The 456,716-nt window shown below is 57.2% G+C and carries 414 protein-coding genes, 9 tRNA genes, 3 rRNA genes, 10 pseudogenes and 1 other annotated feature (2 of these 437 running past the window's edge); of the genes and pseudogenes, 211 read left to right on the top strand and 225 right to left on the bottom strand.

Going from position 1 to position 456,716, the window contains the following annotated elements:
- The 6 genes from thrC to yjjY all read right to left on the bottom strand — a co-directional run.
- On the bottom strand, nucleotides 1-633 hold the 5' end (the start) of the coding sequence (thrC, locus tag LGL98_RS21395; RefSeq protein WP_136028844.1) for a threonine synthase. Its footprint begins 648 nt before the window's first position; 633 of the gene's 1,281 nt are visible here — the first part of the coding sequence; the start codon lies at nucleotides 631-633; its stop codon lies beyond the left edge, outside the window.
- 3 nt (nucleotides 634-636) lie between these two features.
- Entirely contained in the window at nucleotides 637-1,566 is a 930-nt protein-coding gene (gene thrB / locus LGL98_RS21400) for a homoserine kinase (protein WP_136028842.1), read from the bottom strand.
- A gap of 1 nt (nucleotide 1,567) precedes the next feature.
- A complete protein-coding gene (gene thrA, locus LGL98_RS21405; RefSeq protein ID WP_136028840.1) occupies nucleotides 1,568-4,030 on the bottom strand; it encodes a bifunctional aspartate kinase/homoserine dehydrogenase I in 2,463 nt (820 codons plus the stop codon).
- A 25-nt stretch (nucleotides 4,031-4,055) separates the two neighbouring features.
- Nucleotides 4,056-4,173, bottom strand: a sequence feature (Thr leader region).
- Complete coding sequence (thrL, locus tag LGL98_RS21410; protein ID WP_004222578.1) at nucleotides 4,112-4,180, bottom strand: thr operon leader peptide; 69 nt, start codon at nucleotides 4,178-4,180, stop codon at nucleotides 4,112-4,114. It overlaps the preceding feature by 62 nt.
- 211 nt (nucleotides 4,181-4,391) lie before the next feature.
- A complete protein-coding gene (locus tag LGL98_RS21415) occupies nucleotides 4,392-5,078 on the bottom strand; it encodes a tRNA/rRNA methyltransferase (protein WP_136028838.1) in 687 nt (228 codons plus the stop codon).
- Between the two features lie 395 nt (nucleotides 5,079-5,473).
- Entirely contained in the window at nucleotides 5,474-5,614 is a 141-nt protein-coding gene (yjjY, locus tag LGL98_RS21420; RefSeq protein ID WP_004146984.1) for a YjjY family protein, read from the bottom strand.
- 95 nt (nucleotides 5,615-5,709) lie between these two features.
- Here yjjY and arcA point away from each other — a divergent pair, with 95 nt between their 5' ends.
- Nucleotides 5,710-6,426 carry a two-component system response regulator ArcA gene (gene arcA, locus LGL98_RS21425; RefSeq protein WP_002887843.1) on the top strand — a complete coding sequence of 239 codons (717 nt, stop codon included), beginning with the start codon at nucleotides 5,710-5,712 and terminating at the stop codon, nucleotides 6,424-6,426.
- A gap of 62 nt (nucleotides 6,427-6,488) precedes the next feature.
- On the opposite strand, the gene creD is transcribed toward arcA, so the two are convergent.
- The 4 genes from creD to creA are packed head-to-tail and all read right to left on the bottom strand — an operon-like array spanning nucleotide 6,489 to nucleotide 10,507.
- On the bottom strand, nucleotides 6,489-7,847 hold the full coding sequence (gene creD, locus LGL98_RS21430) for a cell envelope integrity protein CreD (RefSeq protein WP_136028836.1): 1,359 nt from the start codon (nucleotides 7,845-7,847) through the stop codon (nucleotides 6,489-6,491).
- Nucleotides 7,848-7,907: 60 nt separating this feature from the next.
- Complete coding sequence (gene creC / locus LGL98_RS21435) at nucleotides 7,908-9,332, bottom strand: two-component system sensor histidine kinase CreC (protein WP_136028834.1); 1,425 nt, start codon at nucleotides 9,330-9,332, stop codon at nucleotides 7,908-7,910.
- Nucleotides 9,332-10,021 carry a two-component system response regulator CreB gene (gene creB, locus LGL98_RS21440; RefSeq protein WP_136028832.1) on the bottom strand — a complete coding sequence of 230 codons (690 nt, stop codon included), beginning with the start codon at nucleotides 10,019-10,021 and terminating at the stop codon, nucleotides 9,332-9,334. The genes creC and creB overlap by 1 nt, the downstream gene beginning before the upstream one ends.
- Before the next feature lie 12 nt (nucleotides 10,022-10,033).
- Nucleotides 10,034-10,507, bottom strand: coding sequence for a protein CreA (gene creA / locus LGL98_RS21445; RefSeq protein ID WP_136028830.1), 474 nt, complete (start codon nucleotides 10,505-10,507; stop codon nucleotides 10,034-10,036).
- Nucleotides 10,508-10,716: 209 nt separating this feature from the next.
- Here creA and robA point away from each other — a divergent pair, with 209 nt between their 5' ends.
- Nucleotides 10,717-11,586, top strand: a complete 870-nt coding sequence (gene robA, locus LGL98_RS21450) for an MDR efflux pump AcrAB transcriptional activator RobA (protein WP_025711737.1) — start codon at nucleotides 10,717-10,719, stop codon at nucleotides 11,584-11,586.
- Here robA and gpmB read toward each other — a convergent pair.
- Nucleotides 11,583-12,230, bottom strand: coding sequence for a 2,3-diphosphoglycerate-dependent phosphoglycerate mutase GpmB (gpmB, locus tag LGL98_RS21455; protein WP_002887811.1), 648 nt, complete (start codon nucleotides 12,228-12,230; stop codon nucleotides 11,583-11,585). The two genes, robA and gpmB, sit on opposite strands and share 4 nt — an antisense overlap.
- A 113-nt stretch (nucleotides 12,231-12,343) precedes the next feature.
- Here gpmB and yjjX point away from each other — a divergent pair, with 113 nt between their 5' ends.
- Complete coding sequence (gene yjjX, locus LGL98_RS21460) at nucleotides 12,344-12,859, top strand: inosine/xanthosine triphosphatase (RefSeq protein WP_136028828.1); 516 nt, start codon at nucleotides 12,344-12,346, stop codon at nucleotides 12,857-12,859.
- Here yjjX and trpR read toward each other — a convergent pair.
- Entirely contained in the window at nucleotides 12,846-13,175 is a 330-nt protein-coding gene (trpR, locus tag LGL98_RS21465) for a trp operon repressor (protein ID WP_008807518.1), read from the bottom strand. The genes yjjX and trpR overlap by 14 nt on opposite strands.
- Before the next feature lie 88 nt (nucleotides 13,176-13,263).
- A complete protein-coding gene (sltY, locus tag LGL98_RS21470; RefSeq protein ID WP_136028826.1) occupies nucleotides 13,264-15,201 on the bottom strand; it encodes a murein transglycosylase in 1,938 nt (645 codons plus the stop codon).
- Between the two features lie 228 nt (nucleotides 15,202-15,429).
- Between sltY and ettA the strand changes: the two genes are divergently transcribed.
- Nucleotides 15,430-17,097, top strand: a complete 1,668-nt coding sequence (gene ettA / locus LGL98_RS21475) for an energy-dependent translational throttle protein EttA (RefSeq protein WP_004204211.1) — start codon at nucleotides 15,430-15,432, stop codon at nucleotides 17,095-17,097.
- Nucleotides 17,098-17,354: 257 nt separating this feature from the next.
- Here the strand turns inward: ettA and nadR are convergent, their stop codons facing one another.
- From nadR to serB, 3 genes are read right to left on the bottom strand one after another with little or no spacing between them, the layout of a single operon-like run.
- Nucleotides 17,355-18,587, bottom strand: a complete 1,233-nt coding sequence (gene nadR / locus LGL98_RS21480; protein WP_002887802.1) for a multifunctional transcriptional regulator/nicotinamide-nucleotide adenylyltransferase/ribosylnicotinamide kinase NadR — start codon at nucleotides 18,585-18,587, stop codon at nucleotides 17,355-17,357.
- Between the two features lie 21 nt (nucleotides 18,588-18,608).
- Nucleotides 18,609-19,991 carry a DNA repair protein RadA gene (gene radA, locus LGL98_RS21485; protein WP_002887800.1) on the bottom strand — a complete coding sequence of 461 codons (1,383 nt, stop codon included), beginning with the start codon at nucleotides 19,989-19,991 and terminating at the stop codon, nucleotides 18,609-18,611.
- Between the two features lie 9 nt (nucleotides 19,992-20,000).
- Complete coding sequence (gene serB, locus LGL98_RS21490) at nucleotides 20,001-20,972, bottom strand: phosphoserine phosphatase (protein ID WP_136028824.1); 972 nt, start codon at nucleotides 20,970-20,972, stop codon at nucleotides 20,001-20,003.
- Nucleotides 20,973-21,076: 104 nt separating this feature from the next.
- Here serB and LGL98_RS21495 point away from each other — a divergent pair, with 104 nt between their 5' ends.
- On the top strand, nucleotides 21,077-21,724 hold the full coding sequence (locus tag LGL98_RS21495) for a YtjB family periplasmic protein (protein WP_136028822.1): 648 nt from the start codon (nucleotides 21,077-21,079) through the stop codon (nucleotides 21,722-21,724).
- Nucleotides 21,724-22,740 (top strand): lipoate--protein ligase, encoded by a 1,017-nt coding sequence (gene lplA, locus LGL98_RS21500; RefSeq protein WP_136028820.1) that lies wholly within the window; start codon nucleotides 21,724-21,726, stop codon nucleotides 22,738-22,740. The genes LGL98_RS21495 and lplA overlap by 1 nt, the downstream gene beginning before the upstream one ends.
- 79 nt (nucleotides 22,741-22,819) lie before the next feature.
- Here the strand turns inward: lplA and deoD are convergent, their stop codons facing one another.
- The 13 genes from deoD to LGL98_RS21565 all read right to left on the bottom strand — a co-directional run bounded on the left by deoD (nucleotide 22,820) and on the right by LGL98_RS21565 (nucleotide 35,306).
- Nucleotides 22,820-23,539: a purine-nucleoside phosphorylase gene (gene deoD / locus LGL98_RS21505; RefSeq protein WP_002887789.1), complete on the bottom strand. Its 720-nt coding sequence runs from the start codon at nucleotides 23,537-23,539 to the stop codon at nucleotides 22,820-22,822.
- A 102-nt stretch (nucleotides 23,540-23,641) separates the two neighbouring features.
- Nucleotides 23,642-24,865, bottom strand: coding sequence for a phosphopentomutase (deoB, locus tag LGL98_RS21510; protein ID WP_136028818.1), 1,224 nt, complete (start codon nucleotides 24,863-24,865; stop codon nucleotides 23,642-23,644).
- A 52-nt stretch (nucleotides 24,866-24,917) separates the two neighbouring features.
- A complete protein-coding gene (gene deoA, locus LGL98_RS21515; RefSeq protein WP_136028816.1) occupies nucleotides 24,918-26,240 on the bottom strand; it encodes a thymidine phosphorylase in 1,323 nt (440 codons plus the stop codon).
- Between the two features lie 113 nt (nucleotides 26,241-26,353).
- A complete protein-coding gene (gene deoC, locus LGL98_RS21520; protein ID WP_004886530.1) occupies nucleotides 26,354-27,133 on the bottom strand; it encodes a deoxyribose-phosphate aldolase in 780 nt (259 codons plus the stop codon).
- A gap of 416 nt (nucleotides 27,134-27,549) precedes the next feature.
- Nucleotides 27,550-28,827, bottom strand: a complete 1,278-nt coding sequence (locus LGL98_RS21525; protein WP_136028814.1) for a NupC/NupG family nucleoside CNT transporter — start codon at nucleotides 28,825-28,827, stop codon at nucleotides 27,550-27,552.
- Nucleotides 28,828-28,956: 129 nt separating this feature from the next.
- Entirely contained in the window at nucleotides 28,957-29,751 is a 795-nt protein-coding gene (locus LGL98_RS21530) for a TatD family hydrolase (protein ID WP_136028812.1), read from the bottom strand.
- On the bottom strand, nucleotides 29,748-30,821 hold the full coding sequence (locus tag LGL98_RS21535; RefSeq protein ID WP_136028810.1) for a patatin-like phospholipase family protein: 1,074 nt from the start codon (nucleotides 30,819-30,821) through the stop codon (nucleotides 29,748-29,750). The genes LGL98_RS21530 and LGL98_RS21535 overlap by 4 nt, the downstream gene beginning before the upstream one ends.
- 153 nt (nucleotides 30,822-30,974) lie before the next feature.
- Nucleotides 30,975-31,136: a DUF1328 domain-containing protein gene (locus tag LGL98_RS21540; protein WP_002887716.1), complete on the bottom strand. Its 162-nt coding sequence runs from the start codon at nucleotides 31,134-31,136 to the stop codon at nucleotides 30,975-30,977.
- Nucleotides 31,137-31,265: 129 nt separating this feature from the next.
- On the bottom strand, nucleotides 31,266-31,886 hold the full coding sequence (gene osmY, locus LGL98_RS21545; protein WP_136028808.1) for a molecular chaperone OsmY: 621 nt from the start codon (nucleotides 31,884-31,886) through the stop codon (nucleotides 31,266-31,268).
- A 219-nt stretch (nucleotides 31,887-32,105) separates the two neighbouring features.
- Nucleotides 32,106-33,695, bottom strand: coding sequence for a peptide chain release factor 3 (gene prfC / locus LGL98_RS21550; protein WP_002887711.1), 1,590 nt, complete (start codon nucleotides 33,693-33,695; stop codon nucleotides 32,106-32,108).
- 90 nt (nucleotides 33,696-33,785) lie between these two features.
- On the bottom strand, nucleotides 33,786-34,463 hold the full coding sequence (gene yjjG / locus LGL98_RS21555; RefSeq protein ID WP_136028806.1) for a pyrimidine 5'-nucleotidase: 678 nt from the start codon (nucleotides 34,461-34,463) through the stop codon (nucleotides 33,786-33,788).
- A 14-nt stretch (nucleotides 34,464-34,477) separates the two neighbouring features.
- On the bottom strand, nucleotides 34,478-34,924 hold the full coding sequence (gene rimI, locus LGL98_RS21560; protein ID WP_136028804.1) for a ribosomal protein S18-alanine N-acetyltransferase: 447 nt from the start codon (nucleotides 34,922-34,924) through the stop codon (nucleotides 34,478-34,480).
- Nucleotides 34,893-35,306, bottom strand: a complete 414-nt coding sequence (locus LGL98_RS21565; protein ID WP_136028802.1) for a DNA polymerase III subunit psi — start codon at nucleotides 35,304-35,306, stop codon at nucleotides 34,893-34,895. Before LGL98_RS21565 ends, rimI begins: the two co-directional genes overlap by 32 nt.
- Before the next feature lie 102 nt (nucleotides 35,307-35,408).
- On the opposite strand from LGL98_RS21565, the gene rsmC reads away from it, so the two are divergent.
- The 4 genes from rsmC to LGL98_RS21585 all read left to right on the top strand — a co-directional run bounded on the left by rsmC (nucleotide 35,409) and on the right by LGL98_RS21585 (nucleotide 36,924).
- Nucleotides 35,409-36,437 (top strand): 16S rRNA (guanine(1207)-N(2))-methyltransferase RsmC, encoded by a 1,029-nt coding sequence (rsmC, locus tag LGL98_RS21570; RefSeq protein ID WP_136028800.1) that lies wholly within the window; start codon nucleotides 35,409-35,411, stop codon nucleotides 36,435-36,437.
- Nucleotides 36,438-36,605: 168 nt separating this feature from the next.
- Nucleotides 36,606-36,692: transfer RNA gene (locus tag LGL98_RS21575), tRNA-Leu, on the top strand.
- A gap of 28 nt (nucleotides 36,693-36,720) precedes the next feature.
- Nucleotides 36,721-36,807 (top strand) — tRNA-Leu (locus LGL98_RS21580).
- Between the two features lie 30 nt (nucleotides 36,808-36,837).
- Nucleotides 36,838-36,924: transfer RNA gene (locus LGL98_RS21585), tRNA-Leu, on the top strand.
- A gap of 20 nt (nucleotides 36,925-36,944) precedes the next feature.
- Here the strand turns inward: LGL98_RS21585 and LGL98_RS21590 are convergent.
- Nucleotides 36,945-37,184 carry a DUF1435 domain-containing protein gene (locus LGL98_RS21590; protein ID WP_136031588.1) on the bottom strand — a complete coding sequence of 80 codons (240 nt, stop codon included), beginning with the start codon at nucleotides 37,182-37,184 and terminating at the stop codon, nucleotides 36,945-36,947.
- A gap of 70 nt (nucleotides 37,185-37,254) precedes the next feature.
- Between LGL98_RS21590 and LGL98_RS21595 the strand changes: the two genes are divergently transcribed.
- The 3 genes from LGL98_RS21595 (at nucleotide 37,255) to fhuF (ending at nucleotide 39,382) form a co-directional block, all read left to right on the top strand.
- The gene (locus tag LGL98_RS21595; RefSeq protein ID WP_168435291.1) at nucleotides 37,255-37,425 is read left to right on the top strand and encodes a hypothetical protein; all 171 of its coding nucleotides are present in this window, start codon (nucleotides 37,255-37,257) and stop codon (nucleotides 37,423-37,425) included.
- Nucleotides 37,426-37,448: 23 nt separating this feature from the next.
- Nucleotides 37,449-38,495 carry a GGDEF domain-containing protein gene (locus tag LGL98_RS21600; RefSeq protein ID WP_136031586.1) on the top strand — a complete coding sequence of 349 codons (1,047 nt, stop codon included), beginning with the start codon at nucleotides 37,449-37,451 and terminating at the stop codon, nucleotides 38,493-38,495.
- A 98-nt stretch (nucleotides 38,496-38,593) separates the two neighbouring features.
- Entirely contained in the window at nucleotides 38,594-39,382 is a 789-nt protein-coding gene (fhuF, locus tag LGL98_RS21605; RefSeq protein WP_136031584.1) for a siderophore-iron reductase FhuF, read from the top strand.
- Between the two features lie 46 nt (nucleotides 39,383-39,428).
- On the opposite strand, the gene LGL98_RS21610 is transcribed toward fhuF, so the two are convergent.
- The gene (locus LGL98_RS21610) at nucleotides 39,429-40,772 is read right to left on the bottom strand and encodes a PTS sugar transporter subunit IIC (RefSeq protein ID WP_136031582.1); all 1,344 of its coding nucleotides are present in this window, start codon (nucleotides 40,770-40,772) and stop codon (nucleotides 39,429-39,431) included.
- 338 nt (nucleotides 40,773-41,110) lie between these two features.
- Between LGL98_RS21610 and LGL98_RS21615 the strand changes: the two genes are divergently transcribed.
- Nucleotides 41,111-41,569: a YbaK/EbsC family protein gene (locus LGL98_RS21615; RefSeq protein WP_025714034.1), complete on the top strand. Its 459-nt coding sequence runs from the start codon at nucleotides 41,111-41,113 to the stop codon at nucleotides 41,567-41,569.
- A gap of 5 nt (nucleotides 41,570-41,574) precedes the next feature.
- Here LGL98_RS21615 and bglJ read toward each other — a convergent pair whose 3' ends face one another.
- The 4 genes from bglJ to pobA form a co-directional block, all read right to left on the bottom strand.
- On the bottom strand, nucleotides 41,575-42,249 hold the full coding sequence (bglJ, locus tag LGL98_RS21620; protein ID WP_136031580.1) for a DNA-binding transcriptional activator BglJ: 675 nt from the start codon (nucleotides 42,247-42,249) through the stop codon (nucleotides 41,575-41,577).
- Nucleotides 42,210-42,932: a helix-turn-helix transcriptional regulator gene (locus LGL98_RS21625; RefSeq protein ID WP_136031578.1), complete on the bottom strand. Its 723-nt coding sequence runs from the start codon at nucleotides 42,930-42,932 to the stop codon at nucleotides 42,210-42,212. The genes bglJ and LGL98_RS21625 overlap by 40 nt, the downstream gene beginning before the upstream one ends.
- 264 nt (nucleotides 42,933-43,196) lie before the next feature.
- A complete protein-coding gene (locus tag LGL98_RS21630; RefSeq protein WP_136031576.1) occupies nucleotides 43,197-44,078 on the bottom strand; it encodes a helix-turn-helix domain-containing protein in 882 nt (293 codons plus the stop codon).
- 16 nt (nucleotides 44,079-44,094) lie between these two features.
- The gene (pobA, locus tag LGL98_RS21635) at nucleotides 44,095-45,279 is read right to left on the bottom strand and encodes a 4-hydroxybenzoate 3-monooxygenase (RefSeq protein ID WP_136031574.1); all 1,185 of its coding nucleotides are present in this window, start codon (nucleotides 45,277-45,279) and stop codon (nucleotides 44,095-44,097) included.
- A gap of 281 nt (nucleotides 45,280-45,560) precedes the next feature.
- On the opposite strand from pobA, the gene LGL98_RS21640 reads away from it, so the two are divergent.
- The 6 genes from LGL98_RS21640 (at nucleotide 45,561) to opgB (ending at nucleotide 51,295) form a co-directional block, all read left to right on the top strand.
- Nucleotides 45,561-46,337, top strand: coding sequence for a threonine/serine exporter family protein (locus tag LGL98_RS21640; RefSeq protein WP_136031572.1), 777 nt, complete (start codon nucleotides 45,561-45,563; stop codon nucleotides 46,335-46,337).
- A complete protein-coding gene (locus LGL98_RS21645; RefSeq protein ID WP_025714028.1) occupies nucleotides 46,328-46,801 on the top strand; it encodes a threonine/serine exporter in 474 nt (157 codons plus the stop codon). The genes LGL98_RS21640 and LGL98_RS21645 overlap by 10 nt, the downstream gene beginning before the upstream one ends.
- Before the next feature lie 102 nt (nucleotides 46,802-46,903).
- Nucleotides 46,904-47,443 carry a primosomal protein DnaT gene (dnaT, locus tag LGL98_RS21650; RefSeq protein WP_136031570.1) on the top strand — a complete coding sequence of 180 codons (540 nt, stop codon included), beginning with the start codon at nucleotides 46,904-46,906 and terminating at the stop codon, nucleotides 47,441-47,443.
- Between the two features lie 2 nt (nucleotides 47,444-47,445).
- Nucleotides 47,446-48,183, top strand: coding sequence for a replicative helicase loader DnaC (gene dnaC, locus LGL98_RS21655; RefSeq protein ID WP_008807545.1), 738 nt, complete (start codon nucleotides 47,446-47,448; stop codon nucleotides 48,181-48,183).
- A 68-nt stretch (nucleotides 48,184-48,251) separates the two neighbouring features.
- Nucleotides 48,252-48,746, top strand: a complete 495-nt coding sequence (locus tag LGL98_RS21660; RefSeq protein WP_136031567.1) for a YjjA family protein — start codon at nucleotides 48,252-48,254, stop codon at nucleotides 48,744-48,746.
- 257 nt (nucleotides 48,747-49,003) lie between these two features.
- A complete protein-coding gene (opgB, locus tag LGL98_RS21665; RefSeq protein WP_136031566.1) occupies nucleotides 49,004-51,295 on the top strand; it encodes a phosphatidylglycerol--membrane-oligosaccharide glycerophosphotransferase in 2,292 nt (763 codons plus the stop codon).
- Between the two features lie 60 nt (nucleotides 51,296-51,355).
- Here opgB and LGL98_RS21670 read toward each other — a convergent pair.
- The 3 genes and pseudogenes from LGL98_RS21670 to LGL98_RS21680 form a co-directional block, all read right to left on the bottom strand.
- Nucleotides 51,356-52,282: pseudogene (locus tag LGL98_RS21670) on the bottom strand (Rpn family recombination-promoting nuclease/putative transposase).
- Between the two features lie 135 nt (nucleotides 52,283-52,417).
- Nucleotides 52,418-53,863, bottom strand: coding sequence for a tagaturonate reductase (locus LGL98_RS21675; protein ID WP_136031564.1), 1,446 nt, complete (start codon nucleotides 53,861-53,863; stop codon nucleotides 52,418-52,420).
- Nucleotides 53,864-53,874: 11 nt separating this feature from the next.
- Nucleotides 53,875-54,897, bottom strand: a complete 1,023-nt coding sequence (locus LGL98_RS21680; protein ID WP_136031562.1) for a zinc-binding alcohol dehydrogenase family protein — start codon at nucleotides 54,895-54,897, stop codon at nucleotides 53,875-53,877.
- Nucleotides 54,898-55,033: 136 nt separating this feature from the next.
- Between LGL98_RS21680 and LGL98_RS21685 the strand changes: the two genes are divergently transcribed.
- Both LGL98_RS21685 and LGL98_RS21690 read left to right on the top strand, forming a co-directional pair.
- The gene (locus LGL98_RS21685; RefSeq protein ID WP_004182856.1) at nucleotides 55,034-55,948 is read left to right on the top strand and encodes a GntR family transcriptional regulator; all 915 of its coding nucleotides are present in this window, start codon (nucleotides 55,034-55,036) and stop codon (nucleotides 55,946-55,948) included.
- A gap of 179 nt (nucleotides 55,949-56,127) precedes the next feature.
- Nucleotides 56,128-57,489, top strand: coding sequence for an MFS transporter (locus LGL98_RS21690; RefSeq protein WP_136031560.1), 1,362 nt, complete (start codon nucleotides 56,128-56,130; stop codon nucleotides 57,487-57,489).
- Nucleotides 57,490-57,492: 3 nt separating this feature from the next.
- Here the strand turns inward: LGL98_RS21690 and LGL98_RS21695 are convergent, their stop codons facing one another.
- The gene (locus LGL98_RS21695) at nucleotides 57,493-58,329 is read right to left on the bottom strand and encodes a GNAT family N-acetyltransferase (protein WP_136031558.1); all 837 of its coding nucleotides are present in this window, start codon (nucleotides 58,327-58,329) and stop codon (nucleotides 57,493-57,495) included.
- 32 nt (nucleotides 58,330-58,361) lie between these two features.
- On the opposite strand from LGL98_RS21695, the gene LGL98_RS21700 reads away from it, so the two are divergent.
- Nucleotides 58,362-58,895: a GNAT family N-acetyltransferase gene (locus tag LGL98_RS21700; RefSeq protein WP_136031556.1), complete on the top strand. Its 534-nt coding sequence runs from the start codon at nucleotides 58,362-58,364 to the stop codon at nucleotides 58,893-58,895.
- Nucleotides 58,896-58,965: 70 nt separating this feature from the next.
- Nucleotides 58,966-59,829: a MurR/RpiR family transcriptional regulator gene (locus tag LGL98_RS21705; protein WP_004177525.1), complete on the top strand. Its 864-nt coding sequence runs from the start codon at nucleotides 58,966-58,968 to the stop codon at nucleotides 59,827-59,829.
- Here LGL98_RS21705 and LGL98_RS21710 read toward each other — a convergent pair.
- From LGL98_RS21710 to LGL98_RS21730, 5 genes are all read right to left on the bottom strand, one after another.
- The gene (locus LGL98_RS21710; RefSeq protein ID WP_136031554.1) at nucleotides 59,826-60,425 is read right to left on the bottom strand and encodes a 2-dehydro-3-deoxy-6-phosphogalactonate aldolase; all 600 of its coding nucleotides are present in this window, start codon (nucleotides 60,423-60,425) and stop codon (nucleotides 59,826-59,828) included. The two genes, LGL98_RS21705 and LGL98_RS21710, sit on opposite strands and share 4 nt — an antisense overlap.
- Nucleotides 60,412-61,284, bottom strand: a complete 873-nt coding sequence (locus LGL98_RS21715) for a 2-dehydro-3-deoxygalactonokinase (protein WP_136031552.1) — start codon at nucleotides 61,282-61,284, stop codon at nucleotides 60,412-60,414. Before LGL98_RS21715 ends, LGL98_RS21710 begins: the two co-directional genes overlap by 14 nt.
- Before the next feature lie 9 nt (nucleotides 61,285-61,293).
- The gene (locus LGL98_RS21720; protein WP_015704305.1) at nucleotides 61,294-62,781 is read right to left on the bottom strand and encodes a sodium:solute symporter family protein; all 1,488 of its coding nucleotides are present in this window, start codon (nucleotides 62,779-62,781) and stop codon (nucleotides 61,294-61,296) included.
- A gap of 186 nt (nucleotides 62,782-62,967) precedes the next feature.
- Complete coding sequence (locus LGL98_RS21725; protein ID WP_136031550.1) at nucleotides 62,968-63,360, bottom strand: RidA family protein; 393 nt, start codon at nucleotides 63,358-63,360, stop codon at nucleotides 62,968-62,970.
- Between the two features lie 10 nt (nucleotides 63,361-63,370).
- Nucleotides 63,371-64,810 (bottom strand): N-acyl-D-amino-acid deacylase family protein, encoded by a 1,440-nt coding sequence (locus tag LGL98_RS21730; protein WP_047052880.1) that lies wholly within the window; start codon nucleotides 64,808-64,810, stop codon nucleotides 63,371-63,373.
- Here LGL98_RS21730 and LGL98_RS21735 point away from each other — a divergent pair.
- The gene (locus tag LGL98_RS21735) at nucleotides 64,788-64,967 is read left to right on the top strand and encodes a hypothetical protein (RefSeq protein ID WP_136031548.1); all 180 of its coding nucleotides are present in this window, start codon (nucleotides 64,788-64,790) and stop codon (nucleotides 64,965-64,967) included. The genes LGL98_RS21730 and LGL98_RS21735 overlap by 23 nt on opposite strands.
- Nucleotides 64,968-65,009: 42 nt before the next feature.
- Complete coding sequence (locus tag LGL98_RS21740; protein ID WP_136031546.1) at nucleotides 65,010-66,230, top strand: amino acid deaminase; 1,221 nt, start codon at nucleotides 65,010-65,012, stop codon at nucleotides 66,228-66,230.
- Nucleotides 66,231-66,525: 295 nt separating this feature from the next.
- On the opposite strand, the gene LGL98_RS21745 is transcribed toward LGL98_RS21740, so the two are convergent.
- From LGL98_RS21745 to LGL98_RS21765, 5 genes are all read right to left on the bottom strand, one after another.
- Complete coding sequence (locus LGL98_RS21745) at nucleotides 66,526-67,542, bottom strand: Ldh family oxidoreductase (protein WP_136031544.1); 1,017 nt, start codon at nucleotides 67,540-67,542, stop codon at nucleotides 66,526-66,528.
- A 10-nt stretch (nucleotides 67,543-67,552) separates the two neighbouring features.
- Nucleotides 67,553-69,154, bottom strand: a complete 1,602-nt coding sequence (locus LGL98_RS21750; protein WP_064166374.1) for an APC family permease — start codon at nucleotides 69,152-69,154, stop codon at nucleotides 67,553-67,555.
- 15 nt (nucleotides 69,155-69,169) lie between these two features.
- Nucleotides 69,170-70,774, bottom strand: coding sequence for an aldehyde dehydrogenase (NADP(+)) (locus tag LGL98_RS21755; protein WP_136031542.1), 1,605 nt, complete (start codon nucleotides 70,772-70,774; stop codon nucleotides 69,170-69,172).
- A gap of 14 nt (nucleotides 70,775-70,788) precedes the next feature.
- Entirely contained in the window at nucleotides 70,789-71,709 is a 921-nt protein-coding gene (locus LGL98_RS21760) for a dihydrodipicolinate synthase family protein (protein ID WP_136031540.1), read from the bottom strand.
- A 151-nt stretch (nucleotides 71,710-71,860) separates the two neighbouring features.
- Nucleotides 71,861-72,685: an AraC family transcriptional regulator gene (locus LGL98_RS21765; protein ID WP_136031537.1), complete on the bottom strand. Its 825-nt coding sequence runs from the start codon at nucleotides 72,683-72,685 to the stop codon at nucleotides 71,861-71,863.
- Between the two features lie 310 nt (nucleotides 72,686-72,995).
- Here LGL98_RS21765 and LGL98_RS21770 point away from each other — a divergent pair, with 310 nt between their 5' ends.
- The 4 genes from LGL98_RS21770 to LGL98_RS21785 are packed head-to-tail and all read left to right on the top strand — an operon-like array spanning nucleotide 72,996 to nucleotide 76,552.
- On the top strand, nucleotides 72,996-73,943 hold the full coding sequence (locus LGL98_RS21770) for a 4-hydroxyproline epimerase (protein ID WP_136031535.1): 948 nt from the start codon (nucleotides 72,996-72,998) through the stop codon (nucleotides 73,941-73,943).
- Nucleotides 73,940-75,049, top strand: a complete 1,110-nt coding sequence (locus tag LGL98_RS21775) for an NAD(P)/FAD-dependent oxidoreductase (RefSeq protein ID WP_136031533.1) — start codon at nucleotides 73,940-73,942, stop codon at nucleotides 75,047-75,049. Before LGL98_RS21770 ends, LGL98_RS21775 begins: the two co-directional genes overlap by 4 nt.
- Nucleotides 75,046-75,309, top strand: coding sequence for a (2Fe-2S)-binding protein (locus LGL98_RS21780; protein ID WP_136031531.1), 264 nt, complete (start codon nucleotides 75,046-75,048; stop codon nucleotides 75,307-75,309). Before LGL98_RS21775 ends, LGL98_RS21780 begins: the two co-directional genes overlap by 4 nt.
- Nucleotides 75,290-76,552 carry an NAD(P)/FAD-dependent oxidoreductase gene (locus LGL98_RS21785; protein WP_136031529.1) on the top strand — a complete coding sequence of 421 codons (1,263 nt, stop codon included), beginning with the start codon at nucleotides 75,290-75,292 and terminating at the stop codon, nucleotides 76,550-76,552. The genes LGL98_RS21780 and LGL98_RS21785 overlap by 20 nt, the downstream gene beginning before the upstream one ends.
- A 3-nt stretch (nucleotides 76,553-76,555) precedes the next feature.
- On the opposite strand, the gene hpaR is transcribed toward LGL98_RS21785, so the two are convergent.
- Nucleotides 76,556-76,996, bottom strand: coding sequence for a homoprotocatechuate degradation operon regulator HpaR (hpaR, locus tag LGL98_RS21790; protein ID WP_002887503.1), 441 nt, complete (start codon nucleotides 76,994-76,996; stop codon nucleotides 76,556-76,558).
- A gap of 63 nt (nucleotides 76,997-77,059) precedes the next feature.
- On the opposite strand from hpaR, the pseudogene LGL98_RS21795 reads away from it, so the two are divergent.
- The 12 genes and pseudogenes from LGL98_RS21795 to LGL98_RS21850 all read left to right on the top strand — a co-directional run bounded on the left by LGL98_RS21795 (nucleotide 77,060) and on the right by LGL98_RS21850 (nucleotide 87,708).
- Nucleotides 77,060-77,224: pseudogene (locus LGL98_RS21795) on the top strand (hypothetical protein).
- 58 nt (nucleotides 77,225-77,282) lie between these two features.
- Nucleotides 77,283-77,915: a fumarylacetoacetate hydrolase family protein gene (locus LGL98_RS21800; protein ID WP_136031527.1), complete on the top strand. Its 633-nt coding sequence runs from the start codon at nucleotides 77,283-77,285 to the stop codon at nucleotides 77,913-77,915.
- Complete coding sequence (locus LGL98_RS21805) at nucleotides 77,912-78,676, top strand: fumarylacetoacetate hydrolase family protein (protein WP_136031525.1); 765 nt, start codon at nucleotides 77,912-77,914, stop codon at nucleotides 78,674-78,676. Before LGL98_RS21800 ends, LGL98_RS21805 begins: the two co-directional genes overlap by 4 nt.
- Nucleotides 78,673-80,139 carry a 5-carboxymethyl-2-hydroxymuconate semialdehyde dehydrogenase gene (gene hpaE, locus LGL98_RS21810; RefSeq protein ID WP_002887494.1) on the top strand — a complete coding sequence of 489 codons (1,467 nt, stop codon included), beginning with the start codon at nucleotides 78,673-78,675 and terminating at the stop codon, nucleotides 80,137-80,139. Before LGL98_RS21805 ends, hpaE begins: the two co-directional genes overlap by 4 nt.
- 1 nt (nucleotide 80,140) lies before the next feature.
- Nucleotides 80,141-80,998: a 3,4-dihydroxyphenylacetate 2,3-dioxygenase gene (gene hpaD, locus LGL98_RS21815; protein ID WP_021313600.1), complete on the top strand. Its 858-nt coding sequence runs from the start codon at nucleotides 80,141-80,143 to the stop codon at nucleotides 80,996-80,998.
- Between the two features lie 9 nt (nucleotides 80,999-81,007).
- Nucleotides 81,008-81,388, top strand: a complete 381-nt coding sequence (locus LGL98_RS21820; RefSeq protein WP_136031523.1) for a 5-carboxymethyl-2-hydroxymuconate Delta-isomerase — start codon at nucleotides 81,008-81,010, stop codon at nucleotides 81,386-81,388.
- 108 nt (nucleotides 81,389-81,496) lie between these two features.
- The gene (gene hpaH / locus LGL98_RS21825; protein WP_002887487.1) at nucleotides 81,497-82,300 is read left to right on the top strand and encodes a 2-oxo-hept-4-ene-1,7-dioate hydratase; all 804 of its coding nucleotides are present in this window, start codon (nucleotides 81,497-81,499) and stop codon (nucleotides 82,298-82,300) included.
- Between the two features lie 10 nt (nucleotides 82,301-82,310).
- Entirely contained in the window at nucleotides 82,311-83,108 is a 798-nt protein-coding gene (gene hpaI / locus LGL98_RS21830; protein ID WP_136031521.1) for a 4-hydroxy-2-oxoheptanedioate aldolase, read from the top strand.
- Nucleotides 83,109-83,129: 21 nt separating this feature from the next.
- Entirely contained in the window at nucleotides 83,130-84,488 is a 1,359-nt protein-coding gene (gene hpaX / locus LGL98_RS21835) for a 4-hydroxyphenylacetate permease (protein ID WP_004222447.1), read from the top strand.
- A gap of 9 nt (nucleotides 84,489-84,497) precedes the next feature.
- On the top strand, nucleotides 84,498-85,388 hold the full coding sequence (gene hpaA, locus LGL98_RS21840; protein ID WP_023159280.1) for a 4-hydroxyphenylacetate catabolism regulatory protein HpaA: 891 nt from the start codon (nucleotides 84,498-84,500) through the stop codon (nucleotides 85,386-85,388).
- Between the two features lie 225 nt (nucleotides 85,389-85,613).
- Nucleotides 85,614-87,176 carry a 4-hydroxyphenylacetate 3-monooxygenase, oxygenase component gene (gene hpaB, locus LGL98_RS21845; RefSeq protein WP_002887473.1) on the top strand — a complete coding sequence of 521 codons (1,563 nt, stop codon included), beginning with the start codon at nucleotides 85,614-85,616 and terminating at the stop codon, nucleotides 87,174-87,176.
- A gap of 19 nt (nucleotides 87,177-87,195) precedes the next feature.
- Nucleotides 87,196-87,708, top strand: a complete 513-nt coding sequence (locus LGL98_RS21850; RefSeq protein WP_002887467.1) for a 4-hydroxyphenylacetate 3-monooxygenase reductase subunit — start codon at nucleotides 87,196-87,198, stop codon at nucleotides 87,706-87,708.
- A 435-nt stretch (nucleotides 87,709-88,143) separates the two neighbouring features.
- On the opposite strand, the gene LGL98_RS21855 is transcribed toward LGL98_RS21850, so the two are convergent.
- From LGL98_RS21855 to LGL98_RS21885, 7 genes are all read right to left on the bottom strand, one after another.
- Nucleotides 88,144-89,070: a VENN motif pre-toxin domain-containing protein gene (locus LGL98_RS21855; RefSeq protein ID WP_226651771.1), complete on the bottom strand. Its 927-nt coding sequence runs from the start codon at nucleotides 89,068-89,070 to the stop codon at nucleotides 88,144-88,146.
- Entirely contained in the window at nucleotides 89,009-89,194 is a 186-nt protein-coding gene (locus LGL98_RS26430) for a hypothetical protein (protein WP_226651773.1), read from the bottom strand. Before LGL98_RS26430 ends, LGL98_RS21855 begins: the two co-directional genes overlap by 62 nt.
- Nucleotides 89,195-89,704: 510 nt before the next feature.
- A complete protein-coding gene (locus LGL98_RS21865; RefSeq protein WP_136031520.1) occupies nucleotides 89,705-89,956 on the bottom strand; it encodes a hypothetical protein in 252 nt (83 codons plus the stop codon).
- A gap of 81 nt (nucleotides 89,957-90,037) precedes the next feature.
- Nucleotides 90,038-90,238 (bottom strand): hypothetical protein, encoded by a 201-nt coding sequence (locus LGL98_RS21870; RefSeq protein WP_226651775.1) that lies wholly within the window; start codon nucleotides 90,236-90,238, stop codon nucleotides 90,038-90,040.
- 32 nt (nucleotides 90,239-90,270) lie between these two features.
- Nucleotides 90,271-90,525 carry a hypothetical protein gene (locus LGL98_RS21875; RefSeq protein ID WP_020079701.1) on the bottom strand — a complete coding sequence of 85 codons (255 nt, stop codon included), beginning with the start codon at nucleotides 90,523-90,525 and terminating at the stop codon, nucleotides 90,271-90,273.
- Complete coding sequence (locus LGL98_RS21880; protein WP_136031518.1) at nucleotides 90,522-98,414, bottom strand: two-partner secretion domain-containing protein; 7,893 nt, start codon at nucleotides 98,412-98,414, stop codon at nucleotides 90,522-90,524. Before LGL98_RS21880 ends, LGL98_RS21875 begins: the two co-directional genes overlap by 4 nt.
- Before the next feature lie 87 nt (nucleotides 98,415-98,501).
- Nucleotides 98,502-100,184 (bottom strand): ShlB/FhaC/HecB family hemolysin secretion/activation protein, encoded by a 1,683-nt coding sequence (locus tag LGL98_RS21885; RefSeq protein WP_136031516.1) that lies wholly within the window; start codon nucleotides 100,182-100,184, stop codon nucleotides 98,502-98,504.
- A 540-nt stretch (nucleotides 100,185-100,724) separates the two neighbouring features.
- On the opposite strand from LGL98_RS21885, the gene LGL98_RS21890 reads away from it, so the two are divergent.
- The 4 genes from LGL98_RS21890 (at nucleotide 100,725) to LGL98_RS21905 (ending at nucleotide 105,092) form a co-directional block, all read left to right on the top strand.
- A complete protein-coding gene (locus LGL98_RS21890; RefSeq protein WP_002887454.1) occupies nucleotides 100,725-102,875 on the top strand; it encodes a carbon starvation protein in 2,151 nt (716 codons plus the stop codon).
- 109 nt (nucleotides 102,876-102,984) lie between these two features.
- Complete coding sequence (locus LGL98_RS21895) at nucleotides 102,985-103,188, top strand: YbdD/YjiX family protein (protein ID WP_002887451.1); 204 nt, start codon at nucleotides 102,985-102,987, stop codon at nucleotides 103,186-103,188.
- Nucleotides 103,189-103,199: 11 nt separating this feature from the next.
- The gene (gene yjiA / locus LGL98_RS21900; protein WP_136031514.1) at nucleotides 103,200-104,156 is read left to right on the top strand and encodes a GTPase; all 957 of its coding nucleotides are present in this window, start codon (nucleotides 103,200-103,202) and stop codon (nucleotides 104,154-104,156) included.
- 390 nt (nucleotides 104,157-104,546) lie between these two features.
- Complete coding sequence (locus tag LGL98_RS21905; RefSeq protein WP_136031512.1) at nucleotides 104,547-105,092, top strand: YfaZ family outer membrane protein; 546 nt, start codon at nucleotides 104,547-104,549, stop codon at nucleotides 105,090-105,092.
- 98 nt (nucleotides 105,093-105,190) lie between these two features.
- Here the strand turns inward: LGL98_RS21905 and LGL98_RS21910 are convergent, their stop codons facing one another.
- The gene (locus LGL98_RS21910; RefSeq protein ID WP_136031510.1) at nucleotides 105,191-106,561 is read right to left on the bottom strand and encodes an NAD-dependent succinate-semialdehyde dehydrogenase; all 1,371 of its coding nucleotides are present in this window, start codon (nucleotides 106,559-106,561) and stop codon (nucleotides 105,191-105,193) included.
- A gap of 158 nt (nucleotides 106,562-106,719) precedes the next feature.
- Nucleotides 106,720-107,670, bottom strand: coding sequence for an Rpn family recombination-promoting nuclease/putative transposase (locus LGL98_RS21915; RefSeq protein ID WP_136031509.1), 951 nt, complete (start codon nucleotides 107,668-107,670; stop codon nucleotides 106,720-106,722).
- 215 nt (nucleotides 107,671-107,885) lie between these two features.
- On the opposite strand from LGL98_RS21915, the gene LGL98_RS21920 reads away from it, so the two are divergent.
- The 8 genes from LGL98_RS21920 (at nucleotide 107,886) to LGL98_RS21955 (ending at nucleotide 114,532) form a co-directional block, all read left to right on the top strand.
- Nucleotides 107,886-108,701: a helix-turn-helix transcriptional regulator gene (locus tag LGL98_RS21920; RefSeq protein ID WP_136031505.1), complete on the top strand. Its 816-nt coding sequence runs from the start codon at nucleotides 107,886-107,888 to the stop codon at nucleotides 108,699-108,701.
- A gap of 47 nt (nucleotides 108,702-108,748) precedes the next feature.
- Nucleotides 108,749-109,411, top strand: coding sequence for a LysE family translocator (locus LGL98_RS21925; RefSeq protein WP_136031503.1), 663 nt, complete (start codon nucleotides 108,749-108,751; stop codon nucleotides 109,409-109,411).
- Nucleotides 109,404-110,696, top strand: coding sequence for a DUF445 domain-containing protein (locus LGL98_RS21930; RefSeq protein WP_136031501.1), 1,293 nt, complete (start codon nucleotides 109,404-109,406; stop codon nucleotides 110,694-110,696). The genes LGL98_RS21925 and LGL98_RS21930 overlap by 8 nt, the downstream gene beginning before the upstream one ends.
- 53 nt (nucleotides 110,697-110,749) lie before the next feature.
- Nucleotides 110,750-111,991: a multidrug efflux MFS transporter MdtM gene (mdtM, locus tag LGL98_RS21935; RefSeq protein ID WP_136031499.1), complete on the top strand. Its 1,242-nt coding sequence runs from the start codon at nucleotides 110,750-110,752 to the stop codon at nucleotides 111,989-111,991.
- 24 nt (nucleotides 111,992-112,015) lie between these two features.
- Nucleotides 112,016-112,255: a DUF2164 domain-containing protein gene (locus LGL98_RS21940; RefSeq protein WP_136031497.1), complete on the top strand. Its 240-nt coding sequence runs from the start codon at nucleotides 112,016-112,018 to the stop codon at nucleotides 112,253-112,255.
- A 97-nt stretch (nucleotides 112,256-112,352) separates the two neighbouring features.
- Nucleotides 112,353-113,504: a double-cubane-cluster-containing anaerobic reductase gene (locus LGL98_RS21945; protein WP_136031495.1), complete on the top strand. Its 1,152-nt coding sequence runs from the start codon at nucleotides 112,353-112,355 to the stop codon at nucleotides 113,502-113,504.
- 9 nt (nucleotides 113,505-113,513) lie between these two features.
- Entirely contained in the window at nucleotides 113,514-114,281 is a 768-nt protein-coding gene (gene yjiL / locus LGL98_RS21950; protein WP_136031493.1) for a putative 2-hydroxyacyl-CoA dehydratase activator YjiL, read from the top strand.
- On the top strand, nucleotides 114,278-114,532 hold the full coding sequence (locus LGL98_RS21955) for a putative Se/S carrier protein (RefSeq protein WP_136031491.1): 255 nt from the start codon (nucleotides 114,278-114,280) through the stop codon (nucleotides 114,530-114,532). Before yjiL ends, LGL98_RS21955 begins: the two co-directional genes overlap by 4 nt.
- Here LGL98_RS21955 and LGL98_RS21960 read toward each other — a convergent pair.
- From LGL98_RS21960 to LGL98_RS21975, 4 genes are all read right to left on the bottom strand, one after another.
- Complete coding sequence (locus tag LGL98_RS21960; RefSeq protein ID WP_136031488.1) at nucleotides 114,529-115,593, bottom strand: DUF2955 domain-containing protein; 1,065 nt, start codon at nucleotides 115,591-115,593, stop codon at nucleotides 114,529-114,531. The two genes, LGL98_RS21955 and LGL98_RS21960, sit on opposite strands and share 4 nt — an antisense overlap.
- Nucleotides 115,583-116,650 (bottom strand): HlyD family secretion protein, encoded by a 1,068-nt coding sequence (locus LGL98_RS21965; protein ID WP_002887394.1) that lies wholly within the window; start codon nucleotides 116,648-116,650, stop codon nucleotides 115,583-115,585. Before LGL98_RS21965 ends, LGL98_RS21960 begins: the two co-directional genes overlap by 11 nt.
- A gap of 6 nt (nucleotides 116,651-116,656) precedes the next feature.
- Nucleotides 116,657-117,121: a MarR family winged helix-turn-helix transcriptional regulator gene (locus LGL98_RS21970; RefSeq protein ID WP_087805803.1), complete on the bottom strand. Its 465-nt coding sequence runs from the start codon at nucleotides 117,119-117,121 to the stop codon at nucleotides 116,657-116,659.
- Between the two features lie 165 nt (nucleotides 117,122-117,286).
- A complete protein-coding gene (locus LGL98_RS21975) occupies nucleotides 117,287-117,451 on the bottom strand; it encodes a DUF1127 domain-containing protein (RefSeq protein ID WP_008807599.1) in 165 nt (54 codons plus the stop codon).
- Between the two features lie 177 nt (nucleotides 117,452-117,628).
- Here LGL98_RS21975 and LGL98_RS21980 point away from each other — a divergent pair, with 177 nt between their 5' ends.
- Nucleotides 117,629-119,041 carry an aminotransferase-like domain-containing protein gene (locus LGL98_RS21980; protein WP_136031485.1) on the top strand — a complete coding sequence of 471 codons (1,413 nt, stop codon included), beginning with the start codon at nucleotides 117,629-117,631 and terminating at the stop codon, nucleotides 119,039-119,041.
- A 71-nt stretch (nucleotides 119,042-119,112) separates the two neighbouring features.
- Here the strand turns inward: LGL98_RS21980 and fosA are convergent, their stop codons facing one another.
- The gene (gene fosA, locus LGL98_RS21985; protein ID WP_100698680.1) at nucleotides 119,113-119,532 is read right to left on the bottom strand and encodes a FosA5 family fosfomycin resistance glutathione transferase; all 420 of its coding nucleotides are present in this window, start codon (nucleotides 119,530-119,532) and stop codon (nucleotides 119,113-119,115) included.
- Entirely contained in the window at nucleotides 119,526-120,434 is a 909-nt protein-coding gene (locus LGL98_RS21990; protein WP_136031482.1) for a LysR family transcriptional regulator, read from the bottom strand. Before LGL98_RS21990 ends, fosA begins: the two co-directional genes overlap by 7 nt.
- Nucleotides 120,435-120,520: 86 nt before the next feature.
- Here LGL98_RS21990 and LGL98_RS21995 point away from each other — a divergent pair, with 86 nt between their 5' ends.
- Nucleotides 120,521-121,303, top strand: coding sequence for an NAD(P)H-dependent oxidoreductase (locus tag LGL98_RS21995; RefSeq protein ID WP_136031480.1), 783 nt, complete (start codon nucleotides 120,521-120,523; stop codon nucleotides 121,301-121,303).
- Between the two features lie 36 nt (nucleotides 121,304-121,339).
- Here LGL98_RS21995 and LGL98_RS22000 read toward each other — a convergent pair whose 3' ends face one another.
- The 4 genes from LGL98_RS22000 to LGL98_RS22015 are packed head-to-tail and all read right to left on the bottom strand — an operon-like array spanning nucleotide 121,340 to nucleotide 125,775.
- Nucleotides 121,340-122,296 carry an ABC transporter permease gene (locus LGL98_RS22000; RefSeq protein WP_136031478.1) on the bottom strand — a complete coding sequence of 319 codons (957 nt, stop codon included), beginning with the start codon at nucleotides 122,294-122,296 and terminating at the stop codon, nucleotides 121,340-121,342.
- Complete coding sequence (locus LGL98_RS22005) at nucleotides 122,293-123,264, bottom strand: ABC transporter permease (protein WP_136031476.1); 972 nt, start codon at nucleotides 123,262-123,264, stop codon at nucleotides 122,293-122,295. Before LGL98_RS22005 ends, LGL98_RS22000 begins: the two co-directional genes overlap by 4 nt.
- The gene (locus LGL98_RS22010; protein ID WP_136031475.1) at nucleotides 123,257-124,741 is read right to left on the bottom strand and encodes a sugar ABC transporter ATP-binding protein; all 1,485 of its coding nucleotides are present in this window, start codon (nucleotides 124,739-124,741) and stop codon (nucleotides 123,257-123,259) included. The genes LGL98_RS22005 and LGL98_RS22010 overlap by 8 nt, the downstream gene beginning before the upstream one ends.
- A gap of 50 nt (nucleotides 124,742-124,791) precedes the next feature.
- A complete protein-coding gene (locus tag LGL98_RS22015; protein WP_002887349.1) occupies nucleotides 124,792-125,775 on the bottom strand; it encodes an autoinducer 2 ABC transporter substrate-binding protein in 984 nt (327 codons plus the stop codon).
- Nucleotides 125,776-126,278: 503 nt separating this feature from the next.
- Here LGL98_RS22015 and trpS point away from each other — a divergent pair.
- The 4 genes from trpS (at nucleotide 126,279) to LGL98_RS22035 (ending at nucleotide 132,525) form a co-directional block, all read left to right on the top strand.
- Nucleotides 126,279-127,286 carry a tryptophan--tRNA ligase gene (gene trpS, locus LGL98_RS22020; protein ID WP_136031473.1) on the top strand — a complete coding sequence of 336 codons (1,008 nt, stop codon included), beginning with the start codon at nucleotides 126,279-126,281 and terminating at the stop codon, nucleotides 127,284-127,286.
- A gap of 306 nt (nucleotides 127,287-127,592) precedes the next feature.
- The gene (locus LGL98_RS22025; protein ID WP_136031471.1) at nucleotides 127,593-128,660 is read left to right on the top strand and encodes an HlyD family secretion protein; all 1,068 of its coding nucleotides are present in this window, start codon (nucleotides 127,593-127,595) and stop codon (nucleotides 128,658-128,660) included.
- A complete protein-coding gene (rbbA, locus tag LGL98_RS22030; RefSeq protein ID WP_136031469.1) occupies nucleotides 128,657-131,401 on the top strand; it encodes a ribosome-associated ATPase/putative transporter RbbA in 2,745 nt (914 codons plus the stop codon). Before LGL98_RS22025 ends, rbbA begins: the two co-directional genes overlap by 4 nt.
- Nucleotides 131,401-132,525 (top strand): ABC transporter permease, encoded by a 1,125-nt coding sequence (locus LGL98_RS22035; protein ID WP_136031590.1) that lies wholly within the window; start codon nucleotides 131,401-131,403, stop codon nucleotides 132,523-132,525. Before rbbA ends, LGL98_RS22035 begins: the two co-directional genes overlap by 1 nt.
- A 40-nt stretch (nucleotides 132,526-132,565) precedes the next feature.
- Here LGL98_RS22035 and LGL98_RS22040 read toward each other — a convergent pair whose 3' ends face one another.
- From LGL98_RS22040 to LGL98_RS22060, 5 genes are all read right to left on the bottom strand, one after another.
- The gene (locus LGL98_RS22040) at nucleotides 132,566-132,883 is read right to left on the bottom strand and encodes a hypothetical protein (protein WP_073901503.1); all 318 of its coding nucleotides are present in this window, start codon (nucleotides 132,881-132,883) and stop codon (nucleotides 132,566-132,568) included.
- 573 nt (nucleotides 132,884-133,456) lie between these two features.
- Nucleotides 133,457-133,572 (bottom strand): 5S ribosomal RNA (gene rrf / locus LGL98_RS22045).
- Between the two features lie 189 nt (nucleotides 133,573-133,761).
- Nucleotides 133,762-136,663 (bottom strand): 23S ribosomal RNA (locus tag LGL98_RS22050).
- A gap of 178 nt (nucleotides 136,664-136,841) precedes the next feature.
- Nucleotides 136,842-136,917, bottom strand: a tRNA-Glu gene (locus LGL98_RS22055).
- An 85-nt stretch (nucleotides 136,918-137,002) separates the two neighbouring features.
- Nucleotides 137,003-138,542, bottom strand: a 16S ribosomal RNA gene (locus LGL98_RS22060).
- The 16S, 23S and 5S rRNA genes sit together here with 1 tRNA gene alongside, the layout of an rRNA operon.
- Nucleotides 138,543-139,134: 592 nt before the next feature.
- On the opposite strand from LGL98_RS22060, the gene LGL98_RS22065 reads away from it, so the two are divergent.
- Nucleotides 139,135-140,256: a ribosomal protein uL16 3-hydroxylase gene (locus tag LGL98_RS22065; RefSeq protein WP_136033149.1), complete on the top strand. Its 1,122-nt coding sequence runs from the start codon at nucleotides 139,135-139,137 to the stop codon at nucleotides 140,254-140,256.
- A 63-nt stretch (nucleotides 140,257-140,319) separates the two neighbouring features.
- Here the strand turns inward: LGL98_RS22065 and LGL98_RS22070 are convergent, their stop codons facing one another.
- Both LGL98_RS22070 and cusR read right to left on the bottom strand, forming a co-directional pair.
- Nucleotides 140,320-141,753 carry a Cu(+)/Ag(+) sensor histidine kinase gene (locus LGL98_RS22070; protein WP_136033151.1) on the bottom strand — a complete coding sequence of 478 codons (1,434 nt, stop codon included), beginning with the start codon at nucleotides 141,751-141,753 and terminating at the stop codon, nucleotides 140,320-140,322.
- Entirely contained in the window at nucleotides 141,743-142,426 is a 684-nt protein-coding gene (gene cusR / locus LGL98_RS22075; RefSeq protein WP_136033153.1) for a copper response regulator transcription factor CusR, read from the bottom strand. The genes LGL98_RS22070 and cusR overlap by 11 nt, the downstream gene beginning before the upstream one ends.
- 172 nt (nucleotides 142,427-142,598) lie before the next feature.
- On the opposite strand from cusR, the gene LGL98_RS22080 reads away from it, so the two are divergent.
- From LGL98_RS22080 to LGL98_RS22100, 5 genes are all read left to right on the top strand, one after another.
- Complete coding sequence (locus LGL98_RS22080) at nucleotides 142,599-143,984, top strand: efflux transporter outer membrane subunit (RefSeq protein ID WP_136033176.1); 1,386 nt, start codon at nucleotides 142,599-142,601, stop codon at nucleotides 143,982-143,984.
- Between the two features lie 17 nt (nucleotides 143,985-144,001).
- Nucleotides 144,002-144,346 (top strand): cation efflux system protein CusF, encoded by a 345-nt coding sequence (gene cusF, locus LGL98_RS22085; protein WP_136033155.1) that lies wholly within the window; start codon nucleotides 144,002-144,004, stop codon nucleotides 144,344-144,346.
- A 44-nt stretch (nucleotides 144,347-144,390) separates the two neighbouring features.
- The gene (locus LGL98_RS22090; protein WP_136033157.1) at nucleotides 144,391-145,653 is read left to right on the top strand and encodes an efflux RND transporter periplasmic adaptor subunit; all 1,263 of its coding nucleotides are present in this window, start codon (nucleotides 144,391-144,393) and stop codon (nucleotides 145,651-145,653) included.
- 11 nt (nucleotides 145,654-145,664) lie between these two features.
- Nucleotides 145,665-148,814 carry a CusA/CzcA family heavy metal efflux RND transporter gene (locus LGL98_RS22095; RefSeq protein WP_136033160.1) on the top strand — a complete coding sequence of 1,050 codons (3,150 nt, stop codon included), beginning with the start codon at nucleotides 145,665-145,667 and terminating at the stop codon, nucleotides 148,812-148,814.
- A gap of 72 nt (nucleotides 148,815-148,886) precedes the next feature.
- Nucleotides 148,887-149,234, top strand: coding sequence for a DUF1294 domain-containing protein (locus tag LGL98_RS22100; RefSeq protein ID WP_004177568.1), 348 nt, complete (start codon nucleotides 148,887-148,889; stop codon nucleotides 149,232-149,234).
- A 9-nt stretch (nucleotides 149,235-149,243) separates the two neighbouring features.
- Here the strand turns inward: LGL98_RS22100 and LGL98_RS22105 are convergent, their stop codons facing one another.
- Nucleotides 149,244-149,777 carry a lipocalin family protein gene (locus LGL98_RS22105; protein WP_009309842.1) on the bottom strand — a complete coding sequence of 178 codons (534 nt, stop codon included), beginning with the start codon at nucleotides 149,775-149,777 and terminating at the stop codon, nucleotides 149,244-149,246.
- 116 nt (nucleotides 149,778-149,893) lie between these two features.
- Between LGL98_RS22105 and LGL98_RS22110 the strand changes: the two genes are divergently transcribed.
- The 10 genes from LGL98_RS22110 to LGL98_RS22155 all read left to right on the top strand — a co-directional run bounded on the left by LGL98_RS22110 (nucleotide 149,894) and on the right by LGL98_RS22155 (nucleotide 157,708).
- A complete protein-coding gene (locus tag LGL98_RS22110; RefSeq protein ID WP_002887258.1) occupies nucleotides 149,894-150,622 on the top strand; it encodes a MerR family transcriptional regulator in 729 nt (242 codons plus the stop codon).
- 231 nt (nucleotides 150,623-150,853) lie between these two features.
- Nucleotides 150,854-151,288, top strand: a complete 435-nt coding sequence (locus tag LGL98_RS22115) for a nuclear transport factor 2 family protein (RefSeq protein ID WP_008807076.1) — start codon at nucleotides 150,854-150,856, stop codon at nucleotides 151,286-151,288.
- On the top strand, nucleotides 151,285-152,004 hold the full coding sequence (locus LGL98_RS22120) for an SDR family NAD(P)-dependent oxidoreductase (protein WP_136033164.1): 720 nt from the start codon (nucleotides 151,285-151,287) through the stop codon (nucleotides 152,002-152,004). The genes LGL98_RS22115 and LGL98_RS22120 overlap by 4 nt, the downstream gene beginning before the upstream one ends.
- Entirely contained in the window at nucleotides 152,001-153,260 is a 1,260-nt protein-coding gene (locus LGL98_RS22125) for an NAD(P)/FAD-dependent oxidoreductase (protein ID WP_136033166.1), read from the top strand. The genes LGL98_RS22120 and LGL98_RS22125 overlap by 4 nt, the downstream gene beginning before the upstream one ends.
- Nucleotide 153,261: 1 nt before the next feature.
- Entirely contained in the window at nucleotides 153,262-153,984 is a 723-nt protein-coding gene (locus LGL98_RS22130; RefSeq protein WP_136033168.1) for a DUF1365 domain-containing protein, read from the top strand.
- A complete protein-coding gene (locus LGL98_RS22135; RefSeq protein ID WP_004192234.1) occupies nucleotides 153,981-155,201 on the top strand; it encodes an SAM-dependent methyltransferase in 1,221 nt (406 codons plus the stop codon). Before LGL98_RS22130 ends, LGL98_RS22135 begins: the two co-directional genes overlap by 4 nt.
- Entirely contained in the window at nucleotides 155,198-155,683 is a 486-nt protein-coding gene (locus tag LGL98_RS22140) for a DUF2878 domain-containing protein (RefSeq protein ID WP_136033170.1), read from the top strand. The genes LGL98_RS22135 and LGL98_RS22140 overlap by 4 nt, the downstream gene beginning before the upstream one ends.
- Nucleotides 155,680-156,204, top strand: a complete 525-nt coding sequence (locus LGL98_RS22145) for a hypothetical protein (protein WP_136033172.1) — start codon at nucleotides 155,680-155,682, stop codon at nucleotides 156,202-156,204. The genes LGL98_RS22140 and LGL98_RS22145 overlap by 4 nt, the downstream gene beginning before the upstream one ends.
- A complete protein-coding gene (locus LGL98_RS22150) occupies nucleotides 156,201-156,752 on the top strand; it encodes a DUF3833 domain-containing protein (RefSeq protein WP_136033174.1) in 552 nt (183 codons plus the stop codon). Before LGL98_RS22145 ends, LGL98_RS22150 begins: the two co-directional genes overlap by 4 nt.
- Nucleotides 156,749-157,708, top strand: a complete 960-nt coding sequence (locus LGL98_RS22155) for a YbgA family protein (RefSeq protein WP_004214857.1) — start codon at nucleotides 156,749-156,751, stop codon at nucleotides 157,706-157,708. The genes LGL98_RS22150 and LGL98_RS22155 overlap by 4 nt, the downstream gene beginning before the upstream one ends.
- A gap of 758 nt (nucleotides 157,709-158,466) precedes the next feature.
- Here LGL98_RS22155 and LGL98_RS22160 read toward each other — a convergent pair.
- Nucleotides 158,467-159,849: a carbohydrate porin gene (locus tag LGL98_RS22160; RefSeq protein ID WP_048266254.1), complete on the bottom strand. Its 1,383-nt coding sequence runs from the start codon at nucleotides 159,847-159,849 to the stop codon at nucleotides 158,467-158,469.
- Nucleotides 159,850-160,118: 269 nt separating this feature from the next.
- A complete protein-coding gene (xylA, locus tag LGL98_RS22165; RefSeq protein ID WP_136033178.1) occupies nucleotides 160,119-161,438 on the bottom strand; it encodes a xylose isomerase in 1,320 nt (439 codons plus the stop codon).
- A 426-nt stretch (nucleotides 161,439-161,864) separates the two neighbouring features.
- Between xylA and LGL98_RS22170 the strand changes: the two genes are divergently transcribed.
- From LGL98_RS22170 to LGL98_RS22180, 3 genes are all read left to right on the top strand, one after another.
- Nucleotides 161,865-163,304, top strand: a complete 1,440-nt coding sequence (locus LGL98_RS22170) for an MFS transporter (protein ID WP_168435358.1) — start codon at nucleotides 161,865-161,867, stop codon at nucleotides 163,302-163,304.
- Nucleotides 163,305-163,362: 58 nt separating this feature from the next.
- Nucleotides 163,363-165,042: a glycoside hydrolase family 43 protein gene (locus LGL98_RS22175; protein ID WP_136033182.1), complete on the top strand. Its 1,680-nt coding sequence runs from the start codon at nucleotides 163,363-163,365 to the stop codon at nucleotides 165,040-165,042.
- Between the two features lie 243 nt (nucleotides 165,043-165,285).
- Nucleotides 165,286-166,155 (top strand): phosphorothioated DNA-binding restriction endonuclease, encoded by an 870-nt coding sequence (locus LGL98_RS22180; RefSeq protein WP_004186812.1) that lies wholly within the window; start codon nucleotides 165,286-165,288, stop codon nucleotides 166,153-166,155.
- A 133-nt stretch (nucleotides 166,156-166,288) separates the two neighbouring features.
- Here LGL98_RS22180 and LGL98_RS22185 read toward each other — a convergent pair whose 3' ends face one another.
- The 5 genes and pseudogenes from LGL98_RS22185 to LGL98_RS22205 form a co-directional block, all read right to left on the bottom strand.
- Nucleotides 166,289-166,780, bottom strand: coding sequence for an Hcp family type VI secretion system effector (locus LGL98_RS22185; protein ID WP_117126672.1), 492 nt, complete (start codon nucleotides 166,778-166,780; stop codon nucleotides 166,289-166,291).
- A 1-nt stretch (nucleotide 166,781) separates the two neighbouring features.
- Complete coding sequence (locus tag LGL98_RS22190; RefSeq protein ID WP_071839125.1) at nucleotides 166,782-167,048, bottom strand: hypothetical protein; 267 nt, start codon at nucleotides 167,046-167,048, stop codon at nucleotides 166,782-166,784.
- Nucleotides 167,023-167,543 (bottom strand): annotated as a pseudogene (locus LGL98_RS22195) (DUF2778 domain-containing protein). Before LGL98_RS22195 ends, LGL98_RS22190 begins: the two are co-directional and overlap by 26 nt.
- A gap of 462 nt (nucleotides 167,544-168,005) precedes the next feature.
- On the bottom strand, nucleotides 168,006-169,091 hold the full coding sequence (locus LGL98_RS22200; RefSeq protein WP_136033184.1) for a BsuBI/PstI family type II restriction endonuclease: 1,086 nt from the start codon (nucleotides 169,089-169,091) through the stop codon (nucleotides 168,006-168,008).
- Nucleotide 169,092: 1 nt separating this feature from the next.
- Nucleotides 169,093-170,883 (bottom strand): HsdM family class I SAM-dependent methyltransferase, encoded by a 1,791-nt coding sequence (locus tag LGL98_RS22205; RefSeq protein ID WP_136033186.1) that lies wholly within the window; start codon nucleotides 170,881-170,883, stop codon nucleotides 169,093-169,095.
- Nucleotides 170,884-171,092: 209 nt separating this feature from the next.
- Between LGL98_RS22205 and LGL98_RS22210 the strand changes: the two are divergent.
- The 3 genes and pseudogenes from LGL98_RS22210 to LGL98_RS22220 all read left to right on the top strand — a co-directional run.
- Nucleotides 171,093-172,011 (top strand): annotated as a pseudogene (locus tag LGL98_RS22210) (IS3 family transposase); the annotation flags it as partial.
- A gap of 112 nt (nucleotides 172,012-172,123) precedes the next feature.
- A complete protein-coding gene (locus LGL98_RS22215; RefSeq protein WP_168435357.1) occupies nucleotides 172,124-173,131 on the top strand; it encodes a ParA family protein in 1,008 nt (335 codons plus the stop codon).
- Complete coding sequence (locus LGL98_RS22220) at nucleotides 173,128-174,000, top strand: SIR2 family protein (protein ID WP_136033190.1); 873 nt, start codon at nucleotides 173,128-173,130, stop codon at nucleotides 173,998-174,000. The genes LGL98_RS22215 and LGL98_RS22220 overlap by 4 nt, the downstream gene beginning before the upstream one ends.
- Nucleotides 174,001-174,010: 10 nt before the next feature.
- Here LGL98_RS22220 and LGL98_RS22225 read toward each other — a convergent pair.
- Nucleotides 174,011-175,218: pseudogene (locus tag LGL98_RS22225) on the bottom strand (tyrosine-type recombinase/integrase).
- A 149-nt stretch (nucleotides 175,219-175,367) separates the two neighbouring features.
- Nucleotides 175,368-175,452: transfer RNA gene (locus tag LGL98_RS22230), tRNA-Leu, on the bottom strand.
- 690 nt (nucleotides 175,453-176,142) lie between these two features.
- Here LGL98_RS22230 and LGL98_RS22235 point away from each other — a divergent pair.
- The 8 genes and pseudogenes from LGL98_RS22235 to LGL98_RS22270 form a co-directional block, all read left to right on the top strand.
- A pseudogene (locus LGL98_RS22235) lies at nucleotides 176,143-176,238 on the top strand (carbonic anhydrase); the annotation flags it as partial.
- A complete protein-coding gene (locus LGL98_RS22240; protein ID WP_136033111.1) occupies nucleotides 176,235-177,704 on the top strand; it encodes a SulP family inorganic anion transporter in 1,470 nt (489 codons plus the stop codon). The pseudogene LGL98_RS22235 and the gene LGL98_RS22240, both read left to right, overlap by 4 nt.
- Nucleotides 177,705-177,815: 111 nt before the next feature.
- Nucleotides 177,816-178,835 (top strand): NADPH-dependent aldehyde reductase Ahr, encoded by a 1,020-nt coding sequence (gene ahr, locus LGL98_RS22245; RefSeq protein WP_136033109.1) that lies wholly within the window; start codon nucleotides 177,816-177,818, stop codon nucleotides 178,833-178,835.
- A 130-nt stretch (nucleotides 178,836-178,965) separates the two neighbouring features.
- A complete protein-coding gene (locus tag LGL98_RS22250) occupies nucleotides 178,966-179,850 on the top strand; it encodes a carbohydrate ABC transporter permease (RefSeq protein WP_012737244.1) in 885 nt (294 codons plus the stop codon).
- A complete protein-coding gene (locus tag LGL98_RS22255; protein WP_136033107.1) occupies nucleotides 179,840-180,727 on the top strand; it encodes a carbohydrate ABC transporter permease in 888 nt (295 codons plus the stop codon). The genes LGL98_RS22250 and LGL98_RS22255 overlap by 11 nt, the downstream gene beginning before the upstream one ends.
- 10 nt (nucleotides 180,728-180,737) lie before the next feature.
- Nucleotides 180,738-181,562, top strand: a complete 825-nt coding sequence (locus LGL98_RS22260; RefSeq protein ID WP_136033105.1) for a phosphodiesterase — start codon at nucleotides 180,738-180,740, stop codon at nucleotides 181,560-181,562.
- Nucleotides 181,563-181,567: 5 nt separating this feature from the next.
- Complete coding sequence (locus LGL98_RS22265; protein ID WP_023317451.1) at nucleotides 181,568-182,641, top strand: ABC transporter ATP-binding protein; 1,074 nt, start codon at nucleotides 181,568-181,570, stop codon at nucleotides 182,639-182,641.
- Nucleotides 182,634-183,944: an ABC transporter substrate-binding protein gene (locus tag LGL98_RS22270; RefSeq protein WP_136033103.1), complete on the top strand. Its 1,311-nt coding sequence runs from the start codon at nucleotides 182,634-182,636 to the stop codon at nucleotides 183,942-183,944. Before LGL98_RS22265 ends, LGL98_RS22270 begins: the two co-directional genes overlap by 8 nt.
- Nucleotides 183,945-184,129: 185 nt before the next feature.
- Here the strand turns inward: LGL98_RS22270 and iolE are convergent, their stop codons facing one another.
- Genes iolE through iolD form a run of 4 tightly spaced genes read right to left on the bottom strand, consistent with a single transcriptional unit; the run spans nucleotide 184,130 to nucleotide 188,979 of the window.
- Nucleotides 184,130-185,029: a myo-inosose-2 dehydratase gene (gene iolE, locus LGL98_RS22275; protein WP_004192343.1), complete on the bottom strand. Its 900-nt coding sequence runs from the start codon at nucleotides 185,027-185,029 to the stop codon at nucleotides 184,130-184,132.
- Between the two features lie 23 nt (nucleotides 185,030-185,052).
- Nucleotides 185,053-185,937: a sugar phosphate isomerase/epimerase family protein gene (locus tag LGL98_RS22280; protein ID WP_020316399.1), complete on the bottom strand. Its 885-nt coding sequence runs from the start codon at nucleotides 185,935-185,937 to the stop codon at nucleotides 185,053-185,055.
- Nucleotides 185,938-185,978: 41 nt separating this feature from the next.
- Complete coding sequence (gene iolG, locus LGL98_RS22285; RefSeq protein WP_004186740.1) at nucleotides 185,979-186,992, bottom strand: bifunctional inositol 2-dehydrogenase/D-chiro-inositol 1-dehydrogenase; 1,014 nt, start codon at nucleotides 186,990-186,992, stop codon at nucleotides 185,979-185,981.
- A gap of 46 nt (nucleotides 186,993-187,038) precedes the next feature.
- Nucleotides 187,039-188,979: a 3D-(3,5/4)-trihydroxycyclohexane-1,2-dione acylhydrolase (decyclizing) gene (gene iolD, locus LGL98_RS22290; protein WP_136033101.1), complete on the bottom strand. Its 1,941-nt coding sequence runs from the start codon at nucleotides 188,977-188,979 to the stop codon at nucleotides 187,039-187,041.
- 505 nt (nucleotides 188,980-189,484) lie between these two features.
- Here iolD and LGL98_RS22295 point away from each other — a divergent pair.
- Both LGL98_RS22295 and LGL98_RS22300 read left to right on the top strand, forming a co-directional pair.
- Nucleotides 189,485-191,398 (top strand): bifunctional 5-dehydro-2-deoxygluconokinase/5-dehydro-2-deoxyphosphogluconate aldolase, encoded by a 1,914-nt coding sequence (locus LGL98_RS22295; protein ID WP_136033100.1) that lies wholly within the window; start codon nucleotides 189,485-189,487, stop codon nucleotides 191,396-191,398.
- A gap of 151 nt (nucleotides 191,399-191,549) precedes the next feature.
- Nucleotides 191,550-192,407, top strand: a complete 858-nt coding sequence (locus LGL98_RS22300) for a MurR/RpiR family transcriptional regulator (protein WP_004152190.1) — start codon at nucleotides 191,550-191,552, stop codon at nucleotides 192,405-192,407.
- A gap of 882 nt (nucleotides 192,408-193,289) precedes the next feature.
- On the opposite strand, the gene LGL98_RS22305 is transcribed toward LGL98_RS22300, so the two are convergent.
- The 3 genes from LGL98_RS22305 to LGL98_RS22315 all read right to left on the bottom strand — a co-directional run bounded on the left by LGL98_RS22305 (nucleotide 193,290) and on the right by LGL98_RS22315 (nucleotide 195,952).
- Complete coding sequence (locus tag LGL98_RS22305; RefSeq protein WP_168435268.1) at nucleotides 193,290-193,547, bottom strand: hypothetical protein; 258 nt, start codon at nucleotides 193,545-193,547, stop codon at nucleotides 193,290-193,292.
- Nucleotides 193,548-193,618: 71 nt separating this feature from the next.
- The gene (gene iolB / locus LGL98_RS22310; RefSeq protein WP_004177654.1) at nucleotides 193,619-194,428 is read right to left on the bottom strand and encodes a 5-deoxy-glucuronate isomerase; all 810 of its coding nucleotides are present in this window, start codon (nucleotides 194,426-194,428) and stop codon (nucleotides 193,619-193,621) included.
- 18 nt (nucleotides 194,429-194,446) lie between these two features.
- On the bottom strand, nucleotides 194,447-195,952 hold the full coding sequence (locus LGL98_RS22315; protein WP_004146794.1) for a CoA-acylating methylmalonate-semialdehyde dehydrogenase: 1,506 nt from the start codon (nucleotides 195,950-195,952) through the stop codon (nucleotides 194,447-194,449).
- A gap of 351 nt (nucleotides 195,953-196,303) precedes the next feature.
- Here LGL98_RS22315 and LGL98_RS22320 point away from each other — a divergent pair, with 351 nt between their 5' ends.
- Both LGL98_RS22320 and LGL98_RS22325 read left to right on the top strand, forming a co-directional pair.
- On the top strand, nucleotides 196,304-197,125 hold the full coding sequence (locus LGL98_RS22320) for a TIM barrel protein (RefSeq protein WP_136030877.1): 822 nt from the start codon (nucleotides 196,304-196,306) through the stop codon (nucleotides 197,123-197,125).
- A 98-nt stretch (nucleotides 197,126-197,223) separates the two neighbouring features.
- A complete protein-coding gene (locus tag LGL98_RS22325; protein WP_136030879.1) occupies nucleotides 197,224-198,726 on the top strand; it encodes a helicase HerA-like C-terminal domain-containing protein in 1,503 nt (500 codons plus the stop codon).
- Nucleotides 198,727-198,773: 47 nt separating this feature from the next.
- On the opposite strand, the gene lptG is transcribed toward LGL98_RS22325, so the two are convergent.
- Both lptG and lptF read right to left on the bottom strand, forming a co-directional pair.
- A complete protein-coding gene (lptG, locus tag LGL98_RS22330) occupies nucleotides 198,774-199,856 on the bottom strand; it encodes an LPS export ABC transporter permease LptG (RefSeq protein ID WP_002886956.1) in 1,083 nt (360 codons plus the stop codon).
- Nucleotides 199,856-200,953 (bottom strand): LPS export ABC transporter permease LptF, encoded by a 1,098-nt coding sequence (lptF, locus tag LGL98_RS22335; protein ID WP_110202611.1) that lies wholly within the window; start codon nucleotides 200,951-200,953, stop codon nucleotides 199,856-199,858. The genes lptG and lptF overlap by 1 nt, the downstream gene beginning before the upstream one ends.
- Nucleotides 200,954-201,342: 389 nt before the next feature.
- Between lptF and pepA the strand changes: the two genes are divergently transcribed.
- The 4 genes from pepA to LGL98_RS22355 all read left to right on the top strand — a co-directional run bounded on the left by pepA (nucleotide 201,343) and on the right by LGL98_RS22355 (nucleotide 206,898).
- Nucleotides 201,343-202,854 (top strand): leucyl aminopeptidase, encoded by a 1,512-nt coding sequence (gene pepA, locus LGL98_RS22340; protein WP_002886954.1) that lies wholly within the window; start codon nucleotides 201,343-201,345, stop codon nucleotides 202,852-202,854.
- A gap of 121 nt (nucleotides 202,855-202,975) precedes the next feature.
- Nucleotides 202,976-203,419, top strand: a complete 444-nt coding sequence (holC, locus tag LGL98_RS22345; RefSeq protein ID WP_136030881.1) for a DNA polymerase III subunit chi — start codon at nucleotides 202,976-202,978, stop codon at nucleotides 203,417-203,419.
- On the top strand, nucleotides 203,419-206,274 hold the full coding sequence (locus tag LGL98_RS22350) for a valine--tRNA ligase (RefSeq protein ID WP_136030883.1): 2,856 nt from the start codon (nucleotides 203,419-203,421) through the stop codon (nucleotides 206,272-206,274). Before holC ends, LGL98_RS22350 begins: the two co-directional genes overlap by 1 nt.
- Before the next feature lie 120 nt (nucleotides 206,275-206,394).
- Nucleotides 206,395-206,898 (top strand): GNAT family N-acetyltransferase, encoded by a 504-nt coding sequence (locus LGL98_RS22355; RefSeq protein ID WP_004152275.1) that lies wholly within the window; start codon nucleotides 206,395-206,397, stop codon nucleotides 206,896-206,898.
- 282 nt (nucleotides 206,899-207,180) lie between these two features.
- On the opposite strand, the gene miaE is transcribed toward LGL98_RS22355, so the two are convergent.
- Entirely contained in the window at nucleotides 207,181-207,945 is a 765-nt protein-coding gene (gene miaE, locus LGL98_RS22360; RefSeq protein WP_136030885.1) for a tRNA isopentenyl-2-thiomethyl-A-37 hydroxylase MiaE, read from the bottom strand.
- Nucleotides 207,946-208,003: 58 nt separating this feature from the next.
- The gene (gene rraB / locus LGL98_RS22365) at nucleotides 208,004-208,426 is read right to left on the bottom strand and encodes a ribonuclease E inhibitor RraB (RefSeq protein WP_002886947.1); all 423 of its coding nucleotides are present in this window, start codon (nucleotides 208,424-208,426) and stop codon (nucleotides 208,004-208,006) included.
- Nucleotides 208,427-208,524: 98 nt separating this feature from the next.
- On the opposite strand from rraB, the gene argL reads away from it, so the two are divergent.
- Nucleotides 208,525-208,620, top strand: a complete 96-nt coding sequence (gene argL, locus LGL98_RS26360; protein WP_370736902.1) for a putative translational regulatory protein ArgL — start codon at nucleotides 208,525-208,527, stop codon at nucleotides 208,618-208,620.
- Nucleotides 208,590-209,594, top strand: coding sequence for an ornithine carbamoyltransferase (gene argF, locus LGL98_RS22370; protein ID WP_004178387.1), 1,005 nt, complete (start codon nucleotides 208,590-208,592; stop codon nucleotides 209,592-209,594). The genes argL and argF overlap by 31 nt, the downstream gene beginning before the upstream one ends.
- 60 nt (nucleotides 209,595-209,654) lie before the next feature.
- Here argF and LGL98_RS22375 read toward each other — a convergent pair whose 3' ends face one another.
- Nucleotides 209,655-210,110 carry a YhcH/YjgK/YiaL family protein gene (locus LGL98_RS22375; protein ID WP_136030888.1) on the bottom strand — a complete coding sequence of 152 codons (456 nt, stop codon included), beginning with the start codon at nucleotides 210,108-210,110 and terminating at the stop codon, nucleotides 209,655-209,657.
- 194 nt (nucleotides 210,111-210,304) lie between these two features.
- Here LGL98_RS22375 and LGL98_RS22380 point away from each other — a divergent pair, with 194 nt between their 5' ends.
- The 5 genes from LGL98_RS22380 (at nucleotide 210,305) to ridA (ending at nucleotide 212,394) form a co-directional block, all read left to right on the top strand.
- On the top strand, nucleotides 210,305-210,409 hold the full coding sequence (locus LGL98_RS22380; protein WP_002886930.1) for a pyrBI operon leader peptide: 105 nt from the start codon (nucleotides 210,305-210,307) through the stop codon (nucleotides 210,407-210,409).
- Nucleotides 210,384-210,443 (top strand): pyrBI operon leader peptide, encoded by a 60-nt coding sequence (locus tag LGL98_RS26235; protein WP_227650304.1) that lies wholly within the window; start codon nucleotides 210,384-210,386, stop codon nucleotides 210,441-210,443. The genes LGL98_RS22380 and LGL98_RS26235 overlap by 26 nt, the downstream gene beginning before the upstream one ends.
- Nucleotides 210,444-210,445: 2 nt before the next feature.
- Entirely contained in the window at nucleotides 210,446-211,381 is a 936-nt protein-coding gene (gene pyrB, locus LGL98_RS22385; protein ID WP_004206522.1) for an aspartate carbamoyltransferase, read from the top strand.
- A gap of 13 nt (nucleotides 211,382-211,394) precedes the next feature.
- Nucleotides 211,395-211,856 carry an aspartate carbamoyltransferase regulatory subunit gene (gene pyrI, locus LGL98_RS22390; RefSeq protein WP_002886927.1) on the top strand — a complete coding sequence of 154 codons (462 nt, stop codon included), beginning with the start codon at nucleotides 211,395-211,397 and terminating at the stop codon, nucleotides 211,854-211,856.
- 151 nt (nucleotides 211,857-212,007) lie between these two features.
- Nucleotides 212,008-212,394, top strand: a complete 387-nt coding sequence (gene ridA, locus LGL98_RS22395; protein WP_136030890.1) for a 2-iminobutanoate/2-iminopropanoate deaminase — start codon at nucleotides 212,008-212,010, stop codon at nucleotides 212,392-212,394.
- A 72-nt stretch (nucleotides 212,395-212,466) separates the two neighbouring features.
- Here the strand turns inward: ridA and mgtA are convergent, their stop codons facing one another.
- The gene (gene mgtA / locus LGL98_RS22400) at nucleotides 212,467-215,175 is read right to left on the bottom strand and encodes a magnesium-translocating P-type ATPase (RefSeq protein WP_136030892.1); all 2,709 of its coding nucleotides are present in this window, start codon (nucleotides 215,173-215,175) and stop codon (nucleotides 212,467-212,469) included.
- A 145-nt stretch (nucleotides 215,176-215,320) separates the two neighbouring features.
- Nucleotides 215,321-215,518 (bottom strand): mgtA regulatory leader peptide MgtL, encoded by a 198-nt coding sequence (mgtL, locus tag LGL98_RS26365; RefSeq protein WP_071592589.1) that lies wholly within the window; start codon nucleotides 215,516-215,518, stop codon nucleotides 215,321-215,323.
- Nucleotides 215,519-215,554: 36 nt separating this feature from the next.
- Between mgtL and treR the strand changes: the two genes are divergently transcribed.
- From treR to nrdG, 5 genes are all read left to right on the top strand, one after another.
- Nucleotides 215,555-216,502, top strand: coding sequence for a trehalose operon repressor TreR (gene treR / locus LGL98_RS22410; RefSeq protein ID WP_136030894.1), 948 nt, complete (start codon nucleotides 215,555-215,557; stop codon nucleotides 216,500-216,502).
- A 130-nt stretch (nucleotides 216,503-216,632) separates the two neighbouring features.
- The gene (treB, locus tag LGL98_RS22415; protein WP_017900568.1) at nucleotides 216,633-218,051 is read left to right on the top strand and encodes a PTS trehalose transporter subunit IIBC; all 1,419 of its coding nucleotides are present in this window, start codon (nucleotides 216,633-216,635) and stop codon (nucleotides 218,049-218,051) included.
- Nucleotides 218,052-218,102: 51 nt separating this feature from the next.
- Complete coding sequence (gene treC, locus LGL98_RS22420; protein ID WP_136030895.1) at nucleotides 218,103-219,758, top strand: alpha,alpha-phosphotrehalase; 1,656 nt, start codon at nucleotides 218,103-218,105, stop codon at nucleotides 219,756-219,758.
- A 385-nt stretch (nucleotides 219,759-220,143) separates the two neighbouring features.
- Nucleotides 220,144-222,282: an anaerobic ribonucleoside-triphosphate reductase gene (gene nrdD, locus LGL98_RS22425; RefSeq protein WP_136030897.1), complete on the top strand. Its 2,139-nt coding sequence runs from the start codon at nucleotides 220,144-220,146 to the stop codon at nucleotides 222,280-222,282.
- Nucleotides 222,283-222,722: 440 nt separating this feature from the next.
- Nucleotides 222,723-223,187 carry an anaerobic ribonucleoside-triphosphate reductase-activating protein gene (gene nrdG / locus LGL98_RS22430; RefSeq protein ID WP_136030899.1) on the top strand — a complete coding sequence of 155 codons (465 nt, stop codon included), beginning with the start codon at nucleotides 222,723-222,725 and terminating at the stop codon, nucleotides 223,185-223,187.
- A 3-nt stretch (nucleotides 223,188-223,190) separates the two neighbouring features.
- Here nrdG and LGL98_RS22435 read toward each other — a convergent pair whose 3' ends face one another.
- The 14 genes from LGL98_RS22435 to pmbA all read right to left on the bottom strand — a co-directional run bounded on the left by LGL98_RS22435 (nucleotide 223,191) and on the right by pmbA (nucleotide 234,784).
- Nucleotides 223,191-223,475 (bottom strand): type II toxin-antitoxin system RelE family toxin, encoded by a 285-nt coding sequence (locus LGL98_RS22435; RefSeq protein WP_136030901.1) that lies wholly within the window; start codon nucleotides 223,473-223,475, stop codon nucleotides 223,191-223,193.
- Nucleotides 223,465-223,707, bottom strand: coding sequence for a type II toxin-antitoxin system RelB/DinJ family antitoxin (locus LGL98_RS22440; protein ID WP_136030903.1), 243 nt, complete (start codon nucleotides 223,705-223,707; stop codon nucleotides 223,465-223,467). Before LGL98_RS22440 ends, LGL98_RS22435 begins: the two co-directional genes overlap by 11 nt.
- 77 nt (nucleotides 223,708-223,784) lie before the next feature.
- Nucleotides 223,785-225,695, bottom strand: coding sequence for a BglG family transcription antiterminator (locus LGL98_RS22445; protein WP_136030904.1), 1,911 nt, complete (start codon nucleotides 225,693-225,695; stop codon nucleotides 223,785-223,787).
- 22 nt (nucleotides 225,696-225,717) lie between these two features.
- Nucleotides 225,718-226,872 (bottom strand): lactonase family protein, encoded by a 1,155-nt coding sequence (locus LGL98_RS22450; protein WP_136030906.1) that lies wholly within the window; start codon nucleotides 226,870-226,872, stop codon nucleotides 225,718-225,720.
- Between the two features lie 299 nt (nucleotides 226,873-227,171).
- Nucleotides 227,172-227,912 carry a 2-dehydro-3-deoxy-phosphogluconate aldolase gene (dagF, locus tag LGL98_RS22455; RefSeq protein ID WP_136030908.1) on the bottom strand — a complete coding sequence of 247 codons (741 nt, stop codon included), beginning with the start codon at nucleotides 227,910-227,912 and terminating at the stop codon, nucleotides 227,172-227,174.
- A complete protein-coding gene (locus LGL98_RS22460; RefSeq protein WP_136030910.1) occupies nucleotides 227,909-229,027 on the bottom strand; it encodes a DgaE family pyridoxal phosphate-dependent ammonia lyase in 1,119 nt (372 codons plus the stop codon). Before LGL98_RS22460 ends, dagF begins: the two co-directional genes overlap by 4 nt.
- Nucleotides 229,011-230,144 carry an amidohydrolase/deacetylase family metallohydrolase gene (locus tag LGL98_RS22465; protein WP_136030912.1) on the bottom strand — a complete coding sequence of 378 codons (1,134 nt, stop codon included), beginning with the start codon at nucleotides 230,142-230,144 and terminating at the stop codon, nucleotides 229,011-229,013. The genes LGL98_RS22460 and LGL98_RS22465 overlap by 17 nt, the downstream gene beginning before the upstream one ends.
- Before the next feature lie 105 nt (nucleotides 230,145-230,249).
- A complete protein-coding gene (locus LGL98_RS22470; protein WP_004152267.1) occupies nucleotides 230,250-230,894 on the bottom strand; it encodes a DUF4310 family protein in 645 nt (214 codons plus the stop codon).
- Nucleotides 230,895-230,907: 13 nt separating this feature from the next.
- Complete coding sequence (locus tag LGL98_RS22475; RefSeq protein ID WP_136030914.1) at nucleotides 230,908-231,684, bottom strand: DUF4311 domain-containing protein; 777 nt, start codon at nucleotides 231,682-231,684, stop codon at nucleotides 230,908-230,910.
- A gap of 21 nt (nucleotides 231,685-231,705) precedes the next feature.
- Nucleotides 231,706-232,005 (bottom strand): DUF4312 family protein, encoded by a 300-nt coding sequence (locus LGL98_RS22480; protein WP_004206503.1) that lies wholly within the window; start codon nucleotides 232,003-232,005, stop codon nucleotides 231,706-231,708.
- 2 nt (nucleotides 232,006-232,007) lie between these two features.
- Nucleotides 232,008-232,370: an SFCGS family glycine-rich protein gene (locus LGL98_RS22485; protein ID WP_015368576.1), complete on the bottom strand. Its 363-nt coding sequence runs from the start codon at nucleotides 232,368-232,370 to the stop codon at nucleotides 232,008-232,010.
- A 10-nt stretch (nucleotides 232,371-232,380) separates the two neighbouring features.
- The gene (locus LGL98_RS22490) at nucleotides 232,381-232,719 is read right to left on the bottom strand and encodes a PRD domain-containing protein (protein ID WP_015368577.1); all 339 of its coding nucleotides are present in this window, start codon (nucleotides 232,717-232,719) and stop codon (nucleotides 232,381-232,383) included.
- A gap of 289 nt (nucleotides 232,720-233,008) precedes the next feature.
- Nucleotides 233,009-233,395 (bottom strand): cytochrome b562, encoded by a 387-nt coding sequence (gene cybC, locus LGL98_RS22495; protein ID WP_136030916.1) that lies wholly within the window; start codon nucleotides 233,393-233,395, stop codon nucleotides 233,009-233,011.
- Between the two features lie 36 nt (nucleotides 233,396-233,431).
- Nucleotides 233,432-234,784, bottom strand: a complete 1,353-nt coding sequence (pmbA, locus tag LGL98_RS22500; protein WP_136030918.1) for a metalloprotease PmbA — start codon at nucleotides 234,782-234,784, stop codon at nucleotides 233,432-233,434.
- Between the two features lie 95 nt (nucleotides 234,785-234,879).
- On the opposite strand from pmbA, the gene yjgA reads away from it, so the two are divergent.
- Nucleotides 234,880-235,431, top strand: a complete 552-nt coding sequence (gene yjgA / locus LGL98_RS22505) for a ribosome biogenesis factor YjgA (RefSeq protein ID WP_136030920.1) — start codon at nucleotides 234,880-234,882, stop codon at nucleotides 235,429-235,431.
- A 467-nt stretch (nucleotides 235,432-235,898) separates the two neighbouring features.
- Here yjgA and LGL98_RS22510 read toward each other — a convergent pair.
- Nucleotides 235,899-236,014 (bottom strand): annotated as a pseudogene (locus LGL98_RS22510) (hypothetical protein).
- Between the two features lie 184 nt (nucleotides 236,015-236,198).
- On the opposite strand from LGL98_RS22510, the gene LGL98_RS22515 reads away from it, so the two are divergent.
- A complete protein-coding gene (locus LGL98_RS22515; protein ID WP_023323523.1) occupies nucleotides 236,199-237,407 on the top strand; it encodes an aldose 1-epimerase family protein in 1,209 nt (402 codons plus the stop codon).
- Between the two features lie 47 nt (nucleotides 237,408-237,454).
- Here LGL98_RS22515 and LGL98_RS22520 read toward each other — a convergent pair whose 3' ends face one another.
- Nucleotides 237,455-237,982 (bottom strand): GNAT family N-acetyltransferase, encoded by a 528-nt coding sequence (locus LGL98_RS22520; protein WP_136030922.1) that lies wholly within the window; start codon nucleotides 237,980-237,982, stop codon nucleotides 237,455-237,457.
- Between the two features lie 68 nt (nucleotides 237,983-238,050).
- Nucleotides 238,051-239,424, bottom strand: a complete 1,374-nt coding sequence (gene mpl, locus LGL98_RS22525; RefSeq protein WP_136030924.1) for a UDP-N-acetylmuramate:L-alanyl-gamma-D-glutamyl-meso-diaminopimelate ligase — start codon at nucleotides 239,422-239,424, stop codon at nucleotides 238,051-238,053.
- Between the two features lie 175 nt (nucleotides 239,425-239,599).
- On the opposite strand from mpl, the gene fbp reads away from it, so the two are divergent.
- A complete protein-coding gene (gene fbp / locus LGL98_RS22530) occupies nucleotides 239,600-240,598 on the top strand; it encodes a class 1 fructose-bisphosphatase (RefSeq protein WP_002886827.1) in 999 nt (332 codons plus the stop codon).
- Nucleotides 240,599-240,640: 42 nt separating this feature from the next.
- On the opposite strand, the gene yjfF is transcribed toward fbp, so the two are convergent.
- The 4 genes from yjfF to ytfQ all read right to left on the bottom strand — a co-directional run bounded on the left by yjfF (nucleotide 240,641) and on the right by ytfQ (nucleotide 245,244).
- Nucleotides 240,641-241,639: a galactofuranose ABC transporter, permease protein YjfF gene (gene yjfF, locus LGL98_RS22535; RefSeq protein WP_136030926.1), complete on the bottom strand. Its 999-nt coding sequence runs from the start codon at nucleotides 241,637-241,639 to the stop codon at nucleotides 240,641-240,643.
- Nucleotides 241,626-242,651 carry a galactofuranose ABC transporter, ATP-binding protein YtfT gene (gene ytfT / locus LGL98_RS22540; RefSeq protein ID WP_136030928.1) on the bottom strand — a complete coding sequence of 342 codons (1,026 nt, stop codon included), beginning with the start codon at nucleotides 242,649-242,651 and terminating at the stop codon, nucleotides 241,626-241,628. Before ytfT ends, yjfF begins: the two co-directional genes overlap by 14 nt.
- Nucleotides 242,652-242,661: 10 nt before the next feature.
- A complete protein-coding gene (ytfR, locus tag LGL98_RS22545) occupies nucleotides 242,662-244,164 on the bottom strand; it encodes a galactofuranose ABC transporter, ATP-binding protein YtfR (RefSeq protein WP_004177669.1) in 1,503 nt (500 codons plus the stop codon).
- A gap of 123 nt (nucleotides 244,165-244,287) precedes the next feature.
- The gene (ytfQ, locus tag LGL98_RS22550) at nucleotides 244,288-245,244 is read right to left on the bottom strand and encodes a galactofuranose ABC transporter, galactofuranose-binding protein YtfQ (RefSeq protein ID WP_008807147.1); all 957 of its coding nucleotides are present in this window, start codon (nucleotides 245,242-245,244) and stop codon (nucleotides 244,288-244,290) included.
- A gap of 403 nt (nucleotides 245,245-245,647) precedes the next feature.
- On the opposite strand from ytfQ, the gene ppa reads away from it, so the two are divergent.
- The gene (gene ppa, locus LGL98_RS22555) at nucleotides 245,648-246,178 is read left to right on the top strand and encodes an inorganic diphosphatase (RefSeq protein ID WP_002886766.1); all 531 of its coding nucleotides are present in this window, start codon (nucleotides 245,648-245,650) and stop codon (nucleotides 246,176-246,178) included.
- Between the two features lie 74 nt (nucleotides 246,179-246,252).
- The gene (locus LGL98_RS22560) at nucleotides 246,253-247,440 is read left to right on the top strand and encodes a hypothetical protein (protein ID WP_136030930.1); all 1,188 of its coding nucleotides are present in this window, start codon (nucleotides 246,253-246,255) and stop codon (nucleotides 247,438-247,440) included.
- Nucleotides 247,441-247,583: 143 nt separating this feature from the next.
- On the opposite strand, the gene LGL98_RS22565 is transcribed toward LGL98_RS22560, so the two are convergent.
- From LGL98_RS22565 to tamA, 3 genes are read right to left on the bottom strand one after another with little or no spacing between them, the layout of a single operon-like run.
- On the bottom strand, nucleotides 247,584-247,928 hold the full coding sequence (locus LGL98_RS22565; RefSeq protein ID WP_002886724.1) for a gamma-glutamylcyclotransferase family protein: 345 nt from the start codon (nucleotides 247,926-247,928) through the stop codon (nucleotides 247,584-247,586).
- 2 nt (nucleotides 247,929-247,930) lie between these two features.
- Nucleotides 247,931-251,707, bottom strand: a complete 3,777-nt coding sequence (tamB, locus tag LGL98_RS22570; protein ID WP_136030932.1) for an autotransporter assembly complex protein TamB — start codon at nucleotides 251,705-251,707, stop codon at nucleotides 247,931-247,933.
- The gene (tamA, locus tag LGL98_RS22575) at nucleotides 251,704-253,437 is read right to left on the bottom strand and encodes an autotransporter assembly complex protein TamA (protein WP_136030934.1); all 1,734 of its coding nucleotides are present in this window, start codon (nucleotides 253,435-253,437) and stop codon (nucleotides 251,704-251,706) included. The genes tamB and tamA overlap by 4 nt, the downstream gene beginning before the upstream one ends.
- Before the next feature lie 209 nt (nucleotides 253,438-253,646).
- On the opposite strand from tamA, the gene msrA reads away from it, so the two are divergent.
- The 5 genes from msrA to araC all read left to right on the top strand — a co-directional run bounded on the left by msrA (nucleotide 253,647) and on the right by araC (nucleotide 260,167).
- A complete protein-coding gene (gene msrA, locus LGL98_RS22580; protein ID WP_002886721.1) occupies nucleotides 253,647-254,285 on the top strand; it encodes a peptide-methionine (S)-S-oxide reductase MsrA in 639 nt (212 codons plus the stop codon).
- A gap of 180 nt (nucleotides 254,286-254,465) precedes the next feature.
- Nucleotides 254,466-255,803 carry a polyamine export protein PaeA gene (paeA, locus tag LGL98_RS22585; protein ID WP_002886718.1) on the top strand — a complete coding sequence of 446 codons (1,338 nt, stop codon included), beginning with the start codon at nucleotides 254,466-254,468 and terminating at the stop codon, nucleotides 255,801-255,803.
- 200 nt (nucleotides 255,804-256,003) lie between these two features.
- A complete protein-coding gene (locus LGL98_RS22590; protein WP_136030936.1) occupies nucleotides 256,004-257,236 on the top strand; it encodes an oligosaccharide MFS transporter in 1,233 nt (410 codons plus the stop codon).
- Between the two features lie 18 nt (nucleotides 257,237-257,254).
- Complete coding sequence (locus LGL98_RS22595; RefSeq protein WP_136030938.1) at nucleotides 257,255-259,264, top strand: beta-galactosidase; 2,010 nt, start codon at nucleotides 257,255-257,257, stop codon at nucleotides 259,262-259,264.
- A gap of 30 nt (nucleotides 259,265-259,294) precedes the next feature.
- Entirely contained in the window at nucleotides 259,295-260,167 is an 873-nt protein-coding gene (gene araC / locus LGL98_RS22600; RefSeq protein WP_136030940.1) for an arabinose operon transcriptional regulator AraC, read from the top strand.
- A 61-nt stretch (nucleotides 260,168-260,228) separates the two neighbouring features.
- Here araC and LGL98_RS22605 read toward each other — a convergent pair whose 3' ends face one another.
- A complete protein-coding gene (locus tag LGL98_RS22605; RefSeq protein WP_002886707.1) occupies nucleotides 260,229-260,435 on the bottom strand; it encodes a DUF1107 domain-containing protein in 207 nt (68 codons plus the stop codon).
- 323 nt (nucleotides 260,436-260,758) lie between these two features.
- On the opposite strand from LGL98_RS22605, the gene LGL98_RS22610 reads away from it, so the two are divergent.
- On the top strand, nucleotides 260,759-261,316 hold the full coding sequence (locus LGL98_RS22610; RefSeq protein ID WP_002886706.1) for a YtfJ family protein: 558 nt from the start codon (nucleotides 260,759-260,761) through the stop codon (nucleotides 261,314-261,316).
- Here LGL98_RS22610 and cysQ read toward each other — a convergent pair.
- Nucleotides 261,306-262,049: a 3'(2'),5'-bisphosphate nucleotidase CysQ gene (gene cysQ / locus LGL98_RS22615; RefSeq protein ID WP_136030941.1), complete on the bottom strand. Its 744-nt coding sequence runs from the start codon at nucleotides 262,047-262,049 to the stop codon at nucleotides 261,306-261,308. The genes LGL98_RS22610 and cysQ overlap by 11 nt on opposite strands.
- A 191-nt stretch (nucleotides 262,050-262,240) precedes the next feature.
- On the opposite strand from cysQ, the gene cpdB reads away from it, so the two are divergent.
- Entirely contained in the window at nucleotides 262,241-264,184 is a 1,944-nt protein-coding gene (gene cpdB, locus LGL98_RS22620; protein WP_136030944.1) for a 2',3'-cyclic-nucleotide 2'-phosphodiesterase, read from the top strand.
- A 128-nt stretch (nucleotides 264,185-264,312) separates the two neighbouring features.
- On the opposite strand, the gene LGL98_RS22625 is transcribed toward cpdB, so the two are convergent.
- On the bottom strand, nucleotides 264,313-264,684 hold the full coding sequence (locus LGL98_RS22625; protein ID WP_136030946.1) for a winged helix-turn-helix transcriptional regulator: 372 nt from the start codon (nucleotides 264,682-264,684) through the stop codon (nucleotides 264,313-264,315).
- Between the two features lie 89 nt (nucleotides 264,685-264,773).
- Here LGL98_RS22625 and LGL98_RS22630 point away from each other — a divergent pair, with 89 nt between their 5' ends.
- The 4 genes from LGL98_RS22630 to ytfE all read left to right on the top strand — a co-directional run bounded on the left by LGL98_RS22630 (nucleotide 264,774) and on the right by ytfE (nucleotide 268,317).
- Nucleotides 264,774-265,622 (top strand): SDR family oxidoreductase, encoded by an 849-nt coding sequence (locus tag LGL98_RS22630; protein ID WP_136030947.1) that lies wholly within the window; start codon nucleotides 264,774-264,776, stop codon nucleotides 265,620-265,622.
- Between the two features lie 78 nt (nucleotides 265,623-265,700).
- Entirely contained in the window at nucleotides 265,701-266,525 is an 825-nt protein-coding gene (locus LGL98_RS22635) for an AraC family transcriptional regulator (protein WP_136030949.1), read from the top strand.
- Between the two features lie 75 nt (nucleotides 266,526-266,600).
- Complete coding sequence (locus tag LGL98_RS22640) at nucleotides 266,601-267,572, top strand: DMT family transporter (protein ID WP_136030991.1); 972 nt, start codon at nucleotides 266,601-266,603, stop codon at nucleotides 267,570-267,572.
- A gap of 82 nt (nucleotides 267,573-267,654) precedes the next feature.
- Complete coding sequence (ytfE, locus tag LGL98_RS22645; protein WP_020864848.1) at nucleotides 267,655-268,317, top strand: iron-sulfur cluster repair protein YtfE; 663 nt, start codon at nucleotides 267,655-267,657, stop codon at nucleotides 268,315-268,317.
- Between the two features lie 64 nt (nucleotides 268,318-268,381).
- On the opposite strand, the gene cycA is transcribed toward ytfE, so the two are convergent.
- The gene (cycA, locus tag LGL98_RS22650) at nucleotides 268,382-269,785 is read right to left on the bottom strand and encodes a D-serine/D-alanine/glycine transporter (RefSeq protein WP_002886688.1); all 1,404 of its coding nucleotides are present in this window, start codon (nucleotides 269,783-269,785) and stop codon (nucleotides 268,382-268,384) included.
- A gap of 305 nt (nucleotides 269,786-270,090) precedes the next feature.
- Nucleotides 270,091-270,711: a BamJ family beta-barrel-assembly machinery protein gene (gene bamJ, locus LGL98_RS22655; protein ID WP_002886687.1), complete on the bottom strand. Its 621-nt coding sequence runs from the start codon at nucleotides 270,709-270,711 to the stop codon at nucleotides 270,091-270,093.
- A gap of 218 nt (nucleotides 270,712-270,929) precedes the next feature.
- Between bamJ and LGL98_RS22660 the strand changes: the two genes are divergently transcribed.
- Nucleotides 270,930-271,598: a LysM-like peptidoglycan-binding domain-containing protein gene (locus LGL98_RS22660; RefSeq protein WP_048993756.1), complete on the top strand. Its 669-nt coding sequence runs from the start codon at nucleotides 270,930-270,932 to the stop codon at nucleotides 271,596-271,598.
- Nucleotides 271,599-271,606: 8 nt separating this feature from the next.
- Here LGL98_RS22660 and LGL98_RS22665 read toward each other — a convergent pair whose 3' ends face one another.
- The gene (locus LGL98_RS22665; protein ID WP_032417745.1) at nucleotides 271,607-272,245 is read right to left on the bottom strand and encodes a TetR/AcrR family transcriptional regulator; all 639 of its coding nucleotides are present in this window, start codon (nucleotides 272,243-272,245) and stop codon (nucleotides 271,607-271,609) included.
- Nucleotides 272,246-272,454: 209 nt separating this feature from the next.
- Between LGL98_RS22665 and LGL98_RS22670 the strand changes: the two genes are divergently transcribed.
- From LGL98_RS22670 to LGL98_RS22695, 6 genes are read left to right on the top strand one after another with little or no spacing between them, the layout of a single operon-like run.
- Complete coding sequence (locus LGL98_RS22670) at nucleotides 272,455-273,246, top strand: 3-ketoacyl-ACP reductase (RefSeq protein ID WP_032417744.1); 792 nt, start codon at nucleotides 272,455-272,457, stop codon at nucleotides 273,244-273,246.
- A 9-nt stretch (nucleotides 273,247-273,255) separates the two neighbouring features.
- Complete coding sequence (locus LGL98_RS22675; RefSeq protein ID WP_136030952.1) at nucleotides 273,256-274,101, top strand: sugar phosphate isomerase/epimerase family protein; 846 nt, start codon at nucleotides 273,256-273,258, stop codon at nucleotides 274,099-274,101.
- Between the two features lie 9 nt (nucleotides 274,102-274,110).
- Entirely contained in the window at nucleotides 274,111-274,887 is a 777-nt protein-coding gene (locus LGL98_RS22680; RefSeq protein ID WP_032412820.1) for an enoyl-CoA hydratase/isomerase family protein, read from the top strand.
- A gap of 10 nt (nucleotides 274,888-274,897) precedes the next feature.
- Nucleotides 274,898-276,439, top strand: a complete 1,542-nt coding sequence (locus LGL98_RS22685) for an acyl CoA:acetate/3-ketoacid CoA transferase (protein WP_136030954.1) — start codon at nucleotides 274,898-274,900, stop codon at nucleotides 276,437-276,439.
- On the top strand, nucleotides 276,436-278,511 hold the full coding sequence (locus LGL98_RS22690) for an FAD-dependent oxidoreductase (RefSeq protein ID WP_136030956.1): 2,076 nt from the start codon (nucleotides 276,436-276,438) through the stop codon (nucleotides 278,509-278,511). Before LGL98_RS22685 ends, LGL98_RS22690 begins: the two co-directional genes overlap by 4 nt.
- 50 nt (nucleotides 278,512-278,561) lie before the next feature.
- On the top strand, nucleotides 278,562-279,839 hold the full coding sequence (locus tag LGL98_RS22695) for an MFS transporter (protein ID WP_032417738.1): 1,278 nt from the start codon (nucleotides 278,562-278,564) through the stop codon (nucleotides 279,837-279,839).
- A 242-nt stretch (nucleotides 279,840-280,081) separates the two neighbouring features.
- Here LGL98_RS22695 and rplI read toward each other — a convergent pair whose 3' ends face one another.
- Genes rplI through rpsF form a run of 4 tightly spaced genes read right to left on the bottom strand, consistent with a single transcriptional unit; the run spans nucleotide 280,082 to nucleotide 281,520 of the window.
- Entirely contained in the window at nucleotides 280,082-280,531 is a 450-nt protein-coding gene (gene rplI, locus LGL98_RS22700) for a 50S ribosomal protein L9 (RefSeq protein WP_002886682.1), read from the bottom strand.
- Nucleotides 280,532-280,572: 41 nt separating this feature from the next.
- Nucleotides 280,573-280,800 carry a 30S ribosomal protein S18 gene (rpsR, locus tag LGL98_RS22705; RefSeq protein WP_000135199.1) on the bottom strand — a complete coding sequence of 76 codons (228 nt, stop codon included), beginning with the start codon at nucleotides 280,798-280,800 and terminating at the stop codon, nucleotides 280,573-280,575.
- A gap of 4 nt (nucleotides 280,801-280,804) precedes the next feature.
- Complete coding sequence (gene priB, locus LGL98_RS22710; protein ID WP_002885722.1) at nucleotides 280,805-281,119, bottom strand: primosomal replication protein N; 315 nt, start codon at nucleotides 281,117-281,119, stop codon at nucleotides 280,805-280,807.
- A gap of 5 nt (nucleotides 281,120-281,124) precedes the next feature.
- Complete coding sequence (gene rpsF, locus LGL98_RS22715; RefSeq protein ID WP_002885691.1) at nucleotides 281,125-281,520, bottom strand: 30S ribosomal protein S6; 396 nt, start codon at nucleotides 281,518-281,520, stop codon at nucleotides 281,125-281,127.
- Nucleotides 281,521-281,860: 340 nt separating this feature from the next.
- On the opposite strand from rpsF, the gene LGL98_RS22720 reads away from it, so the two are divergent.
- Nucleotides 281,861-282,136, top strand: a complete 276-nt coding sequence (locus LGL98_RS22720) for a YdgH/BhsA/McbA family protein (RefSeq protein ID WP_004206463.1) — start codon at nucleotides 281,861-281,863, stop codon at nucleotides 282,134-282,136.
- Between the two features lie 148 nt (nucleotides 282,137-282,284).
- The gene (locus tag LGL98_RS22725; protein WP_004177693.1) at nucleotides 282,285-283,478 is read left to right on the top strand and encodes an MFS transporter; all 1,194 of its coding nucleotides are present in this window, start codon (nucleotides 282,285-282,287) and stop codon (nucleotides 283,476-283,478) included.
- A gap of 65 nt (nucleotides 283,479-283,543) precedes the next feature.
- On the opposite strand, the gene LGL98_RS22730 is transcribed toward LGL98_RS22725, so the two are convergent.
- Genes LGL98_RS22730 through ulaA form a run of 6 tightly spaced genes read right to left on the bottom strand, consistent with a single transcriptional unit; the run spans nucleotide 283,544 to nucleotide 287,953 of the window.
- Nucleotides 283,544-284,230, bottom strand: coding sequence for an L-ribulose-5-phosphate 4-epimerase (locus LGL98_RS22730; RefSeq protein WP_136030958.1), 687 nt, complete (start codon nucleotides 284,228-284,230; stop codon nucleotides 283,544-283,546).
- Nucleotides 284,230-285,084 (bottom strand): L-ribulose-5-phosphate 3-epimerase, encoded by an 855-nt coding sequence (locus tag LGL98_RS22735; protein ID WP_136030960.1) that lies wholly within the window; start codon nucleotides 285,082-285,084, stop codon nucleotides 284,230-284,232. The genes LGL98_RS22730 and LGL98_RS22735 overlap by 1 nt, the downstream gene beginning before the upstream one ends.
- 9 nt (nucleotides 285,085-285,093) lie before the next feature.
- A complete protein-coding gene (gene ulaD, locus LGL98_RS22740) occupies nucleotides 285,094-285,744 on the bottom strand; it encodes a 3-keto-L-gulonate-6-phosphate decarboxylase UlaD (protein ID WP_008807179.1) in 651 nt (216 codons plus the stop codon).
- A gap of 13 nt (nucleotides 285,745-285,757) precedes the next feature.
- Nucleotides 285,758-286,225: a PTS ascorbate transporter subunit IIA gene (gene ulaC, locus LGL98_RS22745; RefSeq protein WP_047667281.1), complete on the bottom strand. Its 468-nt coding sequence runs from the start codon at nucleotides 286,223-286,225 to the stop codon at nucleotides 285,758-285,760.
- Nucleotides 286,226-286,234: 9 nt separating this feature from the next.
- Complete coding sequence (ulaB, locus tag LGL98_RS22750) at nucleotides 286,235-286,540, bottom strand: PTS ascorbate transporter subunit IIB (RefSeq protein WP_001577590.1); 306 nt, start codon at nucleotides 286,538-286,540, stop codon at nucleotides 286,235-286,237.
- A gap of 12 nt (nucleotides 286,541-286,552) precedes the next feature.
- Complete coding sequence (ulaA, locus tag LGL98_RS22755; protein ID WP_136030962.1) at nucleotides 286,553-287,953, bottom strand: PTS ascorbate transporter subunit IIC; 1,401 nt, start codon at nucleotides 287,951-287,953, stop codon at nucleotides 286,553-286,555.
- A gap of 363 nt (nucleotides 287,954-288,316) precedes the next feature.
- Between ulaA and ulaG the strand changes: the two genes are divergently transcribed.
- Nucleotides 288,317-289,381, top strand: coding sequence for an L-ascorbate 6-phosphate lactonase (gene ulaG / locus LGL98_RS22760; RefSeq protein ID WP_136030964.1), 1,065 nt, complete (start codon nucleotides 288,317-288,319; stop codon nucleotides 289,379-289,381).
- A gap of 107 nt (nucleotides 289,382-289,488) precedes the next feature.
- On the top strand, nucleotides 289,489-290,244 hold the full coding sequence (gene ulaR, locus LGL98_RS22765; protein WP_004177697.1) for an HTH-type transcriptional regulator UlaR: 756 nt from the start codon (nucleotides 289,489-289,491) through the stop codon (nucleotides 290,242-290,244).
- Here ulaR and yjfP read toward each other — a convergent pair.
- Nucleotides 290,241-290,957, bottom strand: coding sequence for an esterase (gene yjfP / locus LGL98_RS22770; RefSeq protein WP_136030966.1), 717 nt, complete (start codon nucleotides 290,955-290,957; stop codon nucleotides 290,241-290,243). The genes ulaR and yjfP overlap by 4 nt on opposite strands.
- A gap of 209 nt (nucleotides 290,958-291,166) precedes the next feature.
- On the opposite strand from yjfP, the gene bsmA reads away from it, so the two are divergent.
- Nucleotides 291,167-291,475 carry a biofilm peroxide resistance protein BsmA gene (bsmA, locus tag LGL98_RS22775; protein ID WP_136030968.1) on the top strand — a complete coding sequence of 103 codons (309 nt, stop codon included), beginning with the start codon at nucleotides 291,167-291,169 and terminating at the stop codon, nucleotides 291,473-291,475.
- A gap of 137 nt (nucleotides 291,476-291,612) precedes the next feature.
- Nucleotides 291,613-291,888 (top strand): DUF1471 family protease activator YjfN, encoded by a 276-nt coding sequence (gene yjfN, locus LGL98_RS22780; protein ID WP_008807186.1) that lies wholly within the window; start codon nucleotides 291,613-291,615, stop codon nucleotides 291,886-291,888.
- Here yjfN and LGL98_RS22785 read toward each other — a convergent pair.
- The 6 genes from LGL98_RS22785 to LGL98_RS22810 form a co-directional block, all read right to left on the bottom strand.
- On the bottom strand, nucleotides 291,879-293,516 hold the full coding sequence (locus LGL98_RS22785) for an isovaleryl-CoA dehydrogenase (RefSeq protein WP_136030970.1): 1,638 nt from the start codon (nucleotides 293,514-293,516) through the stop codon (nucleotides 291,879-291,881). The genes yjfN and LGL98_RS22785 overlap by 10 nt on opposite strands.
- A gap of 125 nt (nucleotides 293,517-293,641) precedes the next feature.
- Nucleotides 293,642-294,373 (bottom strand): 23S rRNA (guanosine(2251)-2'-O)-methyltransferase RlmB, encoded by a 732-nt coding sequence (gene rlmB, locus LGL98_RS22790; protein WP_136030972.1) that lies wholly within the window; start codon nucleotides 294,371-294,373, stop codon nucleotides 293,642-293,644.
- A gap of 81 nt (nucleotides 294,374-294,454) precedes the next feature.
- Nucleotides 294,455-296,887, bottom strand: a complete 2,433-nt coding sequence (gene rnr, locus LGL98_RS22795; RefSeq protein ID WP_004192475.1) for a ribonuclease R — start codon at nucleotides 296,885-296,887, stop codon at nucleotides 294,455-294,457.
- A 36-nt stretch (nucleotides 296,888-296,923) separates the two neighbouring features.
- Nucleotides 296,924-297,349, bottom strand: a complete 426-nt coding sequence (nsrR, locus tag LGL98_RS22800; protein ID WP_136030974.1) for a nitric oxide-sensing transcriptional repressor NsrR — start codon at nucleotides 297,347-297,349, stop codon at nucleotides 296,924-296,926.
- 150 nt (nucleotides 297,350-297,499) lie between these two features.
- Nucleotides 297,500-298,798 carry an adenylosuccinate synthase gene (locus tag LGL98_RS22805; RefSeq protein ID WP_002885665.1) on the bottom strand — a complete coding sequence of 433 codons (1,299 nt, stop codon included), beginning with the start codon at nucleotides 298,796-298,798 and terminating at the stop codon, nucleotides 297,500-297,502.
- 102 nt (nucleotides 298,799-298,900) lie between these two features.
- A complete protein-coding gene (locus tag LGL98_RS22810; protein ID WP_002885664.1) occupies nucleotides 298,901-299,098 on the bottom strand; it encodes a DUF2065 domain-containing protein in 198 nt (65 codons plus the stop codon).
- A 223-nt stretch (nucleotides 299,099-299,321) separates the two neighbouring features.
- Between LGL98_RS22810 and LGL98_RS22815 the strand changes: the two genes are divergently transcribed.
- Nucleotides 299,322-299,612 carry a hypothetical protein gene (locus LGL98_RS22815; protein WP_136030975.1) on the top strand — a complete coding sequence of 97 codons (291 nt, stop codon included), beginning with the start codon at nucleotides 299,322-299,324 and terminating at the stop codon, nucleotides 299,610-299,612.
- A gap of 82 nt (nucleotides 299,613-299,694) precedes the next feature.
- Here LGL98_RS22815 and hflC read toward each other — a convergent pair whose 3' ends face one another.
- The 9 genes from hflC to nnr all read right to left on the bottom strand — a co-directional run bounded on the left by hflC (nucleotide 299,695) and on the right by nnr (nucleotide 309,920).
- Complete coding sequence (hflC, locus tag LGL98_RS22820) at nucleotides 299,695-300,699, bottom strand: protease modulator HflC (protein ID WP_004192484.1); 1,005 nt, start codon at nucleotides 300,697-300,699, stop codon at nucleotides 299,695-299,697.
- A gap of 2 nt (nucleotides 300,700-300,701) precedes the next feature.
- Nucleotides 300,702-301,964: an FtsH protease activity modulator HflK gene (gene hflK / locus LGL98_RS22825; RefSeq protein WP_136030977.1), complete on the bottom strand. Its 1,263-nt coding sequence runs from the start codon at nucleotides 301,962-301,964 to the stop codon at nucleotides 300,702-300,704.
- 65 nt (nucleotides 301,965-302,029) lie between these two features.
- Nucleotides 302,030-303,310, bottom strand: a complete 1,281-nt coding sequence (gene hflX / locus LGL98_RS22830) for a ribosome rescue GTPase HflX (RefSeq protein WP_004146725.1) — start codon at nucleotides 303,308-303,310, stop codon at nucleotides 302,030-302,032.
- A gap of 75 nt (nucleotides 303,311-303,385) precedes the next feature.
- Nucleotides 303,386-303,694: an RNA chaperone Hfq gene (gene hfq, locus LGL98_RS22835; RefSeq protein WP_002885659.1), complete on the bottom strand. Its 309-nt coding sequence runs from the start codon at nucleotides 303,692-303,694 to the stop codon at nucleotides 303,386-303,388.
- A gap of 90 nt (nucleotides 303,695-303,784) precedes the next feature.
- The gene (miaA, locus tag LGL98_RS22840) at nucleotides 303,785-304,735 is read right to left on the bottom strand and encodes a tRNA (adenosine(37)-N6)-dimethylallyltransferase MiaA (protein ID WP_136030979.1); all 951 of its coding nucleotides are present in this window, start codon (nucleotides 304,733-304,735) and stop codon (nucleotides 303,785-303,787) included.
- Entirely contained in the window at nucleotides 304,728-306,593 is a 1,866-nt protein-coding gene (gene mutL / locus LGL98_RS22845; RefSeq protein ID WP_136030981.1) for a DNA mismatch repair endonuclease MutL, read from the bottom strand. The genes miaA and mutL overlap by 8 nt, the downstream gene beginning before the upstream one ends.
- 10 nt (nucleotides 306,594-306,603) lie before the next feature.
- Nucleotides 306,604-307,938 carry an N-acetylmuramoyl-L-alanine amidase AmiB gene (gene amiB, locus LGL98_RS22850; RefSeq protein ID WP_136030983.1) on the bottom strand — a complete coding sequence of 445 codons (1,335 nt, stop codon included), beginning with the start codon at nucleotides 307,936-307,938 and terminating at the stop codon, nucleotides 306,604-306,606.
- 16 nt (nucleotides 307,939-307,954) lie between these two features.
- A complete protein-coding gene (tsaE, locus tag LGL98_RS22855) occupies nucleotides 307,955-308,416 on the bottom strand; it encodes a tRNA (adenosine(37)-N6)-threonylcarbamoyltransferase complex ATPase subunit type 1 TsaE (RefSeq protein ID WP_136030986.1) in 462 nt (153 codons plus the stop codon).
- A complete protein-coding gene (nnr, locus tag LGL98_RS22860) occupies nucleotides 308,409-309,920 on the bottom strand; it encodes a bifunctional ADP-dependent NAD(P)H-hydrate dehydratase/NAD(P)H-hydrate epimerase (RefSeq protein ID WP_168435270.1) in 1,512 nt (503 codons plus the stop codon). Before nnr ends, tsaE begins: the two co-directional genes overlap by 8 nt.
- A 13-nt stretch (nucleotides 309,921-309,933) precedes the next feature.
- Between nnr and queG the strand changes: the two genes are divergently transcribed.
- Nucleotides 309,934-311,073 carry a tRNA epoxyqueuosine(34) reductase QueG gene (queG, locus tag LGL98_RS22865; RefSeq protein ID WP_136030989.1) on the top strand — a complete coding sequence of 380 codons (1,140 nt, stop codon included), beginning with the start codon at nucleotides 309,934-309,936 and terminating at the stop codon, nucleotides 311,071-311,073.
- Nucleotides 311,074-311,343: 270 nt separating this feature from the next.
- Here the strand turns inward: queG and LGL98_RS22870 are convergent.
- The 3 genes from LGL98_RS22870 to LGL98_RS22880 all read right to left on the bottom strand — a co-directional run bounded on the left by LGL98_RS22870 (nucleotide 311,344) and on the right by LGL98_RS22880 (nucleotide 311,711).
- A tRNA-Gly gene (locus tag LGL98_RS22870) sits at nucleotides 311,344-311,419 on the bottom strand.
- Nucleotides 311,420-311,491: 72 nt separating this feature from the next.
- A tRNA-Gly gene (locus LGL98_RS22875) sits at nucleotides 311,492-311,567 on the bottom strand.
- 68 nt (nucleotides 311,568-311,635) lie between these two features.
- Nucleotides 311,636-311,711 (bottom strand) — tRNA-Gly (locus LGL98_RS22880).
- A 294-nt stretch (nucleotides 311,712-312,005) separates the two neighbouring features.
- Here LGL98_RS22880 and LGL98_RS22885 point away from each other — a divergent pair.
- Nucleotides 312,006-312,737 carry a transporter substrate-binding domain-containing protein gene (locus LGL98_RS22885; RefSeq protein ID WP_136029899.1) on the top strand — a complete coding sequence of 244 codons (732 nt, stop codon included), beginning with the start codon at nucleotides 312,006-312,008 and terminating at the stop codon, nucleotides 312,735-312,737.
- 43 nt (nucleotides 312,738-312,780) lie between these two features.
- Here the strand turns inward: LGL98_RS22885 and orn are convergent, their stop codons facing one another.
- Nucleotides 312,781-313,326 (bottom strand): oligoribonuclease, encoded by a 546-nt coding sequence (gene orn / locus LGL98_RS22890; protein WP_002885538.1) that lies wholly within the window; start codon nucleotides 313,324-313,326, stop codon nucleotides 312,781-312,783.
- 94 nt (nucleotides 313,327-313,420) lie between these two features.
- Between orn and rsgA the strand changes: the two genes are divergently transcribed.
- The 3 genes from rsgA to mscM all read left to right on the top strand — a co-directional run bounded on the left by rsgA (nucleotide 313,421) and on the right by mscM (nucleotide 318,958).
- Nucleotides 313,421-314,482, top strand: coding sequence for a small ribosomal subunit biogenesis GTPase RsgA (gene rsgA, locus LGL98_RS22895; RefSeq protein ID WP_136029898.1), 1,062 nt, complete (start codon nucleotides 313,421-313,423; stop codon nucleotides 314,480-314,482).
- Between the two features lie 160 nt (nucleotides 314,483-314,642).
- The gene (gene asd, locus LGL98_RS22900; RefSeq protein ID WP_136029896.1) at nucleotides 314,643-315,605 is read left to right on the top strand and encodes an archaetidylserine decarboxylase; all 963 of its coding nucleotides are present in this window, start codon (nucleotides 314,643-314,645) and stop codon (nucleotides 315,603-315,605) included.
- 23 nt (nucleotides 315,606-315,628) lie between these two features.
- Entirely contained in the window at nucleotides 315,629-318,958 is a 3,330-nt protein-coding gene (gene mscM / locus LGL98_RS22905) for a miniconductance mechanosensitive channel MscM (RefSeq protein WP_136029894.1), read from the top strand.
- Between the two features lie 37 nt (nucleotides 318,959-318,995).
- Here mscM and yjeM read toward each other — a convergent pair whose 3' ends face one another.
- Entirely contained in the window at nucleotides 318,996-320,498 is a 1,503-nt protein-coding gene (gene yjeM, locus LGL98_RS22910; RefSeq protein WP_136029892.1) for a glutamate/gamma-aminobutyrate family transporter YjeM, read from the bottom strand.
- Nucleotides 320,499-320,681: 183 nt separating this feature from the next.
- Nucleotides 320,682-321,659, bottom strand: a complete 978-nt coding sequence (epmA, locus tag LGL98_RS22915) for an elongation factor P--(R)-beta-lysine ligase (protein ID WP_004146714.1) — start codon at nucleotides 321,657-321,659, stop codon at nucleotides 320,682-320,684.
- Nucleotides 321,660-321,934: 275 nt separating this feature from the next.
- On the opposite strand from epmA, the gene frdA reads away from it, so the two are divergent.
- The 5 genes from frdA (at nucleotide 321,935) to LGL98_RS22940 (ending at nucleotide 325,875) form a co-directional block, all read left to right on the top strand.
- Entirely contained in the window at nucleotides 321,935-323,725 is a 1,791-nt protein-coding gene (gene frdA, locus LGL98_RS22920; RefSeq protein ID WP_004177727.1) for a fumarate reductase (quinol) flavoprotein subunit, read from the top strand.
- Nucleotides 323,718-324,452, top strand: coding sequence for a fumarate reductase iron-sulfur protein (gene frdB, locus LGL98_RS22925; RefSeq protein ID WP_004177729.1), 735 nt, complete (start codon nucleotides 323,718-323,720; stop codon nucleotides 324,450-324,452). The genes frdA and frdB overlap by 8 nt, the downstream gene beginning before the upstream one ends.
- Nucleotides 324,453-324,462: 10 nt before the next feature.
- A complete protein-coding gene (gene frdC, locus LGL98_RS22930) occupies nucleotides 324,463-324,858 on the top strand; it encodes a fumarate reductase subunit FrdC (protein WP_136029890.1) in 396 nt (131 codons plus the stop codon).
- 10 nt (nucleotides 324,859-324,868) lie between these two features.
- A complete protein-coding gene (gene frdD / locus LGL98_RS22935) occupies nucleotides 324,869-325,228 on the top strand; it encodes a fumarate reductase subunit FrdD (protein WP_002885526.1) in 360 nt (119 codons plus the stop codon).
- Between the two features lie 113 nt (nucleotides 325,229-325,341).
- Entirely contained in the window at nucleotides 325,342-325,875 is a 534-nt protein-coding gene (locus LGL98_RS22940) for a lipocalin family protein (RefSeq protein WP_136029888.1), read from the top strand.
- On the opposite strand, the gene sugE is transcribed toward LGL98_RS22940, so the two are convergent.
- The 4 genes from sugE to efp form a co-directional block, all read right to left on the bottom strand.
- Nucleotides 325,872-326,189, bottom strand: a complete 318-nt coding sequence (gene sugE / locus LGL98_RS22945; RefSeq protein WP_002885521.1) for a quaternary ammonium compound efflux SMR transporter SugE — start codon at nucleotides 326,187-326,189, stop codon at nucleotides 325,872-325,874. The two genes, LGL98_RS22940 and sugE, sit on opposite strands and share 4 nt — an antisense overlap.
- A gap of 142 nt (nucleotides 326,190-326,331) precedes the next feature.
- Complete coding sequence (gene ecnB, locus LGL98_RS22950) at nucleotides 326,332-326,478, bottom strand: lipoprotein toxin entericidin B (RefSeq protein WP_002885518.1); 147 nt, start codon at nucleotides 326,476-326,478, stop codon at nucleotides 326,332-326,334.
- A 159-nt stretch (nucleotides 326,479-326,637) separates the two neighbouring features.
- Nucleotides 326,638-326,769: an entericidin A/B family lipoprotein gene (locus LGL98_RS22955; RefSeq protein ID WP_002885511.1), complete on the bottom strand. Its 132-nt coding sequence runs from the start codon at nucleotides 326,767-326,769 to the stop codon at nucleotides 326,638-326,640.
- Between the two features lie 73 nt (nucleotides 326,770-326,842).
- Nucleotides 326,843-327,409, bottom strand: a complete 567-nt coding sequence (gene efp, locus LGL98_RS22960; protein WP_004206421.1) for an elongation factor P — start codon at nucleotides 327,407-327,409, stop codon at nucleotides 326,843-326,845.
- A 41-nt stretch (nucleotides 327,410-327,450) separates the two neighbouring features.
- On the opposite strand from efp, the gene epmB reads away from it, so the two are divergent.
- Nucleotides 327,451-328,479 carry an EF-P beta-lysylation protein EpmB gene (epmB, locus tag LGL98_RS22965; RefSeq protein ID WP_002885500.1) on the top strand — a complete coding sequence of 343 codons (1,029 nt, stop codon included), beginning with the start codon at nucleotides 327,451-327,453 and terminating at the stop codon, nucleotides 328,477-328,479.
- A 111-nt stretch (nucleotides 328,480-328,590) separates the two neighbouring features.
- Here the strand turns inward: epmB and LGL98_RS22970 are convergent, their stop codons facing one another.
- The gene (locus LGL98_RS22970) at nucleotides 328,591-329,235 is read right to left on the bottom strand and encodes a winged helix-turn-helix domain-containing protein (protein ID WP_136029886.1); all 645 of its coding nucleotides are present in this window, start codon (nucleotides 329,233-329,235) and stop codon (nucleotides 328,591-328,593) included.
- Between the two features lie 478 nt (nucleotides 329,236-329,713).
- Here LGL98_RS22970 and LGL98_RS22975 point away from each other — a divergent pair, with 478 nt between their 5' ends.
- From LGL98_RS22975 to yjeJ, 8 genes are all read left to right on the top strand, one after another.
- A complete protein-coding gene (locus tag LGL98_RS22975) occupies nucleotides 329,714-330,277 on the top strand; it encodes a fimbrial protein (RefSeq protein ID WP_136029884.1) in 564 nt (187 codons plus the stop codon).
- Between the two features lie 59 nt (nucleotides 330,278-330,336).
- Nucleotides 330,337-331,023, top strand: a complete 687-nt coding sequence (locus LGL98_RS22980) for a fimbrial biogenesis chaperone (protein WP_004872804.1) — start codon at nucleotides 330,337-330,339, stop codon at nucleotides 331,021-331,023.
- 35 nt (nucleotides 331,024-331,058) lie between these two features.
- Nucleotides 331,059-333,602, top strand: a complete 2,544-nt coding sequence (locus tag LGL98_RS22985; protein ID WP_136029882.1) for a fimbria/pilus outer membrane usher protein — start codon at nucleotides 331,059-331,061, stop codon at nucleotides 333,600-333,602.
- Between the two features lie 22 nt (nucleotides 333,603-333,624).
- Nucleotides 333,625-334,659, top strand: coding sequence for a fimbrial protein (locus LGL98_RS22990; RefSeq protein ID WP_136029880.1), 1,035 nt, complete (start codon nucleotides 333,625-333,627; stop codon nucleotides 334,657-334,659).
- Between the two features lie 398 nt (nucleotides 334,660-335,057).
- Complete coding sequence (locus LGL98_RS22995) at nucleotides 335,058-335,399, top strand: hypothetical protein (RefSeq protein WP_136029878.1); 342 nt, start codon at nucleotides 335,058-335,060, stop codon at nucleotides 335,397-335,399.
- Between the two features lie 90 nt (nucleotides 335,400-335,489).
- Entirely contained in the window at nucleotides 335,490-336,776 is a 1,287-nt protein-coding gene (locus LGL98_RS23000) for an HlyD family secretion protein (RefSeq protein WP_136029876.1), read from the top strand.
- Entirely contained in the window at nucleotides 336,769-338,892 is a 2,124-nt protein-coding gene (locus LGL98_RS23005) for a peptidase domain-containing ABC transporter (RefSeq protein ID WP_136029874.1), read from the top strand. The genes LGL98_RS23000 and LGL98_RS23005 overlap by 8 nt, the downstream gene beginning before the upstream one ends.
- Nucleotides 338,893-338,905: 13 nt before the next feature.
- A complete protein-coding gene (yjeJ, locus tag LGL98_RS23010; protein WP_136029872.1) occupies nucleotides 338,906-339,769 on the top strand; it encodes a YjeJ family protein in 864 nt (287 codons plus the stop codon).
- 54 nt (nucleotides 339,770-339,823) lie between these two features.
- On the opposite strand, the gene LGL98_RS23015 is transcribed toward yjeJ, so the two are convergent.
- From LGL98_RS23015 to LGL98_RS23025, 3 genes are all read right to left on the bottom strand, one after another.
- Complete coding sequence (locus LGL98_RS23015) at nucleotides 339,824-340,177, bottom strand: DUF4156 domain-containing protein (RefSeq protein ID WP_004152419.1); 354 nt, start codon at nucleotides 340,175-340,177, stop codon at nucleotides 339,824-339,826.
- Nucleotides 340,178-340,437: 260 nt separating this feature from the next.
- On the bottom strand, nucleotides 340,438-342,084 hold the full coding sequence (gene groL / locus LGL98_RS23020; RefSeq protein ID WP_136029871.1) for a chaperonin GroEL: 1,647 nt from the start codon (nucleotides 342,082-342,084) through the stop codon (nucleotides 340,438-340,440).
- A 37-nt stretch (nucleotides 342,085-342,121) separates the two neighbouring features.
- The gene (locus LGL98_RS23025) at nucleotides 342,122-342,415 is read right to left on the bottom strand and encodes a co-chaperone GroES (protein WP_004152420.1); all 294 of its coding nucleotides are present in this window, start codon (nucleotides 342,413-342,415) and stop codon (nucleotides 342,122-342,124) included.
- A 232-nt stretch (nucleotides 342,416-342,647) separates the two neighbouring features.
- On the opposite strand from LGL98_RS23025, the gene yjeH reads away from it, so the two are divergent.
- The gene (gene yjeH, locus LGL98_RS23030; protein ID WP_136029869.1) at nucleotides 342,648-343,898 is read left to right on the top strand and encodes an L-methionine/branched-chain amino acid transporter; all 1,251 of its coding nucleotides are present in this window, start codon (nucleotides 342,648-342,650) and stop codon (nucleotides 343,896-343,898) included.
- Nucleotides 343,899-343,949: 51 nt separating this feature from the next.
- Here the strand turns inward: yjeH and LGL98_RS23035 are convergent, their stop codons facing one another.
- Nucleotides 343,950-344,426, bottom strand: a complete 477-nt coding sequence (locus tag LGL98_RS23035) for an FxsA family protein (protein ID WP_168435217.1) — start codon at nucleotides 344,424-344,426, stop codon at nucleotides 343,950-343,952.
- Nucleotides 344,427-344,763: 337 nt separating this feature from the next.
- On the opposite strand from LGL98_RS23035, the gene aspA reads away from it, so the two are divergent.
- The 7 genes from aspA (at nucleotide 344,764) to LGL98_RS23070 (ending at nucleotide 352,794) form a co-directional block, all read left to right on the top strand.
- Complete coding sequence (gene aspA / locus LGL98_RS23040; protein ID WP_002885424.1) at nucleotides 344,764-346,200, top strand: aspartate ammonia-lyase; 1,437 nt, start codon at nucleotides 344,764-344,766, stop codon at nucleotides 346,198-346,200.
- A gap of 115 nt (nucleotides 346,201-346,315) precedes the next feature.
- Nucleotides 346,316-347,617, top strand: a complete 1,302-nt coding sequence (locus tag LGL98_RS23045; protein WP_025712592.1) for an anaerobic C4-dicarboxylate transporter — start codon at nucleotides 346,316-346,318, stop codon at nucleotides 347,615-347,617.
- Nucleotides 347,618-347,741: 124 nt separating this feature from the next.
- Complete coding sequence (cutA, locus tag LGL98_RS23050; protein WP_136029912.1) at nucleotides 347,742-348,065, top strand: divalent cation tolerance protein CutA; 324 nt, start codon at nucleotides 347,742-347,744, stop codon at nucleotides 348,063-348,065.
- Nucleotides 348,041-349,837 carry a protein-disulfide reductase DsbD gene (locus tag LGL98_RS23055; protein ID WP_136029865.1) on the top strand — a complete coding sequence of 599 codons (1,797 nt, stop codon included), beginning with the start codon at nucleotides 348,041-348,043 and terminating at the stop codon, nucleotides 349,835-349,837. Before cutA ends, LGL98_RS23055 begins: the two co-directional genes overlap by 25 nt.
- 35 nt (nucleotides 349,838-349,872) lie before the next feature.
- Nucleotides 349,873-350,448, top strand: coding sequence for a transcriptional regulator (locus LGL98_RS23060; RefSeq protein ID WP_136029910.1), 576 nt, complete (start codon nucleotides 349,873-349,875; stop codon nucleotides 350,446-350,448).
- A 67-nt stretch (nucleotides 350,449-350,515) separates the two neighbouring features.
- Nucleotides 350,516-352,603, top strand: a complete 2,088-nt coding sequence (locus LGL98_RS23065; protein WP_136029862.1) for a DUF1176 domain-containing protein — start codon at nucleotides 350,516-350,518, stop codon at nucleotides 352,601-352,603.
- A 115-nt stretch (nucleotides 352,604-352,718) separates the two neighbouring features.
- A tRNA-Phe gene (locus LGL98_RS23070) sits at nucleotides 352,719-352,794 on the top strand.
- 670 nt (nucleotides 352,795-353,464) lie between these two features.
- Here the strand turns inward: LGL98_RS23070 and LGL98_RS23075 are convergent.
- On the bottom strand, nucleotides 353,465-353,821 hold the full coding sequence (locus LGL98_RS23075; protein ID WP_324197988.1) for a PerC family transcriptional regulator: 357 nt from the start codon (nucleotides 353,819-353,821) through the stop codon (nucleotides 353,465-353,467).
- 136 nt (nucleotides 353,822-353,957) lie between these two features.
- Here LGL98_RS23075 and LGL98_RS26370 point away from each other — a divergent pair.
- A pseudogene (locus LGL98_RS26370) lies at nucleotides 353,958-354,065 on the top strand (hypothetical protein); the annotation flags it as partial.
- Here LGL98_RS26370 and LGL98_RS23080 read toward each other — a convergent pair.
- Nucleotides 354,066-354,632 carry a helix-turn-helix transcriptional regulator gene (locus tag LGL98_RS23080; RefSeq protein WP_136029908.1) on the bottom strand — a complete coding sequence of 189 codons (567 nt, stop codon included), beginning with the start codon at nucleotides 354,630-354,632 and terminating at the stop codon, nucleotides 354,066-354,068. It abuts the pseudogene before it with no gap.
- Nucleotides 354,633-355,264: 632 nt separating this feature from the next.
- Here LGL98_RS23080 and pgaA point away from each other — a divergent pair.
- The 4 genes from pgaA to pgaD are packed head-to-tail and all read left to right on the top strand — an operon-like array spanning nucleotide 355,265 to nucleotide 361,506.
- Nucleotides 355,265-357,712 (top strand): poly-beta-1,6 N-acetyl-D-glucosamine export porin PgaA, encoded by a 2,448-nt coding sequence (gene pgaA / locus LGL98_RS23085; RefSeq protein WP_168435213.1) that lies wholly within the window; start codon nucleotides 355,265-355,267, stop codon nucleotides 357,710-357,712.
- An 8-nt stretch (nucleotides 357,713-357,720) separates the two neighbouring features.
- Nucleotides 357,721-359,736 (top strand): poly-beta-1,6-N-acetyl-D-glucosamine N-deacetylase PgaB, encoded by a 2,016-nt coding sequence (gene pgaB, locus LGL98_RS23090; RefSeq protein WP_136029855.1) that lies wholly within the window; start codon nucleotides 357,721-357,723, stop codon nucleotides 359,734-359,736.
- Nucleotides 359,729-361,057 carry a poly-beta-1,6-N-acetyl-D-glucosamine synthase gene (gene pgaC, locus LGL98_RS23095; protein WP_136029853.1) on the top strand — a complete coding sequence of 443 codons (1,329 nt, stop codon included), beginning with the start codon at nucleotides 359,729-359,731 and terminating at the stop codon, nucleotides 361,055-361,057. Before pgaB ends, pgaC begins: the two co-directional genes overlap by 8 nt.
- Entirely contained in the window at nucleotides 361,057-361,506 is a 450-nt protein-coding gene (gene pgaD, locus LGL98_RS23100) for a poly-beta-1,6-N-acetyl-D-glucosamine biosynthesis protein PgaD (protein ID WP_136029851.1), read from the top strand. The genes pgaC and pgaD overlap by 1 nt, the downstream gene beginning before the upstream one ends.
- Nucleotides 361,507-361,552: 46 nt before the next feature.
- On the opposite strand, the gene LGL98_RS23105 is transcribed toward pgaD, so the two are convergent.
- Nucleotides 361,553-362,338 (bottom strand): DsbA family protein, encoded by a 786-nt coding sequence (locus LGL98_RS23105; protein ID WP_136029849.1) that lies wholly within the window; start codon nucleotides 362,336-362,338, stop codon nucleotides 361,553-361,555.
- Between the two features lie 225 nt (nucleotides 362,339-362,563).
- On the opposite strand from LGL98_RS23105, the gene LGL98_RS23110 reads away from it, so the two are divergent.
- Nucleotides 362,564-363,247 (top strand): TerC family protein, encoded by a 684-nt coding sequence (locus LGL98_RS23110; protein ID WP_136029845.1) that lies wholly within the window; start codon nucleotides 362,564-362,566, stop codon nucleotides 363,245-363,247.
- Here the strand turns inward: LGL98_RS23110 and LGL98_RS23115 are convergent.
- A complete protein-coding gene (locus tag LGL98_RS23115) occupies nucleotides 363,204-363,317 on the bottom strand; it encodes a hypothetical protein (RefSeq protein ID WP_168435205.1) in 114 nt (37 codons plus the stop codon). The two genes, LGL98_RS23110 and LGL98_RS23115, sit on opposite strands and share 44 nt — an antisense overlap.
- A gap of 75 nt (nucleotides 363,318-363,392) precedes the next feature.
- Between LGL98_RS23115 and cbpA the strand changes: the two genes are divergently transcribed.
- The gene (cbpA, locus tag LGL98_RS23120) at nucleotides 363,393-364,310 is read left to right on the top strand and encodes a curved DNA-binding protein (protein WP_136029843.1); all 918 of its coding nucleotides are present in this window, start codon (nucleotides 363,393-363,395) and stop codon (nucleotides 364,308-364,310) included.
- Nucleotides 364,310-364,615: a chaperone modulator CbpM gene (gene cbpM, locus LGL98_RS23125; protein ID WP_002885324.1), complete on the top strand. Its 306-nt coding sequence runs from the start codon at nucleotides 364,310-364,312 to the stop codon at nucleotides 364,613-364,615. The genes cbpA and cbpM overlap by 1 nt, the downstream gene beginning before the upstream one ends.
- A 458-nt stretch (nucleotides 364,616-365,073) precedes the next feature.
- Here the strand turns inward: cbpM and LGL98_RS23130 are convergent, their stop codons facing one another.
- The 5 genes and pseudogenes from LGL98_RS23130 to LGL98_RS23150 form a co-directional block, all read right to left on the bottom strand.
- On the bottom strand, nucleotides 365,074-365,445 hold the full coding sequence (locus LGL98_RS23130; protein ID WP_136029842.1) for a plasmid partitioning/stability family protein: 372 nt from the start codon (nucleotides 365,443-365,445) through the stop codon (nucleotides 365,074-365,076).
- Between the two features lie 9 nt (nucleotides 365,446-365,454).
- On the bottom strand, nucleotides 365,455-366,411 hold the full coding sequence (gene parM, locus LGL98_RS23135) for a plasmid segregation protein ParM domain-containing protein (RefSeq protein ID WP_004146678.1): 957 nt from the start codon (nucleotides 366,409-366,411) through the stop codon (nucleotides 365,455-365,457).
- A 149-nt stretch (nucleotides 366,412-366,560) separates the two neighbouring features.
- Nucleotides 366,561-366,669: pseudogene (locus LGL98_RS23140) on the bottom strand (hypothetical protein); the annotation flags it as partial.
- 17 nt (nucleotides 366,670-366,686) lie between these two features.
- Nucleotides 366,687-368,102 (bottom strand): melibiose:sodium transporter MelB, encoded by a 1,416-nt coding sequence (melB, locus tag LGL98_RS23145; protein WP_168435203.1) that lies wholly within the window; start codon nucleotides 368,100-368,102, stop codon nucleotides 366,687-366,689.
- 93 nt (nucleotides 368,103-368,195) lie between these two features.
- Entirely contained in the window at nucleotides 368,196-369,548 is a 1,353-nt protein-coding gene (locus tag LGL98_RS23150) for an alpha-glucosidase/alpha-galactosidase (RefSeq protein ID WP_136029839.1), read from the bottom strand.
- 239 nt (nucleotides 369,549-369,787) lie between these two features.
- Between LGL98_RS23150 and melR the strand changes: the two genes are divergently transcribed.
- Complete coding sequence (gene melR / locus LGL98_RS23155; protein WP_109232939.1) at nucleotides 369,788-370,726, top strand: transcriptional regulator MelR; 939 nt, start codon at nucleotides 369,788-369,790, stop codon at nucleotides 370,724-370,726.
- Between the two features lie 49 nt (nucleotides 370,727-370,775).
- Here the strand turns inward: melR and proP are convergent, their stop codons facing one another.
- Nucleotides 370,776-372,278 (bottom strand): glycine betaine/L-proline transporter ProP, encoded by a 1,503-nt coding sequence (gene proP, locus LGL98_RS23160; protein WP_002885227.1) that lies wholly within the window; start codon nucleotides 372,276-372,278, stop codon nucleotides 370,776-370,778.
- Nucleotides 372,279-372,822: 544 nt separating this feature from the next.
- On the opposite strand from proP, the gene LGL98_RS23165 reads away from it, so the two are divergent.
- The 12 genes from LGL98_RS23165 to phnP all read left to right on the top strand — a co-directional run bounded on the left by LGL98_RS23165 (nucleotide 372,823) and on the right by phnP (nucleotide 381,665).
- Entirely contained in the window at nucleotides 372,823-373,158 is a 336-nt protein-coding gene (locus LGL98_RS23165; protein WP_136029832.1) for a zinc ribbon domain-containing protein YjdM, read from the top strand.
- Nucleotides 373,159-373,386: 228 nt separating this feature from the next.
- Nucleotides 373,387-373,821 (top strand): VOC family metalloprotein YjdN, encoded by a 435-nt coding sequence (yjdN, locus tag LGL98_RS23170; protein WP_136029830.1) that lies wholly within the window; start codon nucleotides 373,387-373,389, stop codon nucleotides 373,819-373,821.
- A gap of 154 nt (nucleotides 373,822-373,975) precedes the next feature.
- A complete protein-coding gene (gene phnF / locus LGL98_RS23175) occupies nucleotides 373,976-374,701 on the top strand; it encodes a phosphonate metabolism transcriptional regulator PhnF (protein ID WP_136029829.1) in 726 nt (241 codons plus the stop codon).
- Nucleotides 374,702-375,154 (top strand): phosphonate C-P lyase system protein PhnG, encoded by a 453-nt coding sequence (phnG, locus tag LGL98_RS23180; protein ID WP_136029826.1) that lies wholly within the window; start codon nucleotides 374,702-374,704, stop codon nucleotides 375,152-375,154.
- Entirely contained in the window at nucleotides 375,151-375,735 is a 585-nt protein-coding gene (phnH, locus tag LGL98_RS23185) for a phosphonate C-P lyase system protein PhnH (protein ID WP_004210034.1), read from the top strand. The genes phnG and phnH overlap by 4 nt, the downstream gene beginning before the upstream one ends.
- The gene (locus LGL98_RS23190) at nucleotides 375,736-376,800 is read left to right on the top strand and encodes a carbon-phosphorus lyase complex subunit (RefSeq protein ID WP_136029824.1); all 1,065 of its coding nucleotides are present in this window, start codon (nucleotides 375,736-375,738) and stop codon (nucleotides 376,798-376,800) included.
- Nucleotides 376,793-377,641 (top strand): alpha-D-ribose 1-methylphosphonate 5-phosphate C-P-lyase PhnJ, encoded by an 849-nt coding sequence (locus LGL98_RS23195; protein ID WP_136029823.1) that lies wholly within the window; start codon nucleotides 376,793-376,795, stop codon nucleotides 377,639-377,641. Before LGL98_RS23190 ends, LGL98_RS23195 begins: the two co-directional genes overlap by 8 nt.
- Entirely contained in the window at nucleotides 377,638-378,396 is a 759-nt protein-coding gene (gene phnK / locus LGL98_RS23200) for a phosphonate C-P lyase system protein PhnK (protein ID WP_060619808.1), read from the top strand. The genes LGL98_RS23195 and phnK overlap by 4 nt, the downstream gene beginning before the upstream one ends.
- Before the next feature lie 118 nt (nucleotides 378,397-378,514).
- Entirely contained in the window at nucleotides 378,515-379,195 is a 681-nt protein-coding gene (gene phnL, locus LGL98_RS23205; RefSeq protein ID WP_136029821.1) for a phosphonate C-P lyase system protein PhnL, read from the top strand.
- Nucleotides 379,192-380,328 carry an alpha-D-ribose 1-methylphosphonate 5-triphosphate diphosphatase gene (gene phnM, locus LGL98_RS23210; RefSeq protein ID WP_136029819.1) on the top strand — a complete coding sequence of 379 codons (1,137 nt, stop codon included), beginning with the start codon at nucleotides 379,192-379,194 and terminating at the stop codon, nucleotides 380,326-380,328. Before phnL ends, phnM begins: the two co-directional genes overlap by 4 nt.
- Nucleotides 380,328-380,891 carry a ribose 1,5-bisphosphokinase gene (phnN, locus tag LGL98_RS23215; protein ID WP_136029816.1) on the top strand — a complete coding sequence of 188 codons (564 nt, stop codon included), beginning with the start codon at nucleotides 380,328-380,330 and terminating at the stop codon, nucleotides 380,889-380,891. The genes phnM and phnN overlap by 1 nt, the downstream gene beginning before the upstream one ends.
- A gap of 15 nt (nucleotides 380,892-380,906) precedes the next feature.
- Nucleotides 380,907-381,665, top strand: a complete 759-nt coding sequence (phnP, locus tag LGL98_RS23220) for a phosphonate metabolism protein PhnP (RefSeq protein ID WP_136029815.1) — start codon at nucleotides 380,907-380,909, stop codon at nucleotides 381,663-381,665.
- Between the two features lie 22 nt (nucleotides 381,666-381,687).
- Here phnP and yjdP read toward each other — a convergent pair whose 3' ends face one another.
- A complete protein-coding gene (gene yjdP / locus LGL98_RS23225) occupies nucleotides 381,688-382,041 on the bottom strand; it encodes a DDRRRQL repeat protein YjdP (RefSeq protein WP_136029813.1) in 354 nt (117 codons plus the stop codon).
- Nucleotides 382,042-382,111: 70 nt separating this feature from the next.
- Entirely contained in the window at nucleotides 382,112-384,397 is a 2,286-nt protein-coding gene (locus tag LGL98_RS23230) for an ATP-binding protein (RefSeq protein ID WP_136029811.1), read from the bottom strand.
- Nucleotides 384,398-384,576: 179 nt separating this feature from the next.
- Here LGL98_RS23230 and LGL98_RS23235 point away from each other — a divergent pair, with 179 nt between their 5' ends.
- From LGL98_RS23235 to LGL98_RS23250, 4 genes are all read left to right on the top strand, one after another.
- Nucleotides 384,577-386,097, top strand: a complete 1,521-nt coding sequence (locus tag LGL98_RS23235; protein WP_136029809.1) for a sugar ABC transporter ATP-binding protein — start codon at nucleotides 384,577-384,579, stop codon at nucleotides 386,095-386,097.
- Nucleotides 386,094-387,092: an ABC transporter permease subunit gene (locus LGL98_RS23240; RefSeq protein WP_002885172.1), complete on the top strand. Its 999-nt coding sequence runs from the start codon at nucleotides 386,094-386,096 to the stop codon at nucleotides 387,090-387,092. Before LGL98_RS23235 ends, LGL98_RS23240 begins: the two co-directional genes overlap by 4 nt.
- Nucleotides 387,093-387,122: 30 nt before the next feature.
- Nucleotides 387,123-388,064: an ABC transporter substrate-binding protein gene (locus LGL98_RS23245; protein WP_002885156.1), complete on the top strand. Its 942-nt coding sequence runs from the start codon at nucleotides 387,123-387,125 to the stop codon at nucleotides 388,062-388,064.
- A 74-nt stretch (nucleotides 388,065-388,138) separates the two neighbouring features.
- Complete coding sequence (locus LGL98_RS23250; protein ID WP_136029807.1) at nucleotides 388,139-389,146, top strand: carbohydrate kinase family protein; 1,008 nt, start codon at nucleotides 388,139-388,141, stop codon at nucleotides 389,144-389,146.
- Nucleotides 389,147-389,270: 124 nt separating this feature from the next.
- Here the strand turns inward: LGL98_RS23250 and LGL98_RS23255 are convergent, their stop codons facing one another.
- From LGL98_RS23255 to LGL98_RS23265, 3 genes are all read right to left on the bottom strand, one after another.
- Complete coding sequence (locus tag LGL98_RS23255) at nucleotides 389,271-390,188, bottom strand: nucleotidyl transferase AbiEii/AbiGii toxin family protein (RefSeq protein WP_136029805.1); 918 nt, start codon at nucleotides 390,186-390,188, stop codon at nucleotides 389,271-389,273.
- A 5-nt stretch (nucleotides 390,189-390,193) separates the two neighbouring features.
- Nucleotides 390,194-390,952, bottom strand: coding sequence for a type IV toxin-antitoxin system AbiEi family antitoxin (locus LGL98_RS23260; protein ID WP_136029802.1), 759 nt, complete (start codon nucleotides 390,950-390,952; stop codon nucleotides 390,194-390,196).
- Nucleotides 390,953-391,037: 85 nt separating this feature from the next.
- Complete coding sequence (locus LGL98_RS23265) at nucleotides 391,038-391,766, bottom strand: response regulator (protein ID WP_136029801.1); 729 nt, start codon at nucleotides 391,764-391,766, stop codon at nucleotides 391,038-391,040.
- 272 nt (nucleotides 391,767-392,038) lie between these two features.
- On the opposite strand from LGL98_RS23265, the gene fdhF reads away from it, so the two are divergent.
- Both fdhF and LGL98_RS23275 read left to right on the top strand, forming a co-directional pair.
- Nucleotides 392,039-394,186, top strand: a complete 2,148-nt coding sequence (fdhF, locus tag LGL98_RS23270; protein WP_136029799.1) for a formate dehydrogenase subunit alpha — start codon at nucleotides 392,039-392,041, stop codon at nucleotides 394,184-394,186.
- A 229-nt stretch (nucleotides 394,187-394,415) separates the two neighbouring features.
- Complete coding sequence (locus LGL98_RS23275; protein WP_136029797.1) at nucleotides 394,416-395,102, top strand: tetratricopeptide repeat protein; 687 nt, start codon at nucleotides 394,416-394,418, stop codon at nucleotides 395,100-395,102.
- Between the two features lie 34 nt (nucleotides 395,103-395,136).
- On the opposite strand, the gene gltP is transcribed toward LGL98_RS23275, so the two are convergent.
- Entirely contained in the window at nucleotides 395,137-396,450 is a 1,314-nt protein-coding gene (gene gltP, locus LGL98_RS23280; RefSeq protein ID WP_012543161.1) for a glutamate/aspartate:proton symporter GltP, read from the bottom strand.
- Between the two features lie 111 nt (nucleotides 396,451-396,561).
- A pseudogene (locus LGL98_RS23285) lies at nucleotides 396,562-396,762 on the bottom strand (hypothetical protein).
- Between the two features lie 100 nt (nucleotides 396,763-396,862).
- On the opposite strand from LGL98_RS23285, the gene acs reads away from it, so the two are divergent.
- The 3 genes from acs to actP all read left to right on the top strand — a co-directional run bounded on the left by acs (nucleotide 396,863) and on the right by actP (nucleotide 400,968).
- On the top strand, nucleotides 396,863-398,821 hold the full coding sequence (gene acs / locus LGL98_RS23290) for an acetate--CoA ligase (RefSeq protein WP_136029795.1): 1,959 nt from the start codon (nucleotides 396,863-396,865) through the stop codon (nucleotides 398,819-398,821).
- 183 nt (nucleotides 398,822-399,004) lie between these two features.
- Complete coding sequence (locus LGL98_RS23295; protein WP_004177812.1) at nucleotides 399,005-399,316, top strand: DUF485 domain-containing protein; 312 nt, start codon at nucleotides 399,005-399,007, stop codon at nucleotides 399,314-399,316.
- On the top strand, nucleotides 399,316-400,968 hold the full coding sequence (actP, locus tag LGL98_RS23300; RefSeq protein WP_136029906.1) for a cation/acetate symporter ActP: 1,653 nt from the start codon (nucleotides 399,316-399,318) through the stop codon (nucleotides 400,966-400,968). Before LGL98_RS23295 ends, actP begins: the two co-directional genes overlap by 1 nt.
- Before the next feature lie 46 nt (nucleotides 400,969-401,014).
- On the opposite strand, the gene LGL98_RS23305 is transcribed toward actP, so the two are convergent.
- From LGL98_RS23305 to LGL98_RS23335, 7 genes are all read right to left on the bottom strand, one after another.
- The gene (locus tag LGL98_RS23305; protein ID WP_136029792.1) at nucleotides 401,015-402,112 is read right to left on the bottom strand and encodes a type 1 fimbrial protein; all 1,098 of its coding nucleotides are present in this window, start codon (nucleotides 402,110-402,112) and stop codon (nucleotides 401,015-401,017) included.
- A gap of 20 nt (nucleotides 402,113-402,132) precedes the next feature.
- The gene (locus LGL98_RS23310) at nucleotides 402,133-402,684 is read right to left on the bottom strand and encodes a fimbrial protein (RefSeq protein WP_136029790.1); all 552 of its coding nucleotides are present in this window, start codon (nucleotides 402,682-402,684) and stop codon (nucleotides 402,133-402,135) included.
- A 38-nt stretch (nucleotides 402,685-402,722) separates the two neighbouring features.
- A complete protein-coding gene (locus LGL98_RS23315) occupies nucleotides 402,723-405,302 on the bottom strand; it encodes a fimbria/pilus outer membrane usher protein (protein WP_136029788.1) in 2,580 nt (859 codons plus the stop codon).
- Nucleotides 405,256-405,945 carry a fimbrial assembly chaperone gene (locus LGL98_RS23320; RefSeq protein ID WP_136029786.1) on the bottom strand — a complete coding sequence of 230 codons (690 nt, stop codon included), beginning with the start codon at nucleotides 405,943-405,945 and terminating at the stop codon, nucleotides 405,256-405,258. The genes LGL98_RS23315 and LGL98_RS23320 overlap by 47 nt, the downstream gene beginning before the upstream one ends.
- Before the next feature lie 60 nt (nucleotides 405,946-406,005).
- Nucleotides 406,006-406,563, bottom strand: a complete 558-nt coding sequence (locus tag LGL98_RS23325; RefSeq protein ID WP_165931844.1) for a fimbrial protein — start codon at nucleotides 406,561-406,563, stop codon at nucleotides 406,006-406,008.
- A 510-nt stretch (nucleotides 406,564-407,073) separates the two neighbouring features.
- On the bottom strand, nucleotides 407,074-407,763 hold the full coding sequence (locus LGL98_RS23330; RefSeq protein WP_136029785.1) for an LrgB family protein: 690 nt from the start codon (nucleotides 407,761-407,763) through the stop codon (nucleotides 407,074-407,076).
- Nucleotides 407,760-408,167, bottom strand: coding sequence for a CidA/LrgA family protein (locus LGL98_RS23335; protein ID WP_136029783.1), 408 nt, complete (start codon nucleotides 408,165-408,167; stop codon nucleotides 407,760-407,762). Before LGL98_RS23335 ends, LGL98_RS23330 begins: the two co-directional genes overlap by 4 nt.
- 104 nt (nucleotides 408,168-408,271) lie before the next feature.
- On the opposite strand from LGL98_RS23335, the gene LGL98_RS23340 reads away from it, so the two are divergent.
- Nucleotides 408,272-409,153, top strand: coding sequence for a LysR family transcriptional regulator (locus tag LGL98_RS23340; RefSeq protein ID WP_136029781.1), 882 nt, complete (start codon nucleotides 408,272-408,274; stop codon nucleotides 409,151-409,153).
- A gap of 162 nt (nucleotides 409,154-409,315) precedes the next feature.
- Here the strand turns inward: LGL98_RS23340 and LGL98_RS23345 are convergent, their stop codons facing one another.
- The 4 genes from LGL98_RS23345 to soxR form a co-directional block, all read right to left on the bottom strand.
- The gene (locus LGL98_RS23345) at nucleotides 409,316-410,962 is read right to left on the bottom strand and encodes a Na+/H+ antiporter (protein WP_136029779.1); all 1,647 of its coding nucleotides are present in this window, start codon (nucleotides 410,960-410,962) and stop codon (nucleotides 409,316-409,318) included.
- 147 nt (nucleotides 410,963-411,109) lie between these two features.
- Nucleotides 411,110-412,459 carry an NCS2 family permease gene (locus LGL98_RS23350; protein WP_136029777.1) on the bottom strand — a complete coding sequence of 450 codons (1,350 nt, stop codon included), beginning with the start codon at nucleotides 412,457-412,459 and terminating at the stop codon, nucleotides 411,110-411,112.
- Between the two features lie 389 nt (nucleotides 412,460-412,848).
- A complete protein-coding gene (locus LGL98_RS23355) occupies nucleotides 412,849-413,517 on the bottom strand; it encodes a glutathione S-transferase family protein (RefSeq protein ID WP_136029775.1) in 669 nt (222 codons plus the stop codon).
- Between the two features lie 259 nt (nucleotides 413,518-413,776).
- Nucleotides 413,777-414,235: a redox-sensitive transcriptional activator SoxR gene (soxR, locus tag LGL98_RS23360; protein ID WP_004206331.1), complete on the bottom strand. Its 459-nt coding sequence runs from the start codon at nucleotides 414,233-414,235 to the stop codon at nucleotides 413,777-413,779.
- Nucleotides 414,236-414,319: 84 nt separating this feature from the next.
- Here soxR and soxS point away from each other — a divergent pair, with 84 nt between their 5' ends.
- Complete coding sequence (gene soxS / locus LGL98_RS23365; protein ID WP_004151738.1) at nucleotides 414,320-414,649, top strand: superoxide response transcriptional regulator SoxS; 330 nt, start codon at nucleotides 414,320-414,322, stop codon at nucleotides 414,647-414,649.
- Here the strand turns inward: soxS and LGL98_RS23370 are convergent.
- Nucleotides 414,634-416,238 carry a cyclic di-3',5'-guanosine monophosphate phosphodiesterase PdeC gene (locus LGL98_RS23370; RefSeq protein ID WP_136029773.1) on the bottom strand — a complete coding sequence of 535 codons (1,605 nt, stop codon included), beginning with the start codon at nucleotides 416,236-416,238 and terminating at the stop codon, nucleotides 414,634-414,636. The two genes, soxS and LGL98_RS23370, sit on opposite strands and share 16 nt — an antisense overlap.
- Nucleotides 416,239-416,744: 506 nt before the next feature.
- Here LGL98_RS23370 and LGL98_RS23375 point away from each other — a divergent pair.
- Complete coding sequence (locus tag LGL98_RS23375) at nucleotides 416,745-417,026, top strand: YjcB family protein (RefSeq protein WP_002885064.1); 282 nt, start codon at nucleotides 416,745-416,747, stop codon at nucleotides 417,024-417,026.
- Between the two features lie 46 nt (nucleotides 417,027-417,072).
- Here the strand turns inward: LGL98_RS23375 and LGL98_RS23380 are convergent, their stop codons facing one another.
- The 4 genes from LGL98_RS23380 to LGL98_RS23395 are packed head-to-tail and all read right to left on the bottom strand — an operon-like array spanning nucleotide 417,073 to nucleotide 421,021.
- Complete coding sequence (locus LGL98_RS23380) at nucleotides 417,073-417,930, bottom strand: ABC transporter permease (protein WP_136029772.1); 858 nt, start codon at nucleotides 417,928-417,930, stop codon at nucleotides 417,073-417,075.
- Nucleotides 417,927-418,760 carry an ABC transporter permease gene (locus tag LGL98_RS23385; protein ID WP_136029770.1) on the bottom strand — a complete coding sequence of 278 codons (834 nt, stop codon included), beginning with the start codon at nucleotides 418,758-418,760 and terminating at the stop codon, nucleotides 417,927-417,929. Before LGL98_RS23385 ends, LGL98_RS23380 begins: the two co-directional genes overlap by 4 nt.
- Before the next feature lie 60 nt (nucleotides 418,761-418,820).
- The gene (locus LGL98_RS23390; protein ID WP_136029768.1) at nucleotides 418,821-419,960 is read right to left on the bottom strand and encodes an ABC transporter substrate-binding protein; all 1,140 of its coding nucleotides are present in this window, start codon (nucleotides 419,958-419,960) and stop codon (nucleotides 418,821-418,823) included.
- Nucleotides 419,961-419,989: 29 nt separating this feature from the next.
- The gene (locus LGL98_RS23395; protein ID WP_136029766.1) at nucleotides 419,990-421,021 is read right to left on the bottom strand and encodes an ABC transporter ATP-binding protein; all 1,032 of its coding nucleotides are present in this window, start codon (nucleotides 421,019-421,021) and stop codon (nucleotides 419,990-419,992) included.
- Nucleotides 421,022-421,183: 162 nt separating this feature from the next.
- Here LGL98_RS23395 and LGL98_RS23400 point away from each other — a divergent pair, with 162 nt between their 5' ends.
- The 3 genes from LGL98_RS23400 to LGL98_RS23410 are packed head-to-tail and all read left to right on the top strand — an operon-like array spanning nucleotide 421,184 to nucleotide 423,736.
- Entirely contained in the window at nucleotides 421,184-421,954 is a 771-nt protein-coding gene (locus LGL98_RS23400; protein WP_136029763.1) for an MBL fold metallo-hydrolase, read from the top strand.
- On the top strand, nucleotides 421,951-422,964 hold the full coding sequence (locus LGL98_RS23405) for a LacI family DNA-binding transcriptional regulator (RefSeq protein ID WP_136029761.1): 1,014 nt from the start codon (nucleotides 421,951-421,953) through the stop codon (nucleotides 422,962-422,964). Before LGL98_RS23400 ends, LGL98_RS23405 begins: the two co-directional genes overlap by 4 nt.
- Before the next feature lie 10 nt (nucleotides 422,965-422,974).
- Nucleotides 422,975-423,736, top strand: coding sequence for an inositol monophosphatase family protein (locus tag LGL98_RS23410; RefSeq protein ID WP_136029760.1), 762 nt, complete (start codon nucleotides 422,975-422,977; stop codon nucleotides 423,734-423,736).
- Between the two features lie 38 nt (nucleotides 423,737-423,774).
- Here the strand turns inward: LGL98_RS23410 and iraM are convergent, their stop codons facing one another.
- Nucleotides 423,775-424,128, bottom strand: coding sequence for an anti-adapter protein IraM (gene iraM / locus LGL98_RS23415; protein WP_004206315.1), 354 nt, complete (start codon nucleotides 424,126-424,128; stop codon nucleotides 423,775-423,777).
- A 551-nt stretch (nucleotides 424,129-424,679) separates the two neighbouring features.
- Nucleotides 424,680-427,103: an outer membrane protein assembly factor BamA gene (bamA, locus tag LGL98_RS23420; protein WP_136029757.1), complete on the bottom strand. Its 2,424-nt coding sequence runs from the start codon at nucleotides 427,101-427,103 to the stop codon at nucleotides 424,680-424,682.
- Nucleotides 427,104-427,124: 21 nt separating this feature from the next.
- On the opposite strand from bamA, the gene LGL98_RS23425 reads away from it, so the two are divergent.
- The 3 genes from LGL98_RS23425 (at nucleotide 427,125) to LGL98_RS23435 (ending at nucleotide 429,891) form a co-directional block, all read left to right on the top strand.
- Complete coding sequence (locus tag LGL98_RS23425) at nucleotides 427,125-427,355, top strand: potassium:proton antiporter (RefSeq protein WP_136029755.1); 231 nt, start codon at nucleotides 427,125-427,127, stop codon at nucleotides 427,353-427,355.
- A 373-nt stretch (nucleotides 427,356-427,728) separates the two neighbouring features.
- A complete protein-coding gene (locus tag LGL98_RS23430) occupies nucleotides 427,729-429,489 on the top strand; it encodes a tannase/feruloyl esterase family alpha/beta hydrolase (RefSeq protein ID WP_136029753.1) in 1,761 nt (586 codons plus the stop codon).
- 33 nt (nucleotides 429,490-429,522) lie between these two features.
- Nucleotides 429,523-429,891 carry a helix-turn-helix transcriptional regulator gene (locus LGL98_RS23435; RefSeq protein WP_136029752.1) on the top strand — a complete coding sequence of 123 codons (369 nt, stop codon included), beginning with the start codon at nucleotides 429,523-429,525 and terminating at the stop codon, nucleotides 429,889-429,891.
- A 279-nt stretch (nucleotides 429,892-430,170) separates the two neighbouring features.
- Here LGL98_RS23435 and LGL98_RS23440 read toward each other — a convergent pair whose 3' ends face one another.
- A complete protein-coding gene (locus LGL98_RS23440; protein WP_136029749.1) occupies nucleotides 430,171-432,429 on the bottom strand; it encodes a TonB-dependent siderophore receptor in 2,259 nt (752 codons plus the stop codon).
- 588 nt (nucleotides 432,430-433,017) lie between these two features.
- Between LGL98_RS23440 and LGL98_RS23445 the strand changes: the two genes are divergently transcribed.
- Nucleotides 433,018-434,598, top strand: a complete 1,581-nt coding sequence (locus LGL98_RS23445) for an MltF family protein (protein ID WP_136029747.1) — start codon at nucleotides 433,018-433,020, stop codon at nucleotides 434,596-434,598.
- A 124-nt stretch (nucleotides 434,599-434,722) separates the two neighbouring features.
- Here the strand turns inward: LGL98_RS23445 and ssb1 are convergent, their stop codons facing one another.
- Complete coding sequence (gene ssb1 / locus LGL98_RS23450) at nucleotides 434,723-435,247, bottom strand: single-stranded DNA-binding protein SSB1 (protein WP_004151744.1); 525 nt, start codon at nucleotides 435,245-435,247, stop codon at nucleotides 434,723-434,725.
- Between the two features lie 251 nt (nucleotides 435,248-435,498).
- Between ssb1 and uvrA the strand changes: the two genes are divergently transcribed.
- On the top strand, nucleotides 435,499-438,324 hold the full coding sequence (uvrA, locus tag LGL98_RS23455) for an excinuclease ABC subunit UvrA (protein WP_136029745.1): 2,826 nt from the start codon (nucleotides 435,499-435,501) through the stop codon (nucleotides 438,322-438,324).
- On the opposite strand, the gene LGL98_RS23460 is transcribed toward uvrA, so the two are convergent.
- The 6 genes from LGL98_RS23460 to dnaB all read right to left on the bottom strand — a co-directional run bounded on the left by LGL98_RS23460 (nucleotide 438,325) and on the right by dnaB (nucleotide 444,036).
- Complete coding sequence (locus LGL98_RS23460; RefSeq protein ID WP_002884953.1) at nucleotides 438,325-438,681, bottom strand: MmcQ/YjbR family DNA-binding protein; 357 nt, start codon at nucleotides 438,679-438,681, stop codon at nucleotides 438,325-438,327. It lies immediately after the preceding gene.
- Between the two features lie 3 nt (nucleotides 438,682-438,684).
- The gene (locus LGL98_RS23465; RefSeq protein ID WP_136029904.1) at nucleotides 438,685-439,101 is read right to left on the bottom strand and encodes a secondary thiamine-phosphate synthase enzyme YjbQ; all 417 of its coding nucleotides are present in this window, start codon (nucleotides 439,099-439,101) and stop codon (nucleotides 438,685-438,687) included.
- Between the two features lie 130 nt (nucleotides 439,102-439,231).
- A complete protein-coding gene (aphA, locus tag LGL98_RS23470; RefSeq protein WP_008807296.1) occupies nucleotides 439,232-439,945 on the bottom strand; it encodes an acid phosphatase AphA in 714 nt (237 codons plus the stop codon).
- A 193-nt stretch (nucleotides 439,946-440,138) separates the two neighbouring features.
- Nucleotides 440,139-441,332, bottom strand: coding sequence for an aromatic amino acid transaminase (gene tyrB / locus LGL98_RS23475; protein WP_136029743.1), 1,194 nt, complete (start codon nucleotides 441,330-441,332; stop codon nucleotides 440,139-440,141).
- A gap of 177 nt (nucleotides 441,333-441,509) precedes the next feature.
- On the bottom strand, nucleotides 441,510-442,589 hold the full coding sequence (gene alr / locus LGL98_RS23480; RefSeq protein WP_136029741.1) for an alanine racemase: 1,080 nt from the start codon (nucleotides 442,587-442,589) through the stop codon (nucleotides 441,510-441,512).
- 31 nt (nucleotides 442,590-442,620) lie between these two features.
- Nucleotides 442,621-444,036, bottom strand: a complete 1,416-nt coding sequence (dnaB, locus tag LGL98_RS23485; protein ID WP_002884942.1) for a replicative DNA helicase — start codon at nucleotides 444,034-444,036, stop codon at nucleotides 442,621-442,623.
- Nucleotides 444,037-444,205: 169 nt separating this feature from the next.
- On the opposite strand from dnaB, the gene LGL98_RS23490 reads away from it, so the two are divergent.
- A complete protein-coding gene (locus LGL98_RS23490; protein WP_136029739.1) occupies nucleotides 444,206-445,189 on the top strand; it encodes a quinone oxidoreductase in 984 nt (327 codons plus the stop codon).
- 182 nt (nucleotides 445,190-445,371) lie between these two features.
- Here LGL98_RS23490 and pspG read toward each other — a convergent pair whose 3' ends face one another.
- From pspG to LGL98_RS23505, 3 genes are all read right to left on the bottom strand, one after another.
- Nucleotides 445,372-445,614 (bottom strand): envelope stress response protein PspG, encoded by a 243-nt coding sequence (gene pspG, locus LGL98_RS23495; protein ID WP_136029738.1) that lies wholly within the window; start codon nucleotides 445,612-445,614, stop codon nucleotides 445,372-445,374.
- Nucleotides 445,615-445,752: 138 nt separating this feature from the next.
- Nucleotides 445,753-446,751 carry a tRNA dihydrouridine(20/20a) synthase DusA gene (dusA, locus tag LGL98_RS23500; RefSeq protein WP_136029736.1) on the bottom strand — a complete coding sequence of 333 codons (999 nt, stop codon included), beginning with the start codon at nucleotides 446,749-446,751 and terminating at the stop codon, nucleotides 445,753-445,755.
- 100 nt (nucleotides 446,752-446,851) lie between these two features.
- Complete coding sequence (locus tag LGL98_RS23505; RefSeq protein WP_002884935.1) at nucleotides 446,852-447,340, bottom strand: cupin domain-containing protein; 489 nt, start codon at nucleotides 447,338-447,340, stop codon at nucleotides 446,852-446,854.
- Between the two features lie 249 nt (nucleotides 447,341-447,589).
- On the opposite strand from LGL98_RS23505, the gene zur reads away from it, so the two are divergent.
- On the top strand, nucleotides 447,590-448,105 hold the full coding sequence (gene zur, locus LGL98_RS23510) for a zinc uptake transcriptional repressor Zur (RefSeq protein ID WP_136029734.1): 516 nt from the start codon (nucleotides 447,590-447,592) through the stop codon (nucleotides 448,103-448,105).
- A 95-nt stretch (nucleotides 448,106-448,200) separates the two neighbouring features.
- On the opposite strand, the gene LGL98_RS23515 is transcribed toward zur, so the two are convergent.
- The 4 genes from LGL98_RS23515 to LGL98_RS23530 form a co-directional block, all read right to left on the bottom strand.
- Complete coding sequence (locus LGL98_RS23515; RefSeq protein WP_136029733.1) at nucleotides 448,201-448,410, bottom strand: CsbD family protein; 210 nt, start codon at nucleotides 448,408-448,410, stop codon at nucleotides 448,201-448,203.
- A gap of 235 nt (nucleotides 448,411-448,645) precedes the next feature.
- Nucleotides 448,646-449,962: an MATE family efflux transporter DinF gene (gene dinF, locus LGL98_RS23520; protein ID WP_136029731.1), complete on the bottom strand. Its 1,317-nt coding sequence runs from the start codon at nucleotides 449,960-449,962 to the stop codon at nucleotides 448,646-448,648.
- 70 nt (nucleotides 449,963-450,032) lie between these two features.
- Nucleotides 450,033-450,641, bottom strand: coding sequence for a transcriptional repressor LexA (gene lexA, locus LGL98_RS23525; protein WP_025713807.1), 609 nt, complete (start codon nucleotides 450,639-450,641; stop codon nucleotides 450,033-450,035).
- 122 nt (nucleotides 450,642-450,763) lie between these two features.
- Nucleotides 450,764-451,132, bottom strand: coding sequence for a diacylglycerol kinase (locus tag LGL98_RS23530; protein WP_025713806.1), 369 nt, complete (start codon nucleotides 451,130-451,132; stop codon nucleotides 450,764-450,766).
- A gap of 128 nt (nucleotides 451,133-451,260) precedes the next feature.
- Between LGL98_RS23530 and plsB the strand changes: the two genes are divergently transcribed.
- Nucleotides 451,261-453,684 (top strand): glycerol-3-phosphate 1-O-acyltransferase PlsB, encoded by a 2,424-nt coding sequence (gene plsB, locus LGL98_RS23535; RefSeq protein WP_136029729.1) that lies wholly within the window; start codon nucleotides 451,261-451,263, stop codon nucleotides 453,682-453,684.
- 48 nt (nucleotides 453,685-453,732) lie between these two features.
- Here the strand turns inward: plsB and ubiA are convergent, their stop codons facing one another.
- From ubiA to LGL98_RS23555, 4 genes are all read right to left on the bottom strand, one after another.
- Nucleotides 453,733-454,599, bottom strand: coding sequence for a 4-hydroxybenzoate octaprenyltransferase (ubiA, locus tag LGL98_RS23540; RefSeq protein WP_136029727.1), 867 nt, complete (start codon nucleotides 454,597-454,599; stop codon nucleotides 453,733-453,735).
- 12 nt (nucleotides 454,600-454,611) lie between these two features.
- A complete protein-coding gene (gene ubiC / locus LGL98_RS23545) occupies nucleotides 454,612-455,109 on the bottom strand; it encodes a chorismate lyase (RefSeq protein ID WP_136029726.1) in 498 nt (165 codons plus the stop codon).
- Nucleotides 455,110-455,296: 187 nt separating this feature from the next.
- The gene (gene malM, locus LGL98_RS23550; RefSeq protein WP_136029724.1) at nucleotides 455,297-456,244 is read right to left on the bottom strand and encodes a maltose operon protein MalM; all 948 of its coding nucleotides are present in this window, start codon (nucleotides 456,242-456,244) and stop codon (nucleotides 455,297-455,299) included.
- A 107-nt stretch (nucleotides 456,245-456,351) separates the two neighbouring features.
- On the bottom strand, nucleotides 456,352-456,716 hold the 3' portion of the coding sequence (locus LGL98_RS23555; RefSeq protein ID WP_019725465.1) for a maltoporin. The gene runs 934 nt beyond the window's last position; the window shows 365 of its 1,299 coding nt (coding positions 935-1,299); the start codon falls outside the window, past its right edge; the stop codon is at nucleotides 456,352-456,354.

Genomic DNA, 456,716 nt, shown 5'->3' on the forward strand with positions numbered 1-456,716 from the left:
AGCCGAGTTGAGACCCAGCGTCGCCTTCAGCTCTTCATCGTCAAACGCCTGCTTCACCAGCGCCTGGCAGGCATCAAAGTCGCCATCAATCGCCACGGTTTCAATGTTGCCGCCGAGGGTACAGAACAGCTTCTCCTGCAGCGGACTGATCTTGCCGCGCGGATAGAGGATCACTACCTTGACGTTCGGCAGACCGTAGAAGGCATGCGCCACCGCCGCCCCGGTGTCGCCAGAGGTCGCCGTGAGGATGGTGACCGGCTTATCGCCTGCGATATGGGTCAGCATCTGCGCCATAAAGCGGCCGCCGAAGTCCTTGAACGCCAGCGTAGGGCCATGGAATAGCTCCAGACAGCCGACATCCTCCTGCACCTTGCTTACCGGCGCAGGAAACGCAAACGCCGCGCGCACCCGCTGTTGCAGAACGTCCTGCGGGATCTCATCGCCGATAAAGGCCGACAGGATTTTCGCGCTGCGGGTCACGAAATCCTGCTCCAGCATTTCGTCGATTTCTGTCAGGCTGAATTCCGGCAGATCGTGCGGAAAGAACAGGCCCTGATGCTTGCCAAGTCCCTGGGTGACGGCCTGCGCAAAGCTGACCTGCTCATTGTGATCTTTTAAGTTATACAGTTTCATTGGTTATCCCACTACGCGTGCGCCCGCCGTGTCCAGCCGGCAAATATGAACAAAGCCTTCCTGATTCTGCAGATAATGCGCGGCCAGCCAGTCGGCGACGCGCTGCGCGGTGTCCGGTTTATCACACAACGCAAACAGCGTCGGGCCAGAGCCGGAGATACCGCAAGCCTGGGCACCTATCTCCATTGCCGCCTGACGCGCTTCGCTGAAGCCCGGCAGCAGTTTGGTTCGGTACGGTTCGGCAATCACATCTTTCATCAATTTTGCCGCCAGCTGCGGCTGACGGGTATAGCAGGCATGAATAAAGCCCGCGAGGTGGCGGCCATGGGCGATACAATCCTGGCGGCGGTACTGCGCCGGCAGAATCGCCCGCGCCTCAGCGGTGGAGACTTTAATCCCCGGGTAAGCCAGCACCCACAGCCACTCATCAAACCCGGGCACCTGCTGGCTAATAATCCCATTCTCTTCGATCATTAACTGCATACCGCCAAGATAGCACGGCGCTACGTTATCGTAGTGAATACTGCCGGAGATACGCCCTTCCATCTCTCCCATCAGCGCCAGCATGCGTGTCTCGTTCAGCGGCTTACCGCAGAACTCGTTCATGGCCACCAGCGCAGCGACCACCGAGCAGGCGCTGGATCCCAGCCCGGAGCCGATCGGCATGTTTTTTTCCAGCGTCATCGCCACCGGTACCGTCTTACCGATTTCCCGGCAAAAGCTTTCCCAGCACTGGTAAACAATGTTCTCCTGCGGCGCCGTCGGCAGTTTGCTGGCGAAACGACCCAGATTCTGCAAGCTGAATTGCTCCGCCGCTTCGACAGTGACGTTATCGCCCAGCAGTGTGCCATCGACCGGCGTGACCGCCGCGCCCAACACATCAAACCCGACGCTCATGTTGGCACTGGAAGCCGGGGCATATACTTTGACCATCTTAAACTCCTAACTTCCAGGACAGGGTGCGCAGCAGGTCGGCGAATACGCCGGCCGCCGTGACGTCGTTCCCGGCGCCATAGCCGCGTAACACCAGCGGCAATGGCTGATAATAATGGCTATAAAAAGCCAGCGCGTTCTCACCATTCTTAACTTTGAACAGCGGATCGTTGCCGTCAACCGCGGCTATTTTTACCCGGCAGGTCCCATCCTCTTCGATGTTACCGACGTAGCGCAAGACTTTACCTTCATCGCGCGCCTTAGCAACCCGCGAGGCGAACGCATCGTCCAGCGACGGCAGACGGGCCATAAAGGTCTCGACATTGCCGCTGGCGTCGAAGTCCGGCGGCAGCGCCGACTCGACGATAATGTCCGCCAGCTCCAGTTCTCGCCCGGTCTCACGGGCCAGAATCAGCAGCTTACGCGCCACATCCACCCCGGATAAATCGTCACGCGGATCCGGCTCGGTATACCCCATCTCACGGGCCATCGCCGTCGCCGCGGAGAAACTCACCCCCTCGTCCAGCTTGCCGAAGATAAACGACAGGGAGCCGGACAGGATCCCGGAGAAGTGGCGCAATTCATCGCCGGCGTTGAGCAGGTTCTGCAGGTTCTCAATCACCGGCAGGCCGGCGCCAACGTTAGTGTCATAGAGGAACTTACGCCGCGAGCTGCTGGCCGCATGACGCAGCTGGTGATAATAATCCAGCGAAGAGGTGTTGGCCTTTTTGTTCGGCGTTACCACATGGAAACCTTCGCGCAGGAAGTCGGCGTACTGATCGGCGACCGCCTGACTGGAGGTACAGTCGACGATCACCGGGTTCAGCAGATGATACTCTTTCACCAGGCGGATCAGGCGGCCAAGATTAAAGGGTTCTTTCGCCTCCGCCAGTTCCGCACTCCAGTTTTCCAGATTCAGGCCATGCACGCTGGTCAGCAGTGCCTGCGAATTGGCTACACCGCAGACCCGCAGATCGATATGTTTATTCTTCAGCCAGCCCTGCTGGCGCTTGATCTGCTCCAGCAGCGCGCCGCCGACGCCGCCGACACCGATGACAAACACTTCAATCACCTGGTCGGTGTTGAACAGCATCTGATGGGTCACGCGCACGCCGGTGGTGGCGTCATCATTGCTGACCACCACCGAAATTGAGCGCTCGGAAGAGCCTTGGGCAATCGCCACAATATTGATATTGGCGCGGGCCAGTGCGGCAAAAAATTTCGCTGAGATACCGCGCAGGGTGCGCATTCCGTCGCCCACCACGGAGATGATCGCCAGACGTTCCATAATGGCCAGCGGCTCCAGCAACCCCTCTTTCAGCTCCAGATAAAACTCATCTTCCATCGCCCGTTTAGCACGCGCGCAATCGCTCTGCGGCACGCAGAAACTGATGCTGTACTCGGAAGAAGATTGAGTGATCAACACCACCGAGATGCCGGCGCGGGACATGGTGGCGAAGACGCGGGCCGCCATGCCGACCATACCTTTCATCCCCGGCCCGGAGACGTTGAACATCGCCATGTTGTTGAGGTTAGAGATGCCTTTGACCGGCAGATCGTCCTCGTCGCGGCTGGCGCCGATAAGCGTTCCCGGCGCCTGCGGGTTGCCGGTATTTTTGATCAGGCATGGGATCTGAAACTGGGCGATTGGCGCGATAGTGCGCGGGTGCAACACTTTCGCGCCAAAGTAGGAAAGCTCCATCGCCTCCTGATAAGACATCGATTTCAGCAGGCGCGCATCCGGTACCTGACGCGGGTCGCAAGTGTACACCCCGTCGACATCGGTCCAGATTTCGCAGCAGTCAGCGCGCAGGCAGGCGGCCAGTACCGCAGCCGAATAGTCGGAGCCATTACGCCCCAGCACCACCAGTTCGCCCTTCTCATTGCCGGCGGTAAATCCGGCCATCAGGATCATATGGTCTGCCGGGATCTGGCTGGCGGCAATGCGGCGTGTGGATTCGGCGATATCGACGGTGGATTCCAGATAGTGGCCCACCGCGAGCAGTTTTTCTACCGGGTTGATCACACTGACTTTATGACCACGGGCTTCCAGCAAACCTGCCATGATGGCGATAGAGAGCTTTTCGCCACGGCAGATCAGCGCGGCATTCACCCCATCCGGGCACTGGCCCAGCAGGCTGATGCCGTGCAGGACATGCTTAATCTGAGCAAATTCCTGCTCAACGAAGGCTTTCAGCTGGGCAAGTGGGAAAGCGGGCTGGGCATCGGCAAGGCCCTGAAGAAGTTCGGCAAAAATGCGTTCAGCGTCGGCAATATTCGGGAGGGCATCCTGGCCGCCAATGGTTTTTTCAATCATCGCTACCAGGTGGTTAGTGATCTTCGCCGGGGCAGACAGGACGGTCGCTACCTGCCCCTGCCTGGCATTACTCTCCAGAATATCGGCAACCCGCAGAAACCGTTCCGCATTTGCCACTGATGTACCGCCGAACTTCAACACTCGCATGGTTCTTACCCCTTGATCTCTTGTCAAAAAAAAAGCCCGCACTGTTCAGGTGCGGGCTTTTTTCTGTGTTTCCTGTACGCGTCAGCCCGCACCGTTACCTGTGGTAATGGTGGTGGTGATAATGGTGGTAATCATGCCGATGCGATTCATGGATGTTGTGTACTCTGTATTTTTATCTGTCTGTGTGTCCTGCCTATATTGGTTAAAGTATCTGCCGTCTTAAGTCAATGAATTTCTCAATTAACCCCATTTCAGCAGGCTTACGTATTTTCCCGCTGCCGTGAGAAAATACATCCAGATCGGCGGAATTCAGACCTCAAAAACAGCACAGATAACCATAACTAAAAAATATGACAGAGCTTTATTCTGGCAGGTTTTTTTCAATATCATGCAGCAAACGGTGCAACATTGCCGTGTCGCGCTGCTGCAGAAGGCCCATTCGTTGCGACAACCAGTCGGCCAGTTTGGCATCATCCTCCACGCCCAAACGCGAAAGTAACGCCAGGGTACGAGCACGTAAGGCCTGCAGTTGATGCTGGTCTGCTGCATCGGCGGACGGCGTCGATTGTTGCATAAGCGATGCTAATTGATAACAGTAGACCATCACCGACTGGCCGAGATTCAGCGACGGATAATCCGCAGCCATCGGCACACCGGTCAACACATCAGCCAGCGCCAGCTCCTCATTGGTCAATCCGGCATCTTCACGACCAAATACCAGGGCAGTATGGTTCATCCACTGTGCCTTCTCCTCCAGCAGCGGCAACAGCTGCTGCGGCGTGGCGTAATAGTGAAAACGAGCGCGACTACGGGCGGTGGTGGCGACGGTAAAATCAACGTCATGCAGCGCCTCGGCAAGGGTGGGATAGGTGGTGATACCATCGAGGATGTCGCCTGAGCCATGCGCCACCCAGCGTGCCGCCGGCGCCAGATGGGCTTCACTGTCTACAATTCTTAGATCGCGAAATCCCATGGTTTTCATCGCCCTGGCGGCAGCGCCGACGTTCTCGGCCCGGGCAGGACCGACTAAAATGATCGTTAAACGCATTGCGGTTTCTTTCTCTCTCTCAGGCGTTATCGAGGCGCTGCGCGCCCATTTTACGCGGTGAAAATTTACAAATTTGCAACAAAAATCACTAAAATTGCGTTTTCTTATCCATAAAAAAATCTAAACTGTTCTCAGGAGGCCATCACAAGGAGTATGTTAACAGAACCCATTTATCCATATGATGAGCAATGAAATTTCATCTGACGCATCGTTTCTCACATTGGATTCATCGTATTTATTAATTTATCCACGCAACTAGTTGAGCCGGGTAAAGATTGTGACTATAAAGAGCATGACGATGCAATGATTTCACAAGACTGTTAACGTGCTACAATTGAACTTGATATATGTCAACGAAGCGTAGTTTTATTGGGTGTTCGGCCTCTCTTAGCCTGTTATGTTGCTGTTAAAATGGTTAGGATGTCAGCCGTTTTTGACACCGTCGGGTCCAGAGGGAAAGTACCCACGACCAAGCTAATGATGTTGTTGACGTTGATGGAAAGTGCATCAAGAACGCAATTACGTACTTTAGTCATGTTACGCCGCGCATGTTAATTTGCGACATGCAGCAGGCAGGTCAGGGACTTTGGTACTTCCTGTTTCGATTTAGTTGGCAATTTAGGTAGCAAACATGCAGACCCCGCACATTCTTATCGTTGAAGACGAGTTGGTAACACGCAACACGTTAAAAAGTATTTTCGAAGCAGAAGGTTACGATGTATTCGAAGCGACCGATGGCGCGGAAATGCATCAGATCCTGTCTGAAAATGATATCAACCTGGTGATCATGGATATCAACCTGCCGGGTAAAAATGGTCTTCTGCTGGCTCGCGAACTGCGCGAGCAGGCTGACGTCGCGCTGATGTTCTTAACCGGCCGCGACAACGAAGTGGATAAGATTCTTGGCCTCGAAATCGGCGCTGACGACTATATCACTAAACCGTTTAACCCGCGTGAACTGACTATCCGCGCACGTAACCTGCTCTCCCGTACCATGAACCTCGGTACCGTGAGCGAAGAGCGCCGCAGCGTGGAAAGCTACAAGTTCAATGGCTGGGAGCTCGATATCAACAGCCGTTCCCTGGTGAGCCCGAACGGCGAGCAGTACAAGCTGCCGCGCAGTGAATTCCGCGCAATGCTGCACTTCTGCGAAAATCCGGGCAAAATTCAGTCTCGTGCCGAGTTGCTGAAGAAAATGACCGGTCGCGAGCTGAAGCCGCATGACCGTACCGTTGACGTGACCATTCGTCGGATTCGTAAACACTTCGAATCCACTCCGGATACCCCGGAAATCATCGCCACCATTCACGGTGAAGGTTACCGTTTCTGTGGCGATCTGCAGGAATAATACGATTTATTCCTCAGCCATGATGTGAAAACGGCGCCCTGAGGGCGCCGTTTTTTATGCTGTTATTCTTTCCAGAGACGCAGTTTCTCGTCATCAGCAGCCGGCGGCGGGGGCACGCTGCCTTTCGGCAACGATAACGCATACCAGTCCACCCGGCGGGTCAAAAACATCAGGGCACTCAGCGCCAGCGCCAGCACCCCTGTCCCCAGCAGCAGCGCGCTGTCCTCAGAATGCAGCAGAAACCACATGACCCCATCCAGCAACAGTAACGCGGCGACAAACAACAGACTGTTGCGCCATCCCCTGAGCACCGCCTGGAGGTAGATCCCGTTCATCACCGCGCCAGACAGGCTGGCCGCCAGCCAGGCAGCGGTAAAACCGACGTGCTCTGAGAGCGCCAGTAGCACCAGGTAAAACAGTACCAATGATAATCCTACCAGCAAATATTGCATCGGATGCAGGGGGCGACGGGTCAGGCTCTCGAACACGAAAAAAGCCATAAACGTCAGTCCGATCAACAGAATGGCATATTTTGTCGCCCGATCGGTTAGCTGATACTGGTCGGCAAGCGACATCACATCGGCACTGAACGCCGGTAGCCGCAACCACGGGATCTCCATATCATCCTTGAAATAGCTGCCCATGTCGTTGGCAAACCAGCTGCTTTGCCAGTGGGCGCGATAGCCGGCAGCATTCACTTCCCTTTTCGTTGGCAGGAAGCTGCCGAGAAAGCCGGGATGCGGCCAGTTACTGCTCAGTTGCAGCTCGCTATTGCGCCCAAGCGGCACCAGCGAAAATTCCCCCGTCCCGTTCAGATCGAGTGAAAAGGCTATCTCAAGCGGCTTGTTGTCCAGCGCCAGCGCAGGCATCGGCATATGGATACCCGCACCATCGCCGCTTATCCCCAGCCCCGGCTCCACGCTTAATACGGTGCCGTTGACTTGCGGAGCATGGATTGCGCCTATCCCACGAGCATCCCCAACGCTCACCACCAGCCGCGGCTGGCCTAAGACGATATTCGTTTTTCTCAGCGCCGCCAGACGCAGCGGATCAAACGAGGCCTTAATCTGCAAGGCGTTGTGCCAGACCTGGCCGCTGTAGATGCCCACCCTCCTCGACTCCACGGTCTGTTTGCCGTTGACCGCCAGCGACTCCGGCAGCCAGTAGTACACCCAGCTCCGCTGATAGTTGACCTCTTTTTGGTTCTCCATGCGGGACAGCGTCTCGGTCACCGGAATGGCGATCAGCGGCCCAGCAAGTTTTTGCGAGCCGCTGGTGCTTTGCTCGATGGCCTCCACTACTTCGCTGCGATAATCCGCCCGCTCATTAATAAGCTCCCTGACCATCATTAGCGGCAAGGACAACAACAGTACGCAACCTAATAAGGTAGTGATTTTCCAGAATAACGGTGATTTTAGCATTGCCTTTCTCCCTATCATGATGGACTCACGATAGGGCGGCTATATGGGGAGAGTTTGAAGTTATGTGAAGGGACGGTGAAGTCGCAGCATGGCGACCACGCCGCCTTCCGGGCGATTATGTAAACGGATATCGCCCTGATGCAGACGCGCCACTTCACGAACAAATGCCAGCCCAAGGCCGCTGCTCTTGTGGCCATCTTCACGCGGCAGCGAATAGAAGCGATCAAAGATCCGCTCCAGGGCATAGTCCGGAATACCGCATCCATTATCCATAACGCTCAGTTGCACTTCTTCATTTCGCTTCTCCGCCGTCAGAGCGATCTCGCCGCCGTGCGGGGTAAAATCAATCGCGTTATCGAGTAGATTGCCCAGCGCCTGGGCCAGCAGTTCATCATCGCCATTCACCGTTATTCCGCTTCTTTGCCAGCGTAGCGTGATAGCTTTTGTTGTCAGGGCGACGTCGCGCTCTTCCGCCAGCCGTTGGTATAGCGCATCTATCGACACCGGCTGCTGCTTTATCTCCAGTCGGTTTTCCAGTCGCGCCTGCTGGAGTAACTGCTCCACCAGCAGTTGCATTCGGGTGTTCTGCGCGAGGATAGTAGCGGTAAACCGCGCCGCCACCTCAGGCGGCGGCCCTTCGCGCAGGATCTCCGCCGCGCCGCGGATGGCCGCCAGCGGGCTCTTCAGCTCGTGAGTCAGGTCATAGACATAGTTTTCGATGGCATTTTTGCCCTCGAGCTTCACCCGCATGCCCTCGAGGGCCTGGGCCAGCTTGCGCAATTCGCTGCTGCCAACCTCCGGCAGCGGCAGCGGGCGCTCAGCGGTCACCGAGTCCGCATAGCGCACCAGCTTGCCAATAGAGAAATTGATCCACCAGACAACACCGCAGCCAATCAACAACGCAATGCCCAGCAGGGCACCGCCGGCCCAGAGGATCCGCCGCTCGCTGCGCTTAATAACTGGCGTCATCGCCAGATTGGGTTTCCCGACGCTCAGCACGCCGATAATTCGCCCCTGATCCATCACCGGCGCGGCGATATACATCACCGAGCTGTTTTCGTCATGCGGATCGCTGCGCGTACTGCGCGCGCCGTACTGGCCGCGCAGGGTGAGCCAGACGTCGTTCCAGCGCGAATAGTCCTGGCCTGTTGCCTGCCCACTGGAGTCGAATACCACTTTGCCCTGAGCATCGGTCAGATAGACACGGTACTCATTACGCACCTTGTTAATCCCGCTGATATTGGCGTTGAGCGGCTGCTGGTTAAGCTGGTGAAAGGCCTGCGCCAGCCTGCCCTGCTGCGGGTTTGCCACCAGCAGATCCTCACGCGCCAGCGCTGCCAGCAAGGTGGCGGTATCGTTGAGGGTTCCCTCTGTCGCCCGGCGCACGCCCGGCTTCACTTCCTGAACAAAGATCGACAGTACAAACCACGCGGCGATCGCGACGATAAGAAAATAGCCCAGCAGCAGGCGCATGCCGATGCGCATCAGCCACGCCCCAGGCTGTAGCCCATACCGCGATGGGTATTGATTGGCGCGATCTCCGGGTTCACGGCCCGCAGCTTAGCGCGTAGGGTTTTGATATGGGTATCGACGGTACGGTCGAGGCTTTCCCAGGCATCGCTCCACACCAGCTCCATCAGCTGCTGACGGGAGAAGACGCGACCGGGCGCGTGAAGCAGAGTTTTCAACAGCAGAAATTCGTAGCGCGTCAGGTTCAGCGGCTGGCCGAACCAGCTGATCGCCGCCGCCTGCTCATCGAGTACAAACTCGCCGACGCGTACCACCGGCGATGGCGCAGCAAACTTCTGCAGCCGCCGCAGCACGGTTCGCACCCGCGCGCAGACTTCGCGTGGTGAAAACGGCTTGGCGATGTAGTCGTCAGCGCCGATTTCCAGCCCCAGCAGCTTATCGACCTCGTCGCTACGCGCCGTCAAAAACAGCACCGGCAGCGCCGGATAACGCGTCAGCAGGCGCCGACAGAGCTCGAAGCCGCTGATATCCGGCAAGCCGACGTCGAGGATGGCGACATCGGGCGCCTGATGCGCCGCCGCCTCCAGCGCTGGCAACCCGCGGCCAAAGACGCTGACCTGGAAGCCCTCCTGCTGCAGCATGTAAACCAGGGTATCCGCGATACTCTGTTCATCCTCAACTAACCAAATCCGTGGCTGCTGCATGCGCGCTCCCGTTTATTTATTCCATGGCATGATCGGCACGGCGCTGATGGCGTTCTTCGGCGAACCATCAACCACTTTATCTGAATAGGTCAGGTAGACCAGCGCATTGCGCTTCGCATCATAGAAACGCACGACCTGCAGTTTTTTAAACACCAGCGAAGTGCGTTTCTGGAACACCACGTCGCCCTGGCTTTTGCCGTTTTTGATTTTATCCGTCAGCTCAATCGGCCCAACCTGCTGGCAGGAAATCGCCGCGTCGGAGGTATCTTCCGCCAGACCCAGCCCGCCTTTGATACCGCCGGTTTTCGCCCGACTGATATAGCAGGTCACATTCTGCACATCCGGGTCGTCAAAGGCTTCGACGACAATTTTGTGATCCGGCCCTAACCATTTGAAGACCGTATCCACGGAACCAATCTGCTCCGCCTGAGCCAGTTGGCAGCCGGCCAGCAGCAGCAGGCCCATCGCAAACTTCTTGTATTTCATATTGTTACCATTATTAAAAAATATAGCTGAGTGATTATCACGCACTTGGCGGAAAAGGTTTATAGATCACAGCTTTACAAAATTATCGTTCAGTTCCACTGACCTACCGCATTTAAAAGCAAAAAAAACACTGAATGCTAAAACATCAAAAAATGCTATTATCCGCTACTTTAATATCAGGCACCTGTGTTTAAGGATGGGGACATTTTATGGATCAAGCAGGGATTATTCGCGATCTCCTGAGCTGGCTGGAAGGTCACCTGGATCAGCCGCTTTCACTGGACAATGTGGCGGCGAAGGCGGGTTATTCCAAGTGGCACTTACAGCGAATGTTTAAGGATGTCACTGGCCACGCCATCGGTGCCTATATTCGCGCGCGCCGGTTATCAAAATCTGCTGTCGCATTACGTCTTACCGCCCGTCCAATCCTTGATATCGCGCTTCAGTACCGTTTCGACTCCCAGCAGACCTTCACCCGGGCGTTTAAAAAGCAGTTTTCGCTAACGCCGGCGCTTTACCGCCGCTCGCCGGACTGGAGCTCATTCGGTATGCGTCCACCGCTGCGTCTTGGCGAGTTCACGCTACCGAAACATGAATTTGTCACGCTGCCTGCCACGCATCTGCTTGGCGTCACCCAGAGTTATACCTGTAAGCTCGAGGAGATCTCCGATTTCCGTAATCAGATGCGAGTTCAGTTCTGGCGAGATTTCCTTGGCAACTCGCCGTCGATCCCCCCGGTGCTCTATGGGCTGCATGAACCGCGTCCAAGCCTGGAGAAAGACGATGAACAGGAAGTATTCTATACCACCGCGCTGACGCCGGAGATGGCTAACGGCCATTTGCAGAACGCCCACCCGGTCACCCTGGAGGGTGGCGAGTACGTCATGTTTACGTATGAAGGGCTGGGCACCGGCCTGCAGGAGTTCATCCTGACGGTCTACGGCACCTGCATGCCGATGCTGAACTTGACGCGTCGCAAAGGGCTGGATATTGAACGCTTCTACCCTGAAGATGACAGCCGGGACCAGGCCACACCGATTCAGTTACGCTGCGAGTACCTGATCCCGATCCGTCGTTAACGCTGCAGCTCGTCCATCGCGGGGGCGTCCAGATGCGAGACGTCGCCCGCCGTTTCCACCACCCAGCCGGAAGCCAACCACGGGCTTTGCTGATAGTCGACACGCGAGATTGAGCAGTTGCGCAAGCGCAGACGACGCTCAGCGTATGCCGGCAGCCCTAATATGGTGCTCACCAGGCAGCCCAGTGCGATACCATGGCTCACCAGCAGCGGTCGGCTCCCGGCCGGTAATTCCAGACAGGATGCCAGCGCCGCATGCATACGTTCGCTGAGCTCCTGCATCGATTCGCCCTGCGGAATACGGCCATCCGGCGTGCCATTGACCAGTTGGCGACGCCAACCCTCTTCTTCTTCGCTGAGCGAGTCGATATGGCGCTTCTCCAGCACCCCCATATCCAGCTCGCGCAGACGCGCATCGGCGATCACGCTGCAGCCGCAGGCTTCGGCGATAATCTCTGCTGTACGACGGGTTCGTCCCAGATCGCTGGTAATGATATGGGTGATCCCCAGCGTTCTGGCGCGCTCGCCCACCTGCCAGGCCTGGCGCTCACCGTGTGCGGTCAGCGGGCTGTCGGACTGACCCTGAATACGTCGCTCGGCGTTCCACTGCGTTTCACCGTGGCGAACAAGGTATACCTGTAACATGCTTTTTTTCCGTTCTGGACTCGTTATCGACCGCTTTCGGGCATTACCGCCTGCCCTGAGGGTGATTTAGAGTATACTGCGATGACGTTAATTTATTCTGAGTTGTTTTGATTATGCACCATGTTGTCTCAGCGACCACTAATCCCGCCAAAATTCAGGCAATTCTGCAGGCTTTTAACGAGATTTTCGGCGAAGGATCCTGCCACATTGAGTCCGTCTCCGTCGAGAGCGGCGTGCCGGAACAGCCCTTCGGCAGCGAGGAAACGCGCGCTGGCGCACGGAATCGCATCGCCAATGCGCGTATCGCTCAGCCCAATGCCGATTTTTGGGTGGCCATCGAGGCGGGGATCGACGATGGCAGCACCTTTAGCTGGGTGGTGATAGAAAGTGCCAGCCAGCGCGGAGAAGCGCGCTCAGCCACCCTGCCGTTGCCTGAAGTCATTCTCGAGCAGGTTCGCGCTGGTGAAGCCCTTGGGCCAGTCATGTCGCAGTATACCGGCATCGATCAGATCGGCCGTAAAGAGGGGGCGATTGGGGTTTTCACCGCCGGCAAATTGACCCGCAGCAGCGTGTATCATCAGGCGGTCGTCCTGGCGTTGAGCCCGTTCCATAACGCTATTTATCGCTAGCCAGCAGCGTCTGTTCCAGCCACTGGCGCAGTTCAGCCGGCGCCGATTTCAGGCTGTTCGACCCACGGGTAATGGTCGCAATTCCGGCGCCGAGCTCATTTTTCAGCTCGCGCTGGCTCATCTCGCCACGCAGCAGCTCTTCGATAATGCGCACCCGGGTACCCAGGGCTTCGCGCTCGTCGGGCGTCAGCATCAGCTGCAGCAACGGCAAATGCAGATCTTCAGCATAGGCCTGCTGTAACAGCGCCACAAAACGCAGCCACTCCTGATGACGTTGTTCGGCAACGGCCGCGGAATAGGGAGATTGTTGGGTCATATCGCGTCACCATATTGAGACGGGCAGCTTACGCTGCCCGTTGAATGTACTCTTCAACGAGTACAAAGCATAACATACTTCCCGGCGATCAGTAACGCTGACGCCACTCCGCATCGCTGAAGAGCTTATCCTGCTGCCCCATAAAGTAGCGGTAGTAGGCGTCATAGGAGAGGACATTCTTCACGTAACCGCGGGTTTCCGAGAACGGAATACTTTCGACAAATGCCACCGCATCAATCCGGCCTGCGCTGTTCCTCTGCCAGGTACGAACCCGGCCCGGCCCGGCGTTGTAGGCCGCCGAAGCGTAGATACGGTTATTGCCGAACTGTTGATAGACGTACTGCAGATAGCTGGTGCCGATGTTGATATTGGTTTCCGGATCCAACAGCTGCGACGGGCCGCTGTAGCCGGGAATGCTGAACATGCTGACGGTATGCGTCGCGGTGCCCGGCATAATCTGCATCAGTCCGCTGGCGCCAACCGGCGAGCGCACTTTCGGGTTCCAGGCGCTCTCCTGACGGGCAATCGCCATCGCATAGCTCTGCGGGATATCTTTGCCACTGATGTAACGCGCGAACAGATCGTTATAGGCCAGTGGGAAACGCTCTTCCAGCTGATCCCACAGTTTACCGGCGATCGTCGCCTGCACGCTCAGATCCCACCAGTGCTGATCAAAGGCATAGCGCGCCAGCTGCGCCTGCTGAGATTTGGTGCGGCTGGTGACCAGGTTCGCCCATTCGGTGCGCGCGGTGTTATCCATATTCCAGTACATCAGCTCGCGCACCCGCGCCATCTCCGGCCCGGAAGCCAACGCCGGATCGATGGTGCCCGAGGCTTTATCGATGCGGAAGGTATACTCCTCGCCAAGACGCTGCGCGGCGACCATCGGGTAAAAGCCTCGCTGTTGCATCAACGAGCGTAGGATCGCCTGCGCCTCCTCATCCCTGCCGCGCTCCAGCAGCAGATCCGCCTGCCAGTAACGCCATTCGTCTTTCTCTTTCGCCTCCATCGGCAGACGCGCCAGCCAGGTGTTGAGGCCATGGCGATCGCCCGTCCCCAGCGCCATCCGTACCCGCCGCTCCACCAGCGCTGTGGACTGCGAACGCATAATTGCATCGTCGCGCCAGATGGCCTGCTCTTCGGTCACATCGGTACCCATCAGGCGCCAGGCGACAATATCGCGCAGCTCCTGGGTCTGATCTTCATTGAGCTGCTGAGCCTGCACCAGCGAAGGGATCATCAGGCGAGCATTTTCCACATCCTGACGGGCAACGCTGGCGAAGGCGACAGCGGCCATCTGGCGGGTAAAGTCCGTCGCCCCGGTGGTGCGGGCGAAGGTCAGAACGCTGTTTGGATCGTTAGCCAGCGCGACCACGGCGGAAGCGATGCTCTGATAGTTACCGGGCATTTGCTGGGCAAGCGATCTCACCAGCCCGATATTGCCAGCCTTCATCGCCAGGCGTATCCGTTCGAGATAGGCCAACGGATCCTGCTGGCCAGAGTCGCGCCAGGCACTGAACAGCGGTTCACAGGCGCCAGGCTGATTCTTGCCCGTCAACCAGAGGTCTTTCGCTCCACTCCAGGCTTCCTGCGCCTGCCCCACGCTCAGTTTGGCGTAGTAATAGTTGCACTGCGCCTCGGTGCTGGTCGGCTTATCGGGGCTAAATGCCAGCAAGCCGCGCCAGTCGCTGCGCCGGGCCAGTTCATTCACGAAGCGCGAACGTAATGAACGCGCAGGGGGCAGCGTCGGATTGGCGTCAATAAAGTTTTTCACTACCAGCGCTGGCTGGTTCATCAGGTCGTCGGTGATCTGCCGGTACTGCAAATAGGGATACAGGGGATAGGTGCTTAACGTGGGCATCAGCTGGTCGACCACATCCATTTGCCGATTATCCCACGCCTGTTTAATTTGTGCGTAGCGGCTGCGCTGTTCATCCAGTGAATCCGCATGCGCCAGCTGACTCAACGTCAACAGACCAACGCTGGCAGCCAAAAGATGCCACGCCATTTTTTTGGCTTTTTCCACAAGCTCTTCCTCTTTCCGGTACATTTTCGCAGCATCGTGCCGCTTAAAAGCCCCTGCCGGTTCGGCAGGCGGCTTTACTTATGCTAATCAGACAACGCTAAACGCGCCATGTCCTGGACATTTTTTTACGCTTCTGTGAATCCTGTCGCCTCGCTGGGATTAGCGCGCGAAAAAGGCTACACTTCGGCTTTGAACTATCTATCAAAATAGAAAGAGGCGAAGTCCAACGTGGCTCAATTCGTTTATACCATGCATCGTGTCGGCAAAGTGGTTCCGCCGAAACGTCATATTTTGAAAAATATCTCCCTCAGCTTTTTCCCTGGCGCGAAAATCGGTGTGCTCGGTCTGAACGGCGCCGGTAAATCTACCCTGCTGCGCATCATGGCCGGTATCGATACCGAGATCGAAGGTGAAGCGCGTCCGCAGCCCGGCATCAAAATCGGCTACCTGCCGCAGGAGCCGCAGCTCAACCCGGAACACACTGTGCGCGAGTCCGTGGAAGAAGCGGTCGCCGAAGTGGTTAACGCGCTGAAGGGTCTGGACGAAGTCTATGCCAAATACGCGGAGCCGGATGCGGACTTCGATAAGCTTGCCGCACAGCAAGGCAAGTTCGAAGAGATTATCCAGGCGCACGACGGCCACAACCTGAACGTCCAGCTGGAGCGTGCGGCCGACGCCCTGCGCCTGCCGGACTGGGATGCGAAAATTGCTAATCTTTCCGGTGGTGAACGCCGCCGCGTCGCGCTGTGCCGCCTGCTGCTGGAAAAACCGGACATGCTGCTGCTCGACGAACCGACCAACCACCTCGACGCCGAGTCCGTCGCCTGGCTGGAACGCTTCCTGCACGACTTCGAAGGCACCGTGGTGGCAATTACCCACGACCGTTACTTCCTTGATAACGTCGCCGGCTGGATCCTCGAGCTTGACCGCGGCGAAGGTATTCCGTGGGAAGGCAACTACTCCTCCTGGCTGGAGCAGAAAGACCAGCGTCTGGCGCAGGAAGCTTCTCAGGAAGCCGCACGCCGCAAATCTATCGAGAAAGAGCTCGAGTGGGTTCGCCAGGGCGCGAAAGGCCGTCAGTCTAAGGGCAAAGCCCGCCTGGCGCGCTTTGAAGAGCTTAACAACGTTGAATATCAGAAACGTAACGAGACTAACGAACTGTTCATTCCGCCAGGCCCGCGTCTGGGCGATAAAGTTCTGGAAGTCAGCCATCTGCGCAAATCTTACGGCGACCGCGTGCTGATTGACGATCTGAGCTTCTCGGTACCGAAAGGCGCTATCGTCGGCATCATCGGTCCGAACGGCGCGGGTAAATCCACCCTCTTCCGCATGATGTCCGGCCAGGAACAGCCTGATTCCGGCACCATCACCCTGGGTGAAACCGTTAAGCTGGCTTCCGTCGATCAGTTCCGCGACGCGATGGACAACAGTAAGACCGTGTGGGAAGAAGTGTCCGGCGGCCTGGATATCATGAAGATCGGCAACACCGAGATGCCGAGCCGCGCCTACGTGGGCCGCTTTAACTTCAAAGGCGTCGACCAGGGTAAACGCGTTGGCGAGCTGTCCGGCGGTGAACGTGGTCGTCTGCATCTGGCGAAACTGCTGCAGGTCGGCGGTAACGTCCTGTTGCTTGATGAACCAACCAACGACCTGGATATCGAAACCCTGCGCGCGCTGGAAAACGCCCTGCTGGAGTTCCCGGGCTGCGCGATGGTTATCTCGCACGACCGCTGGTTCCTTGACCGTATCGCTACCCACATTCTGGATTACCAGGATGAAGGTAAGGTTGAGTTCTTCGAAGGTAACTTTACCGAATACGAAGAGTACAAGAAACGCACCCTCGGCGCCGACGCGCTGGAGCCGAAGCGAATCAAGTACAAACGTATTTCAAAATAAAATGCAAAAAGGCAACACAAGTTGCCTTTTTTAATGTTTGCTCCCTCTCCCACCGGGAGAGGGTTGGGGTGAGGGTAAGGTAAATGCAAAAAGGCAACGCAAGTTGCCTTTTTTAATGTTTGCTCCCTCTCCCACCGGGAGAGGGTTGGGGTGAGGGTAAGGTAAATGCAAAAAGGCAACGCAAGTTGCCTTTTTTAATGTTTGCTCCCTCTCCCACCGGGAGAGGGTTGGGGTGAGGGCAACAGCCCGCAGAGGACCTACCCCTGCTCACCCATCAGCTGTTTCACCAGCTCGACGCAGCGCAGGAACCGGGCATCGTAGTCCGATTCCTTCACATGGACGAATTCGATCTCGTTCTCTTTCAGCAGCGACACCAGCAGCGACTGAAACTCTTTACGATCCACCGAACTCCCAAGACTGCGCAGTCCATCGGCCACCCACGGGGTATTGTTCTCCAGCAGGATCACCAGGTCGAAGCGGTATTCATCAATCAACGCCTGCACGAACGGGTGCTCACGCCCCTCATACTTCAGGCAGAAGGCCTGAGTGCTGACGAAGTCGGTATCGATGAACGCCACCTTGTTGGCATATTTCACTGCAAAATCAATATACTGCGCATGTCCGAGGGCAATTTTATCGTAATCCGAATACTGGAGCGCCATCTCATCGCCGCCGAGATGCGAAAAGACATAATCCCGGCCATACTCCCAGGCGCTGGTGGTATTGAAGATATTGGCGAGCTTATTGACCAGCGTCGATTTACCGCTCGACTCGCCGCCGAGGATCGCCACCGTCCGCACAAAGAACGGTTTCACTTCCGTCGGAATATATTCCCAATAGCGGAACGGGTTCTCGCGGATCTGCCCGCCGCTAATATTCATAAAGGTCCGCTTAGGATCGATTAGCACCGTCTCGATCCCCAGATGCTCAAGGTACTGCGGCGCATCGGCCTCTTCCGAGGTGTAGATCCGGTTCGGCTCGATCCCTTTTTCGCTCATAAAAGCGCGGATCCCATGGCTCCAGACGTCCCAGCCGTGCGGATAGGGCTCCATCCCCTCTTCATTAAAGGCGTGGATGCGAATATTTTTCTGATATTTAAAGGTCTGCAGCAGCCAGCGCAGGCGGTCAGGCACCGTCGGCTGTTGCGACATGGCGCTCTCTTCGAACAGCTCGCGGTCACGGGTATCGTCATAGCCCATAATGATATGCAGCTCATCGACCTGGCTACAGGCGCGCTGTATCAGATAGATATGCCCGGTATGCAGCGGGTAAAACTTACCAAACACCACGCCGACGCTTTTCTGCCGGCGGGGAAACTCCAGCCCGAGGAAACGATGCAGCGCTTCAAGCTTCTGCGCGCTCGGGCTTTTGATTTTGGCATTCAGCAGCTGGCTGAGATACCCCTTGGTCATTCCGCTGGCTTCCGCCACCTGCTGCAGGGTACAGCCTTTCTGCTTAATGGCGCTTTTTAAATAGTCAAATGACGACATCGCTAATCTCCTTTTAACTTATTATAAGTCGTCAAAAACGCTTAGCGCGTCTGAAAGCTTTTTCACACCAAAGATTTGCATCCCTTCCGGCACTTTTTTCGGCACATTGGCCGCCGGGACGATGGCGCGGCGGAAGCCATGCTTCGCCGCTTCCGAAATACGCTCCTGACCGCTCGGCACCGGGCGAATTTCGCCGGCCAGTCCCACTTCGCCAAAGACCACCAGATCCTGCGGTAGCGGGCGATCGCGCAGACTGGAAACCATCGCCAGCAGCAGCGCCAGGTCGGCGCTGGTTTCCGTGACCTTCACCCCGCCGACCACATTGACGAAGACGTCCTGATCGGCCATCTGCAGGCCGCCGTGGCGATGCAGCACCGCCAGCAGGATCGCCAGACGGTTCTGTTCCAGCCCCACCGCCACGCGGCGCGGATTGGACATCATCGAGTGATCCACCAGCGCCTGGATCTCCACCAGCAGCGGACGAGTCCCTTCCCAAACCACCATCACCGAACTGCCGGAGGTGATTTCATCTCCGCGGCTGAGGAAGATAGCGGATGGGTTGCTGACTTCGCGCAGGCCCTGCTCGGTCATGGCGAAAACGCCGAGTTCGTTGACCGCGCCAAAGCGGTTTTTATGGCTGCGCAACGTGCGGAAGCGGGAATCGGCATCCCCGTCCAATAACACCGAGCAGTCGATACAGTGCTCCAGCACCTTCGGACCGGCCAGCGAACCGTCTTTGGTGACGTGGCCGACCATCACAATCGCCACGCCGCGAGTTTTAGCAAAGCGCGTCAGATAGGCCGCGGTTTCACGTACCTGGGCGACGCTGCCCGGCGACGACTGCACGTCGGCCATATGCATCACCTGAATGGAGTCGATCACCATCAGCTGCGGCTTTTCTTCATCGGCAATCTGACAGATCTGCTCAATGCTGGTTTCTGAGAGCATGTTCAGGTTAGCCGTTGGCAACCCAAGACGATGGGCGCGCATCGCCACCTGCTGCAGGGACTCCTCCCCGGTGACGTACAGCGTTTTCATCCCCTCCGCCAGTTTGCAGAGGGTTTGCAGCAGCAGCGTCGATTTGCCCGCGCCGGGGTTGCCGCCAATCAGGATCGCGCTGCCCGGCACTACGCCGCCGCCCAGCACGCGGTCAAACTCTTTAAAGCCGGTGGAAAAGCGCGGCAGCGCCTCCAGGCTGATATCTGACAGCTTCTGCACCTTCGACACGCCGGCGTTACCGGCATAGCCTGAAAGACGCTCGTTTCTCGCCACCTGCGGCGACGCGGCGATGCGCATCTCGGTGATGGTGTTCCATGCATGGCAGGCGCTGCACTGCCCCTGCCAGCGCGGATAATCCGCACCACATTCATTACAGACAAATGCGCGTTTTGGAGCTTTCGCCACGTTTACCTCTTACTTTTGGTTCATGCTGCCCGAGAGAATACAGAATACCCCCATCAGGTCAGCGTGGCGGATACTCACTTCCGCCTGTTCATTCACTTTGGGCTTCGCATGATACGCGATGCCAAGCCCGGCAGCCTTAATCATCGGCAGGTCGTTGGCGCCATCGCCGATGGCTACGGTCTGCGCCGTTGGGATCTCATACTTTTCCGCCAGCTTGCGCAGCGTATTGGCTTTATATTTCGCATCGACGATATCGCCGAGCACGTTGCCGGTAAGCTTGCCGTCGCGGATCTCCAGTTCGTTGGCGAATACCGCGTCGAGATGCAGCTTGTCGCGCAGATACTCGGCGAAGAAGGTGAAGCCTCCGGAGGCGATGGCCACTTTCCAGCCCAGCGTTTCCAGCTTCAGCACCAGTTGAGTCAGCCCCGGCATCAGCGGCAGCGCATCGCGAACCTGCAGCAAAATACTGGCATCCGCATCTTTCAGCGTCGCCACGCGCTGGCGCAGGCTGGCGGTGAAGTCCAGCTCCCCGCGCATCGCCCGCTCGGTCACTTCCGAAACCAGCTCGCCGGTGCCAGCCAGTTTCGCGATCTCATCGATGCATTCGATCTGAATCGCCGTGGAGTCCATATCCATCACCAGTAGCCCGGGGGTGCGCAGATGGGGAATTTTACCCAATGGCGCGACGTCCAGCCCCGCTTCATGCGCCAGTCGCGTCGCACGTGGGGTAAGCGAACCGGCCAAACGGATCACCTGGTAATCCTCGACCACCCAGGAGGCGACGATCACTAAGGCGGCGCCCAGCTCGCGCTGCCACGCCGTCAGCCGGCGTTTATCCAGCCCCCGTCCGTACAGCAGCCAACCGCTGCGACCGGCGTGATAATCCAGCGGCATGACCTCGTCACCGCTCAGGGAAAGCGGCAAACCAGGCCACAGGGAAACGTCTTCAGGCAGGTCGCACCAGGTCAAACTGTTAGGCATTACGGCTCCACATCTCTTCATTCAGGCGAGGAAAATAACGCATGAGGCTACCTTGTAACCAGCGCTTCTGGCAACATTAAGCTGCAAATTTTCAAAGGTGGAATATGGTTCGCGCAAAACTGAAATTCCGGCTGCATCGTGCGGTCATTGTCCTTATCTGTCTCGCCCTGCTCGTCGCACTGATGCAGGGCGCCTCGTGGTTCAGTCAGAACAGTCAGAAACAACGCAATCCGCAGCTGGAAGAGCTGGCTCGCACGCTGGCGCAGCAGGTGGTATTGAATCTCGCACCGTTGATGCGCAGTGAAACACCGGACGAGAAGCGCATCCATCAGCTGTTGACGCAACTGACCCATAATAGCCGCGTCCTGGACGCCGGCGTTTATGACGAACAGGGTGACCTGGTGACGCGGTCGGGCGAAAGCGTCGAGGTGCGCGACCGGCTGGCGCTGGATGGTAAAAAAGCCGGCGGCTACTTCAACCAGCAGATTGTCGAGCCGGTGCCGGGAAAAAACGGTCCGCTAGGCTATCTGCGTCTGACCCTCGATACCCATACTCTGGCGACTGAGGCGAAGCAGGTGGATAATACCACCAATATCTTACGCCTGATGCTGTTGCTGTCATTAGCCATCGGCGTGGTGCTGACCCGCACGCTGCTGCAGGGTAAACGCACCCGCTGGCAGCAATCGCCCTTCCTGCTCACCGCCAACAAGCCGGTTGAGGATGAAGATGATGAAAAGAAAGGAAATCTATAATGTCCACATTGCGCCTCCTGCTCTCTGACTCTTACGACCCGTGGTTCAACCTGGCGGTCGAAGAGTGTATATTCCGCCAGATGCCCGCTACCCAGCGGGTGCTGTTCCTGTGGCGCAATGCCGATACCGTGGTCATCGGCCGCGCACAGAACCCGTGGAAGGAGTGTAATACCCGCCGCATGGAGGAAGATCACGTGCGGCTGGCCCGTCGCAGCAGCGGCGGCGGCGCGGTGTTCCACGACCTCGGCAATACCTGCTTTACCTTTATGGCAGGCAAACCGGAGTACGACAAAACCGTCTCCACCGCTATCGTGCTGGCGGCGCTTAATTCACTCGGCGTAACCGCCGAAGCCTCCGGGCGCAACGATCTGGTGGTCAAAACCGACAGCGGCGACCGCAAAGTCTCCGGTTCCGCCTATCGCGAAACCATGGACCGTGGTTTTCACCACGGCACCCTGCTGCTGAATGCCGATTTAAGCCGTCTCGCCAACTACCTCAACCCGGACCAGAAAAAGCTGCAGGCTAAAGGCATTACCTCGGTGCGCGGGCGGGTAGCGAACCTGGTTGAGCTGCTGCCGGGCATTACCCATCAGCAAGTTTGCGAGGCGATCCAGGAGGCATTCTTCAGCCATTACGGCGAACGGGTAGACGCCGAGGTGATCTCCCCGGACAACACGCCGGATCTTCCCAATTTTGCTGAGACCTTCGCCCGTCAGAGCAGCTGGGAGTGGAACTTCGGCCAGGCGCCGGCCTTCTCTCATCTGCTGGACGAGCGCTTCCCCTGGGGCGGCGTCGAGCTGCATTTTGACGTTGAGAAAGGGCATATCACCCGCGCGCAGGCCTTTACCGATAGCCTGAACCCGGCGCCGCTGGAGGCGCTGGCGGCTCGTTTAGTTGGCTGTCAGTATCGGGCGGAAGTATTACAACAGCAGTGCGAGGCGCTGGTCGGCGATTTCCCGGAGCAGCAAGCGGAACTGAGAGAACTGTCGGCGTGGATTGCCGGCGCGGTGCGCTGATAAAAAAGCCCGCTGCGCTTAGCGGGCCTGGAAAACCGTAGGCCGGGTCAGGCGAAGCCGCCACCCGGCACAACAGCTCTTACTCTTTATCGCCCAGCAGTACCGATTCCAGCGCGATTTTGATCATGTCGTTGAACGTGGTCTGACGCTCCGCAGCAGTGGTCTGCTCGTGGGTACGGATGTGGTCGGAGACGGTGCAGATGGTCAGCGCTTTCGCGCCGAACTCCGCCGCCACGCCATAGATACCCGCCGCTTCCATTTCCACGCCCAGAATGCCGTATTTTTCCATCACGTCAAACATGGACGGGTCCGGCGTATAGAACAGGTCTGCGGAGAAAATGTTGCCGACGCGCGCGTCAACGCCCAGCGCTTTCGCCGCGTCTACCGCATTACGCACCATGCCGAAATCGGCAATCGCCGCGAAATCATGGTCTTTGAAACGCAGACGGTTCACTTTAGAGTCGGTGCACGCGCCCATGCCGATCACCACGTCACGCAGTTTGACATCTTCCCGCACCGCGCCGCAGGAGCCCACGCGGATGATTTTCTTCACGCCGAAATCGGTGATCAGCTCTTTGGTGTAGATAGAGCAGGACGGGATACCCATCCCGTGGCCCATCACGGAGATTTTGCGGCCTTTATAGGTACCGGTGAAGCCCAGCATGCCGCGCACGTTGTTCACTTCACGCACGTCTTCAAGGAAGGTTTCTGCAATGTGCTTGGCGCGCAGCGGGTCGCCCGGCATCAAAACGACGTCAGCGAAATCGCCCATTTCTGCGTTAATGTGAGGAGTTGCCATCTTCAGTTCCTTTTACATTGTTGTTTTTGCCGGGTGGCGGCTACGCCTTACCCAGCCTACAAACCGTAGGCCCGGATCGCTGTGCGCCACCGGGCAATGACCTCAGAACATGGCTTTGCCATATTCCATGTCAGACGTACCAAAGTATTTCGCGAGAGTCTGGCCGATGTCCGCGAAGGTTTCACGGTGACCGAGCGAACCTGGTTTCACTTTCGGGCCGTACACCAGCACCGGGATATGTTCACGGGTGTGGTCAGTACCGGTCCAGGTCGGGTCGCAGCCGTGGTCGGCGGTGAGGATCAGAATGTCGTCTTCACCAACCAGCTCCATCAGCTCCGGCAGACGGCGGTCGAACAGCTCCAGACCCGCCGCATAGCCGGCGACATCGCGACGGTGGCCCCAGGAGGAGTCAAAGTCGACGAAGTTAGTGAAGACGATGGTCTCGTCGCCCGCTTCCTTCATCTCTTTGATGGTCGCGTCGAACAGCGCGTCCAGCCCGGTGGCTTTCACTTTCTTAGTGATGCCGCAGTTGGCGTAGATATCGGCGATTTTACCCACGGACACCACATGGCCGTTTTTCTCGTCTACCAGCTTCTGCAGCACGGTCGGCGCCGGCGGCTCGACCGCCAGATCGTGCCGGTTACCGGTGCGCTGGAAATTACCGGCTTTATCGCCGACGAACGGCCGGGCAATGACGCGACCAATGTTGTAACCACCTTCGGTCAGCTCTTCACGCGCGATCTCGCAGAGCTCGTACAGCTTGTCGAGGCCGAAAGTCTCTTCGTGACAGGCGATCTGGAACACCGAGTCCGCCGAGGTATAGAAAATCGGTTTCCCGGTTTTCATATGCTCTTCGCCGAGCTGATCGAGGATCACCGTCCCGGAGGAGTGGCAGTTGCCGAGGTAGCCCGGCAGGTTGGCACGCTTAACCAGCTTATCCAGCAGCTCCTGCGGGAAGCTGTTTTCATGATCGCTGAAGTAGCCCCAGTCAAACAGCACCGGCACGCCGGCGATTTCCCAGTGGCCGGACGGGGTATCTTTACCGGAAGAAAGTTCATGCGCCCAGGCATAGGCGCCAATCACTTCGGCATTGCCATCCATACCCGCGGCAATTTTACCGGTGGAGCCTTCATGCGCTTTCACCAGACCCAGACGGGTCAGGTTCGGTAAATTCAGCGGGCCTTTGCGGCCGTGGTCAGCCTCGCCCTTGGCACAGGCTTCTGCAATGTGGCCCAGCGTATCGGCGCCGACGTCGCCAAAGCGGTCTGCGTCTTCCGTTGCACCAATCCCAAAGGAGTCCAGCACCATGATAAATGCACGTTTCATCTTGTTCTCCATACATCTTGCGCTGCAAAAAAGCGATCAGATCAGTATATCGCTATTCAGTGATACGGCGATAGACTGTCGGTGTAATTTCCGGGGCTTTATCGTCCAGTTTAATGGCCGCTTTGACCGCTTTCGCGGCCTCCTGCCAGCTGTTCTCGTCTTTGGCATGGATCACCGCCAGCGGACGCTGTCCGTCGACGCGGTCACCCAGACGCGCCATATCGGTAAAGCCAACGCTATAGTCAATGGTGTCTGATGCCTGACGGCGGCCGCCGCCCATAGAAACCACTGCCATGCCCAGCGCGCGAGTATCCATCGCGCTGATAAAACCTTCGGTATCAGCATAGACTGCTTTGCTCAGCATCGCCGTCGGCAGATAATGATCATAATTCTCGACAAAGTCGCTCGGCCCTTTCTGCGCCGCGACCATACGGCCAAAGACTTCCGCCGCTTTACCGTTATCCAGCACCGCCTGCAGCTTAGCGCGCGCCTCGGCATCGTCTGCCGCCAGCTTGCCGGAGATCAGCATTTCCACACACAGCGCCATTGTCACATCGAACAGGCGCGGGTTGCGGTATTCGCCGGTCAGGAACTGCACCGCTTCGCGAACTTCAACGGCGTTGCCGGCGCTGGAGGCCAGCACCTGATTCATATCGGTCAGCAGCGCGGTGGTGCGCACGCCGGCGCCGTTGGCGACACCCACGATCGCTTCGGCCAGCGCGGCAGAGAGTTCATAAGTCGGCATAAACGCGCCGCTGCCGACTTTGACGTCCATCACCAGCGCATCCAGCCCTTCCGCCAGCTTCTTCGCCAGAATCGAGGCGGTAATCAGCGGGATGGAGTCCACCGTCGCGGTAATATCGCGGGTGGCATAGAAACGTTTGTCGGCCGGGGCGAGGGAGCTGGTCTGCCCGATAATCGCCACGCCAACATCTTTAATAATCTCGCGGAAGCGGTTGTCGTCCGGGAAGATATCGAAGCCCGGGATCGCTTCCAGTTTGTCCAGTGTACCGCCGGTATGGCCGAGGCCGCGGCCGGAGATCATTGGTACATAACCACCGCAGGCAGCCACCATTGGCCCCAGCATCAGCGACGTGACATCCCCAACGCCGCCGGTAGAGTGTTTATCGACGATCGGCCCGTTAAGGTTGAGGCTTTTCCAGTCCAGAACGGTACCGGAATCCCGCATCGCCATGGTCAGCGAAACGCGCTCCGACATAGACATATCGTGGAAGAAGATGGTCATCGCCAGCGCGGCGATCTGCCCTTCGGAGATAGTATTGTCGCGAATGCCGTTGATGAAAAAGCGGATCTCTTCATCGCTTAATGCCTGACCATCACGTTTTTTACGAATAATTTCTTGTGCGAGAAACACGGTAACCTCCCAAAGAGAATAAATTACCGGATGACGGCGCGAGTGCCTTATCCGGCCTACAGGCATCCATTCGTAGGCCGGATAAGCGCAGCGCCATCCGGCAAATCAAGGGATTAGTAGCTGCTGGCGCTCTTGCCGTCGCCGTGACCCAGGGCTTTCAACAGGCTAGCCAGCAGACTGGATGCGCCAAAACGGTAGTGACGGGCATCGGCCCAGTCGGCACCGAACAGTTCATCAGCGATCGCCAGGAACTGCTGCGCATCTTCCGCGCTGCGCACGCCGCCTGCCGGTTTAAAGCCAACGGTTTTCTCAACGCCCATATCGCGGATCACTTCCATCATGATGCGAGCGCTTTCAGGCGTGGCATTTACCGGCACTTTACCGGTCGAGGTTTTGATGAAATCGGCCCCGGCTTTGATAGAGATTTCAGACGCTTTACGGATCAGCGCTTCTTCTTTCAGCTCACCGGTTTCGATGATCACTTTCAGCAGCACGTTGGCCGCTGCACAAGCCTCTTTACAGGCTTTCACCAGCTCGAAACCGACCTGCTCATTACCGGCAATCAGCGCGCGGTACGGGAAGACTACGTCCACTTCGTCAGCGCCGTAAGCGATCGCCGCGCGAGTTTCCGCCAGTGCGATGTCGATATCGTCATTCCCGTGCGGGAAGTTGGTGACCGTGGCGATGCGAATATCCGGCGTCCCCTGCTCATTCAGCGTTTTACGGGCGATCGGGATGAAGCGCGGGTAGATGCAGACCGCCGCGGTGTTACCCACCGGGGTTTTCGCCTGATGACACAGGGCAATGACTTTCTCATTGGTGTCGTCGTCATTCAGGGTGGTCAGGTCCATCAGTTTTAACGCGCGCAGGCTGCTTGCTTTTAAATCAGTCATTTCATACTCCGCCGGCGCAGTGCCGGTTCAATAGTTTGTTCACCTTGCGAGTCTGTTACTATTGTAACATTCACTCGCCGTTACACTTCGACATTCATCACAGTTAATGAAAACTAATTACTAATTTGCATTACTGTAACGTGATTAAAATCACAAATTATTACTCAATACCGCAGCAATTATCGTCAGTCCCCTCTTAAGCATAATCGATACCATGCCGCCGATGGAGGTGTGATAATTCTAACACACAATAACAGATTCACTCGATACCGTGGCGCACATTTTGCCCATTTTACGGGAAACAAAAACGCTACAACTTGAAATGTATGCTATTTTTCAAAAAAGAGAGTGGTGATGGAATTATCACATTTACAGCAACACCAGCGGCACGGAGGCCGCTGGTTCAGGAGACAGGCTTACAGGGCGAGGAACACCCCGGCGATGGTGGCGCTCATCAGGTTGGACAGCGTCCCCGCCGCTACCGCACGTAGCCCAAGCTGAGCGATATCTTGCCGCCGGTTGGGCGCCATCCCCCCAAGTCCGCCAATCAGAATGGCGATTGATGACAGATTGGCAAAGCCGCACAGCGCGAAAGAGATAATGGCTTTAGTGTGATCTGAAATCACCTGCAGCCCGGCCGCCGCTACTTCCGCATCCGCCTTCAGGTATTCGCCAAAGTTCATATAAGCGACGAACTCGTTAATGATCAGCTTCTGGCCAATAAACGACCCGGCCACCGTGGCTTCGTGCCACGGCACGCCAATTACCCACGCCAGCGGTGAGAAGACCCAGCCGAGGATCATCTGCAGCGACAGATCCGGATGGTTAAACCAGCCGCCGACGCCGGAAAGAATCCCGTTCAGCAGGGCGATCAGCGCAATAAACGCCAGCAGCATCGCACCGACGTTGAGCGCCAGCTGCATACCAGACGCGGCGCCGGAGGCAGCGGCGTCCAGCACGTTGGCCGGTTTATCCGCGTCAGCGCTTTGGCTGTCATGGGCCGGGTTATCGTCGGGTTTTTCCGTTTCCGGTACGATAATTTTGGCAAACAGCAGGCCTCCCGGCGCCGCCATAAACGACGCGGCAATAAGGTACTCCAGCGGAACGCCCATCTGCGCATAGCCCGCCAGTACCGAGCCCGCCACCGAGGCCAGGCCGCCGCACATGACCGCAAACAGCTCCGAGCGAGTCATGGTGGCGATATAAGGACGCACCACCAGCGGCGCTTCGGTCTGGCCAACAAAGATGTTCGCTGTAGCCGATAGCGATTCAGTACGCGAGGTCTTCAGCACTGCCCGCAGCGCGCCGCCGAGAATACGAATCACCAGCTGCATAATGCCCAGGTAGTAAAGCACAGCAATCAGCGACGAGAAGAAGACGATCACCGGCAGCACCCGCAGGGCAAAAACGAAGCCGCCGCCGCCAAACACCTCGAACATTTTATCGGAGACCAATCCGCCGAAAATAAAACTGATCCCTTCATTGCCGTAGGCAATAACGCTGGCGACGCCGTTCGACATCGCTAACAGCGCCGAGCGCCCGGCCGGTACATACAATATCAACGCGCCGATTCCCACCTGGATTATCCAGGCGCCGAGCACGGTGCGCAGGTTAATGGCTTTTCGGTTATTGGAGAGCAGCACAGCAATGGCCAACAGCACCACCATGCCGATAAGTCCCATGAGGATTTGCATACAGATTCCCTGTGTTTCGATAGTCCAGTACTAACGGCGTGATTATATCGGCCTGAAACTATCCTGCCCGTCTGGCTTCACACATTTTAAGCAAATCAATGAGATGGAAGGACGATAATGAGAATTCGATCACCATACCTGGGCAGGAGAAAGCGCGAACAGCGTGCGCGTGTTCTGCATGATCCCTTCGGCGATCGCTTCCGGGGGCTCCGGGCGCAGCTCGCAGAGCGACTCGAAGACCCGGACAACCTGCTCCGGGCGATTGGGCTGTCCTTGAAAACCGTTAAGCGGCATATCCGGCGCATCGGTCTCGAGCAGCAGAGCGGAAAGCGGCAGACGCGCCATCACTTCACGGGTTTTACGGGCGCGGGGATAGGTAATGGTGCCGCCAACGCCGATCTTATAGCCAAGCTGAACGAAGCGCTCGGCCTGCTGCAGACTGCCGGCGAAACCATGTACCACCCCAGTACGCGGCAGGGCATGTTTTTTCAGCAGCATCGCCAGCTTATCGTGGGTACGTCGGGAGTGGAGGATCACCGGCAGATCGTAACGCTTTGCCAGACGCAGCTGCGCTTCCAGTAGCGCCTGTTGACGATCAAACCGCGGATCGTCGCGATAAAGATCGAGGCCAATCTCTCCCACCGCCACCAGCTTAGGCGGCCGTTGCGCCAACAAGGCTTCCAGCTGCGTCAGTCCCTCCTCGGTGTGCTCTTCGATGACGATCGGATGCATGCCCAGTGCGGCATACAGCGCCTCGTGCCGCGCCGCCAGCGCCAGTACTGAACTGAAACGCTCGGCGGAGATCGCCGGGACGATGATCCGCTCAATACCAGCCTGTGCCGCACGTTCCAGACTGGCGGCTTCATCTGCCGCGAAGGGGGGAAAATCGAAGTGACAGTGGGTATCAATAAAACGGTGGCTCATGCCAGATCCTCATGATCAAAGCTGGCGTCATTCGCCTGCGGTGCGGCGATGATCGTTGCCTGAGGTGCCTCATTGGCCACCGGTACCGGCGGCACCACCACCGGCGCCGGACGGGCAATACGCGGCGCATGGCGCAACAGCGGCGGCCGGTCAGCCAGCAGTTTACCCACCGTTGCCAGGAAATAACGGCCACACTGGCGTCCGGTTTTGTAGTCCTCCAGCAGCGCCGGCAACCGGCTGCCGAGTGCCATACTGCGCAATGGCCGCTGTGGATAGATTTCGAAGATCCGCAGCTTACCGGGCGGTTTCTCAATGAACTGTTGAATGGCGCGGTAGGTGGTTTCGTGATGATGCACCAGATTAACCAGCGGCTGTAGGCTGCTCTCTCCCAGCCAGCGCTCCATCCGCTTGAACCACTGCGGGGTATAAAACATTTGCGAAGGGACGGTGCGGATCACCACGATGGTCTGGGCGCCACGGCGGGCCGCCTCCTGCACCGGGATCGCATCGCTGACGCCGCCGTCAAGGTAGCTGACGCCGTCAAGCAACACGCCGCTGCGATAAAAACCGGGGATGGCGCTGGAGGCGCGGATCAGATCCAGCCAGGTTTGCGGCGTCGGTGAAAAATAGCTGGCAGTGTAATCATCGCCGCGGCAGGCGCACATCCACAGCTCTTTCCCCAGCGCGAACTGCGCTTCGGCGTAGTTCATGGCCAGCGGCATCTGCTGTGAAGTGGCCTCTACCAGCCAGTCGAGATCGATAAGGTTGCCGCCGCGCACAAAGCGCATCGGATCGAAAAACTGGCGTGAAGTGGTGTAGCGAGTGATGACTTTGCGCGCATACCCTTGCTGATTACACATGTAGGCAGAAAGGTTTTGCGCGCCCGCGGAGGTACCCAGCATCAGGTCAAAGGGGTTAAATCCGGCGCGCATAAATTCGTCCAGCACCCCGGCGGTGAAAATCCCTCGTTGTCCTCCGCCTTCGCATACCAGCGCCAGCTTGCCCGGTCGGAAAGGTTTAACCGCCAGCGGGGCGATATTGCCCAGCGTGACGGGAATGCGTTGCCCCACCCTGCTTTCCTGTTCGATTGGTCTTCTCCTGACAAGGTAACGCAATTTGCCCGTCGCTTAAACCGCGAAAGCCAGTCCGCTGGACTGGCTTTGTGTAAGATGACGTGTCAGTAAAAATGCTCAGGCTTCGGCATCGCCTGCATCGCGGGCCGCCTAAGGACGTCTGCGTCCTGTAAACAGGCTCACCAGGAACAGGATAATCCCGACGACAAAGACGATTTTCGCGGCGCCAGCGGCAGTACCCGCCAGACCACCAAAGCCCAGGGCCGCAGCAATTAATGCAATGACCAGAAAAATAATTCCCCATCGAAACATACTTTTCTCCTTACCATAATGGACGGTGAACAGCGGTTTGCGCACCCTTTCTGCATAGCTCATCGCTCAGTGGATGCTGCTATTCGTTCGGCAACCTTGGCCAGACAACACTTTTGTTAATAACTCGGTTTACTTAACGCTAAGATCGTTACGCACGCTTTTCACACCAGAAACCGCTTTCGCAATCTCTGCGGCACGCTCCGCCTGCGCCGCGGAAGCCACCGTACCGGTCAGATGCACCGCGCCGGCGTTGGTTTCGACTTTCACATTGCGCGAAGGGACAATGTCATCCGCCAGCAGCTTAGCTTTCACTTCACTGGTAATAGCGGTATCCCCGGCATAGCCTTTCAGCGTCGCCGTCTCGCTCGATGATTTATGATGGACCGTCAGCTTGTCGTTAACGCGCGAGACGCCTTCGACCCCTTTCGCTACGCTCAGTGCCTGACTTTTCTGTTCAGCACTGGTGACGTCGCCGCTGAGGGTGACCACTTTGTTTTCCGTTTTCACCGAAATATCGCCGGAGTTAATGTCTTTATGGTCGATTAGCGCCGCTTTTACCCGAGCGGTAATGGTACTGTCGTCCATAAAATCGCCGACTTTATTAATCGAATTGTCTACCGCCTCTCCCGCGTTGCTGGCAGCCGACTTCGCACTGTCTACCGTTGTTTTTTCCGTCTCTGCCGAGGCGTTCAACGCGGCTAAGCCTAAGAAGAGCGCCAGCAACATATTGGCATTCTTTAGTCTGGTCATCGTGATGTCCTCGTTTTTTCACCAGCGCTGGCGTCTTATCGCAGTGAATTACGCCAGCATTTTTAAAATCACGAATTAAATATAGTAGACAGACGAAGGGGTTGCGGAGGATATGGATAAAAAACAGACGAATTAGCGGTGTTTTAAGAACTTTCCAGAAGGAAGGGTACAGGGGCGTAACAGGAAAAAAGCGCGGCCTGCGCCGCGCTTCGTCAGGGATTAGTGCTCGCGCGTTTTGCGGAACACCACGTCAGGATAACGCTCCTGCGTCAGGTTCAGGTTGACCATTGTCGGAGCGATATAGGTCAGGTTATCGCCGCCATCCAGCGCCAGCTGAACTTCGTTTTTACGTTTGAACTCTTCGAATTTCTTCACGTCCGTGGATTCAACCCAGCGCGCGGTGGCCACGTTGACCGATTCATAAATCGCTTCCACGTTGTATTCGCTTTTCAGACGCGCTACCACCACGTCAAACTGCAGCACACCGACGGCGCCAACGATCAGATCGTTATTAGCGATCGGGCGGAAGACCTGGACCGCGCCCTCTTCAGAGAGCTGAACCAGCCCTTTCAGCAGCTGTTTCTGCTTCAGCGGATCCTTAAGACGAATACGGCGGAACAGTTCCGGTGCGAAGTTCGGAATACCGGTGAACTTCATCATCTCGCCCTGGGTGAAGGTATCGCCAATCTGAATGGTACCGTGGTTATGCAGGCCGATGATATCGCCCGGATATGCTTCTTCTACGTGAGAACGGTCGCCAGCCATAAAGGTCAGGGCGTCGGAAATCACCACGTCTTTACCGATACGCACCTGACGCAACTTCATGCCTTTTTCATATTTACCAGACACCACGCGCATGAAAGCCACGCGGTCGCGGTGTTTCGGGTCCATGTTGGCCTGAATTTTAAACACGAAGCCGGTGAATTTCTCTTCCGTGGCAGTGACTTCACGCGTGTCGGTGTTACGCGGCATCGGCGCCGGGGCCCACTCCACCAGCCCATCCAGCATATGGTCAACGCCGAAGTTGCCTAACGCGGTTCCGAAGAAGACCGGCGTGATTTCGCCGGCCAGGAACAGATCTTTATCGAACTCGTTCGACGCGCCCTGCACCAGCTCCAGCTCGTCGCGCAGCTGCTGCGCCAGGTCTTCCCCCACCGCCGCATCGAGATCCGGGTTGTTGAGCCCCTTCACGATGCGCACTTCCTGAATGGTGTGGCCTTTACCGGTCTGGTACAGGTAGGTTTCGTCTTTGTAGAGGTGATAAACGCCTTTGAACAGCTTGCCGCAGCCGATAGGCCAGGTAATCGGCGCGCAGCCGATTTTCAGCTCATTCTCAACCTCATCCAGCAATTCCATCGGATCGCGAATATCACGGTCAAGTTTGTTCATAAAGGTGAGGATCGGCGTGTCGCGCAGACGGGTAACTTCCATCAGCTTACGGGTCCGGTCTTCGACGCCTTTCGCTGCGTCAATCACCATCAGACAGCAGTCCACCGCCGTCAGAGTACGGTAGGTATCTTCGGAGAAGTCTTCGTGCCCCGGGGTATCCAGCAGGTTCACCAGGCAGTCGTGGTATGGGAACTGCATCACCGAGGTGGTGATTGAGATCCCACGCTGTTTTTCCATCTCCATCCAGTCGGACTTTGCATGCTGGCTGGAGCCACGGCCTTTTACGGTACCGGCGGTCTGAATCGCCTGTCCGAACAGCAGCACCTTTTCGGTGATGGTGGTCTTACCGGCATCCGGGTGAGAAATAATGGCAAAAGTGCGGCGTTTGGCCACCTCTTGCAGATAAGGAGACAACGTCATAATTAATCTTCTAAGTAAACGCAGCAATGCGCCGCGCATGTGGAATACGAAAAATTGCGGCTATTTTACCCATCAATAGGGGGGAGGCAATCAGTGTTTACACAGGAGCTGCTCCAGTTCGCTTAACGAGGTCACCGTCCAGTCGGGCTGCAGGTCTGCTGGCAACGTTTGCTGGTGCGCATTCAGCCAGCAGGTCGCCAGTCCGGCATTCACGCCACCGCGAATATCCGACTCAGCGGTATCACCGACCATCAGTACTCGCGAGCGCGGTGGATTACCCGCTTGCGCCAGCGCGTAATCGAAGATGCGCGCATCCGGCTTGGCGACGCCAACTTCTTCAGAAATAATCAGTAAATCAAAGTGATCGCGTAAACCTGTGCGCTCCAGACGAGTCTGCTGCAGCGAGGTAAAACCGTTGGTGATGATGCCCATCTTGACCTTGCCCTGCAGCGCGTTGAGCAGCGAGACCGCTCCCGGCAGCGGGGCACAGATTTCCGCCATCGCATTCATAAACGCATCGTTGAGCTCACCCGGCTTAACGTTCAAACGTTCCGCCCAGCTGTCAAAGCGCTGGTGCTGTAGCTGCAGCGAGGTGATGGCGCCGTTTTGATAATCCACCCACAGCGGCTTATTCACGGCCTGATAGTGCTGAAAATCTTCGGCGGTAAATGTCACGCTGTAGTCGAGAAACATCCGCTGTAAGCCGCTGAAAGAATCAAACGAAAACAACGTTTCATCGGCATCAAAGAAAATCCAGTCCCATTTCATCGTATCACCTTGTCTTACATACTGATTGGCAGAGCCATAATAATGGCGTCTTCGCGCCCGTCGACCGTCGGATAGTAGTTGCGGCGGATGGTCGCTTCGTTAAAGCCTACGCTTTCATACAGCGCAATGGCGGCAGCGTTGGAAGCGCGCACCTCCAGCCATAGCGTGACGACGCCCAGTTTTTCAACTTCATCAATGACATGTTCCAGCAGTTCCCGTCCCAGACCGCGGCGCTGGTATGCCGGGTCGACGGCGATATTAAACAGCGTCGCTTCATCGAGGACTATCTGCGTAATGGCGAACGCTGCCATTTCTCCATCCACTGCCAGTTGGTAATTCAGATAACGTTCACCCTGATTGCTGGCAAAGGTTTGTTCGCTCCACGGGAAGGCGTGGGCGCGTTTTTCGATTTGCCAGGCTTTAGATAAATCACCCGTGCTGAGGGTAGAAATCGTGTTCATGTGCGCAGATTTGTTGCCAGAGCGCCTTACGAGCCGGCGCGCTGGTCTGAAGTTCATCAAAAGCGGGGGTAGACACCTGGGCGCCCGCCAGCGGCAGCGATGCCTCTGTACCCAACCGCCAGCTGTTGCAGCGGCTGTCCTGCGGTAGCATCGCCACCCGCTCGGGGGTGAGCTGCAGGACCTGATCTGGCGTAACGGCCAGCGCGCGCAATATGTCGCCAATCAGCGGTTCAGTCAGCGACGGCGGGCTTTCCGCCACCATCACCAGACGAATATGTTCAGGCAGCGAGATAGCGATTTCGCCCTGCAACGCCCCCGGTCGGCGCAGCGACCACTGGGTAATGCCCAGCTGCTGTAGTTGCCAGTCTCGTCGGGATGTCATAGCGAAACACTCCTGGTAAACAAGCGCGCAATATAGCAAATCCGTCGTATCTGCGCCAACAAACTACTATAATCGGCGCCAGTCTTAATGAAGGAGTGTTTCATGTCCGCTTTTACCCCGGCAAGTGAAGTCTTGCTGCGCCACAGTGATGATTTCGAGTCCGCCCGCGTTCTGTTTGCCGGTGACCTGCAGGATGATCTGCCTGCACGTCTGGATACCGCGGCCAGCCGCGCCCACACCCAACAGTTCCACCACTGGCAGGTCCTCAACCGCCAAATGGGTGACAATGTCCGCTTTAGTTTAGTGGCCGAGGCCGCTGACGTCGCTGAATGTGACACCCTGATCTACTACTGGCCGAAGAACAAACCTGAGGCGCAGTTCCAGCTGATGAACCTGCTCGCTCTGCTACCAGTGGGAAGCGACATTTTTGTCGTCGGTGAAAACCGCAGCGGCGTCCGCAGCGCGGAGCAGATGTTGGCTGAATATGCGCCACTAAACAAAGTGGATAGCGCCCGCCGCTGTGGCCTCTATCATGGCCGTCTGGAAAAGCAGCCATCCTTCAACGCCGACGCGTTCTGGGGCGAATATGCGCTGGATAATCTGACCATCAAAACCCTGCCAGGTGTCTTTAGCCGCGATGGTTTGGACGTAGGCAGCCAGCTGCTGCTCTCCACCCTCGAGCCGCATACCAAAGGAAAAGTGCTGGATGTCGGCTGCGGCGCGGGCGTGCTGGCCGCGGTGCTGGCCAGCCATTCACCGAAGGTGCGCCTGACTCTGTGCGACGTCAGCGCCCCGGCGGTGGAAGCCAGCCGCGCGACCCTTGCCGCCAACGGTTTTGCAGGCGATGTGTTTGCCAGCAACGTCTTCTCCGAGGTCAATGGCCGCTTCGACATGATCATTTCTAACCCGCCATTCCATGACGGGTTGCAAACCAGCCTCGAGGCGGCCCAGGCGCTGATCCGCGGCGCGGTTCGCCATCTGAATAGCGGCGGCGAGCTACGCATTGTCGCCAACGCCTTCCTGCCCTATCCGCAGGTGCTGGATGAAACGTTCGGCTTCCATGAAGTGATCGCTCAGACCGGGCGCTTTAAGGTCTATCGCACCATCATGACCCGTCAGGCGAAAAAATAACCCCCTCACGCCAGCGGCCCGTTTGCGGTGCCGCTGGCGCTTACTGCGAACAAATCCGGCCATTTTTGCAGCAATCGATACAACCTGCATAATTAACTATTGACGTGCCGCCGAAAACCACTAGAATGCGCCTCCGTGGTAACGATACTTTCATAGTGTCGATGGTATGCGAAGGTGGCGGAATTGGTAGACGCGCTAGCTTCAGGTGTTAGTGTCCTTACGGACGTGGGGGTTCAAGTCCCCCCCCTCGCACCATAATCCACGTTGATATTGCTCGCACTGGGCGAAGGTGGCGGAATTGGTAGACGCGCTAGCTTCAGGTGTTAGTGTCCTTACGGACGTGGGGGTTCAAGTCCCCCCCCTCGCACCAACGAGGCAATATCTAAAGAAAGAATACTGTGCGAAGGTGGCGGAATTGGTAGACGCGCTAGCTTCAGGTGTTAGTGTCCTTACGGACGTGGGGGTTCAAGTCCCCCCCCTCGCACCAATATTCTTCCCTCCCCGGCCTCATCCCCTCAGTTTGATATCCAGCAACATCAGCATGATTCCACTAATCAGTGCGACGCACGATGGTAGCAGAATAAAATGGCGCAGTTGACGATGCCATATCATTGCCGCAGACATCAGCATGCCCGCCGCGACCAGCAACCGCCATACGTCAGCCGATACCCCGGCATACCCGAGAGCGACAATCAGCGCGCCGGGAATCACCACTCCCCAGCCGCTTCCTAATGCTCGCTGCAGCATGGTTTCACCTCTCACAACGATAATGATAACCAATATCATATGACAATCTTTATCATTTGTCATTTGCGATGTGCTCTGCTCCTTTTTCTTTACGTTCGCGGTAATGACATACATTCATGAAGGTGATAAATTAAGCGGATTAACGATATATATTAAATATTTTGCTTATTTTGCAAATAACCTTTTTTTGCACATTGTTATCAGACTCTTCATTTTTGGCTTTCATCATTTTGAAATTTAACGACTAATAATGATTCTTCCGATATGACTGCACAAACCTGGCGAGCACACTACGCACAAAAATATCAATATTCCTTACGCCTTTTTTTACTGCTTAATTTCATTTCTTCCTCTCTGTCGCTGGTCAGCCCACTATTTACGGTAGTCCGTTTTACGCTGCCCTGCGCCCTGATCGTGACCTGCAGCGGGCTGTTGCTGCTCTGGCACTGGAAATGGCCGCAATCAAAAATAAATATTCCTGCTATCTCGTTGTTATTTGGCATGCTGTGGGCATGGCACGTAGTGGCAAAATCGATGCTATTGACACCACCGCATTTTAACTATCTGGTGATCGCCCTATTAAGCATTCTGTTTATTGGCACCATCGCTTTTGCCAATAATATCACTGCCTTTACCCTTCACTCTTTACCGACTTTCCTTGCCTGCCTGATAATGGCGGAGGGGGAACAATGGTTGCGTATGACCTACTGTTTTATGCTGCCTATTGCCGGCATTACCCTGCAAAATATTATCCAGAGGCGCAGCGATGCCTTTACTCAGGGATTAATGGATAAACTGATGCAGGAACGCAATACGCTCAATGATCTCAGTATGCTGGATCCCTTGACCGGTCTGTATAATCGCCGCGGACTGCAAAATCGCCTCGACACACTGTTGGCGCTGGACGGCGATAACCACTATGTGCTGCTTCTCGATATCGATCATTTCAAAGCCTATAACGACCACTATGGCCATATGATGGGTGACCAGGCGCTGATTCGCGTCTCTGCCGCCATTCGCAACGCCGTGCGCTCACGCGATATTGTTGCCCGTTTTGGCGGAGAGGAGTTTATGGTGCTGCTGACCAACAGCAGTAAAGAAACGGCCTGGCAGGCAGCCGAACGCATTCGTCAGCGAGTCTACGATCTGAAGATCCCCCATATGTTTAATGAAAGCGTCGCGACCAACGTCACCATCAGCATTGGCCTGACGCCATTGATTGATGACAACATTGAGCAAGCGCTGGCGCGAGCCGATGGGGCACTTTATGAGGCCAAAAATAAAGGCCGAAACATTATTCTTGCTAGCTAGTTTTCGCGCGCCGCGACGCCGATAAAATTCTTGCCATGCCGTCTGCAAACAACTAATATCAGGAATCATTATCATTTAGATTTGTATCTGGAAATCGCATGGCCTGGCGTTCTCTTCCTCTCAGCGATGAACTCATCTGGCGGGCTCCCCTCCCGACGGCCGAGCGCGCTCTGGCGGAGAGTATTCGGGAAAAAATCGCGACCCTGCGTCCCCATCTGCTCGATTTCCTGCGCCTTGACGAACCCGCGCCACGGCACGCGTTAACGCTTGCCGAATGGTCGCAATCCACCGCCTTACGCTCTCTGCTGGCAACTTACTCCGATCATATCTATCGTCATCAACCGACGCTGCCGCAGGAACAGAAGCCCCTGCTCTCGCTCTGGGCGCAATGGTATATCGGACTGCTGGTGCCGCCGCTAATGCTGGCGCTGCTCAATGAACCGCAAGGCCTCAGCCTGGCGCCAGAACATTTCCATGTCGAATTTCATGAAAGCGGCCGGGCGGCATGCTTCTGGATTGATGTGCATAGCGATCCCGACATCGAGAGGCTTTCACCACAGGCGCGGATGGATGCCCTGGTAACGCGCACCCTGCAGCCGGTTGTTGAGGCGCTGGCGGCGACGGGCGAGATCAATAGCAAACTTATCTGGAGCAATACGGGTTATTTGATTAACTGGTATCTTGGGGAAATGCGCGCGCTGCTGGGTGAGGAACGGCTTGCCACGTTACGTCAGCACTGCTTCTTTGAAAAACAGCTCGCCGATGGCCAGGATAACCCGCTGTGGCGAACGGTGGTGCTGCGTGAAGGGCAGTTAGTCCGACGCACCTGCTGTCAGCGCTATCGCCTGCCGGATGTCCAACAGTGCGGCGACTGCACCCTAAAATAACCCCCAGCAGGTCATAAAACGGGCGGCCGTCGCCGCCCGCTCATCGTTATGCGGTCTGTTGACTCTCCTGCTCCGCCCGTTCGGCCTCTTCCGCTTCCTGGGCAAGGAGCTGTTTCTCATACACCTTAAAGAACGGGAAGTAGATAATCGCCGACACACAGGCCAGCACGATCACCAGAATCGCCGCCCTGAAATCCCAGCCCAGCGCCCAGGCCCCGCCAATCGGCGCAGGTGCCGTCCACGGTACTACCGAGATAACGCGGCCAATCAGATCCAGCTTCATTGCCGCCCAGGCCAGCACCGCGTTCACCATCGGCGCCAGCAGGAACGGAATAAAGAACACCGGGTTCATAACGATAGGCGTGCCGAAGATAACCGGTTCGTTAATATTAAACAGGCTTGGCACCACGCTCAGACGGCCAATGGAACGCAAATGCGCTGAGCGGCTGCGCAGGTAACAGAACACCAGCCCCATGGTGGCGCCAGAACCGCCGACCACGATAAAGAAGGTCCAGAACGCCTCCATAAAGATATGCGGCAAAGGCGCGCCCTGGGCCAGCGCCTGCTGGTTCATACCGAGGTTGGTCAGCCAGAACATCTGCAGCATCCCGGACACAATCGCCGCACCATGGATCCCGGCAAACCACAACAGATGACCAATAAGCACCGCCAGCAGAATTGCCGGCAGAGAATCAGCTGCCGAAACCAGTGGTTTGAAAATAGCCATAATGGCCTGCGGGATCAGCATGTCAAAATGGTGTTGAATAAACAGGCTCAGTGGATACAGCGTCAGCACAACCACCAGCACAGGGATCAGCAGATCAAACGAGTTTTTGATCATCGGCGGAACCTGATCCGGCAGCCGGATGCCGATGTTATGCGCCTTAAGAAAACGCATCATCTCTACACAGAATATCGCCACCAGAATCGCGGTAAAGATCCCGGTGCCCCCGAGGCTATCCACCGGCAGCGTGCCATTCGTCTTCGGCGCGGCAATCAGCAAAAAGGCCATGATCGACAGCATTGCGCACATAAAGGGATCAAGCTGATTGGATTTCTCGTAGTGCTTACCGAGATTGTAGGAGATTGCGGCGCAAATGTAGATCGACATGATCCCCATCGTCATATCAAAGGGGGTCAAAATACGTCCTTCAAACTCTTTTGCCAGATCCAACCAGGCGCGGGCAAAACCCCAGGTGGTATCAGGCGAGAAAGGAGGATAAGCAAATACCAGCAGGAATGATCCGACGATCATAAATGGCATCGCTGAGATAAAACCGTCACGAATAGCCATGACGTGACGCTGCGATGAGATCCGCCCTGCGATGGGGCTAATGTAATTTTCTACAAAGCGAAATATCAAATTAAACGCAGCATGGTTAGCAGACATAGTAGCCCTCCTGACAGGCTATAGATACTGGCCCAACAACGATTACCTTGCCGTTACGATGACCGCTTTTTGAGTCAGCAAGCCGCTGATCGATTATGTCACCGGCTATACTGTTCATGATCCAACGATTCATACACGGCTCTTTTGTTATAAATAAACGGAGAAGTGACTGTTCCAGTATTCATCTCAACGCGATTAACCGCAACCGGTTACAGTAACCGGTTACGGTGAATGTGAAGGAGATCGACAAAATAGAAAGAATCTGGATTGTTGGCATCGATATTTACACTCCGCCGGGCTTGTGACAGATTTAAACAGGCTTTAATCAGGAGAATCCAATGAGTCTGCAGTCTGTACGGCAGTTTTTTGCCGAACACGCCCCCGATATCGAAATTATCGAGTTAAATCAGAGCACCGCAACCGTTGAGCTGGCTGCCGCCGCGCACAACGTTGAGCCGGGACAAATCGCGAAAACGCTGTCGCTGAAGATCAAGGATAAGATTGTATTGATCGTCGCCAGAGGCGATGCGCGGCTGGATAATAAAAAACTGAAAGAGACCTTTGGCGCGAAAGCGCGCATGTTGAGCAGCGATGAGGTGGTGACCTGGACCGGTCATCCGGTCGGCGGAGTGTGCCCGTTTGGTCTTGAGAACCCGCTGTCCGTCTATTGCGATGTATCTCTCAGACGCTATCAGGAAGTGCTGCCCGCAGCCGGAGCCATTCACAGCGCCGTTCGTATCGAACCAGAACGAATGGCGCAGCTCACTGATGCGACGTGGGTAGACGTATGCTTATAATCGCATTACGCCACCTGCATAACAGCGCAGGTCGTAGCGCTAACAGGTAAATGCAGCAAAATATCCGCCGCGTTTAATAAACCAATGTCTGAGCGAACCCCGAGCTTGGTCATGGCATTAAACTTATGCGCACGGATAGTTTTTATGTTCCGGTTCAGCTGTATCGCAATTTCGGACAGCGAATATCCCCAGGACATATAGCGAAGAATGGCGTGCTCCGTCGGACTCAACGGATCGTTGCACGCCTCTCTATCGCAAAATCGCTCACTGCCGGTAACAGGGTGATTATCCAGCAGATGTAACAAACGCTCCTGCAACCCACGTCGTGGCGCACATTTATTCAATATACCATGCAGGCAGGCCGGCATGAGGTGGCCAATCAGGTGCATTTCACTTTCGCTATTTGCCAGAATAATCGTTTGCACTTCCGGCCGACGCCGCGCTATTTCATGAAGAAACAGCAAGCTCTCTGCTCTTGATGAACGGCTACCCGACAGGGAAAAAATAATAGCTGACCAGGGAAATGATTTTTCCACTTCCCTGAGCTGGCTGACACTTTTAAAAAAATGAATATGATATTGGCGATTATCTTTACGGCTAAAGATATAGCGCCATGCCATTTCCGTCATCACACATTTTTCTACGATGGCGACATGGCGGGTTGTGCTATTTTTTTCCATTCCATTTGCTCCCCGTAAGCTGAATTGATATTCAGCTCTTGCATTCCCTGCGCGCTGTTGATCCAGGCGTACATTTCAGCATTGCTTCGCAGTGATAAGCGACGCATTGCGCTATTTTTCTGCGCGCTGATAGTTTTATTACTCTTTTTCAACAGCGAGGCGATTTGGTTAATTCCCCATCCCTTTGCCAGAAGACGCAAAACCTTGCGTTCAGAAAGGGTCAACATCGCCGCAGAGTGATAGGTTGCGAAATCGCTGTCCTCGTCCACGGTAAATAGCGTACGGCTAATTTGCTCGGCAGCACGACTGCCGGCGCAAATCACCTCTATCAGCCGATTGATGGGCTCGCTCTCGGAGACCAACGAGCTTTCAGGACGAATTAAGAGTTCAACGGCTAAGGGATAGAGACTGTCGCTAACCATAAAAACCCAGTGAATATCTCGATACTGAGTCATCAGAGAGTAATAACGCTCGCAAACGGCCCGGGGGTGCGCTATCTCGCCGGAGATATCGGCCACCACCAGTACCGCCCGCCGCAGTTGCAAGAGAGTGAGCTCATCATGAGAACGGCAAAAACTGAGTTCGTAATCAGGAAGGTTTTCGTTAAATATAACCTTTAGACCTGACTGCATGACGGGAATTTTACTAATAATAACACCGAACTTACCTTGTCCTGGTAACATAACACCTCCGCTTCCTGTCGAAGTTCCTTCGCATGCCCGCAAACGATAGGCGCATAGCCTCATCGCCGTATCATTCTCTAAATGAATATAAAAATTATATTCATGGCCTGCGTACACGGTATACGTAATGACCGAACCGTGGTCATACCGTGTAAATATTATTCCTGTGTATACTTGCGATTAATATTAGCACAGATACCTCGGCGCTAATAAATTAGAAAAGATAAAAACATTATTAAGCAAAAATAATTTCAGCACTGAACATTATGAAGCATTGTCTTTAATTGTTTCTCTAAATGCTTTTGGAGACATGCCGCTATAGCGCCGGAAAAAACGAGAGAAGTAGGCTGCATCGCTAAAACCCAAATAATCAGCGAGTTGCGTTACCGTCATCCGGGTATACTGCAGATTACGCCGTGCTTCAAGCATTAAGCGCTGATGCAATACTCCGAGCGCGCTACAGCCATGAAACTCGCGGCATAAATAATTCAGGTGAGTCACTGACAGCCCAATCAGCTTCGCGTACTCCGCCAGCGGAAGATGCTGCCGGTAGTGACTCTCAATAAGCCGGGAAAAGTGGCGCATCATGCTGCGCTTTCGCTCAGCTTTATTTTCCGCGAGCGGCGCAGGGCAACACTGCCGGTTCAGCCAGACCAGTAGCGTTCCCAGCAGCGAATACAGCATCATTTCCCGAGCATCGTGCTCTTCGCAGTACTCCTCGCGTAGCGCTGAAAACAGCGTATGTATGCGCCCGCGGGAACGGCCCACCGGCACACACTGCGGCACGCCAAGCACATCCAGGGGGCGACCGAACTGATTTTCGAACCGGCTCAGCAGCGGCAGCGCCAGGGAGAGCACATATCCTTGCGTTCCCGGTGAAAAATGAAATCCATGAATACACAGCGCTGGAACCACCTGAATGCAGGATTCCGTTACCACCACGGTGCTGCCTTCAATTTCTATCTCCGCCCGGCCCTTATGCAGATAGAGGAGCTGGACCATTTCCGCATGCTGGTGGACGCGGATGTGCCATTCATACAGACTGCTGCGCTGCAAAATCGACTCGCAGTGCAGCAGATCCGGCGTCGGCCAACCGCGTTCTTCGCCATACAGCTTAAATACGGGAACCGTTTGCATGGGCGGCATAGTCACTCCTCTTTCGTCAGGTGACGCGTTCTATGGGCAAACCTACGTAGTTTTCCGCGATGGTGGTCAACCCGGCGCGTGAGCCAAGATAGTATCGACGGTCGGCTGCCTGCATTTTGGCATCAAACTCGCTCTGGTCCGGGAAATCGTGCAGCAGGCGGGTCATAAACCAGCTAAAGCGTTCCCCTTTCCAGACCCGATCCAGCGCCAGTCGCGAGTAGCTCGCCAGCAGATCGCTCCGGCCGTGATGGTAGTATTCGCGCAGGATCCGCCACAGATAGTTCACGTCCGACGCCGCCAGGTTCAATCCTTTAGCGCCGGTCGGTGGAACGATATGCGCGGCATCCCCCACGAGGAACAATCGGCCATACTGCATCGGCTCCACGACGAAGCTGCGCAGAGGGGCAATACTCTTCTCAAGTGAGTGACCAGTCACTAACTTTGATGCCAGATCCTCCGGCAAGCGGTACTTCAGCTCCTGCCAGAAGCGTTCGTCCGACCATGCTTCCACCTTATCGCTCAGTGGAACCTGGAGATAGTAGCGGCTGCGAGTAAGTGAGCGCTGACTACACAACACGAATCCTCGCTGATGATGCGCATAGATCAGCTCTGGATTGACCGGCGGCGTATCCGCCAGAAGGCCTAACCAGCCAAACGGCCAAATGCTTTCGTAGGTTTTGAGGACGTCACGGGGAATACTCTGCCGCGACACGCCGTGGAACCCGTCGCAACCGGCAATGAAGTCGCACTCCAGGCGGCAAGTTTCACCTTCGCTGAGGTAGGTGATCGTCGGCCGGTCGCTTTTAGCGTCATGGATAACCACCTCGCTCACGCCGTAGACGATCGTTGCGCCGCTGGCAGCTCGGGCCGCCATGAGATCGCGAGTCACTTCGGTCTGGCCGTAAACCATTACACTTTTGCCATCGGTCAGTTCGCTCAGGGCGACTGGCACCCGCTGGCCGTCAAACAGAAATTCCACCCCATGATGCACCAGGCCTTCAGCGTCCATTCGCTGCGCCACACCCGCTTCACGAAGCAGATCGACGGTGCCGCTTTCCAGAATTCCGGCGCGAATACGCCCCAGCACATACTGCGGCGTTTGACGCTCAAGGATCACGGTATGGATCCCGGCATTGTGCAGCAATTGCCCCAGCAGCAGTCCGGAAGGGCCTGCGCCGATAATCGCGACCTGTGTTTTCATAGGGATGTCTCACTCTTGCAGGGTTAATTATTTGTATATTTTTTGTTTAATAAAAGTGCTTTCCTGCATTTTTGATAAGTCAGACGGGAAAAAGAAGGGATGAATGGCGATAAAAATTGCACTTTTCACCAAACTGGCAAAAGTGTGGGACGCTTCAAATTCTGCCGCCCCGCCAGCCGGGACATTTTTGCATATTATTTGATCCCGCCCCCCTCAGCCGCTACGGCGCTTCAGGTTAAAGTATCGACAGATAACCAGACGTCGCGGACAGCAGGGGAATTATGCAGGTTGATCGGTCACAGCAGCGGGCAATCACACGTTTATGTATCCAGTGTGGTCTTTTTTTGTTACAGCACGGCGCCGAGAGTGCGCTGGTGGAAGAGCTTTCTACCCGCCTCGGGCGAGCGCTGGGAATGGACAGCGTGGAAAGCGCCATCTCCTCGAATGCCATCGTGCTGACCACCATTAAAGATGGCGAATGTCTCACCTCAACGCGTAAAAATGTCGACCGCGGTATCAATATGCATGTGGTGACGGAAGTGCAGCATATTGTGATCCTCGCCGAGCATAAACTGCTGGACTATCGCGATGTCGAGAAGCGCTTTGCGCAGATCGTTCCTCTGCGCTATCCGCGCTGGCTGCTGGTCCTGATGGTAGGTCTCTCCTGCGCCTGTTTCTGCAAACTGAATAACGGCGGCTGGGACGGGGCGCTGGTCAGCTTTTGCGCCAGCACGGTCGCCATGTACATTCGCCAGGTGCTGACCCACCGCTCCATGCATCCGCAGATCAACTTCTGCATTACCGCGTTTGTCGCCACCACCATCTCCGGGCTGCTGCTGCGCCTGCCGGCTTTTGCCAGTACGCCGACCATCGCCATGGCCGCCAGCGTCCTGCTGCTGGTTCCGGGTTTTCCTTTGATCAACGCCGTTGCCGACATGTTTAAAGGACATATCAATACCGGGCTCGCCCGCTGGGCGATCGCCAGCCTGCTAACCCTCGCCACCTGCATTGGCGTGGTAATGGCGATGACCGTATGGGGGCTGCGCGGATGGGCATAATCTCGTTTATCTTTGCGCTGGCGGAAGACATGGTGCTGGCAGCCATTCCAGCCGTCGGTTTTGCGATGGTCTTTAATGTCCCCCAGCGTGCCCTGCGCTGGTGTGCGCTGCTGGGGGCGATAGGTCACGGCTCGCGTATGGTCATGATGAGCGCGGGATTTAATATTGAATGGGCCACCTTTCTCGCTGCCCTGCTGGTGGGCAGCATCGGCATTCAGTGGTCGCGCTGGTATCTGGCGCATCCAAAGATTTTTACCGTCGCCGCCGTGATCCCGATGTTTCCCGGCATCTCGGCCTACACCGCGATGATTTCCGCGGTAAAAATCAGTCATTTTGGTTATTCGGAAGAGATGATGATTTTACTGCTGAGCAATTTTTTAAAGGCGTCTTCTATTGTAGGCGCCCTGTCCATTGGCCTGTCGATACCCGGTCTGTGGCTGTATCGTAAGCGCCCTCGCGTCTAATCCTGACGTCGCGATAAAATCGCGACGCTCCTTCCGCGATGGGCTCTGTGCTACTATGTGCAGATCACCCCACTCTTTGCAGTTCAGAGTTGAGATAGAGTTATGTCTTCGCGAATTTTAACCTCCCATTTTAGCGGCCTGGAAGAGTTCCTCCAGCAGCACGCGGCGCTGCTGGCGAAATCGACTGACGGCACTGTCGCCGTTTTTGCCAATAATGCGCCGGCGTTCTATGCGCTGACGCCGGCCCGGCTGGCGCAGCTGCTGGAACTGGAAGCTAGGCTGTCACGCCCCGGCAGCGACATCGCGCTTGACCCGCAGTTTTTCGAGGAGCCCACCGCGGCACCGGTTGCGGTGCCAATGGGTAAATTTGCCATGTACGCTGACTGGCAGCCAGACGCCGATTTTCAGCGCCTGGCCGCGCTATGGGGCATCGCCTTGAGCCAGCCGGTCACCCCGGAAGAGCTGGCCGCTTTCGTTGCTTACTGGCAGGCGGAAGGTAAAGTGTTTCACCACGTACAGTGGCAGCAGAAGCTGGCTCGCAGCGTGCAAATCAGCCGCGCCAGCAATGGTGGGCAGCCGAAGCGCGACGTGAACAGCGTCAGCGAACCGGACAGCCATATTCCGCGAGGTTTCCGAGGATGAGCATGAAAAACGTTGGCGACTTGATGAAACGCCTGCAGAAAATGATGCCGGCTCATATCGAACCGGCGTTTAAAACTGGTGAAGAGCTGCTGGCCTGGCAAAAAGAGCAAGGCCGGCTGCGTTCTGAAGCGCTGGAGCGGGAGAACCGCGCGATGAAAATGCAGCGTACCTTCAACCGCTCGGGGATCCGTCCGCTGCATCAGAACTGCTCTTTTGATAACTATCGCGTCGAGTGCGAGGGGCAGATGAATGCCCTTGCCCGGGCGCGCCAGTACGTGGAAGAGTTCGACGGTAATATCGCGAGCTTTATCTTCTCCGGTAAACCGGGTACCGGCAAAAACCACCTGGCGGCAGCCATCTGTAACGAGCTGCTGCTGCGCGGGAAATCCGTCTTAATCATCACTGTGGCCGATATTATGTCAGCGATGAAAGATACTTTCGGCAACCGGGAAACGAGCGAAGAGCAGTTGCTGAGCGACCTCAGCAAAGTCGACCTGCTGGTGATTGATGAAATTGGTATGCAGACGGAATCTCGTTATGAGAAGGTCATTATTAATCAGATAGTTGACCGCCGTTCCTCATCTAAACGCCCTACCGGAATGCTGACCAACAGCAATATGGAAGAGATGAACAAACTGCTTGGTGAGCGGGTGATGGATCGTATGCGCCTCGGCAACAGTCTGTGGGTGATCTTCAACTGGGAAAGCTACCGCCACCGCGTCACCGGCAAAGAGTATTAAGAGATTTCCGGACTGCGACGGCGTTATACTAAAGCAATTCTTCAGTCACGCTTATGAGTTCGTCTATTATGAAATCGTTAAAATATGGCCTTATTGCCGCCCTCGTCGCCGGGACATTTACCGTCACCGGTGCCAACGCCGCCTCCTGGCAGGATTCTCTTAACAGTGCCGCCAGCCAGCTCAGCGGTAGTAGCTCTCAGACCAGCGGCGGCGGCATGTCCGTCGCCTCGCTAACCAGCCTGCTTAACGGCAATAGCCAGTCTCTGACCGCTAGCAGCATGAATAACGCCGCCGGGATCATGTCTTATTGCGCTAAACAAAAGCTCGCCTCGGTGACCAGCGCCGATAACGTCAAAAATCAGGTACTGGATAAACTGGGTCTCAGTACACCGGAAAAACAAAAACAGGACACCAGCTATCTGGATGGCCTGCAAGGTCTGCTTAACAGCAAAAATGGTCAGCAGCTGGACCTGAATACCCTCGGCAACAGCTCGCTGGCAAAACAGGTAAAAACCAAAGCCTGCGATCTGGTTCTGAAACAGGGCGTTAACTTCCTTTCCTGATACGTACAGCTAATGCCGCGTTTGTCGCCTTCGCGACGGCAGCGCGGCCTGAAACGTTTTTTTTACCCATTTACCCTCCCCGCTTCCCCGCCACGCCCGCTGCGACGCCGATCAAAAAAGGCAACTTCTAAACCAATTCTGAATAACTGCACACTTTCATGACGCTAGAATTGCAGCAAGATGGCGCTGCAATTACAGTGTGGCTTGAAAAGTAATCTGTTCTGCCAGCCGATAACTGGCGTTAATGAGGATGAGCTGTGTCAGAGTTGTTATCCATCGCCTTATTTTTAGCATCGGTGGTGCTTTATGCCTGGAAAGCGGGACGTAACACCTGGTGGTTTGCCGCCACGCTTACGGTGTTAGGCCTGTTCGTGGTGCTGAATATCACCCTCTACGCCAGCGACTACTTTACCGGCGACGGCATCAACGACGCGGTACTCTACACCTTGACCAACAGCCTGACCGGGGCCGGGATCGGCAAATACATACTGCCGGGCGTCGGCGTGGCCGTCGCGCTGGTCGCCGTCTTTGGTGCCCTCGGCTGGGTACTGCGCCGTCGTCGGCATCATCCTCATCATGTCGGCTACAGCCTGGCGGCTCTGCTGCTGGCACTGGCCTCCGTCGATGCCAGCCCGGCGTTCCATCAGATAAGTGAGCTGGTGAAATCCCAGTCGCGCGAGGGCGATCCAGACTTTGCCGCGTACTATAAAGAGCCGTCGAAGCAAATCGCCAATCCGCAGCTGAACCTGGTGTATATCTACGGCGAAAGCCTTGAGCGCACCTATTTTGATAACGATGCTTTCCCTAACCTCACCCCTGAGCTGGGTAAAATAAAAGATCAGGGGCTCGATTTCAGCAATACCATGCAGCTGCCGGGGACCGATTACACCATCGCCGGTATGGTCGCCTCGCAGTGCGGTATTCCGCTATTCGCGCCGTTTGAAGGTAACGCCTCGGCCTCGGTTTCCAGTTTCTTTCCGCAGAATATCTGCCTTGGCGATATTCTGAAGAACTCCGGCTATGAAAACTATTTTGTGCAGGGAGCCAACCTGCGCTTTGCCGGCAAAGACGTATTTCTTAAATCTCACGGCTTCGATCATCTCTACGGGGCAGAAGAGCTAAAAACTACGGTGGCGGATCCTACCTACCGCAACGACTGGGGCTTCTATGACGACACCGTGCTCGACGAGACGTGGAAAAAATACGAAGAACTGTCCCGGTCCGGGAAACGCTTCTCGCTATTTGCCCTGACGGTGGATACCCACCACCCCGACGGCTTTATCTCGCGCACCTGCAAGCGTAAACGCTATGACGTGGATGGTAAGAAAAACCTCTCCTTCAGCGCCGTTAGCTGCAGCCAGGAACATATCGCCGCGCTGATAGAGAAGATCAAAGCCTCACCCTATTTCAAAAACACGGTCATCGTGGTCTCTTCCGATCACCTGGCCATGAAGAACAGCGCCTGGGAATACCTCAACAAGCACGATCGCAGCAATCTGTTCTTTGTCCTGCGTGGCGATCAACCGCAGCAGGAGACCCTGGCGGTGAAACGCAACACCATGGATAACGGCGCGACGGTGCTCGACATTCTCGGCGGCGATAACTTTATTGGTCTCGGGCGCAGTAGTCTTTCCGGCCAGTCGCTCTCCGGTATTTTCATGAACATGAAAGAGAAAATCCTCGCCTGGAAACCGGACGTGATCCGCCTGTGGAACTTCCCGAAAGAGATGAAAAGTTTCACTATCGATTCGCAGAAGAACATGATCGCATTCTCCGGCAGCCATTTCCGTCTACCGCTGCTGCTGCGGGTGTCGGACCAGCGCGTGGAGCCGCTGCCGGAAAGCGAATACTCCGCGCCGCTGCGTTTCCAGCTGGCCGATTTTGCGCCGCGGGATAACTTCGTGTGGATCGATCGCTGCTATAAAATGGGCCAACTGTGGGCGCCTGAACTCGCGCTCTCCACCGACTGGTGCGTCTCACAGGGGCAATTGGGTGGTGAGCAGAAGGTCCAGCACGTCGATAAGCCACAGTGGCAAGGCAAAACCGCCTTTAGGGATACCCTTATCGATATGGAGCGCTATAAGGGAAACGTCGATACGCTGAAAATTGTCGACAACGATATTCGCTACAAGGCCGACAGCTTCGTGTTTAACGTCGCTGGCGCTCCGGAAGAGGTTAAACAGTTCAGCGGTATCTCGCGTCCCGAGTCGTGGGGGCGGTGGTCCAATGCCCAGTTGGGCAGCGACGTGAAGATTGAATATAAAGAACCGCTGCCGGAGAAATTTGATCTGGTGATCACCGCCAAAGCCTATGGCCCAAATGCCAACAAGCCGATCCCGGTACGGGTTGGCCAAAGTGAGCAAGTGCTTACTCTGGCCAATGATGTCACCACCACGACGCTGCATTTCGACAATCCGACGCGCAGCAATACGCTGACGATCACGCCACCGGATCCGCAGTCCACCAACGAGGGTAACATCCTCGGTCACTCCCCGCGTCAGCTGGGGATCGGCATGGTGGAGATCAAAGTGGTGAAAAGCGAAGGCTAAAACAATCCTGCCCGGCGGATTTTCGCGCCGGGCAACGGTTGCCGTGGCAGGACGTTAACCCTACAGCGGCTGTAGTTCATCCGCCGAAAGCCCGGTGATCTTCTGTACCATCTCTTTGTCGAGGCCATTCTGTAACATACTGTTGGCAATGCGCAGCGCCTCGCGTCGGCTGCCTTCCTGCAAGCCCTCCAGGTGCCCTTCTTCCCGGCCTTCTTCCCGGCCTTCCTGCTTAAGCTTTCGCGCGATAGACATCAATGTCTCCTCATACTGTGGCAGACGGCGGGCCAGCCGGCGGAGAAACACGCCCGGCTCGGCCGTATTGCCGTACTGCAGCATATAGTGAAACAGCATTCTCAACTGCCGGGGGTTAGTGTATCCCAGCATCACAACCGCCGCCAACGACTCCGTTATGCCGCTGAGATCGCGCTGGCGAATATGCTTTTGCATCAGTTCCAGCAGGGCGACCCGCCGATGCTGCACGATTTCATCGTCCGGCATCACCGTCACGTCGATCAACGGAAACTGGCAGCCATACAGCATTTTCGCCATTTGCGGGTCGGCAAATTCATCCAGCCAGTTCAGCGAGAAAGGATAGGGGCTGGTCACACCGTGATAAAAAAGCATCGGCACCACCAGCGGCAGCGTTTTATGCCCGTCATCCAGGTGGCGCTGCATCGCGGCAATCGCATAACGCATCAGGCGAAAGGCCATATGGCTATCCGGCGAGCTCTGGTGCTCTATCACCACGTAAACCTACCCCGCGCCGCAGGTGGTCTGCACCGACCAGAGGACATCTGAATACCAGGCGCGCAGATCCTCATCGATAAAGCTCGCCGATTGCAGCCTCAGGGTAGAGAAATCGCACCGCTTGCGGATCGCTTCGGGAAGGTAGAGGGTGAGGAAATCAGTCGCGGTCTCCGGGTGGCGAAGAAATCGTTTAAATACCGCATCGTGCGGCGTCGTGGTCATCCGTTTTTTCATCGCCATCCGCTTGCCTGAAAGAGAAGGAAAGCCGGACTCTACCATCGGTTTTTAACCGGTGGGGTTTGACGATAATTTTCTGGGAAGCGCCTCGGAGAATAGCATGGCGGCCATCCGGGCTGGCCGCCATCAACAGCCCCATTACAGCCGTGCCAGAGCCTCCCGCATCCCCGCGCGCAAAATCATTTCCAGATAGCGCGTGACTTGGTCAGCAAGGCCGGGAATGGCCGTCAGATCCTCACCCCAGTGCGCAGCATCCTGCAGGACTTCTGTGACCAGTTCATGCAGTGGGCTGCCGTTCGCCACCTGAGCCCATCCTTCGGCAAAGCGGGTTAACCAAACTTCATCATCCTGTAGCGGATACGTCTGTCCGTCACGCTGACCGCGATAGAAGGCGATGAGCGCCGCCAGAGCAAACGTTAGCCGCGGCGGGATCGCGCCGTGCTGGCGGATAGTCGTCAGCAGCTGCGGCAGGATCCGGGTACGAAACTTAGTCATGCCGTTCAGGGCGATGGCGAGCAATTGATGGCGAATATAGGGATTAAGAAAGCGCCCGGTGACCGCATCGGCAAACTGACGAAGCTCCTCGGCCGGTAAATCGAGCGCCGGGATAATCTCTTCATCAATCGTCTGTTGGACATAATGGCGAATGGCTTCGTCCTGCATCGCTTCGCCAACCGTATCCACCTCACACAGCCATGCTACCGGCACCAGCGCGGTATGCGCGCCGTTAAGAATGGCAACCTTGCGCGCTTTATAGGGCCGGATATCCTCTACAATACGAATATTCAGCGGGCAGCGATCCAGCCGCAGCATTTCCTTCAGCGCCTGCGGCCCCTGGATTACAAATAACCAAAAGTATTCGGCAGTATCCAGGAAAGCATCATGGTAGCCGAGCTCCGCCTCCAGTTTTTCCGCTTCCTCGCGCGGATAGCCGGTGACGATGCGGTCAACCAGCGTTGAACAAAATGTATTGGCAGTTTCAACCCAGTCGCTGAATGCTGCTGGCAACTGCCATTCTTTAGCATAGCGCAGCACCAACGCCTTCAGTGCTTCGCCATTATAATCAATCAGTTCACAAGGGATTATTGTCCAGCCCTTATCCGCTGCGCCGTTGAAATGACGGAACCGCTCAAGCAGCAATTGGGCCAGCTTCGCCGGGAAGCTGACCGGCGGCATATCATCAGGCCGGTCCCCGGCGTGATAGCTAATCCCCGCTTCGGTGGTGTTTGAAAACACAAATGTAATCTCCGGATCACGGGCCAGCGCGAGGTAGCCAGCAAAATCCTGCCAGGGATTGATCTCATTATTAACGGAGCGGATAATCCGCGCCTCGCTCACCGCCTCGCCGCGTTCATTCAACCCGCGGATCACCGTGGTATACAGCCCGTCCTGAGTATTTAACGACGGCGGAAACGCGGTGTTGATCGGGCGAACAATGGTGACGCCCGTTGCCAGATCGGTTTGCTCATTCAGCAGATCCAGCTGCCAGTCAATAAATGCCCGCAGGAAATTGCCCTCGCCGAACTGAATCGCACGGGTCGGATACTGAGGTCCTGGAAAGTTGTGTCTGTTTAACGTTTTCATGATCTTCCCTGCTAAAAATGAATAACGCCTTTGATCAGCTGACGATTGTTAATCACGTCGCTTTCGTAAATTTCCGCCAGCGATTTGAAGTCGTAACGATGGGTCAGCATCATCCTGGCGGTCACTTTCCCTTCAGTCATCAGCCGCCCCACCTTGGCAAAATCCTCTTCTGTCGCATTACGACTCCCCATCATCGTCGTCTCTTTCTTATGAAATTCCGGGTCAGAGAACTGCAGTTCCCCCTTAAACAGACCAACAAAAATGATGCTGCCGCCGTGACGGATTAAATTAACGGTGTTGTTCATTGCTTGTTGATTTCCCGTCGCGTCAATCACTTTCTGCGCCAGAGAACCGCCAAACGTTGCCGTCAGTTGCTCGGTAAACAGTGGATCGGAGGGATCGAGGGTGGTCAGGCCGAGATGTTGTGCCACATGATCGCGCCGCGCCGGGCTGGTATCCGCCACCACCACCTGCGCGCCGTCAGCCTTAGCGATCGCCGCCGCCCCGAGCCCAATCGGACCCGCGCCGACCACCAGCACCTGATCTCTCGGCTGGATCGCTGCGCGACGCACCGCGTGGGCGCTAATGGCGAATGGCTCAATCAACGCTACGGCTTCAGGGTCGACATCATCCACCACCAGCAGATTGTTTACCGGAACGCAGAGGTATTCGCTAAACCCGCCGTCGCGATGCACGCCGATCACTGAAATGTTCTCACAGCAGTTTGTCCGGCCGCTCAGACAGGCCGGGCAGTGGCGGCAGGCGACATAGGGAATCACAGCAACCTGTTGGCCGCTCTTCAAATTAAGAATATTTTTACCCAGCCCAATTATCTCACCGCATATTTCATGTCCAAGAACACGCGGATAGCTAAAAAAAGGCTGATTGCCGCCCCATGCATGAATATCTGTCCCACAAATCCCCACTGCCTTTATTTTAATGAGCACTTCATCATCGCCGGGAATGGGAATCTGGCGTTTTTCCCAGTGTAATTTTTTAGGTTCCTGACACACTAAAGTATTCATCGACGTCATAATAATTGCCTCCGTATTTGTTGGCTTAGATATCGATGAAAAATAGAAGTAGAGTGAAAGTCATTGCAAAATATGTGAAATATCGCGCACAAAACTGTTTTAAATCCGGTTTTAATGGATAAAAAAGGAAAACGTTATGAGTCGCTCACAAAACCTTCGTCACAATGTTATTAACCAGGTCATCAACGACATGGCGCGCGGCTTTATCCCCTCGCCGCTACCCTCGCAAAGCGCACTGGCGGAAATGTATAACATCAGCCGCACCACGGTGCGCCATATCCTTTGCCACTTATGCGAGCGCGGCGTCCTGAGCCAGGTCAATCACGACTACCAGATCCTTCGTCAACCGGAAGTACAGGACGGCTTCGATAGTTCCAGCGCCTCGCTGGCCGAACAAAACCGTCTCTTTGAACAAGCGTTTTTCACCATGATTAACCAACGCCAGTTACGCGCCGGAGAGCGGTTCTCCGAACTACAACTGGCGCGTGCCGCGGGCGTCAGCCCGGTTGTGGTCAGAGAGTTTTTACTAAAATTCAGCCGCTACAACCTGATTGAAAGCGAAAAACGCGGCCAGTGGAACATGAAGAAATTTGAGCAATCCTGGGCCGAACAACTGTTCGAATTGCGGGAAATGCTGGAAACTCACGCACTTCAACACTTTCTTAATCTGCCGGACAGCGATGCCCGCTGGCTGCAGGCCAAAACCTTGCTTGAGCGCCACCGCACTCTGCGGGACAGCATTGGCGACAGCTTTCGTATGTTCTCCCAGCTCGATCGTGATTTTCATTCGCTGCTGCTTTCCGCCGCGGATAATATATTTTTTAATCAATCCCTTGAGATTATCTCCGTGATCTTTCACTTCCACTATCAGTGGGATGAAAGCGACCTTAAACAGCGCAATATCATCGCTATTGACGAACATATGACTATCCTGAGCGCACTCATCTGTCGCAGCGATCTGGATGCCAACCTGGCGCTACGTAACCACCTGAACACCGCGAAGCAATCCATGATTAACTCTATCAAGCAAAGTGAATCGCTGGCGCATTAAGTACCGATTAAAAACAGAAAATGATTAGCAACAGCACAAATCCCAAAACGTAATCCGGCGCTCTCAAAAAGGTTATTTATGCTGAAAACAAGTCGACTTACTTTACTGTGAAATATGTGGGTGGTGTTTAAACCATTCGTTGTCACTTGGCGTTCAAACATAATAATCAGGAGTCAGGCGTGGAATCACAAAATATAACCATAGACCCGCAGACCGACTTTAAAGAGGGGAAAGCGGAAACCCTTTCAGTTCCCTTAGAAAATACGCTACAACGTAGCTCTCGTATTAAAAAGATTCAAACAACGGCAATGATTCTGTTATTTCTGGCGGCGGTGATTAACTACCTCGACCGAAGTTCATTGTCCGTGGCAAACTTAACGATTCGCCAGGAGTTAGGGCTCAACGCCACTGAAATCGGGGCGCTGTTATCGGTTTTTTCTCTGGCCTATGGCATTGCGCAACTGCCCTGCGGCCCTCTGCTGGACCGCAAAGGTCCACGCATCATGCTAGGGCTGGGTATGTTTTTCTGGTCACTATTTCAGGCCGTCTCCGGGATGGTGCACAGCTTTACCCAGTTCGTCCTGGTGCGCATCGGCATGGGGATCGGCGAAGCGCCAATGAACCCCTGTGGCGTCAAGGTGATCAACGACTGGTTTAATATTAAAGAGCGCGGTCGCCCAATGGGCTTCTTCAACGCCGCCTCGACGATCGGTGTCGCGGTCAGCCCACCGATCCTTGCCGCAATGATGCTGATGATGGGCTGGCGCTGGATGTTTATCACTATCGGCGTACTAGGGATCTTCATCGCTATCGGCTGGTATATGCTTTATCGCAACCGGGAGGATCTCCCCCTCACCGCCGATGAACAGGCGTACCTTAACGCCGGCAGCGTCAACGTTCGCCGCGACCCGCTGAGCTTTGCCGAATGGCGCAGCCTGTTTAAAAACAAAACCATGTGGGGAATGATGCTCGGCTTCAGCGGCATCAATTATACCGCGTGGCTGTATCTGGCCTGGCTGCCGGGCTACCTGCAAACGGCGTATAACCTCGATCTGAAAAGTACCGGATTTATGGCCGCCATTCCTTTCCTGTTTGGTGCCGCCGGTATGTTGATCAATGGCTACGTCACCGACTGGCTGGTCAAAGGCGGCATGGCGCCGATCAAAAGCCGCAAGATCTGCATCATTGCCGGGATGTTCTGCTCCGCGGCGTTTACACTGATCGTGCCGCATGCCACCACCTCAATCGCGGCGGTGTTGTTAATTGGTATGGCGTTGTTCTGCATTCATTTTGCCGGAACGTCCTGCTGGGGATTGATCCACGTCGCCGTGGCATCAAGAATGACGGCTTCCGTCGGCAGTATTCAGAATTTCGCCAGCTTTATCTGCGCTTCATTTGCACCGGTGGTGACCGGATTGATTGTCGATACCACCCATTCCTTCCAGCTGGCGCTGGTTATATGCGGCTGTGTGACCGCTCTCGGCGCGCTGGCCTACATTTTCCTGGTTCGCCAGCCAATTAGCGATCCGCGTAACGACTAAATCTTAACGCCCTGCCAACCGCAGGGCATTCATCGTTGCGCTCATCTCATACTGTTGTAGTGACAAAGCGGCATAGCCGGCCGAGGCAAACAGCGGGGTAAAAGTTTCCGGCACCGTCACCGAAGTACCAATGCCCGGGAACTGCTGCGCCAGCGCCATCAGCAGCTCACGCGCCAGCCCCTGGCGGCGGGCGGCGGGCTCCACCCACAAAAACTGCAGTACAGGGCGCGAGCCCGCCGTCGTTAGAACCGCGAAGGCGCGCTGTTCCAGCGTCACGACCTGACATGGCAGCGTGGCGAAGGTAAGCGGATCCAGCAGCCAGGGGAGCTGGCTGTTACTCTCGTCAATGGCGCGACGAAGCAGGGCCAGGGTGGGATAAAGCTGTAATACGCCCGGCACCGGAGCCAGAGGTTGTGAACTCAGGTAGCCGCAGAGCCCATAGCGTCGCGTAAAGCCCAGCGCCTGATATAGCGCGACGGCCGGGTGGTTATCGCGGATCACCTCCAGGGATACCGTCTCGATCCCCTGCGGTTGCAGGAGCATTAGCAGCTCTTGCATCAGTTCCCGGCCCAGGCCTTTACCGCGCCAGGCCGGGCGCAGAGCAAAGGCCGCCAGACGAGCGGCACTCCCCCGGCGCGCGACGATCGCGATTGCCGCCGGTTCATCTCCGGCCAGCCAGACGCGGGAATCGATCAGGCTCATTCCCTCGGCGCTAAAACGCTGTACAAATCCCTCCACCGACTGGGTTACAGGCACCAGGTAGGCTTCAAAACAGGCGTTGAGAATATCCGTTAACTGCACGCTGCTGAACTGCGTGGCGGGAACGGCGGTCAGCTCCATACTTTTCTCCCGAAGGCTGCTATGCTGAGGTGATGAAAACTAACACTATAACTGCCGGTGCCGTATTACGCCTGACTCAGGAGAGCGATATCGCCCTTCTGCCCGCCATTGAACGTTCTGCCGCCCAGGCATTTCGCCAGATCCCTTCTCTCGCCTGGCTGGCGGACAGCGAGGTGATTAGCGTTGCGCGCCATCATGATTATCTGGAAACAGAGCATAGCCTGCTGGCGGTAGCCGCCGGGCAACCTGTTGGCTTTATTCTGACCGAACCGCTCGACGATGCGTTATTTATCGTCGAAGTCGCCGTCCACCAGGCCTGGCAGCAACAGGGCATCGGCCGGATGCTGCTGGAGCGGGTTATCGAGGGCGCACGGCAGATGGGCTACCCGGCGGTAACCCTCACCACCTTCCGCGAGGTGCCGTGGAATGCGCCGTTTTATACCCGTTTGGGATTCGCCATGCTCGATGAGCTGACCCTGCCCGCCGGGCTGGCGGCAAAAAGGGAACAGGAGACCCGGCACGGCCTGCCGCCCGAGTCGCGCTGCGCCATGCGCCTGGCGTTGTAGACTTCAGCACTGATTTCAGCGGCGCAATATGGTACAAAGTACCATTCAAAACTTACCCGTTGTTACCCGTATGTCCTGGTCAATCGATATTATTTCCTGCATTACCGATCGCTTTGTGGAACTCACGGCGACCGAAAAACGCATCGCGCAGTTTATTCTCGATGATGTCGCGGCGGCGGCGGAGCTGCCCATCGCCGAGATAGCGCGTCTGACGCAAACCAGCCAGGCTTCGGTCACCCGTTTTGCCCGGGCGCTCGGCTGTAAAGACGTCCGCGAGCTGAAGATGAAGCTTGCGCAATCTCTTGCGGTCGGCCAGCGGTTTATCCTTGATGTTCCGGATCTCGAAGGCGTCCAGGGGATCTATGAGTCAATCATCAGCGTACTGGAGACCAACCGGCGGGCGCTGGATATCGAGGCGCTGAAGCGCGCGGTGAGCTGGCTGAGCGACGCGCGACAGATCCTCGCCCTGGGGATGGGCGGCGGTTCGACCATCTGCGCTCAGGAAATTCAGTATCGCCTGTTTCGCCTCGGCCTGCCGGTAGTCAGCCAGAGCGATGGTCTGCTGGTACGCATGATGAGCTCGGCAGTGACGCCGCAGGATGTGGTGATTGTACTGTCTCTGGGCGGCTATACCCGGGAAATCATCGAGAGCGCGGCGATTGCCAGCCAGTACGGCGCGAAGGTTATTGCGATTACCCCCGCCGGAACGCCGCTGGCTGAGCAGGCGGATCTGGTGCTACCGCTGCTGGTGCGGGAAAACGACTATATCTTTAAGCCCAGCACTTCCCGTTACGCGATGCTGGCGATGGTCGATGTGCTGGCCACCGAACTGGCGATGGCCAACAAAACCCAGGCAAAAGGCAAATTACGCCGTATTAAGCTGGCGCTCGACAGCCACCGCGGCGGCGTCGATCGGCAGCCGCTGGGGGATTAACTTTTACTGGCGGAGATAAACCTCTCTGCCTGCTCGCAGGTACGTTGCACGGCCTGTCCGGCGCGATAAAGATCGCTGCCCAGACCGGCACCGGCACACCCCGCCTGTATCCAGGTCGCCAGATTTTCCGGCGTTACGCCGCCGACCGCCAGCACCGGCACCTCCGGCGGCAACACCGCTTTCAGCGCGCGAATATAGTCCGGGCCGAATGCCGATGACGGAAAGATTTTTAGCCATTGCGCCCCGGCATCCAGTGCGTTAAACGCCTCGGAGGCCGTCGCACAGCCGGCGCACACCAGCATCCCCTTATCAACCGCGCGGCGGATCACCGCCGGGGCCGTATTGGGCGTCACAATGAGCTTCGCCCCGGCCTCAGCCAGAAAATCAACCTGTTCAACCTTCAGCACCGTTCCCGCGCCAATCATCGCCCGCTCGCCAAACTGGCGCACCATCGCCGGAATACTTTGCTGCCAGTCCGGCGAGTTAAGCGGAATTTCAATATAGCGAAAACCCACATCGATTAGCGCGGCGATATGCTCCGCCGCCTCATCGGGCTGGATACCGCGTAAAATTGCTACCAGGTTAACCTTGTCCATCAATCATCCTCGCTATACCCGAAAGAAACGCCGCCTCGCCGGAACAACAGGAAACGGCTAACCCGCACGCCGCCATCGCCTGCTGATAACGGACGCTGAGCGCGTGCTCACCGACCAGCACCACGCGGCTGGCGCGATAGCGTTCGCTAAAGGTCGCCACCTCCGCGCCAATCAACAGCCCGGAGAGATAATCGCTCACCGAAGTCGCCGCCAGCGCGCCTAACACCCGTGCGGCGCGCGCGCTAAAAAGCCCGGACAACAACGCTGGCTGATTTAGCCCTTTTTCCATACCGAGGGCGAAAGCGGCTTCATCCGGCAACTGCACAGGCAGTTGCTGGCCGAGCAGCGAATGATTAAGCAGCAGGTGATGCAGTTCGCCGGTCATCGCCGTGGCGAACTGGCGCACCACGCCGTTTTGCACCTGCACCCATTTGCAGTGGGTGCCGGGCATCACGTAACACTCCGCGGGCATCCGTTGCCAGGCGCCCAGCAGCTGCGTCTCTTCGCCGCGCATCACGTCGTACTCTGCGGCCTGCGCCACTTTCAGCCCCGGTACGATCCACACGTTTTCCGCCACTTCATGTAACTGACCATTGAGCGCCTCCAGCGCCAGCGGGCAGGCCAGATAAGGCACAGGTTGCCAACCGGCATCGCTGCCGATCATCCCCGCCATCACCACCGGCAGCGCGGGATCGCCGCGCCACGGCGCCAGCTGCTGCTGAAATACCGTTTCGGCGCGCTGCCCGTTCAGACGCGTGACGCCGTAGGGCAGTTGCAGCTTATCGATACACTCTCCCTCGCGGATCCGCCATGCCCGCAGCTGCGTAGAGCCCCAATCGACGGCAATATACTCGTTCATGATTGCCCCTTACCCGCGTGAGGTATGACGTTTGCCAATCGGCAGCGGCGGCGGCGTTGGGCGGCTTTCACGCTCGCGGGTAATCATCTCCAGCGCCTGCTCGCGGCTCAAGCTGCTGGCCGGGGTCAGTAACGTCACCACCACCGAGGCCACCAGGCTAGTCAGTACCGCCGGAATACACGGGTTACCCCAGAACGCCAGCCAGTCGCTATCCACCAGCACCGCAACCGAGGCCCCGGCGCCGCCGGCCAGCGCGGCGACCGCGCCCTGCCAGTTAAAGCGTGTCCAGAAACGGCCGAGCATGGTGCAGATAAACATCCCGGACATAATCATTGAGATCATTTTGGTGATGTAGCTGATGATGTCGTTGGAGGTCAGGGCAAACAGCAGCGCCAGCGCAATGACCAGAACCAGGAAGATCCGCGACAGGCGAATGGCTTTCTCCGGCGCGGGCATATGGCCGGTCACCAGGGTGTAGAGGTCGCGCAGCATAATGGACACCGCGGCGATGGCATCAGAGCTGCCGGAAGACATATTGGCCGACATCCCGGCAATCAGGATCGCCATCGCCAGCACCGGCGGCAGCACCTGAGTGGCAAACAAGAAGGCGAAGCCGCTGTTCTCCAGCTGCGGGTTCATGGTCCATACCGCCATACCGATGATCGCCGGCAGGAAGGAGAAGCCCAGATACAGCAGGCCGGTAATGGTAAAGGACTGGCGCACCGAGGAGACGGTCTTCGCCGAGTAAATACGCTGGCGATAAGAAGGCGTCGCCAGCACGCCGACGCCAATCACCATCGCCAATGATAGCGCCGGCAACACGCCTAATTTATCGACCGCGAACAGGCTTTGCGCCGCCGGATCGACGGCCTGCTGAATATGGCTCCAGCCGCCAACGTGATGAACCGCCAGCACCGCCATTAAAATAAAGCCGACGAACAGCACGATCGATTGAATGGTATCGATCCACACCACCGCGGAATAGCCGCCAATACCGACATAAACCACAAAAGCCAGCGCGATAATAATTTTCGCGACATTAATATCAATGCCGCTGGCCCACGCCAGATATAATCCGCCACCTAATATATGCGCCCCCAGCCAGCCGATAGAGGCAATAAAAATAAGTATCGCGACGAGGTTTTTGATAATTTTACTGCCGCCGGTGTAATACGACATTTCTTCACTCATGGTCATGAAGCGAAGTTTACGTACCGGCGCGAATAACCATGCCACCAGCAGGATCCCCACCGCGCCGCCGAGGCCGTAAAGCATCCCAGCCCAGCCGTTGCTGTAGCCAAAGCCGACGGCGCCGACGCTGGAGCCGGTCCCCACCATGGTGCCGACCGTTGAACCGAGAGTGAGGATCATCGGCAGCGAACGACCGCCAAGTAAAAAGTCTTCGCCGGTTTTCTGTTTGCGCGAAACGTACCAACCTAAAGTAATCATCGCGCAGGCATAAACGGAAAACCAAATCATAAATGACATATTATTCATGGCTCACATCCAGACGTAATAAATAATATTCGTGCCGCTGAATATTATGAGTTAACAGGAACCATGCCTGAAAAAAGGCATAGCGAACCCAGTGGCACCGATTTATTTATTCACTCTGGTGCCGCTATCACACTTTTTTGATGCTCCCTCCCGCAAAGGGAGGGATTTATTGTTAGGTTTCGGGCGTTATTGTCGCGCAGCGTTAAAACAGGTCACATCCACTTCAACTTTGCAATCCACCACCAGGTCCGCCACGCAGCAAATGCGCGCTGGCGGATTATCGCCAAAGAATTCGCGAAATACCTTATTGAACGACTGAAAATAGCGCGCATCGGTGAGGATCACTTTCACGTGTACCACGTCCGCCATGCCGTAACCGGCTTCGCTCATGATGTCGACGCAGTTCTGGATCGCCAGCCGCGATTGTTCGACGATGCCGCCATCCACGACTTCGCCATTTTTCATCGGCGTCTGCCCGGAGACATATAGCCAGCCGCCGGCTTCCACCGCGCGGGCAAACGGCAGATGCTGACCGCCGGTGCCGGTACCGCCTTCTACGCCATAACGTTTGATACTCATACTCAACTCCTTAGTCCATCCGACGGCGCAGGAAACGCCCTGCCCGCCCGGTAATTTTCTTATCACTGCCGTAGCTCATCACGCCGTTGACCATCACCGCCTCAATGCCGTCCGCCGGTCGTTTCGGGTCGGAGAAACTGGCGACATCGCGCACCGTCTGCGGGTCAAACAGCACCAGGTCGGCAAAGTAACCAATTTTCACCAGCCCGCGATCCGCCAGCTGGAAGCGCGCCGCCGACAGCCCGGTCATCTTGTGTACCGCGGTAGTCAGCGGGAATAGCTGCTCGTCGCGGCTATAGTGACCAAGTACCCGAGGGAAGGCGCCCCACAGGCGCGGATGCGGCATCGGATCGTTCGGCAGCCCGTCAGAGCCAATCATGGTGACCGGATAGCGCATCACTCGCCGTACGTCCTGCTCATCCATGTTGTAGTAGATAGCGCCCGCCGGCATCAGCCGCGCCGCGGCGTCGTGCAGGCTCACCTGCCACTCATCGGCGATCTGCTGCAGCGTTTTCCCCGCCTGCTCCGGCTGCGCTTCGGACCAGGTGATCACGATATCAAACTCATCGGTCACCTGTTTCATATCCAGCGTCGACGAGCTGGCGGAGTAGGGATAACAATCGCAGGCGATATCCTGCTGCTGGCGCATCTCATCGAAAAACGCCAGCGTCTCTTTGGTACGCCCCCAGTTTTTCGCCCCGGCGCACTTGTGGTGTGAAACCACCACCGGCACGTTGCCGTGACGACCGATGCGGAAGGCTTCATCCAGCGCCTCGAGAATCGGCTCAAACTCCGAGCGTAAATGGGTGGTATAGATGCCCTTCCCGGCCGCCAGCTCCTCCGCCAGCGCCATCACCTCTTCGGTGGTCGACTGGAAGGCGCTGGCGTAGGCCAGCCCGGTACTGAGCCCTAATGCTCCCTGGCGCAGCGCATCGCGTAGCTGTACGCGCATGCCGGCGATTTCCGTCTCGCTCGCTGGACGAAACAGATCGTCCATATGGTTATTGCGCAGCGCGGTGTGACCGATTAACGTGCCGACATTCAGCGACGGTCGCGCCGCCTCCACCGCATGGGCATAAGCCTCCACGGTGGGATAGATAAAGTGCTGCTGCTCGCCGAGGAGATTCATCGGGTCCGGCACTTCCCCGCGCATGGTAGCGGTCGCCGCGCTGATCCCGCAGTTGCCGACGATCACCGTCGTCACCCCCTGGCTGAGTTTCGGCAAGTACTCAGGCATACGGATAACGTTGATATCATCATGGGTATGCACATCAATAAAGCCCGGCGCCAGTACCCGCCCCTGGCCATCAATCACCTGCTCCGCCGCGACATCCAGCGCCGGGGCGATAGCCATTATTCGGTCGCCCTTCACCGCCACATCAGCACGGTATTGCGGCCCGCCGCTCCCGTCGATCACCGTGACATTTTTGAAAAGCCAGTCAACTTTCATAGCAATTACTCCCTTTCGACATGCCGGTAAGTTAACCATTTACAAGCGCAAAAAACAGTGGAAAACTACGCAAAACCCAGATCACTTTGTGATACTTTTATTCAAAACGAATAGCATTTTCATATTAAAAATATATTTATCAAATAGTTATAAATGATACTCAGCGACTAACCGATTAAAACCCTGAAAGGATAGTGTTATGAAATACCATTCAGCACCGCTCATCCCGCACAAATCCGCCCTCATGTCCGCGCCGGCTAATCTGCTGGCGGAAGAGGTCTGTCTGCCCGCCGCACTGCTAAAAAAGTCGGCGCTGGAAAATAATATTTCATGGATGCAGCGCTACGCCGACGCTCGCGGCGTATCGCTGGCGCCGCATGGTAAAACGACAATGACGCCATGGATATTTCAGGCGCAGCATCGAGCGGGAGCGTGGGGGATCGGCGTGGGCAGCGCCTGGCAGGCCAGCGCGGCGATGGCCAGCGGCATCCAACGCGTCCTGATGGTCAATCAGCTGGTCGGCAAGGCCAATATGCAGGTGGTCGCGCAGCTAAAAGCCCACTATCGGGCGGTGGATTTTATCTGCTGCGTCGATAGCGAGGCCAATGTGCGCGCCCTCTCCGCGTTCTTTTCCTCCCAGGGGCAAACGCTGGATGTGATGATTGAACTTGGCGTGCCGGGCGGGCGCTGCGGCTGTCGTAGCGTCGATGACGCGCTGGCGCTGGCGCAGCGGGTAAGCGACCTGCCGGGGTTACGGCTACGCGGACTGGAATTGTATGAAGGAGTGCTGCACGGCGACGATCCGCAACCGCAGGTGGAAGCGTTATTACAACAGGCCGCAGCGCTTGCCTGCTGCATGGAGCCGCTGGTTGACGGTGAATTTATTCTCACCGGCGCGGGCACCGTCTGGTATGACGTGGTATGCAACATCTGGCTGGCGGCGGCAAAACCGCACCGCTGCCGTATCGTCATCCGCCCTGGCTGTTATATCACCCACGATCGCGGGATCTACGATCTCGCACAACAAGCGCTGATCGCCCGCGATCCGATTGCCTGCGATCTCGCCGGCGATCTTACATCAGCGCTGGAGCTGATGGCGATGGTGCAATCAGTGCCGGAGGCGGATCGTGCGGTGGTGAATTTCGGCAAGCGCGACTGTGCGTTCGACGTTGGGCTGCCGCAGCCGATCGCCCATTATCGTAACGGCCAGCAGTTAGCGCTGCGCGCGGAGTCGATCGTCAGTATCGGCGTCATGGATCAGCACTGTATGCTGCGCCTGGCGCCGGGTAGCGATGTGCAGGTCGGCGATATTCTGCTGTTCGGCACCTCGCACCCGTGTCTGACCTTTGATAAGTGGAAGACATTGCTGCTGGTCGATGACGACTACAACGTGCTGGATGAGCTCGACACGCTGTTTTGACCGGCATCCCGGGTAGCGGCGCTCCGCGCCTTACCCGGGCTACACAACCTGCGACGTTCGGTAGCCCGGCTTAGCGTAGCGCGAGCCGGGGGATGTTCCGTGTGGCGGTGCTCCGCGCCTTACCCGGGCTACATAACCTGCAACGTTCGGTAGCCCGGCTAAGCGTAGCGCGAGCCGGGGGATGTTCCGTGTGGCGCTGCTCCGCGCCTTACTCGGGCTACATAACCTGCAACGTTCGGTAGCCCGGCTTAGCGTAGCGCGAGCCGGGGGATGTCCCGGGGGCGGCGCTTGCGTCTTACCCCCCCTGGCGCAAGGCGCAAATCTCATCATGCAGTGAACGACTGATGACGACTCCCTGCCGCTCACTCTGCTGGCGGCAGGCGAAACGCCGCTCGCCCGGCAGTCGCGCCCCCTGATCCTGCATCGCATTGAACAGCGTTTCGGCGCGCGCCAGCTGCTCTGGAGCCTGCGCGCCGAGAAAGCGCTGCGGATCCATCGCCAGGATCAGCTCCCCGCCGTAGGGGAGACCGCCCGCGCCGTTATCCCACGCCAGCGATTCGGCGCTGGTCATATCGCCGATAAGCGGCCCGGCCAGCAGCTCAACCATTGCCGCCAGCGCCGAGCCCTTATGGCCGCCGAAAGTCAACATTGCGCCGTTCAGCACCTCCGCGGCATCGGTCGTCGGCTGTCCCTGGCTATCGATTCCCCAGCCTTCCGGTAGCGCTTTGCCAGCACGCTGATGCAGCTGGATCTCGCCGCGCGCCGCGGCGCTGGTCGCCATATCAACAATAAATGGCGGCTTATCCCGCCGCGGCCAGCCAAAGGCGATAGGGTTGGTGCCGAACAGCGGACGCGTGCCGCCCGCCGGGGCGACCCAGGCGTGGCTTGGCGTACAGGCCAGCCCCACCAGCCCTGCCTCGGTCAACGGCTCAATATCGGCAAACAGCGCTGAAAAATGGACGCAGCGGTTAATCGCCAACGCCGCAATGCCGCTGTGCCGCGCCTTCTCCAGCAGCAGCGGCAGCGCGCGCTCGTAGGCCAGCAGCGAAAAAGCGCCGCCGGCGTCCGCCCGCGCAATCGCCGGCGCCTGATCGTGGATTTGCGGCTCGGCATCAGGCGATACCTTACCTTTACGCAAGGTATCGACAATGCCCAACAGCCGCCACAGGCCGTGGGAAGCGCAGCCGTCGCGCTCCCCGGCGGCCACATTACGTGCAATGGCCGCCGCGTGGTCGGCGCTAAATCCATTGGCGCTGAGTACCTCCAGCGCCAGGTCATAAGCTTCAGGTAACGATAGAGTTACCGACTCCATACTGTCTCCTTTACTCTTCTTCGTCTCCGCTAAAGTTAGCCTGCGGCAGGCAGCTACGCGCGCCCCAGTAGTAAATCCCCAACGACATCGCCGCCACCAGCACCGTATCCCAGGGGTGACCGATAACATTAAGCCCGCCGAAGCTGCCCAGCCAGGAAAAGAGGATAATCAACGCATAAAAAACGATCAGCCACAGCGAAGACTTAACCTGCTGCGCCAGGCTCACGGTATGTTCCGGCACCTTACCTTTGCACATCACGTAGACGACAAACATCACGATTTGCAGCCCCAGTAACCATGAGAGCGTATTCCAGCCGGACCAGTAGACTATCAGCGCCGAGATCATAAACGATATCGGGCCGATGATGCCGAAGGCGCGCACGCGGAACGGCCGCGGCAGATCCGGCGCGTTGCGGCGCAGCCCGGCGGCGGTCACCGGGGCGATGGCGTAGCTCAGCACCAGGGCAGCCGACACCACGCTAATCAGCTGTTCCCAGGAGGGGAACGGCAGCGTCCAGAAAATCGACAGCCCAAAGGTCAGCCACAGCGCCGGGCGCGGAATCCCGGACGCTTTATCAATATGAGTAAAGGCTTTAAAGAAGGTGCCCGCCTTCGCCCAACCGTAGATCACCCGCGGCGTCGCGTTCATATAGATATTGCCGGTGCCGCTCGGGGAGATGATCGCATCGCTTATCACCATAAAGGCCAGCCAGCCCATGCCGAGGGTAATGGCGATATCGCGATACGGCAGCGAGAACTGTTTGCTCACCTCGGCCCAGCCGCCGTTCAGCATCTCGGTGGGGATACTGCCAAGGAATGCCAGCTGCAGCAGCACGTAGATAATCGTCGACAGCACCACTGATAAAATCAACGCAATAGGGATAGTCCGCTGCGGCTTTTGTACTTCGCTGGCCACCGAGATAATCGGCGTCAGCCCCAGATAAGCGAAGATAATTCCGCCCGCGCTAATTGCCGCTTCCACCCCGGACATGCCGAACGGCGCAATGCCCTGCGCGTGCAGGTTCTCCGGTTTAAAGAAGGCGAACAGCGTCACCACCACCAGCAGCGGCACCAGAAACTTGAGCACGCTGATGAAGTTGTTCGATCGGGCGAAGGTCTTAACGCTGTAGTAGTTCAGCGCAAAGAAGAAACAGAGCAGCAGGAACTGCACCACCCACCCCAGCAGCGTCGGCGAACTGGAGCCCGGCTGGGTCAGCGCCGGAAACCAGGCGGCGGCATATTGCCGGGCGGCGACGATTTCAATCGAGATCAGGCTGGAGAAAGCGATCAGGGTGATGAACCCCAGCAGATAGCCCATCAGCTCGCCGTGGGAAAAGACCGGGTAGCGAATAATACCGCCAGCGCGCGGCAGCGCTGCCCCCAGCTCGCAGTAGACAATCCCCAGCAGCAGTACCGCAAAGCCGCCGATCACCCACGACGCGATCCCGGCCGGACCGGCAATAGATGCCACGTGGCTGGCGGCGAATAACCATCCGGAGCCGAAAATCGCCCCCAGGCCGATAAACGTGAGATCGGTCAGGGTCAGCTGTTTTTTAAACTTACCCGACTCAGCAACGCGGGTTTGACTGTTATGCGTAGTGTGAATGGTCATGGTGATGCCCTTGCGTCAATGAGAGGAAGAAATCGCTTCCCGGGTCCACTGGCCGTTGACCAGGCGCAGCAGATTCAATGGGTTCGCATCCTGCAGCGCCGGCGGTAACAGGGCGGCGGGCGCATTCTGCAGGCAGACCGGGCGCAGAAAACGCTCAATCGCCCGGCTGCCGACCGAGGTTCCGCGCGCGTCGGTGGTCGCCGGCCACGGGCCGCCGTGGACCATCGCATCGCACACTTCCACGCCGGTGGGATAGCCGTTAAACAGCACCCGTCCGGCCTTCTCGCACAGCAGCGGTAGCAGGCTCGCCGCCAGCGGGCCATCATCCGCCTCAGCATGCACCGTCGCGGTGAGCTGCCCCTGCAGCGCTTTCACCACCGCCTGCAGTTGGGCCTCATCGTCCACTTCCACCAGTAGCGATAGCGGGCCAAAAACTTCGGTCTGCAGCAGCGTATCCTGCGCCAGCAGATCCTCGGCCTGAGCCTGCCACAGCAGGGTCTGCGCCTGCCCGTCGCCGGCGGCGATGCCGCTCGCCAGCTTCTCAATACGCGGGTGCGCCGCCAGCGCCGCCACGCCCTGCCGGTAGTGCTGAAGGGTTGGCGCATTGAGCAACACCTGCGGCGCAGAACCCGCTACCGCCGCGCACAGCGCCGACTTAAAGCGTTCCAGACCAGCGCCGCGCAGCGCCAGAATCAGCCCCGGGCGGGTACAGAACTGGCCGCCGCCGAGGGTGAATGACGCCACCAGCTCGTTCGCCAGCGCCTCGGCCCGCGTTTGCAGCGCCTGCGGCAGAATAATCAATGGGTTAATCGCCGACATTTCAGCAAACAGCGGGATTGGCTGCGGGCGCTGCTGCGCCAGCTGATACAGCGCCTTACCGCCGGCCAGCGAACCGGTAAAGCCAACGGCCTGAATCGCCGGATGGCGGACCAATTCGGCGCCGATATCGGTCCCGAAAATCATATTGAATACGCCGCCAGGTAAACCGCACCGCACCACCGCCCGGACGATCGCTTCAGCGGTCATCTCGGCGGTGGCCATATGGCCCGGATGGGCCTTCACCACCACCGGGCAGCCAGCCGCTAGCGCCGAGGCGGTATCGCCGCCAGCGGTGGAAAAGGCCAACGGAAAGTTGCTGGCGCCAAACACCGCCACCGGCCCTAACGCCTGCTGATACTGGCGCAGGTCCGGGCGCGGCAGTGGCTGACGGTCGGCTAAGGCGGTATCAATACGGGCGGCGAAGGTATCGCCGCGCTGGATCACGCCAGCAAACATCCGCAGCTGGCCGCTGGTGCGCGCCCGCTCGCCCTGCAGCCGTGCCAGCGGCAGCGCGGTCTCCTGTCCGGCGAGTGCAAAAAACGCCTCGCCCAGCGCATCCAGTTCATCAGCAATGGCGTTGAGAAAGCGCGCCCGCTGCTGCGGCGTGGTTTGTGAATAGACGGCAAAGGCCTGCTGCGCGGCTTCTGCGGCCTGAGCGGCTTCCTCGCGGGAAGCCGGATAAAAGCGGTGTCCGGTGGCTTCGCCGTCCACCGCCCGCAGGCTCAATAGCGTCGCCTCACCGCTGGCAATGCGGCGTCCGGCAATAAACTGCCGTCCCGCCGTGGTCTGAGATGCATTCATATTGACTCCTGTGCTCAGAGGCCGACATCCGGCAGCGTCGGACGCGTCGCCAGCGCCTGTTCAACGATCGCCACCACCTGCTGGCGCGTTTCGCCTTCCAGCGCCAGACGCGGCGGACGGGTAATGGCGCTACCGCGGCCCAGCAACTCTTCACACAGCTTGATGCACTGCACCAGATCCGGACGCGCATCGAGATGCAGCAGCGGCATGAACCAGCGATACAGCGCCATCGCCTCTTCGTAACGCTGCTGGCGGGCGAGACGGAATAACGTTTCACCTTCGCGCGGGAAGGCGTTGGACATTCCGGAGATCCAGCCTTCCGCACCGACGGCGATGCTTTCTACCACCACGTCATCCAGCCCGGCAAACAGCACGAAGCGGTCGCCAACGGTGTTACGCAGGTCGATAAAGCGGCGGGTATCGCCGGAGGAGTCTTTAAAGCAGACGATGTTGTCGCAGTCGGTCAGGGTGGCGAGAATGTCCGGCGTCACGTCGTTTTTGTAAATCGGCGGGTTGTTGTAGACCATAATCGGCAGATCGGTGGCGGTGGCCACGCTGCGGAAGTGGGCCGCGGTTTCATGCGGTTTTGAGGAGTAAACCAGCGCCGGCATCACCATGATCCCGTCGACGCCGACGCGCTCCGCCTCTTTCGCCATTTTCTGGGCAAAGGCGGTGGTGAACTCGGCCACCCCGGCGATGACCGGAATTTTGCCGCCGGCGGCATCCTTCGCCACCTCGATAATCTGCAGTTTTTCATCGGTGCTCAGCGAGGTGTTCTCCCCTACGCTGCCGCACACCACCAGCCCGGAAACGCCATCTTTCACCAGGTTTTTCATCACCGCGTGAGTGGCGTCTAAATCGAGGGAGTAATCGCTACGAAACTGCGTGCTGACCGCCGGGAATACGCCGCTCCAGTGAATCGCTTTTTTGCTCATGCTCGGTTCCTTGTCGTCATTTTGTTAAGTCGAAGTGAATGAATGGTGAATATTCACTGACAGATTGACGTGTCGCGGAACCGGCGGCTTGTCGATTTTCCTTCAATACGATGACGAAATTAGCACAGTCGACAAAAGTGTGAGCCAGCGTTTATCCGAGCAGCGTGAGGCGAAAATCACGCGGCGTCGAGCCGGTCATCGCCTTGAACTGGCGGCTGAATGCGCTGTGATCGGTATACCCGCACTGCAGAGCGATATCGGTAATCGGCGTATCACCAGCCAGCAGTTCGGTGGCTTTTTCCAGCCGCACTTTGTGGATCATTTGCCGCGGAGTGAGATGAAAGATCCGTTTGCAGTAGCGTTCGATCTGCGCAATCGACATCCCGCTTAAGGCGGTTAACTCTTCCATGGCGATCGGCCGGTGATAATGGCGGCGAATATGATCGTCGACGATCGCCAGCCGCTGCCACGCCGGATGACGGGCGTGGGCCTCCTGCAGATCGTGCGAGATCCCGGCCATGCCGATCACCTGTCCGCTGATATCGCGTAGCGCCAGTTTCTGCGTCAGGCACCAGCCGCGCTCGCGGCCATTGTAGAGATGCATTTCCAGCTGATCGCGCAGGGTCACGCCTTCCCGCAACACCCGAAGATCCTGTTCGGTGTAACCCTGGCCCAGCGCGGAAGGAAAGACATCGGCGGAGGTTTTGCCCAGCAGCGAGGAGACCGTCTTAAAACCGCAGCGGCGGGCCAGCGTCAGGTTCGCCAGCAGATAGCGCGCCTGACGATCTTTGATAAAAAAGACCACATTAGGAATGGCATTGAGCAGGGGCGCAATCAGCGCCAGCGCATTCAGCAGCGCCGGCATATTTTCCGGCCGCTGGCGCGCCAGCCCTTCGCAGATCTGGCTCAGCTCATCGACGGCCAGCTCAGGTTGGTTAGCCGCCCGCGGCGGTGCCGCATCAGAAACACCGATCATAAGGCCTCCTCATGGTAAGTGACCGAAGGATATTTATTCACTTTCCGTTAACACCACAAGCAGCAAGCGCTGGATTTGCGATCCTGGATCCGCTTTACGCCTTCCCCTGATTTAGCCACTGGCGCAATAGTCACTTTCGGTTTACCACAGCATTAAACAAATGATTAATAAGAAATAACTATGTGAAATAGAAATATACCGCGCTTATTACTATGCAGATTTCGTCATTTTCTCTGACGAAAGCGCTCAAGCAGGCCGGGAAAGGTTGCGCCAGCATGATGAAACATGTTGTTAACTTCCGGAGAGTCTGATGACCGCACCACGCCCCCCTGTTACGCTGAGAGCTATTGATTCACATACCGGCGGCGAACCGACCCGCCTGATCGTTGACGGCTTCCCCGACCTCGGCGACGGCAGCATGGCGGAGCGCCGCGACCGCTTCGCCCGCGACTTCGACCATTGGCGTCAGGCGGCCATTCTTGAACCACGCGGCAATGACGTACTGGTCGGCGCGCTGCTGTGCAAACCGGTCTCGGCGGCGGCTACCGCTGGGGTGATTTTCTTCAACAACGCCGGTTTTCTGAATATGTGCGGCCACGGCACTATCGGGCTTATCGCCTCGCTGGCCTGGCTTGGGCGTATCCAGCCAGGCGTACATCTGATTGAAACACCGGTCGGCGACGTAAGCGCCACGTTGCACGACGATGGCAGCGTATCGGTGCAAAACGTCCCGGCCCGCCGCTGGAAAAAACAGATCCGCGTTGAAACCGCGTTGGGTCCCGTCATCGGCGATATTGCCTGGGGCGGTAACTGGTTTTTACTGATTAACGACCACCCGTTTACCATTACCCCCGAACATATTCCACAGCTCACCGACTACGCCTGGGCGGTACGCGAGGGGCTGGAAGCGGCGGGGATCCGCGGCGAGGACGGCGGTGTGATCGACCATATCGAACTCTTCGCCGATGACGATACCGCCGACAGCCGCAGCTTCGTACTCTGTCCGGGAAAGGCCTGGGATCGCTCGCCGTGCGGTACCGGCACCAGCGCCAAGCTGGCCTGTCTGGCGCAGGATGGCAAGCTGCAGCCGGGGGAAATATGGCGTCAGGCCAGCATCATCGGCAGCCAGTTTACCGCCAGCTACCAGCGCACCGCAGAAGGCATCATCCCAACGATCCGCGGCGAAGCCTGGGTCTGCGGCGACAACCAGTTGATCCTCAACCCTGACGATCCCTTCTGCTGGGGGATCGCGCCGTGAAGCAGTGCGATGTCATCGTGATCGGCGCCGGGATCATCGGCGCCGCCTGCGCGTGGCAGTTGGCGAAGCGGGGGCAGCGCGTGACGCTTATCGATAATGGTCAGCCCGGCGCGACGGCGGCCGGTATGGGCCATCTCGTGTGCATGGATGACGACCCCGCCGAGCTTGCATTATCGGCGTGGTCGCTGGCGCGCTGGCGCGCTATCACGCCGCGGATGCCAGACCATTGCGCCTGGCGCGGCTGCGGCACGCTGTGGCTGGCGGAAAGCGAAGAAGAGATGGCCGTCGCGGGCGAAAAACAGCGGCGGCTGGCCGGCCATCAGGTGCACAGCGAATTCCAGACCCCACAGCAGATCACCGGGCGCGAGCCGCTGCTGCGCGGCGGGCTGGCGGGCGGCCTGTGGGTGCCAGGCGATGGTATCGTCTACGCGCCGAACGTCGCCCGCTGGTTGATTAGCGATGCCGGAGACCATCTTACCTGCCTGCGCGATAGCGCGCAGACGATTGAAGAGCCACAGGTGCAGCTCGCCAGCGGCCAACGGCTCCAGGCGCGGGCGATCGTGGTGGCCTGCGGCCTTGAAGCCAACGCGCTGTTAGCCGAAAACTGGCTGCGACCGAAAAAAGGCCAACTGGCGATTACCGATCGCTACCAGCCGCGGGTGCATCACCAGCTGGTTGAGCTGGGTTACGGCGCCAGCGCCCACGGCGGCGGCACCTCGGTAGCGTTTAACCTTCAGCCGCGGCCCACCGGCCAGCTGCTGATTGGTTCGTCGCGTCAGTTTGATAACCGCGAACGGCAGCTGGATCTGCCCCTGCTGGCGCAGATGCTCGACCGCGCCCGCCATTTTGTGCCGGCGCTGGCGACATTGAATATCATCCGCTGCTGGAGTGGTCTGCGTGCCGCTTCGCAGGATGGCAACCCGCTGATCGGCCCGCACCCCGCTCGCCGTGGCGTATGGCTGGCGCTGGGCCACGAGGGGCTGGGCGTCACTACCGCCCCGGCCACGGCTGAACTGCTGGCGGCGCAGATCCTCGATGAACGCTGCCCATTGGCTCCCGACGCCTGGCTCCCGGCTCGTTTATCTCAACAGGAGGCGATCGCATGAAGGCCACTCTCAACATCACCGTCGATGGCCAGCCGCTGACGGTGCCGGAAGGGATCAGCGTGGCGGCAGCGCTGGCGTTGAGCGGCGACCCCACCACCCGCCAGGCGGTTAACGGCGACCTCCGCGCGCCGTTTTGCGGCATGGGCGTCTGCCAGGAGTGCCGGATCGCCGTCGATGGCCGGCGGGTGCTGGCCTGCCAGACCCTGTGCCGGGCCGGTATGCAAATAGAAAGGAGCCGCTATGCAAACGCTGCACTGTGACATTTTAATCCTCGGCGCCGGCCCAGCAGGGATGGCGGCCGCGCTCTCCGCCGCCGCCTGCGATAAACAGGTGATTATTCTCGACGATAATCCCGCCCCTGGCGGGCAAATCTGGCGTGCCGGTCCGCAGGCGACGCTACCCGCTCTGGCCCGGCGCTACCGCGACGCCATCGCCGCGTCTGCCGCCATTCGGGTAGTGAACGGCGCGCGGCTGATTGCCCGCCCCTCCGCGCACAGCGTGCTGTTCGAAACCGCCGACGGCGGCGGCATGGTTTACTGGCAGAAACTGATCCTCTGCTGCGGCGCGCGCGAGCTGTCGCTACCCTTTCCCGGCTGGACCTTACCCGGCGTAACCGGCGCGGGCGGCCTGCAGGCGCAAATCAAACAGGGCCTGGCACTGAAAGGAGAAAAGGTGGTGATTGCCGGCAGCGGTCCGCTACTGCTGGCGGTGGCGGATACGGTGAACAAGGCCGGAGGCGACGTGACGAATATCATTGAGCAAGCGCAGTTCCCGGCGCTGCTGCGCTTCGCCGGCGGTCTGTGGCGCTGGCCGCAGAAGCTGCGCCAGTTAGCGACGCTGACCCCGAAAGGCTATCTGAGCGGCGCGCAGGTGATCCGCGCTCACGGCACAATGCGGCTGGAAGCCGTTACGTTGCGCCAGCGCGGCGTCGAGCGAACTATCGCCTGCGATCGGCTGGCTATCGGCTATGGGCTGATACCCAATATTGAGACGGGGCTGCTGTTTGGCTGCGCCACGGCACAGGAGGCGATCCAGGTTAACCGCTGGCAGCAGACCAGCATCGCGGAGATTTACGCCGCCGGCGAGTGCACCGGTTTCGGCGGTAGCGAGCTGGCGCTGGCGGAGGGCGAAATCGCCGGTTTTGCCGCCGCCGGGGACAGCCAGCAAGCGCAGGCGTTATTTGCCCGCCGCGCCCGCTGGCAGCGTTTCGCCGAAGCAATCAACCGTACCTTCCGGCTGACGGAATCCTTGAAAGACGCAGCAACGCCGGAGAGCCTGCTGTGCCGCTGTGAAGATGTGCGCTGCGGCGATGTGGCGGCCGCCGGAGGCTGGCCGCAGGCCAAACTGACCCAGCGCTGCGGAATGGGCGCCTGTCAGGGGCGCACCTGCGCCGCCAGCGCCCGCTGGCTGTATGGCTGGCCGCTGCCGCAGCCGAGAGAGCCGCTGGCGCCCGCCCGCACGGAAACGCTTATTGCCCTCGCCAGGTTGAACGCCGAGCCGTAACCGCTACTCTTCTTCATCACCGCGCCCGGCAGGGACGCCAAGCGCAATAAACTCCTCCAGCAGGGAGGTCAGTTGCTGCAGCTTTTCCGTGGTGAACTGGGCCTCCAGCAGGCGATAGGTTTCTTCCACCTCCGCTTGGGCGCTTTCGTACAGCGCAGTTCCGGCAGGCGTCAGCGAGACGTACAGCTTGCGCTGATCGTTAACTGGCTTTAAGCGCAGCACCAGCCCATCCCGCTCCATACGCGTCAAAATCCCGGTCAGGCTGGGGCGCAGGATACAGGCGCGAAAGGCCAGATCGTGAAAATCCATCGACGGACGTTCGGCGAGAATTCGCACGATCCGCCACTGCTGTTCGGTGAGATTGTGTCGTTTGACGATCGGTCGAAAGTAGGCCATCGCCGCTTCACGCGCCTGCAACAAGGCAATGGTTAATGAATCATGCATAGTATCCCCTCAACGGCCTCATCAAAACTTATTAACAACTTAATAATTAGCGTTAATCCTGCCATGTACAACCGGTTTCTGCACCTGAAAAGTACCAGCCTTTCCCTGAAAAATATTCAACTTATTGATTAATAACAAATAAGTTATTGATGTGTAAATATTGTGTTAATCCGATCACAAAACATTCACTTCCAGTTGCTAAACCTCAGCGCAAAGCATAAAAGATGATCATTAACATATTAATGAAATCCATTACAATCCAAAATCAGTCCCAGAGGAGTGGTGAATGAAAGGTACCATCTTCGCCGTTGCGCTCAATCATCGCAGCCAGCTCGACGCCTGGCGCGAGGCGTTTCAACAGGCCCCCTACAAGACGCCGCCGAAAACCGCGGTCTGGTTCATCAAACCCCGTAATACCGTGATTGGCGATGGCGAAGCCATTCCCCATCCGCAGGGCGAGACCGTACAAAGCGGCGCAACGGTGGCGCTGATTGTCGGCAAAACCGCGCGTAAAGTGGCGGCGGAAGAGGCGGCGAACTATATCGCCGGCTACGCGCTGGCTAACGAGGTTAGTCTGCCGGAAGAGAGTTTTTATCGCCCGGCGATCAAGGCCAAATGCCGGGATGGCTTCTGCCCCATCGGCGCGCTGTCGGCGGTGCGCAACGTCGATAACCTGACCATCATCACCGAAATCAACGGCCGCGAGGCGGATAGCTGGCATACCGGCGATCTGCAGCGTAACGCCGCGCAGCTGCTTAGCGCCTTGAGCGAGTTCGCTACCCTCAATCCCGGCGACGCGATCCTTATCGGCACGCCCCACTCTCGCGTCACGCTGCGCCCCGGCGACCGCGTACGTATTCTCGCCGACGGTTTCCCGGCGCTCGAAAACCCGGTTGTCGCAGAAGGAGAGCTGGCATGAAACAGGCACGCATTGAATGGCAAGGACAGGTACGCGACGTGCTGGTCGATGAACGCGACCAGGTGCGCCTGCCCGATGGCACGGTATTGAAAGAAGGTGAATTCCGCTGGCTGCCGCCCGCCGACGGCACGCTGTTCGCGCTGGGGCTCAACTACGCCGACCACGCCAGCGAGCTGGAGTTTAAACCGCCAACCGAGCCTTTGGTGTTCATCAAAGCGCCAAACACTTTTATTGGCCACCAGCAGCAGTCGGTACGCCCGGATAACGTCGAATACATGCACTACGAAGCCGAACTGGTGGTGGTGATCGGGAAAACCGCCCGCCGCGTCAGCGAAGCCGAGGCCATGGACTATGTCGCTGGCTATACCCTGTGCAACGACTACGCGATCCGCGACTATCTGGAAAACTACTACCGCCCGAACCTGCGGGTGAAAAGCCGCGATACCCTGACGCCGATCGGCCCGTGGATCGTCGGCAAAGAGGCGATCCCGGATCCGCATAATCTGGCCCTGCGCACTTGGGTCAACGGCGAGCTGCGCCAGCAGGGCTCCACCGCCGATCTGATCTTCAGCATCCCGTTCCTCATCGCTTATTTAAGCGAATTTATGACCCTGCAACCGGGCGACATGATCGCCACCGGCACGCCGAAAGGGCTGTCCGATGTGGTGCCGGGCGACGAAGTGATCGTCGAAGTCGAGAGCGTGGGCCGCCTGGTCAACCATATCATCAGCCAGCAAGCGTATGAGGAGACACTGTCATGAAAAAGATTAACCATTGGATCAACGGTAAAAACGTTGCCGGCGCAGACTATTTTCATACCACCAACCCGGCTACCGGCGAGGTACTGGCGGAAGTCGCCTCCGGCGGCGAAGCCGAAATCAACCAGGCGGTAGCGGCGGCGAAAGAGGCCTTCCCGAAGTGGGCTAACCTGCCGATGAAAGAGCGCGCGCGCCTGATGCGCCGCCTGGGGGATCTGATCGATCAGAACGTCCCGGAGATCGCGGCGATGGAAACCGCCGATACCGGCCTGCCGATCCACCAGACCAAAAACGTGCTGATCCCGCGCGCCTCACACAATTTCGAATTTTTCGCCGAAGTGTGTCAGCAGATGAACGGCAAGACCTATCCGGTCGATGACAAGATGCTTAACTACACCCTCGTGCAGCCGGTTGGCGTCTGCGCGCTGGTGTCGCCGTGGAACGTGCCGTTTATGACCGCCACCTGGAAGGTGGCGCCGTGCCTGGCGCTGGGGAATACCGCGGTGCTGAAAATGTCCGAACTGTCGCCGCTGACCGCCGATCGTCTGGGCGAGCTGGCGCTGGAAGCCGGGATCCCGGCTGGCGTGCTCAACGTGGTGCAGGGCTATGGCGCCACCGCTGGCGACGCGCTGGTACGCCATCATGATGTGCGCGCCGTCTCCTTCACCGGCGGCACCGCCACCGGCCGCAACATTATGAAAAACGCCGGCCTGAAAAAGTACTCCATGGAGCTGGGCGGAAAATCGCCGGTGCTGATTTTTGAAGATGCCGATATCGAGCGCGCACTTGACGCCGCGCTGTTCACCATCTTCTCGATCAACGGCGAACGCTGTACCGCCGGTTCGCGCATCTTTATTCAGCAGAGTATCTACCCCGAGTTCGTCAAGCGCTTCGCCGAGCGCGCCAATCGCCTGCGCGTAGGCGATCCGACCGATCCGAATACCCAGGTCGGCGCGCTGATTAGCCAGCAGCACTGGGAGAAAGTGTCCGGCTACATTCGCCTCGGCATCGAAGAGGGGGCCACCCTGCTGGCCGGCGGCGCGGATAAACCGTCCGACCTGCCGGCGCATCTGAAAGCCGGCAACTTCCTGCGCCCGACGGTGCTGGCGGATGTCGACAACCGCATGCGCGTCGCCCAGGAAGAGATTTTTGGACCGGTCGCCTGCCTGCTGCCGTTCAAAGACGAAGCGGAAGGGCTGCGCCTGGCGAACGATGTGGAATACGGCCTGGCGTCGTATATCTGGACCCAGGACGTCAGCAAAGTGCTGCGTCTGGCGCGCGGTATTGAAGCCGGGATGGTGTTCGTCAACACCCAGAACGTGCGCGACCTGCGTCAGCCGTTCGGTGGCGTGAAGGCCTCCGGCACCGGCCGCGAAGGCGGCGAGTACAGCTTTGAAGTGTTCGCCGAAATGAAAAACGTCTGCATCTCGATGGGCGACCATCCGATCCCGAAATGGGGAGTCTGATATGGGTAAGTTAGCGTTAGCAGCAAAAATCACTCATGTGCCGTCGATGTATCTGTCTGAGCTCCCGGGGAAAAACCACGGCTGCCGCCAGGGCGCGATCGACGGGCATAAAGAAATTGGCAAGCGCTGCCGTGAAATGGGCGTCGACACCATCATCGTGTTCGACACCCACTGGCTGGTCAACAGCGCCTATCACATCAACTGCGCCGACCATTTTCAGGGCGTCTACACCAGTAACGAACTGCCGCATTTTATTCGCGACATGACCTACGACTACGACGGCAACCCGGAGCTGGGCCAGCTTATCGCCGACGAGGCCGTAAAGCTCGGCGTACGCGCCAAAGCACACAATATTCCTAGCCTGAAGCTGGAGTACGGCACCCTGGTGCCGATGCGCTACATGAACAGCGATAAGCACTTCAAAGTGGTGTCCATTTCCGCCTTCTGTACCGTTCACGATTTTGCCGACAGCCGCAGGCTGGGCGAAGCGATCCTCAAAGCCATCGACAAATACGACGGCACCGTAGCGGTGCTGGCCAGCGGTTCGCTGTCGCACCGCTTTATCGACGACCAGCGCGCCGAAGAGGGGATGAACAGCTATACCCGCGAGTTTGACCATCAGATGGATGAGCGGGTGGTGAAGCTGTGGCGCGAAGGCAAATTCAAAGAGTTCTGCACCATGCTGCCGGAGTATGCCGACTACTGCTACGGCGAAGGCAACATGCACGACACGGTGATGCTGCTCGGTCTGCTGGGTTGGGATAAATACGACGGCAAGGTGGAGTTTATCACCGAGCTGTTCGCCAGCTCCGGTACCGGCCAGGTTAACGCCGTGTTCCCGTTGCCAGCGCAGGCGTAAGGGGGCCCCATGCCGCATTTTATCGCCGAATGTACCGACAACATCCGCGATCAGGCCGATTTACCGGGCCTGTTCGCCAAAGTCAACGAGGCGCTGGCCGCCACCGGCATCTTTCCGATTGGCGGCATTCGTAGCCGCGCCCACTGGCTCGATACCTGGCAGATGGCCGACGGCAGGCAGGATTACGCCTTCGTGCATATGACCCTGAAAATCGGCGCCGGACGCAGCCTGGAGAGCCGTCAGGACGTGGGAGATATGCTGTTCGCGCTGATCAAATCCCACTTCGCGACGCTAATGGAGAGCCGCTATCTGGCGCTGTCGTTCGCCATGGAAGAGCTCGACCCGACGCTGAACTACAAACAGAACAACGTGCACGCGTTATTTAAATAATGTGCAAATTGCCCGGTGGCGCTGCGCTTACCGGGCCTACAACGGCCATGAATTTGTAGGCCGGATAAGCGAAGCGCCATCCGGCAATACAATGCCACAGGAATCACTATGCTCGATAAACAGACCCGCACCCTGATTGCCCAGCGGCTGAACCAGGCCGAAAAACAGCGTGAACAGATCCGTGCGATCTCGCTGGATTATCCGTCGATCACCATTGAAGACGCCTACGCCGTACAGCGCGAGTGGGTCGAAATGAAGATCGCCGAAGGCCGCGTGCTCAAAGGCCACAAGATCGGCCTGACTTCTAAAGCGATGCAGGCCAGCTCGCAGATCAGCGAGCCGGACTACGGCGCGCTGCTCGACGATATGTTCTTCCACGACGGCAGCGATATTCCCACCGACCGCTTTATCGTTCCGCGTATCGAAGTCGAGCTGGCGTTCGTGCTGGCCAAACCGCTGCGCGGCCCGAACTGCACGCTGTTTGATGTCTACAACGCCACCGACTACGTTATCCCGGCGCTGGAGCTTATCGACGCCCGCTGCCACAACATCGACCCGGAAACCCAGCGTCCGCGCAAAGTGTTCGACACCATCTCCGACAACGCCGCCAACGCCGGGGTGATTCTCGGCGGCCGGCCGATTAAACCGGACGAGCTCGACCTGCGCTGGATCTCCGCCCTGCTGTATCGCAACGGCGTGATTGAAGAGACCGGCGTCGCCGCGGGCGTACTCAATCATCCGGCCAACGGCGTGGCCTGGCTGGCCAACAAACTGGCGCCGTACGATGTCCAGCTCGAAGCCGGGCAAATCATCCTCGGCGGCTCCTTCACCCGCCCGGTCCCGGCGCGCAAGGGCGATACCTTCCACGTCGACTACGGCAACATGGGCGCCATCAGCTGCCGCTTTGTTTGAGGAGAGCAACATGAACAACGCATTTAAAGAGGCGCTCAAAGCCGGGCGTCCGCAAATCGGCCTGTGGCTCGGGCTGTGCAGCAGCTACAGCGCCGAACTGCTGGCCGGCGCGGGCTTCGACTGGCTGCTGATCGACGGCGAACACGCGCCCAACAATGTACAAACGGTGCTGACCCAGCTTCAGGCCATTGCGCCCTACCCCAGCCAGCCGGTGGTGCGTCCGTCGTGGAACGATCCGGTACAAATTAAACAGCTACTGGATGTCGGCGCGCAAACCCTGCTGGTGCCGATGGTGCAGAATGCCGAAGAAGCGCGGCTGGCAGTCAGATCTACCCGCTACCCGCCTGCCGGCATCCGCGGCGTCGGTAGCGCGCTGGCCCGCGCCTCGCGCTGGAATCGCGTCCCGGACTATATCCACCGGGCCAACGACGCCATGTGCGTCCTGGTGCAGATTGAGACCCGCGAAGCGCTGAAAAATCTGCCGCAGATCCTCGATGTCGAAGGGGTGGACGGCGTGTTTATCGGCCCGGCGGATCTCAGCGCCGATATGGGCCACGGCGGCAACCCACAGCACCCGGAAGTGCAGGCCGCTATCGAAGATGCCATCCAGCAAATCCGCCAGGCCGGCAAGGCGCCGGGGATCCTGATGGCCAATGAACAGCTGGCGAAACGCTATCTCGAACTGGGCGCGCTGTTCGTCGCCGTCGGCGTCGACACCACCCTGCTGGCCCGCGGCGCAGAAGCGCTGGCGGCCCGTTTTACCCACACCGCAACCACCACAACCGATAACAATAAATCCGTCTATTGAACGGATAATGTGGAGCGCAACATGACTACCTCTACCCTGCAACACAATGATAATAAAGCCGTTGAAGTAGAAAACCGGGTGATCAAAAAGCTGTTCCGCCGCCTGATCACCTTCCTGTTTGTTCTCTTTGTTTTCTCATTTTTGGATCGCATTAATATCGGCTTCGCCGGCCTGACGATGGGTAAAGATCTCGGCCTGACCTCCACCATGTTCGGCCTGGCGGCGACGCTGTTCTACGTCACCTACGTGCTGTGCGGGATCCCCAGCAATATCATGCTGGCGAAAGTTGGCGCGCGCCGCTGGATCGCCGGGATCATGGTGGTCTGGGGGATCGCCTCGACCTGCACCATGTTCGCCACCAACCCGCATACGCTGTACATCCTGCGCATGCTGGTCGGCATCGCCGAGGCCGGTTTTCTACCGGGGATCCTCGTCTATCTGACCTGGTGGTTCCCGGCCTACCATCGCGCCCGCGCCAACGCCCTGTTTATGATCGCCATGCCGGTGACCATGATGCTCGGCTCGATACTTTCCGGCTATATCCTGGCGCTCGACGGCCTGTGGAACCTGAAAGGCTGGCAATGGCTATTTCTGCTGGAAGGCCTGCCGTCGGTGGTGCTCGGCGTCGTCACCTGGTTCTTCCTCAACGACACGCCGGATAAAGCCAACTGGCTGGATAACGAAGAGAAACAGGCGCTGAAGGCGATGATCGATCGCGAACGGGAACATGCGGCGATCGTCCCGGCTTCGCCGCGTTCCACGCTGCGCGAAGTACTGACGCCAGCGGTGCTGATGTATACCCTCGCCTACTTCTGCCTGACCAATACCCTCAGCGCCATTAATATCTGGACGCCGCAGATCCTGCAGAGCTTCAACACCGGCAGCAGCAACATCATGATTGGCCTGCTGGCGGCGATCCCGCAGTTCTGCACTATTTTCGGCATGATCTGGTGGAGCCGCCGATCCGATCGCCGCAAAGAGCGCAAGATGCATACCATCCTGCCCTACCTGTTCGCCGCGGCAGGTTGGCTGCTGGCTTCGGCAACGCACCACAGCCTGATCCAACTGATCGGCATTATTATGGCTTCGGTGGGATCCTTTACCGCGATGGCCATTTTCTGGACCACCCCGGATCGGGTGATCAGCCTGCAGTCGCGCGCGGTGGCGCTGGCGGTGATCAACGCTATCGGCAACGTCGGCTCTGCCGTCAGCCCGCTGTTGATCGGCATTTTGCGCGATACCACCGGCAGCTTTAGCTCCGGGCTGTGGTTTGTCGCCGGATTACTGATCGTCGGCGCGCTGGTGCTTACCCGCATTCCAATGAGCCAGCGTGAGGACGCCGCCGCCGCGCCGGGCTTAGCGGCGCAAAAAGGCCACTAAGGAGCGGGTATGTGCCAGCATTCCATCGCCAACATCGACATCAATAAAGATTACGACGAGAGTCTGGGTACCGAAGAGGTGCACTACCAGTCGTTCTCCCGCATGGCGGCCTTTTTTGGCCGCGACATGCAGGCGCATCGCCACGACCGCTATTTCCAGATGCACTACCTTGATACCGGACAGATTGAGCTGCAGCTTGATGACCATCGCTATTCGGTGCAGGCGCCGCTGTTTGTGATAACGCCGCCCTCGGTACCGCACGCTTTTATTACCGAGTCCGATAGCGATGGCCATGTGTTGACGGTCCATGAGGAGCTGATCTGGCCGCTGCTGGAGGTGCTTTATCCCGGCACGCGGGAGACCTTCGGCCTGCCGGGGATCTGCCTGTCGCTGGCGGATAAACCCGACGAGCTGGCGGCGCTGGCCCACTACTGGCAGCTGATTCGCCGGGAATCTACCGCCCAGTTGCCGGGGCGGGAGCATACCCTGGCGCTACTGGCGCAGGCGGTCTTTACCCTGCTATTGCGTAACGCAAAGCTCGACGATCACGCCGCCAGCGGGATGCGCGGCGAGCTGAAACTATTCCAGCGCTTTAACCAGATGATCGACAGCCACTTTCATCAACACTGGACGGTACCGGATTACGCCAGGGAGTTGCATCTGACCGAATCGCGGTTGACCGACATCTGTCGCCGCTTCGCCAACCGTTCGCCGAAGCGGCTGATATTCGACCGTCAGCTGCGCGAGGCGAAGCGCCTGCTGCTGTTCTCCGATAGCGCGGTCAATGAGATTGCCTGGCAGCTGGGGTTTAAAGACCCCGCCTATTTTGCGCGCTTTTTTAGCCGCCAGGTCGGCTGCTCGCCCAGCAGCTACCGGGCGCAAAAAGTACCTGTGTCGTAATACCCCGGCGGCGCTGCGCTTGCCTGGGCTACGGTCCATAGGGCCGGTCAGCGCCGCGCCGCCCGCCAAACGCTGCCGAGATCACAAAATTCACTCCCGCCTGAAAAGTACCCGCCGTTGTCGCAAACGTCCCTTCACGACAAGCGCAATAACCGCTTCAATTAAACAACAAAAACAAAACATATATTTAACATTATTATTCCGATAAATACTGAAGAGGCCCCTATGAAACCTGAAGATTTCCGCGCCGACGCGAAACGCCCGTTAACTGGCGAAGAGTATTTAAAAAGCCTGCAGGATGGCCGCGAAATTTATATCTACGGCGAGCGCGTGAAAGACGTCACCACGCATCCGGCCTTCCGTAATGCCGCGGCCTCCGTCGCTCAGCTGTACGATGCGCTGCACAAACCGGAGATGCAGGATTCCCTGTGCTGGGGCACCGATACCGGCAGCGGTGGCTACACCCATAAATTCTTCCGCGTGGCGAAAAGCGCCGACGATCTGCGCCAGCAGCGCGACGCCATCGCCGAATGGTCGCGCTTAAGCTACGGCTGGATGGGCCGCACCCCGGACTACAAAGCCGCCTTCGGCTGCGCGCTGGGCGCCAACCCGGCGTTTTACGGCCAGTTCGAGCAGAACGCCCGCAACTGGTACACCCGCATTCAGGAAACCGGCCTGTACTTTAACCACGCTATCGTCAACCCGCCGATTGACCGCCACAAGCCGGCTGATGAAGTGAAGGATGTCTACATCAAGCTGGAAAAAGAGACCGATGCGGGGATCATCGTTAGCGGCGCGAAAGTGGTCGCCACCAACTCGGCGCTGACCCACTACAACATGATCGGCTTCGGCTCCGCACAGGTGATGGGCGAGAACCCGGACTTCGCGCTGATGTTCGTCGCGCCGATGGATGCCGAAGGCGTCAAGCTTATCTCCCGCGCCTCCTATGAGATGGTCGCCGGCGCGACCGGATCGCCGTACGACTATCCGCTTTCCAGCCGTTTCGACGAGAACGACGCGATTCTGGTAATGGATAAAGTGCTGATCCCATGGGAGAACGTACTGATTTATCGCGACTTTGACCGCTGCCGCCGCTGGACCATGGAAGGCGGTTTCGCCCGCATGTACCCGCTGCAGGCCTGCGTACGCCTGGCGGTAAAACTGGACTTTATCACCGCCCTGCTGAAGCGCTCTCTGGAATGTACCGGCACCCTCGAATTCCGCGGCGTGCAGGCCGACCTTGGCGAAGTGGTGGCGTGGCGCAACATGTTCTGGGCGTTAAGCGATTCCATGTGCTCGGAAGCGACGCCGTGGGTCAACGGCGCATGGCTGCCGGATCACGCCGCGCTGCAGACCTATCGCGTAATGGCGCCGATGGCCTACGCCAAGATCAAGAACATCATCGAGCGCAACGTCACCAGCGGCCTGATTTATCTGCCGTCCAGCGCTCGCGATCTGAACAACCCGCAGATCGACCAGTATCTGGCGAAGTACGTGCGCGGCTCCAACGGTATGGATCACGTTGAACGTATCAAGATCCTCAAACTGATGTGGGACGCGATCGGCAGCGAATTCGGCGGCCGTCATGAACTGTATGAAATCAACTACTCCGGTAGCCAGGATGAAATTCGCCTGCAGTGTCTGCGCCAGGCGCAGAGCTCCGGCAATATGGACAAAATGATGGCGATGGTTGACCGCTGCCTGTCCGAGTACGACCAGAACGGCTGGACGGTGCCGCATCTGCACAATAACGCTGATATCAACATGTTGGATAAGCTGCTGAAGTAATTCACAGCGGGAGGTCATAATGCAATTAGATGAACAGCGCCTGCGTTTTCGCGATGCCATGGCCAGCCTGTCGGCGGCGGTTAACGTTGTCACCACCGCAGGCGAAGCCGGCCGCTGCGGCATTACCGCCACGGCGGTGTGCTCGGTGACGGATACGCCGCCATCGGTAATGGTTTGTATCAACGCCAACAGCGCGATGAACCCGGTGTTTCAGGGCAACGGCAAGTTGTGCATCAACGTGCTGAACCACGAGCAGGAAATCATGGCCCGTCATTTCGCCGGGATGACCGGGGTGACGATGGAAGAACGGTTTGCCCTCAGCGGCTGGCAGCAGGGCGCGCTCGGGCAGCCGGTGCTGAAGGGCTCGCTGGCCAGCCTCGAAGGCGAAATTAGCCAGGTGCAAACCATTGGTACCCACCTGGTGTATCTGGTGGAGATCCGCAATATTACCCTGAGCCCGCAAGGGCACGGCCTGATTTACTTTAAACGCCGTTTCCACCCGGTGATGATGGAAATGGAAGTCGCGGTGTAATGGCCTCGCCTGCCTCTCCCCGGATAACGGGGAGGGGCTACACAGATTCGCGTTAGCGTTCCTGCTGGGCAAACTGTGTCAGCGCCGCGCCGTCTTCTGGTACTTTCCGCCCGTCCGTAGTCCGCCGTCGCCGTCCGGCTCACCTGCGCGCTGATTTGCTCCTCGCTCGGATGGGTATTGCCTCCCGCTACCTATTACGATTTTTCTTGTAGCCTTGGTAATAAATCCACCAACAACCAGTAGCTATCAACGCCCCTGTGAAACATGCGGCTTTTGTATACTTCCATGTATCACTCCAAATCAGCTCAAATGGGATGTGGTAAACCAATAAGAGGTAACCTCTAATGAGCACGTATATAATTAAAAACAATACGATCATTGCTACATTGCAAGCAAAAAATAGATAGAAAAAAATAAAGAACCAAGATTTTCTATTCATTTTTGGTTCCCTTTTTGTAATTTCACACCTGTTTTACCCGCTTGATCATTGAGGATCTCTGTCACCGCACTACCCGCGGTATTACCAGCAATACCAGGTACTGGATTAATCGGCAGCGGTTTGGATATTCCCATCCCGACATCTGTCCAGATCCAGTCTTTCCATGGCTTCATTGGATTAAGGACTTTATCAAACGGCAATTCAACTAGTTTACCTGCACCATAGCCCATCCCAGAGGCCAAACCATTAATTAAGCCACCTGTAAAAGGATTATCCCCTTTCAGATAGCTGGATGTTGCACCACCTGCCGCATTCCAGCTCATTGTTCCCTTTAATCCTGTATTTCTGGTAAAAGCTCCAACATAAGTCGCAATGAGCACATCCGTTGGATTAACTTCTCCATTAATAAGATACTGAATACCAGCATTTGCCGTTCCGCCTATCGCGCCAGTAATCTGCATTCCTCCCGGCAGATAGATTAGCCCCGCTGAAGCCAACGCACCTGCATAAGCTTTATTTTCAGCAATTCCTCGCTGGCAGGCTTCACCAGACGGGTTATCTGCGCATGAGAGAACATCTGCGCCATGCTCTCTGGCTTTCTCACCCTGGCTCCATTCGTTCCCACCCATCAGGTTATTCTCCACCGCGTTCTTCCCGGCCTGCGCACCCGCCACCGCATCCGCGCTGCTGCCTCCGCTAAGCCCCCCCATCAGTCCCGCCGCCAGCGTACTCAGCGCGCTTATCGTCGACCTCTGCTCTTCCGACAGCTCTTCTGTCTTAACATCCGGATAATATTCCACCGCTATCCAGCGCCCCAGCAGCTCGCCGCTCACCGCGCCTGCCGCTCCCGCCAGCGCGCTGTTATTTCCCGATGCCGCCGCTATCGCTCCCCACACCGCGTGCGCCATCGCATTGGCTTCCACATTCACCTTCCGTCGTCTGGCTGTGAATGATTTCCGCCACATACGGACTCACTGCGCCACTCGCCGCCTGCGCCAGGTTGCCCCCCGCCAGACCCTGCATCGCCGCCGTTACCGCCTGCGCCACCTTCTGGTACTTTCCGCCCGTATCGTATTTACCTTAACTTCAACTTAAATATTCCGATAGTAAAAAAACCACAGAATAAAACCTATTAATATTCCAGAAAGAGATACTTTAAAATATGTAAATAATTTACCAATAAAAAACGAGAGTATATTTTCCCCTCCGCCGATCCAGTAACCAAGCAAACTGAATGAAATTGTGATGATTAACAACATGCTAAAAATAGCAAAACATAGATAAAGTAACACAATGAAAGATCTACATCGGAAATTCATCATTGTTGCACCTCATTGTTTTTCAGAGCTTCATTCATCCTCTCTATAAATGCTCCGGAAGCAGCTGCATTCCCCGTATTACCTAAGATCGAAGGTAATTTCCGTCACATGCGACTCGCCGCGCCGCTCACCGCCTGCGCCACCTTCTGGTACTTTCCGCCCGTATCGTAGTCCGCCGTCGCCGTTCGGCTCACCTGCGCGCTGATTTGCTCCTCGCTCGGATAGGTATTGCCTCCCGCTACCTATTACGATTTTTCTTGTAACCCTGGAAATAAATCCAACAACAACCGACCGCGACAATTATTCCAGCAAATGTTGCAGCCTTACTATATTTGATTAAATCATCAATATGAATTTCAAATGGTACATCAAACATAACCCAGAAAAAAAACCTTACACCATAGAGCAATAGCACAACAAAAATATTCATTCCAAAAGCACATGATGCAAGAAGGTAAACAAAAACTGATAGCCATTTTTTTAAGGTCATTGTTTATTCCCCATCAATTTATTGGTATCAACTTTACCAGCCTGACCATTTATAACTTCAGTAGCTAAACTAGCGCCACCATTACCAAATGCTCGGGCTGGCATTCCCTCCCGCTACCAGCTTCGCCCGCGCCGCCGGGTCGCTCTGCGCTGCCTGCGCGTTCAGCTTGCCCTGCGTCACCGCCACCCGGTTCTGCTCTTTCTCCTTATCACATAGCGGGCTCAGCGTCAGCGAACTGTCGCTGACGCTCCCGTTCGCCCCCATCAGAAGAAGCCTGCTCATAATATTATGAACAAGCTTCTTCTGAACGTGAACTAGAATCCTTCAACCTTAAAAAGGCGCGAAAGAATAATTCCGATACCTAGTACCCCTCCTCCCACACTCCCGATTTTTATGCCTTGTAGGATATCATTCCATGACAATTGAAATTCATCACCCAGAATCCATAGCACTGTAACAAAAAAAATTTTTGCCAATAGCCCAGTAATAATTACAGAGAACATACAGACAAAAAATATGCAAAAACTAGCGATCATTTTTCTTTTTAAAAGAAAGATTGAACTACTCATTTCTTAACCTTATTGATAATTCCTTGAGTTTCAACACTGCCGTATTCTGTGCTAAAGGAACCAGTTATATTTCCTGTTGTTCCAGGAATTTTACTTGGCGACATTTCTTTCGATATTCCAATCAGCCCTTTTATTTCCGTATATTTTAATCTAACGGGATCAAATTTGGGGTCCCATCCACCAGTTATCCATTTACCGATTGTATTTGCAGTAGGCTTCACTACATAATGACCAACCCCATATCCTAATCCAGAGCCAACACTACTTGTTATAGCCCCAACCATGGGGTCATCTCCCTTAATATAACTTGATGTCGCTCCACCTGCCGTATTCCATCCCACAGTTCCTAACCAACCAGTTTTTGAGGTTGCTGCTCCAACCCAAGTCGCTATCAACGCATCTGTGTAATTCACTTCACGAGTCGTGGCATATTGTATTGCAGTATTGGCTCCGCCACTGATGGCTGCTGTTATCAGAGCCCCCTTTGGCAATATACCTAACCCAACAGTACCTGCCAGATGGGCAGATACTACTGCATTCCCTTTTGCCACATCTTCAGCAAGTTTTCCTTTACAGTCTGTATCGCAGTCTGGCGTCTGGCTGAACCAGAACCCGAGGTTTGTTCCAGCGCTCGCTCCGAAAGCATTATTCTCCACCGCGTTCTTCCCGGCCTGCGCACCCGCCACCGCATCCGCGCTGCTGCCTCCGCTAAGACCCCCCATCAGTCCCGCCGCCAGCGTACTCAGCGCGCTTATCGTCGACTTCTGCTCATCCGACAGCTCTTCTGTCTTAACATCCGGATAGTATTCCGCCGCTATCCAGCGCCCCAGCAGCTCGCCGCTCACCGCGCCCGCGGCTCCCGCCAGCGCGCTGTTATTTCCCGATGCCGCCGCTATCGCTCCCCACACCGCGTGCGCCATCGCATTGGCTTCCACATTCACCTTACCCGTCGCGCTGTCCGTCGTCTGGCTGTGAATGATTTCCGCCACATACGGACTCACTGCCCCGCTCGCCGCCTGCGCCAGGTTGCCACCCGCCAGACCCTGCATCGCCGCCGTTACCGCCTGCGCCACCTGCTGGTACTTTCCGCCCGTATCGTAGTCCGCCGTCGCTGTCCGGCTCACCTGCGCGCTGATTTGCTCCTCGCTCGGGCTGCCATTCCCTCCCGCTACCAGCTTCGCCCGCGCCGCTGCCCGCGCCGCCGGGTCGCTCTGCGCCGCCTGCGCGTTCAGCTTGCCCTGCGTCACCAGCACATCACTCACCTGGCGCCCGATTTCACCTATCTTCTGCGCCGTCGCCAGCCGGTTCTGCTCTTTCTCCTTATCAAATATCGGACTCAGCGTCTGGTTCGCATGCGCCGCATCCCGGCTTAACCCCGTCACGTCCTGCTGCTGATTCGCGCTGTCGCGGATAACGATACTGCCCTCGCTCACCGCCGCCCGCGTCAGCGAACTGTCGCTGCCGCTCCCGTTCGCCCCCATCAGCAGACCGCTGGCCGCATTCCCGAGGAACTGCCCCGCCACGCTACCGCTCGTGCTCACCCCAGCGCTCTGCTGCTCCACGCTGTACTCGGCATAGTTTTTAATATCCCGGAAACCCAGCGTCCCGGTATCCAGCCGGTTCAGCTCCGCCGCCGCCGTGCTCGCCAGCACGCTGCCGTTCAGCTGCGTATGCCCGCCCACCTTCACATCAAAACCACCCTCGCCGGCAAAAATCCCTGTCTGCGCCTCCACCGACGCCCAGGTGCTGTGCATTTTGCTCTGGCTCAGGTTAAGAGACCCCGAACCGCCGCCCATGCTGCCGCTCGCCCCCACGCTGCCGCTACGCTGCTTCGAATCGTAGTTATCGCTGTCCTGCTCGCTGCTCAGCGTCAGGTTACGCCCGACGTCCATTGTCACCTGATGACCGCTCACCTGCGCCCCGGTCAGCGTCGTATCGCGACCGCTGACGATAGTCACCCGCTCACCGGCGCTGAGGGTCGTTTCGTTATGCGTCAGGCTGTTGCCCTTCTCATGGCCCTTCCCGGCGTTGGCGCTGGCGCTGACCGTCAGCCCGTTCGCGCCCTGACCGAAGTTAATACCGACGCCAAACGAACTCCCATGGCTCTCGTTTTTACCGCTCAGGGTGCTGGCGTTCTCCGCAGAGAATAAATTCACATCGCGCGCGGCATTGAGCAACGCGCTGCCGCCGGCCTGCAGCTGGCTGCCCTCAACGTTGATATCCGTCTCCGTGGCGATAATGCTGAGATTGTTGCCGGCCATCAGGCTGCTGCCGCGGCTGGTGTTCTGCGTTTGTCGCTGAGTGGATTTCGAGGACTGGCTACCCCAGGAAAGGTTGATCCCTATCATGCTCTCCGGACTGGAATCCGCAGTCTGCATCTGCGATGCCTGATACGCCTGTACGCCCGATAATGCCGACTGCAGCCCGCTCAGCGCGGCGAGACGGCCATTGCTCTCGGTGCTGGCCTGGTTGGCGCTGGAAACCGCAGTATTAATGGCGCTGCCCACCATCCCGGATAACGCCAGCGTCAGGCCGCTGGTTTTCTGCTCCACGGTATGGGTCTGGGTGCTCTGGTTTTCCGCTGCCAGAATATTCACGGTTTTACCGGTCAACGCCATATTGTTGCCGGCCACCAGGTCAGATCCCTGAACCGTCAATACATTACCGGCGCTCAGGCTCAAGTTGCCCTGTGAGCTTCCGACGGTACTGGCGGCGCTACTCAACGCCGTCGTTACGTCGGTGGCTTTCAGCGACGAACTGCCGACGCTGAAGCCGACGCCGCCGGTGCCGGAAAAGCCGCTATGTTTCTCTTTACGTAGATGGTTTTCCTGGCGACTCTCCTCGGCGGTGGTGATGGTCAGGTTACGCCCCGCCACAAGATTGACGTCCTGGGTGCCGGCAACACTGCTGCCGGACACCAGCAGGTCGCGCCCGGCCTGCATCACAATACTGTCACCGCTAAAATTGCTGCCGATGGCGTTCTGCGCCCACACTTCATCGTGAGTGGTGAGCGAGCGGCGAGCCAGCAGGCCGCTGCTGCTTTGATGGCTGTTTTCCGTCAGGTGCCATGAGGACTCGCCGCTGCTGAGGTTAATATCATTGCCGGCGGCAACCGTCAGGCTGCTGGTCGCCGTCACGCTGGCGGCGCGGGCATTAATATCGTGGCCGGCGGACAGCGCCACCGCGCCGCCGTTAATTTGCGTGCCGATATCGCTACGCTGGGTCAAGGAACGATCGTTGCCTTTCCCCCAGCTTCCGCTTTCGCTATGGGTGGTGGCGAGCGTCTGCAGATTGAGATCGTTGCCGGCGATAATCTGCGTCTGGCTGCCCGCCGCGCTGTTACTCACCATGCTTGCCGTCAGATTAATGTTATGTAACGCCTGCAGCCCCAGCTGGCCGTTTTCATTCTGGACATAAATCCCCGCGGGCCGATCGAGGCTGATGTTACCCGGGCCGCCGCTGAGGGTGCTGGCGCTGTTGATATCACGCCCGGCTTGCGCGATCAGGCTATCGCCGCCCTGCAGCGTTCCGCCAATATTGTTGATATCAGTACGCGCGTTTAGCGTAAGCTGGTTGCCGCCGATATAGCCGCTGTTATGAATGTTTTCCGCGGTTAGCTGCGTCACGTCGCGGCTTTGGATGTGCCCGCTGTTGGTCACATCACGGCTCACGCTGAACGCCACGTTTTCACCGCCGAGCAACGCGCCGCTGCCATCGAGATCGCCCGCTTTAACCCGCGCGTAAACCTGCGGCACCAGCACCTGCTGCACGGAGCCATCCGTTAGCGTGACCTCTCTGGCGACCAGCCAGACCATATCGCTGGTCAGCAGCGCCATCTGCGCTGGCGTCAGCGCCACCCCGACCGTCAGGTTGTACTGTTTGGCGAAGGCGACGCCCGCGTCCATCAGCGCCCGGTACTGCTCTTCATCGTTACTGTAGCCCTGCAGGTAGCGCCCGCCGCTCAGCTTAACGATCTGCTCACGCACCAGCCGCTGCTCGTAATAGCCGTCGCCAAGCCGCTTCATCGCCTGATCAACGCCCAGCTGATTTTGCATGTAGTCGCTGGCGAGCCACGCTTTACCGTTAGTAAAACGCGGATCGGTTTCCACCAGATAGCCTGCTTTAGCCTGCGGGTCGATCTGATACAGACTGCTGACAGGAAGCCGGGTATCCGGCGTGACGACGCGAATAACCGTTCCGTCAGCGTTAACCGGCGTCACTTCCACCAGCCGTCCGGCAGATATTTCGCCTGTTTCATCGGCGCGATCGCGCGGATTAATCACACCGCTATGGCCATCAATTTGGGTATTGCCCTGCCACTTCATGGTTTGCAGATCGATGGTATGAACCGTCGGCGTCGGTTCATATTCGCTGCTTTTTTTCCCCTGGCTGGTTTTGGTGCCGCCGAACGGGAGGCTGGTCTTTTTCTCATACCAACGGGTCTGGGTGCCGACGTCGGTGGTCACCCGCTTGCCGGTCGTGGCGACGTTGTTTAGTTCGCCAATCACGCCACCGAGCGCTCCTCCGGCGATAATCTGGCTATCGTAGTTATTCAGCTTATCACTGTTGATGATGAGCTGGCCGCCGGAGAGGATTTTGCCAGGATCGCTTTCCACCACCTGCGTTTCCACAACGGTACGCTGGTACTGGTATTCATAGAACTCATCGCCGCGGCTACCGTCCGGCATGATGGCGTCGTGAACGCCGTATTTGTTTTTATAGCTGGTATCGACCAGCGACCAGTCGAAGCGCTGTACCGATCCTTTCAGCGCCGCCTCATGGCGCCATGACTGCTCGACCATCACATCTTTCGTCACCAGATGGTCGTTGTAGTTATTGATTTGTTGGATATCGAGCGCCATATCGCCGGCGGACTCAAGCGTTGCGCTGTGGTTATTAAACACTCCCGCCCGGCCGCTGAGCGAACCGTCTTCGGCAAGCTGGCCGCCAATGGCGAGCGTACCGTCGCTGTAGATCAGCGCGTGATCCTGGTTATTGAGCGTGCCGACGCCCATTGCCAGCGATGCCCGTGCGGCAATCGTCGCTGCCACGCCGTTCTCCGCGGCGTTTGTCAGCGTTGCCGCCTGCAGCGCGACGGCATCGCCGTACAGGCGCCCGCTGCCGATATTGGTTAACGTCGTGGCGACAATATGGGTTAAGCCACCGTCAATCAGCCCCCGATTGACCAGCTCGCCGTTGACCGTCAAATGGTTCTCGCCAGCGCTGATTTCGCCTTCCTGACGGTTATCCAGCTTTGCCGCATAGAGATTGAGCGCCCGGCCGGCGCTGATAACCCCCTGATTAATCAGCCCCAGTCCGGAGAGATTCCACTGCAGGTTGCCGTTGGCGATGACCCTCCCGGCGTTATGAAACGCCTGACGCAACGTAAGCGACATATCGCCCTGAGAGAGCACCTCGCCATCGCCGCTGAGGGAATCGGCATCGAGGCTAAGTTTGCTCGCGGCAAGTAACGTCCCGCCCGTATTAGCCAGCGCCAGGTTGACGCCTGCTATTTCCAGAGCGGCGGCGGAGACGATCTGCCCCTGTTGGTTATCCAGCCCCCGATTGTGAATGGTGATGTTGAGATTACCGCCGGACTGCAGTTCTCCCTGCCGGTTATAAACGGTGGCGCTCTGAATACCCAGGGCATCAAAGGCGGTAATTGTGCCCTGCTGGTTATCCAGCAAACCGCTCGTCGTCAGGTTGACGCTGCCCCGCTGCGCCGTGCCTATCTGCCCGTGACGATTATTAAGATTTTCAGCCTGTAGTTGGATATCGCCGCTGGCGATGATATTCCCCTGCGAGTTATCCACCCCATGGCGCGCAGTGAGCTGAATGTCGCCCTGCGCCGCGCTGATTTTTCCGCCATGGTTGGTCAGATTGTCGGCGTCAAGCTTGATATCGCCATTTGCGGCAAGCACGCCGTCGCGGTTATCCAGCCCTCCTTCAGCGCTCATGGCCAGGTCGCCCTGCGCCGCAATCACTTGCCCCTGCTGGTTCCGAAGGCTGGCCACTTGTAGAGAAAGGCTGCCGCCAGCAACGATATTCCCTTGCGAATTTTCCAGCTCGTGACGCGTAGTGAGCTGAGCATTGCCCTGCGTCGTGCTGATTTTACCGCTGCGATTATTAATGTTATCTGAGTACAAAACGATATTGCCGTTAGCGGCAATAGTGCCTTCGCCGTTGTCCAGCGCGCCTTCGCTGGTAATAGACATGCCGCCGCTGCCGGTATGCAGCAGCGTTCCGTTTTGATTGAGCAACTGGCTGGTGCTGAGCGTCAAAGCATGGCTGTTGCTGACAATCTCACCGCCGCGGTTATCCAATCCCGCGCGAAAATCAAGGCGTAGATCGACCTCGCCCGTCTGCTGGATTGCGCCCTGTTGGTTATCCAGCGCCATTGCTTTCAGCTCAAGCTGGCTGGCCGTCAACAGGCCACTGTGGTTGTTGAGTTTGCCGCTGGCGGCCAACTGGAGTTTTTCGCTGGCCGCCACCACCGCATCTCGGATGGTGATATCCCCGGTCGCGGCGCTGACCACGATCTGCGCCCCCGAGGTTCGACTGTTATCAAGATCCACCGTCCTGCCCTGCGCCGTCAGCGTCCCTGCCGCCATATTGCGGCCATTTAGCGCCAGCGAGCTCTGGCTATTCAGCGTCAGCGCGCCGCTGCTGGCGGTAGAACCATCGCTATTTAATCCGGCGGCGAGCGTACTGTTTTGCGCGCTACGCAAAGCGTTGGCGGCAATCCGCGTATCGCCTTGCGCGGCGATCATGCCGTCATTGGTTAGCGTCGCGCTGGCCGTCACCACGCTATCTTTTCCGGCGTACAGTTGGCCCTGGTTGTGAAGATCGCCCTTAACGGACAGTTGCAGATTCTGCGCGGACTGAATCACGCCGCTGTTGCTGAGCGAGCCATCAGCGCTGATTGCTACGTCCCCCGCCGCCGCGCCGATATTGCCGGCATTGTGCACGCCTACGCCGCGCTCGGTACCGACAAGACGAATTTTATGGGCGTACATCCCGCCCAGCGCGCTGACGTCTATCGCCACCGCAGGCAGCGCACTGCCGTCGGCTGATTTTGCCGTCGTTCGGCTGTGCGCCGCATCGATCTGATTACGCCCTGCGGTGACCTTTAGCTCCTGCGCCCAAACCCCGGCGTTGATTTTCACCGCGCGGGCGAGCAGGTCGGTGCTGTCTACCGAGCTCGCATCAAGGCCGCCGCCCTGTATGATAATTTCGCCGCGATTGACATCATAACCGCTTATCTGCCCGTTACCGTACTGCACCTGGCCTGTCGTCAGCGTCGCGCGGTTGGCATTGATGAACCCGCAGCCGTCGCAGCTAATTCCGGCAGGGTTAGCGATAACCACCTGCGCTTTTTGTCCGGCAACCTCGATATAGCCATTCAGCCGGCTCGGATCGCGGGTATTCACCTCGTTGAGGATCACTCTGGCTTCCCCTTTCGCCAGATTCGGGTTGCCGGCGACCATCCCGGCCAGTTGGGTTGAAGTGTTAGCGTGGCTGTTATTCAGCACCACGCCGCGCCCATCGACATCAAACTGGCTGTAGACGTTGCGTGAAACGCCTGCGCCGCTCGGTGTCTGAATATTGACCTGCGGCGTGCCATTGGCGCTATTGGCGATCTGCGGTTGCTGGCCGCCGGGCGCATGGTTATCGGCGACAATCGCCGCCTGAGCCGAAGTGAGACAGGAAAAAGCGAGCAGAAAGCTAAAAGCCAGCGGCGCCAGGGAGGACGTCAGCGTCGATCCGGTTCGCGCGTCGGCGCCGGATTGCGGCGACACGCCTGCCCGATGAGAGCGGGTCGTTTCCGCCACCACCATCAGCATCCCGCGAGCCTTATTAAATACGATTCGATAAAAGCGTTTATTCATTGCCGTTACTCGTCATCCGTTGTCCACCGCGGCGCGGAAAATCATCCCTGTGCGCAGCACGCGCCGCCGGGCGGCGCGTGAGTAAAGTCAGTAGCTCCAGCTGACGCTGAAACCAAAAGTTGCCGGATCGGTTTTAAAGCCATCGGGTTTGGCTAAAGGGATACCGGCGAACAGGTCGTAGCTGGCGCGGTGGTACTGGCCGCGCAGCCCTGCCACGCCTCCGGCGAGGTGTTTGCCCACCAGCGTTTCACTGCCCGCGCCGCCGACTTCGCCGTAATCCGCCCCCAGATAAAACTCCTGCCCCGGTAACGGGGTCGACCAGGCGATATCGTTACGTACGTACCAGCCGTGACTGGCGGTCAGGGTGCGCTCGCCGTCAAAGCCGCGTACCGTCCAGCGGTTGCCGATGGAAAACATATCCGGCGAAGTCAGCGGCGTGCTGCTCATCTGCCGCTGATAGCGGCTGGTAAAGCGAAAATTTTGCCCGCCCAGGGCAAAAGGCAAATTGAGCTGAGCATTGAATTGCAGGATTTTGCTGAGGGCGGTTGCTTCCCCCCATTGCTCTTCCGGCGCAGGTTGAGCGCCAAACCAGCGGGTACCGCGCTGATAGCTCACTCCGGCATCGAGAGTGGCATTGCCCAGGTAATGGCGATGCTGCAGGCCAAGCTTCCAGGCCGCCGTCTGCCGCCGCTGGACGGCAATCTCGGTGTCATTAATGAAGTTGCGCTGCTCGCGGGCTAACACATCGGCGCTAAGAGTGGTCTTCTGACTACCGCTACGGTGCAGCACGCGGCTCATCTGGAAATCAACGTTCTTGCTTTTACCGCTGTACTGGTAATCGCCGTTGGCCCCCGCCACGGTTTGCACGTAATCGTACTGGCTGGCGGTTAATCCGAGCTGCCAGTAGCCCAGCGGGACCGAATAGTGGCCGGTCAGGTTCTTCGAAGATTTACCGCCGTTGCCATCGAGGTTATGTGAGCCGGAAAGGTAAAAAAGATCGCTTAAGGCTAGCGGGTTATCCAAGGATAGCGTCAGGTTGCCCTGATAGCGGCCGGTGGCATTAGAGCCGGAATCATCGAGCGAGGCGTCGACGCGCCAGAAGCGTTCCTGTTGGCGGTTAATGACAATATCGCTCTGCCCCGGCGTCTCGCCCGGAACAATTTCCATGCTGGCCTGTACCGTCGGCAGGCGCAGCAAGTTTTCCAGCCCCTGTTCAATATCGCGCAGGTCCAGTAGCTTCCCGTCAGTCGCCGGAAACGCGCTCGCCAGCCACAGATAATCATCGCTGTCCTCTGTAAATCTGGCTTCACGGATATAACCCGGCATCACCACCAGGCGTAAAACACCGCTTTTTAAATCCTGCTGCGGGGCAAGGATCCGGCTGGTGATATAACCGCGATCGATTAATATATTCTGCAACTGGGCCATCAGTAGATTAATGCCCTTCCCTCCCAGACAACGCCCAATCGCTTTATTTGCCTGACGCTGGAGCGGAAGCCAATGCGGTAAGGCATCGGCGCCCTGTAAAATAATCTGTGAAATAGCAAAGCAAGGTTGTTCCACGGGAAATAAACCATCATCGGTATTTATTTCTTCCGCTGATAAATGAATATCCGGTGACGGCGGCGCGAGCTGGTTTTCCAGCGCCTGCTGGCGCTGCTGCTGGTTGATGAACTGCTGCTCACGTACGGTATCCACAGGCGCGGCCCATGCCCAGGCAGGCAATATACAGATAATTAAAACTTTATGAATGAAATTCCATTTATTCATTATAATTAAGTCACAACGTTCCATGTCGAGTAATAAAAAGCAAAGCGTGGCATTTAATACAACCAAACCCATGTTAATATCAACATATATTATTCAAGCCACTTCAAAAATCATTACTTAAAATTATAAACGCGTTCATTACCCCAGTTTCATGATATGGATGAATCACCGTTAAGTTCTGCCGAAGACAATATGAAATCATCATGAAATAAGAATATGAGATTATGAATCAATATCGATTCACACTGAGAGCATTAGCGCGACCTCTTTTTACGTTCTGCCGCTCCCCCATCGCACTGGGCTGAAATATGCCGTGATCTCAATCACATAATCATCTCCTGTTCACTTGATGGCCAACCGCTTATTTCAGCTAGCGACCGCTTAACCTTCCATACAACCACTCACCGATTTACCCAACTTTACGCGCGCGCTGTTCTGGCAAGATCGAAGGCAGCCTAGCTAATCATTACCTCCATCAACCCTAACTTAAAACCAGACGGCTTCGGCCAATTATTCATCTAATTAACGCCAGGTTTTACTATGGATACCAAAAAACTATTCAAGCACATACCCTGGGTGATTCTGGGAATCATCGGGGCATTTTGCCTCTCAGTCGTCGCCCTGCGCCGCGGTGAGCACGTCAGCGCCCTGTGGATCGTCGTCGCGTCGGTTTCCGTGTACCTCGTCGCCTACCGTTATTACAGTCTGTATATCGCACAGAAGGTGATGAAGCTTGACCCGACGCGCTCCACGCCGGCGGTGATTAATAACGATGGCCTGAACTATGTGCCAACCAACCGCTACGTGCTGTTTGGCCACCACTTCGCCGCAATCGCCGGCGCCGGCCCGCTGGTCGGCCCGGTACTGGCCGCGCAAATGGGCTATCTGCCGGGCACCCTGTGGCTGCTGGCCGGCGTGGTGCTGGCGGGCGCGGTACAGGACTTCATGGTGCTGTTTATCTCCTCGCGGCGTAACGGCGCTTCGCTGGGCGAGATGATTAAACAGGAGATGGGGCCGGTTCCGGGCTCTATCGCCCTGTTCGGCTGCTTCCTGATTATGATCATCATCCTCGCGGTGCTGGCGCTCATCGTGGTGAAAGCGCTGGCGGAAAGCCCGTGGGGCGTGTTTACCGTCTGCTCGACGGTACCTATCGCCCTGTTTATGGGGATCTACATGCGCTTCCTGCGCCCAGGCCGCGTCGGTGAAGTGTCGGTTATCGGTATCGTGCTGCTGGTGGCCTCTATCTGGTTCGGCGGCGTGATTGCTCACGACCCTTACTGGGGGCCGGCGTTAACTTTTAAAGATACCACCATTACCTTTACCCTGATTGGCTACGCGTTTATCTCCGCACTGCTGCCGGTATGGCTGATTCTGGCGCCGCGTGACTATCTGGCCACCTTCCTGAAAATCGGCGTAATCGTCGGCCTGGCGCTGGGGATCGTTATCCTCAACCCGGACCTGAAAATGCCGGCAGTGACCCAGTACATTGATGGTACCGGTCCGCTGTGGAAAGGCGCCCTGTTCCCGTTCCTGTTTATCACCATCGCCTGCGGCGCCGTCTCCGGTTTCCATGCGTTGATCGCCTCCGGCACCACGCCGAAGCTGCTGGCCAACGAAACCGATGCCCGCTTTATTGGCTACGGCGCGATGCTGATGGAATCCTTTGTTGCAGTCATGGCGCTGGTTGCCGCCTCGATTATCGAACCGGGCCTTTATTTCGCGATGAACACCCCGCCGGCAGGCCTGGGCATCGTCATGCCGAACCTGCATGAAATGGGCGGTGAGAACGCGGCGATGATTGCAGCGCAGTTGAAAGAAGTGACCGTCCACGCGGCGGCGACCGTCAGCTCCTGGGGCTTCGTGATTTCACCTGAGCAGATCCTGCAGACGGCGAAAGATATCGGCGAACCTTCGGTACTGAACCGCGCCGGCGGCGCGCCGACGCTGGCCGTCGGTATCGCTCACGTGTTCCACAAAATCATCCCGATGGCGGATATGGGCTTCTGGTACCACTTCGGTATCCTGTTTGAAGCGCTGTTTATCCTCACCGCGCTGGATGCGGGGACCCGCGCAGGCCGCTTTATGCTGCAGGATCTGTTGGGTAACTTCGTGCCGTTCCTGAAAAAAACCGACTCGCTGGTCGCCGGTATTATCGGTACCGCCGGCTGCGTCGGCCTGTGGGGCTACCTGCTGTATCAGGGCGTGGTCGACCCGCTGGGCGGCGTGAAGAGCCTGTGGCCGCTGTTCGGTATCTCTAACCAGATGCTGGCCGCGGTGGCGCTGGTGCTTGGTACCGTCGTGCTGGTCAAGATGCAGCGCACCAAATATATCTGGGTCACCGTTATCCCGGCTGCATGGCTGCTGCTGTGTACCACCTGGGCGCTGGGCCTGAAGCTGTTCAGCAGCAACCCGCAGATGGAAGGCTTCTTCTTTATGGCTCAGCAGTATAAAGAGAAGATTGCCGCCGGCGGCGAGCTGACCGCACAGCAGATCGCCAACATGAACCATATCGTGGTCAACAACTACACCAACGCCGGCCTGAGCATTCTGTTCCTGGTGGTGGTGTACAGCATCATCTTCTACGGCATCAAAACCTGGCTCAATGTCCGCAACAATAAGGTGCGTACCGACAAAGAGACTCCGTACGTGCCGGTACCGGAAGGCGGCGTGAAGACCTCGTCACATCATTAACCCTGTTGCCGGATAACGCTACGCTTATCCGGCCTACCAAAAGCGCATTAACGTAGGCCGGATATAGCGCAAGTCGCCATCCGGCTTTATTCGTTATCTGGAACTTATAATGTTTGGTAACTTAGGTCAGGCAAAAAAATATCTCGGTCAGGCGGCAAAAATGCTGATTGGCATTCCGGATTACGACAACTACGTCACCCATATGCAAACCAACCATCCGGATCAGCCGTACATGACTTATGAAGAATTCTTCCGCGAACGCCAGCAGGCCCGCTACGGCGGCGACGGCAAAGGCGGCGTACGCTGCTGTTAATGGAGGCAATAATGGCACCGATTGCAGTCACCCTACTCACCGGTTTTCTCGGCGCAGGAAAAACCACCCTGCTGCGCCATATCCTGAATGAGCAGCACGGTTTCAAAATTGCCGTGATTGAAAACGAATTCGGCGAAGTCTCCGTTGACGATCAGCTGATCGGCGACCGCGCCACGCAGATTAAAACCCTGACCAACGGCTGTATCTGCTGTACACGCTCCAACGAACTGGAAGACGCCCTGCTCGATCTCCTCGACAGCCGCGATCGCGGCGAAATCGAGTTTGACCGGCTGGTGATTGAATGCACCGGCATGGCCGACCCGGGGCCGATTATCCAGACCTTTTTCTCCCATCAGGTGCTCTGCGAGCGCTATCTGCTGGACGGCGTGATCGCCCTGGTCGACGCCGTCCATGCCCACCAGCAGATGGATCAGTTCACCATCGCCCAGTCGCAGGTCGGCTACGCGGACCGGATTCTGTTAACCAAAACCGACGTCGCCGGCGACAGCGAAAAGCTGCGTGAACGGCTGGCGCGCATTAACGCGCGGGCGCCGATTTATACCGTCATCCACGGTGATATCGATCTAAGCCAGCTGTTTAACACCAGCGGCTTTATGCTGGAAGAGAAGGTTGTCAGCGCCACACCGCGCTTTCATTTTGTGGCAGAAAAGCAGAACGACGTCTCGTCGATTGTGGTCGAGCTCGACTATCCGGTGGATATCAGCGAGGTCTCACGGGTGATGGAAAATCTGCTGCTCTCCTTTGCCGAACAGCTGATGCGTTATAAAGGGATGCTGTGGATCGACGGCGAGCCGAATCGCCTGCTGTTCCAGGGCGTGCAGCGCCTCTATAGCGCCGACTGGGACCGCCCGTGGGGCGATGAAACGCCGCACAGCACGCTGGTATTTATCGGCATTCAATTACCAGAAGAGGAAATTCGCGCGGCATTTGCCGGGTTACGACGCTAACCTGCCCGCCTGCGCCCTAAGGCGCAGGCACCCTCTCTCTGACATATCGTCAAAAACAGGGACCAAACGTCGGCAGCGCGTCGAAAAATGTAAAGCAACATTTTAATAAGTAACAGCGGAAACATTTTTGGAAATTATAAGAAACTGAATGAATAGGCCCCTTAATAATTAATGGCTGCTCTGTTCAGTTTCTGTTTAGCCCACCAATTAAACTGCGGCTAAACAGGCCAAATTTTATGATTGACCTTGCCGTAACCCAACGTCATTACAACATTTTCAAAACACCTTCCTGACAAAGACAGCATAAAAAATCGACGAGAGTCACATTTGCAGAGGCAAACATCGCTTGTTAAGGTTCCCTCAGACAAATTTATTGACGAGGAGTAAACCATGAAAAAGCTTAACATCCTTATTCTTGCAGCCCTGACCGCGGTCTCTGGTTCCGCCATGGCGGTGGGGTTTACCGTTGAACAGGGTAAAAACTTCACCAATCTGAATATGGAAATGGGTAAATCCTCATCCGGCCTGTACGCCGAAAGCCACTGGTTGAAGAATACCGATGATGGTAGCCAGACCGGCGGCGTGGGCGCGGGTTACAACCTGGAAGTGGGCCCGGTGATGCTCAATGCCGGTGCGAAAGCCATCTACCTGGGGCCGAAAAAAGGCGATAACGGCGTCGCGTTTCCGGTCGGCGGCGGGGTGAACGTGGCCCTGACCGACAGCATCCACGTGTTTGGCGAAGGGTATGTCGCGCCGGATGGCCTGAACAACAGCGTGAAAAACTATGTTGAAGCGAACGGCGGCGTAAGCTGGTCCCCGGTTGGTCCACTGACGTTAAAAGTGGGTTACCGCCATGTGAGCGTTGATGGCAAAGAGGGTCGCCCGAACCACACCCTGATTGATGGCGCCTATGTGGGCGGCGGGGTCACCTTCTGATTATGGTCAACGCCCCCGCGATAAGGTTAAGGTGCGCTGAGCATTAGCCATAAAAAAACCTGCCGAATGGCAGGTTTTTTTATGGCCGGATCATAGGCTTAGCGGCGCACCACCACCAGCTTCTGGTTCACAAACTCTTTGATGCCGAGATCGGAGAGCTCCCGTCCGTAACCGGAACGCTTGACGCCGCCAAACGGCAGCTCTGGCGCGGTATCGGTGAGCCAGTTGATATAAACCATTCCGGTTTCAATGGCCGACGCCATCCGTTTGGCGCGTTCGATATCCTCACTGAACACCGCGCCGCCCAGGCCATAGTGGGAATCATTGGCCAGCTGGATTGCTTCCTCGTCATTTTTCACCACGTAGATCTGCGCCACCGGGCCAAAGAACTCTTCGAAGTACGCCGGATTATCACGGGTGATACCGGTCAGGATGGTAGGTTCAAAGAAGTTACCTTCTCCTGCCACCGCTTTGCCGCCCAGATGCAGCTTAGCGCCATTTTTCACCGCCTCGTCCACCTGTTTGCTTAAGGTGTCCAGCGCATCTTTGGAAGAGAGTGGCCCCAGCGTGGTGCTTTCATCCAGCGGATCGCCGATTTTCACCTGGCGAAACGCCTCGCTAAATTTTATCAGGAACGCATCCGCGATATTTTCGTGCAGGATAAAGCGCTTGGCAGCGGTACATACCTGGCCGGCGTTATTCAGCCGCGCCTGGACGCCGATTTTCACCGCGCGCTCCAGGTCGGCATCGTCCAGTACGACAAACACATCATTGCCGCCCAGTTCCAGCGTCGATTTCTTAATATGCTTCGCCGCCTGCGCCGCCACCACGCTGCCGGCTTTCTCCGACCCGGTGAGCGCCGCGCCCTGCACGCGATCGTCGGCGATAATCTTCGCCACCTGATCCTGGGAGATAAAGAGGTTGGTCCACGCCCCCTCCGGTGCGCCGGCCTCACGCACCAGATGGGCAAAGGTCTCCGCGCAGTGCGGCACAATGCTGGCGTGTTTGGCGATAACCGGGTTGCCGGCCGCCAGGTTTGGCGCCAGGACGCGCATCAGCTGATAATAGGGGAAGTTCCACGGCTCCACCGCCAGTAAGACGCCAATGGGATGGTGCTCAACCCAGGCTTCACCCAGTTCGGAAGGATATTTAACCGGCGCCAGGAACGATTTGGCGTTATCGGCGTAATAGCGGGCGATCTGCGCGCAAAGTTTCACTTCGCCGCGGCTCTGCTTAATGAGTTTCCCCATCTCCTGGCTGGCGATTTTTGCCAGCTCCTCCGCCCGGCTGTCGATCAGATCAGCCAGCTTATGCAGTACCGCCAGCCGCGGTTCAATATCGCCTTTTGCCCAGGCAGAATGGTAGAGCGCATCCGCCTGCTGCAGCGCCGCCTCCACGTCCGCATCGCTGTGCGCCGGGTACGTTTTAATAAGCTGATTGTTCGCAGGATTCACCGTCTGATAGGCCATATCGCATGTCTCCTTGTTATCGCTACTAAGGCAGTCAAAAATGCCGTTAAGGATATTAAGGGTAGTCGAGATGGCTGGCGATGCGGGTAAAGTTAGGTATATCCGGAATATTCCATAAAGAGGCTAACCGGGACTACCTTCAGGCCGCCCCGGCGTTATCAATGGGCCAGCGCGGCGATCTCATCGGCGCCCAGGCCGGTGATTTTCACTACCGTCTCGCGGGCAATACCGTCGGCCAGCATCCTCTGTGCGATGCGCAGCGCTTCGGCATGCTGTCCTTCCTGCCGGCCTTCTTGTCTGCCTTGTTGCCATCCTTCAAACCGCCCTTCCCGTTTGCCTTTTCTGCGGCCTACTTCCTGTAATCTTTCGGCGATGGTCATCAATCTCTCCCTGTGCTGAGGAACCCGTTGCGCCACTTCACGGATAAACCGGCCAAAGCGGCGCGCGTTACCCGTTTGCAGCAGATAATTAAACAGCGTTTTCAGCTGCCTGTCATTAACGTCACCGCTAAGTAAAATCGTCGTCAGTTGCTCAACAATGCCCATTAAATCGCGCTGGCGGATATGCTTCTGTATCAGCTCAAGTAGCGCCACGCGCCGATGGCTAACGATCTCATCGTCAGGGATCACCGTGATATCCACCAGCGGAAAGGGCGAGGCATAAAGCTCACTCGCCAGCTGTGGATCGACAAAGCAGTCCAGCCAGTTGAGTGACCACGGGTATGGCGTGGTCGCTCCGTGATAGAAGAGCATCGGCACCACCAGCGGCAGTTTTGTATGACCGCTATCCAGATGACGCTGCATCGCGGCGATGGCGTAACGCATCAGGCGAAAGGCCATCTGCGCATCCGGTGAGCTTTGATGTTCGATAACCACATAAATATAGCCCTCGCCAGAGGCGGTTTTGAGTGACCACAGCACATCGGAGTACCAGGCGCGCAGGCTCTCCTCGATAAAGCTTGCCGATTCCAGCTGTAAAGTATCGAGGTCGCAACGCTGACGCAGCGCAGGCGGTAAATGAATCGCCAGAAAATCGCGCGCGGTGTCGGCCTGAGTGAGGAACTGTTTAAACACCGCATCATGCGGCGTCGACGTGGTGCCCTTTACCATCGGCTCATCCCTGCCTGCTTATCCTGCCGGGACTCTACACGCGCGGAATGTCTCAGGCACCCGGGCAATACAACCTTTACGCGCCGCCGCGGAAAGAGATTTACCCAGACTGCAAGCGCAACATCTTTTTTCGCAGCTGTACGCAAATCCCGGCGGGCGACAGCCTCTGCGCAGCATGCTATAAACGACTTATCCCCGCAGCAAAGGCCGAAGCAGTGAACCATACGCGAGATATCCCCCAAACCTTCTGGCGAGACGATCGTCTACCGTGGCTGGAGCTGCGCAGCACCTGGCGCAGCCGCCGGGCCTACAAGCGCCACAGCCACCCGCAGCTCTCGGTGGGGGCGATTATCGAGGGGGAAACGCGCTGCCTGTGCGCTGGCCAGGAATACCTGCTACAGCCCGGGGATCTGATCGTGATCCCGCCGCACGTGCCGCATAGCTGTAATCCGCTGCATGACAGGCCGCGCAGCTATCATATGCTTTACCTGGACGCGACATGGTGCCATGCGCAGCGCCCGGATATTCTCCACAACGCTACTCTCGCGACATCGCAGCCGCTACAGCGAGATGAGGAACTCTTTACCGGCTATCAGCATATCGTGGCCTTGATGGCACAGGGCGAGATTGCGCAACTCCCCGCTTTGGTGGCGCAATTGTTGCAATCTTTGCCGCTGTACGCCGCCGCACCGCAGGCGCCACATCATGCCAGCGCCCTGCTGTTTCAGCGCCTGGCGATGGATCTGCCGGCGTCGCCGTCGCTGGATACGCTGGCCCACGACAGCGCGCTTCGTAAAGAGACCGTTATCCGCGCCGTGAAACAAGATACCGGCCTGACGCCTGCCAGTTTGATCAACATGGCTCGCATCGAATATGCGAAAACGCGCTTGCGCGCTGGGGATCCTATTGCCGACGTCGGCTATCAGGCTGGCTTTGCCGATCAGAGCCATTTCCATAAAACCTTTGTCAGCTATACCGCCGCCACGCCGCGGCAGTATGCGCTAAGCAGATCAATATCTGACAATAAGTAATACGCCATCTGGCGTAGGGTGGTCTCAGCACCATTATCGAGGCCACTATGCATACCTTATCGACGCTCTTCCCCGCCGCTTTCCCGGCGCTAGCCCTGTCCCACTTCGTCGCTCTGCTCAGTCCGGGCCCTGATTTTTTTCTGCTGGTCGGCTACGCCGTGCGCTACCGGATCCGCGGCAGCATCGGATTGTGTCTCGGCATCGCCGCCGGCAATGCGCTGTATATTGTGCTCGCCATCGTCGGCTGGGGGCTTCTGCGCCAGGCGCCGCTGCTTTTTTTGCTCATCGAGCTGTTGGGCGCGGGCTATTTACTGTGGATTGGCAGCCTGCTGATTCGCAGCCGTCCCGCAACACTGGCGGTGGAGAGTGTTCGCGCATCGCGTCCGGGGTTCGGCAAGCAGCTGCTGCTGGGGCTGGGATCATCGCTACTCAACCCCAAAAACGCCCTGTTTTACCTGGCGCTGATGACCTCCCTGCTCGGGCCGGCTGTGACCCTGCTTCAGCAAACGGTGAGCGGGCTGTGGATGGTCAGCGTGGTGTTCTTCTGGGATTTACTGCTGGTGAGCGCGATTGCGCTGCCGCAGGTACAGCGCCGCCTGAACGCCATCGTCTGGCGGGTCGAGCGGGCGGCAGGGGCGATCCTGATGCTCTTCGGCCTGTGGATTATCTGGCGATTTTTGCACGACCTCGCCGTCAGGCTATATGCTTAAGCATATGGAAAAACTCGCTGAACTGAAACGCGCCAAACTGCTGGCGCTGTCGCTGCTGCTGATTGCAGCCGCCATTTTTATCACTACCCTCGTGCTACCACCGTCGCCCTGGGTCGGTGCGCTAAAAGCTATTTCCGAAGCGGCGATGGTCGGGGCGCTGGCCGACTGGTTTGCGGTCGTGGCTCTGTTTCGCCGCATTCCGCTGCCCTTTGTCGCCCGCCATACGGCGATTATTCCGCGCAACAAAGACCGCATCGCCGACAACCTCGGCCGCTTTGTCGAGGAAAAGTTCCTTGATACCCCGTCGCTAGTCGCACTGATTCGCCGCTACCAACCAGCCCTGATGCTCGGCAACTGGTTTAGCCAGCCGGAGAATGCCCGACGGGTCGGCCAGCACCTGCTGCAGGTGATGAGCGGTTTTCTCGAACTGACCGATGACGCGCGCATTCAACGTCTGTTACGTCGGGCGGTGCATAAAGCTATTGATAAGGTCGACCTGACGCAGACCAGCGCCATGATGCTGGAGGGACTGACCCGCGACAATCGCCATCAAAAGCTGCTCGATTCGTTGATAAACCAGCTGATCGCTCTGCTGCAGCGCGACAACTCCCGCGCCTTTATCGCCCGCGGCATCGTGCACTGGCTGGAGACCGAACACCCACTGAAGGCCAAACTGCTACCCACCGAGTGGCTCGGCGAGCACAGCGCTGAGATGGTCACCGACGCGGTGAATACCCTTCTGGATGAGGTGACTCACGACCGTACGCATCAGATCCGTCAGACTTTTGACCGCGCCGTGCAAAAGCTTATCGATAACCTGAAATCCGACCCGGATATGGCGCAGAAGGCCGATAACATCAAAGCCTGGCTAAAAAATGATGAGACCTTTAACCACTATCTTGGCGAAGTATGGGGCGACCTGCGCGGCTGGGTAAAAAACGATATCAGCAGCGACGACTCACGTATTAAGCAGCGCATCGCCGAGGCTGGTCAGTGGTTCGGTGAAACCTTACTCCGCGACGACGCGCTGCGCGAATCGCTCAACGAACACCTGGAGCAGGCGGCGCACCGGGTGGCACCGGAGTTCGCCACCTTCCTCACCCGCCATATCAGCGACACAGTGAAGAGCTGGGACGCCCGCGATATGTCGCGGCAGATCGAGCTCAATATCGGTAAAGATCTGCAGTTCATCCGCATCAACGGCACCCTGGTGGGGGGAACCATCGGCCTGTTGTTGTGGCTGCTCTCGCAGATCCCCTCGCTGCTGCATCTGCATATTGGTTAGCAATGATACTATCCGAACAATAGCGCTGATAAATATTCCACAGGGAGGGCGAAATGATGCACCGGATTTCCCACTGGCTGACCCGGCACGCCGCCGCGCTGTTCTTCCCGGCAGCGCTAATCCTGTATGATTTTTCCGCCTATCTCACCACCGACCTGATCCAGCCGGGGATCCTCCACGTGGTGCGGGATTTCAATGCCGATGTGGCGCTGGCTCCAGCCTCGGTAAGCCTGTATATGGCCGGCGGCATGGCGCTGCAGTGGCTGCTGGGGCCGCTCTCTGACCGGATAGGACGGCGTCCGGTGCTGCTCACCGGCGCGCTGATTTTCACCCTCGCATGCCTGGCGACCCTGTTCACCACCTCCATGACGCAGTTCCTGATTGCCCGCTTCGTGCAGGGCACCAGCATCTGCTTTATCGCCACCGTCGGCTACGTCACCGTGCAGGAAGCCTTTGAAGAAAAAAGGTCTATCAGGCTAATGGCGGTGATCACCTCCGTCGTGCTGGTGGCGCCGATCGTCGGCCCGCTCTCCGGCGCGGCGCTGATGCATTTCATTCACTGGAAAGCGCTGTTCGGCATTATCGCCGCCATGGGGCTGGTGGCCTGGCTGGGACTGCTGCTGACCATGCCGGAAACGGTGCGTCGCGGCGATGTGCCGTTCAGCCCCCTGGGCGTGCTGCGCGATTTTCGCAACGTCTTTCGCAACCGCATCTTTTTACTCGGCGCCGCCACGCTGTCACTGAGCTATATTCCGCTGATGAGCTGGGTGGCGGTATCGCCGGTGATTTTAATGGACGCCGGCGGGCTGACCACCAGCGAGTTCGCCTGGAGCCAGGTGCCGGTCTTCAGCGCCGTCATCATCGCTAACCTGTCGGTAGCGCGCTGGGTAAAAGATCCCACCCGCCCGCGCTTTGTCCTCAGCGCGGTCCCGGTACAGATGCTCGGCCTGGCCATCCTGATCGTTGGCAATCTGCTATGGCCCCACGTCTGGCTGTGGTCGGTGCTCGGCACCTGCTTCTACGCCTTTGGCATCGGGCTAATCTTCCCGACGCTGTTTCGCTTTACCCTCTTTTCCAACGACCTGCCGAAAGGCACTGTCTCCGCCTCGCTGAATATCGTGATCCTCAGCGTCAGCGCGTTATCAATTGAAGGTGCGCGCTGGCTGTGGTTCCATGGCGGCAGACTCCCCTTCCACCTGTTGGCGGTAGCCGCCGGGATCGTCGCCGCCTGCTGCCTGGCCGGACTGTTACGCCACCAGCGCGGGCAAGCGGTGATCGAAGCCCGGCAATCGTGAGCCCTTTTACGGAGAAAGATCCTCATGAGCGACATTGAACTCAGCCCGGCGCAGCGCGACCTGCTACGCGACAGGCTCAGCAAGTACTGCGCAGAGACCTTCGACCTCGAACTAGAGCAGTTTGACGCCGAATTTTTCGTCGACTTTATCGCCAAAGAGCTGGGACCGCTGTTTTACAACGCCGGTATCGAAGAGGCCATCCGCACCCATCTGGCATGGAGCGAGCGTATCCAGGAAGAGATGGATTTGAAAAAGGTCTATTAACACCGCGCACAGACGCAGGAGATCAATAAAACCCTGCAAATACCATGGCTATAATGGCGACTCTTTCAGCATCTCCCGTGTACGGGGAAGGAAAATCATGTCGCTTATCACCGATCTACCCGCCATTTTCGACCAGTTCTCGGCAGCTCGCCAGAAGGGCTTTCTCACCGTCATGGATCTTAAAGAGCAGAACGTGCCGCTGGTGGGCACCTACTGCACCTTTATGCCCCAGGAGATCGCCATGGCGGCGGGCGCCGTTGTCGTCTCGCTGTGCTCGACCTCCGATGAAACCATTGAAGAAGCGGAAAAAGATCTGCCGCGCAACCTTTGCCCGCTTATCAAAAGCAGCTACGGCTTCGGCAAAACCGATAAATGTCCGTACTTCTATTTCTCTGACCTGGTGGTCGGGGAAACCACCTGCGACGGCAAAAAGAAAATGTACGAGTACATGGCCGAGTTCAAGGCGGTCCACGTCATGCAGCTGCCGAACAGCGCCAGCGACGCCGCCTCCCGCGCACTGTGGAAAGCGGAGATCCTGCGCCTGCAGCAGGTGATTGAGGCCCGGTTTGGCACGCCGATTAGCGAGGCGGCGCTGCGCGAAGCCATTGTACTGAAAAACCGTGAACGCCGGGCGCTGGCCCACTTCTATCGCCTCGGGCAGCTCAATCCGCCGGCGCTCAGCGGCGGCGACATCCTGAAAGTGGTGTACGGCGCCACCTTCCGTTTCGACAAAACCGCCCTGATTGATGAACTGCATACCATGGCGGAGCGCATCCATCAGGAGTGGCAGCAGGGTAAACGGCTGGAATCACGTCCACGGATCCTGATCACCGGCTGCCCGATCGGCGGCGCGGCGGAGAAAGTGGTTCGCGCCATTGAGGAAAATGGCGGCTGGGTGGTCGGCTATGAGAACTGCACCGGCGCGAAAGCGACCGAGCGCTGCGTGGCGGAAGAGGGCGACGTCTACGACGCCTTAACCGATAAATATCTCGCCATCGGCTGCTCCTGTATTTCCCCCAACGACCAGCGTCTGCAGCTGCTCAGCCAGATGGTAGAGGAGTATCAGGCCGACGGGGTGATCGACGTCATTCTGCAGGCCTGCCATACCTATGCCGTGGAATCGCTGGCGATTAAACGTCATCTGCGCCAACAGCACGATCTTCCTTACATGGCGATTGAAACTGACTATTCGACAGCGGACCTCGGCCAGCTCAGCACCCGCGTCGCCGCCTTTATCGAAATGCTGTAAGGAGCTGGCGTGAACTATACGGTTGGCATTGATTCCGGCTCCACCGCCACAAAAGGCATCCTGCTGGCGGACGGCGTCATCGTGCGCCGCTTCCTCTGCCCCACTCCCTTTCGCCCCGCCGACGCCATCCACGAGGCCTGGGAGACACTGCGCGCTGGCCTCACGGAGACGCCTTTTTTAACCCTCACCGGCTATGGCCGCCAGCTGGTGGATTTTGCCGATAAGCAGGTGACGGAGATCTCTTGTCACGGCCTCGGTGCCCGCCTGCTGGCGCCGGACACCCGCACGGTGATTGATATCGGCGGCCAGGACAGCAAAGTTATCCAGCTGGACGCTGGGGGCAACCTCAGCGACTTCCTGATGAATGACAAATGCGCCGCCGGCACCGGGCGCTTTCTGGAAGTCATTTCACGCACCCTCGGCGCCAGCGTCGAACAACTGGACGCCATTACCGACGGCGTCGAGCCGCACGCCATTACCAGCATGTGCACGGTGTTTGCCGAATCGGAGGTCATCAGCCTGCGGTCGGCCGGCGTCGCGCCGGAGGCGATTCTGGCGGGGGTGATTAACGCCATGGCCCGGCGCAGCGCAAACTTTATTGGCCGCTTATCGACGCAGGGGCCGCTGCTGTTTACTGGCGGCGTCAGCCACTGCGCCACCTTTGCCCGGATGCTGGAAACGCATGTCGGTATGGCGGTGACGACCCATCCCGACGCCCAGTTCGCCGGGGCGATCGGCGCGGCGCTGATCGGCCAGCGCCAGCGGAGGCGCGGATGACAACGTTTCTGTTTTTATTTCATTCCACGGTGGGAGTAGTGCGAATGCGCAAAGCCCTGCAAGCGGCGGGAGTGGCCTTCAAGGTCAAAGATATACCCCGCCAGCTGCGCAGCGGCTGCGGGCTGTGCATCCTGCTGGAGGGGACGGAAGCCGATGCGCGAGCCTGGATCATCCCGGAACAGACGGCGGCGTTGTATCAGCAGGACGGGGAAGCGTGGCGCTGTCTCGCCACCTTCCCATCAGCAGGTTAATCGCTCACCACAAAGCGCGTCGCCGCGAAGCAGTTCAGCAGGCGGTGCATAAGAAAGACCAGGGTCAGCGTCACCACCAGCGAGACCGTCACCGAGGTGATGCGGTACAGATCGCTGAACACCAGATCCTGATACGGATGCAGGTTCTGGCCGAACATAATGCCGATGGTAGTGATGCTGGCGAAGCCCACCCCGGCCCCCACTTTCTCCATCACGTGGAGGCGGGCGCTGAAGGCCAGCCCGAGACCAATCAGCGGCATCATCAGGATCATGTGGTTGCTGAAATCATAGATAATCAGCTGTACCACCAGTATATAAAGACAGGCCAGCACCACCCCGACGACGCGCCAGATCGAGCTGATCACCGCCCCGCGATAGTGCATCGGGAACAGGATCAGGATCCCGGCCATCAGCGCCGACAGCGAGTCGCTGAGATCGCATACCTGAAACACTACAAAGATGATCGTCGCCACCGTACCGGAGAGCAGCGACTCATGACGGATGCGGGCGGCGTCTTTCTCAATCCGCGGCGGCGGTTTGCGCGGCTCGACGTCCGGAATGAGATAGTGGAGCAGCGCGCTCAGCGCCACCGCCAGCACGCACGCTTCCATGTTGGAGAACATCAGGGTGTGCCAGTTGCTGGTCGGGTAGCTCATAAAGTTGAGCATCGTGCTCTGGCACACCACCCCCATCGACCCCAGCAGAAACAGCGGCCCCTGGCTCATAAAGCGGAAACGCATCACATACAGGGCAAACACCACCAGGGTCATGATCACCGGCCACTGCGACAAATAGCCGACAATTAGCACCATTTCGACGCAGTTCACCGCTGCGCTGAACACAAACTGGCAGGCGACGTGGCGGTTAAACATCGGCACCAGCGACATCAGCATCAGCGGATACACCACAAAAAATACGCCGTACTGCACGTCGTAGAAAGTGGAGATGCTGAGCGCAATGGTCCCGGCCACGGCGATACGCACCGTCTGGCGAAAATCATTCGCCGTGTAGACGATATTGCCGTGCGGCGTAAAGACGTGCGCCAGGGTATTAATAGACATAGTGTAACCAGCTCACCAGGTGGATCTGCAGGCCGGCGAAGGTGCGGGCGAAAGGTCCCTCGCTATTGTACAGCTGCACCGTGGCGCGGGCGCCGGTCGGCAGCGGTTTGTCCAGCGGCTGATCCAGCGCGACATGAATACGCATCCGCTGGGCGTCACGCACCCAACGAGTGGACTGCTCCGGCTGCGACAGCTGGCCGTTCACCGCCTCCTGCCCCGCCAGAATCCCGGCATCGCTGCTGGTGACGTGCGCCGGAAAGACTTGCCCCGGCAGGGCGTCAAAGACCACCGCCGCATCGGTATTCACCGCGGTGTGGCGCAGGCTTTTTTCGCGGAAGTCGGCGACGATATCGGTATTGTTGTTAACCAATGCCAGCACAGCCGTCGCCGCGGTGGCGTAGATCCCCGGGTTCAACTGCAGGTTGCTGACCATGCCGTCAGTTTCCGCACGCACTTTGGTCCAGGCCAGGTTCAGCTGCGCCTCCTCCAGCGCGTTGCGGTATTTCTGCAGAGTGACGTTGCGCTTATCGTCGCGCTCGCCGCGCTGGATCAGCAGGTTCTGGATCTGCGCATTCAGCGCCGAGACCGACTGTTCGCTGGTCTGCCAGGTGGTCCGCACCTTATCGAGGTCAGACTGCGAGACGTTCTGCATGGTACTCAGGCGCTGATAGCGATCGAGGGTGACCTTATCATTGCGCGCGGTGTACTGTGCGGTGCGCAGGTTGGCGCGCGCGGCGGCGATTTGCGCGTCCAGCTGCTGGTTGCTCAGTTTCGCCTGCTCAAGGGCGATTTGCGCCGCTTCAACTTTATTAATGAATGGCGTTGGGTCGAGCTCATACAGCAGGTCGCCTTTTTTTACCTGGCTGTTGTTGTGCACGTAAACGTGCGAGACATAGCCGGAGACCCGCGACGATACCGGAGTCACCACGCGCATGACGGTGGAGTCCGGCGTCAACGGGATCCAAATATCGGCAACGATAAACCAGGCGAATATTCCCAGAAAAGCGGCAATACTCACCCGTACCCAGCGGGCAAATTTTTGTTCAGGCGTCATCATAGTATGTTAGATCTTGTTATCTTCTTCGCGGATATTCCGCAAACGGCAGGCGATTTGATTTAATGTAGCGCTGAATGTGGCGAGGTCGGCTTCCGGGATGGTCTGGGTTACACGCTCCTGATAGGTCTCGATCACGCAGCTCAGTTTTTCCAGAATAGCCCGCCCCTCGGCGGTCAGCGCCAGCAGGCGAATGCGTTTGTCATATGGCGATGTGGAACGCACCAGATAGCCCTGCTTTTCCAGTAATGAGAGGGTGCGCATTAGCGGCGGCAGTTCAATACCCTGTACCTCCGCCAGTTCGCTGACTGAGACATTGTCTCCCAGCTGATGCAGTTGCATCAGCACCGTCCAGCTGGACTGGGTGAGTCCGGTATCGGTGATAGCGGAGTCAATAATAGCGCGCCACTGGCGCACCACCATAGCCATTCTCATCCCCAACGGGCGGCGGGCAAACAGGTCGTCTTCGGTCACAGCTTTTCCTCTCATTGTTGAGAAGAAAATAATACTTATCAGGGTAAGTATCAAGAAACGGAAGGTCGTGCCGCATCAATTGATAAATTTCGTGAATGTATCCCGGCGGCACTTTGCGCTCACCGGGATAATGAAGAAGGTTTGCCTGTAAAAAAACCGCACGTTTTAATTGATCTGGTCCCGACGCAGACCGATATCTTTCAGCTGTTCGTCACTCATTCGCTGCAAAGCTCTGCGCGTTTGCTCCTGAAGCCACCATTTTTTGATAAACCGCACCAGCAATACGAAACCGATAAATGGCTGTCTTGCCCTGTTCTCGTGAAATTCCATCCTCTACCTCCTCACCTTGCCAGAGGCTTTATCTTCACGGATTTGGGGATAAGGAATACAGATTCACAAAACACTTTTCTTTAACATACAGATTGGCTAAAACGTACAGCAGACCCCAATTTTTACGCCCCTCTGTACTGGTTATTCCATCTGTATGGCGGCAATTAAGGATACAGCATGACCCGCTACCAACATCTCGCTACGCTGCTGGCTGAACGTATTGAACAGGGCCTGTACCGCCATGGTGAAAAGCTGCCGTCGGTGCGCAGCCTCAGCCAGGAACATGGCGTCAGCATCAGTACCGTCCAGCAGGCCTATCAGTTACTTGAGCAGCAGCAAATGATTGTGCCGCAGCCGCGATCGGGCTATTTCGTCGCCCCCCGCAAGGCCCAGCCGCCGGTGCCGCCGATGTCGCGCCCGGTGCAACGGCCGGTGGAGATCACCCAATGGGATCAGGTGCTAACCATGCTCGACGCCCGCTACGATAAAACGATCATCCCCTTCGGCGGCGGCTCGCCGGACGTGACGCAGCCAAGCCTGAAGCCCATCTGGCGCGAACTGAGCCGGGCTATCCAGCACAACCTCACTGAGGTGTTGAACTATGACGAACTGGCCGGGCGTCGCGAGCTACGGGAGCAGATCGCCCGCCTGATGCTCGACGGCGGGTCGGTGGTGACTGCCGACGATCTGGTGCTCACCAGCGGCTGCCACAGCGCGCTGTCGCTGGCCCTGCTGTCGGTGTGCCAGCCAGGAGACATCATCGCCGTGGAATCCCCCTGCTACTACGGCACCATGCAGATGCTGCGCGGGCTGGGATTAAAGACCATTGAGATCCCCACCGATCCGGAAACCGGGATCAGCATTGAGGCCCTGGAGCTGGCGCTGGATCAGTGGCCGATCAAAGGGGTGATCCTCGTGCCCAACTGCAACAACCCGCTGGGCTTTATCATGCCGGACGCCCGCAAGCGCGCGGTGCTGAACCTTGCCCAGCGCTACGATATCGTTATTTTCGAGGATGATATTTACGGCGAGCTGGCCACCGAGTATCCACGCCCACGCACCACTCACTCCTGGGATATCGACGGCCGGGTGATGCTCTGCAGCTCTTTTACCAAAACCATCGCCCCCGGGCTGCGTATCGGCTGGATCGCCCCCGGGCGCTATTACGACAAGCTGCTACAGATGAAGTACGCCGCCAGCGGGACCAACGTCCCCTCCACTCAGCTGGCGGCCTGTAATTTTATTCGCGAAGGCCACTACCACCGCCACGTGCGGAGGATGCGGCAGATCTATCAGCGCAATATCGAGATCTACACCTGCTGGCTGCGGGAATTTTTCCCGTGCGGGATCTGCGTCACCCGGCCAAAGGGCGGTTTTATGCTGTGGGTTGAGCTCCCGGAGCAGGTCGATATGGTCTGCGTCGCCAAGCAGCTGTGCCGGTTGAAGATCCAGGTCGCGCCGGGCTCGCTGTTTTCGGCAGCGGGCAAGTATCGCAACTGCGTCAGGATCAACTGCGCCCTGCCGCCGACCGAGAAACATAAAGCGGTGATGGTGAAGCTGGGAGAAGCAGTGAAGGTGGCGATGGAGTGAATTTAACCTGTTCTCCCCGGTGGCGCTGCGCTTACCGGGGCTATGGGTGATCTCGTGTCTGCAACGCCCTGTCACTCATCAAAAAACACCATCCCCTTATACGGCTGTTCGCGGCAGGCGGCCAGCCGCTGGGCGAGACTGCCGACGTGCAGCTCCAGCTTGTGGCCGTCGGGGTCGAGGAAATAGTGCGAAGCGCCTTCGCTACGGTTCAGCTTCCAGACCGCCACGCCGGCAACCTCCAGGCGGGCGGCAAAGCGGGCGAAATCCGCCTCGCTGATGCTAAACGCATAATGGGTGTAGTCGCTCTCCTCCGGCGGGGTAACGCGCCGCTGCGGATCCAGCGACAGGCACAGCCAGAGATCGCCACAGGAAAGATAGGCGCCGCTGTCCCAGCGGGCGTGCAGCGTCATGCCCAGCAGCTGCTGATAAAACGCCACGCTCGGCGCCAGCTGGCTGACTGCCAGGGTCAGGTGATTCAGTCCACTCAGCATGTCTGTTCCTCCAGTGAATTCACGATGAACTGGCGCAGCCATTGATGCGCCGGGTCGCGATGCCAGCGCTCGTGCCACAGCATCAGCATCTCAAAGCCGGCGACCGCCAGCGGCGGCTCGACCACCACCAGCCCGCTCTGCCCGCGCACCAGCCGCTCCGGCAGCACCGCCACCAGATCGCTATTGCGCAGGGTCTCCAGCATAAACAAGAAATGTGGCACGGAAAGGACAACCCGCCGCGTCAGCCCGAGGTTCGCCAGCGCGATATCGGTCGCCGCGCTGAAGCCGCCCCCGTCCGGGGAGACAACGACTTGCTCCAGCTGACAAAACGTCTTCAGACTCAGGCCGCGCTGCAGCGCCGGATGTTCCGCCCGGCCAGCCAGCACGTAGCGTTCGCGAAACAGCAGGCGCTGATGCAGCCCCGGCGGCGCGCCCTCGCGGGTATGAAAGAAGAGATCGACTGTATCGCTGGCCGCCTGCTGCTCCAGCCGCGCCGGCTGCAGTTCGAATACCGCCAGCCGACTGCCGGAAGAGGCCTGGCGTAACTCAGCCAGCATCGGCAAGAGGATCGCCGAGGCCATATAGTCCGTCGCCGCCACCCGCCAGGTCTCCGCCGCCGTGGCCGGTTCAAAAGGGCTGACCGGCGCCACCGCCTGCTCCAGCGCGGCTAACGCAGCGCGCAGCGGCTGGCGAAGCTCATCGGCGCGGGCCGTAGGCTGCATGCCGCGCGGGCCCGGCATCAGCAGCGGATCGGCGAAAATCTCCCGTAGCCTGGCGAGCTGAATGCTGACCGATGGCTGCGACAGATTCAGCCGCTGCGCCGCCCGGGTAACGTTGTTTTCGCTAAGCAGCACATCCAGGGTGCGCAGCAGATTAAGATCCAGACGCTGTAAATTAATCACGACTATACCTGGAATTTAAGTAATTAATTTCTACTATAGCGTCAGCTTTCCTACTCTGCAGCTCTCCATACGCCAGAGGTGATGTTATGAAAGTACTGCTGATTTACGCCCATCCGGAACCGCGCTCGCTCAATGGCGCGCTGAAAAATTTCGCCATCCGCCATCTGCAGCAGGCGGGCCACGAAGTGCAGGTCTCCGATCTCTACGCCATGCGCTGGAAGGCCGGATATGACGCCGACGACAGCGGCTCCCCGCCGGTCGGCGAGTTCTGGCGTCCGACCCTCGATTCAAAACAGGCCTTTGAACAAGGAACCCAAAGTGCGGATATCGTAGCCGAGCAGGAAAAGCTGCTGTGGGCCGATACGGTGATTTTCCAGTTTCCGCTATGGTGGTTCTCGATGCCCGCCATCATGAAGGGCTGGATCGACCGGGTGTACGCCTGGGGCTTTGCCTATGGCGTCGGCGAGCACAGCGACCGCCACTGGGGCGATCGCTACGGGGAAGGCACCTTCGTCGGCAAACGGGCGATGCTGATCGTCACCGCCGGCGGCTGGGCGGAACACTATTCACCGCGCGGGATCAACGGCCCCATCGACGACATCCTGTTCCCCATTCAGCACGGCATGCTGTTCTATCCCGGCTTCGAGGTGCTTCCGCCGCTGGTGCTCTACCGCACGGACAAAACCGACGCCACGCAGTTCGCCGACCAATGCGCCGCCCTGGCCGAGCGGCTGGACAGGCTGTGGCAAACCGAGCCAATTCCATTCCGTCGGCAAAATCATGGCGATTATCTGATCCCGTCGCTGACGCTGCGCCCGGAGCTGGCGCCGGGGCAAAGCGGTCTGGCGGTGCATTTGCGTAGCGAATAACTGATTACCCCGTCCTCGCCCCCGAGGACGGGTCATTTACCCGGCTCTCTCCAGGCCCAGCATGCCTCGCGCCTGGATAAAGCACAGCAGCAACACGCCCCACAGCGCCATCGTCAGATAGGGGCTGATACCGAGAATATTGAACCCACTCTCAATAATCTGCAGCAAGAACAGCGCGAGCACCATCCCGACGATGCGCCCGCTACCGCCATCCGGATTCACGCCGCCGAGCACCGCCGCGAGGATCGACACCAGCAAATACGATTCTCCATAAGACGCTTTGGCTGAATTCAGCTTCGACATCATCAGAAACGCCGCCACCGCGCAGAGCAGGGCCGAGATGACATAGACCCACATCAACACCCGCCGGGTATTGATCCCGGAATAATGGGTCGCCCGCTCGTTGGATCCGATCAACATGATCGCCCGACCCAGCGGGCTTTTCTCCAACAGCACCCACAGCCCAACCGCCACCACCGCAAAAAGCCACATTGGAAGCGGAATACCGAACCACTGAGCGTGATTCAGCCACAGCACCCACTGCGGATAGTTAGCGATAGCGCTGCCGCCGGTGATCAGAATATTGATCCCCTTGAGCAGGGTCATCATGCCAAGGGTAGCCAGGATCGGCGAAACGCGGATCCCGGCGATCAGTATCCCGTTGCACAGGCCAATGATCATCGCCGCCCCTCCGCCGGCCAGCAGCGTCGCCAGCGCGGTAGCGCCCCCCGGCGGATAGCTCGTCGCCACCCAGGCCATCACCAGCGAGCAGGCGTTAGCCGTCGCGATAATTGACAGATTAATGCCGCCGCAAAGCATGGTCATGGCCATCGCCAGCGCCAGGATCCCCAGCACCGGCATTTGCGAGGCAATTGACTGAAAATTGCTGACAGACCAGAAGATGTTTGGCATGGCGATGCTAAAGGCGATAACCGTCAGCAGCAGCAGGCCGATCAGGTAAAACTCAACGTTGTTGCGCCACGATTTTTTCATAACAAGCTCCGGTTCTGATGCTGGCTCCATGCCGTTACGCTGATGCTGACGACGATGATGGCCCCGGTGATCAGGGTCTGCCAGTAGGAAGAAACCCCCAGCAGGTTCAGGCCGTTCTGCATCACCGCCAGTAAAATCACCCCCAGCAGCGTACCGGTGAGGGTTCCGCGCCCGCCAATCAGGCTGGTGCCGCCCAACACCACCGCCGCCAGCACCGTCAGCTCATAGCCCAGCAGTGAATCCGGCGCGACGGTCATCACCGTCCACGCCTGCACGACACCCGCGGCACCCGACATCAGCCCCATATAGCCATAAACGAACAACTGCAGGCGGAGCACGCTGAAGCCGATGCGGCTGGCAGATTCCCGGTTCCCCCCCATGGCGTAGATCTTGCGGCCAACGGTAGTGAAATTCATGATAAACGCGGTTAACAGCACCACCGCGATCATCGTCAGCAGCGGCAGCCCCAGACCGTAGTCGTAACCATCGGCATCGGTGTATTTGAACAGCATGACCCCCTGTTCAAACCACGGAGGGAAATCGTAGAGCCAGACACCTTTGCTTAACCACAGCAGCAAACCGTAGAAAATGTTGAGCGTAGAAATGGTGATAATGATCGAGGGCACCCGCAGACGATTAACCAACAGCGCGTTCACCAGCCCCAGCAGCGCGCCGATGCCGCCAGCAAGCACAAAAGCCACCGCGAAGTTGCCGCCTACTTTTTGCAGCATCACCACCATGCCGTACTGGGCGATAATGGTCATAGCCGGGAAGGAGATATCAATCCCGCCGGCGATCAGCACCACGAACAAACCACAGGCGAGAATGGTCAGCATCGCATAGTTATTGGCGAGGTCGTAAAGATTGCCGAAAGTGAAAAATTCCTCACTGCGCCAGCCCAGCAGCAGGCACAGCGCAATAATGAACATACCTAACCAGAATTCATGTTGTTTCAACAGATTAGCCATTGACCACCTCCGCTATCTGCTGCTGGGTACTGCTGTCCGGCAGGAAGTTATGAGTTAGCTCGCCCTGCTTCATCACCAGAATACGATGACTCTGATACCACGCCTCTTCGATCTCGTCGCAAATCATCAGCACGGCGATGCCATGGGCCGCCAAATCGCTGATGATATGGTAGATCCCGGCTTTGTTTGCGATATCCACCCCCACCGTTGGGCTATCGAGGATTAGCAGTTTAGGAGAGATCGCCAGCCATTTGGCGATAGAGACGCGCTGGGCATTGCCGCCGGAGAGGGTATTCACCGGCAGATGCGTATCCGGCGCCTTAATGGTCAACGCGTTGACCATTCTTGCGACCAGCTGCTGAGCTTTACTGTCACTCAATAGTCCGCAAGCGCCTTTCACTTTATGAAACACGGTGCTGATGATGTTGTTTTCAATCGACTGACTCATCACCAGGCCGCGCGACATACGGTCCTCAGAGACATAGCCAATACCGTGGCGGATAGCATCCTGGTTGCTGCGCAACCGCACCGGCTGGCCATTTATCAGGATCTCGCCGCTGTCAGGGCGGGTCATGCCGAAAAGGCTCAGGCACAGCTCTGTTCGCCCGGCGCCCAACAGGCCGACTATCGACACCACCTCTCCGGCTTCGACCTTCAGGGAGACGTTGTGATATTCCCCTTTGCGACAGAGATTGCGCACCTCCAGCACTGGCGTGCTGCCCTGCCCCTGCCACAGATCGCGCGCCTGATAGTCGAACTCCTGGCCCGTCATCAGAAAACCGAGCCGGCGGGTGGTTACCTCTGCCGCCGGCAAGGTGCCGACCAGATTGCCATCCTTCAGCACGCTGATGCGGTCCGATACGGCCATGACCTCTTCCAGACGGTGGCTAACGAAGACGATGCAGATCCCCCTCTCACGCAGCTGGCGCACCACATGCAATAGTCCCTCCACTTCCTGATGGGTCAATGAGGCCGTGGGTTCATCCATAATAATAAGCCGCGCATCCTGCGCCAGCGCGCGGCAGATAGCCACCAGCTGACAGCGAGCGATGGAGAGCGACTCCACGGTGGCATCCAGCGGCAGCGAGACGTTAATACTGCGCATCGCCTGCTCCGCACTGCGTCGCAATTCGCTGCGCTTCACCAGCACGCCGCGATGATAGTGGTTAATGGCAATGTTCTCCCACACGCTGAGATTGGGAAACAGCGACAGATCCTGATAAATCACCTGGATCCCATGGGCGACAGAGGCCGCTGGCGTCAGTTTGGGCCACGTCTTGCCACCCAGCGTCATCGCTGCGCCCTCATCCGGGCGATAGACGCCAGAGATAATTTTGATCAACGTCGACTTCCCGCAACCGTTCTGCCCGGCCAGGCAGTGCACTTCTCCAGGCAGAAAGTCGATGCTGATATCATTGAGCGCACGGTTGGCGTGGAAGGTTTTGCTGACGTGACGAAGGGAAAGGAAAGGTTCCATAGCATCCCCTGGCAGGTTAAGCCGGGGCGCCAGGCGCCCCGGAAGATGGATTAGTAGAGCGAATCAATATTGTCTTTATTCACCAGCAGCACTTTATGGAAGCGGATAATATGCTTGTCGCTATCGACCTCCGCTTTGCCGAGTTCTTTCAGTTCGAAGCCCGGCTCAATGGTTTTGCCGTTCAGCAGGGTGCTGGCGACGGCCGCGAGGGCATAGCCGGCTGTCGCCGGATCGTAGGTGATGCCTTCGGTAATATCGCCGCTCTTAATGAGAGAGGCCGCCTGCGAGGGGATCATCATCCCGTAGACCGCGACTTTGTTTTTCGCACGCTTCTCTTTCACCGCGCGCCCCGCGCCAATCGGGCCATTCGAACCAAAGGAGACCACCGCTTTCAGATCCGGGTAAGTTTTCATTAGATCAAGCGTGGTACGGCGGGAATCATCGACACTTTCCGCCACCGGCATTCGACGGGTGACTTCATGCATATCCGGGTAATGTTCTTTTTGGTATTTCACCAGCAGGTCAGCCCACAGGTTGTGCTGCGGTACCGTAAGGCTACCGACATAGATAACGTAGCCGCCTTTGCCACCCATCCGCTTGGCCATATGCTCCACGTATTCAGCGGCGAACTTCTCATTATCGATGATCTCCACATCCCAGTTGGCGCTCGGCTGCCCGGGCGATTCGTTGGTCAGCACCACGATGCCGGCGTCACGGGCTTTTTTGAATACCGGCTCCAGCACGTTGGCATCGTTAGGCACGATAGTGATGGCATCCACTTTACGTGCAATCAGGTCCTCAATAATTTTTACCTGCTGCGGCGCATCGGTGCTGGACGGCCCAACCTGGGAGGCGTTGAGGTTAAACTCTTTCCCGGCCTGGACAACCCCTTCTCCCATCCGGTTGAACCACGGCATGCCGTCCACTTTTGAAATATTGACTACGGTTTTTTCCGCCGCATATACCGGCGCGGAAATAAGCGCAGCCCCCAACAGCAAGGATGAAAAAATATTAACGACCAGACGTTTATGCATAATAATTAGCCTCAATACGTTGTAGTCAGACAGGGGTATGACGCAAAGCGGAAAAAGAGATATAAATTGTAATAATGTTAATAATTTAGAAGAGAATAAACACAAGCTGTAACAGCAGACAGGTAATATCCAGCTATAAATATGGATAATAATACTATAATCCTGTGACGTGAGCTTTTTCACAAAAAACATGCAACATAGTTTGTTGTTCCAGAATAATGATCGGGTCGCAGAGAAAATATATTTTTCCAGCTTCGTTATTTACCGAAAAACAATCCCATAAATAACATCAGGAAAAGTATGTGATTTTTGATTGCGCCTCCAGCCCCTTCCGTGGCAGGATAATCCCTATGAACAGAAACGCGATCGTAACCAGTCCCCGCCGTTGGTGGCTGCCTGCATAACAGGCGGCACGATACACGTTTCCATTTTAAAGCCGTCGGAAGGCGGCTTTGGTGTTTTCAGGACGTCTTTCGGCTGAACAGTCTGATAAGGAGTCTCTGATGAACCATCCGCAAACCATTCTCACCGGTGACCGCCCGACCGGCCAGCTGCATCTGGGCCACTACGTTGGCTCGCTACGTCAGCGCGTCGCGCTGCAGCATAACCACCAGCAGTTTATCCTGATCGCCGACCTGCAAGGACTCACAGACAACGGCAGCAACCCGCAAAAAATCAGCCACCATATCCTCGAAGTCATGGCCGATTATCTGGCGGTCGGCATCGACCCCGGGCTAACGACGATCTGCCTGCAGTCCGCCCTGCCGGCGCTGGCGGAGCTCAGCGCGCTGTATATGAACATCGTCACCGTCGCCCGCGTGGAGCGTAACCCGACGGTCAAAAATGAGATTGCCCAGAAAGGATTCGCCCGCTCGCTGCCGGTGGGTTTTCTCGCCTATCCAATTAGCCAGGCCGCCGATATCACCGCCTTCAAAGCCGAGCTGGTACCGGTAGGCGACGATCAGCTACCGATGATTGAGCAGACCAATGAGATCATCCACAAAATGAATAGCCTGACCGGCGAACCGGCGCTGCGCCACTGCAAGGCGCTACTCAGCGACGTGAGTCGCCTGCCGGGCATCGACGGTAACGCCAAAATGTCGAAATCGCTGGGCAATACGCTGACCTTATCGGCCAGTGAAGAGGAGATCCACCGTGCGGTCAGCGCGATGTATACCGACCCGACGCACCTGAGAGTCAGCGATCCGGGTCATGTCGAGGGCAACGTGGTGTTCACATACCTTGATGCTTTCCATAACGATAAAGCGCGAGTGGCAGAGATGAAAGCCCACTATCAGCGCGGCGGGCTGGGCGATCGACAGTGTAAGAATGAGCTGGAGACCTGCTTGCAGGCGCTACTGGCGCCGATCCGCGAACGCAGGGCCACCTTTATTCAAGATAAAGGGATGCTGCTGGAACTATTGCGTCAGGGCAGCGAGCGCGCCCACCACCTCACGCAGCAGACGCTGCATGAGGTGAAGCGCGGGCTGGGGCTGCCGGTGCTGTTCTGAGGTGATGAAATATCCTCTGTGTGAGTATTTTTGTTAACACACCGACAAGACCCCGCCTTTCGTATGGACAATATTACCCCGGCTGTTACTATCGCGTTAACGGTAGCTCTCACTATGCGTGTTTCATTAAGGCCAGGATCGCTGATGATGACCACATAAGTAGCCCAGCGTTCGGCTGCGCATCGGCGCGGCAGAGCGCGGCGTCAGCGGCCCTCCCTCCACTTTTTCGTCCTTCGCAAGAAGGACGCTCCGCCCGCCGGAGGAGACACGCGTATCACTCAGCACAGGGAATCAAGCGAGTCGCGTATGGACAAAATAAAGAAACGTTGGGCAGGGTATTTTGTCGGCTTACTGGTGGTGCTCGCCGCCGCCGCATGGTGGCTGCTCCGCCCGCCGGGACTTCCGGCGGGTTTTGCCAGCAGCAACGGTCGAATCGAAGCCACCGAAGTCGATATTGCCAGTAAAATCGCCGGGCGTATCGACACGATTCTGGTCAAAGAGGGCCAGTTCGTGCGTCGGGGAGACGTCCTCGCAAGGATGGATACGCGCGTACTGAACGAGCAGCGTCTGGAAGCCGCCGCACAAATCAAGGAGGCGGAAAGCGCGGTCTTAGCCGCCAGAGCTTTGCTCGATCAGCGACAAAGTGAAATGCGTGCCAGCGAAGCGGTAGTGAAGCAGCGTCAGGCGGAGCTGGACTCCACGGCGAAACGCCATGTCCGCTCAAACACTCTCTCCCAGCGCGGCGCCGTCTCCGCCCAGCAGCTGGATGACGACCGTGCGGCCGCAGAGAGCGCCCGCGCGGCGCTGGAATCGGCGAAAGCCCAGGTCTCCGCCGCCCGCGCCGCCATCGAAGCCGCTCGCACCAGCATTATTCAGGCGCAAACCCGCGTCGAAGCCGCCCAGGCGACCGAACGGCGGATCCTCGCCGATATTGACGATAGCGAGCTGAAAGCCCCCCGCGATGGCCGCATTCAGTATCGCGTCGCTGAGCCAGGCGAAGTCCTGGCCGCCGGTGGCCGGGTGCTGAACATGGTCGATCTCGCCGATGTCTATATGACCTTCTTTCTGCCCACCGAACAGGCAGGTCTGCTGGCAATCGGCAGCGAAGCACGCTTGATCCTTGATGCCGCGCCGGATCTGGTGATCCCGGCCAATATCAGCTTTGTCGCCAGCGTCGCCCAGTTCACGCCGAAAACGGTAGAAACCAGCGACGAGCGCCTTAAGCTAATGTTCCGCGTCAAAGCGCGTATCCCACCGGAGCTGCTAGCGCAGCACCTGGAGTATGTCAAAACCGGCCTGCCCGGTATGGCTTACGTACGGCTGGATAAACAACAACCCTGGCCTGAAGCCCTGGTGGTGAGGTTGCCGCAATGAAACTGACGCCGCAGGATACCTCGCCCCCCGTCGCCCTGCTGGAACACGTTGGTCAGCAGTTTGGCGCCACCATCGCACTGCGCGATATCAGTCTGGCGATCCCGGCACGGCGTATGGTTGGCCTGATTGGCCCGGACGGCGTCGGCAAATCGAGCCTGCTCTCGCTGATCGCCGGGGCGCGGGCCATCGAGCAGGGGAACGTGATGGTGCTTGGCGGCGATATGCGCGATGTGCATCACCGCCGCGAGGTGTGCCCGAAAATCGCGTGGATGCCGCAGGGGCTGGGGAAAAACCTCTATCACACCCTCTCGGTGTATGAAAATGTCGACTTCTTCGCCCGCCTGTTCGGCCACGATAAAGCCGAGCGCGACCTGCGTATCAACGAGCTGCTGCAGAGTACCGGGCTGGCGCCGTTTCGCGATCGCCCGGCGGGTAAGCTCTCCGGTGGGATGAAGCAAAAGCTCGGCCTGTGCTGCGCGCTGATCCACGACCCGCAACTGCTAATCCTCGATGAACCCACCACCGGCGTCGACCCGCTCTCCCGGGCGCAGTTCTGGGAGCTTATCGACAATATTCGTCAGCGCCAGCCGGAGATGAGCGTGCTGGTGGCCACCGCCTACATGGAAGAGGCCGAGCGCTTCGACTGGCTGGTGGCGATGAATGCCGGCGAGGTGCTGGCAACCGGTAGCGCCGAGGAGCTCAAAGCCCAGACCGGCAGCCAGACCCTGGAGCAGGCGTTTATCGCCCTGCTGCCGGAAGCGCAGCGCCAGGCGCATAAGGCCGTAGTCATCCCGCCGCGCGACAGCCGCGAAGAAGAGATCGCCATCGAAGCCCGGGGCCTGACCATGCGCTTCGGCAACTTTGTTGCCGTCGACCACGTTAATTTCCGCATCGCCCGCGGCGAAATCTTTGGCTTCCTCGGCTCTAACGGCTGCGGCAAATCCACCACCATGAAGATGCTCACCGGCCTGTTGCCCGCCAGCGAAGGGGAAGCCTGGCTGTTCGGCCAGCCGGTCGACCCGAAGGATATCGCCACCCGCCAGCGGGTGGGCTATATGTCGCAGGCCTTCTCGCTTTACAGCGAACTGAGCGTGCGGCAAAACCTCGAACTGCACGCCCGCCTGTTCCATATTCCGGACGGCGACATCCCCGGCCGGGTGGCGGAAATGAGCGAGCGCTTTATGCTGACCGACGTTGAAGACGCGCTTCCCGCCGATCTACCGCTGGGGATCCGTCAGCGCCTGTCGTTAGCGGTAGCGGTCATCCATCGCCCGGAGATGCTAATCCTCGATGAGCCGACCTCTGGCGTCGATCCGGTGGCGCGCGATATGTTCTGGCAGCTGATGGTCGACCTCGCGCGACAGGATCGCGTCACTATATTTATCTCCACCCACTTTATGAATGAGGCGGAACGCTGCGATCGCATCTCGCTGATGCACGCCGGCAAGGTGCTGGCCAGCGATACACCGCAGGCGCTGGTCGAGCAGCGCGGTGCCGCCAGTCTGGAAGAGGCGTTTATCGCCTGGCTCAAAGAGGCTCAGCCGACTGCCGCGGTGCCTGAGGAACCCGCACCTGCCGCCGTATCTCATCCCGAAGGCACGACGCCACGCCAGGCCTTCAGTCTGCAGCGCCTGTTTAGCTACAGCCGCCGCGAGGCGCTGGAGCTGCGCCGCGATCCGGTGCGATCGACGCTGGCGCTGCTGGGAACGGTGATCCTGATGTTTATCATGGGCTATGGGATCAGCATGGACGTCGAGGATCTGCGCTTTGCCGTCCTCGACCGCGATCAAACTCTCAGCAGCCAGGGCTGGTCGCAGAATCTCGCTGGCTCACGCTACTTTATCGAACAGGCGCCGCTGCACAGCTATGATGAACTCGACCGACGAATGCGCGACGGTGAGCTGGCGGTGGCGATAGAGATCCCGCCGAACTTTGGTCGCGATATCGCCCGCGGCACGCCGGTGCAAATCGGCGTGTGGGTGGACGGCGCAATGCCAAACCGCGCGGAAACTGTGCGCGGCTACGTGCAGGCGATGCATCTGGCCTGGCTGCAGGAGATGGCCGGCCGGCAGAGCAGCCCGCAGCGGGATACCTCGCTCATCTCCATCGAAACCCGCTATCGCTATAACCCGGATGTGAAGAGCCTGCCGGCCATCGTTCCGGCGGTTATCCCCCTGCTGTTGATGATGATCCCGGCGATGCTCAGCGCGCTGAGCGTAGTGCGTGAAAAAGAGCTCGGGTCAATCATCAACCTGTACGTAACGCCGACCACCCGCAGCGAATTTCTGCTCGGCAAGCAGGTGCCTTACATCGTACTGGGGATGTTTAACTTCTTTCTGCTGTGCGCGCTGTCGGTCTTTGTCTTTGGCGTATCGCATAAGGGCAGCTTCCTGACGCTGACCCTGGCGGCGCTGCTGTATGTCACCATCGCCACCGGTCTGGGGCTACTGATCTCCACCTTTATGAAGAGCCAAATCGCCGCCATCTTCGGTACCGCGATTATTACGCTGATCCCGGCAACCCAGTTCTCCGGGATGATCGATCCGGTGGCCTCGCTGGAAGGCCCCGGGCGCTGGATTGGGCAAATCTACCCAACCAGCCACTTCCTGACTATCGCCCGCGGCACTTTCTCTAAAGCGCTTAACCTCAGCGATTTGTGGATTTCCTTTATCCCGTTATTGATTGCAGTGCCGCTGGTGCTCGGGTTGAGCGTGTTGTTGCTGAAGAAGCAGGAGGGATGATGCGCGGATTACGCAATATTTATAACCTCGGCGTCAAAGAGCTGCGCAGCCTGCTCGGTGATAAAGCGATGCTGGCGCTGATCGTGTTTGCGTTTACCGTATCGGTATACTCTTCGGCCACGGTGATGCCTGGTTCGCTGCACCTGGCGCCGATCGCGGTTGCTGATATGGATAAATCGCAGCTCTCTTCACGCATCATTAACGCTTTCTATCGTCCCTGGTTTCTCGAACCAGAGTTGATCAGCGCCGATGAGATGGACGCCGGGCTGGATGCCGGGCGCTACACCTTTGCCATCAATATTCCACCTAACTTCCAGCGCGATGTGCTGGCTGGCCGCCAGCCGGAAGTGCAGGTTAACGTCGACGCCACGCGCATGAGCCAGGCCTTTACCGGCAACGGCTATATCCAGAATATTATCACCGGTGAAGTAAACAGTTTTGTCGCCCGCTATCGGGATAACAGCGTGCTGCCGGTAGAGCTGGCGGTAAGGATGCGTTTTAATCCTAACCTTGAGCAGGAGCGCTTTGGTGCGGTGATGGCGATCATCAATAACATCACCATGCTGGCCATTGTCCTCACTGGTTCGGCGCTGATCCGCGAGCGGGAGCATGGCACTATAGAGCACCTGTTGGTAATGCCGGTCACGCCGTTTGAAATTATGCTGGCCAAGATCTGGTCGATGGGTCTGGTGGTACTGCTGGTGTCCGGGCTGTCGCTGGTGCTGATGGTGCAAGGGATTTTGCAGGTGCCCATCGAAGGCTCGATTCCGCTCTTTATGCTGGGGGTAGCGCTCAGCCTGTTCGCCACTACCTCGATCGGCATTTTTATGGGCACTCTCGCCCGCTCGATGCCGCAGCTGGGGCTGCTGATGATTCTGGTATTACTGCCGCTGCAGATGCTCTCCGGCGGATCCACGCCGCGGGAAAGTATGCCGCAGCTGGTTCAGGATATTATGTTGACCATGCCGACTACCCACTTCGTCAGCCTGGCGCAGGCGATACTGTACCGCGGCGCCAGTTTCGCCATCGTCTGGCCGCAGTTCTTAACCTTGCTGGCTATCGGCGGAGTGTTTTTTACTATCGCACTGCTGCGTTTTCGTAAGACTATCGGTGAGATGGCATAAAGGCTTAAGAAGAGCCGTCGACTTACGGCGGCCCAATAGTTTATTTGTGGCGGTTCATAAAGCGGCGTAAACCCCAGGTGAAGGCCATCGCCATACTGAAGAGAATGAACAGCAACACCACCCAGCTGATGGAGATGCGCAGCAGCGTGCCGGGGGTCATAAACGGCTGCAGGTAGACGGTGAAGGACTGCGCGGGTGATTTTCCCAACAGCTCATACACGTTATCGGTGAGCCACACGCCGACCCGGCAGAACAGCCAGATAATCGCTGGCCAGCAGAGCAGCACCAGAAAGGTAAAGCGCTCCTGAATGTAAGTGAAGAGCTGGCGCAATGGCGACCAGGTAAGCAGGATTTTCATTTCTATTCTCATATTGCCAGCCGAAACCTGCACATGTCTCGCAAGGTATTTCGGGCAGCATCCATACAGGCAATCATCCCCCTTTGTATATCAAATTTGCTGCCATATAAACCAGATCAAGTTAACAAAGTGTTAATGATAAAGCTCATTTAGACAAAAACAGGGAAGACGCATACCGTTCGCCACAATACATCCGGTAGCGAAGTATCCAGTCACGGAAATATTTTTTATGTAGCGTAAACACGTTATTTTGCGGGAGGAAGAGGCCGCATCATTATTTTACCGGGGCACAATATAATGGCGCTGAAATAGAGAAATAATATTAATCGTAGCTACTAATAATTATTTTCCGACTTGTATCATCCGATAAATTCACCATCCGGGTAACCACGCCACGAGCATTAGTAACGCTATTTTGCGAAGTAATAAAGGCGGTGCTGCGCACCTTGTCCGGGCTACGGTTTTGTAGCCCCGGTAAGCGCAGCGCCACCGGGGGAGGCATGCCGGCACGCTGGCCGGACGACAGAAACGCAAAAAGCCCATCCGGCAGGATGGGCTCTTCACTTGTTTGATGCCTGGCAGTTCCCTACTCTCACATGGGGAGACCCCACACTACCATCGGCGCTACGGCGTTTCACTTCTGAGTTCGGCATGGGGTCAGGTGGGACCACCGCGCTAGTGCCGCCAGGCAAATTCTTTGTGCTCGTCCTGTGTCTTTTGCGCTCATACTGCGTTGGCTGCTCTCGCGAGTGTCAGTCACATACTTATGTATGCTCCTTCCATCGCCTCGTTTGCCGCCTTGTCTCAGCGCAAAATCCTTCGGACTCTGAATCTAAGCTGAAAATTCTCTCAATCCGCCAAAACATCTTCGGCGTTGTAAGGTTAAGCCTCACGGTTCATTAGTACCGGTTAGCTCAACGCATCGCTGCGCTTACACACCCGGCCTATCAACGTCGTCGTCTTCAACGTTCCTTCAGGAGACTTATAGTCTCAGGGAGAACTCATCTCGGGGCAAGTTTCGTGCTTAGATGCTTTCAGCACTTATCTCTTCCGCATTTAGCTACCGGGCAGTGCCATTGGCATGACAACCCGAACACCAGTGATGCGTCCACTCCGGTCCTCTCGTACTAGGAGCAGCCCCCCTCAATTCTCCAGCGCCCACGGCAGATAGGGACCGAACTGTCTCACGACGTTCTAAACCCAGCTCGCGTACCACTTTAAATGGCGAACAGCCATACCCTTGGGACCTACTTCAGCCCCAGGATGTGATGAGCCGACATCGAGGTGCCAAACACCGCCGTCGATATGAACTCTTGGGCGGTATCAGCCTGTTATCCCCGGAGTACCTTTTATCCGTTGAGCGATGGCCCTTCCATTCAGAACCACCGGATCACTATGACCTGCTTTCGCACCTGCTCGCGCCGTCACGCTCGCAGTCAAGCTAGCTTATGCCATTGCACTAACCTCCTGATGTCCGACCAGGATTAGCTAACCTTCGTGCTCCTCCGTTACGCTTTGGGAGGAGACCGCCCCAGTCAAACTACCCACCAGACACTGTCCGCAACCCGGATTACGGGTCGACGTTAGAACATCAAACATTAAAGGGTGGTATTTCAAGGTTGGCTCCACGCAGACTGGCGTCCACGCTTCAAAGCCTCCCACCTATCCTACACATCAAGGCTCAATGTTCAGTGTCAAGCTATAGTAAAGGTTCACGGGGTCTTTCCGTCTTGCCGCGGGTACACTGCATCTTCACAGCGAGTTCAATTTCACTGAGTCTCGGGTGGAGACAGCCTGGCCATCATTACGCCATTCGTGCAGGTCGGAACTTACCCGACAAGGAATTTCGCTACCTTAGGACCGTTATAGTTACGGCCGCCGTTTACCGGGGCTTCGATCAAGAGCTTCTCCTTACGGATAACCCCATCAATTAACCTTCCGGCACCGGGCAGGCGTCACACCGTATACGTCCACTTTCGTGTTTGCACAGTGCTGTGTTTTTAATAAACAGTTGCAGCCAGCTGGTATCTTCGACTGGTCTCAGCTCCGTCCGCAGGGACTTCACCTACACACCAGCGTGCCTTCTCCCGAAGTTACGGCACCATTTTGCCTAGTTCCTTCACCCGAGTTCTCTCAAGCGCCTTGGTATTCTCTACCTGACCACCTGTGTCGGTTTGGGGTACGATTTAATGTTACCTGATGCTTAGAGGCTTTTCCTGGAAGCAGGGCATCTGTCACTTCAGTACCGTGGTACCTCGTCATCACACCTCAGCCTTGATTATCCGGATTTGCCTGGATAACCAGCCTACATGCTTAAACCGGGACAACCGTCGCCCGGATGACATAGCCTTCTCCGTCCCCCCTTCGCAGTAACACCAAGTACAGGAATATTAACCTGTTTCCCATCGACTACGCCTTTCGGCCTCGCCTTAGGGGTCGACTCACCCTGCCCCGATTAACGTTGGACAGGAACCCTTGGTCTTCCGGCGAGCGGGCTTTTCACCCGCTTTATCGTTACTTATGTCAGCATTCGCACTTCTGATACCTCCAGCAACCCTCACAGGTCACCTTCGCAGGCTTACAGAACGCTCCCCTACCCAACAACACATAGTGTCGCTGCCGCAGCTTCGGTGCATGGTTTAGCCCCGTTACATCTTCCGCGCAGGCCGACTCGACCAGTGAGCTATTACGCTTTCTTTAAATGATGGCTGCTTCTAAGCCAACATCCTGGCTGTCTGGGCCTTCCCACATCGTTTCCCACTTAACCATGACTTTGGGACCTTAGCTGGCGGTCTGGGTTGTTTCCCTCTTCACGACGGACGTTAGCACCCGCCGTGTGTCTCCCGTGATAACATTCTTCGGTATTCGTAGTTTGCATCGGGTTGGTAAGTCGGGATGACCCCCTAGCCGAAACAGTGCTCTACCCCCGAAGATGAATTCACGAGGCGCTACCTAAATAGCTTTCGGGGAGAACCAGCTATCTCCCGGTTTGATTGGCCTTTCACCCCCAGCCACAAGTCATCCGCTAATTTTTCAACATTAGTCGGTTCGGTCCTCCAGTTAGTGTTACCCAACCTTCAACCTGCCCATGGCTAGATCACCGGGTTTCGGGTCTATACCCTGCAACTTAACGCCCAGTTAAGACTCGGTTTCCCTGCGGCTCCCCTATACGGTTAACCTTGCTACAGAATATAAGTCGCTGACCCATTATACAAAAGGTACGCAGTCACACCCGAAGGTGCTCCCACTGCTTGTACGTACACGGTTTCAGGTTCTTTTTCACTCCCCTCGCCGGGGTTCTTTTCGCCTTTCCCTCACGGTACTGGTTCACTATCGGTCAGTCAGGAGTATTTAGCCTTGGAGGATGGTCCCCCCATATTCAGACAGGATACCACGTGTCCCGCCCTACTCTTCGAGTTCACAACCTGTGCATTTTGGTGTACGGGACTATCACCCTGTACCGTCGGACTTTCCAGACCGTTCCACTAACACACAAGCTGATTCAGACTCTGGGCTGCTCCCCGTTCGCTCGCCGCTACTGGGGGAATCTCGGTTGATTTCTTTTCCTCGGGGTACTTAGATGTTTCAGTTCCCCCGGTTCGCCTCGTTAACCTATGTATTCAGTTAACGATAGTGCAACGAATTGCACTGGGTTTCCCCATTCGGACATCGCCGGTTATAACGGTTCATATCACCTTACCGACGCTTTTCGCAGATTAGCACGTCCTTCATCGCCTCTGACTGCCAGGGCATCCACCGTGTACGCTTAGTCGCTTAACCTCACAACCCGAAGATGTCTTCAGATTGCGAAAATTTGAGAGACTCGAACACACTTAAACAGTGTGTCGTTTCAATTTTCAGCTTGATCCAGATTTTTAAAGAGCAAATATCTCAAACGTCACCCGAAGATGAGTTTTGAGATATATCGGCACGCGTCTTTCACTCACGAACCAGCAAGTGGCGTCCCCTAGGGGATTCGAACCCCTGTTACCGCCGTGAAAGGGCGGTGTCCTGGGCCTCTAGACGAAGGGGACACTGAAGTCTCAATCGCAAGACGCCTTGCTTCTTTACGTTCATCAGACAATCTGTGTGAGCACTACAAAGGCAGGTTCTTTAAGGTAAGGAGGTGATCCAACCGCAGGTTCCCCTACGGTTACCTTGTTACGACTTCACCCCAGTCATGAATCACAAAGTGGTAAGCGCCCTCCCGAAGGTTAAGCTACCTACTTCTTTTGCAACCCACTCCCATGGTGTGACGGGCGGTGTGTACAAGGCCCGGGAACGTATTCACCGTAGCATTCTGATCTACGATTACTAGCGATTCCGACTTCATGGAGTCGAGTTGCAGACTCCAATCCGGACTACGACATACTTTATGAGGTCCGCTTGCTCTCGCGAGGTCGCTTCTCTTTGTATATGCCATTGTAGCACGTGTGTAGCCCTGGTCGTAAGGGCCATGATGACTTGACGTCATCCCCACCTTCCTCCAGTTTATCACTGGCAGTCTCCTTTGAGTTCCCGGCCGGACCGCTGGCAACAAAGGATAAGGGTTGCGCTCGTTGCGGGACTTAACCCAACATTTCACAACACGAGCTGACGACAGCCATGCAGCACCTGTCTCACAGTTCCCGAAGGCACCAAAGCATCTCTGCTAAGTTCTGTGGATGTCAAGACCAGGTAAGGTTCTTCGCGTTGCATCGAATTAAACCACATGCTCCACCGCTTGTGCGGGCCCCCGTCAATTCATTTGAGTTTTAACCTTGCGGCCGTACTCCCCAGGCGGTCGATTTAACGCGTTAGCTCCGGAAGCCACGCCTCAAGGGCACAACCTCCAAATCGACATCGTTTACGGCGTGGACTACCAGGGTATCTAATCCTGTTTGCTCCCCACGCTTTCGCACCTGAGCGTCAGTCTTTGTCCAGGGGGCCGCCTTCGCCACCGGTATTCCTCCAGATCTCTACGCATTTCACCGCTACACCTGGAATTCTACCCCCCTCTACAAGACTCTAGCCTGCCAGTTTCGAATGCAGTTCCCAGGTTGAGCCCGGGGATTTCACATCCGACTTGACAGACCGCCTGCGTGCGCTTTACGCCCAGTAATTCCGATTAACGCTTGCACCCTCCGTATTACCGCGGCTGCTGGCACGGAGTTAGCCGGTGCTTCTTCTGCGGGTAACGTCAATCAACAAGGTTATTAACCTTATTGCCTTCCTCCCCGCTGAAAGTGCTTTACAACCCGAAGGCCTTCTTCACACACGCGGCATGGCTGCATCAGGCTTGCGCCCATTGTGCAATATTCCCCACTGCTGCCTCCCGTAGGAGTCTGGACCGTGTCTCAGTTCCAGTGTGGCTGGTCATCCTCTCAGACCAGCTAGGGATCGTCGCCTAGGTGAGCCGTTACCCCACCTACTAGCTAATCCCATCTGGGCACATCTGATGGCATGAGGCCCGAAGGTCCCCCACTTTGGTCTTGCGACGTTATGCGGTATTAGCTACCGTTTCCAGTAGTTATCCCCCTCCATCAGGCAGTTTCCCAGACATTACTCACCCGTCCGCCGCTCGTCACCCGAGAGCAAGCTCTCTGTGCTACCGCTCGACTTGCATGTGTTAGGCCTGCCGCCAGCGTTCAATCTGAGCCATGATCAAACTCTTCAATTTAAGTTTGATGCTCGTGAATTAAACTTCGTAATGAATTACGTATGTTCACTCAGAGACTTGGTATTCATTTTTCGTCCGAGGACGTTAAGAATCCATGTCACTTTGAGTGCCCACACAGATTGTCTGATAAATTGTTAAAGAGCAGTTGCGACGCGCTTTAGCGCTCTGTCGCGAGGTGGCGTATATTACGCTTTCCTCTTTCAGAGTCAACCCTGAATTTCAGGATTTTTCTCTTCAACCTAACCGGCTGTTTGTGTGAAGTGATTCACATCCGCCGTGTCAGTGGGAGCGCATTATAGGGAGTTCGCCGGAAGTAGCAAGCGTTAAAATAGAAAAATCTTATCGACCGCTCATTATTTGAACTTTTCACTTATTCATCCTCTTACCATTATAGCCGAAACCCCAGTATTCATGCGGCCTGCAGCGCAGTTTATGGTAAGATCGGTTTTTGGCAAAAATGTGAGTTTTCTCTCTTACCCAACGCCATTATCGCGCCAATGGTGAATTAAGCACCACTCTTGACCCACGACAAAGCGCCCACCCGGCCCCCGTTTCTATAATCAGGCCCGTTTCTTCTTACTGGTAATAATCGATGGCTTATCAACTCAACATTAACTGGCCCGAGTTTTTAGAAAAATACTGGCAGAAACAGCCGGTGGTATTAAAAAACGCGTTTCCGGACTTCGTCGACCCGATTACTCCGGACGAGCTGGCCGGGTTAGCCATGGAGCCGGAAGTCGACAGCCGGCTGGTCAGCCTGAAAAACGGCAAATGGCAGGCCAGCAATGGTCCTTTTGAACATTTCGATGGGCTGGGCGAAAGCGGCTGGTCATTGCTGGCCCAGGCGGTAAACCACTGGCATATGCCCGCCGCCGAACTGGTACGCCCATTCCGCGTACTGCCGGACTGGCGCCTGGACGACCTGATGATCTCCTTCTCCGTCCCCGGCGGCGGTGTGGGCCCGCATATCGATCAGTATGACGTCTTTATTATTCAGGGCATGGGCAGCCGCCGCTGGCGCGTGGGTGATAAGCTGCCGATGCGTCAGTTCTGTCCGCATCCGGCACTGCTGCACGTCGATCCGTTCCCACCGATCATTGATGAAGATCTGCAGCCGGGCGACATCCTCTATATTCCACCGGGATTCCCGCACGACGGCATAACCCACGAAACCGCCCTGAACTACTCCGTCGGCTTCCGCGGGCCCAACGGCCGCGACCTGATCAGCAGCTTCGCCGACTATGTGCTGGAGAACGATCTCGGCGGCGAGCACTACAGCGATCCGGACCTCACCTGCCGCGAACATCCGGGCCGGGTTGAAGAGTATGAACTCGAACGTCTGCGCACCATGATGATCGATATGATTCGCCAGCCGGAAGACTTCAAACAGTGGTTCGGCAGTTTCGTCACCACCCCGCGTCACGAGCTGGATATTGCGCCGGCGGAACCACCGTATGAAGAAGAGGAAGTGGTCGATGCGCTGCTGGGTGGTGAAAAGCTTTCCCGCCTGAGCGGCCTGCGCGTTCTGCATATCGGCGACAGCTTCTTCGTGCATAGCGAACAACTCGACACCACCGATGCCGAAGCGCTGGATGCGCTGTGTCGCTATACCTCATTAGGCCAGGAAGAGCTCGGCAGCGGCCTGCAGAATCCGGCGTTCGTGAGCGAACTGACGCGGCTGATTAATCAGGGCTACTGGTACTTCGAAGAGTGAGAGAGTCGCGATACTGCGGGCAGCCGCCTGGCGCTGCCCGCTGGCTTTCAGCCGTTATTACGCCTATTTCGGCAACACCACAATAAACCGCGTCGAGCGCAGATCGGACTGCGCCGCCACGCTGCCATGGTGGGCGTTGACGATGGATTTCACAATCGCCAGGCCGATGCCGCTGCCCTCCCCTTTGCGCTGGCGCGAGGGGTCGACGCGATAGAAACGGTCAAACAGCCGTGGCAGATGTTCGGCGGCAATCGGCGTACCGGGGTTCTCCACCACCAGGCGGACCGTCTCCGCGCTTTCGCTCAACTGGATGGTCACCGCCTGGCCAGCAGGCGTGTAGCGGATCGCGTTCGACAGCAGGTTGCTGATCGCTCGCCGCAGCATCAGCGGGTCGCCCGTCACCCGGCAGGGGCTGCCGACAAAACGCAGCGCCACCTCTTTCTCTTCCGCCCACGCTTCAAAGAACTCAAACACCTTATGCACTTCATCAGCCAGATCCAGCGCCCGCTGTTCGGGGATCAGCTGGTTGTTATCGGCCTGGGCGAGGAACAGCATATCGCTGACCATTCGCGACATGCGCGAAAACTCTTCGAGATTGGAGTAAAGCACCTCTTCCAGCTCCTGCGGGCTGCGGCTCTGGCTTAAGGCGATTTCGGTTTGCGTCACCAGGTTGGTGATCGGCGTGCGGATTTCATGGGCGATATCGGCGGAGAAGTTGGACTGGCGGGTAAAGACGTCCTCTATGCGCTCCAGCATATGGTTAAACGACAGTGCCAGCCGCTCCAGTTCGACAGGCACCGCCTGCGGGTCAAGGCGCACATCGAGATCCCGCGAGGTAATATTCTGGATCTGGCGACTGATCTGGCGAATCGGCTTATGCCCCTGATAGACCACAAACAGCACGATGGCGATGATCAGCAGGCTGATTATCGACGCGGCGGAAATCAGCTTCGCTTTCAGCTCATTAATATAGTGCAGGTGAAAATCGATGGATAAGGCCATCAGCAGATGGTACGCCGGTTTGCCGTCCGCCTGCTTGCCCAGCGGCAGCATGATCAGCCGCCAGGCGCGGGTCTCCATTAGATGATTATCATGAACCATCTTTCGCGGCTGCGGGTCAGTCCATGAAATCACATTCCCGTCGCGGAGCTGCATCGCCAGCCCCGGCGTACTCAGCATATGGCTGAGATCCGGCCCGTCGGGTGACTGAAACAGAATATTACCCTGGCCGTCGTCCAGACAGATAAAAACGTTGGCGTAGCCCGCAATGATATTCTTCACGATCTCCAGCCGCCGCGCCGGCGGGTAGTCAGCGTGGTCGAGGACCGTCTCCAGCGTGGTGCTGAGCTGCTTGAGATCGTGAACGTCGCGCTCTTCAAAGTGAGCCTTCACCGAATGGATCATGATCCAGGTGAAGGCAAAGAAAGCAATGATGGTGGCGAGGCTGATAAAGAAGGTCAGCCGGGTGGCCAGCGAAAAGGGGCGCTTAGCGGCCATCCGGCACCTCAAGCATATAGCCGACGCCGCGCACGGTCTGGATCAGCTTCGGCTCGAAGTCGTTATCGATTTTGGCGCGCAGCCGCTTCACCGCCACGTCGATGGCGTTAGTGTCGCTGTCGAAATTCATATCCCACACCTGCGACGCGATCAGCGAACGGGGTAGCACCTCGCCCTGATGACGCAGGAAGAACTCCAGCAGAGTGAACTCCTTACTGGTCAGGGTGATACGCGTCGCACCGCGCGTCACCTTGCGGCTGACCAAATCGACGCTGAGGTCGGCCACCTGAAACTGGCTTTCTACTATTACCGCCGCCCCGCGGCGCAGCAGCGTCCGCACCCGCGCCAGCAGCTCCGCAAAGGCGAACGGCTTCACCAGATAGTCGTCGGCGCCCAGCTCCAGCCCCTTCACCCGATGCTCGATAGTGCCAAGCGCGGTGAGCAGCAGGATCGGCATGCCTTTCCCGGCGGCGCGCAGCATGCGCACGATATCCCAACCGTTCACATCCGGCAGCATGATGTCGAGGATCAGCAGATCGTAATCGCTGGTCATCGCCAGGTGATAGCCGTTGAGGCCGTTATCGGCCAGGTCGACGACGAAGCCGGCCTCGGTGAGCCCTTTGGTCAGGTACTCCCCGGTTTTCTTCTCATCTTCGACAATCAAAATCTTCACGGCAGGCTCCTTCACGCGCGCTTTGTGCGGGTATTCAATTTTAGAGGAGCGCCTCCGGATAGCAATGAAATATCAGGAAAATGACAGATTTGTCATTTTCCCGTCACGCCCTGAACAGAGTCCGCTACGTAAAGTAGCCGCCATGGATAAATCGTCGAAACCGTCTGCCGCCATGCGCCCAATCAAGCTTCTTACTCTCAGCGTGATATTCGCCTTAACCGGCTGTCTGTCGCTCGCTCCGGACTACCAGCGTCCCGCCGCGCCGGTACCGCAGCAGTTCTCTCTCAGCCAGAACAAGCTGGTTACTGCAACAGCGGGCTACCAGGAGACCGGCTGGCGCACCTTTTTCGTCGACCCGCAGGTGAAAAGCCTGATTAGCACCGCGCTGATAAATAACCGCGATCTACGGATGGCGACGCTGAAAGTGCAGGAAGCCCGAGCGCAATATCGGGTTACCGACGCCGACCGCTACCCGCAATTGAACGGTGACGGCAGCACCACCTATGGCGGCAAGCTTAAAGGCGACACCACCACCAGCAGCGATTATGCCGCCGGTCTGAATCTCAGCTATGACCTCGACTTCTTTGGCCGGTTGAAAAATCTCAGCGAGGCCGACCGGCAGAACTTCTTCGCCAGCGAAGAGGCGCGGCGTGCGGTGCATATCCTATTGATTGCTAACGTTTCACAAAGCTACTTCAACCAGCGGCTGGCGGCAGCGCAGTTGCAGGTGGCCAACGACACCTTACAGAACTATCAGCAGTCTTACGCCTTCGTTGAAAAACAGCTGCTGACCGGGAGCACCACCGTGCTGGCGCTGGAGCAGGCGCGCGGGATGATCGAGAGCACCCGCGCCGATATCGCCAAACGTCAGGGCCAGCTGGCGCAGGCCAATAACGCCCTGCAACTGCTGCTCGGCAGCTACCAGCATCTGCCGGACGATAGCGCCAGCAGCACCATCGATCTGCAAGGCGTCACTCTGCCGCCATCGCTCTCCTCAGCGATCCTGCTGCAGCGGCCGGATATTCTGGAAGCGGAACACAGCCTGCGGGCGGCCAACGCCAACATCGGCGCCGCGCGGGCGGCCTTCTTCCCGGCGATCACCCTGACCAGCTCGCTCTCCGGCAGCAGCAGCGAGCTCTCCAGCCTGTTTAACGCCGGCAGCGCGATGTGGAACTTCATCCCCAAAATTGAACTGCCGATTTTCAACGCCGGGCGTAATCAGGCCAACCTCGATCTGGCGGAGATCCGCCAGCAGCAGCAGGTGGTCAACTATGAACAAAAAATACAGTCCGCCTTTAAAGAGGTGGCTGACGCGCTGGCCCTGCGCCAAAGCCTGGCCGATCAGATTGCCGCCCAGGAGCGCTATCTCGCTTCACTAAATATCACCCTGCAGCGCGCTACTGCGCTCTATCGTCACGGCGCGGTCAGCTACATCGAAGTCCTGAGCGCCCAGCGCGACATTTTTACCACCCGACAAACCCTGCTGGAACTCAACTATTCCCGTCAGGCAAATGAAATCACCCTGTTCACCGCCCTCGGCGGCGGCTGGATGGAATAACCCAAGGAGTCCCGATCATGAATTCACTCTCTAAAGTCGCCCTGTTCACCCTGCTCTCTGGCGCGGTGTTCGCCGCCCGGGCCGCCGACCCGCATGCCGGTATGGCGATGCACGAGCAGCCCGCTGCCGCACAGGCGCAAAGCATCAGCGGCAAAGGCGTCATTAAAGCTATTGATATGGATAGCAAAAAAATCACCATCGCCCACGAAGCCATCCCGGCGGTGAACTGGCCGCCGATGACCATGCGCTTCACCATCACCCCGCAGACGCAGCTCAACAATGTGAAGGACGGCGACAGCGTGGACTTCACCTTCGTTCAGCAGGGCAACCTGTCGCTGCTGCAGGATATTCGCGCCAACTAATGGCCCGGCGACGGTAAGCCCCTCAACGACTGAATGGACGACCCATGGCATCCCTGACACTGAAAAATACGGCGCTGATCCTTGGCAGCATGCTGATTGGCGGCGCGCTTACCGCGGCGCTGTACGCCCGACTGACGCCGACCCACGCTGCCGCTCCGGCAGCCGAGCAGCAGCATAAGGTGCTGTTCTGGTACGACCCGATGTACCCGAATACTCGCTTTGATAAACCGGGTAAATCGCCGTTTATGGATATGGATCTGGTGCCGAAATACGCCGATGAGGAGAGTACCGCCGCCGGTGCGCCAGGTGTGCGTATCGACCCGACGCAGACCCAGAATCTCGGCGTAAAAACCGCCGCGGTCACCCGCGGGCCGCTGCGCTACGCCCAGACCTTCCCGGCCAACATCAGCTATAACGAGTATCAGTACGTGATTATGCAGGCGCGGGCGGCGGGCTTTATCAATAAAGTCTATCCGCTGACCGTCGGCGACAAAGTCAAGCAAGGCACGCCGCTCCTCGAGCTGACCATCCCGGACTGGGTGGAAGCGCAGAGTGAATATCTGTTGTTGCAGGAGACCGGGGGCACCGCCACCCAGGTTGAGGGGATCCTCGAGCGCCTGCGCCTCGCCGGAATGCCGGACGACGATATCCGCCGCCTGAAAGCCACGCGTAAAATCCAGACCCGCTTTACCCTCAAAGCCCCCATCAATGGCGTTATTACCGCCTTCGACCTGCGTGCCGGAATGAACATCGCCAAAGATAATGTGGTGGCGAAAATCCAGGGTATGGATCCGGTGTGGGTCAGCGTGGCGGTCCCCGAGTCCATCGCCTGGCTGATTAAAGACGCCTCGCAGTTCAGCATTCAGGTTCCCGCCTGGCCGGACAAAACCTTCCGCATCAGCAAATGGACCCTTCTCCCCAGCGTCGATAACGCCACCCGCACCCTGCAGCTACGCCTGCAGGTCAACAACCCGGATGAAGCGCTGAAGCCGGGGATGAATGCCTATCTGCAACTGACCAGTGAAAGCGAACCGATGCTGCTGATCCCCTCCAAAGCGTTGATCGACAGCGGCAGCGAGCAGCGAGTGATTACCGTGGATAACGAGGGCCGCTTCGTGCCGAAACTCGTGCAGGTATTCCATGAATCCAATGGCGTCACAGCCATTCGCAGCGGGCTACAAGAGGGTGAGAAAGTCGTCGCCAGCGGCCTGTTCCTGATCGACTCGGAGGCCAATATCGCCGGCGCGCTGGAGCGAATGCGCGCGCAGGCTCCCGGTACCGCGGCTCCTGCCGCCCACGCGCACTGAGGAACGGAACCATGATTGAATGGATTATCCGCCGCTCGGTGGCCAACCGCTTCCTGGTGATGATGGCGGCGCTGTTTCTCAGCATCTGGGGAACCTGGACCATCATCCACACCCCGGTGGATGCCCTGCCGGATCTCTCTGATGTACAGGTGATCGTCAAAACCCGCTATCCGGGGCAGGCGCCGCAGATCGTCGAAAACCAGGTCACCTGGCCGCTGACCACCACCATGCTGTCGGTGCCCGGTGCCAAAACGGTTCGCGGCTTCTCGCAATTCGGCGACTCCTACGTGTATGTAATATTTGAAGATGGCACCGATCCTTACTGGGCGCGCTCGCGGGTGCTGGAGTATCTCAACCAAGTGCAGGGCAAACTGCCCGCCGGGGTCAGCGCCGAAATGGGCCCGGACGCCACCGGCGTCGGCTGGGTCTTCGAGTACGCGCTGGTCGACCGCAGCGGCAAGCACGACCTCGCCGAACTGCGCTCCCTGCAGGACTGGTTCTTAAAATATGAGCTGAAAACCATTCCTAATGTCTCGGAAGTGGCGTCGGTGGGCGGCGTGGTCAAGGAGTACCAGATTGTTGTCGACCCGATGAAGTTGACCCAGTACGGCATCAGCCTCGGCGAGGTGAAATCGGCGCTGGACGCCTCTAACCAGGAAGCCGGCGGCTCTTCCGTCGAACTGGCGGAAGCCGAATATATGGTGCGCGCCAGCGGCTACCTGCAGACGCTCGACGATTTCAAAAATATCGTGCTGAAAACCGGGGATAACGGCGTGCCGGTTTATCTCGGCGACGTCGCGCGGGTGCAGATCGGCCCGGAGATGCGCCGCGGTATCGCCGAACTTAACGGCGAAGGCGAAGTGGCCGGCGGCGTGGTGATCCTCCGCTCCGGCAAGAACGCCCGCGAGGTGATCTCAGCGGTCAAAGAGAAGCTGGCGTCGCTGCGAAGCAGCCTGCCGGAAGGGGTGGAAGTGGTCACCACCTACGACCGCAGCCAGCTTATCGACCGCGCCATCGACAACCTCAGCTACAAGCTGCTGGAAGAGTTTATCGTTGTCGCGCTGGTCTGCGCCCTGTTCCTGTGGCACGTGCGCTCGGCGCTGGTGGCGATTATTTCGCTGCCGCTCGGTCTGTGCTTCGCCTTTATCATGATGCATTTCCAGGGCCTCAACGCCAACATCATGTCGCTGGGCGGGATCGCCATTGCGGTGGGGGCGATGGTCGATGCCGCCATCGTGATGATTGAGAACGCCCACAAACGGCTGGAGGAGTGGGAGCATCAGCATCCAGGGCAGAAGCTCGGCAACGACAGGCGCTGGAAAATCATTACCGAGGCCTCGGTGGAGGTCGGCCCGGCGCTGTTTATCAGCCTGCTGATCATTACCCTGTCGTTTATCCCGATTTTCACCCTCGAAGGTCAGGAGGGCAAACTGTTCGGCCCGCTGGCCTTCACTAAAACCTGGTCGATGGCCGGGGCGGCGCTGCTGGCGATCCTGGTGATCCCGATCCTGATGGGCTTCTGGATCCGCGGCAAGATCCCGGCGGAGAGCAGCAACCCGCTGAACCGCTTTTTGATCCGCATTTATCACCCGCTGCTGCTGAAGGTGCTGCACTGGCCGAAGACCACTCTGCTGATCGCGCTCCTGTCGATCCTGACAGTTGTCTGGCCGCTTAACCGGGTCGGCGGCGAGTTTCTGCCGCAGATCAACGAGGGCGATCTGCTGTATATGCCGTCCACGCTGCCGGGGATCTCCGCTGCGCAGGCGGCGGATATGCTGCAGAAAACCGATAAACTGATCATGACGGTGCCGGAGGTGGCCCGGGTGTTCGGCAAAACCGGCAAGGCCGAAACCGCCACCGACTCGGCGCCGCTGGAGATGGTAGAGACCACGATTCAACTTAAGCCCCAGGATCAGTGGCGACCGGGGATGACCATGGCGAAGATCGTCGACGAACTGGACAAGACCGTGCGCCTGCCGGGGCTGGCGAACCTGTGGGTGCCGCCGATCCGCAACCGCATCGACATGCTCTCCACCGGCATCAAGAGCCCGATCGGCATTAAGGTTTCCGGCACTAACCTGGCTGATATCGACGCCATCGCCGGGCAAATTGAGGTCGTGGCGCGCACTGTGCCGGGAGTCACGTCGGCATTAGCCGAGCGGCTGGTCGGTGGGCGCTACCTCGACATTGATATCCAGCGTGAGAAGGCGGCCCGCTACGGAATGACCGTCGGCGACGTGCAGCTGTTCGTCTCGTCCGCTATCGGCGGGGCGATGGTCGGCGAAACGGTGGAGGGCGTCGAGCGCTATCCAATCAACATCCGCTACCCGCAGCGCTATCGCGACAGCCCGGAGACCCTGCGCCAGATGCCGATCCTCACCCCGCTGAAGCAACAGATCGTTCTCGGCGACGTCGCTGAGGTCAAGGTCGTTACCGGGCCATCGATGCTGAAGACCGAGAACGCCCGCCCCACCAGCTGGATCTACATCGACGCCCGCGACCGCGACATGGTGTCGGTAGTGCGCGATCTGCAGCAGGCCATCGGCAAGGAGGTGAAGCTGAAGCCGGGCATCAGCGTCTCCTACTCCGGGCAGTTTGAGCTGCTGGAGCGCGCCAATCAGAAGCTGAAGCTGATGGTGCCGATGACGCTAATGATTATCTTCGTGCTGCTGTACCTGGCGTTCCGCCGCGTCGGCGAGGCGCTGCTGATTATCACCAGCGTGCCGTTCGCCCTCGTCGGCGGGATCTGGTTTCTCTACTGGATGGGGTTCCATTTATCGGTAGCCACCGGGACCGGCTTTATCGCCCTGGCCGGGGTGGCGGCGGAGTTTGGCGTGGTGATGCTGATGTACCTGCGCCATGCCATTGAGGCGGAGCCATCGCTGGAGAATCCGCAGACTTTCAGCGTCGATAAGCTCGACGAGGCGCTGTACCAGGGGGCGGTGCTGCGCGTGCGGCCGAAGGCGATGACCGTGGCGGTGATTATCGCCGGCCTGCTGCCGATTTTATGGGGCACCGGCGCCGGTTCGGAAGTCATGAGCCGTATCGCCGCGCCGATGATTGGCGGGATGATCACCGCCCCGCTGCTGTCGCTGTTTATCATTCCGGCGGCGTATAAGCTGATGTGGCTGTCCCGGCATCGGGGCAAGCGTAGCCAATAGCCCGCCGCGTTTACGCCGGTCCGGGAAATTGGCTATAGTGGCGCCATTCTTCTGGCCGGCGTGAACGTCCCTATGAATCTGAACCTGGTATGTTATTCCCTGCTGCTGCTCACCGCCGTGGGCAGCGCCCTGCTGCCCTACCCGCTGGCGATGTGGTTTTTACTGAGCAGCCTTCTGACATGGCTTATCTATGGCGCCGACAAGCTGGCGGCGCGCAAAGCCTGGCGCCGGGTGCCGGAAACCACGCTGCTGGTGCTGGGCCTGGCGGGAGGCTGGCCGGGGGCCATCCTCGGCCAGCAGTGCTTTCGCCATAAAACGCAAAAGCAGCCCTTCCGGACGCGGTTTTTCATCAGCGTAGCGCTCAACGTGGCGGCGCTGGCCGGGCTGTACGTGGTTTATACCCATCTGCTCAGCCGCTAAGCGGCGAGGCTAGCGCGGCGTCTGGCGGATCCACACCAGGCGATCGACGTCAAAGCCCAGCTCGCGCGCGGTATTCAGGTAATCCTGCTTCACCGCCGCCGGAATGGTGGGGGTGCGCGACAGGATCCACAGATAGTCGCGGTTGGGGCCGCTGACCAGCGCGTACTGGTAGTCATCGTCCAGGCGGATCACGTTATAGCCGCCGTAGAATGGCCCGAAGAACGACACCTTCAGCGCCGCGGTGGTGGGGGCGCCGGTGAAGTAGGCTTTTCCGTCGCTCTCATTCCAGCGTTTTTTGACCGGGTCATAACCGCGATTGACGACGCTGATCCCCCCGTCGCTGCGGGTGCCGTAGGTGGCGGTCACCTGCTCCAGGCCTCGCTCGAAGCGATTCTCCAGGCGGGCGACCTCATACCATTTCCCGAGGTAACGGCTGGCGTCAAACCCGCTAATCGGCTGTACGCCCTTCGGCGGGGTGGGCGATTTGCAGGCCACCAGGGTTAACGCGATAGCAACGCCAGTGACAACAGGCCATAGCTTCATGAGAACTCCTTTCATTTACGCGGTTGGGGAAAGTGTAGTGCAAAGCCACTACACTTCACGCCAGCCGACGTGATTCGTAGTATATTGAGAATATTCTTTGTTAACAGGTGGCCTCCATGCCTTACTCCATCGGCGAATTTGCCCGACTATGCGGGATAAATGCGACCACGCTTCGCGCCTGGCAGCGCCGCTACGGCCTGCTTAAGCCGCTGCGCACCGATGGTGGACACCGTCTGTACAGCGATGACGACGTCCAGCAGGCGCTGAAGATCCTCGACTGGGTGAAAAAAGGGGTGCCGGTTAGCCAGGTGAAGCCCCTGCTGTCGCGCCCCGGCGCGCGGCGCACCAACAACTGGCTGACGCTGCAGGAGACCATGCTGCAGCGGCTGAAAGAGGGAAAAATCGAGTCCCTGCGCCAGCTGATCTACGACGCCGGGCGCGAATATCCGCGTCAGGAGCTGGTAACCGAAGTGCTGCGTCCGCTGCGCAGCCAGGTCTCCGCCAACGTGCCAGCCATCATGACGCTGCGCGAAATCCTCGACGGCATCATCATCGCCTATACCTCGTTTTGCCTCGAAGGCGACAAGAAGGCGCCCGGGGATAACTTTCTGATCACCGGCTGGCACCTGACCGACGCCTGCGAAATCTGGCTTGAGGCGCTCAAACGTACCGGCCAGGGTCATCGCATCGACGTCCTGCCGGTGCCTCCCGCCGCCCTGGCGCCGGAGATTTTCCCCCAGCGCAACTGGCTGCTGGTTACCAGCGGCAAACTTTCCGCCGCCCGCCAGAGGCAGGTGGAACTCTGGCAGCAGCAGGTCGTCTCCCTCGAGGTAATTCCGCTCTAACCCCCTGTTTTCACTTACCCCCACTCTCTGTTCCGCCAGCGCCCGGTGGCGCGGCCGGCACACGCTTGCCCTTCGCACCACTCGCGATTTTCACCCCTTAAAACACTAATCATAACAACATGATTTTTAACACAAATAAAATATATTTTATCACAAACTTGGACAAATAATTTTATTTGTGTAAGTTTTAAGTATGCCATAACGCCACCCTATCTAGCCAGGATGTGATCCATGAGCACCTCGCCGTCCGTGATTCGTCGTTTCGTTGAGTACTACGCTGGGCTGGACGCGCAGCCGCCCGCGGCGCTGGCCGCGCTGTACCATCCGGACGCGACGCTGAGCGATCCTTTTGGGCAGCATCAGGGGCTGTTCGCCATCCAGCGCTACTTTACCCATCTGCTGGCCAACGTGGAGCAGTGCCGGTTCACCATCGACACGCCGCTCTGCGACGGCCAACGGTTCGCCGTGACCTGGACCATGCACTGGTCGCATCCGCGCATTGCCGGTGGAGAAACCCTGGCCCTGCCGGGTTGCTCGGTGGTGGACATCGCCGGGGAGCAGATCCTCCATCAGCGCGACTACTACGACGCCGGGGAGATGATCTACGAGCATCTTCCCCTGCTGGGCTGGGCGGTACGCGGCGTGAAGCGGAGGGTGCGCTCATGATGACGGTGCTCATCACCGGCGCCAGCTCCGGGATCGGCGCCGGTCTGGCGAAATCCTTCGCGGCGGATGGCCATCTGGTTATCGCCTGCGGGCGCGATGCTTCGCGCCTGGCAACGCTCCAGCAGTTCAGCCCCAACATCAGTGGGCGCCTGTTCGATATGACAGACAGGGACGCCTGTCGCCAGGCGCTGACGGGCTGTTTTGCCGACCTGATCATTCTCTGCGCCGGGACCTGCGAATACCTCGACCACGGGCAGGTGGATGCCGCCCTCGTGGAGCGAGTGATGGCCACCAACTTTCTCGGGCCGGTGAACTGCCTGGCGGCGCTGCAGACGCAGCTGGAGGCAGGCGATCGGGTGGTGCTGGTCAGCTCGATGGCGCACTGGCTACCCTTCCCGCGCGCGGAAGCCTATGGCGCCTCCAAGGCGGCGCTGACCTGGTTTGCCAACAGCCTGCGTCTGGACTGGGAGCCCAAAGGGGTGGCCGTCACGGTGGTCTCTCCGGGCTTCGTCGACACCCCGCTGACGCGCAAAAACGACTTCGCCATGCCCGGCCGGGTGAGCGTGGATCGGGCGGTGACGGCGATCCGCCATGGCCTGGTGAAGGGCAAAAACCACATCGCCTTCCCCACCGGTTTCAGCCTGGCCCTGCGGCTGCTGGCCAGCCTGCCATCGGGTATCCAGCGCCTGCTGTTGCGCAGGATGGTGCGCTCATGAACATCGCCATCATCGGCAGCGGCATCGCCGGGCTGACCTGCGCCTGGCGGCTGGCCGGACACCATCAGGTGACGCTGTTCGAAGCGGGCGCCACGCCGGGCGGCCACACCGCCACCGTGGATGTCGCCACGCCGCAGGGCACCTGGGCCATCGATACCGGATTTATCGTCTACAACGATCGCACCTATCCGCGCTTTATGGGCCTGCTCAGCGAGCTGGGGATCGACGGGCAAAAAACGCAGATGAGCTTCTCGGTTCACAACCCGACCAGCGGCCTGGAGTACAACGGTCACAGCCTGACCTCGCTTTTCGCCCAGCGGCGCAATCTGCTGAAGCCGGCCTTCTGGGGGCTGCTGAGCGAGATCGTCCGCTTCAACCGGCTGGCGAAACTGGCGCTGACCGAGGCGCTGGATCCGGGCGCGACGCTGGAGAGCTTCCTCGCCCGCCACCGTTTCAGCCCCTTCTTCGCCCGCCACTATATTCTGCCGATGGGAGCGGCCATCTGGTCGTCGTCGCTGCAGGAGATGCGCCGCTTCCCGTTGCCGCTGTTTTTGCGCTTCTTTGAAAACCACGGTCTGCTGGATATTCGCGATCGCCCGCAATGGTACGTGGTGCCCGGCGGTTCCCGAGAGTACGTTCGCGCCCTGCTCACCAGGCTCGGCGATCGTCTGGACCTGCGGCTCAACGCGCCGGTGCAGCAGGTGGACCGCCACCCGGCGGGGGTCACCCTGCGGCTGGCGTCCGGGGAGGCGCATTTTGACCAGGTGATTTTCGCCTGCCACTCCGCACAGGCCCTGGCGATGCTGGCGGCGCCCACCGATTCCGAACGAGAAGTCCTCGGGGACATCGGCTGGCAGCGTAACGAGGTGGTGCTGCACAGCGATCCGCGCTGGCTGCCGGAGCGCCAGCGCGCCTGGGCCAGCTGGAACTATCGCCTGAGCGACGGGGATCGGGCACGGGCCTGCGTCACCTACAACATGAATATTCTCCAGGGGCTGCCCGCGGGCGCGCCGCTGTTCTGCGTCACCCTCAACCCGGACGCGCCGGTGGACGATCGCTATGTCTGGCAGCGCTTCGTCTATGAGCATCCGCTGTTTAACCCGCAAAGCTGGTCGGCCCAGCTGCGGCGCGAAGAGATTAACGGCCAGCAGCGGAGCTGGTACTGCGGGGCCTACTGGTACAACGGCTTTCATGAGGATGGGGTGCGCAGCGCGCTCGACGTGGTACAGGGCATCGCCGCGGCGGAGGGCAAGTGATATGAACAGCTGCCTCTATCAGGGCGTCCTGCGCCACCGTCGCCTGCAGCCGAAGGCGCACCACTTCGTCTACCGCCTGTTTATGACCTGGCTCGACCTCGACGAACTGGACAGGCTGCCTGAGGCGGGCATCCGCCGCAACCGCCTGGCCGCCGCCGCCTGGTACGACGCCGATTATCCGCTGGGCGCGCCGCTGAAGGCCCAGGTGCTGAACCGGCTGGAGAGCCTGACCGGCAGCCGCCCGGCGGGACGCGTGATGCTCCTGACCCAGCTGCGCTACTTCGGCTTCCATTTTAATCCGGTCAACTTTTACTACTGCTATGACGAAGCCGACATCCTGCGCTGGGTGCTGGCCGAAGTGCGCAACACGCCGTGGAATGAACGTCATTACTACGCGGTGGACGGCCAGCAGGCGCGCCCGCTGGAGAAAGCCTTTCACGTTTCACCGTTTAACCCGATGGACATGGTCTATCACTGGCGCTTCAACGCGCCCGGCAAAACGCTGCACATGCACATTGAAAACCATCAGGCCAGCAAGGTGTTCGACGCCACCCTGGCCCTGAGCCGCGTGCCATTGACCCGCGCCAACCTGCGCGGGCTGCTGCTGCGTCTGCCGCTGATGACCCTGAAAACCGTCCTCGCCATCTACTGGCAGGCGCTGCGGCTGTGGCTGAAGCGCGTGCCGCTGTACAACCATCCTGTCAGCAGGAGTGAACGCTCATGACCGATCCCGTCTTTGCGCTTGAACCCGATGTGCCGCGCAACGTGCGGCTCGCGCGCTGGCTGCTTTTTCGTCTGCTGAGCGGCCTCCGCGAAGGCTCGCTCACCGTGCGCGAAGGGGCGCAGACTTTTCATTTTGGCGACCCCGCCGCCGCACTGCGCGCCGAGGCGCGGGTCTGCACACCGGAGGTGTACTGGCGTCTGCTGACCGGCGGCAGTCTCGCGGCGGCCGAGGCCTGGATGGACGGCGACTGGGAGAGCCACCAGCTGACGGCGCTGCTGCAGATCCTCGCGCGCAACGGCGAGGTGCTGGGGCGTCTGGAGCGCGGCTTTCGTCTGCTGGGCAAGCCCGTCGCCCGCCTGCGCCACTGGACCCGCCGCAACACCCGCGCTCAGGCGCGGGAGAACATCGCCGCCCATTACGACCTCGGCAACGAATTTTATGCCCACTTTCTGGATGACGACCTGCTCTACTCCAGCGCGCTGTTTACCGACGACCAGCAGGATCTGACCCAGGCCCAGCGGGCCAAGATGGCGCGCCTGTGCGACCAGCTGGCGCTCACTCCCGGCGATCATCTGCTGGAGATTGGCACCGGCTGGGGGGCGCTGGCCGAGTACGCCGCCCGCCATTACGGCTGCCGGGTCACGACCACCACCCTTTCCCGGGAGCAGCACCGCTGGGCTACCGAGCGCATGGCCCGCGCCGGGCTGCAGGATCGCGTCGAGGTGCTGCTCTGCGACTACCGCGATCTGCGCGGCGAGTACGACAAACTGGTGTCGGTGGAGATGATTGAGGCGGTGGGCCAGCGCTACCTGCCGGCCTTCTTCCGCACCTGCCAGGCGCGCCTGCGCCCGGGCGGTAGAATGGCCCTGCAGGCGATCACTATCCAGGATCAGCGCTATCGCGACTACAGCAAAAGCGTCGATTTTATCCAGCGCTACATCTTCCCCGGCGGCTTTTTGCCCAGCATCACCGCGATGAGCGAGCTGATGACCCGCCATACCGATTTTGTGGTGCGCAACCTGTTCGACATGGGCCCGGACTATGCCCGCACCCTGGCGCACTGGCGGCAGCGTTTTACCCACGCCTGGCAGGATATTGAAAAGCTCGGTTTTGATGAGCGCTTCCGCCGGATGTGGCTCTACTACTTCGGCTATTGCGAAGCCGGATTTAACGCCCGCACCATCAGCGTGGTGCAGCTCACCGCGGAGCGGGTATGACACGCCCGGCGCAGCACCTGCTGATGGCCCTCGCGTTCGATGTTTACTGGACGCTGGTGGTGATGTTGCGCGAGCGCGGTCTGCTGATCTGGCTGACGCTGGCCATTTTCGCCTGGCTGCGGTTGCCGGCGGCCAGTCGTCCGCCCGCCCTGCTGTTGGCCGCGGCGGGCTGCGGCCTGGACGCGTGCTGGGCGCTGGCGGGGCTGATCGATTTTCGCGGCGACAGCCTGCTGCCCCTGTGGATGGTGGCCCTGTGGCTGATGTTCGCCGTCGTCTGGACCCGACTGACCCGCACCACGACGCTTCCCGGCTGGGTGCTGGCCGCAACGGCAACCGTCGGCGGCCCGGTGGCCTACCTGATTGGCGCTCGCCTCGGAGCCATGACCCTGCTGGTGCCGATGGCGCTTGCCGTGGGCGCCATGGCCTGCGGCTGGCTGGTGCTCATGCTGTTGTTCCATCTGGGGATGGGGAGGCAAAAATGAGATTCGCCCTGTTACTGCTGTGGCTGACCGTCCTCGCCCCGGCGGCCCACGCCGCCGACTGGCTGACGTGGCGCCGCGTCGGCGAGGCGACCCTCACCTGGGGGCCGTTCACCGTCTATCACTCGCAGCTGCGCACGCCCAATGGCCGGTATGACGGCCCGCAGCAGGATCGGGCGCTGATCATCACCTACCGGCGCGACATCGATCGCGAGGCGCTGGTGGACGCCACCCGCGACCAGTGGCAGGCGCAGGGTATTTTGCAGCAGGAGCCGCGCAGCGAAGCCTGGCTGCGCATGCTGCAGGAGATCTGGCCGGACGTCGCGCCGGGCAGCCAGCTGGCGTTCGTGGTCAGCGGCGGCGAGGGGCAGTTCTGGTACCGCGCCAGCGCTGCGCAGACCGCCTTTACCCCGCTCGGCACGCGTCAGTCGGCGGCGTTCAGCACCCGCTTTCTCGCCATCTGGCTCGATCCGCGCACCACTTATCCCGAACTGCGTCAGCAGTTGATCGGAGGTACACCATGAAACGCATTCTGACCCTTGGCCTGGCGCTGCTGATGCTGATCCTCGCCGGCTGCAGCACCGAGGTCGCGGAGTACCGGCAGCAGCAGCCCGCCCTCGACATCTTTCACTATTTTCAGGGGCGAACCGAGGCGTGGGGGATGGTACAGGATCGTAGCGGCAAGCAGCTGCGCCGCTTCCATGTTGAGATCGATGGCGATGTCGTCGGCGACACCCTGACGCTCCATGAGCGCTTTGTCTATGACGATGGCGAGAAGCAGCAGCGGGTGTGGCGCATTCGCCGCACCGGCGATAACCGTTATCAGGGCACCGCCGGGGATATCGAAGGCGTGGCCAGCGGCCAGGCGGCAGGCAATGCCTTTCACTGGCGCTACAGCATGAACGTCGAGGCCAGCGGCAGCCGGTGGCTGCTGCACTTTGACGACTGGATGTTCCTGCAGGACGGCAGCCATTTGTTTAACAAAACCGAGATGAAGAAATTCGGCATTACGGTCGCCACCGTGACCCTTTTCTTTACCCGAACCACAGCAGAAGAGAGGACAGCGCCATGAACACGCAACCTGTCATTGGGATCAGCGGATGTTTAACCGGCTCAGCCGTGCGATTCGACGGCGGGCATAAGCGTATGGGCTTTGTGATGGATGAGCTCGCGCAGTGGGTGGCGTTTAAACCCGTCTGCCCGGAGATGGCGATCGGCCTGCCCGTTCCCCGCCCGGCGCTCCGCCTGGTGCAAACCCCGGTCGGGGAGATCCGCATGCGCTTCAGCCACGCCCCACACGAGGATGTGACGGAGAAGATGGCTGATTTCGCCAGCGCCCACCTGGCAACCCTGGGCGAGCTGTCGGGCTTTATCGTCTGCGCCAAATCGCCGAGCTGCGGGATGGAGCGCGTGCGGTTGTATGACGAAAAAGGCAATCGCGGGCGTAAGGAAGGCGTGGGGCTGTTTACCGGCGCCCTGATGGCGCGCTACCCGTGGCTGCCGGTGGAAGAGGATGGCCGGCTGCACGATCCGCTGCTGCGGGAGAATTTTGTCGAGCGCGTTTTCGCCCTGCATGAACTCAACGCCCTGCGCGCCCGCGGCCTGACCCGTCACGGCCTGCTGGCCTTTCACAGCCGCTACAAGCTGCAGCTGCTGGCTCACCATCAGGCGGGCTACCGGGAGATCGGCCCGTTCGTCGCCTCACTGCATGAATGGGAGGATCTGGAGGCGTTCTTCGAGGTCTACCGTGAGAAGCTGATGGCGATCCTCAAGCGGCCCGCCTCGCGGAAAAACCACACCAACGTGCTGATGCATATACAGGGTTATTTCCGCGACCAGCTGAACAGCCGCCAGCGCGGCGAGCTGCGGGAGGTGATCCTCAACTATCGCGCCGGGCTGCTGCCGATCCTCGCCCCGCTGACGCTGCTTAAGCACTATCTGGCCGAGTATCCGGATCGCTACCTGCAGGCGCAGAACTATTTTGACCCCTACCCGCAGGATCTGGCCCTGCGCCTGACGGTGAACTGAGGGGGACCAGGGCCAGCTGCCCGGCGGCGCTGCGCTTGCTGGTCCTGGGGGAAGGAGGTTTTCTGTAGGCCGGATAAGGCGTCAGCCGCCATCCGGCACTACCGCAGGTACGGTGCCTGACCGCCCGGCGGCGCTGCGCTTGCGCGGGCCTACGGGGTGTGAGCCCGCAGGAAGGAACGTAGACCGGATAAGGCATATATGCCGCCATCCGGCACAACCACAGGTACGGAGCTTGAAGTGCCCTGCCCGGCGGCGCTGCGCTTGCCGGGCCTACGTGTGTGAGCCTGCGGGAAGGAATGTAGGCCGGATAAGGTATGTATGCCGCCATCCGGCACTACCGCGGGTACGGCGCCTGACCGCCCGGCGGCGCTGCGCTTGTGCGGGCCTACGGGGGAGCCCGCAGGAAGGAACGTAGGCCGGATAAGGCATTTATGCCGCCATCCGGCACAACCACAGGTACGGAGCTTGAAGTGCCCTGCCCGGCGGCGCTGCGCTTGCCGGGCCTACGTGTGTGAGCCTGCGGGAAGGAATGTAGGCCGGATAAGGTATGTATGCCGCCATCCGGCACTACCGCGGGTACGGCGCCTGACCGCCCGGCGGCGCTGCGCTTGCGCGGGCCTACGGGGTGTGAGCCCGCAGGAAGGAACGTAGACCGGATAAGGCATATATGCCGCCATCCGGCATAAATGGAGCGCACCAGTTGTAGCCCGGCTAAGCGTAGCGCCAGCCGGGAACGCTCTTTCAACAACGCTATCGCATCAGAACCACGCCTCAAACATCCCGCCGACGTTCAGCGAATCCAGCTGCTGGTCTTTGGTGTTGTTGACCTTCGCGGTGTGCTCGTTGTCCACCTGGCCGCCGGTCACGTAGAAGCGCAGCATCGGGCGGAACTCCGGCCCCATGCCGATGGCGATGTTCTGCGACAGCGTCAGCTTCCAGCCGTGGTTATCCCCGCCCTGGTCGTAATCCACGCGCTGGTAGCCCGCTTCCAGCCAGGTGGAGTGCACGTCGTTCCAGAAGTACATCGGCCGGACGATGGCGCCGTAGTTTTTACGGTTGTCGGTGTTGTCCTTGCCGTTGTCGTAGTCGTGGAAGGCCAGCAGATACTCAATCTGCGCCTGCTGGGTGAACTTATGGCTGCCCTCGAAGCTGGCGTAGACCGTGGTCAGGTCGTCGGTTTTGTTGTAGACGCTGTTATCCGAGTTGTCGGAGTAGCGCAGGATCACCTTGTTCACCCCGCTGTCGTTGGTGTGGCTCAGCACCAGGCCGCCCTGCCAGGCTTCGAGACGCGCGTCGCTGTCCACCGCCTTCGAGTCAAAGCCGTAGTTGGCGTACACCTCGACGTCGATCGGCCCGGCCTTGATGTTGTGGGTTTTGGTGGTCAGCGCGTAGTGGCCGTTGTCGCCGGTATCGGAGCTGCCGGTACAGGTGATGCGCGACGGGTTGGTCTCGTCGGCCATCACTTCCGGGCTACAGGATTTCACCTGCGACACCGCCGCCACGTCGAACTGCACGCCGCCGATATCAAAGTTCTTCACTCCGGCGCCCTGGCCGTCGTGGTTCATCCAGAAGTAGTCGTTGATCCCCTGTTGCGGACGCTGGTGGAAGTCGCGGCCGGCCCAGATATAGGCGTTGGGGTTGGATTCCAGCACGTTGGTGACGCCGACGTAGGCTTTCTTCAGGTTAACTTCATCGCTCCAGTGGTCGAACATCACGTTGAGATCCCAGATAGCCCCCTGCGCGCTTTTGAAGGCCTTGCTGATCTGGAATTCGCCGCCGTTGCTTTCGTTGCCCAGACGGCCGATCGCCGAGGCGCCGTTGTAAGAGCCGTCGACGCCGACATATTTCTGGTCGCCGGTCTGGAAGTGGGCGCCATAGCGGGCGTAGCCGCTGAACTTGAGGCCGAACGGAATGGCCATATCCGGCGAGGCGGCGGTGGTCTGCGGGTTGGTGATCACGTCGACCTTTTTGTCGGCCGCGGCGTCGATTTTCGCCTGGCGGTCGGCCAGCGCTTTATCAACGGCTTTGGCGACGATGGCGTCGATCTGTTCCTGCGTAAATTCTTGGGCCATTACAGAGGTAAGCGGAAAAAACGCGGCGATAACCGCCATAGTTAATGGAAGCTTTTTTATCATTGTCATGAGTTTCTCAATATAGGTTAATTTTATTCAGACAATAACCAGCCTATTCTGAGCTGACAGAATATGTCGCTATCATCAGAACAAGTTATTTTTTATTTTGTACGGTCACAGAGGCATTACACAATTATCGCTACTTTTCCTCCTTCACTGATATTAAACAGATGGTCTTTAGGCACTGACAAAAAAAACAGCATGAACAAATAAACGCTATTTTCCGGCAGCGGACAGACGGCGTAATACATGCCCCCGTAGGGGCATGTCAGCAAAATTTAACCAAAGATATAAGTATTGACGAGATTTTCGAGTAATTCCTGACGCCCGCTGTGAGGCTGCGGATTCAGATTATGCTGCTCAGCGTACCGGGCAATATTATCCAGCGACATCTGCCCGCTCATAATTTTCCGCCCCAGCTCGCCCTGCCAGCCGGCATAGCGTTTTGCCAGCCCCTGTTCGAGCTTGCCATCCTCAATCATGCGCGCCGCCAGTTTAAGGGACAGCGCCATCACGTCCATGGCGCCAATATGGCCATAGAACATGTCGTATTTGTCGGTGCTCTGCCGGCGAACTTTGGCGTCAAAGTTCAGGCCGCCGGTGGTGAATCCCCCGGCTTTGAGGATCTCATACATCACCAGGGTATTTTCTTCCACGCTGTTCGGGAACTGATCGGTATCCCAGCCAAGCTGCGCATCGCCGCGGTTGGCATCAACGGAGCCGAAAATGCCCAGCGCGATGGCGCTGGTGATTTCATGGTGGAAAGAGTGCCCCGCCAGGGTGGCGTGGTTGGCTTCAATGTTCACCTTGATCTCATTTTCCAGACCAAACTGCTTCAGGAAACCATACACCGTCGCGACATCGTAATCGTACTGATGCTTAGTGGGTTCCTGCGGTTTCGGCTCGATAAGCAGCGCGCCGCCAAAGCCAATCTTATGCTTGTGCTCTACCACCATCTGCAGGAAGCGCCCAATCTGCTCACGCTCCTGGCGCAAGTCGGTATTCAGCAGGGACTCGTAACCTTCGCGGCCGCCCCACAGAACATAGTTTTCGCCGCCGAGCTGGTGGGTGGCGTTCATGGCGGTCACTACCTGCGTGGCCGCCCAGGCAAATACCTCCGGATCGGGGTTGGTCGCCGCCCCGGCGCCGTAGCGCGGGTGGGTAAAGCAGTTGGCGGTGCCCCACAGCAGTTTCACGCCGGTTTGCTGCTGTTTCTCCGCCAGCACCTCGGTCATGATGGCGAAATTATGCAAATACTCTTTCAGCGACGCGCCTTCTGGCGAGACATCGACATCGTGGAAGCAGTAATACGGCACGTTGAGTTTATAGAAAAATTCAAACGCTACGTCCGCTTTGCGTTTAGCCATTTCCAGCGCATCGCCCGCGGCCTGCCAGGGACGCTCAAACGAGCCGGCGCCAAACATATCCGCGCCATTCCAGCAGAAGTTATGCCAATAACAGGCGGCAAAACGCAGATGATCGGCCATGCGTTTTCCCAGCACGATTTCATCCGGATTATAGTGGCGAAACGCCAGCGGATTATCGGTTTTGGGTCCGGCAAAGCGAACGCGATCAACCTGGTCGAAATAGGTTTGCATGATGAACTCCGAAATTGAGAAACAGGAAAATTAACAACTGTGACACATCGTGTATTCTCATCGTCGGTTGCTCAATTACGTTATTTCACTCGGCGATTGAGAAAATGCTCAAATGTGAGCCATCTCGCAAATAAAACTATTTTAAATATCTCGCTTCGCGCGCGTATAGAGTACACTCCCTGGGGAATTCAGGTATCCATACCAAATTAAAATGCCGGTTTTGTCGCAATGTCTGCCTGCCAAAAAATTAGTGGCGGATAACGGTTCAACGCAGGCGATACAGGCCTTTGCTTCGAGGATCACAGAAGTAAAAAAACATAATTACGTAATTTAAAAACGTAATAGATTCTTCCAGGTCAACTGTGTCAGAAAGTGTTTCACCTACACAAAACAAACCGGAGTCTGCTTAGAATGAGTAAAAACATAATGCACAGTCGGCATGATGAATATCATAAATTAACCCGCGGAGAACGAATTGGTTATGGCATGGGCGACTTTGCGCAAAACCTGGTTTTCGGCACAATTGGGGGTTTTCTGGCTTTGCATATGCTGACGGTAAATACCATCAGCACGGCAACGGCAGGCTTTATTTTTCTTTTTGTCCGTATCATTAATGTGTTTTGGGATCCGATGGTCGGAACCTATGTGGATAAACGAACCTCGAAAGCAGGGAAATATCGTCCATGGCTGTTAAGAGCCGGCGTGCCGCTGGTGATCCTGTCGGCATTACTGTTCGCGCCCATCCCTGGAGTGAAAGGTTCGGTGGCCTTCGCCTTTATTATTTATCTGGCGCTGGACCTGGTTTATTCCTTAGTCAATATTCCCTATGGCTCGCTGAATGCCTCGCTGACCCGCGACCCGGAATCGATCGATAAACTGACCAGTACCCGCATGATGCTGGCCAACAGCGCCAACCTGCTGGTCTATACCCTGTTCCCGATGTTTGTGCAGATGGCGGCGCCGAAAGATCGCAGCCTGAAGGACACCGGCTTTTTCGGCCTTAAGCTGAATCTGGGCAACTATACCGATCCGTCAGCGAACTACGCCTGGTTTGGTGTGTACGCCATCTATATGATCATCGGCGCGGTGGCCCTGTTTATCTGTTATAAATTCACCAAAGAACGCGTTGTCGCGACCGCCGAGCAGACCGCCAACGTCAAAACTACTGACCTTTTCCACGAACTCAGACATAACCGCCCGCTGGTGATCCTCGGCATGTTCTTCATGCTGGCCTTTACCTTCATGTTCTTCATGAACACCGTTAACGGCTTCTTCAACCAGTTCGTCGTCGGCCATTCCGAATGGATGGGCGCCGTGGGTCTCGTCGCGTCTATTCCCGGCATCGCCTTCCCGGTGTTCTGGCCGAAACTGAAAAAAATCTTTGGCAAAAAAGGCTTCTTCCATCTGTTCCTCGCCATGTTCATCGTCGGCGAACTGCTGACCTACGTCTGGTCCCGCGAAGGGATGCACGACGCCCTGTGGCTGGCCTACATCGCCACCTTTATTAAACAATGGGGCTTAACCTCCGCCACCGGCTTTATGTGGGCGCTGGTACCGGAAGTTATCGCGTACGGCGAATTAAAATCGGGCAAACGCAATGCCGCCATTATCAATGCCATTATGGGACTCTTCTTCAAGATCGGCTTCACTATCGGCGGCGCGATCCCGCTGTGGCTGCTGGCGGTGTATGGATTTAATGAAAGCGGCGCCGTGCAGAGCGCCAGCGCCATCGATGGGATCATTATGACCGCCGTGTGGATCCCGATCGCGCTGGCGGCTATTTCGATGGTGATTATTCAGGTTTATCCCATCTCCGATAAACATATTACCGACATCAACCGTCAGCTGGATGAGATCCGCGTGTAGTTAAAAAAATTATAAATCAGACCGATCCTTAACTTTCCATTTTAAAAGGTGTAATGAAATGTCACTTATTCAAAACCCGATATTACGCGGCTTCAATGCCGACCCCAGTATTATTCGCGTCGAGGATACGTACTATATTGCCAACTCGACGTTTGAGTGGTTCCCGGGCGTGCGTTTACATGAGTCGAAAGACCTGAAAAACTGGAACCTGCTGCCTTCGCCGCTCTCCACCACCACCCTGCTGGACATGAAGGGCAACCCCTCCTCCGGCGGCATTTGGGCGCCGGCGCTCTCCTGGGCCGATGGGCAATTCTGGTTGGTGTATACCGATGTGAAGGTCACCGAAGGCGCCTTTAAAGACATGACTAACTACCTGACCACCGCGAAGGATATTCGGGGCCCGTGGAGCGACCCGATCAAGCTGAACGGCGTCGGGTTTGACGCCTCGCTGTTCCATGACGACGATGGCCGGAAATATATCGTCCAGCAAACCTGGGATCACCGGGAGTACCATCACCCCTTCGATGGCATTACCTTAACGGAGCTGGATACCAACACGCTGAAGTTAATGCCGGAAACCGCGCGCACCATCTACCGCGGCACCGCCGTGGCGCTGGTCGAGGGGCCGCACCTCTATAAACTGAACGGCTACTACTATCTGTTTGCCGCCCAGGGCGGCACCGTGTTTACCCACCAGGAGGTGGTGGCGCGGTCGAAAACCCTCGAGGCCGACAGCTTCGAAACCGAGCCGGGCGACGTGTTCTTAACCAACGTCGACACCCCGGACAGCTACATCCAGAAACAGGGTCATGGCGCACTGGTCTCCACCCCGGAAGGCGAATGGTATTACGCCTCGCTCTGCGCCCGGCCGTGGAATCGCCCGGGGGAATCCATCTACGATCCACGCGGCTGGTCAACCCTCGGCCGGGAAACCGCGATCCAGAAAGTGTACTGGGACGACGAGGGCTGGCCGCGTATTGAAGGCGGTCACGGCGGGAAAACCTTCGTCGAAGGGCCGAAAGACGCCCTCTTCACCGAAAGCGCCAGCGATAATAGCCAGCAGGATGACTTTACGTCGCCAGCGCTCGACCCGAACTGGAATACCCTGCGGGTGCCGTTTACGGCCAAGATGGGCACCACCGGTAACGGCAAATTAACCTTAATCGGCCAGGGTTCGTTAGCCAATACGCATGACCTGTCGCTGATTGCCCGCCGCTGGCAGGCCTTCTATTTTGACGCCGCGGTGAAGGTGAAATTCGAGCCCTTCAGCTACCAGCAGATGGCCGGATTAACGAATTACTATAACGACCGCCACTGGAGCTTTGTCTTCCTGACCTGGAATGAAATTAACGGCAAGGTCATCGAAGTCGGCGAAAATAACCGCGGGAAATACACATCGTACCTGAAGGATAACGCCATCAAGGTGCCGGACGGCGTGGAATACGTCTGGTTCCGGACCAAAGTCCGCAAGCAGACCTACAGCTATGAATACAGCTTCGATGGCGTGACGTTCACCGAGATCCCGGTCCAGCTGGATGCCGCGGTACTGTCCGATGACTATGTGTTGCAGAGCTACGGCGGGTTCTTTACCGGGGCGTTCGTCGGCCTGGCGGCGGTAGACTACGCCGGGTACGGCACCCAGGCTGAGTTTTATCAGTTCGAGTATCAGGAGCTGGGCGATAGGTTAGCGGCCGATGGCAGCTATAGCTGGGAGGCTGGCGAGGCGCGGGATAAGTAAGGGAGAACAGGCCCACGCTACCGGTAAGGTAGCGTGGGGTTTGTGGAATGCGGGAACGCAACGGTTATGCGCTTCCGATTTTTTTCAGGCTTGCGCCGCAGAAGGCGAACACGGTCTCCACTCCCACAGCAAGATCCGTTGTGATATTTAAAAAGCGATCCACCTGGAATCGCGCATCTGGTGGGTTGATCGGCAAGGATTTTGCGAGCATCATCGCATTTATTTAGCTGCCACTGTAACGCTATGCCCTCCAGCACGACCCTGCAACACGCGATCGAGAACATCACCATCTGGCGCAAAGGCGAACAGCGTGCGCCGCATAAGCCACTGTTGCTGCTGTACGTCCTCTCGCAGTACCAGCGCGGCCATGCGCGGATGTTCGACTACGCCTCGGAGATACGCGATGAGCTGCATAGCCTGCTGGAACGCTTTGGCCCGCAGCGTCGCCAGTACCGGCCGGACATGCCCTTCTGGCGCCTGAAAGGCGACGGCTTCTGGGAGTTGCACAACAGCGACCAGTGTTCAACCCAGGGCAGCAGACAGCCGCCCGGCAAAGAGCTGGAGCTCTGCCACGTCGCCGGCGGCTTCGATGAGCCACATTTTGCGCTACTCAACAGAAATAAGAGGCTGATAAATACCCTCGCCCATCAGATCCTCGAGGCGCACTTTCCGGAGAGTATTCAGGAAGAACTGGCTGAAGAGATGGGGTTTGATCTGCAGCAGATCCGCAAAGAACGCGACCCGCATTTTCGCCAGCAGGTGCTGCGCGCCTATAACTATGAGTGCGCGATCTGCGGCTTCAATATGCGCCATGATAATACTTCCGTCGCCCTGGAAGCGGCTCATATCAAATGGAAGCAGCACGGCGGCCCCTGCGAAATCCCTAACGGTCTGGCGCTCTGCGCGATTCACCATAAGGCTTTTGATAAAGGCTCCATTGGTCTGGATGAGGATATGCGCATCCAGGTTTCGCCGGCGGTGAACGGCGGGGGCATCGTTGGCAGGCTGTTCTGGGATTTTGATGGTAAGCCGATTACCTTGCCGCAGGGGAAAGAATGCTATCCGCAGGAGGGATTTGTGGCGTGGCACCGGCGGGAGGTGTTCAGGGGATGAAGGGGGGAGGGTGTGTGGCAATGAGCGGGATTTGTGTTTGCTTAGCTTTGCATCCCTCAGCCTGTCGTCAACCTTCTAAACAGGCATCAAACACGCCGGGGAAACATAAAGGGGGATCAAACGCCCCACAGAATTAGGCTGAAGGACGCTCGTTCCATGCATCACTGAACTGAATATTCCCGTCGTGGATTCTCCAGGTGATTTTCTCATATTGCAGGCTAACGCTTTCAACATGGTTAATTTTGTCATTCGAGGAAAGTTTGCAATTAGGTACACCACAGTTAACCCCGGTTATTCTGACCTGCTCCATAAGTACAGAATAATAGGCCACTTCCTGCCCTGCGTGGTTGATATGGTAAAACTTGATTTCTGCACTTTGTAGCGTCTGCCCCGTTGCGGCGGCCTTGTAAAGGTATGGGGTCGAACTATCCACTTCTTTTTCAATCATCATTGACGAATGCTGACGCGTGCCCGTAATTTTCCCATTAGCACTGTCCACAGGCAGGTTAACACCATGACTCAATCCGATGATTTCGATACTTCCCTCTCGATCCTGAACATCAACAGACCCTTTAATGTCTGCGCCACCATCGTCTTTAAGCCACATATACGGAGGAATTGGCATCTCATTTGCTCCTTATCGTTGAAATTAACTTCAATGTCATAATGTAAAGTACAGTTGAAAGGAATATCACTATTATCAGCGATATATAAAAGAAAGTGTCATACATCGTATCGGCATTCACACTCCCGAATAAGAAGTGGCAAACATCCCTTGCGATATCATAATCGAGGTAGATTTCCGGCCTTGGAAGTGCACGTCCCAGAACCAAAAACAGCAATATAAAATAAATAATCTTACTTATTTTACGAGCAAGAGATGTTAGAGCCACTGGCAATAACCTCCACCCAACCACGAGCCATAAGGGAACGCATGCAGGGAACGTGAACCAGTGATGTATTCATAAGCGCATTCCGGATCATGGCAAAATCAGAATTATGGCCGATAGTAATACAACCCTCGGAAACCGTACCCGGATGCAAACGGAAGTTACCACGTTTCACACCTTCGACCCACGTCTCATCGTCGATTCCGTGGTCGTCACGCCATAATGCAAACCAATCGCTTTTACCAAATTCACGATAACCTATAATCTTATTGACCGTATCCTTAATTTCTCGTCCCTTTTGGGAAAACCAGTTTCCTTCATTGCGGTCAACAATCCAGTATTTTCCCAAGGGCAGCGGACCATCTTTCACTACTGCGCTGCATGCAGCTTTATTGCGATATACACCCCGCCCTGAATGGCCATAAAAACACCGACGCCGTACAAATTGAAAGGCGCATAATCGGCACCATTTAATATCAACTTCCCCTGTAATGCCATGATATACCATCGTTCCTTAGTGATTTGAGATATGGTAGTGGCTGGTTTAGAAAGGTTCCAGAGTTAGGCTATAATTTTCAGATAATATTAATTTTATTAGGCGTTGGGGTTAAAGCATTAGGTAGCATGTAGTGGCAGTTTTTTGTTATTATTTCAGAGAAAATTGACATTCAGCTTATAAATGAACGAGCATTTTACCAACACCTTCTATAAACATAACTTTTTAGCCTCACATCTTTTTATATTTTTGAGGCTTTGATATTGGGCAGAAATTATGATTCCAGCTTCGCGTCGGACACTAATCTAAAAATCTTATCGGAATAATGCAATCACATTAAGAATAAATAAATTACTAACATCAGGATTTGTTTTTAAAATATCGAGTTAAGTTATTTTAACATTGTCTACTTTGCGAAAAAAGCTATGCATAACCCCGCAGAGCGGGGTTATTTATTAATCACACTATAATTTTTTAGTGGATAACTTCATTGGATTGTTGTCACGCAGTACAATCAAATGTTCAGGTTCTGACGCAAACCAAGCAGAAGACCCCCAAGCAATCTCCGAAATTGCTTTTCTAAATTGAGGTGACCCTCTATCTGAAAAAGCCGTGAGGAAGGCCAAGTTCTTTTCACTGAATCCAGCCTCGAGAGCTATTTTGGTTAATGTAATTTTTCGCTCTCTATTAATTGGTCCATCAGTGGCAACAACTTCAACAAATACAAAGAGCATATCATCACCAGATTCATCCTCCCCCAAATCTATAAGAATGATATCGGGTAGTGCTTTGGAGGGATCTATAGCTAAGCCTAAATCAGTTGCTAAAGCCTCATCCCTAGCTACAACTTTATTACCCGACTCTGATAACCAAAGTACTGCAGGTGTTTTTAAAAAGTCCACAGCAAATTTTTCAATAACAGCCTTTGCTATAACACTTGACGGCCCTGGAGCAAGCATTCTAATTTCGCCATTAGGAAAAGTAACTGCGACTGCATCGGTAGCAATCTTAGCTCCAGACTTAAGCAATCTAATTCTAGACAAAGCGGCTTTGTTTAAATAATTTTTTTGCCAATTATCTATCGCTATCTCTAAATCATTTGCTGATAAATCAGCATCAAAAAGATCTGCAAATACCTTATTTAAACAATATCGAGGAGCAGACGAAGTTGTCGCGATACCTTCTCGTAATAAAACTGCACGACATGGGATAAGACCATTTTTGATAGTCTCATCCCTAATCGGTTCTCGAGTATTTTCGGCATACCACGCATCCGAAGGCTGGATTCTTTTTCTCTTAAGAGAATTAGCTACCCATTGAAGCCTTTCTTCTTCTCCAGTAAGTACTGCTTGTGAATCTCCCATATTCACTACTTGATTAGGCCTGATCCATCTTTCTTGCCCCTCAATTGCCCCAGCATAAAACATAACAAAAATTGTCTTACCAGCCATCTCTCTAATGAGATAATTACGATTTTCGGTACCTTCTGGGAAAATTTTAGGCAATCTTTCATGAATAATTGTCAAGTCAGGAACTGTAGGTAGACTCATTTCAAACTACTCCATAGAAACTAGCGATCTTTTCTTCGATAAGTTCTTTTTCTGAAGTGGAATTCAGTAGCATTTGCAGTTCACTAAGCTGCTCCAGAGCTGGCAACGGTATTGAGTTAAGCTCAAAGGCAGAAACCGCAACACTACCGCTAATGCATCTAAAGGCTCTGTCAACGACCCGAGAATTAAGTAATGCAGAAATTACTTCTGGACTGATCTGATTTAAGATACCATTCGGATATACAATATTTATGTGGTTTTCAACCACAACACCACCTGATATATCAATGAAATTCTGAGGTAAGAGAGCAGCTAAAATTCGCTTATCTTGCTCTTTCGAAGTTGTCCTTTGTACTAAGACACATTCTTTCGAGGTTAAAAGATATTCCTGTTTCTGTCGGACTTCAACGTATGGGACATGGTTTTTACGAGCAGCATTAAAACTAAAGCCAACAGGAGTGATTGATTCAGCCCATATCAAGGGGTAAGAAATAGCATTTTTACTTTTTCGTAGCTGATCTTTAAATCTATTCCAGACCAACTGTCCAGTAGAAACTGAATAACCAAGGTCAGCCAATCGAGTGGGCATATGTCTTAATCTGTTAAGGAAATTGATATCTTGTTTACCGCGTGGTAATAACCATGTTTTTCCACCTTTTTCAATATAAACATTACCTACCTTCTCTACTCGAGCTTTGTTCAACCCTTTAGGAATGAGTAGCGACACATTAGTTTGTTGTTTATGTTGCCCTGCTTTGAATACTGTTAGCATTGTTTCCTGCAGGACATCATCAAATACTCCGTCTCTATCAGTTACAAAGTCGAATGCCAGAGGTGACATTGTTTCGGTTAGTAGTTTTCTTAGCGCAGTAAAATACTGCCCCCCTAAAAATGACGTTGGCGTGAGAAAAGCCACAACGCCAGTGTCAGGCCGAACGAATCTTGCTGCTAAATCAGTAAACAAACCATAGAGATTCGCATGTCCAAACAACGAACGAGAAAATTTGCTTCGCATTTCAGGAGAAAGAGTCACTCTTCCATAAGGAGGGTTGCCAATTACCAGGTCAAATTCTCCTATATTTTCCTGCGTCAATGCATCTCCAACGATTATTATATCTGCTGGTAATCTACGCTTCGTTTCAATACAAAGTTTAATTAACACAGACTCAAGTAATACCGCACTCATCCAAGCCGCGAAAGGATCAATTTCGATTCCTTTCAATCTTTTAACCAAGCGCCTAAATATCCATTCAGGAGAATTTCCTTTTTCTTTACTGAGCATCCTTAGAGCCACTGGAGCGAGAAACGCTCCACCTCCACACGCAGGATCAATTACGCTGGCTTTTGAGAAATCAACTCCGGCTTGTTCTGAGAGATCAAGTAACCTTGAGACCAACGGTGGAGGTGTATAATAAGCACCCATATCTGATCTATATGTAACCGGCAGCATCACTGTGTAAATTGATCCAATCAGATAGCCTGCATCTTCTGAAGGAAATCGAGAAATCAGTACACCTGTTGCTGATGCTAACTCTTTAGTTTCATCTGAAAGTAAAATGAACTCTACTGAGGCAGGAACTGATCTAAGTCGGATTGAACTTTTATGCTTCTTGCTTAGAGTATTCCAATATGCTGCCACAATACATGAACAGTAAGAGCGAGCATAAATCAATCGTTCGTTGTCAACCTTAATGCCACTTGCATGATTTTTAGCCATGATTTTGCAGGTTTGATATTTTTGCAGAAGAGAGCTAGTCTTTTCTTTCAAAAAATCAAGCGGTTGCGTAGTCATAATTAAAATCCTAATAATTCCAGTATACGGCCACATTATCTGGTGGCAATGCTAAACAGTTAACCTAAAGAATAACATGCACAGTAACATTCACATACTAGTGATCTCCTTTGATCTCCTCCCTGAAAACTGATCTCCTCCCTGAAAACAGTGCCAGGCTAAACCGAAGTCTTCGGTCTTTCTTCCATCTCACAGAGAGGCACATCGCCATGAAAAAGACCCGCTATACCGAAGAACAGATAGCATTTGCGCTGAAACAGGCCGAAACCGGCACTCGGGTGGAGGAAGTCTGCAGAAAGATGGGCATTTCTGAAGCCACATTTTACAACTGGAAGAAAAAGTTTGGCGGCATGGGCGTGACAGAACTGCGCCGCCTGCGCCAGCTTGAGGAAGAGAACCAGCGTCTGAAACGTCTGGTGGCTGATTTAAGTCTGGACAAGGAGATGCTGCAGGAAGTTATCAAAAAAAGTTCTGAGGCCGCCTCAGAAGCATCAGGCGGTGCATTTTCTGCGGGAGGCTTACCGTATCAGTGTCCGACGGGGATGCGGACTGCTGATGCAGAGCAGAACCGTTTACCACTGGCAGAGCCGGCGGGGTGATCGGGCGATAACCCTGCGTATCCGGTAAATAGCGGAAACCCGGATCCGCTACGGTTGCCCGCGTTTTCATATTCAGCTGCTTCAGCTGCGGCGGGAAGGCTGGCCTGTTAACCACAAGAAAACACACCTGATTTACTGTCTAAAAGGCCTCAACCTGCGCAGAAAGCGCCCCCGCAGGCATGTCAGTGCAGCACATCGTCAGCAACGTCCGGTCCTGACCGGTGTCGATCAGTGCTGGAGTATGGATTTCGTGTCGGATAACCTGTTTAACGGACGACGTTTCCGGGCGCTGACTGTAGTGGATAATTTTAGTCGGGAGTGTGTGGCGATCCATGCCGGAAGGTCGCTGAAAGGTGAGGATGTGGTCGGTGTGATGGAAAGGTTGCGGGTGCCGGGCAAGCGCCTGCCAGTACGTTTTCAGACAGATAACGGCAGTCTGCGGGATGAATGCCTGAACATTCACTGGTTCCTGTCGCTGGAAGATGCGCAGGACAAACTCGACAAGTGGCGCAGGGAGTACAGTCAATTTACTTAAGACATTATAGATTTAATGTAATCTTTGATAACATTAAACAATTAGTATGAAACCAATCTTCCAAGTTAGGCCCCCAGAGGGTGTTAATCTAAAAACGGGAAAAGTTATGGAAAGCATAGTTTTTTTTAATAACAAAGGTGGTGTAGGTAAAACCACCTTACTGTGTAATGTTGCTGCCTATCTAAGTTTGGAACTTAACAAAAAGGTACTGGTCGTTGATGCTGATCCTCAATGTAATACTACTTCGTATTGTTTAGGTGAGCAGAAGATATCTCAAATATATAGCAATGAAAAACGAATTACTATCGAGCACTTTTTAAACCCCGTGCGTCGAGGAAAAGGATATGCTTCGGAAAGAATAGTCCCTATCAAAACAGGTAGGTTTGGGTTTGATCTAATACCAGGAGACCCCAAATTAGCTCTGAGCGAAGATTTTTTAGCATCCGATTGGGATCCAGCAGTAGCTGGGAAACCTCGAGGCATGCAAACAACATTTGTCTTCTCTCATCTTTCCTCACTATATAATGACTATGATTATGTATTATATGATGTTGGTCCATCCTTAGGTGCTTTGAATAGAGCAATAATTATATCATGCGACTTTTTCATAATTCCAATGTCTGTTGACATGTTTAGTTTGTTGGCATTAAACAACATTAACCTGTCATTAAAAAATTGGATGAATGGTATTAAAGCCGGCTTAAAAAACCATATAGCCGAAGAAGGGGAAGAATTCACAATTGGAAATGAAAGCTTGGAATGTAATTTGCAATTTTTAGGTTATGCAATGCAGCAATACCGAGGAAAAACAGTACGAGGTGAGAAAGTAAAAGTTAATGCTTATGAAAAAATAGCATTAAAAGTCCCTAAAATTATAAAGACAGAAATAGTGGCAAACTACTCTCACAATAAAAACATTGATTTTGAACTGGGTCAAATTGAGAACATGTATAGCCTAATTCCATTATCACAACTGGCCAATGCACCTATTTTTTGCCTTAAGAATAAAGATGGTGTCGTGGGGTCACATTTTTCCAAAGTAAATGACGCCAAGAAATTATTTGACAGCATTTGCTTAAATATCCTAAAAAATATTGAGGCAGTTAAACCATGATAAATTGGGATGAAGCTTTAATATCTGATCTAGCCAGAAGAAAATGCATTCTTTTCCTTGGTGCAGGTGTATCAATGAATAGCACTGGTAACGGAGGAGTCAGGCCTCCAAGTTGGAAGGAGTTTTTGGAAAACTGTTTGCCGGAACTGAACGCGGCTTCTTCAACCCAAATAAAAAAACTAATAAAAAATGAAGATTACTTAACGGCATGTGAGCTAATCAAGTCAAAATTAGCAAAAGGTAAATTCGACCACATAGCTAAGAATGCATTTTTAACCCCACAGTATACTAAAGCAGAAATACACGAACTTTTATTCAAGTTGGATTGTAGAATTGTAGTTACTCCAAATTTTGATAAAATTTATGAAACTTTTGCGATAAGAGAAACTGAAGGCACGGTAAGTGTTCGGAACTATTATGATACAGATATAGTTTCTGCAGTGAAGGATAGCGGCAGGGTCGTTTTGAAGATTCACGGTACAATTGACAATACCTCAAAATTAATTTTCTCTAGGACCGATTACGCCAGTGCAAGATCGCAGCACAGAGATTTTTATGAAATACTCAATGCATTAGGATTAACACACACATTCTTATTTATAGGATGTGGGGCAAATGATCCGGATATCAGATTGCTGCTTGAAGATGCATTTTTCAAACATAATGCCGTAAAACCACACTATATGGTTGTCTCAGACAAGAGTATTCATAAAGACATGATGCCTGTTATCGAAAAAACATTAAATGTCAACATGCTTGTTTACAAAACCAGTAAAGGTAGCCATCAAGAATTAATTGATAGTTTAAAAACTTTAGTCCAACAAGTTGAGATTGCACGAGTTGAATTAAAGGAGAATATGAATTGGTAACCCCCCCCCCTCATTCATATATTTTAAATGAGGGGGTAGACTCAGCAAAATCGAATGGTGATATGTAGCCATTAGAATTACTATAAATATAATCAGCCCACCACTGCACCATCAATCTCCGCCCATCCAAATATTCGGACGTATGGATATAAGCTGCACGCACATTGTTATGCTTTGAGTGACTCAACTGGCGTTCTATCGCATCATCGTTCCATCACCCTGACTCACCGAGCGCACCACGCGCCATCGTCCTGAATCCATGCCCGCAAACCTCGGTTTTCGTGTCATATCCCATCGCACGCAATGCGCTGTTTACCATGTTTTCACTCATAACCTTAGTTGCGTCATGATCCCCCGGAAACAGCAGCTCTTTATTACCACTAATCTGCTTTAACTGGTCTAACAGAATCATCGCCTGCCGACTAAGCGGAACGATATGCTCCTCTTTCATCTTAATGCCACGGTACGAGTAACGCACACCTTTAATTTCTTCTCGTTTTGCAGGTACTCGCCAGAGAGATTTATCGAAGTCGAACTCATCCCAACGCGCGAAACGTAACTCACTGGAACGCACAAAAGTTAGTAAGGAAAGCTCGACCGCGATATGCAGCAAGACGAGCAAGAAACTCAGGGAACCGGCTTGAAGGTAAAGTGGGGTAATGTCGCGCTTTGGTTGTCGATAGCGCACCGGCCATATCACTTGCTGGATTTGAGTCGATGTAATCGTTCTGTACGGCATAACGCATAATGGCCGTGACGCGCTGTTGCAGGCGCTGAGCAACGTCGTGTTTACCACTGGCATCAACTTTTTTAATCGGGGCTAACAGGCGGCTGATTTTGAGCTGGCAAATGTCGGACGAACCGATATGAGGGAAGATATAAAGCTCAAGATAGCGAAGAACGCGCGATCGATGGTTTCGAAAGTATATGCATCCGAATTCTCGGCCTGAGCTTCTTTCTGTTCGGCTTTTGGGTCAATGCCCTGCATTAACAGCTTTTTAGCTTCATCACGCTTTGCTCATGCCTGAGCAAGCGTCACAGTAGGTCAAACAACAAACGCGAGGCGATCCTCTTTCTTGTCGGAGGGGCGTCTGTATTTCATGCGCCAGTATTTAGACCCCTTGGCCGAAACCTCGAGATACAACCACCGCCATCGGCCATTTTGTAGTTTTTATCTTTTGGTTTTGCGGTCTCGACCTGTCTGCCGTTGAGCTTCATTTGGGACACATTTCTAATCGAAGTTAAAATGCCCCCAATGGCATCCGGATTTCAACGGACGGACTCGGACCACTCAGACGTAAAAATCGCTGCAATCATTGATTTTTAAGGGATAATTAGACTTACTCAGAAGGTCTTGGAAGAATACTTGGTGCCGAAGGCCGGACTCGAACCGGCACGTATTTCTACGGTTGATTTTGAATCAACTGCGTCTACCGATTTCGCCACTTCGGCACTGAAGGGGATGCGGAAACGTTCTGGATTATACCTGTCGGCGGCGGTCATGCAAGCGACAGCGTGTCGCCATTGCGCTAAGTGTTGAAAAAAACAGCGCTATCCTGCGCGGCGTCACCTTTTACGATCGTTTCGGGGCGCGACTGCCACCAACCCCCTCCTCTCACAACCCCGCGACCCCAACTCCGCCTGCCAGCTATACCCTTTCCCCGTTAAGCCCCCAAACCCCACTCAAAATTATCTCAAATTTTTCTCATTTCACTCTCACCTGCATTCCTATCACCATCCATTTCTCCCCAAACCAATCCCCAATATCCCCTCCCCCAATACTTCCCCCAACCCCATCCACCACCATTCCTATATATTCCAGAAAGTTTTAGCCAATGCCTTTTTGTTATTCATCCGCCCCGCAGTCAAATATTAATTTCATCAATATTTTTATAACTTTACATTAATGAAAAGTTTTCTTTTTGCCGTTTATTCCAGGATTTTCCTCAGGCGTGAAGGGTTCCGGTAAACACTATTTTTACTAGTCGCTGTACGAGTCTTGATGGACATATTCACTCGGTGAATTAACTCAGGAGAATACTTGTGACGACGTTAAAACCTTTGCTGGCCCGCAATCGCTGCTGGGTGCGGCAGAAGTATCAGTATGACCCGTACTATTTCGAAAAATGGATCGACGGGCAGCGGCCCCTCAGCCTGCACGGCTGCGTCTACGATCTGGCTTCCGGCCATTTAACCACCCTCGTCGAACACCTCTCACCGCAGGAGCACGCCCCATGAATACGTTTCGTCAGGACTCTCTCGCCGGCATCGTCGTCTTCCTTGTCGCCCTGCCGCTGTGCCTCGGCATCGCCCAGGCCAGCGGCTTACCGCCCTTCGTCGGCCTGCTGACCGGCATTATCGGCGGCCTGGTCGTCACCGCCCTCAGCCCCTCCCGCTTCGCCGTCAGCGGCCCCGCCGCCGGACTGGTCACCATCGTCGTCGCCGCCATTGAATCCCTGGGTTCCTTCTCCGTCTTCCTGATGGCGCTGGTGCTGGCCGGCGTGCTGCAGCTGCTGTTCGGCATCCTGCGGGCCGGGCGCTTTATCTCGCTGGTTCCCGCCAGCGTCATCAAAGGCATGCTGGCGGCGATCGGCATCTTGCTGATTATGCAGCAGATCCCCGTCGCGCTTGGCACAGCGGAAGAGACCGGGCTTGCCGAAGTGGTGCAAGGCAATGCCGCTTTCTCTGTCACTGCGATTGCCGTCGCCGCGGGCGGCCTGCTGGTACTCTGGCTGTGGGGTTCGCCGCTTATCCGCCGGGTGAAGAGCCTGCGCTGGATCCCCGGGCCGCTGATCGCCGTTCTGCTCGGCTGCGTAACCACCCTGCTGCTGACCCATTTTGCGCCGCAGCAGCTGGCCGCTCTGCCGCGTATTACCCTGCCGGCGTTCGGCAGCCTCGGCGATCTACTGGGCGAGCTGGAATCTCCGGCGTGGAGCGCATGGCGCAATCCGTCGGTATGGGTGGTGGCGCTGACCCTGGCGCTGGTCGCCAGCCTCGAAACCTTGCTCAGCCAGGAGGCGCTGAAAAAGCTGCGCCCGCAAAATCCGCCGCCTTCGCCGAACCGCGAAATGGTCGCCCAGGGCGTGGGCAATCTGCTCTCCGGCGTGCTGGGGGCAATGCCGATCACCGCTGTCATCGTCCGCAGCTCGGTGAACGTCAGCAACGGCGCGCAAAGCAAACTGTCGATCTTTATCCACGGCGTCCTGCTGCTGATCTGCGGTCTGTGGTTCAGCGGCCTGCTAACCTTAATCCCGCTCGCCAGCCTCGCCGCCGTGCTGCTGTATACCGGCTATAAGCTGGCGACGCCGCGGCTGTTCATCGAGCAGTTCCGCCAGGGGGCGGCGCAGTACGTCCCGTTCCTCGCCACCATCGGCGGGATTATCGCCTTCGGCATGCTGGCGGGGATTGGGATTGGTCTTGCCACCCAGATGGCGTTCAGCCTCTGGCGCAGCCATCGCCACTCGCTGCAGCTGGCGCGCTACGATGACCACTACGTGCTGCGCATCCAGCAGAATCTGACCTTTATGCACAATCCGCATCTGCTGGCCCTGCTGGCGAAGATTCCGGAAAAGAGCGTGGTGATCGTCGAGCACGACAGCGTTGGCTATCTCGACCCGGACGTGCGGGCGGTGCTGGATGATTTTGCCGAGAGCGCCCCGCAGCGCGGCATCCGCCTTAATCAGTGGCCGCTGGCCAGCCGCTGACTTTAACGGGCGGCTGGTCCGCCCGCTTCGCGACCCCTCCGATTGCCAAGCGCCGTGGAATGCCATGCTCTACACTTTCTGGGTTATCAAGCCAACCCCAAGGAAATAAACATGAGCATCATTAAAAGCTACGCCGCCAAAGAAGCGGGCGCCGATCTGTCGCTGTGGGAATACGATGCCGGCGAGCTGCAGCCGGAAGATGTCGAAGTTGAAGTGGAATACTGCGGGATCTGCCATTCGGACCTGTCGATGATCGACAACGAATGGGGGATGTCGAGCTACCCGCTGGTGGCCGGCCACGAGGTGATTGGTCGGGTGGCGGCGCTGGGCAGCGCGGCGCAGGATAAAGGGCTGAAGATTGGCCAGAAGGTCGGCATCGGCTGGACGGCGCGCAGCTGCGGCCATTGCGACGCCTGCATCAGCGGCAACCAGATCAACTGTCTGGAAGGCTCGGTGCCGACCATTCTCAACCGCGGCGGCTTCGCCAATAAGCTGCGCGCCGACTGGCAGTGGGTGATCCCCCTGCCGGAGAGCATCGATCTGGCGTCCGCCGGCCCGATGCTGTGCGGCGGCATCACCGTCTTTAAACCGCTGCTGAGCCACCACGTCACTGCCACCAGCCGCGTCGGGGTGATCGGCATCGGCGGCCTCGGCCATATCGCCATTAAGCTGCTGCGGGCGATGGGCGCGGAAGTGACCGCCTTCAGCTCCAACCCGGCGAAAGAGCAGGAAGTGCTGGCGATGGGCGCCGATCGCGTGGTGAACAGCCGCGATCCTGAAGCCTTAAAAGCGCTGGCCGGTCAGTTCGACCTAATCATCAACACCGTGGCGGTGGACCTCGACTGGCAGCCGTACTTCGAAGCCCTGGCTTACGGCGGCAACTTCCATACCGTCGGCGCGGTGATGAAGCCGTTCCCGGTGCCGGCCTTTACTCTGATCGGCGGCGACCGCAGCATCTCCGGCTCGGCGACCGGTAACCCGTCCGAACTGCGCACGCTAATGAAGTTCGCCGGGCGCAGCAAAGTGGCGCCAACCACCGAGCTGTTCCCGATGTCGCAGATTAACGAAGCGCTGAAGCACGTTCGCGAAGGCAAAGCCCGCTACCGCGCGGTACTGAAAGCCGACTTCTGATGGTTCTCTCCCGCCGGGCGGCCCGCTCGCCCGGCGTTTTCCCCGTCGCTTCATCAAACCGTCATCTCCCCGCCATGCCTCTGTAGTCATTGCTTCCCACAATCCGGGCTTCGATAAATGGCTGAACGAGATGCGCGTCACCATGAGAAAGACCTGGCTTCCCTGGCTGATCCTGTCGCCTTCCCTGCTGTTTTTACTGCTGTTTACCTGGTTCCCGCTGGGGCGTTCGGTGTATGACAGCCTGTTTGATACCCGCATGGCCAGCGACGGCGCGCAGTACGTCGGGCTGGATAACTTTGCCCGCCTGTTTGCCGACGGCGTTTTCTGGCAGTCGCTGGTCAATAATCTGCTCTATATCCTGCTGACGGTGGTGCCCGGGGTGACCCTCGCCCTGCTGCTGGCGGTCGCCCTGAGCGAGAACCATCGCGTCAACCGCTGGCTGCGCACCGCCTTTTTCTTCCCGATGATTATCCCGATGGTCAGCGCCGCCGCGCTGTGGCTGTTTATCTTTATGCCCGGCCTCGGCCTGCTCGACCACTATCTGGCGAAGCTGTTCGGGCCGATGAATAATAACTGGCTGGGGCGCAGCAACAGCGCGCTGCTGGCCCTGGCGCTGATCGGCGTGTGGAAGTTCGCCGGCTATTACATGCTGTTTTTCCTCGCCGGGCTGCAGAGCATTCCGGCCTCGACGCGGGAAGCGGCGCTGATGGAAGGGGCTACCCGCACGCAGGTCTTTTTTAAGGTCACGCTACCGCTGCTGCGCCCGACGCTGAGCTTTGTGATCACCACCGCGCTGATCTACTCCATCACCCAGATCGACCACGTGGCGGTGATGACCCGCGGCGGGCCGGACAACGCCACCACCGTGCTGCTCTATTACATTCAGAATCTCGCCTGGGATACCCACGACCTTGGTAAAGCCTCCGCCGCCACCTTCCTGACCCTGGCCGGGCTGTTCGCCTTCTCGCTGATTAACCTGAAACTGCTGGAGAAAGGAGCCCACTATGAGCGCTGACATCTCGCCGCTGCTGGTCCGCACGCCTACCGCTACGCGTCCGCTGTGGCTACGCCTGCGCCGCTCGTCGCCCTTTACGCTCACAGTATTAATGTGCTGCCTGGCGCTGCTGTGGATCAGCCCGTTTATCTGGATGCTGGCCACCTCGTTCAGCGCCACCACCTTCGGGGAAGATATGGCCTCGCTGCTGCCCCGCCTGCCGCTGACCCTCGATAACTTCCGCGACGCCTGGAACAGCGCCGACTGGCTGAGCCTGTACGCCAACACCCTTATCTTCACCTTCGGCACCTTCTGCGTGCAGCTGTTGACCATCACCACCGCCGGGTACGTCTTCGCCTGCCACGAGTTTCGCGGCAAGCAGACGCTGTTTCTCCTGTTCCTGGTGCAGCTGATGATCATGCCGGTAGTGATGATGGTACCGAACATGCTGACCCTGAAAACCTTCGGCCTACTCAACACCCTCACCGGGGTGATGATGCCCTACTTCACCTCGGCGTTCGGCGTGTTCCTGATGCGTCAGGCGTTCCTCGCCATCCCGAAAGAGCTGGAGGAGGCGGCGCTGATGGAGGGCTGCCGCTGGTGGCAGGTGCTGTTCCGCGTACTGCTGCCGATGTCCTGGCCGTCGGTGCTGGCCTTCGCCACCGTCAGCATTACCTACCACTGGAACGAGTACCTGTGGCCGCTGATGATGCTCAACGATCCCGATAAGCAGGTGCTGACCGTCGGGCTGGTCTCCTTCGCCATGGGCGCCGAATCCGGCGGCCAGTGGGGCACCATCGGCGCCGGGACGCTGATGGTCTGCCTGCCGCTGATGCTGGCGTTCATCCTTTTTCAGAAACAGTTCCTGCGGAGCTTCGGCTTCTCCGGGATCAAATAAGGAGTGATTCATGCTGTTAGCGCACATTTCCGATACCCATTTCCGCAGCCGCGGCGAGAAGCTGTACGACTTTATCGACGTCAATGCCGCCAACGCCGACGTGGTCTCCCAGCTTAACGCGCTGCGCGAGCGCCCGGACGCGGTGGTGGTGAGCGGGGATATCGTCAACTGCGGCCGCCCGGAGGAGTATCAGGTGGCCCGCCAGATCCTCGGCAGCCTGAACTATCCGCTGTATCTGCTCCCCGGCAACCACGACGACAAAGCCCATTTTCTCGAGCATCTTCATCCGCTGTGCCCGCTGCTGGGCAACGATCCGCAAAATATGCGCTATGCGGTGGATGACTTCGCCACACGCCTGCTGTTTATCGACTCCAGTCGCGCCGGCACCTCAAAGGGCTGGCTGACCGACGAGACCATCAGCTGGCTGGAAGCCCAGCTGTTCGAGGGCGGCGACAAACCGGCCACGGTGTTTATGCACCACCCGCCGCTGCCGCTGGGCAATGCGCAGATGGACCCGATCGCCTGCGAAAACGGCCACCGTCTGCTGGCGCTGGTGGAGCGTTTCCCGTCGCTGACGCGCATCTTCTGCGGCCATAACCACAGCCTGACCATGACCCAGTATCGCCAGGCGCTGATCTCCACCATTCCCGGCACCGTCCATCAAGTGCCGTACTGCCACGAAGACACCCAGCCCTATTACGACCTCTCCCCGGCTTCGTGCCTGATGCACCGTCAGGTCGGCGAGCAGTGGGTGAGCTACCAGCACTCGCTGGCCCACTACGCCGGGCCGTGGCTGTACGACGAAAACATCAGTTGCCCAACGGAAGAGCGCTAACCGCCATGCTCAGTCTGCAAAACATCAGTAAACGTTTCGACGGCAAACCGGCGCTCAGCGCCCTGTCGCTGGATATCCACGAAGGCGAATTCGTGGTGCTGGTCGGCCCGTCGGGCTGCGGGAAAAGCACCCTGCTGCGCCTGCTCGCCGGGCTGGAGCCGGTCAGCGAAGGCCAAATCTGGCTGCATGATGAGAACATCACCGCCGCCACGCCGCGCGAGCGCAACTTCGCGATGATTTTCCAGAACTATGCCCTGTTTCCGCATCTGTCGGTGCGCGACAACATCACCTTCGGCATGAAGGTGCGCAAGGAAGAGAAAAGCAGCTGGCAGCCGCGGGTGGACAAAGTGGCGCAGATGCTGCAGCTGGAGGCGCTGCTCGACCGCAAACCGGCGAAGCTCTCCGGCGGCCAGCGCCAGCGGGTGGCGATGGCCCGGGCGATCGTGCGTAATCCGCGGCTGTTCCTGATGGACGAGCCGCTCTCCAACCTCGACGCCCGCCTGCGCAGCGAAGTGCGCGACAGCATTATGGCCCTCCACCAGCAGTTGAAAACCAGCACCATCTATGTGACTCACGATCAGACCGAGGCGATGTCGATGGCCGACCGCATCGTGGTGATGAACGGCGGCCACGTACAGCAGGTCGGGCGCCCGGAGTACCTGTATGCCAACCCGGCCAACCTGTTCGTCGCCGGGTTTATCGGTTCGCCGGCGATGAACCTGCTGTCGCTGCCCTGCGCCAACGGTGAAGTACTGTTGGGAGAACAGCGCCATCCGCTGCCGCCGCGCCACCGGGATCAGACCCGCGTCTGGCTGGGCGTTCGCCCGGAACATATTACCGACCGCGTGGAGGAGGGCCATCTGCGCCTGCCGGCCACCGTTCTGCAACGAGAACTGATGGGAGCCGATTACCTGCTCCACGTTAGCACCCCGATCGGCACCCTGCGCTTTAGCCGCCGCCACCGCGGCACGGTGCCGGAGAAAGGCGAGTCGCTACCGATCGGCTTCTCGCCTGCCGATGTGCATCTTTTTCATGCTGAGACCCAGCATAATTTATTGATGGAGTGTAATCATGTTTAAACCTTTTACGCTAGTCGCGGTTGGCCTCAGCCTTGCCCTGAGCGGCGCGGCGCTGGCAAAAGAGAAAATAGACTTCATGTTCCCGGCGCCGGTGGACGGCAAGCTGACCATGGAGATGACCCGCGTCATTAAGCAATTCAACGACTCGCAGCAGGATGTCGAAGTGCGCGGGATCTTCACCGGCAACTACGACACCACCAAGATCAAAGCCGAATCGGCGCAGAAGGCCGGCCAGCCGCCGGCGCTGGTGATCATGTCCGCCAACTTCACCACCGATCTGGCGCTGAAAGATGAGATCCTGCCGATGGACGAGCTGTTTAAATATGGCGATCAAAAGGCCGGCGATTTTCTGCAAAAGGAATTCTGGCCCGCGATGCATAAGAACGCCCAGGTGATGGGCACCACCTATGCGATCCCGTTCCATAACTCGACGCCGATCCTCTACTACAACAAGACGATGTTCGATCAAGCCGGGATCAAACAGCCGCCCCAGACCTGGGCCGAGCTGCTGGCTGATGCCAAAAAGCTGACCGACGAGAGCAAAGGCCAGTGGGGGATCATGCTACCGTCGACCAACGACGACTACGGCGGCTGGATCTTCTCGGCACTGGTGCGCGCCAACGGCGGGAAATACTTTAACGAAGACTATCCGGGCGAGGTCTATTACAACTCGCCGACCGCCATCGGCGCCCTGCGCTTCTGGCAGGATCTGATCTACAAGGACAAGGTGATGCCGTCCGGGGTGCTGAACTCGAAACAGATCAGCGCCGCGTTCTTCTCCGGCAAGCTCGGGATGGCGATGCTCAGCACCGGCGCGCTGGGCTTTATGCGCGAGAACAGCAAAGACTTTGAGCTTGGGGTGGCGATGCTGCCGGCCAAAGAGCTGCGTGCGGTGCCGATCGGCGGCGCCAGCCTGGTGAGCTTTAAAGGCATCAACGAGGCGCAGAAGAAAGCGGCGTATCAGTTCCTGACCTATCTGGTGAGCCCCGACGTGAACGGCGCGTGGAGCCGCTTCACCGGCTACTTCTCGCCGCGCAAGGCGTCATATGATACGCCGGAGATGAAGGCCTATCTGCAGCAGGATCCGCGGGCGGCGATCGCCCTTGAGCAGCTGAAGTACGCCCATCCGTGGTACTCCACCTGGGAGACCGTGGCGGTGCGTAAGTCGATGGAGAACCAGCTGGCGGCGGTGGTTAACGATGCCAAAGTGACGCCGGAAGCAGCGGTGCAGGCGGCGCAGAAGGAAGCCGACGCGCTGATGAAACCGTATGTGGATAAGACCGCGCTGGCGGAAGTGAAGTGACGTGTTATCCGTCATCGTCACCCTCACCCTGGCCCTCTCCCTGAGGGAGAGGGGACGGTACGGCGCCGTGGTTGAGCCCTGAGTCCGGGAGAGGGAACTGTCCGGCGCTGTGGTTAAGCCCTGGGTCCGGTTGAGAAAGAAAAAAAGCAGGCCATACCCGGTATGGCCTGAAAATGTCACAACGATTAGATCCCTGCCGTTTCGCGGATATATTTGCGCGCTTTGACGGCGTATTCGAAAGGATTGGCCAGAGCAGGATCCTGCTCGGCTTCCACTACCATCCAGCCTTTATAGCCAAAGTCGTCCAGCAGCTTGAACACCGGACGGAAATCGATCACCCCGTCGCCCGGGACGGTGAAGGTGCCTTTTTTCACGCCATCGAGGAACGACAGGCCGTCACGGCGCACCTGGTCGATCACCGGCGGGCGGACGTCCTTCAGGTGAACGTGGTTGATGCGCGGCAGATACTTTTTGAGGATCGCCAGCATCGGCGCTTCGCCGCCTTCGGAATACCAGGCGTGGCCGGTGTCGAACAGCAGGAAGACGCGCTCGTCCACCAGCGACATAAATTTGTCGATTTCCGCGGTGGTCTGAATGCCGGTGCCCATGTGGTGATGCAGACAGACCTGCATCCCCTTCTCCGCCGCCAGGCGGCCGAGGGTGTTGTAGCCTTCTGCCACCCGCTGCCACTCTTCTTCGCTGAAGCACGGCTTCGCATCGCCGAGGATCGGTTTATCCAGCCCCTGGATGCTGCCGCTCTGCTCGGAGCAGCCAATCACTTTCGCCCCCATCGCATGAAGGAAGTTCATGTGATTGACGAATTCATCAATGGTTTTTTCCCGTTGGCCGTTGGCGAAAAAGGTGCTGAACCAGGCGTTGCAGATCTGAATGCCGCGAATATCCAGCATCGGCTTGAGAACCGCCGGGTCGCGCGGATATTTGCTGCCGACTTCGCTGCCGGTAAAGCCGGCCAGCGCCATTTCGCTGACGATCTGCTGGAAAGTGTTTTCGCTGCCGAGCTCCGGCATATCATCGTTAGTCCAGCCGATCGGGGCGATAGCCAGTTTGACGTTATCTTTGTTCATAGTAGGGCTCCTGCCGCTGCGCCTTAGCGGCGCAGCAATTCACGTTCAATGAGTTCACGGGTTTCCACTGCCTGGTATTTCATTTTTTCCGGGTAGCCAAACAGCGAGGTGGCGACAATCGGCTCCCCGCCGACCTTGAAGGTCTGCTCGGCGAATTTCATTTCGCGCAGGGTGCGGAACAGCGCGTCGAAATCCACATCCCCTTCTCCGACGCCTACGTGCTGGTGCACCACGGCATCCACGCCCGGCGGGTTAACGATATAGCGGCAATGTTTCGTATGATTGCGGGTGTCCGCAATCAGGACATGGGAGAGATCGCTCCCGGCATAGCGCAGCATGCTCGCCACGTCGCCGACGCCTTTGTCGTAGAAAAAGGTGTGCGGCACGCTGTAGACGTACTTCACGTTATCGCTGCGGAACGACTTCACGATATCGACGGTTTCATTGTTCTCTTCGCAGAAATCCCAGGGATGCGCCTGGATCTCCACGCGGATGCCTTCCCGCTCAAAAATCGGCAACAGCTCTTCCATTGAGCGATAGAACATTTCATCGCAGATCTCAGGCTGATTCGGATCGCCGGAGAACTCGGTGTTGATCACCTGAACGTCCATCTCCACCGCAATTTCCACCAGCCGTTTCCAGTTTTTCACCGCCGCCTGACGGCGCAGTTCGTCCGGGCCGGACCAGCGGTAGACGCAGATAAACGACGACAGCTCAAGGCCGGTATCGCGCAGCGCCTGCTTGTACTCCGCCATGATCTCCCGGCTGGCGCGCGGGTGCTTGTAGAACGGGTTAATCTGCGGGTGCGGCGACTGTTCAATGTACTTGTAGCCCCACTCCGCTACCTGATGGACCATGCGGGTGATCCCGAGGTCCTTAATCACATCCACATCAAAGGCAATTTTCATCGTCGTTACCTGTGCAAAGAAGTTCCGTCAGCAAAACGTGCTTAACGTTTGTAGAATGCCGGGCACTCAGGCAGCGTCACTTCAACCGGCTCGCTGGTTCCCTGCGCTTTAATGCAGGCGTCCGCCGCCACCGACGCCGCGTAGCCGTCCCAGGCCGACGGGCCGTGCAGCTGACCGGCTTTGACGTCGTTGATAAAGGCCTGCAGCTCGACGTCGTAGGCTTTGATAAAGCGGTCTTTCCAGTCGGTCAGAATGGCGGTCGACAGGCTGGCGGACTTGCGCATCTGGACGGCAGACGGCTCCGGCAGACGGGCAATCCCGGTCTCGCCGACCACTTCGCACTGGATGTCATACCCGTACTGGCAGTTCACGAACACTTCGACGTCGATCAGGGTGCCTTTTTTGGTTTCAAAGGAGACGATCTGCGGATCTTTCAGGCGCGCATGGGTGTGCGAGGTGGAGCGCGGGAAGCGCACCTGTACGGAACGGTAGTCATCGTTCAGCAGCCAGCGCAGTACGTCCAGCTCGTGGATCAGGGTGTTGGTGATCGCCATATCGGTGGTGTAGTTCTCGCCGACCGACTGGTTGCGGTGGGCGCAGCGCAGCATCAGCGGTGCGCCGATATCGCCATCGTCGATCACTTTTTTCAGCGCCAGATAGCCTTCGTCGTACGGGCGCATAAAGCCAACCTGCACCAGACGACGGCCGGCCTTCATTTCGGCATCGACGATGCGGCGGCAGCCTTCCGCGGTCATCGCCAGCGGTTTTTCGCAGAATACCGGCTTACCGGCGGCGATGGCGGCCAGAGTGTACTCTTCGTGGGTCGGGTCCCAGGAGGTGACCAGGATGGCATCGACATCGCTGGCGTTAATCACGTCGTGGCCGTCGGCGTAGACTTCCGCCTGCACGCCCGGCAGCGCGACCGCCGCGCGGGCGTTGTCGGCATTGATATCAGACACCGCCACAACGGTGGCGCCCTGCAGAACCTGGGTGCAGCGACGGATGTGTTCTTTACCGATAGCGCCAGCGCCGATGACACCTAATTTGAGCGACATAATGGTTTTCTCCGTAAGTCTGTAGGATTCAGAGTGGATGTTCGTTTTAGTAATCACGCGCCTGGGCGCGCTTTTCATTAATCATTTGCGCCACTTTGCGGATCCGCTCAGAGAGCGCCGTCTGGGCGACCCCGACGTTCCACCAGCTGCCGTATTTGTGCACCATGGTCTTCGGCAGCACTTTAATATCAATCAGGGTGCTGACCGTTTCGCGACGGGCGGCGTCCAGCGCGTGGCGCAGTTCGTCCAGGGTGGTGACGCGCCAGGTTTTGCAGCCGTAGCCGGCGGCGATGGTGGCGAAGTCCACCGGCACCAGGCCGCCCTGCAGCTGGCCGGTTTCCGGCTGGCGGTAGCGGAACTCGGTGCCGAAGCTGTCCATCCCGTGCTCCATCTGCAGGTTGTTGATGCAGCCGTTGGCCATGTTGTCGAACAGCACGACGTTGATCTTCGCCCGCTCCTGCAGGGAGGTGACCAGCTCAGAGTGCAGCATCATGAACGAGCCATCGCCGACCAGGGAGTAGACTTCGCTCTGCGGCTGCGCCAGCTTCACGCCCAGCGCGGCGTTGACTTCGTATCCCATGCAGGAGTAGCCGTACTCCACGTGGTAAGTGTTTTCCGCGCGGTTGCGCCAGACGCGCTGCAGATCGCCTGGCAGGCTGCCCGCCGCCGCGACGATCACCGCCTCGGCCGGCAGCGTTTCATTCAGTACTCCAAGGACGCTGCTCTGGGTCAGGGTGGAGTCGGTGATCTGGCGGAACTCGCGATACACCGATTCGCGATCGAGATGATCGTCGATCTCCGGCACAAAAGATTTTTCCTGCCACACCGCCTGGTAGACGCGCTGGGTCTCTTTTAACTGACGGCTCTGCACGCTCTCGATCTGCGCGCCCCAGCCGGCCTGCCAGCCGCTGTCCGCCAGCGCCGCGTCGAGGGCGGTCATTGCTTCCCGGGCGTCCGCCAGCATGGCAATGCCGTCCAGCTTCCAGGCGTCGAAGTTGCTGACGTTAATATTCAGGAAACGCACCTCCGGGTGCTGGAAAATCCATTTCGAGGCGGTGGTAAAATCGCTGAAGCGGGTGCCGACGCCGATCACCAGGTCGGCCTCTTTCGCCAGCAGGTTCGCCGCCAGGCAGCCCGTCTCGCCGACGCCGCCGACGTTCAGGGGGTGAGAAGAGACCACCGTCCCCTTCCCGGCCTGGGTTTCGGCGAAGGGCACCCCGTAGCGCTCGGCGAAACGGAACAGCGCTTCGCCCGCGCCGGAGTATTTCACCCCGCCGCCGCAGACGATCAGCGGTTTACGGCTGGCTTTGATGGCCGCCACGGCGTCCGCCAGCTGCGCGGCGCTGGCCGGGCGGCGGTCGAGTCGGTGCACGCGGCGCGCAAAGAAGGATTCCGGGTAGTCCCAGGCTTCGCCCTGCACATCCTGCGGCAGGCACAGCGTCACCGCGCCGGTTTCCGCCGGGTCGGTCAGGACGCGCATGGCGTTGATGCAGGCGCTCATCAGCTGTTCCGGCCGGGTAATGCGGTCCCAGTATTTGCTGACCGCGCGGAATGCGTCATTGGTGCTGATGCTGAGATCGTAGCTCTGTTCAATCTGCTGGAGCACCGGGTCCGGCTGGCGGGTGGCGAAGACATCGCCCGGCAGCAGCAGCAGCGGAATGCGGTTGGCGCTGGCGGTGCCGGCGGCGGTGATCATGTTGGCCGCCCCCGGACCGATGGAGGAGGTGCAGGCGATAATCTGCCGGCGCAGGGCCTGGCGGGCAAAACCGGTGGCCGCGTGGGCCATCCCCTGCTCGTTACGCCCCTGATAGACGCGCATATCGCCGCTGTCCTGCTCCAGCGCCTGCCCCAGCCCGAGGACGTTGCCATGGCCGAATATCGCGAAAATGCCTTTCACGAACTTCAGCTCTACGCCATCCACTTCCAGGTACTGGTTATCGAGGAACTTCACCAGCGCCTGCGCCGTTGTCAGTCTCAGTTTGCCCATGATGCACAATCCTTATTGTTCAGTATTTGTGTGTGGCGTCGCGCCGATGCCGCCGGGGCCGTCGTTCACGTCACTGGAATACCTGTGGATTATAGGCAAACATTTTTTTCATTAAACACAAATACAGAAGAAATATTTCATTTTGCGAGAAGGATCAAACTCTCTACCCATTTCATACGTTTCACTTACATTCCAGACACGTTTTCGGACCCTTTTTTGCCGCGCCGCACGGCAATATCCCCTTAAAAATCATAGGTAAATCGATGTCATGTGGCGTTTCATTTTCCCCTGGGGCGACAGAGGGGGCGATCCGCGCTCACGCGAGGCTCAGTGCGGCAGAGTGGTAGATCCCTCACACTTTTGGTTTTTTAATTTCGAACGAGTTTGCAAATGAAATATTTATTTCTCAAACTAAGGGTAACCAATAACCCTCAGGCTGTTCACGGAGTCGACGTCGGGATCCCGACCCTTCCAGGCAGCAGACACCAAAAAGGAAATCCTAGCTATGAATGCAGCAGTAAAGCGGCTCGACGTCATCTGTATAGGTCGGGTGGCCGTCGACCTCTATGCCCAGCAGATCGGTTCGCGGCTAGAAGACGTTGCCAGTTTCTCTAAATATCTGGGCGGCTCCTCCGGCAACGTGGCCTTTGGCACCGCGATTCAGGGGCTGAAATCGGCCATGCTGGCGCGCGTTGGCGATGAACACAACGGCCGTTTCCTGCGCGAAACGCTCAACCGCGCCGGGGTGGATACTGAGTATCTGATTACCGACAAATCTCGCCTGACCGCGCTGGTGATGCTGGGGATTAAGGATCAGGAGACCTTCCCCCTGATTTTCTACCGCGATAACTGCGCCGATATGGCCTTAACGCCTGACGACATTAGCGAGGAGTATATTGCCTCCTCCCGGGCGCTGGCGGTGACCGGCACCCATCTGTCGCACGCCAATACCCGCGCCGCGGTGCTGAAGGCGCTGGAATACGCTCGCCGTCACGGCCTGCGTACCGCGCTGGATATCGATTACCGTCCGGTGCTGTGGGGGCTCACCTCGCTCGGCGATGGCGAAACGCGTTTCATTGAGTCCGGTCCGGTCACCAGCCAGCTGCAGGAAGTGCTGCATCTGTTCGATTTGGTGGTGGGAACCGAAGAAGAGTTTCATATTGCCGGGGGCAGCACCGATACCCTGACCGCGCTGAAAAATGTGCGCAATGCCACCAAAGCCACCCTCGTCTGTAAGCGCGGGCCGATGGGCTGCGTGGTGCTGGAAGGCGACATCCCGGACAGCTGGGACCAGGTGCCGCTGCAGCAGGGCGTGCGCGTGGAGGTGCTCAACGTGCTGGGCGCCGGGGATGCCTTTATGTCGGGTCTGCTGCGCGGCTGGCTTAACGACGAGGGCTGGGAGCAGGCTTGCCGCTATGCCAACGCCTGCGGCGCGCTGGTGGTCTCCCGCCACGGCTGCGCGCCGGCGATGCCGACCAAAGTCGAACTGGATGACTACCTGCAGCGTGCCGAATCGGTGCCGCGCCCGGACGTCGACGAGCGCCTAAACCACCTGCACCGGGTCACCAGCCGCCGTCAGCAGTGGCCGGAGCTGTGCATTTTCGCCTTTGACCATCGTAAACAGCTGGCCGACCTGGCGCGGGAGACCGGGCGCGATGAAGCCTGCATTCCGCAGCTCAAGCTGCTGTTGTTGGCCGCGGCCGAAGCGGCGGCGCAGGAGGCGGGTCTCGAGCAACGCAGCGGCATTCTGGCCGACGGCACCTACGGCCAGCGTGCGCTGAACGCCATTACCGGCAAGGGCTGGTGGATCGGGCGCCCTATCGAGCTGCCCAGCTCGCGGCCGCTGCGTCTGGAGCATGGCAACATCGGCTCACAGCTGATCGACTGGCCGCTGGAGCATGTCGTCAAATGCCTGGTCTTCTATCACCCGGACGACCCGGCGGCGCTGCGTGCAGAACAGGATGCCCTGCTGCTTGAGGTGTGGCAGGCCTGTAACAAATCAGGCCACGAGCTGCTGCTGGAGGTGATCCTGCCGGAAAATGGCCCGGATAAAGACGAGCGCCATTACCACACCATGCTGGAACACTTCTATCAGCTGGGGATCAAGCCGGACTGGTGGAAGCTGCCGCCGCTCTCCAGCGCCAGCTGGCAGCAGATCACCGCCCTTATCGAGCGCGAAGATCCGTGGAGCCGCGGGATCCTGATCCTCGGCCTCGACGCGCCTTCCGACAAACTGCGCGCCGGTTTCGCCGAGGCGGCCGCACACCCGATGATCAAAGGTTTCGCCGTCGGGCGCACCATCTTTGGCCAGCCGTCGCGGCGCTGGATGCAGGGTGAGCTCAGCGATGAGGCCCTGATAGAGGAAGTGAAACGCAACTACCTGACGCTTATTGGCTACTGGCGCGAAGCCCGCCGCTGATCCCCCAACGCCCGTCTCTGTCACCTTGCGGAGCGGGCGTTTTTCTGTTTCTTCGTGAAATGAATCGCGTATTTCGTCGCAATAAATGAAAAATTCGCTTCATTTGGTACACTGGAAGCCATATTCCTTCCAATTTCTCAGAGCGCACTCTATGGCCAATAACCCAACACAGCTGACCATCCTGCAGGATGAAATCAGGCGTCGCTACGATACGTTAAGCAAACGCCTGAAACAGGTCGCCCGCTATATCCTTGATAACAGCAATAGCGTGGCTTTCGATACCGTGGCCTCCATTGCGCAACAGGCGGATGTTCCCCCTTCCACGTTGATTCGTTTTGCCAACGCCTTCGGCTTCAGCGGCTTTAACGAAATGAAACAGATGTTCAAGCAACATTTGATGGAAGAGACCGCCAACTATACCGAGCGCGCCCGTCTGTTCCGCCAGACCACCAGCGATGAGTCCAGCCCGCCGGAAACGCCGACGGAAATCCTCAATATGTTCACGATGGTGAACAACCAGGCCCTGCAGCAGCTGGCGATGCAGACCTCCAGCGATGATCTGGAGCGCGCGGTGGCCCTGCTGGGCGAGGCGGAAAATATTTACGTCATTGGTCTGCGCCGGTCGTTCAGCGTCGCCTCCTATCTGACCTATGCGCTGCGCCACCTCGATCGCAAAGCCTTTCTGATCGACGGCCTCGGCGGCATGTTCACCGAGCAGTTGAGTCTGGTCGGCCCGAAAGACGTGGTGGTGGCGGTGAGCTTCTCGCCGTACGCCCGGGAAGTGGTCGAGCTGGTGGAGCTGGGCGCGCAGCGCAAAGCGCGGCAGATCGCCATTACCGACAGTCAGGTCAGCCCGCTGGCGGCCTTCAGCGACGTCTGCTTTGTGGTGCGGGAAGCGCAGGTGGATGGCTTCCGCTCGCAGGTTGCTTCCCTGTGCCTGGCCCAGACGCTGGCGGTTTCGCTGGCGCTGAACAGCAGCCAGGAGTCCGAGGCCAAGCAAAAGGCGTGAGATAGGCTGCCTGGCGTCAGTTGCCCGGCGGAGTGGCATAAGCCTGCGGGAGGATCCCGTAGGCCGGATAAGCGTAGCGCCATCCGGCACAAGGCGGGTATGGCGCCGGGGATGTCCTCCCCGGCGGCGCTGCGCTTGCCGGGCCTGGGGTACAGGGGCTTACGGGAGGATGCCGTAGGCCGGATAAGCGTAGCGCCATCCGGCACAAGGCGGGTATGGCGCCGGAGGTTCCTGCCCGGCGGCGCTGCGCTTGCCGGGCCTGGCGTATAGGAGCTTACGGGAGGATCCCGTAGGCCGGATAAGCGTAGCGCCATCCGGCACAAAGGCGGGTATGGCGCCAAAGGTTCCTGCCCGGCGGCGCTGCGCTTGCCGGGCCTGGGGTATATGCGCCTGCGGGATGCCGTAGAGACTGTTATCGGTTTGCAACTTTCTCAGCCAGGCAAAAGCGTTTATCACATGTAACTTCAGCGAAATTTGCGCTCCCGGTTAATCGTCTGCGTTATGTCACTCATGGCGCAGGGAGCGCACAGGGGGCGGCCATTCGCCGCCGCCCCCTGTACCCCCGGGCTCCGGCCAGCAACATCGCCGCTACGCGGTCCCTTCGACTTATCCCTGCAGGCTTCGGGTCGGGCCGAGGCAGCGTCCGTGCAAAACACGGCCCTCAGCCCGCATCCATGCGGGCTGCCCCGGCCTTCCGGGAACGTCTCAGCGATGTTGAGGCCGTCAGCACCGGCAGTTTCAGCAAGAATGGTGAATAAATTAACGGCAGGTCGCACGAACCGTAGGCCGGATAAGCGTAGCGCCATCCGGCACAAGGCGGGTATGGCGCCGGAGGTGTCCTCCCCGGCGGCGCTGCGCTTGCCGGGCCTGGCGTATAGGAGCTTACGGGAGGATCCCGTAGGCCGGATAAGCGTAGCGCCATCCGGCACAAAGGCGGGTATGGCGCCGAAGGTTCCTGCCCGGCGGCGCTGCGCTTGCCGGGCCGACGGTATAGGGGCTTACGGGAGGATGCCGTAGGCCGGATAAGGCGAAGCCGCCATCCGGCACAAAGGCGGGTATGGCGCCGGAGGTGTCCTCCCCGGCGGCGCTGCGCTTGCCGGGTCGGGAGTGGGATTCCGCGGAGCGTTTCGCTAAAAACACCCGCTACCCTCAAATAAGAAGGCCGGTTAGCATCGCTAACCGGCCTTTTGTAGCCGCTTCTGCACCGCGCGTCAGTCGTGGCGCGGGTACTCCGGCGTGTTGATCCAGGCGTGGTCATCTTCCCAGGTGAACAGCCATTTCCGGTCCGGCCCGGCCATCACGTTCAGATAGTAGCTGTCATAACCGGCAATCGCCGCCACCGGGTGGTAACCGCGCGGCACCATCACCACGTCGTGGTTATAGGGCGCCATACAGGCGTCCAGGCTACGGTCGTCGGTGTAGACCCGCTGGAAGGCAAAGCCCTGTGGCGGATCGAAGCGGTGATAGTAAGTCTCTTCCAGCTGCGTCTCTTTGCCCGGCTGGGCGGTATCGTGCTTATGCGACGGCCACGAGCTGGTGGCCCCCTCGTCGGTGTACACCTCCACCACCAGCAGGCAGTCCGCCTCGGCGCTGTCCGGCAGAATATTATGCACCCGGCGCTGGTTGCGCCCTTTCCCGCGGTGCTCTACGCCGACGTCTTCCGGCCGAATGAGGCGTGCCGGGAAGCTGCCTTTGCCGGGCGCGCTGCATACCGCCAGCTCCAGATCGGAATCGGCGGTTACCTCGACTTTATCCTGCGGCGGCACGTACACCGACCACGGCGGGGTGCGTTCAAACGGCGACATCCGTTTACCGAGATTCGGGAAATCGGCATGTTGCGTTTTCACCGACGCCAGCCCGGCGACCAGCACCAGGCACAGCTCGCGATCGCCGCTCTCCAGCGTCACGGTCTGCCCTTTTTTCAACATCCAGACATCAAAGCCGATATAGCGCCAACCGGCGCTTTGCGGCGTAATATGCTGGATCTGTCCCTCTTTTCGCGATTTAGCCAGTAACGACATGGCGCTCTCCTTCGCCGATTAACCTAATGTCGGCATGCTGAATTCAGATACGGTCTGCTGCCCTGCCGGCCAGCGTACGGTGGCGGTCTTCATGCGCGTGTAGAAGCGCACGCCGTCCGGCCCGTGGACGTTCAACGCGCCAAACACCGAGCGCTTCCAGCCGCCAAAGCTGTGGAATGCCATCGGCACCGGGACCGGCACGTTCACCCCAACCATCCCCGCCTGCACATCGTGGACGAATTCACGCGCGGTGTGGCCGTTGCTGGTGAAAACGGCGCTGCCGTTGCCAAATTCGTGGCTGTTGACCAGCTCCAGAGCGCTGTCATAATCCGCCGCGCGCACAATCCCCAGCACCGGGCCAAAGATCTCTTCGCGCCAGATGGTCATCTCCGGGGTGACGTGATCGAACAGGGTGCCGCCGACATAGTAGCCCGCGTCGTAACCCGGCACGCGCAGTTTGCGGCCATCGACCACCAGTTTTGCCCCTTCGCTTTCGCCTTTATCAATATAGCCGAGCACTTTTTTCTGGTGGGTATCAGACACCACCGGTCCCATCTCGTTCTCTTCCTGGCCACGCATGCAGCCCGGACCTACTTTCAGCGCTTCCACCAGCGGCTTCAGGCGGGCGATCAGTTTGTCGGCGGTTTCATCTCCCACCGCCACCACCACCGGCAGCGCCATGCAGCGCTCGCCTGCGGAGCCAAAAGCGCCGCCCATAATGGCGTTAACGGTAGCGTCGAGATCGGCATCCGGCATCACAATCGCGTGGTTTTTGGCGGCGCCGAAGGCCTGCACGCGCTTGCCGTGGGCGCTGGCGGTCTTATAGATATACTCCGCCACGCCGGAGGAGCCGACGAAGCTCACCGCCGCAATACGCGGGTCAGTGTACAGCTGCTCGGCATCTTCATTGCTGCAGTGCACGACGTTAAACACGCCGTCCGGCAGACCGGCCTCTTTCAGCAGCTCTGCCAGACGCACGGCGGCCGTCGGCGCCAGCGCGGGCGGCTTGAGGACGAAACTGTTGCCGCAGGCCAGCGCCAGCGGGAACATCCACATCGGCACCATCGCCGGGAAGTTAAACGGGGTGATCCCTGCCACCACGCCCAGGGGCTGCATCAGCGAGTAGCTGTCGACGCCGGTGCCGACGTCAGAGGAGTATTCGCCTTTAATCAGGTGCGGGATCCCGCAGGCGAATTCGACCACTTCCATGCCGCGGGTCAGCTCGCCCAGCGCATCCGACCACACTTTACCGTGCTCACTGACGATGATCCCGGCCAGCTCTTCCACGTGCTGCTCCAGCAACATTTTGAAGTTGAACAGCACGCGGGCGCGGCGCAGCGGCGTGGTACGGGACCAGCTGTCAAACGCATCGCGAGCAACCTGAATCGCCTCGGAGACTTCCTGCGCGGTCGACACCGTGACTTCGCGCACCGCTTTGCCCGTCGCCGGATCGTACACCGGCATCGTTTCGTTGCTGCTGCTGATAACAGTTTTCCCGCCAATAAAGTTTCCTGTGATCGTCATGTTCTCGCCTCATAGTGAAGGGGGGCCAACACACCGGCCCGTCGCTGATTCTGCTGTGCTATAACCGTAGTAAAATGAAATTTATATTTCAACATTGATGTGAAATGAAATTCCATTTTGGTGATAACAGTCGCATTTTGCGCTGTCCGTTCGCCTGTGCGCTTCCCGCATCGCGCTTCACTCCCTCACGACACCAGGCTTCCCGCCGCTGTCGCCCCGGCAGTCGGGGCCGGTGATATTTTGCGAGACAGCTCAAACATTCATCATTTCCATTCTTGCTAATTTTGGAATAAACGTTTTGACTGTTAGCCAATTGAACGAACCTACCCCCTCTTCCGTCAGGAGTGTCCTATGGCCATCGCAATGCAACGTTTTTGTATTAACCGCAAAATCGCGCCAGCGCTCAGCATTGAAGCGTTTTTCCGGCTGGTGAACCGTCTGGGCCTGAATAAGGTCGAGCTGCGCAACGATTTACCCAGCGGAAAAGTGACCGACGATCTGAGCCATCAGCAGGTGCGCGAGCTGGCGGCGCGCTACCACATCGAGATCCTGACGATTAACGCGGTCTACCCCTTTAATCGTCGTAGCGAAGAGGTGCGGCAGTTGACCGAGTCGCTGCTGAAAGAGGCCCAGGCCATCGGCGCCAAATCGCTGGTGCTCTGTCCGCTCAACGACGGCAGCGAGGTGCCGGCCAGCGACACCCTGGGCGCCCTGCGCGACCTGGCGCCGCTATTCGCCTTCTACGGCATCCACGGCCTGGTGGAGCCGCTGGGCTTCCTGCAAAGCTCGCTGCGTTCTGCACACCAGGCGCAGACGCTGATCCACGACGCCCGCGTGCCGTTTAAGCTGCTGATCGACACCTTCCATCACCATCTCTACCCGCAGGCGGCGGAGGAGTTCAGCCAGGTGGAGATAGCGGACATCGGGCTGGTCCACCTCTCTGGGGTGGACGATCCCCGTCCGCGCGAGCGGCTCACCGATGCCGAGCGCATCATGCTGACCCCACAGGATCGTCTCGGCACCTGCGAGCAGGTTAAAGCGCTGGAAGCCCGCGGCTATCAGGGGGTGTACGCTTTTGAGCCCTTCGCGCCCGAGCTGGCGCAGTGGAGCGAAGCGGATATCGAGCGCGAAATTGAGCAGAGCATCGCGCTTATTCAACGCCACTGCGCCTGAGGCCTGTTCTGGACAGCGTGCGCGACGCGTGACGATTTCCCCAACGCCGGACGACGAGGTTGCCTATAATCGTCGCAGGATAAATGGAGGAATCGATCATGAGCTCACCCCTGTTGATTGCGCGCACGCTGGATAACGCGCTGTATTTGCTGCCCGCGATGGCCAACCGCCATGGGTTGATCACCGGTGCGACCGGCACCGGTAAAACCGTCACCCTGCAGAAGCTGGCTGAGTCGTTCTCGGAGATTGGCGTGCCGGTATTTATGGCCGACGTCAAGGGCGACCTGACCGGCATTGCCGCCGCGGGGCAGAGCTCAGAAAAACTGCAGGCGCGGCTGGAGAAGATCGGCGTCAGCGACTGGGAGCCGCACGCCAACCCGGTAGTGCTCTGGGATATTTTTGGCGAGAAGGGCCACCCGGTGCGGGCGACGGTCTCCGATCTCGGCCCTCTGCTGCTGGCGCGCCTGCTCAATCTCAACGAGGTGCAGAGTGGCGTACTGAACATTATTTTCCGCATCGCGGACGACCGCGGCCTGCTACTGCTCGACTTCAAAGACCTCCGCGCCATCACCCAGTTTATTGGCGACAACGCCAAATCGTTCCAGAACCAGTACGGCAATATCAGCAGCGCCTCGATCGGCGCCATCCAGCGCGGGCTGTTGACCCTGGAGCAACAGGGCGCCGAGCACTTCTTCGGCGAGCCGATGCTGGATATCGCCGACTGGATGCGCGTCGATGCCACTGGTAAAGGGGTGATCAATATCCTCAGCGCCGAAAAGCTCTACCAGATGCCGAAGCTCTACGCCGCCAGCCTGCTGTGGATGCTTTCCGAGCTTTACGAGCGTCTGCCGGAGGCGGGCGATCTCGACAAGCCCAAACTGGTGTTTTTCTTCGATGAGGCACATCTGCTGTTCAACGACGCGCCGCAGGTACTGCTGGATAAAATCGAGCAGGTGATCCGCCTTATCCGCTCCAAGGGCGTCGGCGTCTACTTTGTCTCGCAGAACCCGGCGGATATTCCCGACGCGGTGCTCGGCCAGTTGGGCAACCGCGTACAGCATGCCCTGCGCGCCTTTACGCCAAAGGACCAGAAGGCGGTGAAAACCGCCGCCCAGACCATGCGCGCCAATCCGGCTTTCAGTACCGAGCAGGCGATCCAGGAGCTGGGCACCGGCGAGGCGCTGATCTCCTTCCTCGATGAGAAAGGCAGCCCGTCGGTGGTCGAGCGGGCGATGGTTATCGTCCCCTGCTCGCGAATGGGGCCGGTCAGCGATGACGAGCGCAATGGTCTGCTGAACCACTCGCCGCTGTACGGCAAGTATGAGGAGGAGGTGGACCGCGAGTCGGCCTTCGAAATGCTGCAGCAAGAGGTGCAGGTCGCCACCGGGCAGCAGTCGGCCCCGCCGGCGAAGGGCCAGCAGAGCGGCGATGACGACGGGCTGCTCGGCGGCCTGAAAGATATCCTGTTCGGCAGCACCGGCCCGCGCGGCGGTAAACGCGACGGTATCGTGCAGACCGCAGCGAAAAGCGCGGTTCGCCAGGTCACCAATCAGATCGTCCGCGGCATGCTGGGCAGCCTGCTGGGCGGACGCAAGCGCTAAAAAAAGCCCCCTCATCACTGAGGGGGCTTACGTTTCAGGCTTACCCGCTAGGCCTTGCGCATCATCAGCCAGAGGCTTATCAGGAAGAAGCTGGCGCTCGGCAACAGCGCGCCGATGATCGGCGGGATGCCGTAGACCAGGGTCAGCGGGCCGAAAATCTGGTCGAGTACGTAGAAGATAAAGCCGAAGCTAATCCCCGTCACCACCCGCACGCCCATCGGCACGCTACGCAGCGGGCCAAAGATAAACGACAGCGCCATCAGCATCATCACCGCCACCGACAGCGGCTGGAAGATTTTGCTCCACATATTGAGCTGGTAGCGTCCCGGATCCTGGCCGCTGGACTTCAGGTATTTCACATAGTTGTGCAGCCCGCTGATCGACAGCGCATCCGGATCCAGGGCAACCACACCGAGCTTATCCGGCGTCAGGTTGGTTTTCCAGGTGCCGCTCACCATCTGCGACCCGGTCACCTGCTTTGGATCGGTCAGGTCGGATTCATCCACCTGCGACAGACGCCACACTTTATTTTCGCTATCGAATTTTGCCGAAGCGGCATAGCGCACCGACTGTAAACGACGCTCCGGGTTGAAGGCATAAATGCTGACGCCCCCAAGCTCATCGTTGCCTTTCACCCGTTCGATATAGACAAAGTTATGGCCATCTTTCGCCCATAGCCCCTGTTGGGTGGAAAGTAGCGAGCCGCCGTACATCTGCTGGGCACGGTAGTTGCGCGCCATCTGTTCGCCCTGCGGCGCCACCCATTCGCCGATGGCCATGGTCAGCAGCACCAGCGGGATCGCGGTTTTCATTACCGCCAGCGCTACCTGCAGCCGGGTGAAACCGGATGCCTGCATCACCACCAGTTCGCTGCGCTGGGCCAGCATCCCCAGCCCCAGCAGCGCGCCAAGCAGCGCCGCCATCGGGAAGAAGATCTGGATGTCCTTCGGCACGCTGAGGATGGTGTAGAGACCAGCTCCCAGCGCATCGTAGCTGCCCTGCCCGGACTTTTTCAGCTGATCGACAAACTTGATAATGCCGGAGAGCGACACCAGCATGAACAGGGTCATCATGATGGTGTTGAAAATCGTCTTACCGATATAACGGTCAAGTACGCCAAACGCCTGCATCAGGCCGCTCCTTTATTAAAACGGGCGCGGAAGCGGCGCATCGGCACCGTATCCCACAGGTTTAACAGCACCGCCAGCGCAAAATAGAGCAAGTTAATCGCCCACATCCAGATAGCCGGGTCCATTTTGCCTTTGCCGCCGTTCGACTTAATCGACGTCTGCAGCAGGAAAAACACCAGGTAAAGCAGCATCGCCGGCAGCATCGACAGCACGCGGCCCTGACGCGGGTTCACCACGCTGAGCGGCACCACCATCAGCGCCATAATGAAGACCGTCGCCACCAGCGTGAAGCGCCAGTGCAGTTCGGCGCGCGCGCGGTCGGTGTGGGTTTGCCACAAGGTGCGCATATCCATCTGTTCGGTGTCGTCCGGATCGGCGCTCACCGCCTGGTGGCCGATAATAGCCTGATAGTTATTGAAGTCGGTGATGCGGAAATCGCGCAGCATCGCGGTGCCTTCAAAGCGGGTGCCCTTGTTGAGGGTCACCACCTGCGAGCCGTCTTTCTGCTGCGACAGCTCGCCGGAATCCGCCACCACCACCGAGGGGCGCGCATTGCCTTTCGGACGCAGCTGAGCAAGGAAGACGTCATGGAAGCGGTTGCCGTTGACGCTTTCGATAAACATCACCGCGTTACCATCGCTGGCCTGCTGGAACTGGCCCTGGGCCAGCGCCGCCATACCGGGATTAGCTTTAGCTTCGGCCAGCACTTCGTCCTGATGGCGCGACGACCACGGCCCCGCCCACATAACGTTGACCGCCGCCACCGCGCCGGTGAACAGCGCGAGGATCATCGCCGCCTTGATCAGTACGGCTTTGCTCAGGCCGCAGGCGTGCATCACCGTAATTTCACTTTCGGTGTACAGCTTGCCGAGGGTCATCAGCAGGCCAAGGAATAGACTTAACGGCAGGATAAGCTGCGCCATCTCCGGGATGCCGAGCCCCAACAGCGAGAGCACCAGATTGGTTGGGATATCGCCATCCACCGCGGCGCCGAGGATCCTGACTAATTTCTGACAAAAGAAAATCAGTAACAGGATGAATAGGATCGCCAACTGGCTTTTCAGCGTCTCACGAACCAGATATCTTATGATTATCACTATAAATACGCCCGTAAAAACCCGTTTTAGTGCAGGAAAATTGCTTGTTTCATGGCTTAAACGTCATTTATTCTCTTTGGTCGTCGAAAACGTCGCTAAGATTAAATGACTCATCGGTTCTGCATGTCAGGATCTTTTCTGACGAACCCAGGCCTTAATAACGTTAAGATTAACACGAAGTCACCGCAACAGCGGATATGAGTTACGAAAGCTTGCAATTATATACTCAATGGATTTCGAGTTGTAAGAAGGCAGCAGGGCTGTGGCCCCTGGCGCGCACAATGTGCCACGTCAGGGTAAGCAGGCGCAGCCGGCGCATCTGCAACTTGAAAGGCGACGAGTATAGCCGTAGCCACCACTGTTGTCTTTAAGATTCAGGAGCATAGTGCATGGAGTTCAGTGTAAAAAGCGGTAGCCCGGAGAAGCAGCGGAGCGCCTGTATCGTGGTCGGCGTCTTTGAACCACGTCGCCTCTCCCCCATCGCCGAACAACTCGATAAAATCAGCGACGGCTACATCAGCGCCCTGCTGCGTCGCGGCGAGCTGGAAGGCAAACCTGGCCAGACGTTATTGCTGCACCATGTGCCAAACATTCTGTCTGAGCGCATTCTGCTGATTGGCTGCGGCAAAGAGCGCGAGCTGGATGAGCGTCAGTATAAGCAGGTCATCCAGAAAACCATCAATACCCTGAATGATACCGGCTCAATGGAAGCGGTCTGTTTCCTGACCGAACTGCACGTCAAAGGCCGTAACAACTACTGGAAAGTTCGCCAGGCCGTTGAAACCGCCAAAGAGACGCTGTACAGCTTCGACCAGCTGAAGACCAACAAAAGCGAGCCGCGTCGCCCGCTGCGTAAAATGGTCTTTAACGTGCCGACCCGTCGTGAACTGACCAGCGGCGAACGCGCCATTCAGCATGGCCTGGCGATTGCCGCCGGCATCAAAGCGGCGAAGGATCTTGGCAATATGCCGCCGAATATCTGTAACGCCGCCTATCTGGCCTCTCAGGCGCGCCAGCTGGCCGACACCTACAGCAAAAACGTCATTACCCGGGTGATCGGCGAACAGCAGATGCGCGAGCTGGGGATGAACGCCTACCTCGCCGTCGGCAATGGGTCGCAGAACGAGTCGCTGATGTCGGTCATCGAATATAAAGGTAACCCGGCTGAAGACGCGCGCCCTATCGTACTGGTCGGTAAAGGCCTGACCTTCGACTCCGGCGGTATCTCCATCAAGCCTGCCGAAGGCATGGACGAAATGAAGTACGACATGTGCGGCGCGGCGGCGGTGTACGGCGTGATGCGGATGGTTGCCGAACTGCAGCTGCCGCTGAACGTGATCGGCGTGTTGGCGGGCTGTGAAAACATGCCTGGCGGCCGCGCCTATCGTCCGGGTGACGTCCTGACCACTATGTCCGGCCAGACGGTGGAAGTGCTGAACACCGACGCCGAAGGCCGCCTGGTGCTGTGCGACGTCCTGACCTACGTTGAGCGCTTCGAGCCGGAAGCGGTTATCGACGTGGCGACGCTGACCGGGGCCTGCGTGATTGCCCTCGGCCATCACATCACCGGCCTGATGTCGAACCATAACCCGCTGGCCCATGAGCTGATCGGCGCCTCCGAACTGGCGGGCGACCGCGCGTGGCGTTTGCCGCTGGCCGACGAGTTCCAGGATCAGCTGGAGTCCAATTTTGCCGATATGGCGAACATCGGCGGTCGTCCTGGCGGCGCAATTACCGCCGGCTGCTTCCTGTCGCGCTTTACCCGTAAGTACAACTGGGCGCACCTCGACATCGCCGGTACCGCCTGGCGTTCCGGTAAGGCCAAAGGCGCCACCGGTCGTCCGGTGGCGCTGCTGTCGCAGTTCCTGCTCAATCGTGCGGGTTTTAACGGCGAAGAGTGATTGCCGTCTGATGCCCGGTGGCGCTACGCTTACCGGGCCTACGGAAAGATGCCGTTTGTAGGCCGGGTAAGCGTAGCGCCACCCGGCTTTGCATTTAAATCCACGACAAGAAGCCCCATATATGAAGAATGCAACGTTCTACCTTCTGGACAACGAAGACACCGTCGACGGCCTGAGCGCCGTCGAGCAGCTGGTGTGTGACATTGCCGCAGAACGTTGGCGCAACGGCAAGCGCGTCCTGATCGCCTGCGAAGATGAACAGCAGGCTATCCGTCTGGATGAAGCGTTATGGGCAAGACCGCCGGAGAGCTTTGTGCCGCATAATCTGGCGGGCGAAGGCCCGAGAGGCGGCGCGCCGGTAGAGATTGCCTGGCCGCAAAAGCGCAACAGCAGCCCGCGGGATATTCTTATCAGCCTGCGGCTAAACTTTGCAGATTTTGCCACCGCTTTCACAGAAGTGATAGACTTTGTCCCTTACGAAGACAATCTGAAACAACTGGCGCGCGAACGCTATAAGGCGTACCGCATGGCTGGTTTCAACCTGAACACGGCAACCTGGAAATAATGGAAAAGACATACAACCCACAAGATATCGAACAGCCGCTTTACGAGCACTGGGAAAAGCAGGGCTATTTCAAACCGAATGGTGATGAAAGCCAGGAGAGCTTCTGCATCATGATCCCGCCGCCGAACGTCACCGGCAGTTTGCATATGGGTCATGCCTTCCAGCAAACCATCATGGATACCATGATTCGCTACCAGCGCATGCAGGGCAAAAACACCCTGTGGCAGGCCGGTACCGACCACGCAGGTATCGCTACCCAGATGGTGGTTGAGCGTAAGATTGCCGCTGAAGAAGGTAAAACCCGCCACGACTACGGCCGCGACGCCTTTATCGACAAAATCTGGCAGTGGAAAGCGGAATCCGGCGGCACCATTACCCGTCAGATGCGCCGTCTCGGCAACTCCGTGGACTGGGAGCGCGAGCGCTTCACCATGGACGAGGGGCTTTCCAATGCCGTGAAAGAAGTCTTTGTTCGCCTGTACAAAGAAGACCTGATCTACCGCGGCAAACGCCTGGTTAACTGGGATCCGAAACTGCGCACCGCCATTTCCGACCTCGAAGTGGAAAACCGCGAATCGAAAGGTTCCATGTGGCACATCCGCTACCCGCTGGCCGATGGCGCGAAAACCGCTGATGGTAAAGATTACCTGGTGGTCGCCACCACCCGTCCGGAAACCCTGCTGGGCGATACCGGCGTGGCCGTTAACCCGGAAGATCCGCGTTACAAAGATCTGATTGGCAAATTCGTGGTGCTGCCGCTGGTTAACCGTCGCATCCCGATCGTGGGCGACGAGCACGCCGACATGGAAAAAGGCACCGGCTGCGTGAAGATCACCCCGGCGCACGACTTTAACGACTACGAAGTGGGTCGTCGTCACCAGCTGCCGATGATCAACATCCTCACCTTTGACGGCGACATCCGTGAAAGCGCGGAAGTGTACGACACCAAAGGTAACGAATCCGACGTCTACTCCAGCGAGATCCCGGCAGAGTTCCAGAAACTGGAACGCTTCGCGGCGCGTAAAGCCGTCGTTGCGGCGGTTGACGCCCTCGGCCTGCTGGAAGAGATCAAACCGCACGACCTGACCGTCCCTTACGGCGATCGCGGCGGCGTGGTGATCGAGCCGATGCTGACGGACCAGTGGTACGTGCGCGCGGACGTGCTGGCCAAGCCAGCAGTCGAAGCCGTTGAGAATGGCGACATTCAGTTCGTGCCGAAGCAGTACGAAAACATGTACTTCTCCTGGATGCGCGATATTCAGGACTGGTGTATCTCCCGTCAGCTGTGGTGGGGTCACCGCATCCCGGCATGGTATGACAACGACGGCAACGTCTACGTAGGCCGTAGCGAAGACGAAGTGCGTCAGGAAAACAACCTGAGCGCCGATGTTGCCCTGCGTCAGGATGAAGACGTTCTCGATACCTGGTTCTCCTCCGCGCTGTGGACCTTCTCCACCCTCGGCTGGCCGGAAAACACCGACGCCCTGCGTCAGTTCCACCCGACCAGCGTGATGGTGTCCGGCTTCGATATCATCTTCTTCTGGATCGCCCGCATGATCATGATGACCATGCACTTCATCAAAGATGAAAACGGTAAACCGCAGGTTCCGTTTAAGACCGTCTACATGACCGGTCTGATCCGCGATGACGAAGGCCAGAAGATGTCCAAGTCCAAGGGTAACGTCATTGACCCGCTGGATATGGTTGACGGCATCACCCTGCCGGAGCTGCTGGAAAAACGTACCGGCAACATGATGCAGCCGCAGCTGGCGGAGAAAATCCGCAAGCGCACCGAGAAACAGTTCCCGAACGGCATCGAGCCGCACGGCACCGACGCCCTGCGCTTCACCCTGGCGGCGCTGGCCTCTACCGGCCGCGACATCAACTGGGATATGAAGCGTCTGGAAGGTTACCGTAACTTCTGTAACAAGCTGTGGAACGCCAGCCGCTTCGTGCTGATGAACACCGAAGATCAGGATTGCGGCTTCAACGGTGGTGAAATGGTGCTCTCCCTGGCCGACCGCTGGATCATCGCGGAATTCAACCACACCGTGAAAGCGTATCGCGAAGCGCTGGATAACTTCCGCTTCGATATCGCCGCCGGCATCCTGTACGAGTTCACCTGGAACCAGTTCTGCGACTGGTACCTGGAGCTGACCAAGCCGGTGATGAACGGTGGCAGCGAAGCGGAGCTGCGCGGGACTCGCCATACGCTGGTGACCGTGCTGGAAGGTCTGCTGCGCCTGGCGCATCCGATCATTCCGTTCATTACCGAGACCATCTGGCAGCGCGTGAAAGCGATCTGCGGTATCACCGCCGACACCATCATGCTGCAGCCGTTCCCGCAGTACGATGCATCTCAGGTGGATGACGCAGCGCTGGCCGACACCGAATGGCTGAAGCAGGCGATCGTCGCCGTGCGTAACATCCGTGCGGAAATGAACATCGCGCCGGGCAAACCACTGGAACTGCTGCTGCGCGGCTGCAGCAAAGAGGCCGAGCGTCGTGTGAACGACAACCGCAGCTTCCTGCTGAACCTGGCGCGTCTGGAAAGTATTACCGTGCTGCCTGCCGATGATAAAGGTCCGGTCTCGGTGACCAAGATTATCGACGGCGCCGAGCTGCTGATCCCGATGGCGGGCCTCATCAATAAAGAAGATGAACTGGCACGTCTGGCGAAAGAAGTGGCCAAAATCGAAGGTGAAATTGGCCGCATCGAGAGCAAGCTGGCCAACGAAGGCTTTGTCGCCCGCGCGCCGGAAGCGGTGATCGCTAAAGAGCGCGAGAAGCTGGAAGGCTACGCGGAAGCGAAAGCGAAGCTGATTGAACAGCAGGCGGTGATCGCCGCGCTGTGATCCTCCCGCCCCTTGCCACCCGGCAAGGGGCATTTTTTATGAAACATCCTCGCTTGCGCTTTCCCCTGCCGCGATGTTATTAACATCATCATTCGTCTTTTTTGGGTAATGAGTCATTGTATGAATACGAGCGTCCCCGCGGCGACGTTGCTGCGTCGCATTACGGCGGCAGACAATGCCGCCATCGCCAGGGTCATCCGCCAGGTCTCGGCTGAATATGGCCTGACTGCCGATAAAGGCTATACGGTCGCCGACCCGAATCTCGATGAGCTGTATGAGCTGTACAGCCAGCCGGGCTCCGCCTACTGGGTGGTGGAGCAAGAGGGGGAAGTGGTTGGCGGCGGCGGCGTCGCGCCGCTCGCCTGCAGCGAGCCGGATATCTGCGAGCTGCAGAAAATGTATTTTATGACCAGCGCCCGCGGCCAGGGGCTGGCGAAGAAGCTGGCGCTGCTGGCGCTGGACTACGCCCGCGAACAAGGGTTTAAGCGCTGCTATCTGGAAACCACCGCCTTCCTGACGGAGGCGATCGGCTTATATGAACATCTTGGCTTCGAGCACATTGACGGGCCGCTGGGCTGCACCGGCCACGTGGACTGTGAAGTGCGGATGCTGAAAACGCTGTAGCGCCTCGATATCGCAGGCGTCCCCGGTAGCGCTACGCTTACCGGGGCTACAGTTCGGTAGCCCGGCTAAGCGTAGCGCGAGCCGGGTATGTCCCGAATGGCACCGCTGACACCTTACCCGTGCACACGGTGCCGTTTTTTTGTCGGGTGGCGGCTAATGCCTTACCCGACCTACGGCCCGCACCATTGCGAGCTGAAGCTCTCAACGCTATCTCTCTCCCCATAGCTACTGAAACTGCCGATGTTAGTGGCAACCGGGGCTACAGGGCCCGAATACCTTGGGTTACGCCGCCAGAGGCACGCCGCTGTGGAAGCGGAACTCGGCCTCCGGCCTGAGGATCAGCGCCGCTTCCGCCTCGCCAAGCTGGTGCACCCGCGCGCTGATATCTTCTCCGGCAATCTTCTGCGCCAGATCCAGGTAGTCCTGATAGTGACGCGCCTCGGAGCGCAGCAGCGATAGATAAAATTTCTGCAGATCGTCGTCCAGCCACGGCGCCAGGGCGGCAAAGCGTTCGCAGGAGCGGGCCTCGATATAGGCACCACAGATCAGCTTATCGATCAGCATCACCGGCTCATGCGAGCGTACTTCGCGCCGCAGGCCACGGGCATAGTTGCTGGCGGTAATTTTGACGTAGGGGATATCGCGCGCCAGCATCATCTCCCGCACCTGCCAGAAGTGATGTAGTTCCTCTTTAATCAATAAAATCATGCTGTCCAGTAGCTGGCGGCCCCACGGGTCGTCGGTCTGCGGCATGGCGCTTTTGTTGATCCGTTTATGCAGAGCGACAAAATCCGGTTCCGGCCCCCGGCGGTAGGTGAAGTCTTCGTACGGCTTCAGGCAGGCCAACAATTCGTCGGCGTCAGCTTTATCCGCGACGTAGCGACGCACCAGCAGCATGGCGTTCTGCGCCGCTTTCAGCTCGCACACCATATGGTCGGTCAGTAGCAGCGGCAGGTTTTCCGGCTTGCGGGCTTCGTCAATCCACGCCTGCGGCGTCGGGCAGTGCAGGAAGTTGATAATCGGGGAAAGAATCTGCGGGTAATCCATGAAAGTTCCTTGCTATACGGCGGCAGGCGCCGCCGTATCCATCTACAACATCTGCGACTTAGTGGCGAACACCATCGTCGTCTTCATCGACATACTCTTCGTCATCGTCGTCGCCGTCTTCACCGTTCGGGTCCTCATAATAGGTGCCCCAACCGTCATACTCGACGTCATATTTTTCTGCCAGCGTCATCAGCTGTTCCACCTGGGCATCGATCAGGTCTGCGTTCAGCGCGCATTCGCTCAGAATATCGCAGCAGATGACCATGTCACCCTCTTCCACTTCCAGCTCTTCAGGCTCGGTCACTTCGTAGCCCAGCTTAAACGCTTCCACCGCCACTTTCTCCAGGGTTTCGAAATCGTCTGCAGAGAGGTGATGCTCAATCGTGTACAGTGCGTCCGGATCGCTGCCATCTTCCAGCAGCTCTTCGATAATCAGACGCGTCTCTTCACGCTGTTCTTCCAGGTGTTCCGGGTTTGCCATGGCTCGTTCCTCATAATGTGCGGCAGTTATCCCTATTGTCACATACCGCCGTCATTGCCTCCACTTCTCAGTGAAAGATTTCGATCACAGACTTGCAAATGAATATTCATACATATAAATTGAATTTTAATTCAATTAGTGGCCTATGCCAGGTGAGGGAACCATGTCTGCGTTTTACCAGAAGCATTTTTTAAAGTTACTCGATTTCACGCCTGCAGAAATCACCGCCCTGCTCGAGCTGGCGGCAAAGCTGAAAGCCGATAAGAAAAACGGTATCGAAGTCCAGAAACTGGCAGGGAAAAACATCGCGCTCATCTTCGAAAAAGACTCAACCCGTACACGATGCTCTTTCGAAGTTGCCGCATACGATCAGGGCGCCCGCGTGACCTATCTGGGGCCAAGCGGCAGCCAGATTGGCCATAAAGAGTCGATCAAAGACACCGCCCGCGTGCTCGGGCGGATGTACGATGGCATTCAGTACCGCGGCCACGGCCAGGAAGTGGTGGAGACCCTGGCGCAATACGCCGGCGTGCCGGTGTGGAACGGCCTCACCAACGAGTTCCACCCCACCCAGCTGCTGGCGGATCTGCTGACCATGAAAGAGCACCTGCCGGGCAAAGCCTTCAACCAGATGACGCTGGTCTACGCCGGCGACGCGCGCAACAACATGGGCAATTCGATGCTGGAAGCCGCGGCGCTGACCGGTCTGGATCTGCGCCTGGTGGCGCCATCGGCCTGCTGGCCGGAGGCCGCGCTGGTGGAAACCTGCACCGCGCTGGCCAAACAGCAGGGCGGCAACATCACCCTGACGGAAGATATCGCCGCGGGGGTGAAAGGCGCCGATTTTATCTATACCGACGTCTGGGTCTCAATGGGCGAGGCGAAGGAAAAATGGGCCGAACGTATCGCCCTGCTGCGCGATTATCAGGTTAACAGCGCGATGCTGGCGCTGACCGGCAATCCGCAGGTCAAGTTCCTCCACTGTCTGCCGGCGTTCCACGACGACCAGACCACGCTGGGCAAACAGATGGCTGCCGATTACGGCCTGCACGGCGGCATGGAGGTGACTGACGAGGTGTTTGAGTCGGCGGCGAGCGTGGTCTTCGACCAGGCGGAAAACCGGATGCACACCATCAAAGCGGTGATGGTGGCGACGCTGAGCAAATAGTCCCTCGCTGGCGCTCGCATCCCGGATGGCACGGCGTTCATCCGGGATTCGGCTCGCCATTTACGACGCCATCAGTATCTTCACCACCGCTTTGCGCACCTTCGCCGGGGCGCCTACGGCGCACAGCGGTTTATGCACTTCGCCGGGATAAAACACGACAAAGTCCCCTTCGTTAAGGATCACCGTTTTCTCCTGCTGGCCTTCGGCAAGGAAAGCGATGTCTTTCTCCGCCAGCCAGTCGGTCTGCGGCTCTCCTGGCGGCAAGGTGCTGAAGGTCATCCCCTCGCTGCCGCGGAGCACAATCTGGATATCAAGGTAGCGAGCATGGTATTCCGCGCGGCGTGCGGCCTGCGGCTCGGTGGTGTCTTCAGAAATCAGATAAAACAAATTGTTACCGTCGATATCGTGCTTACCCAGCGGCGTCGCCTCGCTGACCTGAGCGATAACTTGTTCGATAGCCTCGCGCAGCGCGGCAGGCAGCCACGGCTGCAGATGGTGGATATTGCCAATAATCATTGCTTACCTCAAATATAAAACAGCATTTCATTTCTTTGTTTTATACCCCCATCACCGCTGCCATACCAGTACAGTTTCACGGTTCTTTGCGCTGGCGCACTTTTCGACAGGCAAACGATTACCTGTTTGTGAATGAATCGCTTGATCGTCATAACGGTCTGCGTATAATGCCAGTCGTTTTGCCGGGAGGAAGCATGGCCAATTGCGTACGACATTCTGTCTTAGCGCGTCTGAACGCAGACGCTGGCCTGCCGTTTTTCTTTCCGTTGCTCATTGGATTCCCGAAGCCCCTTATTTAAGGGGCTTTTTTTTTGCCCAGGCGTCAGGAGATAAGCATGGCTAACCCGCTATATCAAAAACATATCATTTCCATAAACGATCTCAGCCGCGAAGACCTCGAACTGGTGCTGGCGACGGCGGCAAAGCTGAAAGCCAATCCGCAACCCGAGCTGCTGAAGCATAAGGTTATCGCCAGCTGTTTCTTTGAAGCCTCGACCCGTACCCGCCTCTCTTTTGAAACCTCGATGCACCGCCTGGGCGCCAGCGTGGTCGGCTTTTCCGACAGCGCCAACACCTCGCTGGGCAAAAAAGGGGAAACGCTGGCGGATACCATCTCCGTCATCAGCACCTACGTTGACGCCATCGTGATGCGTCATCCGCAGGAGGGCGCCGCCCGTCTGGCGACCGAATTCTCCGGCGGCGTGCCGGTACTGAACGCCGGCGACGGCGCTAACCAGCACCCGACCCAGACCCTGCTCGACCTGTTCACCATTCAGGAGACCCAGGGCCGCCTCGAAAACCTCAACGTGGCGATGGTCGGCGATCTGAAGTATGGCCGTACCGTCCACTCCCTGACCCAGGCGCTGGCCAAATTCAGCGGCAACCGCTTCTACTTCATCGCCCCGGACGCGCTGGCCATGCCGCAATACATCCTCGATATGCTGGATGAAAAAGGTATCGCCTGGAGCCTGCATAGCGCCATCGACGACGTAATGGCGGAAGTGGATATTCTGTACATGACCCGCGTGCAGAAAGAGCGTCTGGATCCGTCGGAATACGCCAACGTCAAAGCGCAGTTCGTCCTGCGCGCCGCCGACCTCGAAGGGGCGCGCGCCAACATGAAGGTGCTGCACCCGCTGCCGCGCATTGACGAAATCACCACCGATGTCGATAAAACACCGCACGCCTGGTACTTCCAGCAGGCCGGTAACGGCATCTTCGCCCGCCAGGCGTTACTGGCACTGGTACTGAATAGCGAGCTGGCACTGTAAGGGGGAATGAGAGATGACACACGACAATAAACTGCAGGTAGAAGCGATCAAACGCGGCACCGTGATTGACCATATCCCGGCGCAGGTCGGCTTTAAGCTGCTCACCCTGTTCAAACTGACCGAAACCGACCAGCGCATCACCATCGGCCTGAACCTGCCCTCCGGCGAGATGGGCCGTAAAGATTTAATTAAAATCGAGAACACCTTCCTGACGGACGAGCAGGTTAATCAGCTGTCGCTGTACGCTCCGCAGGCGACGGTAAACCGCATTGATGATTACGAAGTGGTGGGCAAATCCCGCCCGAGCCTGCCGGATCGCATTGACAGCGTGCTGGTCTGCCCGAACAGCAACTGTATCAGCCATGCTGAACCCGTTTCTTCCAGTTTTGCAGTGAAAAAACGCGCCGATGATATCGCACTCAAATGCAAATACTGTGAAAAAGAGTTTTCTCATTATGTGGTGCTGGCCAACTAAATGCGGTTGGTATTGGTGGTAGGCCTCCCTATAATGGCTACCACCCTACGCTTCGTCCTTCAGGCGGCGTCTGCGCCGGCGGCACAGCGCAGTCCTCTGGCGGGAACCTGAATGATTTTGCGTAACATTACTCAGTTCATCTGGAGATAACATGAGCAAAACTATTGCGACGGAAAATGCACCAGCAGCGATTGGCCCTTACGTTCAGGGCGTTGACCTGGGCAGCATGATCATCACCTCTGGCCAGATCCCGGTCGACCCGAAAACCGGCAGCGTCCCGGAAGACGTGTCCGCGCAGGCGCGCCAGTCGCTGAACAATGTGAAAGCGATTGTTGAAGCCGCAGGCCTGAAAGTGGGCGATATCGTGAAAACCACCGTGTTCGTGAAAGATCTCAACGATTTCGCTACCGTTAACGCCACCTACGAAGCGTTCTTCACCGAGCATAATGCCACCTTCCCGGCGCGCTCCTGCGTTGAAGTCGCTCGTCTGCCGAAAGACGTGAAGATCGAGATCGAAGCCATCGCCGTGCGTCGCTGATCGCTATCGTCGGTAAGAAAAAAGGCAGCCAGTGGCTGCCTTTTTTACGTGGTTCATCCGAAAATGCGCCCTTCACTGCCAGCCGTAGCGGCGGCTGTAGAAGCCCTTCACGGTCTGGGTCAGCACCATATAGCCCGCCAGGATCGCCACCAGCCATGGGAAGTAGCTCAGCGGCAGAGCCTGCAGCTGCAGATAGCCCGCCAGCGGCGAGAACGGCAGCGCGATACCCACCGCCATCACCACCAGGGTCATGGCGAACAGCGGCCAGGCGGCGCGGCTCTGAACGAACGGAATGCGCCGGGTGCGGATCATGTGCACGATCAGTGTTTGCGACAGCAGCCCTTCGATAAACCAGCCGGACTGGAACAGGGTCTGCATCTCCACGGTATTGGCGTGGAACACCCACCACATCAGGCCGAAGGTGAGGATATCGAAAATCGAGCTGATCGGGCCGAAGAAGACCATAAAGCGCCCGAGATCGGCCGGGTTCCAGCGCTGCGGTTTGCGGATCTGCTCATCATCGACGTTATCGAACGGGATCGCCACCTGGGAGACATCGTACAGCAGGTTCTGAATCAACAGGTGCAGCGGCAGCATCGGCAGAAACGGCAGGAAGGCGCTGGCCACCAGCACGCTAAAGACGTTACCGAAGTTGGAGCTGGCGGTCATTTTGATGTACTTAAGCATGTTGGCGAAGGTGCGGCGGCCCTCGATCACTCCCTCCTCCAGCACCATCAGGCTTTTTTCCAGCAGAATGATATCCGCCGCCTCGCGGGCAATATCCACCGCGCCGTCGACCGAGATACCGATGTCCGCCGCGCGCAGCGCCGGGGCGTCGTTGATGCCGTCGCCCATAAAGCCCACCACATGACCTTCACGCTTGAGCAGCGTCACGATGCGCTCTTTATGCAACGGCGCCAGGCGGGCGAACAGCGTGGTACGTTTGGCCAGCGCCGCCAGTTCGTCGTCGCTCATGGCTTCGATCTGGCTGCCAATCACCACCTCGCCGGCATCCAGCCCTACTTCATGACACACCTTCGCCGCCACCAGCTCGCTGTCGCCGGTAAGGATTTTCACCGTGATGCCGCTGGCCTTCAGCGCCTTCAACGCCGGGGCGGTGGTCTCTTTCGGCGGATCGAGAAAGGCGATGTAACCTTCGAGGATCAGGTCTGACTCATCGGCGCGCTGATAGTCGCCTTCACGGGCCGGCAGGTATTTGGTCGCCACCGCCACCACCCGCAGCCCCTGACGGTTCAGAGTATCAGTGACCCGGCGGATACGGCGCAGCATGGTGTCGTCCAGCGGTACGATTTCGCCGTTGTAGCGCACCTGGGTCGAGACGTTGAGGATCTCCTGCAGCGCCCCTTTGCAGATCAGCTGATGCGCATCGTCCTGCTCTTTCACCACCACCGACATGCGGCGGCGTTCGAAGTCGAAGGGGATCTCATCCACCTTCTGCCAGCGTTCCGCCAGCCCGCGGGCGGCATCCAGCTCAACCCCGTCCAGCACTGCGGTGTCGAGCAGGTTTTTCAGGCCGGTCTGGTAGTGGCTGTTGAGCCAGGCAGCATGCAGCACCCGCTCGCTGACCTTGCCGGAGACGTCGGTATGGTTTTCCAGCACAATCTTATCCTGGGTCAGGGTGCCGGTTTTATCGGTGCAGAGGATGTCCATCGCGCCGAAATTCTGAATGGCGTCGAGGTGCTTAACGATAACTTTCTGCTTCGACAGCTTGACCGCCCCGCGCGCCAGCGTCGAAGTGACGATCATCGGCAGCATCTCCGGCGTCAAGCCGACCGCCACCGACAGCGCGAACAGCGCCGCCTCCCACCAGTCGCCTTTGGTGTAGCCATTGATCAGCAGCACCACCGGGGCCATCACCAGCATAAAGCGGATCAGCAGCATGCTGACCCGGCTGATGCCTTTCTGAAAGGCGTTCGGCTCACTCTCCTGCTCGCTGACGCGGCCGGCCAGCTGCCCAAACCAGGTGCGGCCGCCGGTGGCGAAGACGATGGCCTGCGCCGAGCCGCTCACCACGTTGGTGCCCATAAAGCACAGGGTGTCGCACTCCAGCGGGTTCTGCTGCAGCGGATCGCGGCTGCGGGCCACTTTCTCCACCGGCAGCGATTCGCCGGTCAGCGAGGCCTGGGCGACGAATAAATCCCGCGCCTGCAGGATACGCAGGTCCGCCGGGATCATATCCCCCGCCGACAACCGGATAATGTCCCCCGGCACCAGCTGGTCGATAGGCAGCTCCAGCCAGCGGCTCTCCCCCTGCTCGTTGACCACCCGCAGCACGGTGGCGGTATTGCTCACCATCGCCTTCAGCGCATCCGCCGCTTTGGTCGAGCGCGCCTCCTGGATGAAATTGAGTAACGTCGAGATCCCCACCATCAGGGCGATAACCCCGGCGGCGAACAGATCCTCGGTGGAATAGGAGACGATGCCGAGCACGGTCAGCAGCAGGTTGAACGGGTTGCGATAGCAGGTCCACAGATGCACCCACCACGGGGAGGGCTTCTGCGCCGGGATCTGGTTGTCACCATGTTTGAGGATTTTCGCCGCCACTTCGCCTTCATTGAGCCCTTCAGGGTGGCTGTCAAAGGCGCGCCAGATCTCCTGCTCGTCCATCGCCGCTACGTTCAGGCAATGCTGACCAAGCGATTCAGGAATGGGGCTGCTCGCCAGATGGCGGGCATCCGGCAGCGGATCGCGCTGGACTAAACGACGTGGCAGATGGCGGCTAAGCTGCGCGAACAGCTGCCGGGTATAATTTTTCAGCATAAACAGTCCCTCCGCGCTCGCCAAAGCGAACGCAGCGTTGCCGACGGGCGTAGCAAAACCTACCTGTCAGGCATGTTATTTTTATGGCAGGGACATCAAGGACGTCACTGCTTTACGCTTTCCGGTAAAGCAGTGTTAAACAGGCTTACCGGAAAGAAAGGTTGCTCCATCGAGGATGAGGAGTGGGATCGGGGTCCATAACTATCTCCGGTAAGTGAATATAAACGGCGCGAATTATAGCGCCCTCGTTGAGGATTGTGTGGCAATAATGGCGATGATAAACCCGCGCAACTAAACCGAACGTAAACCAGACTTTGCTCATTGCGGTTTGGTTGAGTAGCATTAGGCTCACTTCTACCAACCCTGACGAGAATTCCGCATGCAGAACCGGCTGACCATCAAAGATATCGCGCGCTTAAGCGGCGTAGGGAAATCGACGGTATCCCGCGTCCTCAACAACGAGAGCGGGGTCAGCGAACGGACCCGCGAGCGCGTCGAAGCGGTGATGCAGCAGCACGGTTTCTCGCCCTCCCGTTCCGCCCGCGCCATGCGCGGCCAGAGCGATAAAGTGGTGGCGATTATCGTCACCCGTCTTGATTCACTGTCGGAAAACCTTGCCGTGCAGACCATGCTGCCCGCCTTTTATGAGCAGGGTTACGATCCGATTATGATGGAGAGCCAGTTCTCCCCGGCGCTAGTGGAGGAGCATCTCGGCATGCTCGCCCGGCGCAATATTGACGGCGTGGTACTGTTCGGTTTTACCGGCATCGACGAAGCGATGCTTGCCCCCTGGCGCGACACCCTGGTGCTGATGGCCCGCGACGCCCCTGGCTTCGCCTCGGTGTGCTATGACGACGAAGGGGCCATCACGCTGCTGATGCAGCGGCTCTACGATCGCGGACATCGCCACATCAGTTTTCTTGGCGTACCGCACAGCGACGTCACCACCGGCGAACGCCGCCATCTCGCCTACCTCGCCTTCTGTAAAAAGCATCGTCTGACGCCCACCGCCGCCCTGCCGGGGCTGGGCATGAAGCAGGGATATGACACCGTCGCCAGCGTGCTGACGGCCGAAACCAGCGCCCTGGTCTGCGCGACGGATACCCTCGCCCTCGGCGCCAGCAAGTACCTCCAGCAGCAGGGCCGCGATGCGCTGCAGCTCGCCAGCGTCGGCAGCACGCCGCTGATGAAGTTTCTCCACCCGGAAATCTTGACCGTCGATCCGGGCTATGCCGAGTCCGGACGCCAGGCCGCCCGGCAGTTGATCGAGCAGATCGACGGCAGCGTTGACCCCCGCCAGATCGTGATTCCCGCCACCCTCAATTAATCTCGCTCGGACGATTTATGTGATCGTCGCCGGGTTTCGGGAACGTTCCCATTTTGCAAATCAAGCGGAACGGTTAGGATGCCCTCAAGGTAAAAACGGCATCTCTCCCCTCTGTTTTTGAGGCTTCATCATGAGCAAAGTAAACCAGCAGGACATCGATAAACTGATCGAACTGGTGGGCGGGCGCGGTAACATCGCCACCGTCAGCCACTGTATTACCCGTTTGCGCTTTGTGCTGAACGACCCGGCCATCGCCAGACCAAAAGAGATTGAGCAGCTGCGCATGGTGAAGGGATGCTTCACTAACGCCGGCCAGTTCCAGGTGGTCATCGGCACCGAGGTGGGCGATTACTACAAGGCCCTGCTGGCGACCACCGGCCAGACCTCCGCCGACAAAGAGCAGGTCAAGCAGGCCGCGCGGCAAAATATGAAGTGGCATGAACAGTTAATCTCGCACTTCGCCGAGATCTTCTTTCCCCTGCTGCCGGCGCTGATCAGCGGCGGTCTGATCCTCGGTTTCCGCAACGTTATCGGCGACCTGCCCATGAGCAATGGCCAGACGCTGGCCCAGATGCACCCGTCGCTGAAAACCATCTATGACTTCCTGTGGCTGATTGGCGAGGCGATCTTCTTCTATCTACCGGTGGGGATCTGCTGGTCAGCGGTGAAGAAGATGGGCGGCACGCCGATCCTCGGGATCGTCCTTGGCGTCACCCTGGTTTCCCCGCAGTTGATGAACGCCTATCTCCTCGGCCAGCAGGTGCCGGAGGTGTGGAATTTCGGCCTGTTTACCATTGCCAAAGTCGGCTACCAGGCGCAGGTGATCCCGGCCCTGCTGGCGGGCCTGACGCTCGGCTTTATCGAGACGCGCCTCAAGCGCATCGTGCCTGACTACCTCTACCTGGTGATTGTCCCGGTCTGCTCGCTGATCCTCGCGGTGTTCCTCGCACACGCCATTATCGGTCCGTTCGGCCGCCTGATCGGCGACGGCGTGGCGTTCGCGGTGCGCCATCTGTTAACCGGCAGCTTCGCGCCGATCGGCGCCGCGCTGTTCGGCTTCCTCTACGCGCCGCTGGTGATTACCGGTGTCCACCAGACCACCCTCGCCATTGATATGCAGATGATCCAGAGCATGGGCGGCACCCCGGTGTGGCCGCTGATTGCGCTGTCCAACATTGCTCAGGCGTCGGCGGTGGTCGGCATCATTATCGCCAGCCGCAAGCAGAATGAACGTGAAATCTCGGTACCGGCGGCAATCTCCGCCTATCTCGGGGTCACCGAGCCAGCGATGTACGGTATCAACCTGAAATACCGCTTCCCGATGCTGTGCGCCATGATTGGCTCTGGCCTCGCCGGCCTGCTGTGCGGCCTGAACGGCGTACTGGCGAACGGTATCGGTGTCGGCGGCCTGCCGGGGATCCTCTCCATCCAGCCAACCTACTGGCAGGTGTACGCCATGGCGATGGCCATCGCGGTGGTGGTGCCGATTATCCTCACTACCGTGGTGTATCAGCGCAAGTACCGTCAGGGCACCTTGCAGATTGTTTAACTTCTTCTTTCGGGGCGCCTTTGGCGCCCCTCGTTGCAGCAGGAAAGTACTATGAATCATCTCCCCCACTGGTGGCAAAACGGCGTTATTTATCAAATCTATCCGAAGAGTTTTCAGGATACCACCGGCAGCGGTACCGGCGATCTGCGCGGCGTCACCTCCCGCCTCGACTATCTGCAAAAGCTTGGGGTCGACGCTATCTGGCTGACGCCGTTCTACGTCTCACCGCAGGTGGATAACGGCTACGATGTGGCGAACTACACCGCCATCGATCCCTCCTACGGCACAATGGCCGACTTTGACGCGCTGGTGGCGGCGGCGAAGGCCCGCGGCATTCGCATCGTGCTGGATATGGTGCTGAACCATACCTCGACCGAACACGAATGGTTCCGTCAGTCGCTTAATAAGGAAAGCCCCTACCGTCAGTTCTATATCTGGCGTGACGGCGAACCCGACGCGCTGCCGAACAACTGGCGCTCCAAGTTTGGCGGCAACGCCTGGCAGTGGCATGCCGACAGCGGGCAATATTATCTGCACCTGTTCGCCATTGAGCAGGCGGATCTCAACTGGGAGAATCCGGCGGTGCGCGCCGAGCTGAAAAAGGTCTGCGAATTCTGGGCCGACCGCGGCGTCGACGGTCTGCGCCTCGACGTCGTCAACCTGATCTCCAAAGACCAGACCTTTCCCTGCGATCTGGACGGGGATGGCCGCCGCTTCTATACCGACGGCCCGCGGGTGCATGAGTTCCTGCAGGAGATGAGCCGCGACGTCTTCACCCCACGTAACCTGATGACCGTCGGCGAGATGTCCTCCACCTCGCTTGAGCACTGCCAGCAATACGCCGCGCTGGATGGCCGCGAACTGTCGATGACCTTTAACTTCCACCATTTAAAGGTCGATTACCCCGGCGGCGAAAAATGGACCCTCGCCCGTCCGGACTATGTGGCGCTGAAAGCGCTATTCCGCCACTGGCAGCAGGGGATGCACAACCGGGCGTGGAATGCGCTGTTCTGGTGTAACCACGACCAGCCGCGCATCGTGTCGCGCTTCGGCGACGAGGGCGAGTACCGGGTGCCGGCGGCAAAGATGCTGGCGATGGTGCTGCACGGCATGCAGGGCACGCCCTATATCTACCAGGGCGAAGAGATCGGCATGACCAATCCGCACTTCAGCAGCATTAACGATTACCGTGACGTCGAGAGCCACAATATGTTTATCGAGCGCGCGGCGCAGGGGCAAAGCCCGGACGAGCTGCTGGCGATCCTCGCCAGCAAGTCGCGCGACAACAGCCGTACGCCAATGCCGTGGCACGCCGGCAAGAACGGTGGCTTCAGCGACGGTGAGCCGTGGATCGGCCTTGGCGATAATTACCAGGAGATCAACGTCGAGGCAGCGCTGGCGGACCCCGATTCGGTGTTTTACGCCTATCAGCAGCTGATTACGCTGCGTAAAACCCTGCCGGTGCTGACCTGGGGCGATTACGAGGATCTGCTGCCAGAGCATCCGTCGCTGTGGTGCTATCGCCGTCAGTGGCAGGGGCAAACGCTGGTGGTCGCCGCTAACCTGAGCCGCGAGCTGCAGGCCTGGCAGCCCGAGGATGCCCCGGGCGAGTGGAAGATGATCATCAGCAACTATGCCGAGACCACCCCGCGCCCGACCGGTCTGACGCTGCGGCCGTTCGAAGCGGTATGGTGGCTGCAGGCGTAAGGTACTTCTTGCCCGACAGAAACCGGAGCGTAATGCCTGGCATCGGAGGTAGATGCCAGGCATTTTTGCTTATTTTCCAGCCAGATAAATTTACATTTATCGCCAGCGCCCATCATCCGTACTCTCACCTTTTTACCTTGTTCTGGGTCAATAAAATCGCAAACATCTTTGATGCAAATCACTACATATAGAACTTAAAATGCGTCCCGGCCCTACATGTTGTATTAATCGTCTATTATGTCACCATATCTTGTCGATGTCTGGCGGTGATGAGATGTGGATAAAATGGGCCGGATCTGAAGGCGAACAGCACGAGCCGTAGCGTGCAGCGTCTTCGGGATAACCTCCGCCTCTGTGGATAACCTGTTCTATATATGGAGTGATCATGACACCGCATGTGATGAAACGTGATGGCTGTAAAGTGCCGTTCAAGTCAGAGCGCATTCAGGAAGCAATTCTGCGTGCAGCTAAAGCAGCGGGAGTCGATGACGCAGACTATTGCGCCACCGTCGCAGAAGTCGTTAGCCAACAAATGCAGGGCCGCGCCCAGGTCGACATCAACGAGATCCAGACCGCGGTGGAAAACCAGCTGATGTCCGGCCCCTACAAGCAGCTGGCGCGCGCCTACATTGAGTATCGCCATGACCGCGATAGCCAGCGTGAGAAGCGCGGCCGTCTCAATCAGGAGATCCGCGGCCTCGTCGAGCAGACCAACTCCGCGCTGCTCAACGAGAACGCCAACAAGGACAGTAAAGTCATCCCGACCCAGCGCGACCTGCTGGCCGGGATCGTCGCCAAGCACTACGCCCGGCAGCACCTGCTGCCCCACGATGTGGTGATGGCCCACGAGCGCGGCATGATCCACTATCATGACCTCGATTACTCGCCCTTCTTCCCGATGTTCAACTGCATGCTGATCGACCTGAAAGGCATGCTGACCCAGGGCTTTAAGATGGGCAACGCGGAGATCGAGCCGCCGAAGTCTATCTCTACCGCCACCGCGGTGACGGCGCAGATCATCGCCCAGGTCGCCAGCCATATTTACGGCGGCACCACCATCAACCGCATCGATGAAGTGCTGGCGCCGTTCGTCAGCGAAAGCTTCAAAAAGCATCGCAAAATCGCCGAAGAGTGGCAGATCCCGGATGCCGAAGGCTATGCCCGCGCCCGTACCGAAAAAGAGTGCTACGACGCCTTCCAGTCGCTGGAGTATGAAGTCAACACGCTGCATACCGCCAACGGGCAGACGCCGTTCGTCACCTTCGGGTTCGGCCTTGGCACCAGCTGGGAATCGCGGCTGATCCAGCAGTCGATTCTGCGCAACCGCATTGCCGGCCTCGGTAAAAACCGTAAGACCGCGGTATTCCCGAAACTGGTGTTCGCGATCCGCGACGGCCTGAACCATAAGTTCGGCGACCCGAACTACGACATCAAACAGCTGGCACTGGAGTGCGCCAGCAAGCGCATGTACCCGGATATCCTCAACTACGATCAGGTGGTGAAAGTCACCGGGTCGTTTAAAACGCCGATGGGCTGCCGCAGCTTCCTCGGGGTGTGGGAAAACGAGAACGGCGAGCAGGTACACGATGGCCGTAATAACCTCGGCGTGATTAGCCTTAACCTGCCGCGCATCGCCCTGGAAGCGAAAGGCGATGAAGCCGCCTTCTGGACGCTGCTGGACGAGCGCCTGCAGCTGGCGCGCAAAGCGCTGATGACCCGTATCGCCCGCCTGGAAGGAGTGAAGGCTCGCGTGGCGCCGATCCTGTATATGGAAGGCGCCTGCGGCGTGCGGCTGAAAGCCGACGACGACGTCTCCGAGATCTTCAAAAACGGCCGCGCGTCCATTTCACTGGGCTATATCGGTATCCATGAAACCATCAATGCGCTGTACGGCAACCAGCATATGTACGACAGCGAGGCGCTGCGTGAGAAAGGCGTAGCCATCGTCCAGCGCCTGCGCGACGCCGTCGATTTGTGGAAGGAAGAGACCGGCTACGGCTTTAGTCTGTACAGCACACCGAGCGAAAACCTGTGCGACCGTTTCTGCCGTCTCGACACCGCCGAGTTTGGCGTGGTGGAGGGAGTGACTGACAAAGGTTACTACACCAACAGCTTCCACCTCGACGTGGAGAAGAAGGTCAATCCGTACGACAAGATCGATTTCGAAGCGCCGTACCCACCGCTGGCCAACGGCGGCTTCATTTGCTACGGCGAATATCCGAACATCCAGCACAACCTGAAGGCGCTGGAAGACGTGTGGGATTACAGCTATCAGCACGTGCCGTACTACGGGACCAATACGCCGATCGATGAATGCTACGAGTGTGGTTTTACCGGCGAGTTCGAGTGCACCAGCAAGGGCTTTACCTGCCCGAAATGCGGTAACCACGACGCCGCCCGCGTGTCGGTGACCCGTCGGGTATGCGGTTATCTCGGCAGCCCGGACGCGCGTCCGTTCAACGCCGGCAAGCAGGAAGAAGTGAAGCGCCGCGTTAAGCACCTGGGCAATGGGCAGATTGGTTAAGTTCTACACAGGGTTTTCACCCTCACCCTAACCCTCTCCCTCAAGGGAGAGGGAACCGTTCGAGCACGGCATTAAGCCTGGCGCTGATTTTCCCCCTCTCCCCGTGGGAGAGGGAACCGTTCGAGCACAGCATTAAGCCCGGCGCTGGTTTTCCCCCTCTCCCCGTGGGAGAGGGCCGGGGTGAGGGCATCAGCTCCTGGTAGCCCGGCCGAGCGCAGCGACGCCGGGAAATGGCCGCACGCCTCCGTTTTCGCAAAGCCATTAACGTCAGAGCAAGGCGGCAAACGAAGGGATCCCAGACTGCCTGGTGGGTTTCCTCAAATCAGTTGGCGTTGTAGCAAGGCGGCAAACGAGTAAGTCCCGGGGAGCTTACTGGAGTAAGTGACCCGGGCGAGCGAGCGCAGCCAACAACGCTGCAGCGGCAAATGAGAAGAGGAAACATGAATTACCATCAATACTACCCCGTCGACATCGTCAACGGCCCCGGCACCCGCTGCACCCTGTTTGTTGCCGGCTGCGTCCACGAGTGCCCCGGCTGCTACAACAAAAGCACCTGGCGAGTAAACTCCGGCATGCCGTTTACCACTGAGATGGCCGATCGCATCATCGCCGACCTCAACGATACCCGCATTAAACGCCAGGGAATTTCGCTCTCCGGCGGCGATCCGCTGCATCCGCAAAATATCGCGGAGATCCTCAATCTGGTTCAGCGCGTGCGCGCCGAATGCCCTGGCAAAGATATCTGGGTGTGGACCGGCTATAAGATTGACGAACTGAACACCGAGCAGATGGAAGTCGTGAACCTGATTAACGTGCTGGTCGACGGTAAGTTTGTGCAGGATTTAAAAGACCCGGCGCTTATCTGGCGCGGCAGCAGCAACCAGGTCGTGCATCATTTGCGATAGCGTTTAGAGCCGTTTATTCGCCTGATGATAAACGGCCGCTTTCTCTCTTTTGCCAATGGCAATAACGTAAACCACCACCACACTATCTCGTACTTGATACACCAACCGATAACCTGGCGCCTTAAGCTTGATTTTGTAGCAATCCGGTAAATCGCTCAGCCTGGCCGACTCTATTCGCGGATTCTGCACAATCTGCTGGAGCTTATTTTTGAACTGTTTTTTGACCGTCTCGCCAAGCTTCTGCCATTCGCGCCAGGCTCGTGGATCAAACTCCAGTTCATAGGTCATCCAGAGTCACCTTAACCCCCGGCCGTGGGTTTTCCAGCCGTTCGCGAACGGTGCGTAACAACGCCGCTTCGCCATCGCTGATGGTCATACTTTTCACCGGCATGCGGCCATTTTCTGCAATGTATTGAAACAGCAGGCGTACCGCCTCCGTTGGTGTCATATCGAGTTTCTCCAGCACGGCATAAGCCTCTTTTTTGAGTTTATCGTCCAGTCGAACATTGAGCGTGGCCATTATGCCTCCAGAAAGGGGAATTTTGTAATGCAGTATAGCATTACATTTGAATTACATTCGAATCTGGAAAACGCCTCTCAAAACCGGCTGACGCACTCCATCGCCACCGTTTTAAACTCATCGAAGCTGCGGGTCGCGGCAAGGCGGCTCATGGCGCGCTCGCGCAGGAAAGTCACGAAAATATCGTAGATCGCCATCGCCTCTTCATACTCGCGCTTGCTGATAGCGAGCAGGAAGATGATATGGGCGGTTTCGTCGCCCCAGGTGATGCCCTGCGGGGCGATAACCGTATAGACCACCGTCTTTTTCGCCAGCAGCCCCAGGGAGTGCGGCAGCGCAATACCGTCGCCTAGCATGGTGCTGACAATCGCCTCACGCTCGACCACCGAAGCATGAAACTCCGCATCGACAAAGCCTTCCTCCAACAGCTGCTGGCACAGCTCAGAGAACAGCGTTTGCTGATCCATCGGCTTATCGATCACCCGGAAGTGGGCGGCATCGAAGTATTTATTCAACATCCACGGACGGGTGCGATCCACCAGCACCAGCTTGCCAATCTGATCTAACTGGTAATCGGTGGGGAACGGCGCGATGGTCACCACCGGTTTATCTTTTTCGCCGATCCGCACCGTTGAGATAACAAAATCCTCATCGATCGCCTCCCGCTGCTCATATTCACGCTGGGAAATGGTAGCGGCGATCGCCAGCTGCGGATATTTACGCTGCAGGATCGCCTCAATCATCCGCACCATCGCATTACTGGTATCGCACACCAGCAGTACGTGCGGCTGGCGCTGATAGCCGATGTTGTAGTGGCGTTCCAGCCCGACGCCGATATGCAGCACCAGAAAGCCGATTTCGTTTTCGCTGATGGTATAAGGCGTGTATTTGCCCCAGCTCGATACCGCGGCGAGGGTCATATCCCAGGCCATCGGGTAGTGCTGTTTGATGTTATCCAGCAGCGGATTGGGGATCATGATCTGGTAGCGCACTCGGGTGATCATGGTTTTAATGTGGGTCAGCAGATCGGCATGCAGCTGGGCGTCGTCCAGCAGGTTGTAGTTATACTGGCTGTTGATGTAGCGCAGGATGTAGTTGACCAGCGCTTCGTCATCATCAGCGCTGATGGTTTCCGGATCGACGTCCTGCACCTGACGGGCGGCGATATGTACGCACAGCCACTCTTCTTCGGCGGGCGAGAAGGGTTTACCGGCCAGCTTCTGCAGTTCACCCGCCAGTTCGCGCGCGGCGTCGCGGACGTTCTGCGCCACGTCTTCGGCGTTAAAATCGGCCAGCGGATAGCCTTCGCTAACGCGGCGCACCACCACTGCGCCATAGAGGCAGATAAAGCGCTCGCCGACGTCGGTGAGGCGAATATGATGCCGGGTGAGCGTCTCCTGCAGCACCGGCTCCAGTTGCGCAGGCACTTCCGCCTCCAGCGCCTCGGCGCTAATCAACGGATTAATGCCGCCCTGCTGGGTCAGCTCCCACAGCAGGTCGGTGAGGCAGGCGCGAATTGACACCTCGCTGCCGAACAGCTTCATACCATGGCGCGGGCGGGTTTCAAGAGTCAGCTGATAGCGCTGGAAGCGCTCGCGCACCTCAACCATGTCATTTTGCAACGTGGCGCGGCTGACGAACCACTCATCCGCCAGGTCTTCCAGCTTGATAGAGAACGCCGACGTCAGGAAACGCACCAGCAGAAACGTGATGCGATCCTGGGCGGTACGCGGCACGTGCTGCGCCTTCGGCGCGGTCTCCTCCAGCGCCTGGAAGCTCGCCGGGTTATTAATTTTCAGCTGATAGCCACTGCCGCGGTTGAGCGTAAACTGCGCGCCATACTGCGCCAATAGCGCGTTCAGGGCGGTAATATCGGCGCGCACGGTACGGGTAGAAACCGACAGGCGTTGCGCCAGCTCATCCTGCGGCAGCGTTTCATTCCGCAGCAGGGTGAAGAGTTGCGCTAAGCGTTGGTTGGGAAATCGCATGTCAGTTCCTTGTGGTTACGGCTCAGGGTTGGGCGGATATCACCATCTGCGATGGGCTACCGACCGGCGTATAGTCGGAGGCAAAGGTTAATTTTCCATCCTTCGGCGCCACGCTGAAGCGGGTAATATTATCGCTACGCTGGTTCATGACGTACAGCCACTGCCCCTGATTATCCAGCGTCAGGGTGCGAGGGTAATCGCCACGCGTCCAGATATCTTCCTGATGGCTCAGACTGCCATCAGCCTGCACCGTAAAGTGGGCGATGCTGTTATGCAGACGGTTGGCGACGTACAGCTGTTTGCCGTCGTTACTCAGCACCAGGCCGGCGGCAAAGCTGGTGCCTTTATACTCTTTCGGCAGCGCGGAGACAGTTTTGCCTTCGCGCAGCAGGCCGCTTTGCTTATCCAGATGATAGAAGGTCAGTGTCGACGCTTCCTCGTTAATCAGCCACAGGCCATCGCCCTTCGGCGTAAAGACGAAGTGGCGCGGGCCGGCGCCCGGCGAGGAAGCGGCGATGAACGGCGGATCGTTCGGCGTCAGCTTGCCGCTGGCGCTATCCAGCCGGTACTGATAGATCCGATCCAGACCCAGATCGGTGGAGTAAACAAACTTCCCACTGGGATCGGCGGCGATCATATGGGCGTGCGGGCCATTGTGATCGCTGATGGCGAAACTGCCCTCGACGGCCGCCGCCGGGCGTTCGGCGCCAGCCGGGCCTTCATCCTGATGCCTGTCCACTGCCTCAGCCAGGCTACCATCTTCTTGCACCGGTAGCACGGCGATACTGCCGCTGACATAGTTAGCCACCAGCAGATGTTTACCATCCGGCGTCAGGGAGAGATACACTGGCCCGGCGCCGCCGGAGGCGACCTGGCTGAGCGCGGTCAGCTCGCCGTTTTTCTCAATGCGCCACGCCTGCACCACGCCTTTTATGACTTCACTGGCGGCATACAGCGTTTTGCCATCGCGCGAGACGGTCAGCTGCGCGACGTTCGGCAACGAGCTCACCAGCGCCTTATCGCGCAGGGCGCCGGTGTTGGCATCGACGGTAAAGCGGTACAGACCTTCGCCATTGGGGTTATAGGTGCCTACCCAGGCGTAGTGGGTTTGCGCGGCGCCCGCGGCGACGGCAAACAGGGACAGTGAAGCGACAAGCAGATGACGAGCGACAGGCATAGCAACTCCTTGATGGTTCAGTGGGGGATGTTTCCCCTCACCCCGGCCCTCTCCCAAAGGGAGAGGGAGAAAAACGGTAGCCCCCTTCCCTGCAGAGGTAAGGGGGCAGCCCTTCCCGGCAGAGGTGGGGGAGAAAGCCGGTAGCCCCTTTCCTGCAGAGGTAAGGGAGAAAACCGGTGGCCCCCTTTCCTGCTGAGGTAAGGGAGAAAACCGGTGGCCCCCTTTCCTGCTGAGGTGAGGAAGCGCGCCGGACGGTTTCCTCTCCCTCAGGGAGAGGGTTAGGGTGAGGGGCAATGGCACTACTTCACTAACTGTTTGGTCATCTCCAGCAGCTGGCGAACATCGGCCGGGCGGGTGTTACCGCTGGCTTTATCGATAATCGAGCTGTAAATATGCGGGATGATTTTGCTCACCCCGGCATCGAGGGCGATTTTCAGGATCTCGCTGTAGTTTTCCAGATCGATACCGCCGGTCGGCTCGAGCCAGAAATCGTGCGCGGCGCAGGCTTTGGCCACCGCTTCAAACTCGGCGCGGTGCTCCAGGCCGCCCATCGGGAAGTACTTGATGGAGCTGCCGCCCATGTCTTTTAACAGCGCGATGGCGGTTTCCAGCGGCACAATGCCATCCGCCGCGCCGCTGCTCAGCGGCCCGGTGGAGATCTTCACCATTCCCGGCGTACCGGTCGGCGAGACCAGGCCGTTGACCACGGTCTCGTTCTGCCCGAGCAGCGCGCGGCTGGTGGCCACGCCGGTGAAAACCTGGTTGACGTGCTGCGGCTGCACCTGGCGAGAAATTTCGCTCACCATCGCCGACTGGTTTGGATCGCCTGCGCCCAGCCCGACGGAGAGCGCGTTATCGATCAGCTTCGCGTAGTCACGCATATCGGCCACCGCGCTGGCGACGTCAGGATAGTTTTTGGAGAGCACGCCAACCAGGACGTGACCTTCCGCCGCGTCGTAAATTTCACGGGCGTTGTCTTTGCTGCCCGCCAGGACGTTCAGGCACACGCGGTCACGGTAAAAGTTTGGGGTCAGTTTCATGCTTGTTTCTCCTTATTCAGAACTTCTGCGATGCGGCGAGCGACCACCGCCAGCTGCTCCGCGTTTACGCTGCGGACATCGGCTTCGATAATGCCTTCATTCGCTTTATAGCCGCGGAAGTAGATGGCGTATTCGCCCTGCTTCAGCGCGTTAACCAGATCGCCGGTCTTCACGCCGGTCACCGCTTCGTCGAATTTAATTTCGGCGCGGGCGATATCGCGGCCCGCGCTATCCCACACCACTCGCGCGGTCACGCCGTTAAGCGTGTTGAGCTGTTCGATAAACGGCGTCATCTTCGCCACCATCTGCTCGCCGCTCTCTTTGCTCGCCGTCAGGTAGTGTTCAATGGCGCAGGTTAGGCCGAGGATCCCCTCTTTACCCACTTTCATCGCCCGGCCAATCCCCATCGACTGGCGCTTAACCCACTCGACGTACTGGGTTTTGCCGATGACCAGCCCGCTGGTCGGCCCTTCAATCGCTTTCGCGCCGCTGTAGATAACCAGGTCGGCGCCCATGCGGTAGTAGCACTGCAAATCTTCTTCCGCCGCCGCATCGACGATCAGCGGCAAGTTATGCTGGCGCGCCACTTCCGCGGCCTGCGCCACGTTAAGCATGCTTTTCTGCACGCAGTGGTGGGATTTGATATACAGAATCGCCGCGGTACGCGGAGTGATCGCCGCCGCCAGCTGTTGGGCAGAGCATTCGTTGGCGTAGCCCGCTTCCACCAGCTTACCGCCGCCCAGCGCCACCATGGTGCCAACCGGCGCGCCGAAGTTGACGTTGTGGCCCTTCGGCAACACGATTTCGTTATTTTCAATCGGCGTAACGTGCAGGTTCTCCAGCAGCCAGTCGCTGTCTTTCACCAGCACCGCCGCTACCGACTGGGCAATACCCGCCGACGCGCAGGAGACGACGGTCGCCCCTTCCACATCCAGCAGCCTGGCGATGTACTCGCCGGTTTTATTCACCAGGTCTTTCATTTCAAAGTACTGGTTCATGCCGGCGATCGCGGCTTCCACCACTTCCGGGCGCGGCGTGGAAACGCCCAGCGCCGTCATGCGGCCAGAAGTATTAATGACTTGTTTTAAATGATATTTCTCAAAAATCGAAGGCATGTTCCGCGCTCCCTTGTTCGGTCAGATAGCCCTTGCCCGCGCGGATCGCGGCCAGGGGCACCAGAATGTTGTCAGCCTGCAGGCTCTCTTTTTCGGCATCCACCAGCAGCGTGGGCCGATGCTCCAGGCGGAATAGCGTTAAATCGGCGTCGAAGCCCACTTCCAGGCGCCCTTTACGCGTCAGACGCAGCCCTTCGGCGGCGCTGCCGGTCACGCAGTCAATCACCTGCGGCAGGGTCATGCCGATGGCGAGGAACTTCGACATCACTAGCGCCAGCGAACGCACCGGGCCGTCGATCCGGTTACGGCAATAAATATCGGAGCTGATGGTGTGCGGCAGAATGCCCATCGCAATCGCCCGCCGCGCCACCTCAAAGCTGAAACTGGCGGTACCGTGGCCGACATCAAGGCGCACGCCGCGCTGCAGAGCGCGAGTAATCGAGCTGCGCAGTTCGCCGGCAGGATTCAGAATGCGGTTCGGCTTGCCGTTATAGCAGTGGGTAATGATGTCGCCGCTGCTCAGCAGATCGGCGATTTCATCGAGGTTCGGCGGGTTATTGCCGATGTGCACCATCAACGGCAGATCGCCATTTTCCTGCTGAATGGCCTTGGCGCGCGCCAGCGGCGTAATGCCGTTTTCGCCCACTACGCTGCTGCTCATCCGCGCCTTCAGGCCGACGATAAAGTCGGGATGACGCTGCACCGCCTGCTTCACCGCGGCGGCGTCGATATTGGCCATATTCGCCAGCTCATTCTGCGCAATCAGCCCAACGCGGGAGATGTTGAGCAGGGCGTAAACTTCCGTCGCCGCTTTGCGGGTCAGTTGATAGAAGTCATCGACGTCGTCGGCGCCGGTACTGCCGGCATCGATCACGGTGGTGACGCCGGTAGCGATACCCACACTATCCGGCTCATCGTGATATATCGGCGAATTTGGGTAGCAGTGAACGTGAGAGTCAATCCAGCCAGCGCTGACGTAAACCTTGCCGTTCAGTTCGATGGTTTTGCGGGAGGGCGCGCTAATCTCGCCCAGCGCCGCGATTTTCCCGTCCTGGATGGCGATATCAGTCAGGGTATCGTCGACGAGGCGCGCACGGCGCAGGAGTAAATCAAACATAGCTATCTCCTGATGAAAAGAGTGTACAGATGGCGGCGTATCGCCTTATCCGGCCTACCAATCACGCTGACGTGTAGGCCCAATAAGCGCAGCGTCCTCGGGCGGTTAGCTAATCGCCACCGGGAAGATGGAACCGAGGATCATCGCCCCGAGGATGGCGCCGCCGGTGATCGGTTTCTGCCAGATGTAGAACAGCAGTGCGCCAACCAGCGAGCCAATCCCGATAGGAATCGAGGCGGTCATCGCGCTAAGGATGATCAAGGGACCGAGGAAGCGGCCGGAGGCGTTACCGGCCCCCATCATCACGTCGGCGCCGTAGGTGGAATCGCTCTGGTTGATGGTGAACTTACGCGCCAGAATGATGATGTAGCCCACTGCCAGACCAAGGACCAGGCCGGTGACCAGCGACGCAGCGAAGTTCGCCACCGGGAAGACAAAGCCCGCGCCGAGCAGCAGCGCCGGCACGCCAAGGCCAATACCGGTCTGGATAGCGCCGCCGATATCCAGAATCCCCACCAGCGACCCTTCGATGATGCGGGCGAACAGGAAGCTGGCGCCAAACGCCGCCACCGCGCCGTAAACGCCGGTATCAATCCCCGACTTCAGCATCGCCACGAAGGCCACTTCGTTAAAGGCGCCAATGCCGTACAGATAGTACATGTGCGTCCCGGCAAAGACGCCGGAGGAGAGCAGGCCAACAAAGATCGGGAACGACCAGTCGGCATACCAAAAACCTTTATTCTGTTCCATTATCAGGCTCCCGTTACTTGCCGCTGAGTGAGTTGTGGATCATGTCCAGCCAGTTCGGCACGGTCAGATGGAAGGATTCGATCATCTTCATGTCGAAGCCGCGGAAGAAGCCGCTGAGGACAAACAGCGCGACGATGGCCACCATCATCACTTTAGTCACCCGGTTCCAGCCGCTCTCTTCGACGCCTTTACCGATCAGGATCCCCAGCACCAGACCCGGTACGGCGTTACCCATAATCAGCTGCGCGGCGCCGCCGAAAATCGTCGCCCAGAAGCCTGATTTCTTACCGGCATCGATAGCCGCCAGCCAGAAGATCACCGGCATCACGGTGTTCACCAGCAGGTTTGCCGCCGGCACCAGGACCTTAACCGCGGTCACCTGCAGCGCTTCCGGTACGGACGAGGCGGTGAGGTTGAGGAAGGCGACGACAATCATGCCGATGATGCCGCAGGCAATGGCCATTTTTTTCGGATCGTGCAGGGTTTCGCCGACGTTACGATTTTTCAGCATCAGCGCCGCCGCGCCCCAGTTAGGGATAATGCGGTGGTCGACGTCCTGGGTGAAGGAACCTGCTGCAACGGAAGAGGCCCAGGCGTTAAAGAAGAAGCCAAGGCCAAAGGAGAAATGAGAAGCCGGATCGCCTTCGCAGGAATTCAGCTCACCCAGGGTACGAAACGCCCCCATCCCCTGCGTGGTGGGCGCGTGAAACATGCGTGCCGCTCCGGCGCCCACGCCGACGCCGACCAGGCCGCCGATGATGAGCGATTTTATTAAAATTATCAGGAACATAGTCTGACCCTTTGGTAACAATCAGGTTTGCGTGACGAAATCCACTTTATCGAGATCGATGGCGGTCACGTTGACGGTGACGTCCAGCTCCACGCTGTAGGTCCGTCGTTCACGGCGCAAAAAGAAGAACAGAAACGCCTCTTTTCGTACCGCTTCGCGCGCATGAACAACCGTCACGTCCTGTGGCTCAATACGCAGTAGGATATGCGATGACGTTTTCATCACCGCAGCCTGCACATGGTTCAGGGCATCGGCGAAGGCCCGTGATTTGCTTTCGCCTTTGCCGGCAACCCTCACCGTGGTGGTGAATTGCTCTTTCATACTTATGCGCCGTATTTCTTTTTCCAGGCTTCTACCAGCCGCTCGCCCAGCTCTTCTTTATCCATAAAGCCGAAGCCCAGCACGTTGCAGCCTTCGTTGATGGCGGTGACGCCTTCTTCAATAGAACGCATGCCGTATTTTGCTTTGTAGCCGTATTTAGTCTGCGCGGTGATAGCGCCGGCGCCGCCGCTGCCGCAGAAGGAGATGCCGAAAGAGGCGTTTTCTGCTTTCATCATGTCGCCAAGTTTCATATCGGCCGCAACGCCAGGGACGACCACTGCACGTGCGCCGGCTTTTTCTGCGCCTGCCGCGACTTTTTGGCCTTTACCCAGACGGTCGCCAATAACTACGGTGATTTGTTCCATGTTTTGCTCCTTACAGGTTTTCTTTTGCGACTTCGAAGTGGACGGACAACAACCAGGCCTCTTCATCAGGCAGGTTGCCGAACTGTGCGACCACTTCGCGGGCCAGCATCATTGAATCTTCAGAAATTTCTTCGAACAGACTGGCATCCACTTCCGGTAGCGGTTCGCCGCTGATTGACCGGTGAGCCATGGCCCGCACGTGGGAAGTCAGCATTTGCTCCTGAACGTCGTTAGGGACGATGTCGTGACGGCTTAACAGGGCGAATACCTGCTGTAACATCTTGTCAGCCAGGCGTTCGGTCTGCGCCGCCTGCTCCCCTACGTCGTTTATTACCGCTCCGTTATTCACTTGTGTTACCCCGCTGATGTCTCTGGAATCCAAAGTAGCGCCGGGGGTCAGGAGTTTGTAGCGAGTTGTTTTCCACTTCGAAGTGGAAAGAGAAGCGGCGGGCGTGATCGAGTCCACATATTCACAGGGGAAATATAAAAATGACGACTATGACGTGAGATGTATCACAACAATGCGTGTGAATAAGCAGGCCGCCGCAGCGCAAAGACCAGAAAAAGAGAGCGGGAAATTGTGATGTCGGTAGGCTTTCAGGCGGGAGGCATCGGCTGATGCCTCCCGAAAACAGCGATTAGCGATACTTCTTGTGGTAGGTGTTGCGGGTAGTTTTAAACGCTTCTGCGGCGGCCTGCGCCTCTTTCACCTTGCCTTCATTCGCCAGCTTCAGCGCACCGTCGATCTGGCCAATCAGAATATCCAGACCGTGACGATAATCTTTCATTTCGGCACTGTCTGCCGCTTTGCCTTCCAGCTTCGGCGGGGTCTCTTTCTGGGCATCGACTGCCGCGGTACGCATCTTATTCAACGCCGCTTTCAGCTCGCCGGCGTCGGAGGTCTTCTGTACCACTTGCAGGTTTTCTGCCAGAGTGTCCATGTCTTCGCCCAGGTCGGCGAAGGCCGACGCTGAACCGAGCGCAAAAGCAGAGACAGCCAGCATCGCTAACAATTTTTTACGCATTGCTCACTTCCTTTTTATTATTTAAGCAAACAGGTGTTATTGCCCGGCGATTTTCATCTCCGGCAGCAGCACAGAACCACACTGAATGTTGCTGCGCGTTTCAATATCATCGCCAATGGTCACGATATTACGCCACATTTCTTTCAGATTTCCTGCAATGGTGATCTCACTGACAGGGTATTGAATTTCGCCGTTTTCTACCCAGAAGCCGGATGCGCCGCGTGAGTAGTCGCCGGTGACGCCACTGACACCCTGCCCCATCAGTTCGGTAACCACAAGACCGGTGCCCATCTCTTTAAGCATCTTTGCAAAACTCAGGCCGCGGCCGTTGATGCGCCAGTTATGGATGCCCCCGGCGTGACCGGTGCTTTTCATCCCCAGCTTACGGGCGGAGTAGTTGGTCAGCAGCCACTGGGTCAGCACCCCGTCTTTGACGATATCGCGACGTTCGGTGCGCACGCCTTCGCTGTCGAACGGCGTAGACGCCAGGCCCTTCAGCAGATGCGGATGCTCTTCGATGGTCAGCCACTCCGGTAAAATTTGTTTGCCCAGCGAATCGAGCAGGAAGGTCGATTTGCGGTATACCGAACCACCGGCAATCGCTCCCACCAGGTGGCCAAACAGCCCGGTCGCCACTTCGTTGGCGAAAATGACCGGTGCCTTCATGGTCGACAGCTTACGCGGCGCCAGACGCGACAGGGTACGGCGAGCGCACTCTTCCCCGACCCATTCCGGGGACTGCAGATCCTCGATCGCCCGGCCAATGGTGTAGGCGTAGTCGCGCTCCATATCGCCGTCATCTTCCGCAATGACGCAGCTGGAGAGGGAATGGCGAGTCGAGCAGTAGCTCTGCAACATGCCATGGCTGTTACCGAACACTTTAATGCCATAGTGGCTGTTAAAGCTGCCGCCTTCGGTGTTGGTGATGCGTTTATCGGCCTTCAGGGCCGCTTGCTCCGCGCGGGCGGCCAGTTCGATGGCGTCGTCCGGGGAGACCTCCGCCGGGTGGAACAGGTCCAGATCCGGGGCGTCAAAGGCCAGCAGATCTTTATCGGCTACGCCGGCAAACGGGTCCGGGGAGGTATAGCGCGCGATATCCAGCGCCGCCTGTACGGTGCGGGCGATGGCGTCCGGGCTGAGATCGGTGGAGGAAGCGCTGCCCTTACGGTTTTGATGGTAAACCGTGATGCCTAATGCCCCATCGCTGTTGAATTCTACATTCTCCACTTCGCCATAGCGGGTGCTGACGCCGATGCCCGTCGTTTTGCTGACGGAGACTTCCGCACCATCGGATTTACCTGCCGCCAGTTCCAGTGCCGTGGTAACGGCTTCTTCCAGCGTCTTACGCTGCTGTGCAACTTGAGAGATGACTTTCATTGCTAATGCCATAATGTAAGAAGGAGTTAACTGAAGTCTAACAGAGAACCGTTTTTCAGTGCGCGCCTTAACTGGTAACATTAGCCTCTTTTTTTAAGGAGCCTGAGATGACAAAGCAGCCCGATGACTGGCTCGACGACGTGCCCGGTGATGACGTTGAAGATGAAGATGATGAAATCATCTGGGTCAGTAAGAGTGAAATTAAGCGCGACGCGGAAGAACTGAAGCGTCTTGGCGCGGAACTCGTTGACCTGGGGAAAAACGCGCTAGATAAAATTCCGCTGGATACCGACCTGCGCGACGCCATTGAACTCGCCCAGCGAATCAAAAAAGAGGGTCGCCGCCGTCAGCTGCAGCTTATCGGTAAGATGCTGCGTAACCGCGATGTCGATCCGATTCGTCAGGCGCTGGACAAGCTGAAAAACCGTCACAACCAGCAGGTTGCGCTGTTCCACAAGCTGGAGCAGCTCCGCGATCGCCTGATTGACGACGGGGATGACGCTGTCGCTGAAGTGCTGAACCTGTGGCCAGATGCTGACCGTCAGCAGCTGCGTTCGCTGATCCGCAATGCGAAGAAAGAGAAAGAAGGCAACAAGCCGCCGAAATCGGCGCGCCTGATCTTCCAGTATCTGCGCGAACTGGCGGAAAACGAGGGCTAAGCCCCGCCGTTTTTGCCCGCAATAGTCTCCCGGATGGCGGCGCGCTGCGCCTTATCCGGGCTACGGTTCCGTATATATCAAACGGTTACTCTGTTTCGTAGGCCCGCGCAAGCGCAGCGCCGCCAGGCAACCCGCACCAGACGCCCTTCCTGTCGTTGTGCCGGATGGCGGCTAACGCCTTATCCGGCCTACAGAGCTACGGTTCCCTATATATCAAACGGTTATTCTTTTCGTAGGCCCGCGCAAGCGCAGCGCCGCCGGGCAAGCTGTGCCAGACGCCCTTCCCGTCGTTGTGCCGGATGACGGCTAACGCCTTATCCGGCCTACAGAGCCCTATATATCAACCGATTACTCTGTTTCGTAGGCCCGCGCAAGCGCAGCGCCGCCGGGCAAGCTGTACCAGACTCCCTTCCCGTCGTTGTGCCGGATGACGGCTACGCCTTATCCGGCCTACCTTCACCCCAGCTCTAAGGCTTGCGCCAGCAGGGGGATTCCCGTCGCATCGCCTGAGTCCCCTCATCCACTCGACGATACGTTTGTTTATTGCCTTACCACCAAGCTGAATCGTTAAAGCTAAAAACAATGTAGATCACATATTGTGGTGATAACTGAGCATGATTTAGCACAGTAATACGACATTAATCGCATTTAACATCATCAAATAGGCCACTTTCTCACCAGGTGAGGCGCTTCACATTTTCACCACCCTCATCCCGGTAGATTTCACACGTCAACGACACAATCGATTCAGCAAAAAGGGAATAAAAATGAAAAAGACATTGGTTCTGACGACGATCGCCCTGCTGGTTTCCGGCTCGGCCGCGGCAAAAACATGGGTGCTGACGAACGCTGAAGAGGGGATGGATAAAGGAAACTGGCAGATCAGCAGCGATCAGCTGAAGGTGAAAGACCATGCATTCAGCATTGAGCAAAAAGTCCTGCACGGCGGTAAGCAGGAAGGCAGCAAAATCCTCACCATTCACAGTAAAGACGGCCTGACCATCACTCTCAGCCCAACCCGCGGCATGAACTTACTGCGTATTGAGGGTTTTGGCAGCCGGATGGGCTGGGATTCACCGGTTAAAGAGGTCGTCAACCCGGCGTTTATCAACCTGGAAAGCCGCAACGGGCTGGGCTGGCTGGAAGGGTTCAACGAGATGATGGTCCGCTGCGGCTATGAATGGACCGGCCATCCGGTGACCGCGGACGGGCAAATTTATACCCTACACGGCAAGGCGGGCAACACCCCGGCCTCGCGGGTAGAAGTCGAGGTAGCCGACAGCGCGCCGTATGAAATCCGCATCCGCGGGCTGGTGAAAGAGAGCACCTTCAAAAAAGCCGATCTGCAGACCCTGACCGAACTGCGCTACGTCCCGGGCAGCAACAGCTTCAGCCTGCACGACGTCTTAACCAACCATGCCGACTATCCGCATGATTATCAGATCATCTACCACAGCAACTTCGGCACCCCGATTCTGGAAGAAGGCGCGCGTTTCCTCGCCCCGATGTCCAGCATCAGCCCGTTCAATGATTACGCGAAGAGCGGGTTAAAAACCTGGCAGACCTATCAGGGGCCGACCAAAGATTTTGACGAGATGGTATTTAATATTCAGCCGCTGGCCGATGAAAATCACCAGACCCTGGCCGCGGTGGTCAACAAAGCGGGCGATAAAGGGGCCTCCATTCAGTTCGACACCCGTCAGCTGCCGGTCCTGACGCTATGGAAAAACACCGACACCATCAAACAGGGCTACGTCACCGGTATCGAACCGGGCACCAGCTACGCCTATCCGGTCACCATTGAACGCGAACAAAAACGCGTGAAGCAGCTGCAGCCGGGCGCCAGCGCGCAGTTTGATCTGACCTACACCCTGCTGCACGACAGCGCTCAGGTGGCCGCCGTTGAGCAGAAAATCGCGCAGATTCAGGGCGACAATAAAGTCGCGGAGAACGAGACGCCGATCGCCAAAGAGTAAGATAGTAACCAGTGAATTCCCGGAGCTGGGCGACGCCCCGTTCCGGGCTACTCCCGCCCCATCACCTCGCGCCCGAGATCCCGGGCAAACTGCTGGTACTGTCGCTCATCGATCGGCTGCGGGTAGCTCAGCACCAGCAACTCATGATCCGCGATGCCCTGATGATAGCTCGGGTGATGATGCGCCCACGCATTGGCATGAAATCCCATCGACTGATAAAAGCGCAGCCGTTTATGAGCGATTGCCGTGGTTAGCGGATCGATTTCCAGAATGGTCAGCGGCGCGCGCGTCAGGATCTGCGCCAGCAGCTGTTTACCATAGCCGCGGGAGCGCAGCGTATCGTCGATCGCCAGATGTTCGATATAACCGTAGCCGGCAAACTGCCAGCAGCCGCTGAGGCCGATAAATACGCCGTCATCGAACCACGCTTCCAGCGCGTAGTGCGGGTGGCTCAGCCCCTGACGTTTGGCCTCGCTTTCGCGCTGCTCGTGCCACGGAAAGGCGCGCGCGTAAAGCGCGTCCAGCATGGCGAAATGGGGCGAGTTGGTAGAACGTAATCTTTCGCAGGTCAGCATCACACAATCCCTGGTGGCGAAAACAAAACTGCCCTCACGCGGAGGGCAGTGACCGGAGGCGTACGCGCTTATTCAGCTGCGGCCGCTTTTTGCGCCAGCTTATCCAGCAGCTTCTGATGAATGCCGCCGAAGCCGCCGTTGCTCATCACCAGGATATGGTCGCCCGGGTGGGCGGTTTTGACCACCATCTCCGCCAGGGTATCGACGTCGGCGCTCCAGTGGGCCGGCTGGACGCAGGCTTCCGCCACTTCCGCCACCTGCCACGGAATATGCTGCGGCTGCAGGAGGAACACTTCATCGGCGCGGCCGAGAGACGGCGCCAGATCGTCTTTGCAGACGCCCATTTTCATGGTGTTAGAGCGCGGCTCCAGCACGGCGAGAATGCGCGCGGTACCGCCTACTTTACCGCGCAGCGCCTGCAGCGTGGCGAGGATTGCCGTCGGGTGATGGGCGAAATCGTCATACACGGTGACGCCGTTGGCTTCGCCGCGCAGCTCCAGGCGACGGCGGGCGTTGATAAAGCTGCCCAGCGCGTTCGCAGCATCCGCCGGCAGCACGCCGACGTGACGCGCCGCGGCAATCGCCATCAGACCGTTATGCATATTATGCTCGCCGACCAGCGCCCACTTCACTTCGCCGACCTTTTCGCCGTCGAGCAGCACTTCCCATTGCGAGGCGTCGGCGTTCAGTTTCTTCGCCTGCCAGTGGCCCTGTTCGCCCACCAGCTCCTGCTCGCTCCAGCAGCCCATCGCCATCACCTGCTTCAGGTTGATGTCGTTCTCCGGCAGGATAATTTTGCCTTTGCCCGGCACGATGCGCACCAGATGGTGGAACTGTTTCTGAATCGCCTTCAGGTCATCAAAGATGTCCGCGTGGTCGAACTCAAGGTTGTTGAGGATCAGCGTCCGCGGACAGTAGTGAACAAACTTGGAGCGCTTGTCGAAGAAGGCGCAGTCGTATTCATCTGCTTCAATGACGAAGAACGGGCTGTCGCCCAGGCGCGCGGAGACGTCGAAATTGCCCGGAACGCCGCCAATCACGAACCCCGGTTTATAGCCGCAGGCTTCAAGGATCCAGGTCGCCATCCCGGCGGTGGTGGTTTTGCCGTGGGTCCCGGCGACGGCCAGCACCCAGCGATCGCGCAGCACGAAGTCGTGCAGCCACTGCGGGCCGGACATATACGCAATATTGTTTTCCAGCACCGCTTCAACGCACGGGTTGCCGCGGGTCATGGCGTTACCGATGATCACCAGATCCGGCCGGGGCTCCAGCTGGCTGGGGTCATAACCCTGAATTAAATCAATCCCCTGGTTTTCCAGCAGGGTGCTCATCGGCGGATAGACGTTAGCATCCGACCCCGTTACCTCATGACCGAGGGAGCGCGCCAGCATGGCCAGGCCCCCCATAAACGTGCCACAGATTCCTAAAATATGAATGCGCATTCGTCATTTCCTTCTTTTATCCGGGGCACATTTTACCCATATCCCGGGCCCTGGCGAAATGCATTTCAGGCGAATCTGTATTTTGCTGGCGCGATTCACCAGTGCGCACTTTTTTGATTCTTTGTTAAGATTGTTGCGTTCGTTTTACTCAACATAAAAATGCAGGGAACGAGTTATGAAAACGTTAGGTGAGTTTATTGTTGAAAAGCAGCACGAGTTCTCCCACGCCACCGGTGAGCTGACTGCTTTGTTGTCAGCAATAAAATTGGGCGCCAAGATCATCCACCGCGATATCAACAAGGCCGGTCTGGTCGATATCCTGGGTGCCAGCGGTGCTGAAAACGTTCAGGGCGAGGTTCAGCAAAAACTCGATCTGTTCGCTAATGAGAAATTAAAAGCCGCACTGCGAGCACGCGATATTGTTGCCGGGATCGCCTCCGAAGAAGAAGATGAAATTGTTGTCTTCGAAGGGTGTGAACACGCCAAATACGTGGTGCTGATGGACCCTCTGGATGGCTCCTCTAACATCGACGTTAACGTCTCTGTCGGCACGATCTTCTCCATCTACCGCCGCGTCACGCCTGTCGGCACGCCGGTGACTGAAGAAGATTTTCTGCAGCCGGGCAACAAGCAGGTGGCCGCGGGCTATGTGGTCTATGGATCGTCGACGATGCTGGTGTATACCACCGGCTGCGGCGTCCACGCCTTCACCTACGACCCGTCCCTCGGCGTCTTCTGTTTGTGCCAGGAGCGCATGCGCTTCCCGGAGAAGGGCAATACCTACTCCATCAACGAAGGCAACTACATCAAATTCCCGCAGGGCGTGAAGAAGTACATTAAGTACTGTCAGGAAGAGGACAAAGCGACTCAGCGTCCTTATACCTCACGCTATATCGGCTCGCTGGTGGCAGACTTCCACCGCAACCTGCTGAAGGGCGGCATCTATCTCTATCCGAGCACTGCCAGCCACCCGGAAGGCAAGCTGCGCCTGCTGTATGAATGCAACCCGATGGCCTTCCTCGCCGAACAGGCGGGCGGTAAGGCCAGCGACGGTAAAGAGCGTATTCTGGATATTATCCCGGAAAGCTTGCACCAGCGTCGCTCGTTCTTCGTCGGCAACAACCACATGGTGGAAGACGTCGAGAACTTTATTAAAGCGTTCCCGGACGCCTAAGCGCCCTGCCCGCTCCTCCCGCGCCTGCGGGAGGAGCATTTCTCAATGATTCCCCGCTCCGCTCACCCGCGTCACCGCCGCATTCTGCCGATTTTCCCACAGCACCGTCAGCCCACGCTGCAGCGCGATAAAGATAAACAGCAAAATGCCGATGGCGATTTTCGTCCACCATGAGCTGAGGGTACCATCGAAGTTGATGTAAGTCTGAATCAGCCCCTGGATCGCCACCCCGAACAGCGTTCCCAGCACGGTACCGACGCCACCGCTGAGCAGCGTACCGCCGATCACCACCGAGGCAATCGCGTCCAGCTCGACGCCGACGCCCGCCAGCGCATAGCCCGCCTGGGTATAAATAGAAAAGACGATCCCGGCCAGCGTCGCCAGCCCGGTGGAAAGCATATAGATACGGATCGTGGCGCTACGGGTGGAAATCCCCATTAAATTCGCCGACGTCGCGTTGCCGCCGATGGCATATACCTGGTTGCCAAAGCGGGTGCGATGGGCGACAAAAATACCGGCCACTACCACCAGTAGCATCAACAGTCCCATGGCGCTGAGACGACCGCCGCCGGGAATGGTCCATGCCAGCCCGGACAAGGTGTCGTAGACCGGATGGTTAATCGGAATCGACTCCTCCGACACCAGATAGCTGACCCCGCGCAGGAAGAACATGCCGGCGAGGGTGATGATAAAGGCCGGGATCTTTAGCGCGTCAATCAGCAACCCCATAAATGCACCGAAGGCGCAGCCCATCACCAGCACCAGCGGAAACGCCACCAGCGGTGATATTCCCCAAAAGCCAATCGCTTTGGCGAGGAAGACGCCGGTAAAGGCGATCACCGACCCCACCGACAGATCGATCCCGCCGGAGAGGATCACGAAGGTCATGCCCACGGCGATGATCCCGAGGAAGGCGTTATCCGTCAGGATATTGCAGATCACCCGCGTTGAGGCAAAGCCGGGGAACTGGGTCAGGCAGTAGAGGTAGCCCAGCACAAACACCGCCAGGGTGATCATCAACGGTAAATTACGTTTTATCATGGCCGCGTACCCCTTTCAGTAAACCGATAAAGCGCGGCGACTGGACAATCAGTACGCACAGCACCACCACCGCTTTCACCACCTGGTTGAGCTCCGGCGGAAAGCCGGAGAGCAAAATCCCGGTGTTCATCCCCTGGATAATCAGCGCCCCCACCACCGACAGCAGCAGGTTGAAGCGCCCGCCCATCAGCGAAGCGCCGCCGATGACCACCGCCAGAATGGCGTCCAGCTCGAGCCACAGTCCGGCGTTATTAGCATCCGCGCCGCGTATATCCGCCGCCACGATGATCCCGGCGATCGCCGCGCAGACGCCGCTCAGGACATAGGCCAGCATCACCACGATGCGGGTATTGACGCCAGCGTTTTTCGCCGCGCGGATGTTAATCCCCACCGCTTCGATAAACATCCCCAGCGCCGTTTTACGGGTAAACAGCCAGAACAGCAGCAGGGTGGCGGCGGCAATGATCACCGGCATCGGGAACAGCAGAAACGATCCGCTGCCGAGCCACGCCAGCGCCGGAGAATCAAACGTGACGATCTGCCCGGCGGTGATCAACTGCGCGACGCCGCGCCCGGCCACCATCAGGATCAGCGTCGCCACAAAAGGCTGGATCTTAAGGACCGCGACGAGAATTCCGTTCCACAGCCCGGCCAGCGCCCCGGCCCCCAGCGCGGCCAGCACCACCACCGCCAGGCTATGCCCGGCGACGGTCATCGAGGCGGCCGTCGCGCCGGCAATCGCCATCACCGCCCCCACCGACAGATCGATACCGCCGGTGGCGATCACCAGCGTCATGCCAATCGCCAGCAGCGCCACCGGCGCGGCGCGGTTAAGAATATCGATCGGGCTGCCAAACAGGCGGCCATCCTGGAGCACCACCTGATAAAAATGGGGCGCGACCAGGCTGTCGACCAGCAGCACCAGCAGCAGGGCAATGAGCTGTGGGGTGCCTTTCGGCCAGGTGAAGCGTCGCTTCTCAGGGCCGGTTTGCGAAAGAGATCGAGGCATCATGGGGTACTCCTTATGCCGCAATAGCGTTCATGATCGCCGGAACAGAGAGCTCGGCGAGCGGGATCTCCGCCACCTGTCGGCGATCGCGCAGGATAATGACCCGATCGGCGTAACCCACCAGCTCCTCCAGTTCAGAGGAGATGACCAGCAGCGCCAGGCCATCGGCGCAGAGGGTTTCAATCAGGCGAATAATTTCCGCATGGGCGCCGACGTCGATGCCGCGGGTCGGCTCATCGAGGATCAGGAACTGCGGTTTGGTCAGCAGCCAGCGGGAGAGCAGCACCTTCTGCTGGTTGCCGCCGGAGAGAAACTCGATCGGCTGCTCGGCGCTCGGGGTACGGATCCCCAGCTGGCGAATAAAGCGCTCGGCGATCTCGTTCTGTTCACGCCGGGGGATCGGCCGCAGCCAGCCGCGCTGCGCCTGCAGGGCGAGAACGATATTTTCCCGCACCGAAGCGGCGGCGATAATGCCGTCGGTTTTGCGATCCTCCGGACAGAAGCCGATCCCGAGGCAGGAAGCCTGATGCGGAGAGCGCAAGGTCTGCGGTTTACCTTTGATCCACGCCTTCCCGCTGTCCGCCGTTTTAATGCCGAAGATCACCTCGGCGGTTTCCGTGCGTCCGGAACCCAGCAGGCCAGCGAGGCCCACTATTTCGCCCGGGCGGACCTGCAGGTCGAACGGGGCGATGGTGCCTTTTTTACCGTAGCCTTCAAACGCCGCCACTGGCTTATCGCTCAGCAGGGTACGACCCGCCCGCTGCAGGGCATTGTGGTCCAGTTCGCGACCCAGCATCATTTTCACCAGTTCAATCTGCGGCAGCTCGCGAGTCTCGCGGCAGCCCACAAAGGTGCCGTTACGCAGCACGGTGATCCGGTCGCTGACCGCATAGACCTGGTCGAGAAAATGGGTGACGAAGATCAGGCTGACGCCGTTATCCCTGAGCTGGCGCATCAGGGTGAACAGCATCTCCACCTCCTGGGTATCGAGGCTGGCGGTGGGCTCGTCGAGGATCAGCACTTTGGCCGACAGGTCGATGGCCCGACAGATAGCGACGATCTGCTGCATCGCCACCGAAAAGCGGTTCAGCGGCTCGCGCACGTCGAGGGAAAAGCCGTAGGATGCCATCAGCGCCGTCGCCCTGGCCTCCATCTCTTTACGTCGCAGCAGACCAAACCGCCGCGGCTCACGGCCGATGAACAGGTTGTCCGCCACCGACATATTGGGCAGCAGGTTCACTTCCTGGTAGACGGTGCCGATCCCCAGCTGCTGGGCATGGGCGGTGTTTTTGGGCGAAATAGCCTGGCCTTCCAGCCAGATGGTGCCGCGATCGGCATGGTAAACGCCGGTCAGCGCTTTGATCAGCGTCGATTTTCCGGCGCCGTTTTCGCCCAACAGGGCCATGATTTCGCCGCGCCGCAGGCTAAAGTTGACGTTATCCAGCGCCTTAACGCCGGGGAAGAATTTACTAAGTCCTTCGGTGCGAAGGATCTCCTGGTGTGCCTCGGCGCTCATAATCGATGTCACCTTCAAATGATGTCAGGTTGCCCCGGATCGCGCTGGGCTTGCCGGGGTCACTGGAAAGCTGCTTTCCCCCCTCTCCCGTTGAGGAGAGGGCCGGGATAAAAGGCCCCCCACTCAGTAGCCCATATTTTTCTTCTTCTCTAACTCTTCTTTCGCCGTATCCGGCAGATACAGCGTCGATTTGGTGATGGTCAGCTTCTCCGGCAGAGTGCCGTCTTTTTTATATTTCTCCAGCGCATCGAACGCCGGGCCGGCCATATTTGGCGTCAGCTCGACGCTGGCGTTGGCTTCTCCGGCGATCATCGCTTTATAGATATCCGGCACGCCGTCGATGGAGCCCGTGAGGATATCTTTGCCCGGCTTCAGACCCGCTTCTTTAATCGCCTGGATGGCGCCGATCACCATGTCGTCGTTATGGGCGAAGACCATGCAGATGTTTTTGCCGTTATTCTCAGCTTTGATAAAGCTCTCCATGACCTCTTTCCCTTTGCTGCGGGTGAAGTCACCGGACTGAGAGCGGATGATTTTGATGTTGGACGCTTTGGCAATCGCGTCGGCGAACCCTTTCTTACGGTCGATGGCCACGCTGGCCCCAACGGTGCCCTGCAGTTCAACGACATTACACGGCTTACCGTCGACGGTTTTCACCAGCCAGTCGCCAATCAGCTGGCCTTCCAGCACGTTGTTGGCGGTCACGGTGGTCATGTAGAGATCTTTATCTTTAACATCAATGGAACGGTCGAGGAGGAAGACCGGGATCTTGGCCTCTTTCGCCTCTTTCAGCACCGGTTCCCAGCCGGTGGCCACCACCGGCGCAATGAAGATCGCGTCTACTCCCTGGGCGATAAAAGAGCGCACTGCTTTGATCTGGTTTTCCTGTTTTTGCTGACCATCAGCGATTTTCAGCGTAATACCGCGCTTGGCGGCTTCCTCTTTCGCGACGCTGGTTTCTGCCGCACGCCAGCCGGATTCAGAACCGACCTGCGAAAAACCTACGGTTAGCGGGGCAGCTATCGCCATAGACGACATAGCTGCGGAAACTGCTGTGACAAGAAGTAAGCGCTTCCACATAAGGGGATCCTCGTAGGGTTATTGTTGGTTAAAGTCTCACCTGCGGACAAACTATAGACAATCGGTGATGTAACTGAATGCGTTACATCACACTTCAAAAAAGTAAATGAGATGTTAATACATGGTCATTTGTCGAGCAGAGAGCCGATAAGGCTTCGCGGGGTACGCGGTAATCGCGGTTTATGACGTTTTTTTAAGCAGTTTGATAAATCAATCACATGCCATGAAAACGGTTACATAAATTTATTCATGATGTGGCTATGTTTATGGATTTTCATGTCATTGTGACGCGCAAATTTCAGAGCACTCCCCGGCGATATCGGGAAAAAGAAGCGAAGACATTCGATGTGAGTTGGCTATAATACCGAGCACTTGTTTGCCATACATTTTAAAGGAAACAGACATGAGCTTACTCAACGTACCTGCGGGCAAAGATCTGCCGGAAGACATTTACGTCGTGATCGAGATCCCGGCGAACGCAGACCCAATCAAATACGAAGTCGACAAAGAGAGCGGTGCACTGTTCGTTGACCGTTTCATGTCCACGGCAATGTTCTATCCGTGCAACTACGGTTACATCAACCACACCCTGTCCCTGGACGGCGACCCGGTTGACGTACTGGTCCCGACCCCGTACCCGCTGCAGCCGGGCTCCGTGATCCGCTGCCGTCCGGTTGGCGTTCTGAAGATGACCGACGAATCCGGTGAAGATGCGAAACTGGTTGCCGTACCGCACACCAAGCTGAGCAAAGAATACGATCACATCAACGATGTGAACGACCTGCCGGAACTGCTGAAAGCCCAGATCACTCACTTCTTTGAGCACTACAAAGATCTGGAAAAAGGCAAGTGGGTTAAAGTCGACGGTTGGGACAACGCGGAAGCGGCGAAAGCTGAAATCGTTGCCTCTTTCGAGCGCGCTAAGCAGAAGTAATTCTGTCTCAGGCAGGGTCATCCCCTGCCTGATTGCGGCACGGATAGCCGCGATAACACCATGGAGGGTGTCCCGTGAAAAGCGTTCGCTATTTCACTCTGAACTATACCGGTTTCACCGCCGCCGCCTGTGAAAAGCAGGGATATCTGCGCCTTATCGCTGGCGAACATGTCTTTTATACCGATAAACGCTATTTTAGCGATCCCACGCTTTTTGACCGCTTACGGGTCAACCAACCGCTACACATCGGCGCCCGCCGCCTGCGCAACGGTTGCTACTGGATCCACTGGCTCAGCGATGGCGAAACGCTCCTTGAGCCCAGTCAACGCGTAAAGCGCTGGGCCCGGCCGCTGCTGTTTATCAGCCTGCTGACACTCATCGTCACCCTTATCCCGCTCCTGGTAAGCGCCTCGGAATGGGGTAGGTTCGGCTGCGGCATTATCGCCATACTGGCCTTCATCGCGCTGTTAACCGGGCTCTACGAGCTTCTGTTCCACCCGGCGCTAAAACGGCACCCCGCCATGCGCGATCTGTTGGCGAAGATGGCGCAGGCCCGCCGCCGCGACTTTTCCTTTTGCCAGCCACTACCCGTAACGGCGAAAGCCCTCCGCCAGACGGCAATGCCTTTTACGCAAGCCCTGCCGGAACGCTATGCCGTTAAGACAGAAATAATCACCGAAACCCACTTTAAAAAGTGGTATGCGGGCAACCCAACCCGGGAATATCACGGCCTCGGGATACAATGCGGCTCCGTACCGCTGGCCTTCTGGTGGCAGGCAGGCTGCGCCAATTTCGCGCTGCATCCCATTCTCTATCGTCGTCAGCCACCGTTTATCGCCAGTGGCGATCGCCTCGTCGCCGTGTACGAGCGCGACAGCCATGCGATCCACGCGCTATACAATGCCAGCGACGGCGCGGCTTATATAAAAAACCATCCACTCTATCCAGGCCGCCGACAACTGGCGCTGCTCTATTACCTGTTTTACGGCCTCGCGCTGGTGATGTATCTGCTATTTCTCGCTGTTGAACTCATCAGTGCCCGTCAGTCAGGCCGGAGCGTCTGGTGGCAGGTTCAGGATTCACTGGACATGTTGTCCCTATTATTACTCAGTTTCGGCGGGATCCTGGCGGTACTGGAGCTGATTGGCCCAACGGCCTGGTTATTGTCACACCGGGTGACTGACTGGATGAAGATGCGCTCGGCGATGCGGCGCTACCTGCAGGGAGCGGCCCGCCATACCACGCTCGAGGAGATCATGTAATGTTCAGCACCCCAACACGACGATTATTATTCCTCGCGCTGACGACGCTGGCTTCCGCGATGTGGCTGGCGAAGGATCGTCTGCCACTCTGGTAAGGCCTGGAGCAGAAAAAACAACGCCACCCGAAGGTGGCGCTGTCGTGGTTAATACTGGTCGCGATCCAACCAGTTGCCGTTCGCTATCAACGTACAACCCTCAACGGAACGTTGATAGACATACATCCATGCGCTGCCGTAAGGCGTCTGAATCAGGTGGCGCGCATACTCGCCCCCCTTGGTGCGCAGCGCATCCAGTTCGGCCAGCGTCGATGCATCAATACGATAAACTTCACCATGTACTGTGCCTTCGCCGGGCACCGCGCCTGGATAGTGGCCCAGGCTGTACAGCTGATAATCGTCGACACTATGAGCGCCCAGCCACTGGGCGTTGGTCATCCAGTGGCTGTTGCCTTGTTTGCGTCGTAAACTGCCGTAAACAAATATTCGCATTGCTAAAACTCAAACTGATAGAGCAAATCGAGCGCCTGGTCGATACCAGACACCGCTTCCACATATAGCTTAGGCATCAGGCGATAACGTAAAGTCAGCGTCGCCAGGGAATCGAAAATACCGACCCCGTATTTTACCTGCAGACCCGGCAGTACATAGCCGCTGACCACCACCTGGGAAGAGTCGCCTACCCCTTCGGTGTCCAACGCCAAATTGCTTACGCCAAACGTCTCGCCGATTTTACCCACAACCTGACCACTTTGTGCAACCCCCATACCAATAAGCATTGAGGTCATCGCGGCGCTATCGCTCTGGCCGCTGCTCAAACCCTGGCCGCGCAGCAGATAAGACAGCGCTTCCTGCTGGGACATGACCGGGTCAGAGAAGATCTCCGCTTTCGGCTGATCGGCGGAGCCGGTGACGCGAACGCCGGCGATCACATCGTCTTCGGTGGCATCCGGGTTACGAATCGCTTCGATGTTCAGCAGTGGCTGATCCGGCGGACCGGAGAACAGTAGTTCCCCTTTGCGGACAATCAAGTCCTGACCATAGGCGTGGAAACGGCCGTCCGGAATATTAATCTGCCCGTTGAGGCCCAGCCCCTGCTTGTCCTGCGCCACTTTCAAATCACCAGTCAGACGCGCTTTCAGGCCGAAAGCTTCCAGACGAACGTTGTTGCCGACGTGAATGGTCAGGTTGCTGTTGATCGGAATACCGGCGCTCTGCTGCTTAATCGGCTTGAGGTTTTTATCCAGCATCACTTCATCAGAGGAGACGCCGACCGCGCTCTCCGGCACCTCGTTGACCACGATCCGCGCCCAGGGCACATCCACTTTGCCGTCGAGGTTGAACAGGCTTGGCGTGGCGGTAAACACCACGTCCGGCGACACATCGAGACGCACCATCGGCGGCACCGTGATCCGCACCCGGCTGCCTTTCGCCGCAATTTGCGCCCGCCAGTTATCGATCTGCGTCCAGTCGGCGTTACCGCTGAGGGCAATCTGCCCCTGGCGGGTGTTCACCGTCCCCTGCAGGGTCGAGCGCGTGCCGTTGAAGTTCATCGCCAGCTGGCTCGGCTGCATATCAAACGGCATAAAGTTGCCGTCGATATCCACCCCGCTCAGCTGCATCTGGCCGAACAGCTGCGGACTTTTCACGTTGCCGCCCAGGCGCAGACGGGCGTTGAGCCTTCCCTCTGCCTTTTCACCACGGGCGAAAATCGGGTTGATCATCGCCAGTGAGAAGTTGCTGATATTGACGTTGCCGCCGAGGTTACGCCGCCCCTGCGGGTCGGTAACCTGCACTTGCCCATCCAGCTGGCCATTGTTGGTCAGGCGTATCAGCCAGCCCAGCTCGGCGCGATTGTTGTGCAGGTCGGCGCTGAGGTTCAGCGTATCGAACGCCACCGGCAACGGCGCGTCGTTGACCACTTGGGTCACCTTAACGTTACGCCCGCTAAGGGTCACTTTGCCCTGCGGCAGCCCCTCTTTGGTGGTGTCCCAGCTTACATCGGCATTACCGGTAAACACGCCGCTGGCCTGGGTCGCCTCCGGCATAAACGGCTTAAGCATCGCCAGATCGAAGCGGTTGAGATTCACCCGCGCCCGTCCGCTGGCGCCCGCGTCAATGGTTTCAGGCACGCAGAGCTCGGCGTTCGGGTTGGCCCAGCAATGTGGCCCAATGCTGATTTTCTGCTCCCGATTGCGATAGTCCAGCGCAATACTGCGCGTCAACGCCACCGGCCCAACCGGCGTCTGGAAGCGGGTATCGCTTAGCGAGCCTTTCCAGCGTTCGGCCTGACGATCGAAGCTGCCTGCCAGCGCCAGCTGGCCGGAAACCGGATCGCCCTGCACGCGCAGCCGCAGCTCATGCTGCTTTTCGGTGCCTTTGGCATTGAGCTGCACCAGGCTGATATTAACCCCCGGCTGGCTGATGCGATCCACCCGTACGTCCAGGTTGCCGCCAATCTGATCGGTGGATTTCACATCCCCTTTGACGTTGACCTGGGCGATGGTCAGCTCCTGCCAGCGCAGCGCCCGGGCGGTGATGTCGGCCAGCAGCTGCGGCGCATCGACAGTGCCGCGCACTTTCACCAGCCCCTTCGCCGTCCCGCCGAGCCCCGGCAGCGCATTATCCAGGTGCGGCGCATCGATGGTGGCGTCGAGATTCAGATCCTTCACCCCCAGCTCACCTTTGATATCAGCGCTGTTCGGGCCTAACGCCAGATGCAGCCCCGGGATTTTCCACTGCAGATAGCTGTTGCCCTGCAGCGAGCCCGAAACATCCACCTTGTTCTGTTTCACGTTGCCGGTAATTTTCAGCTCCGGCACCGACATCTGCCAGCTGCCGCCGTACAGGCTGCCCTGGGTCTTGATCATGCCGTTGAGCTTCGACGGCCAGTCCGGCACCTCTTTGGCGGTGTTGATCCCGTCGAGGGTCAGCTCGCCGCGCCAGCTGATCGCCTGCTGCCAGTCAAGCAGCGCCTTCAGCTCGGTTTTCCCTTCCAGGGCATTGACCGTCAGCTTGTCGAGGTTAATCTGTCGCTCATTGCCTTTGGCGTTGAGGACGATTTTCGCCGGCGGTAGCGATTGACCTTTTACCGCGGTGGAGAAGGCCAGCGCGTAGTCGGTCATTTTACCGCTGAACTTCAGCTGGACATCATCGGCCTGGAACTGCTTCTCGCCGCTGAACGGCCAGGCGAGTTGCTTACTCTTCAGCTCCATATTGAGCGGCAGCCCGGCCTCCGCCAGCTGCGCATCCGCGCGCAGCGTGGCCGCGACCGGCCCGCTTAAGTCAACTCCGACTTTGAGCGTTTTACGCACTTCGCCGCCCACCTTCAGCTGCACCTTCTCCCCTTTCATCGGGTCGACGTTCAGGGTTCCGGCGAGGGTAATGTCCACCGGCCAGTTATCCTGCAGCTGCGCGCTGCCCGAGGCGGTGACCTTACCCTGATCGGAGTCGATATCGAGGGCGTCGAGCTTCATCTGGCCGTCGATACTGCTGACTTTCAGCAGCAGGTTATACACGGTGATGTCGGTATCGCCGGTGAGGCGCAGTTGCTCGCCGCGGAACGACTGAATATTGAGGTTCAGCGGCAGGTGCACATCGGTCATTGCCGGCAGTACCGGCTGCGAGAAGAGGTCGGTCATCGTCTCGCCGAGCGGTTTTTCCTGCGGCTGCGGGTTGTCGATTTTCGGCTCAACCACCTGCTCCTGCGCCACTTTCGCCACCTTCGGCAGGGCGATCAGCAGCCCCTGCAGCGAGGTCGGCGTCAGGGTCAGGTTTTTCTCCTGCCAGTTCAGGCCGGTGGAAAAATCGCGTACGGAGACGGCGGTATCATCGATTTTGACGTTGACGTTATGCAGCGCGACCCGGCTGAGAGTGATCGGATAAGGAGTGGAGAGATTCAGCGGCCCGCTGTCCTCTTCCTCGACCGGCGCTGAGGGCGGCATCTTCTTGGTATCGACGGCGACGTAAATATCGCGCAGCGCGATGTCGTTTACGCACAGGCTGCTGTCCCACAGGCAGCGCAACCTGACGCTGAGGTGAAACTGACCAGCGGTCACCGCCACGCCGGGCTGTTCGTAACGGACATTATCAAGGGTTAAATCACGCCAGCCACCGGTCACTTTGCCGATTTCCAGCCCCGGTACCCAGCGATCCGCCGCTTTGAACACCAGATGCAAGCCGGTGGTGGTCCCCACCAGGAACCCGACGGAGCCCAGCAGGAGCACCAACACGATTAAGACGCCGAGGCTTATCTTCTTCCATAAACTCATAATTCAGGCCCCAGACCGATGTAAAACTGTAAACCATGCTCGTCTTTGTCGCCGATCGGCCGGGCGATATCCAGCTTGATCGGCCCTACCGGCGACTGCCAGCGCACGCCCACCCCGGCGCCGGTTTTGAAATCGCTCTCGCGAATATCGCTGACCGCTTCGCCGCTATCGACAAAGACGGCGCCCCACCATTTGCCACTGACGTTGTACTGATACTCCAGCGAGCCGGTGGCCAGCTTCGAGGCCCCGATCAGCTTGCCGTCATCGTCCTTCGGTGAGATGGATTTGTATTTATAGCCGCGAATACTGCGATCGCCCCCGGCGAAAAAGCGCAGATCCGGCGGCACCTTGTCAAAGTTGTCCGCTTCGATCCAGCCAAGGTTGCCGCGCACCACAAAACGGTGGCGGTCATAGAGGGTACGGATCCAGACGTCCTGGGCCTGCATCACGATGAAGTTGATGTCCGAGCCCCACATGGTGTTGGAGTAGTCCACGGAGTAGCGCTGGGAATCGCCCCAGGTGGGCATCAGACCGCCGCGAGAGCGGGTGCGGTTCACCGAGACCCCAGGGTAAATCAGCATGGTGGTGTTGGTGACGTTCGCCTGGGTAAAGTGGTCCAGGCTCCAGCGCAGGTTAATCGCTCGCTGCCAGCCGCTCGACATCTCCCAGAAACGCGAGACCCCCAGAGTGGTAGAGTCAGCCTGGGTGTCATTGAGGTCGGTACGCTTAAAGCCGCCCTGCATCAGATAATATTGTTCCAGAGGGCTTTTCAGCAGCGGGACTTTATAGGTGAAGTCGAACTGTTGCTCCGGGGCGGAGAGGCTGACGCTGGAGGTCAGGCTGTGGCCATACGAGTTCATCCACGGTTTTTTCCACGTGGCTTTCACCCGCGGACCGACGTCTGTGGAATAGCCGACCCCGGTTTCCACGGTGTTCTCTTTGCGAGGCGAGACAACGCCCTGCAGAGGCAGCACCTTGGTTTTCCGTGATTTAGCGAAATCAGGCGCCACCACCACCGAGCTAAACCAGCCGGTCGCCGCCAGGCGGCGGTTTAGCTCGGCCAGGTCCTGCGAGGTGTAATAGTCGCCCTCTTTAAACGGCACGAGGTTTTGCAGGTACTCATCGCGGATTTGCGACCCAGAGAAAGTGACGTGGCCAAAGCGATAGCGTTCGCCGCTGTCGTAATCAATATCCCAGAACGCCTGATGACGGTCGAGGGAGACGCCGAGCTGGCTCTTAAGAAACTCACTGTCAAAGTAACCTTTGCGCAGGGCAACGCGGGTCAGTGAGCTCTTGAAACCGTCGTAATCGCCATGGTTCAGCACCGTCCCGATAGCCGGGCGGGTTTTCAGCAGCGCCAGATAGTCGCTATCGGTGCGAGCACCGCCGCGCAGAATCACCTCGGTTCCGCCAATGCGTACCGGTTCGCCCGGGGTCACTTTAGCGATCAGCACCTGACGTCCCCTTTTCGGTGGCGGACGCAAATCAAATTCAATCGTCGGCTCGTAATAACCCAACGCTTTCAAACCTTCGCGAATGGCGTCATCCACGCGCGCGCGAAAGCGGCGATCCGGCGTGACTTCATCACTCTGGATGGTGGAAAGCTGGGCGCGAACGTTTTTCTCCAGCTCCCCGGATAACCCCTCAACCTGCAAACGCACATTCGCTGCGCTGGCGATCCCGCTGACCAGCAAAAGGCTGGTGACACATAACTGGCGGATTTTTAGCACATTTTCTCCTGAATATCCCTGTTTCCCCCTACAGGAAACACTGGTGCCGTTCCACGGCTTAACAAAACCCTAACAACTTAGGGTTGAAAAAGTGGCAATAACCCAAATAATTCTTATGTATTAATCTAGACGTATTACGCGTGTTTATTGTGTTAAAAGACACGCTTCGTTACAACCTTAACGACGATTTCTGTATTGAGAGGCCAACCGTGAGTCTATTTGATAAAACGCATCTTGTCGCCCAGGCGGATGCGCTGCCTGGACGCAATACCCCCATGCCAGTGGCGACGCTCCACGCAGTTAACGGCCACTCGATGACCAATGTTCCGGCGGGTATGGAAGTGGCGCTGTTCGCCATGGGTTGCTTCTGGGGAGTTGAGCGCCTGTTCTGGCAATTGCCGGGGGTTTACAGCACCGCCGCAGGCTACACTGGCGGCTATACGCCCAATCCGACCTATCGCGAAGTGTGCAGCGGCCAGACCGGCCACGCGGAAGCGGTACGCGTGGTTTATGATCCGCAGGTGATTAGCTATGAGCAGTTATTGCAGGTGTTCTGGGAAAACCACGATCCGGCACAGGGCATGCGACAGGGTAACGACCACGGCACCCAGTACCGCTCGGCGATTTACCCGCTGACGCCGGAACAGACGGAGGCGGCAAAGGCCAGCCTCGCGCGCTTCCAGGCGGCGATGAACGACGCGCACGATACCCGTCACATCACCACCGAGATCGCCACCGCCAAACCGTTTTACTATGCCGAGGACGATCACCAACAGTATCTGTATAAAAACCCGCACGGCTATTGCGGCATCGGCGGCATTGGCGTCTGCCTGCCGCCTCAGGCGTAATTCTGATTTCCGCCTCTACAGCGAGGCGGTTAATGAACGCTCTGGCGGCTTTACATTCCCTTACGCTATACTACCCAGTGTGACAGCCGGTCCAGCGCCTTCGGACCGGTTTTTTATGTATTCCACATTTAAGTTATCAACTTCCCTTCCGAGGATCTGGCCTCAACGGTCAGAAAAGATATGTTAAACAGTATTTTAGTAATACTCTGTCTGATAGCCGTCAGTGCGTTTTTTTCGATATCGGAAATCTCACTGGCCGCCTCACGTAAAATCAAACTGAAACTGCTGGCCGATGAAGGCAACGTCAACGCACAGCGGGTGCTGAAGATGCAGGAGAACCCGGGCACCTTCTTTACCGTCGTGCAGATTGGCCTCAACGCCGTCGCCATTCTTGGCGGTATTGTGGGCGACGCGGCTTTCTCACCGGCGTTTCATAGCCTGCTCAGCGGGTATTTGTCACCGGAGCTCTCCGAGCAACTGAGCTTCATCATCTCTTTTACCCTGGTCACCAGCTTGTTCATCCTGTTTGCTGACCTGACTCCGAAACGCATCGGTATGATTGCGCCCGAAACTGTGGCCCTGCGCATCATCAACCCGATGCGCTTCTGCCTGTTAGTCTTCCGCCCGCTGGTGTGGTTGTTTAACGGCATGGCCAACATGATCTTCCGCATCTTTAAACTGCCGATGGTGCGGAAAGACGATATCACTTCCGACGATATCTATGCCGTGGTCGAGGCCGGCGCGCTGGCCGGGGTACTGCGCAAGCAGGAGCATGAGCTGATTGAGAACGTCTTTGAGCTGGAGTCCCGCACCGTTCCTTCCTCTATGACCCCGCGTGAAAGCGTCATTTGGTTTGATTTACACGAAGACGAGCAGAGCCTGAAGAATAAAGTGGCCGAGCACCCGCACTCTAAATTCCTCGTCTGTAATGAAGATATCGACCACATTATCGGTTACGTCGATTCAAAAGATCTGCTGAACCGGGTGCTGGCGAACCAGAGCCTGGTGTTGACCGGCGGCGTACAGATCCGCAACACGTTGATCGTGCCGGACACCCTGACCCTGTCGGAAGCGCTGGAAAGCTTCAAAACCGCCGGGGAAGACTTCGCGGTAATCATGAATGAATACGCGCTGGTCGTCGGGATCATCACCCTCAACGATGTGATGACCACCCTGATGGGCGACCTTGTCGGCCAGGGGCTGGAAGAGCAGATCGTCGCTCGCGATGAAAACTCGTGGCTAATCGATGGCGGTACGCCGATTGATGACGTGATGCGCGTGCTGGATATCGACGAGTTCCCGCAGTCCGGGAACTACGAGACCATCGGCGGCTTTATGATGTTTATGCTGCGTAAAATACCCAAACGCACCGACGCAGTGAAGTTCTCCGGCTATAAGTTTGAGGTCGTGGATATCGATAACTACCGTATCGACCAGCTGCTGGTGACCCGCATCGATAACAAGCCAACGGTACTGGTGCCCAAGCAGGCGGAAACGGCGGAAAGCCAGAACGCCTGAGCGTAATCTTTTCTCTCTCCTAAGGGCGGATGACCATCCGCCCTTTTTTATGGCCGAATGTGAAGCGGCTCACGACCCTCTGCCAATAGCAGATTACTCCTGCTCGATAGCGAAACGTTCATGACTCCCCGACGCGCAAAAAGGTAACGTTGCTCGCATCAACACGATCATATTCCTGAATAAAGGAAGCGAGGGTTACCATGATAACGTCAAATAAAAATTACTTTATCAGCTGTCTGTTTTTCCTGTTCTTCTTTATAGGTTGGGGATGCTGCTACCCCTATTTATCACTGTGGTTGACGGAAACCATCGGTATTAACTACACAGACGTCGGTCTGGTTTATTCTTTCACCGCCATTGTCGCCGTCTGCGTTCAGCCATTATTCGGCTTCATCTCCGATAAACTGGTGTATCGTAAGAATCTGATGTGGATGCTGGCGATTATTATCACGTTATTCGCCCCTTACTGGATTTATGTCTTTGCTCCCCTGTTAAAAATAAATGTGTTCCTCGGTGCGCTGGCTGGCGGCCTTTATATTGGCATGGCCTACGGCGCCGGCTGCGGGATTTGCGAAGCCTACATTGATAAAGTCAGCCGCGCCTCCGGCTTCGAATTTGGCCGGGCGCGGATGTTCGGCGGCATCGGCGCTGCGATCGGCACCTTTGCGGCAGGAAAACTCTACGGCATCGATCAGAACATGATTTTCTGGTTGGCCAGCGGCGCAGGCGTCTGTCTGCTGGCGATTGTCTGGAAAATGCAGATCAGCGCCCACCCGCAGCAGGGGCTGCTGTCCGGCAAGGCCTCGCCGGTTACCCTCCGCGATGCCGTCTCGCTGTTAAAAATTAAAAAATTCTGGTTCTTCGCCCTCTATGTCATTGGCGTCGGGGCGGTCTATGAAACCTATGACCAGCAGTTCGCTATCTACTACAGCCATTTCTTTGAGAGTAAAGCCCGGGGTGCAGAAGTCTTCGGTTATTTAACCACGGGGCAGATTTTCCTTGATGCCATCGTGATGTTCTTTGCGCCATGGTTTGTGAATAAAATCGGCCCGAAAAATGCGCTGTTATACTGCGGGCTGATTATGAGCTTGCGCATTATCGGCTCCGCGTGGGCTATTGGCCCCGTCTCCATCAGTCTGATTAAACTCCTCCACGGTTTTGAAAGCTCGGTGCTACTTGTCGCGGCGTTAAAATATATTACGGCTAACTTTAACCCCCTGCTATCAGCGACCGTTTACTTAATCGGCTTCCAGTTTTCGAAAAGCTTTAGCTCTATTTTTCTCTCGACCGGTATCGGCCATATGTACCAGAGCATGGGCTTTACCAGTAGCTATATCGTACTCGGCGGTATCGCGCTGTGCTTCACGCTTATTTCTTTTATTACGCTGGATAAAGCGCGTGTCTTCTCTTCACAACCAGTGCCCGCGAATTAATGTCAGGAGGTAGTGTGTATGTCTCATTTATTTTATGGCGTGGCGTATTACGATGAATATATGCCGGAAGATCGGCTGGCTAAGGATATCGCCTTAATGCGCGAAACCGGCATTAACGTGGTGCGTATTGCCGAGTCCACCTGGAGTACGCTGGAGCCTGAAGAGGGCCAGTATAATTTCTACCATATCGACCGGGTGCTCGAGGCGATGCATGAGGCCGGCATTGCGGTCATCGTCGGGACGCCCACCTACGCGGTACCGGCCTGGCTGGCGGCGAAACATCCCGATATTCTGGTCACCACCGTCGCGGGGCAGCAAAAATATGGTCCGCGGCAGATCATGGATATCGTCAACCCGACCTTTCGCCGCTATGCCGAAAAAATTATCCGCGCGCTGATGGCCCATGTGCAACACCATCCGGCGATTATCGGCTGGCAACTGGATAACGAAACCAAGCATTACGACAATATTGGCCGCTATATGCAGGAGGGCTTCGTGCGCAGCCTGCAGGAGAAATATCCAGACCTCCGACAGCTGAATCACGATTTCGGCCTGGATTACTGGAGCAACCGCATTGACCGCTGGCAGGATTTTCCGCCGGTGGAAAACACCATCAACGCCAGCCTCGCCTGCGCCTTCTCCCGCTATCAGCGCCAGCAGGTCACCGAGTATCTGGCCTGGCAGGCGGCCATCGTTCGGGAATACGCCCAGCCGCACCAGTTCGTCACCCACAACTTCGACTTCGAATGGCGCGGTTACTCTTACGGCGTGCAGCCGCGGGTCGATCATTTCGCGGCGGCGCAGGCGCTGGATATCGCCGGCGTCGATATCTATCACCCGAGTCAGGCGCACCTGACCGGGCGGGAAATCGCCTTTGGCGGCGCCATCACCCGCTCGCTCAAGCAGGGCCAGAACTACTTCGTGCTGGAAACCCAGGCACAGGGCTTCGCCCAGTGGACTCCCTTCCCGGGCCAGCTGCGCCTGCAGGCGTTTAGCCATATCGCTTCCGGCGCCGCCATGGTCTCTTACTGGCACTGGCATTCGATTCACAACGCCTTCGAAACCTACTGGAAGGGGCTGCTCAGCCACGACTTCTCGCGTAATCCGACCTGGCAGGAAGCCAACACTATTGGTGCTGATTTCGCCCGCCTGTCGCCGCAGCTGGCGGAGCTGAAGGCCGAAAATGACGTCGCGTTGCTAATCAGCAATGAGGCGATGGACGCCCTCAATCACTTCCGTCCCGGCGATGCCGAGGGCAACATTTATAACGATATCTTCCGCCGCTTCCACGATGCGCTGTATGACCACAACATCAGCCTCGACATCATCCACGATGTGAACGAGGAAACCTCGCGCTACCGGGTGCTGATCGTGCCTGGTCTGTACGCCGCCGATGAGGGCCTGCTAACGCGGATTAACGACTATATCGCCCGGGGCGGCAGAGCGCTGATCGGCTTTAAATCAGGCTTTAGCGATGAAAACGTCAAGGTGCGTAGCAGCGCGCAGCCGGGGATTTTGCGCCAGAGCTGCGGCGTCAGCTATAGCCAGTTCACCCTGCCGGAAGAGACGACGGTAAGCGCTTGCTGTGCAGAGATTGATTGCCGCAATGACAATCAGGCTGAGCTGTGGATGGAATTGCTGACGCCCGATGACGGGACCCGCACCCTGCTGCGCTATCAGCATCCGGCATGGGGCGAATACGCCGCCGCAACGGAGGCGGATTACGGTCAGGGTCGCGCCCTGTACGTTGGCTTTCTGCCGCAGAAGGGCCTGATTAATCAGCTGTTTGATGTCCTGACGGCGGATCTCACGCTGAACTCGCGAACTTCCGCTTATCGCTATCCATTAGTGGTTAAAAAGATGCGTAACCGCGCCGGGAAAAATATCCACTTCCTGTTCAATTACTCCGGCGAGGCGCTGGAATTTGTCAGCGAGACCGCGGGTACCGCGCTGCTGAGCGGGGAGACAGTATATGTCGGCCAGCCGTTGCGCCTCAGGGCATGGGAATTTACTATCATCGAAAGCTAACGACGCGGCGACGCTCAGGTGGGAGAGAGAATGGAACTGGATATCAATGAGCTACTGAATTTCTCGCCATTGATGAAAACCTTTACCTTCAATGCCTGGGTCGTCGCAGGCTTCACGCCGATTACCCGCGGCTCCACGCTGGACTACTACATTAACCGCCCGCAGGGAATGAAAGGTTACATCATTAATCTGACCCTGCGCGGCCAGGCGCGGGCGAAGGCGGGCGATGGCTTCCTTCTGTGCCGGGAAAACGATCTGCTGCTGTTTCCTCCCGGGGTGCCCCATCACTACGGCAGGGACGAGCACAGCGAGTATTGGGACCATCTGTGGATCTACTTTATCCCCCGCCCCTACTGGATAGACTGGCTGAAGTGGGACCAAACTACCCACGGTATCGGCAAAACAACCATTAACGATCCCGAACAGCTCCAGCATCTGCGCGATCTGTTCTACGAAGTGATACGCCATCACTCTGCGTCCGTACCGCTATCAGAAGCGCTGGCAATGAACGCGCTGGAGAGATTAATTCTCAGTTGCTTTCAGCTGCAGCCCATTAGCAACCGCCATGCCCACGACCCACGAATTAACGCCATCTGCGACTATCTTAACGCCCATATTGCGCAGGAGGTAAAAATCGAGACCCTGGCGGCAATGGTGTTTATCTCCCCTTCACGTCTGGCGCACCTTTTCAAAAATGAACTGGGGCAAACGGTCTATGCGTGGCGGGAAACGCAACGCATCAACCGCGCCAGGTGGCTTATTCAGAGCACCTCGCTCCCGCTTAACAAAATTGCTTTATCGGTAGGCTATAGCGATCCGGTCTATTTCACCCGCTTGTTTCGTAAACATAACGGCATCCCACCGGGCGAATATCGCAAACGCTATGCGGAAATGAAGGGCTAAAAACATCAACGGCTCCCATCGGGAGCCGTCTTTTACCAACTACGCACTGCTACGTTTCAGGTTATGCCATCTCAGTTTGCAGACGCAACACCTGACGATTGACTTCGGACATCACTGACAGATGCAGCTTGTCCTTGACCTTCGGGATAAGGATTTTGCCCTTATCAAATTCAAATGCGCCAACGTCCTTGATGTACAACCGTCCACGAAACAGGATCTTCACGTACTTCGCCACTTGCAGCGGATTGTAGCGTTGGAAAATTTTCATTCTTCTCTCCTGCCAGGGTTACGCTCTTGTGGTGCCACAGTTAGCCCACGTCTCGGGAGCGCAAATTTTAATGCCCTAAAACTATAGTCCAGAATCTCAGAGGGACCCAGTATGTATAAGTTTATTTACCCTTTGATGACAATAATTCAGAATTTTCGTTTCAGACATACGATGAAGTAAGTATAAGTCGCCGTTTTACGACTAATTTGTGCGTCAACACGCAAACTGGCATCCTCATTGCGGGTAATCACCGCCAATCGCACTTATGATTAAACGAGACCAAGTGGTCGGATCACCTGCATAAAAATGATTAAGGATTGCGCATGACCCTACGTAGCATACTGGCCGCCTCGTTACTGCTTCTCCCGCTGCTGGCCACAGCGCATAATTTTGTCGACGGCCAGCGCGTGGCGCCCGTTGGCGTCGCGGATCGGGGAGAACTTATTCTGGATAAGGATAAGTTTAGCTATAAAAACTGGAATAGCGCCCAGCTGGCGGGAAAAGTGCGCGTGGTCCAGCACATTGCTGGCCGCTCGTCAGCAAAAGAGAAAAATGCCAACCTGATCGAGGCGATTAAAGCGGCAGGTTTCCCGCACGATCGCTATCAGACCACCACCATCGTTAACACCGACGACGCCATTCCGGGCACCGGGATGTTTGTACGCAACAGCATTGAAAGTAATAAAAAGCTCTTCCCATGGTCGCAATTTATCGTCGACAGCAACGGCCTGGTGCGGAAAGCCTGGCAGCTGGACGAGAAGAGCTCGGCGATCGTGGTGCTGGATAAGAACGGGCGTGTGCAGTGGGCCAAAGACGGTGCGCTGACCCAGCAGGAGGTGCAGCAGGTGATCGACCTGCTGCATAAACTGCTTAATAAATAGAGACCCGGAAGCCGGGGTTGAGGAAGGATTCACGCGGCGTGTAGTCGAGGGTTTTCCCCTGCCAGTCGTGAACATGCGCCCCGGCGGCGACCGCGACCGCGTGGCCGGCAGCGGTGTCCCAGGTGCTGGTCGGCCCGAAGCGCGGATAGAGCTGGGCCTGACCTTCCGCCACCAGGCAGAATTTCAGCGACGAACCGATTGAGGTAGTCTGGTGCTCGCCCAGTTGCTCAAGATACTCCTGCAGCTCCGGATCGTTGCCGTGAGAGCGGCTGATCACCACCAGCGGCGGACGGGCATCGCGGACCTGGATCTGCTTGCGCACGCCGCACTCTTCCTTCCAGGCTTTGCCATTTTGCGCGCTGTACATCACCTTCATCACCGGCGCATAGACAACGCCCAGCGTCGGCTTGCCGTTTTCAATCAGCGCGATATTGACGGTGAATTCGCCGTTACGCTTAATAAACTCTTTGGTGCCGTCCAGCGGGTCGACCAGCCAGTAGCGCTGCCAGTGCTGGCGCACTTCCCAGGACGGCGGGTCCTCCTCGGAGAGGATCGGGGTATCCGGATCCAGCGCCTGCAGGCCGCTGACAATGACTTTATGCGCTGCGATATCCGCCGCCGTGACCGGAGAATCATCTTTCTTGCTGGTGACGTTGATCGGCTGGTTTCCATCGTAGACTTCCATGATGGCATCGCCCGCGTTCCGTGCAAGCTGACATACTTGTTCTAACATTCTCCACCTCGTCTGGTTACAGTGGCGTTAACTCGTTGTTTTATTTATATCGCATCACCGCGAGTTCCGCTATCTGTGATAACGATGGCGGTTTCTCTGCCCGCTTTTCTGGCAAGATTCACATTTCTGTAAGCAACAGAATATAAATACATTTTCTTCTGTGCTATCGCTCATAAAAAAGGACGCCTCTGATGATTAAGTTTAGCGCAACGCTCCTGGCCACGCTGATCGCCACCAGCGTCAACGCCGCGACGATCGACCTGCGGATCATGGAAACCACCGATCTGCACAGCAATATGATGGACTTCGACTATTACAAAGATGCCGCCACGGAAAAATTCGGCCTGGTGCGTACCGCCACCCTGATCGAACAGGCGCGGGCAGAAGTGAAAAACAGCGTGCTGGTGGATAACGGGGATGTGATCCAGGGGAGCCCGTTAGGCGACTATATGGCGGCAAAAGGGCTCAAAGAGGGCGATGTACATCCGGTATATAAGGCGATGAACACCTTGAATTACGCCGTCGGCAACCTGGGCAACCATGAGTTCAACTACGGCCTCGACTTCCTGCACAAGGCGCTGGCCGGGGCGAAGTTCCCCTACGTGAACGCCAATATCATCGATGCCAAAACCGGCAAACCGATGTTTACGCCGTACCTGATTCAGGATACCCGGGTCGTGGACAGCGACGGTCAACCCCACACCCTGCGCATCGGCTATATCGGCTTTGTGCCGCCGCAGATCATGACCTGGGATAAAGCCAATCTTAACGGCAAGGTGACGGTCAATGACATTACCGAAACCGCGCGCAACTATATCCCGGAGATGCGGGCGAAAGGGGCTGATGTGGTGGTAGTGGTCGCGCACTCCGGCCTCTCCGCCGACCCGTATCAGGCGATGGCCGAGAATTCGGTTTACTACTTAAGCCAGGTGCCCGGCGTGGACGCCATTATGTTCGGCCATGCCCACGCGGTCTTCCCGGGTAAAGACTTCGCCAACATCAAAGGTGCAGATATCGCCAAAGGGACGCTAAACGGCGTACCGGCGGTGATGCCGGGAATGTGGGGCGATCATCTCGGGGTGGTCGATCTGGTGCTAAATAACGACAGCGGTAAATGGCAGGTAACTCAGAGTAAAGCGGAAGCGCGGCCAATCTATGACGCGGTGGCGAAGAAATCACTGGTGGCCGAAGATGGCAAGCTGGTGGCAGTGTTGAAAGCCGATCATGACGCCACTCGCGAATTCGTCAGTAAGCCGATCGGCAAGTCCGCCGACAACATGTACAGCTATCTGGCGCTGGTGCAGGACGACCCGACGGTGCAGGTGGTCAACATGGCGCAGAAAGCCTACGTCGAACACTATATTCAGGGCGATCCGGATCTGGCGAAGCTGCCGGTACTCTCCGCCGCCGCACCGTTTAAAGTCGGCGGGCGTAAAAACGATCCGGCGAGCTTTGTCGAAGTGGAGAAAGGCCAGCTCACCTTCCGCAATGCCGCCGACCTCTATCTCTACCCCAACACCCTGGTGGTGATGAAGGTCAGCGGGAAAGAGGTTAAGGAGTGGCTGGAATGCTCTGCCGGACAGTTTAACCAGATCGATCCTACCAGCAGTAAGCCGCAGTCGCTGATCAACTGGGACGGCTTCCGCACCTATAACTTCGACGTAATTGACGGGGTGAATTACCAGATTGACGTCACCCAGCCGGCCCGCTATGACGGCGAATGTCAGCTGATCCATCCGCAGGCAGAGCGTATTAAGCACCTGACCTTCAACGGTAAACCTGTCGATCCGCAGGCCACTTTCCTGGTCGCCACCAATAACTATCGCGCTTACGGCGGCAAATTCGCCGGCACCGGTGAGAGCCATATCGCCTTTGCCTCACCGGATGAAAACCGTTCGGTGCTGGCGGCATGGATAGGCGCGCAATCGAAGAAGGATGGCGCGATCCATCCGGCGGCGGATAACAACTGGCGTCTGGCGCCGATCCACAGCAACACGCCGTTGGATATTCGTTTTGAGACCTCGCCAGGCGACAAAGCCGCGGCGTTTATCAAAGAGAAAGCGCAGTATCCAATGCGCCAGGTGGCCACCGATGATATCGGCTTCGCCATTTATCAGCTGGATTTGAGCAAGTAATGCCTGTTCCCCGGTGGCGCTACGCTTACCGGGGCTACAAACCGGGGCTGACGGGTAGCCCGGATAAGGCGCCAGCCGCTATCCGGGAACATCTCCCCGGTGGCGGGGCGACAGGGAGTGATACATTTTTACTCCCCGTGGTTAGCCAGCACCGCAGTGAGATTGACCTCGATCCAGTCCGCCAGCGCCGCCACCCTCTCGCTCACCTGCAGGCCGAGCGGTGTCAGGCTATATTCAACGTGTGGCGGCACCACCGGATAAGAGACGCGGTCGATAAAACCATCCTGCTCCAGCGCCTGCAGCGACTGCGCCAGCATCTTTTCGCTAACCCCGCCCATCTTACGGCGCAGATCGCTGAAACGGTGGGTTCCCTCGCGCAGCGCCACCAGAATCAACACGCCCCAGCGGCTGGTGACATGTTTAAGCACATCGCGCGACGGGCACTGTTCCGCAAACAGGTTGCCGGTGCGCAGTTTCTCGCTCAGCGTCGGTTCGGCCATTTCACACTTACCTTTTTGTACGTACTTACTAAAAGTTAGTTAAGGTGGTAGCTTATCACAACTGCCAATAAACACGAAGGAGAAGACCCATGATCGCTCTTACCGGTGCCACCGGCCAGCTTGGCCACTACGTTCTGCAAGACCTGCTTAACACCGTCCCTGCCAGCCAGATTGTGGCGATTGTCCGCAACCCGGCCAAAGCCCAGGCGCTCAGCCAGCAGGGCGTCGTTGTCCGTCAGGCCGACTATAGCGACGAAGCGGCGCTGACCGCCGCGCTGCAGGGCGTGGACAAACTGCTGTTAATCTCCTCCAGCGAAGTCGGCCAGCGTGCCGTACAGCACCGCAACGTCATCAACGCTGCCAAAGCTGCCGGGGTGAAATTCATCGCCTACACCAGCCTGCTGCATGCCGACACTTCGCCGCTGGGCCTCGCCGCAGAACATATCGAAACCGAGCAGATGCTGGCCGACTCTGGTATCGCTTACGCCCTGCTGCGCAATGGCTGGTATACCGAAAACTATCTGGCCAGCGCACCGCCGGCGCTGGAGCATGGCGTGTTTATCGGTGCCGCCGGCGAGGGGAAAATTGCCTCCGCCCCCCGCGCGGATTATGCCGCCGCTGCCGCCCGCGTTATCGCCGGTGAAGGCCATGAAGGGAAAGTTTACGAACTGTCGGGGGATAACGCCTGGACGCTGAGCGACCTGGCTGCTGAGCTGAGCACGCAAAGCGGAAAAAACGTGGTCTACCAGAACCTCAGCGAAGCCGATTTCGCCGCCGCGCTGAAAAGCGTCGGCCTGCCGGCCGGGCTTGCCGATATGCTGGCGGATTCCGACGTCGGCGCGTCAAAAGGCGGACTGTTTGACGACAGCCGCACCCTGAGTACGCTGATCGGCCGTCCGACCACCTCCCTTGCTGAAAGCGTGAAAGGCATTCTGTAACCGCCCCTCTCAGCTTTTGCGGTTGCGTCCCGGCGGTTCCTCTCTCATATTGAAGAGATCAACCGTCGGGAGGCAGGCATGCAGGGCGTACCACCGCAATTTAGTGATGAAAAAGACCGCGCGCGCTTTCGCCATCTCGAACAGCTGCCCGGGGTAGAGCTTTACCACGCCCATATCTCCCGTTACGCCTTTGAACCCCATACCCACGAAGCCTTCGGCATCGGCGTGATCGAGCAAGGCGCGGAGCGCTTTCGCTATCGCGGCAGTCAGCACATCGCCGCCGCCAACGCCATTGTCACCATGAATCCTGACGAGCTGCACACCGGTGAAGCGGCAACCGCCGACGGCTGGCGCTACCGGATGATTTATCTGGAGCCGGACCGTCTGGAAGCCATCACCGGGGTGCGCGACTGGTGGTTCAGCGAGGTGGTCCGCGAGGATCCCCTGCGTTCCCGACAGATTGGTCAGCTGATTTATGGCCTGTGGCATAGCGACGATCCGCTGGCCCAGCAGGGAATGCTGCTCGACCTCATCGACACCTTCCGCCCTCTGGCCCACTATGCCTCGGCGCAGGGTGAAGCCGGGCATCGCTTCGACCGCGTGCGCGACTACCTGCACGATAACTATATGCGCGCCATCACCCTCGACGAGCTGGCGCAGGTGGCGGCGCTGAGCCCGTACCACTTTCAGCGCCAGTTTAAAGCCCACTATCACGTGACGCCCCACCAGATGCTGATGGCTATCCGTCTGTGGCGCGCCAAGGCGTTTCTCACCCACGGCATGCCCGCCGCCGAAGTAGCGATTGCCGTCGGCCTCACCGACCAGTCCCACCTGACCCGCGCCTTCACCCAGCGTTACGGCATTACGCCAGTGCGCTATCAGAAGCAGGTCGCCAGGCGCTAATGCGCAATCTCATACAATATTCCTGCCCGGCCCCCTTCTACACTGCAGACAACGGTAATGACAACGGATGCAATGATGATTAGTGGTGTGTTGTACGCCCTGCTGGCGGGGCTGATGTGGGGGTTAATTTTTGTCGGGCCTCTGCTGGTGCCAGAGTACCCGGCGATGCTGCAGTCGATGGGGCGCTATCTGGCGCTGGGCCTGATCGCCCTGCCGCTGGCGTGGCTCGGGCGCGCGCGTTTGCGCCAGCTGAGCCGCAACGACTGGTGGACCGCGCTGGGCCTGACGATGATGGGAAATCTTATCTATTACGTCTGCCTGGCCAGCGCCATTCAGCGCACCGGAGCGCCGGTCTCCACCATGATTATCGGCACGCTGCCGGTGGTCTTGCCGGTGTTCGCCAATCTGCTCTACAGCCAGCGCGACGGGAAGCTGCCGTGGCGGCGCCTGTTTCCGGCGCTGATCTGCATCGCTGTGGGCCTGATCTGCGTTAACGTTGCGGAACTGCGTCAGGGGCTGCCGAATTTTAGCCCATGGCGCTACGGCTCCGGCATTGCGCTGGCGCTGGGATCGGTGGTCTGCTGGGCCTGGTATGCCCTGCGCAACGCCCGCTGGCTGCGGGAAAATCCCCATCATCCGCCAATGATGTGGGCTACCGCTCAGGCACTGGTGACGCTTCCTGTTTCGCTGGCCGGTTACCTCGCCGCCTGCGCCTGGCTGCACGGTCAGCAGGCCGGGTTTCCCCTGCCCTTCGGCCCGCGCCCGGCGGTGTTTATTACGCTGATGCTGGCCATCGCGGTGCTCTGTTCATGGGTCGGCGCGCTGTGCTGGAATATTGCCAGCCAGCGGTTGCCGACGGTGATCCTCGGGCCGCTAATCGTCTTCGAAACCCTGGCCGGGCTGCTGTATACCTTCCTGCTGCGGCAAAGTTTACCGCCGCTGCTGACCCTGAGCGGGATCCTGCTGCTGGTGCTCGGCGTGGTCTCCGCCGTACGCGCCAGACCGGAAAAACCGATGCTGCAGCCGCTGGCGGACGAAAAAAAGTAGCCTCGCCTCCTTAAGGGGTATTCCCTCGCCACAAAGATGCATTTAAAATGCATCTTATATTCCTGATGACGAGGTAACTGCTATGGCTTTCCGTGACCAACCTTTAGGCGAGCTGGCGCTGACCATCCCGCGCGCCTCCGCCCTGTTCCGTCAATACGATATGGATTACTGCTGCGGCGGCAAACAGACCCTGGCGCGGGCCGCATCGCGCAAAGCGCTGGATGTCGCGGTGATTGAAGCCGAGCTGGCGAAACTGGCCGAGCAGCCTCTCTCCCGCGACTGGCGCGCGGCGCCCCTCCCGGAGATTATCGACCATATTATTGTTCGCTATCACGAGCGGCACCGTGAACAGCTGCCGGAGCTGATCCTGCAGGCCACCAAGGTTGAACGTGTGCATGCCGATAAACCGAACGTGCCAAAAGGGCTGACCAAATACCTGACCATGCTGCATCAGGAACTCTCCAGCCACATGATGAAAGAGGAGCAGATCCTGTTCCCGATGATCAAACAGGGAATGGGCGCCCAGGCCGGAGGCCCGATCAGCGTGATGGAAAGCGAGCATGATGAAGCGGGCGAACTGCTGGAAGTCATTAAGCACATCACCCATAACGTGACGCCGCCGCCGGAAGCCTGCACCACCTGGAAGGCGATGTATAACGGTATCAACGCGATGATTGACGATCTGATGGAGCACATCAGTCTGGAAAATAACGTACTGTTTCCGCGCGCCCTCGGCGGGAAGTAAAAAAAGGCGCCCGCAGGCGCCCTCGACATTGTCCGTCTTATTTGGCCACTCCGGGTGGCCTTTTTTATTTCGCCAGACGTTTTTTGCCGGCAAACAGCCAGCCCGCGCCGAGCAGCACAAACCACAGCGGAGTGACCATCAGCGCTTCACGGGTATCGTCTTCCAGGGTCAACAGCACCAGTACAAAGACGAAGAAGGCCATGCACACCCAGCACATCACTTTACCCAACGGCATCTTGTAGCTCGATTTTTCATGCAGCTGAGGGCGGTTTTTACGATACGCCAGGTAAGAGCAAAGGATGATGGTCCAGACGAACATAAACAGGATCGCCGACACCGTGGTGATCATGGTGAACGCAGCAATCACGCTCGGGTTGACCATCAGCATCACCACCCCGCCCAGCAGGCACATGCAGGAGAAGGTTAAGCCCTTCGCCGGCACCGCACGCTTCGACAGCTTGGCGAACATCTTCGGCGCCTGACCATCCTGCGCCAGACCGAACAGCATACGGCTGGTAGAGAACACGCCGCTGTTGGCCGAGGAGGCCGCGGAGGTCAGCACCACAAAGTTAATCAGGCTCGCCGCCGCCGGCAGGCCGACCAGCACGAACAGCTCAACGAACGGGCTCTTGCTCGGCACCACGGAGCTCCACGGCGTCACCGACATAATCACAATCAGCGCGAAGACGTAGAACATAATGATACGCAGCGGGATGGAGTTAATCGCCCGTGGCAGGGATTTTTCCGGGTCTTTGGTTTCAGCGGCAGTGGTCCCCACCAGCTCAATCCCCACGAAGGCAAACACCGCAATCTGGAAGCCGGCAAAGAAGCCGCTCAGCCCTTTCGGGAACCAGCCGCCGTCATTCCACAGATGGGCGAAAGAGGCTTCGACACCGGTCGGCGATTTGAAATGCATCATCACCATCACCAGGCCGACGACGATCAGCGCCACGATGGCGACGATTTTGATCATCGCGAACCAGAACTCCATTTCGCCAAACATTTTGACGGTGGCCAGGTTCAGGCCCAGCAGCAGCAGGATCACCGCCAGCGAGGCGACCCAGTCGGAGAGTCCGGGAAACCAGAACTGCGCGTAGGCGGTGATGGCGACAACGTCCGCCATTCCGGTCACTACCCAGCAGAACCAGTAGGTCCAGCCGGTAAAGTAGCCCGCCCACGGCCCCAGCAGATCGGCCGCGAAGTCACTAAAGGATTTATATTCGAGGTTCGACAGCAGTAATTCGCCCATGGCACGCATCACGAAAAACAGCATAAAACCGATAATCATATAAACAAAAATAATGGATGGTCCGGCAAGGCTGATGGTTTTGCCAGAACCCATAAATAACCCGGTGCCGATCGCTCCGCCAATCGCGATCAGCTGAATATGTCGGTTTGTGAGATTTCGCCGTAGCGATTGTTCAGTCGGCTCCTGCTCGACAGCAGCGACTTTAACCTGATCTACCATGTGATTTCTTCCTGTTGTACCTGTCTGTGTTGTTCAGGCTCTGATGGCCCGTCGTCTGTCATTAACCCCAGCAAGGGCTAGTCGATATTAGGTAAGAATCGGAGGGATGAATACTATGATTTAGATATAATGTTAATTTTATGTTTAAAGTGAGTGTTATATCACTCATCTAACGCGAAATAGCTCACAAAAATACACCCATACGTGATGAATGCAAAACATAATTCCAATTAATTTTTAACTTAAGGATTTTACGCTATTTTCATGGCTTCCCCTGCCGCGGGGGAAGAGGAAGCCGCTGCTGTTTAGATAATGTCCAGCAGTTCAACTTCGAAGATCAGGGTACTGAACGGAGGAATTGATGCGCCAGCGCCGCGCTCACCGTAGGCGAGGTTGTGCGGGATCGTCAGTTCCCATTTGGAACCTACCGGCATCAGAGTCAGCGCTTCAATCCAGCCGCCAATCACGCCGGTTACCGGGAATTCAGCCGGTTCACCGCGAGCGACGGAGCTGTCGAAGACGGTGCCGTCGATCAGTTTGCCAGTGTAGTGCACGCGTACGCGATCGGTACGCGCCGGAATCGGGCCTTCGCCCTGGGTCAGTACGCGGAACTGCAGACCGGACTCGGTGCTGTTCACACCCTCTTTCTCGCGGTTTTCATCAAGGTATTTTTGGCCGTCAGCGGCCATGGCCTGGAAACGCTCGCGACGCACAGCGTCAGCACGCTCGTGGATTTCACGCAGCGCGCGGTGAACGGCTTCCACCGGCACCTGCGGCTGGTTACCTTCCAGCGCATCGGCGATACCCGCCACCAGCGCTTCCGGCAGCAGCCCCTGCAGGCCGGATTCGCTCAGCTGTTGTCCAACCTGCAAGCCGATACCGTAACTTGCCTGCGCTTCGATAGTGTCAAAAGTTGGGGTTGCCATCGTTGTTCCTTTTTGGGTGATAAACATCAAGAGAAAAGCGTGCGAAAGCATAACAGCCATAGCGAAATGGGTAAAACTTTGTCGGCGGATGATGACAAATCTCAGCGAAACAGAAACAATAGGCAGCAGCAGGTTAACTTTACTTTGTTCCGGTCATCAGGACGTTAGCCATCTATACTCATAGGCAGGATAAAAATATGCGGAGCAGGAGGAAAGCCATGCCCGGGCGCGTTGAACTGACATCTATTCTGGCGAAAATCTGGCACGCTCCGGATGATTTTCGCCTCCTGGACCCGCTGCCTCCGATGCACCGCCGGGGTATCATCGCTGGCTTTCTGTTAGTCATTATCGGTATTCTGCTCCCCGCCGACGATAACCAAAGCCCGGCCCCCACCAGCCGTGAAGCGAATCTGAACCTGCAGTCACAGTCCCAGCCGCAAGCTGGCGGCAATCAGGCCGTTCCGCTGCCGCCGATCACTAATACGCCTACCGTGAGCGACGCCGATCAGATGGCCCCGGTCGCTCCGGAGCCGATTCAGGATGAGCAGCCGGATCAGGCGCAGACGCCCGCTGCCTCCCAGCCTTATCAATCCTCATCACAGCAGTCCGCGCCGGGTATTGAGCAGCAATGGCGGACCTATCGCATCGAGTCAGGCAAAACCCTGGCGCAGCTGTTCCGCGATCATGGGCTGCCGGCCACTGACGTCTACGCCATGGCGCAGGTTGAAGGCGCTGGCAAGCCACTAAGTACTTTGCAGAGCGGACAGACCGTGCAGATTCGGCAGAACGCCAACGGCGTGGTCACCGGGCTCACTATCGATACCGGCAACGGCCAGCAGGTGCTGTTTACCCGCCAGTCGAACGGCAGCTTTGTGCGTGCGCGATAGTGGTATTCTCAAATCGCAGTCTTATCAATCAGCAGCCAGCTCAGGATCGTCTCTTTGATGACCTGGCGTCTGGCTTCTAATGCCTGTGGCGATACCATACTGATGTGATAAACCAGTCCAAGCGTGTGTTGATTAATTAAATAATACCCACCAAGCGCAGCAATATTAATATTCACCTGCAACGGGTCGATATCCGGTTTGAAAATATTTAATTTCTTTCCTTCATCCAACAATGAGGCCATCAACTCGAGGTGCGAATGGTTAATTTCAGGTAGACGCTTTGATTTCTGATAGTGGATGCCTTTACTCTGATTTTCATTATGCACGATTTTTAAAAACCACGGATTATCGATATAATAATCCCAGGTGAAATCAATAATTTTCTCAATGGCTTGCGCTGGAGATAATCCTGAAACATCCAGTGACTTTTCTTTCTGACGGATATCGTTCCAGGTATATTCGAGCACTTCAATAAATAAATTCTCTTTATTACCGAAATGGTGATAGACCGTCTGTTTACTGCAATCCGCCGCCTTGACGATATTATCTACCCTGGCGCCTTCATAGCCATATTCTGCGAATTCATTCACCGCGCTGAGAAGGAGTTTTTCCTTCAGACTTTGCGCGTTGCTGGTATCAATATACATGCCGCGTCCCCATCGTCCCTTCGCTATGCCTATCATAACCCGATTTAGTCGATGCTTCAGTAAAAAGCAAAAACACCTGTTTTTCATTAAGTTATAAAGTTACCGGTGATCGGCATCACAGATCAACCAACCAGATGGTTGATCTTTAAATGATCTAATCGCATCTTGTTAGCCACCACACAAAAACCATAAACAAGATGAGGTTTACGATGAAATCGAATAATCCAGTTGCCGTTATCACCGGTGCGGCTCGCGGTATTGGCAAAGGTTGCGCGCTTGAGCTGGCCCGCGGCGGGTTCAATCTGCTGATCAACGACCGCCCCGATGCGGAAAGTGTGCAAAAACTCAAGGCGACCCAGCAGGAATGCATTGCCGAAGGCGTAGAAGTGATCTGTTTCCCTGCCGATATCGGCGACCTATCCCTGCATGAAGAGATGCTGGATGCAGCGCAAAATCAGTGGGGACGTCTGGATTGCCTGCTCAATAACGCCGGGATCTCGGTGAAAAAGCGCGGTGATATTCTGGATCTGCAGCCGGACAGTTTTGATGAAAATATTACCATCAACACCCGTGCGCCCTTCTTCCTCGCGCAGTCGTTCAGCAAACGCCTGCTGGCGCAGCCTAAACCGGAACACGAATTACCGCATCGCTCGATTATTTTTGTCAGCTCCATCAACGCCATCATGCTGGCGATGAACCGCGGGGAATACACCATTGCCAAAACCGCGGTGTCCGCGGCCGCCCGCCTGTTCGCCGCCCGTCTGTGCGAAGAGCAGATCGGCGTATATGAAATCCGTCCAGGTCTTATCAAAACGGAAATGACGATCCCGGCCACCGCCTACTATGACGAACTGATCGCCAAAGGGCTGGTGCCGTGGGGACGCTGGGGCTTCCCGGCGGATATTGCCTCTACCGTGCGCGCCATGGCGGAAGGCAAGCTGATCTACACCTGCGGCCAGGCGGTTGCCATCGACGGCGGCCTGAGCATGCCGCGCTTCTGAGGCCCGAAAATGAGAAATCTTCTGCAGCGCCCCGATCTGTTCAGCATCAATACCGCGACGCTTGGCTATAAAACGCCGCTTCCCGCCATCATTGATGCCTGTGCGGCTCGCGGCATTGGCGCCATCGCCCCCTGGAGAAGGGAGTTGGACGGCGAGAACGTATCGGCGATTGCCCGCCAGCTGGCGGCGAATCATATGGCCGTATCGGGATATTGTCGCAGCACCTATTACACCGCCCCTACGCTGGCAGAACGTAAGCGCGCAATAGACGAAAACCGCCGGGCGCTGGACGATGCCGCGACGCTCAACGCCGCCTGCTATATGCAGGTGGTCGGCGGGTTGCCGCAGGGCAGCAAAGATCTGTATGACGCGCGTGAGCAGGTGAAACACGGTATCCGTCAGCTGCTGCCGCACTCCCGGGAGGTCGGGGTGCCTATTGCCCTGGAGCCGTTGCATCCCATGACCGCCGCCGATCGCTCCTGCCTGTGTACGCTGCGGCAGGCGCTGGACTGGTGCGATGAACTCGACCCGGACGGCGAATATGGCCTCGGCGTCGCGGTGGATGTCTACCACGTCTGGTGGGACCCCGACCTTGCCAGTCAGATCCAGCGGGCGGGTAAACGGATCCTGGCGTTTCACGTTTCCGACTGGCTGGTACCGACCACCGATCTGGTCAATGACCGCGGTATGCCGGGCGATGGCGTGATTAATATCCCTTCGATTCGTCGTCTGGTGGAAAGTGCCGGTTTTCATGGCGCCGTGGAATTAGAAATATTCTCGCCGCACAACTGGTGGCAAAAAGACATTAATAGCACCCTGGATATTAGCGTCGATCGCATCGCGCATTATTGCTAAGGATTAACCATGAATGCATACCCCGTTCTGTTCAGCAGAACGGCGGCTTCCTGCCGCCTGACGCTGAACCGCGAAGATAAATGTCACGCGATTAATGAAGAGATGATCGAATTACTCGATCGTTATTTAAGCGAAATAGAAAATGACACCACATTACGGCTGGTGGAATTAACCGCCACCGGCGACAAATTCTTCTGCGCAGGCGGCGATATTAAATCCTGGTCCGCTTACTCGCCGCTGGATATGGGCAGAAAGTGGATTAAACGCGGTAACGAAGTTTTTTCCCGCCTGCGCAATCTGCCACAGCTGACCGTCGCCAATATTAACGGCCATACCATCGGCGGCGGCATCGAACTGGCGCTGTGCTGCGATATTCGCATCGCGAGCCCGGCGGCCAAGTTCTCCACACCGGAAGTGACGCTCGGCATGATCCCCGGCTGGATGGGCATTGAACGCGTGCTTAACCAGGTGGGCCCCACGGTGGGCCGCCAGATGCTGATGCTCGGCAAACGCCTTACCGCCCAGCAGGCACAGGCGGCAGGCTTAATTAACGAGGTGGTCGAAAAAGCGCAGGTGGAGAGCTGGATGGCAAATCAGCTCACTACCGTGGAGAAATGCGGCCCGGTGGCGCTGGCGCATATTAAACAGCTCATTCTGGCCCTCGAGAATAAACATGCGGATTATCCGCACCAGCTGCTGGCCGGATTGATGTCCGCCACCGAGGACTGCCAGCAGGCGACGCGCGCGTTCGCGGAAAAAGGCAATGTGACCTTCCGCAACCAGTAAGGAATAAACGATGAATAAAATGACAACGGCTGACGCGCTGGCTGCCCAGATTGAGGATGGCGCGACGATCGCTATCAGCGGTAACGGCGGCGGCATGGTGGAGGCCGATTATCTGCTGGCGGCGATCGAAAAACGCTTTCTGGAAACCGGCCATCCCTGCGATCTGACGCTGGTGCATTCCCTGGGTGTCGGCGATCGCGACAGCAAAGGCTCGAACCGTTTCGCTCACGCGAAAATGTTGAAACGGGTGATTGCCGGCCATTTTACCTGGTCGCCCAAGATGCAGGCGCTGGTGAAGAACGAAGAGATTGAAGCCTATTGCTTCCCCGGCGGGGTCATCCAGGCGCTGCTGCGCGAGATCGGCGCCGGACGTCCGGGGCTTATCACCCACGTTGGCCTCGGCTCGTTCGTTGACCCGCGTCACGACGGCGGCAAATCCAATGCCATCACCCGCGAAGATCTGGTGGAGCTTATCGAGATCGATGGCGAAACCAAACTGCGCTATCGCCCGTTTGCCGTCGATTACGCCATTGTGCGCGGGACCTATGCCGACGCGCGCGGCAACATCAGCCTCGAAGAAGAAGCCATCAACATGGATAGCTACTCGATGGCGCTGGCAGCGCATAACAGCGGCGGCAAGGTCTTTGCTCAGGTGCGCGACGTGCTGGAAGCGGGCGCAATTGCCCCGCGTAACGTCACCCTGCCGGGGATCCTGGTAGACGGCATTGTGGAATATCGCGAACAGCCACAGACCTATCTCGGCGGCTACGACCTGACCATCAGCGGCCAACACCGCCGCCTCTGCTCCAGCGACGCCATTGAGCTGGTCAGCCATCCGGTACGCCGCCTGATCGCCCGCCGCGCGGCCCGCGAACTGGTTGCCGGTGCGTCCACCAACTTCGGCTTTGGTATTCCCGGCGGCATCCCCGGCATCGCGCTGCGCGAAGGCGTACCGTACCAGAGTTTATGGCTCAGCGTGGAGCAAGGCGTCCATAACGGCATGATGCTGGACGATGCGTTATTCGGTTGCGCACGCAACGCCGACGCCATTCTTCCTTCACTGGATCAGTTTGAATTCTACAGCGGCGGTGGGATCGACATCACCTTCCTCGGCATGGGCGAGATGGATCAGTGCGGCAACGTCAATGTCTCCCACATCAACGGCAATCTGATTGGCCCCGGCGGCTTTCTGGAGATCGCTCAGAACGCCCGCAAGGTAGTGTTCTGCGGCACTTTCGACGCCAAAGGCAGCATAATTGACGTTACTCCAGACGGCCTGCATATCACGCAGTCCGGGCAAATTCCCAAGCTGGTCGCCAACGTGGAAAAGATCACCTTTAGTGCCGATTACGCCCGTCAGAGCGGACAGGAAGTGCTGTATATCACCGAACGCGCAGTATTCCAGCTAACGGCTGAAGGTGTGGAGCTTACCGAAGTCGCCCCTGGGGTCAACATTGAGCGCGATATTCTGCCGTATATGGCGTTCCGGCCGATTATCAGGCACCCGCGTCTGATGGACAGCAACCTGTTTATGCCAATGGAGGAAGCATGAGCCAGGTGAGTGACGCCATCCTTGATGCGCTGACGCACGTTGCTTTTCCGAAAGGCTTCGCCCAGGCAGAGCCCTCCTCGGTAGTGACCATTGATAACGTGACCTATCCCGTCTGGCGGGCCGATGCGCTGGTCGTCGGCAGCGGTGCGGCCGGGCTGCGCGCGGCGGTGGAGCTTCAGCGTCGCCAGCAAAACGTCCTGCTGGCGACGGCGGGCCTCTATATGGGCACCTCCGCCTGCTCCGGTTCGGATAAGCAGACGTTGTTCACCGCAGCCACCGCGGGCAATGGCGATAACTTCGTTGCGCTGGCGGAGGCGTTAGCCAGCGGCGGAGCGATGGATCTCGATACTGCCTATGTGGAAGCCGTCGGCTCGTTACATACGTTGGGGGGATTACAATATCTCGGTCTGGAGCTGCCGGAAGATCGCTACGGCGCCATTCTGCGTTACCAGACGGACCACGACGAGGCCGGTCGGGCCACCTCCTGCGGACCGCGCACCTCGCGTCTGATGGTGAAGGTACTGCTCGGTGAGGTGAAACGGCTGGGGATCCCGCTGTTAACCAGCGCAACCATCATTAAGCTGCTGCACCAGCGCGATGCCTCTGGCGTTGACCGTGTGGCTGGCGCAATTCTGGCGACCGGTTCACGGGCCTGGAATACATCCGGCCTGGCGATTGTCACCGCGCCGAATGTCGTCCTGGCTACCGGCGGCCCGGGGGAGCTGTATCGCGACAGCGTTTACCCACATAAATGTTTTGGCTCGCTGGGACTGGCGCTGGAAGAAGGGATCACGCTCGCTAATCTGACGGAAAGCCAGTTCGGCATCGGTACGCCGCGCAGCGCTTTTCCGTGGAATTTATCCGGCACCTATGTGCAAGTGATCCCATATATCTACTCCGTGGATAACGAAGGTAACGAACATAACTTTCTGGCTGACTACTACCGTACCACCCAGGAGCTGGCGTCGAACATCTTTCGCAAGGGATACCAGTGGCCATTCCATGCCACCAGAGTGCTGGACTTTGGCTCCAGTCTGCTGGATATGGCCGTCGCGCACGAGCAGCAATTGGGCCGCAAAATCTATATGGATTTTCTGCGCAACCCGCAGCCGGTACCGGGCGACCTGCCTTTCTCGCTCGACCGGCTCGACAACGACGTTCGCGCCTATCTGGAGAACAACGACGCGCTGGCCGCGCTGCCCATCGAACGCCTGCAGCGGATGAATCCCTTATCCATCAGCCTGTACAGCATGCATGGCCACGATCTCACCCAGGCGCCGCTGCAGTTTGCCATGAATAATCAGCATATGAATGGCGGTATTGAGGTCGATATCTGGGGACAGACTTCGCTGCCCGGCTGCTTTGCGGTCGGCGAAGTGGCCGGTACGCACGGCGTGACCCGCCCCGGTGGGGCCGCGTTGAACGCCGGACAGGTCTTTGCCGTGCGTCTGGCGCGCTATATCGCCGAAGCGGGCTGGCGAGGGGAAAGCGACGCGGTGGAAGCGCTCGCTACCGGCCCCCTCAAGCAGATTAATGCGGTGATCCAACAGGCGTTGGATAACGCCTCAGGGCGCTCGTTATCAAGTCTGAGAGAGGAAATACAGGCGCGGATGTCTGATTACGCCGGATTTATCTGTCATGTGGACACCATCTGCCCGGCCGCGCAGGAGGCCCGGCAGCTGCTGGCAAGCCTCGCCCATGACGCCCTCTCAATTCAGCACCTGGCTGAGATCCCGGGGCTTTTCATGTGGCGTCAACTGACGATGGCCTCGGCGGCTATCCTGACCATGCTGGAGGAGTATGTCGCCGCAGGCGGCGGAAGCCGGGGCGCGCGAATTATTCTTGACCCGCAAGGTGACTCCCTGCCGTTAACCCGCCACGGCCCCTTAGCGCAATGGCGTTTTCGGACAGAACAACAGGCCGACAAAAAGACGAAGCTCACCATTCAGTATCGGGAAAATAAATTTATTTTCCAGCAACAATCATTAAGAAAATTACCGGATTTAAAAGGTAATTATTTTGAAAAGAACTGGCCTGATTTTCTCTGTGGAGAAATATACCGCAAGCAGTAACTTATAAAGTATTTAATCTTTCTTGTACCCTACCTGTTAAGGTGACTAATATGAAAATAAAAGGACTCCGATGGTGGATAATCGGTTTGGTCGCGCTGGGCACTGCCATTAACTATCTGGCAAGAAGTTCTCTTAGCGTCGCTGCATCGACATTATTTACTGAGTTACATATTACTGAACAGCAATATTCATGGGTCATAATGTCATTCCAGATGGCCTATACCTTAGCGCAATCGGTCTGCGGATATATTTTAGACTCGATTGGTTTACGTATTGGTTTCTTTATTTTTGCCCTCGCCTGGTCATTTGCTAACATGGCGCATGCGCTGGCGATTAACTGGCAGTCATTGGCGTTCTGCCGCGGTCTGCTTGGCCTGAGTGAATCAGCCGCGATCCCGGCGGGTATCAAAGCCACATCGGAATGGTTTCCTTCGAAAGAGCGCGGCATCGCCGGCGGTTTATTCAATATTGGGACATCCCTCGGCGCGATGCTGGCGCCACCGATTGTGGTATGGGCGATTATCTATATGCACTGGCAGTTCGCCTTTATTTTCACAGGTTCATTCGGGCTTATCTTTGCCTTTTTATGGCTGTTTTTATATCGCCCACCAGAAAAACATAAATGGATATCCGAAGAAGAAAAGCAATATATTGCCGCCGGTCAGGAAAAGGAATTACAGTCTGATGGCGATAAACGTCCACCGCTGAGAGCGCTGCTAAAACAGCGTAATTTCTGGGGCATTGCCATGACCCGCTTTCTGTCGGATCCCGTCTGGGGAACGTTGAGTTTCTGGTTGCCGTTATATTTAATCCAGGTCCGCCACCTGCCATTAAAAGAAATCGCGATGTTTGCCTGGCTCCCCTTCCTGGCAGCGGATATCGGCTGCGTGGCGGGAGGCGTGCTTTCTAATCTGCTAATCACAAAATTTAACGTCACGACGGTCAATTCCCGACGGATAGGTTTTACGATTGGCGCGCTACTGATGACCTCGTTGTCCGCCGTCGGCTTTGTGGAAAACGTCTACTTTGCCATCGCATTAATTAGCCTTGGCGGTTTTGCCCATCAGATGCTGTCGACCATGGCGATGACCTTAGCTTCCGATCTGTTTAAAAAGAACCAGGTTGCTACCGTCAGCGGTATGGCAGGCTCTGCCGCCTGGCTGGGACAGCTGCTCTTCACCATGGTGATGGGGCTGCTGGTGCATCAGATTGGCTACACGCCCTTCTTTATTGCGCTCAGTATTCTCGACCTTATTGCGGCGGCTATTATCTGGCTAACGGTTATCGATCCGCAGCGCGCCGTCAGAGAGCCAATACTCACCACCTGACGTAAATCGTTCCGGCGCCATGCCGGGACGAAACACGCCAGAGCCATACATCATCTCCTGATACAGACTTTCATCTGAACAGGGGTCACCACAGCGCTGTCTGCTGCGACTTCTTGCTCTATACGTGTTGAATGATTCCCCGGAACAGGGTAAGAAAAAACAGAATAACAATGAAAGGCGCTAAAAAGCAAAACGCCGGCACAAGGCCGGCGATTTGTTGTTACCAGAACGTCAGAGGCCGATTACTCAGCAACCACGTTGATGATAACTTTAGCGAATACTTCGCTGTGAACCTGGAAGTTCACTTCGTGCTCGCCAACGTTACGCAGAACGCCGTTCGGCAGGCGAACTTCGCTCTTAGCAACTTTAACGCCTGCTGCAGTAACAGCGTCAGCGATGTCGCGAGTACCGATGGAACCGAACAGTTTACCTTCGTCGCCAGCTTTAGACGCGATGGTTACGGATTCCAGGGCGTTGATCTGCTCAGCACGAGCTTCAGCTGCTGCCAGAACGTCAGCCAGTTTGGCTTCCAGTTCAGCGCGACGTGCTTCGAAGAATTCAACGTTTTTCTTGGTAGCAGGAACAGCTTTACCCTGCGGGACCAGGAAGTTACGAGCGTAGCCCGCTTTAACGTTAACCTGATCACCCAGGCTACCCAGGTTTGCTACTTTATCAAGCAGAATAACTTGCATTACCTTATCCTCTCAAAGTCGTATTAATGGACCGTGACCGATTACTGATGACGATCAGTGTACGGCAGCAGGGACAGGTAGCGAGCGCGTTTGATAGCGCGAGCCAGCTGACGCTGGTATTTTGCACGGGTACCGGTGATACGGCTCGGGACAATCTTACCGCTTTCGGTGATGTAGTTTTTCAGCGTAGCGATATCTTTATAGTCGATCTCTTGAACGCCTTCCGCGGTGAAACGGCAGAACTTGCGACGACGGAAATAACGTGCCATATGGCTAGTCTCCAGAATCTATCAATTCAATCTGCTCGGCATGCAGAACCATTTTGCTCAAGCCGTTCTTTGCCTTATGGCAAGAGATGAACCCTCGAACGGTTACTGCGCTACCGACCGTTATACTGTGAGTAATGGCCTGGTTCTCGTGACCGCTAATAATAACGGGCATCTGACACCATGCCTGCCGGTGAAAGCCGGCTTCCTCCTGCACTGAACGATGCTCAAGCACGAACTGGCAGTGAGGAATTCCTGACGGGCTGACCTTACGAAGTGGAGTCCTGCAAATAATGCCGGACAGCTCCAGACGGTTGGTCATCAGGATTACTCTTCAGAATCCCCAGCTTCAGAATCATCTGCGGTTTCGTTGGCGAAATCTTCGCGACGCTCACGGCGCTCGTCTTTCGCTTTAACCATCGGAGATGCTTCGGTAACAGCGTGCTTAGTACGCATTACCATGCTGCGGATAACGGCGTCGTTGAAGCGGAAGTTAGTTTCCAGCTCATCGATCGCTTCCTGCGGCGCTTCAACGTTCATCAGAACGTAGTGAGCTTTGTGCAGTTTGTTGATCGGATAAGCCAGCTGACGGCGGCCCCAGTCTTCCAGACGGTGGATCGTACCTGCTGCTGCAGTAATTGCACCAGTGTAACGTTCGATCATGCCCGGAACCTGTTCGCTCTGGTCAGGATGGACCATAAAAACGATTTCGTAATGACGCATCGAATTGCTCCTTACGGATTATTCAGCCTCCTGTCTGGGTCAGCCGCGGCCCATGGAGGCAAGGAACGTGTTAAAGGGCGGCTGAAAAATTGACGCGTCATTCTAATGGCGGCCCCTCAGGAACACAAGCGCATTTGCACAAATAATTCGCACTAAGCGCCAAGCTGGGCTAAGTGGGTGATTTAAAATTAACCAATAAAGGAAGCGGCATTTTTTTGAACAACTGCATCAGAAAAGGTCGCCATGCGATGAACGCGCAGCGATTACACTTATATCAAAGCCTAACGACCACAGGAGAGCCCCGAGTCAGTGTCAGGACTGTCAGTCAGGAGCGTAGTATATGAAACTGAAAATCATCGCCATGATGGCTGCGCTTTTCTTCAGCGCCAACGCGCTGGCAGCTATCCAAATCACCGAACGTCAGGCCCGCAACATGGACGACGTGCAGAGCCTCGGCGTTATCTATATCAATCATAACATGGCCACTGAGCACGAGGCCGAACAGGCCCTTAGCCAGCTGAGCGATGCGCAGGGGGCAAAATACTTTCAGCCCATCCTGATGCACGAACCAGAAACCAACGGCCCGCTTCGCGCCAGCGCGGTGATATACCGTTAGCGCCAGGCCGACTCTTCGCCTCTCTTCGCGAGGGGCGAAGCGAGGTTTTCACCTAAACGCAATTGAGAATTATTTTACAAAGCGACTTATCAGCGTCATCGCAACCTGATTTAATCAGCACTCGCCATTTGATAATCAGGAGTGATTGATGGTTCCGCGTTTCGCCACCTTAGGCCGCATCCCCAAAGGCGTTTGGGTACTTGGCGGCGTCAGCCTGCTGATGGATGTCTCCTCCGAGATGATCCACAGCCTCTTACCGCTGTTTATGGCCACCACTCTCGGCGCCAGCGTGATAATTATCGGTCTTATCGAGGGACTGGCGGAAGCCACCGCCCTGATCCTGAAAGTCTTCTCCGGCGCGATCAGCGACTATGTCGGCAAGCGTAAAGGACTGGCGCTGCTGGGCTACGGCCTGGGCGCGCTCAGTAAGCCGCTGTTTGCCATCGCCCCAACCGCCGGGGTAGTGTTTAGCGCCCGCATGATTGACCGCGTAGGCAAAGGTATTCGCGGCGCGCCGCGCGATGCGCTGGTCGCCGACGTCACCCCGCCGGAGATCCGCGGTGCAGCCTACGGACTACGCCAGGCGCTGGATACCGTCGGAGCCTTTCTCGGCCCGCTGCTGGCGGTGTTGCTGATGTTTATCTGGGCCAACGATTTTCACGCTATTTTCTGGGTGGCGGTCATTCCCGCCGTGCTCTCCATTCTCCTGCTCGGATTTGGCCTGCAGGAGCCAAAATCCGCCATCGCGCATAAACGCAGCAATCCGCTGAAGCGCGAAAACCTGAAAAAGCTCTCCGCCGCCTACTGGTGGGTGGTCGCGATCGGCAGCATCTTCACCCTCGCCCGCTTCAGCGAAGCCTTTCTGGTACTGCGTGCCCAGCAGATGGAGATCCCGCTCTATACCATCCCGCTGGTGATGGTGGCGATGAACCTGGTCTACAGCCTCACAGCCTACCCGTTCGGCAAACTCTCAGACAGTATGAGCCACAGCAAACTGCTGCAGTGGGGACTGCTGGTGCTGATCCTCGCCGATATCGTGCTGGCGCTCAGCGGCCACTGGAGTACGCTGCTGATCGGCGTCGCGCTGTGGGGGATTCATATGGGAATGACCCAGGGCCTGCTGGCGGCGATGGTCGCCCATACGGCGCCGCCCGAGCTACGCGGTACGGCGTTCGGTATGTTTAACCTGATGAGCGGCCTGGCGCTGCTGCTGGCCAGTACCGGCGCGGGGGTACTGTGGGAAACCTTCGGCGCCGCCTCGACGTTTTACGCCGGGGCGATAATTTGCGTGGTCACGCTCATCGGCATGCGCGTGATGCCGTCGGCCTATCGTCAGGATTAAAAAAACGGCTCCGGGGCCAGACCAGTTGCTTCACCATGAGGGGTGAAAGCCCCGGAGCGCGCTGCTTACTTCTGCCCGTAATAGGCGTTTGGCCCGTGTTTACGCAGAAAATGCTTTTCCATCAGCCAGCTGTCGATTGGCTGCAACTGCGGATTAATACCGCGGGCAATCCACGCCATGCGCGCTACCTCTTCCATCACCACCGCGTTGTGTACCGCCTCGTGGGCGTCTTTGCCCCAGGCAAATGGCCCGTGCTGATAGACGACGATCCCCGGGGTATGCAGCGGATTGGCCTCACCCAGCGTTTCAATAATCACCTGCCCGGTGTTCAGCTCGTAGGCTTCGTCCACCTCCTGTGCGCTAAGCGCGCGAGTGCAGGGGATATCACCGAAGAAGTAGTCCGCATGGGTGGTGCCGAGCGCCGGGATCGCCAGCCCCGCCTGCGCCCAGGCGGTGGCATGCGTCGAGTGGGTATGCACCACTCCGCCAAGGTCGGGATAGCGGCGATAGAGCGCCAGATGGGTGGCGGTATCAGAGGAAGGACGCCAACGCCCATCCACCACGTTGCCCTCAAGATCGACTACCGTCATATCCTCGACGGTCATTGATTCGTAGGCGACGCCGCTGGGCTTAATCACCACCAGCCCCCGCTGCCGGTCGATGGCGCTGACGTTGCCCCAGGTGAAGGTCACCAGGCCGTAGCGCGGCAGATCCATATTGGCCTCGAATACCTGCTGTTTCAGCTGTCGCATTATGCCGCCTCCATCAGCCCGGCGCGGGCCATCCGCGCCTTCACCCAGTCACGCGCCTTCGCCACCTCCGCCAGCGGGTCAGCGCTGGTTTCGCTCCACATCTCAATCAGATACGGTCCGCAGTAGCCGGTCTGCTTGAGCGTTTCGAAGCAGCGTTCAAAATCGACCACTCCTTCGCCGAACGGCACGTTTTTAAAGACGCCGGGCTTCGTGTCTTTGACGTGTACCGCCACGATGTGCCCCGTCCCCGCCTTCAGTTCCATCTGGACGTCGTTATCCCACGCCGACAGATTGCCAAGATCAGGGTACAGCTGGAACCACGGATTATTCAGGTAATGGGCATAGCCCAGCGCTTTACTGATCGAGTTCATCAGCGGATAGTCCATGATCTCCATCGCCAGGGTTACCTGGGCTCGGCTGGCCATCCCGACGCTCTCTTTCAGGCCGTCGCGAAAGCGGCGGCGCGTCTCATCGTTCGCCTGCTGGTAATAGACGTCGTAGCCTGCCAGCTGGATAACGCGGATCCCCACATCCTGAGCCAGGCGGATGGCTTTACGCATGATCTCCAGCCCCTGATGTCGCACCGCGTCGTCTTCGCTACCCAGCGGAAAACGACGATGGGCGCTAAGGCACATTGACGGTACCCGGACGCCGGTTTCGGCCACCGCCTTGACCAGCGCCAGACGCTGCTCGGGACTCCAGTCCAGCCGCGCAAGGCGAGCGTCCGTTTCATCGAGAGACATCTCAACGAAATCAAAGCCCAGCGTTTTTGCAAGCTTTAGCCGCTCCAGCCAGCCCTCCCCGGCGGGGAGGGCTTTTTCATAGATGCCGAGCGGAATGGATTTCACCAACATAGCCGCTCCTTAGCCCCACAGTTGGGCGATAGAGCGTTTAAACTGGCGCGCCGCTTCCACAGGCGAGGCGGCATCGCGGATGCTGCGTCCGGCAATAAAGACATGGATAGGGATCCCGGCGAACAGCGGCAGGTCTTCCAGCGCCAGACCGCCGGTGACGGTCACTTTGAAGCCCATATCAGACAGACGCTTAATCGCGCTGATATCCGCCTCACTCCATGCCACGCCTGCCGCCTGCGCATCGCGGCTGCGGTGATAGACCACTTGCTGAATGCCGGCTTCACGCCACGCCTGCGCCTGCTCCCAGGTCCAGAAACCGGTCAGCTCAATTTGTACATCGCCGTTAAACTCTTTGGCGACATCCAGTGCCCCTTTGGCGGTGTTGATATCGGCGCAGCAGATCACGGTCACCCAGTCGGCGTTGGCTTCAAAGCACATCCGCGACAGGATTTTGCCGGCATCGGCGATTTTGGCGTCCGCCAACACGATTTTATGCGGGTACAGCGCTTTCAGATCGCGTACCGCGCGCACCCCTTCGCCGACGCAGAGAATAGTGCCGACTTCAATGATATCCACCTCTTCGGCGATCAGACGGGTCGTTTCATAGGCGCTGGCCAGCGTTTGGTTGTCCAGAGCGACCTGTAACATAGGTAATGACATGATGGTGTTCCTTTTAAACAGCCGCCGCGGTGGCGTTTTTGATTAAATCCAGCACTTCCTGCTCGGTGCGGCAGGCACGTAAACGGTCGAAATTAGCTTCGTCATCAAACAGGTTAACGATCTGCATGATGCCCACCTCCTGGTGGGTGGTGGCGTCAACCGCCGCCATGGTGATCAGAATGTCGACCGGGTCGTTATCTTCATGATTGAAAATCAGCGGTTTTTTTAGCGTGACCAGCGCAAAGCCGGTTTTCTTGACGCCCTCTTCCGGCCGGCCGTGCGGCATCGCCAACCCGGGAGCGATCACAAAATAGGGCCCGTGTTGCGCGACGCCGTCGAGAATGGCCTGGTAGTAGCGGGGTTCAACCACATCAGCGGCCACCAGCAAATCGACACCGATTTTCACCGCCTCCTGCCAGGTCTCCGCTTCCGCCTGCAGGCGAATGGAGTGGTTCTGCGCCAGGGAATCATGGAGTTTCATGGCCGCTCCTTATTTCACATCCTGCGGGAAGTGGGCTTTAATCACCTCCAGCAGTTTTGGGCCAAAATCCGCCGGCGAAAGCATATTGCGCACGCCCACTACATATTTATTGCCAGTGACGGTAATTTCACCCGCGATATGGGTTGAAGCGATGATGATATCCGCGCCGTTCAGTTCGCTTTTGTATTCCCCTACCGCGCAGCTATTTACCGTGTGGTCGATATTGGATTGCGTCAGGAACTGGTCCACCTTCATTTTCATGATCATGGAACTTCCTTGCCCGTTACCACACACAGCCAGAATACGTACGGTCATAATCAGAACTCCTTATTGGGCAGAGGCCTCTGCCAGTTGTTTTTCCGCATCTTCCTCGGCGCGCAGCGCGCGGCCGGCGAAGAACATATAAGCGAGTGCAATCAAGATGATGACGGCCATAAACGCCAGCCCGATGGAGGCGAAGCCCTGCATCATCGGCGGCGCCAGAATCGACCAGTCCGCCATCCCCATCCAGGCGCTCATACCGGTGAGTTTCACCGCCCACACGCAGCCGAAGATTTCAACCATGCCCATCACCAGACAGATCTTGAGCGCCGCGCGCCAGCCGCCGAAGTGGTTGGCAAAGACGCCAATCGTCGCGTTGGAGAAGAACATCGGGATAAAGCCCGGAATAATCAGAATTGAAGAGCCGATGCCAACCAGAATACCGACGGCAATCAGCTGGCCGATGGTGCCCCACATAAATCCCCACACCACCGCGTTCGGCGCAAAGCTATAGATTGCGGCACAGTCAATCGCCAGCACCGCGCCGGGGATCAGGCGCTGCGAGATACCGTTGAAGGCTTCGGACAGCTCGGCGACGAACATCCGCACCCCTTGGGTAATGATGAAAATGGCCACCGCGAAGGAGAAACCGGTCTGCAGGATATAGACCGTCCAGTGGGTTTTCCCCGCCATCGCCTGTACGACATCGAGGCCAAAGGAGAGCAGGATGGCGCCGAAGAAAATGGTCATCACAATCGCGGTGGAGACGATGTTGTCGTGGAAGATATTCAGCCAGCCGGGGAGCTTAAGGTCTTCGACGCTCTCCTCTTTTTTGCCCAGATAAGGCGCCACTTTGTAGGCTATCCACGAAGCAAACTGCTGCTGGTGACCGATGGAGAAGCCGCAGCCGTCGGTGACCAACTGAGTCGGCTTATACATCATGTTGGAGGTGATCCCCCAGTACAGGGAGACCAGCACCGCAGTGCAGATAATGGTCGTCCACATCCCGTAACCAAAGATAAAGAACGAGACGGCGATCAGCCCCGCCTGCTGAAACATGATGTGTCCGGTGAGCATGATGGTGCGAATACCGGTAATTCGGCGCAGCAGGACGTAACAGATGTTAAGTGCCAGCGCCAGAAGCACCGCGTATCCCACCCAGCTGTACGCCTCGCCCATCCGGTCAATGGTCGCCATCATTGAGGCGTAGGTGTCGGAAATCGCGCCATTGATGCCGTACACCTCTGACATTTTCGCCACCACCGGCTTAAAGGTGCTGGTGAGGATGCCGGAACCGGCTTGTAACAGCATGAAACCAATAATGGTTTTGATGGTGCCTTTGATAATCACGCTAACGCTTTTACGCAGCAGGATATAGCCCAGACAGGTCACGATACCCAGCAGCAGCGGGGCATTGGTCATCACCTGATTAAAGAAAACGGTAAAGATGTTGTAGAGGATTGCCATAACACACTCCCGATGGTGAAGGCGCTGAACGCGCTTTACGCTCAGCATTTCTTGCAGCCCACTCTAATAATCAAAAATAATCACAACAAGATTGAATTTGATTAAATGTGACGCACGCCGCAATAATCCCTCTTTCATCATGGTTATGACTAATCATTTACATAGAAACATAAATAAACATTTTTAAATCAGCCAGATAAATTCAAACCCTTGCATGTACGCCAGGTGCTTGATAGCCAGTTTTTGCGCAACGCCTCACATAACCGCGGGAAAACAGGATTGCATTTTTGAAAATACGGTGACAACATAAATCAAAACCAATCAAATATTGATTACTTTTGAAAATGCATGAGGAAGACCACGATGAGTAAAGTACAGACCATCACCCGTGAATCATGGATCCTGAATACCTTTCCGGAATGGGGTAGCTGGCTGAATGAGGAAATTGAGCAGGAGCAAGTTGCGCCCGGCACCTTCGCCATGTGGTGGCTCGGCTGTACCGGCATCTGGTTAAAATCAGAAGGCGGTGCCAACGTCTGCGTCGATTTCTGGTGCGGCACCGGTAAACAAAGCCACGGTAATCCCCTAATGAAAACCGGCCACCAGATGCAGCGAATGGCAGGCGTGAAAAAATTACAGCCTAACCTGCGCACCACGCCGTTCGTGCTGGATCCATTCGCTATTCGCCAGATCGACGCTGTACTGGCGACTCACGATCACAACGATCATATTGACGTTAACGTCGCCGCCGCCGTCATGCAGAACTGCCCGGCCGATGTTCCCTTTATTGGACCAAAGACCTGCGTCGACCTGTGGATCGGTTGGGGCGTGCCGAAAGAGCGCTGTATCGTGATGAAACCTGGCGATGTTGTGAAGATCAAAGACATTGAGATCCATGCGCTCGATGCGTTCGATCGCACCGCGCTGATCACCCTTCCGGCGGACCAAAAAGCCGCTGGCGTACTGCCGGACGGCATGGACCAACGCGCGGTCAACTATCTGTTTAAAACCCCGGGCGGCAATCTCTATCACAGCGGCGACTCCCACTACTCCAACTACTATGCGAAGCACGGCAACGAACATCAGATTGACGTCGCCCTCGGCTCGTATGGCGAGAACCCGCGCGGCATCACCGATAAAATGACCAGCGCCGATATCCTGCGCATGGCAGAGTCGCTCAACGCCAAAGTGGTCATTCCGTTCCACCATGATATCTGGTCAAACTTTCAGGCCGATCCGCAGGAGATCCGCGTTCTGTGGGAGATGAAAAAGGATCGTCTGAAGTACGGCTTCAAGCCGTTTATCTGGCAGGTCGGCGGTAAATTTACCTGGCCGCTGGATAAAGACAATTTCGAATATCACTACCCGCGCGGCTTTGACGACTGCTTTACCATCGAGCCGGATCTGCCGTTCAAATCCTTCCTCTAAGCCACTTCCGGCAGGCTCTGTCTGCCGGAAATTCCCTGCCTCAGGGTTAGTATTTTCACAGGATTTCAAATATCATCTTTGCCGTTCACTTTTAATCGGATTTGCTCATGACGGAAGCGCAAAGGCATCAAATTTTGTTGGATCTGCTCGCCCAAACGGGGTTTGTTACCGTGGAGCAGGTGATGTCGCGGCTCGGGATTTCACCAGCAACGGCCCGACGTGATATCAACAAACTGGACGAAAGCGGCAAACTAAAAAAGGTTCGCAATGGTGCGGAAGCCATCAGCGAGCAGCGCCCCCGCTGGACGCCAATGAACATCCATCAGGCGCAAAACCTGGATGAAAAAGTGCGTATTGCACGCGCCGCTTCACAGCTGATCGCCCCTGGAGAAAGTATCGTCATCAACTGCGGCTCCACCGCCTTTCTGTTGGGACGGGAACTGTGCGGCAAACCGGTGCAGATCATCACCAACTATCTGCCGCTGGCTAACTATCTGATCGACCAGGAGCACGACAGCGTCATTATCATGGGCGGGCAGTACAACCGCAGCCACGCCATCACCCTCAGCCCCCACGGTAGCGAAAACAGCCTGTATGCCGGACACTGGATGTTTACCAGTGGTAAAGGGTTAACTGCGGAAGGACTCTACAAAACGGATATGTTGACCGCCATGGCCGAGCAAAAAATGCTCAACGTGGTCGGCAAACTGGCGGTGCTGGTCGACAGCAGCAAGATCGGCGAGCGCGCCGGGATGTTATTCAGCCAGGCCGGGCAAATTGATGTAGTGATCACCGGCAAACAGGCCGATGCCGCGATCCTCAAACAGCTTGAGGATCAGGGCGTCAGCGTGATCCGCGTTTAAAGATGCTGCTGAAAAAAGGCGACCGTGGTAGCCAGCGCCTCTGGCGTAATGCGATGGCGGACGCCTTTTTGCCAGACGCAGGTCAGCCTGGCGGCAAGGTCCGTCTGCCTGAGCGCCTGCTCTAGTCGAAAGGTTTCTTCCGGCGGCACCACATCGTCGGCATCGCCATGCCAGAGCAGCAGCGGTCGCCGGGCCAGGGACGCCAGCTGATGGCTGACATCCCACTCGCTGAGGCTATCAGCATCAAAGCCGGGCGAGGGGAACAGGGTTTGCGACAGGGAACGAAAATAGCCCGACCCCATCAGACAGGCGACGCTGTTCAACTCGGGGTGATGCGTCATAATTCCCAGCGCCGTCATTCCTCCCATCGAAGCGCCCGCCACCGCCAGCCGCGCCCCCTCCAGCCATCCTTCAGCCATAATGGCCTCGCGCAGCGCAGGAAACTCCCTGAAATTCTGCTGCAGGATCGGCCAGAAGCGCTGCATCCGCCCGGCCTCATCACCCTGATAACGCGCCCCATGCTCCGGCGCGTCCGGCATGATCACCCGGAACCCTGCCTCGGCCAGCGCCACCGCAAAGTAGCTGTAGACCAGCTTCGACGAGGTAAAGCCATGATAAAAGACGATACAGGGCAAGGGCTTATCCAGACTTTCCTGCGGACAGGCATGCAAAATTTCACCGCCGCCGAGGTTGCGCATTTCTAGTGCAATCATTTATCGTCTCTCTTCTCTATCGTGGTTAGGCGTCATGGGAAAATTCATTCACCAGGCAACCCAGTTTGCTACGATTCATAATGTTGAGAACCCGGTTACGCTTTCACAACATTTTCATTCGAAAATCGCGTCAGAGATAACAGTTCGGGAACATTCCCCGGAAATCCTGTTAAGGCTACCACTACACTATCACTATCAGGAAACGAGATATGGTTATGCGCAGGTTTTCACCGTGGTTACTGGCTATCGTCCTCAGCGGGTGTAGCGCTCTGCAGGGAACGCCGGTAGCCCCGCCGCCCGCCACCGACCATCCGCAGGAGATCCAGCGCAACCAGACGGCTGGCCTGCAGAAAATGGCCACGGTGAGCGTACTGATGTACGGTTCGCCGATGGATGTCGAAGCGGCACTGAAGGCCAAAGCAGAAGCGGCCAAAGCCGATTACTACGTCATCATCATGATCGATGACACTATGGTACCCGGCCAGTGGTATTCGCAGGCGATCCTCTATCGTCGATGACGAGGCGGCGTCTTTAAATCTGCTTTACACAGCTTTGCGTCCATTCACGTTCTCCTGTGCATAATAACGTTCGGCCAGCCACCTGGCAGGACGTTAGCAACGGACTGCCCTTGGGACTATGTGAAATGGAGCTGACGATGAAACGATCTTTTACCTTACCCAGCCTGCTGTTTACCGCTGCGACGGCCAACACGTCCGCGCAGTCAGCCGAATTCGCCAGCGCGGATTGCGTCACTGGCTTGAATGAAATCGGTCTGATCTCCGTCACTAATCTTTCCGGCAGCCAACAGGATGTGGAGCACGCCATTGCCCGCAAAGCGGACGAGCAAGGCGCCTCCTGGTATCGCATTATTCAGATGTATGAAGAACAACAGCCGGATAGCTGGCGTGTACAGGCTATTCTTTATGCCTGAGGCGCCTGGCGCCCACGCCCCATAGCCCGCAGTAGCAGGTCGTCGAGGGTCGGCGCATCAAGACGCATACCGCCGCGCGTGTCGAGCATCATCCGGCACCAGGCTTCGGCCAGCGGCGGCGAAGCGAAACGCAGCATCTGCGCCCCCGCCCCCAGACGATAGACCAGCTGGGCAATCTCTCTGCCCTGCTCTTCGGCGGGTCGTTTCAGCAATTGCTGCAGCTGACGCCATGCGCGGTCGAGATGGCGGTTCTGTCCTTTCACCTCCGCACACTCCGCGGCCAGCAGCTCCATCGCCGCCGGCTGCTTGCTCAGCACCCGCATCACATCGAGGCACATGATATTGCCGGAGCCTTCCCAGATGCTGTTGACCGGCATCTCACGATAGAGGCGCGGGAGTTCGCTCTCCTCGCAATAGCCGATGCCGCCCAGCACCTCCATCGCCTCGGCGACGAACGGGATGCCGGCCTTACAGATGGCAAACTTAGCCGCAGGCGTAAACAAGCGCGCCCAGGCGCTTTCTCGCGCATCATCCCGACGATCCCAGGCCCGCGCCAGGCGAAACAGAAACGCGGTCTGCCCCTCCAGACGGAGCGCCATTTGCCCCAGCAGCTGGCGCATCATCGGTTGATCGACAAGGTTTTTACCAAACGCCTGACGCTGTAGCGCGTGATACAGCGCCACCGAGAAGGCGCGACGCATCAGGGCATGGCTGCCCAGCGCGCAGTCAAAGCGGGTCAGGCCGCCCATCCTGAGGATCTGCCGCACGCCGTCGCCTTCGTCGCCGACCAGCCAGCCGCAGGCCTCATAAAACTCCACTTCGCTGCTGGCGTTGGAGCGGTTGCCGAGCTTCTCTTTTAAACGTTCTAGACGCACGCCGTTGCGCTGCCCGTCGGGCAGCAGACGCGGCACAAAGAAACATGAGAGCCCCGTCGGAGCCTGAGCCAGCACCAGGTGAGCATCGCTCTGCGGCACCGAGAAGAACCACTTGTGTCCCACCAGCCGGTAAAACCCTTCCGCCGTTTTCTCCGCGCGGGTGGTATTGCTCAGCACATCAGATCCCCCTTGCTTCTCGGTCATCCCCATGCCGATCAGCAGGCCGCGCTTCTGGCCGCCCGGCGCAAGGTGGGGATCGTAACGGTCGCTCAGCAGCGGCGACAGCCAGTCACGAAAGGGTGCGGGCAGGGCGTGCTGCAGCAGCGGCGTCGCGGCGAAGGTCATAGTAATCGGGCACAACGTCCCGGCCTCCACTTGGGCATGGAGCAGAAAGCGGGCGGCGCGGGCAACAAATACGCCTTCGCGGGCATCCTCCGGCCAGGCGAGATTATGTACCCGGTTCGCGCACAACCCCTGCATCAGCAGGTGCCAGGCGGGATGAAAGCGCACGTCGTCCAGCCGGGCGCCGGTGGTATCATAGCGCAGCAGCTCCGGTGGATTGCTGTTGGCCAGACGTCCCAGCTCCAGCGATTCGGCGGTCCCCAGCTGCTGGCCAATGCTGGCGAGCAGATCGCCATCCCAGCCAGCGCCTTCGCGGACCACTGCTTCACGCAGAGCGGTATCGGACAGAAACAGATTGCTGTTATTCAGCGGGGTGGGTTGATTAAAAACGGTATGCGTTTGCCAGTGCATCGTGTCTCCCTCCATCAATGGCGATAGCCATAAGTATGGTTATCCGGGGGGATACTCGCCCGCGAGAGCGGTCACAAAAAAGCCATCCCGGAGGATGGCTTTTTTTGATTCGTCGACGGTCCAACTTAGCTGCGCTGGCGTACTGCTTCAAACAGACAGATACCGGTAGCCACCGACACGTTCAGCGAGGAGACGCTGCCCGCCATCGGGATGCTGATCAACTCATCACAGTGTTCGCGGGTTAGGCGACGCATGCCTTCGCCTTCCGCGCCCATCACCAGCGCCATCGGGCCGGTCATTTTGCTCTGGAACAGCGTATGGTCGGCTTCCCCTGCGGTTCCGACGATCCAGACATTCTCTTCCTGCAGCAAACGCAAGGTGCGCGCCAGGTTGGTGACACGGATCAGCGGGACGTTCTCCGCCGCGCCGCAGGCGACCTTCTTCGCCGTCGCATTCAGTTGTGCGGAACGATCTTTCGGCACAATCACCGCGTGAACCCCGGCAGCATCGGCGCTGCGCAGGCAGGCGCCGAGGTTATGCGGATCGGTCACGCCGTCGAGGATCAGCAGGAACGGTTGATCGAGCTGCGCCAGCAGATCCGGCAGATCGTTCTCCTGATACTGACGTCCCGGCTTCACGCGGGCAATGATCCCCTGATGCACTGCGCCTTCGCTCTTCTCATCAAGAAACTGACGGTTGGCTAACTGAATCACCACGCCCTGCGCTTCCAGGGCATGGATCAGCGGCAGCAGGCGCTTATCCTCACGGCCTTTCAGAATATAAACTTCCTGAAAACGCTCAGGTGCGCGCTCCAGCAGTGCCTGCACCGCATGGATGCCGTAAATCATTTCACTCATTGATGTACTCGTTTTAGGTTCTGTTATCCACCCCCTTCACCCCATCCTGCGCCAGCAGACTTCAGGGTGAAGGGAGGTCAATCACTCGGCGATCTTCTTCTTTGCCGCGCGCTTGGCTTTCGTCGCGGCGGCGATTTTCTGTGTTTTCGCCGACGGTTTTTTCGCTTTTTTCTCTTTCTTCGGTCGGGCAGTCTCTTTCTCTTTACGGAAAGCGCTGTCCGGCTCGAAGTTTACCTGCTTACCCACCTGACGGCGACGGCCGCCCGGCTTGCCAGAGGTGCTCTTTTTTGCTTTCTCACGGGCGGTCTTGCCGACATTACGCGGCGCACGCTCGCTGGAGATCAGGGTAAAGTCGATTTTCCGCTCGTCCATGTTGACCGCTTCCACACGGACTTCCACGCGGTCGCCCAGGCGATAGGTCTGGCCGCCGGACTCACCAATGAGACGCTGGCCCACCTGGTCGAAACGATAATAGTCGTTATCCAGGCTGGAAACATGCACCAGACCGTCGATAAACAGATCGTTCAGGCGGACGAAGAAGCCAAAGCCGGTCACGCTGGCGATCACGCCGGAGAAGATGTTGCCCACCTGATCCTGCATGAAGTCGCACTTCAGCCAGTCAGACACTTCGCGCGTCGCTTCGTCGGCGCGGCGCTCGGTCATCGAACAGTGCTGACCCAGCTGGAGCATCTCTTCCATGCTGTAGTGCCAGCCGCCGGTCTCGGTGCTGTTGCCTTTATGTCCCTGCTCTTTGGCCAGCAGATACTTGATAGCGCGGTGCAGCGACAGGTCCGGGTAACGACGAATCGGCGAGGTGAAGTGGGCGTATGACTGCAGCGCCAGGCCAAAGTGACCGCGGTTTTCCGGATCGTAGACCGCCTGCTTCATGGAGCGCAGGAGCATCGTCTGCAGCATTTCCGCATCCGGACGATCGGCGATGGAGGTTAGCAGTTCGGCGTAATCACGCGGCTCCGGCTTGTTGCCGCCAGGCAGCTCCAGTCCCAGCTCAGCCAGCACGGTACGGAAGGAGGTAATCGCTTCGGTGGTTGGCTTATCATGGATACGGAACAGCGCCGGCTCCTGCGCCTTCTCAACGAAGCGCGCGGCGGAGATGTTCGCCAGGATCATGCACTCTTCAATCAGCTTATGCGCATCGTTACGCTGAGTCTGTTCGATACGCTCAATACGGCGTTCAGCATTGAAGATGAATTTAGCTTCTTCACTTTCAAATGAGATACCGCCGCGCTCTTCGCGGGCGCTCTCCAGTACCTTGTAGAGGTTATGCAGCTCTTCAATGTGCTTCACCAGCGGCGCGTAGTGTTCACGCAGCTCCTGGTCACCCTGCAGCATATGCCAGACCTTGGTGTAGGTCAGGCGAGCATGTGAACTCATCACCGCTTCATAGAATTTATAGCCGGTCAGACGGCCTTTTGACGAAATCGTCATTTCGCACACCATGCACAGGCGATCGACCTGCGGGTTCAGCGAGCATAGACCGTTAGACAGCACTTCCGGCAGCATCGGCACCACCTGCGACGGGAAGTAGACCGAGGTACCACGGCTGCGTGCTTCAGCATCCAGCGGCGTCCCCGGGCGCACATAGTAGCTGACGTCGGCAATGGCTACCCACAGGCGCCAGCCGCCGCCGCGTTTCTTCTCGCAGTACACAGCGTCATCGAAATCGCGGGCATCTTCGCCATCAATAGTGACCAGCGGCAGAGAGCGTAAATCGACGCGCCCGACCTTAGCCTCTTCCGGCACCTGCTCTTTGAGGCCGGAAACCTGTTTTTCCACCGCCGGCGGCCAGACATAAGGAATTTCATGGGTACGCAGCGCCATATCGACGGCCATGCCGGTGCCCATGTTGTCGCCCAACACTTCGACGATTTTCCCCACCGCTTTGGTGCGGCGGGTCGGTCGCTGGGTCAGCTCCACCACGACCACGTAGCCCATCCGCGCGCCCATTATCTCTTCCGGCGGGATCAGGATATCGAAGCTCAGGCGGCTGTCGTCCGGGACGACAAAGCCGACGCCGGCGTCAGTGAAATAGCGGCCAACTATCTGGCTGGTTTTCGGTACCAGGACGCGGACGATGCGCGCTTCGCGGCGGCCCTTACGGTCCGCGCCCAGCGGCTGAGCCAGCACCTGGTCGCCGTGAATACAGGTTTTCATCTGCTCTGACGACAGGTACAGATCGTCTTTGCGCCCTTCAACGCGCAGGAAACCATAGCCATCGCGGTGGCCAATAACGGTTCCTTTAAGGAGATCGAGGCGCTCCGGCAGCGCATAGCACTGGCGGCGGGTGAAGACCAGCTGACCGTCGCGCTCCATCGCTCGCAGGCGGCGGCGCAGCGCTTCGGTCTGCTCTTCGCCCTCGATATTTAACTCGATGGCCAGCTCATCGCGGCTGGCAGGCTTTTCTCGTTTGGTTAAATGTTCGAGGATAAATTCCCGGCTCGGGATTGGGTTCGCGTACTTCTCAGCTTCGCGTTCCTGGAATGGATCTTGTGACATATCGGTTCCTCCGTTGTCATCTCCGGCAGAGTGGCGTCACTCCACCAGCAATAATTTATAAAGCGGTTGATTCTTTTCAACCAAATCAGCCAGCGTATAGTTATCCAGTTCCTTGAGAAAACTCTGCGCGGCTTCAGCTAGTGCCTGTTTCAGACGACAGGCTGGTGTAATGTGGCAAAACTCGCTGCTGCAGTTGACCAGCGATAAGGGTTCAAGGTCGCGCACCACGTCACCGACGCGGATCTGTGCTGCTGGTTTGCCGAGGCGAATGCCCCCGTTCTTCCCCCGCACAGCAGTCACATAGCCCATGCGACTTAACTGATTGATTATTTTAACCATATGATTACGGGAGACACCATAGACCTCGGTCACTTCCGAGATACTGGTCATTCGTCCTGCCGGCAGCGACGCCATATAAATCAGCGCGCGTAGTCCGTAATCGGTGAAACTCGTTAACTGCACATAAACCTCAGGGAAAAGAAATCAGGGTATGTCGAGCGACATCATTATTATTGATGATAAACCAGCCAGCGCTCAGGCCGCTAATTTATTTGAAATGGGGCGGGCGAACAGCAAAAACAAGGGCGCCCGAACGGCGCCCCTTGAGAGTGATTACGCGTCGAACGGATCGCGCAGAATCATGGTCTCGGTACGGTCTGGACCGGTAGAGATGATATCCACCGGTACGCCAGTCAGCTCTTCAATACGCTGGATGTAGTTCAGGGCTGCCTGCGGCAGGCCGCTGCGCTCTTTCACGCCGAAGGTGGTTTCGGACCAGCCCGGCATGGTTTCGTAGATAGGCTCGATACCTTCCCAGTTATCGGCAGCCAGCGGAGTGGTGGTCACTTCGCGGCCATCCGGCATACGGTAGCCAACGCAGATTTTCACTTCTTTCAGGCCGTCGAGAACGTCCAGTTTAGTCAGGCAGAAGCCGGACAGGGAGTTAATCTGCACCGCGCGACGGACTGCAACCGCGTCCAGCCAGCCGGTACGACGGCGACGGCCGGTGGTAGCGCCGAATTCGTTACCCTGCTTGCAGAGGAACTCGCCAGTTTCATCAAACAGCTCGGTCGGGAACGGACCTGCACCGACGCGAGTCGAGTACGCTTTAATGATACCGAGAACGTAATCCACATAACGCGGGCCCAGGCCGGATCCGGTTGCCACGCCACCTGCGGTGGTGTTGGAGGACGTAACGTACGGATAGGTACCGTGGTCGATATCCAGCAGCGTACCCTGCGCGCCTTCGAACATGACGAAGTCGCCGCGCTGACGCGCCTGATCCAGCAGGTCGGATACGTCCACCACCATGCTGGTCAGGATGTCGGCAATCGCCATCACATCGTCCAGCACTTTCTGGTAGTCAACCGCTTCTGCTTTGTAGAAGTTCACCAGCTGGAAGTTGTGATATTCCATCACTTCTTTCAGTTTATCGGCGAAGGTTGCTTTATCGAACAGATCGCCAACGCGCAGACCGCGACGAGCGACTTTATCTTCGTAAGCCGGGCCAATGCCGCGACCGGTGGTGCCGATCGCTTTCGCGCCACGCGCTTTTTCACGCGCCACGTCCAGCGCCACGTGATAGTCAAGGATAAGCGGGCAGGCTTCAGAGAGCAGCAGACGCTCGCGAACCGGGATACCACGGTCTTCCAGGCCCTTCATCTCTTTCATCAGCGCGGCCGGAGACAGCACGACGCCGTTACCGATGATGCTGGTGACGTTTTCACGCAGAATGCCTGATGGAATAAGATGGAGAACGGTTTTTTCACCGTTGATTACGAGAGTATGGCCGGCGTTGTGACCACCCTGGTAGCGCACAACATATTTAGCCCGTTCAGTCAGGAGATCGACGATCTTCCCTTTACCTTCGTCACCCCATTGGGTGCCCAGTACGACGACGTTGTTACCCATTTTTCAAAATCACCGTTTGCTTAAAAATGGATTTTACCATCGCTTTTTCAGAGTTACAGCACTTTTTGCATCCAAAATAAGGCAAATCCGACCACTTTTTGATCAGCCAATCGATTTCCTCAACATGTAGTAGATCACAATCCCGGCAACCACAAGTCCGCCACCAAAACGGCGCAATAAATTATCCGGTAGCTGGCTCAGGCTGGCGACCATTTTGCGCCAGGCGCGAGGATAGAGCAGCGGGCCAAGCCCTTCGAGTACTAAAACCAGCGCCAGCGCCAGCCAAATGGTGGAGTTCATCGTCAACCTTAATTGAAAAGTATTATTGCCGCCCTCGCGGGCGTCGGTAGCCAGCATGGTGAATTCATTCCCTCATTTCACATTGTCCCGTATTTCATCTTCATTATGAACCGGCAAGGTGAAACAAAATTCACAACTAATTGTATTGCTGGATATTTTTTAAATTGTAACTATGCCATCGCGTACTACAACCCGGTACGTCTACATAATCAGGAAGATTATCATGAGAGAATTAACCACATTCGAAATCGAAAATGTGAGCGGCGCAGGCTGGTTACAGGATGGCCTGGCTTCCTTAGGCAGCAAAGTCGGCGCTGCCGCATGGACCATGGGCACCGATGCCCTGAGCATCAACCTGCCGCTGATTGGCACCCTCAATTTGGCCGACCTGGCGCCGGATCTGGGCAAAACCCTGGGCGAAAGCGTCGGGTCTACCATCGGTGGTACTATCGAAAGTGCGCTGGCGAGCCTGCCGGTAGTTGGTGGCCTGCTGAACAAACTGCTAGGCAACTAATTCCCGCCCTTGCAGTATGAAAAAAGGCGCCTGTCTCAGGCGCCTTTTCGCATTATTACTTCAGGTTTACACCTTCTCCGGCTTATTTACGCACCGAATCCGGTGAACGCATATAGCGGAAGAAATCGCTGTCCGGGCTCAGGACCATCACGTCCTGGTTACTCTGGAAGCTCTTCTCATAGGCACGCAGGCTACGGATAAAGGAATAGAAGCCTGGATCCTGGCTGAACGCGTCGGCAAACAGTTTCGCGGATTCCGCATCACCTTCACCACGCAGGATACGGCCCTGGCGCTCGGCTTCCGCCAGCGTCTTGGTGACTTCATAGTCCGCAGTCGCGCGCAGTTTTTCAGCCTCTTCCTGGCCTTGTGAACGGTGGCGACGAGCAACCGCTTCACGCTCCGCACGCATACGGTTGTAGATCGCTTCCGACACTTCCGCCGGCAGGTTGATCTGTTTGATACGTACGTCGACAACTTCGATACCCAGCGCCGCCATACTGTTCGGGTTGATCACCTGCACTTTACCGTTGGTTTCGGCTTCTACACGCTCTGCCGCTTTGGCGATCGCGTCGTCAGCCGCCGGGGTGCTAACCTCATCTTCCGTACCAGCCGAACCCGAGTTCAGCGCATCGCGTACTTCCAGGGTCAGGCGACCACGGGAGTCGGTCACGATGTCTTTCACATCCAGACGACCAATTTCAGAACGCAGACGGTCCGAGAATTTACGTTTCAACAGCACCTCGGCCTGGGAGACGTCGCCGCCGCCGGTGGCCAGGTAGTAACGGCTGAAGTCGCTGATACGCCATTTAATATAGGAGTCGACGATCAGGTCTTTCTTCTCTTTAGTAACGAAACGGTCAGCCTGGTTGTCCATGGTTTGAATACGCGCATCCAGCATCTTCACCGATTCGATAAACGGGATCTTGAAGTGCAGGCCCGGCGCATACACCAGCGGCTTGTTCTCGTCGTCGCGCAGGACTTTACCAAAACGCAGCGTGATACCGCGCTCGCCTTCCTTTACAACAAAGACTGACATGTAGAGCACTACCAGCACGATGACAATGATCGCGATAACAGATTTACGCATCGTTATTCCCCCTGACGCTGGTAGTCGTTACGCTGCGCGTTAGCGCGGCGTTGGTCCATAATGCTACCCCCGGTTGAGCTCGAGGTTGATGAGGTGCTGGCGCTGCTTGAGCTGGATGCTGGCGGCAGGCGCAGCAGCTCGCTGGCGTCACTGCTATCGCTCTTTGCTGCCGGCGCAGCGGCGCCTTTCAGCATCTGGTCCAGCGGCAGAACCATCAGATTGCCGTTTTTGCTGTCATTGACCAGCACTTTACGGGTGTGGCTCAGCACTTTTTCCATGGTTTCGATATACAGACGCTCGCGGGTAATTTCCGGCGCGGCTTTATATTCCGGCAGGATCTTCGCAAAGCGAGCCACTTCACCCTGGGCTTCCAGTACGGTCTGGGTCTTGTAGGCGCGAGCCTCTTCGAGGATACGCTGCGCCTGACCATTCGCCCGCGGCTGGACTTCGTTGGTATACGCTTCCGCTTCGCGAATGTACTGCTGTTCGTTCTCACGCGCGGCAATGGCATCGTCAAACGCGGCCTTCACCTCTTCCGGCGGACGTGCCGTCTGGAAGTTGACGTCCAGCAGAGTGATACCCATGTTGTACGGGCGAATCGTCTCTTCCAGCTCGCGCTGGGTATCGCTACGGATCACGGTACGACCTTCAGTCAGGATGCGATCCATGGTGTATTTGCCGATCACGCCGCGCAGCGCGCTGTCGGTGGCCTGACGCAGGCTGTCGTCCGCGCTGGTCACGCTAAACAGATAACGCTCCGGATCGGTGACGCGGTACTGCACGTTCATCTCAACGCGCACCACGTTTTCGTCAGAGGTCAGCATGACGCCGGAAGCCGCCAGTTCGCGCACCGACTCCACGTTCACCGCCTGAACGTTATCGATAAAGGTCGGTTTCCAGTTCAGGCCAGGCTCAACCAGATGGCTGAACTTACCAAAACGGGTGACCACGCCGCGCTCGGCTTCTTTAATGGTATAGAAACCGCTGGCCGCCCAGATAATCACTGCCGCCGCGGCAACGATGCCGACAATACGCCCGCCCATTGGTCCGCGAGGCCCCTGCGCGCTATTGCCGCCGCCCAGGCCGCCCTTGCCGCCGCCGAGCCCGCCAAGTTTTTTACTTAACTTGCGGAAGATATCATCCAGATCCGGCGGCCCCTGCTCGCGACCGCCTTTATTGCCATTTCCCTCAGAGTTGCCGCCAGGTTTGCTGCTCCCCCACGGGTCGCGGTCCTGTCCGTTATTACCGGGCTGATTCCACGCCATGTATATGCTCCATATTTGTTTTTGATATCCCCACAGGGGTCAATATCTTCAGGCAAGCTGCAAGGTTAAACCACATAGTCAACAAGCGTTGGCTCTTGCTTACAGAGGCGCCGCCAGTCAACGATCGGCATGCGCACCTGCAGACTCACGCTGCCGTCATCCTCCATCCACTCTTTTTCTATCGCCTGAAGCTGATAGAAACGGCTTCTCAGTCGCCCTTCTTTCGGCGGTAAGCGCAGCGTATGCTGGGCCACTTCACCGGAAAGACGCTCCGTTAATGCCTGAAAAAGCAGTGGTACGCCAACCCCGGTCTGGGCTGAAAGCCAGACCCGAATCGGTTTATTTTCATCATCACGATCGATGCGCGGTTCAAAATCGTCAAGCATGTCGATTTTGTTCATCACCAGCAGCGCCGGGATCTCATCGGCCTCAATTTCAGCGAGAACCGTATTTACCGCATCAATGTTTTCCTGCACGCGGACATCCGCCGCATCAATCACATGCAGCAGCAGCGTCGCCTGACGCGTCTCCTGCAACGTCGCTTTAAACGCCGCGACCAGATCGTGCGGCAGGTGGCGAATAAAGCCGACGGTATCGGCCAGTACCGTTTCGCCGACGTCAGGGACGTCAATGCGGCGCAGCGTCGGGTCCAGGGTGGCGAACAGCTGGTTCGCGGCATAGACCTCAGCGGCGGTGATCTGGTTAAAAAGCGTTGATTTTCCGGCGTTGGTGTAGCCCACCAGCGACACGGTAGGAATATCGGCTTTCGCGCGCGACCGTCGTCCCTGCTCACGCTGTTTCTCGACTTTTTCCAGTCGCGACAGGATCTGCATGATACGGTTACGCAATAAACGGCGGTCGGTTTCGAGCTGAGTTTCACCCGGGCCACGCAAACCAATCCCGCCCTTCTGTCTTTCAAGGTGGGTCCAGCCGCGGACAAGGCGTGTCGCCATATGGCGCAGCTGCGCCAGCTCGACCTGCAGTTTCCCTTCATGGGTGCGCGCGCGCTGGGCGAAAATATCTAAAATAAGACCGGTGCGATCGATAACCCGGCATTCGCACAGGCGTTCCAGGTTGCGTTCTTGCGCCGGACTCAGGGCATGATCGAAGAGCACGACCGACGCGCCGGTCGCTTTAACGGCTTCCGCAATTTCGACTGCCTTACCTTCACCAACAAAATACTTCGGGTGCGGTGCTTTACGGCTACCGGTAATCACCTGCATTGCTTCGACACCGGCGGAAGAGGCCAGAGTTTCAAACTCCTGGAGATCTTCCATATCTTTGTCTTGCGAAAAATAGATGTGTACCAGTACCGCCTGCTCACCGGCGTCATAACGGTCAAACAAGCGTAAACCCCTTATAAAATACCAGCGGGGAACGCAGAAAACCTGGCTCCCCGGCGTGGAAAAACAGCACTGGCCTTATTCGGCGTCGTCGCTGTCTTGTTGCGGCGCAGAAGAGCCCTGCGCGCTACCACCGTGGTGATAGTTACTGGAACCGCCGCCAGCATTGTTGCTGTGGTGAGACACCGGGCGAGACGGGACAACAGTAGAAATTGCGTGCTTATAGACCATCTGGCTGACCGTGTTCTTCAACAGGATCACGAACTGATCGAAAGACTCAATTTGCCCTTGCAGCTTGATACCATTCACCAAATAAATAGAAACCGGAACGCGTTCCCGACGCAAAGCGTTCAGGAACGGATCTTGTAAAGATTGCCCCTTAGCCATTCTCTCTTTTCCTTATATGTATGCTTGTTTTGTACTCAGAACCTTACGATTCTTAAAAAATTACGCACGATACCGTTTAATTGTACACGTTCAGTTCTGGCTCGCACCAACAACCTGTAATACTTTGTTGAGCGCTTGTTCAGGTTGTTCGCTGTCTAACCAGTGCACACCTTCCCAACCGCGCAGCCAGGTGACCTGACGTTTGGCTAACTGTCTCGTGGCGCAAACACCTCGATAAACCATCTCATCATACGGGATCTCGCCATTGAGATATGACCACATCTGGCGGTATCCAACACAACGGATGGAAGGCATATCCGTATGCAAATCTCCGCGGGCAAAAAGCGCCCGTACTTCTGCTTCAAAACCTGAAGCTAACATCTGATGAAAACGCTGTTCTATGCGTTGATGGAGCAGTTCACGGCTCGCCGGGGCGATGGCGAACTGATGCACCTGATATGGCAGAGCGTCTCCTGACGTTTGCGTCAGTTCCGTTAAAGTTTTACCCGAAATGAAAAAAACTTCCAGTGCCCGGGAAAGCCTTTGCGGATCATTTGGATGAATACGCGCAGCAGCCACGGGATCAATTTCCTGTAATTGCTGATGTAACGCGTTCCACCCCTGCTCTGCGGCCTGCTGCTCAATCCGTGCTCTGACCTGTGGGTCAGCCGACGGTAAGGGCGACAATCCTTCCAGCAACGCTTTGAAATACAACATCGTTCCGCCGACTAACAGCGGAATTCGCCCGGCGGCGACAATATCCGCCATCGCCGCCAGCGCATCGCGGCGAAAATCCGCCGCGGAATAGGCCTCCGCAGGATCCAAAATATCCAACAGCCGATGCGGCGCCGCGCTAAGCTCCGCAGCATCCGGTTTGGCGGTGCCAATATCCATTCCCCGATAAATGAGGGCGGAATCAACGCTAATCAACTCTACTGGCAAAACTTTACGTAAGGCTATCGCCAGCGCGGTTTTGCCGGAGGCCGTCGGGCCCATTAAAAAAATTGCCTTGGGCAGGCTCGCCTCGGTTACATCATTCATCTTTCAGGGCATTCATCGCCGAATGGAGATCTACAGGTTGTAACAGGCCACCCGGCGGCGCTTTCACCAGCTGCGGGCAAAGACGCTCAACGTCCGCCAGCAGCGCAATCGCCTGCGCCATATTCCATGACGTCTGTTCGCTCGTCAGATTACGCGCCATCCATTGGGCGATATTGCCGACGTCGAATGCGTTTTGCTGCGCCAGGTAGCCTATCAGTTCAGGAATCAAGATTTGTAAATTTTGTTGTCTTAAGGGTAAAGGGACCGCGCGGACCGTCACGTGCTGGGCATCTGCTTGTAAATCGATGCCCAATTGCGCCAGCGCCGGCTGCGCCTTTTCCAGCGCCTTACGTTCTGCTTCACTCACTTTAAGACGTAGCGGGATAAGCAGCGGCTGGGCGCAAACCGCTTCCGCGCCCGGCGTTAGCTGCGCCTGACGCAGCCACCGTTCCGCCACCGGCAGCGCCAGCAACGCCAATGTGCCGCCGCGCTCGAGCAGCGCGCAATCGCTGCCGATAATAGTCAGCACCCGGCCAAAGCTTTGGCTGTGGGCTGCCAGACTTTCCGCAGGCGCTGTCGCAACGGGCTGCTTTTCCACCGCCGGGGTTTGCAGCAGTTGACGGTAAAGCGCCCCCTGCTGTTTTTGATAACCCGGCTGCGCGTGGGGCCAGCTGGCGCCGCCTGCGCTATAGCCGCCGCCGGAGGCGGCAGGTTCACGCAGCGCGCGGGTATCATAACCCGCCGCCGGTTCCCGGGCAGGCGATGGCCGAGCAAACTGGTTGCCGCCCGCGGCGATGCGGTTCTCCGGCATCTGGCGCGGCGCCGGCGGGTCGTCTTTTTCCGCCAGCGGCGCGTCAAGCTGCTGCTGCAGTACGCTCAATACGCCCTGGTAGATAAAGTCGTGCACCAGGCGTGACTGATGGAAACGCACCTCATGCTTGGCCGGATGGACGTTCACATCCACCTGATGGGGATCGATCTCCAGATACAGCACAAACGCCGGCTGCTGATCGGCCCCCAGCTTGTCTTCACAGGCCTGACGGATAGCGTGGTTGATCAGGCGGTCGCGCATCATCCGCCCGTTAACGTAGCAATATTGAATTTCCGCCAGCGCCGGGGTGGTATGGAGCGGATCGGCAACCCAGCCACGCAGGGTCAGATCGCCATGCTGCCACTCGATCGCCAGCGCATGTTCAAGGAAGGCGGCGCCACAGATGGTTCCCAGCCGCCGCTCGCGCTGGCTATCCTGAGCGACTGCCCGATACTGGCGCATTATCTTGCCGTTATGGCTGAGGTTAATGGTGACGTCGAAGCGTGCCAGCGCAATGCGGCGCACCACCTCGTCAATGTGGCCGAACTCGGTTTTTTCGGTGCGCATGAATTTGCGCCGCGCCGGAGTGTTGTAGAACAGATCGAGGACTTCCAGGGTGGTGCCAACCGGGTGCGCCGCCGGCTTCACCGTCACCGCCTGATCGCGGCCTTCAGCATACGCCTGCCAGGCTTCCTGCTGCTCCGCCGTGCGCGAAGTCAGCGTTAAGCGCGCTACCGAACTGATACTGGCCAGCGCTTCGCCGCGAAAACCGAGGCTGATAATGGCCTCCAGATCGTCAAGCGAGGCGATCTTACTGGTCGCATGGCGAGCCAGGGCCAGCGCCAGCTCGTCTTTTTTGATGCCGCAGCCGTTATCGCGGATGCGAATGAGCTTCGCGCCGCCGCGTTCGATATCAATATCAATCCGCGTGGCGCCCGCATCAAGGCTGTTTTCAACCAGCTCTTTCACCACCGAGGCGGGCCTTTCCACCACTTCGCCGGCGGCAATCTGGTTGGCGAGCTGCGGTGGCAGAACCTGAATCGGCATCCCCTGCTCCTTAGTTAATCAACATCCCGCCCGGCGCCGCAGCGCTGGCGGTCTGCGCCGCCTCGCCGCGAGGCGCCGACTGCAGCGGATGCTGCATAAAGTAGTTGCGCAGGCCATTATAAATCGCCTGTGCGATCTGCTCCTGGTAATCATCGCTCCCCAGCAGCCGCTCTTCGCCGTTGTTACTGATAAACCCCGTTTCCACGAGGATCGACGGGATATCCGGCGAACGCAGCACGCCAAGGCTGGCATGCTCCGGGCGGCGTTTGTGCAGGTTGCCAATGCGCTGCAGCTGGCTCAGCACGTTGGTCGCTACATCGTAGCCGACGCGCTGGGAATGACCGAACTGCAGATCCAGCACCGCCTGGCTTAGGTAGGGATCGGCCTGGCTGTTTGCCAGCACGTCGCCCGCCCCGCCGAGCAGTTCAGACTGTTTCTCATGCTGTTCCAGCCAACCAGCCATTTCGCTATTGGCGCGACGGTTCGAAAGCACCCACACCGAGGCGCCGGTCGCATCGCGGTTTGGCGCGGCGTCGGCGTGGATAGAGACGAGGAAATTGGCGTTTTGCTTACGCGCTACGTCCGAGCGTCCCATCACCGAAATAAAGTAATCTCCGTCGCGGGTCAGCACCGGCTTAAACTGCGGATCGGCGCTCAGCAGCGCCCGCAGCTTGCGTGCGATGGCGATAGTCACGTTCTTCTCTTTGGTGCCGTTCGGGCCAATCGCCCCAGGATCCTGGCCGCCGTGTCCCGCATCGATGGCGATAATGACCTTATCATCCGCCGACACCGTGCGGGCCGCCGGGCGAGTCACGGTCTGATTGTTGGTCATCACCGTCTGCCGTTCATGGCCCGACGAGCTGAACGGGTTACGCCCTGGCGTCGTCGTCCGGGATGGCATCACCGGCGGCGGGTCGGCCCGTTTCACCACCACGGGAGGCGGCGGTGGCGGCGGTGGCGCGTCGGCATTGATGGTAAAGACCACCGTGTAATTCGCCCCGTTCTGCTGCTTCACCGCCCGCGTTTTGCCATCTTCCGTCAGATCCACCAGCAGACGCAGCGTCTGCGTATCCTGCGGCGTGCCGGCGCGAATGCTCTTCACCAGGTTGCTGCCGCTAAACTGCAGCGGTAGTCCCTGCAATACGCCGCTCTGTTTGATATCCAGCGCCACCAGTCGTTTGCCCTGCGGGGTAAAAGAGTACTCCGGTTCACCGACAAAGCTAAGAGTAATACGGGCCTGCTGGTCCCCGTTGGAGACCTGGATATCGGATAAACTCGCCGCAGTGGCGTGAAGACTCGACAGCATCAGCGCAGCGGCAAGCCAGGTGGTTATGCGATACTTCATCCCGTCATCCTTCAGGCTAAATGGCTAAACGCGCCAGTAAAGACTCACCCCGTGAGGAGACCGCGGTAATGCGTGCCTCACGCCCTTGTGCCTGGTAATCAAGGTGAATTTCAACATCCGGGTCAGGCAGGACACCTGCGCCTTGCTGCGGCCATTCCACCAGGCAGATGGCATCGTCGGCAAAATAATCACGGATCCCCATAAATTCGAGTTCCTCAGGATCCGCCAGACGGTAGAGATCGAAGTGATACACCATCAGGTTCTCGAGGGTATAGGGCTCCACCAGGGTATAAGTTGGGCTTTTGACATTGCCGCGGTGACCGAGCGCCTGCAAAAAGCCGCGGCTGAAGGTCGTTTTCCCCGCGCCTAAATCACCATACAGATAAATCACGGTGGCGCCGGTACAGGCCTGCGCGATGCGGTCGCCAAGGGCCAGCGTGGCCTGCTCATCGGGTAAAGGAATCACTCGGTTAATCATGGTCTACGTCAATCACATCCGGGTTAACAACACGCCTGAGCGTGGAAAAGAGATCGGTCGCCAGCATGCCGCGGGTGCCCTCGCGGGCGGCCAGTCGGTCGGCGGCATCGCCATGAGCGACGCACCCGGCACAGGCAGCATCATACGGCGTCAGGTGCTGTCCTAACAATGCGGCAATAATGCCGGTAAGCACATCGCCCATCCCGCCGCTGGCCATCCCGGCATTGCCGGCATCGATAATGCCCATCGCCCCGCTTTCACTAGCCACCACCGTGCCCGCGCCTTTCAGCACAACCACGCCGCCATACCGTTTTACCAGACGCTGCGCAGAAAGTAAGCGATCGCTTTCAATTTCTGCCACGCTGACGTTCAGCAGACGGGCCGCTTCGCCGGGGTGCGGCGTTAGCACGCGATTGTGACGTTTATCGGGATTGAATGCCAGCAGGTTCAGCGCGTCGGCGTCCCAGACCATCGGTTTGTTAAAACTTTCCACCGTACGCAGGGCGCTGCGCCCCCATTCGCGCTGCCCCAGCCCGGGGCCAATCGCCACCACATCCGCCCACTCCAGCGCGGCTTTCAGAGTCTGCGGCGTCAGCTCATCTACCATTAATTCCGGCCGTACGGTGACAATGGGTGCCACGTTATCCGGGTGAGTAAGTACTCGCACCAGTCCCGCGCCGCTGCGTAGGGCCGCTTCACCGCACATACGGATAGCGCCTGCCGTGCCGCGATCGCCGCCGACAATCACCAGTTTACCGTGATCGCCTTTATGGGAGGTGGCCCGCCGCGGCGGCAGCCAGTCGGCGAGGTGGGCGGCGCAAAACCGCGTCAGAGGAGTGCTTTGTCCGGCGAGCCAGCGTTCGAGCCCCAGCGCATGATGGTGGAGTTGCCCGACGACATCCCGCGCCTTGCCGGTCAGCAGCCCCGGTTTGAGGGCGATAAAGGTCAGCGTATGGTCGGCCTGAACCACTGCGCCTGGCGTCGCGCCCGTCTGCGCGTTCAGGCCGGAAGGGATATCCAGCGCCACCACCGGCGCCGGGTGGTGGTTCGCCTGGTGGATGAGCACCGCAACGGGATCGCGCGGCGCGCTGCGCAGACCGGTGCCGAGCAGGCCATCGATAATCAGTGAGATATCGTCGGGCCATGGGATGGTCGCCGCATGGATCACACCGCCGGCGTTAAGCCATGCCTCCCGCGCCGCCTGCGCCTCTTCCGGCAGCGGGCTGTCACTCTCCACCGCCATCAGCGTCACCCGCCGCCCCGCGGCCTGTGCCAGACGCGCAACGACATATCCGTCGCCGCCATTGTTGCCATGTCCGCACAGGATCAGCCAGTGCGCGCTGGCGGGATAAGCGCGGCTGGCCAGTTGAAAGGCCGCCTCGCCCGCGCGCTGCATGAGTTCGAACAGCGTCAGCCCCAGGCTGTCCGCCGCCTCTCGTTCGGCCAGGCGCAGCGCCTCCGCAGGCCAAATGTTGTATGGTATACTGTCAGGGTTTTTCGTCATTGTATGGTCCATCATGTCACAGCCCCTCGATCTCGTTCAGTTAGCGCAACAAATCAAACAATGGGGCACAGAGCTTGGGTTCCAGCAGGTGGGGATCGCCGATACCGACCTCAGCGCCAGTGAACCCAAACTGCAGGCATGGCTGGATAAACAATACCACGGCGAAATGGAGTGGATGGCCCGTCATGGTATGATGCGCGCCCGTCCCCACGAATTGCTGCCCGGTACGTTACGCGTCATCAGCGTGCGGATGAACTATCTGCCCGCCAACGCCGCCTTTGCCCGCACCCTGAAAGATCCCGCGCTGGGTTACGTCAGCCGTTATGCCCTCGGGCGTGATTATCATAAGCTGCTACGTAATCGCCTGAAAAAACTGGGGGAGAAGATTCAGGAACAGTGTGCTTCGCTCAATTTTAGACCTTTTGTCGATTCCGCGCCTATCCTGGAACGGCCAATCGCAGAAAAAGCGGGCCTTGGCTGGACAGGTAAGCACTCACTTATCTTAAGCCGCGACGCCGGCTCATTCTTTTTCCTCGGCGAACTGCTGATTGACCTACCCCTGCCGGTCGACAGCCCGGTTGCGGAGGAGTGTGGGCGCTGCGTTGCCTGCATGACCATCTGTCCCACCGGGGCCATCGTTGAGCCTTATACCGTCGACGCCCGCCGCTGCATCTCTTATCTCACCATCGAACTGGAAGGCGCTATCCCCGAGGAGTTCCGTCCACTTATCGGCAACCGTATTTACGGTTGTGATGATTGCCAGCTGATCTGTCCGTGGAACCGTTTCTCACAGCTCACCGATGAAGAGGATTTCAGCCCACGCAAAGCGCTACATGCCCCGCCGCTGGTAGAGCTGTTCGCTTGGAGCGAAGCGTGGTTTCTAAAGGTGACCGAAGGGTCAGCGATTCGTCGCATTGGCCACCTGCGCTGGCTGCGCAATATCGCCGTCGCGCTGGGCAATGCGCCCTGGGATGAAGCCCATCTTCGCGCGCTGGAGAGCCGCCGGGGCGAGCACCCGCTTCTCGACGAACACATTGAGTGGGCGATTGCCCAGCAACTGAAAAAGCGGAGCGCCGACGCAGTCGAAGTACAGCTACCGAAAAAATTACGTCTGGTCAGGGTGGTAGAGAAAGGCTTGCCGCGGGACGCCTGATTCATTCACAGGCTGTGAATAAAATCTAAAACACATTGCGTTTCAAGGCGCAGACCGAGGTCAAGTGATCGGATTAACATTTCGAAATGAAATTTAATTGTTAAATTTCAACCAGATAACAAGATACTATTTACAAAGCGAAGCATTTACGTCGTCAAAGACGAAACGACAAGCTGTGGATAACTCTGTTCACAGTATTTCTGCAGACCAAACGAAAATCATCCCCGGCGCTGGATTGCACTGTGGATAAATAAGAGATGGAAGAAAATTTGGAGCGGGAAACGAGACTCGAACTCGCGACCCCGACCTTGGCAAGGTCGTGCTCTACCAACTGAGCTATTCCCGCTTAATCATCGTCATTCAAGCTACCGTGTAGCAACCTGAAAACTGCGACTGGTGTGGTGTGTCTTTCAAATTTTGGAGCGGGAAACGAGACTCGAACTCGCGACCCCGACCTTGGCAAGGTCGTGCTCTACCAACTGAGCTATTCCCGCTTAATCTTCGGCTTTCGCCCCGCATCTGCGAGATGAAATCCTTTGATAAGGATGGTGCTTTCAAATTTTGGAGCGGGAAACGAGACTCGAACTCGCGACCCCGACCTTGGCAAGGTCGTGCTCTACCAACTGAGCTATTCCCGCGTTACTGCATTTTTTGCCATATTTCGATGGCGTCGTAATTTGCATTTCTGCGTCGTTACGGGAGGCGCATTATACGAGAATTCGATGCCCCTGCAACCCCCTGACGATCACTTTTTTGCGTTTTTTGTTTAAATGGACATTTTCTCGCCATCTACGCCGCTGAATTGTATAAATAAGCGTCACAACGGGCAAAATCGCTTTTTCCGCCCGGCTGAATGACGCAAAATCGCTCGCATTATATTGCGGTGGCGCGACGTACAACGAGGCCACCACGACGCCAAACAGGGAATTAGCATGAGAAAAGTCCTCACCGTCCTGCTGCTGGGCACGCTGACCATCGGAACCGCGTCAGCCGAGACGCTCCATTTTGGCACCAGCACGGCCAATCCGCCGTTTGTCACCACCAACGGTAAAAATCAGCCCGTCGGCTTCGATATCGATCTCGCGCATGCCCTGTGCCAGCAGATGCAGGCGCAGTGCCAGTTCACAGCGCAGCGTTTCGATACACTGATCCCGGCATTGCGCTTTAAGAAGTTTGATGCGGTGATTGCCGGCATGGAAGTACTCCCGATGCGTGAGAAGCAGGTCGCATTCAGCCGTCCCTATCGCCAGGCCCTCTCCGGGGTGGTGATCGTCCACAAAGATGTCGCCCATACCTTTGCCGATCTGAAGGCTAAAAAAGTCGGTGTGGTGAAAGGCACGCTTCACCAGCGCTACCTGCGTGATAAGCAGAAAACTGTACAGGCTGTCCCTTACGACGATGTCGCCAGCGCCCTGGCCGCACTGAAAGCCGGCGAAATAACCGGCGTCATGGGCGACTTCGCCACCCTTGACGCCTGGCAACAAGAGAACCCTGACTACGCCATCATGGATGAGCGGGCCACCGACCCGGCTTATTACGGTAAACAGTATGCGATTGCAGTACGCAAAGACGACCCTGAGCTGCTGAACGCCATCAACGATGCCCTGACCGCGGTCATGGCGACGCCTGACTTCCAGCAGATGCAGCAAAAGTGGTTTAAATAACGCAGAAAAGTATACCGGGCCGCACACCAGGCCCGGTCGCGGTTTACAGCTTAATGAAATGTTCGCGATAGTAAGCCAGTTCGGCGACCGACTCGCGGATATCGTCCATCGCCTGATGAGTGCCCTGCTTTTTAAAGCCGTCGAGAATTTCCGGCTTCCAGCGGCGAGCCAGCTCTTTCAGGGTGCTGACGTCCAGATAGCGATAGTGGAAATAGGCTTCCAGCTGCGGCATGTACTTAAACAGGAAGCGACGATCCTGGCCGATACTGTTGCCGCAGATCGGCGATTTGCCCGCCGGCACCCACTGTTTAAGAAACTCAATGGTCGCCAGTTCGGCATCGTGCTCGCTGACGGTGCTGGCCTTTACGCGATCCACCAGACCGCTGCCGGTATGCGTCCGCACATTCCACTCGTCCATTAATGCCAGTTGGGCGTCTGACTGATGCACCGCGATGGTCGGCCCCTCAGCCAAAATGTTCAGGTTGGCATCGGTCACCAGGGTGGCGATTTCGATAATGCGATCGCGCTCCGGATCCAGCCCTGTCATCTCAAGATCGATCCAAATGAGGTTGTTTTCATTTGCACTCATGCTATTTTCCACCCTTCTTGCGTGACTATATTCATCTAAAATAGCGTGTATCATAGAGGTTTTGCCCCATCAGGGCGACCAGGAGCCAGTTCGATTGAGTAAAAATAAACTCTCCAAAGGCCAGCAGCGCCGCGTCAAAGCCAACCACCAGCGCCGTCTGAAAACCACTGCGGAGAAGGCCGACTACGATGACAACCTGTTTGGCGAAACGTCCGAAGGCATTGTCATCAGTCGCTTTGGCATGCATGCCGACGTCGAATCCGCTGACGGCAGCGTGCATCGCTGCAACATTCGCCGGACAATCCGGTCGCTGGTGACCGGCGACCGCGTGGTCTGGCGACCGGGTAAAGACGCCGCCGATGGCGTAAACGTTAAAGGGATCGTCGAGGCGGTTCACGATCGCGCCTCCGTCCTGACGCGTCCGGATTTTTACGACGGCGTGAAGCCTATTGCCGCCAATATCGATCAGATCGTGGTGGTTTCCGCGATCCTGCCAGAGCTGTCGTTGAATATTATCGATCGCTATCTGGTGGCCTGCGAAGCGCAGGATATCGAACCGCTCATTGTGCTGAATAAAATCGATCTGCTGGATGACGATGGTCTGCGCTTCGTCAATGAGCAAATGGATATCTACCGCAACATCGGTTATCGCGTGCTGCTGGTTTCCAGTCGTACTCAGGACGGCCTTAAGCCGCTGGAAGCCGCCCTGACCGACCGCATCAGTATCTTCGCCGGGCAGTCCGGGGTCGGTAAATCGAGCCTGCTCAACGCCCTGCTCGGATTGAACGAGGATCAGATCCTTACCAATGATGTCTCTGACGTTTCCGGCTTAGGCCAACACACCACCACCGCGGCACGCCTCTACCACTTCCCGCACGGCGGCGATGTGATTGATTCGCCGGGGGTACGTGAGTTCGGCCTTTGGCATCTGGAAGCGGAACAAATCACCAACGGCTTTGTCGAATTCCATGATTATCTAGGCCGTTGCAAATATCGCGACTGTAAACACGATACCGATCCTGGCTGTGCGCTTCGCGAAGCGGTAGAGAGCGGCAAAATCGCCGAAAGCCGTTTTGAGAACTACCACCGCATCCTGGAAAGCATGGCGCAGGTACAGGTAAAAACGCGTAAAAACTTTTCCTCGTCCGATGACTGATCATTAAGCTGGGCCTTACGCCAGGCGCTGCCCGATCGCGATCATTATGCAGCTCACGTGGATGCCATTTGGCGAGATTTACGTATAGAATCGTCCCCTTTTTTCAGGTCCCCGCCCGCGGGTGGGGTCAGGAACGACATATCATGGCCTGGAGGCTACTGTGTTAAACGATCTTAAACTTTCACTGCAATACATTCTGCCTAAACTGTGGCTCACCCGCCTCGCAGGCTGGGGTGCGAGCAAACGCGCAGGTTGGCTGACGAAACTGGTCATCGATCTGTTCGTGAAATACTACAAGGTCGATATGAAAGAGGCGCAGAAGCCGGACACCGCGGCTTATCGCACCTTCAACGATTTCTTCGTGCGCCCGCTGCGCGACGACGTTCGCCCGCTGAATACCGACCCCAACGTGCTGGTAATGCCGGCCGATGGCGTGATCAGCCAGCTTGGCGCCATTGAGGACGATAAAATCCTGCAGGCTAAAGGTCATGACTACAGTCTGGAAGCCCTGCTGGCCGGCAACTATCAGATGGCCGACCTGTTCCGTAACGGCAGCTTCGCCACCACCTATCTGTCGCCGCGCGACTATCACCGCGTACACATGCCGTGCAACGGCATCCTGCGCGAAATGATCTACGTTCCTGGCGATCTGTTCTCGGTTAACCATCTGACGGCGCAAAACGTCCCGAACTTGTTCGCCCGTAACGAGCGCGTCATCTGCCTGTTTGATACTGAGTTTGGCCCGATGGCGCAAATTCTGGTGGGCGCAACCATCGTCGGCAGCATCGAGACCGTGTGGTCCGGCACCGTGACCCCACCGCGCGAAGGTATTATTAAACGCTGGACCTGGCCCGCTGGCGACAGCGAAGGCTCCATCGCCCTGCTGAAAGGCCAGGAGATGGGCCGTTTCAAACTGGGTTCGACCGTGATCAATCTGTTTGCTCCGGGCCAGGTGAAGCTGGTCGACACGTTGCAAAGCCTGTCCGTGACCAAGATCGGCCAACCGCTGGCGACAGCAGTGGAAGCGACCGCCGCCGCTGAACCGGCGCCGTTACCGGAAGAAGAGATCCGCGCCGAACACCACGCCAGCCCGTTGGTTGACGATAAACAAGACCAAGGTTAATTCTTCAGCAAAAGGGTTATGCCGTGCGCCTGATATACACTTTCCTGTTGGCCTTGAGCCTCAGTTTCGGGGCGTACGCTGCGACAGCCCCGGATGCTAAACAGATAACCCAGGAACTGGAACAGGCGAAGGCGGCAAAGCCCGCCCAGCCTGAAACCGTTGAAGTTCTGCAGTCCGCGCTGAACGCGCTTGAGGAGCAAAAGTCGTCCCTCGAGCGCGCCCGTCAGTATCAGGACGTTATCGATAATTTCCCCAAACTGTTTCAAAGCCTGCGCTCCCAGCTCAACAATCTGAGCGAAGAACCGCGCCAGGTGCCAACCGGCCTGACCGCCGATGCGCTGAACCAGGAGATCCTGCAGGTCAGCAGCCAGCTGCTGGAATCGAGCCGCCAGGCGCAGCAGGAGCAGGATCGCGCGCGTGAAATCGCCGACTCCCTGAACCAGCTGCCGCAGCAGCAAACCGATGCCCGTCGTCAGCTCAATGAGGTTGAGCGCCGCATCGGCACACAAACCGGCAATAACTCCCTCGCCCAGGCGCAAAATCTTGCCCTGCAGGCGGAATCGGCGCGTCTGAAAGCGCTGGTGGATGAACTCGACCTTGCCCAGCTCTCCGCCAACAACCGCCAGGAGTTGTCGCGCGCACGTTCCGAGCTGGCGCAAAAGCAGAGCGAACAACTGGATGCCTATCTGCAGGCGCTGCGCAATCTGCAAAACAGCCAGCGCCAGCGGGAAGCGGAAAAGGCGCTTGAGAGTACCGAACTGCTGGCGGAGAACAGTGAAAACCTGCCGCCGGACATCACCGCCCAGTTTAAGGTCAACCGAGAGCTCTCCCAGGCGCTAAACCAACAGGCGCAGCGCATGGATCTGGTGGCGTCCCAGCAGCGGCAGGCGACGAATCAAACGCTGCAGGTGCGCCAGGCGTTAAACACCCTGCGCGAGCAGTCGCAGTGGCTGGGCTCCTCCAATCTGCTGGGCGAAGCCCTGCGCGCCCAGGTAGCGCGGCTGCCCGAACGCCCTCGCCCGCAGCAGCTGGATACCGAAATGGCGCAGCTGCGCGTGCAGCGTCTGCGCTTTGAGGATTTACTCAGTAAGCAGCCGCAGCTGCGGCAGATCCGCCAGGCCGACGGCGAACCGCTGACCAGCGAGCAGAACAAGATCCTGCAGGCGCAGCTGCGCACGCAGAACGAGCTGTTGAACTCGCTGCTGCGCGGCGGCGATACCCTGATGCTGGAGCTCACCAAGCTGAAGGTCGCCAACGGCCAGCTGGAAGACGCGCTGAAGGAGATCAACGAAGCCACCCACCGCTATCTGTTCTGGACTTCGGACGTCAGCCCCATCGGCTTCTCCTGGCCGCTGGAAATCGTCCAGGATCTGCGGCGCCTGATCTCCCTGGATACCATCAGCGAACTGGGTAAAGCCAGCGCGATGATGCTCACCAGTAAAGAGACCCTGCTGCCGCTGTTTGCCGCCCTGCTGCTGGTTGGCTTTAGCATCAGCTCGCGGCGCCATTTCACCCGCTTCCTTGAGCGCTCCAGCGCCCGGGTGGGGAAAGTCACCCAGGATCACTTCTGGCTGACGCTGCGCACGGTCTTCTGGTCGATACTGGTGGCTTCGCCGCTGCCGGTGCTGTGGATGACGCTCGGCTATGGTCTGCAGTCCGCCTGGCCCTTCCCGCTGGCGGTGGCGATTGGCGATGGAGTCACCGCGACGGTGCCTCTGCTGTGGGTGGTGATGATCTGCGCTACCTTCGCCCGGCCAAACGGGCTGTTTATCGCCCACTTCGGCTGGCCGCGTAGCCGCGTGGCGAAAGCGATGCGCTACTACCTGATGAGCATCGGGCTGATTGTGCCGCTGATTATGGCGCTGATCATGTTCGATAATCTTAACGACCGCGAATTCTCCGCTTCGCTGGGCCGCCTGTGCTTCCTGTTGATCTGCGGCGCGCTGGCGGTGGTCACCCTGAGCCTTAAGCACGCCGGTATTCCGCTCTATCTGGATAAAGAGGGGAATGGCGATAATATGGTGAACCGCCTGCTGTGGAACCTGATGCTTGGCGCACCGCTGGTGGCGATGCTGGCGGCCGCCGTCGGCTACCTCGCCACCGCTCAGGCGCTGCTTGCCCGTCTGGAAACCTCGGTCGCCATCTGGTTCCTGCTGCTGGTGGTCTATCACATCATCCGCCGTTGGATGCTGATCCAGCGCCGCCGGCTGGCCTTCGACCGGGCTCGCCATCGTCGCGCAGAAATTCTCGCTCAGCGCGCCCGCGGCGAAGATGAGCCCGTCCACGTCAGCAGCCCGGAAGGGTCGGTGGAGACGGAGGTCAGCGAGGTCGACCTCGATGCCATCAGTACCCAGTCGCTGCGGCTTGTACGCTCTCTGCTGATGCTGATCGCGTTGCTGTCGGTTATCGTCCTGTGGTCGGAAATACACTCGGCGTTTGGCTTCCTTGAGAATATCTCGCTGTGGGATGTGACCTCAACGGTACAAGGAGTGGAAAGCCTTGAGCCTATTACGCTTGGCGCGGTGTTGATTGCCATTCTGGTGCTGATCATCACCACTCAGCTGGTACGCAACCTGCCCGCGCTGCTGGAACTGGCGATCCTCCAGCATCTTGATTTAACGCCCGGCACCGGCTACGCCATCACCACCATCACCAAGTATCTGCTGATGCTGGTCGGCGGGCTGGTGGGCTTCTCAATGATCGGTATTGAGTGGTCGAAGCTGCAGTGGCTGGTCGCCGCGCTGGGTGTGGGTCTCGGGTTTGGCCTGCAGGAGATCTTCGCCAACTTTATCTCCGGCCTGATCATCCTGTTTGAGAAGCCGATCCGCATCGGCGATACGGTCACCATTCGCGACCTGACGGGCAGCGTTACCCGCATTAATACCCGTGCGACCACCATCAGCGACTGGGACCGGAAAGAGATTATCGTGCCGAACAAGGCGTTCATTACCGAACAGTTTATCAACTGGTCGCTGTCGGACTCGGTTACCCGCGTGGTGCTGACGGTGCCAGCGCCCGTGGATGCTGATACCGACGAAGTCACGAAAATTCTTATTGCCGCCGCACATCGCTGCTCGCTGGTCATCGATACCCCGGCGCCGGAGGCGTTTCTCGTCGACCTGCAGCAAGGGATCCAGATTTTCGAGTTACGTATTTTTGCCGCGGAAATGGGGCACCGCATGCCGCTGCGCCATGAGATGCATCAGCTGATTCTGGCGGGCTTCCGCGAGCATGGCATTGATATGCCGTTCCCTCCGTTCCAGATGCGTCTGGAAAGTATCGACGGCAGGCAAAGCAGTAAAACCATGACCTCGGCCGGAAAAACCAGCCGCCGTACGGCTGGTAGCCTGTAAACCTTTCCCTGCCCGGCGGCACCGCCGGGCAGGCTCTTTAACTCTCCATCACCAGCGCACCGGACGCCATGCGCCGACGGTAGCTTTCGTAGATCCCCAGCGCCAGCAGTGAGAAGAAGATCGGCCCACCGACCATCCACAGGGTGCTGTTCCAGTCCCCGCTGTCGATGACGGGTTGGATAATGGTGAAGATATTGGCGAAGGTCACCACCAGCAGCACCACGCCGGTCGCCAGCAGCATCGACGAACGGTTTTTGAAGATCACGAACGGCCGGTCAAGATGCGTTTTCGCCTTGAAGAACGGGAAGGCGATGGTCAGGAACAGATAAGGCAAGGTCATAGAGACATTGGCCATCAGCGTCAGCTTGTTATAAAACGCGGAAGCGCTATCCCCACCGAACGATACCAATACGATAAACACCCCGACCAGCAGACACTGCAGCCACATCGCCGCGGCGGGCATGCCGTTGACGTTGAGACGGGTCATCACCGACGGCCAGAGCGCTTTTGGCGTGCCCTGGATAATCGCTTTCAGGGGAGAATAGCTGAGGGTGAAGAACGCGCCGGTATAGGCGAGAAACATCGACAGGCCGGTAATACGGGCGAACCAGACCCCGGTCAGGGCTGACGCCGCAGGGGTCAGGTGCAGGGCCTGGCCCAGCGTCGTCCCGAGACTGGTCATCAGCACATAGGTGATGTTACCGAGGTTGGTCGAACGCGCGCCAAGCACCTGCTGCCAGTTGGCACTCACGCCCCACAGCACAATCGCCAGCGAGTAACCGATCGAGATAACGATCGCCGCGATGATAATGCCTTTGGCAAAGTTCTTTTCCGGCTTATCGGTCTTATCCACTAAGCCGCCGACCGCCTCAATTCCGCCGTAGGCAAAGATGGCAAACACTACAAACGACAGCATCGCCATGCCCGACTGATACCCGGGATTAGGCGAAAGGGTGAAGTTTAACGGCTGGGCGAAATGACCGCCGTTAAGCAGAAGGATCGCCCCGCTCACCAGCAGCAGCACCAGGTTCAACCCCATCACCGCGATACCGCCGACGGCGGTAATTTTAGCGATTTTATTAATCCCTTTGACGGCAATAAAGGTCACCACGACCATCCAACAGGCTGCCAGAATACCGACCGTCTGCGTCGGCGTCAGGCTACCGAGCGCCCAGGTCTGGGTTTTGTCCGCACCAAACAAAAAAGTAGATAGCGGGACCCAGATCTTAGCGGCGGTACTCACCATCCACACTACGTACGAGGCAAACCACATGAAGGTGCCAATGAAGGCAAAGCGCGGCCCGACGCTGTGGTTCATCCAGGAATAGATCCCGCCCTCTTCGCGACGATAAGCTGAGCCCATCTCCGCCATCATCAGCGCGAACGGAATAAAGAAAAAGAGAGCGGAAAAAAGATAAAACGGCATCGCGCTATAGCCCATCAGATAAAACGCCGACGGGCTGTTAGCAAAGCCAAACACCGAGGTGAAGATCATCAGAATCAGCCCAATCAGGCTCATCTTCTTGAGTTGTTGATGCATAAATCTATCCAAACGTGGGCATCGCCTGACGGCGACGCCTGGCCTCATAAAAAGAGCGCGGATAGTAGCAAAAGCACAGAGAGAAATTGTGGGTATTCGGGCTAAAATCGAAGGGCGATGGTCAGGTTCAGGGCTGGACTGTCACCTCCCCCCACGCGGCGGTGGAAGGAGGTGAAAAAGCGATCAGGCGCGGTCTACCGTAAAGGCGATGACCTCGCCGATACTTTCAGCGCCCAGCGCGAGCATGACCACACGGTCAACGCCCAGCGCCACGCCGGAGCAGTCCGGCAGACCCGCTTCCAGCGCCGCCAGCAGATTGTTATCGATGGGCTGCTGCGGAAGGCCGCGCGCGGCGCGTTTGCGGTTGTCCTGCTCAAACCGCAGGCGCTGTTCATGGGCGTCGGTTAGCTCGTGGAAACCATTCGCCAGCTCAATCCCTTTGTAATAGACCTCAAAGCGCTCAGCGACCCGATGATCTTCCGGGCTGATCTGCGCCAAAGAGGCCTGAGTCGCCGGGAAATGATAAATGAACGTTGGCCGATCTTTGCCGATATGCGGCTCCACGCCCATGGTGAACAGCAGTTGCAGCAGGGTGTCGCGATCTTCTTCAGTATCGGCGATATTGCTCAGATCCAGCTTCGCTGCGACTTCACGCAGCTGTGCTTTATCGGCAGAGAGCGGGTCAATTTCCAGATGGCGCTGAAACGCCTGCTGATAGGAGAGACTTTCCGCCGGCTGGCATTCCAGCACCTGCTGCAGCAGATCGTCCACCTCGTTGATCAGGCGATACATGTCATAGCATGGACGATACCACTCCAGCATGGTGAATTCCGGATTGTGATGACGCCCCATCTCTTCATTACGGAAGCTGCGGCACAGCTGGAAGACCGGGCCGCAACCCGCCGCCAGCAGGCGCTTCATGTGGTATTCCGGACTGGTCATCAGGTACAGGTTAAGCCCCTGAGAATGGCCTGGGCCGACGAAACGGGTTTCGAACGGGAACAAATGGATATCCGTTACCGTCGCCTGACTCATGCAAGGCGTCTCCACCTCCAGCACGCCGCGATCGGTAAAGAAACGGCGGATTTCCGCCATCACCGCCGCGCGTTTCAACAGATTGGGAATGGGTGCGCTCGGCTGCCAGGTTGCCGTCTCGCTCATGGTACTTTCTCCGATTGCAAATTAAGGGCACGAAGTCTACTCGCAACCGGCGAGTGAAACAAATTTTGTGCAATCTCCGGCAGATTACATGCCATTAATCTATCGTTAACCTTGACGCATAAATACCACTGATAAATAACCGCACATATCGATAAAAAAATCGAACACGTCAATTTTCCATACTGACCCTAAGGCTATACTCCTGTACCTATAAAGGAGCAGTGATACATTTTCGCCAGCCCGGCGGCGAAATACACTAAAACTGGAGGAATGTCGTGCAAACTTTTCAAGCCGATCTCGCCGTAATTGGCGCCGGCGGGGCAGGCCTTCGTGCCGCTATCGCCGCCGCTCAGGCCAACCCCAACGCTAAAATCGCCCTGATTTCTAAAGTCTATCCGATGCGCAGCCATACGGTCGCTGCAGAAGGGGGGTCCGCAGCCGTTGCCCAGGATCACGATAGCTTTGAGTACCATTTTCACGACACCGTCGCGGGAGGCGACTGGCTATGCGAGCAGGATGTCGTCGATTATTTTGTTCATCACTGCCCGACGGAAATGACCCAGCTGGAGCAGTGGGGATGCCCATGGAGCCGCCGTCCCGACGGCAGCGTCAACGTCCGGCGCTTCGGTGGCATGAAAATCGAACGCACCTGGTTTGCCGCCGACAAAACCGGTTTCCACATGCTGCATACTCTCTTCCAGACCTCCCTTCAGTTTCCTCAAATTCAGCGCTTTGACGAACATTTCGTCCTTGACCTGCTGGTCGATGACGGGCAGGCCCGCGGCCTGGTGGCGATGAATATGATGGAAGGCACCCTGGTGCAGATCCGCGCCAACGCCGTGGTGCTGGCTACCGGCGGCGCCGGGCGTGTCTACCGCTACAATACCAATGGCGGCATCGTCACCGGTGACGGGATGGGGATGGCCCTGGGCCATGGCGTGCCGCTGCGCGATATGGAATTCGTTCAGTATCATCCGACCGGCCTGCCGGGCTCCGGGATCCTGATGACCGAAGGCTGCCGCGGCGAAGGCGGGATTCTGGTCAACAAAAACGGCTACCGCTATCTGCAGGATTACGGCATGGGCCCGGAAACCCCGCTCGGCGAACCGAAGAATAAATATATGGAGCTGGGCCCACGCGACAAAGTGTCCCAGGCCTTCTGGCACGAGTGGCGGAAAGGGAACACCATCCCGACGCCGCGCGGCGATGTGGTCTACCTCGATCTCCGCCACCTCGGCGAGAAAAAACTGCTGGAGCGTCTGCCGTTTATCTGTGAACTGGCGAAAGCCTACGTCGGCGTCGATCCGGTGAAAGAGCCGATTCCGGTGCGCCCGACCGCGCACTATACCATGGGCGGTATTGAAACCGATCAGCAGTGCGAAACCCGGATCAAAGGGCTGTTTGCCGTAGGCGAATGCTCGTCCGTTGGCTTACATGGCGCCAACCGTCTGGGCTCCAACTCGCTGGCCGAGCTGGTGGTCTTCGGCCGCCTGGCCGGGGAGCAGGCTATGCAGCGCGCCGCTCAGGCGGGCGAGGCAAACGGCGCCGCCCTCGATGCGCAGGCTGCCGATGTGGAGCAACGCCTGAAAGATCTCGTCAACCAGGAGGGTAACGAAAACTGGGCGAAAATTCGCGACGAAATGGGGCTGTCGATGGAGGAAGGCTGCGGCATCTACCGGACGCCGGAGCTGATGCAGAAAACGATCGACAAGCTGGCTGAGCTGCAGGAGCGCTTTAAGCGCGTGCGTATTACCGATAACTCCAGCGTGTTCAATACCGATCTGCTTTACACCATTGAGCTGGGGCACGGTTTAAACGTTGCCGAATGTATGGCGCACTCGGCCATCGCCCGTAAAGAATCACGTGGTGCGCACCAGCGTCTGGATGAAGGCTGTACCGAACGCGACGACGTCAACTTCCTCAAGCACACCCTCGCCTTCCGCGAGGCCGATGGCACTACCCGTCTGGAATATGGCGATGTGAAGATCACCACGCTGCCGCCGGCAAAACGTGTCTATGGCGCAGAAGCGGACGCGGCTGAGAAGAAGGAGACCACCCATGGCTGAGATGAAAAACCTGAAAGTCGAAGTGGTGCGCTACAATCCGGAGGTCGATACCGCACCGCACAGCGCGTTCTATGACGTGCCTTACGATGAGCAGACCTCGCTGCTGGACGCGCTGGGCTACATTAAAGACAACCTGGCGCCAGACCTGAGCTACCGCTGGTCCTGCCGAATGGCAATCTGCGGCTCCTGCGGCATGATGGTCAATAAGGTGCCGAAGCTGGCCTGCAAAACGTTCCTGCGCGATTACACCAAAGGCATCAAGGTGGAGGCGTTGGCCAACTTCCCTATCGAGCGCGATCTGGTGGTGGACATGACCCACTTTATCGAAAGCCTGGAAGCCATTAAGCCGTATATCATCGGCAATAACCGCACGCCAGACCAGGGGCCAAACAAGCAGACCCCGGCCCAGATGGCGAAATACCATCAGTTTTCCGGCTGCATCAACTGCGGGCTGTGCTATGCCGCCTGTCCACAGTTCGGCCTGAACCCGGAATTTATCGGCCCGGCGGCGATCACCCTCGCCCACCGCTATAACGAAGACAGCCGCGACCACGGTAAAAAGGAACGCATGGCGCAGCTTAACGGCCAGAATGGCGTCTGGACCTGTACTTTCGTGGGCTACTGCTCGGAAGTGTGTCCGAAGCACGTCGACCCGGCGGCCGCGATCCAGCAGGGCAAGGTGGAAAGCTCGAAAGACTTTCTTATCGCCACCCTGAAACCACGCTAAGGAGTGCATTATGACGACGAAACGCAAACCCTACGTGCGGCCAATGACCTCCACCTGGTGGAAAAAGCTGCCGTTTTATCGCTTCTACATGGTGCGGGAAGGCACGGCGGTACCGACGGTATGGTTTAGCATTGTGCTGATTTATGGGCTGTTTGCCCTCAAGCACGGCGCCGAGAGCTGGGCAGGATATATCGAATTCCTGCAAAACCCGGTGGTGGTGATCCTCAACCTGATCACCCTGGCGGCAGCGCTGCTGCATACCAAAACCTGGTTTGAGCTGGCGCCGAAAGCCGCCAACGTCATCATCAAAGGCGAAAAAATGGGGCCAGAGCCGGTCATTAAAGGGCTCTGGGTGGTGACGGCGGTGGTCACTGTGGTGATCCTGTTTGTCGCCCTGTTCTGGTAAGGAGGCTGAGATGATTAATCCCAATCCAAAACGTTCCGATGAACCCGTATTCTGGGGGCTGTTTGGCGCAGGCGGCATGTGGGGCGCGATTGTCGCGCCGGTGATGGTGCTGCTGGTCGGCATCCTGCTGCCGCTGGGGCTCGCTCCGGCCGACGCCTTCAGCTATGAGCGTGTGCTGGCTTTTGCCCAAAGCTTTATCGGCCGCGCATTCATCTTTCTGATGATTGTCCTGCCGCTGTGGTGTGGGTTGCATCGTATTCACCACGCCATGCACGATCTGAAAATCCATGTGCCAAACGGTAAATGGGTCTTCTACGGCCTGGCGGCAATCCTCAGCGTCATCACCCTCGTTGGCGTGCTGTTTATCTGATCCTGCAAGAGCCCGGCTGCATTTCTGCTACCGGGCTCGCTTCATAGAAAAATCTTGCCGCCTTTTCCCTGCTGGACTCTACACTTAGCTTAAAAGCCAGCAAGGAGCATGCCATGCGTATCCTGCCGATAATCACCGCGATTGCCGTCTCGTTCCTGTCTGTCGCCTGCAGCACGCCCGCCCCGCCGCCGGGCGTCACCGTGGTCAGTCCCTTCGACGTTCAGCGCTATCTGGGTACCTGGTATGAAATCGCCCGCTTTGACCACCCTTTTGAAAGCGGTCTGGAAAAGGTCACGATCGCCTGGCACCCACGTGATGACGGAGGTCTGGATGTGGTGAATAAAGGTTATAACCCCGACCGCGGCATGTGGCAGAAAACGGACGGGGTAGCGTACTTTACCGGGGAGCCCAGCCGCGCCGCGCTGAAGATTTCCTTCTTCGGCCCTTTCTACGGCAGCTATAACGTCATTGCCCTGGATAAGGAGTATCGTTACGCGCTGGTCTGCGGCCCCGATCGCGACTATCTCTGGCTGCTGGCCCGGGCGCCGACCATCGCCCCCGAGGTCAGGCAGCAGATGCTGGACATTGCCACCCGACAGGGCTTTGATGTCAGCAAACTGGTCTGGGTCAATCAGCGCTATGATTAGTGCGCGCTGATCTTCAGGCCAATGATGCCGATCACGATACAGACAAGGCTGGCGATACGCATGGCGCTGGCGGACTCCCCTAACAGCACAATACCGGTCACGGCGGCGCCCACGGCGCCGATCCCGGTCCAGACGGCGTAGGCGGTACCTACCGGTAGCGTTTTCATTGCCCATGAGAGCAGCGCCATGCTGGCCACCATCGCCACGATGGTGATAACGCTGGGAACCAGACGGCTAAAGCCATGGGTATATTTCAGGCCGACGGCCCACACCACTTCCAGCAGGCCAGCGATAAACAAGACTATCCAGGACATAAGGCTCCTTGCTGGGGCCGTCCCCGGATGAGAAACGCTTACGGGTCGTCCCGTAAGGTGGATGAAAAGTCGTGGTGAGTATATCCAACGGAATGAGAGAAGTGAAGAACGGTACGGCGCTAAACCGTACCGTCGACGGCGTTTATTGCTGAGCTTTGGTTGCCGCGCCAGAGATTGCGTTGCCGCCGTCTGAAATATCCTCACCGACACCGCGCGTGGTGTTACAAGCGGTCAGTGCTGAAGAGAGGACCAAAACCGTAAAGAACGCTGCAATCGTTTTTTTCACCATAATGTCATCCTTAGTGTCAGTTTTGTTTTCATGCCCTATAAGCATAGACAAACCGTCCAAAGATGAAGGGATCTTTGCGATTTTTAAGAGAAAAGGAGTATGCGTGGAGGAAGCTGACATACCGGGAGGCAAGCGCCATTAACGAAACGGCAGGGAAATTCAGCTCACAGCGTGAGAGATAGCGTGACCCAGGCCCTGAATATCTTCACCCACACCGCGGGCGGTATTGCAGCCAGCCAACAGCGCGCTGCTCAGAAAGAGTAACACCAGGAGTTTAACGCTGCGCTTCATGTATCGTGCTCGTTGTGCCTGTACGAAAAGAGCGGCGCAGCACGGAGGCTACGCCGGTCATCATGACGCGAAATTACTTCACGCGGGATACGTATTCGCCAGAGCGAGTATCCACTTTGATCACTTCGCCAATCTGAACGAACAGCGGAACTTTAACCACCGCGCCAGTAGACAGGGTTGCTGGTTTACCGCCGGTACCCGCGGTGTCGCCTTTCAGGCCTGGATCGGTTTCTACGATTTCCAGCTCAACGAAGTTCGGCGGGGTGACCGCGATCGGCTGGCCGTTCCACAGGGTCACGATGCACTCAGCCTGATCCAGCAGCCATTTAGCGTTGTCACCGATCGCTTTCGCGTCAGCAGACAGTTGCTCGAAGGTTTCGTTGTTCATGAAGTGCCAAAACTCACCATCGTTGTACAGGTAAGTCAGGTTCATATCGACAACGTCCGCGCCTTCTGCGGAATCGGTAGATTTGAAGGTTTTCTCAACGCGGGTACCGGTCAGCAGGCGGCGCAGCTTAACGCGCGCGAACGCCTGGCCTTTACCCGGTTTAACGAATTCGCTGGCTTCTACCGCATAAGGTTCGCCATCTAACATGATTTTAAGACCAGCACGAAAATCGTTGCTATAGTAAGTCGCCATAAGGCCCTCTGAAATTGTTTAACTGGTAGCTAAGCCACAAAATGGCGCATATTGTAACCCTAAATACCCCATCCAGAGAAGATTGGATAACGCAACTTGCCAATGTTGTGACCAGTCCTGATGAACTGCTGCGTCTTTTAAATGTAGACGCTGATGAAAAACTACTGGCCGGACGCGAGGCCAGACGCCTGTTCCCGCTGCGCGTCCCGCGCGCGTTTATCGCCCGCATGGAGAAAGGCAACCCTAACGATCCGCTGCTTCGTCAGGTACTTACCGCCGAGGAAGAGTTTATCGTCGCCCCCGGCTACTCCACCGATCCGCTGGAAGAACAGCACAGCGTGGTGCCCGGTCTGTTGCACAAATATCGCAACCGAGCCCTGCTGCTGGTGAAAGGCGGTTGTGCAGTCAATTGCCGTTATTGTTTCCGCCGCCACTTCCCTTATGCCGAAAATCAGGGCACCAGGCGCAACTGGCAGACGGCGATGGACTACATCGCGGCGCATCCGCAGCTTGATGAAATCATCTTCTCCGGCGGCGACCCGCTGATGGCAAAGGACCATGAGCTTGACTGGCTGATGACCCAGCTGGAAGCTATTCCGCACGTTAAGCGCCTGCGTATTCACAGCCGCTTGCCGATTGTGATCCCGGCGCGCATCACCGAGACGCTGGCCAGCCGCTTCCAGCGTTCGTCGCTGCAGGTAATCCTGGTTAACCACGTCAACCACGCCAATGAAATTGACGGTGAGTTCCGCGCGGCGATGGCCATGCTGCGCCAGGCGGGCGTCACGTTGCTCAACCAGAGCGTGCTGCTGCGCGGGGTGAACGACAACGCGCAAACCCTGGCCGACCTCAGTAATGCGCTGTTCGACGCCGGGGTAATGCCCTACTACCTGCACGTGCTGGATCGGGTGCAAGGAGCGGCGCACTTCATGGTCAGCGATGATGAAGCCCGTGAAATCATGCGCGAACTATTGACCCTCATCTCCGGCTATATGGTGCCGAAGCTGGCGCGCGAGATCGGCGGGGAACCCAGCAAGACGCCGCTGGATTTAGGGCTGAAGCAGCGTTAGTACTTCCTTGTCTGTCAGTGCGCTCTGACAGACCGCTTTATGTGAAGGCATCGCCAGTAAGGAATTGATATCCCCTGGCGTGTCCTTATCAATACCTCCAGTTACGGGTCATTACCGACGTAACACTACCAGCACGATGATATTGATGATTATCATCACGACAATCAGCAAAATTAACCATGTGGGCATTTTAAAGGTAACATGTAATCGTTCCGCTACTTTCTCAGTTCCCTCCACGCTATTTTCTCGTACATCATCTTTCTGGTCTGGAAAATTTACGGGTAGTGGAAGCGTTAATTCAGGATCAAATTTTTGTCTGTCATTAGAAATGCTATCAGCACTTTTATTATTCTGGTAATACGTTAATCTTGCCCGATTCATATTCTCGCACTCTTCATCAGAAAGAGGAATGACCAATGTATTCGGGGCGACGCTAAAGCCTTTTTGCCGGACAGTAATAATGATATCCTCAGATAGCCCGGCTTTTACCAGCGATTTTCGCAGCAAAGAAATATTTTGATAGAACGTATTTTGCGAAACGACCACCCCCCGTGTTTCCCATACAGCCGCCAGGAACTCATCCCGTGAAATCACTTTGCCGCGATTCTGCAAAAGCAGCAGCAAACATCTGGCGGTAGGCGCATTAAGGCTGATGCACTCCCCGTCCCCGGCAAGCGGCCGCAGCTCATTCATATTGGCATTAAATATAATCTCCTGATTAATTATACACCCATTAAATAATACTGCTTCATCCATATCCTTGCCCCACGCAACCCTATTATCCATAATAAAATCAAATGATTTCAACCAAACGATTATGTGAAGATTATTGTTTCAGACGAAAACATGTTCATTTCACATTGAAGTTTAGCCCACAGGATACCGCAGATAAAAAACAAGCGATAGCTAACTTGCTTAATGGTCGCATTTTCAGATTAAATTAATACCAACAGGAATCCGCATCTCATTAGAAATGGGTAAGAATTAAATTCACGGGTGCTTCATCAACAATTCACAAGCATTTTTTGCACCAGACTTTTAAATTACTCCCGCTTCTCCATGGTTCGCTATGGCAAGCGATATGGTAGCGTCGTTCAACAGGATGATTGGTCTCAGCACTATATAAAGGAAGGCTGACGCTTATTTTCAATATCAATGCGAATGCATACTCCATTCCCTTGATAACTGTTATCGATTCTACACAGGACTAAGTATCTATATATGGATTAATTAAATGAAAAAGACAATCGTAGCTGTAATGGTCGCTGCATCTGCAGTACTGAGTGCTCAGGCAATGGCAACTAACACCGCTCAGGTAACTGTTCTGGGTGAAGTGTCAGACGCAGCTAACTCTTGCGTCGTGACTCCGACGGGTACCCTGAACAACGGTATCGTACAGCTGATCACTGTTACCACCACCGAAGCGAACGCTGAAGCGGCTGGTAAACTGTTCAAAACTCAGGACTTCGGTTTTGATGTTAAAGACTGTGCCCAAGGCAGCACTACACCGGTAACCGCTGTGACCGTAAATGTTAGTGGCACCTCCAGCAGCGATGCAACCATTCTGGACAACACCGCCGCTAACGGTGCAGCCGGTATCGGCATCGGTATCCAGCGCGTCAGCGATGCACATCGCGTAGCCTTCGACGGCTCCGACACTATGTCCGAAAGCTACTCTGCAACCAACGGTACTCAGCTGAAGTACACCACTGGTTATGTAAGAACTAACGCCGCGACTCCGGTTACCGAAGGTCCGGTTAAAGGTGTTGCGACCTTTACTATCGATTACACCCTCTAATTTTTCCCTAAAGGGTCCCGCTTCACGGCGGGCCCTTTTTTTGCATTCAGAGAAAAGCCATGTTCAGGACCTTATTAAATCTCACCGTATCCTGTGCATTACTCCTCAGCAGTATTGCTCATGCCGGTATTGTCGTTGAATCCACCCGCTACCTCTATAAGGAAGGTGCGCGTGAAATTACCGCGCAAATCGAAAATAAAGATGATATTCCCTATCTGATTAAATCCTGGGTTGAAACGCCTGCAGGGAAAGCGCCTTCGTTTATGGCTACCCCACCGCTTTTTCGTCTCGAGGGGAAACAACAGAATACGGTTCGTCTGTTTGCCACCGGCAACGTTAATGCGCCGACCGACCGGGAATCCATGTACTATTTTAACGTGATGGCGATTCCTCCGGCAGATGATGCCAAAGCGAATAACAATACTATTCAACTGGCGGTTCGTCACCGCATGCGTCTGGTCTATCGTCCCAAAACACTTTTCGACCTCTCCCCTAATACGGAAGCGAAAAAGCTCGAATGGCGTAAGGCCGGCAAAAAGCTGACCATCAAAAATCCGACACCGTTTTTCTTTTATTTCAATAGTATCCAGCTTGGTGGAAAAGAAGTGAAGCCGGAAGTCAACTCCGTCGCCCCAATGACGACCAAAGAAGTGACGCTAAAAGAAAATATTAATGCCTCCAGCATTACCTGGAAAGTAGTCAATGATTATGGCGGAGCAGGGTCGCTCTATTCCTCATCGCTGTAATAAGAAATTTATTTTATCATTATAGGGATGTGTCTATGCCAAATAAGAATAATGGATTATTCAAACTATCCACCGTCTTTCTCGCAATGCTTCCGGCATTGCTTTCTGGTTTGAGTAATAAAGCGCAAGCACGTGACTTTTTCGATCCCTCATTCATTAGCTCATTGAATGGTAGCGATCCATCAACTACTCCCGATTTATCCATATTTCAGACTCAGAACGCGCAGGCGCCAGGAGATTATCGGGTCGATATTATGTTTAATGGCCGCTACCTGGACACCAGGACGATAAAGTTTGTCGCCAACAATCGCGCCAGCAGCGATAACCGCGAACCAGCTCTGGTTCCCTGCCTGAGTCTAAAAGCACTCGCGGAATATGGCGTAAGGATAAAAGCCTTTCCAGAGTTAGCCGAGGATCAAAACGGCTGTGCAAACTTTTCTGTCATTCCGGACACAAAAGCGGATTTTGACTTTACCGCGCAGCGCTTAAATATCTCTATTCCGCAGGCGGCCTTATCCACCACCGCGCAGGGATATATTCCACCGGATCAGTTTGATGACGGCATCAACGCGTTATTGGTGAACTATCAGTTCAGCGGCTCAAACGACATGCAGGCCAATGATGAATACTACAGTCTGAATCTGCAGTCCGGCCTCAACGTTGGCCCGTGGCGCATCCGTAACCTCAGCACCTGGAATAAAAACAACAGCGGTGCCGGGGACTGGGATTCCGCCTATCTCTATATGCAACGCAGCATCCGCTCCATCAACAGTAACCTTGTGATGGGTGAGAGTTCATCGCTCAACGGTATCTTCGACAGCGTGCCATTTACCGGTATTCAGCTGGCCACCGATACGACGATGTTGCCGGAAAGTATGCGCGGCTATGCGCCAATTATTCGCGGTATCGCCAGAACCAATGCCCGCGTCATCATTAAACAAAACGGCTATCAGGTATACCAGACCTATGTCGCTCCCGGGGCGTTTGAAATCACCGATATGTACCCGAGCGGCGGTAGCGGCGACCTTTACGTCACAGTGGAAGAATCCGACGGATCGAAACAAGAATTTGTCGTGCCGTTCGCCACCCTGCCGGTGATGGTCCGTGAGGATCAGCTGGAATATGAGATCACATCTGGTAAATATCGCCCGTACGATGGCGGCGTCGATGAAACGCCGTTTACCCAAGCCACCGCGACCTACGGCGTCTCCAGCAGCCTGACGCTATATGGCGGCATGCAGGCGGCTTCGCGATATCAGGCGCTGTCGACAGGGCTTGGCTATAACCTTGGTGAACTGGGCGCCGCCTCGGCAGACGTCACCCAGGCCTGGTCAAAAATGAAAGAGGATGAAAAGACCTCCGGACAGTCCTGGCGCGTTCGTTACGGGAAAAACATTCTTGAAACGGGTACAAACGTGACCATCGCCGGCTACCGCTACTCCACCCGCGGATTTCATACTCTCTCGGAGGTCCTGGATAGCTACTCTAATGACGGCAACTACACTTCGCGCTCGCTGCGCAACCGTACCAATTTGACAGTTAACCAAAGCCTGGGTAAAGGTCTCGGTAGCCTGTCGATAAGCGGATTAATCGAAGATTACTGGGATGATAAGCGTACCAACAAATCGATTAGCGTGGGCTATAACGGCGGCTTCCGCAATGTGAACTACTACCTCGGCTACAGCTATAACCGCTATACCTGGAGCGGAGATAACTCCGGGAAAGATGCGCGGGACGACCAGCGCATTACACTGACCGTAACGCTGCCGCTGAGCAATTGGCTGCCTGGCACCTACACCAGCTATCAATTAACCAACAGCAATCCGGGATCAACCGATCAGTCTGTATCCATCGGTGGTAACGCATTGGAAAACGACAGTCTGGAATGGAGCCTACAGCAAGGGTACAGCAACCGCGAATACTACAGCGGTGATATGCGGGCGACCTATAACGGTGCCCGCGGCAGCGTCAACGCTGGCTACAGCTATGATCGCAGCAGCGAGCGCATTGACTACGGCGCCAACGGCAGTATTGTTGCTCATGTCGATGGCATCACTCTGGGTCAGGACATCACCGACGCAGCGGTACTGGTTAAAGCACCGGGGCTGGATAACGTCAGACTGACTAACGACAACACCATTTCTACCGACTATCGCGGCTACGCTATCGTCCCATACGTTACGCCTTATCGTCGCACCGATATTACGCTCGACAGCACCACGCTTGGTGAAGATATGGAACTGCCGGAAACCACGAAGAGCGTTGTTCCGACGCGCGGTGCCATCGTGCGTGCTAATTATGACGGCAATATCGGCCAGAGGGCCTTTGTGCATCTGAAAACCGCCAGCGGTCAGGACGTGCCTTATGGCGCGATGGTTCTACTCGCCGGCGACAGCAAATCGCAGCCAAGTATCGTCAGCGACGCCGGTATGGTCTATATGTCCGGGTTGCAGCAGACCGGGATCCTTAACGTCCAGTGGGGCAAAAGCGCCGCGCAGCAGTGCAATGCTTCATTTACTTTACCGGCCAGGGAAGGTAAGGCGACCGGTATTAGTCAAATCGAAACGGTTTGCCGTTAGTCATCTTTAGGGGAATTTATTGATGAAAAGAATATTTATTCTAATGACATTACTAATGCTTGGTAGCGAGGCTACTGCTAAGTGTACGTATGATGGTAATGCTAGACGCCAGGGGTTAACGCTAAGTAGTGTAAAAATACCAACGGATACATCTATTCCGGTGGGCACGGTATTGTATAGCCGTAAGTTTGGTATCGGTGCATACAAAACTTTTACTTGTAATAAGAATCTAAATGACCAATATATTATTAACATCGGTGCTGCCGTCGTTCCAGGTGTCACCGGCCTTCAGGGGGGGCCGGTATATGAAACAGGAATCGATGGGATCGGTTTCCAGGTCTCAGATTTATTGCGCAGTAAGAACGGCTCTCTGGTTGCCGCCGAGGCGGGCTCAACGCTTGTTCCTATATCCAGTTCATCTGAGAATAATTATAAATTTATTACAGTATGGTTAATAAAAACTAAGACCGTAATTGATACTAGTACTAAGTCTTCTTCAAACCCCTCCGTATCCTTCTCCGTTGGAAATATACAAACCAACCCAAGCGCCAGCGAGAGATTATTATATGAAGCAACATCAATCACAATCAAAGACATTAACTATCGGACTACATCGTGTAATATTTCTACGCCACGTTCGCAAGTCACTCTGAATCGTATCGAAAAAACACTACTCATGTCTCTGGCTCGAGGTGCAATAACACCATCGCAAAAGACCATTGCCATGAACATTAGCTGTCCGAATGATTCTATAGGAAACACGGTCACCTATTGGTTTAACCCGATCGGCGGGGTTAGTGTTTCAGGTAATGGTATTGTTGACAATATGTTTACTGGCAGTGATGCTGCCAATAATGTAGGGATTATATTCAAACTATCAGGTAGCCCAGTGGTTTTCTATGACACTGACGCTTACAATTATAAAATAAATACCAGTAACGACCTCAATAAAACCATTAACCTGACAGCGGATTATTATCGACAAAGTGATAGCAGCCCCGATATTACATTGGGCTTTGTTAAAGGAATGATGGAAGTTGTGATTCAAGAAGACTAATTATCATCAAAAACCTCTCGGGGCATGAATAGGTTTCTAATACATTAAAATAATTGGGGCATCCATTGCCCCAAAGCATTAAAACAAAGAGAATAAAATACCGCCCTTAACCTATTAAAAACATAGACAAAATATCCAAAACTATTAAACAAAATCATGATATAGAACATTAATAGCATCATGCAATCACATAAAACCATTGTGCAGCTCTTTTTTTAGCTGAACACACATCAACAAAAAATTAAGACATAAAATGAATCTCAACTTCTTTATTCACATACAATTCATAATGTTTTTATTGAATAAATTAAAAACTTCCTCTAATGTCTTTCACCGGGCGATTACTTAGATCGGCCCGTAATTATCAACTTATAATATTATTTAAGGGAATAATAGCTATGAAACAATTAACAATTTTTGAAATGGAATCAATCGCTGGTGGTACCTTTGATCTTGCTGATGCAGCACAGTTAATTACGCAAGCGGTTGGTGGAGCGATCGTTGGTGCCATTGGTTTGGGTTTAGTAGGTACAACTCTCGGTGGTCGTTATGCGGGTTCTAACGGCGGTCTTCTTGGTTTCGGTCTTCTTGGTAACGCAGTCGGGTTCCTTTGGGGATTATTCGCAGGTGCCGTTGGAGGTGGCGTCGTAGGAGCAATGGTTGGTTATGATACTGCTATAGGTTATTTCAAAGACGGTGTTGCAGGTCTTATTGATGGTACCTTCAATCTCTGGTCATAATTGTAATATATAACACCCCCTAAAGTGTTACCCAAAGGTCTGGATCTTCCAGACCTTTACTCACTAGACAATATAAATGAAAAGAATGGTATGCTATCGGAAATTTTTAGAAAAGAAGCCATTGAGTATAAAAAGCACCACTGGAAAGGAAAGGCATTGTTGTTATCAGGGGCCCCTGCATGGTTGGTTACTCTATTAGCATTCTTATTCCTTGTATCACTTATACTTTCACTCATATTTTTCACTTTTACTCAACGTATCGATGTGCGGGGTGAGATTATTACGCTTCCTCACTCAGTTAATGTCTTCGCACCACAGCAGGGTTTCGTTGTCAATCAGTACGTAAAAGAGGGAGATATTGTTAAAAAAGGGCAAACTCTCTATAAACTGGATGTTTCCCGGAATACCATTAATGGTAATGTCAACTTAGAACAGATTGAAGTCATCAATGAAAAAATAGCCAATGCACAGGATATTATCAGTAAACTTTCATATAATAAATCTGAAACTCTCAATGCACTGGACAAACAAATAAAGACCATCAAAGACTCACTGGTAGAAACTAATCGTATGCTGACAAATGCTCAAACGGGTCTAAAAAAAATGCACACCAATCTTTCTAGCTACGATAAATATCTGAAAGATGGTATGATTACCAAAGATCAATATAATTATCAACATTCATTATATTTCCAGCAACAAAGCACCTATCAATCTCTGGTAAGCCAAAAGATGCAGCTGGAATCCCAACTAACACAGACCAATAGCGATAAAGTCACTAAAGCAGCAGACTTTGACAATCAAATATCAAGCCAAAATAACCAAATTAACGATTATAAAAATCAGCTGGTGGAATCAAACGCTAATGGTAATATTATTATAAAAGCGACTACTGACGGAAAAATTGAGTCATTAGCCGTCACCAAAGGTCAAATGGTGGAAAACGGGAGCAGCCTTGCCCAGATTAAGCCAACAGGAGATATCGAGTACTACCTTATCCTTTGGTTGCCAAACAATACTATCCCTTATGTTAAACCTGGGGATACGGTAAATATTCGCTATGATGCATTTCCATCTGACAAATTCGGTCAGTTTCCAGGGAAAATTGTAAGTATATCTTCCGTTCCAGCATCTCGGCAGGAAATGTCAGAATATACTAACGTCAATAACGGTACGAATCAGCAGGAGCTCGCTCTCTACAAGGCCATTATTAAAATTAAAGATAAAACTTTTAGTTATAATGGGAAAACACTCACTTTATCTAATGGTTTAAAAGCCCAAGCTGTTGTATTCCTCGAAGAACGCCCGCTTTATATGTGGATGTTTACCCCTTTTTATAAAATGACACAAAGCGTAAGTGGTCCGATCGATGAATAAAGAACTGTTTAAAAAAATTACGGATAAGCTGAATTTCTCGCTCCGGCATAAAGCGCCGATTATTTTACAGTCCGAAGCATCTGAATGTGGCATTGCATGCCTGGCCATGGTTTGCGGCCACTATGGTCTGGACATTGACCTGTTCAATTTTCGCCAACGTTATGGCAGCCCTTCGCAGGGTGTTACACTCATGTCGTTGAGCAAAACGGCAGAGCGTGCTGGATTAAAAGCGCGGGCTTTATCTCTTGACCTAGATGAGATCAAACAACTTAAGTTACCTTGCATTATTCACTGGGGTATGAACCATTACGTTACGCTCACAAAGGTACGTAAATGCAGCTTTATCGTTCATGATCCCGCGCTGGGTAAACGAGTCATTGGTGTTCAGGAAATGTCGAATAACTTTACCGGTGTTGCCCTGGAGCTTTGGCCCGATCATAATTTCCAGCAGGAAAAATCTAAGTCCCGTCTGCGCCTGTTAGATCTGATGCGTAATATTGTCGGTCTAAAGTCGGCACTGCTGAAAATTTTTGCTTTCTCAGTGATCGTTGAAGCTATTGGCTTACTGCTGCCAATAGGGACTCAACTGGTTACCGACCATGTGATTATAGCTCACGATCAGAGCCTACTATCCGTAATCTGTATCGGTCTGGTCTTTTTTACTCTATTTCGCACCTTCATCAGTATGCTGCGTGCATGGACGTCGTTGACACTAAATACGCTGACCAATATTCAGTGGAAAACCACCCTGTTCGACCATCTGGCCAGCCTGCCCCTATCGTTCTTCGAAAAACGTCACTTAGGCGATATTCAGTCACGTTTTTCCTCCCTGGATACTATCCGCTCAACATTTACCAATAGTATCGTCAGTGGCATTATTGATTCGATCATGACTATTGGTCTGCTGGTGATGCTGACACTGTATGGCGGCTGGCTGACCTGGGTCGTTGTTGGTTTTACTCTATGCTATGCAATAATACGTCTTGCAACCTACCGATTTTATCGCCGCGTTGCTGAAGAACAGGTTATTAAAGGCGCACGCTCTAGCTCGCATTTTATGGAGTCGCTATATGGCATCTCAACCATCAAGGCACTGAACCTAAAAGAACGTCGTTCCCAGCACTGGCTCAATATCAATATCGAGGCCTGTAATGCAGGTATTAAACAAACGCGTTTTGATATGTTATTTAGTGGGATCAATACCTTCATTACTGCTATTGATCAAGTAGCCGTGCTCTGGCTGGGCGCGATTATGGTTATTGATAACGAAATGACTCTCGGGATGTTTATGGCTTTTAACGCCTATCGTGGTCAATTTTCACAGCGCGCCTCCAGCCTGGTCGATCTGTTTATGCAACTACGTATGCTCTCTCTGCATAACGAGCGATTATCAGAGATTGTCTTCAGTGAACCTGAAAAAGAGCTTCCTATACGAGAAGTCTTTTCTACGGAGTTAGGTGCCAAACTGGAAGTCAAAAATCTTTCTTATCAATATGACCCTTTTTCTCAGCCAATATTTTCTAATTTAAATATTACGGTGGATCCCGGGGAGTCCGTTGCTTTAATTGGACCTTCTGGTGTCGGTAAAACCACTCTTTTAAAAGTGATGTGTGGCTTACTTTCACCGACCAGTGGTGATGTGTTAGTCGATAATCTCGATATCACCAAGATCGGTTTGAATAACTATCGTCACGGTACCGCCTGCGTTCTGCAAGAGGATCGTCTTTTTTCCGGCTCGCTTATTGATAACATTAGTGGCTTCGAAGATAACGTCGACCTTAATTTTGTGATGGAGTGTGCCAAACGCTGCAATATTCATGATGAAATCATGAAAATGCCGATGGGCTATGAAACTATTATCGGCGAACTCGGTCTGGGCATCTCTGGGGGGCAAAAGCAACGTATATTGATCGCACGTGCCTTATACCGTAAACCTAGCATTCTGTTTATGGATGAGGCCACCAGCCATCTCGACCTAAAAAATGAATCCGTTATCAATCAATCTATATCAGCGTTAAATGTCACACGAATTATTGTCGCGCATCGGCCATCAACCATCGCATCCGCCGATCGCGTTATCGATCTTTCACAGTCGAAGACACTCGCACTCATTTGAAAAGGAGAAAACGATGCAAGGAACGTTTATTGGATTTAATACTGCAGGCATTACTTTCGAGGAACGATTTTTAGCGTTGTTGCTGAAGGTCAAGACGGGAAAGGGCTCTGATCAGCTCTACTATCTTCAGGCGCCTGTACTTGCCGATCTGCTGCTGATATTGCAGAGCAGAATGGTTGTAATTCTCCAACGATATGAAGTCGAAGGGGAGGCCTATAAAGACGAGCTTATCACTTATAACGAGACACTTGTTGCCAATATCCCCACTGTAGAAATGGCAGAAGTACAACAACCGTCCCCGCAGCGACGTATTATGTCTATTACGCTAAAGGCTGGCGAAACACAATCAACGCTAATTCTAGTGTTACAGGGCGGGGAAATTAACACTTTACATATTGACGATATGCAGGTCGAAGCTCTGATAATAGCTATTCAGCAAGCTTTAAAAACAGTCGGCGATCAGGAGGTTATTGAGTACTTAACTTCAAATATGGATTTTTTAATATGCTACACTGTCGACTTGACTACCCAGCCGAATATTGACTACCAGCAACACACTCAGGAAGACTGGAAGCTAAACCTATTTTCTCATTATCTGGGCGTGCTGTACTGCTGCGAGACAGACGAAGGCAAGAAAATTGTCTCCGGGGCGGTGGTCAAAACCAGCGCCCCGCATTTATCAGAACTGGAAAATAACGTTGTGACGCGGATTATCGAGAAAAGCCCCAAGCTCAAGGCGATGCACGCGGAGCTGGCGCCATGTCAGATCTTCAGTACTGTCATTCCTTCCCAGCCGGGAAGAATGCTCAGTCTGGAAGAGTGCCTGCGTCCCCTGCACGCCTTCTACCTTGAAAAGAAAGCAGAGCTTAACGCCTGATCCTCATCTAGCGACCACGCCTCTCTCCGCGCTTACAGAGAGAGGCGTCACGCATCAGTTCGGGCACTTATAAACCTGGCCGTTCATTTCGCTGTCGGTAGGTACAAAGCTCGATAACAGGTTTTGTGTCGGGCTGCTGACGCCGTAGATCACGTTGCCACCCATGGCTGCCGCCTGGTTGCGCAAGGCGTTCGCCGCACCGCGCATGGAACCACCCTCATCGCCATTCTGGCCGGAGAGCCAGTTGCTCTGTTTACCTGTCGCGGTCCCTAACAGCTGACACTCTGCGCCGGGCTTCTCCTGCACGAAGCGCACATTCTGGCCGGCAGAGGTTAATTCATTGCTGGAACTGCAACCTGCCAACAGTAAGGCTGCGCCGACAATCCCTGCTAAATATTTTACCTGCATGTTATTCCCCATGATCGATGAGCTGGACGCACTGGCCCGGATGTAAATCTATCATCCTTCAAACTGCGTCGGCATGAGCCGCGTTCATTCCCTCCCCGGCAGCGCTTACCAGGTCGCTACCGAAACGGAGGTGCTTGCCGCTCTGATGCAGCTTAAATGATTTTTATGTATAAGCCTTATACTAAAAAGCGCGCCAAAAGAAAAACCCCCAGCCATTGCTGGCCAGGGGTTTCTGCTTTTTTATGCCGTAGAGCGCACGATTACATCATGCCGCCCATACCGCCCATGCCGCCCATGCCGCCAGCAGCACCTAAGTCAGGCGCGTCGCCTTTCGGCAGGTCGGTCACCATGCACTCGGTGGTGATCATCAGGCCAGCCACGGAAGCCGCGTACTGCAGTGCAGAACGGGTTACTTTGGTTGGGTCCAGGATACCGAAGTCGATCATGTTGCCGTATTCTTCAGTTGCTGCGTTGTAACCGTAGTTACCGTCGCCTGCTTTCACGTTGTTTGCCACAACAGACGGCTCTTCACCGGCGTTGGACACGATCTGACGCAGCGGTGCTTCCATTGCGCGCAGCGCAACTTTGATACCGACGTTCTGATCTTCGTTCTGACCGGTCAGGCCAGCGATTTTCGCTGCAACGCGAACCAGCGCTACGCCACCGCCAGCCACCACGCCTTCTTCAACCGCAGCACGGGTTGCGTGCAGGGCGTCGTCGACGCGTGCTTTTTTCTCTTTCATTTCAACTTCGGTAGCGGCACCGACTTTGATCACTGCCACGCCGCCAGCCAGTTTAGCGACACGTTCCTGCAGTTTTTCACGATCGTAATCGGAAGTCGCTTCTTCGATCTGCTTACGGATCTGAGCAACACGGCCCTGGATTGCGGATTCTTCGCCAACGCCATCGATGATGGTGGTGGTGTCTTTGTTGATAACCACACGTTTCGCCTGGCCCAGGTCTTCCAGAGTCGCTTTTTCCAGCTCCATACCGATCTCTTCAGAGATAACGGTACCGCCAGTCAGCGTAGCGATGTCCTGCAGCATAGCTTTACGACGGTCGCCGAAGCCCGGAGCTTTCACCGCAGCCACTTTAACGATGCCGCGCATGGTGTTAACCACCAGGGTCGCCAGCGCTTCGCCTTCAACGTCTTCAGCGATGATAACCAGCGGTTTGCCTGCTTTCGCTACGGCTTCCAGAACCGGCAGCATTTCGCGGATGTTGGAGATTTTTTTGTCAGCCAGCAGGATGAACGGGCTTTCCAGCTCAACGGCACCGGTGTCCGGCTTGTTGATGAAGTATGGAGACAGGTAGCCGCGGTCGAACTGCATACCTTCAACTACGTCCAGTTCGTCTTCCAGACCGGTACCGTCTTCAACGGTGATCACGCCTTCTTTACCAACTTTATCCATCGCTTCCGCGATCAGTTTACCGACGGTTTCGTCGGAGTTAGCGGAGATGGTACCTACCTGAGCGATAGCTTTGGAGTCAGAGCACGGAACGGACAGCGCTTTCAGCTCTTCAACTGCAGCCAGGACTGCTTTGTCGATACCGCGTTTCAGATCCATCGGGTTCATGCCTGCTGCAACAGCTTTCAGGCCTTCGTTCACGATAGCCTGAGCCAGTACGGTTGCGGTGGTGGTACCGTCGCCTGCTGCGTCGTTCGCTTTAGAGGCAACTTCTTTCACCATCTGCGCGCCCATGTTTTCGAACTTGTCTTCCAGTTCGATTTCACGTGCAACGGAAACACCATCTTTGGTGATGGTCGGCGCGCCGAAAGATTTGTCCAGAACCACGTTACGGCCTTTCGGGCCCAGGGTCACTTTAACTGCATCTGCCAGTACGTTTACGCCGCGCAGCATTTTTACACGAGCGTCGTTACCGAATTTTACGTCTTTTGCTGCCATTTCTTTTATTCCTCAAATTCGTTCAGGGTCGTGCGAATTAAGCTTCAACAATTGCCAGGATGTCGCTTTCGGACATGATCAGTACTTCTTCGTTGTCGATCTTTTCAGTCTTCACGCCGTAGCCATCGTTGAAAATCACGATGTCACCAACTTTAACGTCCAGCGGCTGCACGGTCCCGTTTTCCAGGATGCGGCCTTTACCGACAGCGATGATTTCGCCACGCGTTGACTTAGCTGCTGCAGAACCGGTCAGAACGATGCCGCCCGCAGATTTGGTTTCAACTTCTTTACGTTTGACGATCACACGATCATGTAACGGACGAATACTCATTGATAGCTCTCCTTCGAGAAAGTCATTATCAGTTATGGGTGACGCCGGGCCGAACGCGGTTTACCGGCTAGTGCAGAGAGAGATGGGGATGGCCATTTCCGGCTTCAAGGGCAAAATTAAAAAAAATTTTTACCTTTGCGCTGGCGCACAAAAAGCGGCCAGGCCAGGCAATCGGTCATAAGGAAAAGCGATTGTGATACTCTCTTTTTTTTCACTGGCGCAGGATTGAATCATGAGTGGTTTAAAACAGGAGTTAGGGCTGGGACAGGGAGTTGGGTTGCTTTCCACCTCATTGCTGGGTACCGGCGTCTTCGCCGTCCCGGCGCTGGCGGCGCTGGTCGCTGGTGATAACAGCCTGTGGGCATGGCCGCTGCTCATTCTCCTCGTTTTCCCGGTCGCCATCGTCTTCGCCCTGCTGGGCCGCCATTTTCCCAGCGCGGGCGGCGTGGCCCACTTTGTCGATATGGCCTTTGGGCCACGTCTGGCCAGCGTCACCGGCTGGCTGTTTTTATCGGTAATCCCGGTCGGACTCCCCGCCGCTCTGCACATCGCCACCGGTTTTGGCCAGGCGCTGTTCGGCTGGCATGATGCGCAGCTGCTGCTGGCAGAGCTGGGCACCCTGGCCATCGTCTGGTGGGTCGGTTCGCGTGGCGCCAGCTCCAGCGCCAACCTGCAGACGCTGGTTGCCATACTGATTGTGGCGCTGATCGTCGCCGTCTGGTGGCGCGGTGGAATAAGCCCGGCGCAGATCCCCTTCCCGGCCCCGGCGGAGATTGACCGCGGGCAGCTCTTTTCGGCGCTGTCGGTGATGTTCTGGTGCTTTGTCGGTCTGGAAGCCTTCGCGCACCTCGCCTCGGAGTTTAAACATCCCGAGCGTGATTTCCCCAGGGCGCTGATGATAGGCCTGCTGCTTGCCGGCTCGGTCTACTGGGCCTGTACCGTGCTGGTGCTGCACTTCCACGCCTTTGGCGAGGAGATGGCGGCGGCGGCGTCATTACCGAATATCGTGGTCCGGCTGTTCGGCGTTGAAGCGCTGTGGGTGGCCTGCGTCATCGGCTATCTCGCCTGTTTCGCCAGCCTCAACATCTATATTCAAAGCTTCGCCCGCCTGGTCTGGTCACAGGCACAACATAAGCCAGAAAGCTACCTTGCCCGCCTGTCGCCGCGGCAGATCCCGCGCAACGCCCTTAACGCCGTGCTGGGCTCCTGCGTGGTGAGTACCTTGTGTATCTATCTGCTCGATATCAATCTGGACGCGCTGATCGTTTACGCCAATGGGATTTTCATCATGATCTATCTGCTGTGCATGCTGGCGGGCTGTCGTTTGCTGCGCGGACGCTATCGGCTATTGGCGGTGGTGGGCAGTATTCTCTGCCTGCTGCTGCTGGCGATGGTCGGCTGGAAAAGTCTGTACGCGCTGATCATGCTCGCGGTGCTGTGGCTGTTTTTACCGAGGCGCAAGCTGGCGACGGGAAGCATATAGACCAGGAAAGAAAGCGGCCCGGACGCATCTGCTGACCGGGCCGGGGGGATGTTAATCGCGGCGATCGTCCTTATGGTCCAGACGGTCGTGCTGCTCATCCTTGCGCTGGAACTCCCCTTCGAAGGTATCTCCGCCGCCAGTTCCGGCGCTAAAGCCGCCGCCCGGCATTCGACTGAAGCGCAGATGCGGCATCAGCTTCATCGTCAGGTGCTTTTGCACCGGCGGCAGAAGCAGCAGCAGGCCGAGGAAGTCGGTAAAGAATCCCGGGAGCAACAGCAGCAGACCAGCGATAATCAGCGATACGCTCTTGATCATCTCCGCCGCCGGGCTCTCGCCCGCGGCCATCTTCTGCTGCATCAGCAGGAAGTTTTTGAAGCCCTGGTTACGCACCAGCGACATCCCTACCACTGAGCTAAAGATCACCAGAATCAGCGTCATAAAGACGCCCAGCACGTGCGCGACCTGGATAAAGATCGATATCTCAATGTAAACGTAAAGAAAAAAGGCAATAAACGGAATCCAACGCACTGGCGTCTCCTTCATCGACGGACGCTGCGTTCAGCGCCCGTAATCATCAATTTGCTGATCGCATCCCACTAAGATGGGGGTACTGCGCGAATTTTCAATCAGCGGAAATGCTTATTTTTATCAGGAATAGAAAAGCGGTGATTCATTTCACAGATTAATAAATCTTCACATACCCGCGATGTAATAAGTGATCAAGCTTACTGATATTCGCTATCATCAGCATATGATCTTGGGCACCGGGCCGGTTAAGGAAATAATCGTCGGCCAGAAAATATACTGAATCCTGGATATTCTGTGTATTTGGTGAATTCATTGGCAGCTTGAAAAGAAGGTTCACATGTTAAACAACATTCGTATCGAAGAAGATCTGTTGGGCACCAGGGAAGTTCCCGCGGACGCTTACTACGGCGTTCATACTCTGCGAGCGATTGAAAACTTCTACATTAGCAACAGCAAAATCAGCGACATACCAGAATTCGTGCGCGGCATGGTGATGGTGAAGAAAGCCGCGGCGCTGGCGAACAAGGAGCTGCAGACCATTCCCAAAAGCGCGGCAAATGCGATTATCGCCGCCTGTGACGAAGTCCTGAACAACGGCAAATGCATGGACCAGTTCCCGGTCGATGTCTTCCAGGGCGGGGCCGGCACCTCCGTAAATATGAACACCAACGAAGTCCTGGCAAACATCGGCCTTGAGCTGATGGGCCACCAGAAAGGCGAATATCAGTACCTAAACCCAAACGATCACGTCAACAAATGTCAGTCCACCAACGATGCCTACCCCACCGGGTTCCGCATTGCGGTGTATGCCTCCATCCTTAAGTTAATCGATGCGATTAAACAGCTGGGCGAGGGCTTCCAGGCGAAAGCCGTGGAGTTCCAGGACATCCTCAAAATGGGCCGCACTCAGCTGCAGGATGCCGTGCCGATGACCCTCGGCCAGGAGTTCCATGCCTTCAATGTGCTGCTTAATGAAGAGACCAAAAGCATTCTGCGCACTGCGGAATTACTGCTGGAGGTGAACCTCGGCGCAACCGCCATTGGTACTCGCCTCAACACCCCGGACGGCTATCAACAGCTGGCGGTGCAGAAGCTGGCGGAAGTGAGCAACTTACCGGTCGTCCCGGCAGAAGACCTGATTGAAGCCACCTCGGACTGCGGGGCGTACGTTATGGTTCATAGCTCGCTGAAACGCCTGGCGGTGAAACTGTCCAAGATCTGTAACGACCTGCGTCTGCTCTCTTCCGGACCGCGCGCGGGCCTTAACGAAATCAACCTGCCTGAGCTGCAGGCTGGCTCTTCTATTATGCCGGCCAAGGTTAACCCGGTGGTGCCGGAGGTGGTCAACCAGGTCTGCTTCAAAGTTATCGGCAACGATACCACTGTGACCATGGCCTCCGAAGCCGGCCAGCTGCAGCTGAACGTGATGGAGCCGGTCATCGGCCAGGCGATGTTCGAGTCCATTCATATCCTTACCAACGCCTGCTACAACCTGCTGGAGAAATGCGTTAACGGCATCACCGCCAATAAAGCGGTATGTGAAGGCTACGTGTATAACTCCATCGGCATCGTCACCTACCTCAACCCGTTTATTGGCCACCACAATGGCGATATCGTCGGCAAGATCTGTGCCGAAACCGGCAAGAGCGTACGGGAAGTGGTGCTGGAGCGCGGACTGCTGACGGCGGCGGAGCTGGATGATATTTTCTCCGCGCAAAACCTGATGCATCCCGCTTATAAAGCAAAGCGTTATACCGATGAAAGCGAACAGTAATCTTTCAGGCTAGTCATTCAAAGGCATGTCAGCGATGACATGCCTTTTTTGCTTTTTAGTTTTACTAAAATACAACAATTCAATATCAACTTGTTAAAAAACAAGGAAGGCATATATGTTTGGTGCAGAACTGGTTATTGTCCTGCTGGCGATTTATCTCGGCGCCAGGCTCGGCGGCATCGGTATCGGCTTTGCCGGTGGCCTTGGCGTCCTTGTCCTGACGCTTATTTTCCAAATTAAACCGGGCGCAATCCCCTTCGACGTTATTGAAATCATTATGGCGGTGATTGCCGCTATCGCCGCCATGCAGGTCGCCGGCGGGATGGATTATCTGGTTAGCCTCGCCGAACGCATGCTGCGTCGCCACCCGAAGTACATTACCTTCCTTGCCCCGCTGGTGACCTGGTTTATGACCGTGCTCGCCGGCACCGGCCATACCGCCTTCTCCACGTTGCCGGTGATCACCGAAGTGGCCAAAGAGCAAGGTATTCGTCCATCTCGTCCGCTGTCGATTGCGGTGGTGGCCTCCCAGATAGCGATCACCGCCTCGCCTATCTCCGCGGCGGTGGTGTTCTTTGCCGGGCTCCTTGAGCCGCTGGGCGTCAGCTACCTGATGCTGCTGGCCATCTGTATTCCCGTCACCCTGCTGGCGGTGATGCTCACCGCCATCGTCTGCAACTTTCTCGGCTGTGAACTGAAAGATGACCCGGTTTATCAGGAGCGGCTGGCCAAGGGGGAAGTCAGACTGCGCGGCAGCCAGGTATTTGAGCTGAAGCCGCACGCCAAACGTTCCGTCCTGCTGTTTTTGATCGGCATCGTGGCGGTGATGTTCTACGCCACGGCCATCAGCGATACCGTCGGCCTGATCAAGAACCCGGTGCTGCCGCGTAACGAGGCGATCGTGGTGTTTATGCTGACCATCGCCACCCTGATTAGCATCACCTGCAAAATCGACACCGGTGAAGTGCTCAACGCCAGCACTTTTAAGTCCGGCATGAGCGCCTGCGTCTGCGTGCTCGGCGTTGCCTGGCTGGGAGACACTTTCGTTAAAGCGCACATCAGCGATATCCAGGCCGTGGCCGGCGACCTGCTGCACAACTATCCGTGGCTGCTGGCGGTGGTGTTATTCTTCGCCGCCACGCTGCTCTACTCGCAGGCGGCCACTACCAAAGCCCTGATGCCCGCCGCGCTGCTGCTGGGCGTCAGCCCGCTGACGGCGATTGCCTCGTTTGCCGCCGTCTCCGCGCTGTTCGTCCTGCCAACCTACCCGACCCTGCTGGCGGCGGTAGAAATGGACGATACCGGCTCGACGCGTATTGGCAAATATGTCTTTAACCACGCCTTCCTGATCCCCGGCGTTATCGCTATCACGCTGTGCGTGATCCTCGGCTTTATCTTTGGCGGGATTATGCTGTAAATACCGCTGGCGGCGGGCCCACTACGGGCCCGCCTTCCGTTGCCCTCACTTTCCCCGCTCGTTACGCTAATATCCCCGCATCTTGCGTGTTATAGTGCCTCTTTTCGCTGATACGAGGTTCATGATGACTACGCCTGATGCTGTTGTTGTGCTCTGTACCGCGCCGGACGAAGCGACCGCCCAGGATCTGGCGGCAAAAGCGCTGGCGGAAAAGCTGGCAGCCTGCGCCACGCTGCTGCCTGGCGCCACTTCGCTGTATTACTGGGAAGGAAAGCTGGAGCAGGAGTATGAAGTTCAGATGCTGCTCAAAACTGACCTTGCCCATCAGCAGGCGCTGTTGGATTGCCTGAAAGCTCATCACCCGTATCAAACCCCTGAACTGTTGGTTCTGCCCGTCATTCATGGAGACAACGATTACCTCTCATGGCTTACCGCATCATTACGCTGATTCTGCTGCTGTGCAGCGCGTCAGCCACCGCCGGGTTATTCGACGCGCCGGGACGCTCGAACTTCGTGCCTGCTGATCAAGCTTTCGCCTTTGACTTTCAGCAGCAACAGCATGACGTCAACCTGACCTGGCAAATCAAGGATGGTTATTATCTTTATCGTCAACAATTTACCTTCAGCGCCGCTGGCGCAACGATCGACGAACCGGCACTGCCAGCGGGAGAGTGGCATGAAGATGAGTTTTACGGCAAAAGCGAGATCTTTCGCCAGCGCCTGACCGTGCCAGTGACGGTGAAGGAGGCGGACAAAGAGGCTACTCTCACCGTCACCTGGCAGGGCTGCGCCGATGCCGGATTCTGTTATCCGCCGGAGACTAAAGTGATCCCGCTGAGCGCCGTGCTGGCGGCCTCGAGCGATGCTCAGTCAACCGCCGCCGTGCCCGTGTCGTCGCCGACCAATCGTCCGGTCTTCAATCCGCCGCTGCCGGTCGAGCCGCGCCCGATGGAGGAGAACGCCGTGCCGCAGGCGCCTGCCATGGCGCCGCCAGCGGAGGCCCCCGCTCGTCTGCCCTTCACCGCCCTGTGGGCGCTGCTGATTGGCATTGGTATCGCCTTCACCCCTTGCGTGCTGCCGATGTACCCGCTGATTTCGGGCATCGTGCTGGGCGGAAAACAGCGGCTTTCCACAGCGCGCGCCCTGCTGCTGGCCTTTATCTATGTTCAGGGGATGGCCCTGACCTATACCGCGCTGGGGCTGGTGGTAGCCGCCGCAGGGCTACAGTTCCAGGCGGCCCTGCAGCACCCGTATGTCCTGGTGGGCCTGTCGGCGGTCTTTATACTGCTGGCGCTCTCCATGTTCGGCTTGTTCACGCTGCAGCTGCCGTCGTCGCTCCAGACCCGGCTGACGCTGCTCAGCAATAAGCGCCAGGGGGGCTCGCCCGGCGGGGTCTTTGCGATGGGCGCTATTGCCGGGCTGATCTGCTCCCCCTGCACCACCGCGCCGCTAAGCGCCATTCTGTTGTATATCGCCCAGAGCGGTAATCTGTGGCTGGGCGGCGGCACGCTGTACCTTTACGCGCTGGGCATGGGTCTGCCGTTGATCCTTGTGACCGTGTTTGGCAATCGCCTGCTGCCGAAGAGCGGCCCGTGGATGAGCCATGTGAAAACCGCCTTCGGGTTTGTGATCCTTGCCCTGCCCGTCTTCCTGCTGGAACGCATCCTCGGCGAGCAGTGGGGATTACGGCTGTGGTCAATGCTCGGTGTCGCCTTCTTCAGCTGGGCGTTTATCACCTCGCTGGGCGCTACCCGGCCGTGGATGCGGCTGGTACAGATCATTCTTCTTGCCGCCGCGCTGGTCAGCGCGCGGCCTCTGCAGGACTGGGCGTTTGGCGCCCCGGCAGTCGAGCAACAGGCGCATCTGGCCTTCACCCGCGTCAGCTCGGTGGCCGAGCTTAACCAGGCGCTGGCGCAGGCAAAAGGCCAGCCGGTGATGCTCGATCTCTACGCCGACTGGTGCGTAGCCTGCAAAGAGTTTGAAAAATACACCTTTAGTTCACCTGACGTGCAGCAGGCACTGAAAGGCACCGTGTTATTACAGGTTGATGTGACGAAGAACAGCCCGCAAGACGTTGCGCTGCTGAAGCACCTGCAGGTGTTGGGTCTGCCGACGATTCTGTTCTTCAACGCTGAGGGTCAGGAACAGCCTGAGCGGCGAGTCACCGGCTTTATGGATGGCGCGGCATTCAGCGCCCATTTGCGCGATTGGCAAGCGTGAGCGACACTTTAGGAGGAAAGATGGAGGAGAACACCGTGCTACGTGAAGACGTCCTGGCAGAAGCCATTAAAATTCTTGAAATTGAAGGTATCGCCAACACGTCGCTGGAGATGGTCGCTGAGCGCGTGTCCTGCCCGACGAGCGACCTGAAACGCTTCTGGCCTGACCGCGAAGCGTTGCTGTACGACGCGCTTCGCTATCTGAGCCAGCAGGTGGATGCCTGGCGTCGTCAGCTCCTGCTGGACGAAAACTTAAGCGCAGAGCAAAAGCTGCTGGCACGCTATGCCGCGCTTACCACCTGCGTCAGCAACCAGCGGTACCCGGGCTGCCTGTTTATCGCCGCCTGCACCTTCTACCCGGATCCTCAGCACCCGATTCATCAGCTGGCGGAACAGCAGAAGCAGGCTTCGCTTGCCTATACTCACGAGCTGCTAACTCAGCTGGAAGTGGATGACCCGGAAATGGTCGCCAAGCAGATGGAGCTGATTGTCGAGGGCTGCCTGAGCCGTCTGCTGGTCAAACGTAGCCAGACGGATGTGGATACCGCACGGAGGCTGGCTGAAGATATTCTGCGCTTCGCCCAGTGCCGTATGGGCGGCGCCTTAACCTGATTCTGATATCCTAACCGTCACGTCGCGCCTATAATTTCCCCCTCACTGATTGCTGACAGGGATTGATATGCGCGCGTTCTTCTGGGCTGCCTGGCTGGGCCTCTGCTCTACGCCCCTGCTGGCGGCTCCCCTGCAAGGTTTTTCCTTTGCACAAAACGACTGGGAGCTCGCCTGCGATAATACCGGCACCTGCCGGGCAGCAGGCTATGGTGTCCGCATGGGCGAGGTCAGCGTGCTGTTAACCCGCAATGCGGGCAGTGAACAGCATCTCGCCGCCACGGTCACCTTTGCGCAAATCGAGCACGATATCCCCGCCGACTCCACCGCCAGCCTGCTGATCGACGATCGGGATCTCGGCGCGCTGGACGCTGTCGATGACAGCCACTTTCTCCTCGACAGCGATCAGACTACCGCCCTGCTGCAGGCGTTAACGAATCAGCGCAAAATCGAATTCACCCTTAACGGCCAGCACTTGCCGCTTTCCAGCGCTGGCAGCCGCGAGGTGCTGGGTAAAATGGATGCTTTTCAGCGACGCACAAGCACCGCCGACGCGCTGCTGGATAAAGGCGATGCCGGCGACGATGCTATTTTACCAGCCACTCCCGCCCCGGAAATTATCGCCGCCCCGGTTCTCCATAACGCGCAGCCAGTGCCGTTGAGTATGCTTCAGCGCCAGAAACTGCTGCCCACCCTGACGCCGCTGCTGAACCAGCGCTGCGACGACTGGCAGAACCAGGCCATCCCGGCGGCAGATCGCCAGATCACGCTGACCGCGCTGGATAAAACCCATTCTCTGGTGCAGGCGCTCTGCTGGCGAGCGCCCTATAACGACGGCTATGCCCTGTGGCTGGTCGATAACGCCCAGTTGAGCAAACCGCGGCTGCTCACTACCGAGGCCTCCAGCTACGCCAACGGCACTATCGTTTTTTTGCACAAAGAACGGGGCATGGCCGACTGCGTAACCGGCGAGACGCGCGTCTGGGATGGTAAAACTTTTACCCCCAGTCTGAAGTACAGCACTGGTATGTGCCGGGAAATCACCCCGGGTGGCACCTGGATGCTGCCGACCTTTGTCAGCCAGGTGATCCCCAGACAGCAGAAAGAGGCGGATAACCTGGCTCTGCGCACGCTGTATAACGCAGTGTTGAAAGCGCAAAAAAGCGATCCAGAATTGTCGCTGAATAAGATCGCCGAGCAGTTTCCGTTAACCGGCCATATTACCGACTTCACGCTCACTTACGCCGACGATACGCTGGTCACGACCAGTAAACCGTCTCCGGATATCAGCGATGATGAGTGGCAGGCGTTTCTGCGCTCCGCGATCAGCGCGGATTCAGAAAACGGCAAAGTCAGCTTCACGCTTATCGATCTCGACGGCGACGGCAAACGCGATCTGATCATCGACAGCTACGTGGGCGGCACCGGGCTCTTCAGCTACACCGGGGTGCTCAAGCGAGGTGATGATGATTTTGCCGCCGTCAACGGCAGCGACAGTGATAACGGTGATGATTTCGATGCCGGAGTGCCCGGTGCCCTCTTTTCCATTAATGGCCGCGGGGCTAACCAGTGGAACCACTGGGTCAAAATCAACGGTCAAGTGTATGCCCTGTGGTACAACGGCCAGTTTGGCGAAGATAACCTTTACCTGCTGCGTCCGTTCAGCACCACCAGCCAGACGCCCGCGGTGACGGTTCGCTATCGCTATACGCTGAACAGCATCCGTTCGCCGGAGAAAGACCAGCCGCTGACCCCCAGCCTGAGCGACGGCGATAAAGCGGACCTGCTGCGCTCGCTGGAGGTCATGCAGGGCAGCCTGTTGAAAGACAGACCCGCCAGCGACAACGACGCGCCGATCTGCCCCATCCCGCCGGGCACCTCCGCTGACGAGGCGGATAACTACTACAGCGGCGTCGCCGTTAACTATATCTATGAGACGGTGGCCTATATTCCAGTCTGGCTGAACGGGAAATGTTATATCGGCACCATTTTCAGCCACCATGGCGCCTATCGCCACGGCGTGGATGCGGAAATTACGCTGAGCTCGCCGCGAGAGGACGAGGAGGTCATTGGTGATTATCTCATCTCCGGACTACGCCACGTTATCGCCATTACCAGCGGCTGGAAAACCCGCGAGGGCGATAACGGCATGCAGTGAAGTTAAGCCAAAACGCGCCTTTGAACACGGAATTGCCGCAAAGATAAGCAATCGACAAGTAATTTAAGAAATTTGGTTGACGGGGTGGGCGGATTACGGTTTAATGCGCCCCGTTGCCCGGATAGCTCAGTCGGTAGAGCAGGGGATTGAAAATCCCCGTGTCCTTGGTTCGATTCCGAGTCCGGGCACCACTTATTTAGAGAACCCAGCCTATGGCTGGGTTTTTGCTTTTCTGCATCCGGACTCTTCATCGAACTCCACTCTATGATCCCCTGCCCGGCGGCGCTGCGCTTGCGCGGGCCTACGCTGTTTGAACCAGCAGAGGACCCGTAGGCCGGATAAGGCATTTATGCCGCCATCCGGCACAACCACGGGTACGGCGTCTAATATGTATCGCCCGGCGGCGCTGCGCTTGCGCGGGCCTACGCTGTTTGAACCTGTGGAGGACCCGTAGGCCGGATAAGGCATTTATGCCGCCATCCGGCACAACCGCGGGTACGGTGTCTGATGTGTATCGCCCGGCGGCGCTGCGCTTGCGCGGGCCTACGCTGTTTGAACCAGCAGAGGACCCGTAGGCCGGATAAGGCATTTATGCCGCCATCCGGCACAACCACGGGTACGGCGTCTAATATGTATCGCCCGGCGGCGCTGCGCTTGCGCGGGCCTGCGCTATTTGAACCTGTGGAGGACCCGTAGGCCGGATAAGGCATTTATGCCGCCATCCGGCACAACACAGGTACGGCGTCTGATGTGTATCGCCCGGCGGCGCTGCGCTTGCGCGGGCCTACGCTGTTTGAACCAGCAGAGGACTCGTAGGCCGGATAAGGCGAAGCCGTCAGGCAAACGCCATAAAGAAAGGGATTACTCGGCGGCCGTCTTCCCTTTGCCGGGCAGCCTGAATGCTTCGCCATAGGGCTTCGCAATGCCCATGCGATACTGCGTCTCTTTGGCCGCCTGGTGGAGATCGGCAAACGCCTCTTTCGGCGTCGGCGGACGTTGCGCCTTTTTCAGACACTGATTGCGATGGTGACGGATCCATTCTCTGTCATCATCGTCCAGACAGCGCTGCATCACCTCTATCCATCTTGATGCCGCCCGGCGGTAGAGCCCGCACGCCTCTAACCGTTCAGCAATACTGTCCCTTATTCTCATCCACCTCGCTCCTCTGATGCTTTCACGAAATTTCATGGTATTCCGGCGCATGATCCGGAATACCATGATAGAGTTAATTTATGACAAAACTATTCCTGTGCGGCGCAAGGAATATATTCATTATAATAATCGCTGTGCATAGCAAACCGCATTGGCGGTAATTACTTCCAAAGAGCTCCGAAATTATATGCCGACGTAGCCAGTGATACCGAATGGTAACGACGGTTATACCTATCAATAGCCATTTAATTTATTATATTTTCGTCATCAAATACCTTGCGATGTTATCCATTCCCTGTACAGCAAAGCCTTAAGGGGATGCACCGGCCTGCTCCAGCAGTTTATTTCTAAAGATAAATAAGCAGGCTTCATTAAAATTATCTAATCCCAGCCGTTCATAAAGTGCGGTGCGCTTGCGGTAAAGGCTTTTTACCGACGTATTCAGATTCACCGCCACTTCCTCCATTGTCATTCCTGTCCAAAGCAAACGCAGCATCAACTGCTCGGTCATACTTAAGCGCAGATCGTCAAACCACTCTTTGGTCAGTCGTTTGCTCTTCATTTCCAGAAAAAGACCAAATAATGTCGCCATATCCGCAGGTGATAATGACATGTTTAAAAACGACTTCAGACTGAGTAAATGCTCTTCCCGATGGCGCATATCGAGGACAATACAGCATATTCGCTTTCGGGACTGTGCTACCTCCATCACCAGGTAATCGTAATGACAAAGCGGCGCGCGGCTATCAACCAGCAGAGAGACTTCATCAACCTCATTATCTAAACTCGTTTTTCCGCTAGAATCTAACTGAATGATATCAGGAAAGAAATTCTTAACACCTTGAAAAAGATAGTAATCCTGGGTAACCAATATCATTGAAGTTGCCACAAATCGTCCCTTTTACATTTAATCAACAAATTCTCGTCAACCAGACGTATCCTTCGCCCTATGGAACGCTTCGCATGGCGGTGAAAATAACGAGAGCTGTGATTTATCATTAGCGCGGCATCTGAATCAGGCTGAGAAAAACCTCCTTAGGTGCTGATAGAAAATAAACGGATTAATTATAAATAAAAAAATCCCACAGAAAAGATGCTTTTTTTGCTATTGAGAATTTTTGTCAGAAATCATCTTAAATATCCGCAAAAAACGCTTATCCCTTCCCCTATATATGTTCCAGGTCATTTTTGAAACAAAATTTCACCCAGCATTATTTTTTATCTATTTCAGTCAGTTAACAAAACCCCGTTCAACATCACCGTGTTAATTAAGGCGATTTTACAGATTTATCTTAAAACGCAGCTCATCATTAAGCCATATTTATCCGCTGTCATATCGGGTATAAATTATCCATCCAATTATCAACCGGAGATATGTTTAATAGCTTGCAATAAGTCATTCACCGGCAGTGCCAGTCAGCTAAATGGGACCATCCTCATCCTTTAACTCACCGTCAAAGGACGGTCGTGTTGTGCAATGGATTCTTGATGAACATATGGCAAATAGAAATGGAAAGATCACCTTATTCAAATACGTTATTGTTTAATCGCAACACGAAACTCTCGCTGTCAATCGGCTTGCTTTTGCTCCTTCCTGCGTTGGTTCAAGGAGCGGATTCGCGCTATGACCAGCAGATCCTGCAAGCACGTGAAGGCCAGTACGGCCCCTTTCTCAGTTACCTTCAGCAGTACCAGCTGCGGCATGCCTTAGCCCCTTCTCAGGTGGCGGACTGGCTGCAGGTAGCTCTCTGGGCCGGTCAGGACGATGAAGTGGTGAAAGTCTGGCGACGCTACCAGATCTATATGCCGATTCCCGCACGGGGGACCGCCGCCGCGGCGCAGGCCCTGCGCAACCAGAAACAATGGCAAGCCTCGCTCACCCTCTGGCAGCAGGCTCTCAGCCAGGCCCCTGACAGTGACGACTATCGTATCGGCTATATCAAAACGTTGGCCGATGCTCGTAGGGACGGCGAGGCGCTTAGCGAAGCGCGTCGCCTGGTGGCCGAGCAGGCAAGCGTTGCGCACCTGCAGACACTCTCTTATGTCTACCTGCGGCTGGGCAAGAGCTGGGACCAATTGTTGGTGGACACGCAGCTCCTAGATCGTGAGCCGCAAAACAAAGCCGCGCTGGCCAGCCTGATGGCGACCCTAACCCGCAACCGGATTGATACCCCCGCTCTCGGCCTGGCGGATAGCGTCGAACTGACGCCTGCGGAAAAGCGCAATCTGCAGTTGAACGCCGCCGCCGAACTGGTGCGCCTTGCCGATACGCCTTCCCGTGAAGAAGACGCGCGTTACGCGCTGGCCCGCACGGCGCTCACGCAGTATGACGCGATGATTGCCGCCTGGCACACCGACCCGCAGGCTGCGTCCGACATCATCCGGGCGCGCATTGACCGTCTGGGCGCGCTGTACGCCAGCGCCGAGTACGCGCAGGTCATCCGCGAATACCAAAGCCTGATCGCGCAGCAGCAGGCCGTGCCCGGCTGGGCCATCGGCTGGGTCATCTCCTCTTATATCGCCCTTAAACAGATTGAGCCTGCGCTGACGCTCATTCAACAACATCCTTCGTGGCTGACAAGCCAACAGAATGAGGAACACGAGCTGTTCTACGCGCTGCTGGACACCGGTCAGTATCCGGCTGCGCAACGGTATGTCGCCCGCCTCACCCGGAATGCGCCCTACATCCGTCGTCTCTACGGCTCGCCAACGCCACAGCCGAACGACGACTGGCTTACCGCACAGTCGCTTAACGCGCACTATTTAGCGGCCACCAACGCCCTGCCGCAGGCCGAAACCCGGATGCAGCGCCTGGCAGAGACAGCCCCTGGAAACCAGGGCCTGCAGATAGACTATGCCGCCCTTCTGCAGGAGAGAGGGTTGCCACGGGCAGCCGAACGCCAGCTAAAAGCGGCGGAATCTCTGGAGCCCACCAGCCTGCAGCTGGAGCGCCAGCAGGCCTGGGTCGCCCTCGATCTGCAGGAGTGGCGGCAAATGGATCTGCTGACCGACGATGTCGTCGCCCGATCGCCACGGGATTTGAATACCCAACGCTTAGCCCAGGCGCGCGAGATCCACCATCTCTCTGAGCTGCGGCTGAGCGTCGGCAAAGGGCTGCATTCTGACAACCCGGTGAGCGGCACGCATGACCTCAGTTTTGAGACGGCGATCTACAGCCCGCCGCTAGCCGACAGCTGGCGATTGTTCGGCGGCCACCGCTTTGCCGAAGGCAATTTTGAGGAGGGGAAAGGCAGCCGTCGCCAGCTGTTCGCCGGTATTGAATGGCGTCCGCGCGACTACTGGGGCGAGCTTGAGCTCTCCAGCGTCAATTTTCACGGCGAGAACAAGCCCGGCCTCCGCCTTTCAGCCGCGCACGACGTTAGCGATCGCTGGCAACTGGGCGGCGAACTGGAGCGAATTTCGCAGCAGACGCCGCTGCGCGCGTTACGCAATGGCGTCAGCGCTAACCGCGGCGAAGGCTGGCTGCGCTGGTATCAAAACGAACGCCGGGAGTACCGCATCAGCGCGGCCGCCAGCCGCTTTACCGACCACAACCGTCGTCAGGAGTACACCCTTTCCGGTAAAGAGCGCCTCTGGCAGACGCCATGGTTAACGCTGGATCTGCAGCCCGGTCTGTCGGCCAGCGCCAATAGCCGCACCGACACCGCCTACTACAGTCCGGCGCGCGACCTCGCCGCCACCGCGGCGCTGGCCGTCGATCATACGCTTTATCAGCGCTATGACACCGTCTGGAGCCAGCAGTTACTCGCCGGCGGCGGCGGCTACTGGCAAAAAAATCACGCCGCTGGGGCGATAACGATACTGGGGTACGGCCAGCGCCTGCGCTGGAACAACGTCGTCGACACCGGGGTGATGCTGAACTGGGATAAGCGCCCCTACGACGGTAAACGCGAAAACAATCTCGCTATCACTCTTGATGCAAATATACGGTTTTAAGGATGACCATGCTGAACACGACCCTGCGCAATGGCCTGATGCTTCTCGTCTGGCTGTGCCTTATCTTCAGCGTGCGTGCTGAGGAAGTTCCCTTCCTCGCCCCGCAGCAGCGCCCCCAACTGGAGGCCAATCAACCCTGGCCGGCGGATCGCTTTCTGGTGCTGGCCTACCATGACGTCGAAGACGATGCCGCCGACCAGCGTTATCTTTCGGTGCGCACCAGCGCGCTCAATGAGCAGATCGCCTGGCTGCTGCATCATGGCTACCATGCAATTAGCGTCCAGGACATTCTGGATGCGAACCAAGGAGTTAAATCTCTTCCACCTAAGGCTTTTCTCCTCAGTTTCGACGATGGTTACAGCAGTTTTTATACCCGCGTATGGCCGCTGCTTAAGGCCTGGAACGTCCCGGCGCTGTGGGCGCCGGTGGGCAGTTGGGTGGACACTCCCGCTGGCCAGCCCGTGAATTTTGGCGGCTTGATGACGCCGCGCGAGCGCTTCGCTACCTGGGAGATGGTGCGCGAGCTCAGCCGCTCACCGTTGGTGGAGATCGGCGCTCACACCTGGGCCTCGCACTACGGTCTGCCGGCCAATCCGCAGGGCAGCCGCGAGCCTGCCGCCGCCAACCGCGGCTGGGATAAAACCACCGGCCGCTATGAAAGCGACGCGCAGTTTATCCAGCGGATGACCGATGACGTGCAGAAAGTGACGGCGAAAATCCACGAGGTTGCAGGGAAAGCGCCGCGCGCCTGGGTGTGGCCCTACGGCGCCGCCAGCGGCACGACCCTGTCCATCGCGAAACAACAGGGCTATCAGTTGGCATTTACGCTGAACGACGGCCTGGGCAACGTTCATGATCTGGACAATATTCCGCGCCTGCTGATCGCCGGGAATCCGTCGATCAAGGCCTTTGCCAACGCCGTGACCCAGATTCAGGAAGCCGATTCTGTTCGGGTGATGCATGTGGATTTGGACTATGTCTATGATCCCAATCCCGTCCAGCAGGCAAAGAATATCGATAAGCTGGTACAGCGCGTCTATGACATGAAAATCAGTCATGTCTTCCTGCAGGCCTTTTCCGACCCGCAGGGCGACGGCACGGTCAAGTCGCTCTATTTCCCCAACCGCTGGCTGCCGATGCGCGCTGACCTGTTTAACTTCGTCTCCTGGCAGTTACAGACCCGCGGCGGAGTGAAGGTTTATGCCTGGATGCCGGTGCTGGCCTTCGATCTCTCGTCCGATCTGCCGCGCGTTCAGCGCTGGGATCCGCAAACCGGGAAGGCATTAGTTGCCCGCCAGCCGTACGTCCGCCTGTCGCCCTGGGATCCCCGGGTTCGCCAGCAGATCACCGACATCTACGAAGATCTGGCCCGACACGCCAGCTTCAGCGGGATTCTGTTTCACGACGACGCCGTGCTGACCGATTTTGAAGACGTGAGCCCGGAGGCGCTCGCCGCCTGGCGGCAGACGGGTATGGCGCACGATGCCGACCCGGTGCCCCAACGTCCGCAAGAGCGCCAGGCATGGATGCGTTTCAAAAGCCAAACCCTGACCCGCTTCACTCTGGATCTACGCCAGGCGGTGCAGGCCATCCGCGGCCCACAGGTGAAAACGGCGCGTAATCTCTTCGCCCTGCCGATCCTGGAGCCGCAAAGCGAAGCCTGGTTTGCGCAGAATCTGGATGACTTCCTTGCAGCCTATGACTGGACGGTCCCCATGGCGATGCCGCTGATGGAGTCCGTGCCGATTGACGCCAGCCAGGCCTGGCTGACGCGGCTGATTCAGGCCGTCGCCCGCCACCCGGGCGCACTGAAGAAAACCATCTTTGAACTGCAGGCGAGAGACTGGAATCGACGCCAGCAAAACGCCATTCCCGACCAGCAGCTGGCGGACTGGATGCGTTTGCTGCGGCTGAACGGCGTCAAAAACTACGGCTACTACCCTGACGATTTTATTAACAACCAGCCTGATATCTCTCGTATCAGGCCGCAATTTTCTTCCTGGTGGTACCCTGACCATGACTGATCGCATTATCGCATTGTGCATTTTATGCCTCGTATTCGGGCTGCCGTTAGGTGTCGCAGCGGTATTTACCGGCGAGCTTATCCTCGATTTTGTCTTTTTCTGGCCGCTGTTTATGTCGGTACTGTGGATCACCGGGGGTCTGTACTTCTGGTTTCAGCTGGAACGTCACTGGCCGTGGGGGGAGGATACCCCGCCGCCGACGCTGCCGGGCAATCCGCTGATTTCGATCCTGATCCCTTGCTTCAACGAGGAGAAAAACGCCCGGGAAACCATCAGCGCAGCGCTGGCCCAGCGTTACGCCAATCTCGAAGTGATCGCGATTAACGACGGCTCTTCGGACAACACCGCCCAGGTGCTTCAGCAGCTGGCGCAGGAGGAGCCGAGGCTGCGGGTGATCCACCTGGCCGCCAATCAGGGAAAAGCGGTGGCACTCAAAGCAGGCGCCGCCGCCGCCCGCGGCGATCTGCTGGTCTGTATCGATGGCGACGCCCTGCTGGACCGGGATACCGCGGCCTGGCTGGTCGCGCCGCTGATCCACTATCCGCACGTCGGGGCGGTCACCGGCAATCCGCGGATCCGCACCCGATCCACACTGATCGGTCGCATTCAGGTGGGAGAATTTTCGTCGATCATTGGGCTTATCAAGCGGACGCAGCGGATCTATGGCCGGGTCTTTACCGTCTCCGGCGTGATTGCCGCCTTCCGGCGCCAGGCGCTGGCGGACGTCGGCTACTGGAGCCCGGATATGATCACCGAAGATATTGATATCAGCTGGAAGCTTCAGCTCCGCCACTGGGACATCTTTTTCGAGCCGCGGGCGCTGTGCTGGATCCTGATGCCGGAGACCCTCAAAGGGTTATGGAAGCAGCGTCTGCGCTGGGCCCAGGGCGGCGCCGAAGTCTTTCTGGTCAATCTGCGCCGCCTGTTTCACTGGCAGCATCACCGGATGTGGCCGCTGTTTCTGGAGTATGCCTGCTCCACGCTGTGGGCCTTTGCCTACGCGATCACCATTCTGCTGTTTATCCTCAGCCGCCTGATGCCGCTGCCTGACAATCTGGCGGTGCATAGCCTGTTTCCACCGGAATTCACCGGCATGCTGCTCGGCCTGATGTGCCTGCTGCAGTTCGTCGTCAGCCTGTATATCGAGCGGCGCTATGAGAAAAAGGTCGCCAAATCGCTGTTCTGGGTGATCTGGTTCCCGATGGTCTACTGGATGATCGGCCTGCTGACCACGCTGGTCGCTTTTCCGAAAGTGATGGTGAAACGTCAACGTTCCCGCGCGCGCTGGGTGAGTCCGGACCGGGGAAAAGGAAGCCTGTGATGAATGAAAATACGCTCATCTTAACCGAACATCGGGTGCTGCCCCGGCTGGTCGACGCCGTTTTAACGCTGCTGGCCTGGCTCGGTTTTCTGTTCTTTCTGTACGCCAATTTGCTGATGCAGTTTATCGCGCCGCCCTCCCCGCGCTGGGAATCGCTGATGGACTCCCTGAATACGGCGCTGGTGTATCTGCTGATTGCCGCGCTGAACGGCTGGCTGTTGATCCTCTGGTACCACTACAACCGGCGCCGCGCCCGTACCCGGCGTCATACCGCGGTGCTCGCTCTGCGCGACGATGAGCTGGCGAGCAGCTTTAACGTCGCGCCGCAAATTATCTCGGAAATGAGCCGCTATAATTTGCTCACCGTTTACCACGATCAAATCGGGCAGATTATTGATTTAAAAAGCCACGCGTTACCGTCGCCGCAGGAAGAGAGCGATGACGCATGAGAGCAAGGCCGCCGTCGGCGGCCTGTATGGGTAACGACGCCGGGGATCAGCCGCCGGCTTTTTTGATGGCGGCTTCCAGCGAGGCTTTGTCTGCCAGCCCCGGGAAGACGGTGATGCTGGCTTCCGTAGCGCCAGTGGTCGGCATCACGATCACGCCCGGCGTGCCGCTGAGGCCAATCTCCTGCGCCAGATCGTTAATGCTCTGCAGCACCGGTTCGACGTCGGCGGCCTTCTTCGCATCAAAGCCGGCTTTCTTCGCCTGCTGCTGGATATCCGCCATCGTCAGCTTGCCTTCGTTATGGCCGGTAGCGTAAATCCCGTTATGGTAGGCCAGATAGGCATCCGCCCCTTTCTGCTGATAGATCTGCAGGCCGGTTTTCGCTGCCTCCAGCGAGCTTTCCCAGCGGCCGCCAAAAATCGGCCACTCTTTAAAGGCGAAGCGGGTCTGCGGGTGCGCTTTAATCACCTGCTCCATCACCGGCGCCAGACGGCTACAGTACACGCACTGGTAGTCGAAGAACTCGATCACCGTGACTTTGCCGTTGGCCGGGCCGTAGGTCGGGGTATTTTTATCCTGGGTCAGCACGGCGGCGTTCTTCAGCACCGCCTGAGTGGCCGCGCTGGCCTGCTGCTCAGCCTGAATTTGCTGCAGTTTCTGGCTCGCCTGCAGGAGGACTTCCGGGTGGGCGACCAGATAGTCGGCGGCGATTTTGCCGATTTGCGCCTCCTGTTCCGGGGTAAAGGTCGCCGGCGCGTCAGCGGCAGAGGCCATCGCTGGCAGTAAGACAGCGCTTAGCAGGGCGACAGAGAGATAGTTCTTGTGGCCAGACATAGTGGGGATCCTTGCGATAAGTGAACGGCAGGTGAGTCTGGATGACAAAATATCACCCTTTTTCGCCGAAGCCTTGCCCAACGGCGCCTTGATTCGTAACTTTATTTTTCAGGCTCTCTCTTTCCCGCGCGACGGCGCAGGTCTGCGCCAGTGGTCAACGCGGCCCAGGCGGAGTACCCTGCGCAGCGGTTTTTCTAGCTCTTTTTTCAGGTGGTTTCTCTCGATATGTATGCATTTCTTCAACAATGGGACATGGCGGTAATTATGCTGCAGATTGTCGCCATCGACTTACTGCTGGGTGGCGACAATGCCGTGGTGATCGCCATGGCCTGCCGCAAACTGCCGCCGCAGAAACGTACCAAAGCGATTATCATCGGTACCGTGGGCGCCATCCTGGCGCGCGTTCTGCTGCTGGCGATCGCTCTGTATCTTCTGTCGCTGCCGTGGCTGAAAATAGTCGGCGCGCTGCTCCTGCTGTGGATTGGCATCAAGCTGGTCAGCAATGAGGAAGAAGAGAGCGAGGTTAGCAGCTCTGGCAGCCTGTGGCGCACCGCGATCACCATCACCGTTGCCGATGTGATTATGTCGCTGGATAACGTGCTGGCGGTAGCTGCTGCGGGAAAAGGGCACATTGCGTTGGTCGCCCTCGGCGTGGCGATCAGCATTCCGGTTATCGTCGCCGGCAGCAAGCTGGTGCTGGTTCTGCTCACCCGCTTTCCCACGGTGGTGCTGCTGGGCGGGATGCTCATCGGCTGGATTGCCGGGTCAATGCTGGTCAGCGACCCTACCATTCGCCAGCTGTTTCCCAGCGCTGGCGAGGGCATTGCACGACTGACCGGCGCCATCGGCGCGCTGCTGGTGCTATTCACCGGATGGCGCCGCCGTCCACGGCCGCAGGCGAAAGACTAATCGTATCCACGGCGCCGTCGACCCCGACGGCGTCAAGTTTCCGCCACTTTTCTTCCCCTTCAGGGCGCATTTGCCCTACGCTTTATACTGACGCCTGTTCCAGGGAATATGTAACCACCGCACTGAGCATAGATGAGATAAAATCATGGAATTGAAGGATTATTATGCCATTCTCGGGGTGCAACCAACCGACGATCTTAAAACCATCAAGACCGCCTACCGCCGCCTGGCGCGCAAATATCACCCCGACGTCAGTAAAGAAAGCGATGCCGAAGCCAAATTCAAGGATCTCGCCGAAGCCTGGGAAGTCCTGAAAGATGAGCAACGGCGCGCCGAATACGATCAGCTCTGGCAACATCGCAACGATCCCGGCTTCGGTCGCCAGCAGCAGACCCACGAGCAGAGCTACAGTCAGCAAGATTTCGACGACATCTTCTCCTCCATGTTTGGCCAGCAGGCGCATCAGCGCCGTCGTCAACACGCGGCGCGCGGCCACGATCTGGAGATCGAAGTGGCGGTGTTCCTTGAAGAGACGCTGGCCGAGCAAACTCGCACCATCAGCTATAACCTGCCGGTGTACAACGTGTTTGGCATGATCGAAAGTGAAACGCCGAAAACGCTGAATGTGAAGATCCCCGCCGGGGTAGTCGATGGTCAGCGTATCCGCCTGAAAGGCCAGGGGACGCCGGGGGAAAACGGCGGTCCGAACGGCGATCTGTGGCTGGTGATCCACATTGCCCCGCATCCGCTGTTCGACATCGTCGGCCATAACCTGGAGATCGTCCTGCCGCTGTCGCCATGGGAGGCCGCGCTGGGCGCGAAAGTGACGGTGCCCACCCTGAAAGAGAGCATTCTGCTAACGGTGCCGCCGGGCAGTCAGGCTGGACAGCGCCTGCGCATCAAGGGCAAAGGGCTGGTGAGCAAAGCCCACACTGGCGATTTGTTCGCCGTCATCAAAATTGTCATGCCGCCAAAACCAGATGAAAAAGCGCGTGAGCTCTGGCAACAATTGGCCGCCGCCGAAGCCAGCTTCGATCCGCGTAAGACATGGGGGAAAGCCTGATGGCTACAGTAACAGTGACGTTTACCATTACCGAATTGTGCCTGCGTACCGGGGTGTCGGAAGAGGAGCTGACGGAGATCGTCGGCTTAGGGATGATTGAACCACACCAGCCGCAGGCGGACACCTGGCTGTTCGACGACAGCGCGGTGACGATTGTCCATCGCGCGGTACGCCTGCGTAACGAGCTGGAGCTGGACTGGCCGGGGATTGCGGTGGCGCTGACCCTGCTGGATGAGAACGCGCGGCTGACCCGCGAAAATCGCCTGCTGCAGCAGCGCCTGGCGCGCTTCCTCGCCCACGGATAGGGGCAACATCCCGGGTGGCAGCGTTCCGCCTTCGTGCCGGATGGCGGCTACGCCTTACCCGGCATACAAACGGCACTGGGCCCACCATTGCATTGGATCCGTAGGCCCGCGCAAGCGTAGCGCCGCCGGGCATGGCCACAGCCAGGCAGCCGCCTGTATGCCGGATGGCGGCTACGCCTTATCCGGCCTACAAACGGCACTGGGCCCACCATTGAAATGGATCCGTAGGCCCGCGCAAGCGTAGCACCGCCGGGCATGGCCACAGCCATGGAGCCGCCTGTATGCCGGGTGGCGGCTACGCCTTACCCGGCCTACAAACTAAGCACAGCGCAAGCCGGGGAATTTCCCGGGTCGCGGCGTTCCGCCTTACCCGGGCTACCGGACAGTGCAAAAAGTAGCCCGGCTAAGCGCAGCGCAAGCCGGGGAGTTTCCCGGATAGCGCAAACCGGGAATAGCGCTTAATCCGGTAACGAACCGGCGAGGTTGCGCGCCGAAACGCTCTCGCCCACCGGCGCGGGCGGCTCCGGCGCCTTAGCCGGGGCGGTCACTGGCGCGGCTGCCGGGGCGGAAGAGGCCGGCTGGATCTCAAGGAACGAGGCCAGCATCTTACGCAGCGTTTCCGGTTTAGTATCTTCCGCCAGCAGCGCCGCCAGCATTGACGGCAAGCGGCTATCGACTTCCCCTAACGCCAGCCCCGCCAGCAGCGCGGTACGCGACATATCGCCGCGGTCGCCACGGTGATGGGCCTCAATTTTTGCGTCCGCGAAGCGCTCGCTGGCGCTGATATCCGGGCGCAGGTAAATCAGCACTTTTCTGCGATCCAGAGTCATAGACGCTCCTTAGCCAATAATTTTCAGACCACGCACCAGGGCAAACTGCGGCTCTTCAGCCACCACGAAACGGTCCTCGCGCAGACCCATACGTTCACGAATCGCATCGGCAACCAGCGGCGCGCCGCCGCCAATCACGATGGCGTGCGAATAGCCTTTAAAGCTATCGATGGCCGTCAGGACACGCGTGGTCAGACGTTCGATACTGTTATTGATCACCTTCTTCACCTCAGAAACCGCATCCGGATCGTTGATGTTGTCGGTCAGGTACTCTTCGTCATGACGATTGATAATAATCTGGTCAACGTTATAGCTGGAGGTGTCGGTATTCGCCCGGGCCAGCGCCAGCTTAACGGCGTCGGTCACCAGCGATACGCCCAGCTTCGGGTCGCCGTAAATGCGCGAAACCGAGGTCATCTGCCCGGCGACCATTGAAATATCAAGCGTGGTGCCGCCAAGGTCGATAATCAGCACCGAATGGGAAGGCTTCAGTTCATCGCACAGGCTAATACCCGCCGGAATCGATTCCGGGCGCACGGTAACTTTAGTGATATTGAACACCACGCCTTTATTCAGTTTAACGTCGCGCAGCAGGCTCTTTTTCTTGCGCTCAATATTGTCGAGGCGATATTGCGCATCTTCATCATAAAATTCGGTCAGCGGCAGGGTGACCACAATTTCAACATCCTGTGGCTCAAGACCGCTGGTCAGCAGCGCGTGATGGACAGCGATGGAGTTCAACGGGCTGTACTGCCAGTCAATGTTATTGGTGGGGAGCGCATCGGGAGTGATCAGGTCGAATGAGTACTTTTCATCATCCACGGTGTAGTTAAATGGCTTCCCGGAACCGAAGGTGGCAGACCAGCCGCGTTTAAAACTGTTGGGGCTGATATGGGTGAAAGTTTCGCCATCTTGCTCCCACAGCATTTTGATATTGGTTGAACCATCATCGATAAAAATGCGCATCGCATTGCTCCATCACTGAGACAAATAAGAGAAAACATAAGACCCAAAAAGAGTAGCAAGAGTTAAAAAGTAGCGCAATAGCATGAAAAAGAGACAATTCTGAGTTTTATTGGAGAACAAATGGAGAAACAAATAATCCAACGCACCTGGAAAGAGAAATTACTGAGACAAAATAGAGAACTAAAGTTTCTCTCTTTCTGTCTGTTTTGGACACGGTTTTTTGTACCAAAAGAGAGCATCCCTCCCCTCTTTCGTCAGCGGTTTTCTAACACTTTTTACACCTGGTTGGGTAACACACTGGGCCGTTCCGGCTCAGCCACATTTTCTGGTACCCGGCGATATTTATCCAGCAGGTGAATCTGAATACGTCGCAGCATATCGCCATTCAGTTTGTAATAACGGAAATAGAGAAACAGCGTCAGGGCAAAAAAGAGCGTCGGCAGCGCAATCATAATCGCCTGCATCCCCAGCAACGTGTGGGACGACTGCACAACATTCGGCACGTAGCCAATGATACCGAGCACGATAGCGATAAACCAGGCCGCAAACGCCGAGCCCGCTTTCACCACCAGCGTCTGTACCGAGTAGGCGATGCTTTCGCAGCGGATATTCATCGTATATTCGCCGTAGTCGACGGTATCGGCCACCATAATGACCTGTAGCACCCAGAACAGCGCGGTTCCAATGTTCAACAGCACCCCGGCCAGCGAAATCAGCACAATGTTGTAAACGCCGCTCAGCGCCATCAGCAACAGTACCCCGCAACCCAGCACCGGCATGATCGATGCTCCCGCCCACAGAATGCGCCGCGATAGCCCTTTCACCAGTCGTGGGAACAGGATCAGCGTCAGCAAATTCGCCGCCCCCGCGTAGGACATGTAATACGGGAACATCTCCGCGCTGCCAATGACGTAGGTAAAGTAGTAAATCGCAAAGCCAGCGATAATGTTCGCCGCCGTGTTATAGGCCAGCGCCATGCCTAACAGGCAGGCCAGCTGATCGTTTTTATAGATCAGCGCCACCATCTGGCGCAGTGAAAGATGGCTGGCATCCTCGCTTACGCCGCTATCCGAGGAATAAACCTCATGGACATTGCGCAAGGTAACGAGGGTGGAAACCACGAAGAAGGCAATCAGCACCAGGGTGAACATCTGGAAACCGAAACCGCGATCGGCGCCGCCGACGGCGCTGACAAACGGCAGCGTGACGCCGGCCGTAACAAACCCAGCAAGGCTGGCGAAAAAACGCGGATACGGTACCAGCTGCTCGCGTTCGCGTTTATCGAGGGTAATGGTCGGCACCAGCGACCAGAACGGCACATCCATGATGGTGTAGGTGAAGCCCCACAGCAGGTAAGTCAGCCACACCCACGCCAGCAGCGCCCCGCCGCTGAAGTGGTGGGCGCTGAACAGCATATACAGCACCACCGAGTTGGTTATCGTGCCGATCAGGATCCACGGTTTGAACTTCCCCCATCGCGATCGCGTACAGTTAACGATCCATCCCATAATCGGATCGGCTATCGCATCGAGGATCCTTGCCACCAGGAACAAGGTGCCAACCACTCCAACCGATAACCCGACAATATCGGTGTAGTAATACATCAGGTACATGTAGACGATACCGATAGCGAAATCTTTACCAAAGGCACCAAATCCGTAGCTGAGCTTTGTTGTCATTGAAATACTCATAGGGTACAGGTCGCTGTCGCCAGCGCCTCCTTCAGCGTTTGATAGAGCGTGACAGGCACCGCCGGGTTCATTGCCCCCGGCGGCATGAGAGGATTAACGGTGTAGCCAGGCCGGCAGCCAGTCGCCGTGGCTGGCGATCAGATCGTCCACCAGCGCGTAGATCTCGTCGATCCCCAACACCGCGGCGGTGTGCGGATCCATCATTGTGGCGTAATAGACGTAATCGCGATTTTCGGTGAGGATCGCCTCCGTGAGCAGCGTCTGCACGTTGATATTGGTCTGCATCAGCGCCGCCAGATGCGCTGGCAGCGCGCCCACTTTGGTCGGCTGAATACCGTTGGCGTCCACCAGGCAAGCCACTTCCACACAGCAGCCCTGTGGCAAATTGTCGATAAGATTATCGTTGCGCACGTTGCCGTACACCACGCTTGACTCGCCGGTCCAGATGGCGTTCATGATGGTGCTGGCATATTCGCGGGATGGTTTCACCTCAATGCGCTCCCCGCGCTTATAGCTCTCCAGCTCCTGATGCCAGTTGGCCAGTTGCTCGACACAGCGTTTAGGGTATTCATCCAGCGGCACTTTATAGCGCGCGATAAGGTCATCACGGCCCGGCTTGATAAACCATGGCGTGTATTCCGCGAAATGCTCCGAGGACTCGGTGACGAAGTAGCCCAGTTTTTTGAACATTTCATAGCGAACAATGTTTTCGCAGCGCGGGTTGCCGTGCAGGTTCGGTTTCGGCGCCCGTCCCTCGGCGTAGGCCTGCAGCAGGTCGGGATAGAGACTGACGTAGCTGCCGTCCGCGAGCTTTTTCTCCAGCGAGAGATAGAACGCCATATGGTTAATTCCCGCGCAGCGGTAGCGTAAATCCGCCGGATCGAGATCGAGGTCGCGCGCCAGCTCTTCCGCTGTCCCCTGTACCGAATGGCACAGGCCAACCTGCTTAATATGCGGGTAGCGGGCGTACATTGCCCAGGTGTTCATCGCCATCGGGTTGACGTAGTTAAGCAGGGTGGCGTCCGGGCAGACCTCGGTCATGTCGTCGCAGATAGCCCACAGATGGGGAATAGTGCGCAGGGCGCGCATAATGCCCCCCGGCCCCAGCGTATCGGCGATGGTTTGCTCCAGGCCGTGGCGCTTACAGACTGCAAAATCGGTGACAGTGCAGGGCTCATAGCCGCCAATCTGAAAAGCGACGACGACAAAATTGGCGCCCTGCAGGGCGGTTTTCCGGTCGCGGTGGCAGCTGATTTCGCCGTTGGCTCCCACCGAATCCATCAGCTTGCGCACCACGATATGGGACTCTTCCAGCCGGGTTTCATCAATATCCATCAGCGCGATATGCGCCGATTTCAGCGCCGGGCGCTGGAAAACATCACCGAGAATATTTTTGACGAACACCGTCGAACCGGCGCCGATAAAAGTAATTTTTGGGGCAGACATCACGCACTCTCCATCAGGTCATTGAACACTTGCAGAGTGGCACGCCGCTCCCCGCTGCGCTGCCCTGTTCCCGCCGGAGCATTCCCGAAAACTCAGATCGGCCATTAAGCGCCACAAAATCTGAGATTCCGGGAACAGATTGAGCAAAAAGGAGAGAAAATGGGCCGATTCTTCCGCTAAGCTGTCGTCAGTTCTGGCGAAAAATGCAGCCACTCTGATAATCCAGGAATACGTTAATGATGGAACACCGCTTTACTTCCCTGCCCCCCGATCCCTTTATGTGCAGCAGCGACGAAAAGCAGAGCCGTAGCCCGCTGGCGCTCTACTCCGAGTATCAGCGTATGGATATCGAGCTGCGCCCGCCGCACGCCATGCCCACCAGCCACTGGCACGGCCAGGTGGAGGTCAACGTGCCGTTCGATGGCGACGTGGAGTATTTGATTAATAACGAAGTGGTGCGTATTGAGAAAGGCTATATCACTCTGTTCTGGGCCTGTACGCCGCATCAGCTGACCCGTCCCGGCGATTGCCAGCAGATGGCGATATTCAACCTGCCGATGCATCTGTTTCTCTCATGGCCGCTGGACCGGGAGCTTATCAACCACGTCACCCATGGGATGGTGATTAAATCCCTCGCTGCGCAGCAGTTGAGTGCCTTCGAAGTGCGCCGCTGGCAGCAGGAGCTGAGTCACGAGAATGAACAGATTCGTCAGCTGGCGATCGATGAAATTGCCCTGATGCTGAAGCGGCTGAGCCTCGCCGGCTGGCAGCCGATTCTGGTCAATAAAACCTCACGCACCCACAAGAACAGCGTCTCGCGCCATGCGCAGTTTTATGTCAGCCAGATGCTGGAGTTTATCGCCGCCCACTATGACCAGGCGCTGACCGTCAATGCCGTTGCCGAGCACGTGAAGCTCAACCCAAATTACGCGATGGGGATTTTTCAGCGGGTGATGCAGCAGACCATGAAGCAGTACATTACCGCCATGCGTATCAATCATGTGCGGGCGCTGCTGAGCGATACCGACAAGACCATCCTCGATATTGCCCTTACCGCCGGTTTTCGCTCCAGCAGCCGCTTCTACAGCACCTTTACCCGCTACGTGGGCATGCCGCCGCAGCAGTACCGTAAACTCAGCCAGCAGCGACGTCACGGCCTGGCCTTGCCGGAGGCATAAAAAATGCCGCCGGGGTTTCCCCAGGCGGCATGATTAGCAGTGAAAACAGTTAGTCGTTGATACGCGGATGCTGCTGCACCAGACGCGACCGTTTTGCCTGAAGATCGGCGATCTCCTGATCGATATCTTCGATTTTTTGCTCGATATTATCGTAGTGCTCGCCAAGGATTTCTTTCGCTTCCTGAATATCCGACGCCGCCGGGGTCGCCCCTTTCAGCGGACGGTTAGCCGTCTCTTTCATCGACAGGCCTGTCGCCATACCCACCACCGCGATAACCATCAGGTAGTATGCCGGCATCATCAGGTTCTGGGTGGTCTCCACCAGCCACGCCGCCAGGGTTGGCGTCAGACCAGCAATCAGCACCGAGATGTTAAAGGCGCTGGCCAGGGCGCTGAAGCGGATGTGCGTCGGGAACATCGCCGGCAGCGAGGAAGCCATCACCCCGATAAAGCAGTTCAGCACCACCGCCAGCAGCAGCAGACCGGCGAAGATCAGGCTAGTCACGTTGCTGTTGATCATAATGAAGGCCGGGATCGACAGGGCAAACAGCGCTACGCTACCAATCAGGATAAACGGGCGACGGCCGAAACGGTCGCTAAGCATACCGATAACCGGCTGTACAAACAGCATCCCGACCATGATAGCGATGATGATCAGCACCCCATGATCTTCCGAGTAGTGCAGGTTATGTGACAGATAGCTCGGCATGTAGGTCAGCAGCATGTAGTAGGTCACGTTGGTGGAAATCACCAGACCGATACAGGTCAGCAGGCTACGCCAGTGTTTGGTGGCAATCTCTTTAAAAGAGACCTTCGGCCCGTCCTGCAGTCCTTCACGGTCGCCCTGCTCCATGGTGTCAACATGCTGCTGGAACGCTGGCGTCTCTTCCAGCGCATGGCGCAGATAGAGACCAATGATGCCTAACGGTAGCGCCAGGAAGAACGGGATACGCCAACCCCAGTCGAGGAAGTTCTGTTCACCCACCACGCTGGAGATGAGAACCACCACGCCGGCCCCCATCACAAATCCGGCGATGGAGCCAAAGTCCAGCCAGCTACCCATAAACCCGCGTTTACGGTCAGGGGAGTATTCCGCGACGAAGATCGACGCCCCGGTATATTCACCACCGACCGAGAAGCCTTGCGCCATTTTACACAGCAGCAGCAAGATCGGCGCCCAGATACCTATCGTGGCATACGACGGAATAAGGCCGATACAGAAAGTACTTATCGACATGATCACGATGGTTATCGCGAGAATTTTCTGCCGACCATATTTATCGCCCAGCATCCCGAAGAACAGGCCGCCTAACGGACGAATTAAAAATGGTACGGAGAAGGTCCCCAGTGCGGCAATCATCTGCACGCTTGGGTTGGCATCGGGGAAGAAGACTTTACCTAAGGCGTAGGCCACAAAGCCGTAGACGCCGAAATCGAACCACTCCATCGCGTTGCCCAGGGAGGCCGCGGTGATCGCCTTTTTCAGTTTACCATCATCGATGATGGTCACATCCTTAAGGGTGATGGGCTTTATTTTTTTCCTTTTAAGCATATTTTTCCTCTGCTACTCCGCCTTGAGTGCACGCCTCTTCGCCGAATGGCAAGGCCATTCGCATCGTGCGTCAGGAGCGGTGAATTGCTGTGCTCCTCATTTCAAGCGTAGCAGGTTTGCCTGCACTGTCTGCTGACAGAATGTACAACCGAACCTGTTGACGCCTGCTCTGGCTACTGGTGAATAAATAGAGCGGCTCATCGTGATAATTGATGAAATTGACCTGCTCCCCTTTTTTACCCTAACAGTGTTTATATCTGCGATCAACTTCACAGAAATTTACCGCCTCATTACAGAGTGTCGGAAAATAAATAAGTTCATTCTCTGGCGATCGCCCGGAAATTATTTCGTCGATTTTTAGCCTCTACGAGAGGTTAATTTTCGCGGTTATTCTGTTTTCAACGCAATAGCGCCAGAGGTGATTTTCAGCAAAAAAACACCCGACAAAAGTGGGTGATTGCGCTATAATCACACCCACTTTCGGCTCTCAGCCGCTGTTTAAAGGACCAACGTCCTGTTTTTCGACGACATCACGAGGAACGTCATGCAACTGCCACACTGCCCCAAATGCGATTCGACTTACACTTATGAAGATAGCGGCATGTATATCTGCCCGGAGTGCGCCTATGAATGGAACCCTGCTGAGGCGACAGAAGAGAGCGACGTTCTGATCGTGAAAGATGCCAATGGCAATTTACTGGCCGATGGCGACAGCGTCACTGTTGTGAAAGATCTGAAGGTTAAAGGCAGCTCTTCGATGCTGAAAATCGGCACCAAAGTGAAGAATATCCGTCTGGTCGAAGGCGATCACAATATTGACTGCAAAATTGACGGTTTTGGCCCAATGAAGCTCAAATCGGAATTCGTCAAAAAGAACTGATTTATTTTCGGGGTGGCGGCGCGATTATTTTTCCCCGTCGCCGTCGCCGCTCCCGATATCCTGCTAGCCGTTCGTCCCGCTGCGCATCCTGTTATTTCCCTCGCCAGTAACCGCTATTTACGCTGTCGCCCGCCGCCATATTCCAGCGCCCCTTTTCGCTCTGCCGTCTGGCTCAATCGCCTGCCGGGCGACTACGCTTTACGGGTTACGGTCACGGAGGTATTCACCATGTCCTTAAGTCCCTACCTTGCCTTTGCAGGCAACTGCGCCGAGGCGATCGCCTTCTACCAGCAGACGCTGGGCGCAGAGCTGATGTTTAAAATGACCTTTGGCGAAATGCCGCCCTCGGCGCAGGAAGCGTCAGACGGCTGTCCGTCTGGCCAGAAGATAGCAGATGATGCCATCGCCCACGCCAGCCTGCGCATCAACAATGGCGAGCTGATGCTGAGCGACAGCGCTCTCGGGCCCGATGTGCATTACGCCGGCTTCACCCTCGTCCTCGATCCCAGCGATGTCGCTGAAGGCCAGCGCTGGTTCGACGCGCTGGCCGTCGGCGGGCGCATTGAGATGGCCTGGCAGGAAACGTTCTGGGCCCATGGCTTCGGCAAAGTCGTCGACCGCTTTGGCGTCCCCTGGATGATCAACGTGGTCAAACAAGGCTGACGCCCCAGGGCGGCCCGGCCGCCCTGTCATCCGCCTGGCATCAACTCTTCATCCTTTGGTCATCGTCACTTAACCGAAATGCAACATAAACCGGTCAGGATCGGCCCACAACGCGAGGGACCTCCTCGCCTATGCTGTGTGAGGCTTGATGACCATGCACCTGTCCAGACATCCGACCAGTTACCCCACGCGCTATCAGGAAATCGCCGCCCGACTTGAGCAAGAGCTGCGCCACCACTATCGCTGCGGCGACTATCTGCCCGCCGAGCAGCAGCTGGCGACGCGCTTTGACGTTAACCGCCATACCCTGCGCCGGGCTATCGACCAGTTGGTTGAGCGCGGCTGGGTCCAGCGCCGTCAGGGCGTGGGCGTGCTGGTGCTGATGCGGCCGATCGACTACCCGCTCAATGCCCAGGCGCGCTTCAGTCAGAATCTGCTGGAACAGGGCAGCGATCCCACCAGCGAAAAGCTGCTTTCGGTGCTGCGCCCCGCCAGCGCCCATGTCGCCGAGGCCTTTGGCATCAATGAGGGCGACAACGTGATCCACCTGCGCACCCTGCGCCGGGTCAATGGCGTCGCCCTGTGCCTGATCGACCACTACTTCGCCGACCTGCGCTTCTGGCCGGTGCTACAGACCTTCAGCCACGGCTCGCTGCACGATCTGCTGCGCGATCGGCTCGACGTCGAACTGACCCGCGTACGCACCAAAATCAGCGCCCGCCGCGCACAGGCAAAAGAGAGCAAGCTGCTGGAAATCCCCAACATGGCGCCGCTGCTCTGCGTCCGCACGCTCAATAGCCGTGAGGGCGAGTCGGTCACGACGGAGTACTCCGTCAGCCTGACCCGCGCCGACATGATTGAATTTACCATGGAGCACTGAATGCACTTCGATACCGCCACCCGCCAGCGCTGGATGTCCGTACTGGCCCACAGTGAACCGCAAGATCTTCTGGCACGCATGCAGTCCCTGCAGCTGGCGCCGGAATATGAATTGATTCGCACCCCGGAAACCGGGCTGGTACAGCTCCAGGCACGCATGGGCGGTATCGGCGACCGTTTCTTTGCCGGCGATGCCACGCTTACCCGCGCGGCGGTACGTCTGGCCGACGGTACGCTCGGCTACAGCTGGATTTTAGGCCGTGACCGCCCACACGCTGAACGCTGCGCGGCGATCGACGCCCTGCTGCAGTCGCCCCACCATTTTCACACGTTAATGGAAACCCTGATAACCCCGCTGGAAGCGCTACGCAGCGCGCGCATTGAAGCCCGACGCGCCGAAGTCAATGCCAGCCGGGTCGACTTCTTTACCCTGGTTCGCGGAGATAACGCATGACCTTACAACCCGCTTTTACCCTGGCTGTGCAGGATGCCCAACACAGTTTTCGTCGCCTGTTGAAAGCGATGAGCGAGCCGGGGGTGATTGTCTCCCTGCAGCAGCTTCAGCACGGCTGGCAGCCATTGAACGTGGCGTCCACCAGCCTGCTGTTGACCCTTGCCGATCGCGAAACGCCGGTCTGGCTTGCCAGCGCCCTGCGTAACGATCTGGTGGGACAGAATCTGCGCTTTCATACTGGTGCGCCGCTGGTGGACCAGCCGCAGCAGGCGGTCTTTGCCGTCGCCAATGACGGCATTAGCGCCGAGCAGCTCAACGTACTTTCCGCTGGCACCGTCACCGCGCCGGAAACCGGCGTCACACTGATTGTTCAGCTTGCCAGCCTCAGCGGCGGACGCATGCTGCGCCTGACCGGGGCTGGCATTGCTGAAGAGCGAATGATCGCGCCGCAGCTGCCGGACTGCATCATCGACGAATTAACCGAACGCCCGCACCCGTTCCCGCTGGGCATCGACCTGATCCTCACCTGCGGCGAGCGCCTGCTGGCGATCCCGCGCACCACCCATGTGGAGGTGTGCTAAATGTACGTTGCCGTCAAGGGCGGCGAGAAGGCGATCCACGCCGCTCACGCCTTACAGGAACTGAAGCGACGGGGCGATGGACGGCTTCCCGAACTGAGCGTTGACCAGATAGGCGACCAGCTCAATCTGGCGGTGGACCGGGTGATGACCGAGGGTGGCATCGCCGACCGCGAACTGGCGGCGCTGGCGCTAAAGCAGGCCAGCGGCGATAACGTCGAAGCGATCTTCCTGCTGCGCGCCTACCGCACCACCCTGGCGCGGCTGGCGGTCAGCGAACCGATTAATACCGCAGAGATGCGCCTCGAACGCCGCATCTCCGCAGTGTACAAAGATATCCCCGGCGGCCAGCTGCTGGGTCCCACTTACGACTACACTCATCGCCTGCTCGATTTTACCCTGCTGGCCAACGGCGAAGCGCCGTCTGTGCAGCCAACCGAGTGCGACACCCAGCCGACGCCGCACGTCTTTCACCTGCTGGCGCAGCAGGGGCTGGCAAAAGCGGAGCAGGACCACGGCACGCCGCCCGACGATATCACCCGCACCCCGCCGGTCTACCCCTGCTCGCGTTCCTCGCGCCTGCAGCAACTGATGCGCGGCGATGAAGGCTACCTGCTGGCGCTGGCCTATTCGACTCAGCGCGGCTATGGCCGCAACCATCCGTTTGCCGGCGAGATCCGCAGCGGCTACGTGCAGGTGGAAATCGTCCCGGAAGAGCTGGGCTTTAGCGTCAATATTGGCGAGCTGCTGCTGACCGAATGCGAGATGGTCAACGGCTTCGTCGCCCCGCAGGCGGAGCCGCCGCACTTCACCCGCGGCTACGGCCTGACCTTCGGCATGAGCGAGCGCAAAGCGATGGCGATGGCTCTTATCGACCGCGCGCTGCAGGCGCCGGACTATGACGAAGAGATTACCGGTCCCGCCCAGGATGAAGAGTTTGTGCTGGCCCACGCCGATAACGTTGAAGCCGCCGGCTTCGTCTCGCATCTGAAGCTGCCGCACTATGTCGATTTCCAGGCCGAACTGGCGCTGCTGAAACGCCTGCAACGGGAGAACGAACGTGGCTAATCCACTGACTGGCTATAACTTTGCTTATCTCGACGAGCAAACCAAGCGCATGATTCGCCGGGCGATACTGAAAGCAGTGGCTATTCCCGGCTACCAGGTGCCGTTCGGCGGGCGCGAAATGCCGATGCCCTACGGCTGGGGCACCGGCGGCATCCAGTTGACCGCCAGCGTCATCGGCGAGAACGACGTGCTGAAAGTGATTGACCAGGGCGCGGATGACACCACCAACGCGGTGTCGATTCGCGAGTTTTTCAAGCGCGTCACCGGCGTCGTCACCACCGAGCGTACCGAAGACGCCACCCTGATCCAGACCCGCCACCGCATCCCGGAGACACCGCTGGTGGAGGATCAGATCCTGATCTACCAGGTGCCGATCCCGGAGCCGCTGCGCTTTATCGAGCCGCGTGAAACCGAAACCCGCACCATGCACGCCCTGGAAGAGTACGGCGTCATGCAGGTGAAACTGTATGAAGATATCGCCCGCTTCGGCCATATCGCCACCACCTACGCCTATCCGGTAAAGGTCAATGGCCGCTACGTGATGGACCCTTCGCCGATCCCGAAATTCGATAACCCGAAAATGCACATGATGCCAGCGCTGCAGCTGTTCGGCGCCGGGCGCGAAAAGCGGATCTACGCGGTGCCGCCCTATACCACAGTCGAAAGCCTCGATTTCGACGACCATCCCTTTACCGTGCAGGAGTGGGATGAGCCCTGCGCCATCTGCGGCTCGCGCCACAGCTACCTCGACGAAGTGGTGCTGGATGACAGCGGCCAGCGGATGTTTGTCTGCTCCGATACCGACTATTGCCGCCAGCAGAGCGAGGGGCAGAAAAAATGAGCCAGCCATTACTTGCCGTGAATAACCTGACCCATCTCTACGCTCCGGACAAAGGTTTCCGCGACGTCTCCTTCGAACTGTGGCCGGGAGAAGTGCTCGGCATCGTCGGGGAGTCCGGCTCCGGTAAAACCACCCTGCTGAAGGCGATCTCCGCCCGCCTGACGCCGCAGCAGGGCGAGGTGCTGTACCAACAGCGCTCGCTGTACGCCATGAGCGAAGCCGAACGCCGCCGCCTGCTGCGCACCGAATGGGGCGTGGTGCATCAGCACCCGATGGACGGCCTGCGTCGCCAGGTCTCCGCCGGAGGCAACATCGGCGAACGGCTGATGGCCACCGGCGCCCGCCACTACGGCAACATTCGCGCCACCGCTGAAAAGTGGCTGCAGGAGGTGGAGATCCCACCCTCGCGCATCGACGACCTGCCCACCACCTTCTCCGGCGGCATGCAGCAGCGTCTGCAGATCGCCCGCAATCTGGTTACCCAGCCGAAGCTGGTGTTTATGGATGAACCCACCGGCGGGCTGGATGTGTCCGTACAGGCGCGGCTGCTTGACCTGCTGCGCAGCCTGGCGGTGGAGCTGAATCTGGCGGTGGTGATTGTTACCCACGATCTCGGCGTCGCCCGCCTGCTGGCGAACCGTCTGCTGGTGATGAAGCAGGGCCAGGTGGTGGAGAGTGGCTTAACCGATCGGGTGCTCGACGATCCGCACCATCCTTACACCCAGCTGCTGGTGTCGTCGGTGTTGCAGAATTAACCCTCGGTGCCATTCCCGGCGGCGCTGCGCTTGGCCGGGCTACAAATTCTACAGGTGCGTTATTCGTAGGCCGGGTAAGCGAAGCGCCACCCGGCAACCCAACCCCGCGAGGGCTAACATGATCCGCGTTGAAAACATCCATAAAACCTTTGTTCTGCACCAGCAGCACGGCGTCCGCCTGCCGGTGCTGGCCGACGCCTCGCTGACCGTAAACGCCGGGGAGTGCGTGGTGCTCCACGGCCACTCCGGCAGCGGCAAATCGACCCTGCTGCGTTCGCTTTACGCCAATTATCTGCCGGACAGCGGGCATATCCATATCCGCCACGGCGACGAATGGGTGGACCTGGTCACCGCCACGCCGCGCAAGGTACTGGAGGTGCGCAAAACCACCATCGGCTGGGTCAGCCAGTTTCTGCGGGTGATCCCGCGCATTTCGGCGCTGGAGGTGGTGATGCAGCCGCTGCTCGACCTCGGGATGCCGCGTGAAGCGAGCGCCGCCAAAGCCGCCCAGTTGCTCACCCGTCTCAATGTTCCGGAACGCCTGTGGCACCTTGCGCCGTCGACCTTTTCCGGCGGCGAGCAGCAGCGGGTCAACATCGCCCGCGGTTTTGCGGTCGACTATCCGATTCTGCTCCTTGATGAACCCACCGCCTCACTGGATGGCAAAAACAGTGCTGCCGTGGTCAACCTGATCCACGATGCCAAAGCGCGCGGCGCGGCCATCGTGGGGATTTTCCATGACGAAGGGGTACGCCGTCAGGTCGCCGACCGACTGCACCCCATGGGAATGACAGCATGATTATCAATAATGTAAAACTGGTTCTCGACGACGACGTGGTCCACGGCTCACTGGAAGTCCAGCACGGTCGCATCCTCGCCTTCGCCGAAAGCCAGAGCCGGCTGCCGCAGGCGCTGGATGAGGAAGGCGGCTGGCTGCTGCCGGGCCTAATCGAACTGCATACCGATAATCTGGATAAATTCTTTACCCCACGGCCGAAGGTGGACTGGCCAGCCCACTCGGCAATGAGCAGCCATGACGCCATGATGGTCGCCAGCGGCATTACCACCGTGCTCGACGCCGTGGCGATTGGCGACGTGCGCGATGGTGGCGATCGTCTTGAGAATCTCGAGAAGATGGTCAATGCCGTGGAGGAGACGCAAAAGCGCGGCCTCAACCGCGCCGAGCACCGCCTGCACCTGCGCTGTGAACTGCCGCATCACACCACGCTGCCGCTGTTTGAAAAGCTGATCGATCGCGAGTCAGTGAGCATGGTCTCTCTGATGGACCACTCGCCAGGCCAGCGTCAGTACGCCGATCGCAGCAAGTACCGCGATTACTATCAGGGCAAATATCATCTGACGCATGACGAAATGGACCGTTTTGAAGCCGAGCAGATGGCTCTGGCCGCCACCTGGTCGCAGCCCAATCGCCAGACCATCGCCGCCATGTGCCGCGCCCGCCGTATCGCTCTCGCCAGCCACGACGACGCCACCGAGGCGCATGTGGCCGAATCCCATCAGCTTGGGAGCGTGATCGCCGAGTTTCCCACCACGCTGGCCGCGGCGCAGGCTTCACGTCAGCACGGGATGCACGTCCTGATGGGGGCGCCGAATATCGTGCGCGGCGGTTCCCACTCCGGCAACGTCGCCGCCCACCAGCTGGCGAGCCACGGTTTGCTGGACATCCTCTCATCTGACTATTACCCCGCCAGCCTGCTGGATGCCGCTTTCCGCATCGCCGACGCCGAGGACAATGCCTTCACCCTGCCACAGGCGATCCGTCTGGTCAGCAAGCATCCGGCGCAGGCGCTGGGCCTTGACGATCGCGGCGTCATCGCCGAGGGGAAACGCGCCGACCTGGTGCTGGCCCACCGTCGCGGCGAGCATGTACACATCGACCATGTCTGGCGCCAGGGAACGAGGGTCTTTTAATGCCGGGAAAACTGATTTGGCTGGTGGGCCCTTCCGGCTCCGGTAAAGACAGCCTGCTGGCGGCGCTGCGCCAGCGCGAGCACCCGCAGCTGCTGGTGGCCCATCGTTACATAACCCGCCCGTTTAACGCGGGCAGCGAGAATCATATCGCCCTCAGCGAACATGAATTTTTTACCCGCGCCGAGCAGCATCTTTTTGCTCTCAGCTGGCACGCCAACAATACTTACTATGGCATTGGCGTGGAGATCGACCTCTGGCTACATGCCGGCTTTAACGTAGTGGCCAACGGCTCCCGCGCCCATCTGGCGCTGGCCCGGGAACGCTACGGCGAGGTGTTGGTGCCGATCTGTCTCGCCGTCTCGCCGCCGGTACTGCGCCAGCGGCTGGAGCAGCGCGGCCGGGAAAATGCGCTGGAAATCGCCCAGCGTCTGGATCGCGCCGCGCGCTATAAGCCGGACAACTGCCTGACGTTGAATAATGACGGCAGTCTCCGACAATCGGTTGACGATTTCTTCCGCCTGCTGCGCAGCCACGTGGTACGCGAAGAGGATCAGCCGGTATGAGTGAAAGGTGACACGATGAGCCTGACAATCCGTTTAACCGGCACCGGCGGCGCCCAGCTGGTGCCGGTCTTCGGTTGCGACTGCGCGGCCTGCCGCCGCGCCCGCCGCGAGGAAAATCACCGCCGCCGCCCCTGTAGCGGAGTGGTCATGTTCAACAGCGCCGTGACGCTGCTCGATGCCGGACGACCGGATTTGATGGAACATCATCCCGCCGGTAGTTTTCTGCAGGTGCTGCTGACCCACTACCATCTGGATCATGTACAGGGGCTGTTTCCGCTGCGCTGGGGAGTCGGCGCGTCGATCCCGGTCTATGGCCCGCCGGATGACGCCGGCTGCGACGATCTGCTCAAACACCCCGGTCTGCTTGACTTTAACCATACCGTCACGCCGTTTGTGATGTTTAACCTGCAGGGGCTGCGGGTGACACCCCTACCCCTTAATCACTCGAAGCTCACCTTTGGTTATCTGCTGGAGTCGGCCCACAGCCGGGTGGCCTGGCTCTCGGATACCGCCGGGCTGCCGGACAAAACGCTGAAGTTTTTACTCAACAACCGCCCGCAGGCGATGATCATCGATTGCAGTCATGAGCCGCGCGCGCAGACTCCGCGTAACCATAACGATCTAAACACCGTCCGCAGCCTTAACCAGGTGATTGGCTGTCCGCGCGTGATCCTCACCCATATCAGCCACCAGTTTGACGTCTGGATGATGGATAACCCGCTACCGACAGGTTTCGAAGCGGGCTATGACGGGATGGAAATCGTGCTAGATTAAGTGCTGGTCCGTTGCGGGGCGATCAGTAGCTATCATCCAGACGACGCTGGTCGCTTTCTAACTGACGACGATCCTGATCGAGCTGACGCTGGCGTTCATCCAGCTGGCGGCGGCGGTCGTCAAGCTGGCGCTGGCGATCGTTATATTGCTGCTGATTATCCCTACGCTGCTGACGGCTGCCCTGATAGCTGCCGTCATCATACCGGCCATCATCATCATATCTGTCGTCGTCATCGGAGCGGTTGCTACCCGGATTATAGGCGTCGTTAATGGCTTGCTGAATATTGCCGATCGCGTCGTCGATAATATCGGCGCGAGCGGCCAGGCTGGTCAGCGACAGGGTGCAAAAGAGCAGTGCGGTTGCGTAACGTTTCATCGGGGCCAATCTCGTCAGAGTCCTGCCGCTACCTTAATCAAGCGTACAACCCCCGAGTAGCGGAGGAATCTCAAATCCTCGCGTACGCCGCGCTCAGCGCCTGCGCCAGCTGGGCGCGGGTAAACGGCTTACGCAGCCACTCCACTTCCGGCAGGGCCGGATTCTGCGCCGGACGCAAATCCTGGCCGCTGATCAGCAGCACCGGCAACGCCGGAAAGCGGCGTCGGGCGGTATGGATCACGTCGGCGCCGCTCAGCGCGCCGGGCAGCATCAGATCGCTAATCAACAGGGCAATATCCGGCGAGGCCTCCAGCAGCTGCAGCGCCTCTTCACCGCTGGCGGTTTCCAGCGTCAGCCAGCCCAACTGATGCAGCTGTTCACACAGCGTCTGGCGGACATCCTCTTCATCTTCCAGCACCAGCGCCAGCCGTTCCCCCGCCGGGAGCGGCTCGTCCTCCGCTGACGCCACCGTCGTCTCAACCTCGGTCATCGCCCGCGGCAGCTGCAGCCGCACCGTCGTCCCCTGCCCCGGCGCGCTCTCCAGCGCCACCCGGCCGCCCGACTGGCGCACAAAGCCATACACCATCGACAGCCCCAGGCCGCTACCGCTGCCGGTGGCTTTGGTGGTGAAGAATGGTTCAAACACCCGGGCTTTCACCGCCTGCGACATCCCACTGCCATGATCGATCACCTCCAGGGCCACCATATCCTGCCGCTGACCGCTGCTGCGGGTGACCCGCTGATTCCAGGTGCGTATTTTGATGATTCCGTCGCGCCCGGCCATGGCGTCGCGGGCATTCATCACCAGATTGATCAGGGCGTTTTCCAGCTGGCCGACGTCTATCCATGCCGGCCACGCCGGCGACTGCGCCTCAATCTCCAGGCTTAGGTTCGCCGGCAGGGAGTGACGCATCAGCTCGCTGAGGTTCTCCAGCAACGGCGCCATCGCCACCGCCTGGGGATGCAGCGCCTGTTTGCGCGAGAAGGCCAGTAGCCGCTGGGTCAGAAGCGCCCCACGCTCCGCCGCCTTCAGCGCTCTGGAGAGTCGCGGGGCATCGCGCGCATCCGGCTCCACCAGCTCGAGGCTGCCGATGATCACCGCCAGCAGGTTGTTAAAGTCATGCGCCAGACCTCCGGTCAGCTGGCCGACGGCCTTCATCTTCTGGCTGTGCAGTAGCGCCTCCTCCAGCTCCTGGCGCTTAATCCGATCGATCTCCATCTGGGTGGTCTTCTCTTTCAGCAGCCGGGTGGTGTGCTCCAGCGACGCCGTATTGCGGGCGAAGACGTTAAAGGCCCGCGCCAGCTCGCCCAGCTCATCGCGCCGCTGCAGGGCCGGCACCGAGACGTTCGGCTCCCCCTGAGCCAGCCGCGACATCGCCCGCGAGATAGCGGTCAGGTTAGAGCCGAGATTACGGTAGATATACCACCCGGCGCAGCCGGTGATCGCCAGCGCCAGCAGCGCGGAAAGCAAAATAAACATGCTGATGGAGCGCAGCTCCCGATGGCTCTGCGCCGCCCGCTGCTCTGAGGCTTCCGCCACCCGGGTCACGTACTGATTGATGTCCTCGTTAAGCAACGCGACCAGCGCTTTGATGTGGTACATGTACCAGCTGATCGTCAGGTCGCTCTCCTCCAGCTGGGCCGACAGCGGGGCCAGCGTCGCCAGCTCCCGGGTGACGTCGGGCAGGAAAAACGCCAGCGCGGGATCGGCGCTATAGGTCGGCAGGTCTTCGCGCAGCTGGTCGAGCTGCAGAACGATCGACCGCGGCGTAACGGTATGGATCGCGGCCACGATCAGCCGGTCCATCTCGGCCAGCCGGCGTGGATCGATCGCCTTATCCCCGCCGCGATCGTTAAGATCGACGAGATGGCGCAGGTTGCTCTGATTCTGATAAAGCGAACTCAGCAGCGCATTGCGCTGCAGATGGCGGCGCTGGCCGCGCTCCAGCATCTCCGCTACGCTCTGCTGCAGTGCGTTGCTGCGGCGAATAATATTAGCCACCCGCGCCTGCTCCTGCTGCGCCAGCGGGGCCGCCGCCAGCTGGGCCAGCGAGTGCTTCAGCGCCTGCTGCGTCGCCAGCAGCCGTTCTGCTTCGCTTTTGTACTCCAGCGCCCCCACCACCTGCGACAGGCGCACCGCCGCCGTGGCGACATTCGCCGTGTCCCGCGCCAGATCCATACTGCCGCGCATGTCGTTAAGAGTCTGGCGCTGCACCTGCTCCTGCAGCTGGCTGGCGTGGTGAAAGCCAAACACCGCCACGCCGCTGACCAGCAGGGTGACCACGCCCATCAGCAGATTAAAGGAGAGCAGGCGGCCACGGGCGCTGGTGAAAAACGGGTGTCGGCGAGCGGTCATAGCAACTCCGGTGAAGGATCGGTCGGCAGATAGGCGTGACGGTGCAGAAAATGACGCCGCGTAACTGTGATCGCGGTTAACTATTTATCACTATGACAAATATGAATGGATTCTGACATTCTGCATTTATTTTCCGGTGGTGGACTGTAGCTATTGTTCTCATAGACAGGAGCGCCGCGATGACCGCCACCCCGGTACTGGAAATGCGCCATATCGCCAAAGCTTTTGGCAAATTCTACGCGCTGAAGGGCGTCGACCTGACGGTCTGGCCCGGCGAGATCCATGCCCTGATGGGGGAGAACGGCGCCGGAAAAAGCACGCTGATGAAGATCCTCGCCGGCGCCTATACCGCCACCAGCGGCGAGATCCTGATCGACGGAAAACCGCAAACCATCCGCGGCCCCAAGGACGCGCTGGCCGCCGGGATCACGTTGATCTACCAGGAGATGCAGCTGGCGCCGAACCTGACCGTCGCGGAAAACATTTTCCTCGGCAGCGAGCTGGCGCGCGGTGGTCTGGTGCAGCGTAAAGCGATGCTCAGCCAGGCGCAGGCAGTGATCGACCGTCTCGGCGCCCAGTTCAAAGCCAGCGACCGGGTGATGACCCTGACCATCGCCGAACAGCAGCAGGTGGAGATTGCCCGCGCGCTGCACCGTAACAGCCGCATTCTGGTGATGGATGAACCTACCGCCGCCCTCTCCTCGCGGGAAACCCAGCGCCTGTTCGATCTCATCCTGCGTCTGCGCGATGAGGGGATGGCGATTATCTATATCAGCCACCGCATGGCGGAAGTGTATGAGCTTTCCGACCGGGTCAGCGTCCTGCGCGATGGGCAGTATGTCGGCAGCCTGGTGCGCGACAAGCTCAACGCGCCGGAGCTGGTGCGCATGATGGTCGGTCGCCCGCTCAGCGATCTGTTCAATAAAGAACGTGACATTCTCCGCGGCCAGCCGCGCCTGCGGGTCGAGGATCTGACCGATGGCGGCAAGATTAAGCCCAGCAGCCTGGTGGTGCATGCCGGCGAAATCGTCGGCCTCGCCGGGCTGGTCGGTGCCGGGCGTTCCGAACTGGCGCAGCTGATCTTCGGGGTGCGCAAAGCCACCGCCGGGGTGATTGAGATCGACGGCGAGCCGGTGGTGATCCACTCGCCGCGGGAAGCCATCGACCTCGGGATCGGCTTTCTGACCGAAAACCGCAAAGAACAGGGGTTGTTTCTCGAACTGGCCGCCCAGGAGAACATTACTATGGCGACGCTGGAGCGCGACGCGACCTGGGGGATGCTCAACCGCCGGAAGGCGCAAACCATCTCCGATGACGCCATCCAGCTGCTTAACATCCGCGTGCCGCACGCCCAGGTGCGCGCCGGCGGGCTGTCCGGCGGCAACCAGCAGAAATTATTGATTTCACGCTGGGTGGCGATTGACCCGCGCATTCTGATCCTCGATGAACCCACCCGCGGCGTCGACGTCGGCGCGAAAAGCGAGATTTACCGCATCATGAACGACATGGCGCGCCAGGGCGTCGCCATTCTGATGATCTCCAGCGAGCTGCCCGAAGTGGTGGGCATGAGCGACCGGGTCTATGTAATGCGCGAGGGCACTATCGCTGGCGAGCTACAGGCCGGCGATATCAGCCAGGAAAGTATCATGACGCTGGCCACCGGCGTGAACGACTCTCACCTTAAGGCAGGGCAACTATGAGCATACCGAAAGAGACCTCCGCGCCGGTCGCGAAATCCGCTTCGGCGAAAAAAATGTTGATGGGCGACCTGATGCAGACCGTCGGCATTCTGCCGATCCTCATCCTGATCGTCGCCGTTTTCGGCTTTATCGCCCCCAACTTTTTCACGGAAAGCAATCTGCTGAATATCACCCGCCAGGCCTCGATCAACATTGTGCTGGCGGCGGGAATGACTTTCATCATCCTCACCGGCGGCATTGACCTCTCCGTCGGCTCCATCCTTGGCACCACCGCGGTGGCCGCGATGGTGGTGTCGCTGATCCCGGCGTTTGCGTTGCTGTCGATTCCGGCGGCGCTGATGCTCGGCCTGCTGCTCGGCCTGTTCAACGGCGCGCTGGTCGCCTTCGCCGGGCTACCGCCATTTATCGTCACCCTCGGCACCTACACGGCGCTGCGCGGCGCCGCCTATCTGCTGGCCGACGGCACCACGGTGATCAACTCCGATATCAGCTTTGAGTGGATCGGCAATGACTACCTCGGCCCGGTGCCGTGGCTGGTGGTCATCGCCCTGGCGGTTATCGCGGTGTGCTGGTTTATCCTGCGCCGCACCACCCTTGGGGTACATATCTATGCGGTGGGCGGCAACATGCAGGCGGCGCGGCTGACCGGCATCAAAGTCTGGCTGGTGCTGCTGTTTGTTTATGGCATGAGCGGCCTGCTCTCCGGCCTTGGCGGGGTAATGAGCGCCTCGCGGCTGTACAGCGCCAACGGCAACCTCGGCGTCGGTTACGAGCTGGACGCCATCGCCGCAGTCATTCTCGGCGGCACCAGCTTCGTCGGCGGCATCGGCACCATCACCGGTACGCTGGTGGGGGCGCTAATTATCGCCACCCTCAACAACGGCATGACCCTGATGGGGGTCTCCTACTTCTGGCAACTGGTGATCAAAGGGGCGGTGATCATCATTGCGGTGCTGATCGACAAATACCGTACCCGACATCATCAAAGTGCATAACAACACCATCTTACCTGCGAGGAAAAGCGAATGCGTTTAAAACCGATAGTGACCGCGCTGTGTGCTGGCGCGCTGCTGGCCGCCTCCCCTTTTGCATCGGCCAAAGAGCTAAAAGCGATTGGCGTGACGGTGGGCGACCTTGCCAACCCGTTCTTTGTGCAGATCACCAAAGGGGCGGAGCTGGAGGCCCGCAAGCTGGCGGGGGATAACGTCAAAGTGACGCTGGTTTCCAGCGGCTACGATCTGGGCCAGCAGGTGGCGCAGATCGATAACTTTATCGCCGCTAAAGTCGATATGATCATCCTCAACGCCGCTGATTCGAAAGGCATTGGCCCGGCGGTGAAGCGGGCCAAAGAGGCCGGGATCGTGGTGGTGGCGGTTGACGTCGCCGCCGAAGGGGCCGACGCCACCATCACCTCCGATAACACCCAGGCGGGCGAGCTGGCCTGTAAATACATTAGCGACCGCCTGAACAACAAAGGCAACGTGGTGATCATCAACGGGCCGCCGGTCTCCGCCGTACAAAACCGCGTTGAAGGCTGCGAAACGGAGTTCAAAAAACACCCGGATATTAAAATCCTCTCCGCCAACCAGAACGCCAAAGGCAGCCGGGAAGGCGGCCTGGAGGTGATGACTTCCCTGCTGGCGGCCAATCCGAAGATTGACGGCGTGTTCGCGATCAACGATCCGACGGCGATTGGCGCCGATCTGGCGGCGAAACAGGCGCAGCGCAGCGAGTTCTTCATCGTGGGCGTCGACGGCAGCCCGGACGGCGAAGAGGCGCTGAAGCGTAAGAACTCGCTGTTCGTCGCCACCCCAGCGCAGGATCCACAGGTGATGGCGGCGAAGGCGGTGGAAATTGGCTACGACATCCTGCAGGGCAAACCGGCACCGACCGCACCGGTACTGATCCCGGTGACGATGATCGACAAAAATAACGTCAGCTCTTACAAAGGCTGGACCGTGAAATAAGCGCAACCCGGCGCACAATCGTTCCGCCGATTGTGCGCTACGCTTAACGAGTATGACGGCGCGGAGTAGCGATCATGGAACGGAAAGGCATTATTGCCGCAGGCAACATGCTGGTCGATCATGTCCACCAGATCAGGCAGTGGCCGGAGCGCGGCTGGCTGGTGGAAATTATACATAGCGAACGTGCCACCGGCGGCGCGCCGCTGAATGTCCTGCTGACCCTGGCTAAAATGCATGCCGGACTGCCGCTGCAGGCGGTTGGCCTGATTGGCGAGGATAACGATGGCGACTACATTACCGCCATGCTCGATCAGTACCATATCAATCGCCAGCTCGTACAGCGCACCAGCTCCGCCCCCACCTCGATGACTCAGGTGATGACCGACGCCGACGGTCAGCGTACCTTCTTTCACTCTCCCGGCGCCAACCGACTGCTTGACCTCCCGGCCTTTGAGCCGCTGGATGCGCCGCTGAAAATTTTCCATCTCGGCTATCTGCTGCTGCTTGAGAGTCTCGATCGCTCCGATAAAGTGTACGGCACCCGCAGCGCGCGACTGCTGGCGCAGATGCGCGAGCGAGGCTATGAAGTGTCCCTCGACCTGGTGTCGCGCAAAGGCGATCCGCACTACCGCCCGCTGGTCCTGCCAGCGCTGAAGCATCTTGACTATCTGACCATCAATGAGCTGGAAGCCAGCGAGTTTAGCGGGCTGGAGATCCGTTTACCCAACGGCGAGCCGCACGTCGCCAATATCGCCCGCGCCGCCAGCGCATTGCTTGACGCCGGCGTACGCCAGCGGGTAGTGATCCACTGTCCGGAGGGGGCATGGGGCGTGTCCCGTACCGAAGACGGGCGCTGGGTACCGTCATGGCGGCTGCCGCCGGAAGAGATTATCGGCAGCGTCGGCGCCGGGGACGCCTTCTGCGCCGGCCTGCTGTACGGCAGCCACGAACGCTGGCCGTTAACCGACAGTCTGCAGCTGGCCCACGCCTGCGCCAGCGCCAGTCTGCAGGCCGCCAATGCGATCGACGGCGCCAAAACGCTCCCTGAGCTGCAGGCGTTTATTCAGTTGCAGAATGGTTAGATCGAGTAGATCCCGCTATCAGGGCGATGCCACAGGAGAACGACGTATCATGGCGAGAAAAGGGATACGGTTTATTCAAATCACGTCTGTTTTACGCTGAGTTCAACAACGGCGAACCAAATAACTAACTGCGACACTCGGCCAGCACCTTTTCCAGTTTTGCTAATGACTCAGCGCGTTTTATCGCTGGCATCTGATGAATATTGCGCAATTTCCACTGCACGGCAGGTAAATCCTGAATACGCATTTCCGGCGCTAAACGCCAGTCTGGTTCGCCTCGTTTAAATGACAGCAAAAAATCAACATCCTGTTGCGTGAAACAGGATTTTAACGCAGCAATCATCCTGTTGGGGACTGCTGTCAGTTCCTCCAGGCCTATCGTCTCAAATGTCATCCCACTGAACTCACGGTAAAAGGGTTCAGCAATATCTTTCCAGCGAGGACTCAGCACTTCAGCCAGAGGCCGATTATGGCTCAGTAGATACGCGATAAACCCATTGAAAATGGGACGGTCAAGCTCCCGCGCATCAAGAAGTAATTTCACATCATAAAAATCTCTGGGATGCTGGCGATCCAGCGCCGCGCATAATTTTCCACCGTAGAGGTCAGGCAACGAAACCACTGCAAGGCTGGCATAGCCAAAAACGTCTTCTACCGCCCCCACCACTTCTCGCTCCTGCGGTGGATATAATGTCCCCCGGGCGACCGGTGAGACCTCTATCTTTATTTGTGCGCTATCGGTAGTAACAATAACACGCATCTCATCGGAACGATTGGCTTGTAATACAGCGCTCATACCTGCCTGTTGTTGCAGATTGTCGGCAATACGTGCAAGCGCATCCCGTATATGAGGTAAAGCGATCGCTCTGCTTTCCAGGGGCACCCAGGCGAGGTCGATATCCACCGATAATCGAGGGAAATCGCGGATAAAAAGATTGATGGCCGTGCCACCTTTCAGCGCAAATTCCCGTTCGACAGCAACATAGGGTAAAACCTGCATTAGCAGAGCAACCTGCCGATAATAGGGCGCCTGTATATCCATATTTTTTATTCCTTTTGAAAGCGTTCAGGCACTGTGATTTGGTATTGAGCATTGAACTTGCCATTTACCACGATTTGCCGTTTGCCCGCTCCCAGATCGATTTTTTGGCTATCGATTCGTTTGAACCAGCCATGCTCGTAAAAACTGGCGAAGAAGAGATACAAACGCTTGGCCTGCACAGACTGGCTGACAGAAAGCAGATACTCTACTTTACGAGGATTAAGATTAACCAGCCCCTGGAAAAGCTCTGCAGCGTGGTTAAATGAGAGGGTCCCCGGTACCGCGCTCAGCAACTCGTAAGCAGCCAGTTCTGGCGCACTGCCGATGAGTATTTTCCCTTTTACATCAAGCGTTACACGGTATCTATCATCCAGCACCGGCAGTTTTTTCCCCGATATGACTATCCACTCCACACCCGGAAATTCCCTGAACCATTTCGGCAGCAGCGCTTTATTTTCCACACTAAGCCAGCACTGGTTTTGTTTTAGCTGTAGATAGTGTGAACGGCCCAGCCAGACTAAGCTACTGAGCCCCGCAACATACACCGGAGCGGCAAGCTGATTTTGCAAACATGCTAATGCATCGTTCCACTCCGGCTCACGTCCCGCACGCGCGTATACGCCGTTACCTCGTTTTTTTAACCAGCCACTTTGCGTGTATTTAAAGGCCAGAGAGGGCGAGATGGCATGCTGGCTTAACCAGGACTGAAGGATCACATCTCCGGGAGCGCTGTTTTGCAGCAGCCAGTTTAATTTTGTTGGCATAGATTAACCCAGAGTGTCACTTTAATAAAAAAAGTAAACTCCCTGCGCCAAATAAAGTCAACAGCGGGTTGGCAGCAAACCCACCTTATGCCGCTTTCTCGCTGTGGGTCACGTCGGCGGAAAACACATAGCCCAGACCGCGTAGGGTTTTAATCAGCGTCGGCTGATGCGGGTTTAACTCGATTTTGCGCCGCAGGCGCATGATCAGCACATCGATGGTCCGGTCGAATACCTCGGTGCTTTCGTTATGGGTCAGCGCCAGCAACTGTTCGCGATTCAATACCCGGCGCGCGTTCTGCGCCAGCGCCAGCAGCAGGCCGTATTCTCCCTGGGTCAGCGGGATCGCCTGCTGCTGCGGGTTATACAGTTCACAGCGGGTGGTATCCAGCCGCCAGCCGTTGAATGTCAGGCCAGCAGCGGCGCCCGGCACCTCGCTGGCCAACGCCCCACTACGCCGCAGCACCGCCTTTACCCGGGCCACCACCACCCGCGAGCTGAACGGTTTGGCGATGTAATCATCGGCCCCCATCTCCAGGCCCACCACCACATCAGACTCACTGCCCAGACCGGAGAGCATCACCACCGGCAGCTCCGGCCGCGTGCGCTGCAGCTGCTGGAGCACCTGCAGGCCATGGGTATCCGGCAGGATCATATCCAGTAAGACCAGCGCGATATCCACCCGCTGCGTCACCGTCGCCAGCGCGTCGTTGCCGGTCTGGCTGACCAGCACGTCAAACGCGTGCGTGCCGAGCACATCGCTGAGCAGTTCGCCCATCTCCCTGTCATCATCCACCACTAAAATGACTGGTTTCATTTTTGCCTCTGCCCGCCGGTAATTAGTGTCAGTCTGATCGATTCTGCAAGGCCGCGCCGACAAATTCCTCTCCCGGTGACATTTTTTCAAGCGCCGTCACATCTCCAGCGTATCGACACGTCAAATCTGTCGACAGGCTGTTTTTCGTCAGCATTTCGCCCAAAAAAGCCACGTATCATCAAGGAATACCCACAGTGAAAATATGGCATAGAAGATGCATAGTGTCGGCGCGATAGCGCAAACGCGCCCATTGAATAACTGGAGCAAGACCGATGAAAAAAGTCGTCACGGTTTGCCCGTATTGCGCATCAGGTTGCAAAATCAACCTGGTGGTCGATAACGGCAAAATCGTTCGGGCTGAAGCGGCGCAGGGGAAAACCAACCAGGGAACCCTGTGCCTGAAGGGCTATTATGGCTGGGACTTCATTAATGATACCCAGATCCTGACGCCGCGCCTGAAAACCCCTATGATCCGTCGTGAACGCGGCGGCAAGCTGGAAGCTGTCTCCTGGGACGAGGCGCTGGATTACGTCGCCACCCGCCTCAGCGCCATTAAAGCCAAATATGGCCCGGATGCGATCCAAACTACCGGCTCCTCCCGCGGCACCGGTAATGAAACCAACTATGTGATGCAAAAATTCGCGCGCGCCGTTATTGGTACCAATAACGTCGACTGCTGCGCTCGCGTCTGACACGGCCCTTCGGTTGCAGGTCTGCACCAGTCGGTCGGTAACGGCGCTATGAGTAATGCCATCACGGAGATCGATAACACCGATCTGGTGTTTATCTTCGGTTACAACCCGGCGGATTCCCACCCTATCGTGGCGAATCACGTCATTAACGCTAAACGCAACGGGGCGAAAATTATCGTCTGCGACCCGCGCAAAATTGAAACCGCGCGCATCGCCGATATGCACATTGCGCTGAAGAACGGCTCGAACATCGCGCTGCTCAACGCCATTGGCCACGTGATTATTGAAGAGGATCTGTACGATAAAGCCTTCGTCGCCAGCCGTTCCGAAGGCTTCGAGGAGTATCGCAAAATCGTCGAAGGCTACACGCCGGAGTCGGTGGAGGAGATCACCGGGGTCAGCGCCCAGGAGATCCGCGCCTGCGCCCGGATGTACGCCAGCGCCAAATCCGCCGCCATCCTGTGGGGCATGGGTGTGACCCAGTTCTATCAGGGCGTGGAGACGGTACGGTCGCTGACCAGCCTGGCCATTCTCACCGGAAACCTCGGCAAGCCGAGCGTCGGCGTCAACCCGGTACGCGGCCAGAACAACGTTCAGGGCGCCTGTGATATGGGCGCGCTGCCGGATACCTATCCGGGCTATCAGTACGTCAAGTTCCCGGAAAACCGCGAGAAATTCGCTAAAGCCTGGGGCGTGGAAAGCCTGCCGGCGCATACCGGCTATCGCATCAGCGAATTGCCGCATCGCGCGGCGCACGGTGAAGTGCGGGCGGCGTACATTATGGGTGAAGATCCGCTGCAGACCGACGCCGAACTCTCGGCGGTCCGCAAAGCGTTCGACGATCTGGAACTGGTTATCGTCCAGGACATTTTCATGACCAAAACCGCCTCCGCGGCCGACGTCATCCTGCCGTCCACCTCGTGGGGCGAGCACGAAGGCGTGTATACCGCAGCGGACCGCGGCTTCCAGCGCTTCTTTAAAGCGGTGGAGCCGAAGTGGGACCTGAAAACCGACTGGCAGATCATCAGCGAAATCGCCACCCGGATGGGCTATCCGATGCACTACAACAACACCCAGGAGATCTGGGATGAGTTGCGGCATCTGTGTCCGGACTTCTACGGCGCCACCTACGAGAAAATGGGTGAGCTCGGCTATGTCATGTGGCCGTGTCGCGATGAGTCCGACGCCGATCAGGGGACGTCGTATCTGTTTAAAGAGAAGTTCGATACCCCGAACGGGCTGGCGCAGTTCTTCACCTGCGACTGGGTCGCGCCGATCGATAAGCTTACCGACGAGTACCCGATGGTGCTGTCGACGGTGCGCGAAGTCGGCCACTACTCGTGCCGTTCAATGACCGGTAACTGCGCGGCGCTGGCGGCGCTGGCAGATGAACCAGGCTATGCGCAAATCAACACCGCCGACGCCGAACGGTTAGGCATCGAAGATGAAGCGTTGGTGTGGGTCAATTCGCGTAAGGGGCGCATCATTACCCGTGCGCAGGTCAGCGATCGGCCGAATAAAGGCGCGGTGTACATGACTTACCAGTGGTGGATCGGCGCCTGTAACGAGCTGGTCTCAGAGAACCTGAGTCCGATAACCAAAACGCCGGAGTACAAGTACTGCGCAGTCAACGTTGAACGGATTGCCGATCAGCGCGCGGCAGAACAGTACGTGATCGATGAGTACAACAAGCTGAAAGCTCGCCTGCGCGAAAGCGCGATGGGTTAAGGTTCGGCGGTCTGACCCGGCTCGCGCGATGCGTAGGCCGGGTCAGGCGCAGCCGCCATTCGGCACATAAACGGCTCCGTGTTCGCAGTCTGCCGCCCGGCGGCGCTGCGCTTGCGCGGGCCTACGGTCAGGTAGCGCAAATCGGCCCTACCTACCGATACCCACCATTTTCTTCTTTTTCGCCTCCCTTTATACTGCGCGCTATGTTCCTTACTGATAATAAATACAAATGAAATACCTCTATTTATTTCTACTGGTTTTCACCAGCGGCGCAGCGGTGGCCACCGAACCCGGCAGTCAGTATCAACAGCAGGCGGAAGCCGGCGATCGACGCGCGCAATATTACCTTGCCGACACCTGGGTCAGCTCCGGCGATTATCAAAAAGCCGAATACTGGGCGCAGAAAGCGGCCGCCCAGGGCGATGGCGATGCGCTGGCGCTGCTGGCGCAGCTCAAAATCCGTAATCCCCAACAGGCGGACTACCCACAGGCCCGCCAGCTGGCGGAAAAAGCCGTCAAGGCCGGCAGTAAATCCGGGGAGATCGTTCTGGCGCGGGTGCTGGTCAACCGTCAGGCTGGCGCCACCGACGTAGCGCACGCCATCACGCTGCTGCAGGATGCCGCCCGGGATAGCGAAAGCGATGCGGCGGTGGACGCCCAGATGCTGCTGGGGCTGATCTACGCCAGCGGCGTGCACGGCCCGGAAGATGATGTGAAAGCAAGCGAATACTTCAAAGGCAGTTCATCACTTTCCCGCACCGGCTATGCCGAATACTGGGCCGGCATGATGTTCCAGCAGGGAGAGAAAGGCTTTATCGAACCGAATAAGCAGAAGGCGCTGCACTGGCTCAACGTCAGTTGCCTGGAGGGGTTTGATACCGGCTGCGAAGAGTTTGACCGGATCAGTAAAGGATAAGAAAAAGCCCGGCGCTCGCGCCGGGCTTTGTGTTTTATTGGGCGGTTTTATCAAACTTGCCCAGCACTTCGCGTTCATACGCCAGCGCTTTTTTGCGGTCGAACTTATGCTCCCACTTGGCGATAACCAGCACCGCCAGCGCATTACCCACCACGTTCAGCGCGGTACGCGCCATGTCGAGGATACGGTCGACGCCGGCAATAAAGGCAAGGCCTTCCAGCGGGATCCCTACGCTACCCAGGGTTGCCAGCAGTACCACGAAGGAGACGCCCGGCACGCCGGCGATCCCTTTCGAGGTCACCATCAGGGTCAGCACCAGAGTGATTTCCTGCCAGATGGAGAGGTCAATACCATACAGCTGGGCGATAAAGATCGCCGCGATGCTCTGATACAGCGTTGAACCATCGAGGTTGAAGGAGTAACCGGTCGGCACCACAAAGCTGGTGATCGACGCCGGCGCGCCGTAGGCTTCCATCTTCTCGATAATGCGCGGCAGCACGCTCTCCGAACTGGCGGTAGAGTAAGCCAGAATCAGCTCATCTTTCAGGATGCGGATCAGGATCCAGATGCTCAGACCGCACAGACGCGCGACAATCCCCAGCACCACCAGCGCGAAGAACAGGATCGCGAAGTAAACCAGCAGCACCAGCTTGGCCAGCGGCCACAGCGAGGCGAAACCAAAGGTAGCGACGGTCACCGAAATCAAGGCGAATACCCCGATCGGCGCATAGCGCATCACCATGTGGGTGACTTTAAACATGGTTTCGGAGATGGAGCGAAAGACCGTCACCAGCGGCTCACGGTGGGTCGCCGGCAGCGAGGAGAGCCCCAGACCGAACAGCACCGAGAAAAAGATAATCGGCAGCATATCGCCTTTCGCCATCGACGCCACGATATTGGTCGGCACCAGCGACAGGATGGTGCCCATCAGGCCGTGCGCATGGCTCTGCACTTCGGCAGTAGTGCTTTGGTATTTCGAAATATCAACCGCCGCCAGCTGCGACATATCAATGCCCGTTCCCGGCTGGAAAACGTTGGCCAGGGTGATACCCAGCACAATCGCCACCGTGGTGATCACTTCGAAATAGATAATGGTTTTGGCGCCGATCCGGCCTAACTGCTTGGCATCGCCCACGCCGGCGATCCCGACCACCAGGGTCGAAATGACAATCGGGACCACGATCATTTTAATCAGATGGATAAAGATATCGCCCGCCGGCGTCAGCAAATTGCTAATTAACCAATCGCGACTTTCGGCGTGGTAATGCAGATAACTGCCCAGAAGGATACCCAGCACCAGGGCTAGCAAAATTTGCCAGGCCAGACTGACTTTTTTTGTTTTCTTCACTACTGACTTCCTCAATGAAAGGCACCATTCCTTTTCGTCATGGTACCCACTGCAGGGGGTATGAATTGTGTTGCGTTGCTTTGTAGGGTTATTTAACGCGCAATATCAGTATCATTTGCACGGCATGCTGTGCAAGCCTTTAAGAACAGGGCTTTCCTCTACTTTTATGCATAAAGCAGCGAATTTCCCCCAATTACATTGCATAAGTATTTGTAATAAAAAATATTTCACACCATCAGTTTCTATAAATTCATTTACGTAATTATTTCACTTCAAAGTTTCATTTGATGAAATTTCACTCAGTCTAATCATTGCGTGATCTGCCCCCCAATTAACAAACAAAGCTGTCAAAACCCCTACTCTTAACGTTTGTTTGACATATATTTAACAAGTTCAAAGGAGAAAAAAAGCCATGAGCCAAATTCACAAACACCCTATTCCCGCTAATATTGCGGAACGTTGCCTGATTAACCCGGATCAGTACAAGGCGCAGTACCAACAATCCATAACCGACCCTGATACATTTTGGGGCGAGCAGGGCAAGATCCTTGACTGGATGCGGCCCTATACCCGTGTAAAGAACACCTCCTTCGCACCGGGTAATATTTCCATCAAATGGTATGAAGATGGCACCCTGAACCTCGCCGCTAACTGTCTCGACCGCCACCTCGCCGAACGTGGCGATCAAACCGCCATCATCTGGGAAGGTGACGACGCCAGCCAAAGCAAGCACATCACCTACCGTGAACTGCATGCAGACGTGTGCCGTTTCGCCAATGTGCTGCTCGACCTCGGGATTAAAAAAGGCGACGTGGTCGCTATCTATATGCCGATGGTGCCGGAAGCCGCGGTGGCGATGCTGGCCTGCGCGCGCATCGGGGCGATCCACTCGGTCATTTTCGGCGGCTTCTCGCCGGAGGCGGTGGCCGGACGCATTATCGACTCCAGCTCACGCCTGGTGATCACCGCTGACGAAGGGCTGCGCGCCGGTCGCGCCATCCCGCTGAAGAAAAACGTCGATGACGCGCTGAAAAACCCGAACGTGAAAAGCATTGAACACGTGGTGGTCCTGAAACGCACCGGCGGCAACATCGACTGGCAGGAAGGCCGTGACCTGTGGTGGAGCGACCTGATGGCGAACGCCAGCGCCGAACACCGGCCCGTCGAAATGAACGCCGAAGATCCGCTGTTCATCCTCTATACCTCCGGCTCCACCGGTAAACCAAAAGGGGTGTTGCACACTACCGGCGGCTATCTGGTCTACGCGGCCACCACCTTCAAATACGTTTTCGACTACCATCCGGGCGATATTTACTGGTGCACCGCCGATGTCGGCTGGGTCACCGGCCATAGCTATCTGCTGTACGGCCCGCTGGCCTGCGGCGCCACCACCCTGATGTTCGAGGGGGTACCGAACTGGCCTACGCCGGCGCGCATGTGCCAGGTCGTCGATAAGCACAAGGTCAGCATTCTCTATACCGCCCCGACGGCTATTCGCGCCCTGATGGCGGAAGGCGACAAAGCTATCGAAGGCACAGACCGCTCCTCGCTGCGCATTCTCGGCTCGGTCGGCGAACCGATTAACCCGGAAGCCTGGGAGTGGTACTGGAAGAAGATCGGTAACGAGAAGTGCCCGGTGATGGACACCTGGTGGCAGACCGAAACCGGCGGCTTTATGATCACCCCGCTGCCGGGCGCGATTGAGCTGAAGGCCGGCTCCGCGACGCGTCCGTTCTTTGGCGTCCAGCCGATGCTGGTGGATAACGAAGGCCTGCCGCTGGATGGCGCCACCGAGGGCAACCTTGCCATCGCCGACTCCTGGCCTGGTCAGGCGCGTACCCTGTTCGGCGACCACGAGCGCTTCGAGCAAACCTACTTCTCCACCTTCAAAAATATGTACTTTAGCGGCGACGGCGCGCGTCGTGATGAAGATGGCTATTACTGGATCACCGGCCGGGTGGATGACGTCCTGAACGTCTCCGGACACCGTCTGGGTACCGCCGAGATCGAATCGGCGCTGGTCTCGCACCCGAAAATCGCCGAAGCAGCGGTGGTGGGGATCCCACATAACATCAAAGGCCAGGCCATCTACGCCTACGTGACGCTCAATCACGGCGAAGAACCGACGCCGGAGCTGTATGCCGAAGTGCGGAACTGGGTGCGCAAAGAGATCGGCCCACTGGCAACGCCGGATGTGCTGCACTGGACCGATTCGCTGCCGAAAACCCGCTCGGGCAAAATCATGCGCCGCATTCTGCGCAAGATCGCCGCGGGTGACACCAGCAACCTCGGCGATACCTCGACCCTCGCCGATCCTGGCGTCGTGGAAAAACTGCTCGAAGAGAAGCAGGCCATTACCATGCCATCGTAAGCAAGGACCGATTCCCTACACCCTCTCCCCCGCCGGGGAGAGGATAAAAATAAGTCCCTCCCCCAGGATTTCACTCGCAGGAACGCCGTCAGCAAAACCTGTCCCGGCTCCGACGCCGGAGGGGTTGCTGTCGCCAGCGTCTACCGAGTGGATGACGAAAGGGAGACCTCTGGAGACGCTAAGATGAATGAACAACTTTGTCAGCGGATAGAAAATAGTGCGCATTTCAGGGAGTTAGTTGCATCACGGCAACGGTTTGCCGCCATTCTGTCAGTGATTATGTTAGTGATCTACGTGGGCTTTATTTTGCTTATCGCCTTTGCACCCGGCTGGCTCGGCACCCCGCTGCACGCCGGAACCAGCGTCACCCGCGGGATCCCTCTGGGCATTGGCGTGATCGTCATTTCGTTTATCCTGACCGGTATTTATGTCTGGCGGGCCAATGGTGAATTCGACCGTTTGACCAAGAGCGTTCTCAACGAGGTAAAAGCATGATCAAGAGAGTCCTGACGGCGCTCGCCGCCACGCTGCTGCCCCTTGGCGCTCACGCCGCAGACGCCATTACCGGCGCGGTACAGCGCCAGCCGACCAACTGGCAGGCGATTGTCATGTTCCTGATTTTCGTCGCCCTGACGCTGTACATTACTTACTGGGCGTCAAAACGGGTGCGTTCGCGCAGCGATTACTACACCGCCGGCGGCAATATTACCGGCTTCCAGAACGGGCTGGCGATTGCCGGCGACTTTATGTCGGCAGCGTCGTTCCTCGGTATCTCCGCGCTGGTGTATACCTCCGGCTACGACGGGCTGATCTACTCGCTGGGCTTTCTCGTCGGCTGGCCGATTATCCTGTTCCTGATCGCTGAACGTCTGCGCAACCTTGGTCGCTATACCTTTGCTGACGTCGCTTCATACCGCCTGAAGCAGGGGCCGATCCGCACCCTCTCCGCCTGCGGTTCGCTGGTGGTGGTGGCCCTGTATCTGATTGCCCAGATGGTGGGCGCAGGTAAACTGATCCAGCTGCTGTTCGGCCTCAATTACCATGTCGCTGTGGTGCTGGTTGGCGTGCTGATGGTGCTCTATGTCCTGTTCGGCGGCATGCTGGCGACCACCTGGGTGCAGATTATTAAAGCGGTTCTGCTGCTGTGCGGCGCCAGCTTTATGGCCTTTATGGTAATGAAACACGTCGGCTTCAGCTTCAATAATCTGTTTACCGAAGCGATGGCCGTCCACCCGAAAGGGGCGGCGATTATGAGTCCCGGCGGACTGGTGAAAGATCCGATATCCGCGCTCTCTCTTGGTCTTGGCCTAATGTTCGGTACCGCTGGCCTGCCGCATATTCTGATGCGTTTCTTTACCGTGAGCGACGCCAAAGAAGCGCGTAAAAGCGTCTTCTACGCCACCGGTTTTATGGGCTATTTCTATATCCTGACCTTTATCATCGGCTTCGGCGCCATCATGCTGGTCGGCGCGAACCCGGCGTTTAAAGACGCGGCCGGACAGCTTATCGGCGGTAATAACATGGCGGCAGTGCATCTGGCGGATGCGGTGGGGGGCAATCTGTTCCTCGGCTTTATCTCTGCGGTGGCCTTCGCCACTATCCTGGCGGTAGTGGCGGGCCTGACCCTCGCCGGCGCGTCAGCGGTGTCGCACGACCTGTACGCCAACGTCTTCCGCAAGGGCGCGACCGAGCGTCAGGAGCTGAAGGTCTCCAAGATCACCGTGCTGATCCTTGGGGTCGTGGCGATCCTGCTGGGTATTCTGTTTGAAAATCAGAACATTGCTTTCATGGTCGGCCTGGCCTTCTCCATTGCCGCCAGCTGTAACTTCCCGATTATTCTGCTGTCGATGTACTGGTCGAAGCTGACCACCCGCGGCGCGATGGTCGGCGGCTGGCTGGGCCTGCTGACCGCAGTAATCCTGATGATCCTCGGCCCCACCATTTGGGTGCAGATCCTCGGCCATGAGAAAGCGCTGTTCCCGTATGAATATCCGGCGCTGTTCTCCATCGCCATCGCGTTCATCGGCATATGGGTCTTCTCCGTGACCGATAACTCACCGGAAGGGATGCGCGAGCGCGAGCAGTTCCGCGCCCAGTTTATCCGTTCCCAAACCGGGATTGGTATCGAACGCGGCCAGGCGCATTAATCGTCCTGGCCCTTCCCCGGCGTTGTCAGGGGAAGGGCCAGGATCCTCAGTTATAAGTGAAGGTGATTACCCCGGTGGCGTTGGCTGTCCCCGGGGTCACCGTACTCCCCGTCTTGTAATAGTTAGTGGAAAAGGCGAGCGTTTGCATGGCCGCTGCCCCGCCGGGGCTGTCGGGGTTGGTGAAATAACTATAACTGGCATCTGCACCACTGTTGGTCACCGTCGTTCGGTTTGAGGTATAAAGGCTGATATCAGTATTCAGCGGCAGCGCTTCACCTTTTAAATTTAACTGGACCCCCACACCGGTCGCCGCATTTGTCTCCGCCGTTAAGGCCATGACCGTGTTATCGGGATTATCCCCACTGGCTTGCGCGGCCACTACCCGCATTGAAACATTGGTTCCCGGCTCGCAGGAGAGAGTCAGGTACTCCCGCGCGCTGCCCACTTTTGTCGCGGTATTAAATTCGCTCGCGTTGACCGAGCCCATGGCAAAGTTGAGGCCACTACTGTTGGTAATACATCCCATTGGGATTAGCTGAATGCTGGTGGTACCGCTGATGTGGAGTCGGGAAATCGATACCGTGCTCTGTCTGTCCTTTGCCGATACTGTCGCCACCGGATCGCTAAATGATAATGTGCTATTGCTGGCAATGACCCCGCCAGTAGCCACCAGCTGCAGCTGGTACGCCGGAGTGTAATGTGTGGAAGCGTAATAATCGATAAAGCCTGAGGGCTTACCCAGATAATAATTCACATCCCCAATATAATGCACCTGCGAGTCGGGGCTGAAATCATCGGTATCACCGTCATATTCACCACTAATATTCAGCCACACTTTGACCCGAATACCGATCCCCTGCACCGAGGTGGCATAGATATTATCCCCGACTAGCGCCCCTGCATTGTTTGAAGACCAGGCAAATACCGCGTAAATACTCCCCTCACAGTTGGTCATTTCTGTTTGCGAGCGGGTAATTTTCCCTGAATCGTACAGTATCGTGCCTGCGGTGTAACTTCCGGCGTTAACCAAAATTTTTTCCGGCAGGTTAGTCATTGAGACATCACCATAATTCACCCCGCCACATATCGCCCAGCTGTAGGAGGGAACCAGTATCATCATGAATAGCAAGATTAGTTTTTTCATACCCTTCCCTGTCGAAAACATTATTTGTATGCCACATCAAACGTGGCGGTAAAGCCGACGATACCGGGGCTCACCTGACCGTAGGGCGCATACATGCGTGCCACCATGTCAAACGTATGTACATCCGTCTCGTTAACCAAGGTATAGAGATACTGATCGCCGGGGCCCAGCGGCTGCTGGTCGCTCATGCTGAGCAACTGCAAACCGACGCCACTGGCACCATTGCTGCCAGTCTGGACGTTTTTATAAATTGAAGCGTGGGTGCTATCGAAGCTGGTACCGCTAAATGCGATCGTCACCGCCGACGCATCGGCGGAACAGCGGGTAAAAACCAGCTTAACCGGCACGCTGGCTCCGCTCGCCCCGGCATGTCCGGAGAACGTCTGCGAGGAGACGGTGCCTAAATCGATACTGTTCGACGGCTCCACGGCCACCTCGCAGGAAGGCGCCTCGATGGTGCCCGTGACGTTAAAATTGATCGTGCTGCTGCCCTCATAAGCCCGCGCCGGAAGGGAGAGCAGCAAAAGGCTGGCCAGTATAATGCCCCCTGTGCCATATTCTCTCGTATTCATATCAGCCCTCTTCTTTCCCTGTTGAACACGTGCATCCATCACCGACATTTGGCCTGATAAAACAGAATATCGTCGCTGAGGGCGATGCTGGAAAAGTCATAATGAACGATGCATTGCTCACTGCTTTTTTCTCCCCAACGCGCTAACAGCTGGCCTTTTTTCTGCAGCCCCGTCAGATATACCTGCCCCTCATCACCAACGATATTGCTGCGCGACGCGCTACCGTGATCATTATCGAGGGTCACCAGCGCGCCGAAAGGCACCACGCCGCCGCGAGTGCGCAGGGTGAGCATCGCCTTATAGCCAATTCGCGTGTCGTACTTCACTTTGACGATCGCATTGCGCGTCGGAACCACCGTTCTGGCGACGTTATCCACTTCTGCGCCGGGTACTTCCTGTTCATCCAGTGCCAGGCTGTTACGATGATACGGACGGACGTAAGGCACCACTGCATATCCGGCGGCATCCGTCGTCACGTTTGTCTGACCGCGCACTGTCACATCGCTGACGCCAGGCGTTTCGACCAGCGCAGAACTCTCGCCAAGAAAGCGTGATAACGTGAGTCCGCCCGCATGGGCGACCATGCCCCCGCGCAGCGAATAGTTGTAGTGATTGCTGTAGCGGTCGTAGCCATAGCCGCCAGCTACGTCGCCTTTTGAGCCCTGGTAGTTGACGTTGAGGTTGCCGGAGGTGCTTTTATCCTGCGTGTTGTACCCTTCCAGTACGCTCCAGTTCAGGGAACGATCCTCGAACGCCGAGCCGTTGAGTCCCACGCTATGTGTCGTGTCATTATGGCGGCCATGGTTCATGGTGTAATTTGCGGAGAGCGTATCTCCGAGCGGGATGCTTAACGTTAGAGAGACGACCGTATCGCTGGATGGCCGGTTATTGCTGCTGTCATCGGTGCTTTGCACATTGCGGTTATAGGAATAGTTAATAAAGTAAGACGCTTTACCGATCGACCCGCTATATCCCACGCCCACCGATTCCATGCGCGAGCTGTCCCAGAAGGTCTCATTGACCAACGAAAGTGAGAGCGAGCCATAGCCGAATAACGTCTGCGACAACGAAGCGTCAAACCGGCCCTTCGTTCTGCCGCTCTGCATACAGCAGTCGCCCTGCGTGGAGGAGTTATCGACAAAATCCTGAAACGAATAGTATCCCGAGGTGGAGTAGCGGTAGCCGGCCACGGAAAAGCTGGTCCCCGTCTCGAGAAAACTTTTACTGAAGCGGACGCGATACGATTGCCCCTGTTCTTTATTTGTCGAGGTAGCCGTTTCGCTCGCTTTAACATCAGCCCATGACTGAGAGCCATCAAACGACAGCGCACCGATAGTACCGAGGTTAAAGCCAGCGCCGAAAAGTACATTGGTGTATTTATCTTCCGCCTGCTGAAAACCGGTATAGAGGGTAACGTTGCTGGTTACCCCATAGGCCAGGGAAGACTGAATAAAGTTATATTCTTTATCGTCAGAGCTGCCCGATCGCGTCCTGCCGCTGCTCAGCGCATAGTCCAGTTGCCCCTCGCGCTGCAGGATCGCCAGCGAGGCGAAAGGCACCACAAAGTTTTGCTCGCTGCCGTCCGATTCTTTAACGGTGACGTACAGATCGCCGGCGCTACCGGTGGCGTACAGATCGTTAATTTCAAAGGCGCCTGGCGCCACGGTGGTTTTATAGATGCTGTAACCGTTCTGATAAACCGAAACTTCGGCAGTCGTGCGCGCGATACCTCTGATCGTGGGAGCGAAGCCATGCTGGCTATCAGGCAGCATCTCTTTATCCGAACTAAGCTGCAGACCGGTAAAGCTCAAACTGTCGAAGATGCCGGAAGAGGTATACGTATTACCGACCACCAGCTGGCTGCGCAGAGTATGAATATCGCGGGCGAGATAGGAGTAAACCGACTCCCAGCGGCTATTATTGTCGCTGTGGCTATAGGTGCTGTAGTTACGCAGGCGCCATGGACCCAGATTTACTCCAGGCTGTAGGCTGACAAACTGACTGTCGATAGTGGTGCCGTTATGCCGTGGCGCATTGCGCTGCCCGGTGACACTATAGTTGAGCAGACCGGCGTTGATCCCCTGCTGCCACTGGCTCTCGGGAATATAGTCTCTGGGGCGATTCAGCATGGCGGCCTGGGGGACGGTAAAATCTATCCGCTGCTGAGCGAGCGTCACCGTAAACATTATCCCTGGGATCGCCGACAATCGCGCGCAGGTTTCCCTTTCATTGAACAATTGCGGATAGGCAGCGGTATTGACGAGCCATGAATTTAGCAGTTCCCCGGAAAGACAGGGAGAAACGGCCGCGCTGGCGTCATTTTCATTTTTCTGAAACGTCAGCGCTTCGGAGCCGACATATTTATCATTGATGTACACATCCAGATGGTAGGTTCCCGGCGGGACGCCATCTTGCGAAAAATAGGACAAGTCCACCGAAGTCGCAGGATCCTCAGCGACTTCGAGTAAATTCGGGTTGAAATATTCGCCGGCCTCAGCGCGAGAAGACAGGGTACTCAGACATAAAACAATAACGACGCAAATACTTTTGGCTGAAAAAAGCAGCTCTACGCTACTGAATGATAGCGGTATATTTTTTCCCTGACATACCATAATCATTAATCACGCTCCATGTGATCTCTTTTTTTCCTGTGGCGGACAAGTTACTCTGCACGGGTATCTTTAAAGTAGAAAACGGGGCAACAAACCATGCGCCAGAAATATTTTTACCGTTAAAACTGACCTGCGAGAAATTCATATACAGCGGCGAACTATTTTTTACCGTTACGGACGTCCCGTCTTTTCCCCACTGTAATTTGTCGGCATAGGCGTCCGGTGTATTACCTTTTAATGTGGCGGGTCGATAAATCAATTTTATTTTCGAATTAATCGCAAACTGCACGACATTTTTATCAGGAACATATTCTGTTGCCGGGATCCCTTTAATATTGAGCCAAAACATCGATTCGCGATCGTCGGGTAATTTCTTGCCTGATCGAACTACACGGACAAATCCTTTCTCCCCGGCTTTGAGACGAAACAGCGGCGGCGTAATAATAAATGCGTCTTTGGCGGGTGAGGCGGCATCGACCACCGAGAGCCAGGACTGGACGATATTGCTGTTATGATCTTTATTCTCAACCGTTATTACAGCGTTATTTTTCGTACCATCAAACACCAGACGCGTACCGCCAACGACCACGCTGGCCTGCGCGAGGGAAGAAGACAGCAATAAACCGATCGCAAAAAAAGGATATCTCATATGTTTAATTAAAGGGGAATAGCAGGCGATTCCCCTTTCTCCATTCAACAAAAAGCCGAATTAATGATAGGTCACGTTATAAGTTACGGTTGTCTGAACGGTACCTTTCGTCGGATCGGCGTCACCCGATTTCACCATTTTAACGGTGAACGGAATGGTAGCGGCACCCGAAGAGATATCAACATCCGAACCCTCTTCGTTATTCTTCATCACATTGCCCGCTTCGTCGAAAAGGGCCACAGCGACGCCGGTTGCTGGCTCATCAGTCGCCTGGTTTTTAAAATAATCGCTGTTCGCGGTATCAGAAACACCGCCAAAAGTGACACGTGCGATACTGTTGCCACCTTCTTCCGCGGTCGGGCAATCAGCTAAGCTAAAGGAGAAGTTCTTGGCAGCGCCGAAGGTATACGCTTTCAGATCGGCCACTGAGGTGGTGCCCATATCAATAGCCGTTACGCCGCCATCAATGGTCGCCGTACAGGTCGTATCGGAAACAACACCATTAAAGGTAATGGTGTTATCAGCCTGAGCAACGGTAGACAGCACGCTGCAGGCAGAGAAAATCAGGGCACCCGCCAGAAATTTTTTACTCATCTTCATATTTATTCCCATATCCATTATAAACGACAATCAGTCCGTCAATTGCTTTATGCAGCGATATTAGAGAATGAAATTCAAGCAGCGCGGCGTCATGCATGTATTTACATGACATATGGTTTATGACAATTAATATTATTCATAAATAAACGACCAGCATTTGAATCCATTCAATAATACAAGCTCGCGTAAAAATAATAACTAGCATGCGGTAAGAACTCAATTATTAATGTAAAAATTGATTTTTTACGAGATAGCATCACCACGTACGGATGGTTATATGAAAACCAATAAAAATCAATCAGATAAAAATCTATAAAATTCGCAAAGATAATTGGATATTTATATGATATTTACCTCATAATTAAATTCAACCACACAGAGAAACATTTAGTTACAAACTCAATGCTGATTTAAGACTTGGCTTAATCCTTTATGATGAACCGTTAAATGCATCAATAACAAAAAAAGGGAATAGCCGATAGTTATTCCCCTTCTCAATATCTCTTAACATTTACTCTGGCGATAATGTTAAAACAGCAGCCAGCGCACTACCGGTGCCGCCAGCACGACCACTACACCTGACAGCATCATGACCAGGCTGGCCACCACGCCCTCTTGCTGGCCAAGCTCATAGGAGCGCGCCGTCCCCGCGCCATGGGAAGCCGCACCGAAACCAGCGCCTTTCGCCATCCCTTCCCGGATAGCAAGGCGTAAAAACAGCATATCCCCCACCGCCATGCCAAACACGCCGGTGATCACCACAAACAGCGCCACCAGATCGGGTTGACCGCCGAGCGGTTTCGCCGCCGCCAGCGCAAAGGGCGTGGTCACCGAGCGCACCGCCAGACTACGCTGGATTTCATCAGACAACATAAACCCGCGCGCCAGCCATACGGAACTGGTGACAGCCACTACCACCGCCGTTATCACCCCGGCGCTGAGCGACATCCAGTGGCGTTTAATCACCGTGACATTTTCATACACCGGAACGGCAAAGGCGATGGTCGCCGGGCCCAGCAACCACAGCAGCCAGTGGGTCTCTCCCATATAGCTCTGATAAGAGATGTGGCCTACCACCAGGATCAGCACCAGCAGGATCGGCGTGAACACCAGCGGCATCAGCGGCAGTTTATGAAAACGGCGATACAGTTTTTTGTTGGCGTAATAGAGGCCCAGCGTCGCCACCAGACACAGGATACTCAGCACGGCATCGCTCATTTTTTTAACCTGCTCACTTCGTAACGATAGACCTTGTCAACGACCCAGGCGGTGGCACCGAGCACCATCAGCGTGCTTAAGGCAATCACCAGAAAAATCCGCCAACCATCAACCATCAACAGCTGGGCATAGTTCACCACCGCCACTACCGCCGGGACGAAGAACAGCAGCATTTCCGCCAGCAGCCAGCGGGCGCCGGCGCGCACCCAGCTTACCGGTATCACCCGGCAGACAATCAGCAGCAGGAGCATCACCATGCCGACCAGGTTAGCCGGCAGCGGTACCTGCCACCTGTTCACCAGATATTGTGCGAAGATGAATAACCCGACGTAGAGCAGAACCTGTACCGGGATTTGAAGTCGCTGCGCCACGGCGGGAGCAACGCGAGCTGGCGCGAAGGCCATGTGCGATAGTCCTGAAAAAAGAAGTCAGACGTGCAGTATAGAGAGCCGCCGAAGCGGACAGAAATGAATTAAAATCATCGCAGGTATAGTCTCAGGGAATAATTATGGATATCCGAACGCTGCGCTATTTCGTTGAAGTGGTTCGTCAGCAGAGTTTTACTCGCGCGGCGGAAAAGCTGTTTGTCACACAGCCCACCATCAGCAAGATGCTCAAAAATCTCGAAGATGAGCTGAACTGCACGCTACTGATCCGCGATGGCCGCAAACTGTTGCTCACTGATACCGGTCGCGTGGTTTTTGAACGCGGTCAGGCGATCCTTGGCGAGTTCAGCCAGCTGGAGTCAGAGCTGAGTGATATCAATCACCTGCATAAAGGGGTGCTGCGGCTTGGCATTCCGCCGATGGTCGGGATGCTGATGGCCGAGCCGATCAGTCGCTTCCGCCAGCGCTACCCGGGTGTCGAGCTGAAGATCGCCGAGTTTGGCGGCCTGACGGTCCAGCAGGCGGTCAGCAATGGCGAACTTGATATGGCGATGACTGCCCTGCCTGTCGAGGAGGATAGCAGCCTCACCATCCTGCCGTTGTTCAATCACCCGCTGTGCGTTCTGACGCCAAGAACCGCGGCGTGGGAAGGTAAAACCTCGCTCTCACCGGCCGAGCTGGCGTCGCATCCGCTGGTTATTTACAACGAGGAATTTGCCCTTAGCCAGCAGCTGATGCGGCTGTTTGCCGAGCATGACGTGAAGCCGCGTATCGCGGTGCGCAGCGGCCAGTGGGATTTTCTCGCCGCCATGGTGCAGGCGGGCATTGGCGTAGCGATCCTGCCCGAGCCGATTTGCCAGCGTCTCGACCGGCAGAATTTTTGCTGGATCCCGTTGCAAAGCGAGCTGCGCTGGGAGCTGGGGATGATTTGGCGGGAGGGCGTGTACATGTCGCGTAGCGCCGAGGCATGGCTGGCGTGTAGTAAAGCGTTCTGGCTGGAATAATTCCCTGGTGACAACGCGTTCCGCAGAGGAAGGGGTAGCCCGGGTCAGGTGCTTGCGCCGCTGCCCGGGTTTCCCCCGGTCGCGCTAACGCTTACCGGGGCTACACATATACTGCCGTCTCGCCAGTAGTCCGAATAAGCGTCGCGCTATCCGGATTACAGGTTATTGATCTTCGATTAACAGCGCTTCCAGCAGGTCGAGGTCGTGCAGCAGCTTCTGCAGCGTCTCGTTGCTGATCTGCCGCGTGGCGCGCAGATGATACAGCTCGCCGCGCTCAGAGCGCAGCGCCGCCAGGCGGAAGCGGCGCTCCAGGCTCTCTTCAAGCATGGTGGTTTCCACGTCGTTACGACCATCGGCGCGACGGCGCAGATTACCGATCACCCGCGAACTGACTTCGGTCAGCAGCTGGTTATCGATATTCTCTTTAGTATCCGCCGCCAGACGCTCTTCCATCTTCTGGATCGCCACAATCGCCACGTCGGCCGTTGCCGCGCGCGCCAGACGCTCCTCTTTCCGCTGCTGCACATTATCGCTCGATTCAATGTGACGCAGCAGGATCGGCAGCGCAATCACCCCAACAAACAGCGAGAACAGGATCACCCCGGCGGCGAGGAAAATCAGCTCATAGCGCGCCGGAAAAACATTCCCGTCCGGCAGCAGCAGCGGAATTGAGAGCACACCGGCAAGGGTAATCGCCCCGCGCACCCCGGCAACAGAGGAGATCAGCAGCTCACGGGTAGTCCAGGAACCAAACTCCATCGGTTTCTTCTTCAGGAAGCGCTGGCTGAGCTTGCGCATCGACCACAGCCAGCCAAAACGCACCAGCATCAATGCGGCATAGATCAGGATAATGTCGGTAAACAGCATCCAGGTCTCGACGTTGGGGTCAGCCTCCGCCGCCACCAGCGAGCTGGAGAGGATATCCGGCAGCTGCAGGCCCAACAGCAGGAAGACCATGCCGTTAAAGACAAACTCCAGCATCGCCCAGGTGCTGTTGGCGCGCAGGCGCATTGCCAGCGGCGCGGTACGCATTACGCCGGAACGGGTGATGGTCATCCCCGCCGCCACCGCCGCCAGGATACCAGAGACGCCGATATGTTCGGCAATCAGATAGGAAGCAAACGGCAACAGAAACAGCAGGACAATCTGCGTGGCGGGTTCATCCCCACCCCAGCGGCTGAGGAAGCGCATCGAGCGGCCATACGACCAGCTCACCACAAACCCGGCCAGCACACCGCCGATCGCCACCTTCAGAAATTCAACGGTGGCGCCGCCAACGGTAAAGACCATGGTGCCCATCGCCACCGCGACGGCAAACTTGAGCGAGACCAGGCCGGAGGCGTCGTTCATTAACGCCTCTCCCTGCAGGATACCCATGATTTTTTTCGGTATCCGCCCTTCCCCGACGATGCCGGAAAGCGCCACGGCGTCGGTCGGCGACAGCACGGCCGCCAGCGCAAACGCCGGGATCAGCGGAATGCCCGGCACAATCCAGTAGATCAGAAAGCCGATGCCGACCACCGTCACGACCACCAGCGCCAGCGCCAGACCAAGGATCTCGCGCCCATGCTCAATAAATTCGCGGGTTGGCGTTTTCCAGCCGTCGGCGAACAGCAGCGGCGGGATAAACAGGACCAGAAATAGCTCTGGATCAAATTCAACGTGCAAACCGAAGGTCGGCCACGCCAGAAGCGCGCCAATGGCGATTTGCATCAGTGGGAGTGGAACCTGAAAGGGCAGTACACGCGTCACTACCCCGGAGAGTGAGACCACAAGGGTCATGATGAGGATGGTAAAGAATATTTCCATGTGTTCCCTGTTTGCTGCGTTTTCTTTTATACCTGTAAGGCGTCGTGCCTGTGAATCATACGCTACCCAGATTAACGCAAATGGAAACAAGATGTGGTTTAAAAATAAAACGGGCGGCCTGAGCCGCCCGTGAGGAGCACGAAGGGTTTAAATCGCCCAACCGCCGGCGTAGAACACCACCAGCGCCACGGCAATCACCACTGTACCGAGGTTCAGCTTGCGCCACTCGCCAGAGACCAGACGACCGATAACCAGGGTAGCAAAGCCGATCATAATGCCGGTCACGATGTTACAGGTCAGCACGATAAACACCGCGGTGATCAGGCCTGCCATCGCGTCAACGAAGTCGTTGAAATCGATTTTCGCCACATTGCTCAGCATCAGCAGGCCGACGTACATCAGCGCCGGTGCGGTCGCGTAGGCCGGCACCAGATAAGAGAGCGGGGAGAGGAACAGGATCAGCAGGAACAGGACACCGACCGTCACCGCGGTCAGCCCGGTTTTACCGCCAGCCGCGGTACCTGCCGCCGATTCGATATACACCGCCGCCGGCGCCGCCCCGACTAAACCGGAGAAGACGCTGCTCAGGGAGTCGGTGGTCAGTGCTTTTCCGCCGTTGATGATCTGCCCGTCTTTGTCCAGCAGGTTTGCCTGGCCAGCCACCGCGCGGATGGTACCGGTGGCGTCAAAGACCGCAGTCATCACCAGCGCCAGCACGCTTGGCAGCACGACCGGGTTTAGGGCACCGACGATATCCAGGCTGCCGATCAGCGAGTTACCCTGCGCATCGCTCAGGGATGGCATGGCGAAAACCCCGGAAAAATGAACGTTGGGATCGAAAATCAGGCCGACAATCGACACGCCAATGATGGTCAGCAGAATACCGCCAGGCACCTTCATCTTTTCCAGACCGATGATCACCGCAAGACCAATCAGCGACATTACCACCGGGAAGCTATCAAATTTACCCAGCGCCACCGGCAGACCGTCCAACGGGTTTTTGATCACCAGGCCAACGCCGTTGGCAGCAATCAGCAGCAGGAACAGGCCAATCCCGATCCCGGTACCGTGCGCCACGCCCTGCGGCAGGTTGCGCAAGATCCAGCTGCGGATGCCGGTTGCGGAAATCACCGTAAACAGGACACCCATCAGGAATACCGCGCCAAGGGCTACCGGAATACTGATCTGCTGCCCCAGCACCAGGCTGAAGGCGGTAAAGGCGGTCAGCGAGATGGCGCAACCGATCGCCATTGGCAGATTCGCCCACAGCCCCATCGCCAGCGAGCCAACGCCCGCCACCAGACAAGTGGAGACAAATACCGCGGCCGGCGGAAAGCCCGCTTTACCGAGCATACCCGGCACCACGATGACGGAATACACCATCGCCAGAAAGGTAGTAAGACCTGCAACAATCTCCTGACGCACGGTGCTGCCGCGCGCAGAAATTTTAAACCAGGCGTCTAATGAACCGCCGGTACGCGCTGAAGGCGTAGACATAGAAAACTTCCCCTGAAAATTTTTATCGTTCGTGGGTATGCGTGGTGGACCCTCCACTGCCAGTTAAACGCGATCTCCTTGTACCGAATTGCAACGCAAGGGGGGCTGCAAAAAAGCAAACGTTTAACTCCGCGCATACACTACGGTGGTCAACCTTGTCGGCTCCCCCCGGGTAGCAGAAAAAAGCGGGAGCAAAGCAGAAAGGCAAACGATTATCCGGCCTTTAGATAACCCTTTTCAACCGATGTTTATCGTATTTCGCTAAATTTCGCTTATGACGAACAGAAAATAACCAGCAGATGCGCAAACGTTATCGTCTATGCGCAATCCGCTAACATTTTTTTAGTGAGTTGCTTTCATTTAGCCGGGTCATCGGATCCGCTAATACTTCAGGTGCCGGGTAAAGAAAAGGGGCCGCCACGCTCGATGGCCCGTTGCCAGGCCGGACGCTGTTCCACCCGCTGACGCCAGGCCTCGATATGGACGAGGTCATGCATACCGCCGCGGGCTAACAACGCCATCACCGGGAAGCTCATCTGAATATCGGCCATGCTCAGCCGCTCGCCAGCAAACCATGGCCGCGTGGCAAGATGGTCATCAATAAAACGCGCATGGGTGGCCAGCTGCGGATCGAGCCACGCTTTTTGTATGCCCTTACCCAACAGCGAGCCTAATGAGCGGACGCCAAAGGGCACGGGGGGTTTGCCCAGGCTGGCGAACACCAGCTTCATTAACAGCAGCGGCATCAGCGAGCCTTCGGCATAGTGCAGCCAGAAGCGGTACTGCAGTTTGTCGTCAATTCCCTGCGGCTTCAGCAGCCCACCGCTGTCCCAGGTCTCCTGCAAATACTCGAGAATGGCCCCGGACTCCGCCAGCACATAGCCGTTGTCTTCCAGCACCGGCGATTTCCCTAACGGATGGATTTTCTTCAGCGCCGCTGGCGCCAGCATCGACTTTTCCCGCTGATAGCGGACTATCTGATAAGGCAGCTGCAGCTCTTCCAGTGCCCACAGTACGCGTTGCGATCGTGATTGATTAAGATGATGTACCGTCAGCATGGGCCTCTCCCGTCGTTTGTTCAAATTAACTATAGGAACAGGCGCTCATTGCCGGGAAAATTTCGGCAAAATAATGAGAAAAAAACGGCGGCAGCTGCCATAGTTAAAGTGTCGACGCAAACCGGAACCTCCATCAACAGATTGCGCAATACTGAGGGGCGCCGACGTCGGGGGAAACCCTCTCGTGAACCAGCGAGATAATGCGAAAGACCAAGACCGGAAAACAACTAAAGCGCCCAGTTGTGGCGCTTTAGTTTTATTACTCCTCTTCCAGCAGCCGGGCGCCGGTCCCCTCTTCCCCCAGCTTATCGCCTGGGTTGCGCAGCGGGCAGTCGCGTCGTGATAAACAGCCGCAGCCGATACAGCCGTCGAGCTGGTCGCGCAGCGCCGTCAGGGTATGAATCCGCCGGTCCAGCTCCTCACGCCACTGCGATGACAGCATCTTCCACTCTTTTGCGCTGAGATTGTGCCCTTCCGGCAGTACGCCAAACGCGTCGCCGATGGTCGCCAGCGGGATGCCGATGCGTTGCGCAATTTTGATAATCGCCACCGCGCGCAGGACATCGCGCCGGTAGCGCCGCTGATTGCCGGCATTGCGCTGACTGTGGATCAGCCCTTTACTCTCATAGAAATGGAGAGCCGAGACCGCCACGCCGGTTCGTTTTGCCACTTCCCCGGGCGTCAGCAGCATTTTGATGCGGGGTGATTTCTTTTCCATAAAGCGCTTTACCTCAAGTTAACTTGAGGAATTATACTCGCCCGCAGACAAAACGACGAATCGAGAATTGAGAGAGGCCGCTTTATGTCCCATCAGGATATTATTCAAACACTGATTGAATGGATTGATGAACATATCGATCAACCACTTAACATTGATATAGTCGCCAGAAAGTCAGGATACTCGAAGTGGTATCTGCAGCGGATGTTCCGCACCGTGATGCATCAGACGCTGGGGGATTACATTCGTCAGCGCCGCCTGCTGCTGGCCGCGGAAGCGCTGCGCACCACCCAGCGGCCGATCTTTGATATCGCGATGGATCTGGGCTATGTCTCGCAGCAAACCTTCTCGCGGGTGTTCCGCCGGGAATTCGACCGTACCCCCAGCGACTACCGTCATCAGATCTCCGCGTGACGCGGTGGTTGAGGCACGCGCATCGGCGTGGGAGCATTGGCTAACCAGTGCATAAACTCCCGCGCCGGCATCGCTTTCGCAAACAGCCAGCCCTGGCAAAATTGTACACCGCGCTTGTAGAGCCAGCTTACCTGCTCCGGGGTTTCCACCCCTTCCGCGATAGTCTTTAAACGCAGCCCGCGCGCCATCTCGATGATGTGCTCAGCGATCAGATGACTGGTGTTGTTGGTGGTCAGCGTATCCACGAAGGTTTTATCGATTTTGAGGATATCGACGTTCAGCGCGTGCAGATTATGCAAATTCGAGTAGCCGGTGCCAAAATCATCGATCGCAATTTCGTAGCCAGCTTCACGGAACGCCTGGATCACCGGCGTCGTTTTCGCCACATCGATAAACCCGCGCTCGGTCACTTCAATTTTGATCTGCCCAATGCACACCGCATAGCTCTGCGCTTTCTCACTAATCTGTGAAATGAGCCGCGCCGAATGGAAATCTGAAGCAGAAAGATTAATCGCCACATACAGCTGCGGATGGCTGGCCAGAAACTCCCCCATCTCATAAAACAGTTCGTCCACCACATAGTCCGTGATCTGGGCAATCATGCCTTCATTTTCCGCCAACGGGATAAACTCCGCCGGATTCATCACCGGACCGTCAAACCCCGGCCAGCGCAGCAGCGCTTCCGCCCCGACACAACGGTTATTTTTAATATCGATAATCGGTTGGTAGTGCAGGCGCAACTGGCGGCAGCTCAGGGCCCGCTGCAGCATATTGCGCGGCGAATGATACTGTCGCCGGGTACGCGACCACACCAGTACCAGTAAAATACTGCAAATGATCCCCAGCGGCAGCGTCAGGCTGACCTGGTTACAGAAGTTGTGGTAGTAACTGGCCCGTGAGGTGGACATGATGACCGCGATCGGCCGGATAGCGGAGCGGGCAATCGTATACACCCGGCCATTTTGATTAAAAAAGGTATCGCCTTCGCGAATTAGCCTCTGAAGTTCAGCAGGCTCAACATTATTGCTCAGCGAGAAAAAGAGGTTAGTTTTGGTATCGAAAACGCCATAGGCTAAATCGCGATCGCTGGCAATCACTGAGCTATACGAGTAGGGATTGACCACCACCACATAGGGCCCCTTCTGCATATAATTCATGGCAAAGCCCGGGTAAAACGGCGTATCCCGATAGTAATAAATCGCCACGTCGGGCTTTCTGGTGTAATTCGCCGCCGGCATTCGCCAGCCGGTCTCAGGATGAACGGACGTCGAACAGATAAAGCGCTGACCGTTGGCATAGATCAGATCTTCCACATACAGCAGACCGCGCACGATATGCAGTAAATAACGCTGATGATCCGCTGAACACAGTTCACCGCGATACTCGCTGGCTTTTGCCCGCGCCTGATCCGCTTCCCGGATGACCATTTCCGTTTTTTGCAGCGCCAGTTGCGAAAATGAGTGTAATTGATCAATAGTTTCGGCTTTCGCCCTGATCTGGGCAAACCACAGTGCCAGCACTACCGGCAATAAAATAACCAACCCCATTCCGACGAGTCTAAGCGCCTTATGCGGCGCACTGTCAGCCATTTACGCTTTCATCCATGCGATATGCCTTAATTAAGGTAGCCCAAACACGTTAGCAATCGCGACTGCGATAGACATCAGCAGATATCTGCCAGCCCTTCAGGGCGTCAGCTTTCCAGCCGGTGGTGTTGAATAATACTTATTTATCCAGTATTCGAAAGATATTCTCATAAGATTAAGAATAGACTCGCATCTGACTCGGTTTCTCCGTGTAATAAACTGGAACAGGTAATAAAACCCGCAGAATAATAATCATTAGCAAGAGAAGAAAATAAGGAATCGGCTTTTATGTCATCATATCCACACAAATAACAGGCTTATTAAGCGCAGCGAAAGCTCATTTTTTGACTGGTGAATAAAGCAACAAGTGTGATATAGTTCACACAAGTTGATGAAACAGAAATGACGTTTCATCACTCTCTCGTTTGCCAGTCGAGACCAGAGCGCTATGCCATCGTCAGTCGCGCCAGGTCATCTATGGCTTCCCGACTTTCTTTGAGGATAGGTTAATGGCTTCCATTACTACCAGTGTCGTTTTATTGCGCTGGCCCCTGGTGAGCGCAGTACTGATGTTTCTCGCCAGCTCACTGAATATTCAGCTTCGCAAAAGCGATTATGCCGGTCTGGCAGTGATCTGTAGCTGCCTCGGCCTGGCCGCTGCCTGCTGGTTCGCCACCGGTTTGCTGGGCATCACCCTGCTCGATATTGCCAAAATCTGGGGCAATATCAAAGATGTGATGATTGAAGTCATGAGTCAAACGCCACCAGAATGGCCAATGATGATGACCTGAAGTTAAAAAGCTTCCCGCCGGGAAGCTTTTTCGTTTTTTGCGCGCCCTACTTCCCCAGTTTCGCCATCATCTCCGGACGCATGAATTTATGGATCACCACCATAAAGAGCAGCGACGGCACCAGCAAAATCAGCGCGGTAATCGACGATACCTGGTAATTGCCCGACATGCTGGCGTTATAGAGCAGCAGTGGCAGCGTGGTGATATCCGGTGCCCCGACGAAGAAAGTGCCAGTAAACTCATCCAGCGACTCCAGAAAAACAAAGATGCTGGCGGCAACGATACCCGGCGCTGCCTGCGGCAGCACAATGTGCCAAAAGGTATACACCGGCCCGGCGCCAAGGTTACGCGACGCCCGCGCCAGCAGCGGGTCGATGGATGAAAAGGCGGCCACACAGATCCACACCGAATACATCAGGCCGTGAACGCTATGCACCAGTACCACCCCTGCGATACTGCCGTTCAATCCCCACTGATAAAACAATCGGGCAACGTTCATGTATACCGTCAGGTTAGGAAAGGCCTGCGGGATAAGAAATAGCAGCATGAACAGCATCCGTAATGGCATTTTCCGCCGGGAAAGCGCATAGCCGGCGGGTACGGAAATCAGCAAACAGACCCCCACCGATAACAGAGCGATCAGCACGCTGGTTAACAGCGAGCTGGAGACATCGCTGTATGGATTGAAGACCTGATACCAGTACTTCAGGCCCCACTGGCTGGGCAGCGAATGGGGAAAATACCAGCTTTCCGCTACGGTCCAGATCAACAGGTTCAGCAGCGGGCCAAACATCGCCAGCAGCATAAACAGCAGCAGCAGGGTCTGCAGCACCGGGCTGGCGCGCACTTTACGGCGTCCTTTCACCCACCATGCCGAGGTTGATACTAGGGCCAGCGCTTTCATGATTCACCGCCTTTTTGCTGCAGGCTGTGGCGCAGGTAAAACCACGACAGCGCACCGCAGATCGCCAGCGACACCACGCCAAGCGCATTCGCCACCGCGTAATCACCGTAGGAGTTGACGCGAAACGCCATATCCACAGTTAGCATCGTCGGGGTCCCCACGCCGATCATCAACGGAACCGACAGCACCGACATCATAGTCACCGTCGACAGCACCAGCGCCACACCGATAGTCGGCAGGACCTGCGGCAGCATGATATCGAACAGGATCCGCGGCCGGGAGGCGCCAAGATTACGTGCAGCAAGGATCTGCGACGACTCCAGCGCCGCCATCGCCCCGCAGATCAGCAGCGTGGCAAAGGCCAGTTGCTTCCAGACAAAGGTGATCACTATCCCTTTCCATCCCAGCCAGGAGAGGGTCTCCAGCGGCGTGACCAGGTCGGCCGCCACCAGCGCATTGTTCATCAGGCCATTTTTGGCGAGAAAAGTGCGCATCATCTGGGCGACAACGATAAAGGGAATAAACAGCGGTAAGCGATACAAAAAACCCAGCAGGCGAACAATGGTTCGATACGGTGACAGCGCAATCACTGCCGACAGAGTAATGGCAATCAGCGCTAACAGCGCCACCGAGATCAGCACGATAATCAGTGAAAAGAGCACATCGCTGGCGTAAAGCGCATAGACCTTGCGGAAGTGATCGAGGGTGAACGGCTGTCCCGGCGCGGTAAACGCCGAGACCAGCGAAAACCCCAGCGGATACAAAAACAGGATCGCAATCATCAGCGCCGCCGGGGCAACCAGCAGCAGATATTTTAATGAACTGGACATAATGGACCTGGCGTCAGCACAAGCAAGCGCCCGGGACGGCGGCCCGGGCTGGAAAAAGGGTTAATTAGCCGCCTGGCTTTCGTAACCCTCTTTGATATCGTCAAAGTAAGGGGCTATCGGGAAGCTTTTGCCATACTTCGCCAGTGCTTCCGGCGAGATTTCGGCAAACAGCTTTTGCCAGGTCGCCGCATCCAGCTTCGGCTTCACCTGCCCGGCGTCGATGCCCGGATACCAGTTGAACTGCTTGACGATCCCCTGCGCCTGCACTTCCGGGCTGGTGGCCAGCGCGATAAAGTCACGCGCCAGCTGCGGATTCGCCGCCTTCGCCGGGATGACGTAATACATCGGCTGGCCCGGCATGCCCGGCGCCAGTAAAGCAAGCTTGATCGACGGCGGCAGCTTGCCCTGATCTTTCCAGCTATAGAACATATCGACCCACACCGGACCCATGGCGATTTCCCCTCGGCTCAGCATGTCGAGCGTCCCGGCATTGCCCGGGGTGAAGGTGACGTTTTTGTTGAACGCCTTCAGCTTCTCATAGGCCTGCTGCCAGTCCTTCTCGACGCTTTTATCATAGGGCGCGCTGGCGAGGCGCTGGGCGTCAGTTCCGTAGGCGTAGATCCAGCCCACCACAAAACTGACGCCAGACATGCCGTTCTTGATGCCGTTATAGCCAAAAGCCTGCGGATGTTTCTGCGTCCAGGACACCAGCTCGTCATACGACGCCGGTGGGGTAGTGACCAGATCGCTGTTCCAGGCGATAGCGGTCTGGCTTAAGAACATCGGCATCACGTATCCGTCAACGTTAACGCCCAGCGCCTGGGCGGCGCTCGGCGAACTCACCATGCCGCCGGTCTGAATATCCTGACGGTATTTTTGCAGTAATCCCTTTTCCACCTGCTCACCGCCCGCCTTCTGGTGCACTACCGCGACGTCGATGTCCCATTGCTGCGCGCCGCTCTCTTGCTGGGCCGTTAGCTTCTCGCTAATTTTATTCGACCCGGCGTCGCCGGGGCCGGTACCGATCACTCGCACCTTGACGCCGGGATGAGCGGCTTCAAATTTTGGCCCCAGCCAGGTTTTTACATAATCCACCATATTCTGATCGCCCGCGGTGGCGACGTTGAGAATGGTGTCGGCCTGTGCGCCAACGCTCAGGAAGAGGGTCGTTACGATCGCTGCTTTCGTTTTAGTAAACATGGACTGTCCCCAGAATGAACATACTGATGTCACGATGATGGTGGTAAAGGAAAAATATGCAGGGCCGGCGTTGGCACATGGAGCCGAACGCGGCTTTTCGTCGGCCAGCACTGCCCGGCATCGGCCAGCAGCAGGCGGTCATGGCAGCGCACGCTGTGGCGATACAGATTGCCCAGAAACGCGCTTTGCTCCACCACGCCCTCCAGAGCGAGTCCCTCCTGCGGCGCGGGCTGCGTTAATTCAACAAGCGCGGCATCGGCGCTGCGAAAATAAATAACGTTGTCACCCTGCTGAGCGGCAGATAAACCGGATATTGCGGTAGCGGATAATTCACCGGAGGTTATTTTATTATCGGCGCCCATAAAATCAGCGACGAAGGGCGTCGCCGGGCGTTGATATATTTCTTCCGGCGTGCCGGTTTGTTCAATACGCCCCTGATTTAATACCGCAATACGATCCGCCATCACTAAGGCTTCCTGCTGATCGTGGGTGACAATTAATGACGTAAAGCCCAGTTTCTTTTGTAGCGATTTAATTTCATGGCGCACATTCAGGCGTACTTTGGCATCCAAATTAGATAACGGCTCATCCAGCACCAGCACCTGGGGCTCTATGGCCAGGGCTCTCGCCAGCGCCACCCGCTGCCGCTGACCGCCCGACAGTTCGGTGACTTTCACTTCGCCAAGCCCTTCAAGGTTCACTATTCGCAACAGCTCCGCCACCCGCCGCGCGATATCCGCCCCGCGCCATTTGCGCAGCTTCAGGCCATAGCCGATATTGCGCGCTACCGTCAGGTGCGGCCACAGGGCGTAGCTTTGAAATACCATAGTGATATTGCGCTGCTCCGGCGCAAGATGAGTGATCGTTCGGCTGGCAATAGCCACCTCGCCGCTTTGCACCGGGATAAAGCCGCAGAGGGCGTTCAGCAGCGTGGTTTTTCCGCATCCCGACGGGCCCAGTAGAGCAATCATCTCTCCCTGCTCTACCGCCAGATCGATATTATGTAAAACCACCTTATCGCCATAACTAATTTTAAGGCCGGAGATCTGTAAATAACTCATATTCGCTACCTGAAAGCGCTGCTGCGGCATTTTTTTAGCAAGGTGAACACGTGTTCATTTGGCCGTAAAAAAAATGCAACGTTAACTCGACATGATGTGAGCCTACTTTGTCGGGTATTTATGACAATTTAATTAAGCGGCAAAAAATTTTGGCGAGGGTAAATGAAAATAGATGTGCTTGGCTGCGGGAGCGCCTTTTCCTGCACGCAAAATACCTCCGCGCTGCGGGTGATCGACGCGGACAATAAACAGTGGTTAATCGACTGCGGCCCCACCGTTCCCCGCGCGCTCTGGCAGCGCGGCGGCGGGGTCAATGATATTGACGCGATCTACTTCACCCACGTCCATCCGGATCACTGCACCGGTCTGACGGTGCTGCTGAATAACTGGAAAAGCGGTTCCCGCCAGAAGCCGCTGATTATCTACTGCCAACCAGCGCAGCAGCCGGTGCTCATGCAGCTGGCCGCGCTGGCGAACTGGCCGCAGGCGGACCTTGGTTTCACCATCGACTGGCAGGAATGCCGCGAAGCCTGGACGTGGCAGGACTGGCAGATCCGCACTGCCTCCACCCAGCATGAACTGAGTAATCGTGCCATCCGCATCACCATTGCCGGGCAGACGCTGTTTTACAGCGGTGATGGCCGGCCAACCGCCGACTCATTGTCCCTGATGGCTGGCGCCGGGCTGGCATTTCAGGAGTGCGCCTCGGTAGCAGCCCTGGACGATGACGCCTCCCATGGCGACTTTCCCTCCTGCCTGATGCTGTTCAGAACGCTGCAGCTCCCGGCGCTGGGGCTCTATCACTGCGAGGATGCTTCCCTGTTGGCGCTGAAGCAGGCCTGTCAGCCGTGGCCGGGCTTATTCGTTTCCCGGGATGGACTCACCTTAACGCTGCCGCGTCCCACGCTCACTGACGAGACGCACATCCTATGAACCCACGTAAACCCAGCGTCACCGCCCAGGATGTTGCCCGGCGAGCGGGCGTCTCCCGGGCGGTGGTGTCCCGGGCGTTGAGCAACAACGGCAGCATCTCTCCCGACGCCCGGGCGCGGGTGTTGCGCGCCGCTGAAGAGCTGGGGTATCAGGTTAACTTCCTCGCCCAGGGGCTGAATCGCCAGCGCAGCCACTTAATCGGCGTGATCGTCTCGCGCATCAGCGATCCTTTTCGCAGTACCCTGCTTGATGCGCTGCTTAACGAGATCCAGCGTCAGGGCTTTCAGGCGCTGGTGAGCGAGATCCACAGCGAGCAGGATCTGGCGCAGACCTTGCGTCGTTTCGCTCAGTTTCGCGTCTCCGGGGTTATCGTCACCTCCGGCCAACCGCCGGAGGCGCTGGTGAACGAGTGCGTCCAACAGCATATTCCGGTCGTGGGCATAAACCGTCAGCCGACGATCCCCGGCGTGGATTACGTTTGTTCTGACAACGCCGCCGGCGCCGAACTGGCGGCCGACCAGCTGTTGCGCAGCGGCTGCCAGCGGTTTGGCTGGCTCAACTACTCGCCTTCCACCTGGGCCGGATGCATGCGCGGGGAGGCGTTCAGCCGAGCGCTGCAGACGCGCGGAGTGGACGTCGAACGCCACCTGGCGATCCTCGCCTGTCCGGAAGAAGGTTACGCGGGCGGGCTCCAGGCCGCGGCGCTCGCCGACGAGGCGCTGGAGGGGGTCTTCTGCGCCAACGCCCAGCTTGCCTGCGGCTTTCTCGATGGAATGCGCCAGCGCGGCAGAGAGGCGCCTGAGGATTTCCAGCTGATTGGTTTTGATAACACGCCGCCGACCGCGCAATATAGCTACCAGCTCACCACGCTACATCAGGATGTGGCGGCGATCGCCCGCCAGGCGCTCGCCCGGCTGCAGGAGCGTACCGTCGACCCTTTACGACCTTCACGCACCACCTGGGTGGAGGTGACGTTAATTCACCGGCGCACGTCGCCCTTTGTTATCTGAGAGCAGGACTATGACGGAAGCACAACGAGAGTCATTATGCGCCTTGATTCGCCGGGCTGGCGCCCACGCCCAGGCGCTGCGCGATGCGGGATTGCAGGTCGATAAAAAAGCGCGCCAGGACTTCGTATCGCAAGCGGATCTCGCGGTAGAACAGGAGATTAAAGGCTGGCTGCAGGCGCACTTTCCACAGGAGGGTTTCCTCGGCGAGGAGAGCGGTTTCGCAGGTGACGACCAGACCGTCTGGGTACTGGATCCCGTCGATGGCACCACCAACTTTATCCTCGGCATGGATTACTGGTGTGTCTCGCTGGCGCGAGTGTGCCAGGGCGAACTGTCGCACGGCATCATCTACGCCCCCGATCGCGATGAATTTTTCTTCGCCGCCCGCGGCGAGGGCGCGTATCTCAACGGCCAGCGCCTGACGTTACGCGAACCGGATCCGGATGCGGTGGTGGTGGGTATGGGGCGCTCCAGCCGCGCCCCGGCCAGCGACTACGCCCGGGCCATCGCTACCCTGCTCGACGCAGGCCTGGAATATCGCCGCTTCGGCGCGGGCGCCCTGATGCTGGCGCATGTCGCCGCCGGCCAGCTCCATGCCTATTATGAAGCGCATATGAACAGCTGGGACGCGCTGGCAGGCATGCTGTTGATTGAGGAGGCGGGCGGAACGTGCAATGCGTTTCTCGCCGATGCGGGCCTGCGGCGAGGCAACCTTGTGCTGGCCGGCTGCGCAAGCGTCCAGCCGCGGCTGGCGGCCCTGCTGGCGAAATGACACCACACCGCCGGCGGCTGGCCGGCGGCGTGGACTGACTAACGCCAGGGTTCGCTGCGGGGTATATTATTCGGACAGCGCTTAATTGCGCAAAAGGACTGGTAAAAACAGGAGTCAGACCGCTCGCCGCCGGCATGGTATGGGCAAGATGGCCGCTCACGTAATTTTTCCCATTGCGCCTCGTCGTACACCGTAATATTGTAGATTTTTAATGAATGATATTGGTCATTAATTAAAACTCTCGAGGAATAGAGCTTCATCGACTCGCCGGGCAGCAGGATCACATCGGCCTCGTACCACATGATAAATTTTAAGAAACGCAGACTGGATATTGCCGAGAAGGCGATGCCGGATTGCGGGCAGATCAGGGTATTAAGAATAGTCCATTTCATATTCCTTCCTTATATAGATGCTACAAATTGTTACCGTATATAGTGATAGCATTCATTATTATAAACCGCAAGCGTCCCTGACAATTATGTGATTTAAGACAATTCCTAACAATCTACTCCATTATTAGTAACGTTTCATTTTCCTCTTTATATTTATGGTTAGGTCTTATAAAAAATCAGCCAAATTAACCTAACAAAAGAAAATATAATAAAAAATAAGATAATATAAACATAATTGACAATACGTCTTAGTCCCTCCGGATGAGGCCTCAGTCATTGGTATTAGATGATGCAGCGTTGAGTATTACCCGCGGTTTGCAAGAAGAGAGGACCATAGCAGGCAGCTATTTATTGCGCGGTTACCTCGTCGTACGTCATCAGGCCTGCGAGGCCCTCAGATCGCGCTCGGGTAAATGTCGCGGGTGTCCCGCCAGATTGCATTTCTTAGCGATAATATCGACATAGCGATTGAGTATATTCTGCTCAATCGCTATGTCGGAGGACAGTCCACAGACTATTGCCACGCTGGTCTATCAGGCCCCGTTGGAGCCCTACCAGGTTTTGCCGATATTAAACTGAAACTGTTCTGCTTTATCACCATCGTACTTTTTAAACGGCTCTGCCCAGGAGAAGACCAGTGGACCGAGGGGAGACATCCACTGCACGGCAATCCCCGCAGAGAGACGAATATGACTCGGATCGCCGTAGTCAGGGATCCCTGCCGCCAGCGTCTGCGCGGTGTTGCGCCAGGATGTACTCCAGACCGTCCCCGCGTCAACAAACAGCGAGGTTCGCAGACTATCGGCGTATTTGTCATTCACAAAGGGGGTTGGAATGATAAATTCGCTGTTCAGCACCGCCATGGCATTCCCACCGACCGCATCAGACGAGGCGTCCAGCGGGCAGGCGCTATAGCTGCTTTCGCTACCATTGCAGCGGTAATAGGCCGCTTTAGGCCCAATGGTGTTAGAAGAGAAGCCGCGCACCGACGACGAACCGCCAGCGTAAAAGTTATCGTAGAACGGCACACTTTTGCCGTCTAACCCGCCGGCATAGCCTGCGCGCAGGCGTTCCATCCAGACCCAGCGCTTGTTCTCGCTCAGCGGCAGATACTGGGCGGTGTCAAAAGAGAGTTTGTAGTAGCTATTATCCGAACCGGGGAGCGTCACTTTACCGCTCAGGCTGCTCTTGTTTCCCGCACGCGGGAAGAAGCCGCGATCGAGATCGTTGTAGCCCCAGCCAAGACTCACAAAATAATCGTTGGCGCTATATTTCGCGCCGCTGTCGCCATCTTTCGTCACCACGCTGGGCTCAATTCCCCGAGAGCTGAGGTAGCGCCAGGTCGTCAGCTCCGGATCCATATTGGTCAGGCGATTATGGACATAATCCAGTCCCAGGTTCAGGGAGTTATTTTCGCTAATGGGAAACCCTAGCGTACTGCCTAAGCCATAGCTCTGCTGGTTGTAGCTCCCGGCATCCGCATCAGAAGCATCATAACTGTTATAAAAAATCTTTCCGCCCAGGCTGATGCCATCGACGGTAAACCACGGGTTCGTCGCCCCCAGTTCAAGATAAGACTGATAGCTGTTGCGCGTCCCATTGAAGCTCACGCTATTGCCCGTACCCAGCCAGTTATCCTGCGTCACGCCAAGCTGATAGCTCACGCCGCTGTCCGTACCAAATCCCAGGCCCACGTTGAATGAGCCGGTGTTGCGCTCCTTCACCTTGTAGACCACATCGACCTGATCCGCCGTCCCATTGACCGGAACGATCTGCTGTTCAACGTTCTCAAAAAAACCCGTTCGATCAAGACGTACTTTCCCTTGCTCGACTTTTTCGTTGTTGAGCCACGCCCCTTCCATTTGGCGCATTTCACGACGCAGCACCGCGTCCCGGGAGGTGTCGTTACCGGAAAAGCGGATCTGGCGTACCGAGTAGCGGCGGCCGGCGTTGACCTGAATATGCAGCGTCACGCGGTGATGCGCATCATCGATTTCCGGCGTGGTCGTCACCTGTGGCCAGGCATAACCATACTTACCAAAACGCTTTTTGATCTCATTTTCAACCGTGGTGACTTGCGCCCCGCTATACCATGCCCCCGCCAGCGGCTGGGCAAGAGCCTCGATCTCCGGCCCATGCTGAGCCAGATCGCCAGTCACCTGAGTTCGGTCGACCTGATAACGTTCGCCTTCATTGAGGGCGATAGTGATATACAGGGATTTTTTATCGGGCGTCATACTGACCTGCGTGGACTGAATAGCAAAGCGCGCATAGCCGCGATCGAGATAAAAACTACGCAGGGTTTCCAGATCGGCTTCCAGCTTCTGTTTCTGGTATTTTTTATCCGCTACCACGTTCCACCACGGCACATTATCACGTAGCTGTAGCTGGTCCAGGAGCGTCTCTTCCCGAAACGCCTGGTTGCCGATAATATTAATTTGTGCGATTTTCGCCGATACGCCTTCCTGAAAAACGAACGTTAAGTCAACGCGATTACGCGGTAACGGTGTCACCACAGCGTGAACCTGCGCACTGTATTTCCCCGCGCTGTAATAGAAATCCTGCAACCCCTTTTCTATTTCGCTAAGCGAATTTCGATCCAGTGCGCTACCTGCAGAAATACCGGACGCGGTGAGATTTTCCTTTAGCGCATCATCCTTCACTGACTTATTCCCGGAAAAACTGACGCTGGCGATAGTGGGCCTCTCCTTAACCTGCACCACCAGCGTTTTTCCATCGCGCAGGATCTGCACATTTTCGAAATTGCCGCTCGCATACAGCGCGCGCACTGCCTCGCTGACTTCCTCTGGCGTCACCGCATCTCCCGCGTGCAACGGCATACTTAATAGCGCCGCCCCAACGGTCACGCGCTGCAGCCCTGCAAAGCGGATATCATCAACTTGATATGATGTTGCGGCGTACAACGTTAAAGGAGCAATCAATAATCCGTTGATGATATGGGTCTTTTTTAACATGAATGTGTCGTCTACGAGATAATGAGCAATAGCAGTGTTCTGCTGGCGTTGGGCTTATTTGTTCAGGATGCATATCTGAAATATGCGACAGAAAATAACCTGAGCGAGGCGCAGAATTACATGCAATTATGGCGACAAAATGGAGAAAAAATGGATGTTAAAGCATCTTTAAAAATATATTTAATGATGGAACTTTTTATGAGACGCATGGTTCTAATGGCCAACACCAGTACTATATTTAGATTTACCTGAACGTTTTATTAATAAAAAGCCCCCTTTCTTATTAATGGAAAGGGGGAAGGATCTCGTTAGGAATGATGCTCTCTGGGATCACCAGGAACAGGGAGGAAAATAACCTGCAACCCAGCAGATTTTATGAAGAGAAATTGAATAAATTATGCAACTGATATCACAACATTCTACCCCGAATTCACCGCCAGACGCCGTTGGCAAACATCTCCATATTTTCCTCAAAATAGCAGAATACAGTAGGGTCGCCTTATCAAGGCATCAAGGAAAGTCTATCGTTATCTACAATAGCCAAGCAGTGGCGCCTCGCCAGGGAAGGTGAGGCATAGGCTTCGCCATCCTGCCACCTCCCATCATCAGCCACAGGGAACTGCGTATGACACGCTTACTCAAGACAATCTTGCCCATCATCCTCTGCGTCCTCTTCGGGTTATCGTTCGCCTCTCCAGCGCAGGCTGCCGCCAGTCTGCCGATTGTTCTTCCCGCGCTGACATGCGATGCGCTAAGCACTACCGACTTCAGCGCGGCCGTTGGCGCAAAAGTTACTATCAACCACACTGAAATGCAGACCTCCGCGCAGGGAAACTGGTGCAAGGTGAGCGCCACTATCGCCCCTGCGATTGGCGTGCAGATTGCCCTGCCGACCCAACGCTGGAGTCAACGTTTTTTGCAGGTCGGCTGTGGCGGACTGTGCGGGAGTATTAACCTGAGCCTGTCGAATGCCAACGGCTGCCTGCCGGCAATGAACGGCGAGTTTGTGGTAGCAGCAACCGATATGGGGCACCATGGCAGTATGATGGATGCGTCATGGGCCGAAGATCCGCAAAAGCGCATCGATTTTGCCTGGCGCGCCAACCACCTGACCGCCGTGCTGGCCAAAGCGGTGATGCAGACGCTTTACCGCCAGCCGCCAAAGTATGCCTACTTTATGGGCTGCTCAGACGGCGGTCGCGAAGCATTGATGGAAGCGCAGCGCTTTCCACAGGATTTTGACGGTATCAGCGCTGGCGCGCCAGCGGCCTTTTTCCAGTTTCAGAACTCCTTCTTCCACGGCTGGAATGTGGCCGCCAATCAGCGCCCGGATGGTACCGCTATCCTGCTGAAAAATCGTCTTCCTCTGATTCACCAGGCCGTGCTGGCTCACTGCCCGACGCTTTCCGGTGTGCAGGATGGTATCCTGCAAAATCCGTATGCCTGCCAGTTCTCTGAGTCATGGCTCCCCCGCTGTCCTGCCGATGCTCGGGACCGTTCTACCTGCCTGACGCAGGAAGAGATCGAGGTGGTGAAAAAGCTCTACCGCGGCGCTTACGACAGCCACGGCGCCCAGTTCGTCGCGGGCGGTCTGCCGCTGGGTTCCGAGCTACGCTGGCCGGTGCCCGAGACGCCGACCGGCCACTCAATGTCGGAAATGATGGTACTACCGGCTCTGCAATCCGTGCTCCTGCCAGGAGAAAAACAGAAGATCCAATCGATGCGGGATTTCCCGCTTAACCAGCAGAATTTTGACGCCGTCGCCCAACTGGCGCCGCTCTATAACGCGGCAAATACCAACCTTCATGCCTATCAACAGCGCGGCGGCAAGCTTATCCTGTGGCACGGTCTGGCCGATGACTCCGTCAGCCCGGCCTTTTCTATCGCCTATTATCGCGGCGTAGAAGCAGAGATGGGCCATGCCGCAACGGATACCTTCCTGCGGTTATTCCTGCTGCCTGGGGTAGCCCATTGCGGTAATGGCGAAGGTTACGATCAAATTGATCTCCTGACTCCGCTGATGCGCTGGACCGAGGAAGGCATCGCGCCGCAGGAGATTATGGCCGGCAAACGGGCAACCGCCGCTGCCGACCTGCCGCCGATGACAGAAAAAGCAGATGCGCAAACGCAGTTTCACGGCGTGCAGAAAGTCAGTCAGCCTTACGCCGACGCCGTTCCAGCTGTTATCGCGACTCGCCCGGTGTACCCCTTCCCAGCCATTGCCCGGTATAACGGGCGCGGCGACGTGAAAGACGGCGAAAATTATCATGCAGAGCAATCAACCACGTTTGATAATCTGCCGCTGGCAAAACCCGCCAGCGACTATATTGGCCCTGATAACCAAAAAAATTATCAGGTTCGCCACGGCGAACTCACTGTTCAATAAACCCCAGGGCTCCTCACTGAGGAGCCATACGTTATGGGATTAGCCGCAATTATGCGTAGCAAAACGCTCCAGCAATCGGTATTAAGCGACCTGCTCTTGTGGATCGATAATAATCTGGATAAGAAACTGACCGTCGACGATCTGAGCGATATCTCTGGTTATTCCCCCTGGCATTTGTTTCGGCTCTTCCGTCATTATTTTGATCGATCGCCGATGGAATATATCCGCCAGCAGCGCATGTCGCTGTGTCGCCGTTTATTGCTGACGACGCCTGGTTACCGAATTGTCGATATCTGTATAATGGTCGGTTATGACGATCTCAGTGCGTTTAATCGTACCTTCAAAAAATATCATGCGCTCACACCCACTCAGTATCGCTATCAGGTCACGCGGCAAAAATAAGGAAGGTCCCCCTCCTCCGCATCGCTGCGGTTGGGAATGGAAGGGGGACAGGGGATATTGCAGAAGGGAAATAGCAGGCTGCTATTATCGAACCCGGTCGGGATCAACGACCTTGCGCGACGGAAAGCAGTATAAAAGGATATTTTGAGCTAATAATGTAGAGGGCGTGAAGATTTTGTCACCATTTATAACCGCCTCGACCGCTATTATCTGAAATTAAAAATATCGGAAATAAAAAACCGGGCCGCGCTGCACCCGGTTTGATCCTCATCAGCCCCATCAGAAGTGAGTATTTACGCTCACAAAGAAGGTCCGCCCCGATTCGTTATAGGTCTCCGCACCCGCGCCATACAGATAAGCTCCCGTCGTCGCGTTGCCGGTCGTTTGCGCATTCCCTGCCCGGTAGTGGCGGATATCAAACAGGTTATCTATCCCGCTGGTGAAGCTCAGGTTTTTGTTCACATCCCAGGTCGCACTGAGACCGACAATACTGTATGGGCTGACTTCGTTTAGTTCGCTGCCGCTGACCGCCTCACCTTTATAATTAAAGCGTTTTGGCTTCTGTCGGCCATACCAGGTAAAGGTGCTCTGCAGGGAGAGATCTTCACGAACCTGCCAGCTCAGGGTCGAGTTCAGGGTAAACTGCGGGATCACTGACAGCCGGTCGCCGGTCGTCTTATTCTTGCTCTGCAGCATCCAGGTCAGGTTATTGCTCCAGTTAACCGTCTCCCCCACCGGAAGATTCAGCGTTCCTTCCAGGCCTTCCACTAACGCCTTTGGTACGTTTTCCCACTGATAGATATTGGTGGTGCCGTTGCTGGCGGTGCCCACCGCCGCGTACCCTGACTCAATTTTATTGTGATAGTCGTTACGGAACCAAGTGATCCCCGCCTGATAGCCATCATGCTTGTACTCAAGACCAATCTCTTTATTAACGCTGGTCTCCGCTTTCAGGTCGCTATTCCCCATCAGATAGCAGGCGGAACTACTGGCGTAACAACCCTGACCGTTGCTGTAGAGAATATAGTTCGGGTTCAACTGGTAGAGGTTGGGTGCCTTGTAAGCGCGGGCAATGCCCAGCTTCAGCGTCCAGTCCTCCGTCAGTTCCTGGGACAGGTTCAGTGACGGGCTCCAGTTATTGCCGACGATGCTGTGATGATCGAAGCGCAGCGCGGGGGTAAGCATGGTACTGTCCGTTAGCGCCATGTTATCTTCGGTAAACAGCGAGAAGATCTCGGCGCTGGAGTACGGGCTACGACCGGTAGCCGACACACCGTCGATAGTCCCGTAAGAGAGCGCCTGGGTTGTCGATACGCCATCTTTCATCCGCTGCTGATTCCATTCTGTCCCCAGCGTCAGATTCTGATCGACCCCCAGCGTAAACGGAATATTCACTTCGCTATGTAGCAGGACATCGGCCAGATCGATATCTGAAAACGCGCTACTGGAGAAGATCCCTTCCGTACCGCCCGCCAGCCCTTCATCCATTCGCGAGTTACGGGTGTGTTCGTACTGGGCATAGCTGTTGCTGGTCACGCCATTATCCCAGCCGCCGGTCCATGTTACGCCGTAAGTTTGCCGGTAGAGACGGTTGGTCTCTTTCCCGTACATACTCTTCACCAGCGTACTGGTATTGGTGTTTTGCGTGTCGCCGGCATAGAGATTACCCTGGCGGCTGTAACCGGCCTCAAACTCCAGGGCCTGCATCGGGGCAAACTCCCAGCGCAGCTTACTGTGAATATCTTTGTTCACCACCCCTTCACGTCCGGCGGGATAAGAACCGGCGTAGGAACCGGTACGTTCCGCTTCATGCCCGGCGTTAATATCCTGAGCATCGGCCTGGGTTTTACTCAGATTACCCCAGAGATTGAAGCTGACACTGTCCGACAGCGGACCATTGAGGCTAAAGTTAGTACGTTTCGTCGCCCCTTCTTTACGGTGCTGCGGAGCATTCATATAGGTATTCCACGACCCATGCCATTCTGGCGTGGTCGGTTTGGTCACGATGTTGACGACCCCGCCCATCGCGCCATTACCATAGCGTGCCGCCGCCGGGCCGCGGATCACATCGATATGATCGATCATCTCCGCTGGCACCCAACTGGTATCGCCGCGGGAGTCTCGATCGCCGCGCCAGCCATACCGCACCGAGTTACGGCTGGTCACCGGTTTACCATCGACCAGCACCAGCGTATTCTCGGGCCCCATGCCACGGATATCAATTTGCCGGTTGTTACCGCGCTGCCCGCTGGTAGAGTTGCCGGTCAGGTTTACTCCGGGCTGGGTACGAATTAACTCCGACACATCGCGGGCGGGGGGATGTTTGCGGATCTCTTCTGCAGTGATGGTCGACACGCCCGGCGCCTGCAGGTTCTGCCTGGCGGCGGTTACGACCATCGTCTCCTCGTGGTTATCGGCAGTGGCGGCGCGCTCGTCAGGCGTCGATTGTTCGGTCACGTTTTCTGCCGCCTGCAGCGGCACGCTACAGGTGAGCAGAGGAATGACGATCCCCAGCGGGAAGTGAGACGTGTATTTCATAGAATATGCCCTGTTTTCTGTTGCTGTCGGGCATAACGCCTTCTCCAATTGAAAAAACAATGGGATAAGATACTTGCCTCAGCGCGTCGCCAGATTTTGGCGCAGGTCAGCGCCTTCCCGGCATTAATGGAAATAAGAAAACAGCGTGAGACATAATAAAATTAAGTGCCCTGTTTCATCATTAGCGAAAAAGCGCTGCGCGCTATTCTTTGATAGCGTAATCCAGACAGCGTGTCATTAGAGTAATGTGCCGTGTTACGGTAATAAAAATGAGATTCATTATCAAGATGATAATAATCAATATCAGGGAAAAATAAAATAATATTTACCAATCAACCGGTTACCATAAAGCAAACAAAAGGCAATAAAGTAAAAATAAAATCACCACTTTCTATTCATCATTAAAAAAACATATTTCCATCATATTATCTCCATAGTTAAATTAAAGATAAAAGCACATTAATAGTAAGCAATAATATTTGCGAAAGACTATTTGTCGGTATCGTTACACCTTTTCCCGCGTCTCATACTCAGCTAACGGTGGCCGTTCTGCTAAAATAATCACATCCCCCTGCGGAGTGTTCCTCCATGAACGCCACCTTGCTATCACGCCTGTTTATCGCCTGGCATACCTGCCTCGCGGCGCTGTTATTCGCCCCTTTCCTGCTTGCGGCGGAGGCGGAAAAAACGCCGCCAGTCGCAACCGAAGACAATACGCTGTCGATTCATATTGACGATATGCTACAGCCGTGGAAAGGCGATCTGCCTGGCATGATCGACCGTCGTACCATTCGGGTATTAACCACCTACAGCAAGACCTTCTTTTTTATTGATAAAGGCACTCAGCGCGGGGCGACGCACGACATCTTTATCGCGCTGGAAAACGATCTGAATAAACAGCTGGCGAAGGATAAAAAGCTAAAACAGCGCCACCTGAAGCTGCATATCGTTTTTGTGCCGGTCAGTCGGGATAATCTCTTTACCGCGCTTAATGAAGGTAAAGGCGATATTGCCGCCGCCAACCTGACCATCACGCCCTCGCGGGAAGCCCAGGTCGATTTCGCCCAGCCGCTCTACAGCAACGTGAAAGAATTACTGATCTCCGGGCCGGCATCGCCGAAGGTCGACAGCCTGGAGCAGCTCTCCGGCCAAACCGTCTTTGTTCGCCGCTCCTCCAGCTATTACGACAGCCTGCAGGCGCTGAACGCTCGATTTGCCAGTGAGGCGCGCCCACCGGTAATACTGGAGGCAGCGCCGGAAGCGCTGGAGGATGAAGATCTACTGGAAATGCTCAACGCCGGGCTGATTCCGCTGATCGTCGTCGATCAGCATAAAGCGATGTTCTGGAAACAGGTGTTTCCAAAAATTCAGGTCCATGACAACGTGGTGCTGCGCGACGGCGGCAACATTGCCTGGGCGGTACGCAAAGACAGCCCGCAGCTGCTGGCGGTACTGAACAACTTCGTCAAAAAGAATCGTCAGGGCACCACGCTGGGTAATACCCTCCTGCTGCGTTACCTGAAAAATGCTAAATATGTCAAAAATGCCGCCGCGAGTAAGGAACGGCGCAAGTTCCTCGCCATGGTGGAAGTCTTCCGCAAATATGGCGACCGCTACGATGTCGACTGGCTGCTGATGGCGGCCCAGGGGTACCAGGAATCGCGACTGAACCAGTCGGTGCGAAGCCACGTCGGTGCCGTCGGTGTTATGCAGGTGATGCCCAGCACCGGAAAAGAGCTGAAAGTGGGCGATATTAAACAGCTGGATCCCAATATCCATGCTGGCGTGAAATACATGCGCTGGATGATAGATCGTTACTATGCCGATGAGCCCATGACCCGGCTCGATAAAGCGCTATTTGCCTTTGCCTCCTACAACGCCGGTCCGGCGCGTATCGCCCGCCTGCGCACCCTGACCAAACAGCGCGGGTTTGATCCAAACGTCTGGTTCGGTAACGTCGAAAATCTGGCGGCAGAAAAAATCGGCGCGGAAACGGTGACCTACGTCAGCAATATCTATAAGTATTACATCGCCTATCGGCTGATCGTCGATGATATAGCTCGTAAACAGAAAGCGACGGCCGTACCGCGGCAGGAGCCGGTGGCGCAGCCAGCCAAACCGCAGCCCAGCGTGGCGCCCCCCGCCACCGCTCAGGTGCCCGTCATCTGAATCGCTCGTCACCGAGGGTCAAATCTCATCCTGAAATGACGGAGCAGGAATAACAAAGAAAAAGCCCCGGCGAAACCGGGGCTTTCTGTTTTCGACTACGCAGATCGTGCGCTTAAGGCAAGCCTTAAAACGGGATGTCGTCGTCGAAGTCCATCGGCGGTTCGTTGGAAGGCGCTGCCGGGGCCTGCTGCTGCGGACGGGACTGCGCGCCGCCGCTGAACTGGTTGCCGCCCTGCGGCTGCTGAGGCTGACCCCAACCGCCCTGCTGCTGGCCGCCGCCTGCCGGTGCGCCGCCGCCCTGACGGCCGCCCAGCATCTGCATGGTGCCGCCAACGTTAACCACGACTTCGGTGGTGTATTTGTCCTGACCGGATTGATCGGTCCACTTGCGGGTACGCAGCTGGCCTTCGATATATACCTGAGAGCCTTTGCGCAGATACTCACCAGCGACTTCAGCCAGTTTGCCGAACAGCACAACGCGGTGCCACTCGGTCTGCTCTTTCATTTCGCCGGTCTGCTTGTCACGCCAGGATTCGGAAGTTGCCAGCGTGAAGTTGGCGACTGCGCCGCCACTTGGCATGTAGCGTACTTCCGGGTCCTGCCCCAGATTACCGACGAGAATCACCTTGTTTACGCCTCTGCTGGCCATGTTCGTGTCTCCTGAATACGTTTCTTAATAGTGTAAACGCGCGAGTGTACCATTTCCACGTAGCATTTTAATAGCTGCGAGGCTGATTCCAGAGATAGTACCCGGCTACGACATTGTTGCACACTCGACCCGAATTTGCATTCCGATACTGTATATTCATTCAGGTTAAATTGTGTCATAATTAGCCGTTTCTGCCGTTTGTCCTTCAAGCAAACCAGGCAATCCGTGTATCTACCTACCGGGAAAGGTGAATGGATAAGATCGAAGTTCGGGGCGCCCGCACCCATAATCTCAAAAACATCAACCTCGTTATCCCGCGCGACAAACTCATTGTCGTCACCGGGCTTTCCGGGTCTGGCAAATCTTCACTCGCTTTCGACACCCTGTATGCCGAAGGCCAGCGTCGCTACGTCGAATCGCTCTCCGCCTATGCGCGACAGTTCCTGTCGCTGATGGAGAAGCCGGACGTCGACCATATCGAAGGGCTGTCGCCGGCGATTTCCATCGAACAGAAATCAACCTCTCACAACCCCCGCTCGACGGTGGGTACTATTACCGAAATTCACGACTATCTGCGTCTGCTGTACGCCCGCGTCGGCGAGCCGCGCTGTCCGGATCACGATGTGCCGCTGGCGGCGCAAACCGTCAGTCAGATGGTCGATAATGTCCTCGCCCAGCCGGAAGGCCTGCGCCTGATGCTGCTGGCGCCCATTATTAAAGAGCGCAAAGGCGAGCACACTAAAACCCTGGAAAACCTCGCCAGTCAGGGCTACATCCGCGCGCGGATCGACGGCGAGGTCTGCGATCTGTCGGATCCGCCGAAGCTGGAGCTGCAGAAGAAGCACACCATTGAGGTGGTGATTGACCGCTTCAAAGTACGCGACGATCTGGCGCAGCGCCTGGCCGAGTCGTTTGAAACCGCGCTGGAGCTTTCCGGCGGGACCGCCATTGTGGCCAATATGGATGATGAGAAAGCGGAAGAACTGCTGTTTTCCGCCAACTTCGCCTGCCCGATCTGCGGCTACAGTATGCGCGAGCTGGAGCCGCGCCTGTTCTCCTTTAACAACCCGGCGGGTGCCTGCCCGACCTGCGACGGTCTCGGCGTGCAGCAATATTTCGACCCCGATCGCGTGGTGCAAAATCCGGAGCTGTCGCTGGCGGGCGGCGCCATCCGCGGCTGGGATCGGCGTAACTTCTACTACTTCCAGATGCTGAAGTCGCTGGCGGAGCACTATAAATTCGACGTCGAAGCGCCGTGGGGCACCCTCAGCGCCAGCGTGCAGAAAGTGGTGCTGTATGGTTCCGGTAAGGAAAGTATTGAATTCAAATACATGAACGACCGCGGCGACACCTCGGTGCGCCGTCACCCGTTCGAAGGCGTGCTGCATAACATGGAGCGCCGTTACAAAGAGACGGAATCCAGCGCGGTACGCGAAGAGCTGGCGAAGTTCATCAGCAACCGTCCGTGCGCCAGCTGCGACGGCACGCGCCTGCGTCGCGAGGCGCGCCACGTGTTTGTGGAAAACACCCCGCTGCCGACCATTTCCGATATGAGCATCGGCCACGCGATGGATTTCTTCAACAATCTGAAGCTCTCCGGCCAGCGGGCGAAAATCGCCGAAAAAGTGCTGAAAGAGATTGGCGATCGTCTGAAATTCCTCGTCAACGTCGGCCTCAACTACCTGACGCTCTCCCGCTCGGCGGAAACGCTCTCCGGCGGCGAAGCCCAGCGTATCCGTCTGGCAAGCCAGATTGGCGCCGGGCTGGTTGGCGTGATGTACGTCCTGGATGAACCCTCTATCGGCCTGCACCAGCGCGATAACGAACGCCTGCTCGGCACCCTGATCCACCTGCGTAATTTAGGTAACACAGTGATCGTCGTTGAGCACGACGAAGACGCGATTCGCGCCGCCGACCATGTGATCGATATCGGTCCCGGCGCTGGCGTTCACGGTGGCCAGGTAGTAGCGGAAGGGCCGCTGGAGGCCATTATGGCGGTCCCGGAATCCCTGACCGGCCAGTTCATGAGCGGTAAACGCAAAATTGAAGTGCCGAAGCAGCGCGTGCCCGCCAACCCGGAGAAAGTCCTCAAGCTGACCGGCGCGCGCGGCAACAACCTGAAGGATGTAACGCTGACCCTGCCGGTGGGCCTGTTTACCTGCATCACCGGCGTCTCCGGCTCGGGTAAATCCACGCTGATCAACGATACCCTGTTCCCGATTGCCCAGCGCCAGCTCAACGGCGCGACCATCGCCGAACCAGCGCCATATCGCGACATCCAGGGGCTGGAACATTTCGATAAAGTTATCGATATCGACCAGAGCCCGATCGGCCGGACGCCGCGCTCCAACCCGGCAACCTATACCGGGGTGTTTACCCCCGTGCGCGAGCTGTTCGCCGGCGTACCGGAGTCTCGTTCACGCGGCTATACGCCAGGGCGCTTTAGCTTTAACGTTCGTGGTGGGCGCTGCGAAGCCTGCCAGGGCGACGGCGTTATTAAGGTTGAGATGCACTTCCTGCCGGATATCTACGTGCCGTGCGACCAGTGCAAAGGCAAACGCTATAACCGCGAAACGCTGGAGATTAAGTACAAGGGTAAGACCATCCACGAAGTGCTGGATATGACCATTGAAGAGGCGCGTGAATTCTTTGATGCCGTACCGGCGCTGGCGCGTAAGCTGCAAACCCTGATGGACGTCGGCCTGACCTATATTCGTCTCGGCCAGTCGGCGACAACCCTGTCCGGCGGCGAGGCGCAGCGCGTGAAGCTGGCGCGCGAGCTGTCCAAGCGCGGTACCGGCCAGACGCTGTATATCCTCGATGAGCCGACCACCGGTCTGCACTTCGCCGATATCCAGCAGTTGCTGGAAGTGCTGCACCAGCTGCGCGATCAGGGCAATACCATCGTGGTGATTGAGCACAACCTCGATGTGATTAAAACCGCAGACTGGATTGTCGATCTCGGCCCGGAAGGCGGCAGCGGCGGCGGCGAAATCCTGGTCTCCGGTACGCCGGAAACCGTCGCAGAGTGCGAAGCCTCGCACACCGCGCGCTTCCTGAAGCCGATGCTGAAATAATTAGCGGGTAAGCTGCTGCCGGACCGGCTCCGGCAGCATTTTCACCGCCTGCTGGTAAGACGCATCGACCAGGTAGTAGATTTGCGAATCCGGCAGCGAGCCATCCAGATAGACGGTGCTCCAGTGCGCTTTATTGAGATGCTGGCTGGGCCGGACATCGCGATGCTGCTGTCGCAGCAGCTCCGCCAACTCCGGACTCGCCTTCAGCGCGACCGCCGGCCGCTGGTCCTCAACCTCCTTCACCATGGCAAACAGCACGTCTGAGACCTTAATCTGCGTGGCTTTCCAGTCGCTGTGGACGCTCTGCTCTGCTCCCGGTTTCGCCATGCAGTACTGCAATAACTCCGAAATTGTCATCTTTTATTCCCCCATGAGCGTCGCAACGATGCGCCGCGAACCGCCGTGTATCCGATGCTCCCCCAGCCAGATGCCCTGCCAGGTTCCCAGTCTGACGCGCCCGTCCTCGACCGGCAGCATCAGCGACGCGCCAAGCATCGATGATTTGATGTGCGAAGGCATATCATCAGGGCCTTCATAATCATGTTCGTACGGCGCGTTATCCGGCACGGCGTTGAGAAAATACTGCTCCATGTCATACCGAACGGTGGGATCGCAGTTTTCGTTGAGCGTCAGGGAAGCAGAAGTATGCTGGAGCAGGAGGTGCAGCAGGCCGACCTTCACCCCGGCCAACCCGCGGATCTGGCCGAGGATTTCGTCGGTGACCAGATGAAAACCACGGGATTTGGGCCCAAGCGTCAGGGTTTGCTGATACCACATCATCGACTCCTTTTGCGAATGAATCTCTCTAAGTGTGCAGCAATACGTGAAAAGGTAAAACCTTCCACCCCTGATTTTGCATAAAAAAACGGCAGCGCCGTCGCTGCCGTTTATCGCGTTCAGGCGGTCATCAGTATTCGGAATTGACGATCACTTCCTCGCCCAGCGCCCCGGCCATCGGCAGCGGCTTATAGGAGGAGTTGGCGGCCCGCAGCACGCGGATCCCACGGGCGCCTGCCTCGCGGGCGGCGGTGATATCGTTATCCGAATCGCCGTAGAAAACCTTTATCTGCTTCGCCTGCAACCACTGGGTCTTGGTGTTCTGGCCTGGCTTATCACCAGCGAAAATCACCGGATTCATATTGGCGGCCGGGATGAGAAAATCATCCTGCAGGGTTTTAGAAACGGTTTCGGTTTTGGTCTGGCTGCGGCCGGTGACGAACCAGATGCTATCCCCACGCTTCACATGCATCGCAATCAGCTGGCGCGCCACCTCTTTCGGCATGCTGAACTCATCCCAGCCATTGTTCATTTTTTCCCAGAACTGCGGGTTTTTCAGGTAATCCTCACTGCCGGGAGAAAAGGTTTTTTGCCCGCGCCAGAAGCCCGGACTGGAAAAGAGGACGGTGTCATCGATATCAAAGCCGACGGCCATCGGCGGCCGCCCCAGCAGACTGTTTTCGATTTGCGCCACCGAAACCCAGTGGATCGGCGCCTGCTCGGCCAGTTGGGCCACATTGGTGCCCACCCACAACGGCTGTGGCGTGGAGGCGCGCGCCACAACGGCGCTGTTCAGCGTGAACAGGAGAGAAGCCGCCGCAAAGGCGAGAGTAAGTTTGCGCATATTTATCCCTAAATTTATCAATCATTATTATTTTTAATAATGTGCATGCTTAGCAACGCCCCGACCTTACCCGCAGGTCGCGTGGATGAAAAGCCTTTTATCGCGTAGATGTCATAGAAAAAGAGGATGATCACAATCAGAGAGGGCTTGCCTTTGCCAGTTGAGCGGCAAAGGCAAGCCACTGGAGAGCGGCTTACATTACCGCAGCAAAGGCTTTCGCCACCTGCTGAACATTACGTGAGTTTAACCCCGCCACGCACATACGGCCGCTGGCAATCAGGTAGACGCCAAACTCGTCGCGTAGACGATCCACCTGCGCCGCGCTGAAGCCGGTATAGCTGAACATCCCGCGCTGCTTAAGCAGATAATCGACCTTGCTGCCCGGGGCAACCTGCTGCAGCGCGTCGACCAGCGCCTGACGCATAGTCAGAATATGCGTGCGCATGGCGTCCACTTCCGCCTGCCACGTGGCTTTCAGAGCAGCATCGTTCAGCACCGTCGCCACTACCTGCGCGCCAAAGCTCGGCGGGCTGGAGTAGTTACGGCGCACGGTGGCCTTCAGCTGACCGAGTACGCGGCCTGCAGTTTCACTGTCTTCACAGACCACGGACAGACCGCCGACGCGCTCCCCGTACAGCGAGAAGATTTTGGAGAACGAGTTGCTGACCAGCATCGGCATCCCGGCGCTGGCGATGGCGCGAATGGCGTAGGCATCTTCTTCCAACCCGGCGCCAAAGCCCTGGTAGGCGATGTCGAGGAACGGGATTAGCTGACGCGCTTGTAACACCTCAACCACGCGGTCCCATTGGGCTGGCGTCAGGTCGGCGCCGGTCGGGTTGTGGCAGCAGGGGTGCAGCAGCACAATATCGCGGGCCGGCAGCGTTTGCAGCGTCGCCAGCAGGTCCTCAAAGCGCACGCCGTTGGTGGCTTTATCAAACCAGGGGTAAGTACTTACTTCGAAGCCAGCCCCTTCAAAAATGGCGATGTGGTTTTCCCAGGTCGGATCGCTGACCCAGACATGAGACTCCGGAAAGTAGCGTTTGAGGAAGTCGGCCCCGATCTTCAGCGCGCCCGAACCGCCGACCGTCTGAATGGAGGCAATGCGGTTTTGCTTAAGCGCGGTATGCTCTGCGCCAAACAGCAGCGGCGCAATCACCTGACGGTAGCCGCTCAACCCTTCCATCGGCAGATACAGCGAAGCGCCATGCGGCTCGGCGTTCAGGCGTGCTTCCGCTTCCGCCACCGCCTGCAGCTGCGGAATAATGCCGTCATCGTTGTAGTATAGCCCGATACTCAGGTTGACTTTGTCGCTTCGCGGATCTTCTTTGAAGCGTTCCATCAGAGAAAGAATAGGGTCGCCGGCGTAGGCGTCAACTTTTTGAAACACGCGATGTATCTCCAGGTTTACATAGGGCAGGTTCTTACACAATAAACCGGATATGACGGCAGGTCGAGAGGATGTTGAGGGGAAAATGACCGCGAGGTGGCATAAACCGCTTATTCGCTCGCGGCTGTGCCGATGGCGTCCCGGATTACCATCAGGGTTATCCGGGACGGCTGGTGCTTAGTCGAGGTATTTCATGGCGACGCGGGAAGTCAGTCGCGTAATAAGTTCGTAAGCACTCACTTTCGTTATCTCGGCGATGCGCTCTACCGGAAGTTCCTCTCCCCACAGTACCACCGCGTCGCCGGCTTTATCCTTGGCCTGCGGTCCGAGGTCAACGCAGATCATATCCATCGCCACCCGGCCGACGATCGGCACTTCGCGGCCATTGACCAGCACTGGCGTGCCCGACGGCGCCGCGCGCGGATAACCGTCGCCATAGCCCATCGCCACCACGCCGAGACGGGTATCTCGTTCGCTGATCCAGGTGCCGCCGTAGCCGACGGGCTCCCCTGCTTTATGCTCGCGCACCGCAATCAGGCTGGACGTCAAGGTCATCACCGGCTGGCAGCCAAAATCTTTCCCGGTGGAGCGATCGTCCAACGGCGACACGCCATACAGGATAATCCCCGGACGCACCCAGTCGTAATGCGATTGCGGCCACAGCAGTATGCCGCCCGAGGCGGCGATTGAGCGCAGCCCTGGTTTGCCTTCGGTAAAGGTGGTGAAGATATCCAGCTGGCGTTCGGTAGCGCCGCAGGTCGGCTCATCGGCGCGGGCGAAATGGCTCACCACGTTAACCGGCTGGCGGACGTTTTTACACTGGCTCAGACGCTGATAAAACGCCTCGGCTTCCTCCGGGCGAACGCCTAATCTATGCATGCCGGTATCCAGCTTCATCCACACGGTCACCGGCTCGGGGAGGTCGGCTTGCTCCAGCGCTGCCAGCTGTTCGGGGCTATGCACCGCTGTATGCAGGCGCTGGGCGGCGATCACCGCCAGGTCTTCCGCAGCAAAAAAGCCCTCCAGCAGGAGGATCGGCTGGGCGATGCCCCCTGCCCGCAGGCGCAGCGCCTCTTCCAGGCGGGCGACGCCAAAGGCATCGGCGTCGATCAGCGTTCGCGCGGTCTCGAGAAGACCGTGTCCGTAGGCGTTCGCTTTCACTACCGCAACCAGTTTGCTGGCGGGCGCCAGTTCACGCAGACGTTGCAGGTTGTGTCGCAGAGCGCGGCGGTTGATAACTACAGTTGCCGCTTGCATTTGAATTCCTTAATAAAAGAAGGCGGAAGGATTACTCATCATCATACTGAGGACCGGCATAATTATCGAAACGCGACCACTGGCCGTTAAAGGTCAGTCGCACGGTGCCGATCGGGCCGTTACGTTGTTTACCAATGATAATTTCCGCGATGCCTTTAAGATCGCTGTTCTCGTGATAGACCTCATCACGGTAAATGAACATGATTAAGTCGGCATCCTGTTCGATAGAGCCGGACTCACGCAGGTCGGAGTTGACCGGGCGCTTATCGGCGCGCTGCTCCAGCGAGCGGTTAAGCTGCGACAGCGCCACCACCGGCACCTGCAGCTCTTTGGCCAGCGCCTTCAGCGAGCGGGAGATTTCGGCGATCTCAAGGGTACGGTTGTCCGAGAGCGACGGCACGCGCATCAGCTGCAGGTAGTCGATCATAATCAGTCCGATGCCGCCATGCTCGCGAGCGATACGCCGCGCGCGGGAGCGCACTTCCGTCGGCGTCAGGCCGGAGGAGTCATCGATATAGATATTGCGCTTTTCCAGCAGGATGCCCATGGTGCCGGAGATCCGCGCCCAGTCTTCGTCGTCCAGTTGACCGGTACGAATGCGGGTCTGATCGACGCGCGACAGCGAGGCCAGAGAACGCATCATGATCTGTTCCGAGGGCATCTCGAGACTGAAGATTAATACCGGCTTGTCCTGCAACATCGCCGCGTTTTCCACGAGGTTCATCGCGAAGGTCGTTTTACCCATCGACGGACGGGCGGCGACGATAATCAGATCCGACGGCTGCAGGCCTGCGGTCTTTTTGTTGAGGTCGTCGTAGCCGGTGTTAACCCCGGTGACGCCGTCGTGCGGCTGTTGGAACAGCTGTTCAATACGGGCGACGGTGGCATCGAGCACATCGGCGATGTTCTTCGGCCCTTCGTCTTTATTGGCCCGGCTTTCGGCGATTTTGAAAACCCGGGACTCGGCGAGGTCAAGCAGATCTTCGCTGGTTCGCCCCTGCGGGTCGAAGCCGGCTTCGGCGATCTCGTTGGCCACCGAAATCATCTCGCGCACGACCGCACGTTCGCGCACGATGTCGGCATAGGCGCTGATGTTCGCCGCACTGGGCGTATTTTTGGAGAGTTCGGCCAGATAGGCGAAGCCGCCGACGCTGTCCAGCTGCCCCTGACGCTCCAGCGACTCGGCGAGCGTAATCAGGTCAATCGGGCTGCCGGACTCCTGCAGGCGCGCCATCTCGGTAAAAATATGACGGTGCGGACGGGTATAAAAGTCGTCGGCAACGACGCGTTCGGCGACGTCGTCCCAGCGCTCGTTATCCAGCATTAAACCGCCCAACACCGACTGCTCCGCTTCAATCGAGTGCGGCGGGACTTTCAGCCCGGCGAGCTGCGGATCGCGTTCGCGGGTTTCTGTCTGTGGTTTGTTGAAGGGTTTATTTCCTGCCATAGCCTAACATTTCACCGATACGGAAAAGAGCGTGACAGTATAGCGAGAAAGCCATTGCCGCTAAAGAACCCATTAAGCGGGGCAGGCCTGAGGCAGGTAAGAAAATCCGTCACCGCCCGCGCAGGCTGTTAAGCTTACTGGATAATCTCAGTACAACACAGGAGCGAACATGGCAACACGCATCGAATTTTCGAAACACGGGGGACCGGAGGTGCTGCAGGCGGTTGAGTTTACCCCTCGCGATCCTGCGGAGCATGAAATTCAGGTCGAAAACAAAGCCATCGGCATCAACTATATCGACACCTATGTTCGCAGCGGCCTCTATCCACCGCCGTCGCTGCCGAGCGGTCTGGGCACCGAGGCGGCCGGTATCGTCAGTAAAGTTGGTCACGGGGTGACGCACATTAAAGTTGGCGATCGGGTGGTGTACGCCCAGTCGGCGCTCGGCGCCTATAGCACGGTGCACAATGTGCTGGCCGACAAAGCCGCGGTCCTGCCGGATGCCATCTCTTTCGAACAGGCCGCGGCATCGTTCCTTAAAGGGCTGACGGTCTGGTATCTGCTGCGCAAAACCTATGAAATTAAGCCTAATGAGGTGTTCCTGTTTCACGCAGCCGCCGGCGGCGTGGGGCTGATTGCCTGTCAGTGGGCGAAAGCGCTGGGGGCGAAACTTATCGGTACCGTCGGCAGCGCGCAGAAAGCACAGCGTGCCAAAGAGGCTGGCGCCTGGCAGGTGATTAACTATCGCGAGGAGTCTATCGTGGAGCGGCTCAAGACGCTCACCGACGGTAAGAAAGTGGCCGTGGTCTACGACTCGGTGGGAAAAGATACCTGGGAGGCCTCTCTGGACTGTCTGCAACGACGCGGCCTGATGGTCAGCTTTGGTAACTCCTCCGGCCCGGTCACCGGCGTCAATCTGGGGATCCTGAATCAGAAAGGCTCCCTGTACGTCACCCGCCCATCGCTGCAGGGCTATATCACCAACCGTGAAGAGCTAGCGGAAGCCTGTAGTGAATTGTTTTCGCTGATCGCCAGCGGGGTGATTAAAGTGGACGTGGCTGAAAGTCAGATCTATCCGCTGAGCGAAGCGCGGCGAGCGCATGAAGTTCTGGAGAGCCGGGTAACACAGGGGTCGAGTTTGCTGCTGCCATAAGCTGGCAGAAGGGACAAAAGTTTAGGGCTTCCACCTGGGAAGCCCTTACTTTTTTTTAGTTCGGCTGTATGTAGGGTACAGCGCGATGAATTCGTTAACGCGCTAATAGTGACAGATTTGCGCAGTAATGCCTACGCGGTTGTCTGCAAAATTGTTCAGGTTGTGACGCACCCCTCAATACCTTAGTAACGCCAACGGTTATTGTCGCGAAAAGCGTTTCCGTTCGGGGATTTTAGCGCCCGAATAATCCACACCACCGCCACCGCCAGCAGCAGCCACGGCAGTAATTTGATCATCAAGGCGAACAACCCGCCGACGAACATCAGCGCGGTAGCCACCACGATAGCCGCGATAATCCCCAGCAGCGATACACCGGTGACCAGCAGCATGACAAAAAATCCAATGATAAATAGCAGTTCCAGCATGATTCTCTCCCCAAAGAATGAATACTTCACTCTGCAGGTGTTACAAAAAACATGCCAACAATAACTATATGACTTTAAAAGAAAACGCCCGCGTCATTGCGCGAGGCGTGGTCAATTTCACCAGGTTTTCGTCAGAAATTAACGCTTATCGGCCACCAGCTTCAGCGCATGCTCCAGCACAGCAATATCGGCGCCAGCTTTATGCGCATTCTCGCTCAGGTAGCGGCGCCACTGGCGGGCGCCGGGGATGCCCTGAAACAGCCCCAGCATATGGCGGGTAATATGGCCCAAATAGGTGCCCTTGCTGAGCTCGCGCTCAATATACGGGTACATGGCTCGCACCACCGCTACCGGATCGGCATCCGCGCCTGCGACGCCGAAAATTTCGCGGTCGACCGAGGCCAGAATGCCCGGGTTCTGGTAGGCCTCTCGCCCGACCATCACCCCATCCATATGCTCAAGCTGCAGTCTGGCGTCGTCCAGCGATTTAATGCCGCCGTTGATCGCCATCGTCAGGTGGGGGAAATCGCGCTTCAGCTGCCAGACGCGGGGGTAATCCAGCGGCGGGATCTCGCGGTTCTCTTTCGGGCTCAGGCCAGAGAGCCAGGCTTTGCGGGCATGAATGATAAACATCTCACATTCGCCCTTGCCGGAGACCGTCTCAATGAAATCGCACAGAAACTCATAGCTATCCTGGTCGTCAATCCCGATACGGGTTTTCACCGTGACCGGAATCGACACCACATCGCGCATCGCCTTGATACAGTCGGCCACCAGTTGCGCATTGCCCATCAGGCAGGCGCCAAACATACCGTTCTGCACGCGGTCAGAGGGGCAGCCGACGTTGAGGTTGATCTCATCATAGCCGCGCGCCTCGGCCAGCTTCGCGCACTGTGCCAGGGCCTGCGGATCGCTGCCGCCAAGCTGCAGAGCAACCGGGTGCTCTTCTTCGCTATAGGCCAGATAGTCACCTTTGCCGTGAATAATCGCCCCAGTAGTCACCATTTCGGTATACAAAAGCGTATGCCGCGACAGCAGCCGCAGGAAGTAGCGGCAGTGTCTGTCAGTCCAGTCGAGCATTGGCGCGATGGAGAAACGGTGAGCAGGGAAAACAGGTGACGTTGATTCAGGCATCATGGCGAATAAATAAGCATCCGGGTAAAAAGGGGCGCTACTATAGCACAAAGATACACCACAGGCGCATAGTGCGCCGCGCTTCGCCCCACACCTGGAATGATTACTTTTTCCGCGGCTTGCCGTCGTGTGGACCGAAGAACTGCGGCGGATGGTCAACCCAACGATCCTGGCGCGTCGCGGCATAGCCGGGATTGAGCGGGTAATAAATGCGGTTGTACTTCTTGTTGGCCTCGCCCACCACCAGCAGACGAACTTCCTGCTCGGTGTTGTTAAGAAAGGTGTGGCAGATGCCGGTACCCGCGGGAAAGCCCACGCTGTCGCCAGGCTCCAGCTTCCAGAGATAGCCGTTTATCCACACTTCCGGATAGCCCTCCAGCACGTAGATGAACTCTTCCTCATCGCTCTCAGCGTGTGGATAAGAGGTGCGCCGCCCGGGCGGCAGCCGCTCGTGGTGGATCCCCAGCCGGTTGAGACGTAAACCTCGTCCCAGCGGTGCGCCTATGGAAAAACGCTCCGGGCTGTCGGGATAAGTGGCATCGTCGGGCCCTTCCAGTTCGCGCCAGTGGCGAATGCAATCAGGTCGTTTCATCGTTTTCTCCCGAAAATGAGACATTTCAGATATAGCATACCCAGGGTCAGGCGTGTTGTGATTAAATCGGACATGGCGGTTTTAGCGAGCGGCTAAGGCGTAGTCTGCACAAGAATAGGCGGCCAGCGCCCAGGACTGGCGCAGGTGTCGACAACCTGAAGTATGACCCGTATCACCCGTCGGCTCTCGGTGTTTTCTTTGGAACGTGATAAAGTAACAGATTCAAATTCACGCAACCCGAGGATGCTCATGGATAAGACCCCTTCGCAAGAGATGTTAGCGCATGCTGAAAAGCTATGCGCGCAGCGCGGCGTGCGCCTGACCCCACAGCGTCTGGAGGTGTTGCGCCTGATGAGTCTGCAGCAAGGGGCGATCAGCGCCTACGACCTGCTGGACTTGCTGCGTGAGAAAGAGCCCCAGGCGAAGCCGCCGACGGTTTATCGTGCGCTGGAGTTTTTACTCGAGCAGGGTTTTGTTCACAAGGTAGAGTCAACCAACAGCTATGTGCTGTGCCATCTGTTCGACCAGCCGACCCACAGCTCGGCCATGTTTATCTGCGACCGCTGCGGTGTGGTAAAAGAAGAAGCGGCGGAAGGGGTGGAAGATATCATGCATACGCTGGCGGCCCGCATGGGGTTTGCCTTGCGCCACAACGTGATTGAAGCCCACGGGCTCTGCGCTGGTTGTGTGGAAGTGGAAGCCTGCAGCACCCCGGGACACTGCGATCACGATCATACCATCCAGCTCAAAAAGAAAGCCCGCTGAGCGTGAGCCGCAGCGGGAAAAAGGGTTAACGGCGCGTCCCTGCGCCATTCAGACAGGCACTAACACAAATGCTTCATTCTTTGGATCAAGGAACGCTACCAGCGATAGTCGTTCTTATGCTCCCAGTCTGAGACTTCTTTCTCAGCCTGATCCTTCGCGTAGCCGTAACGCTCCTGAATTTTGCCGACCAGCTGGTCGCGCTTCCCTTCGATTACGGTCATGTCATCATCGGTAAGTTTGCCCCACTGTTCCTTGGCTTTACCTTTAAACTGTTTCCAGTTACCGCCGATTTCATCTTTATTCATGATAACGTCCTCATCATTCGGTGGGTTTACAGCCCGTTTTGTGCCGGACATGGTATTAACTATAGATGAGAATGCTGGGGTGGATTCGTTATTCGGAATTTTTAACCATCGCAGCGATTGATAACACCGAGGGGATATTCCCGGCCTGCGCTACGCTGAGCCGGGCTACTGCGCTGCCCCGGTAAGCGACGCGCGACCGCGGGAATTCACGGCTAGCCGCTATGAACGGCAATAACTAGCTAAACCAGGTGCCGCGTCGCCAGTGGCGACGCCAGATCAGCGCCAGCGACAGGCCGCGCAGAGCGAGGAACACCGCCAGCGCCAGCCACAGACCGTGATTGCCAAGCACCGGTAGCGTAAGCAGCGTCACGGCAAACCCTGCTGCGGCTATCGCCATACTGTTACGCATCTCCGCGCCACGCGTCGCGCCGATGAACATACCGTCCAGCAGATAACACCAGACGCCGACCACCGGCAGGATGGTCTGCCAGATCAGATAGCGATCGGCCAGCTGTTGCAGGGAAGGCAATGAGGTTAATAACGCGATAATGTACTCCCCCGCCAGGCTGTAAATCAGGGCAAACGCCAGCGCCACCATGCCGGACTGCCGGCAGGCCGCTCGCCACACCTCCAGCAGCTGGCTTCCGTCTCGCGCGCCGTAGGCCTGGCCGGAGTGAGCCTCCACGGCGTAGGCAAAGCCGTCCAGCGCGTAGGCGGTAAAGGTCAACATGGTCATCAGTACGGCGTTAACCGCCACGATGTCGCTGCCCAGACGGGCACCGAATACGGTCAGTGCGCCAAAGCACAGCTGCAGCAGCAGAGAGCGCAGCATGATGTCGCGATTCAACGCCAATAAACGGCGTAGATCACCACGCCAGGCGTTTTTCAGCATGACCAGCGACACACCGCGCAGCGTCAGCACCCGCTTCGCCATCACCAGGCCGATGAACAGGGTCGCGTACTCGGCGGTGACCGTGGCCAGCGCCGCCCCCTGGACGTTCATCCGCAGGCCCATCACCAGCCACAGGTCGAGCACAATATTCAACAGATTACCCACCACCAGCAGAATAACCGGCGCCCGGGCGTACTGGACGCCCAGCAGCCAGCCGAGCAGCACCAGGTTGGCCAGCGAGGCGGGAGCGCTGAGCCAGCGGATTTCGAGAAACCGTCTCGCCTGCTCGAGAACTGCCTCGCTGCCGCCGACAATATGCAGAGCGAGGTCAATCAGCGGCAGGCGGAGCAGGATAATCAGCACCCCGGCGCCCAGCGCCAGGGCCAGCGGCTGCACCAGCGCCCGCGCCAGCCGCTGCGGATCTTTGGCGCCCCAGGCCTGAGCGGTGAGCCCGGTGGTGCTCATACGCAGAAACAGCAGCAGCATAAAGAGGAAACTGGTGGCCGTCGTTCCGACCGCCACACCGCCGAGATATACCGGGCTGTCCAGGTGGCCGATCACGGCCGTATCCACCAGCCCCAGCAGCGGAACGGTGATATTGGAGAAAATCATGGGTAGCGCGAGGCGCCACAGTGCTTTATCGGCGGCGTTGAGCAGCATGAAGAGGGACCAGACAGAGGAGAAACATCGCAGCGTCATGCATCATGATGACGCTGCGTTAAGACGGGAGTTACAGCCACTCACCGTTACGGATCACGCCGACGGCCAGACCTTCAATGGTGAAGCTCTGCTGGCGCAGATCGACGACGATCGGGGAAAACTCGCTGTTTTCCGGCAGCAGTTCAACGACATTGCCCTGCTTTTTCAGACGCTTTACGGTCACTTCTTCATCGATACGCGCGACAACCACCTGGCCGTTACGCACGTCCTGAGTTTTATGCACCGCCAGCAGATCGCCATCCAGAATACCAATGTCTTTCATCGACATACCGCTAACGCGCAGCAGGAAGTCGGCATTCGGTTTAAACATCGACGGGTCGACCTGGTAGTGGCCTTCAATATGCTGCTGCGCCAGCAGCGGTTCACCGGCGGCAACGCGGCCGATCAGCGGCAGGCCGTGCTCTTCTTCCGTCAACAGACGAATACCGCGAGAGGCACCGGAGACGATCTCGATCGCGCCTTTACGCGCCAGCGCTTTCAGGTGTTCTTCCGCCGCGTTTGGGGAACGGAACCCCAAGCGCTGAGCAATTTCCGCACGCGTCGGCGGCATGCCCGTCTGGCTGATATGATCCCGAATGAGATCAAACACCTCTTGCTGCCTGGTCGTTAACGCTTTCATTCCGCCCCCTGGGTGTATATACAGTTATGCTGTGAGTATATACAGCTAACGGTGATTTTGGAACCACATGGCACACAAAAATCGGCAGATTGTTTAGATTTTGCGAGGGTTAGCGAAGAACGTTAATGATAATGGCTCCACAGCAGCGTCCCCCAGGTGATCAGCGCGATGATAATCGCCAGCAGAACCGCCGCCGATCCCATATCTTTGGCGCGCCCTGAAAGCTCGTGAAAATCCGAGCCGATACGATCCACAACCGCCTCAATCGCGCTGTTGAGAATTTCGACTATCATCACTAGCAGGACCGAGCCAATCAGCAATACGCGGGTGATGGCGTCGACGTCCAGCCAGCAGGCGATCGCGACGGCCACGATGGCGGCGACGCCCTCCTGACGAAACGCGGCCTCGTTGACCCACGCCGCGCGAAATCCTTTCCAGGAGTAACCTGCCGCTTTAATGATTCGGGTTAACCCGGTGGTATTATTGGCCATCGCAAAACCTTTTTATGTAAATGACGTCGATGAGTGTACGCGTTTGCCGCGCGGTAACGGAAATTTTGCCCGCTTTCTGTTATTCTTGCCGCGCATTTGCATGATTAACCAGAGGCTTCACATCGTTTATGTCCGGCTGGCAACGAATTTACTATAAATTACTGAATTTACCATTACGGGTGCTGGTAAAAAGCAAGTCTATTCCGGCAGAGCCCGCCCAGGAATTAGGACTCGATACCTCGCGTCCGGTCATGTACGTCCTGCCCTATAACTCGAAGGCGGACCTGCTGACGCTGCGCGCCCAATGTCTGGCGCATGATTTACCTGACCCGCTTGAACCGCTGGAGATCGACGGCACGCTGCTGCCGCGTTACGTATTCATCCACGGCGGGCCACGCGTGTTTACCTATTACACGCCAAAAGAAGAGTCCATCAAGCTGTTCCACGACTACCTCGATCTGCACCGCAACCATCCGGATCTCGATGTGCAAATGGTGCCGGTTTCGGTGATGTTTGGCCGTTCGCCAGGTCGCGAGAAAGGGGAAGTCAATCCGCCGCTGCGGATGCTGAACGGCATCCAGAAATTTTTCGCCGTCTCCTGGCTCGGCCGCGACAGCTTCGTGCGCTTCTCGCCTTCCGTATCGCTGCGCCGCATGGCGGATGAGCACGGTACCGATAAGATCATCGCCCAGAAGCTGGCTCGCGTCGCCCGCATGCACTTTGCCCGCCAGCGTCTGGCCGCCGTCGGCCCGCGTCTGCCGGCTCGCCAGGATCTGTTTAACAAACTGCTGGCCTCGAAAGCGATCGCCCGCGCGGTAGAAGACGAAGCGCGCAGCAAGAAAATTTCCCACGAGAAGGCCCAGCAGAACGCGATTGCGCTGATGGAAGAGATTGCCGCGAACTTCTCTTACGAGATGATCCGCCTGACCGACCGCATTCTCGGCTTCACCTGGAACCGCCTGTACCAGGGCATCAACGTGCATAACGCCGAGCGTGTTCGCCAGCTGGCGCACGACGGCCATGAAATTGTCTATGTTCCCTGCCACCGCAGCCACATGGACTATTTGCTGCTCTCTTACGTCCTGTACCATCAGGGACTGGTCCCCCCGCATATCGCGGCGGGCATCAACCTCAACTTCTGGCCAGCCGGGCCGATCTTCCGCCGCCTCGGCGCCTTCTTTATTCGCCGTACCTTTAAGGGTAACAAACTCTATTCCACCGTGTTCCGCGAATATCTTGGGGAACTGTTCAGCCGTGGTTATTCGGTCGAGTACTTTGTGGAAGGCGGTCGCTCCCGTACTGGCCGTCTGCTCGATCCGAAGACCGGCACGCTGTCGATGACCATTCAGGCGATGCTGCGCGGCGGTACCCGACCGATCACCCTGGTGCCGATTTACATCGGCTATGAGCACGTGATGGAGGTGGGAACCTACGCCAAAGAGCTGCGCGGCGCCACCAAAGAGAAAGAGAGTCTGCCGCAAATGTTGCGCGGCTTAAGTAAGCTGCGCAATTTGGGCCAGGGTTACGTTAACTTCGGCGAACCGCTGCCGCTGATGACCTACCTGAACCATCATGTGCCAGAGTGGCGGGAAGCGATCGACCCGATCGAAGCGGTCCGCCCTTCCTGGCTGACGCCGACGGTAAATAACATTGCCGCTGACCTGATGGTGCGTATCAACAATGCTGGCGCGGCCAACGCCATGAACCTGTGTTGTACAGCGCTGCTGGCCTCTCGCCAGCGTTCGCTGACCCGTGAGCAACTTACCCAGCAGCTGGAGTGCTATCTCGCGCTGCTGCGCAATGTGCCCTATTCGCCGGATGCGACCGCCCCGTCCGCTTCGGCCAGCGAGCTCATCGATCATGCGCTGCAGATGAACAAGTTCGAAGTGGAGAAGGACACCATTGGCGATATCATCATCCTGCCGCGCGAGCAGGCGGTGCTGATGACCTACTATCGCAACAATATCGCCCATATGCTGGTGATGCCGTCGCTGTTAGCCGCCCTGGTGACTCAGCATCGTCATCTCAGCCGCGCCGAAGTGTTGCGCCATGTCGAAACGCTCTATCCGTTCCTCAAGGCCGAGCTGTTCCTGCGCTGGGAAAAAGCGGATCTGGCCGCCGTGGTGGATGCGCTGATTGCCGAGATGCTGCGTCAGGAGCTGATCGTCGTCGATGGCGATGTGATGAGCCTCAATCCATCTCATTCTCGCTCCCTGCAGCTACTGGCCGCCGGCGCGCGCGAGACGCTGCAGCGCTATGCCATCACCTTCTGGCTGCTGAGCGCCAACCCGTCGATTAACCGCAGTTCGCTGGAAAAAGAGAGTCGCACCGTGGCCCAGCGTCTGTCGGTACTGCACGGCATCAATGCGCCGGAGTTCTTCGACAAAGCGGTGTTCAGCACCCTGGTGTTGACCCTGCGCGATGAAGGCTATATCAGCGACACCGGCGACGCCGAGCCGGAAGAGACACTGAAGGTTTATCGGATGCTGGCGGACTTGATTACGTCGGATGTCCGACTGACGATTGAGAGCGTCACGCAGGACGACGCGTAACGCGGCGTTTGCTGCCCCCCGGTATGCCGGGGGGCAGCGGACAGGAGGTTACAGGTAGCTCATCGCCAGGCCGAGGAACAGCACCAGCCCGACGTAGTTATTGTTCATAAACGCTTTGAAGCAGTTATCGCGGTCGCGATTGAAGATAAGCTTCTGCTGCCAGCCAAACAGGCCCGCCGCCACGAACAGCGACCAGTAATATTCCCAGCCCAGCCCATTCAGCCAACCCACCGCGCCCATCAGCGCCAGCACAGCTACCTGAAGAATACCGATAATCAGACGATCGTTTTCGCCAAACAGGATCGCCGTCGACTTGATGCCGATCTTAACGTCGTCATCGCGATCCACCATCGCATACTGGGTATCGTAGGCCACCGCCCACAGAATATTGGCGAGGAACATCAGCCAGCAGCTCAGCGGCAGCGATTCACTGACGGCCGAGAAGGCCATCGGGATCGACCAGCCAAAGGCCGCGCCCAGCACCACCTGCGGCAGATGAGTGTAGCGCTTCATAAACGGATAGACCCACGCCAGCGCCAGCGCCGCCACCGACAGCAAAATAGTCATGGTGTTGAGGGTGAGTACCAGCAGAAAGGAGAGCAGCACCAGCACGATAAACAGCGTTCGCGCCTCTTTCTCGGTGACATCGCCGCTCGGCAGCGGACGGCGGGCGGTACGCTTCACGTGGCCATCAAATTTTCGGTCGGCATAGTCATTTACCACGCAACCGGCAGCGCGCATCAGCCAGACGCCAGCGATAAATACCGCCAGGATCCACAGCGGCGGTACGCCCGGCGAGGCTACCCATAGCGCCCACAGCGTCGGCCACAGCAGCAGCAAGGCGCCGATCGGTTTGTCAGTGCGCATCAGGCGATGAAACGCCAACAGCTTATTCTGCGACAGACTCCACTCCATTTTTTCTTCCTCTCAGTACAACGGCGACGCAGGCAAAAACAGCTCGGTCAGCAACAGGGGTTTGCCGCTCAGCCGCAGACGGGAACGACGTCCCCATAGCGCTGCATCGCGACCAATTTCAATAAAATCGCGGGTTAACGTCGACGACGTGAACAGGTATCGGCCCAGCGGGGTTTGTCCGAGCTGCTGTAGCGCCAGCTCCGGACCACACAGCGTCGACTCCGGCACCACCGTACGCCCGGCCAGCCAGGGCTCGCCATCGGCATTGAGTATAATCTCCCGTAGCCAGTAGCGCGGCTCGTCGGGCAGCAGCGCCGCTTCGTCAGCCAGCGCATCGCGGCCGATATACCCTTCGTTAATCAGGGTCACAGTGACCTGCTTTCCTTGTTGTTCAAAGCGCTGGGTCATTGAGTCCTCCAGCAGCAGCCAGTCACTCAGGGGCGGCGCCAGGGATGGCATAACGGCAAAATAGCGCAGCGCACGCAGTCGCGTAAGCGCAGGATGGGACATGCCTGATTCTCCGGTACATAACGTGAAAGCATTGTATCGCAGAATAGGCGGTTGGTGGCGGGCAAACGTCAATATACGATCATTCACGCAACAGCCATGCAACAGGCTGCCGCGCGTGCAAAAAAAGGTGCATCCCGGAGGATGCACCTAAAGGCTGTGCCTAAACATCAGCATTGTGGGGAGACGATTACCCCTTGCCTTTTACACTGCTGATAAAGGTGGAACGAGCGGATTTCGAGCCGAGGCGCTCAGCTTCGTTCATCAATTTCAGGGCTTTGTCGATGTCACCTTGTTTCACCGCCTGCTTAATACCATTGTTGAAGTAGGTTTCGGTATCGCTGAGCATCGGTTCGCTTTTGGCGGCCGGCGCGGCGGCGGCTGGCGCAGCAGCTGGCGCCGTAGCTGGTGCGTTATAGACCGGCGCCGCGGTATTGCCGACGGTCACCGGACCTGGGCCAGAGGAGCCAAACAACGGGCCAACCAGTACACTGGAGCTCGAAGAGGTCTTCACTTTCAGGCTCAGCGTGCCGTCAGTGGTATGTTTAGCAATAGGATCCGGAATATCCGGTACCGCGTTACCGGTGCCTTTCGCGTAGGCTTTCGCCGGGTCGATTAATTTGGTGGTCTGCTGCAGATCCTGCGGGGTGGTAAACACCAGTACATAAATTTTCTGCTGTCCCAGCGCCGGCGTCAGGCGCATCACCCCTTCCAGTCGGTCGGCGCTCATCACACCCGGTTCCAGATAGGTGAAATAGCTGCTCGGGAAGAAGGCAGACGGCGTCATGCTCTGATCGAGGATCAGAACGTTTGGCGCATAGACGCTGGTCTGTTTGTCGACTTCGCTGGTCAGCGTTAGGGTTAACTCGCCAATATTTGCCGGTACGCTATAGGCCACCACCGGCCCGGTGATGCCGGGTACATTCAGCGTTTGTCCGGCGATCGCCACTTTAGAGGTTTGGGTTTTCGATTGATCGACCGGTGTCCAGGTGAGCTGCTGCAGCGCGGAGGCCGGAATAGACGGTGCGGCAGCGGTGTTCTGCGGCACAAAATTCACATCAGCAAAACTGACTGCGGGTACGCTGGCCAGCAGGCCGGCGGACAGGCAGAGGGCAACGAGACTTTTCTTCATATTCATTGTTATCACCTCAATTCCTATGGCCGAGCGTTAGCCAGGCAATAGCGCGCTGGGCCGAAAATAGAGGGGCTAATGCCCCTCTTTGACTCATGATGACTTGGGTTGGTTTACCACCAGATTTCCATCTGAGCGCCGAAGGTCCACTCATCGCTATCGCCGCGGCTGGAAGTGTTGATGCCGGTACCAGAGGTATCGCGCATGGCCACGCCGCTGTCAGTGTAACCCCACTTCTCATCCCACTTCGCATAGGTTGCGAACAGACGAATGGCTGGACGAGACCAGATGCTGTCGCCCGCCTGCCACTGTTGCGCCAGGGTGATTTTGTACTGGTTGTTGCTGTCGCCCGTTTTCTGCGACTTGACGTTGTCGTAACCGACTTCCAGCAGGGTGCTCATGATCGGCGTCCATTTGTACATAGGACGCACGCCGACGGTCCACCACTTAGTACCGTTGTTGTTGTCCAGATCGACGT

The organism is Klebsiella africana (assembly GCF_020526085.1).
GTDB classification, from domain to species: domain Bacteria; phylum Pseudomonadota; class Gammaproteobacteria; order Enterobacterales; family Enterobacteriaceae; genus Klebsiella; species Klebsiella africana.

What these genes read in the sequence shown, in the direction of transcription:
- thrB (WP_136028842.1), bottom strand. Translation starts at nt 1,566, where the DNA reads ATGGTCAAAGTATATGCCCCGGCTTCCAGTGCCAACATGAGCGTCGGG.
- thrA (WP_136028840.1), bottom strand. Translation starts at nt 4,030, where the DNA reads ATGCGAGTGTTGAAGTTCGGCGGTACATCAGTGGCAAATGCGGAACGG.
- LGL98_RS21415 (WP_136028838.1), bottom strand. Translation starts at nt 5,078, where the DNA reads ATGCGTTTAACGATCATTTTAGTCGGTCCTGCCCGGGCCGAGAACGTC.
- yjjY (WP_004146984.1), bottom strand. Translation starts at nt 5,614, where the DNA reads ATGACTAAAGTACGTAATTGCGTTCTTGATGCACTTTCCATCAACGTC.
- arcA (WP_002887843.1), top strand. Translation starts at nt 5,710, where the DNA reads ATGCAGACCCCGCACATTCTTATCGTTGAAGACGAGTTGGTAACACGC.
- creD (WP_136028836.1), bottom strand. Translation starts at nt 7,847, where the DNA reads ATGCTAAAATCACCGTTATTCTGGAAAATCACTACCTTATTAGGTTGC.
- creC (WP_136028834.1), bottom strand. Translation starts at nt 9,332, where the DNA reads ATGCGCATCGGCATGCGCCTGCTGCTGGGCTATTTTCTTATCGTCGCG.
- creB (WP_136028832.1), bottom strand. Translation starts at nt 10,021, where the DNA reads ATGCAGCAGCCACGGATTTGGTTAGTTGAGGATGAACAGAGTATCGCG.
- creA (WP_136028830.1), bottom strand. Translation starts at nt 10,507, where the DNA reads ATGAAATACAAGAAGTTTGCGATGGGCCTGCTGCTGCTGGCCGGCTGC.
- robA (WP_025711737.1), top strand. Translation starts at nt 10,717, where the DNA reads ATGGATCAAGCAGGGATTATTCGCGATCTCCTGAGCTGGCTGGAAGGT.
- gpmB (WP_002887811.1), bottom strand. Translation starts at nt 12,230, where the DNA reads ATGTTACAGGTATACCTTGTTCGCCACGGTGAAACGCAGTGGAACGCC.
- yjjX (WP_136028828.1), top strand. Translation starts at nt 12,344, where the DNA reads ATGCACCATGTTGTCTCAGCGACCACTAATCCCGCCAAAATTCAGGCA.
- trpR (WP_008807518.1), bottom strand. Translation starts at nt 13,175, where the DNA reads ATGACCCAACAATCTCCCTATTCCGCGGCCGTTGCCGAACAACGTCAT.
- nadR (WP_002887802.1), bottom strand. Translation starts at nt 18,587, where the DNA reads ATGTCGTCATTTGACTATTTAAAAAGCGCCATTAAGCAGAAAGGCTGT.
- serB (WP_136028824.1), bottom strand. Translation starts at nt 20,972, where the DNA reads ATGCCTAACAGTTTGACCTGGTGCGACCTGCCTGAAGACGTTTCCCTG.
- LGL98_RS21495 (WP_136028822.1), top strand. Translation starts at nt 21,077, where the DNA reads ATGGTTCGCGCAAAACTGAAATTCCGGCTGCATCGTGCGGTCATTGTC.
- lplA (WP_136028820.1), top strand. Translation starts at nt 21,724, where the DNA reads ATGTCCACATTGCGCCTCCTGCTCTCTGACTCTTACGACCCGTGGTTC.
- deoD (WP_002887789.1), bottom strand. Translation starts at nt 23,539, where the DNA reads ATGGCAACTCCTCACATTAACGCAGAAATGGGCGATTTCGCTGACGTC.
- deoB (WP_136028818.1), bottom strand. Translation starts at nt 24,865, where the DNA reads ATGAAACGTGCATTTATCATGGTGCTGGACTCCTTTGGGATTGGTGCA.
- deoC (WP_004886530.1), bottom strand. Translation starts at nt 27,133, where the DNA reads ATGACTGATTTAAAAGCAAGCAGCCTGCGCGCGTTAAAACTGATGGAC.
- LGL98_RS21525 (WP_136028814.1), bottom strand. Translation starts at nt 28,827, where the DNA reads ATGCAAATCCTCATGGGACTTATCGGCATGGTGGTGCTGTTGGCCATT.
- LGL98_RS21530 (WP_136028812.1), bottom strand. Translation starts at nt 29,751, where the DNA reads ATGAGCCACCGTTTTATTGATACCCACTGTCACTTCGATTTTCCCCCC.
- LGL98_RS21540 (WP_002887716.1), bottom strand. Translation starts at nt 31,136, where the DNA reads ATGTTTCGATGGGGAATTATTTTTCTGGTCATTGCATTAATTGCTGCG.
- osmY (WP_136028808.1), bottom strand. Translation starts at nt 31,886, where the DNA reads ATGACCAGACTAAAGAATGCCAATATGTTGCTGGCGCTCTTCTTAGGC.
- prfC (WP_002887711.1), bottom strand. Translation starts at nt 33,695, where the DNA reads ATGACGTTGTCTCCTTATCTGCAAGAGGTGGCCAAACGCCGCACTTTT.
- yjjG (WP_136028806.1), bottom strand. Translation starts at nt 34,463, where the DNA reads ATGAAATGGGACTGGATTTTCTTTGATGCCGATGAAACGTTGTTTTCG.
- rimI (WP_136028804.1), bottom strand. Translation starts at nt 34,924, where the DNA reads ATGAACACGATTTCTACCCTCAGCACGGGTGATTTATCTAAAGCCTGG.
- LGL98_RS21565 (WP_136028802.1), bottom strand. Translation starts at nt 35,306, where the DNA reads ATGACATCCCGACGAGACTGGCAACTACAGCAGCTGGGCATTACCCAG.
- rsmC (WP_136028800.1), top strand. Translation starts at nt 35,409, where the DNA reads ATGTCCGCTTTTACCCCGGCAAGTGAAGTCTTGCTGCGCCACAGTGAT.
- LGL98_RS21590 (WP_136031588.1), bottom strand. Translation starts at nt 37,184, where the DNA reads ATGCTGCAGCGAGCATTAGGAAGCGGCTGGGGAGTGGTGATTCCCGGC.
- LGL98_RS21600 (WP_136031586.1), top strand. Translation starts at nt 37,449, where the DNA reads ATGACTGCACAAACCTGGCGAGCACACTACGCACAAAAATATCAATAT.
- fhuF (WP_136031584.1), top strand. Translation starts at nt 38,594, where the DNA reads ATGGCCTGGCGTTCTCTTCCTCTCAGCGATGAACTCATCTGGCGGGCT.
- LGL98_RS21610 (WP_136031582.1), bottom strand. Translation starts at nt 40,772, where the DNA reads ATGTCTGCTAACCATGCTGCGTTTAATTTGATATTTCGCTTTGTAGAA.
- LGL98_RS21615 (WP_025714034.1), top strand. Translation starts at nt 41,111, where the DNA reads ATGAGTCTGCAGTCTGTACGGCAGTTTTTTGCCGAACACGCCCCCGAT.
- bglJ (WP_136031580.1), bottom strand. Translation starts at nt 42,249, where the DNA reads ATGGAAAAAAATAGCACAACCCGCCATGTCGCCATCGTAGAAAAATGT.
- LGL98_RS21625 (WP_136031578.1), bottom strand. Translation starts at nt 42,932, where the DNA reads ATGTTACCAGGACAAGGTAAGTTCGGTGTTATTATTAGTAAAATTCCC.
- LGL98_RS21630 (WP_136031576.1), bottom strand. Translation starts at nt 44,078, where the DNA reads ATGCCGCCCATGCAAACGGTTCCCGTATTTAAGCTGTATGGCGAAGAA.
- pobA (WP_136031574.1), bottom strand. Translation starts at nt 45,279, where the DNA reads ATGAAAACACAGGTCGCGATTATCGGCGCAGGCCCTTCCGGACTGCTG.
- LGL98_RS21640 (WP_136031572.1), top strand. Translation starts at nt 45,561, where the DNA reads ATGCAGGTTGATCGGTCACAGCAGCGGGCAATCACACGTTTATGTATC.
- LGL98_RS21645 (WP_025714028.1), top strand. Translation starts at nt 46,328, where the DNA reads ATGGGCATAATCTCGTTTATCTTTGCGCTGGCGGAAGACATGGTGCTG.
- dnaT (WP_136031570.1), top strand. Translation starts at nt 46,904, where the DNA reads ATGTCTTCGCGAATTTTAACCTCCCATTTTAGCGGCCTGGAAGAGTTC.
- dnaC (WP_008807545.1), top strand. Translation starts at nt 47,446, where the DNA reads ATGAAAAACGTTGGCGACTTGATGAAACGCCTGCAGAAAATGATGCCG.
- LGL98_RS21660 (WP_136031567.1), top strand. Translation starts at nt 48,252, where the DNA reads ATGAAATCGTTAAAATATGGCCTTATTGCCGCCCTCGTCGCCGGGACA.
- LGL98_RS21675 (WP_136031564.1), bottom strand. Translation starts at nt 53,863, where the DNA reads ATGAAAACGTTAAACAGACACAACTTTCCAGGACCTCAGTATCCGACC.
- LGL98_RS21680 (WP_136031562.1), bottom strand. Translation starts at nt 54,897, where the DNA reads ATGACGTCGATGAATACTTTAGTGTGTCAGGAACCTAAAAAATTACAC.
- LGL98_RS21685 (WP_004182856.1), top strand. Translation starts at nt 55,034, where the DNA reads ATGAGTCGCTCACAAAACCTTCGTCACAATGTTATTAACCAGGTCATC.
- LGL98_RS21695 (WP_136031558.1), bottom strand. Translation starts at nt 58,329, where the DNA reads ATGGAGCTGACCGCCGTTCCCGCCACGCAGTTCAGCAGCGTGCAGTTA.
- LGL98_RS21700 (WP_136031556.1), top strand. Translation starts at nt 58,362, where the DNA reads ATGAAAACTAACACTATAACTGCCGGTGCCGTATTACGCCTGACTCAG.
- LGL98_RS21705 (WP_004177525.1), top strand. Translation starts at nt 58,966, where the DNA reads ATGTCCTGGTCAATCGATATTATTTCCTGCATTACCGATCGCTTTGTG.
- LGL98_RS21710 (WP_136031554.1), bottom strand. Translation starts at nt 60,425, where the DNA reads ATGGACAAGGTTAACCTGGTAGCAATTTTACGCGGTATCCAGCCCGAT.
- LGL98_RS21715 (WP_136031552.1), bottom strand. Translation starts at nt 61,284, where the DNA reads ATGAACGAGTATATTGCCGTCGATTGGGGCTCTACGCAGCTGCGGGCA.
- LGL98_RS21720 (WP_015704305.1), bottom strand. Translation starts at nt 62,781, where the DNA reads ATGAATAATATGTCATTTATGATTTGGTTTTCCGTTTATGCCTGCGCG.
- LGL98_RS21725 (WP_136031550.1), bottom strand. Translation starts at nt 63,360, where the DNA reads ATGAGTATCAAACGTTATGGCGTAGAAGGCGGTACCGGCACCGGCGGT.
- LGL98_RS21730 (WP_047052880.1), bottom strand. Translation starts at nt 64,810, where the DNA reads ATGAAAGTTGACTGGCTTTTCAAAAATGTCACGGTGATCGACGGGAGC.
- LGL98_RS21740 (WP_136031546.1), top strand. Translation starts at nt 65,010, where the DNA reads ATGAAATACCATTCAGCACCGCTCATCCCGCACAAATCCGCCCTCATG.
- LGL98_RS21745 (WP_136031544.1), bottom strand. Translation starts at nt 67,542, where the DNA reads ATGGAGTCGGTAACTCTATCGTTACCTGAAGCTTATGACCTGGCGCTG.
- LGL98_RS21750 (WP_064166374.1), bottom strand. Translation starts at nt 69,154, where the DNA reads ATGACCATTCACACTACGCATAACAGTCAAACCCGCGTTGCTGAGTCG.
- LGL98_RS21755 (WP_136031542.1), bottom strand. Translation starts at nt 70,774, where the DNA reads ATGAATGCATCTCAGACCACGGCGGGACGGCAGTTTATTGCCGGACGC.
- LGL98_RS21760 (WP_136031540.1), bottom strand. Translation starts at nt 71,709, where the DNA reads ATGAGCAAAAAAGCGATTCACTGGAGCGGCGTATTCCCGGCGGTCAGC.
- LGL98_RS21765 (WP_136031537.1), bottom strand. Translation starts at nt 72,685, where the DNA reads ATGATCGGTGTTTCTGATGCGGCACCGCCGCGGGCGGCTAACCAACCT.
- LGL98_RS21770 (WP_136031535.1), top strand. Translation starts at nt 72,996, where the DNA reads ATGACCGCACCACGCCCCCCTGTTACGCTGAGAGCTATTGATTCACAT.
- LGL98_RS21780 (WP_136031531.1), top strand. Translation starts at nt 75,046, where the DNA reads ATGAAGGCCACTCTCAACATCACCGTCGATGGCCAGCCGCTGACGGTG.
- LGL98_RS21785 (WP_136031529.1), top strand. Translation starts at nt 75,290, where the DNA reads ATGCAAACGCTGCACTGTGACATTTTAATCCTCGGCGCCGGCCCAGCA.
- hpaR (WP_002887503.1), bottom strand. Translation starts at nt 76,996, where the DNA reads ATGCATGATTCATTAACCATTGCCTTGTTGCAGGCGCGTGAAGCGGCG.
- LGL98_RS21800 (WP_136031527.1), top strand. Translation starts at nt 77,283, where the DNA reads ATGAAAGGTACCATCTTCGCCGTTGCGCTCAATCATCGCAGCCAGCTC.
- LGL98_RS21805 (WP_136031525.1), top strand. Translation starts at nt 77,912, where the DNA reads ATGAAACAGGCACGCATTGAATGGCAAGGACAGGTACGCGACGTGCTG.
- hpaE (WP_002887494.1), top strand. Translation starts at nt 78,673, where the DNA reads ATGAAAAAGATTAACCATTGGATCAACGGTAAAAACGTTGCCGGCGCA.
- hpaD (WP_021313600.1), top strand. Translation starts at nt 80,141, where the DNA reads ATGGGTAAGTTAGCGTTAGCAGCAAAAATCACTCATGTGCCGTCGATG.
- LGL98_RS21820 (WP_136031523.1), top strand. Translation starts at nt 81,008, where the DNA reads ATGCCGCATTTTATCGCCGAATGTACCGACAACATCCGCGATCAGGCC.
- hpaH (WP_002887487.1), top strand. Translation starts at nt 81,497, where the DNA reads ATGCTCGATAAACAGACCCGCACCCTGATTGCCCAGCGGCTGAACCAG.
- hpaI (WP_136031521.1), top strand. Translation starts at nt 82,311, where the DNA reads ATGAACAACGCATTTAAAGAGGCGCTCAAAGCCGGGCGTCCGCAAATC.
- hpaX (WP_004222447.1), top strand. Translation starts at nt 83,130, where the DNA reads ATGACTACCTCTACCCTGCAACACAATGATAATAAAGCCGTTGAAGTA.
- hpaA (WP_023159280.1), top strand. Translation starts at nt 84,498, where the DNA reads ATGTGCCAGCATTCCATCGCCAACATCGACATCAATAAAGATTACGAC.
- hpaB (WP_002887473.1), top strand. Translation starts at nt 85,614, where the DNA reads ATGAAACCTGAAGATTTCCGCGCCGACGCGAAACGCCCGTTAACTGGC.
- LGL98_RS21850 (WP_002887467.1), top strand. Translation starts at nt 87,196, where the DNA reads ATGCAATTAGATGAACAGCGCCTGCGTTTTCGCGATGCCATGGCCAGC.
- LGL98_RS21865 (WP_136031520.1), bottom strand. Translation starts at nt 89,956, where the DNA reads ATGACCTTAAAAAAATGGCTATCAGTTTTTGTTTACCTTCTTGCATCA.
- LGL98_RS21870 (WP_226651775.1), bottom strand. Translation starts at nt 90,238, where the DNA reads ATGAGCAGGCTTCTTCTGATGGGGGCGAACGGGAGCGTCAGCGACAGT.
- LGL98_RS21875 (WP_020079701.1), bottom strand. Translation starts at nt 90,525, where the DNA reads ATGAGTAGTTCAATCTTTCTTTTAAAAAGAAAAATGATCGCTAGTTTT.
- LGL98_RS21880 (WP_136031518.1), bottom strand. Translation starts at nt 98,414, where the DNA reads ATGAATAAACGCTTTTATCGAATCGTATTTAATAAGGCTCGCGGGATG.
- LGL98_RS21885 (WP_136031516.1), bottom strand. Translation starts at nt 100,184, where the DNA reads ATGAATAAATGGAATTTCATTCATAAAGTTTTAATTATCTGTATATTG.
- LGL98_RS21890 (WP_002887454.1), top strand. Translation starts at nt 100,725, where the DNA reads ATGGATACCAAAAAACTATTCAAGCACATACCCTGGGTGATTCTGGGA.
- LGL98_RS21895 (WP_002887451.1), top strand. Translation starts at nt 102,985, where the DNA reads ATGTTTGGTAACTTAGGTCAGGCAAAAAAATATCTCGGTCAGGCGGCA.
- yjiA (WP_136031514.1), top strand. Translation starts at nt 103,200, where the DNA reads ATGGCACCGATTGCAGTCACCCTACTCACCGGTTTTCTCGGCGCAGGA.
- LGL98_RS21905 (WP_136031512.1), top strand. Translation starts at nt 104,547, where the DNA reads ATGAAAAAGCTTAACATCCTTATTCTTGCAGCCCTGACCGCGGTCTCT.
- LGL98_RS21910 (WP_136031510.1), bottom strand. Translation starts at nt 106,561, where the DNA reads ATGGCCTATCAGACGGTGAATCCTGCGAACAATCAGCTTATTAAAACG.
- LGL98_RS21915 (WP_136031509.1), bottom strand. Translation starts at nt 107,670, where the DNA reads ATGGTAAAGGGCACCACGTCGACGCCGCATGATGCGGTGTTTAAACAG.
- LGL98_RS21925 (WP_136031503.1), top strand. Translation starts at nt 108,749, where the DNA reads ATGCATACCTTATCGACGCTCTTCCCCGCCGCTTTCCCGGCGCTAGCC.
- LGL98_RS21930 (WP_136031501.1), top strand. Translation starts at nt 109,404, where the DNA reads ATGCTTAAGCATATGGAAAAACTCGCTGAACTGAAACGCGCCAAACTG.
- mdtM (WP_136031499.1), top strand. Translation starts at nt 110,750, where the DNA reads ATGATGCACCGGATTTCCCACTGGCTGACCCGGCACGCCGCCGCGCTG.
- LGL98_RS21940 (WP_136031497.1), top strand. Translation starts at nt 112,016, where the DNA reads ATGAGCGACATTGAACTCAGCCCGGCGCAGCGCGACCTGCTACGCGAC.
- LGL98_RS21945 (WP_136031495.1), top strand. Translation starts at nt 112,353, where the DNA reads ATGTCGCTTATCACCGATCTACCCGCCATTTTCGACCAGTTCTCGGCA.
- LGL98_RS21955 (WP_136031491.1), top strand. Translation starts at nt 114,278, where the DNA reads ATGACAACGTTTCTGTTTTTATTTCATTCCACGGTGGGAGTAGTGCGA.
- LGL98_RS21960 (WP_136031488.1), bottom strand. Translation starts at nt 115,593, where the DNA reads ATGTCTATTAATACCCTGGCGCACGTCTTTACGCCGCACGGCAATATC.
- LGL98_RS21965 (WP_002887394.1), bottom strand. Translation starts at nt 116,650, where the DNA reads ATGATGACGCCTGAACAAAAATTTGCCCGCTGGGTACGGGTGAGTATT.
- LGL98_RS21975 (WP_008807599.1), bottom strand. Translation starts at nt 117,451, where the DNA reads ATGGAATTTCACGAGAACAGGGCAAGACAGCCATTTATCGGTTTCGTA.
- LGL98_RS21980 (WP_136031485.1), top strand. Translation starts at nt 117,629, where the DNA reads ATGACCCGCTACCAACATCTCGCTACGCTGCTGGCTGAACGTATTGAA.
- fosA (WP_100698680.1), bottom strand. Translation starts at nt 119,532, where the DNA reads ATGCTGAGTGGACTGAATCACCTGACCCTGGCAGTCAGCCAGCTGGCG.
- LGL98_RS21995 (WP_136031480.1), top strand. Translation starts at nt 120,521, where the DNA reads ATGAAAGTACTGCTGATTTACGCCCATCCGGAACCGCGCTCGCTCAAT.
- LGL98_RS22000 (WP_136031478.1), bottom strand. Translation starts at nt 122,296, where the DNA reads ATGAAAAAATCGTGGCGCAACAACGTTGAGTTTTACCTGATCGGCCTG.
- LGL98_RS22005 (WP_136031476.1), bottom strand. Translation starts at nt 123,264, where the DNA reads ATGGCTAATCTGTTGAAACAACATGAATTCTGGTTAGGTATGTTCATT.
- LGL98_RS22010 (WP_136031475.1), bottom strand. Translation starts at nt 124,741, where the DNA reads ATGGAACCTTTCCTTTCCCTTCGTCACGTCAGCAAAACCTTCCACGCC.
- LGL98_RS22015 (WP_002887349.1), bottom strand. Translation starts at nt 125,775, where the DNA reads ATGCATAAACGTCTGGTCGTTAATATTTTTTCATCCTTGCTGTTGGGG.
- trpS (WP_136031473.1), top strand. Translation starts at nt 126,279, where the DNA reads ATGAACCATCCGCAAACCATTCTCACCGGTGACCGCCCGACCGGCCAG.
- LGL98_RS22025 (WP_136031471.1), top strand. Translation starts at nt 127,593, where the DNA reads ATGGACAAAATAAAGAAACGTTGGGCAGGGTATTTTGTCGGCTTACTG.
- rbbA (WP_136031469.1), top strand. Translation starts at nt 128,657, where the DNA reads ATGAAACTGACGCCGCAGGATACCTCGCCCCCCGTCGCCCTGCTGGAA.
- LGL98_RS22035 (WP_136031590.1), top strand. Translation starts at nt 131,401, where the DNA reads ATGCGCGGATTACGCAATATTTATAACCTCGGCGTCAAAGAGCTGCGC.
- LGL98_RS22040 (WP_073901503.1), bottom strand. Translation starts at nt 132,883, where the DNA reads ATGAAAATCCTGCTTACCTGGTCGCCATTGCGCCAGCTCTTCACTTAC.
- LGL98_RS22065 (WP_136033149.1), top strand. Translation starts at nt 139,135, where the DNA reads ATGGCTTATCAACTCAACATTAACTGGCCCGAGTTTTTAGAAAAATAC.
- LGL98_RS22070 (WP_136033151.1), bottom strand. Translation starts at nt 141,753, where the DNA reads ATGGCCGCTAAGCGCCCCTTTTCGCTGGCCACCCGGCTGACCTTCTTT.
- LGL98_RS22080 (WP_136033176.1), top strand. Translation starts at nt 142,599, where the DNA reads ATGCGCCCAATCAAGCTTCTTACTCTCAGCGTGATATTCGCCTTAACC.
- cusF (WP_136033155.1), top strand. Translation starts at nt 144,002, where the DNA reads ATGAATTCACTCTCTAAAGTCGCCCTGTTCACCCTGCTCTCTGGCGCG.
- LGL98_RS22090 (WP_136033157.1), top strand. Translation starts at nt 144,391, where the DNA reads ATGGCATCCCTGACACTGAAAAATACGGCGCTGATCCTTGGCAGCATG.
- LGL98_RS22095 (WP_136033160.1), top strand. Translation starts at nt 145,665, where the DNA reads ATGATTGAATGGATTATCCGCCGCTCGGTGGCCAACCGCTTCCTGGTG.
- LGL98_RS22100 (WP_004177568.1), top strand. Translation starts at nt 148,887, where the DNA reads ATGAATCTGAACCTGGTATGTTATTCCCTGCTGCTGCTCACCGCCGTG.
- LGL98_RS22105 (WP_009309842.1), bottom strand. Translation starts at nt 149,777, where the DNA reads ATGAAGCTATGGCCTGTTGTCACTGGCGTTGCTATCGCGTTAACCCTG.
- LGL98_RS22110 (WP_002887258.1), top strand. Translation starts at nt 149,894, where the DNA reads ATGCCTTACTCCATCGGCGAATTTGCCCGACTATGCGGGATAAATGCG.
- LGL98_RS22115 (WP_008807076.1), top strand. Translation starts at nt 150,854, where the DNA reads ATGAGCACCTCGCCGTCCGTGATTCGTCGTTTCGTTGAGTACTACGCT.
- LGL98_RS22120 (WP_136033164.1), top strand. Translation starts at nt 151,285, where the DNA reads ATGATGACGGTGCTCATCACCGGCGCCAGCTCCGGGATCGGCGCCGGT.
- LGL98_RS22125 (WP_136033166.1), top strand. Translation starts at nt 152,001, where the DNA reads ATGAACATCGCCATCATCGGCAGCGGCATCGCCGGGCTGACCTGCGCC.
- LGL98_RS22130 (WP_136033168.1), top strand. Translation starts at nt 153,262, where the DNA reads ATGAACAGCTGCCTCTATCAGGGCGTCCTGCGCCACCGTCGCCTGCAG.
- LGL98_RS22135 (WP_004192234.1), top strand. Translation starts at nt 153,981, where the DNA reads ATGACCGATCCCGTCTTTGCGCTTGAACCCGATGTGCCGCGCAACGTG.
- LGL98_RS22140 (WP_136033170.1), top strand. Translation starts at nt 155,198, where the DNA reads ATGACACGCCCGGCGCAGCACCTGCTGATGGCCCTCGCGTTCGATGTT.
- LGL98_RS22145 (WP_136033172.1), top strand. Translation starts at nt 155,680, where the DNA reads ATGAGATTCGCCCTGTTACTGCTGTGGCTGACCGTCCTCGCCCCGGCG.
- LGL98_RS22150 (WP_136033174.1), top strand. Translation starts at nt 156,201, where the DNA reads ATGAAACGCATTCTGACCCTTGGCCTGGCGCTGCTGATGCTGATCCTC.
- LGL98_RS22155 (WP_004214857.1), top strand. Translation starts at nt 156,749, where the DNA reads ATGAACACGCAACCTGTCATTGGGATCAGCGGATGTTTAACCGGCTCA.
- LGL98_RS22160 (WP_048266254.1), bottom strand. Translation starts at nt 159,849, where the DNA reads ATGACAATGATAAAAAAGCTTCCATTAACTATGGCGGTTATCGCCGCG.
- xylA (WP_136033178.1), bottom strand. Translation starts at nt 161,438, where the DNA reads ATGCAAACCTATTTCGACCAGGTTGATCGCGTTCGCTTTGCCGGACCC.
- LGL98_RS22170 (WP_168435358.1), top strand. Translation starts at nt 161,865, where the DNA reads ATGCACAGTCGGCATGATGAATATCATAAATTAACCCGCGGAGAACGA.
- LGL98_RS22175 (WP_136033182.1), top strand. Translation starts at nt 163,363, where the DNA reads ATGTCACTTATTCAAAACCCGATATTACGCGGCTTCAATGCCGACCCC.
- LGL98_RS22180 (WP_004186812.1), top strand. Translation starts at nt 165,286, where the DNA reads ATGCCCTCCAGCACGACCCTGCAACACGCGATCGAGAACATCACCATC.
- LGL98_RS22185 (WP_117126672.1), bottom strand. Translation starts at nt 166,780, where the DNA reads ATGCCAATTCCTCCGTATATGTGGCTTAAAGACGATGGTGGCGCAGAC.
- LGL98_RS22200 (WP_136033184.1), bottom strand. Translation starts at nt 169,091, where the DNA reads ATGAGTCTACCTACAGTTCCTGACTTGACAATTATTCATGAAAGATTG.
- LGL98_RS22205 (WP_136033186.1), bottom strand. Translation starts at nt 170,883, where the DNA reads ATGACTACGCAACCGCTTGATTTTTTGAAAGAAAAGACTAGCTCTCTT.
- LGL98_RS22215 (WP_168435357.1), top strand. Translation starts at nt 172,124, where the DNA reads ATGGAAAGCATAGTTTTTTTTAATAACAAAGGTGGTGTAGGTAAAACC.
- LGL98_RS22220 (WP_136033190.1), top strand. Translation starts at nt 173,128, where the DNA reads ATGATAAATTGGGATGAAGCTTTAATATCTGATCTAGCCAGAAGAAAA.
- LGL98_RS22240 (WP_136033111.1), top strand. Translation starts at nt 176,235, where the DNA reads ATGAATACGTTTCGTCAGGACTCTCTCGCCGGCATCGTCGTCTTCCTT.
- ahr (WP_136033109.1), top strand. Translation starts at nt 177,816, where the DNA reads ATGAGCATCATTAAAAGCTACGCCGCCAAAGAAGCGGGCGCCGATCTG.
- LGL98_RS22250 (WP_012737244.1), top strand. Translation starts at nt 178,966, where the DNA reads ATGCGCGTCACCATGAGAAAGACCTGGCTTCCCTGGCTGATCCTGTCG.
- LGL98_RS22255 (WP_136033107.1), top strand. Translation starts at nt 179,840, where the DNA reads ATGAGCGCTGACATCTCGCCGCTGCTGGTCCGCACGCCTACCGCTACG.
- LGL98_RS22260 (WP_136033105.1), top strand. Translation starts at nt 180,738, where the DNA reads ATGCTGTTAGCGCACATTTCCGATACCCATTTCCGCAGCCGCGGCGAG.
- LGL98_RS22265 (WP_023317451.1), top strand. Translation starts at nt 181,568, where the DNA reads ATGCTCAGTCTGCAAAACATCAGTAAACGTTTCGACGGCAAACCGGCG.
- LGL98_RS22270 (WP_136033103.1), top strand. Translation starts at nt 182,634, where the DNA reads ATGTTTAAACCTTTTACGCTAGTCGCGGTTGGCCTCAGCCTTGCCCTG.
- iolE (WP_004192343.1), bottom strand. Translation starts at nt 185,029, where the DNA reads ATGAACAAAGATAACGTCAAACTGGCTATCGCCCCGATCGGCTGGACT.
- LGL98_RS22280 (WP_020316399.1), bottom strand. Translation starts at nt 185,937, where the DNA reads ATGAAAATTGCCTTTGATGTGGATGTGATTAAGGACCTCGGGATCACC.
- iolG (WP_004186740.1), bottom strand. Translation starts at nt 186,992, where the DNA reads ATGTCGCTCAAATTAGGTGTCATCGGCGCTGGCGCTATCGGTAAAGAA.
- iolD (WP_136033101.1), bottom strand. Translation starts at nt 188,979, where the DNA reads ATGGGCAAACTGAGACTGACAACGGCGCAGGCGCTGGTGAAGTTCCTC.
- LGL98_RS22295 (WP_136033100.1), top strand. Translation starts at nt 189,485, where the DNA reads ATGAATGCAGCAGTAAAGCGGCTCGACGTCATCTGTATAGGTCGGGTG.
- LGL98_RS22300 (WP_004152190.1), top strand. Translation starts at nt 191,550, where the DNA reads ATGGCCAATAACCCAACACAGCTGACCATCCTGCAGGATGAAATCAGG.
- iolB (WP_004177654.1), bottom strand. Translation starts at nt 194,428, where the DNA reads ATGTCGTTACTGGCTAAATCGCGAAAAGAGGGACAGATCCAGCATATT.
- LGL98_RS22315 (WP_004146794.1), bottom strand. Translation starts at nt 195,952, where the DNA reads ATGACGATCACAGGAAACTTTATTGGCGGGAAAACTGTTATCAGCAGC.
- LGL98_RS22320 (WP_136030877.1), top strand. Translation starts at nt 196,304, where the DNA reads ATGGCCATCGCAATGCAACGTTTTTGTATTAACCGCAAAATCGCGCCA.
- LGL98_RS22325 (WP_136030879.1), top strand. Translation starts at nt 197,224, where the DNA reads ATGAGCTCACCCCTGTTGATTGCGCGCACGCTGGATAACGCGCTGTAT.
- lptG (WP_002886956.1), bottom strand. Translation starts at nt 199,856, where the DNA reads ATGCAGGCGTTTGGCGTACTTGACCGTTATATCGGTAAGACGATTTTC.
- pepA (WP_002886954.1), top strand. Translation starts at nt 201,343, where the DNA reads ATGGAGTTCAGTGTAAAAAGCGGTAGCCCGGAGAAGCAGCGGAGCGCC.
- holC (WP_136030881.1), top strand. Translation starts at nt 202,976, where the DNA reads ATGAAGAATGCAACGTTCTACCTTCTGGACAACGAAGACACCGTCGAC.
- LGL98_RS22350 (WP_136030883.1), top strand. Translation starts at nt 203,419, where the DNA reads ATGGAAAAGACATACAACCCACAAGATATCGAACAGCCGCTTTACGAG.
- LGL98_RS22355 (WP_004152275.1), top strand. Translation starts at nt 206,395, where the DNA reads ATGAATACGAGCGTCCCCGCGGCGACGTTGCTGCGTCGCATTACGGCG.
- miaE (WP_136030885.1), bottom strand. Translation starts at nt 207,945, where the DNA reads ATGGATTACCCGCAGATTCTTTCCCCGATTATCAACTTCCTGCACTGC.
- rraB (WP_002886947.1), bottom strand. Translation starts at nt 208,426, where the DNA reads ATGGCAAACCCGGAACACCTGGAAGAACAGCGTGAAGAGACGCGTCTG.
- argL (WP_370736902.1), top strand. Translation starts at nt 208,525, where the DNA reads ATGAATATTCATACATATAAATTGAATTTTAATTCAATTAGTGGCCTA.
- argF (WP_004178387.1), top strand. Translation starts at nt 208,590, where the DNA reads ATGTCTGCGTTTTACCAGAAGCATTTTTTAAAGTTACTCGATTTCACG.
- LGL98_RS22375 (WP_136030888.1), bottom strand. Translation starts at nt 210,110, where the DNA reads ATGATTATTGGCAATATCCACCATCTGCAGCCGTGGCTGCCTGCCGCG.
- LGL98_RS22380 (WP_002886930.1), top strand. Translation starts at nt 210,305, where the DNA reads ATGGCCAATTGCGTACGACATTCTGTCTTAGCGCGTCTGAACGCAGAC.
- pyrB (WP_004206522.1), top strand. Translation starts at nt 210,446, where the DNA reads ATGGCTAACCCGCTATATCAAAAACATATCATTTCCATAAACGATCTC.
- pyrI (WP_002886927.1), top strand. Translation starts at nt 211,395, where the DNA reads ATGACACACGACAATAAACTGCAGGTAGAAGCGATCAAACGCGGCACC.
- ridA (WP_136030890.1), top strand. Translation starts at nt 212,008, where the DNA reads ATGAGCAAAACTATTGCGACGGAAAATGCACCAGCAGCGATTGGCCCT.
- mgtA (WP_136030892.1), bottom strand. Translation starts at nt 215,175, where the DNA reads ATGCTGAAAAATTATACCCGGCAGCTGTTCGCGCAGCTTAGCCGCCAT.
- mgtL (WP_071592589.1), bottom strand. Translation starts at nt 215,518, where the DNA reads ATGCTACTCAACCAAACCGCAATGAGCAAAGTCTGGTTTACGTTCGGT.
- treR (WP_136030894.1), top strand. Translation starts at nt 215,555, where the DNA reads ATGCAGAACCGGCTGACCATCAAAGATATCGCGCGCTTAAGCGGCGTA.
- treB (WP_017900568.1), top strand. Translation starts at nt 216,633, where the DNA reads ATGAGCAAAGTAAACCAGCAGGACATCGATAAACTGATCGAACTGGTG.
- treC (WP_136030895.1), top strand. Translation starts at nt 218,103, where the DNA reads ATGAATCATCTCCCCCACTGGTGGCAAAACGGCGTTATTTATCAAATC.
- nrdD (WP_136030897.1), top strand. Translation starts at nt 220,144, where the DNA reads ATGACACCGCATGTGATGAAACGTGATGGCTGTAAAGTGCCGTTCAAG.
- nrdG (WP_136030899.1), top strand. Translation starts at nt 222,723, where the DNA reads ATGAATTACCATCAATACTACCCCGTCGACATCGTCAACGGCCCCGGC.
- LGL98_RS22435 (WP_136030901.1), bottom strand. Translation starts at nt 223,475, where the DNA reads ATGACCTATGAACTGGAGTTTGATCCACGAGCCTGGCGCGAATGGCAG.
- LGL98_RS22440 (WP_136030903.1), bottom strand. Translation starts at nt 223,707, where the DNA reads ATGGCCACGCTCAATGTTCGACTGGACGATAAACTCAAAAAAGAGGCT.
- LGL98_RS22445 (WP_136030904.1), bottom strand. Translation starts at nt 225,695, where the DNA reads ATGCGATTTCCCAACCAACGCTTAGCGCAACTCTTCACCCTGCTGCGG.
- LGL98_RS22450 (WP_136030906.1), bottom strand. Translation starts at nt 226,872, where the DNA reads ATGCCTGTCGCTCGTCATCTGCTTGTCGCTTCACTGTCCCTGTTTGCC.
- dagF (WP_136030908.1), bottom strand. Translation starts at nt 227,912, where the DNA reads ATGAAACTGACCCCAAACTTTTACCGTGACCGCGTGTGCCTGAACGTC.
- LGL98_RS22460 (WP_136030910.1), bottom strand. Translation starts at nt 229,027, where the DNA reads ATGCCTTCGATTTTTGAGAAATATCATTTAAAACAAGTCATTAATACT.
- LGL98_RS22465 (WP_136030912.1), bottom strand. Translation starts at nt 230,144, where the DNA reads ATGTTTGATTTACTCCTGCGCCGTGCGCGCCTCGTCGACGATACCCTG.
- LGL98_RS22470 (WP_004152267.1), bottom strand. Translation starts at nt 230,894, where the DNA reads ATGGAACAGAATAAAGGTTTTTGGTATGCCGACTGGTCGTTCCCGATC.
- LGL98_RS22475 (WP_136030914.1), bottom strand. Translation starts at nt 231,684, where the DNA reads ATGTTCCTGATAATTTTAATAAAATCGCTCATCATCGGCGGCCTGGTC.
- LGL98_RS22480 (WP_004206503.1), bottom strand. Translation starts at nt 232,005, where the DNA reads ATGAAAGAGCAATTCACCACCACGGTGAGGGTTGCCGGCAAAGGCGAA.
- LGL98_RS22485 (WP_015368576.1), bottom strand. Translation starts at nt 232,370, where the DNA reads ATGGAACAAATCACCGTAGTTATTGGCGACCGTCTGGGTAAAGGCCAA.
- cybC (WP_136030916.1), bottom strand. Translation starts at nt 233,395, where the DNA reads ATGCGTAAAAAATTGTTAGCGATGCTGGCTGTCTCTGCTTTTGCGCTC.
- pmbA (WP_136030918.1), bottom strand. Translation starts at nt 234,784, where the DNA reads ATGGCATTAGCAATGAAAGTCATCTCTCAAGTTGCACAGCAGCGTAAG.
- yjgA (WP_136030920.1), top strand. Translation starts at nt 234,880, where the DNA reads ATGACAAAGCAGCCCGATGACTGGCTCGACGACGTGCCCGGTGATGAC.
- LGL98_RS22515 (WP_023323523.1), top strand. Translation starts at nt 236,199, where the DNA reads ATGAAAAAGACATTGGTTCTGACGACGATCGCCCTGCTGGTTTCCGGC.
- LGL98_RS22520 (WP_136030922.1), bottom strand. Translation starts at nt 237,982, where the DNA reads ATGCTGACCTGCGAAAGATTACGTTCTACCAACTCGCCCCATTTCGCC.
- mpl (WP_136030924.1), bottom strand. Translation starts at nt 239,424, where the DNA reads ATGCGCATTCATATTTTAGGAATCTGTGGCACGTTTATGGGGGGCCTG.
- fbp (WP_002886827.1), top strand. Translation starts at nt 239,600, where the DNA reads ATGAAAACGTTAGGTGAGTTTATTGTTGAAAAGCAGCACGAGTTCTCC.
- yjfF (WP_136030926.1), bottom strand. Translation starts at nt 241,639, where the DNA reads ATGATAAAACGTAATTTACCGTTGATGATCACCCTGGCGGTGTTTGTG.
- ytfT (WP_136030928.1), bottom strand. Translation starts at nt 242,651, where the DNA reads ATGATGCCTCGATCTCTTTCGCAAACCGGCCCTGAGAAGCGACGCTTC.
- ytfR (WP_004177669.1), bottom strand. Translation starts at nt 244,164, where the DNA reads ATGAGCGCCGAGGCACACCAGGAGATCCTTCGCACCGAAGGACTTAGT.
- ytfQ (WP_008807147.1), bottom strand. Translation starts at nt 245,244, where the DNA reads ATGTGGAAGCGCTTACTTCTTGTCACAGCAGTTTCCGCAGCTATGTCG.
- ppa (WP_002886766.1), top strand. Translation starts at nt 245,648, where the DNA reads ATGAGCTTACTCAACGTACCTGCGGGCAAAGATCTGCCGGAAGACATT.
- LGL98_RS22565 (WP_002886724.1), bottom strand. Translation starts at nt 247,928, where the DNA reads ATGCGAATATTTGTTTACGGCAGTTTACGACGCAAACAAGGCAACAGC.
- tamB (WP_136030932.1), bottom strand. Translation starts at nt 251,707, where the DNA reads ATGAGTTTATGGAAGAAGATAAGCCTCGGCGTCTTAATCGTGTTGGTG.
- paeA (WP_002886718.1), top strand. Translation starts at nt 254,466, where the DNA reads ATGTTAAACAGTATTTTAGTAATACTCTGTCTGATAGCCGTCAGTGCG.
- LGL98_RS22590 (WP_136030936.1), top strand. Translation starts at nt 256,004, where the DNA reads ATGATAACGTCAAATAAAAATTACTTTATCAGCTGTCTGTTTTTCCTG.
- LGL98_RS22595 (WP_136030938.1), top strand. Translation starts at nt 257,255, where the DNA reads ATGTCTCATTTATTTTATGGCGTGGCGTATTACGATGAATATATGCCG.
- araC (WP_136030940.1), top strand. Translation starts at nt 259,295, where the DNA reads ATGGAACTGGATATCAATGAGCTACTGAATTTCTCGCCATTGATGAAA.
- LGL98_RS22605 (WP_002886707.1), bottom strand. Translation starts at nt 260,435, where the DNA reads ATGAAAATTTTCCAACGCTACAATCCGCTGCAAGTGGCGAAGTACGTG.
- LGL98_RS22610 (WP_002886706.1), top strand. Translation starts at nt 260,759, where the DNA reads ATGACCCTACGTAGCATACTGGCCGCCTCGTTACTGCTTCTCCCGCTG.
- cysQ (WP_136030941.1), bottom strand. Translation starts at nt 262,049, where the DNA reads ATGTTAGAACAAGTATGTCAGCTTGCACGGAACGCGGGCGATGCCATC.
- cpdB (WP_136030944.1), top strand. Translation starts at nt 262,241, where the DNA reads ATGATTAAGTTTAGCGCAACGCTCCTGGCCACGCTGATCGCCACCAGC.
- LGL98_RS22625 (WP_136030946.1), bottom strand. Translation starts at nt 264,684, where the DNA reads ATGGCCGAACCGACGCTGAGCGAGAAACTGCGCACCGGCAACCTGTTT.
- LGL98_RS22630 (WP_136030947.1), top strand. Translation starts at nt 264,774, where the DNA reads ATGATCGCTCTTACCGGTGCCACCGGCCAGCTTGGCCACTACGTTCTG.
- LGL98_RS22635 (WP_136030949.1), top strand. Translation starts at nt 265,701, where the DNA reads ATGCAGGGCGTACCACCGCAATTTAGTGATGAAAAAGACCGCGCGCGC.
- LGL98_RS22640 (WP_136030991.1), top strand. Translation starts at nt 266,601, where the DNA reads ATGATTAGTGGTGTGTTGTACGCCCTGCTGGCGGGGCTGATGTGGGGG.
- ytfE (WP_020864848.1), top strand. Translation starts at nt 267,655, where the DNA reads ATGGCTTTCCGTGACCAACCTTTAGGCGAGCTGGCGCTGACCATCCCG.
- cycA (WP_002886688.1), bottom strand. Translation starts at nt 269,785, where the DNA reads ATGGTAGATCAGGTTAAAGTCGCTGCTGTCGAGCAGGAGCCGACTGAA.
- bamJ (WP_002886687.1), bottom strand. Translation starts at nt 270,711, where the DNA reads ATGGCAACCCCAACTTTTGACACTATCGAAGCGCAGGCAAGTTACGGT.
- LGL98_RS22660 (WP_048993756.1), top strand. Translation starts at nt 270,930, where the DNA reads ATGCCCGGGCGCGTTGAACTGACATCTATTCTGGCGAAAATCTGGCAC.
- LGL98_RS22665 (WP_032417745.1), bottom strand. Translation starts at nt 272,245, where the DNA reads ATGTATATTGATACCAGCAACGCGCAAAGTCTGAAGGAAAAACTCCTT.
- LGL98_RS22670 (WP_032417744.1), top strand. Translation starts at nt 272,455, where the DNA reads ATGAAATCGAATAATCCAGTTGCCGTTATCACCGGTGCGGCTCGCGGT.
- LGL98_RS22675 (WP_136030952.1), top strand. Translation starts at nt 273,256, where the DNA reads ATGAGAAATCTTCTGCAGCGCCCCGATCTGTTCAGCATCAATACCGCG.
- LGL98_RS22680 (WP_032412820.1), top strand. Translation starts at nt 274,111, where the DNA reads ATGAATGCATACCCCGTTCTGTTCAGCAGAACGGCGGCTTCCTGCCGC.
- LGL98_RS22685 (WP_136030954.1), top strand. Translation starts at nt 274,898, where the DNA reads ATGAATAAAATGACAACGGCTGACGCGCTGGCTGCCCAGATTGAGGAT.
- LGL98_RS22690 (WP_136030956.1), top strand. Translation starts at nt 276,436, where the DNA reads ATGAGCCAGGTGAGTGACGCCATCCTTGATGCGCTGACGCACGTTGCT.
- LGL98_RS22695 (WP_032417738.1), top strand. Translation starts at nt 278,562, where the DNA reads ATGAAAATAAAAGGACTCCGATGGTGGATAATCGGTTTGGTCGCGCTG.
- rplI (WP_002886682.1), bottom strand. Translation starts at nt 280,531, where the DNA reads ATGCAAGTTATTCTGCTTGATAAAGTAGCAAACCTGGGTAGCCTGGGT.
- rpsR (WP_000135199.1), bottom strand. Translation starts at nt 280,800, where the DNA reads ATGGCACGTTATTTCCGTCGTCGCAAGTTCTGCCGTTTCACCGCGGAA.
- priB (WP_002885722.1), bottom strand. Translation starts at nt 281,119, where the DNA reads ATGACCAACCGTCTGGAGCTGTCCGGCATTATTTGCAGGACTCCACTT.
- rpsF (WP_002885691.1), bottom strand. Translation starts at nt 281,520, where the DNA reads ATGCGTCATTACGAAATCGTTTTTATGGTCCATCCTGACCAGAGCGAA.
- LGL98_RS22720 (WP_004206463.1), top strand. Translation starts at nt 281,861, where the DNA reads ATGAAACTGAAAATCATCGCCATGATGGCTGCGCTTTTCTTCAGCGCC.
- LGL98_RS22725 (WP_004177693.1), top strand. Translation starts at nt 282,285, where the DNA reads ATGGTTCCGCGTTTCGCCACCTTAGGCCGCATCCCCAAAGGCGTTTGG.
- LGL98_RS22730 (WP_136030958.1), bottom strand. Translation starts at nt 284,230, where the DNA reads ATGCGACAGCTGAAACAGCAGGTATTCGAGGCCAATATGGATCTGCCG.
- LGL98_RS22735 (WP_136030960.1), bottom strand. Translation starts at nt 285,084, where the DNA reads ATGTTGGTGAAATCCATTCCGCTCGGCATCTATGAAAAAGCCCTCCCC.
- ulaD (WP_008807179.1), bottom strand. Translation starts at nt 285,744, where the DNA reads ATGTCATTACCTATGTTACAGGTCGCTCTGGACAACCAAACGCTGGCC.
- ulaC (WP_047667281.1), bottom strand. Translation starts at nt 286,225, where the DNA reads ATGAAACTCCATGATTCCCTGGCGCAGAACCACTCCATTCGCCTGCAG.
- ulaB (WP_001577590.1), bottom strand. Translation starts at nt 286,540, where the DNA reads ATGACCGTACGTATTCTGGCTGTGTGTGGTAACGGGCAAGGAAGTTCC.
- ulaA (WP_136030962.1), bottom strand. Translation starts at nt 287,953, where the DNA reads ATGGCAATCCTCTACAACATCTTTACCGTTTTCTTTAATCAGGTGATG.
- ulaG (WP_136030964.1), top strand. Translation starts at nt 288,317, where the DNA reads ATGAGTAAAGTACAGACCATCACCCGTGAATCATGGATCCTGAATACC.
- ulaR (WP_004177697.1), top strand. Translation starts at nt 289,489, where the DNA reads ATGACGGAAGCGCAAAGGCATCAAATTTTGTTGGATCTGCTCGCCCAA.
- yjfP (WP_136030966.1), bottom strand. Translation starts at nt 290,957, where the DNA reads ATGATTGCACTAGAAATGCGCAACCTCGGCGGCGGTGAAATTTTGCAT.
- bsmA (WP_136030968.1), top strand. Translation starts at nt 291,167, where the DNA reads ATGGTTATGCGCAGGTTTTCACCGTGGTTACTGGCTATCGTCCTCAGC.
- yjfN (WP_008807186.1), top strand. Translation starts at nt 291,613, where the DNA reads ATGAAACGATCTTTTACCTTACCCAGCCTGCTGTTTACCGCTGCGACG.
- LGL98_RS22785 (WP_136030970.1), bottom strand. Translation starts at nt 293,516, where the DNA reads ATGCACTGGCAAACGCATACCGTTTTTAATCAACCCACCCCGCTGAAT.
- rlmB (WP_136030972.1), bottom strand. Translation starts at nt 294,373, where the DNA reads ATGAGTGAAATGATTTACGGCATCCATGCGGTGCAGGCACTGCTGGAG.
- rnr (WP_004192475.1), bottom strand. Translation starts at nt 296,887, where the DNA reads ATGTCACAAGATCCATTCCAGGAACGCGAAGCTGAGAAGTACGCGAAC.
- LGL98_RS22805 (WP_002885665.1), bottom strand. Translation starts at nt 298,798, where the DNA reads ATGGGTAACAACGTCGTCGTACTGGGCACCCAATGGGGTGACGAAGGT.
- LGL98_RS22810 (WP_002885664.1), bottom strand. Translation starts at nt 299,098, where the DNA reads ATGAACTCCACCATTTGGCTGGCGCTGGCGCTGGTTTTAGTACTCGAA.
- LGL98_RS22815 (WP_136030975.1), top strand. Translation starts at nt 299,322, where the DNA reads ATGAGAGAATTAACCACATTCGAAATCGAAAATGTGAGCGGCGCAGGC.
- hflC (WP_004192484.1), bottom strand. Translation starts at nt 300,699, where the DNA reads ATGCGTAAATCTGTTATCGCGATCATTGTCATCGTGCTGGTAGTGCTC.
- hflK (WP_136030977.1), bottom strand. Translation starts at nt 301,964, where the DNA reads ATGGCGTGGAATCAGCCCGGTAATAACGGACAGGACCGCGACCCGTGG.
- hfq (WP_002885659.1), bottom strand. Translation starts at nt 303,694, where the DNA reads ATGGCTAAGGGGCAATCTTTACAAGATCCGTTCCTGAACGCTTTGCGT.
- miaA (WP_136030979.1), bottom strand. Translation starts at nt 304,735, where the DNA reads ATGAATGATGTAACCGAGGCGAGCCTGCCCAAGGCAATTTTTTTAATG.
- mutL (WP_136030981.1), bottom strand. Translation starts at nt 306,593, where the DNA reads ATGCCGATTCAGGTTCTGCCACCGCAGCTCGCCAACCAGATTGCCGCC.
- amiB (WP_136030983.1), bottom strand. Translation starts at nt 307,938, where the DNA reads ATGAAGTATCGCATAACCACCTGGCTTGCCGCTGCGCTGATGCTGTCG.
- tsaE (WP_136030986.1), bottom strand. Translation starts at nt 308,416, where the DNA reads ATGATTAACCGAGTGATTCCTTTACCCGATGAGCAGGCCACGCTGGCC.
- nnr (WP_168435270.1), bottom strand. Translation starts at nt 309,920, where the DNA reads ATGACGAAAAACCCTGACAGTATACCATACAACATTTGGCCTGCGGAG.
- queG (WP_136030989.1), top strand. Translation starts at nt 309,934, where the DNA reads ATGTCACAGCCCCTCGATCTCGTTCAGTTAGCGCAACAAATCAAACAA.
- LGL98_RS22885 (WP_136029899.1), top strand. Translation starts at nt 312,006, where the DNA reads ATGAGAAAAGTCCTCACCGTCCTGCTGCTGGGCACGCTGACCATCGGA.
- orn (WP_002885538.1), bottom strand. Translation starts at nt 313,326, where the DNA reads ATGAGTGCAAATGAAAACAACCTCATTTGGATCGATCTTGAGATGACA.
- yjeM (WP_136029892.1), bottom strand. Translation starts at nt 320,498, where the DNA reads ATGCATCAACAACTCAAGAAGATGAGCCTGATTGGGCTGATTCTGATG.
- epmA (WP_004146714.1), bottom strand. Translation starts at nt 321,659, where the DNA reads ATGAGCGAGACGGCAACCTGGCAGCCGAGCGCACCCATTCCCAATCTG.
- frdB (WP_004177729.1), top strand. Translation starts at nt 323,718, where the DNA reads ATGGCTGAGATGAAAAACCTGAAAGTCGAAGTGGTGCGCTACAATCCG.
- frdC (WP_136029890.1), top strand. Translation starts at nt 324,463, where the DNA reads ATGACGACGAAACGCAAACCCTACGTGCGGCCAATGACCTCCACCTGG.
- frdD (WP_002885526.1), top strand. Translation starts at nt 324,869, where the DNA reads ATGATTAATCCCAATCCAAAACGTTCCGATGAACCCGTATTCTGGGGG.
- LGL98_RS22940 (WP_136029888.1), top strand. Translation starts at nt 325,342, where the DNA reads ATGCGTATCCTGCCGATAATCACCGCGATTGCCGTCTCGTTCCTGTCT.
- sugE (WP_002885521.1), bottom strand. Translation starts at nt 326,189, where the DNA reads ATGTCCTGGATAGTCTTGTTTATCGCTGGCCTGCTGGAAGTGGTGTGG.
- ecnB (WP_002885518.1), bottom strand. Translation starts at nt 326,478, where the DNA reads ATGGTGAAAAAAACGATTGCAGCGTTCTTTACGGTTTTGGTCCTCTCT.
- LGL98_RS22955 (WP_002885511.1), bottom strand. Translation starts at nt 326,769, where the DNA reads ATGAAGCGCAGCGTTAAACTCCTGGTGTTACTCTTTCTGAGCAGCGCG.
- efp (WP_004206421.1), bottom strand. Translation starts at nt 327,409, where the DNA reads ATGGCGACTTACTATAGCAACGATTTTCGTGCTGGTCTTAAAATCATG.
- epmB (WP_002885500.1), top strand. Translation starts at nt 327,451, where the DNA reads ATGGCGCATATTGTAACCCTAAATACCCCATCCAGAGAAGATTGGATA.
- LGL98_RS22970 (WP_136029886.1), bottom strand. Translation starts at nt 329,235, where the DNA reads ATGGATGAAGCAGTATTATTTAATGGGTGTATAATTAATCAGGAGATT.
- LGL98_RS22975 (WP_136029884.1), top strand. Translation starts at nt 329,714, where the DNA reads ATGAAAAAGACAATCGTAGCTGTAATGGTCGCTGCATCTGCAGTACTG.
- LGL98_RS22980 (WP_004872804.1), top strand. Translation starts at nt 330,337, where the DNA reads ATGTTCAGGACCTTATTAAATCTCACCGTATCCTGTGCATTACTCCTC.
- LGL98_RS22985 (WP_136029882.1), top strand. Translation starts at nt 331,059, where the DNA reads ATGCCAAATAAGAATAATGGATTATTCAAACTATCCACCGTCTTTCTC.
- LGL98_RS22990 (WP_136029880.1), top strand. Translation starts at nt 333,625, where the DNA reads ATGAAAAGAATATTTATTCTAATGACATTACTAATGCTTGGTAGCGAG.
- LGL98_RS22995 (WP_136029878.1), top strand. Translation starts at nt 335,058, where the DNA reads ATGAAACAATTAACAATTTTTGAAATGGAATCAATCGCTGGTGGTACC.
- LGL98_RS23000 (WP_136029876.1), top strand. Translation starts at nt 335,490, where the DNA reads ATGCTATCGGAAATTTTTAGAAAAGAAGCCATTGAGTATAAAAAGCAC.
- LGL98_RS23005 (WP_136029874.1), top strand. Translation starts at nt 336,769, where the DNA reads ATGAATAAAGAACTGTTTAAAAAAATTACGGATAAGCTGAATTTCTCG.
- yjeJ (WP_136029872.1), top strand. Translation starts at nt 338,906, where the DNA reads ATGCAAGGAACGTTTATTGGATTTAATACTGCAGGCATTACTTTCGAG.
- LGL98_RS23015 (WP_004152419.1), bottom strand. Translation starts at nt 340,177, where the DNA reads ATGCAGGTAAAATATTTAGCAGGGATTGTCGGCGCAGCCTTACTGTTG.
- groL (WP_136029871.1), bottom strand. Translation starts at nt 342,084, where the DNA reads ATGGCAGCAAAAGACGTAAAATTCGGTAACGACGCTCGTGTAAAAATG.
- LGL98_RS23025 (WP_004152420.1), bottom strand. Translation starts at nt 342,415, where the DNA reads ATGAGTATTCGTCCGTTACATGATCGTGTGATCGTCAAACGTAAAGAA.
- yjeH (WP_136029869.1), top strand. Translation starts at nt 342,648, where the DNA reads ATGAGTGGTTTAAAACAGGAGTTAGGGCTGGGACAGGGAGTTGGGTTG.
- aspA (WP_002885424.1), top strand. Translation starts at nt 344,764, where the DNA reads ATGTTAAACAACATTCGTATCGAAGAAGATCTGTTGGGCACCAGGGAA.
- LGL98_RS23045 (WP_025712592.1), top strand. Translation starts at nt 346,316, where the DNA reads ATGTTTGGTGCAGAACTGGTTATTGTCCTGCTGGCGATTTATCTCGGC.
- cutA (WP_136029912.1), top strand. Translation starts at nt 347,742, where the DNA reads ATGACTACGCCTGATGCTGTTGTTGTGCTCTGTACCGCGCCGGACGAA.
- LGL98_RS23055 (WP_136029865.1), top strand. Translation starts at nt 348,041, where the DNA reads ATGGCTTACCGCATCATTACGCTGATTCTGCTGCTGTGCAGCGCGTCA.
- LGL98_RS23065 (WP_136029862.1), top strand. Translation starts at nt 350,516, where the DNA reads ATGCGCGCGTTCTTCTGGGCTGCCTGGCTGGGCCTCTGCTCTACGCCC.
- LGL98_RS23075 (WP_324197988.1), bottom strand. Translation starts at nt 353,821, where the DNA reads ATGGTATTCCGGATCATGCGCCGGAATACCATGAAATTTCGTGAAAGC.
- LGL98_RS23080 (WP_136029908.1), bottom strand. Translation starts at nt 354,632, where the DNA reads ATGATATTGGTTACCCAGGATTACTATCTTTTTCAAGGTGTTAAGAAT.
- pgaA (WP_168435213.1), top strand. Translation starts at nt 355,265, where the DNA reads ATGGAAAGATCACCTTATTCAAATACGTTATTGTTTAATCGCAACACG.
- pgaB (WP_136029855.1), top strand. Translation starts at nt 357,721, where the DNA reads ATGCTGAACACGACCCTGCGCAATGGCCTGATGCTTCTCGTCTGGCTG.
- pgaC (WP_136029853.1), top strand. Translation starts at nt 359,729, where the DNA reads ATGACTGATCGCATTATCGCATTGTGCATTTTATGCCTCGTATTCGGG.
- pgaD (WP_136029851.1), top strand. Translation starts at nt 361,057, where the DNA reads ATGAATGAAAATACGCTCATCTTAACCGAACATCGGGTGCTGCCCCGG.
- LGL98_RS23105 (WP_136029849.1), bottom strand. Translation starts at nt 362,338, where the DNA reads ATGTCTGGCCACAAGAACTATCTCTCTGTCGCCCTGCTAAGCGCTGTC.
- LGL98_RS23110 (WP_136029845.1), top strand. Translation starts at nt 362,564, where the DNA reads ATGTATGCATTTCTTCAACAATGGGACATGGCGGTAATTATGCTGCAG.
- LGL98_RS23115 (WP_168435205.1), bottom strand. Translation starts at nt 363,317, where the DNA reads ATGCGCCCTGAAGGGGAAGAAAAGTGGCGGAAACTTGACGCCGTCGGG.
- cbpA (WP_136029843.1), top strand. Translation starts at nt 363,393, where the DNA reads ATGGAATTGAAGGATTATTATGCCATTCTCGGGGTGCAACCAACCGAC.
- cbpM (WP_002885324.1), top strand. Translation starts at nt 364,310, where the DNA reads ATGGCTACAGTAACAGTGACGTTTACCATTACCGAATTGTGCCTGCGT.
- LGL98_RS23130 (WP_136029842.1), bottom strand. Translation starts at nt 365,445, where the DNA reads ATGACTCTGGATCGCAGAAAAGTGCTGATTTACCTGCGCCCGGATATC.
- parM (WP_004146678.1), bottom strand. Translation starts at nt 366,411, where the DNA reads ATGCGCATTTTTATCGATGATGGTTCAACCAATATCAAAATGCTGTGG.
- melB (WP_168435203.1), bottom strand. Translation starts at nt 368,102, where the DNA reads ATGAGTATTTCAATGACAACAAAGCTCAGCTACGGATTTGGTGCCTTT.
- LGL98_RS23150 (WP_136029839.1), bottom strand. Translation starts at nt 369,548, where the DNA reads ATGTCTGCCCCAAAAATTACTTTTATCGGCGCCGGTTCGACGGTGTTC.
- melR (WP_109232939.1), top strand. Translation starts at nt 369,788, where the DNA reads ATGGAACACCGCTTTACTTCCCTGCCCCCCGATCCCTTTATGTGCAGC.
- proP (WP_002885227.1), bottom strand. Translation starts at nt 372,278, where the DNA reads ATGCTTAAAAGGAAAAAAATAAAGCCCATCACCCTTAAGGATGTGACC.
- LGL98_RS23165 (WP_136029832.1), top strand. Translation starts at nt 372,823, where the DNA reads ATGCAACTGCCACACTGCCCCAAATGCGATTCGACTTACACTTATGAA.
- yjdN (WP_136029830.1), top strand. Translation starts at nt 373,387, where the DNA reads ATGTCCTTAAGTCCCTACCTTGCCTTTGCAGGCAACTGCGCCGAGGCG.
- phnF (WP_136029829.1), top strand. Translation starts at nt 373,976, where the DNA reads ATGCACCTGTCCAGACATCCGACCAGTTACCCCACGCGCTATCAGGAA.
- phnG (WP_136029826.1), top strand. Translation starts at nt 374,702, where the DNA reads ATGCACTTCGATACCGCCACCCGCCAGCGCTGGATGTCCGTACTGGCC.
- phnH (WP_004210034.1), top strand. Translation starts at nt 375,151, where the DNA reads ATGACCTTACAACCCGCTTTTACCCTGGCTGTGCAGGATGCCCAACAC.
- LGL98_RS23190 (WP_136029824.1), top strand. Translation starts at nt 375,736, where the DNA reads ATGTACGTTGCCGTCAAGGGCGGCGAGAAGGCGATCCACGCCGCTCAC.
- phnK (WP_060619808.1), top strand. Translation starts at nt 377,638, where the DNA reads ATGAGCCAGCCATTACTTGCCGTGAATAACCTGACCCATCTCTACGCT.
- phnL (WP_136029821.1), top strand. Translation starts at nt 378,515, where the DNA reads ATGATCCGCGTTGAAAACATCCATAAAACCTTTGTTCTGCACCAGCAG.
- phnM (WP_136029819.1), top strand. Translation starts at nt 379,192, where the DNA reads ATGATTATCAATAATGTAAAACTGGTTCTCGACGACGACGTGGTCCAC.
- phnN (WP_136029816.1), top strand. Translation starts at nt 380,328, where the DNA reads ATGCCGGGAAAACTGATTTGGCTGGTGGGCCCTTCCGGCTCCGGTAAA.
- phnP (WP_136029815.1), top strand. Translation starts at nt 380,907, where the DNA reads ATGAGCCTGACAATCCGTTTAACCGGCACCGGCGGCGCCCAGCTGGTG.
- yjdP (WP_136029813.1), bottom strand. Translation starts at nt 382,041, where the DNA reads ATGAAACGTTACGCAACCGCACTGCTCTTTTGCACCCTGTCGCTGACC.
- LGL98_RS23230 (WP_136029811.1), bottom strand. Translation starts at nt 384,397, where the DNA reads ATGACCGCTCGCCGACACCCGTTTTTCACCAGCGCCCGTGGCCGCCTG.
- LGL98_RS23235 (WP_136029809.1), top strand. Translation starts at nt 384,577, where the DNA reads ATGACCGCCACCCCGGTACTGGAAATGCGCCATATCGCCAAAGCTTTT.
- LGL98_RS23240 (WP_002885172.1), top strand. Translation starts at nt 386,094, where the DNA reads ATGAGCATACCGAAAGAGACCTCCGCGCCGGTCGCGAAATCCGCTTCG.
- LGL98_RS23245 (WP_002885156.1), top strand. Translation starts at nt 387,123, where the DNA reads ATGCGTTTAAAACCGATAGTGACCGCGCTGTGTGCTGGCGCGCTGCTG.
- LGL98_RS23250 (WP_136029807.1), top strand. Translation starts at nt 388,139, where the DNA reads ATGGAACGGAAAGGCATTATTGCCGCAGGCAACATGCTGGTCGATCAT.
- LGL98_RS23255 (WP_136029805.1), bottom strand. Translation starts at nt 390,188, where the DNA reads ATGGATATACAGGCGCCCTATTATCGGCAGGTTGCTCTGCTAATGCAG.
- LGL98_RS23260 (WP_136029802.1), bottom strand. Translation starts at nt 390,952, where the DNA reads ATGCCAACAAAATTAAACTGGCTGCTGCAAAACAGCGCTCCCGGAGAT.
- LGL98_RS23265 (WP_136029801.1), bottom strand. Translation starts at nt 391,766, where the DNA reads ATGAAACCAGTCATTTTAGTGGTGGATGATGACAGGGAGATGGGCGAA.
- LGL98_RS23275 (WP_136029797.1), top strand. Translation starts at nt 394,416, where the DNA reads ATGAAATACCTCTATTTATTTCTACTGGTTTTCACCAGCGGCGCAGCG.
- acs (WP_136029795.1), top strand. Translation starts at nt 396,863, where the DNA reads ATGAGCCAAATTCACAAACACCCTATTCCCGCTAATATTGCGGAACGT.
- LGL98_RS23295 (WP_004177812.1), top strand. Translation starts at nt 399,005, where the DNA reads ATGAATGAACAACTTTGTCAGCGGATAGAAAATAGTGCGCATTTCAGG.
- LGL98_RS23305 (WP_136029792.1), bottom strand. Translation starts at nt 402,112, where the DNA reads ATGAAAAAACTAATCTTGCTATTCATGATGATACTGGTTCCCTCCTAC.
- LGL98_RS23310 (WP_136029790.1), bottom strand. Translation starts at nt 402,684, where the DNA reads ATGAATACGAGAGAATATGGCACAGGGGGCATTATACTGGCCAGCCTT.
- LGL98_RS23315 (WP_136029788.1), bottom strand. Translation starts at nt 405,302, where the DNA reads ATGATTATGGTATGTCAGGGAAAAAATATACCGCTATCATTCAGTAGC.
- LGL98_RS23320 (WP_136029786.1), bottom strand. Translation starts at nt 405,945, where the DNA reads ATGAGATATCCTTTTTTTGCGATCGGTTTATTGCTGTCTTCTTCCCTC.
- LGL98_RS23325 (WP_165931844.1), bottom strand. Translation starts at nt 406,563, where the DNA reads ATGGATATGGGAATAAATATGAAGATGAGTAAAAAATTTCTGGCGGGT.
- LGL98_RS23330 (WP_136029785.1), bottom strand. Translation starts at nt 407,763, where the DNA reads ATGAGCGATGCCGTGCTGAGTATCCTGTGTCTGGTGGCGACGCTGGGC.
- LGL98_RS23335 (WP_136029783.1), bottom strand. Translation starts at nt 408,167, where the DNA reads ATGGCCTTCGCGCCAGCTCGCGTTGCTCCCGCCGTGGCGCAGCGACTT.
- LGL98_RS23340 (WP_136029781.1), top strand. Translation starts at nt 408,272, where the DNA reads ATGGATATCCGAACGCTGCGCTATTTCGTTGAAGTGGTTCGTCAGCAG.
- LGL98_RS23345 (WP_136029779.1), bottom strand. Translation starts at nt 410,962, where the DNA reads ATGGAAATATTCTTTACCATCCTCATCATGACCCTTGTGGTCTCACTC.
- LGL98_RS23350 (WP_136029777.1), bottom strand. Translation starts at nt 412,459, where the DNA reads ATGTCTACGCCTTCAGCGCGTACCGGCGGTTCATTAGACGCCTGGTTT.
- LGL98_RS23355 (WP_136029775.1), bottom strand. Translation starts at nt 413,517, where the DNA reads ATGCTGACGGTACATCATCTTAATCAATCACGATCGCAACGCGTACTG.
- soxR (WP_004206331.1), bottom strand. Translation starts at nt 414,235, where the DNA reads ATGGAAAAGAAATCACCCCGCATCAAAATGCTGCTGACGCCCGGGGAA.
- soxS (WP_004151738.1), top strand. Translation starts at nt 414,320, where the DNA reads ATGTCCCATCAGGATATTATTCAAACACTGATTGAATGGATTGATGAA.
- LGL98_RS23370 (WP_136029773.1), bottom strand. Translation starts at nt 416,238, where the DNA reads ATGGCTGACAGTGCGCCGCATAAGGCGCTTAGACTCGTCGGAATGGGG.
- LGL98_RS23375 (WP_002885064.1), top strand. Translation starts at nt 416,745, where the DNA reads ATGGCTTCCATTACTACCAGTGTCGTTTTATTGCGCTGGCCCCTGGTG.
- LGL98_RS23380 (WP_136029772.1), bottom strand. Translation starts at nt 417,930, where the DNA reads ATGAAAGCGCTGGCCCTAGTATCAACCTCGGCATGGTGGGTGAAAGGA.
- LGL98_RS23385 (WP_136029770.1), bottom strand. Translation starts at nt 418,760, where the DNA reads ATGTCCAGTTCATTAAAATATCTGCTGCTGGTTGCCCCGGCGGCGCTG.
- LGL98_RS23390 (WP_136029768.1), bottom strand. Translation starts at nt 419,960, where the DNA reads ATGTTTACTAAAACGAAAGCAGCGATCGTAACGACCCTCTTCCTGAGC.
- LGL98_RS23395 (WP_136029766.1), bottom strand. Translation starts at nt 421,021, where the DNA reads ATGAGTTATTTACAGATCTCCGGCCTTAAAATTAGTTATGGCGATAAG.
- LGL98_RS23400 (WP_136029763.1), top strand. Translation starts at nt 421,184, where the DNA reads ATGAAAATAGATGTGCTTGGCTGCGGGAGCGCCTTTTCCTGCACGCAA.
- LGL98_RS23405 (WP_136029761.1), top strand. Translation starts at nt 421,951, where the DNA reads ATGAACCCACGTAAACCCAGCGTCACCGCCCAGGATGTTGCCCGGCGA.
- LGL98_RS23410 (WP_136029760.1), top strand. Translation starts at nt 422,975, where the DNA reads ATGACGGAAGCACAACGAGAGTCATTATGCGCCTTGATTCGCCGGGCT.
- iraM (WP_004206315.1), bottom strand. Translation starts at nt 424,128, where the DNA reads ATGAAATGGACTATTCTTAATACCCTGATCTGCCCGCAATCCGGCATC.
- bamA (WP_136029757.1), bottom strand. Translation starts at nt 427,103, where the DNA reads ATGTTAAAAAAGACCCATATCATCAACGGATTATTGATTGCTCCTTTA.
- LGL98_RS23425 (WP_136029755.1), top strand. Translation starts at nt 427,125, where the DNA reads ATGAGCAATAGCAGTGTTCTGCTGGCGTTGGGCTTATTTGTTCAGGAT.
- LGL98_RS23430 (WP_136029753.1), top strand. Translation starts at nt 427,729, where the DNA reads ATGACACGCTTACTCAAGACAATCTTGCCCATCATCCTCTGCGTCCTC.
- LGL98_RS23435 (WP_136029752.1), top strand. Translation starts at nt 429,523, where the DNA reads ATGGGATTAGCCGCAATTATGCGTAGCAAAACGCTCCAGCAATCGGTA.
- LGL98_RS23440 (WP_136029749.1), bottom strand. Translation starts at nt 432,429, where the DNA reads ATGAAATACACGTCTCACTTCCCGCTGGGGATCGTCATTCCTCTGCTC.
- LGL98_RS23445 (WP_136029747.1), top strand. Translation starts at nt 433,018, where the DNA reads ATGAACGCCACCTTGCTATCACGCCTGTTTATCGCCTGGCATACCTGC.
- ssb1 (WP_004151744.1), bottom strand. Translation starts at nt 435,247, where the DNA reads ATGGCCAGCAGAGGCGTAAACAAGGTGATTCTCGTCGGTAATCTGGGG.
- uvrA (WP_136029745.1), top strand. Translation starts at nt 435,499, where the DNA reads ATGGATAAGATCGAAGTTCGGGGCGCCCGCACCCATAATCTCAAAAAC.
- LGL98_RS23460 (WP_002884953.1), bottom strand. Translation starts at nt 438,681, where the DNA reads ATGACAATTTCGGAGTTATTGCAGTACTGCATGGCGAAACCGGGAGCA.
- LGL98_RS23465 (WP_136029904.1), bottom strand. Translation starts at nt 439,101, where the DNA reads ATGTGGTATCAGCAAACCCTGACGCTTGGGCCCAAATCCCGTGGTTTT.
- aphA (WP_008807296.1), bottom strand. Translation starts at nt 439,945, where the DNA reads ATGCGCAAACTTACTCTCGCCTTTGCGGCGGCTTCTCTCCTGTTCACG.
- alr (WP_136029741.1), bottom strand. Translation starts at nt 442,589, where the DNA reads ATGCAAGCGGCAACTGTAGTTATCAACCGCCGCGCTCTGCGACACAAC.
- dnaB (WP_002884942.1), bottom strand. Translation starts at nt 444,036, where the DNA reads ATGGCAGGAAATAAACCCTTCAACAAACCACAGACAGAAACCCGCGAA.
- LGL98_RS23490 (WP_136029739.1), top strand. Translation starts at nt 444,206, where the DNA reads ATGGCAACACGCATCGAATTTTCGAAACACGGGGGACCGGAGGTGCTG.
- pspG (WP_136029738.1), bottom strand. Translation starts at nt 445,614, where the DNA reads ATGCTGGAACTGCTATTTATCATTGGATTTTTTGTCATGCTGCTGGTC.
- dusA (WP_136029736.1), bottom strand. Translation starts at nt 446,751, where the DNA reads ATGATGCCTGAATCAACGTCACCTGTTTTCCCTGCTCACCGTTTCTCC.
- LGL98_RS23505 (WP_002884935.1), bottom strand. Translation starts at nt 447,340, where the DNA reads ATGAAACGACCTGATTGCATTCGCCACTGGCGCGAACTGGAAGGGCCC.
- zur (WP_136029734.1), top strand. Translation starts at nt 447,590, where the DNA reads ATGGATAAGACCCCTTCGCAAGAGATGTTAGCGCATGCTGAAAAGCTA.
- LGL98_RS23515 (WP_136029733.1), bottom strand. Translation starts at nt 448,410, where the DNA reads ATGAATAAAGATGAAATCGGCGGTAACTGGAAACAGTTTAAAGGTAAA.
- dinF (WP_136029731.1), bottom strand. Translation starts at nt 449,962, where the DNA reads ATGCTGCTCAACGCCGCCGATAAAGCACTGTGGCGCCTCGCGCTACCC.
- lexA (WP_025713807.1), bottom strand. Translation starts at nt 450,641, where the DNA reads ATGAAAGCGTTAACGACCAGGCAGCAAGAGGTGTTTGATCTCATTCGG.
- LGL98_RS23530 (WP_025713806.1), bottom strand. Translation starts at nt 451,132, where the DNA reads ATGGCCAATAATACCACCGGGTTAACCCGAATCATTAAAGCGGCAGGT.
- plsB (WP_136029729.1), top strand. Translation starts at nt 451,261, where the DNA reads ATGTCCGGCTGGCAACGAATTTACTATAAATTACTGAATTTACCATTA.
- ubiA (WP_136029727.1), bottom strand. Translation starts at nt 454,599, where the DNA reads ATGGAGTGGAGTCTGTCGCAGAATAAGCTGTTGGCGTTTCATCGCCTG.
- ubiC (WP_136029726.1), bottom strand. Translation starts at nt 455,109, where the DNA reads ATGTCCCATCCTGCGCTTACGCGACTGCGTGCGCTGCGCTATTTTGCC.
- malM (WP_136029724.1), bottom strand. Translation starts at nt 456,244, where the DNA reads ATGAATATGAAGAAAAGTCTCGTTGCCCTCTGCCTGTCCGCCGGCCTG.